Raw genomic sequence first — 461,373 nt, 5'->3', positions numbered from 1 at the left:
GCGTGCGGCGACCCTGGCCCAGGCGCCGAGTCCCGCCACCAGGGCCACGACCGCCGTGGTGAGGGTCCCGCCCGCCCCGAGCAGGGCGCACAGGGCCCAGGCCGCGCCGGTCGCGGCGAGGTGGACGAGCAGGTGCGCCGCGCCGACGCGGCGGAAGTGGGCGGAGAATCGCAGCCGGACCCCGGTGGCGCGGCTGCGGGTGCGCATGAGGAGCAGGGCGATGCCCCAGACGACGGCGGCGCCCGCCCACACCCGGCCCGGGTGGTCCGCGCCGGTGAGCCGGACGCCGACCACGACGACGGCCGCCGCCACCGCCAGAGCGGCCAGCGGGCCGTACCACCACGGGTACGCAACCCGTCCGGGCCCCTTCCTGGCCGTCTCGACGGACGCCAGCGCCCGGATCGCGGCCTGGGCCGACATCCCCTGGTCCTGCGGGGCGGACTCCGTGACGCTCTCGTTCCTCGGCATGGGTGGTGCACCTTCCGGGCAAGGGGAAGCCTGTCCTTGCCATCATGGCATGCACTTTCCCATGAGGAAGTAGTTGCCTGGCGGAACGAATACCAGGAGCGCCGGGCCGGGCCGTTCCGGACGGCTCAGTCGGGAGGCAGCGACAGGCCCCTGGACACGCGGATGGCAGACGAGAGCAGCCCCTTGCGGACCCGGCTGGTGCGGTACATCCGGTCCGACCGGAAGGAGATCCCGAGGGAGCCGATCTGCTCGCCCCGGTACACGGGCACCGCGATGCAGGTCGTCCCGCGCGCGTACTCCTCGCGGTCCATGACGAGCGGCGCCGCCGGTGCGGCGTCCAGCTCCTGGATGAGCTCTTCCCGGTGCGTGATGGTCCGGGGCGTGAGGCCGGTCAGGGAGTGGCGCGAGAGATAGTCGGCGCGGGCCTCCTCGTCCAGCTCCCGCAGCACGCTCTTGCCGAGGGCCGTGGCGTGCCCGGCGTCCTCGAAGCCCACCCAGAGGTCCACCCGGGGGGCCCGCGCGCTGTCGACGATCTCCAGGACCCGGATCTCCCCGTCCTCGTACAGCGTCAGATAGACGGCCGACGCGAGGTCGTTCCGCAGGGCGGTCATGAGGGGGCGGACCCGGGCCAGCAGCTCGCGGCCGTGCTGGGCGCCCGGCGGGGACTCCCGCTCGGCGAGCACATACGTGCCGTCGCCCAGCTCCGTCAGGTACCCGTCCTGGACCAGCATGGGCAGCAGCTCGTTCACCGTGACCGGGGGAAGTCCGGCCTCGCGGGCGAGCTGCTGCGCGGTGGCCTGGCCGCCGTGCGATCCGGCGGCCTCCAGCAGGCGGAGCGCGCGACGGACAGCCGCGACGGGCTCGGGGCCGGCGTGGTCAGCCATGCCCACAAGCATCGCCCGGAGACCAGGGAGCGGCAATATGTCCGGTCCGCAGGCGGCCGGGGCGTGCCGTCGAACCGGCGTCGTTGCCCGAAGCGGCAGACGCCGGCTCGACGGCACTCCCCAAGGGCTGTCCCGCAATTCCTGGCGGGACAGCCCTCAGGCGGCGACGACCTCCGTGTTCTGGCAGGCGGTGAGCAGCCAGCGGCCGTCGTCCTGCCGGGAGACCACATAGAGCGGTGCCCCTTCCGCCTCCGTCTCCGGGGCCCGGTAGCGCTGGCGGACCTTGACCGCCGCGACGTCCGGGCGGATGAAGAAGACATGGACCGCCTCGTAGGTGACCTCACCGTCCCAGTTCGAGGCGGGCAGCACCGCCCGGGTGAACTCCGCGATCGCATCGAGTCCGATGAGCACCTTGCCGTGCCCCGTGGTCCAGATCGCGTCGGGGTGGAACAGGCCGATGAACTCCTCCGGGTCCTTGTTCCGCTGGGCGTGCTCGACGGTGGCGACGAGCTGGTTGATCGCTTCGATGTCTGCGGCGTGCGCCGCAGGCTGCGTAGTCATGGACGCCATCCTTCGACCTCAAGTCGGGTTGAGGTCAAGCGCCGATCGTTGCCCGTCTCAGCCGGTGACGATTCCGGCGACGAGGTTGATGGTGGTGGCCAGGATGCTGGCGCCGAACACATAGGACAGCAGGCAGTGCCGCAGGACGATCGCGCGGAACGCCGAGTCGGAGACGTTGGTGTCGGAGACCTGGTAGGTCATGCCGAGGTTGTAACTGAAGTAGAGGAAGTCGATGTACCTGGGCCGGGCGGCGGAATTGAAGTCGATGCCGCCCTCCGGGTCCCGGTAGTAGAGGTACGCGTAGCGGGTGGCGTACATCAGATGGAGCGCCGCCCAGGCCATGAAGACCCCGCAGAGCGCCGTGGCTGCCGCCGCGTGGCCCAGGTCCGAGCGGCCGAGCACGAGCAGCAGCACGATGCCCACCAGCCCGCACAGGGCCGATCCGACGACGGCCAGCTCCTCGGTGACCGGACGGAACTCGTCACGCCGGGCGTGGTGGTGCGTACGGGCGGCGTCCATGGGCCACAGGGCGAGCCACCCGGCCACGACGAAGGCGGTCTCCACCATGGCGATGCCGGCCAGGAGGCCCAGCGCGGTGGTGGTCAGCGCGCCGACGACCACGCCGGTCACCGCCCCGACGGCCACTGAGGCGGCGAGCCGGGTGACGGCGGAGAACGGCAGCAGGCGCTTCATGCAGGGAAGTACAACGCGATTCCGGGGCCGCCGCCACGGCACGGAACGGGCGCGGCAGCGGCTTCGGAAGCCCGGTGGCGGGCCCCTCACGACGGACATAGCCTGCCAGGGAGCATCGTTTTCCCGCCATGCCCGAAGGGCCGAGGGGTTGAGAAACGTGACTGCCGACGGTGACGGTGACAAGGACCGCAGGGAGCACCCCGAGTCCCGGGTGGGACCCGTCCCGCAGGGCGCTCCGGAGTTCCGCCCCTACCACCATCCCGCGGCGGGCTGGGGTGCGGCCAAGAGCGTGAGCGGCTTCCTGGTGCGCGAGCGCGAGCTGGTGGACGGTCCCCGGGCGATCATGCGGATGAACCACGAGAACACCGGGTTCGACTGCCCCGGGTGCGCGTGGCCCGACGACACCAAGGGGCTGCGCCTGGACATCTGCGAGAACGGCATCAAGCACGTCACCTGGGAGATGACCCGCAAGCGGGTCGGGCGGGAGTTCTTCGCCGCCCACTCGGTGACCGAGCTGGCCGGGTGGAGCGACTACGACCTGGAGAACCAGGGCCGGCTCACCGAACCGATGGTGTACGACGCCGAGTCCGACCACTACGTGCCGATCAGCTGGAAGGACGCGTTCGAGCTGGTCGGGCGGACGCTGCGGGAGCTGGACGACCCGAACCGGGCGTCGTTCTACACCTCCGGGCGGCTCGGCAACGAGGCCACCTTCCTGTACCAGCTGATGGCCCGTGAGCTGGGCACGAACAACCTGCCGGACTGTTCCAACATGTGTCACGAGGCGAGCGGCCGGGCCCTCCAGGCGTCCCTGGGCACCGGCAAGGGGACCGTCGACCTCAAGGACTGGGAGTCCGCCGACGCGCTGTTCATCCTGGGGGTCAACGCCGCCTCCAACGCACCCCGGATGCTCACCGCCCTCGCCGAGGCGCACGACCGGGGCGCCCGCATCGTGCATGTCAATCCGCTGGTCGAGGCCGCCGCGACCCGCACGATCGTGCCGCACGACTTCGTGGACATGGCCCTGTTCAAGACGACGAGGACCAGCTCCCTGAACCTCCAGGTGCGCATCGGCGGCGACATGGCCCTCCTGCGCGGCATGGCCAAGGCCGTCCTGGAACAGTCGGTCTCCGACCCCAAGGCCCTGGACCGGGAGTTCATCGACCGCCACACCGCCGGCTTCGAGGAGTACCGCGCGGTGTGCGAGGCCACGGAGTGGGAGGAGATCGAGCGCCAGTCCGGTCTGAGCCGCGCCGACATCCTGGAGGCGGCGCGGGTCTACTGCGAGGCGGACCGCTCGATCGTCAGCTGGTGCCTGGGGCTGACCCAGCACGAACACGGCGTCGACACCGTGCGCGAGATCGTCAATCTGCTGCTGCTCCGCGGCAATCTGGGGCGGGAGGGGGCGGGCCCCTCCCCCGTGCGCGGCCACAGCAACGTCCAGGGCAACCGCACCTGCGGTATCGACCACCGCCCCGGCGACGCGTTCCTGGACCGGCTCGCGGACGCCTGCGGCATCGAGCCGCCCCGGGAGCACGGCAAGGACACCGTCAGCACCATCCGGGCGATGCTCGCGGGCGAGGTGAAGGTGTTCGTCGCGATGGGCGGCAACTTCGCGCTCGCGGCGCCCGACACCCCGCTCACCTTCGAGGCGCTGCGCGCCTGCGACCTGACCGTCCAGGTGAGCACCAAGCTGAACCGCAGCCATGTCGTCCACGGCCGGCGCGCCCTCATCCTCCCGTGCCTGGGCCGGACCGAGAAGGACCATCAGCGCAAGGGAATCCAGAGCACATCGGTCGAGGACTCGATGAGCATGGTCCACCTCTCGATCGGGATGAAGCGCCCCGCCTCGCCGCACCTGCTGTCGGAGCCCGCGATCGTCGCCGGCATGGCGCAGGCCGCGCTCCCCGACAGCGAGACGCCCTGGCACTGGTACATCGAGGACTACGACCGCATCCGGGACACCATGGCCCGGGCGCTCGACGGCTTCGAGGACTTCAACCGCCGGGTGCGCCTGCCGCTCGGTTTCCGTATCAAGCAGCCCGCCCGCGAGCTGGTCTTCCTCACGCCGTCGGGGCGCGCCGAGTTCTCCGCCGCCGCCCTGCCCGATGTCGTGCCCGCCGCCGGCACGCTGGCGCTCGGCACCATGCGCTCCCACGACCAGTGGAACACCACCATCTACTCCGACAACGACCGCTACCGGGGCATCAAGAACCTGCGCACGCTCGTCTTCATGAACCGGGCCGACATGCGCGAACGCGGCATCGCCGACCTCGGCCCCGTCGACATCACGAGCACCGCGAGGGACGGCAGCCTGCGGTCCCTGGCGGGCTATCTCGCGATCCCCTACGACATCCCCCGGGGCTGCGCGGCCGGCTACATGCCCGAGATGAACGTGCTGTGCGCGCTCGACGACTACAGCACCCAGAGCGACCAGCCCATCATGAAGCACGTCAAGGTGACCATCGAGCCGGCCGCCTGAGCGAGCCCGGTCACCGCCACCTGGCGAGCCGGCCGAGGAGCAGATGGGCGCGCTGCTCCGCCGCCGCGAGTTCGGTGGGATCGATCTCGGCGGACCAGATTTCGCCCGCCGCCGCGTCGTCCGCCTCGCGCAACTCCACGACGGCTGCCGCGAGATGGGCCTGGAGCACCGGGAACGACGCCTCCGCGCCGGCGCCCATCGCGTACGCGGCGCCGTCGGATGCCTGGGTGCAGGCCGCCAGCGCCCGCTGGACGCGCACGGCGGCGTGGTCGTGGACGACCACGAGCGCGCAGCCCAGCGCGATGACGACACCGACCACGCTGCCCAGCGCCCGGTCCTGGACGAGGGTCCCGGCGGGCGAGGGAGCGGCCAGGTCGGTCAGCAGCAGGGCCAGCGGGGTGAGGAAGACGACGCCGAAGCCGTAGTTGCGGGCCACGACGTACTCCAGCAGGAATTCCAGCAGCACGATGACGAGGACGAGCACGACGGGCCCGGGGCCTGTGGCCAGGACGCCGAGGGCGAGCAGCAGTCCGGCGACGGTGCCCAGCGTGCGCTGGACGGCCCGCTGCGCCGCCGTGCGGACGTTGACGGAGTGCAGCACCGCCGCCGCGCTGATCGCCGCCCAGTAGCCGTGTCCGAGGCCCAGCGCGAGCGCCGCCCCGCCCGCGAGACCGGTGCCGAGGGTCATCCGCAGGGCGGGGACGAGCAGCACCGCCGTCCGGCCGTGGCCGCCGGGGCGGGCTCCCGTCGTCAGCTCCGTGGCGCGCAGCCCGGCGGCGTGTCCGGTGGCGGGCACCTCCCGGACCGGGCCGGCCCCGCCGGCGGGCATCAGCGCCGCCAGCCCCGGCAGCGGCTGCGGGTCGCGCCGGCGGCCTGCGAGTACACGGGCCTGCCGGCGCAGGAGGGGTACGAGGTCCGGCGCGCCGTCCGCGCTGTCGTTCAGCAGCGCCCAGGAGAGGTCGGTGAGGCGGATGAGGCTGTCCCCCCGGACGGTCCGCCCGGCAGCGTCCGGGGGCATCGCGCCAAGAGTCCGGTAGGCCTGGAGCACGGCGGCGGTCGCCCGGTGCCGGTGGCCGCGGGCGTCACCCGCGCCGGCCTCCCGCAGGTCCGCGACCGTCCGCAGCGCCGCCGCCGCGGCGAGGCGCTGCGGACGGTCCGGGTGCACGAGGCGGCCCGACACGGCCAGGACCCAGGCGACGGCGGCGCCCGACGCGGCCAGCGCGGTCCGGGGGAGGATGTCGCCCGCCCCCGGCGAGCCGTTGGCGGCCACGGCGAAGGAGAACAGCAGCAGGACCGCGCCGAGCCCGCTCAGACGGGCCGCGTCGCAGGCGAACTTGGCGGCGCCCGCCACCGCGGCCATGGCCGCGACCACCACGGCGGCGCCCGCTCCTCCGCTCCGGGGGTCCGCCCATGCGGCGAGGGCCGAACCGCCCGCCACACACGCGGTCATGGTCACCGCGACCAGCGCGAGGACACGGGCGCGCCGGGCGTAGGGCAGGTTGCGGCCGAATGTGGTGGTGAAGGAGCCCAGCATGGCGTAGACGGCCAGGTCGGCGTGGCCGGCCAGGGCCATCGGCAGCGCCGGCAGGGCCATGGCGAGGGCGGCGCGCAGGGCGAAGGACAGGGCACCGTCCACGCTCTGCAGGGCGAGTGCGCCGCGCGGGGAGAGCGCGCGGCGGACCCGGGCCGTCCCGCGCCGCCGGCCGCTCCTGCTCAGCGCGGCGGGCAGCGCGTGCAAACGGGGCATATCCGGTGTATATCACTGGCTTCGCCCGATGGGCGGGGCATGGATGTCTCCGCCACCGCGGATCGCACCGGGCGGGTCCCGGAGCCGGAAACGGAAGGTGTTCGGGACGTGACGCAGGCCATCTTTTGCGCTCGCGATCTCTGGGAAAGTCTCCGGTACGGTGTCGAACACTTCGGGCCCGAGGGCCTCGGAGGACTTCACCACCGCCGGGCGGCCACCGGATGCGCGGGTACGCGTCCCGTGCCGCACACCGCCCGTTCCGGGGCCACACGCTCGTGACACGACTGGGGAGTTTGATGTTCGAGAAGGTATTGGTCGCCAACCGCGGGGAGATCGCGATCCGCGCGTTCCGCGCGGCGTTCGAGCTCGGCATCTCCACCGTGGCCGTGTATCCGCACGAGGACCGCAACTCCCTGCACCGGGCGAAGGCCGACGAGGCCTACCGGATCGGGGAGCCGGGGCACCCCGTCAGGGCGTACCTCTCGGTGGACGAGGTGATCAAGGCCGCGCGCAAGGCGGGCGCCGACGCCGTCTATCCGGGCTACGGCTTCCTGTCGGAGAACCCGGATCTGGCAGCCGCGTGCTCCGAGGCGGGCATCACGTTCGTCGGACCCCCGTCGCAGGTGCTGAATCTGACGGGCAACAAGTCCCGGGCGGTCGCCGCCGCGCGGGAGGCCGGGGTACCGGTCCTGAAGTCGTCCGAGCCGTCGGAGGACGTGGACACGCTCGTCGCGGCCTCCGAGGACATCGGCTTCCCGGTCTTCGTCAAGGCCGTCGCCGGTGGCGGCGGGCGCGGGATGCGCCGGGTCGCGGAGGCGGCCGAGCTGCGCGAGGCGATCGACGCGGCGATGCGCGAGGCCCGCTCCGCGTTCGGCGACGCGACGGTCTTCCTGGAGCAGGCGGTGATCAACCCCCGCCACATCGAGGTGCAGATCCTCGCCGACGCCGAGGGCAACGTGGTGCACCTGTACGAGCGGGACTGCTCGCTCCAGCGCCGGCACCAGAAGGTCGTGGAGATCGCGCCCGCCCCGAACCTGGACCCGGAGCTGCGGGCGCGGATCTGCGCGGACGCCGTCGCCTTCGCCCGGCACATCGGCTATGTGAACGCGGGCACCGTCGAATTCCTCGTCGACGAGCGCGGCAACCACGTCTTCATCGAGATGAACCCGCGCATCCAGGTCGAGCACACCGTGACCGAGCAGGTCACCGGTCGCGACCTGGTCATCGCGCAGCTGCGCATCGCCGCGGGCATGACCCTGCCCCAACTGCACCTGTCCCAGGACGACATCACGCTCAACGGCACGGCGATGCAGTGCCGCATCACCACGGAGGACCCGGCCAACGGCTTCCGTCCGGACACCGGCACCATCTCCGCCTACCGCTCCCCCGGCGGCCCCGGCGTCCGGCTGGACGGCGGCACGGTCCACACGGGCGCCGAGGTGTCCGCCCACTTCGACTCGATGCTGGTCAAACTCACCTGCCACGGCCATGACTTCGCCAACGCGGCGCGGCGGGCGCGCCGGGCCATCGCCGAGTTCCGTATCCGGGGGGTGGCCACCAATCTGCCCTTCCTCGGGGCGGTGCTGGACCACCCGGACTTCCGGGCGGGACGCATCACGACCAGCTTCATCGACGAGCACCCCGAGCTGATCCTCGCCCGCCCGTCGGCCGACCGCGGCAGCCGGATGCTGGGCTATCTGGCCGAGACCACCGTCAACCGGCCCTACGGCCCGCGCCCCGCGGTCATCGACCCCGCAGAGAAGCTGCCCGCCCTGCCGCCCGGGACGCCGCCGGCCGGTTCGCGCCAGCGGCTGGCCGAGCTCGGCCCGGAGCGCTTCGCCGCCGAGCTGCGCGCGCAGTCCGCCGTGGCCGTCACCGACACCACGTTCCGCGACGCCCATCAGTCGCTGCTCGCCACCCGGGTCAGGACCCGGGACCTGCTGGCCGTCGCGCCGCATGTCGCCCGGACCGTCCCCGAGCTGCTGAGCATCGAGTGCTGGGGCGGCGCCACCTACGACGTGGCGCTGCGCTTCCTGGCCGAGGACCCGTGGGAGCGGCTGGTCAAGCTCCGCGAGGCCGTGCCCAACATCTGTACGCAGATGCTGCTGCGCGGCCGCAACACGGTGGGCTACACGCCCTACCCGACCGAGGTGACCGAGGCGTTCGTCAGCGAGGCCGCCTCCGCCGGGATGGACATCTTCCGGATCTTCGACGCCCTCAACGACGTGTCCCAGATGCGTCCGGCGATCGACGCGGTGCGGGCCACCGGGACCTCGGTCGCGGAGGTGGCGCTCTGCTACACCGCCGACCTCTCCGACCCCGGCGAGACGCTGTACACGCTGGACTACTACCTGCGGCTCGCCGAGCAGATCGTGGAGGCGGGCGCCCATGTGCTCGCCATCAAGGACATGGCCGGGCTGCTGCGTCCGCCTGCCGCACGCACCCTGGTGACGGCGCTGCGCGAGCGGTTCGACCTGCCGGTGCATCTGCACACCCACGACACGGCGGGCGGGCAGCTGGGCACGCTGATCGCCGCCATCGACGCGGGGGTGGACGCGGTGGACGCGGCCGTCGCCTCGATGGCCGGCACCACCAGCCAGCCCCCGCTGTCGGCGCTGGTCGCCGCGACCGACCACACCGAGCGCGCGACGGGCCTCTCGCTCCAGGCGGTCGGCGACCTGGAGCCGTACTGGGAGGCGACCCGCAAGGTCTACGCCCCCTTCGAGTCCGGGCTCGCCTCGCCCACCGGCCGGATCTACCACCACGAGATCCCCGGCGGGCAGTTGTCCAACCTGCGCCAGCAGGCCATCGCCCTCGGGCTCGGCGACCGCTTCGAGCTCATCGAGGACTGCTATGCCGCGGCCGACCGCATGCTCGGCCGGCTGGTGAAGGTGACCCCGTCGTCGAAGGTGGTCGGTGACCTGGCGCTGCATCTGGTGGGCGCGGGCGTGGAGGCGGCCGACTTCGAGGCCGACCCGGGGAAGTTCGACGTACCGGACTCGGTGATCGGCTTCCTCCGCGGCGAGCTGGGCGACCCGCCCGGCGGCTGGCCGGAGCCGTTCCGCACCCGGGCGCTGAAGGGCCGTCCGGAGAAGGCGCAGGCGCCGCAGCTGTCGGACGAGGACCGGGAAGGCCTGGAGAAGTCGCCTCGCGCCACGCTCAACCGGCTGCTCTTCCCCGGCCCGACCAAGGAGTTCGAGGCGCACCGCGAGGCGTACGGCGACACCTCCGTGCTGCCGACTCCGGACTTCCTGTACGGGCTGGAGACGGAGACCGAGCACACCGTCACGCTCGATCCCGGGGTCACCCTGCTGATCGAGCTGGAGGCCATCTCCGAGGCGGACGAGCGCGGCTTCCGCAGCGTACTGGCCACGCTCAACGGGCAGTTGCGGCCGGTGTCGGTCCGGGACCGGTCGGTCGCCACCGAGGTCAAGGCCGCCGAGAAGGCGGACCGCGCCGACGAGGGCCATGTGGCGGCCCCGTTCGCCGGGGTGGTCACGCTCCAGGTGGCGGAGGGCGACTCGGTGTCGGCCGGGCAGACGGTGGCCACGATCGAGGCGATGAAGATGGAGGCCTCGATCACCGCCCAGTCCGCAGGGGTGGTGCGGCGGCTCGCGATCGGCCGTGTCCAGCAGGTCGAGGCGGGCGATCTGCTCATCGAGATCGGCTGAGATCCCGCCCGCCCGGACCCTGCGATGCAGGCACCGGCCTCATTTCACTTAGGTTAGGCTAAGCTAAATGGAAGAGGATCTGAGACCGGTCGTCATCAAGTTCGGCGGCAACGCCATGGTGGACGCGAGTCTGCAACAGGCGTTCGCCCAGGACGTCGTGGAGTTGTGGCGAGCTGGTCTGCGCCCGGTCGTCGTGCACGGGGGCGGCCCGCAGATCAGCGCGATGCTCGACCGCCTGGGCCTGGAGAGCCGCTTCGAGGCGGGTCTGCGGGTGACCACGGCGGAGACCATGGAGGTCGTCCGCATGGTGCTTTCCGGCCGGGTCCAGCGCGAACTGGTGGGCCACATCAACACCCACGGGCCGTACGCCGTGGGCATGACCGGCGAGGACGCGCACACCATGACGGCCGTGCGGCGGCCGGCCTGGGTGGACGGCGTGGCGGTGGACATCGGCCAGGTCGGGGACATCACCGAGGTCAACCCGGCCATGGTCCGCAGCCTTCTGACGCAGGGTCATATACCGGTGGTCTCGCCCGTGGCCCGGGGGACGGACGGGCAGGTCTACAACGTCAACGCCGATCTCGCCGCCTCGGCCCTGGCCGTGGCCCTCGGCGCGGAGCGGCTGGTGATGCTCACCGACGTGGAGGGGCTGTACGCGGACTGGCCGCGCAGCACCGAGGTGATCCGGCATCTCACGGCGGACGCGCTGGACGGACTGCTGCCCTCACTGGCCAGCGGCATGCTGCCCAAGATGGAGGGCTGCCTGCGCGCAGTGCGGGGCGGAGTGGGCCGGGCCGACGTCCTCGACGGCCGGGTGCCGCACGCGGTGCTGCGGGGCGTCCTCGGCGAGAACGGCGCCGGCACCACCGTGGTTCCCGAACCCTGCCAGGACCGCGCGACAAGCGCCGTCTGAGCGCGAACGAGGGGGGCCGGATGTGACACGCATCCGGCCCCCCTCGCGTCAGCTCACAGGGTGCGCGCGAGGATCCGCGCGTTGCGCCGGGGATCCAGGGAATCGGCCCAGGGGCGCGGGGCCCGGCGTACGCCCGCCGGCGCGAAGCCGTACCGCAGGAAGAGCCTGCCGCTGCCCGTGGTAGCGGTGAACAGCGCGCCGAGCGACTGGGCGCGCGCCATGGCCAGCGCCGCGCGCAGCAGCGCCGCCCCCACACCGCGCCCCTGCCGGTGCCCGGCCACACAGAAGTTGTACAGGACCCCCGCGGGGCCGTGGCCGGTCACAGGGTCGGGCGAATAGACCCGAAGGCCCACACAGCCCTCCAGCCCGCCGCCGGGCGCGACCGCCACCAGGAACTCTGCGGCCTGCGCCGCGTACAGGGTGTCCGGCCGCTCCCGCAGTGCCCCCGAGCGCACGAAGGGCCGGGACAGCTCGGCCAGCGCGGCGGCGTCCGGGACGCGGGCGGTGCGGACGCGGGGCGACGGCGGACGGGACGCCGGCGGGCGGGACGGGTACGGCAGCGGGGCAGGGCGCGGCGTGGCCGTGGTCAAGACTTTCCTTCCTCGGTTCCACGAGACAGAATCGCTCCGGCGGGTCACTCCCGCCGGAGCGCGGCGGAAACCGAGGTCAGGCGTCCATGGACGCCGCGAGCGACCGGGGGCGCAGATCGGTCCAGTTGGCTTCGACGTAGGCGAGGCACGCTTCCCGCGTGTTCTCCTCGAAGGCGATCGTCCACCCTCCGGGCACCTCGGCGAACGACGGCCACAGGGAGTGCTGGCCCTCGTCGTTCACCAGGACCAGGAAACGGCCTTCGGGGTCGTCGAACGGGTTGGTGCTCATGCGGGCAGTGCCTCCTCGGGCCAACGGGCCGGTGCCGGCCTCGTCGAGAGTGTGCGTCAGATCATCAGGATCAAGCTTAGGTTAGGCTCGCCTAATCAGATACGAGCTTAGCCTCTCCCTTTCCCTCTGCACAAGGAGACCCCTCATGCCCCCGGTGATCGAACGGACCCGGTCATGACCGGCCTCGCCACCGGCCGCACGGCCGCTGCCGAGAGCCCCTTCGCCGGGTTCGGACTGCCCGGCGGTCCCGGCACCGACGCGTTCTGGGCGGCGGCCCGGACCCCCGTGTCGCGCCCCGACGGGAACGGCGGCTGGGTGACGCTGTTCCTCTGGCGCGGCTCCCCCGCCGACATAGCCTTCGAGAGCTGGTCGCAGCAGGTGCCGCTGCGCCGGTGGGACGACACGGACTGCTGGTACGCCGAGGTCCCGATGCCCGCGCGGCTGCGGGTGACCTACCAGATCATCGCGGACGACGGGGCGCACGCCGACCCGTTCAACCCGTCCGGCGCCGGCGGCGACCGCTCGATCGCCGCAACGCCGGACGCCCCGGAACAGCCCTACTGGCCCGTCGTCGGCGCGGACGACGTGCTGCCCGTGCCCGCCACCAGGCTCCGCTGGGCGTCCGCACGGCTCGGCGGGCGCCGCACCGTGCGCGTCCACCCGGTGGGCGGCGGCGGCCCGGTGGTCCTGCTGCTCGACGGGGACGACTGGCTGTATCTGCACCCGGCCGCGGCCGCGTTCGACGCGGCCTTCGCCGACGGCGCGATGCCGCCCGCCACGCTCGTCTTCCTGCCGGCCAAGGACCGGGCGGGCGAGTTCACCTGCCGGCCCGAGCTGTGGGAGGCGGTCAGGGACGAACTCCTGCCGCTGGTCGCGCAGTCCGGTGTCCCCGCCGGCCTTGACCGGCTCGTGGTGGCCGGGCAGAGCCTCGGCGGGCTGAGCGCGGTGTACGCGGCCCTGGAGTTCCCGGACCTGGTCTCGCGCGTCGCCTGCCAGTCGGGCTCGTTCTGGTGGACGCCCGACTGCGCGAGCCGCACGGACCTGCTGGCGGGCCCTCTCGGCGGGGCGATCGCGGACCGGCTGCGGGAGCGCCCCGACCTCTCCGGGCTGCGCATCGCGTTCGATGCGGGCGAGCACGAGACCCGGATGCTGCCCCACTGCGCGCCCGTCGAGGCCCTGACCGAACAGGCGGGCGCCACCGTCCGGGTGTCCCGGTCCGCCTCGGACCACGACCGCGCGGGCTGGCGGCACGCCCTCCTGCGCGACGTCGCCTGGGCGCTGGCCTAGGGCGACGCCTCACCTGGCCACCGCGAGGCAGTACGCCTCGTCGGTGGCCAGGAGGTTGCGGTGGGTGTCCTCCGCCGTGATGACGCCGTCGTCCAGGACGAGGACCCGGTCGGCGGCGTCCAGCACCGCCGGGCTGCTGGTGATCACGACGGTGGTACGGCCCCGGCGCAGCTTCGCGATGTTGCGCGCGATGAGCTGTTCGGTCACCGCGTCGACGGCCGTCGTCGGGTTGTGGAGCACCAGGACGTCGGTGTCGGCGGCGAGCGCGCGGGCCAGCGAGAGCCGCTGGCGCTGGCCGCCGGAGAGGTTCGCGCCCCGGTCGCGGACGGTGTAGTCGAGCCCCTCGCGGTGGAGGGCGACGACATCGGTCAGCATGGACGCCTCGACGGCCTCGGGCACCGTACGGCTGGTGCCCGACGGGTCGATGTTCGTCCGCAGGGTGCCGGCGAAGATCTCCCCGTCGTACGGGTTCACCAGCATGTGCGCGCGGACCGCCTCGGCCGACAGGTCCGCGATCTCCTGCCCGCTGACCCGCACCACTCCCTCGTACGCCTGCGGCGGGACGTTCACCGCGAGGATCGAGGCGAAGTCGGCGGCGGCACGCGGCTGGTAGGCGGCGATCGCCACGAACTCCCCGGCGGCCACCTCGAACTTCAGCCGGCGCAGCGCCCCGTACCGTACACAGTCGATCTCCAGCGATCCGCCCTCGGCCGGGCTCTCCTGTCCCGGGGTCGTCACCGGCGGCGCGGACAGGACCAGCGCCATCCGCTCGGCCGACGCGCGCGCCATCATCACGTACTTGGGCATCTCCGAGAACATCTTGAGCGGTTCCATGATGAACTGCGCGAGGCCCACGGCCATGACGAGTTCCCCGATGGTGATCCGGCCGGCGAAGGCCAGATAGCCGGCTGTCAGGGTGACGGCGGCGGCGAGGACCGCGTTGAGGGCCAGTGCGGTGCCCGCGTACACCCCGTTCACCCGGGCGACGGTGATCGACTGCTGCTTCGCCTCGGCGCTGACCGCGCGGTAGGAGCGGAACGCGGCGTGATTGCCGCCGAAGCCGTGCAGCGGGCGCAGACCGGTGATCAGGTCGGCGACCTTGGCGCCCGCCCGTGCCACCCGGGCCTGCTGCTCCTGGGTGCCGGCTCCGATACGGCGGGACATGACGCTGAGCACCGACAGGATCGCGACGGTGCCCACGATCACCAGCAGCCCGAGCCGGAGATCGGCCAGACCGAGCGCGACGGCGGCGACCAGGACCGCGACCAGCGAGCTGAACAGCAGCGGCACCACCTCGATGATGTCGGCGGTCTGGTCGGCGTCCTCGGTGGCGATGGTCAGCACCTCGCCGGACTTCAGGTCCACGTCCCGGGCCACCGGCTGCAGGCCGCAGGCCGCGACCTGCACCCGCCAGCGGTGTGCCTCGGTCGTGTTGGCCTTCTGCAGGATCCGCATCCCGAACCGCCACGACAGCGAGACGGTCGTGATGATCACGGCCAGCGCGCCGATCGACAGCCCGAGCGAACCGGGGCTCCGGTGCTGCAGGGTGTGCTCGACGATCAGGCCGAGCGCGATCGGGAAGGCCGTCTCACCGGCCTGGTACAGGCCCATGAGGACGGTGCCCCAGGCCATGGCGCCGACGTTGCGCCGCAGCGCGGTGCGCAGGATGTCGGCGCCCTGGCGGGGCCGCGGGGTGTCAGGAGTGTTCATCGAGGTGGCCGGCAATCGCTTCGGGGGTTCGCAGGGTGAGCAGGTCTCGGATGGTGATCACAGGACCGTACTCCCGTCGGAGCAGCCCTATCAGCCGCACCGCCAGCATGGAGTGCCCGCCGAGGGACACGAAGTCACTGACCGCGCTCACCTCGTCGTCGTCCAGGTCCAGTGCCTCGGCGAAGAACTCGCACACCGTGATCTCGGTCCCGGTCTCGGGCGCGCGCTCCCCCGCCCCGGTCAGCACGCCCAGCGGCTTGGGCTCGGGCAGCGCCTTGGTGTCGGCCTTGCCGTTGACCGTCAGCGGGATGCTGTCGACCTCGGCGTAGTGCGTCGGGCGCAGGAAGTCCGGCAGTCCGGCGCCCACTTCGGCGGCGACGGCGGCCAGGTCGGCGCCGTCGAGCACCAGGTAGGCGGCCAGCCGGTACGCCCCGTCGACCTGCGGGTCCTTCTGGGCGACCGCGGCGGCGAACCGCACCGCCGGGTGCGCGGCGAACGCGGCCTCGACCTCCCCGGGTTCGACCCGGTGGCCGCGGATCTTGACCTGCTGGTCGGTGCGGCCCAGGTAGGACAGATTGCCGTCGGGCCGCCGGACCACCAGGTCCCCGGTGCGGTACATGCGCTCGCCGGGCGCGCCGAACGGGCAGGCGACGAACCGGTGCGACGTCTGGGCGGGCTGTCCGAGGTAGCCGCGGGCGATGCCGATGCCCGACACGTACAGCTCGCCGGGGACGCCGTCCGGCAGCGGGCGCAGCCACGGGTCCAGGACGTACACCTCGGTGTTGTCGATGGCCACACCGACCACCGGGTCCTGGCATTCGAAGGTGCCGACGCCGAGGGTGTTGATGGTGTACTCGGTGGGGCCGTAGAGGTTGTAGCCGACCGTCCCCTCCGTCTCGGCGAGCCGCTGCCACAGGCCCGGGGTGACGGCCTCGCCGCCCAGCAGCACCAGCGCGGGGCGCCGCTCCGGGTTGTCGAGCAGCCCCTCGGCCACCAGTTGCTGGGCGTAGGTCGGGGTCACGTTGATGACGTCGATGCCGTGCGCGAGGCAGTACTCGACCAGCCGGGGCGCGTCGCGGCGCAGTTCCTCGTCGCAGATGTGCACCTCGTGGCCGTCGGCGAGCCACAGCAGCTCCTCCCACGACATGTCGAAGGCGAACGACACGGTGTGCGCGATCCGGAAGGTGCGGTGCCCGTGCTCCGCGAGGACCGGTTCGAAGATCCGGCGCTGGTGGTTGACCAGCATGTTGGTGAGCCCGGCGTACTCGGTCACCACGCCCTTGGGCTGCCCGGTCGAACCGGAGGTGTAGATCGTGTACGCGGGGTGCCGCAGCCGGTCCGGGTCCCCGGGCGCGAACGTGAGGTACGGCTCCGCCTCGGGCAGCGGGCGGTCCAGCTCGATGAGCGCGCCGGTCAGCCGGGGCGCGACGGCGCTCACGGTGAGGATCACCTCGGGCCGGGCGTCCGCGACGATCGCCGCGATCCGCTCGTCCGGGTGGTCCAGCTCCAGCGGCACATAGGCGGCGCCGACCCGCAGTACGGCGAACAGCGCCACGATCGAGTCGAGGGAGCGCGGGACGGCGAGCCCCACGGCCTTCTCCGGTCCGATACCGCGTGCGGCGAGCACCCCGGCCACCGCGCGGCTGCGGTCGCGCAGTTCGCCGAAGGTCAGTCTCGAGCCATCGGCGACGAGGGCGGTGCGTCCGGGGTCGCGGTCCGCCGCCCGGTCGAAGCGGTCGACGACGGTGTCGGTGCCGACGTCCGTGCGCCCGGCGGGTTCGGGGGCCGGTGCGAGGCCCGGCAGGGCGCCCAGCGGCCCGGTCGACCGGGCCAGGTCCTCCAGGACCCGCAGATAGCCGTCGAGGAGGCGGCGGGCGCCCTCGGTGTCGTCGTCGCGGTGCTCCAGCTTGACGGTGAGCCGTTCGCCGGGCGTGACGACCCAGGTGAACGGGTAGTGCGTGGAGTCGTCGGCCTTGACGGACGTGATGCCGTGCCGGGCGTTCATCTCGGCGAAGGCGTCCAGGTCCAGGAAGTTCTGGAGCACGAAGAGGTTGTCGAACAGGGTGTCGTGCCCGCTGGCGCGCTGGATCTCGCCGAGCCCCAGGTGCTCGTGCTCCATGGCCTCGACCCGGGCCGCCTGCACGGCCGACAGGTACTCCCGGACCGTGTCACCGGGCCGGGCCCGGGTCCACAGGGGCACGGTGTTGAGCAGCACGCCGACGATGCCGGCAAGTCCCTCGCCCTCGCGTCCGGAGACGGTCACTCCGAACACGGCGTCGCCGCGGCCCGTGTGGGCGCCGAGCAGCAGGCCGAACGCTCCGGTCAGTACGGAGTTCAGCGTGACCCCGTGCACCCGGGCGGCTTCCCGCAGCAGGTCGGACTGTTCGGCGGTCAGGGTGTGCACCAGCGCGTGCGGCAGTGCGTCGGTCTGCGCCGGCCGGGGTCCGGCGAGCAGGGTCGGGCCGCTGAGGCCGGTCAGGTGCTCCGCCCAGAAGCGTTCCGATACGGCGGGGTCCTTGGCGGCGAGCGTGCGGGCGTAGTCCTCGAACCCCGGTGTCAGCGGCGTCGCGTCCAGCGCCTCGCCCGCGAGGAGCGCCCGGTAGGCGTCGAACAGGTCGCGCAGCAGGATCTCGCGGGACCAGCCGTCCCACAGCAGCAGGTGGTAGCTGAGCAGCAGGCCGTCGCGGCCGTCGGGCAGCCGCACCACGGTCAGCCGGATCAGCGGCGGCTCGCCCGGGTCGAAGCCGGTGTCGCGGTCCCTGGCGCGCAGTGCGTCGGCCTCCGCCTCCGTCTCCAGGTGGACCGTGCGGACGCCGACCCGGGTGCCCGCCTTCAGGACCTGGACCGGGTTGCCGTCGTCGTCGGTGGTGAAGCCGGCGCCCACGACGGGGTGCCGGGCGATGACGTACGCCATGGCGTCGGCCAGCGCGTCGGTGTCCAGGCGCCGGTCGAAGGTGAAGTAGCTCTGCGCGACGTAGTGTCCGGCGGTGCCGGCCAGCTGGGCCTGGAAGTACAGGCCGCGCTGGAGCGGGGTGACCGGTGCGGTGCGTTCGGCGGTGGCGGCGGCGTCCGCGAGATGTTCCAGCGCGGTGCGCCAGTGCGCGGTGACGGCGTCGGGGATGCCGTCGGCGAGGGTGAAGGCGGCGTGCAGACTGCCGGTGGAGGCGTCGGTCCAGGCGTTGACCTCGACGGCGTACGGGCTGTTCCCCTCGCCGCCGGTGATCTGCGGGACGTCGGACTCGCCGCCCCGGCCGAGGTAGTTGAACAGGACCTGCGGGCGGGCGGTCAGCAGCGGGGCCGTCTGCGGGTTGAGGTACCTGAGCCGGCCGTAGGCCACGTGCCCGGACTCGTCCGGCTGGCGCTCGGCGACCTCCCGGGCGGCCTCGACGGGGTCGGTGTGCGCGGTGAGCCGTACGGGCGCGATGGAGGTGAACCAGCCGACCGTACGGGTGTAGTCGTGGTGGTCGGCCGCGGGGACCCGGCCGTGCCGCTCCAGGTCGATCGCGAGGTCGGTGGGCGTGGGCTGGACGCGGGTCAGCGCGGTGCGCAGGGCGCCGCACAGCAGCTCGGTGAGGCCGGTGCCGAGCGCGGCGGGCGCCGTACGCGTCAGCCGGTCGCTCACCTCGGGGGCGAGGACGACGGTGGTCTCGCGCAGTTCCCCGGTCTCGGGCAGCAGCGGGGGCGCGTCGAGCGTGGTGACCCAGTCGCCGAGGCTCCCGGTCTCGTGGGACGCCCGGGCGGTGAGGGCTTCGGCGTACTCCGCGTAGGAGGTGGTGGCCGGCGCCAGGGGTTCGCCGCGCAGGGCGGTGGCCAGGTCGTCGAGGACGATCAGCCAGGAGACGGCGTCGACCGCGAGGTGGTGCGCGGTGACCACGAGGGTGCGGGCGGCGGGCAGCCAGCTGAACGCGACGACGTCACCGGACTCGGGGTCCAGGCGACCGGCGGCCTCGTCCGCGGCGGCTGCGGCGTCCGGCGCCTGCGACTGCTCGACGGCGAACTCGCGGAACGGCTCGGTGCGCAGGGTCCACACGCCGTGGGCGGTGTCCAGCCGGAGCCGCAGGGCCGGGTGCGCGGCCACGACGGCGTTCGCGGCGCGCCCGATGTCGGCGAGCGTGCTGTCCTCGGCCGTGAGCAGGGTCCTGGCCTGGGCGAACCGGGCGAGCGAGCCGCCCAGTTCGCGCCGGCGCAGGATGATCGGCGTCGGTGCCAGCGGTCCGTCCTCGTGGCGCTCCCGCCGGGGTCCGGCGGCCGCCGGTGTGCGTGAGCCCAGCTGTCCGGCCAGCGCGCGCGGGGTCTTGTACAGGAACACGTCCCGGGGCGCGATGGCCAGACCGAGCGCCCTGGCCCGGTTGATCACGGTGATCGCGACGATGCTGTCGCCGCCGGCCATGAAGAAGTCGGTGTCCTCGTCCACGTCGGCGCCCGGCAGCACGCCGGCGAAGATCGCGGTCAGCTCGGCGAGCGCGGAGCCGTCCGCCGCCACCGGGGCGTCGTCCTGTCGTGCGGCGGCGTGCGAAGCCAGCGCCTTGCGGTCCAGCTTGCCGTTGACGGTGAGCGGCAGCGCGTCGACCGTCAGCACCTGGCCTGGCACCATGTGCACGGGCAGCTTCGCGGCGAGCAGGACGGCCAGGTCGCCGGGGACCCGGCCCACGACGTGCGCGATCAGATGGTCGCCGCTGTCCGCCGGGGTGACGGCCACGTCGACCACCCCGTCGAGCTCGCGCACCGCGGACTCGACCTCGCCGAGCTCGATGCGGAAGCCCTTGAGCTGCACCTGGTCGTCGGCGCGGCCGGCGAACTCCAGCTCCCCGTCGAGCGTGCGGCGGGCCAGATCGCCCGTGTGGTACATGCGGGAGCCGTCGTCGGTGAAGGGGTTGGCCACGAACCGGCCGGCGGTGAGCCCCGGCCGTCCGAGGTAGCCGAGCGACACCTGGTCGCCCGCGACATAGATGGCGCCCACCCGGCCCGGCGGCACCGGACGGAGCCGGTCGTCGAGCAGATAGGTGGTCAGGCCGGGGATCGGGCCGCCGATCGGGCTGACGTCGGCGCCGAAGTCCTCGTCGGTGAGCACCCGGTGGGTGACATGGACGGTGGTCTCGGTGATGCCGTACATGTTGACCAGCTCGGGCGAGGCGGTGCCGTACCGCTCCACCCAGCCGCGCAGCCGTACGGGATCCAGCGCCTCGCCGCCGAAGATGATCCGGCGCAGCGCGGTGGCCGGCGCACCGGCGTGCCGGTCGGCCTCGATGAACTGGTAGAACGCCGACGGAGTCTGGTTGAGCACGGTCACCCCGCGCTCGCGCACCAGCCGGTGGAAGTCCACCGGGGAGCGGGTCAGCCCGTAGTCGGGCACCAGCAGCTCACCGCCGTGCGCCAGCGCGCCCCACAGCTCCCAGACGGCGAAGTCGAAGGAGTACGAGTGGAACTGGACCCAGACGTCGTCGGGGCCGAACTCCATGTCGGAGCGGGTGTTGGCGAGGAGCGCCGCCACGGCGGAGTGCGGGACGACGACGCCCTTGGGACGGCCGGTCGACCCCGAGGTGTAGATGACGTAGGCGGGGTCCTGGGGTCCGGGTCCCGACGGGGCCGTCTGCGGCTGTTCCGTCGGCGCCGGCTCCTCGCCGAGCACGAGCACCCGGGCGGGCACGCCCGCCCGGTCCAGGAGCGCGGTGAAGCGGTCCCGCTGCTCACGGCTGACCAGGACGGCCTGCGGGGCGGCGTCGGCGAGGATGTACTCCAGCCGTTCGTCGGGGTAGGCCAGGTCCAGCGGTACGTAGGCGCCGCCCGCTGTGACGATGGCGATGAGGGCGGTGACCTGCTCGGTGGAGCGCGGGACGGCGACGGCGACACGGCGGCCCGGCGCGACTCCGGCCGTCCGCAGGGTCGCGGCCAGCTCGTCCTTCGCCGCGGCCAGTTCGCCGTAGGTCAGGGACGCGGTGGTGCCGTCCAGAGCGCACTGGGTGACGGCCGCGGCGGCCGGGTCGCGCCGGGCGGCGGCGTCGAACAGGGCGCCCAGGGTCGTCGGGGCGAGCGCGGCGCTCCGGCCGGTGTCCTCGGCCACCAGCTCGTCGACCGGGGTGTCCGGGCGGGTGAGCAGGCCGGTGAGGGCGCGGGTGAAGGTGTCCAGGATCTGCCGGGCGCTCGCCTCGCGGAGCAGTTCGCCGTCGTAGATCAGGTTGAAGCGCGGGCTGTCGTCGGGGGCGCGTTCCACGACCAGGGTCAGCGGGTAGTGCGGGGCGCCCTCGTTGACGATGCCGGTGATGACCAGCTCGTCGTCGGGCCCGCGCAGACCGGCCACATCGGTCGCCACGTCGAACACCACCAGGGTGTCGAACCGGGCGTCGGCGCCGGCCAGGCGGCCGATCCGCGCCAGCGATACGTGCTGGTGGGCCAGGACCGCGCTCTGGTGCTCCCGCACCGAGGTGAGCAGGCCGTCCGCCGTGGTGGCGGCGTCCCAACGGGCGCGTACCGGAATGGTGTTGATGAAGAGGCCGACCATGTCGCCGATGCCGGGAACATCGGCGTCGCGGCCGGAGACGGTGGAGCCGAACACGACGTCCCTGCCGTGCAGGAGGCCGCCGAGCGTCAGGGCCCAGGCGCTGTGCACGGCCACGCTCAGCGGTACGCCGGCGGCGCGGGCGGCGGCGTCGATGTCGTCCCCGGGCTCCGCGGCGGTGTCGGCGAACCGGTCGGACGGGGTGTGTCCCTCGGCCACCAGCGAAGGTCCGGGCAGCCCGGCGAGCTGCTCGCCCCAGACCCGGTCGCTCTCCTCGTCGTCGCGTCCGGCGAGCAGGCGTACGTAGTCGGGGAAGCCGCCGGCGCGGTACGCGGTGCCGGGGCGGTGGTACTCGGCCAGGAGCGCGCGGAGCATCGGGGGGACGGACCAGCCGTCGGCGATGATGTGGTGCACGGTCTGCACCAGCACGGTGCGGCCGGGGCCGCCGCGGACGAGGGTGTACCGCATGAGCGGTCCCTCGGCCAGGTCGAATCCGGCGCGCCGGTCCCGCTCTGCGAGGTCGCGGAGCGCGTCGTCGGTGATCCCGGGGCGGTCCAGCGTGGTGAACGGGGCCTCGGCGCCGCTCTCCAGCACGGAGACGACCCGGCCGTCGGCGAGGGCCACGAACCGCGCGGCCAGGTTGGGGTACAGGGTGAGCAGCCGGGTGGCCGCCGCCCGGAGCCGGTCCGCGTCCACCTCGCCTTCCAGGGTGAGGAGTTGCTGCTCGACGTAGCTGCCGGCGGAGTCGTCGTCGAAGACCGAGTGGAAGTACAGGCCCTCCTGGAGCGGGGTCAGCGGCAGGATGTCGCGCAGGCCGGGGCCGTCCAGCGCGTCGACGTCGGCCTGGGTGAGCGGGACGGGGGCGAAGTCGCTGGGCGAGTGGCCGCCCCCGTCGAGCGCGGCCAGGGCGGTCAGGGCTTCGCGGAAGTAGCCGACGAGGGTGGTGATGTCGGCGTCGGTGAACATCCCCTCGGGCCAGGACAGGGTGGTGACCAGTTCGTAGGCGCCGTTCTCGGCGGGTTCGGCGATGGCGTTGAACTCCAGGGCGCGGGGCAGCCGCATCCTCGGGTCGCGCTTCTCGCCCAGCTGTCCGGTGGCTCCGGCGAGCTGCCAGTCGCCGCCCGCGCCCGCGTCGAACCGGCCCAGGTAGTTGAACAGCACCTGCGGGGCGGGCGTGAGCGGTCCGGCGCCGGCCAGGTGGCGCAGCGCGCCGTAGGACAGACCGTTGCGCGGGACCCGGGCAAGGTCCTCCTTCACGGCCTTGAGCGCGGCGGCCAGGTAGCCGGGGTCCATGGGGTCGGCCGCCGGGCCGGGGTCCACGGTCACCGGGAACAGGGTGGTGAACCAGCCCACGGTCCGCGAGAGATCCGGCTCGAATCCGGCGGTGTCCGCGACGAACTGGCCCTCGCGGCCGTGGCCCTCGAGTTCGATGTGCGCGAACGTCTGGTCCTGCCCGAGGTCGCGCCGCCGGCGGGCGAGCGTGACGGCGAGCGCGGTGAGCAGCACGTCGTTGACGCCGGCGTGGAACCTCGCGGGGATCTCGCCGAGCAGGGCGGAGGTGACAGCGGGACCGACGGTGAAGGTCCGCTCCCGTTCCCGGGCGACGGTGTCCTCGTCGGTCAGCGGCCGCCGGCCCACCGGTGCGTCCGGCCCGGGCAGGGCGCGCCCGTAGTGGGCCCGGTCGGTGTCGAAGGGGGTGCGGGCGAGCAGTTCGGTCCAGCGGCGGAACGAGGTGCCCACCGGGGGCAGTTCGACCGGTGTGCCGGAGGCGGCCTGCCGCCATGCCGTGGCCAGGTCGTCCATCAGGACGCGCCAGGACACCCCGTCGACGACCACGTGGTGGGCGACCAGGACCAGCTGGCGTGCTTCGCGGCGCCAGACGGCGCGCAGCATCACGCCGTGGTCCGGGTCGAGCCCGTCGGTGGCGAGGGCGACGCAGTCGTCGAGCGGTGCCCCGCTCTCCTGCCACCGGGCGACGGCGCCGTCCGCCTCGGGGATGTGGAAGCCCCAGCGCTCGCCGCGTACCAGCCGGGCGCGCAGCATGTCGTGCCGGCGGACGACGGCGGTCAGGATCTCGTCGAGGGCGGCGGCGGTGAGGTCCGCCGGGGTGTTCAGGACGACCGACTGCACGAAGCCGTCGACGGCGTCCGTGGTCTCGCCGAGCCACTGGACGATGGGCGATCCCACGACGGAGCCGGTGGCCACGTCGTCGTCCCGCACTGCGGAGACGTCCTCGCGGCTCGCCACCGCGGCCAGCTCGCCGACGACGCTGTGGGTGAAGATCTGCCGGGCCGTGACATGGAGACCGGCCTCGCGCAACGCGCTGAGCAGGGAGATCGCCAGGATGCTGTCTCCGCCGAGGCGGAAGAAGTCCTGGTCGGTGCCGACCGCGTCGAGCTTCAGCACCGCCGCGACGGCCGCGCACACCGCGCGCTCGTTCTCGGTGGTGGGCGCGGTGACGGGCCCGGTCGTGATCACGGGCTCCGGCAGGGCGTTCCGGTCGATCTTGCCGTTGGCGGTGAGCGGGAACGCGGGCAACACGACGGTGTGGGTGGGCACCATGTACTCGACCATGTGCGCGACGGCCCACGCCCGGACGTCCTGTGCCGTCAGCTCCTCGCTGCCTGCGGCGGGGATCACGTACGCCACCAGATAGGTGCCGCCCACCGAGTTCTTCCGGGCGACGACACAGGTGTGGCGTACGCGGGGGTGCTCGGCGAGTCCGGCCTCGACGTCCTCGATCTCCAGGCGCATGCCGCGGATCTTGATCTGGTTGTCGGCCCGGCCGAGGAAGTCCAGCGATCCGTCCGGGGCGAACCGGGCGAGGTCGCCGGTGCGGTAGAGCCGTGAGCCGTCCTGGGCGAAGGGGTTGGCCACGAACCGGGACGCGGTCAGTCCGGGCGCGTTGACATAGCCCCGGCCCAGCAGGAGGCCGCCCGCGTACAGTTCGCCGCCGACCCCGACCGGGACCGGGCGCAGCTCGTCGTCCAGGACGTAGAGCTGGGTGTTGGGGTTGGCCTTGCCGATGGAGGTGGACAGGCGCTCGGCCTCGCCCCGGTAGATGACGTGCGAGACGCCGATCGTCGTCTCGGCGGGGCCGTAGCCGTGGTACATGGGGATGTCGAGGCGGGTACGGAAGCGTTCGTACAGCTCGGGTGTCAGCACCTCGCCGCCGCACCACACGTGCCGCAGGCTGTCCAGGCGTCCGGAGTCGCCGGATATCTCCAGCAGGACGTCCAGCATGGAGGAGACGAGGTAGGTGAAGGTGACGCGGTGTTCGGCGATCACGCTCAGCAGATGGTGCGGGTCGCGCTCGCCGCCGGGCCGCAGGACGACCAGCCTGGCTCCGGTGACCAGCGGCAGGAAGATCTCGTTGATGGAGATGTCGAAGGAGAGCGGCGCCTTGAACAGGGAGGCGTCGTCGTGGCCGAAGCCGAGGATCTCGTGGGCCTGCCACAACAGGCGTTCGCTGATGGCCTCGTGACGGATCATCGCGCCCTTGGGCCGCCCGGTCGATCCGGAGGTGAAGATCACATAGGCGAGTGCGGCTCCGGGGACGGTGATCGCGGGTGCCTCGGTGGGGCGGTCGGCGAAGGCCCAGGCGTCGAGGTCGACGGCCACGGCCTCGGGCTCGCCCGGGTCGTGCGCGCCCGAGCCGTTGAGCTGGAGGACGATACGGGCGTCCTCCACGACGACCGAGCGGCGGGCTGCGGGCCACTGCGGGTCGAGCGGGACGAAGGCGCAGCCCGCCTGGAGCACACCGAGCAGCCCGATGACCATCTCGGCGGAGCGGCCGAGCGAGATCCCGACGACCTGTTCCGCGGTGAGTCCGCGTTCGGTCAGGTGATGGGCCAGCTGGCCGGAGAGCTCGCCCGCCTGACGGTAGGTCAGGGTCCGGTGCTCGTCCACTACGGCGACGGCGTCCGGGCGGGTGCGGACCTGCTCGCGGAACATCTCCACGACGGTGGGCCGGACCCGGTCCGCCCCGGTGTCGTTCCAGCGGGCCAGGGCCTCGATCCGGGCGGCGACCGTGGACGGCGCGATGGTGCCCAGCGGCCGGTCGGGGAAGTCGGCGAGGTCGTCCAGGGCGAGCTGGGCGTCGGCCGGCTCCACGCCCTCGGGGAGGGTGATGCTCAGGCCGTCCGCGCCGACCTCCCAGCCGGTGGGCCCGGCACCGCCGTTGTCGGCCCAGGCGAGCACATCGGCGAAGAGGGTGGCGGGGGTCAGGTCGATGCCCTCCGGACTCAGGCCGGTCGCCCAGTAGGAGAGCCCGATGGCACAGGCCTCGGTGATGGTCCGGTCGTCGCGGTCACCGGTCCGGCGGCGCAGACCGGCCAGGCTCTGAGGTGAAAGCCGCACGAGGCGAGCGCTCGGTTCCATCATCGAAGACTCCGCTTCCCTTCCAAGGTGTTCAGCCGAGCCTAACCTAACTAAGGTTGGCCTAACTACCTTCCCGCCAGGCCCGCCACAGTCGTGCGTACCGGCCGCCCTGAGCGACCAACTCCTGGTGGGTGCCCTGTTCCACCACCCGTCCCGCGTCCAGCACGGCGATCCGGTCCGCCGCCATCGCCTGGGTCAGCCGGTGCGCCACGAACAGCGTGGTGCGGCCCGCGCATGCGGCCAGCACGGCGCGCTCCAGTTCGGCCGCGCCCTCGCTGCCCGCCTCCGCGGTGGACTCGTCGAGCACCACCACGGGCGAGCGGGCCAGCACCAGCCGGGCCAGGGCGATCTGGGCCACCTTGGTGACGTCCAGCCGCTCACCGCCCTCACCGACGGTGGTGTGCAGTCCGCCGGGCAGCGCCTCGACCCAGCCGCCGGCCCCCACCGTGCGCAGGGCGTCCAGCAGTTCGGCGTCCGTCGCCTCGGGAGCGGCCAGCCTCAGGTCGTCGGAGAGCGGACCGGAGAACACATGGGTCTCCTGTGTGAGGATGCTCACCAGCGCCCGCGCGCCCGCCTCGTCCAGATCCGCGAGGTCGGTCGGCCCGATGCGCACCGAGCCCTCCTGCGGGGTGCCGATGCCGGCGATCAGCGCGGCCAGCGTCGACTTGCCGGCGCCCGTCGCCCCCACCAGCGCGAGCGAGCCGCCGGCCGGGATCGTCAGACTCACGTCGCACAGCACCGGGTCCTCGGTGTCGGGATAACGAAACGTCAGCCCCTCCACCCGTACCGGGTACGGCACGTCCGCCGCCGGTGTCACGCCGGCGTCGCCCACCAGCCGCTCCTCGGCGTCCTCCCCCAGCACCCCGACCAGACGGGTCAGGCTCGCGCCCGACTTCTGCGCCTCGTCGAAGGTGAACATGATCGCCCCGAGCGGGGTGAACAGCCGGTGGAACATCAGCGGGGCGGCCGACACCTCGCCGAGGGTGGCCGCGTCGCCCTCCAGCAGGGCGTACCCCACCAGCAGGATCAGGACCAGGCCGATGAACTCGGCCCGGTTCTCCCGGCCGACGAACCGGCCGAAGAACCGGAACACCTCGATGCCGAGATCGCGCACCCGCCACGACTCGTCGGTGACCTTCTCGCGGAACGCGCCCTCCAGGCGGTACGCCCGGACCGTGTCGATTCCGTTCAGGCCGCTGATCAACGCCTGGGCGCGGTCGGCCTGGGCCGTCCGCTGCTTGCGGTAGAGCGGGGCGGAGCGGGGCAGATACCAGCGCAGCGCCAGCGCGTACGCCGGCAGCGCGCCGGCGCCCGCGAGCCCGAGCCGCCAGTCCAGTCCGAACATGCCGACGGTGGCGATGGCGACGAGTACCCCCGCCGAGAACACGGTGGGGATCGCGCTCCGGATGCCCCGGGACAGCACGGCGACGTCGTCGCCCACCCGGGAGAGCACATCGCCCCGGCCGACCTGCTCTATCCGCGCGCTCGGCAGGCCCAGCACCGCGCGGACGGCGCCCTCCCGCAGCGTGGCCAGCAGGTCGGCGCCGAGCCGTCCGATCAGATATGTCGATGCCGCGGTGGCCGCCGCGCCGAGCAGCGCGGCGGCCACCATCAGCGCCCCGACCCTGACCAGCACCGCGCGTGACTCACCGTCCACGACCCCGTCGACCACCTGGCCCAGCAGCAGCACCGGGAGGACCTGGAGCGCCGCCCCGGCCACCGTGGTGAACAGCGTCGCGGCCGACAGCCACGGCACTTCGCGGCAGTGCGCCGCGAGCCACCGGGTGGCCTCACCCCCCGTCGCCGTGCGCAGGGTCGCCGGGGGCGGGGGGGCGGGGGTCGTGGTGGTGCTCACACGTGGGCCAGTTCGGGTCGGGGGCGGGACGGCGCGGACATCACTGACCGGCCGCCTTGACGAGCTCGTCGATCGCGTACGGCATGGACAGCAGCGTGCCCTGGGAGATGGCGGCGCCGACCGCCGGGCCCTCGCCGTCGAGGAGGTACGAGACGCGTCCCTCCTTGACCGCCTTGAGGTTGCTGAAGAGCTTGGACTTCTTCAGGGCCTCCTGGTCGGCCTTGTCGTTGATGACGAAGATGCGGTCGACGTCGACGAGGTCCATGCGCTCGGGCGACAGCTTGGTGTAGAACTTGCCGCCGGCGATCTTGTCGATCTCGGTGGCGCCCTTGTAGCCGATGCCGGTCAGCAGGCGTCCGCGCACATCGGTGGTGGTGAAGGGCGCGACGGAGTTGTCGTACCAGGAGAGCGCCACGGCGGTCTGCTTGGCGAACTCGGGGTGTGCCTTCGCGGCGGTGTCCAGCTGCGACTGGATGCCGGCCACCATCTCCTTGCCCTCCTTCTCCTTGCCGAGGGCCTTGGCGATGTGCAGCGCGTTGTCCTGCCAGGGCGCGCTGAAGGGCTCCTTCTCGGCCTTGGTGCGGCCGACCGTCGGGGCGATCTTCGACAGCTTGTCGTAGGCGGCCTGGTCGATCTCCGAGTAGACGGCGATGATCAGGTCCGGCCGGAGGCCCGCGATCTTCTCGTAGTTGGGGCCGGAGTCACCGTTCTTCATGATGACCTCGGGGCGGGAGTCGCCCCACTTGTCCTTCACCCAGGGCCACTGGGTGTTGACGTCGGGGGTCTTGCCCTCGGGGTTCGGGTACTGGTCGACCATGCCCACCGGCTTGATGCCGAACGCCAGGATGGTCTGGTCGTCCGTGTATCCGACGGAGACGACCCGCTGGGGGGCCTTGGTGATCTTCGTGGACCCGAACGCGTGCTCCACGGTGACCGGGAACGCGCCCTTGGCGGCGGCCGGAGCCTTGTCGCTCGGCTTGTCCTCCGCGTCGGAGCCGCATCCCGCGAGAAGGCCGACGCCGAGGGTCGCCGCGGTCAGTACCGCGGCCAACCGCCGCCAAGTCTTCCTGGGCGACGTTCTGTCGAGGAGCATCCGAATCCCTTGCTTTCGCGCTGTCACTGAGGCCCCTTCACAAGGGCAGCCAAACCTTATCCCGGTGAAGTGAGGACAGCCTAGCCTTACTGGGGTAATTCCGTGATCCGGACCCTAGTTGACCTGTGCGTGCGTCCGTCCGATGGGCACGATGAGGGGCCGGTCGCCCACCGGGTCGTCGATCACCTTGGCCCGCAGCCCGAACGCCTCGTCCAGCAGCTCCGCGGTGATCACGTCACGGGGGTGCCCCTGCGCCAGGATCGACCCCTCGCGCATCACCACGAGGTTGTCGCTGTAGCGCGTGGCGAGGTTGAGGTCGTGCAGCACCATCACCACGGTGCACCCCGACTCGTGGAGGTCGTCCACGAGGTCGAGCACGTCGATCGCGTGCGCCAGGTCCAGATAGGTGGTGGGCTCGTCCAGCAGCAGCAGATCGGTGCCCTGAGCCAGGGTCATCGATATCCAGACCCGCTGGCGCTGTCCGCCGGAGAGCGAGTCCACGGGCCGGTCGGCCAGGTCGGCCACCCCGGTCATGGCCAGCGCCCGTTCCACGACGGCGGCGTCGTCCGACGACCACTGCCGCAGCCAGCTCTGGTGCGGATGGCGCCCTCTGGCGACCAGGTCCGACACCGTCAGCCCCTCCGGCGCCACGGGCGCCTGCGGCAGCAGACCGAGCTTCTTCGCCACGTCCCTGGTCCGGAGCCCGGCGATGTCCTCGCCGTCCAGCACGACCGCGCCGCCGGCCGGTTTCAGCAGCCGGGTCAGGGTGCGCAGCAGCGTCGACTTCCCGCAGCCGTTGGGGCCGATGATCGTGGTGACGACCCCGGAGGGGATCTCGACGTCGAGGCCCTTGATGACGGTCCGGCCGCCGTAGCCGACGGTGATGTCCCTGGCCGCCAGCCGTGGGACGTCGTCGCCCACCGCCTCGGTCCTGGTGATGGTGCGTTGCGCGGCCACAGGCCCCCCTCTGCTCGGGTTGTCCAACTCGTCTGTCATCGGCTGAGGTTCGCCCGGACCAGCAGATATACCAGGAAGGGCCCGCCGATCGCGGCGGTGACCACCCCGACCGGCAGGCCGATCGGCAGCGCCGTACGGGCGAGCAGATCGGATCCGGTCAGCAGCAGCGCGCCCACCAGGCCGGAGGCCACCATCGGCGGCGTCGGGCAGCGCGCCAGGCGCATGGCCACCTGCGGTGCCACCAGGGCGACGAACGGCACCGGCCCGGCCGCGCTCACCGCCGCCGCGGCCAGCAGGACCGCGCACAGCAGCAGGACGGCCCGCACCCGGGTGTACCGGACGCCGAGACCGGCGGCCACCTCGTCGCCGAGGTGCATCGGCTTGAACTGGAAGGCCACGCAGCTCACCACGGCCAGAAGCACGACCGTGCACCAGAGCGCCACCCGGACGTCGTCCCACGACCGGTTGTCCAGGGAGCCGACCAGCCATGCCTGGGCCCGGGCCACGTCCTTGATGTCCGCCGTGACCAGCAGCCAGGTCGTCAGCGCCTCCATCAGCGCGCTGACCGAGATCCCGATGAGGATGAGCCGGAAGCCGTCGATCCCGCGCCGCCAGGCCAGGAAGTACACGAGCAGTCCCGTGCCGAGACCGCCCAGGAGCGCCGCCGCCGAGAGGCCCACGGAGTGGGCGATCGCCGCGGCCGTCCCGCCGGAGACCGTCACCAGGAACACCGCGACCGCGCTGGCCCCTCCGGTGATCCCCAGGATGTCGGGGCTGGCCAGCGGGTTGCGCGCGACGGACTGGGTGATCGCGCCGGACACTCCCAGCGCGACGCCCACGACGACCCCGGCCAGGGCGCGCGGCATCCGCAGGTCCATGATGACGAACTCGTCGACCTGCTCGCCCCGGCCGAGGATCGTGGCGATCACCCGGGACAGCCCGATGGGGAAGTCGCCGACCCCGATGGACACGCAGAACACCAGGAAGGCCGCCGCCGCCAGCAGCAGCGTGACCAGGACGGGCCAGGGCCGCCAGACGAACGAGACCTGGCCGAGGCGGACGCCCGGCGCCACCGATGGCTTCATTTCCGTCCCGTTCATGCGCTCCTGAACTTTCCTCGCCAGACCAGCACCGCGAAGAACGGGGCGCCGAGCAGGGCGACGACGACACCCGCGTCCAGTTCGCCCGGCCGCACCACCAGGCGTCCGACGATGTCACAGACCAGCAGGACGACGGCCCCGAGCAGACCCGCGTACGGCACCAGCCAGCGGTAGTCGGGGCCGGTCAGATAGCGGGCCACATGGGCCACCATGAGTCCGAGGAAGGCGATGGGGCCGCAGGCCGCCGTCGCCGCGCCGGCCAGCAGGGTGATGGCGACGATGCCGACCGTACGGCACAGCGCGATGTTCACACCGAGCCCGCGCGCCACGTCGTCACCGAGGTTGAGCAGGTTGAGGGAGGGCAGCATGACCAGGGCAAGCACCAGCCCGACCCCGATGAAGGCGGTCACGGGCCAGATGACGTCGAAGCCGACCCCGGCCACCGAACCCGCGTTCCAGAACCTCAGCGCGTTCAGCGACTTCACGTCGGACAGCGCGACAGCGGTGGTCATCGCCGCGAGGAAGACCGTGACGCCCTGCCCGGCGAGAGCGAGCGTCAGCGGATTGCCGGCACCCCGGCCGATGCTCGCGAGGCCGAACACGACGACACCGGCGACCGCCGCGCCCAGAAAGGCGAACCAGACGTACTGGAACGGATGGGTGAGGCCGAACACGGCGATCACCGACACCACGGCGAACGAGGCGCCGGTGTTGACTCCCAGCAGGCCCGTGTCCGCGATCGGGTTGCGCGTGTAGCCCTGGATCAGCGCCCCGCCCACCCCCAGGGCGAGGCCGGCCACGATCCCGAGCACCGTGCGGGGCACGCGCACGGTCTGCACGATGAGCCGGATCTCGGAGAGCCGCTGGTCGGACTCCGGGCCGCCGAACAGCCCGTGCCACACCTCGGCGGGGCTCAGCGAGCGCGCCCCGACGGCCAGCGACAGGCCCCCCACGACCAGGACGATCACCCCGAGCGCGCCCAAACCCATGACCCGTCGGTGACGGGCCCCTGTTATGCCCCTGGGCAGGGGCCGCTCCACTGCAGTCGTGCTCATGTCGACGTACGTTATCCCTCTGATCCACTGGGGCGGGACGGCGGCCGGACACCACACCCACGAGGAGGTGTGCCCGCGCCCTCGCCTCCCGCCCCTCTCCCGCGGCCGGCCTAGCGGGCGTTGCTGCCGGTCTCGTCTGCGACCGGGCGGGCCGCGTCGGGCGCGGACTTCACACTCCGGTCCAGCAGCGAGTCGAGGATCTCGCCGACCCGGATCGCCGTGTTGGACAGCAGGGCCGAGGTGATGCCGTGGGTGTGCTCCGTACCGCCCTGGAGGTAGATGCCGCAGTTGAGCCCGGCGTCGGTGGCGATGCGGTAGTCGCGCTCGACACGGACCCGGCCCTCCTCGTCGCGCAGGCAGTGCTCGCCGACCTCGCCCAGGAGGCCGAGGGGGTCGGCGGGGCTGTAGCCGGTGGCGAACACCACGACATCGGCGTCCAGGAGGGTCTCCTCGCCCGTGACGAGGGAGGTCACGGTGGCGCTGGCCTTCTCCGCCGTCTCCTTGACCGCGGTGAGGCGGGAGACGTTGAGGAAGCGCAGCCGCTCGGTGCCGAGCACCTTCTCCTGGTACATCTGCCGGTACAGGTCGTCGATCAAGTCGATGTCGACCACCGAGTAGTTGGTGTTCCCGTGGTAGTCCATGAGCCGGCGCTTGACGCTCTCGGGCGCGGCGTAGAACTCGTCGACCGCGTCCGGGTCGAAGATCTTGTTGGCGAAGCTGCTGTCGTCGGCGGGGCTGTAGCCGTAGCGGGAGAAGACGGCGCATATCTCCGCTTCGGGGAAGCGGCGGTGCAGATAGGCGACGTTCTCGGCGGCGCTCTGGCCGGCGCCCACGACGACGAAGCGGGAGGGCGAGGTGCCGTCCAGCTCCCCTACGCGGGCGAGCAGTTCGGAGTTGTGCCAGACGCGGTCACCGCGTTCGACGCCTTCGGGTACGAGGGGGCGCAGCCCGGTGCCGATGACGAGGTTGCGGGCGCGGTGGACGGTGAGCCCCTCCCCCGAGCGGACCGTCACGTCCAGGAACTCCACGGCGCCGTCCCGGACGACCTGGGTGACGCCGACGACCTCGTGGTCGTAGGAGACCAGGTCGTCGACCTGGGCCGCGGCCCACTCGAAGTAGTCGTGGAATTCGACCCGGAGGGGGAAGAGGTTCTTGTGGTTGATGAAGTCGATCAGCCGCCCCTTGCTCTTCAGATAGCAGAGGAAGCTGAACTCACTGGACGGATTCCGGAGCGTCACCAGGTCCTTGAGAAAGGACACCTGCATGGTGGCGTCGTCGATGAGCATCCCGCGGTGCCAGCCGAAGCGCGGCTGCTGCTCGAAGAATTGAGCGCTCACCGCCTCCTGCGCACCGTGGCGCGCATTGTGCTCGCTGATCGCGATGGCCATGGCCACATTGGACGGCCCGAAGCCGATACCAATGAGGTCGTGGACCGGTGGTGCGTCGCCAGGACGAACCTGTGACATGTCACTCCCATCGTGCGGGGAAGCCGCCTGTCAGGCGTGGGGGAAAAGAGCGGTAGGCGGGCACACCGATGGAGCGACCCGCAGTAATTTAGGTAAGCCTAAGCTAATCCTACAACCATGTCGACGGGACAGAACGGACACCCCCGGCATTGATGTAGTCAACTGGGGCGCGGCGCACACGCGTTGCAAACTAAGGCAAGCCTTGCTTTACTTACCGTCGATCATTTTATTCCCCACGCTGAGGAGGAACCCCATGCGGGTCGTCATGTTCGGTTACCAGACCTGGGGGCACCGCACCCTGCAAGCCCTCCTGGACTCCGAACACGACGTGGTCCTGGTCGTGACGCACCCCAAGAGCGAGCACGCGTACGAGAAGATCTGGAGCGACTCCGTTGCCGACCTCGCCGAGGAGCACGGCGTGCCGGTGCTGATCCGGAACCGTCCGGACGACGACGAGCTGTTCGAGCGCCTCAAGGAAGCCGACCCGGACATCATCGTCGCCAACAACTGGCGGACCTGGATCCCGCCGCGGATCTTCCGCCTCCCGCGCCGCGGCACGCTGAACGTCCACGACTCGCTGCTCCCGAAGTACGCGGGCTTCTCCCCGCTGATCTGGGCCCTGATCAACGGCGAGTCCGAAGTGGGCGTCACCGCGCACATGATGAACGACGAGCTGGACGCCGGCGACATCGTCCGCCAGGAAGCGGTCGCGGTCGGGCCGAAGGACACCGCCACCGACCTCTTCCACAAGACCGTGGACCTGATAGGCCCGGTCACCACGGGCGCGCTGGACCTCATCGCCACCGGGCAGACGGAGTTCACCAAGCAGGACCGCTCGCAGGCGAGCTTCTTCCACAAGCGGTCCACCGAGGACATCCGCATGGACTGGAACTGGCCGGCCGACGCCCTGGAGCGTCTGGTCCGCGCCCAGTCGGAGCCGTACCCCAGCGCGTTCACCTACCACCGGGGCAAGCGGCTCGAAATCCTCTCCGCCGTGGTCTCCGAGGGTCTGTACGGCGGGACGCCCGGCCGCATCTTCTACCGCGAGGGCGAGGGCGTGGCGATCGTCGCCGGGGCCGACGCCCGGACCGGCCGCAACCACGGGCTCGCCATCACCCGGGTGCGCACCGAGGACGGCCGGGAGCTTCCCGCGACGGAGTACTTCACCACCATGGGCGGATATCTGACCAGCCGCCCCTGATCCGCGGGCGCCTCCCGCCGCGGTCCGGTCGTCCCCGGCCCCCGCCCCTCCACCGAGCGGGTGGGGGCCGCTCGGGCGAGACTGCTCGGACAGGGACGAGCGGACGACGGCGGAGAGGGAACGCGATGACGGAGCCGACGGCCGGCGACGAGCTGCTGGCCGGCTTCCTGGCCGATCCGGCCAATGCCGCCCTCGACCTGTCCACCGCCGTGGAGCGCTGCACCAAGGCGCTCGGGCTGCGGCAGTCCGTGGTCTATCTGGCCGATCTCCAGCAGCGCCTGCTGGTGCCGCTGACGGACCGGGCTCCGGAGCTCGACATCGACGGGTCGCTCGCCGGGTGGTCCTACCGCACCCAGGCGCTGCGGGTGGAGGAGGGCGGGGCCTGGGGTCTGACGGCGTGGCTTCCGCTGGTGGACGGGGCCGAACGGCTGGGCGTGGTGGCGGTGGCCGCGCCGTCGCTGGACCCGGTGCTGCTGGCCCGCGGCCGTGCCCTCGCCTCCCTGCTGGCGATGATGATCACGTCGAAGCGGGCCTACAAGGACTCGTTCATCCGGCGGACGCGTACAGAGCCGATGCGGTTGCCTGCCGAGTTGCTGCAGGCGTTCCTGCCGCCCCGGACCGTCGGCACACCGCATGTCGTCTCGACTGCGGTGCTGGAGCCGGCGTACGAGATCGGCGGGGACGGGTTCGACCACGCCCTGACCGGCACGACCCTGCATGCCTCGATCCTCGATGCGATGGGGCACGACCTGGCCTCCGGCCTCACCACCTCGGTGACGCTGGCCGCCTGCCGCAACGCCCGCCGCACGGGGGCGGACCTGCCGGAGCTCGTCGAGAGCGTCGACGCGGCCCTCTCGCGCTGGCTCCCCGAGCAGTTCTGCACCGGCATCCTGTCCCAGCTGGACCTGGCCGGCGGTGTGCTGCGCTGGATCAACTGCGGCCACCCCGCGCCTCTGCTCATCCGGGACCGGGTGCTGGTCCCTCACGCGATGGAGAGGGAGGCGGACCCGCCGATGGGCTACCTCTCCACCTTCGCGGCCGGTCCCCGCCAGGTCCACGAGATCGCCCTGGAGCCCGGGGACCGGGTGCTGATGTACACGGACGGCGCGACCGAGTCCCGGATGCGCAACGGCACGGAGTTCGGCCTCGAACGGTTCGTCGACTACGTGGTACGGGCCGCGGCGGCGGGCGAACTCGCGCCGGAGACCCTGCGCCGGCTCATCCATTCGCTCCTGGAGTCGGAGAGCACCGGCCTCCGGGACGACGCGACGATCCTGATGCTCGAATGGAAACGGCCTCAGGCCTGAGAGCCCGCGCCTCCGCCGCCCCCGCGCACCGCGCGGTGGCTGACGGCCATCGCGACGAGGCCGGCCACCAGCAGCACGCTGCCGGCCAGGGTGCCCCACTGGCGGGTGCCGACGTCGTCGAGCACCAGCAGGAACACCAGCTGCCGGCACAGGGCACAGGCGACGGTCAGCTGGGCCCAGCCGTACGGGCGCGGACGGTGCACCGGCCGCCGGTTGGTGGGCAGGACCCAGCCCCGGGCCAAGGCCGCCGCCCCCGAGTCGGCGAGGAGCAGGGCCGGCAGGACGACAGGTATCGCGACGCAGAGCTTCACGGTTCTTCTCCTGGCGCCGGGCCCCCGCCGGACATCCGCGTGATCATGGGACCTCACGCGCCGTGCGTCCATGTGCGCGCGGCCGGACCGCCGGTGACCGGGGTGCGGTACGGGGCCGTGTTCCCCGTACCGCGAGCCCGTGCGGCCCTGTCCCGGCGCCGGCCGGGTGACAGGGGGCGCGGCAGCCGCCGAATGCCGCCGCATGTCCGTCCCGGGCGGCCAGACTGCCCGGGCCCCCGTCGTCACGGATTCCGGAGTCCCGTCATATGTCCGAGCCGTCCACCGCACCGGACGCAGCACCCGCCTTCCTGGCGGTGTGCGCGCACACCCATCTCTTCCCGGGAGCACGCTGCCGGCTGCTGGGGCTCACCGATCCCGGTGCCTTCGCGGCGGGCCCGCGCCCGGTCGACCTGGCGCTCCGTTTCCTGGACGACGTGGTCGTCGAGGCCGAGTTGCGCACCGGGGAGCCGACGGGCCCGGTGCTCGCCGTCCCGGCCCACACCACGGGTGCCGGCACCTCCCTCGGAGCCCGCGACTGGCTGGTGCGGGAGTTCGTCCGGGCGGGGGACGACGTCGAGCTGACGATCGGCGGCCGCCTCCCGGACTGATCCCTGCGGCCCCTAGGCGGGCCCGCAGGGACGTACCGGCAGCGCGGCGAGCCGGCGGTGCAAGTAGCCGCCGGTCCAGGTCAGTTCGTCCAGTGGCACCGCCGGTTCCAGTCGGTGCCAGCGTACGAGGACGCCGGTCAGGGCCACCGTGAGCTCCAGCCGGGCCAGGGCCGATCCCGGGCAGTAGTGCGGGCCCAGACCGAAGGTCAGATGGCGGCTCGCGGTGCTCCGGTCCGGATCCAGCGTGCCGGGGTCGGCGTGGCAGCGCGGGTCGTGGTTGGCCGCCGCCACGGACAGCAGGACACCGCTGCCCGCCGGAATGACCGTGTCGCCGAACCGGACGTCCTCCAGGGCCACCCGCTTGGTGCTGAAGGGGCCCGGGGTGTCCCAGCGCAGCAGTTCGTCGACCGCGCGCGGGATCCGGGCCGGCTCCTCGCGCAGCGTGTTCTGGACGTCCCGGTGGCCCAGCAGCGCCACCACGCTCATGCCGATGGCCTGCACAGTGCTGTCGAAGCCGGCCAGCAGCAGCATCGCGAGGAGCGAGGCCACTTCGTCCTCGGTGGCCCCGCCCTGTTCCTGCCAGGCCACCAGGACGCGGGAGACGACGTCGTCTCCCGGGACGGCCGCGCGCCGGGCCATCGTGTCGCGGACGAAGGCGTCGATGCGGTCGACGCTCCCCTCGATGTCGGCGGCGGTGCGGCCCGTCTTGTCCGCCAGACACGCCACCGGCTCGTACAGCGCGGCCCGCTCCCCCTCCGGTACGTCGAAGACCTCGCACAGGGACCGGAAGGCGAAGGGGCGGGCGAAGGCGTCCATCAGCTCGACGGGCCCCGCGCCGCGCGCCGCATCGGCCGCGTCCAGGAGTTCGGCTGCGGCGCGCTCGATGCGCTCGCGATGGGCGGCCATCCGGGCCGGGGTCAGCGCCGGTGTCGCCAGGCGGCGGATCCGCGTGTGCTCGGGCGCGTCGTAGTTGACCAGCGACACCTCCAGCGCGCGGCGGCGGACGGTGGGGTCGGGGACACGGCCGCCGCTGAGTGAGAGGCGGGGGTCCAGGAAGCCGGCCCGTACGTCCTCGGCCCGGGTGACGAGCCAGGCCGGGCGTCCGGCGGGCGTCCTGACCCGGGCCACCGGGCAGGTCTCCCGGATTCCGGCCAGCGTCTCGGCCGGGCGGGCCAGGAAGTCCGCCCCGAGCGGCTCCGGCAGCCGCTGCCGCGCCACAGGTGCGGGTGCGCCGGCCGGGACGGCGGGTTCGGTGTCCATACGGGGGCGTCCTCTCGCGGTCGCGGAGCGTACGGCGGCCACCGTAGGAACGGCGGGTTGACCGCGGGTTCGCGCCCGGTGCGATTCCGGTATGGCTCTGCCGGGGCGCCGCCGGGCGGCCGGGGCGCCGACCAGGGAGGTTCACCGCCGGCCAACCGGTGGCGAACCGGTGCCGAACCCCGTGCTCCTAGCTTCCTGGCGGTCGGCGCGGTGCCGCCGCCCGTCATCCCGATCGCCCGTCGTATGGAGGATCACCATGGCCGAGAACACCGAGCCCACCGAGACCCCCGCAGAGGACGCCCCCGAGGTCGTCGCGCACTCCGCGTCCAACGTCGCCTGGTGCGGTGTGCACCAGGAGTCGGTCGACGAGCCCGAGGTGATCGCGCACTCCGCGTCCAACGTCGCCTGGTGCGGTGTGCACCAGGAGTCGGTCGACGAGCCCGAGGTCATCGCGCACTCCGAGGAGGGCGAGGACACCCCGTGGTGCGGCGTCCACCAGGAGCACAGCCTCTGATCCGGTCCACCGGCCGGACCTCCTCGGCCGCGGAGGCGCGACGCCGCCGCGGCCGGGGGCCCACCGGCCACCCCTCTCCAGCCACGCCCCGACCCGGAGGTTGCCGTGCCCGGTACGCAGTCCGTCACCGTCCCCACCGCCGGGGCCCGTCTGATCCGCGCCGACAGGGGGTGGTGGTTCCTGGGCGCCGGCGGATACGCCCTGATGCGGCCCGGCCAGGTGGAGCCCGACGGCACCCTGCGCCCCTCGGCCGAACGCTATCTCCGCGAGGCGGGGCTGTACGACGTACGGCCCTACACCTCGTACTCGCTCACCGTGCTGACCAGCACGGACTGCAACCTCGGCTGCGGCTACTGCTTCCAGAACACCGCGCAGGACCCCAAGGGCGGCAGCAGGCCGCCCCGGATCAGCCACGCCCGGCTGACACCCGAAGGCGTCACCGAGGTACTGGACTTCACCCGGACGCGCATGGATGCGGCCGGACTCGACCGGCTGTCGCTGCTGCTGTTCGGCGGCGAGCCGCTGCTCAACCCGCGCGGCTGCCGCGACCTGCTCACCCGGGCGCGGGAACTGGGCCCGCTCACCGCGTCGATGACGTCCAACGGCACGCTGCTCACGCCACTGATCGCCAAGGAGCTCAACGCGGCGGGCCTCGGCTCCGTCCAGGTGACCTTCGACGGCGACCGGGCCGACCACGACGCCATCCGGGTCAAGCGGTCCGGGGGCGGCACCTTCGACGTCATCGTCTCCAACATCGCGCGGGCCATCGAACGGACCTCCCTGCGCTGGATGCTGCGGGTCAACGTCTCGCATCTGAACCGGAACGGCGTGGACGAACTCGTCGAGCGCCTCGGCTCGCGCCTGGACCCGGCCCGCTGCGGCATCCACTTCGCCCGGGTCGGAGACGTCGGCGTCGGCTACGCGAACAACCTGCTGCACGAGGACGGCCTCGTCGGGGACTTCGTCCGCTGGCACGCCCGCGCGCTGGAACTCGGCTTCACGGTGACCCGTCCGCGCGCCCATGTCCCCTGCCAGGCCTGCTCCTTCGCGGACGGCCGCTACGGCGCCGTCATCAACGCCGACGGGGTGCTGGCCAGTTGCTGGGAGACGGCGGGCAAGCCCGGCATGGAGGTCGGCACCGTCACCGACGGCTATCTGAGCGCCGAGCAGACCGAGGGCCGCTGGGTCAGCTGCCACGACCACTACCAGTACGACGAGGAGGCGGCCGTACGCGCCGTCTTCCAGGACCGGGTCGACGCCGGTGTGCTGGACTGCCTGGACGCGGTCGGACGGCTGGGATGAAGAGCGCCGGCATTCTGCGCACCAACCCCGACTTCCGCCGCTACTGGCTCAGTTCGACGCTGTCCACCCTCGGTTCGCAGCTGTCGCTGCTGGCCTTCCCCCTGCTCGTGCTGTCCATCGGTGGCAGCGCCGCACAGGCGGGTACGGTCGCGACCTGCTCGCTGGTGACGCGGACGGTGCTGCGCCTGCCGGCCGGCCATCTCGCCGACCGGCTCGACCGGCGCATGATCATGGTCGGCACCGATCTGGTGCGGCTCGTGGCCCTGGCCAGCATTCCGCTGGCCTCGGGCCTCGGGGACCTGGGCCAGGCGCATCTGCTCGCGGTGGCCGTGGTCGAGGGCGCGGCCACCGCGCTCTTCGCTCCGGCGGCCACCATCGCCGTGCGCGACGTGGTGCCGGAGAAGGACCTCACCGACGCGCTGAGCCGCAGCCAGACCGCCATGGCGTCGAGTTCGCTGATCGGCCCGTTCCTCGGCGGCTGGCTGTTCACCCTGGACCCGATCCTGCCGTTCGCGGTCGACGCCGCCACGTACGGGGTGTCGGCCGTGCTGGTGCTGCGGATGGGCATCCGGCAGCCCCAGGGCGTCGCGGCCTCCGAACGCGACAACCGGCTGACGGCCGGGCTGCGGTGGCTCACCCACCAGCGGGCGCTGCTGGCGGCGCTGCTCTTCGCCGCGGGCATCAACATCGTCTCGGCGGCGGCGCAGACGACCATGGTCGTCTCGCTGCGCCAGAGCGGCGCCGGCGGCACGGCGATCGGGGCGGTGATGGCGTGCGCGGGTGTCGGGGGGCTGCTGGGCGCGGCCGCTGCGCCCTGGCTGATCAAGAGGATCACCGCCGGCCGGCTGTTCCTGCTGATCGGCGGCGTCTGGGCCCTCGGCCTCGCCGTCTTCTCCCGGACCACGCACCCCTGGATCCTCGGCCCGGTGCTCGTCGTGGTCGTCTTCTTCAGCCCGCCTGCGGGCATCGTCGTCGGCCGCGCGGTCCTGGTGCTCGCGCCCCGCGACCTGCTGGGCCGGGTGAGCACGGCGACCGGGCTGATGATGGCCGGTCTCGCCTCGGTCGGACCGGTCCTGGCCGGCTCGTTCGTGGACTCCATGGGCGGCAGCCGCACCTGGCTGGTCCTGGCCGGCACGGCGGCGGTGGTCACGCTGGTGTCGTCGGTGCCCCTGTTGCGGGAGACCAGCCTCGACGCCACCGCCGACGACGCAAAGGGCGGCGGCGACGGCCCGGAGGACCCCGCACCCGGCGACGCGGTCGCACCCTCCGGCCGGACGCCCGACGAGGCCGGGGCCGTGGGGCTGGTCCCGGCACCCCCCGTGCCGCGCCCCGGCACCGGCGGCAACTGACCCCGCCCTTCCCCGTGTCCGACAACGGGTCCGACACCGGGTCCGACGTGACCGTTCTCCCTGGAGCGCCGCGATGACCGTGTCCCCGCCCCGCGACGCCCGGCCGACGCCGGCCCGGCCCGGCTACCCGGCCGCGCCCCGCAGCGGCCCGGTGGAGGTGATCCACGGGCAGCCGGTGGCGGACCCCTACCGGTGGCTGGAGGATCCGGCGGATCCCGCCACCGCCGCGTGGGGCGCCGCACAGGATCTGCTCTACGCCGAGGAGGAGGCGCGCTGGCCGGACCGTGAGGCGCTGTACGGGCGGATGGCGGCGCTGCTCGCCGGGGGCGGCGCCCGGCCGCCGGTGCCGCGCGGCGGGCGGGAGTTCCATCTGCTCAGGCGGCCGGGGCACGAACTCGCGGTGCTCGCCGTCCGGGAGGACGGCCGGACCCGGGTGCTCCTCGACCCGCTGGCGGCCGACCCGTCGGGCACCACGGTGCTGGACGCCTGGGAGCCGTCCTGGGAGGGCGGCCTGGTCGCCGTGCAGCTGTCCTCGGGCGGTACGGAGCACTCGGTGCTGCGCGTGCTCGACACGGCGACGGGCGAGGTGGTGGACGGGCCCGTGGACCGGGTCCGCCGCTCCCCCGTGGCGTGGCTGCCGGGCGGCCGGGCCTTCTACTACGTGCGGCGGCTGCCGCCGGAGGAGACTCCCGGCGGGGCGGGCCGGCACCGGCGGGTGTATCTGCACGAGGTCGGCACCCCGGCCGGGCGGGACGCGGAGATCTTCGGCGCCGGACGGCCGGAGACCCAGTACTACACCGTGGCCACCTCCCCCGACGGCCGGCTCCTGGTCGTCGGCGCCAGCGAGGGGACCGCACCCCGCACCGATCTGTGGACCGCCGATCTGACGGCGAGCGCCCCGGACCGGCCCGCTCTGCGCCCCTTGCAGCACGGCACCGACGCCCACACCGTCGTCCGCCCCCGCCCGGGCGGCGGACCGCTGCTGCTCCGTACGACCGCCGGCGCCCCGCGCGGCCGGATCGCCGCGGCCCCGCCCGGCGCCACCGGCCCCGCACACTGGCGCACCCTGGTCGACGAGCGGCCCGGCACCGTGCTCCAGGACTTCGCGGTGCTGGACGGCCCGGCGCTGGAGCGGCCGCTGCTCGCGGTCGTACGCACCCGGCACGCGGTCGGCGAGCTGACCCTGCACGACGCCGGGACCGGCGCCCCGGCGGTCACCGTCCCCCTGCCGGGACAAGGCACCGTGACCGGACTGACAGCCCGTCAAGAGCCGGGACACGAGCTGTGGTTCGCGTACACCGACCACATCACACCCACCGTCGTCCTGCACTACGACGCGGTCAGCGGGCAACTGCGCCCCTGGCCGGGCGGGCCGCCGCCCGCAGCGCCCGTCGAGGGCGTGCGCGTCACCCAGGAGGCCGTGCGCTCCCGCGACGGCACCGAGGTGCGGATGTTCGTGATGTCCCCCGAGGGCCGCCCCGACCGGCCACGCCCCGCCGTCCTCACCGGCTACGGCGGCTTCGGCGCCTCGATGACCCCCGGATTCACCCCGCAGGCCCTGCCCTGGGTGCGCGCGGGCGGGGTCTACGCGGTGGCCTGTGTGCGCGGCGGCGGCGAGGAGGGCGAGGAGTGGCACCGGGCCGGGCGCCGCGAGCACAAGCACCACACCTTCGAGGACTTCGACGCCGCCGCCGACCATCTGCTGGGGGCCGGCTGGGCGGCGCCCGGACGGCTCGGTGTCCTCGGCAGCTCCAACGGCGGTCTGCTGGCCGCCACCGCGCTGACCCGCCGCCCGGAGACCTATGCGGCCGTCGTGTGCGCGGCGCCCCTGCTCGACATGGTGCGGTACGAGCTGTCGGGGATGGGGGCGAGCTGGCGCGACGAGTACGGCAGCGCGGCGGACCCCGCCGAGTTCGCCCGGCTGCTCGCGTACTCCCCGTACCACCGGGTGCGCGAGGGCGCCCGCTACCCGGCCGTGCTGCTGGCCGTCTTCGACGGCGACACCCGCGTGGACCCCGGGCACGCCCGCAAGATGTGCGCCGCGCTCCAGTGGGCGGGCACGGGGGCCGGGCCGGTCGTGCTGCGCACCGAGCGCGGCGTCGGCCACGGCACGCGCGGGGCCTCGCGCAGCGCCCGGCTGTACGGGGACGTGATGGCCTTCTTCGCCCACCACCTGGGCCTCGACCTGACGGGGAGCGTCCCGCGATGAACGTCCTTCTGTGCCCGCTCGGCGACCCCGGCTATCTCTACCCGGCCCTCGCGGTCGGCCGGGAGCTGCGCCGCCGGGGCCACACGGTGCGGGTCCTCGCCGGGCCGGGGGCCGCGTCCGCCGTGGCCGCCGCCGGACTGGAGGCGGCGCCCGTGCACGACGACACGGCGCTGTCGGTGAGCCATTGGACGGTGCGGGGCGCCGAGCAGTACACGACGGTGGCGGGTGCGGTCCGACGGCTGCGGCCCGATGTCCTGGTCACCTCCGTGCTCTGCCACGGGGCGCTGGTGGCCGCCGAGGCCGCCGGACTTCCGGTGGTGGTGCTCGGGCTGGCGGCCCATCTGTGGCCGTACCGGGGGACGGCGCCGGCGGACAGCTGCGGCCGGGAGTGGCGGCTGACGGAGACCCTCAAGCACTACCGGGCGGTCCGGGAGGCGGCCGGTCTCGCCCCGCGCCGCGACCGGTTCGAGGACACCCCGCTGCTCGGCACCGCCTTTCTGCTGCGCGGCCACCCCGTGATGGAGGTGCCGGGGGCCGAACTGCCCCCGGCCGTGCGGCATGTCGGCCCCTGCTGGTGGGAGCCGGAGCCGTCGGCGGCCGAACCGCTGCCGGGCTCCGGGCCATTGGCTTACGTGCATCTCGGCCGTACCTTCGGCGGCACCAGCCTCTGGCCGCGCCTGAACGCCGCCTTCACCTCGGGCACGCACCGGGCCGTCGTGGAACTGGGCCGCTCGGGCGCCCCCGAGGCCGCTCCGGGCGCCGATCTCACCGTGGGACGCCGCCCCTGGATGGGGCCGCTCGTGGCACGGTCCGCGCTCGTCCTGACCAATGCGACGTCCGCCCCCGTGCTCGCCGCGCTCCTGTACGGCAAACCGCTGCTCGTGGCCCCCAACGGCTCGGAGCAGCAGGTCCTGGCCGCCGCCTGTCTGCGCGCCGGGGTCGCCCGGACGTTCCCGGAACGCGGCGCGCCCGCAGGCGAGTTGCGCGCGGCGGTCGACGACACCGCCCGTGATCCCGGGGTCCGGGCGCGGGCGCAGGAGGTCGGCGGTCTGCTCGCCGACGGCAAGAGCGAGACGCGCGCCGCCGACCTGGTGGAGTCGGCGGCGCGCTGACGCCGTGCCCTGCGGGTCTCACCCCTGGGGCGGCATCCCGTCGAGGAGTACGTCCCGCAGCGCGGTCACCAGTTCCAGGCTCCGGGCGCGGAGCGCCGCCGGGGCCTCCTCCTGACGGCGGTCGATGACGACGGCGAGCGCGGCTGCGGCCTGCCGGGCGAAGAGGGCGAGCAGGTCGAGCTCGGAGAGGCTGGACCGGGACTGCTGGGCGGGGTCGAGCACTTCGAGCACCCCGAGCACCCGGTCGTGGTGGGCCAGCGGCGCCGCCATCAGCGCGTCCGGCACATAGCCGGTCGACTTGGCGACATCGCGGGCGAACATGCCCTGTTCGCGCAGGTCGTCGGCGACCATCGGCTCGCCCGAGACGAGCACCCAGCCCGCCAGTCCCCGGCCGGCCGGGAACCGGGAGCCGACGAGGGATTCCTCGCCCTCCCCGGCCACCGCCTGGAAGACCAGCTCGTCGGCGTCCTGGTCGTGCAGCAGGACGGAGCTGGCCGCCGCGCCGAAGATGGCCCGCGCGGTCTCGACGACGGACTGCAGCAGATCGCGCTCGGCGCTGCCGGGCCGTGTCGCGGGGCCCGCGCCGGTGGCGGGGACGAGGCCGTGGGACTGGCTCATGATTCACCTCGGGTTCCTGGTTCGCCGATACGTACGTTCGCGGCGGAGAGGTAGAGCGCGTGCTTGATCTGGAACGGCGTCAGCTTCGGCCTGCTGCCGAGCAGCCGGGCGCACATCCCGCTGATGAAGGGGGTGGCGAAGCTGTTCCCGGTGGTCCGGATGGTCTTGCCGCCCGTCCAGGCCACCTGCACGTTCTGGCCGGGCGCGAAGAACTCCACGGGCGGTGCGGGGTTGTAGAGGAAGAGGCCGGAGTCGTCCTCGCGGTGGGTGCCGACCGAGATGACGGACGAGAACCGCCACGGGAAGCTCTCCACCGGGGTGTTGTGCGCCGACGCCACCAGCGTGGTGCCGGTGAAGAACGCCTGGTCGGCCAGGGAGCGCAGCGTTTCGAGGAACTGGGGGCGGGTGGTGGAAAGGCTGAGGTTGACCACGTCGAAGCCCTGGTCGACGGCCCAGCGCAGCCCGGTCAGCAGCGCGTCGCCGCTGCCGGTGAAGCCCTCCCCCAGCACTCGCACGCTGTACAGGGCGCAGTCCGGCGCCACGCGCCGGACGATCCCGGCGCAGGCCGTGCCGTGCCCGCAGGCGTCGCCTGCGCCGTCGGGCAGTGGACCGCTGTCGACGACGTGCAGGCTCCCGTCGGGTGCCGGGGCCACCTCGTAGGAGCCCTGGACCGCGCCGACCGAGGGGTGCCCGCACTCCACCCCGGTGTCCACCACGCAGACCCGCACCCCCGCGCCGTCCGACCACGCCGAGGGATCGGCGGGCAGGTCGGGCACGGTGTCGGCGAGCATCGTGAGGTCGTCGGGGGTACGGTCGCGCAGGCTCCAGGTGAGCCCTCCTGCCGTCCCGGTGGTCATACGCTCCTGCCTTCCCGCCCGGCCGGGGGGTCCGTGTTCCGGGCCCCGGCCGCGCTGTCGTCGGCGAACGCGGCCGCGCGGTCCGCGCCGAGCCGGTGTCCCTTGGCGGCGAAGTGCCGCTGCGCCGTGCGCGCCTCCCGTGCCGCGTCGCCGGGCCGGCCGAGCGTGCGCAGCGTGTGTGCGAGGTCGAGCGCGGCGGTGGCGCGCACGACCGGGGAGTCGGTGCCCTCGGCGGCCTCGGTGGCCCGGCCGGCGCAGGCGCGCGCGGCGGCCGGGTCTCCGGCGAGCGCGAGGGCCCGGGCCCGCAGCCCGTCCGCGTCGGCGGACTCCGCCGGGGGCAGGCCGGCTTCCTGGGGGTCGGGCAGGGCCAGCGCCTCGGCGGGCTCACCCCGGTCCAGCAGGATCCGGGCCCGCTCGCGGGCGATGCCGGGCAGCGCTCCCGCGGCGCCGAGTCCGCGCCCGGCGCGGGCGGCCTCGGCGAGGAGGTCGAGCCTGCGCCCGGGTGTTCCGGTCAGGGCCTCGACCTCGGCGGCGAACAGCGGGACGAACAGGGCGCTCTCCGCGTATCCGAGGCCGCCGGCGAGCCGCGCCGCCTCGGCCAGCCGCTCGTGCGCCTCGTCGGTGCGGCCCTGGAGGGCGAGGAGTACGGCCAGCGGGCAGGCGAGGGTGGCCCGGACGGTCGGCCGGCCGGCGCCGTGGGCCGCGAGCAGTTCCTCGCAGCGGGCGACGGCCTGTGCGACCGGGGCCGGGCCCCGCCACAGGGAGATGCCGAGCGCGCCGAGCGCCAGGGCCCGTTCGGGTTCGGCGTCGGCCAGGCCCGCGTGGTCCAGGGCCCGGCCGAGGAGGGCTTCGGCCTCGGCGTGCCGGCCGCGCCGCTGGCGGTCCTGGGCGATGCGGACGCAGGCGCGGGCGATGCCCTGGTCGTCGCCGGCCGCCGTGAACAGGCCGAGGGCGCTCTCGGCCACCTCGGCCGCGGAGCCGTGCCGGGGGTCGAGGGCGGTCAGCGCGAGCCGGGCATGGGCGGCGCCCAGCCGGTCTCCGGCCCGTTCCGCCGTGTCGAGGGCGCCCGCCAGCAGTTCCCGGCCGCGTGCCGGTTCGCCGCGCGCGACCTTCGTCTCGCCCAGGCGCCGGGCGGCCTCGGCGGCGGCCGGCTCGCCGGGGGCGGCGAGGTCGAGGCCCTGGGTGAGGAGGTCGTCGGCCCAGGGCAGGTCGGAGCGGGCCAGGGCGGCGGTGCCGGCCCGGGTGAGCAGCCCGGCGGCGCGGGCGCGCAGCGCGTCGGTGCCGTCGTCGCGCAGGCCGAGTTCGGTCAGCAGCCGGTGGGCGCGGGCCAGATGGGTGCCGACGGCCGCGTCCCCCGCGTCGTGCCGGACGAGGACCCGGGCGGCGTCCTCGTGGCGCCGGGCGCGCACCTTCTTGGCCATGCCCCGGTAGGCGGTCTCCTGGACGAGGGCGCTGCCGAACCGGAGCACGGAGCTGGTGGCCAGGGTGCGGCCCCCGGCCTCGATGAGCCGGCGCCGTACGAGACCGCGCAGCAGCCCGGCGGCGGACTCCGGCGGCCCGGCGTCCTCGGCGCCGGCCAGTTCGGTGAGGTCGGCGCGGCCGAACTCGCGTCCCAGGACGGCGGCCAGCTGGAGCAGGGTCCGCTCCTCGGGAGGAAGCGCGTCGATACGGGCGCCGAGCAGGGCGTGCACGGTGAGCGGCAGGTCGTCGCACTCGGCCGCCATGGCGGTCAGGTGTTCCAGGTACAGCGGATTGCCCTCGGCCCGGTCGAGGGCGCCTTCCAGGACGCCCTGCCGGTGGGCGGCCACCTCGACCAGTTCGGCGGCGAGCGCGGCGGCCTCCTCCCGGGTGAGCGGGGTGAGCATGAGCGAGGCGGAGCGCATCCGGCCGCTGCCCCAGCCGGGGTGGGTCTCCAGCAGTTCGGGCCGGGCGGCGCACACCAGGGCGACCGGGGCGCGGTCGAGCTCGTCGAGGAGGCGGCCCGTGAGGTCGAGCAGCGGGGCGGACGCCCAGTGGCAGTCGTCCAGGACGAGCACCACGGGCCGTTCCCGGGAGAGCCCGTCCAGCAGGCAGGCCAGCGCCATGAGGGTGTCGTCCTCCGAGGGGCTGGGGGTGCCGTCCGCGAGCAGCCCGCCGCGCAGCAGGCGCAGCGCCTGCCGGGCCTCCGTCCGCTCCTGGCCGGGCAGCCCGGCGAGCCCGGCCTCCTCCCCGACGGCGGCGACCACCTGGCGTACCGCCTCGGCCAGCGGGGCGAGGGTGCCGGTCTCGCCGTAGGGGCGGCAGCGGCCCTCGCCGTACGCGGGGCAGTCGCGCAGCCATTCGCGCAGCAGGCGGGTCTTGCCGAGGCCCGCCTCGCCGTAGACGGTCACCAGGTGCGAGCGGGGGTCGGCCTCCAGCTTGCGCAGCAGCAGGCGGAGTTCGGCGAGTTCCTGTGCGCGGCCGATGAAGGGGGTGTCGAAGCGGCGGACCCGTTCCGGGTCGTCCTCGTGCAGGGCGAGCAGGCGGTGGGCGGGGACGGGGGCGCCGACCCCCTTGAGGGAGAGCGCGCCGGCCGGTTCGGTGACCGCCGAGGGCCCGGCGGCGCGCAGGGTGGCGGGGCCGATCAGGATCTCGCCGGTACCGGCGTGCTGTTCGAGCCGGGCGGCGATGTTCACCACCTCGCCGGAGACCAGGGCCTGCCCGGCGGCGGGGTCGGCGCTCACCACGACCTCACCGGTGTTCACGCCGATGCGGACGGCGAGGCGCACGCCGTGCTCGCGCTCCAGCTCGGCGTTGAGTCCGTCCAGACCGGTGACCATGCCTCGGGCGGCGGCCAGGGCGCGGTGGGCGTCGTCCTCGTGACGTGCGGGGACGCCGAAGACCGCCATCACGGCGTCGCCGATGAACTTCTCCACCGTGCCGCCGTGTTCCTCGATCCGGGCGCGCATCAGCGCGAAGTACCGGAGGGTGACGGTGCGCAGGGTCTCCGGGTCGAGCCGTCCGGACAGGGCGGTGGATCCGACCAGGTCGCAGAAGACGAGGGTCACCACCCGGCGCTCCTCGGCCGCCGCACCACCGGCCGCGGGCACACAGGGGGTGCCGCACCGGGGGCAGAAGGCGGCGCCGTCCGGGGGCGGTTCGGGGCACTTGGGGCACGTGGTGCGCGCGGTCCCGGTCATCAGAACAGCGCTCCGCCGGCGATCTCGCTGTGGGCCTGCACCTCCGGCTCGGCCGCGTCAAGGCGCTCCTTGAGCCCCAGCAGCAGGGTCAGTTCCTCCGCGCTGAGGTCCTGGAGCACTTCCCGCTGCTCGGGCGAGAGGCTGTGCAGCGGGAATCCGGCGTCCTCCAGCGCGCGGAGGCGGTCGCGGTCGTGCGCGTGCTCATTCATGGGCGCTCTCCGATGGGTGGGGTGCCGTGGCGATGCGGTCGAACAGCTCGGCGAGGGCGGCGACCGTGTGCAGCGCGCTGACCGCGACCAGCGAGCGCTGCGCGGGGTCCAGCGGCAGGCGGTCGATCAGCCGGTCCAGATCGGCGCTGTGCCCGTCGTCGAGGTCCGCGTGGAGGCGTACGGTCTCGAACGCGGCGTGCGGGAGGCCGGTCTCCCGGGCCAGCCGGGCGGCCAGGCCCGGGGCCGGCGCGTTGCCCTCCAGTACGGCGATGTAGCCGAGCAGGGCCACCGGGTGGCTGTGCTCGATCCAGTAGTACTGGGCCCCCACCAGGGCGGCGATGTGGGCCGGCGGGGTGGGGGCGGTCAGTGCGCCCGGGGTGGTCCCGGCCGCCGCCGCGTCGGTCAGCAGCCAGTCGTCGTGGCCGCGTTCCTCCTCGGCGTGGGCGCGCAGGTAGCGGGCGAGGGGCGGTGCCACGGGGTCGTGCGGGAGCGCCTCGCAGCGGGCGGCGGCCCGTTCCATCAGCGGGACGGAGGCACGGATCACCTGGTGCATGGCGCGCAGGTAGTGCCGGTAGCGGCCGGGGAGCCCGGCGTCGGCGTGCCACATGCGGGCGGCGGCGGTCCGCAGGACGGGCTGGACGAGGGAGAGTTGGGCGCGCAGGCCCGCCAGGGCCGTGGGGCTCATGGGGACGTCTCCTCGTCGCCGGGGCCGCCGAGCAGGACGAGCGGCGCGTAGGGGCCGCTGCCGTAGCGCCGCAGCAGCGCGGCGGCGCCCGCGTCGCGCTGGAGGCGGGCACCGAGGGTGTCCATCGCACCGGCGGCCGGGCGGGACCCGGCGCGTTCGGCGGCGTCCAGCTCGGCGGGCCGCCGGGCCAGGCTGCGGCAGTCGGCGCAGGACCCGGCGCCGGCGGTACGGATGGTGCGCAGCACGGGTGAGTCCTGGCAGCGGCGCCGGATGGCCTGCCAGTCGTCCACGGCGATGTGTCCCAGGCGCAGATGGTCCGGTACGGGGCGGGCGTCGACCACGCGCTGGTTGCAGCAGGCCGTGACCGTGCCGTCGAAGGCGACCACCGGCCAGGCCGCCATCGCGCAGGGGGCCGGACGCTGCCCGGTGCCTTCGGGCGGGACCTGGCGGGCGGTGGCCCAGCTCGCCGCGCGCCCCGCCGGCCGGACGTGGTTGACGAGGACGGCGGCGCGGTCGCGGAACTCGGCGCGTATCGACGCGGTGATGTCGGTGAGATACGGATCGTCGGCCGACCGGCCCACCGCGTGGAAACTCACCTCGATTCCGCTTTCCATGATGCGGTGCACGGCCCGGAAAGCGGCCGCGCGCGGTACTTCGCGTTCATGGAATACGTCGATGCTCGCGGAGAAGTGGTCGATGTGCCGAAGGGCGCGCATGATGCGGGCGGGTACTTTCCCGTCGGTCGCGAAGAACATGCCGCTGAGTACCGACGTCCGGGTGCCGGCCGATGCCGCGAGCCCGGCGAGGCCGTCGACGAGCGCGGGCCGCAGCAGCGGTTCGCCGCCCGTGAGCATGAGGACCTCCGGACGGTCGCCCGGGGTGAAGCCGCCGACGAAGCGGCGCAGGGCGTCGGCCGGGGTGTCCTCGCCCCGGGGGCCCGAGGACGTGGAGCAGTGGGCGCAGCTCAGCGGGCAGCGCCTGGTGAGGGTCGCGAGCAGCCCTGCGGCCGGTACGGGACGCAGCTCGATGATCTCCGCCAGTCGCATCGCGTCACCTCCGTCGGTCACCGGGACATGCGGTGCCAGGGTGTGCGGCGCCGGTTCGGTGGCGGTTGGTGTCCGGTTCGGCGGCGGTACGCGCTGCGGGGCCGCCCGGCCGTCCGAGCGGCCGAACATGGCCGTTCGCTTAGTCCGCATATGAGGCTTTGTGCCGTGTCTATCCCGGCGGGTGCGTTGCTGCATGCACCTTGAGCCACGCTCGAGCCCATGGCACCGCCCCCGGCTTGTGCGCATGCTGTGAAGAACGGAATGAATTCCTTCGAATTCCCGGCCGCTTCACCGCTCTTCCCGGCTCCTCGCGGATTCGCTCACCCCCCGACCCGCTCCCCGGAGGCTTTCGTGCACGGAATTGCTCTCTTCTCCCCGAACTCCGACGACACCGGCTGGGGAAGGGGCTGAGGGAAATGACCGACACTTTCACGGAAAGCCGCAGGGAGACTGTTCCCGGGATTCCGCGCGAGAGCACCGGCACCACCGCCCTTCTCCGTCTGGACCTTCTCGGCCCGTTGCGCGCCTCCCGCAACGGCCTGCCCCTGCCGCTCGGCCCGCTGAAGCAGCGCCTCGTCCTGGCCGTCCTGCTCACCCGGCCGAACACACCGGTCTCCATGGAGGAACTCACCGACGCCGTCTGGCCGGACGACCCGCCCCGCACGGCCCGCAAGAACCTCCAGGTGTACGTCTCGACGCTGCGCCGGGTGCTCGACCCCGACGATCTCGGCCGGCTGAGCCACGGCCCCGGCGGCTACGTCCTGCACCTCGGCGCCGACGAGTGCGACAGCCTGCGGTTCGAGGAACTCGCCCGGCGCGGCGACGCGGAGGTCCGCGCGGGCGCCCCGAGCCGCGCCGCGCGGCTCTACCGCCAGGCGCTGGACCTGTGGCGGCACGACCCCTTCAGCGATCTCGCGGCCCGGGCCGATGTGCTGCGGGCCGCCGTCGAGCGGCAGCACACCCGCCGGCTCGCCGTGTACGAGGCTTGGGCGGAGGCCCAGTTGGAGGCCGGTGAGCCGGCGCCGGTCGCCGACACCGTGGACGAGATGGTGAGCCGCCACCCGCTGCGGGAGCGGCTGCGCGCGGCCCAGCTGACCGCGCTGCACCGGGTCGGGCGCAGGACCGAGGCGCTGGCGGCGTACGACGACTGCCGCCAGCAGCTCTCCCGGGAACTGGGACTGGAGCCGGGCGGGGCGCTGCAGAGCGCCTACCGCGCCCTGCTGGAGGACGTGGCCCCGCTCCGGCCGCGCGGCGGACCCGCCGGGCCCCGGCTGCTGCCGCCCGACCTCGCCGACTTCACCGGACGGACCCCCGAGCTGGAGGCGGTCGCCGCACAGCTGAGCTGCGAGGGCGGGCCCCCGGTGCTGCTCACCGGTCCGGCCGGGGTCGGCAAGACGGCCCTCGCCGTGCATGTCGCGCACCGCCTGGCCGCACGCTATCCGGACGGGGTGGTCGCCACCCGGCTGTGCGCCGAGGACGGTTCCACCCGGCCGTGGGCCTCGGTCCTCGCGGAGCTGGCGCGCTCGCTGGGGTGCGCCGAGCGGCTGCCCGCCGACCGCGAGGAGGCCGCCACCGTCTGGCGCTCCTGGCTGTCCGGGCGCCGGATCCTGCTGGTCCTCGACGACGCGCCCGACGCCGCCGCGCTCGGCCCGCTGCTGCCGCCGTCGGGCCCCACCGCCGCCCTGGTCACCTCCCGCAGCCGGCTGCCATGTCTGGAGTCCGCCTACCGCACCGAACTCCCGCCGCTGTCCGCCGAGGAGGCGCTCGACCTGCTCGGCGGGATCGTCGGCCGGACCAGGCTGGCCGCCGAGTACGCCGCCGCCGTACGCATCGTCGCCGCGACCGGGCTCCTGCCGTTCGCCCTGCGGGCGGCCGGGAACCGGCTGGCCGTGCTGCGCCACATGCCGCTCGGGCAGTACGCGGACCGCCTGGAGCACCCTTCGGAGGCGCTGGACGAGCTCGCGTCCGGCGGCTTCGGGGTCCGCGCCCGTCTCGCCGGCGCGTGGGCCCGGCTGCCCGTCCCCGCCCGCGCCACCCTCCGTGCGCTGGCCGCGCTGCCGGACCCGGCGTTCTCCCTGCGCACGGCCGCCCGCGCCCTGAACCTCGACGGCCGGAACGCGCAGCGGGCGCTGGAGGGCCTGATCGACGTCGGCGTCCTGGCGCCGCCGTCCTGCCCCGAGGTGACCGCGCACTCGGCGGCGGGCGCGGAGACCGTCCACTACGAACTGCCTTGGCTGACACTGCTGTTCGCCCGGGAGCAGGCGGCCGCGCCGGGCGGGCCGAGGCGGGCCCCGTCCGACGCGGCGCCGGGGCCGCCCGCCGCCGGGCACCCTGCGCGGTGAGGCGGTCAGGCCCCGCCCGGGGCCGCCGCGGCCGGGCCGGAGGACTGGACCCGGGCCAGATAGCCGGCCTGGAAGCGGCTGGCCGCCCCCAGCTGCTCCATGATCTCGGCGATGTGCTTGCGGCAGGTGCGCAGCGACATCCCCAGCCGCCGGGCCACCATCTCGTCCTTCATGCCCTCCGCCAGCAGCCTCACGATGGCCTGCTTCACCTCGTCGCGCGCCGAACTCTCCGTCCAGGCCGGGTGGTAGGGCTCGGCCAGCGACCACGCGTGGTCGAAGGTCGCGCACAGGTAGGTCACCGTGGACGGGTCGTGGATGACGATGGCCGCGTCCAGGTCGTCCTGGTGCGGGATGAACACCGTCTCCCCGTCGAACGCGACCATGCGGCCGAACAGTTCGCTCAGCGTCCTGATCTCGGCGCCCTCGTCGGTCATCCGCCGCGCGTACTCCTGGGTGGGCAGGTGGTAGCGGGCCGTGTGCTGGTAGAGGGTGCGCATCCGCACGCCCCGGCGCAGCATGTCCCGGTCCCGTACGAACGCCTGCTCCAGGAGCGTCGGGGAGCGGCCGCCGCCGGGGTGACAGGTGCGGACCTCCTGACGGCACCGCATGGTCGCCTCGGTGATCATGCCGACGACGGTCTTCAGGTCCGTGACCTCCGTCAGGGGAGCCCGCCCCTGACGCCGGCGCCGCCCCTCCGCGTAGAACGGCGTCAGCAGGGCCAGTTCGCCCCGGAGCTGGTCGATCTCGGCGAGCTGCCGGCGCAGCCCCGCCTCCTTCGGCGCGACCAGCGCGGCGATGGCCGCGTCCGGCGCCACCGGTACCAGCCGGTCGGGGTCCTCGGGCAGATGCCTCAGCAGCAGCAGACCGGTCAGTGTCGCCACCGCCGAGGCCACGCAGCTCTCGGACAGCCCCAGTGTCGCGCCCAGTGTCTTGACGTCGCACGATCCCTGGTCGCTCACCCACCGGAACACCCGGACGGCCTCCTCGGACAACTGTGTCCCGGACACCGTCCCGCCGGCCGCCCTGCGCAGACCCGGTAACTGGCCGCCCTCACCCATGCCGCCCACCCAACCCCCTCGTCAGTCAGATGACTCAGCCCCCGCCCGTACTGATGTCTATTGTTCAGATGCGCGGTAGATATTCACCAGACCCCCTGGAAGGAATCACCGTGGAACGGACCAAAGGGGCACTCACCCTCCTCCTCCAACTCGTCGCCCTCCTGCTCGGCAGCCGGGTCCGCCCCCGGCCGCGCCCCGCCGGCGGCGAGGGCCGCACGGCACGTGAGGTCCTCAACCAGCCGCCACGACCGGTACGCGGCGACGACGACACCCCGACCGTGCCCACACCCCATTGGTGACCGGCCCTCCATGGTGGGTGCCCGCACTCCGGTGAACGGATCTGTGGTGTCCCGCAACATACGCCGCCGACCCGCCTCTTCCTACGGTGCGGCACCACAGAACCGTCCCCGCCCACCGCCCGGAAGTGGTACCCATCGCCACCCCACCCCCTCGCATCTCCGGCGCATCGTCGCCGCGAGCCTCATCGGCACGACCATCGAGTGGTACGACTTCTTCCTCTACGGATCGGCCGCCGCGCTGGTCTTCAACAAGCTGTTCTTCCCGGAGTCCGATCCGCTCGTCGGCACTCTGCTGTCCTTCCTCACCTACGCCGTGGGGTTCGCCGCCCGCCCGATCGGCGCCCTGGTCTTCGGGCACTACGGCGACCGGCTCGGCCGCAAGAAGCTGCTGGTGCTCAGCCTGCTGATGATGGGCGGGGCCACCTTCGCGATCGGGCTGCTGCCGACGCACGCCACGGTCGGGGCCGCCGCTCCGGTGCTGCTCACCGTGCTCCGGCTGGTGCAGGGCTTCGCTCTCGGCGGTGAGTGGGGCGGGGCCGTCCTGCTGGTGTCCGAGCACGGGGACGCGAAGCGCCGGGGGTTCTGGGCCTCGTGGCCGCAGACCGGTGCGCCGGCCGGGCAGCTGCTCGCCACCGGGGTGCTCTCCGCGCTCACCGCGCTGATGTCGGACTCGGCCTTCGAGTCCTGGGGCTGGCGCGTACCGTTCCTGCTCTCCGGCGTGCTGGTGGTCGTCGGCCTGTGGATTCGTCTCTCTGTCGATGAATCACCCTTGTTCAAGGCCGCGCTGAAGCAGTCGCAGGAGCGCAGGGCCGCCTCCGGGGCGACGGAGAAACTGCCGGTCGTGGCCGTGCTGCGGCACCACTGGCGCGATGTGCTGATCGCCATGGGCGCCCGGATGGCGGAGAACATCAGCTACTACGTCATCACGGCGTTCATCCTGGTCTACGCGACGACGGCGGCCGGTCTGAGCAAGCAGACGGCGCTCAACGCGGTCCTCGTCGCGTCGGCGTTCCACTTCGCCGTGATCCCACTGTGGGGCGCGCTCTCCGACCGGGTCGGGCGCAGGCCCGTCTATCTGGTGGGCGCGGTCGGGGTGGGGCTGTGGATGTTCCCGTTCTTCGCGCTGATCGACAGCCGGAGCTTCGGGAGCCTGCTGCTCGCCGTCACGGTCGGGCTGTTCTTCCACGGGGCGATGTACGCGCCGCAGGCGGCGTTCTTCTCGGAGCTGTTCGCGACCCGGATGCGGTACTCGGGCGCGTCGATCGGCGCGCAGTTCTCCTCGGTCGCGGCGGGCGCCCCCGCGCCGCTCATCGCCACCGCGCTGCTCGCGGACTACGACAGCTCGACGCCCATCGCGCTGTACGTGATCGCCGCCGCGCTCCTCACGGTGCTGGCCGTCGTGTGCGCGAAGGAGACCCGCCACCGGGACCTCGCGGACGTCGAACCGGAGAGCCCGTCGGGTGCGGTCCGGGAGGCGTCCGCAGAGCGGTCCGCGGACACCGCCCGCAGCGTCTGATGCCCGTAGTCCGGGGCCGGGCGGGCCGCAGTCGGCCCGCCCGGCCCCGCGCGTTCACTGCGGGACGGTCGACTCGAACCAGGTGGGTCCGTCCGTCAGCGCCTGCTTGATCCGGAAGAGCGCGAACTCGGCCAGCTGCGGCAGTGCGTCGACGTGGAACCAGCCCACCTCCAGCGACTCGTCGTCGTTGACCCGGGCGGTGCCGCCGGTGGCCCGGCAGCGGAAGGTGACGTCGAGGAACTGGCAGCGGTCGCCGTTCTCGTACTGGACGGGCGGCAGCGCCTGGGTGAGCACGACCCGCTCCGCCACGCAGTGCACGGCCGTCTCCTCGTACACCTCGCGCTCCGCCGTCGTCGCGGGCTGCTCCCCCGGCTCGCAGATGCCTCCGATCACCGACCACTCGCCGGTGTCGGCACGCCGTCCGAGCAGCACTCTGCCCTCGTCGTCGAAGACGACGGCGGTGACGCCGGGCAGCAGGAGCAACTGGTGACCCGCGGTGGCGCGGATCTCGCGGATGAAGTCAGGAATGGCCATGCCCCGACCCTACGTCCCGTGCCGGCCGGCTCAGCGGTCGCGGCGTGCGCGTGCCGCGCGTGCCGCCACCCAGCCGAGACCGATGACCGCGAGCAGCGCCAGCAGGCCCTCGGGCAGCGGCCCCATCCGGGTCGCCGGGGTCAGCGAGGAGCGCAGCGGCACCTCGTCGACCAGGGCGTCCGGCGTGAACATCTTCGTCTTCTGGACGATCGTGCCGTCCGGGCGGATGACCGCACTGACCCCGCTGGTGACCGGGACGACCACGGACCGGCTGTGCTCGACCGCGCGCACCCTGGACATGGCGAGCTGCTGGTAGGTCATCTCGCTGCGGCCGAAGGTGGCGTTGTTGCTGGGGACGGCGATCATCTGGGCGCCGTGCTCGACCGTGTCGCGCACGGCGTCGTCGAACGCCGCCTCGTAACAGGTGACGAACCCGACGCTGGTGCCCGCCAGGCCGAAGACGCCCACCTTCCTGCCCGGTCCGAAGTCCCGCTGCACCCGGTCCACGTCCGAGCTGAAGACGCGGACGAAGGAGCGCATCGGCATGTACTCGCCGAAGGGCTGGATGTGGCGCTTGTCGTACGTGTTCACCGGGCCCTTGTCCGGGTCCCACTGGATCAGGGTGTTGCGCAGCTTGCCGGTGTCGGGCTCGACGACCGCGCCGATCACGGTCGGCACCCCGATGGCCTTCACCGCGTCGTCGATGACGATCCGCGCGTCGGCGTTGCGGTAGGGGTCGAGGTCGGAGGAGTTCTCCGGCCACAGGACGAAGTCCGGCTGGGGGACCTTGCCCGCCTTCACGTCCCGGGCGAGCTGCTCCGTGCGGTTGGCGTGGTTGTCCAGGACCGCGCGGCGCTGCGAGTTGAAGTCGAGGCCGAGCCTCGGCACGTTGCCCTGGATCGCGGCGACGGTCGCGGTGCCGTCCTCGGCGGAGTCGTCCACCAGCGGCAGCGCCGCGAAGGCCGCGGCCACCGGCACCAGGACGGTCGCGGCGACCGCCGCGACGGCGCCGCGCGGCAGTTCGCCCGTGGCCCGGTGGACACGGAAGCGGCGCACCGCCTCGAACAGCCCGAAGCCGCACAGGACCACGGCGAAGGAGAGCAGCGGGGTGCCGCCCAGCGCCGCGAGCGGCAGGAACACGCTGTCCGCCTGGCCGAAGGCGATCTTGCCCCAGGGGAAGCCGCCGAACGGCACCCGGGCCCGGACCGCCTCGTCCAGGGTCCAGACGGCGGCCGCCCACAGCGGCCAGCAGGCGAGCCGGCTCACGGCGGAGATGCCGATGCAGCCCACCGCGACGAACAGGGCCTCGGCGGCGGCCAGGGCCAGCCACGGCACCGGGCCGACCTCCTCGCCGGTCCAGTGCAGCAGCGGCAGCATGAAGCCGAGTCCGGCCAGCAGCCCGAGCCCGAACGCGGCCCGGAGCCTGCGCTCGAACAGCACCCAGCCGAGCAGCGCGAAACCGGGCAGAACCAGCCACCACAGCGGCCGGGGCGGGAAGCTCGCGTACAGCATCGCTCCGGAGAGCACGGCTGCGGCGGGGCGGGCGAGGCGGGGCAGCAGGCGGCCCTCCCGGGGAGCGGGGGCGGGCTGTCGCGGGTCGCCGACCTGGGCGATGGTGGTGCTCACCCGGCGGAGTCTACGGTGGCGGGCTGTGTGCCGGGGAGTGGCGTCCTGGTGACGGAATCCCGGCCGCCGGATCGTTTCTCCGCATCTTCTGCACATATGCCCCCCGAGGCCGTTAACCTGTGCGCCAGTCCCCCGCCGACCGGCCGGATCCGGCCGTCGCGGACGGGACGGTCACAGGCCGGGGGACGGACGTGATGACTGCAGCAGAGCGGGGGGCCGAGGGCGGCAACGCGTCCGACGCCGCCGGAGCGCTGATCCTCGCCGCCTGCGCGGTGTGGACGCTGATCAGCGCGGCGGGCCGGGAGACCCGGCCCGAAGGGGTGCTGCTCGCGCTGCTCGCCGTGGCGGCGGGTTTCGCCTGCGGGCGCATCTGCGGAACGCTGCTGCCGGTGGCCACCGCGACGGCCGCCTCCCTGGCCGCCCTGGGCGCGGCCCTCGTCTGGCGCCATGGCATGCCCGGGGCGACGGCCACGGTGGACATCGCCCCCGGGCACACCGGGGCGGCCGCCGCGCTGCTGGTCCTCGCGGCCGGTGCGGCCTGCTGCGCGGCGGCGGCCGCCCGGACCGAGTGGCTGAGGTTCGCCCTGCGGCTGCTGGCGCTCGGCACGGCCTGCGCCTCGCTCCGGCTCGGTTCGGTGGCGGGTTTCGCGGCGGCGCTCGGAGTGCTGCTGTGTTCGCTGGCGGCGGCCAGGACGCACCGCAGGCTGCTCGGTCTCACCGGGCTCGCCCTGGCCACCGCCCTGATGGTCGGGATCTCCTGGGCCGTGGCCGAGGACGTGCTGCCCGACGGGCTCACGGTCTCACTGGAGGGCCAGCTCACCGGGAACCGGGTGGAGCTCTGGAAGGACGCGGCGCGGCTGGCCGGTCAGCATCCGGCCCTCGGCATCGGCCCCGACCGCTTCGCCGAGCTGAGCCCCACCGCGCAGCAGACCCTCGGCTCGGACGGAAAGCCGCACTCGGCGCCGCTCCAGCAGGCCGCCGAGCAGGGAGTGGTCGGGGTGCTGCTGCTGGGCGCCGCGTTCGGGTGGCTGCTGTACGTCCTGTGGCGCTCGCCGCGCACCACGTCGGTGGCGCTGACGGCGGGGGCGGCGCTCACGGCCCTGGCGGCGCTGGCGGTGGTCGGCAACGTGCTCAGCTTCACGCCGGTGACGGCGGGGGCGGGGCTGCTGGCCGGTCTCGCCTCGGCGAAGCGGCCGATCGGGACGGGCGGGCCCGGGCCCCGGGCGCCCGGGGGGCCCACGGTGGCGGAGTGAGCCGTCAGGCTCCGGCCGCCGCGCCGGTGGCCGGCAGGTGCAGCCGGTCGCGGATGAAGCGGACGCCCGCCTCGGCGTCGTCCACCGTGATCGTGAACGTCCTGCCGTCGCCGAGCCTCAGCACCAGGCCCTCGCCCCGGCGCACCACCACGGCCGTGCCCTGTTCGGGACGCCAGCGGTAGCCCCAGCCGCCCCATTGGCGCGGGGTGACCCGGGGCGCGAACTCCGCGCCCACCACATGGGTCAGCAGGATGCGGCGCCGGGGCAGCCCCATGTGGCCGCAGCGCACCTCCAGGGCGTCCCCGTCCACGCGGACGGCCACGTTGACGAAGGCGAGGGTGCCGAACAGCATGAGCAGCCCTGCGGCCACGCAGCCGATCACCGACATCAGCAGCGGGGCGATGCCGGAGGACCAGGTGGAGCTGACGGCGAGCTGGATGCCCAGTGCCAGACAGGCCGCGCCGGCGGCCGCGAGCACCCACTGGGTCCGGTTGGTGGCCCGGCCCGTCCAGACGGCGGTGTGGGTCTCGGCACCGGTGCGCGGGGGTTTTCCGGGGTCGTCCCTCATGCCAAGCAGCGTACTGAACAATCCGCGCCAGGGGACGGGTCCGGTGCCTCCGGCCGGGTCACCGGAGGGTCAGCGCACGGACCCGACCGCGGCGAGCCCGCGCCCTTCCGGGTAGGCCAGGGCGACGTCCGGCAGCTCGGAGGGCCGGCCGCCGAGGAGGACCGCGAGAGAGGCGGAGGGTTCGGCCGACGGGGCGGGTTCGGCGCCGATCCGGCGCAGCGCCTGGGCGGCCACCGCCCCGGCGGAGCCGTACAGCGCGACGGAGGGCCTGCCGGGCCGGCGCACGGCGTCGCGGATGCGCTCCGCGACCAGTTCGTAGTGGGTGCAGCCCAGGACGACGGCCTCCACGTCGGGCGGGGTGAGCGCGGCGGCGGCGGCGAGCGCCTTCTCGATGCCGACCTCGTCCGCGTACTGCACGGCGTCGGCGAGGCCCGGGCAGGGCACCTCGGTGACGGCCGCGTCCCCGGCGAAGTCACGGATGAGCCCGCGCTGGTACGGGCTGCCGGTGGTGAGGGGGGTGGCCCAGATGGCGACGGCGCCGCCCTCGGCGGCCGCAGGCTTGATCGCGGGGACCGTGCCGATGACCGGCAGGTCCGGTTCGAGCTCGGCCCGCAGCGCGGTCAGGGCGCGTACGGAGGCGGTGTTGCAGGCGACGATCAGGGCGTCCGGCCGGTGGGCGGCGGCGGCGCGGGCCACCGCGAGCGCGCGGGCCGTCACGTCCTCGGGCGTGCGGGGCCCCCAGGGCATGCTGTCGGGGTCCGAGGAGAGCACCAGATCGGCGTCCGGCCGCAGCCGGCGTACTGCGGCGGCGGCGGCGAGCAGGCCGATTCCGGAGTCCATGAGCGCGATCTTCACCCGGTCACCATAGTCGACCGCCCTTGCGGTCCCGGCTCAGTGGTGCAGACTTCGGCCAATGAGCGCCGTTGCCTGGATCGCCGTGGGTTCGCTTGTCGCGTGGGTGTGGCTGCTGCTGGGACAGGGCTTCTTCTGGCGGACCGACCAGCGGCTGCCGAGCCGCGCGGCCCCGGCGACGTGGCCGTCGGTCGCCGTCGTCGTGCCCGCGCGCGACGAGGCCGGCATGCTTCCGGTGAGCCTGCCGTCCCTGCTGGCGCAGGACTATCCGGGAACCGCCGAGATCTTCCTGGTCGACGACTGCAGCAAGGACGGCACCGGGGACATCGCCCGTGCGCTGTCCGTACGGTACGGCGGGCTGCCGGTGACGGTGGTCTCGCCCGGGGAGCCCGAGCCCGGCTGGACGGGCAAGCTCTGGGCCGTACGGCACGGGATCGCGCTGGCCCGGGCCCGGGATCCCCAGTATCTGCTGCTGACGGACGCCGACATCGCGCACGAGCCGGACAGCCTGCGGGAGCTGGTGGCCGCGGCCGAGTCGGGCGGGTTCGTCCTGGTGTCGCAGATGGCGCGGCTGCGGGTGGCGAGCGTCTGGGAGCGGCTGGTCGTGCCCGCCTTCGTCTACTTCTTCGCGCAGCTCTACCCGTTCCGGTGGATCAACCGGTCGGGGGGCCGGACGGCGGCCGCGGCGGGCGGCTGTGTGCTGCTGCGGACCGAGGCGGCCCTGCGGGCGGGGGTGCCGGACTCGATCAGGCAGGCGGTGATCGACGACGTGTCGCTGGCCCGGGCCGTGCGGCGCAGCGGCGGCCGGATCTGGCTGGGGCTGGCGGAGCGGGTGGACAGCGTCCGGCCCTATCCGCACCTGGGCGACCTGTGGCGGATGGTCTCGCGGAGCGCGTACGCCCAGCTGCGGCACAATCCGCTGGTGCTGCTCGGCACGGTGCTGGGGCTCGCGCTGGTCTATCTGGCGCCGCCCGTGACCCTGGTCGCCGGGCTGCTGGGCGGTGACGCCGCGGCGGCGTGGGCCGGGGGCGCGGCCTGGGCGGTGATGGCGGGGACGTACATGCCGATGCTGGGCTACTACCGGCAGTCGCTGTGGCTCGCCCCGCTGCTGCCGTTCACCGCGCTGCTGTATCTCCTCATGACGGTGGACTCCGCCGTGCAGCACTACCGGGGCGCGGTGCGGCCTGGAAGGGGCGTACGTACGCCCGTCCCGAGGCCGCACCGGATCAGTGACGCCCGCTCGGTGACGTCCGCAAGGGCTACTTGCGGCCGGGCGTCCAGTTCATGCCCCAGCCGTAGGCCTGGTCGATGGTGCGCTGCGGGCTCACGCCGCGCTGCGGCACGAGGTACCGGGCCTCGCGCTGCACGGTGAGATCGCTCCCGGTGTTGGTGATGAGGGCGAGTGCGCAGACCGTGGACGGGACGGTGCACTCGTCCAGTGAGAAGTCGATCGCCGCGCCGTGCTGGGGCTGGAGGGTCACGGTCGCGTGCAGATCGGCGAAGCTCCGGGCGCCCTCGTAGATGGTGACGAAGATCAGGACGCGGCGGATCCTGGCCTTCTGGTCGAGGTTGATCGTCAGGTTCTCGCCGGAGGCGATGGCGCCGGTGCGGTCGTCGCCGTCGAGGTGGATGTAGGGCGGCTGCTGGAGGGACCCGAAGGCGTTGCCGAGGGCCTGCACGACGCCCTTGCGGCCGTCGGTCAGCTCATAGAGGGCGCAGAGGTCGAGGTCGAGGTCCGCGTGCTGGGCGACGGCCCGGCCGAGCTTGCTGCCCCAGCCCTTGAACTGCTTGCGCGTCTCCCAGTTGAGATTGACGCGCATGGCGCCCGATGTGCCGCCCTGCTTGGCGAGCGAGACGGACGGCGCCTCCTTCGTGAGCGTCACCTTGGTGAGCCGCACGGGCTGGGCCGCGGGCGGCGCCGGAGGTGCCGGCGGCGGAGGCGGGGGCGGGGCCATCGGCGCGGCGAGCGTCGGCTGCTGGTGGTACTGCGGGGGCGGCGGCGCGGCGACCCGGGCGGCCGGCTGGGGCTGAGGCGGGGCAGGAGGCTGCGGCGCCCGCTGGGGCTGCTGCGGTTCGTCGACGGAGATGCCGAAGTCCGTGGCGAGCCCTTCGAGGCCGGTGCCGTAGCCCTGGCCGACCGCCCGGAACTTCCAGGCGCCCTGGCGCCGGTAGAGCTCGCCGAGGATGAAGGCGGTCTCGACGGTGGCGTCGGCGCTGTCGAAGCGGGCCACCTCCGCTCCGTTCGCCGCGTCGACGATCCGTACGTACAGCCCGCTCACCCTGCCGAAGCTGCCGCCGTCGGCGGAGGCGGCCAGCACCACGCGGTCGATGGCCGGCTCCACCCGTGCCAGATCGACGCTCAGTGTGTCGGTCGCCGCGCCCCCGGCGTTCCGCTTGCCCTCGTGGCGCACCGCGCCCGAGGCGTGGGCGGGCTGGTTGTAGAAGACGAAGTCGGCGTCGCTGCGCACCTTGCCCGTGGCGAGGAGAAGGAGTGCCGAGGCATCCACGTCCGGTGTCCCCGGAGCGGTGTGCCACCCCATTTCGACGCGCACGGCCTGAGCCGCCACTGGAACATTGGTTCCCTTTAGCATGGTCATGCTCGCCCCCATCGCGAGTCCGGCTGCCGAGTCTGTCCGGATCAACCTAATGCCCGTGCCGCCCCGGTCCCCACATCGGTACCGATCCCGCGTGGACGGCGGCGGGCCCAGGGGCGGATCGCCTCGTAGGCGGCGGCCGTGCGCAGGACCGTCGCGTCGGCGAGGTGGCGCCCGATCAGCTGGAGCCCGACGGGGAGGCCGTCCGGTGTGCGGCCGGCCGGGACGCTGACGGCGGGCGCTCCGGTGAGGGACGCCGGGTAGTTGAAGCCGATCCACGCGGTGTCGTCGACGCGGCGTCCGCCGATGCGGTCGGGCCCCTGGATGCCGACGGGGAACGGGGGCACGGCGGAGGTGGGCGTCAGGAGCACGTCGTAACGGGACATCAGCGCGGCCATGCGGTTGGTCAGGGCCTTGCGCGCGATGTTGGCGTCGGTCAGCTCCCGCGCCGTCCACTCCCGTGTCATCCAGGCCACCAGATGCGGGGACATGGACGGGCCGTGCGTGCCGATGAGGCGGCGCATGCCCGTCAGGTCCGTCTCGGCGGTGATCAGCGCCTGGAAGGCCTCCGCCGGGTCGCTCCAGCCCGGATCGGCCTCCTCGACCGTGCAGCCCAGGTCGCGGAAGACGGAGACGGCCCCGTCGACGACCGCGCGCACCGCCGGGTCGACCGGCAGGTACCCGAGGTCGGGGCTGTAGGCGATACGCAGTCCGGCGCAGCCCTCCAGGGCGCCGAGCCGGGCCGCCGCATTCCAGTCGACGTCCTGGCAGGGGATGGAGTGCCGGTCGCGCGGGTCGGGGCCGGCGAGCACGGACAGCATGAGGGCGGTGTCGGCGACCGTCCGGGTCAGCACGCCGAGATGTTCGAGGCTCTCCCAGCCCGAGACGCCCGGGTACCGCTCGTCCCGGCAGCCGGGCCAGACCGGGACCCGGCCCATCGACGGTTTGAAGCCCACCAGTTCGCAGAACGCGGCGGGCACGCGCAGGGAGCAGCCGCCGTCGCTGCCGAGCGCCACCGGGCCGAGTCCCGCCGCGACGGCGGCGGCCGATCCGGCGCTCGAACCGCCGGGGGTCAGCGCGGTGTTCCAGGGATTGCGGCTGGGTGGGAACAGGGGGTTGTGGCCGGCCGCGCTGTAACCGAACTCCGTGGTGTTGGTCTTGCCCAGCACGACGGCTCCGGCGCCCCGGCTCCTTTCGACGACGATGTCGTCCTCGTCGGGTACGTGGTCGCGGTACGCGGGCGACCCGGAGGTGGTCAGCAGGCCGGCGGTGGCGATCAGGTCCTTCACCCCGAGCGGCACACCGGCCAGCGGCCCCGGGGTTCCGCCACGGGCCAGAGCGTCCGCCAGCGCGAGCGCCCGGGCGCGGGCCTGTTCGGGCGCGGGTGTGCAGAAGGCGCCGATCAGCGGGTTGACCGTGTCGAGGCGGTCCAGCACCGCGTCCACGATCTCGACCGGGCTCAGCCGGCGGTCGGCCACGGCGGTGACGATGTCGGTGGCCGGCAGGAAGCAGAGCTCTTCGCGTTCTTCGGGGGTCACGGGGGCCCTTCGCAGTCGGAGGTCACAGAGGGAGGCCGGCTGTCCGGCTCAGACGGGGAGCGGGTCGGGCTCGGCGGAGTCGGACTCGGCTCCGGAGCGGGCGGACACCGGGGATGTGCGTGCCGCGGCGTCCGGCGAACGGCCTGTCCACCAGAGGTGGCCGCCGTGGACGAGGGCGGCGACCGCGAAGCCCAGCGCGGCGTCCACGGATCCGGGGTGCGTGTGGTGCAGCGCCCACGCCGCCGCCGATCCGGCCGCCCAGGCGACGAGGGCGGGCAGGACGTATCCGGAGCTGCCGGAACCGGACGGCCCCTCGGTACCGGCCGCCCCCGCCGCGCGCCGCCGGAACCGGTCGGCCGCCTGCTGGACGATCAGCACGGCGCCGATGGGCGGAACCAGGATGCCGAGGAGCTGGAGCCAGCTCACGATGGAACTCCACACGCCGGTCAGGGCGATGACGGATCCGAGGACTCCGAGGCCGAGGACCAGGGGCCGCATGCGCAGCGGTGTCGTACCGGACCATCCGAGCGCCGCGTTGTAGAGGCAGTGCGCGGCGACGAAGCCCAGGTTGGTGAGGGTGAACAGGACGGCGAGTGCGGTGATCCAGGCGCCGTGCCCGGTCAGCAGGCCGAGGTAGGTGCCGCCGTCGGTCGCCGGGTTCGCGGCACCCCCGGTGGCGACGACGGCGCCGCCCACCAGGTAGGCGACGGTGTTGCTGAGGGGGAAGGCGCTGAAGGTGGCGAGGACTGCGGACCGGCCGTCGCGGCTCCAGCGTGTGAAGTCCGCGGTCATGGTGCCGGAGTCGACGAATCCGGCGATGACGATGCCGACGGCGGACCAGAAGGTGATGCCCTGGTGGTGTCCCTCGAAGTCGAGCGCACGGGAGAGGCCGGCGCCGTCCTGCGCCGCGTACCAGAAGGCGAGGGCCGCGGTGACGAGGAAGAGCGGGACGCCGAGCAGCCCGACGGCGGACAGGGCGCGGATGCCGGCCGCGGTCAGTCCGATGTATACAGCGGCTCCGAGGAGGGCTCCCCACAGCGGGGTCCAGCCGAGCACCTGGTGCAGGGCCGTGCCGGTGAGGCCGATCTGGTAGGAGAACCAGCCGATGACGACGGTGGCGAGGAAGCCGGAGACGACGGCGCGACCGCGCGGACCGAAGACGGCGGCGGACTGCTGGGCGAAGCTGCGGCCGGTCCGCCCGGCGTGGTGGCTCAGCGCGCCCACGTAGCAGAAGAGCAGGAGGTTCCCGGTGAGGATGGCCCAGAAGCCCTGCTCCAGGCCGAGGTTGTAGACGATCAGGCCGCCGAAGACGGCGTTGCCCAGGCACATGGGGAAGCCCGCCCACACTCCGGCCACGGAGAGCAGGCTCTTCCTCGCGTGGGCCGGGACGGCGGTGTGCTCGTACTCCTCACCGGCAACGCCGGGGCGGTCGGCGCCGGTTGTGCGTGCTGCGGCCATGGGTCTTCCCTTCGGTGGTACGCGGGTGGTGGGTGCGGGACGGGGCGTCAGGGCGCAGGGGGGGCGCCGGGAGACGTGGGCGGCGACGATCCGCCAGCCCTCGGGCAGCCGCAGCCAGGTCTGGGTCTGCCGGCCGACACCGGGCTCGCCGTCCCGGACGAACAGCGTGGTGGTGACGGCGGTGTCGCTGCCGAAGGTGGTCACCTCGGTCCTGATCCGGGTGCGCCGCAGTCCGGTCGTGGGCCGTCGGCGGCGGAACGCGGCGATCTCGGCCGCACCGAAGAGCTCTTCCCCCGCGCCGATGCGGACCGTGTCCGGGGCGTCCCGGAAGAACCCGTCCAGGGCGGGGATGTCGTTGCCGGTGAGCGCCGCCTCGTAGGCGTCGGCAAGAGCGCGGACCTCGGCGACGGTCCCGGGCAGATTGACCCGGCCCGCCGTGGCGGTGGCGTCGGCTTGGTGCTGCCGCACGGTCATCGGGCCTCCGCGGCGGCGGGCGGGAATTCGACGGAGGGGGCGGCTGAGCGGGGCAGGGTCAGCCGGTGCGCCAGACAGGCGTAGACGGGACCGAGCGCGTTCATGGCGACGACGCTCAGCCAGGCCGCCCAGACGTTGCCCGGTGCGTAGCCGAAGCCGCCGAAGTAGGTGGCGAAGTACGAGGCGAATCCGAGGAACATGCCCGGGACGAGCGAGGTGGGGCGGAGGCGGCCGGTGTACATCAGGGCGGTGTTGAGGACCAGGATGACCGCGCCGAGCAGGGCGTTCTGGGCCCATCGCGCGTCGTCGACGTGCGGGGCGAGGTGCTGGTCGCAGACGACGATGGCCAGGGCGAAGGCGGAGCCCACCGGCATCGCCCGCCACAGCCGGGTGGCGTTGGCCAGGCTCGGCCCGCCCATCAGATGCAGCCCGGCCCAGGATATGAAGATCGCCCACGGCGGCAGGTTCAGCGCGGTCCCGCCGACGAAGGCGGTGGTCGCGGCGAGGACGGACGCGGTGAGTTCGTGCGGAATGCGCTCACGCATGGCGTGCTCCTGACATAAGGCAGGGGAAGGGGGTCGGTGGTCCCGTGGCGGAACCCCGGGGAGGGGGAGGCGTCCCGGGTCAGGCCGCCCGGATGTCCATGGCGACATCGGCGGCGGGGACGTCGAGGACGTCGGTGGTGCGGACGGAACGCGCCACGACCCGGCCGCGCTTGACGACCCAGCGGCGCTCGGGCCGGTCGATCAGCACGTCCGCGTGGCGCCGGGTGCCGAGCACCACCAGGTCGGCGCGGGCCCCGGGGTGGATGCCGTAGCCCTCGTGGACGCCGGTGACCCGGGCGGCCTCGGTCGTGGCCATGCGCAGGATCCGGGCGGTGTCGGCCGGACCGCCCATGTGGCAGGTCTGGGCGAGCAGATGGCCGATGTCGAGCATGTCGGCGTTGCCGAAGGGGGTGAAGGCGTTGCGGACGTTGTTGGAGGAGTAGGAGGTGACCACACCCCCGTCGATCAGCTCGCGCACCGGGGTCACCCCCCGCCGCACGGCCCGGGTGTCGCCGCGCCCTCCGAGGTACAGGTCGGTGGCGGGCAGCGCGACGACCGCGACTCCGGCCTCCGCGAGGAGTGCGACGACTTCGGCCCGCTCGGCGGGCGGCCGTCCGGCCAGCGAGGTGACATGGCCGAGGGTCACCCGGCCACCGAGACCGTGCTGCCGGGTCGCCTCGGCGAGGGCTCCGGCGAGGGCGAAGCGGCCGTCGGTGGTGTCGTCGGCGAAGTCGGCGTGCAGATCGGCCGGCACCCCGAACTCGACGGCCAGGCCGAGCACCGTGTCGATGTGGCGGCGGCAGGCGTCGACGTCGGCCTCGTTGTACGTGCAGCCGCCCACGACATCCGCGCCGCGCAGCAGGGCCTCCCTCAGCAGGGCGTACGTACCCGGTGCCCGTTCGATGCCCTCCTGCGGGAAGGCGACGACCTGGAGGTCCACCAGATGGCGCTGGCTCTCGCGGAGTTCGAGCATGACGTCGAGCCCGGTGAGGCCGGCGACCGGGTCGACGTCCGGATGGGCGCGGATGAGCGTGGTGCCGTTGCCCACGGCCCACCGGAGCACCCGGAGGGCGCGGGCCCGCACGGAGGCGTGGGTGAAGTCGCGCTTGAGCGCCGCCGTGACCGCGATGGCCTCGGCCAGGGTCTCCGCCGGCCGGGGGCTGAGCCCGCTCAACAGGGCCTTGTCCAGGTGCAGATGGGGCTCGATGAAGCCGGGGACGACGACCAGTCCCTCGCAGTCGATGGTCTCGCGGGCGGGCGCCCCCGGTGGTACGTCGCCCACTGCGGCGATCGTTCCGCCGCTGACGGCGATGTCCGCCGGCGCATCGTCTTCCGTGATCAGCGCGCGGCGCAGTACGAGGTCGTACACAGCGATCCCCTTCTGGCGTTCCGGGTCGGGAGCGACGTACGAAGACGTCCAGAAGGTGTATACAGAGGCCGCGTTACGGTATACCGCTGGCCGCGTGACGCTCTTGTTACCGGGATCTCGCAGCGGCAGCGCGCCGCGTCGCGGGGCTCGGTCTCCGGGAGATGCGGCGGGTCCTGGCCCCGCCCTCGGCGATCAGCGCTTCCCCCGGAGCCGGTAGGCGGCCTGGGCCCGCATGATGTGGTCGGCGACCCGGTCGCGGGCCGCCTCCGGGTCGCGGTCCCGCAACGCGCGGACGATGTTCTCGTGCTCCGCCCACGAGTCCGGTGCCCGGCGCGGGAGTTCGACTGAATACACCCAGGAGATCTTGTACCCGAGCTGCGCCACCAGCGCCGCCAGCGTCGGGCTGCCGGACGCCTCGGCCAGGACCCGGTGGAAGCGTGTGTTGAGGTCCGCGAGCCCGGCCGACGCGCCGGCGTCCAGGATCTCCCGGGCCTCGGCCACCAGGAGTTCGAGCGTGGCCAGGTGCACCGCGGTCCGGCGGGTCGCGGCCCGCTCCGCGCCGAACGGCTCGATGAGCAGGCGGATGCCCAGCAGGTCCTCGGCCTCCTTGTCGCTCAGCTCGGCCACGAACGTGCCTCCGTAGGGGCGCGAGTGCACGAACCCCTCGGCCTCAAGCGTGCGCAGGGCCTCGCGGACGGGGATGCGCGAGACCCGGTATCGGGCCGCAAGCCGCTCCTCGGTGAGCCGGTCCCCGGGGGTGAACACGCGGGTGACCACGTCGTTCCTGATGGCGTCGCACACCGCCTGTCCCGTGTCCCGTCTCCGCACCGCGCCGACTTCGGCCATGGCTCCGCCCTCCGGGATGTGCCGGGCCCCATGGGTTAACCGGCGTGTAACGGTTGTATGCAAAGGTCAGCGCCATGAGCGTACTTCAGCCGCACCACGGCCCGATCGACAGCTCGGTCTACCTTGCCGCGGACCACGCGACGACGGCCTGGGGGCTGCTCCCCAACGCCTCGGCCCGTCCCGTCCTCACCGTCGGCTCCGGCACCACCGTGTGCCTCGACACGACGAGCCACGAGGGCATCCTGCCGGACCAGGGGCGCGACCCGGTGAAGTTCTTCGCGGAGGACGGGATCCCGGAGCGGGACGTGCTGCGCGACGCGATTGAACTGGCCTCGTCCGACGTGCTGTTCGACCCCGCCGCGCAGGGGCCCCACGTCGTCACCGGGCCGGTCGCCGTCCGGGGAGCCCTCCCGGGCGACGTGCTGGAGGTCGAGGTCGTACGCCTGCGGCGCAGGACGGCGTACGGCGTGATCAGCAACCGGCACGGGCGCGGCGCCCTGCCCGGGGAGTACCCGGTTCCGGCGCCGGGCCACCCGGACGGTCTGCCCGTCCCGCCGGTGTCGCTGGTCGCCCACGTCGATGACGACGGCCGCGGCCGTCTTCCCGTCGGCGACGGACGGCACATCGGATTCCCGCTCGCTCCCTTCCTCGGCATCATGGGCGTCGCACCCGCCACGCAGGCGCCGGTGCACTCGGTACCGCCGGGGGCGCACGGCGGCAACCTCGACATCCGGCTCCTGGGCGAGGGCGCGCGCCTCTTCCTCCCGGTGCAGGTCGCGGAGGCCATGTTCTACGCGGGCGATCCGCACTTCGCGCAGGGGGACGGCGAGGTCGCCCTGACCGCTTTCGAGGCTCCGCTCCGGGCCACCCTGCGGCTGACCCTGCACTCCGACGCCCGGGCCCGGCGGCTGGCGGCGGGGCTCGCGGGACCGTACGCGGAGACGGCCGGGCACTATCTCGTCACCGGCCTCGACGAGGACCTGGACGAGGCCGTACGGAAGGCCACCCGGGCGGCACTGACCTATCTGGCCGAGCGCTGCGGGCTGCCCGGTGCGGTGGCGCTGGCCTATCTGAGCGCGGCGGTCGATCTGCGCATATCCCAGGTGGTGGACCGCGTGAAGGGCGTCCATGTGTGCCTGCCGAAGGCCGATCTCGGTCCGCTGCTGACCGATGCGCCCGTGACGGCCGAGGGACCGCTGCGATGACCGCCGCCCCCGCCGCGTCCACGGCCGGCCCGCTGCCCGTCATCGGCCCGTTCGTGCCCTGGCTGCCGTCCCCGGTGCTGCCGGAACCGGCCGCGGCCGAGGGACTGGCCGGGGCCCGGGTCGCCGTGAAGGACGTGATCGACCTCGCCGGCGCCCCCACCGGCAACGGCCATCCCCTGCTGCTCGCCGAGGCCGGATCTGCCGCGCGCCACGCCTCGTGCGTGACCCGCCTGCTGGACGCGGGCGGCGTGATCGCGGGCAAGGCCCACACCGACGAACTCGCCTACAGCCTGGGCGGCACCAACGCCCACTACGGCGCGCCCGCCAACCCGGCGGCCCCGGGCCGGCTGACGGGTGGCTCCTCCAGCGGGACGGCGGCCGCGGTCGCCGGGCGGCTCGCCGACATCGGACTGGGCACGGACACCGCCGGCTCCATCCGGGTGCCCGCCTCATACTGCGGCCTGTACGGGCTGCGCCCCACGCATGCGCGCGCCGACCGGACCGGCATCAGCCCGCTCGCCCCCTCGTTCGACACCCCGGGCCTGCTCACCCGCACACTGCCCCTGCTGCGCGACGCCGCGGCGGCTCTGCTGGCGGGCACCGAGCCCGACGACCGGGCACCCCGCCGGCTGCTCGCTCCGGCCGATCTGTGGTCCCTCGCGGCTCCGGACGTCCGCGCGGCACTGTCACCGGCGCTCGGCCGGCTCGCTGACGGGCTCGGCCTGGAGCCGGACCGGGCCGCCCTGTTCGACGACCGGGCGCCGTTCCCGCACGCCGTGGCCAGGGACGCCTTCACCACCGTCCAGGCCGCCGAGGTGTGGCGTGCCCATGGGCCGTGGATCGTGCGCGCCCGCCCGGCGTTCGGCCCGAACGTCACCGCGCGGCTGCGCACGGCCCGCACCGTGGGGCGTGAGCGCGAGCAGGCCGCGCGGGCCCGTGCGACGGCCGTCGCGCACTGGCTGGGCGCGCGTCTGGACGGCGCCGTGCTGGCGATCCCCGCGACGCCGACGCCCGCCCCGGCGTACGGCCGGGCGGGCGCCGGGGTGCGCGAGGCGCTGCTCGGCCTGACCTGTCCGGCGGGACTGGGCGGGCTGCCGGCCCTCACCGTGCCCGGCCCCCGTGCGGGCGGCCTGCCGGTGGGGCTGTGCCTGCTGGCCGCGCCGGGCGGGGACGAACGGCTGCTGGCGGCGGCCGTCTTCGCGGAGGCCGTGTCGTAGGGGTGCACCAAGGGCGGGTTTCGGCCGATTGGCCCCTGGTTCGGCACGGTCGGGCGGCCGGGGTGCGAACCTCCCGCGCGGCCGGCCCGTTCCCGCCGCACCCGCCATGACGCGAGGCGTCCGGGTGTCGCCGATCCAGCGCATCGCGCTGCCGTCCTCCGTACGCGGCCCAGGGCACCTGCCCTGGGCCGACGCGTGTGCGGCGGGCCCTTCGGCACCAGTAATTTGGTCCAGACCATTGACCCGCCGCGCGGTCCCTCTCTAGCATCTGCGGCACCACGACACCCCATCAGGGCTGCTGTCCCCCGCCTTCACGCTCACGTTTCGCACGCCGTACACGTACATGGTTTTCAGCCAGTTCGGGCCGGTGTTCCCCGGCCCGGCCCCCAGGAGCGTCATGCCCACAGCCGATCAGCAGCCCCCCGCCCCACCGGCCGGAGAGACCGGATCACCGGCGGGGCCTCACGCCGGGGCCGCGCTCTCCGTCGGACAGGAACGCCTCTGGTTCCTGGACCAGTTCGAGCCGGGCGACGCGGCCTACAACATCCCGCTGGTGCTCCGTTTCACGGGACCGCTGTCGGCCCGGTCCCTGGGGGCCGCTCTGGACGCGGTGACCGGCCGGCACGAGGCCCTGCGCAGCCGGTTCCCCGCCGTCGACGGGCGTCCGTACGTCGTCGTCGGGCCGCCCTCCCCCGTACCGCTGGACATCCGTGACCTGCGGGACCGTACCGACGCCGATGTCGCGTCGGTCGTCAGTGAGTTCACCAACCGGCCCTTCGATCTCGCCGAAGGGCCCCTGCTCCGCGCCGCGCTGCTGCGCACCGGGGAGAGCGCGCACACGCTCTGCCTCGTGCTGCACCACATCGTCGCCGACGGCTGGTCGCTCGGCCTCCTGCGCTCCGAGCTCGCCGCGCACTACTCCGCCCATCGTGCGGGTGCCACGGCGGAGTTGGCCGAGCCGCCGTCCTATCTTGCGCACGCGGTCGCGGAACGCGCCTGGCTGGACGGCCCCGAAGCCGCCGCCGCGCTCGACCACTGGCGCCAACTGCTGCACGGCGCACCCCCGTTGGCGCTCCCCCTCGAACACCCGCGCCCGGAGATCCCCAGCAACGCCGGCGCCTACCACACCGAGGTGCTGCACGGTCTGGGTGCCGCGGTGGAGTCCTTCGCCCGGTCGCGGCGCCTCACCCCGTTCATGGTGATCGCCGCCGCCTATCAGGCCCTGCTCCACCGCTGCACGGGCCAGGACGACTTCTGCGTGGGCGTCCCCACGGCCGCGCGGACCACGGTCGACAGCGAGCGGACGGTGGGCTACTTCTCGTCCACCCTGGTGCTGCGCGCGGACTTCTCCGGAGCGCCGTCGTTCGACGCCGTGCTGCGGCGGATCCGCGGTGACTGGCTCCGCGCCCTGACGCACGGCCGCGTCCCGTTCGAACGCCTCACCGATGAGGTGGGGCAGGACCGCGACACCGGCCGTACGCCCGTCTTCCAGACCCTCCTGACCGTGCACACGCAGAGCGGCGGCGCGCTCGGCGAGCACCCCTTCGCGGATCTGGTCTGCGCCGAGGGGGACGGCGGGCACACCGCCGCCAAGTTCGAACTGTCCCTGGACGTCCGCCCGGACGGCGACGATCTGCACGCCGTCTTCGGCTACCGCACCGATCTGCTGGACGCGACGCAGGCCGCCCGGACCGCCGCACGCTTCGCGGTCCTCCTGCGGGCCGCCCTGGACGCGCCCGGCACCCCTGTGCACCTGCTGCCGCTGCTCGGCGAGACCGAGCGGGCGGCGCAGCGGGACGAGGCCGCGGGACCCGCGCTCGCGCCGCACCCCCCGACGGTCCTCGCCGCGATCGACCGGGCCGCGCTCGCCCCGGACGCGACGGCGGTCGTCGGACCCGGCGAACGCCTCACACGAGGTGAGCTCGCCGGCGCCTCCCGCGCCCTGGCCGCCCGGCTCCTGGCCCACGGCGTGCGCCGGGGCGACCTCGTCGCACTCTGTCTGCCCCGGGGGCCCGAGCCGGTCGTGGCCATGCTCGCCGCCTGGCGCGTCGGCGCCGGATACCTCCCCCTGGACCCCGAATACCCCTCCGCACGGCTCGACTTCATGCTCCGCGACAGCGGGGCCGCGCTCCTGCTGACCCCTGACGGCAAGCCCGTGGACGGCCTCACCGTCGAACTCCCCGTGCTCTCCGCCGCCCCCGAGCCCGGCTCCGGCGACCCGGCCGGGCCCCTCCCCGGACCCGGCACCGAGGCGGGCCCGGACGATCCCGCGTACGTCATCTACACCTCGGGCTCCACCGGCACCCCCAAGGGCGTGCTCGTCCCGCACCGCGCGCTCGCGGCACGGGTCGCCTGGATGCGCGAGGGCTACGGCCTCGGACCGGCGGACCGGGTCCTGCACAGCGCCTCGCTCTCCTTCGACACCAGCGCCGAGGAGATCTTCCCGGCCCTGGCGTCGGGTGCGGTCCTCGTCACCGCCCGGCCCGGGGCCACCCTCCCCGACCAGCTGGCGGAGCCGTACGCGGCCGGTGTCACCGTGCTGGACCTGCCGACTCCCTACTGGCACCACCTCGTCGCGGACCTGGACGAGACCCCGTGGCCGGACTCGCTGCGCCTGCTGGTCCTGGGCGCCGACCAGGCGCGCGCCGAGGCGGTCGCCCGCTGGCGGGCCCGCTTCGGCGACACCGTGCGGCTGGTGAACTCCTACGGCCCGACGGAGACCACCATCATCGCCACCACGGCGGAGCTCGGCGCGGCCGACGCCCTGCGCAGGCCGCCCATCGGCCGCCCGATCGGCGCGACGACGGTTGCCGTGCTGGATCGCCACGGCACTCCCGTACCGCCCGGCACGCCCGGGGAGCTGGTGATCGGCGGGGCCGGTGTCGGCGACGGGTATCTGGGCCGCCCCGGCGCCACCGCCCGTGCGTTCGTGCCCGACCCGGACGGTCCGCCCGGGGCCCGCCGCTACCGCACCGGCGACCGGGTGCGCCGGCGCGCCGACGGCCGGCTGGAGTTCCTGGGCAGGCTGGACGACCAGGTGAAGGTGCGCGGATTCCGGGTCGAGCCCGCCGAGGTGGAAGCCGCGCTCGGTGCCCTGCCGGGCGTGGCCGAGGCTGTGGTGTCCGCCCGCGAGGACCGGCTGATCGCCCATGTCGTACCGGCGCCGGCGCCGGCGGCGCCCGCGCCGGATCCGGCACGGCTGCGCACGGAGCTGGCCGGCATGCTGCCGCCGCACCTCGTCCCCGGTACCTGGGTCGTGCTCGATCAGCTGCCGCTCACCCCGAATGGCAAGGTGGACCGGGCGGCCCTGCCCGACCCGGGGGCCGGCTCCTCGGTCCGTGCCGCGTATGTGCCGCCCCGGACGGAGGCGGAGGAACTCGTCGCGGACATCTGGGGACAGGTGCTCGGCACCGGGCCCGTCGGCGCGGACGACGACTTCTTCGACCTGGGCGGCCACTCGCTCCTCGCCACCCGGGTCGTCGCCCGGATCCGTGCCGCGATCGACCTCGCCGTCCCCCTGCGCACCCTGTTCACCCACCGCACCGTCGCGGCCTTCGCCGAGGCCGTGGAGGCCGCCCTGACCGCCGAGATCGACGCCCTGTCGGACACGGCGGCCGAGGAACTCCTGGCCGCGCAGGACGCACTGGAAGGAAGCCGGCCCGCCTCATGAGCGCCGACACCGCCCACCCGGCGGACCCCGCGGCGGCCCCCGTCCCGGCCGCCGAGAAAGACCTCCCGGCCGCGAGGAAGGACCTCTCCGCCGCCAAGAAGGAACTGCTGCGCCGCCGGCTGGCGTCGCGCGCCCCCGCCCGTACCACCATCCCCCGCCGGGACCCCGGCGTGCCCGTCCCGCTGTCGTTCGCGCAGGAACGGCTCTGGTTCATGGAGCAGTTCGCGCCCGGCACCGCCGCGTACAACATCCCGGTGGTCCGGCGGCTGCGCGGCCCGCTGGACACCGGAGCCCTGCGCGCGGCGCTGGACGCGAGCGTGGCCCGGCACGAGACGCTGCGCTCGCGGTACCCGGCCACCGACGACGGGCGACCGGTGCTGGCCGTCGACCCGCCCGGACCGGCCGGTCTCACCCTTGCCGAGGCCGGCTCCCCCGCCGAGGCCGAACGCCTCGTCGACGAGGTGTCGGCGGTGCCCTTCGACCTGGAGCACGGACCGCTGCTGCGGGCGCTCCTGATCCGGCTCGCCGACGACGACCACGTCCTGCTCCTGGTGGTCCACCACAGCGTCAGTGACGGCTGGTCGAGCGAGGTCCTGCTCGGCGAGGTGCTGCGCGGCTACGCCGCACGCGTCGCGGGAAAGCCGGACCCGCTGCCCGAACTGGCCGTGCAGTACGGGGACTTCGCCCTGTGGCAGCGCGAGCAGCTGAGCGGTGAACGGCTCGCCGCCGAGGTCGCCCACTGGTCGCGTGAACTCGCCGGGACCGAGCCGCTGGAGCTGGCCTTCTCCCGTCCCCGGCCGCCCCGCCAGACCTTCGAGGGCGCCGGGCACGCGTTCTCCGTCGACCGGGACCTCCTCGACCGGCTCACCGCGCTCGGCCGCCGGCACGACGCGACCGTCCACATGGTCCTGCTGGCCGCCTTCCAGATCCTGCTGTCCCGCTACAGCGGCCAGCGCGACTTCGCCGTGGGCTCCCCGGTCGCCGGCCGGCCCGAGCCGGAACTCGAGCCGCTGGTCGGCATGTTCGTCAACGTCATCCCGTTGCCGGCCCGGCTGGAGGGCGATCCCTCCTTCGCGGAACTGGTCCGCCGCACCCGCGAGACCTGCCTCGACGCCTACGCCCACCAGGAGCTGCCGTTCGCGCAGCTGGTCAGCGAGCTGAAGGTGGCCCGCGACGTGGCGCGGCCGCCCGTCTTCCAGGCGGTGCTGGCCGTACAGAACTACGCCACCGAGCGCGACGCCGCATCGGACGGGCCGCTGACCGCCGAACCTTTCGGGGTGCGGGCCAGCGGCACCCGCTTCGATCTCGAACTCTTCCTCCAGGAGTGGCCCGACGGGCTGCACGGCTCCTTCAACTTCAACACCGACCTCTTCGACGCGTCCGACATCGCGCGCCTCGCCGACCACCTCGGCAGGCTGCTCCACGCCGTGACGGACGCCCCCGGGACCCCGCTGTCCGGGCTCGCCGGACGCACCCCGCAGGAGCACGACTTCGAGACGCGGCGGTTCAACGACACCGCGCGGGACCGTGCGCCCACCACCCTCACCGCCCTGGTCGCCGAGCAGATCGCCCGTACGCCGGACGCGGTCGCGGTCGCCGTCGAGGGCCGGGCGGCCCTCACGTACCGGCAGCTCGACGCGCAGGCGGACCGGATCGCCGCGCGGCTGGCCGCCGAGGGGGTCGGTCCCGGCAGCCTCGTGGCCATCTGCTCCGAGCGCTCGCCCGAACTCGTCGCCGGTCTGCTCGGCATTCTGCGCACCGGTGCGGGGTACGCCCCGCTGGAGCCCGGCTACCCCGCCGAACGCCTCGCCTTCCTCCTCGCCGACAGCGACGCGCCCGTCCTGCTCACCCAGCGCGGACTGCCCACCCCGCACGGCTGCACCGCGCAGATCATGCTGCTGGACGACCCCGTGGAGCCGCCCCGCTCGCGCCGCCGGCCGGCGGGCCCCTCGCCCGACGACACCGCGTACCTCATCTACACCTCGGGCTCCACCGGACGGCCCAAGGGCGTGCCCAACACCCACCGGGCGATCGCCAACCGCATCCAGTGGATGCAGGACACCTACCGGCTGGGGGCGGACGACGCCGTTCTGCAGAAGACTCCCGTCGGCTTCGACGTGTCGGTCTGGGAGTTCTTCTGGCCCCTGGCCAGCGGTGCGCGCATCGTCCTCGCCAAGCCGGGCGGCCAGAAGGACAGCGGCTATCTGCGCGACCTCATCGCCGGTGCCGGCGTCACCGTCGCCCACTTCGTCCCGGCCATGCTGACGGTCTTCCTCGCCGAGGAGGGCATCGAACGCTGCACGGCGCTGCGCCGCGTGATCAGCAGCGGAGAGGCCCTGCCGCCCGACGCGGCTCGCGAGCTGACCACCCGGCTGCCGCACTGCTCCCTCGCCAATCTGTACGGGCCCACCGAGGCCGCGGTCGACGTCTCCTCCTGGGAGTGCACCGGGCCCCTGGAGACCGTGCCGATCGGGCTGCCGATCGACAACACGCGGCTGTACGTGCTGGATTCCGCCCTGCGGCCGGTACCGCCCGGCGCCCCCGGCGAACTCCACATCGGCGGAACCGCCGTCGCCCTCGGCTACCACCGGCGGCCGGGTCTGACCGCGTCCCGCTTCGTGCCCGACCCGTACGGCCCGCCCGGCTCCCGCCTCTACCGCACCGGGGACCTGGCCCGCCGCCGGCCGGACGGCACCCTTCAGCACCTCGGCCGTGTCGACCAGCAGATCAAGCTGCGCGGGCTGCGGATCGAGCCCGGCGAGACCGAGGCCGCGCTGCGCGCCCAGCCCGGGGTCGCCGATGCCGCCGTCGTCCTGCGCGAGGACCGGCCGGGCGACAAGCGCCTCGTCGGGTACGTCGTCGCCGCCGGCTCCGACGAGCCCGAGCCGGCCCGGCTCCGTACCGCGCTGAAGAAGCTGCTGCCCGACCACCAGGTCCCTGCCGTCGTAGCCGTCGTCCCCGCCCTGCCGCTCACCCCCAACGGGAAGCTCGACCGCCGCGCCCTGCCGGCTCCCCAGCTGCGCCGGGCGTCCGGAGCCACCCGGCCCGCCACCCCGGCCGAGCGGCTGCTCGCGGAGATCTGGGGCGAGGTGCTCGGCCTGACGGAGGTCGGCACGGACGAGGACTTCTTCGACCTCGGCGGCCACTCGCTGCTCGCCACCCAGGTCGTCGCCAGGGCCCGCAACCGGCTGGCCGAGGCGGGCGCCCGGCCCGTCAGCGTCATGGATCTCTTCACCCACCGCACGGTCCGGGACCTGGCCGCCGTCGCCGCGCGGGACGAGCAGGACGACTCCCCGAGGCCGCTGCTGCACCGGCTCACCCCGCCCGTGTCCGCCGCCCGCCGGACCCGTACGTTCGTCTGCGTCCCGTACGGCGGCGGCAGCCCCGTCGTGTACCAGCCCGTCGCCGACGCCCTGCCCGCCGACGTCGAGCTGTGGGCCGTCGCCGTGCCGGGCCACGACGTGGGTGTCACCGAGGCGTCCGTGCCGTTCGACGAACTCGCCGAGCGCATCGCGGCCGAGGTCCGGGAGCGCACGGAGGGGCCCGTGGTCGTCTACGGCCACTGCGCGGTCGGCACGGCGCTGGCGATCGCCGTCTCCCGGCTGCTGGAGGCGACCGGGCATCCGCTGGAGGCGGTCTACGCCGGCGCGCAGTTCCCGTTCGCCCGGCCGCGCAGCCGGGTGCTCAACGCGCTCAGCCGGGTCGCCTCCCTCGAACCCCTCCTCGGGGACCGGGTCTACGCGAACTGGCTCATCGGGCTCGGTGTGAACACCTCCGACCTCGACAAGGAGCAGGCCGCGTTCATCATCGGCAACATGCGCCGGGACACCCAGGCCGCCGAGGACTACTTCACCCGCGCCATGGCCGACGTCGCCGCCGGTGCCCCCCGTCTGCGCGCGCCGCTCGTCTGTCTGATCGGGGACCAGGACCCGGCCGCCGACTTCTACCAGGAGCGCTACCGCGAGTGGCTTCTGCTGGCCGAGCGCTCCGCCGTGGCCGTGCTCGACCAGGGCGGTCACTTCTTCCTCAAGTACCGGGCCGCCGAGGTCGCCGAAGCGGTCACCACGGTGCACCTCGCCGTCCGCGACGGGCGGACCGGCGAACTGCCCGCCCGCGATCCGCTGCATCCGTGGTGGTTCCACGGGGACACCGGTCCCGTCGCGGCCGTCGAGGAAGGAGGGGAGGACCCCGCCGGTGCGGGGACGCCCTCCGGGGGCACAGAGGCCGATACCGGGCCCGAGCCCAGCATGCGCCGGTTCCTGCTGGTCGCGGGCGGTCAGCTCGTCTCCATCACCGGTTCCGCGCTGACCGAGTTCGCCCTGCCCCTCTGGATCCTCCTGAACACCGGCTCGCTCACCCGGTACGCGCTCTACGCGGTGGTCGCCATGGTCCCCGGCATCCTCGTCGGCCCCCTCGCGGGAGCCCTCGTCGACCGGATGGACCGGCGTACGGTACTGCTTGCCGGCGACATCACCGCCTGTACCACGCAGGCCGGACTCCTCGCCCTGCTCCTCACCGGGAACCTGCACTCCTGGGAGGTGTACGTCCTGCTCGGCGTGCTCTCCCTCGCCCTGACGTTCCAACGGCTCGCCTACGCCTCCGCGGTCCCGCAGCTGGTGCCCAAGCAGTACCTCGGGCACGCCAACGGAATCGTGCAACTCGCCTTCGGAACGGCCCAGTTCGTCGTCCCGCTGGTGGCCGTGGCGCTGATGGCGGCGATCGGCCTCGACGGCATCCTCGTCATCGACGTGGTCAGCTACGTGCTGGCCATCGGCGTCCTGCTCGCGGTGAAGTTCCCCCGGACCCTGCCGTGGACGCGGCGCGAGTCCCTGGTCTCCGAGATCCGGCACGGCTTCGCGCACTCGTGGCGCAACCGGGGGTTCCGGGCCATGCTCCTGTGGTTCGCCGGCCTCAACATCTTCCTTTCGCCCCTCTTCCTGCTCATCACTCCGCTGGTCCTCGCCTTCGACGACCTCCAGGGCGCGGCGCGGGTCGCCGTCGCGGGCGGGGCCGGCGCGATCCTGGGCGGGATCGCCATGGGCTTCTGGGGCGGCCCGCGCCGGCACCGGCTGCGGGGCATGCTCGGCATCGCGGCTCTGCTGGCCCTGGCCGGGGCCGTGACCGGGCTGCACGCCAGTCTCTGGGTGATCGCCGCCGGGGCGTTCGGCATGTCCTTCGCGCTCTCCCTGGTCAACGGCGTCTACTCCACCATCGTCCAGGTGAAGGTGCCCCAGCGCTTCCACGGCCGCGTCTTCGCCCTGAACACCCTGGTCGCCTGGTCGACCCTGCCGCTGGGCCACGGGGTCATCGCCCCGCTGGGCTCCTCGCTGCTGGGACCGATGATGGAGCCAGGCGGGGCGCTCGCCCCGGTCTTCGGTCCCCTGATCGGCACCGGCCCCGGGCGCGGCATCGCCCTGATGTACGTGCTGTTCGGCTGCGCCATGCTCGGTCTGGTCGCGCTCGGTCTGCGTCTGCCGGTGCTGGCCCGCTTCGACCGGGACGTCCCCGAGGCGGAGCCGGACGACCTGGTCGGACTGCGCGAGCGGGCCCGCATGGCCGCCGCCCGCCGGACGAAGGCGAGCCGGACATGACCCACGCGGCCGCCACCCTGCCCGCCCTGCTCGCCCACCGCGCCGCCTCGGACGGCGGGCGCACCGCCCTCGTCACCGGCGGCGAGCGGCTCGACTTCGCTTCCTGGCAGGCCCGTTCGGGTGCGTACGCCTCAGCGCTGCGCGCCGCCGGAGTCCGGCCCGGGGACCGCGTCGTGCTGCATCACGGCACGAGCCGGTGGACGGATTTCGCCGTGGCGTTCCTCGCGGTGCTGCGGGCCGGCGGGGTGGCGGTCCCGCTGTCCGACCGGTCCGCGCCCGCCGCGACGGCGTACGCCCTCACCGACGCGGGGGCGCGCTTCCTGCTGCACAGCGGCGGGGACCTGCCGGCCGGGCTCCCGGACAGGACAGCCGTGCTGACCGAGGCGGACGCCGAGGGCCACCCCGCCCGGCCGGACCTGCCCGACCCCGCGCCCGGTGATCTCGCCCAGATCCTCTACACCTCCGGCACCACCGGAACCCCCAAGGCGGTCGGCGCCCGCCACGCCAATCTGGCGTACGGCTGCACGCTGGACGAGCGCCGCCGGCCGCTGCGCCACTCCGCCGCCTTCCTGCACGCCTTCCCGGTCGGCACGAACGCCGGGCAGACGATGCTGGTCAACGCGCTGAACGCGTACGCCACCTGTGTCACCGCCCCGCAGTTCACCCCGGCCCGGTTCCTGCGTCTGCTGTCGGAGCACGGCATCGGAAGCGTCTTCCTCGTCCCCGCCATGGCGATCGAGCTGCTGGCGTCCCCGGCCCTCGCCGATCCCAGGTTCTCGGATGCGCGCGACGCCGTACGGCTGGTCGGCTCCACGGCGGCCGCCCTGCCCCAGCCGGTCGCGCTCGGGCTCGGCCGGGCCTTCCCGAAGGCCCAGATCGTCAACTACTACACCTCCACCGAGGCGGCGCCCGCGCAGATCACCCTGCTGTTCGATCCGGCCCGCCCGGCCTCTCCCGGGCGGCCCGCCTCGCTCGCCGGTCTGCGGGTGACCACTCCCGAGGGGACCCCGGTCCCGGCGGGCGGGGCGGGTGAGCTGTGGCTGCGGTCGGCCGCGGCTCCGCGGGCGTACCTGGGCGAGGCCGACAGCGAGGTCTTCCAGGGCGGCTGGGTGCGCATGGGCGATCTCGGCCGTGTCGACGAGGAGGGCTTCCTGCATCTGCTCGACCGGGAGCGCGACGTCGTCAAGTCCGGGGCCCACAAGGTCTCCACGCTCCAGGTCGAGAACGCCCTGCACGCGCATCCGCAGGTGCGGGACGCGGCTGCGGTCGGCGTCCCGCACCCCGTGCTGGGGAGCGTCGTGGCGGCCGTGGTGGTGTCCGAACCCGGTCTGACCGCCGCCGCCCTGCGCGGCTTCCTGCTCGATCACCTCGCCGTCCACGAGCTGCCCGCCACCGTGCTGTTCCGCGACGCACTCCCCCGTAACGAGGCCGGCAAGGTCCTCAAGCGCGAACTGCGCCCGCTCCTCGCCCCAGACCACCCCGAGGCCACCCTGTGAATGCGCCCCTCAGTCCTGTCCTCAGCCCCGCCCAGCACGGCATCTGGCTCACCGAGCGCACGCTGGACACCGCTGCCGCCTATCACCTGACCGTGCGCGTGGACCTGGACGGGCCCCTCGACGCCGATGCCATGGTGCGGGCCTGTTCCGCCGTCGCCGCCCATCACCCCGTCCTCAGCACGGTGTTCGCCCCCGACGGCACCCCCGGGCCCGGAACCGGGCCCTCGCGTCCACAGGTCATCGAGTGCACCGGTGCCGAACTCGACGCGCTCCTCGCCCGGGAGAGGTCCCTTCCCTTCGACCTCGTCCACGGGCCGCCGCACCGCTTCGTCCTCTTCCGGCTGTCCCCCGTACGGCACGTCCTGGTCCTGACCGCCCATCACCTCGTCTTCGACGGCGAGTCCAAGGACCGGCTGGTCGGCGACCTGGCCACCGCCTACCGGGGCGGCCCCCTCACTCCCGTCCCCCCGCAGCCGGCCGTCGAGCCGGCGCCCGGGGTCCTCGCGGACGCGGAGGCGTACTGGGCGGGCCGCTGGCGGGAGCCGGCCACGCCCGCCCTGCCGGGGCTCGTCCCCTCCCCCGCCGCCGGTACGACTCCGGGGCCGGGCGCCGAGATCCCGTTCGGCCTCGGACCGGGGCGGAGCGCGCTCCTGGACACGACGGCGCGCCGGCTCGGGCTCACCCGCTTCGAACTCCTCACCGCGTCCTGGCACGCGCTGCTCGCCCGCTACGGCGACCCCGCCCCGGTCACGGCTGTCGAGCTGTCGGTGCGCCCGCGCGACACGGCGGTCGGCGTGGGGCCGGCCGTCAACGAGCTGCCGCTCTTCAGCACGGCCGACCCCGCCGCGCCGTTCGCCGTCTGGTCCCAGTCCGTCCGGGCCGAGCTGCGGGCCCTGTACCGCCACCGGGCCGTCCCGCTCGGCCGCTGTGTGCGCGGCCTGACCCCGCGCACCGCCCTCACCCCGCTCTCGCTGAGCTACCGGCGCCGTCCGGCGGCCGGGCCGGTGCCCGGCTTCGGTGCCGGCGTGCGCGCCGAGGTCCACTGGATCGGCTTCTGCGGCACCGCGCGCAATCTGCTCCACCTCCAGCTCGTCGACGCCGGAACCGGGATCGGGGTGAGCCTGCAGTACCGGGCCGACGCCCTGACCGCCGAGTCGGCGCGGCGCATCGCCGGACACTGGACGACCCTGCTCGACGCTGTCCTGGCCGACCCCGGCACCCCGGTCGGCGACCTGCCCGTACTGACGCCCGAGGAGCGGTCGGACCAGCTCGCCGCGCCGGCCCCCCGGCCGGAACTCCCCCGCAGGACCGTGCCCGAGCTGTTCGCCCGGGCGGTGGCGGACCGCCCCGACGCGGTCGCCGTCGTCTGCGGCGACGAGGCCCTGACGTACCGCGAACTCTCCGCTCTCGTCGCGCACGCGGCCGCCGCGCTGCGCCGGCGCGGCGCGGGTCCCGGCGCCCTCGTCGGCATCGGGCTGCCGCGCGGGCGGGACCAACTGGTCGCGGTGCTCGCCTCCCTGGCCTGCGGCGCCGCCTATCTGCCGCTCGATCCCGGCTACCCGGCCGAGCGGCTGGCCTTCATCCGGTCCGACTCCCGGCTCGCGCTGCGGATCACCACGCGGGCGGACGGCCCCGGCGATCTCGTACCGGCCGATCTCGCGCCCGACGGCACGGACACCCCGGCACCGCCCCCGGGCCCGTCGCCCGACCATCCCGCCTACGTCCTCTACACCTCCGGGTCGACCGGGCGTCCCAAGGGGGTGGAGGTGCCCCACTCCGCGCTCGCGAACGTCCTGGGGGCGCTGCGCGACCATCTGGACTCCCGCCCGGAGGACCGCTGGCTCGGGCTCACCTCGCTGTCCTTCGACATCTCGGCGGTCGAACTGCTCCTGCCCCTGATCAGCGGAGGGCGCGTCGTCCTCGTACCGGAGGGCGGCCATCGCGACGGCCCCGCGCTCCTCGGCCTCATCCACGGCGAGGGGATCACACACGTCCAGGCCACGCCCAGCGGATGGCGGCTGCTCCTGGACGCGGGCCTCAGCGGCGCGGCGGCGGGGCTCACCGCGCTCACGGGCGGCGAGGCGCTGCCCCCGTCCCTGGCCGGGGAGCTGACCGCCGCGAGCAAGCGGCTGGTGAACGTCTACGGACCGACCGAGACGACCATCTGGTCCTCCCTGGCGGAACCCGCCGTGACCGACGACGGGGAGGTCCTGATCGGCGAACCGCTCGCCAACACCCGGGCCTACGTCCTGGACGAGCGGCTGCGCCCCGTCCCGTACGGGCTGCCGGGCGAGCTCTTCCTCGGCGGCGCGGGCCTGGCGCACGGCTACCGGCACCGCCCCGGCCTGACGGCGACGCGTTTCGTCCCCGACCCGTACGGTCCGCCGGGAGCGCGCCTGTACCGCACGGGCGACCTCGTCCGGCGCCGGGCGGGCGGCGGTCTCGTCTACGTCGGCCGCTCCGACACCCAGGTCAAGCTGCGCGGCCACCGGATCGAGCTGGGGGAGATCGAGACTCGGCTGGCCTCGCACCCCTCGGTGGCCCAGGCGGCGGCCGCGGTGCACGGTGCGGACGGCGACCGGCGGCTCTGCGCGTACGTCGTTCCCGCCGGGCCGGCGCCCACCGCACAGGAGCTGCACGCCCATCTGTCCGCCACGCTCCCCGCCGCCGCCGTTCCCGGCACGTACACCGTGCTGGACGCGTTTCCGCTGACCCCCAACGGCAAACTGGACCGGGCCGCACTCCCCGAGCCGGTCCCGGACCGCAGGCCGGCGCCCGCCGAGGACGGGGAACCGGGGCTCGACCCCACCGCCGAGGCGGTGCTCGCCATCTGGCGCGAGGTCCTGGAGCTGGACGACCTCGGGCCCGACGAGGACCTCTTCGACCTCGGCGGCCATTCACTGACCATCACCGCCATCGCCGCCCGTATCCACCGGGGCCTCGGTGTGGACGTCCCTCTCGACGTCTTCTTCGACGCCCCGACCGTGCACGGCGTCTCCGCCGCCGTCACCGCCCTGCGCAAGGAGTAACCCCCATGAGCGATCAGACCCGCTATCTCGTGGCCGTCAACGACGAGGAGCAGCACGCCCTCTGGCCGGAGGGCACACCGCTGCCCGCAGGCTGGCGGGCCGAGGGCTTCAGCGGCACCGAGGAGGAGTGCGTGGCGCACGTGGACCGGGTGTGGCCGGACATCCGGCCGCTCGGTCTGCGTCGCCGGCTGGCCGCCGAGGCGGCGGCGCAGGCCGGCGGTGCCCGGTGAGCGCGCACGCCCCGACCCGCGAGCACCTGGCCCTGCTCGTCGAGCGGGCCACGGACGGCGGGATCCGCGCCGCCGAGATCGTGGACTCCGACGAATCCCTCGCCGCGCTCGGCGTCAGCTCCCTCTCCCTGCTGCGGCTGGCCGACGGCCTGGAGTCGGAGTACGGCGTCCTGATCGACCTCGGCGACCGGGCGCTGTACGCCGAGGGACTGGCCGGACTCACCGCACGGGTGCGGCGGCTGGCCGAGGAGGGCGCCCCGTGACGGCGGCGGCGGTCCGCGCCCAGGCCGGCGCGACGGCGGACGTCCCGTTCGCGGGCGGCCGGACCGGCGACGCCCCGCTCACCTGGGGCCAGCGCGCGATCTGGCACGCCATCGGGCGCACCGTGCCCAACGACCACTACTTCAACATCGGCCGCGTCCTGCCCCTCGCCGACCGGGGCGCGCCGGTCGGCCTGCCCCGGCTGACGGGTGCACTCGCCGCGCTGATGCTCCGCCACGAGGCTTTGCGTACGCGGATCGTGACCGAGGACGCGGGAGGGACCCGCCAACGCCTGTACGCGGAGGGGCTGGTGGGGGTCCGCGTCCGCGACGTGTCCGACCCGGCCGGAGCGGGGGACGCCGCCGAGGAGCTGCTGTCGTCCCTCACGGCCGGCCGTTTCGACTACGCGGGCGAGTGGCCCGTACGGTTCGGCGCCGTCCGCCACGAAGGGCGCATCACGCATGTGGTGCTGGCGCTGTGCCATCTGGCCACCGACGGGCACGGCGCCGAGGTCCTCGTCCGCGATCTGCGGCTGCTGGCCCGGCGCGGTTCGGCGGGTCCCGCGTGCGCCGAGACGCCGCTCGACCTCGCCCGGCACCAGGCCTCCCCGGCCGGCCGGCGCTCCGGCCGGGCCGCGCTCGCCCACTGGGAGAACGGGCTGCGGGCGGCGCCGCCGACCATGTTCCCGACGCCGGTCGCCGATCCGCGCACCCCGCGCTTCTGGACGGGCCGGCTGGTCTCCGCCGCGCTCCCCCGGGCCGTCGAGGCGGTGGCGGCCGCGCACCGGGTCAGCGGATCGACGGTGCTGCTCACGGCTTCGGCCGCGCTGGTCGCCGCCGGTCAGGGGCACTCCGTCGCGGCGGTCATGCCGATCGCGGGCAACCGCGCGGCACAGGGCCACCGCACCCTGGTCACCACGCTGTCCCAGGACGCGCTGTTCGTCCTGCGCATGGACGATGTGCCGGGCCCGGAAGCCGACTTCACCGACCTGCTGGCGGGGGCCTGGCCCGCCGCGCTCGCCGGGTACCGTGCCGCCGCCTACGATCCCGCCGACTGGGACGCCCTGCTGGAGCGGGCGGCCGTCGAGCGGGGCGTCGAGGTGCATCCGTACTGCTGCTTCAACGACATGCGGCTGGTGGAACGGCCCACCGGCCCGCGCCCGGCGCCGGGGCCGGACGAACTCGCCGCGCTCCGCCGCCGCAGCGTGCTCGACTTCCCCGCGACGCAGGAGCGTGTCGCCTGCCGGTACTGCCTGCATGTGAGCGGGGACGACAGTGCCCTGACCGTCACGCTCACCGCCGACACCGCGTTTCTGCCGCCGGCCGCCATCCATGCCCACCTTCGCGCCATCGAGGAGGTCGTCGTGTCCTCGTCGGCCGGAACCCCGCCCCCGCTGGCGGCGCTGCCCGGACTCCTCGTGACGGAAGGCGCCGGCCGATGAGCGCGGGCGGCGCCGTCCCCCGGCCGGTGGCCCGTGCGGAGACGACCTCGTGTGTCCAGGGCGGCCGCATGCGGTTCGGCGTGACCGCCGGCGACGGCGGCCCGCTGACCGGCCAGGTGGTCGTCACCGATGCCGTCAGCGGGCGCGCGATGACCCGCGCACTTCTCCACGGGACCGGCTGGACCCTCGATGTCCCGCCCCACTGGCCGAGTTCTCTGTACGTGGCCCGCTTCCACGACGCCCGTCCCGAGACGCCTGAGCCGGAGCGGGACCCGGAGCACGAGGTGTGGTTCGTGGTCCGCGCGGCACGGCCCGCGGCCACCTCCGCCGTGCTCGTCTCCGTCCCGTTCGCCACCTGGCGCGCCTATCACCGCGCGGGTCAGCCGGGCCGCAGCATCTACTACGCGGAGGAGCCGGGCCGCGCCGCGCGGGTGTCGTTCACCGATCCCGGGGGCGGGCCGCCGCCGGAGCGCTGGGAGGAGCCGCTGCTGCGGTGGCTCCCGGAGGCCGGCTATCCGGTCGAGTTCTGCTCAGGCCTCGATCTGGACGAGGGGCACGAACTCCTGTCCTCCTACCGTCTGCTGGTGGTCAACGGGCACGACGAGTACTGGTCGGCCGGGATGCGCGACAGTGTCGAGACCTTCGTCCGCAAGGGCGGCAACCTGGCCGTGTTCGCGGGCAACACCTCCTGGTGGCAGATGCGCCTGGAGGACGGGGGCCGCACGATGGTCTGCCACCGCGACGCCTCCGCCGACCCCGTCACCGCCGTGGATCCGCGCCGCACCACCGTCGAGTGGTCCAGCTCGCCCGTCGACCGCCCCGAGAACACCATGACCGGGGTCAGCTTCCGCAACGGCGCCGGCGCGTGGGGCGAAGGCATGGGTGTGATCGGCCGCGAGTCCTACACGGTCCGCTTCGCCGCTCACTGGGTCTTCGAGGGCACCGGACTGTCCGACGGGGACACGTTCGCCCGGGGCGCCCTCGGCTACGAGACCGACGCCGCCGAACTCGACTGGTCGGCCGGGGTGCCCCGGGCCACGGGCCGCGACGGCACCCCGCGCTCCTTCGCCGTCCTCGCCACCGCCGACCTGCGGCACTGGCGTACGTACGGGCAGGGCGGCTGGGCGACCATGGGCGTCTTCCGGCTGGGCGCCGGCACCGTCTTCAACGCGGCGACCATCAACTGGGGGCGGGCGCTGCACGATCCGGTCGTGGACCGCGTCACCCGCAACGTCCTCGACCGTCTCGGCGGTACGTCCCCCCGGCCCGCCTGGCACACCATCGGCCCGGCGCCGGGGCTGCGGGCGCTCGCCGCCTGCGAGGGACTGCTCTTCGCCGTGGCCGAGGACGGCAGGACCCTGCTCCACCGCGAGCCGTCCGACCAGAACATGCCGTGGGCCGTCTGCCCGCCCGGGCCGGGACCGGCACCCGGGATCCGCTGTCTGGCCGCACCCCGCGAGGCGTGCCACCCCACACCGCTGGCCCTGCTCGCGGTCTCCGCCGACGACCGGCTGCTGACCCGCGCGCCGGTGCCGGGCCCCTCGCCCTGGATCCCGGCGGGAACGGTCCCCGAGGGGACGTCCGCGCTGGCGATGTGCGACAACACGCTGTTCGCGGTGACCCCGCACGACGACACCCTGCACCACCGCCCGGCGCTGCACCCCGACGCCCCGTGGACCGTCCTGGGCCCGGCGGGCAAGGCGGCGGCCCTGACCGTGCTCAACGCCCGTCTGTACGCGGTGGGCCCGGACGGGCTGCTCACGCGTCCGCCGGTCGTCTCCGACGCGCCCTTCACCCCGGGCAGCCCCTTCCCTGCGGCCAGGGCGCTCGCCTCGTACGCGGGCCGGCTGCTCGCGGCGACCTCCGACGACCTTCTCGTCAGCCACCCGCCGGTGTGAGCGGATCCGGGCCGGATCCGCGGTGAGCGCACCCCCTCGGCGATACCGTGAATGATACTGTCGTTTCATTCTCAGTATCACAGCGAGGGGGAGCCATGCCCGCCGATCGCGTACTTCCCAGCCATGAGGCAGTCCAACTGCTCGGCGCCGTCCGCGCGTTCGCCCAGGAGTCGCTCGCACCCCGGGCCGCAGCCGCCGAGGCGGGCGCCTCCTTCCCCCGCGACGCCTTCCGGGCGCTGGGGGACCTGGGCATGCTGGGCCTCCCCTACCCCGAGGAGCACGGGGGCGGCGGCCGGCCCTACGAGGTGTATCTGCAGGCCCTGGAGGAGGTGGCGACCGCCTGGGCCTCCGTGGGCGTCGGGGTGTCGGTCCACGTCATGGCCTGCTTCCCGCTCGCCCGCTTCGGTACGCAGGAGCAGCGGCGCCGGTGGCTGCCCCGGATGCTCGGCGGCCGTACGCTCGGCGCCTACTGCCTGTCCGAGCCCGAGGCGGGCTCCGACCCGGCGGCGATGCGTACGCGGGCCGTCCTGGACGGCGACCACTACGTCATCAACGGTCTGAAGGCATGGACCACGCACGGCGGCCACGCGGACTTCTACACGGTGATGGCCCGTACCTCCGACCACCGCTCGCACGGGATCTCCTGCTTCCTGGTGCCCGCCGACACCCCCGGCCTCACCGCCGACCCGCCCGAGCGGAAGATGGGGCTGACCGGGTCGGCCACGACGAGCATGCGCTTCGAGGACGTGCGCATTCCCGTGGCGCGGCGGATCGGCGAGGAGGGGCAGGGGCTGAAGATCGCGCTCGCCGCCCTCGACAACGGCCGGATGGGCATCGCGGCGGTCGCCGTCGGGCTCGCGCAGGCCGCGCTGGACGCGGCGGTCGGCCACGCCTGCCGGCGCGAGGTGTACGGCGCCCCCCTCATCGAGCAGCAGGGCCCCGCCTTCGCCCTGGCGGACATGGCGGCCGCCGTGACGTCCGCCCGTACGGCCACCCTGGCCGCCGCCCGGCTGAAGGACCAGGGCCTGCCCTTCGGCCGGGACGCGTCCATCGCCAAGATGCTCGCCACGGACAACGCCATGCGGGTGACCGGGGACGCCGTGGAACTCATGGGCGACGAGGGGTACTCGGCCGGCGGCCCGGCCGAGCGCTACATGCGCGAGGCCAAGGTCATGCAGATCTTCGAGGGCACCAACCAGATCCAGCGCCTGGTGATCAGCCGCGCGCTGCGCTCCGCCGGCGCCGGCGTAATGAGCACACCGTCCGCCGTAACCACCGGAGGCGCGGAGCACTGACACAGGCCCCCGGTGAGCAGGGGACCGCCTCCCCCGGCGTCAGGGTGCGACGGCGTGCACGATGAGCGAGGCCAGCTCGCCGTACGCCTCGGAATCGCTCAGGCCCGTGCGGTGGCCGACCTCGCCCTGCTGGATCGCCTGCATGGTGGCGGCGGCCGCCTCGCCGACGAACGCGGCGTGCACCGGCCGGAAGGCCCCCGCGTCGACCCCTTCCGTGATCAGCTCACGGATGCGGTCGGCGGCGCGCCGGGTGTTGGCCTCGTACACCTCGCGGGTCACGTCGAGGCCGGCCATGTCGTCGAGGAACCGGCGCGACAGCGGCCGCAACTGCTCGGCGACCGCGGTGAGGTAGACGACCACCCGCTGGGCCGGCGCGGCGGTGTCCGCCACCTGCTTCTCGACCGCGGACGTCGCGTTCCGGAAGTAGTGCTTGACCGCCTCGCGCACCAGCCCCTGCTTGCTGCGGGCGAGCTGATACAGCGTCGTCTTCGAGCAGTGCAGGCGTTCCGCGAGGTCGTCGAGGGTGAACGCGGCAAACCCCTCCGCGATCACCAGCGCCACCAGTCGCTCCAGGAGGTCGGTCTGGCGTGCGGTGCGGCGGGTGGCTGGCATGGCCACAGGATATCGGCCGCCCGTGCGACCCGGTCGTGGGCCACCGGCGCGGCGACCAGCGCGGAGGCCCCCGTCACCGACGGCGGCCTTGTCAATGTTTTAGCAGGTCAGACGGTCAGAACTGGCGTAAATCGGATGACCCCAAGATTGGGGCTCCCCAATCAGCACATCGTGGGCTTAACTTAGGTGCCATGACCTCCCCCCGCTCCACCTACGGCGGCGGCTACTACGCCGCGCCGTCGTTCCCCGACACTCCGATCTACGACTCCCTGGTCGCGGAGCGGGGCACGCCTCAGATCGCACCGATCCGAGTGCCCGCCGCCTACGACACCGGCAACAGCTATCTGCCGGCTCTCCCCGCGGCCCTGCCGGCTCTTCCCGCGGCGCCCTCCCAGCCACAGCAGTCGTACGGCTATCCGCAGCCGTCGCAGCAGAGCTACGCGCCGATGCGGCCGGCGCATCTGCAGGCGGCGCCGGCGCCGTACATCCCGCAGCAGCCGTCGGCGAGCCGCGGCGGGTACCAGTCGCCCCCGCCGTACCAGCAGCAGCAACCGCAGCGGCCCGCGCCGAGCACGGGGTACGAGTCGATGCGTCCCGCGGCGGCCCGTCCCGTCCCCGCGCAGTCCCCGTACGAGGACCCCTACAACCGCCCGTACCAGGGCCGGGGGTACTAGGCCCGTCCGGAGGGGCCCCAGGGTTCCTTCCGGAGGAGGTCTCGGGGGGCCGGGCGGCGGCCCGCAGCTGAACGCCGGGTCGACGCCACGGGAGCGGCCGTCGCCCAGCGCCGCCTGCTGCGCATGTCGCCGGCCCGTGCCGGACCGCTGCCGGACGGCGGCATCGTCCTGTCCGCGCCGGGGAGCGCGGCGCCGACCGTGGAGGTCCCACAACCGCGGGAAACGGTCGGCATGATGCCGTACGGCACACGGGTCGAGCCGGTGGAGGCGGCGGGGAGCGCGTACTCGGCCGAAAGTGCCCGCAGGGCCGGGAACTCACGAGGACCGGCGGTGCGTTGGCCGGGCAAGGGGGTGCAGGACTGTGCGAGCACTGACGGGAGTATGGCGCTGGCGGCACAATCCGCTGCGCCGCGCCACGGACCGGCGCGAGGCGTGGGTGGCTCTGGTCGCGTTCCTTCTGCTGGTGCTGGCGGCGCCGGCGCTCGGCTGGTTCTGCGGAGCGCGCACGGATGCCGCGCTCCAGCGGTCGGTGCGCGCCCAGCAGTCGGGCCGCCATCTCACCACCGCCGTCGTGGTGCGCCGGGTCGCCTCCCAGCACTTCGCGGCCGACCCCGAGGCCACCACGGACCGCATGGCGCAGACCGCGGTGGTGGCCCGCTGGCACACCCCGGACGGTACGGCGCGCAGCGCGGTGGTGACGACCTCCGCGCGCAACACCGCCCCCGGCTCCCGGCTCCGGATATGGACGGACCGCAAGGGCGCCCCCGCCGTGCGCCCCATGGACGGGCCGACGGCGCACACGCACGCCGCGCTGGCGGGCTTCGGCGCGGCGATGCTGGCCGCCCTCCTGGTCGAGGGCGTGCGGCGCCTGATCGTATGGCGCATGGTGCAGCGGCGGTACGAGCGGCTCGACCGCGCCTGGGCCAAGGCCGGTCCGGACTGGGGCAGGACGGGCACCGGCAGCTAGGTCTTTCGTCCGGACATACCCCGGGACCTGCGGATCGGGTCAACTCCGGTCCTCCGCGCGCGCTACGGTGGACCGGCCCGCCCGTCGTTCCGGCAGGCGGACCCCGGCTGGTCGCTGCCGCGAGGCCGGTGACCCGGGCATCACACACGCACGAGACGGGGGCACGACAGCGCCATGGCACAGGGCACGGTCCAGGTGACGCACACCGGCACATCGCGGTGGCGGCGCCGCACTGGCGAATACGCCTCCCTCACCGCGGCGCTGGAAGCGGCGGCGGACGGTGATGTGCTCACGGTCGCCCCGGGCACCTACCGGGAGAACCTGGTCATCGACCGCGCGGTGACGCTGCGCGGGCCGGAGGGCTCGCTCGGTTCCGTACGGATCGCGCCGGCCGACGGGGTGCCGCTGACGCTGCGCGCCTCCGCCGTCGTCCAGGATCTGCATGTGGAGGGCCAGGACTCGGCTGCCCCCGCCCTGCTGATCGAGGAGGGCGCGCCCGAGCTCGCGGACCTGCGGATCGTGACCCGCTCGGCCGCCGGGATGGAGGTGCGCGGTGCGGCCCGGCCCACCGTGCGCCGCTGCACCGTCGACAATCCGGCCGGCGTCGGCATCGCCGTACTCGACGGCGCGGGCGGGGTGTTCGAGGAGTGCGAGATCGTCTCCGCGGGCCAGTCGGGCGTCTCGGTGCGCGACGGCGGCCACCCCCGGCTGGAGCGCTGCCGCGTCCACCACGCCTCGGGCGCGGGCCTCTCGGTCACGGGCGAGGGCAGCGGTCTGGAGGCCGTGGGCTGCGAGGTCTACGAGATCAAGGGCAGTGGCATACAGGTGTCCGCCCGCGCCTCCGCACATCTCACCGACTGCACGGTGCACCGGACCTCGGCGGACGGGGTCACCCTCGACACCGACGCGGTGCTCACGCTGGCCGACTGCGACATCCACGACATCCCCGAGAACGCGGTGGATCTGCGTTCGCGTTCGGTGCTGACCCTGACCCGCTCGACGGTGCGCAGGTTCGGCCGCAACGGGCTGTCCGTCTGGGACCCGGGCACCCGGGTCGACGCCAACCAGTGCGAGATCCACGACAGCACGGGCGACTATCCGGCGGTCTGGGTGAGCGACGGGGCGACGGTGATACTGGACTCCTGCAGGGTCCACGACGTGCCGGACGCCCTGTTCGTCCTCGACCGGGGGTCCCGCGCGGACGTCGTGGACAGCGATCTGTCCCAGATCCGCAACACGGCGGTGTCGGTCAGCGACGGGGCGACCGCGCAGCTCGACGACTGCCGGATCCGCGAGGCGTCCACCGGTGCCTGGTTCCGCGACCACGGCAGCGGCGGCACGCTGAACAACTGCACCGTCGACGCGGCCCAGACGGGTGTGATCGTCACCAAGGGCGCCGACCCGAGGATCGAGCGCTGCACGGTGACCTCGCCCGCCGAGGCCGGTTTCTATGTGTCGGCCGAGGGCCGCGGCACCTTCGACAGCTGCCGGGTCACGGGCAGTGAGGGCTACGGCTTCCATGTGATGGAGGGCTGCCGTACGACTCTGACCCGGTGCCGCACCGAGCGCTGCGCGCGGGGCGGCTACGAGTTCCCGGAGGGCGGCGGACCCGCCGACGGCACGGGCAACGGGCCGGTCGTGGAGGACTGCAGCAGCGACGAGAGCGGGCTGCGCACCGCCACTCCCCCGGCGCCGAGCGTCCTGACGGCGACCCAGTCGGCCCCCGGGCTGCTCGGTGCGGTCCCCGCGCCGCGTGCCGTGGAACCGGCGGTGCCCGAGGCCCCGGCCGAGCCGGCGCGCACATCGGCGGCGGTCCTCGGTGAACTGGACGCGCTGGTCGGTCTCGACAGCGTCAAGCGCGAGGTGCGCGCCCTCACGGACATGATCGAGGTGGGGCGCCGGCGCCAGCTGGCCGGGCTCAAGGCGGCGTCGGTCCGGCGCCATCTCGTCTTCACCGGCTCCCCGGGCACGGGCAAGACCACGGTGGCCCGGCTCTACGGCGAGATCCTGGCCTCGCTCGGGGTGCTGGAGCGGGGCCATCTGGTGGAGGTGTCCCGGGTCGACCTGGTCGGTGAGCACATCGGCTCGACGGCGATCCGCACCCAGGAGGCCTTCGACCGGGCGCGCGGCGGGGTGCTGTTCGTCGACGAGGCGTACGCCCTGTCCCCCGAGGACTCCGGCCGGGACTTCGGCCGGGAGGCCATCGACACGCTCGTGAAGCTGATGGAGGACCACCGGGACGCGGTGGTCGTCATCGTCGCCGGGTACACGCAGGAGATGGAGCGGTTCCTGACCGTCAACCCCGGTGTGGCGTCACGGTTCTCGCGGACCATCACCTTCAGCGACTACGAGCCGGACGAGCTGCTGAGGATCGTCGAGCAGCAGAGCGAGGAGCAGGAGTACAGCCTCGCCTCCGGCACCGGCGAGGCCCTGCTGAAGTACTTCGCGGAGCTGCCGAAGGGCCCCGCGTTCGGCAACGGCCGCACCGCCCGCCAGACCTTCGAGTCGATGGTCGAGCGGCATGCGGGCCGGGTCGCCCAGCTCGCCGAGACGAGCACGGACGACCTCACCCTGCTGTATCCGGAGGACCTTCCGGAACTCCCTTGAGCGGTGCGCGCGAGGCGTCGGCCTGGTGCGGCAGGACGGGGGCCAGGCGCTCCAGGAGCGCGGCCCGTTCCCGGGCGAAGACCGGGTCGGCCTGGTAGTCGGAGTGGCCGAGCACCGGCTCGGGGAGCGGGTGCTCGGGGGTGCGGCCGTAGACCAGGGGGTCCTTGAGCGGGCCCCGGTCCACCTCGGGCCCGGACTCCTCGCCGAGCCTGATCTCGCCGCCGATGGGGTCGGTGGCCCGCCACAGATTGCGCCAGCAGTGCACGGAGCGGTGCAGCCCGTGGAGCTGGGCGGGCCCGAAGTAGGCGGGGAACCACCGGCCGTAGAGGCGTTCGATGGGTGATCCGTAGGTGAGCAGGGCGACCCGGGCACGGGTCCCGGCGGGCAGCTGCCAGACCGCGGACGCGGCCAGCACGCTGCCCTGGGAGTGTCCGGAGATGACGAGCCGGCCACGGGTGCGGGCGGTCCAGCCGGACATGCGCGAGGCCAGGTCGGGTACCGCGCGCTCGGCGTAGCAGGGCGGGGCGAAGGGGTGGGCGGCGCGCGGCCAGAACGTACCGACGTCCCAGAGGATGCCGATGGTGCGCCGGGCCGAGGCGTCACGGTAGGCGCGGCGTCCGCACGTGACGAATATCAGGAAGCCGAAGCCGATCATCCAGGAGCCGGTCGACTGCGCGGCCTCGGCGGCCGATTCCAGGAAGGGTCCGCTGCCGTCCATCGCGAGTCCGGGGACCTGTCCGGTCGCCCAGGCGCCGCCCACGGCGGCTGCGCCCAGCAGCAGGGTGGCGCCGGAGACCAGGCCGAGCATGCCGGGGGCGGAGTCGGTGAGCGCCGCCGTGGCCCGGATCATGGCGATCCGCTTGGTCCGGGAGGGGTCGGGCCGCGTCTCGCCGTACTCCGCGTCGATGACGGGCTCCAGCCGGCGGGCGGCCAGATACGTCCGTACGCCGAGCACGGTGCCCGGCACCAGGAGCAGCACCAGGAGCACGGGGATGACGGACGCCTGCCAGCTGAGCAGCACCGGGGGTCCCTCTATGACGACGCTGCGGCCCATACCGGGGCTGCCGGGCCCGTCGAGCCAGTCGGCGACCCGCTGCGCCACCCCGCCGCTCATGACGCCGCCGAGCGCGCAGGCCAGCATGGCGACGGCCGGTCCGCCGAGTCCGCGCATCACGGTGCGCGGCTCCGGAGCGCGCCGGTACAGATGCAGGGCGACGGAGGCGAGCAGCACGATCAGCGCGCCCTGGGAGAGGGTGATGACGCGGAAGGTGACATCACCGGGGAGTGTCCCGGCGGAGACCCAGCCGGGGCGGGACCAGGCGGCGTGGACGGCGGCCAGGACGAGCAGCGCGAGCGAGGTGACGGGCAGATAGCTGATGACGGCGCGGTCGAGCCGGTTGTCGAGCCGGCGTTCGCTGCGGCCCCGGCGGCAGATGACCCAGAGCACGACGAGCAGGCCGAGGACGAGCGCGCCCTCGATCAGCCGGCCGAGCAGTTCGGGCACGGGTCCCGCCGTCGCCCGGTCGTGGCGGGCGGCGGCGCCGGTGACGGCGGCGGTGACGGTCAGGAATCCGGCGGCGGTGTGGGCGGCGCGCAGCCGGGCGACGAGGCGGCGTCCGTACCAGAATCCGGCCCGTCCGAGCGCGGGCCGGATGCGCGCGTCGGGCGGGGTGCCGTCGGGGCCGGGCTCGGTCAGGGGGCGCTGTGACTCGTAGGCGCTCCAGGTCCGGTTGGACAGATACCAGAGCAGTCCGACCAGTGCGGTGGGCACCAGGGCGGCGAGGGCGAGCCGGCGGCCCGGCTGGGACCACCAGCCGCCCTGGGCGGCGGACAGGAAGCCCAGCCAGGACCGGCGGTCGGAGCAGGCGCGCACGCCGGCGCACTGCCAGGCGGTGAGGTCCAGGGCGACCTCGCAGGCCGCGGCGGTCAGCAGGACGGTGAGGCTGAGCGCGATCAGCCGGACGAGCACCCCGTACAGCCGGATCGCGCGGGGGCGCCGGCGGGCCGCCGGGCGCATCCAGTGGGCGAGGTTGATCACCATGAACGGGAGGAGCAGGAGCCACAGCGCGCGGGAGCCGTTGCCCGAGGTGAGGTTGGACCAGCAGTACGCCTCGGCGATGGGCTTGTCCCGGTACCGCTCGGGGTGGGCCTCGGCGTCGACGTCCTCGGCGCGCCGGTAGACGGCCGCGGTGGCGTCTCCGGTCACCCGGACCGTGCGCGGGTCGACGAGCACCTCCTGCGGGGTGGCTCCGCCCACGCCGTGGACCAGCAGTTCCAGCGCGGGCCCGGTATTCTGCGGGGTCTCGGTGGCAGGTGGCACAGGGGTCTCGCTCTCGGAGGGGGAAGGCGACTGATGCCCGGTCACCAGAATCGTGGACGGGCGCCGGTCTCCGCATCGCTCTCACCGAATCTCCCCCGTGCGACGGTCCGCGACACCGCGTGGCAGGATGAGGCCGTTCGGAGACACTTCTGCACGGCCAGAGGGAAGGACGGGGCCCGGCGTTGAGCGAGAATCAGAATCTGCTCGCGGAGCAGCGGCGTGCGCTGATCCTGGACGAGGTGCGCAGGCGCGGCGGGGTCCGGGTCAACGAGCTCACCCGCCGGCTGAACGTGTCGGACATGACCGTGCGCCGGGACCTGGACGCGCTGGCCCGCCAGGGTGTCATCGAGAAGGTGCACGGCGGCGCGGTGCCGGTGGTCGAGGCGAGCACGCACGAGCCCGGTTTCGAGGCCAAGTCGACGCTGGAGCTCACCGCCAAGGAGGACATCGCCCGGGCGGCGGCCGCGATGGCGGTGCCCGGCAGCGCGATCGCCCTGTCCGGGGGCACCACGACCTATGCGCTGGCCCAGCATCTGCTGGACGTTCCGGATCTGACCGTGGTGACCAACTCGGTGCGGGTCGCCGATGTGTTCCACGCCGCGCAGCGGCCCGGTACGCCGGGCGCCCGGCCCGGGGCCGCGACCGTGGTGCTCACCGGCGGGGTGCGGACCCCGTCCGACTCGCTGGTCGGCCCGGTCGCCGACCAGGCGATCGCCACGCTCCACTTCGATGTGCTCTTCCTCGGTGTGCACGGGATCTCCGTTGAGGCGGGGCTGTCCACGCCGAACCTCGCCGAGGCGGAGACCAACCGCCGCTTCGTGCAGTCCGCGCGCCTGGTGGTGGTCGTCGCCGACCACACCAAGTGGGGCACGGTGGGGCTGAGTTCGTTCGCCACGCTGGACCGGGTGAGTACGTTCGTCACGGACGCGGGGCTGTCCGACGGGGCCCGCGAGGAGATCGAGGAGCATCTGCCCGGTCTGCTGGTCGCGGGCCGCGACGGGGCCGGCGAGCCCGCGCAGGGCTGAGGCCGCCGATTCCGCTCCGCTCGCGGCAGCGCCGTCACGCCCTAGGATCGTGGTGTGGCCGTCTTCCGGATCGAGCGCTTCACCCCTCTGCCCGCAGCCGAGTCCTGGCGCCGGGTGACGGACTGGGAGCGGCACGCCGCGCATGTGCCGCTGACGACGATCACGGTGCCGACCGGGCTGCCGACACGGACCGGGACGGTGTTCGTGGCGCGTACCGGGATGGGTCCGGTGGCGTTCGACGACCCGATGGAGGTCGTCCGGTGGTCGCCGCCGTCGGGCAGCCGGGCCGGGATGTGCCGGCTGGAGAAGCGCGGCCGGGTGGTGCTCGGCCGGGCGTCGATCGATGTGTACCCCAACCGTGCGGGCTCCCATGTGGTGTGGGTGGAGGAGCTGGGGGTGCGGTTCCTGCCGCGCTGGGCGGACCCGCTGATCGCCGCCGCCGGGCGGCGCGTCTTCGGCCGGGTGCTGGACTCCATGCTCGACCGGCCGGCCCAGCCGTACGCCTGAGGGCGTGGTGCGCCCGGGGGGACGACATCTGACGGAGTGACAGCTATGGTGTGCGCGGCCCCGTTTGCCGCCGACCGCACGGGAGGTGCGATCCATGGCACGCCGACTCCGCTCCGTGGGCCTCGACTTCGTCGGGACCGCTCCCCTGCGGCTGGTGTTCGCCGCCGAGGTGTCCGCTCCTCCGGACGCCGTGTACCGGGCGCTGGCCGATGACGTCGAGGGCTGGCCCGGCTGGTTCACCGGGGTGACGGCCGCCGTGCCGGCCGACGGGGGCGCCGGCCGGGCGGTGCGGCTGCGGGGCGGGGTCGTGTTCCGCGAGACGGTCGTCGCCGCGGAGCCGGCCGAGCGGTACGCCTACCGGATCGACAGTTCGAACGCCCCCGGTCTGCGGGCCCTGGTGGAGGAGTGGCGGCTGACCCCGGCCGGCACCGGGACGCGGGTGCGCTGGACCTTCGCCGCCGATGGAACGCCGGTGTTCCGGTTCGCCCTGCGGCGGGGGCGCGCGGTGGTGGGCCGCTCGTTCCGCGACGCGATGCGCAGCCTCGACCGGCGGCTCACCGCCGCTCCCGCCTGACCCCGGCCACCGCTCAGACCGGGCCGGGCTGCTGGCCGGGCCAGTTGCCGGTGGCCAGGAAGTCCTCGATGGTCCGGGCGTACGGGGCGATGTCGAGGCCCTGCGCGGCCAGCCAGGCGTCGGAGTAGTACTTGTCGAGATAGCGGTCGCCCGGGTCGCAGAACAGGGTGACGACGCTGCCCGTGCGGCCCTGGCCCAGCATCTCGGCGACCAGCTTGAAGGCGCTCCACAGCCCGGTGCCGGTGGAGCCGCCCGCCTTGCGCCCGATGGACCGCTCCAGGGCGCGTACGGCGGCGACGCTGGCCGCGTCCGGGACCTTCATCATCCGGTCGATGGCACCCGGGACGAAGCTCGGCTCCATGCGCGGTCTGCCGATGCCCTCGATGCGCGAGCCGCAGTCGCTGGTGGCCAGGGGGTCGTGGTGCGTCCAGCCGTCGAAGAAGCAGGAGTTCTCCGGGTCGGGCACGCAGATCCGGGTGTCGTGCTGCATGTAGTGCACATAGCGCGCGATGGTCGCCGAGGTGCCGCCGGTGCCCGCGGTGGCGACGATCCAGGTGGGCTCGGGGTACCTTTCGAGCCTCAGCTGCTGGTAGATCGACTCGGCGATGTTGTTGTTGCCCCGCCAGTCGGTGGCCCGCTCGGCGTAGGTGAACTGGTCCATGTAGTGCCCGCCGGACTCCGCGGCGAGCGTGGCGGACTCCTCGTACAGCCGGCGCGAGTCGTCGACGAAGTGGCAGCGCCCGCCGTGGAATTCGATGAGACGGCACTTCTCGGGGCTGGTGGTGCGGGGCATCACCGCGATGAACGGCACCCCGATCAGCTTGGCGAAGTACGCCTCCGAGACGGCGGTCGATCCGCTCGACGCCTCGATCACGGGCTTGCCGGGACGGATCCAGCCGTTGCAGAGCCCGTACAGGAAGAGCGAGCGCGCCAGCCGGTGTTTGAGGCTGCCCGTGGGGTGGGTGGACTCGTCCTTGAGGTAGAGGTCGATGCCCCAGCTCTCGGGCAGCGGGAAGCGCAGCAGATGGGTGTCGGCCGAGCGGTTGGCGTCGGCCTGGACCTTGCGGACGGCCTCCTTGAGCCAGGCCCGGTATTCCAGGTCGGTGCGGTCGATGTCGACGGTCGCGACGGGTTCGCCGCCGGGCCTGTGCTCACTCGTGTCCATCTGCGTGCTTCTCCTCGTGCGACCGGTCTCGACGGCCCCCACGATATGCCCCCTACCTGCACAAACATTGACTTTGATCCTCCATAGCCCTGCCTTGGTGTTGCGGGCCCGGCGCCGCCGGGGCGGGGTGGCACGAATGCGCCGCCGCGTCCCGTTCCCGCCTCTGGTGCGTACGGCCACGGATGGGCACACTTCCTCTCAGAGGCGTGACGAAGGGGGCGAAGGGGCCATGTCCGAAACGGAGTTCAGCGAGACGGGCGTACGGATCGACCGGTGGGCGCGCTCGCTCACCCGGGCCGGGCAGGTGACGGTCAAGGACGGCCGGCTGGCCCTGCTGACCAGCTACGGCACGGAGATCGACAGCGCCCCGGTGGGGACGGTGAGCGCGGGCAGACCGTGGTTCGCGGGGGCGGACGCGACGGTGGCGCGGGTCAACGGGACGCGGTACCGGCTCACGATGCGGCGGCTCGACGGCAAGCCCGACGACGCCGCGCCCGCGCGGCGGTTCCTGGAGGCGCTGCGCAGCGCGGGCGGGCGGGGCGGCTGACACGGCGGGGGCGGGGGACACCGCGAGTTGCGGAGCCGTGGGCCCTGAGCGACATTGGAGTCACGTCACTCATGGTGTACCGGCGGTGACACTGTGATCCAGGCCGCCGGCCCGGAATCAGCAGAACGCATGTGCTGGATCCGTTCCTTCGTCTTCTTCCGGACCTATTTCGGGGAGTCGCAGCCGTGATCAGCGAGCCAAGCAGGCACTGCACGGTGGAGCTCCAGGCCCTGCCGTCGCGGATCGGTCAGGTCCGCAGAATCATCTCGGCGCAGTTGCGCTACTGGCATCTCGATCCTCTGATCGACCAGGCAGCGCTCGGCGTCACCGAACTCCTGACCAACGTCCACCGGCATGCACAGCCGGACAAATCATGCACCGTCGAGATCGAGTTGCTCCTCGAACGGCTGACGGTGTCCGTCCATGACCACGACCCACGGCTGCCGACCGTGCGCGAGGCCGACGACTCCAGCACCTCGGGGCGCGGGCTCGCATTGATCGCCGCGGTCAGTGAGAGCTGGGGCGTCCGTCCCCGGGGCGGTGCGGGCAAGGTCGTCTGGTTCACCCTTCCCACGCACTCCCCGTACGCCGCGCGGCCCCCGCATGTGCTGTACGGCGCGACGACCGACGGGCCGTTCGACCTGAGCGGTGTCATGGCGCCGGAGGGCGCGCCGCCTTCGACGGCCCGGTCGGCGGCGGTGGGCTGAGGCGGCGGGAGCGGGACGCCCGGACGGGCGTCCCGCTCCTGTCCGTCCGGCCTAGTCGGCGGCGATGGCGAGGAGCACGTCCAGCCGGGCCGCCCGGCGGGCGGGACGCAGGCCGGCGAGCGCGCCCGCGGCGATGCCGACGAGGGCGACCACCAGGAGCCGCAGCGGTGGGAGGGCGAAGGCGAACGCCGTGTCGCCCGTGCCTTCGGACGCCTTGACCAGGACCCAGCCGAGGAAGCCGCCCAGCAGCAGGCCCCCGGCCGTGCCGAACGCGGCGACCAGCACGGACTCCCAGCGGACCATGGCCCGCAGCTGCTTCCTGGTCTGTCCGACGGACCGCAGCAGGCCCAGTTCCCTGGTGCGCTCGTGGAGGGCCAGGGTGAGGGTGTTCGCGATGCCGAGGAGGGCGATCAGCACCGCGAGCGCGAGCAGGGCGTAGACCAGGGTGAGCATCATGTCGATGCCGCCGGCCGAGGACTGCGCGTACTCGCTCCGGGTCTGGACGTCCGGGTTCCCGTACGCGGCGGCGGTCTTCTCGACCGCGGCACGGCCGTCGGCAGCCGGGACCCCGTCCTCGAAGGAGACGGCGACGAGCGAGTCGGAGTCCTGCCCTCGGTGGGGCGCCCAGGCCTGACGGGTGATGACGTAGTCCCCGGCCGGCTCCGCCTGCCCGTACACGGCCCGCACGGTGAAGGTCCGCTCCTGGCCGTCGGCGAAGGTGAGGCGCGTGGTGGAGCCGGTGCGCAGACCCCTCCGGTCCGCCTCGTGGCCGGAGACGGCGATCCCGTCCGGGCCGAGGTCCGCCATCGAGCCGTCGGTCCGGCCGAGGTCGAGGACCCTGGCCAGGGCGGCCGGGTCGGTGACCGTGAGGGCGCGTCCGGAGCCGTCGACCTCCGCGACGCCCTTGCCGAGGCCGACGGCCGTGTCCACCTCGGGGAGCCGGGCGACGGCCGGGGCGAGCCGGGGGCTGAGGCCGCTGCCGCCCGCGCCGAAGGAGGGGGCGCTGATGGCGAGGTCACCGGCGAAGGACCGGTCGACGGTCTGGTTCATGGTGGCCTTCAGCGAGGCCCCGAACACCGTGAACAGCGAGACCACCGCGACCCCGGTCATCAGGGCGGTCGCCGTCGACGCGGTCCGCTTGGGGCTGCGCAGCGCGTTGCGCCGGGCGAGGTGCCCGGTGGCGCCGCGCAGCCGGCCGAGCGGCGCGCCGAGGACGCGTACGGCGTACGAGGAGGCGGCCGGGCCGAGCACGACGAAGGCGACGAGCGTCAGGACGGCGCCGGCGCCCGACAGCCAGACGGAGGGGAGGGCGAGCGCACCGGTGAGGGTGACCGCGACAGCGGCGAGGAGCAGCACGAGCCCGGTGTACGCCCGGGTCCGGGAGGCGGCCGAGTCGTCGACCGCGCTCTCGCGCAGGGCGGCCAGGGGTGTGGTGCGTCCGGCGTGGACGGCGGGGACGAGGGCGGAGCCGGCGCAGACGAGCACACCGACCGCGAGCGGCAGCAGCAGGGACACCCCGCTGATGACGAGCGGGCCCTCGGGGAACGGGAAGCCGATGGCCGGGAAGAGCGCCTGGAGCCCGGCGGCGATGGCGATGCCCCCGGCCAGACCGGCCGCGGAGGCGAGCACGCCGACGACGCCCGCCTCGGTCAGGGTCGAGCCGAGGATCTGCCGGCGGGAGGCGCCGAGTGCGCGCAGCAGGGCGTTCTCGCGGGTGCGCTGGGCGACGACGACGGCGAAGGTGTTGTGGATGGAGAAGGTCGCGACCAGCAGCACGATGCCGGAGAACACCAGCAGGAGCGTGGTGAACAGGCTGAGGAAGGCGCCGGAGATCATGTCCTGGTTCTCGGCGGCCGACGCCTGCCCGGTGATGGCCTCGGTGTCCGGGGGCAGCACGGGCCGCAGGGCGTCCACGAGTTCCCGCTGACCGGTGCCTGGTCCGGCCCGCACCTGGATGCTGGACGCCCGGCCGGGCGCGGCGGTGAGGTGCCTCTCGGCGTCGGCGAGGGTCATGCCGGTGTAGGTCACCTGCGCCATGCCGTCCTCGCCGCCGAAGGTGGCCAGGCCGACGACGGTGACGCGGACCGGGTCCGGGGTGCGCAGGACGGTGGTGTCGCCGATCCCGAGTCCGCCCTTGACGGCGGTGCCCCGGTTGACGACGACCTCGCCGGGCGCGGCGGGGGCGCGGCCCTCGGCGAGCCGGTACGGGTTGAGCTGCGGGTCGTCGATCCAGTTCCCGGCGAGGGTGGGCGGCCCCTGGCCGCCGATCGGCTTGCCGTCGGCGCCGATCAGCTGGCCGGCGCCCTGGACGACGGGGGCGGCCGCGGCGACCTGGGGCAGTGCGCGGATGCGTGCGGCGAGTGCGGTGCTCACGGGCTGCCGGGTGCCCTGGGACTCGCCGGAGACGGTGACGACGTTGGTGCTGCGGACGACCGCGTCGGTGCCGCTCGCCGCGTTGCCGAACATCGTGTCGAAGCTCGCGCGCAGGGTGTCCCCCATGACGAGAGTGCCGGTGAGGAAGGCGACGCCCAGCAGGACGGCGGTCAGGGTGCCGGCGAACCGGCGCCGGTGGGTCCGGAGCGAGGAGAGGCTGAGGCGCACGGTGGCGCGGGTGCCGGTCATGGCGTGCCCTGGGTGTTCGGTGCGGGGTCGAAGGCCTTGAGGCGGTCGAGTACGCGTTCGGCGGTGGGGCCCGGCATCCGGTCGACGAGCCGGCCGTCGGCGAGGAAGACGACCTCGTCCGCGTGGGCGGCGGCCACGGGGTCGTGGGTGACCATGACGACCGTGCGGCCGGTCCGGCGGACGGTGCCGCCGAGCAGCCGGAGCACTTCCTGTCCGGAGCGCGAGTCGAGGTTGCCGGTGGGTTCGTCGGCGAAGACGACGTCGGGGGCGCCGGCGAAGGCGCGGGCGACAGCGACGCGCTGCTGCTGGCCGCCGGAGAGTTCACTCGGACGGTGGTGCAGTCGGTCGCGCAGCCCGACGGTGTCGATCAGCTCGTCGAGCCGTGCCGGATCGGGCCGCTCCCCCGCCAGGTCCATGGGGAGCGTGATGTTCTCGGCGACGGTGAGCGTCGGCAGCAGGTTGAAGGCCTGGAAGACGAACCCGACGCGCCGTCTGCGCAGCAGGGTGAGCCGACGGTCGTCGAGGGCGCCGAGTTCGGTGTCTCCGATGAACGCGGAGCCGGAGGTGAGGGTGTCGAGTCCGGCGGCGCAGTGCATCAGGGTGGACTTGCCGGAGCCCGAGGGCCCCATGATCGCGGTGAAACGGCCGGCCGGAAAGCCGACGCTCACCCCGTCCAGGGCCCTCACTTCGGTGCCGCCGGTGCCGTAGGTCTTCACGGCGTCGACGACCCGGGCGGCGGTCGTGGTGCCGGTGGCGGGAACGGTGGTGGTCATGCGGCACCGTCCTTGCCCCGGATGCCGAACTGCTCGTCCAGCACGGAGAGCCGGCGCCAGTACTCGTCCTCGTCGATCTCGCCGGCGGCGAAGCGCCGCCCGAGCAGGGCGATCGGTGAGGGCTCGGCAGGGCCGCCCTGGACGGGCCTGCCCTGCCAGGGGCCGCGCCGGCCGCGCCAGAGGGTGCGGCGCAGGACCGTGACGACGGTGACGATCACGGCCGCCCAGACGAGCGGGAAGAGGAGGACCCACGGTCCGGGTCCGCCGTCGAAGGCCAGGGTGTTCATCTCGGTCAGCTCCTCGGTCGGTGCGGTGCACGTCCTTCGTGTCGCTTCCGAGCCTGTCCCCGGGGAGGGGTCCGCGTCGTCGTACGGGCAGCGGCCGTCCGCGTACCCCCTCGGGAGTAGACGGCGGCCCGGCGGCTGCTCCCGGCCTCCGCTTGCTGGCTGTACCTACTAGTATGTACAGTACGGGCATGAGCACTCCGGACCGTCTGATCGAAGCCACTCGGGAGCTCCTGTGGGAGCGCGGGTATGTGGGTACGAGCCCCAAGGCCATCCAGCAGCACGCGGGCGCGGGCCAGGGCAGCATGTACCACCACTTCTCCGGCAAGCCGGATCTGGCGCTCGCGGCCATCCGGCGCACGGCCGAGGAGATGCGGGAGATGACGGGCCGGCTGTTCGACGCCCCCGGCTCCGCCTACGAGCGCATCGCGGGCTACCTCCTGCGTGAGCGCGATGTGCTGCGGGGCTGCCCGGTGGGCCGGCTGACGATGGACCCGGAGGTCATCGAGAGCGAGGAGCTGCGGGCGCCGGTCGACGAGACGATCGCCTGGCTACGGGGACGGCTGGCCGCGATCGTCCAGGAGGGCCTGGACCGGGGCGAGTTCACGCCGGGCCTGGTGCCCGGTGACATCGCGGCGACGATCGTCGCGACCGTGCAGGGCGGCTATGTGCTCGCCCGCGCCTCGCGCACGACGGACGCCTTCGACGCGGGCGTGCGCGGACTGCTCGCGCTGCTCGCCCCCCGTACCGCAACCGCCTGATCCGCCACCGAACCTCCCGAGGAGCACCCGTACATGCGCATCACCAGGAACCGCCCCGACACCCAGCGGGGTCCGGCCGCGCAGTTCAACGGCCAGGTCTGGCTGGACGAGGTGGCCGCGCCCGAATCGCCGTCCCGGATACGGGCGTTCAGCGTGCACTTCGCCCCCGGCGGGCACACCGCCTGGCACACCCACCCGCACGGTCAGGTGCTCCATGTCACCGAGGGCGAGGGCCTGGTGCAGCGCAGGGGCGGGCCGGTCGAGACGATCCGGGCGGGCGACACCGTGTGGATCGAGCCGGACGAGTGGCACTGGCACGGCGCCTCGCCGCGCGCCTTCATGACCCATCTCGCCCTCGTCGAGGCGGCGGAGGACGGCAGCACCATCCACTGGCACACCGACGCCGCCGTCTCCGACTACCCGGCGGCCTGAGGAGATCACCATGCACGCCATGCAGTACGCGATCACCCTGCCCGCCGACTACGACATGGGCATCATCCGCGAACGGGTGGCGACGAAGGGCCACCTCATGGACGACTTCCCCGGCCTCGGCATCAAGGCGTACCTGATGCGGGAGCAGGGGGAGGACTCCCCGGTCAACGAGTACGCGCCCTTCTATCTGTGGGCCGACCCCGAGGGCATGACCTCCTTCCTCCTGGGAGCCGGATTCCAGGGCGTGGTACGGGACTTCGGCCGCCCGGAGGTGCGGCACTGGACGGGCCTCGCGTACGCCGAAGGGCCCGCGTCGGGCGCACTCCCCCGCGCCGCGACCCGGCGTGTCGCGGCCGTCCCCGACACGGTGGCACCCGCCGACGCCGCCGGGGCCGCACTGGAGGAGAGCCGCCGGCTCGCGAAGGCGCCGGGGGCGGTCGCCACGGCGCTGGCGCTCGACCCGCGCCACTGGGAGCTGGTCCACTTCACCCTCTGGGAGCAACAGCCCGCGCCCGAGGAGCCCGGCGACCGCTACCAGGTGCTCCACCTCAGCCGGCCGGGCCGCGAACGCCTCGAGGCGGTGCCCCGGTGGTAGCCGCGGTCCGCACCGTCCTCGGCGACATCCCGCCGGCGGACCTCGGGGTGTGCGACGCGCACGACCACCTCTTCCTGCGCACCCCCGCGCTGCCGGGCCAGGAACTGGCCGATCCCGCCTCGGCGGCCGAACGGCTGCGCGCCTTCCGCGCGTCGGGCGGCCGGTCCGTGATCCAGTGGACGCCGTACGGGATGGGGCGCGAGGTGGAGGCGCTGGTGGAGCTGTCCCGTGCGACGGGCGCCCATGTGGTGGCGGCGACCGGGCTGCACCAGGCGGTCCACTACCCGGCCGCGCTGCTGGACCGGATCCGCGACGGCCTCGCCGACCTCTTCGTCACGGAACTGACGCGCGGCATCGGCTCCACCACCGTGCAGGCGGGCCTGATCAAGGTCGCGGGCGCCTTCCACACCGTCGACGCGCACGCCCGGCTCACCATGACGGCGGCGGCCGGTGCCCATCACCGGACGGGCGCGCCGATCGCCGTCCATCTGGAGCTGGGCACGGCCGCGCTCGACGTACTCGACCTGCTGTGCGGCGAGTTGGGAGTCCCGCCGCGTCATGTGATCCTCGGTCACCTGGGCAGGTCACCGGACGGTGCCGTCCAGCGGGAGGCCGCGCGGGCGGGGGCCTTCCTCGCGTTCGACGGCCCCTCGCGCGCCCACCACGCGACGGACTGGCGGCTGCCCGATGAGCTGGCGGCCCTGGCCGAGGCGGGTTTCGCCGGGCAGTTGCTGCTGGGCGGCGACACCACCGTGCCGGAGACACCGGGCATGCCGCACCTGCTGCGCCGGCTGCACCCCCGGCTGGAGGAGACGCTCGGCGCGGACACCGTGTCGGCCCTGCTGACGGCCAACCCGGCACGGGCCTTCGCCTTCGGGGCCCCGGCGGGGACGGCCGGGGACACCGCCTAGGCGAGCGCGCCCAGGGGGTCGTCCAGCACCGGCTGCCAGGCCAGCTCCGCCGCCCCGACCAGGCTGTTGTGGTCGAGGGTGCAGGGCAGGATCGGGACGCTTCCGCTGCGGCCCCACAGGCTGCGGTCGGCGACCACGGCCCGCAGCCGTTCGGGGTCGGCGTCGAGCAGGGCGCGGTGCAGCCCGCCGAGGATGATCCGGTCCGGGTTGAGGATGTTGACCAGGCCGGCGAGGCCGAGGCCCAGCCGGTCGATCAGCTCCTCGGCGGCGCGGCGCACCGCCGCGTCGTCGTACTCGTTGCGCAGCAGGTCGCCGGACTGCTTGAGCAGCGACTCCTCGGGGCCGGGGGTGCGCCCGGCGGCGACGAGGAAGGCGAGCGGGTCGGTCTCGACGTCCAGACAGCCCCGGCCGCCGCAGTGGCAGGGGCGGCCCTCGGGGTTGACCGTGAGATGGCCGACCTCCAGGGCGAGCCCGGAACTCCCGGTGTGCAGGCGGCCGTCCAGGACGAGGGCGCCGCCGACGCCCCGGTGTCCGGTGGCCACGCACAGCAGGTGCTGGGCCCCCCGTCCGGCGCCGTGGCGGTGCTCGGCGAGCGCGGCGAGGTTGACGTCGTTCCCGGTGAACGCCGGTCCGGTGATGCCCGCTTCCCGGACGCAGGTGGCGAAGATCTCGCGGACCTGGGCGCCGGCGGGCCAGGCGATGTGCAGCGGGTTGAGCGCGGTGCCCTCCGGCTCGGCGACCGCGGAGGGCACCGCGAGGCCGGCCCCCACGCACCGCAGTCCGCTGTCCCGCAGCAGCCGTGCGCAGTCGTCGACGACCTCGCCGATGACCTGCGCGGGGTCCGCCGTGATGGTGACGCAGCCGGGGGCCGTCGCGACGAGCCGGCCGCCGAGTCCGACCAGCGCGGCCCGGAAGCCGTCCGCGTGGACCTGGGCGGCGACCGCAACCGGGCCGGACTCGCGCACGGCCAGCCGGTGGGAGGGGCGGCCCTGCGAGCCGGCGGCCGAACCGGGGCTGGAGTCGACCTGGATCAGGCCGAGTGCCTCCAGCTCCGCGGCGACCGCACCCGCCGTGGCGCGGGTGACTCCCAGCTCGGAGGTGAGGACGGCGCGCGTGGGCGCGCGTCCGGTGTGGACGAGCTCCAGCGCGGGTCCGAGCGCGCTGCGGCCCCTCTCCAGCTTCGTCCGGGTGGTGGTCGCCTTGCCGTTCATGGGGGCGAGTCTCCCATGATCCGGAGGTGACTTTGACGCCGTGGTGGCCGACTCCGCCCGTGCGCCGCCCGGCGGACGGAACGGTGGGCGGAGCGGTGGGCGGCTGTCTTGCGCCGGTTGTCGGCGGACCCCTATGCTGAGTTTGTGCCGCAACTAAACAAACTGCGGACGGCACTGCCGGGGGGACCGGGCGGCACCACCGCCCCGCCTTCGTCGGCCCGTCTCCGTACCGCGCTGACCGTGTTCTTCGCCCTCGACGGGTTCCTCTTCGCCGGCTGGGTGGTCCGCATCCCGGCCATCAAGCACCAGACCGGCGCCTCGGCCGCCACCCTCGGCCTCGCACTCCTCGGCGTATCCGCCGGTGCCGTGATCACGATGATGCTCACCGGCCGGCTCTGCCACCGCTTCGGCAGCCACCCGGTGACCGTGGTCTGCGGCGTTCTGCTCCCCCTCAGCATCGCGCTGCCCGCACAGACCCACTCGGCCCTCTCGCTCGGCCTGGTCCTGCTGGTGTTCGGCGCCGCGTACGGCGGGATGAACGTGGCGATGAACAGCGCGGCCGTCGATCTGGTCGCCACCCTCCGGCGGCCGGTGATGCCCAGCTTCCACGCCGCGTTCAGCCTCGGCGGGATGATCGGCGCCGGTCTCGGCGGGCTCGTCGCGGGCGGCCTCTCGCCCGCCGCACATCTCCTGTGCCTGACCGGAATCGGTCTGCTCGTCACCGCCTTCACGGGGCCGGTCCTGCTGCGGTATCCCTCACGCAGGCCCGTCCCGGCGACGGCCGACGGCACGGCGCGCCCCCGGCGGCTCGACGGCCGGGCCCGCCGGGTGGTGATCCTCTTCGGCGTGATCGCGCTCTGCACGGCGTACGGCGAAGGCGCCCTGGCCGACTGGGGCGCCCTGCACCTGGAGCAGGATCTGCACGCGCGCCCGGGGATCGCGGCCGCGGGCTACTCCCTGTTCGCCCTCGCCATGACGGCGGGCCGTCTCAGCGGCACCGCCCTGCTCGAACGGCTCGGCCAGACCCGCACCCTGGTCGTGGGCGGCATCGCCGCCGCGGCGGGGATGCTGCTGGGCTCGCTCGCCCCGACCACCTGGCTCGCGCTCCTCGGCTTCGCCGTCACCGGGCTCGGCCTCGCCAACATCTTCCCGGTCGCGGTCGGCCGGGCCGGCGAGCTGGCCGGTCCCGGCGGAGTGGCCGCGGCCTCGACCCTCGGCTACGGCGGGATGCTGCTCGGGCCGCCCGCGATCGGCTTCCTGGCCGACTGGTTCTCGCTGCCCGTGGCGCTGACCACGGTGGCCCTGCTCGCCACGGCGGCCGCCGCCCTCGGCTACGGCGCGCGCAACGCGCACTCATGAGCAGTGAGTAGGCGTACTCAGGCAGGAACGATTCCCCGGACGCACGATGGAGACTCAGCCATTGACGGGGAGCACGCCATGAACAGGCCGGTCATGAACCACCAGCACCTTCGCACACTCGTACGCCTCACGTTCGGCAACGCCGCATCGCTGATCTACCTGGGCGTCGTGGCGGCGACGGCCGTGTTCGTCACCGTGGACACGCTGTTCGTCGCCCACGAGGACGCGTCCTTCGCGGGGGTGTGGCTCTTCTTCCTCGCGGCGCCCACCGTGTTCCTCTTCTTCGTCGGCGGCTCACTGTGGGGTGCGGAGTCGGGCGGTCCCGCCTGGTTCTTCTATCTGGCCCTCGTGGTGTCGGTGCTGCTGCAGTCGCTCGCGCTGGGCTGGTTCGTACGGCTGGTGCGCGGCACCACCGGACGCGGCCGCACGGCCCGTCCCCAGGGCGCCTGATCCCCTGGCACAATCCCTGCCATGAAGATCACGGAGCACATAGGGACCCTGGCCGCCGAGGGCCGGTTGCTGGCGGACGCGGCCGAGGAGGCCGGCACGGGGGCGCCGGTGCCCACCTGCCCCGGGTGGCAGGTGCGCGACCTGCTCAGGCACACCGCGATGGTGCACACCTGGGCCGCCGCCTTCGTGACCGAGGGACACACCTCGTACGTCCCCGACGCCGGGGAGCCCGATCTGGACGGGCCGGAGCTGCTGGCCCGCTTCCGCGACGGGCACCGGCATCTGGTCGAGGCGCTGGAGAACGCCCCGCAGGACCTGGACTGCTGGGCCTTCTTCCCCGCACCGTCCCCGCTGGCCTTCTGGGCACGCCGCCAGGCCCACGAGACGACGGTCCACCGGGTGGACGCGCAGTCCGCGCGGGGCGGCGCCCCCTCCCCCGTGGCGCCCGCGCACGCGCTGGACGGCATCGACGAACTGCTGCGCTGCTTCCACGCCCGCCCGAAGAGCCGGGTACGCACCGAGGTGCCGCGCTCCCTGCGCGTCCGCGCGACGGACACCGGCACGGTGTGGACCGTACGGCTCTCCCCCGAACCTCCCGCCGCCGTGCGCGAGGAGGCCCCGGCCGTGGAGCAGCCCGCCGACTGCGAGCTGAGCGCCCCGGCCGAAACGCTCTACCTGTCCCTGTGGAACCGGCTGCCGCTCACGTCCCTGACGGTGACGGGCGACCCGGACCTGGCCCGGCTGTGGCGCGAGAACTCGGCGGTCACCTGGTCCTGAGGGCGCGGCCCGCACGGGGTGGGGCGGGGTTGTCCGCCGGCCGCCGCGCCTGTGACACTGCGGGCATGGGACAGCGGAGCCAGGCGGATCGCGACGCCATGACCGTCGAGATCGGCTTCGCCGTGCTGACCGGCGGCCTGCTGGCCGGATGCGCCTTCCTGGCGGTCTGCGCTCCCGCTTTCCTGCTGTCGTCGCACGGGGCGGGCCGGGGCCTGATGGTCTTCGCAGGGGCTGTGGCGGCGGTGGTGTTCATGGGGCGCGTCATCGATGTGCTGGGGCGGTTCGGGCGCCGGGACTCAGGGCGTGAGATCGGCCGGGGCGCGCCCCCGGTGCCGGGTCAGCCCAGCCAGCCCGGGCGGACGAGTCCCGACTCATAGGCCAGGACGACCAGTTGGGCCCGGTCGCGGGCGCCGAGTTTCACCATGGTGCGGCTGACATGGGTCTTGGCGGTGAGCGGGCTGACGACGAGGCGGCGGGCGATCTCCTCGTTGGAGAGGCCGATGCCGACCAGGGCCATCACCTCCCGCTCCCGTTCGGTCAGTTCGCTCAGCCCGGACGCGGCGGCCGGCTCCTTGGAGCGGGCCGCGAACTCGGCGATGAGGCGGCGCGTGACCCCCGGGGAGAGCAGGGCGTCTCCCGCCACCACCGCCCGGACGGCCCGCAGCAGTTCTTCCGGCTCGGTGTCCTTGACCAGGAAGCCGGAGGCGCCGGAGCGGATCGCCTCGAAGACGTACTCGTCGAGTTCGAAGGTGGTGAGCATGACCACCTTCACGTCGTGGAGCGCGGGGTCCCCGGTGATGGCGCGGGTCGCGGCGAGTCCGTCGAGGCGCGGCATCCGGATGTCCATCAGGACGGCGTCCGGCCGCAGTTCGCGCACCAGACGGACGGCCTCCTCCCCGTCGGCCGCCTCGCCCGCCACCCCGATGTCCGGCTGGGCGTCCAGCAGGGCCCTGAATCCCGCCCTGACCAGCAGCTGGTCATCGGCGAGCAGTACGCGGATCACGGTGTCTCCTCACGGTGCGCGGCGCCGCCGGAACCGCCGGCCGGCAGCGGTAGCTCGGCGCGTACCCGGAAGCCGCCGTCGGGCCGGGGCCCCGCCTCGATCGTGCCACCGAGGGCGGCGGCCCGCTCCCGCATTCCGGCGAGCCCGTTGCCGCTGCCCCCGGCGTCCGTACCGGTGGCGGGTCCCGCGTCGTCGATACGGAGGCGGAGGCGGCCGGGCCCGTAACCGATCCGGACCTCGGCGGTCCGCGAACCGGAGTGCCGCACCACGTTGGTCAGCGCCTCCTGCACGATGCGGAACGCGGCCAGGTCCGCGCCGGGCGGCACCGCCGGGCGCACCCCGTCGGTCTCGACGGTGACGGTCAGTCCGGTGCTCGCGGCCTGCTGGACCAGTTCGGGCAGCCGGTCGAGGCCGGGGGCCGGGGCCCTGGGGGCGTCTCCGGGCGTCCGGAGGCTGTCCAGGACCTGCCGCACCTCGCCGAGCGCCTCCTTGCTGGCCGCCTTGATGGTGGTGAGGGCGGTGCGGGCCTGCTCGGGGTCGGTGTCGAGCAGCGCGAGCCCGACGCCCGCCTGGACGTTGATGACGGAGATGCTGTGCGCCAGGACGTCGTGGAGTTCGCGCGCCATGCGCAGCCGTTCCTCGTCGGCCCTGCGCTTCTCGGCGGCCTCCCGCTCGGCCCGCCGGTCGGCCCACTGCTCACGGCGTACGCGGACGAACTCCGCGGCCGCCACGATGGCCACCACCCAGGCGGCGACACCCGCCTCCTGTCCCCAGGGCGGAGCCGTGTCGCCGTCCGGGGGCAGCCAGCGGTAGAGCCAGTGCGCGACCAGCAAATGACCGACCCACACCATGGCGACCGCCGACCACGCAGCCCGCCGGTGCCCGGCGACCACGGCGCTGAAGCAGCCCACGGCCACGGCCAGGAACACCGGACCGTACGGGTATCCGGCGCCGAGATAGACCGTCGCCGCGGCCGAGGCCCCGAAGACGGCCAGGACGGGGTGGCGATGACGGAAGAGCAGTACGGCCACGGCGGCCAGCAGGAGCAGCCGGGCGAACAGGTCGAGCGGGGCCTTGTCGTCGAGCTGGCCCCGGGCCGCGATGTTCGAGCCGACCATCACGAAGACGCCGAGCAGGACCGTCGACCGCCAGGGCAGCCGGCCGGCTGACCGCCCCTGCGCACCGGTCAGCCAGCGCGGCGGCTCGCCGTGCCGTCCCCACGGACCGCGCGGGCCGCGGGGCCCGGCTCCGGGCCCGCCCGCCGCAGCCCCTCTCCCGGAGGGGCCGCCGCCTGTCTGTGAGTGCCGCTCGTCCATGCCGGCCACGCTAGACGGCCCCGGCACGCGCGGGCGTCCGCCGGGCGTGGTGATCACCCGTACTCCCTGGGGAGTACGGCGAACGGGGCGGGCGGGGCGGCTGCCTGCGGAATACGGGCTACCGCCGGTTGCCGAGCAGGCCGACCGTGCGGGCCAGCTCCGTGACGGCGTGCCGGAAGAACACCTCGCGGGCCTCCACCACGCGGTTGAACTGGCCGAAGATCTCGAACGACAGCAGCCCGAACAGCTGCGACCACGCCGCGACCAGCGGCGCCGCCACCGCGGGCGGCAGACCGGGGGCCAGGTCGGCGGCGAGCCGTTCGGCCTCCGGCCGCAGCTCGTCGGCGAGCGGCGGCAGGGCGAGGCCCTCCTCGCGGTGGGCGTCCTCGACGATGGCGATGAGGACGAGGCCGACGCGTGAGGCGGGGGCCACGGTGGCCTGCGGCGCGGTGTAGCCGGGCACGGGCGAACCGTAGATCAGCGCGTACTCGTGCGGGTGCGCCAGCGCCCAGTCGCGTACGGCGCACGCGACGGCGACCCACCGGGACAGCGGAGTGGCGTGCCCGCCGACGGGCACGGAGCCGTCGGCGGCGGCCGTGCGGTGGGCCCGCTCGGCGGCTTCGCCCACGGCGTCGTAGGCGTCGACGATCAAGGCCGTGAGCAGTTCGTCGCGGCTGGCGAAGTAGCGGTAGAGCGCGGAGGAGACCATGCCCAGTTCGCGGGCGACGGCGCGCAGCGAGAGCTTCGCCGCGCCCTCGGCGGCGAGCTGTCTGCGCGCCTCGTCCTTGATGGCGGCGGTGACCTCGATACGGGCCCGTTCCCTGGCTCCTCGGACAGCGCTCATGCCGGTCATTCTGCCACGCGATCAGAGCAGTGCCCAATAACGAGAGCACTGCTCTTGCTTTCGAGCGTCTTTCCCGTGCACACTGATCTCAAGCGAGAGCACTGCTCTCCGAAACGTCGCTCGTTCACACCGTGGGGGTCACCATGTCGCAGACATCGCAGCCGTACTACCTCCGGGGCAGCCGGTTCACCGTCCGGATGAACGGAGTCATCGGCTGGCTCGCCCGGCACGGCGTCAGCCTGGTGGGCACCCAGGAACTGTCGGTGCGCGGCCGCAAGAGCGGTCAGATGCAGCGCATCCCGGTGAACCTCCACACCCACGAGGGCGCGTACCACCTGGTCTCGGCGCGGGGCCACTCGCAGTGGGTGCGCAACATGCGGGCCGCCGGCGGCGGCGAGCTGCGGGTGGGCCGCAGGACCCGCGCCTTCGGCGCCGTGGAACTCGCGGACGACGCGCACAAGGCACGCGTGATCCGCACCTACCTGGAGCGGTGGGGCTGGGAGGTCAACCAGTACTTCCAGGGCATCACGGCGAAGTCCGCGGACACCGAGATCCTGGCGGCCTGCCCCGACCACCCGGTGTTCCGGATCACCGTCGGGGACTGAGCGCCGAGGTCCGGGCTCCGGCGCCCGGACCTCGGCAGGGCCCCGTCCCTAGCGGTCCATCGCCGACAGGGCGCGCTGCGCCAGCGGGTGGGAGCGGACCAGCTCGGCCAGCGAGGTCGTTCCCCGGGTGATGCCCGCGAACGCGTTCCACGCCGGGCGGAAGCCGGTCAGCACCGCGTGCAGCAGCCCCGGGCGCCGCTCGAAGAGCTTCAGCATGCGCCGCCCGACGCTCATCTCGACGCCCAGCCCCGCCTTGATGGCGAAGGTGTAGTTCAGCGCCTGGCGGCGGGCGTCCACCGCGTCGTGCGCCTCAGCGACACGCACGGCCCACTCACCGGCGAGCCGGCCCGAACGCAGGGCGAACGAGATGCCCTCGCGCGTCCACGGCTCCAGCAGACCGGCCGCGTCCCCGCACACCAGGACCCGGCCGCGCGAGAGCGGCGAGTCCTCGCTGCGGCAGCGCGTCAGATGCCCGGAGGAGATCTTCGGCTCGAAGCCGGCCAGCCCGAGCCGTGCGATGAAGTCCTCGAGATACCGCTTGGTGCCGCCGCCGTCGCCCCGCGCCGAGATCACGCCTACCGTCAGCGTGTCGCCCTTGGGGAACACCCAGCCGTAACTGCCGGGCATCGGCCCCCAGTCGATCAGCACCCGGCCGGCCCAGTCCTCCGCGACCGTCTCCGGCACGGGGATCTCCGCCTCCAGGCCGAGGTCCACCTGGTCGAGCTTCACCCCGACATGGGCTCCTATGCGCCCCGCACTGCCGTCCGCGCCCACGACCGCGCGGGCCAGGACCGTCTCGCCCCCGGACAGCACCAGCGCGACGGTGCGCCGGTCGGGCACCGCGGCGCCGTGCTGCTCCACCCGGGAGACCGTCGCTCCGGTACGGAGTTCGGCCCCGGCCTTCTGCGCCTCCTCGACCAGCCCCGCGTCGAACTCCGGGCGGTTGATGAGCCCGAAGAGCATCCGGCGCGAACGGCGCGTGCGCGCCAGCCTGCCGTTCAGCGAGAAGGTGACCGCGTGGATCCGGTCCCGCAGGGGCAGTTCGAATCCGGGCGGCAGCGCGTCGCGCGAATACCCGATGATGCCGCCGCCGCACGTTTTGTAACGGGGCAGTTCCGCCTTCTCCAGGAGCAGCACCCGACGGCCGGCTACCGCCGCCGCGTATGCCGCGGAGGCGCCCGCCGGTCCGGCGCCGACTACGACGACGTCCCACACGGACGACTCTTCGTGCTCATGTCCGGCGTCTGCGTTCTCGCTGCTCACGATGTGCTTCTGCTCCCGATCCGACCAGTGGCCCAAGCTGCTCACGGCATCCTACGGCGCGCTGCGGCCGGCCCCCGCTGTGGGAGGATCGGCCGAGTCCCCGTCGTACACGCGATGCCGCACTCCAGGCGTGCATGTACCCGGATACGTACACATAACGTCGCACCTACCAGGAGCGTGCCCATGACCGCCCGTCCGATATCCGAGACCGTCGCCTCGCTGATGCCCCGCGCCAAGGCGGAGCTGGCCGAGCTGGTGGCCTTCCAGTCGGTGGCGGATCCCGCGGTGTATCCGAGGAGCGAGTGCGAGGCGGCCGCCGCGTGGGTCGCCGACGCCCTGCGCACCGAGGGGTTCCAGGACGTCGCGCTGCTCGACACCCCGGACGGCACGCAGTCCGTCTACGGCTTCCTGCCCGGTCCGGCCGGTGCTCCCACCGTGCTGCTCTACGCGCACTACGACGTGCAGCCGCCGCTCGACGAGTCCGCGTGGCTCTCTCCGCCGTTCGAGCTGACGGAGCGTGACGGGCGCTGGTTCGGCCGGGGCTCGGCCGACTGCAAGGGCGGCTTCGTCATGCATCTGCTCGCACTGCGCGCCCTCAAGGCGAACGGCGGGGTGCCGGTGTCGGTGAAGGTGATCGTGGAGGGCTCGGAGGAGCAGGGCACGGGCGGGCTTGAGCAGTACGCGCAGGCGCATCCCGAGCTGCTCGCCGCCGACACCGTCGTGATCGGCGACACCGGGAACTTCCGGGTGGGGCTGCCGACCGTCACCTCGACGCTGCGGGGGATGACGATGCTGCGGGTACAGCTCGACACCCTCGAAGGGAACCTGCACTCCGGGCAGTTCGGCGGGGCCGCGCCGGACGCGCTCGCCGCGATGATCCAGCTCCTCGCCTCGCTGCGGGCCGAGGACGGGACGACGACGGTCGACGGCCTCACGGCGGACGCCCGGTGGGACGGCCTGCAGTACCCGGAGGAGGAGTTCCGCACCGACGCCAAGGTCCTCGACGGGGTCGGGCTGATCGGCACGGGCACGGTCGCCGACCGGATCTGGGCACGGCCGGCCGTGACGGTGATCGGGATCGACTGCCCGCCGGTGGTCGGCGCGACGCCCTCCGTCCAGGCCAGTGCGCGGGCCCAGATCAGCCTGCGGGTGCCGCCGGGCGGGAACGCCGACGAGGCGACGAAGCTGCTGACCGCGCATCTGCTGGCACACACCCCGTGGGGCGCGCGGGTCTCCGTCGAGCAGGTGGGCCAGGGGCAGCCGTTCCGCGCCGACATCACGAGCCCGGCGTACACGGCGATGGCCGACGCGATGCGGGTCGCCTACCCCGGCCAGGAGATGCAGTCCTCCGGCATGGGCGGCTCGATCCCGCTGTGCAACGCGCTCTCCGAGCTGTACCCGGAGGCGGAGATCCTGCTGATCGGACTGAGCGAGCCCGAGGCGCAGATCCACGCGGTGAACGAGAGCGTGTCGCCCGAGGAGCTGGAGCGGCTCTCCGTCACCGAGGCGCTGTTCCTGCGGAACTACGCCGCGTCGAAGGCTGTCTGAGCCGGACCGCCCGGCGTCCGCTACGCGCTGGGCGAAGCTCGCCGAGAGCGTAGATCCATGCGGTGAACGGCCGCTTCTGCGTACGGTCACCGCATGGATCTCGTCGAAGTGCTGCCCCAGTTGCACATGTTCCGCTTCGCGATCGGTCAGGCCTATCTCTGGCGCGACGGGGAGGAACTGACCCTGATCGACGCGGGTGACATCCACGCCGCTGCCGCCGTCGAGGACGCGGTGCGCGGCCTCGGCCACGACCCCGGCCGGATCGCCCGGATCGTGATCACCCACGGCCATCGCGACCACTACGGCGCCGCCCAGGAGCTCGCCGACCGCCACGGCGCGCGGATCCTGGCGCACCGGCTCGACGCACCGGTGATCCGGGGCGAGGAGGAGATCGGCGAACCGGTCCTGCTCGACTGGGAGCGCCCGCTGTACGCGCACGGGCTGACCGTGCCGGTGGCCCCGCCGACCCGGGTCGACACCGAGCTGTCCGACGGGATGGTGCTGCCCTTCGGCGGCGGGGCGCGGGTCGTCCACTCCCCCGGCCACACCCCGGGGTCCATCGGAATCCATCTGCCGGACCACGGGGTGCTGTTCACCGGGGACTGCGTCGCTTCGGTGGAACAGGTGATGCTGGGCGTCTTCAACATCGACCGCGCGCAGGCCGTGGCCTCGTTCCGCCGGCTGGCCGCGCTGGAGGCGGCCACGGTCTGCTTCGGGCACGGCGATCCGCTCACCGCCGACGCCGCGTCCGTCATGCGGGCCTCAGCCGACCGGGACTCCGGCCTCCAGATTGAGCACGGCTGACCGCTCACGGGCGCGCAGGGCCCAGCGGAGCCGTTCGTACCGGGTGGGCGGCAGCAGGGTGGCCGCCTCCTGTTCGGTGACGAACCGCCAGCCGCGCAGTTCGGATCCGGGCAGCAGCAGCCGTGCGGCGTCCGCGCCGGGCAGCAGCCCGCCGTCGAAGAGCAGCCGCAGTCCGCCGTATCCGGGCGGTTCGGGCGCCTCCCAGTCGATGACGAGGAGGCGGGGCACCTGGGGCAGATGGATCCCTATCTCCTCGGCCACCTCCCTGATCCCTGCCTGCGCGGGGGCCTCGCCCGCCTCCACCACTCCGCCGGGGAACTCCCAGCCGGGCTTGTAGGTGGGGTCGACGAGCAGGACCCGGTCGTGTTCGTCGAAGAGCAGCACCCCCGCAGCGACGGTCTCCGCCGTGGGGTCGGGGGTCTGGACGATCTCGCAGGCCGGGGCCGCGCCGCTGCGCACGGCCTCGGCGATGGCCTCGGCGGTCTCGCGGGGTGTGAGCGCGCTGTTGTCGACGGTGTGGGCGTCCCCGGTGATCCAGTCGAGCGCCGAGCGGTAGGGCTCGATGTGCTCGTGGGCCCGCCGTCCGGGCTCCTCGGGGCGCTCCGGGTCGGCGGGGAATTCCGCGCGGCCGGCGATCCGTTGACGCAGGATCGTTTCCTCTGGTGAGAGCAGCACATGGCACACCGGAATGCGCCTGGAGGCGAGCCCTCCGAATATCTCGTCGCGGTACTCCTGTCGCAGCAGCGTCATCGGCACCACCAGGACCCCACCGACCTCGGCGAGCAGGGCCGCCGAGGTGTCGACCACCAGACGCCGCCAGATCGGCAGGTCCTGGAAGTCGGTCACCTCGGCGAGCTTCTTCTGGGGCAGCAGACTCCGCAGCCCCACACCGGTCAGTTCCGGGTCGTAGAAGGTGCTGTTCGGGATCAGATCGATCAGTTCACGCGCGGCGCTGGTCTTGCCCGCGCCGAACGCACCGTTGATCCAGACGATCACGGTTCCCCCTCTTCCGTAGCCCCCTGTGGCTTGCCCGCAACACCCTGCCGCGAAAACACGACTGAGGCGATGCCGTTGCACGAACACGGCCGCGAAGCGACCGGGGCGGCCGGAAGGCGTCCTGGGGCGGCGGCCGTAACGGCGGCGGCCGGGCCTCGTTGGAGCGGACGGCAGGAATGAACGACAGGGGGTGGACCATGCGTCGCACCGTGCTTGAGCAGTTCCCCGCAGGCGGTCCGCGGGGCAGTTGGCCCGCGGAGGAGTTCGCGGCGGCCCGCCGCGGCGAGGGCCTCGCGGCGGAGGTCGTGATGGACCTGGAACAGGACGCCTTCCTGGTGGTCGTCCCGCAGCAGTCCACGGACCGGGGGCGCTGACGCCGGGGAGCGGCACGGGGCGTCCCGCCTAGGGCGTGTCCCCGCGCCAGTCCCACTTGTAGGGCTCGTCGGCGCGCGGACCGTACTCCGCGCGGCCGCCCGCCCCGTAGGCGCCGATCTCGGTGATCAGCGCGGAGCCGTCCTTGAGGGCGACCTCCGTCCAGCCGGTCACGTCCAGCAACAGGCCGTCGAGGGGGCCGCCCACCAGCTCCCGGTACTCGCGCCCCGGGCGGGGTCCGGGGTCGGGGTCGTCGTGATCGGCGCCGTACACCCGCCGCCGCATGATCTCGTCCATGCACGCAGGATCGCACCCGCCACTGACATTCCCCTCGCGGCGCGGGCCCGAGTCCCGATTCCGGGCAGCCGGCTCCGACCGCCGCCCCCGTGACCGGCTCTTCGCCGATACATCCGATGTCCGTTCGCACGGCCGGGCAGATCCGATCCGCCGTACGACCGAACACAACCGAACGCGTTCTTGGATCTCACCGCCCAACCAGAGCGGCCGTCAAGGGTTTTGACGAGATATCGAGCAGCAGCTACCGCACCCCTTCCAACACACTTCAACACGCTCTAACGTAATCGCTCACATTGGCATGTGCATGGTGCCACCCGATCCGGAACGAGCCAGGAGGAACTCGGCGATGCGTCATCTCTCCAGCCATCCCATCTCCACGAGCCGCCGCAGAGTCATCGGAGTGCTGGCCGCAGGCCTTCTCTGTACGGCGGGAGTCGCCGTTCCCGCCGCCGCGCAGTCCCCCGTACCGCCGCCGGCAGCCGGAGCACAGGCCGCAAACGGACTCGCCCTCACTCCCCCGATGGGGTTCAACAACTGGAACTCCACCCACTGCCGAGCCGATTTCAACGAATCGATGGTCAAGGGCATCGCCGACATCTTCGTCGAGAAGGGGCTCAAGGACGCGGGCTACGAGTACGTCAACCTGGACGACTGCTGGGCGAAGCCGGAGCGCGATGCCGACGGCAAACTGCAGCCCGACCCGGTGCGCTTCCCCGACGGCATCAAGGCCGTCGCGGACTATGTGCACGCGAAGGGCCTGAAGCTCGGTATCTACACCAGCGCGGGGACCAGGACCTGCGACAGCGTGGGACTTCCCGGCGCGCTCGGCCATGAGTTCAGCGACGCTCAGCAGTTCGCCGACTGGGGCGTCGACTATCTCAAGTACGACAACTGCAACAACCAGGGCGTGGACGCGAAGGAGCGCTACACGACGATGCGGGACGCGCTGGCCGCCACCGGCCGGCCCATCGTCTACAGCATCTGCGAATGGGGCGAGAACAAACCCTGGGAGTGGGCCGCCGGACTGGGCAACCTCTGGCGCACGACGGGCGACATCAACGACAGCTGGGGCAGCATGCTGTCGATCATGAAGCAGAATCTGCCGCTCGCCCCGGCCGCGGGTCCCGGCCACTGGAACGACCCCGACATGCTGGAGGTCGGGAACGGCGGGATGACGGACACCGAGTACCGCACCCACTTCTCCATGTGGTCGGTAATGGCCGCCCCTCTGCTCATCGGCGCCGACCTGCGCAGGGCGACGCCCGAGACGTTCGACATCCTCTCCAACGAGGAGGTCATCGCCGTCGACCAGGACCCACTGGGCAAGCAGGGTGTCGTGCTGTCCTCCGACGGCGGCCGCTGGGTCGTCGCCAAGGAGATGGGCGACGGCAGCCGGGCGGTGGCACTGTTCAACGAGACGGGCGAGGCGCAGCGGATCTCCACGACGGCCGGGGCGGCGGGACTGCCGAAGGCCTCCGCGTACACCGTGCGTGACCTGTGGGAGCACATCACCCGCAACACGGCGGGCGGTCTCTCGGCGACCGTCCCGGCCCACGGGACCGTGCTGCTGCGGGTCGCCGCCGACAGCGACGCGACGACCCATCCGCCGGCCGTGGAACTGGCCGTGGCCGGGAGCCCGTTGGTGGAGGCGGGGCGGACCGCGCCGCTGACGACCTCGGTCACTGATCTGGGGCGTACCTCCGCGGTGCGGGTCTCGGCCGCCCTCACCGGCCCGTCCGGCTGGCGGGTGAAGGCCGGTTCCGCGACCACCGCGACGGTCCTGCCCACCGGGCGGGCGCTCACCACACGCTGGCAGGTGACCCCGCCGGCCGGCACGGCCGCGGGGACGTACGACCTGACCCTCACGGCCCAGTACCGCTCCCCGGCCGGGGAGCGGGTGCGGTCCTCCGTCCTGTTCCGGGCCCATGTGGTGGTGGCCCCGCCGGCGGGCGGCGGCCAGCTGAGCGATCTGCCGCAGCTCAGCGCGTCCAACGGCTACGGACCCGTCGAGAAGGACACCAGCAACGGCGAGAGCGCGGCGGGCGACGGCAAGCCCCTCACGATCGGCGGCCAGGTGTACGCGAAGGGGCTGGGCGTGCACGCGGACAGCACCGTCGAGTACTACGCGGGCGGGGCCTGCTCCACCGTGACGGCACAGGTGGGAGTGGACGACGAGAAGGGCGACAAGGGGAGCGTGGCCTTCGAGATCTGGGCCGACGGCACGAAGGCCGCGTCCACCGGGGTCCTGACCAACGCGATGGCCGCGCAGCCCCTCTCGGCGGATGTGAGCGGTGCGCGGGTCGTCCGTCTGGTGGTCACCGACGGCGGTGACGGCGTCGACTCCGACCACGCGGACTGGGCGGACCTGCGCATCACCTGCTGAACCCGCGCCGGCCGGCCCCTGCCGGTCGTCCGGCCGGCCGACACCGTACGCGCCGCACGGCCCGGTTCCGGGGCCGTGCGGCCCGAGCGGTGTACGGGTAGGGCATGACTCTTTCCGTGGAACAGCTCAGCGATCCCGTCGTGCGCGCCTTCGTGGGCGCACTGAACGCCAACGACCGGGAGGCCTTCTTCGGCCTCCTCACACCGGACGCCACCATGTCCGACGACGGCTCGGCCCGCGATCTGCGGGAGTGGACCGACAAGGAGATCTTCTCCTCGAACGGGCACATGGACATCGAGACCGAGACCGACGGCGGGCGCGCGCTCGTCGCCACCTACAGCAACGACACCTGGGGAGCGATGCGGACCGCCTGGCGGTTCACCGTGGAGGACGGGAAGATCTCCCACTTCGAGACCGGTCAGGCGCCCGAGGCGTAGGACAGGCCCGATCAGGGCGCTAGACGGGAACGACCCCGCCCGCGCGCGTGGCGAAGGCGGCCGCCGCCGCGCCCACCAGTCCGGCGTCGTTACCCATGACCGCCGGCACCACCGTCAGCTGCTGGACGAACGACAGCGTGGCGTACCGGCGCAGGGCGGTGCGCAGGGGCGCGAACAGGATGTCGCCCGCCCCGGCCACACCTCCGCCGATCACCGCGATGTCGATCTCGACCAGGGTGGCGGTGGCGGCGATCCCCGCGGCCAGTGCCTGCGCGGCGCGCTCGAAGGAGGCGACGGCGACCGGGTCACCGGCCCGTGCGGCCGCCGCCACCGCCACCGCGGACGTGTCGCCGTCCCGGCCGGGACGCCAGCCGCCCTCCAGGGCGCGGCGCGCGATGTTGGGGCCGCTGGCGATGCGCTCGACGCAGCCCCGGGCACCGCAGGGGCACGGGTCGCCGTCGAGGTCCACGCTGATGTGCCCGATGTGGCCCGCGTTGCCGCTCGGCCCGGGGTGCAGCGCGCCGCCCAGGACGAGCCCGCCGCCGACGCCGGTCGACACGACCATGCACAGCGCGTTGTCGTGGCCTCGGGCCGCGCCCAGCCAGTGCTCCGCCGCCGTGATCGCGACCCCGTCGCCGACCAGCTCGACCGGCAGCCCGCCGGTCGCCGCTGCGACCCGCTCCACCAGCGGGAAGCCCCGCCAGCCGGGCACGTTGACGGGACTGACCGTCCCCGTGGCGGCGTCCACCGGGCCGGCGCTGCCGATGCCGACGGCCGAGGCCTGGCCCCAGCGCGGCGACGCGGTCAGTTCGGCCAGCACGTCGCCCACCGCTGCCATGACCTTCTCGCCGCTCTCGCGGGCCGGTGTCGGGCGCTGCGCGCGCACGACGAGGCGGCCGTCACCGTCCACCAACGCGCCGGCGATCTTGGTGCCGCCGATGTCCAGCGCGGCGACGAGGTCGGTATGCATCGGTGAGGGCTCCGGGTGGTGAGGGGGTGGGACCTGCGGCTTCAGTGAATAGTCTGCATAGTCTCTATTCAGCTGACAACGTTGTCCAGGGCCTATGCTCGACGCCACAGCCTCCGGCCCCCTTCCGCGGTACCCTCCGCGACCCCGCCGGACCGCCCGCACCCGACGACAGGACAGCGCACCGTGGCCGAGACCACCCGTCATCCCGAGCCCCGTTACGGCAACCGGCCGACCATGAAGGATGTGGCCGCCCGGGCCGGAGTGGGCCTCAAGACGGTCTCGCGCGTGGTCAACAGCGAGCCGGGCGTCACGCCCGACACCGAGCGCCGGGTCCAGGAGGCCATCGACGCGCTGGGCTTCCGCCGCAACGACAGCGCGCGGGTGCTCCGCAAGGGCCGTACGGCCTCCATCGGCCTGGTGCTGGAGGATCTCGCCGACCCGTTCTACGGGCCGCTGAGCCGCGCCGTGGAGGAGGTGGCCCGTGCGCACGGCGCGCTGCTCATCAACGGCTCCAGCGCCGAGGACCCGGACCGTGAGCAGGAGCTCGTCCTCGCGCTGTGCGCCCGGCGGGTCGACGGGCTGATCGTGATCCCCGCCGGGGACGACCACCGCTATCTGGAGCCGGAGATCAAGGCGGGCATAGCGACGGTCTTCGTGGACCGCCCGGCGGGACGCATCGACGCCGACATGGTGCTCTCGGACAGCTTCGGCGGCGCCCGGGAGGGCGTCGCCCATCTGATCGCCCACGGCCACCGCCGGATCGGTTTCATCGGGGACCAGCCGCGCATCCACACCGCCACCGAGCGGCTGCGCGGCTATCACACCGCGATGACCGACGCGGGGATAACCGTCGAGGACTCCTGGGTCTCCCTCGGCTCCACGGAGCCCGAGCGGGTCCGCCGCGCCGCCGAGACCATGCTCTCGGGACCGGAACCCGTCACGGCGCTCTTCTCCGGCAACAACCGGGTGACCGTGACCGTGGTGCGCGCCCTGGCGGACCGGGAGCGGCCGGTCGCCCTGGTCGGCTTCGACGACATCGAACTCGCGGACCTGCTCGGGATCACCGTCATCTCCCAGGACGCCGCCGCCGTCGGACGTACCGCCGCCGAGCACCTCTTCCGGCGCCTGGACGGGGCCGACCACCCCACGGCCCGGGTGAAGCTCCCGACGCGGCTGATCGCCCGGGGTTCGGGCGAACTGCGCCCGTCCTGACGTCACTTGGGTACTGTGACCCGCCATGCGACACCGCCATGGGGTCGCTTCCCGGGGAAAGGTTCAGAAGTCAGGTGAACGAACGCACGCTTGAGGCTCTCGTCCTCGACGCAGCGCCGCGCGAGCAGCCGCTGATCTATCCGGGGGCCTGGCCCGCGGAGTCGGGTCTGCTGCACGGGGACACGTATCTGAGGCTGTGTCCCGAGGCGGACCAGGGGCTGGACCGGTGGCCGGTCGAGAGCGCGGACGCGGGCCGGCGGATGCCGCTCGACCAGGTGCTCGCGGACGCCGGTGAGCCGCTGACCGCCGACCGGGTGCCCGTGCTCTCGGTCGGCTCGAACGCCTGCCCGGGGCAGCTCCGGTACAAGATGACCGGGCTGGGCGTCTCCTCGACCATCCCGATGACCGAGGTGCGCGCCACGGGCGTCGAGGTCGGGGTCTCCGCCCATGTCAGCCCGCTCGGCTACGTCTCGGCGTCCCCGTTCCACGCGCCGGGCCGCACGCGCCGGCTGTTCGTCACCTGGCTGGACGCGGTGCAGTTGGAGATCATCGACCACAGCGAGGGCGTCTTCACCCCCGACGGCGCGTACGACCGGGTGTTCCTGCCGGCCGACCGCTTCCCCATGGAGATGCCCTCCGGCGAACTGCTGAACGGCGTCCACGCGTACGTGCACCGGCTCGGCGTCCTCCGGGACGGAACGGGCGCCCCCCGGCTCCATCCCGGCGAACGGCGGCTGCTCACCGACCTGCTCGCGGAGTCGCGGCGGCTGCGCGAGTGGTTCGGCGACACGCCGGAGGAGTTCAGCGCGCGGGCCCGGGGCGACGAGGCGCTCTGCGAGAAGGGCACCCGGCTGCTCAAGGACGAGGGCCTCGCGATGTGGTCCGGGCTGGAGAGCCTGGTCACCGGGCCGCCGACGAGCCTGTCCGGCGAGGGCGTCCCCGCCTGAACCGTCCCGCCCCTCCGCCGCCGCCCGTGCGCGAGACGCACGGGCGGCGGCGGAGGGGTACGGGCTACGGCGCCGTGACCGTCAGGGTGCCGCGCCGGGGCGATGCGAAGGCGTCGAGGTCCGCGCGGGTCAGCCCGGTCAGCCGGGCCACCTCGGCGGTGTCCAGCGCGCCGCAGTCGATGCCGCGCAGCAGGTAGCCGCTGAGCGCCTTGGCGGTGGCGGGTTCGTCCATCACGTCGCCGCCCGCCTTCGCCACGTAGGCGGCGAGCCGGGCCGCCGCCTGCTCCAGTCCCTCGCGGTAGAACGTGTAGACGGCCGCGTAGCGGGTCGGCAGATGACCCGGGTGCATGTCCCAGCCCTGGTAGTAGGCGCGGGCCAGGGCGCGCCGTGTGAGGCCGTAGTGCAGCCGCCAGGCGTCGTGGACCTGCGGGGTGGGGCCGACGGGCAGGACGTTGGTCGAGCCGTCGGAGACGCGGACGCCGGTGCCCGCGGCGGCCACCTGCATCACGGCCTTGGCGTGGTCGGCCGCCGGGTGGTCGCTCGCCTGGTACGCGGCGCTGACGCCGACGCAGGCGCTGTAGTCGAAGGTGCCGTAGTGCAGACCGGTCGCCCGGCCCCGCGCCGCGTCGATCATCCGGGCCACGGCGGCGGTGCCGTCCGCGGCGAGGATGGACTGGCTGGTCTCGATCTGGATCTCGAAGCCGAGCCGGCCGGAGCGCAGGCCGTGCGCGCTCTCGAACGCCTCCAGAAGCTGGACGAAGGCGGTGACCTGTTCGGGGTACGTCACCTTGGGCAGGGTGAGGACGAGCCCATCGGGCAGGCCGCCCGCCTCCATGAGGCCCGTGAGGAAGACGTCCGTGGTGCGGATGCCCCGGTCCCGGACGGCGGCTTCCATGCACTTCATCCGGATGCCCATGTACGGGGCGGCCGTGCCGTTCGCGTATGCCTCGGAGACCAGCCGGGCGGCGCGGGCGGCGGCCTCGTCCTCCTCGGCGTCGGAGCGGGGGCCGTAGCCGTCCTCGAAGTCGATGCGCAGGTCCTCGACCGGCTCGCGCTCCAGCTTGGCGCGGACCCGGTCGTGGACGGGCCCGGCGAGCTCCTCCGGGATGCCGAGCACCGAGGCGAGGGAGGCCGCGTCGGGGGCGTGCTCGTCGAGCGCCTTCAGCGCCTCGTCGCCCCAGGCGCGGATGGTGCCTGCGGTGAAGACGTCGCCCGGTACGTAGACCGTGTGGACGGGCTGGCGGGTGCCGGGGTCGCCCGGGTAGCGGCGGGCGAGTTCGGCGTCCACCGCCGTGAGGGAGGCGCTGATCCCGTCGCTGACCGCTCCGGCGAGGCTCGTCGCCACCTTCTCCTGCTGGCCCATCTCCGCGTCCTCCACACTCTCGCCGTTTCCGCTTCCCGGAATCAACAATCCGTATAGTGAAGTTATAAGGCTGTCGTATCTGCGTCAATGGTGATCGGAAACGGCGCGGGGCCGCGCGGTGGGTGTCACCGTGCGGCCCCGGGCCTGGTCGTATGCGCTGCGCGAGGGGTCAGCCCTTGCGGGTGGTGATCTCGTCGGTGAGCTGGGGGACGACGTCGAAGAGGTCGCCGACGACGCCGTAGTCGACGAGGTCGAAGATCGGGGCCTCGGCGTCCTTGTTGATCGCGACGATCGTCTTCGAGGTCTGCATGCCCGCCCGGTGCTGGATCGCGCCGGAGATACCCGAGGCGATGTACAGCTGCGGCGAGACCGACTTACCCGTCTGCCCGACCTGGTTGGTGTGCGGGTACCAGCCCGCGTCGACCGCCGCACGCGAGGCACCCACCGCCGCACCCAGCGAGTCCGCGAGCGCCTCGATGACGGCGAAGTTCTCCGCACCGTTGACCCCCCGCCCACCGGAGACCACGATCGCGGCCTCGGTCAGCTCCGGACGCCCCGTCGACTCACGCGGGGTACGCGAGACGACCTTCGTACCGGTGGCCTGCGCCGAGAACGCCACCACCAGCGCCTCGACCGCACCGGCGGCCGGAGCCGCCTCGACCGGCGCCGAGTTCGGCTTCACCGTGATCACCGGAACACCCCTGGAAACACGGGACCTGGTGGTGTACGAGGCGGCGAACACGGCCTGCGTGGCCACCGGACCCTCATCACCCGCCTCCAGGTCCACGGCATCAGTGATGATCCCCGAACCGGTCCGCACCGCGAGACGCGCCGCGACCTCCTTGGCCTCCGCCGAAGAAGGCAACAGCACCGCCACCGGCGACACCGCCTCGTACGCGGCCTGCAGCGCGTCCACCTTCGGCACGACGAGATACTCCGCGAACTCCGGAATCCTCCGCGGTCAGCACCCTGACCGCACCATGCTCCCCGAGCACGGCCGCGGTGTCCGCGGCACCACCGCCCACAGCGACCGCGACGGGCTCACCGATACGACGCGCCAGCGTCAGCAGCTCCAGCGTGGGCTTGCGGACGGCACCGTCCACGTGATCGACATAGACGAGAACTTCAGCCATGGGACTTCCATCTCCTGCGTGTACGAAGTAAGCGGGGGGGCGGGAAAAGAAACGGGCAGCGCGGAACTCAGATGAACTTCTGACCGGCCAGGAACTCGGCCAGAGCCTTCCCGCCCTCACCCTCGTCCTTCACGATCGTGCCCGCCGTGCGCGCCGGACGCGCCGCCGCGGACTCGACAGCGGTCCACGCACCGCCCAGACCGACCTCCTCCGCCCCGATCCCCAGATCATCCAGATCCAGCGACCGCACCGGCTTCTTCTTCGCCGCCATGATCCCCTTGAACGACGGATACCGGGCCTCACCCGACTGGTCGGTCACCGACACCACCGCCGGCAACGACGCCTCCAACCGCTCCGACGCACTGTCACCATCCCGGCGCCCCCGCACCACACCGCCCTCCACCGACACCTCGGACAGCAGCGTCACCTGCGGCACCCCCAGCCGCTCCGCGAGCAGCGCCGGAACCACACCCATCGCCCCGTCCGTCGACGCCATCCCCGAGATCACCAGGTCATAACCCGTCTCCTCGACCGCCTTCGCCAGCACCAACGACGTCCCGATCACATCCGTACCATGCAGATCGTCGTCCTCGACGTGAACCGCCTTGTCCGCACCCATCGACAACGCCTTGCGCAACGCGTCCCTGGCATCCTCCGGACCCACCGTCAACACAGTGACCTCCGCATCATCCGCCGCGTCCGCGATCCGCAACGCCTGCTCGACCGCATACTCATCCAGCTCCGACAACAGACCGTCGACATCCTCACGATCCAACGTCAGGTCATCGGCGAAATGCCGGTCACCGGTCGCGTCGGGCACGTACTTCACACAGACAACGATCCTCAAGCTCACGCCGGCTCTCCTACTGCATCGTCATTTCCGGGCTGCCTTGTTGCACGCAGCATAGGCGCCTGATGGGGCGATTTCCGGTCGGGGCGACCGACGCTCCGACCGTAATATTACTCGCCAGTACACCCAGTGCGTACCCAATGGGCAAGCGCTCCGCACTGTGATCTGCCCAACGCGCCGCACCCGGGAACCACCGGCGCGTTCTCAGTCTTGCAGAGCCGTGAACCTGCCCTGGTGATAGACGAGCGGACGGCCTCCGCCGACCGGGTCGCCCACCACGGCCTGCGCGATCACGATGCGGTGGTCCCCCGCCGGAATCCGCGCCACGACGCGGCAGACCAGCCAGGCCAGCACCCCGTCGAGCACCGGGACGCCTTCCGGCCCGCTGCGCCAAAAGGTAGAGGGACCGAACCGGTCGGCGCCGCTGCGGGCGAAGGTGGCGGCCAGTTCCCGCTGGTGCTCGCCGAGTATGTGGACGCCTATGTGCTCCGCCTCGGCGACGACCGGCCAGCTGGAGGAGGAGGTGCCCACTCCGAAGGAGATGAGCGGCGGCTCGGCGGCCACGGAGTTGAGCGAGGTGGCCGTGAAGCCGACCGGCCGGTCACCGGCGGCGGTGATCACGGCGACTCCGGCGGCGTGCTGCCGGAAGACGGAGCGGAGGAGGTCGGGAGAGGCCGTACGGGCGTTGCCGAGCTCGGGTGATGCCGTCATGGAGAGGTCCTTCTGCGCGTCGGGAGTACGGGGCCGTGGGTGCTCAGGCATCCGGACAGCGCGCACTCGCGTTGCGGGCGAGGTCGACGTGGACCCGGCCGTAGAGAAGGAGTTCTGGCGGCATAGCGTCAGACTGACGATGCGTGGCCCGTGCAGTCAAGGGCGTCCCACAAGGTGGGAGGAGCATCACGGTCCGTCACATCGCCCGGCCGAGTGCGGCGACGACATCGACGGTGCGTGGCTGGCCGGCGGCCCGCCGCACGATCCGTCCGAGGGCGTCGAGCACCAGGACCGTCGGGGTCCGGCTGATGTCCAGGGCCCGCACCAGAGTGAGATGCGCCTCGGCGTCGATCTCCACATGGGCGACTCCTTCGACCATGCCCGCCACCTCGGCAAGGGTGCGCCGGGTGGCCCGGCAGGGCTGGCAGAAGGCGCTGGAGAACTGCACGAGCGTGGCCCGCTCCCCCAATTCCGCGCCGAGTTGGGCCGCGTCCAGCCTCTTCACGTGCGCCTGCCCGTCCACCTTCGGCCTCCTGTCAGAGCTCTACGCAAAGGGTCAGCACCGGCGGGCGCGCGGACATTCCCGGTCGTTCCACGTGACGAGAATCTCGCGCCCCGCGCCCGCCGAGACTGGCCAGCGCGTCGCGCATGGGGCACGATCGGCCCAATGCCGAAAACCTACGGCTGCGTAACTTCCGCCGGGAGAACCCTCCCCAGGCGCTGAAGAAGGGTCTTCTCCAGATGGCAGAACTCGTCTATCGGCCGGTCATCGGCGCCGCACGCACGTTTTTCAAGGCGCTCGACCTGAAGATCGACACTCAGGGTTCGGAGCACATCCCGAAGACCGGTGGCGCCGTTCTGGTCAGCAACCACATCAGCTACCTCGACTTCATCTTCACCGGGCTCGCGGCGCTGCCGCAGAAGCGGCTGGTCCGCTTCATGGCGAAGGAATCGGTCTTCCGGCACAAGGTCTCCGGGCCCCTGATGCGCGGGATGAAGCACATCCCCGTCGACCGCAAGCAGGGCGAGGACGCGTATGCGCACGCCCTGGAATCGCTGCGCTCCGGGGAGATCGTCGGTGTGTTCCCCGAGGCGACGATCTCCGAGTCCTTCACGCTGAAGAGCTTCAAGTCGGGTGCGGCGCGTCTCGCCCAGGAGGCCGGGGTGCCGCTGATCCCGATGGCGCTGTGGGGCACCCAGCGGCTGTGGACCAAGGGCCGGCCGCGCAACTTCAAGCGCAGCCACATCCCCGTGACGATCCGCGTCGGCGAGCCGGTGGACGCCCCCACCGATCAGTACGCGGGTGCGATCACCCGGCGGCTGCGGGAGCGGGTCCAGGAGCTGCTGGAGGCCGCGCAGCGCGCCTATCCGGTGCGCCCGAAGGACGCCAGTGACACGTGGTGGGTGCCCTCCCACCTCGGGGGTACGGCTCCGACTCCCGCAGAGGTGCGCGAGCGGGGCTGAGGCCGCGGCGGGGCGCTGAAACGTCACTCCGGGGCGCGGACCGTGGTCCGCGCCCCGGAGTGACGTCGTTTACGGCGCCAGGAATTCCCGCGCTAGGAGGCCGCCATCTCCTCCTTGAGGGCGAGGAGGAAGGCGTCGACGTCGTCCTCGGTGGTGTCGAAGGCGCACATCCAGCGCACATCGCCGGCCTGCTCGTCCCAGAAGTAGAAGCGGAAGCGCTTCTGCAGCCGCTCGGTGACCGCGTTCGGCAGCCGCGCGAAGACGGCGTTGGCCTGGACCGGGTAGAGGATCTCCACCCCGTCGATCCCCCGCACGCCCTCGGCGAGCCGCTGGGCCATCGCGTTGGCGTGCCGGGCGTTGCGCAGCCACAGGTCACCGGCGAGGAGCGCCTCCAGCTGCACGGAGACGAAGCGCATCTTGGAGGCGAGCTGCATGGACAGCTTGCGCAGATGCTTCATGGCCCGGACGGCGTCCGGGTTCAGGACCACGACGGCCTCGCCGAAGATGGCCCCGTTCTTCGTGCCGCCGAAGGAGAGCACGTCGACGCCGACGGTGTTGGTGAACGTACGCATCGGCACGTCCAGGGAGGCCGCCGCGTTGGCGATGCGGGCGCCGTCGAGGTGGACGGTCATGCCGTGCCCGTGGGCGTGCTCGCAGATGGCGCGGATCTCGTCCGGTGTGTAGACCGTGCCGAGCTCGGTGTTCTGGGTGATCGAGACGACCTGCGGCATGGCTCGGTGCTCGTCGTCCCAGCCGTACGCCTGCCGGTCGATGAGCTCCGGCGTGAGCTTGCCGTCCTCGGTGGGCACGGTCAGCAGCTTCAGGCCGCCGACGCGCTCGGGGGCGCCGCCCTCGTCGACGTTGATGTGGGCGGACTCCGCGCAGATGACGGCGCCCCAGCGGTCGGTCATCGCCTGGAGCGAGACCACGTTGGCCCCGGTTCCGTTGAAGACCGGGAAGGCCTCGGCGGTGGGTCCGAAATGGCTGTGCATCACGCGCTGGAGATGCCCGGTGTACTCGTCCTCGCCGTAGGCGATCTGGTGACCGCCGTTGGCGAGGGCGAGGGCGGCGAGGATCTCCGGATGGGTCCCCGCGTAGTTGTCACTGGCGAATCCGCGTACCTGCGGGTCGTGGTGGCGACGCGCGTCGGTCCTTACGGTTGCGGGGTCAGCCACAGGCGCTTTCCGTTCACTTCCGGGGCGGGCCTGTCCCAGACGCCGGCGATGGCATCGGCCAGCTCCCCGACGTCGGTGAAGCCCGCGAACTTCGCATTGGGGCGCTCGGCGCGCATCGCGTCGTGCACCAGTGCCTTGACGACCAGGATCGCAGCCGCGCTGCGCGGGCCCTCCTCGCCCCCCGCCTTGCGGAAGGCGTCCGCCAGGGCCAGGGTCCATGCCTCGGCCGCGGCCTTCGACGCGGCGTAGGCGGCGTTGCCCGCGGTGGGCTTGCTGGCGCCGGCCGCGCTGATCAGCAGATAGCGGCCGCGGTCGCTGCGCTGCAGGCCTTCCTGGAAGGCGAGCGAGGTGCTCTGGACCGTACGGATCAGCAGCTTCTCCAGCAGCGTCCAGTCGGCGAGGTCGGTCTCGGCGAAGCTGGAGCTGCCGCGCCAGCCGCCCACGAGGTGGACGAGACCGTCGATCCGGCCGAACTCCTTCTCCGTCTTGTCCGCCCACTCACGGGCGGCGTCGAGGTCGAGGAGGTCCACGGTGTCGCCGGTGACGGTGGCCCCGCCGTGGGCGTAGCGGGCCGCGTCCACGGCCTCCGCGAGCCGGGTGGCGTTCGCGTCGGACGCGACGACGGTCGCGCCCGCCTCGGCGAGCCGGAGCAGGGCCGCCCGGCCGGCCGGGCCGGCCGCTCCGGCGACGGCGACCACGGCTCCTTCGAGCGCACCGCTCCCGCTGCCCGTACCGGTTCCGTTCATGGCCACCGCCTCCTCACGACGTGCGCTCACGCGGCCACCTGCCCGGCGTCCGCGGCCGTGATCCCCTTGGTCGAGGCGATCACGTTCTTCAGCTTCTTGGAGAGCGCCTCATAGAACATGCTCAGGGGAAACTCGTCCGGAAGCACGTCGTCGACGAGTTTGCGGGGCGGCTGGGAGAGGTCCAGGGCGTCCGGGCCCTTGGCCCAGCGGGAGCCGGGGTGCGGGGAGAGGTAGGTGGCGACGAGGTCGTACGCGGCGAACCAGTGGACCAGCTTGGGGCGGTCGATGCCGTCCCGGTAGAGCTTCTCGATCTCCGCGCAGAGTTGGTTGGTGACCTGGGGTGCCCGCTCCCAGTCGATCTTGAGGGTGTTGTCCGTCCAGCGCACGACGTCGTGCTTGTGGAGGTACGCGAAGAGCAGCTGGCCGCCGAGTCCGTCGTAGTTGCGGACGCGCTCGCCGGTGACCGGGAAGCGGAACATCCGGTCGAAGAGCACCGCGTACTGCACGTCGCGGCCGTGGGCGTTGCCCTCGGCCTCCAGCTTCACGGCCTCCTTGAAGGCGGTGAGGTCGCAGCGCAGCTCTTCCAGGCCGTACATCCAGAACGGCTGGCGCTGCTTGATCATGAAGGGGTCGAACGGCAGGTCACCGTGGCTGTGGGTGCGGTCGTGGACCATGTCCCAGAGCACGAAGGCCTGCTCGCAGCGCTGCTGGTCGGAGACCATCTCGCGGATGTCGTCGGGCAGCTCGACGCCCAGCAGCTCGACGGACGCCTCGGTGACACGGCGGAAGCGGGCGGCCTCGCGGTCGCAGAAGATGCCGCCCCAGCTGAAGCGCTCGGGGGCTTCGCGCACGGCGATGGTCTCCGGGAAGAGCACCGCGGAGTTGGTGTCGTACCCGGAGGTGAAGTCCTCGAAGGTGATGCCGCAGAACAGCGGGTTGTCGTAGCGGGTCGCCTCCAGGTCGGCGAGCCACTCGGGCCAGACCATCCGCAGGACGACCGCTTCGAGGTTGCGGTCGGGGTTGCCGTTCTGGGTGTACATCGCGAAGACGACCAGGTGCTGGAGGCCGTCGGCGCGGTCCTTGGCCGGCTGGAAGGCCAGCAGCGAGTCCAGGAAGTCGGGGATGCCGAAGCCGTCGGCCGCCCAGCGGCGCAGGTCGGTCACCAGGGCGCGGTGGTATGCGGCATCGTGCGGGAGCAGCGGGGAGAGCTGCTCGACCGCCGCGGTCACCCGCTCCAGAGCCGCCTCGGCGGCCGCCGGGGTGGGCGCGCCCTCGGCCTCGAAGTCGATGGAACCGTCCTTCGACTGCCAGGGACGGATCTCCTCCACGGCATCCTTGAGCGCGGGCCAGGCCGGGTGCTCGATCACCCGCGCTGCGGCAGCTATGCCGCCGGTTGCGGCTTCGTGCACAAGAATTTCCGTCATAACACTTCCTCCACGGGAGAACCTCGCGTCAAGCAACCGTATCCGTGTGCGGTTCTTCGAGACAAGTGCGGACCTGGAAATTATCCTGCCGCACCCCTATGGTCGCCGCGATTTTTCCTGCCGTACGGCACCGGGGCGGCCAGTTTCATGAACGGACGGCGTCTTCGGGACACACCCTCGCCCGGCGCCGCGCATCGCCCCCGGAGAACGGCCCGGGGACACTAGGCTGCCGAACCGCGACCCCCTAGCGGTCATACCGCGGGACCGCGTGGGTACGAGCAGCACGCGGGCAGACACCGTCGACGGAAGCGAGCTTGCCTTGTCTTTTCTCACCATCGGCCATCGCGGGGTGATGGGTGTCGAGCCGGAGAACACCCTTCGCTCCTTCGTCCACGCCGAGCAGGCCGGGATGGACCTCATCGAGCTGGATCTTCATCTGAGCAAGGACGGCGCCCTGGCCGTCATGCACGACGCCGAGGTGGACCGTACGACCGACGGCAAGGGCGCCATCGCGGACAAGACCCTCGCCGAGCTGCGCGAGCTCGACGCCGGCCAGGGCGAGCGGGTGCCGGTCTTCGAGGAGGTACTCGACGCCGTGCGGTCCCCGTTGCAGGCGGAGATCAAGGATGTGGCGGCCGCCCGCACCCTGGCCGTGGTGATGCGGGAGCGCGACCTCGTGGACCGGGTCGAGGTGATCTCGTTCCACGACGAGGCGATCGCGGAGATCGCGCAGCTCGTCCCGGGCGTGCGGACGGCGCTCGTGGCCAGCCGGTGGGGCGGGGACCTGGTGGACAGGGCGAAGGCGGTGGGCGCGACCCGGCTGGTGCTGAACGTCCGGCGCATCACCCTGGAGCTGGTCGAGCGGGCTCACGCCGAGGGGCTGACGGTGGTCGGCTGGGTGGTGAACACCCAGGACCATCTGCGGCTGGCCCGCGGGCTCGGGCTCGACGGCGCGACGACCGACTTCCCCGAGATCCGCCGCGCGGGCCGCTTCACCGCCTAGGGCCTGTCTTGAAGACAGGCCCTGGGAACCGCCGGGACCGTTCAGTCCTGCGGCAGTTCCTTGATCAGCAGCTCGAAGGCGAGATCGTCGCGCTGCGGGATGCCGAAGCGCTCGTCGCCGTACGGGAAGGGAGTCATCCGGCCCGTACGGCGGTAGCCCCGGCGCTCGTACCAGGCGATCAGCTCGTCCCGGACCGAGATCACGGTCATGTGCATCTCCCGCACGCCCCAGCCCTCCCGGACCGTGCGCTCGGCCTCGGCGATGACGACCTTGCCGAGGCCCGCGCCCTGGAGCGAGGGGCGGACGGCGAACATCCCGAAGTAGGCGGCCTCGCCCCGGTGTTCGAGCTGGCAGCAAGCGACGGCCTCGCCGTCGCGCTCCACCACGAGCAGCCGGCTGCCGGGGCTCTCCACCACCTCGCGCACCCCCTGCGGGTCGGTGCGCTGCCCCTGGAGGATGTCCGCCTCGGTGGTCCATCCGGCGCGGCTGCTGTCGCCTCGGTACGCGGACTCGATGAGTTCCACGAGGGCCGGTACGTCCGCTTCGGTCGCGTCGCGGAAGGTCAGCTGTCCCGGGTTCCGAGGCGGGGCGGTGTCCATGGCGGGGCTTCTCCGATTCTCTGCTGGGGCCGTGCCGCAGCAGCGTACGCGCGGGGCACGATGCCCGTTCCGGGCGAGCCCCCGCGAAAACACCCCCTGCGCGCGCTCCCCCCGCACCTCAGTGCGCCGCGTACGAGCCGTCGGGCCCGGGCATCGACTAGGCGAGGGCGATGCCGTTTCGCCGGGGGGAGGTCTGCTGTGCACGGACCGGCGGTGTCCGGATGGCTGCTGATGGCGTTGTGCGCGGTGACGGGGGCGTACTGCCTGCTGCGGACCCGCACGGAGAGCGGGGAGGAGCGCAGAGCCGCGCGCGCGGAGGCGCTGATGGGCTTCGGCATGGCCGCGATGGCGGTTCCGGCTGCGGCCGTCGCCCCGCCCGCGTGGGCGTGGGCGGTGTACGCGGTGCTGTTCGGCGGCGCGGCCCTGCGCGCCCTGTGGTTCTCCCGGCGTACGTCCTCCCGTGGCAGCGGTCATCATCTGCACCATCTCGTCGGCTCCTCGGCGATGGTCTACATGGCCGTCGTGATGGCGCGGTCCGGTGGTGCCGGACACGGTGGCCACGCAGCCCACGCCATGGCCGCCGCGGGCGGCATACCCCTGCTGACCGGGCTGCTGCTCGTCTACTACGCCGTCTATGTGCTGCGCGCGGGTGCGCGGATCGTGCCGGTGGCCGCCGCGGCGGGTGGTTCCGGGACCCTGCCGGGCGGACCCCCGGCCCTCGGGTGGGCCACCCGGCCGGAGCTGGCGCTGGCCTGCCGGCTGACCATGGGGATAGCGATGTTCGCGATGCTGCTCACTCTGTGAGACGGCGTGTGGGACAGGGGCCTCGGACGCCGTGTCGTACGTCACTTGCCGAGCGCAGCCATACCCGTGCGTGCCGCGCCCCTCATAGGCTGACGCCATGTTGGTCTCCCTCGTGCTGCTGCTGCTCGGTGCACTGGCCGCCGTCGTGACCCCGCGTCTGATGGCGCGGGCCGAATGGCCGGAGCGCGAGCCCGTGGTGGCGCTGTGGGTCTGGCAGTGCGTGGTGGCCGGGGTACTGCTCTCGTTCGGGCTGTCCATGACGTTCAGCGCGGCGGCCGCCTGGCAGGCGGTGCGCGGCCATGTCTTCGCGCCCGCGCCGCACGCCGTGGTCGAGGCCTACGCACTCGCCGCCTACGGACCGTGGTCGGCCGTCATGGCCGTCCTGCTGGCCCTCGGCGGGGTGTGGACGGCCGCGATGCTGACCCGGGAGATCCACCGGGCACAGCTGCGGCGCAGGAGGCGGCGGGCCGAACTGCTGGTGCGTTCCCCGCTGATGCCGGGCGAGGAGCCGGGCAGCGGGCGGCTGGTGGTGCTGGAGGGCGAGCGCCCCGACGCCTGGTGGCTGCCCGGTGCGGCGCCCCAGCTCGTCATCACGACCGCGGCGCTCGGCCGGCTGAAGGGCCGTCAGCTCGACGCGGTGCTCGCCCACGAGCAGGGCCACGCGAAGGCGCGCCACGACTGGCTGCTCAACTGCTCGGGCGCGCTGGCCTCCGGCTTCCCGCAGGTGCCGGTGTTCGCGGCGTTCCGGGGAGAGATGCACCGTCTCGTCGAGCTGGCCGCCGACGACATGGCGTCGCGGCGCTTCGGCCGGCTGACGACCGCCCTCGCCCTGGTCGAACTCAACGAGGACCGGGGGGTGTTCGGCCCCCGCCCGGCTCCGGACGCACAGGTGCCGCTGCGGGTGAACCGGCTGCTGGCGCCGGCCGGGCGGCTCACGGCGGGCCGCCGGCTGCGGCTGACCGCCGCGGCCGCACTGGTGCCGGTGGTCCCGCTGCTGGTGGCGTTCGTCCCGGGGCTCAGCGCCCTGAGCTAGCCGACGGCTTCCGGGGCGGTGCGGGGCGGTCCGGTGGGTCATACGACGGGCCGGTCCGGCGTGCTGGGACGGCCCGAGGCGCCCTTTCTCGGCGAGGATCCCTCCATGCACTCCTCGCCCCGCTCCCTCGCCGGCCGCACCCATGCGCCCCCGTCCGCGCCCGCCCTGTGGACGGGCGCCGTCTGCACGGTGCTCGCGTCGGCGCTGACCGTGCTGGTCGCGGCCCGTTGGCAGCCGCTGATGGACCTGGACCGCACCGTCGCCGAGGCGCTGCACCGGCGGGCGGTGACGGAGCCGGGCCTCGTCCATGTCAACCGGGTGCTGACGGACTGGGTGTGGGACCCCTGGACGATGCGCGCCCTGACCGCCGTCGCGGTGGTGGCCCTGTGGTGGCGCGGCGCCCGGCCGCTCGCCCTGTGGGTGGCGGCGGCGAGCCTGCTCTCCGCTCTGCTGCAACAGGGCCTGAAGGCCGCCGTCGGCCGGGAGCGCCCCCGCTGGCCCGACCCGGTGGACTCCGCCCACTACGCGGCGTACCCCTCCGGGCACGCGATGTCGGCGACGGTGGGCTGCGGGCTGCTGCTGTGGCTGCTGTACCGGTCCGGTGCGGGGCGCCCGCTCCGGTGGGCGGCCGCGTCCGCCGCCGCGGTCTCGGTGCTCGGGGTCGGTCTCACCCGGCTCTACCTGGGCGTGCACTGGCCGTCCGACGTGCTGGGCGGGTGGCTGCTGGGGGCGGCCGCGGTCGCCTTCACCGCGGCCGGGTTCGACCGGTACGGACCCCGGGAGCGCCCGGCCCGGGGCACCTGAACACGCATCCTTGCCCCTCCGTCCGGGGGCGGCGAGGATCGGGCCCATGACGATCAAGGGTGTCCTCTTCGACTTCTCCGGGACCTTGTTCCGGATCGAGTCCGTCCGCTCCTGGCTGGGCGCGACCCTCGCGGAGCAGGGGGTGAGCATGGACGAGGCCGGCTTCGAGCGGTGCGTACGGGAGCTGGAGGAGGCCGGCGCGCTGCCGGGCGGACCCTCCCCTCAGCGGCTGCCGGACGGGCTCGCCGCGGGCTGGGCCTCCCGCGACGAGAGCGCGGAGCTGCACCGGGCGGTGTACACCGGTCTGGCCCGGCAGGTCGCGCTGCCGGATCCGGGGCTGTACGAGGCACTGTACGAGCGGCACATGGCTCCGGAGGCCTGGCGCCCGTACCCGGACGCGGCGGAGGTACTGGCCTCGCTGCGTGCCGCCGGGATCCGCGTGGGGATCGTCAGCAACATCGGCTGGGACCTGCGGCCCGTCTTCCGGGCCCACGGCCTGGACGCGTACGTCGACGCGTATGTGCTCTCCTTCGAGCACGGCGTGCAGAAGCCGGACGCACAGCTCTTCCACACGGCCTGCACACTTCTGGGACAGGATCCGGCTGATGTGGTGATGGTCGGCGACGACCGGCACGCGGACGGCGGCGCGGCAGCACTGGGCTGTGAGGTGCGATTCGTGCAGCATGCGCCCGTGGACGAGCGCCCCGGCGCGCTGCGCGAGCTCGGACTGACCGCCGAGGTTGCCTGAGGAACATGTGAGAGATGTCCCTGACGCGCAATGGGTCGGATTGTCACATCGGGGCCTTAGCCTGGTACGTATGTCCCCGACTCCGACTTCGACTCCGTGCCCGTCCGGTTCCGCACGTCCCGCCGCAGTGGTGAATGAAGACATTCGCGACCTGTGGCAGCGTTCGGGCGGCTGCCTGTCCCCGGAGGACGAAGAGGAGTACCAGCGGCTCCTGGTCGAGTGGGCGGCCGCCACCGGCCCCAACGCCAGGTCCGCCGCCTGACCCCGTCGGGCGCCCCGGGGCCGGCCTGCCGATCTGCTTCCGGGCCGGGTTTCCGGTTCACTGTGCGACCGTCGCCCGTACGTCGCACCCTGGAGCCATGACTTCTCCCCCGATCGTGATCTTCCGGCCGTCCCCCTCCGGCGGGCGGCGCGTCACCGTGCAGCGCGACGGACGGGTCCAGATACTCGGCCTCGCGCACTCCGATCACGATGTGATCGTGTTCCTGGAGGGTGCGGGGCTCGACGACCCCGAACGGATCCTGGACGACCCCGCGTGGGTCGAGTGGCGGGGCGGCCGGGCCCACCGCTACGAGGCCGCCTGAGACGCCGGAAAGGGCCGCACCGGTACCGCCGGGTGGACAACCCCCGGCGGTACCGGTGCGGCGGGGCGGCTCAGCGCGCGAAGTAGTCGGGCTGCGTCTGGACGTTGAGCTCGTCCGTCCGCACCCGCTTCGCCGGGTCGGTGCGCCGGTCGTCGATCTTCAGGACGTCGAAGCCCTTGGCGATGTCGTTGGAGTAGATGTAGCCGTTGTAGTAGTACGCGGACCACGGGCCGGCCGTGGTGACCTCGTCGAGGGTGACGGGGCCGCGCTCGAAGAAGCCGATCTCCTTGGGCTTCGAGGAGTCGGTGAAGTCCCACACCGAGACCCCGCCCTGGTACCAGGCCTGGACCATCAGGTCACGGCCCTTGACCGGGATGATCGAGCCGTTGTGGGCGACGCACACCTCCGTGTCCGCCTGCGGGCGGTCGATCTTGAAGTAGCTGCGGAAGACCAGCTTGCGGTGGTCGCCCCGGCCGACGATGTCGTAGATGCCGTCGGCGCCGCGCTTCGGCCCGATCTCCTCGTTGCAGGTGGCCGCGCCGCCGCCGCCGAGTTCATCGGTGAACACGACCTTGTCGGCCCGCTGGTTGAACGTCGCCGAGTGCCAGAACGCGAAGTTCACGTTGTCCTGCACCCGGTCGATGATCTTCGGGTTCTCCGGGTCCTTGATGGAGAACAGCAGACCGTCGCCCATGCAGGCGCCGGCCGCGAGGTCCTTGGACGGCAGCACGGTGATGTCGTGGCAGCCGGTGGTCTGCGAGACGCCCGGGTTGGTCGGCCCGCCCGGGTTCCCGCCGTCCGGGAAGAGCACCGGGAAGTTCACGACGCGGGCCTTCTCCGGCGCCTTGCGCGGCACCTTGATGACGGATATCCCGTCGTGCGGCGGCTGGCAGTCGGGGAAGGTCGCGCTCGGCGAGTACGAGGAGACGTACACGTACACGTTCTTGCGGTCCGGGACCAGGGTGTGGGTGTGGGACCCGCACGCGGTCTCGACGGCGGCGACATACCTCGGGTTGCGCTTGTCGCTGATGTCGAAGACCTTCATGCCCTCCCAGGAGGACTTCTCCGTGGCGGGCTGGGTGGTGCTCGTGCACGAGTCGTCGCTGCGCGAGGAGTCCGTCGACAGGAACAGCAGGTTCCCGGAGACCGAGATGTCGTTCTGCGATCCGGGACACAGCACCTGGGCGACCGTACGCGGCGACCTGGGGTTGCTGATGTCGAAGATCCGGAAGCCGTCGTAGTTGCCTGCGAAGGCGTACTTCCCCTGGAAGGCCAGGTCCGTGTTGAGGCCCTGGAGCGCGTCCTTGGGGACGTTGGCGAGGTGAGTGATGTTGCGGCTGTGGACGATCTCGTCCACGCCGGGCACCTCACCGCTCTTGATCGCGGCGGTCGCCTGCGCCTGCTGTCGCGCGGAGACGGCGGTTCTGCCCGTCGGCGCGTCACCGGGGTCGGGGGTCGCGGCTGCGGGCCCGGCCGTCAGCAGAGTGGCGAAGAGCCCGGCGGCGGCTGCCGCCACGCCCAGACGTCTGCGCCGCACCGGGGTGGTGTGCAACGAGGTCACTGCGTCCTCCATGGATCCGTTGGTGGGGTTCACGGACCCCGGCAGTATCGTCCTTGCCATGCGCATCTCAACAGATGGCAACAGAGACGTAATGAAAGTTTTTGATCACAGCTGTGTGTTGACGTGCTAGGACAGAGCGCAACCACCCATATATCCACGGAGGTCGCCTTGTTGATGCGTCGTCAGGTCCTGCGGATCCGCCGTTCCCTCCTCGTCGCTGCCCTGACCGCCGGCGTGCTCGCGTCGGCCGGCTGCGACGCGGACGGCGGTGGCGGCTCCAAGGACCGGGCCGGCGAGGGGGGTTCGGTCGTGGCCCCCGGGAGGCCCGGGGAGCCCGCGCGGACGCTCTCGGCATCGCAGGCCGCCGAGGAGGCGGGCGTCGACACCCCCAACTCGGCGGACGTGCGGTACGTGCAGATGATGATCCGGCACCACGCCCAGGCCCTGGAACTGACGAAGCTCGTGCCCTCCCGGGCCGCTTCGTCCCCGGTGAAGCGGCTCGCCGAACGCATCACGGCCGCCCAGCAGCCGGAGATCGGCACGATGAAGGGCTGGCTCAGCCGCCACGGCCGCACGGAGGGGTCCGGCGGGCACGACGACCACGCGGGGATGCCCGGCATGGCCACGGACGAGCAGCTGAAGCAGCTGCGGGCCGCGAAGGGCGCCGCCTTCGACAAGCTGTTCCTGAAGCTGATGATCACCCACCACCAGGGGGCGGTCACCATGGCGACCGAGGTGCTCTCGGAGGGGAACAACGTGCAGGTCGAGGAGATGGCCGGCGACGTCGTCGCCCAGCAGACCACCGAGATCGGCCGGATGCGCGCACTGTCGTCCTGAGGCCGCCCGCCACCCCGGAAGCACCGCGTAGCCCCGGAAGCACGCTCCGCACACCTCCCCCGCCCGGGCGGACGGTGCCATGCTGGAGTCACCCTCCGGGAAAGAGGTGTGCCGTGCTCCGTGTCGCAGTGGTCGGCTCCGGCCCCAGCGGGGTCTACACCGCCCAGGCCCTCGTGACGCAGACCCTGGTCCCCGATGTGCGGGTGCACGTCCTGGACCGGCTGCCCTGCCCGTACGGCCTGGTGCGGTACGGCGTCGCCCCCGACCACGAGAAGATCAAGTCGCTCCAGCAGAGCCTGCGGGCCGTGCTGGAGCACGAGCGGGTCACCTTCGTGGGCAACGTCCCGGTCGGCGGGGACGGGGTGCCGCCCGGACGCCTCGGCGCGCTCTACCACGCGGTGGTCTACTGCGTCGGGGCCGCCGCCGACCGCCCGCTGGGCATCCCCGGCGAGGAGCTGCCCGGCAGCCACTCGGCGACCGAGTTCGTCTCCTGGTACAGCGCCCATCCCGACGCCGAGGCCGGCCGCTTCGCCCTGCGGGCCCGCTCGGCCGTGGTGATCGGCGTCGGCAACGTGGCGGTCGACGTGGCGCGGATCCTGGCGCGCGGCGCCGAGGAGCTGCGCCCGACGGACGTGCCCCAGCCCGCCCTCGGGGTGCTGGCCGGCAGCCGGGTGCGCGAGGTGCACATGGCGGGGCGGCGGGGGCCCTCGCAGGCCAGGTTCACCACCAAGGAGCTGCGGGAGCTGGGCGGCCTGCCCGGCGCCCGGATCGTGGTCGACCCCGCGGAACTCGCCCTGGACCCGGCGTACGCCGGATCGCCGCCGGACGGCCCGGCCCTGCCCGCCGTGGTGCGGCGCAACCTCGATGTCCTGCGCACCTGGGCCGCGTGTCCGCCCGGCCCGGACATCGACCGGGCCCGCACCGTCGCGCTGCGGTTCTTCCTGCGCCCGGTCGAGCTGCTGGAGCGCCGGGGGCGGGTGGCCGGTGTGCGGTTCGCCCGGACGGTCCCCGACGGACGCGGAGGGGTACGGGACACGGGTGCGTACGAGGACATCGGCGCCGAGCTCGTCCTGCGGGCGGTCGGCTACCGCGGGATGCCGCTGCCCGGTCTGCCGTTCGACGCGGTGCGCGCGACGGTGCCCCATCTTGCAGGCCGGGTGCTGCGGGACGGGGTGCCGTCGCCCGGGGAGTACGTCGCCGGGTGGATCAAGCGGGGTCCGACCGGGGTCATCGGCTCGAACCGGTCGTGCGCCAAGGAGACGGTCGCCTCGCTGATCGAGGACGCCCCGCTGCTCGCCGGGCGCCCGGCCGCCGCCGACCCGCTCGGCGTCCTGCGGTCCTGGGGGCTGCGTCCGGTGGAGTGGGACGGCTGGCTGTCGATCGAGCGGGCGGAGCGGACGCTCGGGCGGTCGCTCGGCCGGGGACCGGTGAAGATCCCGGACTGGCCGGGGCTGCTGGGCGCGGCGCGCGGTGACACGCCGGCCCCGTAGCGCGGGGGTTCAGCTCGCGTCGAGGCGGTCCGCCTGCCGGTTCGCCGCTTCGAGCACGGTCTCCAGCAGCCCGGGGAACAGCGCCTCCAGGTCCTCGCGCCGCAGGCCGTTCATCTTGGCGGTGCCCCGGTAGATCTGCTGGACGATGCCGCTCTCGCGGAGCACCCGGAAGTGGTGCGTGGTGGTCGACTTCGTCACCGGCAGCTCGAACCGGGAGCAGGTGAGTTCGGCCTCGGCCGCCGCCAGTTCACGGACGATGTACAGCCGCACCGGGTCGGAGAGCGCGTGCAGCACGGACTCGATCCTGATCTCGTCCCGTGCGGGGTGGGCGAGCGAGCGGCTGCCGACGGCGGGTTCCGTGGCGCTGGCAGGGGTCACGGTGGCTCCATCTCGTCGCTGCGTCCGGGGCTCCCATAATACGAGACCCTTCGTAGTTCGACGATGTCCGCAAGAAGCACCGTGCCACCCCGGGAGCGCGTACAGGACGGAAACTGTCCCATTGCCGTCCTAGCGTGGTGTCGTCGCCGGGCACGCGCCCGGTCACCCCAGGAGGCTGAGTCGGATGGCGGACATCCCGGAGCAGACGCGGACCTTCGAGCACGGCGAGGCGCTCGAGGCCTGGCTGGAGGAGCATCACGCGGACAGCCCCGGTCTGTGGCTGAAGCTCGCCAAGCGGAAGTCGGGCGTGCCGTCGGTGACGGCGGCCGAGGTCGTCGACATCGTGCTGTGCTTCGGCTGGATCGACGGGCAGCGCAGGTCCTGCGACGGGGTGTACTACCTCCAGCGGATCACACCGCGCCGGCGGCGGAGCCTGTGGTCACAGGTCAACGTGGACAAGGTGGCGGCGCTCGCCGAGGCCGGGCGGATGCGTGCGGCGGGCCTCGCGGAGGTCGAGGCGGCCCGCGCGGACGGGCGGTGGGACGCCGCGTACCCCTCGCAGAGCAGGGCCACCGTCCCCGCCGACCTCGCCGCCGCTCTGGAGGCGGACGAGGCGGCCCGGGGCTTCTACGAGGGGCTCGGGAAGTCGGACCGGTATCAGGTGATCCTGCGTCTGGTGACCGCGCCGACCCCCGAGGTCAGGGCGGCGCGCCTCGGCCGGGCCGTCACCGCGATGGCGGCCGGGCGCAAGGTGGCGTGACGCCGCGTCAGCCGCTCAGCAGATCCGGGTCCTTGGCGAGCGAGGCGAGCCGCCGGGCCGGGTCCGCGATCAGCCGGCGCGTCGTCAGGTCGAGGATGCCCGCCACGCCCGTGACCTCGGCCGCCAGGGTGCCGTCCTCCTTGAGGATCTGCTGGGCGACCGTGAAGGTCTTGCCCTCGCCGTAGTCGAACCGGCAGGTCACGCGCACCCGGTCGCCGCCGCGCAATTCGCTGCGGAACTTGACCGTGACCTCCAGTGCGACCGGGCCCACCCCGTCGGCCAGCAGTCTGTCCTGGGGCAGTCCGGCGGCGCGCAGCAGCTCCCACCGCGCGTGCTCGGCGTACTGGAGGTAGACGGCCTGGTTCAGGTGGCCCTGGGTGTCGAGTTCGTAACCCCGTACGGTCACGTCCACAGAGAAGGTCATGGACCGCGCAACGCTCCGGGGTCTTCCGGCATTCCCGCGCCCGGGGCGCGGGGTCGACGCCTCAGACGGCCTTGGGGACGAGGTGGGGGAAGCGCAGCTCGGTACGGCTGCGGAAGACCTCGTCCGGGCGCAGGACCGTGCCGGGGTGGTCCGGGCGGTTGGGTGAGTCGGGCAGGTGCTGGGTCTCCAGGCAGACGGCGCTGTGCCGCTCGTGACGGCCGCCGTCGGGCGTGGCCAGGGCGCCGTCCAGCTGGTTGGCCGTGTAGACCTGGATGCCGGGTTCGGTGGTCCATACCTCCAGGACCCGTTCGGCGTCGGGGGCGGTGAGCCGGGCGGCCCGGCGCAGACCCGACGACGCCTCGGGTGCCCGCAGGACCCAGCAGTGGTCGAAGCCGCCCGCGCGGCGCAGCTGTTCGTGCGGCAGGGCGATGCGGTCGCCGAGGGTCTGCGGCCGTACGAGATCGAACGGGGTGTCGCGCACCGGCGCCGCCGGGCTCTCGGGGATGCCGTCCTCGTCCACGGGCAGATAGGTGTCCGCGTCGACCTGGAGGGTGTGGCCGAGTATGTCGCCCCGGGCGGCCAGGTCGAAGTAGGCGTGGTTGGTGAGGTTGACGACGGTGGGGCGGTCCGTGGTCGCCGTGTAGTCGAGGGCGAGGGTGCCCGCCCGGTCGAGGGCGTAGGTCACGGTGACGTCGAGCGCGCCGGGGAAGCCCATGTCGCCGTCGGGGCTGTGCAGCGTGAGCCGCAGAGTGGCGGCCTCGTCGGTGGCGTCGCCCTCGGCCTGCCAGACCCGGGTGTGGAAGCCGTCCGGGCCTCCGTGCAGGGCGTGGCCCCGGTCGGTCGCGGGGACCTGGTGCTCCGTGCCGTCGAGGGTGAACCGGCCGTGTGCGATGCGGTTGGCGTAGCGGCCGATCAGGGCGCCGAAGAACGGGTTCTTGCCGGTGTAGTCGTCGAGGGCGGGCAACGAGCGGACGACCGAGGCCGGGGTTGCGGAGGTGTCCGGCACGGTGAGCCGGTGCAGGATGCCGCCGTAGGTGAGGATCTCGGCGCTGACTCCGGTGCCGGAGTCGAGCGTCCAGACGTCGACGTCCGCGGACCCATGGGTGCCGAACGGTTTGCGGTTCACGGTGGGGCGAGGCATCAGAGATCCTTGGGACGATCGGGCGGCCGGGCGGCCCGGGTACGGGCAGGCCGTGGACATGTGCGCCCGGCTCCCCGGGTGTGGCGGGGAGCCGGGCGGGAGGGCCTAGGGGCCGGCCTGTCCGGCGGGCGGCCGGGGGACGGTGGATTCGCGGACGACGAGCCGGTAACCGGGCCTCGGCCGCCGGGGTTCGGTCACCGCGTCGCCGGAGAGGCGCTCGACGAGGCTGTCGACGGCGAGCCGGGCGATGGCCTCCTTGTCGGGTGCCACGGTGGTGAGGGTGGTGGCGCCGTACAGGCTCTCCTCGATGTTGTCGAAGCCGACGACGGCGACGTCCTCGGGGATGCGCAGTCCGCGGGCGAAGAGCGTGCGCATGGCTCCGACGGCGATGAGGTCGTTGTACGCGAACACCGCGTCGGGCCGCACGCCCCGGTCCAGGAGCGCGGCCATGGCGGAGGCCCCGTCCTCGCGCCCGTAGCCGTCGGTGACCACGACGAGCGACTCGTCGGGCTCGATGCCGGCGGCGGCCAGCTCCTCCCGCCAGCCGCGCAGCCGCAGATGGGCCGGCTGGCGCTCGCGGCCGGTGCGCGAGCCGAGGAAGGCGATGCGGCGGTGGCCGTGGTCGATGAGGTGGCGTACGGCCTCGCGGGAGGCCGCCACGTTGTCGATGGCGATGTGGTCGTACGGGGCCTCGTACTCGCGCTCGCCGAGCAGGACCAGGGGCGCGGTCTCGGTGCGCGCCATCAGGTCCTCGGTCTCCAGGTGGATCGGGCTGAGGATGAGCCCGTCGATCACATGGGACCGGAATCCCTGGCTGACCAGGAGTTCCTTCTCCCGCAGGCCGCCGGTGTGGTCGACCAGCACGGTGTAGTCGTGCCGGGCGGCGGCGTCGACGACCGCGCCGGCCAGTTCGGCGAAGTACGGGTTGCCGAACTCGGGGACGGCGAGGGCGATGATGCCGGTGCGGCCCTTGCGCAGATGGCGTGCGGTGAGGTTCGGCCGGTAGCCGAGCTCGTCGATGGCCTGCTGCACCTTGGCGCGCATCTTCGGTGTGACGTGCTGATAGTTGTTCACCACGTTCGACACGGTCTTGATGGACACGCCCGCCCGTTGTGCAACGTCCTTGAGGCTGACGCCCACGGCACTCCCTGAATCGACTTGTCGCGCGGTGAGGCGCGGTGGCCCGGCTCTGCCCGGTTCGGCTCGACCTGTGCCGGGGCCGCGGCCCCGGCACCGGCTCAGGTGGTTCTGCGGCTGCGCGCCAGGTAGCGCTGGGCCACGACGACAACGATAAGGAACCCGCCGCTGACCACCGACTGGTACGAGGAGTTCAGCGAGCCGATCTGGTTGATCAGGTTCTGGATGACGGCGAGCAGCAGGACGCCCCAGAGCGTGCCGCTGATCGATCCGGCGCCGCCGATGAGCAGGGTGCCGCCGATGACGACGGCGGAGATCGCGTCGAGCTCCATGCCCACGCCGACGATGGTGACGCCGGAGGAGAGCCTCGCCGCGTTGAGCGCGCCCGCCAGGCCCGCCAGCAGTCCGCTGAGGGTGTAGACGAGCATCTTGGTACGGGCGACGGGCAGGCCCATCAGCGTGGCGGCGTCGCTGCTGCCGCCGACGGCGAAGAGCGTCTGCCCGAACGAGGTGCGCTGGAGGAGCAGGCCGCCAATGCCGAAGAGCACGAGGGCGATCAGGATCGGGTAGCCGAAGCCCCAGACACTGCCCTGTCCCAGCTCCGCGAAGGCGGAGTCCTTGGGGACCAGGTAGGTGGTGGCGCCCTCGTCGGTGAAGGCGAGGAGCATGCCGCGCGCCCCGAGCAGGGTGGCGAGGGTGACGATGAAGGGGGCCATGCCGGCGCGGGCGACGAGGAAGCCGTTGAGCAGACCGATCGCACCGCACACCAGCAGCGGGACGAACAGGGCTGCCAGGAAGCCCCATTGGGAGGCCCAGGCGGCGAGTACCCCGCCGAGCGCGAAGACCGATCCCACGGACAGATCGATGCCGCCGGTGATGATGACCATGGTCATCCCGAGCGCCACCACGGCCAGGAACGAGGCCTGGACGGTCACGCCCCGGGCGTTGTCCAGCGTGGCGAACGTCGGGTAGATGAAGGACGCGACGATCACGACCGTGAGCAGGACGGCGAGCACGCCCTGCCGCTGGACGAGTTCGGCGATGCGCCGGCCGGTCGCGGAGGGCGCGCCGGTCTCGGGGCGGGGCGCGCCGCCGCCGGCCGCTGCCGGGGACTTGCGCGGTGCGGGGGCCTGGGCCGCGGGGGCGGGTGAGGTTTCGTTCATCGGGACCGACGCTCCCGGGCGACGTAGACGGCGGCGATGATGATGGCCGCCTGGGCGATCTGTGCGGTGGAGTCGGGCAGGTCGTGCTTGACGAGGGTGGCGCGCAGCAGCTGCATCAGCAGGGCGCCCGCGACCGTGCCAAGGACCCGGATGGATCCGCCGTTGAGCGGGGTGCCGCCGACGACGACCGCCGTGATGGCGGAGAGTTCCATCAGGGTGCCGAGCGAGGAAGGGTCGCTGGCGGTGAGCCGGGCCGTGGCGAGGATGCCCGCGAGGGCGGCCAGCACGCCGCAGAGCACGTACACGCCGATCAGGACGCGCCGTACGGGCAGTCCGGCCAGGGCGGCCGCGGACCGGTTGCCGCCGATGGCGACGATCTGCCGGCCGAAGGTGGTGCGGGTGACGAGGAAGGCGACGGCGACGGCGAGGACCGCGGCGATGAGCACGACGAGCGGGATGCCGAGGAACGAGCCGGTGCCCAGGGACAGCAGGTCGGGGTTGACGATCTGCTTGAGCTGGCCGTCCGCCATCACCAGGGCCAGGCCCCGGCCGCCGACGAACAGCGCGAGGGTGGCGACGATCGGCTGGAGCCCGACGAGGGAGACGAGGGTGCCGTTGACCGCGCCGACGAGGGCGCCGGCCAGCAGCGCCATGACGAGGGCCGGCACCAGCCCGTAGCCGAGGTAGAGCGGCAGCAGCGCGGCGGCCAGGGCCATGGTCGAGCCGACGGAGAGGTCGACGCCCTCGGTGCCGATGACCAGGGCCATGCCCAGGGCGACGATGACGATGGGGGCGACCTGGACGAGCTGGGTGCGGAGGTTGTCCGCGGTCATGAAGTGCTCGGTGAACAGGGCGTTGAAGAGGAGGACGACCGCGACGGCGAGGTAGACGCCGTACTCCTGGTACCAGGCGGGGTCGCGCAGCCGGGCCAGCGGCCGGGCTGCGGGGGCGGGAACTGCGGCCTGGGTCATCGGGGGTCCTCCTTGGCGGCCGGCGCCTTCCCTGCGGGTGCCGGTGAGTGGTCGGCGAGTACTTCGAGCAGATGGCTCTCGGCCACCTCGTCGCCGGCCAGTTCGCCCGCGACCGCGCCGCCGCGCAGGACGACGATGCGGTCGGCGCCCTCGATGAGTTCCTCGATGTCGGAGGAGATGAGCAGGACGGCGAGGCCCTCGCGGGCGAGGTCGTCGATGAGGCTCTGGACCTCGGCCTTGGCGCCGACGTCGATGCCGCGGGTGGGCTCGTCGAGCAGCAGGACCTTGGGCTCCAGGCATAGCCAGCGGGCGAGCAGGACCTTCTGCTGGTTGCCGCCGGAGAGTTCGCCGACCTTCTGCTCGGGGCTCGCGGCCTTGATCCTCAGCCGCTTCATGAAGATCTCCACGATGCGGTCCTGCTTGGCACGGGAGACGATTCCGGCGCGGGAGAGGCGGGGCATCGCGGCCAGCACGATGTTCTCGCGGACCGAGAGGCCGGGGACGATGCCCTCGGCCTTGCGGTCCTCGGGCAGCAGGCTGATGCCGGCGCGGATGGCGCCGGCGGAGGTGAGGCGGCGCAGGGTGCGTCCGCCGACGCTCAGTTCGCCGGAGTCCAGGCTCAGCGCGCCGGCCAGGGCCTTGGCGGTCTCGCTGCGGCCGGAGCCGAGGAGGCCACCGAGGCCGAGCACCTCGCCCGCGTACAGCTCCAGGGAGATGTCGTGGAGCTGGTGGTTGCGGGAGAGGCCGGTCGCGGTGAGGACGGGGGTACGGGAGGCGTCGTGGCCCTCGGAGTCGAAGTTGGTGAGTCCGGAGCGCCGGACCTCGGCCATGTCCCGGCCGAGCATCATCGAGACGAGCTGCATGCGGTCGAGGTCGGCGAGGTCGCCGGTGTGGATGTGGCGGCCGTCGCGGAGCACGGTGACCCGGTCGCAGATCCGGTAGAGCTCTTCCATGCGGTGGCTGACGTAGAGCACGGCGATGCCGCGGGCGCGCAGGTCCTCGATGACCCGGAAGAGGGTCTCGACCTCGCGCGGCTCCAGCGAGGAGGTGGGCTCGTCCATGATAACGACCTGGGCGTTGACCGAGACGGCGCGGGCCAGGGCGACCATCTGCTGGGTGCCGATGCCCAGGGTGTGCAGCGGCCGCCTGGGGTCGACGCGGACGCCGAAGCCGTCGAGCAGTTCGGTGGTCTCGCGGTTCATACGGGCGAAGTCGATCAGGCCGAAACGGTTCTTCGGCTCACGTCCGAGGAAGATGTTGCGCGCCACGCTCATCAGCGGGACGAGATTCACCTCCTGGTAGATCGTGGAGATGCCGGCGTGCTGGGCCTCGAACGGCCGGGCGAAGGCGACCTGTTCTCCGGCCAGCCGCAGTTCGCCCTCGTCGGGCTGGTAGACACCGGTGAGCACCTTGATCAGGGTGGACTTCCCGGCCCCGTTCTCCCCGACCAGTGCGTGGGTCTCCCCGGCGCGCAGGGAGAAGGAGACTCCGTCGAGAGCGACGACGCCAGGGAATCGCTTGCTCACCGAGCGGGCTTCCAGGACGGCCGGGGCGGGGGCGTCCTTCGTGCCTGCGGCCTCCTTCACGAGGGCGCCGGGCGCGGTCGCCTCCTTCGTGCCGGCGGCCGGCTCCGGCGGCTGCGGTACTGCTTCGGGTGGTGCCATGGCTGGTCTTGGCCTTCCGCTCTTCCAAGGGTGTGGGCCCGGCCGGCCGCCGTGACGGGTGGGAGCGTCACGGCGGCGGTGCGCCGCTGGGGACACGGCCGTGGACCGGACGGGCCGCGTACGGATCGGTACGCGGCCCGTTCCGGACCGGCGGGTTCCCCTGCGGGTGCTACGGGCAGGTGGTGCCGGGGTCGGTCAGAACGCGCCGCCGAGCGAGGCCTTGGCGTTGGACTCGTCGTAGGCGCGGTCGGTGATGATCACGTTCTCCGGGATCTCCTCGCCGCCGTAGAACTTCTGGGCGGTCGCGAAGGCCAGCGGGCCGAAGCGCGGGTTCGACTCGATGACGCCGTTGTACTCGCCGTTGACCAGGGCCTGGACGGCGTTGCGGGTGCCGTCGACGGAGACGATCTTGACGTCCTTGCCGGGCTTCTTGCCGGCGGCCTTGAGCGCGGTGACGGCGCCGAGGCCCATCTCGTCGTTCTCCGCGTAGACGGCGGTGATGTCGGGCTTGGACTGGATGAGCTGCTCCATGACCTGCTGGCCCTTGTCACGGGCGAACTCGCCGGTCTGCTGGGCGACGATCTTCAGGTCGGGGGCCTTGGCCTTGAGCTGGTCGACGAAGCCCTTGGTGCGGTCGGTGGTGACGTTGTTGCCCGAGGCGCCGAGGAGGATGGCGACCTTGCCCTTGCCGCCGGTCACCTTGATCATCGCGTCGGCGGCGCGCTTGCCCTGCTCGACGAAGTCGGAGCCGAGGAAGGCCACGTAGTCCTTGCACGCGGTGGAGTTGACCTTGCGGTCGATGGTCAGGACCGGCACCTTCTTGGCGGCGGCGGCCTTCAGCGCCGGCTCCAGGCCGTCGGAGTTCAGCGGGGCGACGATGAGGAACTGGGCGCCCTGCGACAGCATGTCCTGGATGTCGCTGATCTGCTTGGACAGCTGCGACTGCGCGTTGGTGGTGAGCAGCTTCTTGACGCCGACCTTCTTGGCCTCGTCCTTGATGGACTGGGTCTCGGCGATACGGAACGGGTTGGCCTCCTTCTCCGACTGGGAGAAGCCGACCACGGCGTCCTTCAGGTCCAGCTTGGGCGCTCCGTAGGTCTGCAGCGAGCAGCCGGAACCGGAGGACGACTCGGGGGACTTGGCCGCCTGGGCACCCTGGCTGCTGTCGGCGCTCGCGCTGTCCGAGGTCTCCGACTTGGAGCAGCCGGTGGCGGCCAGCGTGGCGGTGGCGGCGAGGAGACAGGCCACGGCGAGGGTACGGGATCGGCGCTGGATCATCATGCGCGGGAGCTCCTTGGCGGGATGACGGCACGCCGAGGGGCGTGCGGTCGGTCATGGCTGGACGATGCATCGGCCGCTCGGCGGCTGATGTCACTGCATTCCTCACGACCCCGCTAGCTGGACAAACTGCGGTCGTGAGAGCCTGCGCGGCCTCTCGGCGGCTCGGTTTACAACGTTATATAGGCGGCGCGGCACAGGCGGCAAGAGCGTTGTCGATGCGTTTCCAAAATGTGTCGGAGCCGCGCGGCACGAACGGGCGCCCCCGGCCCACGGGTTACTGCCGTAACCCTGGACAGCCGACCGGCGGCGTGCTGTCATACCGCCGGAACCCAATTTTCCAACGTTGCAAGAGCGTTGCCCCGCCCGTCTTCCCGGTCGTGACGGCGCTCTTCGTCATGCGCGCGTCCGGCCCGGACCGGACGCACCGTCGCACCACGTCAGTGTCATGTGCCTTCCCCGAGCCGCCGGAGTCCCCGCACGGCCGGCAGAGCAGGAGCCCCCCTCCATGCCCCTGAACCGCAGACAACTCATGACCTCGGCCCTGGCCACCGTCGCCGCGACGACAGCCGCAGGCCGCTGGTCGGCCACCGCGACCGCCGCCGGGAACCGGGCGGAGCCGGCCCACGGCGGCCACTACTCCCCCAACGCCGACCCCCTGCACCCCACCGCGTTCCTCAAGCTCCCGCCCGGCCGGGTCACCGCGCGCGGCTGGCTCGCCGGACAGCTGAAGCTCCAGCTGGACGGCCTGTGCGGGCGCTACGAGGAGTTCTCGCACTTCCTGGACTTCGGCGCGACCGGCTGGGTCCGCCCCGAGCTCGGCGGCTGGGAGGAGGTCCCGTACTGGCTGCGCGGCTACACCGACCTCGCGATCGTCACGGGCGACGCCACGGCCCTCGCGGCGGTGCGGCGCTGGTTCGACGCGATCCTCGCCACCCAGCAGTCCGACGGGTTCTTCGGCCCCAGGGCGCTGCGCACCTCGCTCAACGGAGGCCCGGACTTCTGGCCGTTCCTGCCGCTGGTGCAGGCCCTGCGCTCCTGGCAGGAGTACTCCGGCGACACCCGGGTCATCCCCTTCCTCAGCAGGTTCTTCCGCTACATGAACGCCCAGGGGCCCGGCGCGTTCAACACCAGCTGGATCGCCCTGCGCTGGGGCGACGGCCTGGACAGCGTCTTCTGGCTCTTCAACCGCACCGGGGACACCTTCCTCCTGGACCTCGCCGACAAGATCCACGCCAACGGTGCCGACTGGGGCGACAACCTGGTCAACCCGCACAACGTGAACATCGCGCAGGGCTTCCGCGAGCCCGCCCAGTACGCCCTGCGCAGCGGTTCGGCCCAGGACACCCGCAATACGTACGGGACGTACGGCAAGGCCATGGACCAGTACGGCCAGTTCCCCGGCGGCGGCTTCGCCGGGGACGAGAACGCGCGCCCCGGGCACGGCGACCCCCGGCAGGGCTTCGAGACCTGCGGCATCGTCGAGTTCATGGCCAGCCACCAGCTGCTCACCCGGATCACGGGCGACCCGCTGTGGGCCGACCGCTGCGAGGAGCTGGCGTTCAACTCGCTGCCGGCCTCGCTCGACCCGTCGGGCAAGGCCGTCCACTACATCACCAGCGCCAACAGCGTGGACCTGGACAACGTCCCCAAGCAGGACCGGCAGTTCCAGAACGGCTTCGCCATGCAGGCGTTCCTGCCCGGCGTCGACCAGTACCGCTGCTGCCCGCACAACTACGGCACGGGCTGGCCGTACTTCACCGAGGAGCTGTGGCTCGCCACCCCGGACGGCGGTCTCGCGGCCGCGATGTACGCCGCCTGCGAGGTGACGGCCAAGGTCGCCGACGGCACCGAGGTCACCTTCACCGAGGAGACCGGCTACCCCTTCACGGACACGGTCACGCTGACCCTGCGGGCGCCGAAGCCCCTGCGCTTCCCGCTCGTCCTGCGCGTGCCCGCCTGGTGCGACGCGCCCGAGATCGAGGTGAACGGACAACGGGCCGAGGCCCCCGCCGGACCGGCCTTCACCCGGGTCGAGCGCACCTGGGCCGACGGCGACCGGGTGACCCTGCGCTTCCCGCAGCGGACCACCGTGCGCACCTGGGAGCACAACCACGGCGCCGTCAGCGTGGACCGGGGGCCGCTGACGTACTCGCTGAGGATCGGTGAGGCGTACGAGCGGATCGGCGGCACCGACCGGTTCCCGGAGTACGCGGTGCACGCCACCGGTCCGTGGAACTACGGGCTCGTCCTGGACCAGAACGAGCCCGCCGCCTCCCTGCGCGCCCACACGGTCCGCCGTGTCAAGGACGACAACCCGTTCACGCTGGACGGCACCCCGCTGACCATGACCGCGAGGGCGCGCCGCATTCCTGAGTGGACGGCGGACGAGGAACACGTCGTCACCCCGCTCCAGGACGGCCCGGCCCGCAGCGCCGAGCCGGTCCAGGAGGTCACGCTCGTCCCGATGGGCGCGGCGCGGCTGCGCATCACCGCGTTCCCCGCGGCCGGCCCGGACGGGCGGCCCTGGTTCTCCCAGCGCTGGTACCGCGTCCGCAACCGCCACTCGGGCAAGGTGCTCGGCGTCGACAGCATGTCCACGGCCAACAGCGCCCATGTCGTCCAGTTCGGCGACACGGGCACCGACGACCACGACTGGCGGCTCGTGCCCGAGGGCGACGGCTGGTACCGCATCCGCAACCGCCACTCCGGCAAGGTCCTCGGCGTCGACACCATGTCCACCGAGAACAGCGCCCACGTCGTCCAGTTCGACGACAACGGCACCGACGACCACCTCTGGCAGCTCGTGCCCGACGGCGACGGCTGGTACCGCATCCGCAACCGCCACTCCGGCAAGGTCCTCGGCGTCGACACCATGTCCACCGAAGACAGCGCCCACGTCGTCCAGTTCGACGACAACGGCACCGACGACCACCTCTGGCAACTCGTCTGACCCCCGGCTGTTCCACACCCGCTCCCCGTAACACGACGAAGGAGACACATCGATGAGCCGCTTACGTGTACCCGGCCGCAGACCGTGGTGGAGACGCGCGATCGCCGGCACGGGACTGCTGGCGCTGGTGTCCACCGCGCTGGTGGGGCTCGGCTCGACGCCGGCCGGTGCCGCGTCCTGGTCGCCCAAGCCCTCTCCCATGACCACGCCCTGGACCGGTCAGGTCCCGGTCGACAAGCCGCTGCCGGAGTATCCGCGCCCGCAGCTGACCCGCCCCGACTGGGCCAATCTCAACGGCATCTGGGACTTCGCGGTGACCGGCCGGGACGCCGGGCAGCCCGCGTCCTTCCCCGACCAGATCCGGGTCCCCTTCGTCGCGGAGTCCGCGCTCTCGGGCATCCAGCGCAGGATCACCGAGAACGACAAGCTCTGGTACAAGCGCACCTTCACCGTGCCGAGCGACTGGAACGGCCGCCGGGTCGAGCTCAACTTCGGCGCGTCCGACTGGCAGACCACGGTCTGGGTCAACGGCACCCAGGTCGGCGCGCACAAGGGCGGCTACGACTCGTTCGCCTACGACATCACCCCGCAGCTCAACGGCGGGACGAACACGGTCGTGGTCTCCGTCTACGACCCGACGCAGACCGGCGGGCAGGCCGTCGGCAAGCAGCGCATCAATGACGTGCAGCCGCACAACGGCGGCGGGATCTTCTACACCGCCGCCTCCGGCATCTGGCAGACGGTCTGGCTGGAGCCGGTCGCGGCCGCCCACATCACCCGGCTGGACATGACGCCGAACCTGGGCGACAGCACCCTGCGCGTGAAGGTGCAGACCGCCGGGGCGGCCGGGCGCACGGCCCGGGTCACCGTCTCCAGCGGCGGCAGCGTGGTCGGCACGGCCACCGGGACCGCCGGCTCCGAGATCTCCGTGCCGGTGCCGAACGCGCATCTGTGGACCCCGGAGGACCCGTTCCTGTACGACGTGAAGGCGGAGCTGCTCGACGGCTCGGCGGTCACCGACTCGGCGGGCAGCTACGCGGGCATGCGGTCGATCGCCGTGGCGAAGGTCGACGGAGTGCTGCGCCCGGTGCTCAACGGAAAGTTCGTGTTCCAGACCGGCACCCTGGACCAGGGCTACTGGCCGGACGGCATCTACACCGCGCCGACCGACGCCGCCCTGAAGTCGGACCTCCAGGCCCACAAGGACCTCGGGTTCAACATGGTCCGCAAGCACATCAAGGTCGAACCGCAGCGCTGGTTCTACTGGGCGGACAAGCTGGGCCTGCTGGTCTGGCAGGACATGCCGGCCATGGACACGGGCAAGAGCCCCGACTCCGCGGCCCGCACCCAGTGGGAGTCCGAGTTCCACGCGATCATCGACCAGCACCGCAGCTCGCCCTCGCTGGTGATGTGGGTGGACCAGAACGAAGGCTGGGGCCAGTACGACCAGGCCAGGATCGCCAACGAGGTGAAGGCGTACGACCCGTCCCGCCTGGTGAACAACATGAGCGGGGTCAACTGCTGCGGGTCGGTGGACGGCGGCAACGGGGACGTGGTCGACAACCACATCTACGTCGGCCCCGGCAACACCGCCCCGACGGCGACCCGGGCGGCCGTCCTCGGCGAGTTCGGCGGCCTCGGCTACAAGGTCCCGGGCCACGAGTGGTTCCCCGGCGGTGGCTTCAGCTACGAGGACCAGGCGAGCGTCGCCGCGCTGAACAACCGGTTCGTCGGTCTGCTCGACAGCATCCGGGTCGGCCAGCTGCCCGCGGGCCTCTCCGCCTCCGTCTACACGGAGATCACCGATGTGGAGAACGAGGCCAACGGGCTGCTCACCTACGACCGTCAGGTCGTCAAGGTGGACACCGCACGGGTGAAGGCCGCCAACCAGGCCCTCATCAACGCATCCCGCAACCCCGCCCCGCCGGTGACCCTGCCCACCGGGCAGTACAAGTCCCTGCGGGTCACCACACCGGGGCACACCACCAAGTATCTGCGCCATCAGGACGCGCTGGCCTTCACCGCCGTCGTCGACGGCGGGAGCAGCGCGCTGCTGAAGAACGACGCCACCTGGAAGATCGTCACCGGGCTCGCCAACAGCAACTGCTACTCGCTGGAGTCCCGCAACTATCCCGGCGAGTACCTGCGGCACCAGAACTTCCGGGTCCGGCGGGACGCCAACGACGGCTCGGCGCTGTTCAAGGCCGACGCCACCTGGTGCGCGGTCGGCGGGACGGGCGGGGTGCGGCTGTCCAGCGCCAATCTGCCGGGCAGCTATCTGCGCCACATCGACTCGGAGGTGTGGCTGGCCACCCCGGGCGGCGGCCACGCCTGGGACAACCCTGCCACGTTCACCGAGGACACCACTTGGGCGGTGGAGGCGCCCTGGGCGCCGTGAGCTGAACCCTCTCTCCTCCGCTTCACCGCCGGGGCCGACGGCCCGGATGCGACGCACCCCGCGTCATGTCCGGGCCGTCGGCCCTTTCCCCGCTCCCCTGTCAGGGGCGAGGTAGGTGTGCAGCAGCGCCGTCCGGCCGTCGGCGGTGGTCCAGTCGCCGGAGCGGCTGCCCGTGCGGCGCCAGCCGGCGCGCTCGTACAGCGCGACGGCGGCCGCACCGCCGTCCTCCACCTCCAGCACGAGCCGCCGGCCGTCGGACGCGGCAGCGTCCGCCACCACGTCGAGCAGGGCCTGCGCGACCCCGCGCCGCCGCGCCGAAGCCCGCGCGAACAGACGTGACACGGAGGCGAGTTCATCCGGCGGCAGTCCGGCTCCGGCCGCCAGGACGTCATCGGTGCGGGTCAGCGCCACATGCCCGAGAACGTCCGGGCCCGCCACCGCCACCCAGGCGGCGAGCAGCCCGTCCGGGGTGAGCCAGCCCGCGGGATCGGCCGGCCAGCGGGCCGGATAGCGGTCCTCCTCGTACACCGTGAACAGTGCGTCGAGGCACGCCTTCATGTCGGCGTCGCGGCGGCGACGGATCTGCGTCTGTCCCATTCCATGATCCTCACACACCGGCGCATGCCGCTGCCCGCCGTCGCGGCGTGCGACGGCGGGCTGCGGCTCGCTGGTCGGCCGGGAGCGGGGGGCTACCCCTGTCCGGCCCGGTGCAGGGCGCTCACCTCGTCGGCGGTCAGCGCCTTGTCGTACACGGCGACCTGGTCCACGGAACCGTTCCAGAAGTCACCCTTCTGGCCCGCGTACTGGGCGCGTCCGACGGAGAGCGGTCCGGTGCTGACATCGGCGGGTCCGGCCGCGGCGGTGGCCGCGAGCGTGCCGTCCACGTACAGCTTCACCTCGTCGCCGTCCCGCACCCCGACCAGGTGGTACCAGGTGCCGGTCTTCGGTGTGATCTCCAGCCGGGCGCGGTGGCCGCCCGGGGTACTGAAGGCGAACGCGCCCTGGCCGTACTGGAGATAGAACGGGTTCTCCGTGCGACGGCCGTCCTGGCTGACGACGGTGGCGTAGTTGCCGGGCAGTGCGTCGAGCCGGGCCCAGGCGGACACCGTGTAGTTCTTGGTGGTGTCGACCGCCGGGGCGGTGGTCTCGGCGTACTGGCCCTCGCCGTTGAACTTCAGCGCCGAGCCGTGGACGCCGGGGGTCCAGGTCGTGCCGGCGGAGAGGGTGAGCGGCAAGTGGTTGGGGCCCTGGTCGTTCGCCTTGGTGCCCTTGCCCTCGTCGAGGTTCCAGGCGGCGCCGCCCTTCACCTCGTCGCGGTGGCCGGCGGCCGCGCCGGCCGCGATGACCTGCTGGTTGATCTGGCGGACCTTCTTGGGGTCGACCTTGATCTCGCGGCGGTCGTAGGTGTAGAGACCGTTGAGCTCGTTCTCCAGGTCGCTGACCTGGGTGTAGACGGAGCCGGAGAGTTCGGCGCCGGCCGCGGCGAGGTAGTACGTGCGGGTGTTGTCGACGTACTTGGCGGTGAGGGCTGCCTTGTCGGCGACCCCGCTGTAGATCGCGGCGGGCGCGCCCGGCCACATGTGGCCGGCGGTACGGAGCGTGAAGCCGCCGTGCTCGCCGTCCATGGCCGCCCGGTCGTCCGGGAACGGGGCGTCGTTGTTGACGTAGTCGTGGTGGTCGATGATGTCGCCCTTGCCCGAGTCACCCTTCGACGAGCAGCAGTTGACACCGCTGTGCGCGTTGACGACGCGGGAGGGGTCGGCCGCCTTGACGGACTCGGCGATCCGGCCGGTCTCGGCGCGGTCCCACTCGCCCCAGCCCTCGTTGAAGACGATCCAGCCGCCGATCGCGGGCGAGTTGTGGAGCTGCTCCATCATCTCCTTGCCCTGCGAGAGGAAGGCCTGCTGCCCCTTCTGGCCGGTGATGTCGGCGGAGACGAAGTCCTGCCAGACCAGCAGGCCCAGCTTGTCCGCGTGGTAGTACCAGCGGGCCGACTCCACCTTGATGTGCTTGCGCACGGCGTTGAAGCCGAGGTCCTTCTGTGCCTTCAGGTCGAAGGTCAGCGCGGCGTCGCTCGGCTGGGTGTACAGGCCGTCGGGCCAGAAGCCCTGGTCGAGCATGGCGAGGGAGAAGAACGGCTTCCCGTTGAGCACCAGCTTCTGGTAGCCGCCGACCTTCTGGATGCCGAGCGAGCGCATACCGAAGTAGCTGTCGACGGTGTCCTTGGAGCGGCCGTCGGTGAGGGTGACCTCGAGGTCGTACAGATAGGGGTCGTCCGGGGACCACAGGTGCTGCTTGGCGACGGGCAGGCTCAGCGGGCGGTTGGCCGCGCCGGTGACCGTGCCGACGACCTTGCCCTTCCTGTCCCGGGCGACGGCCTTGACCTTCGCGCCCGCCGAGGCGTCGGCGGAGTTGACCGTCAGCGCGAGGCGGCCCTTGTCGATGTCGGGGGTGGTCGTCAGGCTGTCCACCGAGGCGGGCGCGACCGGCTCCATCCACACCGTCTGCCAGATGCCGGAGGACGGGGTGTAGACGATGCCGCCGGGGTTGCGGGACTGCTTGCCCTTCGGCTGGTCGTCACCGGTGGTGTCGGTGACCGCGACGACGATCTCCTGCGGGCCGCTGCCCTTGACCGCGTCGGTGATGTCCGCGCTGAAGGAGGTGTAGCCGCCGGTGTGCTCGGCGACCTGCTTGCCGTTGACCCAGACGCGGGCCTGGTAGTCGACGGCGCCGAAGTTGAGCTTCAGGCGGTTGCCGTCCTTGCTCGTGCCGTGCTTGTCCTTGCCGCTCTTGACCGCCCAGTTCTTCGGGACGGTGACGAGCTTGCGGTAGAACATGTGGTCTTCGTGGCGTTCGAGACCGGAGAGCTGCGACTCGACGGGGAACGGCACGGTGATGCGCTCACCGAGCTTCTTGCCGAAGACGGGCTGCTCGCCCGCCTTGGCCCCGGCGAACTCCCAGGGCCCGTTGAGGTTCTGCCACGCGTCGCGGACCTGCTGCGGCCGGGGGTACTCGGGCAGCGGGTGGTTGCGGTCGAGCTTGTCGCCCCAGGTGGTGGTCAGCCGGTGCGTGGACAGGTTCTTCGCCGTGCGGCTGATCTGGGGGACGGCCTTGCCGCCCACCGTGAGCCCGGCCTTGCCGTCGTACGTGACCCGGACCTGCTGGCCCTTCTGGACGGGGGCGGTCAGGGTGACGAGCAGGGCCTTGGCGTTGCCCGGCACCCGGGCGACGGACTTCACCGGGATCGGGGAGGTGTCCGCCTCGATCGTGAGGTGGTCCTTCAGCGCGGAGTAGTCGCCGGCCTTGTCGTCGAACGCCAGCTGGAGGCGCTGTCCGTCGCCCGGGACGGTCAGCCCGACCGGGTAGACCTCGAAGTCGGCCGGCGGGGTGAACGCGGACTCGGGGACGATCTGCTTGGCGAGCTTCGCGCTGGACCAGCGCAGGAACATGTTGGCGCCGCCGGTGTCCTGGAACATCTCCAGCCTGAACTCGTGCGTCTCGCCGGCCTTCAGCGCGATCGGCGCGCTGGTCTGCTCGTTGTCCCAGTCCGGCTCCCAGTGGTCGATGACCACCTTGCCGTCGATGAAGAGGCGGAAGCCGTTGTCGCCGCTGGCCGCGAAGGTGTAGTCACCGTCCTCGGGGGCCGTGATGCCGCCGGTCCAGCGGGCGGTGGTGTTCTCCGTCTGTCCGGTGGTGGACTCGAACGTGCCGGTGAGACCGGGGAAGTTGATCTGCGGGTCGAGGGCGACCCCGCCGAGCTTGTCGAAGTCCCGCGCGCCGGGCGAGGACATGCTGAAGTACTCGCCCTTCAGCCCATGGACCTCGGTGGCCGGGTCACCGGCCTTGAACGTGGTCGCGGAGGCGGCGCCGGCGGCTGCGGCGGGGGTGGCTGCGGCGGCCGGGACCAGGGTGGCCCCGACGGGGATCAGCAGCGCGGCGGCACAGACCGCCGTTCTGAACAGAGCGCGGGGGCGGGGCATTTGTCGTCTCAAGGCGTCGTCCTGTCGAGAGAGCTGAAGTGCCTCGAACCTGTGAGGCACAGCACACAATCGAACATTGAGCCACAGCATCAAACGTAAAACAACAGTCGTGCACAGAGATTTTTCAACGATAGAAAACACGGGGGAAGGAACGGCGGGGAGCCGGCGGCGAACCCCGCTCCGGTGCGCCGCGCTCAGGACGCGGCGCACCGGAGCGGAATCGTCCGTCCGTCAGCGCGGCAGCCCCGAAGGGGCGGTCGCCCAGCTGGTGTTGGGCGTCCCCGACAGCCGGAACGTCAGCTTCCCGCCCCGGGCGAGCAGACCGGCGTCCGTCCACGACCGGTCATGGACGCGTCCGTTGAGCGTCACCGCGTCGATGTACGGGCGGCCGGCGCCGGCGGCGGGTGCGCTGACGGTGATGTCCCTGCCGTGCGGCCGGCCGATCACCGCCTTCGGGAACAGCGGGGCCCCGAGCAGCAGCGCGCCGCTGCCCGGCGACTGCGGATAGAGCCCCAGCGCGGAGAAGACGTACCACGCGGACATGGTCCCCAGGTCGTCGTTGCCGGGCAGACCGCGCGGACCGGTGCCGTAGACCGTGTCCAGGATCTCGCGGACGGTGGCCTGGGTCTTCCACGGCTGACCGAGCGCGTTGTAGAGCCAGGGGGCGTGGATCCCGGGCTCGTTGGTCGGGTCGTAGCGCAGGGCGTCGCCGCCCTTCACCGACCAGGAGCCGTCCGCCTTGTGGAAGAAGCCGTCCAGGCGCCGCGCCGCGACGTCCCGGCCGCCCATCGCCTCCGCGAGCCCCTGGACGTCCTGCGGCACCATCCAGGTGTAGGTGGCGCTGGTGCCCTGGGCGAAGCCGAGGTCGCTGCCGGGGCTGAACGGGGTGACCCAGGAGCCGTCGAGATCGCGCGCCTGGATGTAGCCGTTCGTGCCGGCCCCGTCCGTGGCACCGGCGTTGTACACGTTGCGCCACCAGCCGCCGCGCTCCTCGAACGCCTTGGCCTCCGCGTCCCGGCCGAGCAGTGCGGCCCAGCGCCCGAGCGCGGCGTCGGCGACCGCGTCCTCCAGCGTCTCGGCGGCGCCGCCCCAGCAGTGGCAGACGTCCTGGGCCGCGTAGTGCGAGTCCAGGTACTGGGCCAGGTTGGGCCGCTGGCCGGTGCACTGACCCGGGCAGCCGGCGTCCGAGAGCCCGTCGTCCACGGGGACGGTCGCCTGGCGCGCCAGCGACTCGTACGCGCCCTCGTAGTCGAAGTTCCGCACGCCCATCGCGTAGAACGTGGCGAGGGTGGCGGCGGTGGGGTCGCCGGTCATGACATGGGTGGCCCCGTTGATGTGCACCCAGCGGTCCCACACCCCGCCGTTCTGCCGGGCGAAGTTGTACAGCGACTGGGCGAAGTCCCCGGCGATCTGCGGTTTCAGCAGGGCGAGCAGCTGGATCTGGGCCCGGTACTGGTCCCAGCCGGAGAAGTTGCTGTACTGCGCCCCCTGCCCGCGCTCGATCCGGTGCGGCTTGCCGTCCATGCCCGGGTAGCGCCCGTCGGTGTCGCTGATGATGTTGGGCTGCATCAGCGAGTGGTACAGGGCGGTGTAGAAGGTGGTGCGCTGGGCCTCGGTGCCGCCGCCCGTGCGTACGGAGTCCAGCTCCCGGTCCCAGGTGCGGCTCGCGGCGGCCGCGACGTCGGCCACCTCGGCGTGCGGGGCGATCTCGGAGCGCAGGTTGGCCTCGGCGCCCGCCTGGCTGACGTAGGAGATGCCGATCCGCATGTGGACATCGGTATCGGTTGCGGTGTCGAAGCCGACCCAGCCGCCCGATCCCCGTCCGGCCCGGTCCGCTCCGGTGGCATAGCCCTCGCCGCCGCTGCCGGAGGTCGAGCCCGGGGCGAGCGTGCCGTCCTTCCAGGTGCCGGTGGTGGAGAAGGCGCGGTCGAAGGAGGCGGTGAAGTAGAGCCGGTAGTAGCTCTTGCGGTTGTTGGTGCCGCCGTTGGCCCGTCGTCCGCAGAACGCGCCGGTGAGCACCGATCCGGTCACCTTGCGGTGGCCGGGGTCGATCTCGACCTGGGCGTCCTCGCTGCCGTTGAGCGAGTTCGAGACCCGGAAGAGCAGGTTGGCGGGCTTGCCGGCCGGGAAGGCGAAGTCGGCCACGCCCGCGCGACGGCTGACCGCGAGGTCGGCGGTGGCGCCGGAGTCGAGGCCGACGGTGTAGCGGCCGGGCACCGCGCGCTCGTCGTCGTGCGAGAAGTTCGCGGCGTAGACGGCGTCCTTGGTATCGGCGGACGGCGAGGAGGTGACCTCGCCGACGAACGGCATGATGGGGATGTCGCCCGCCGCACCGGGGTTGCACCCGGCGCCGTTGACATGGGTGAGGCTGAGCCCGCGCAGCCGGGTCGCGCCGTACTCGTAGCCGTTCGCGGCTCCGGTGCTGGTCTGGTCGCCGGTGGTGCTCGTCGGCGACCAGGCGATCATGCCGTACGGGAGGGTGGCGCCGGGAAAGGTGTTGCCGCCGTTCGCGCTGCCGATGAGCGGGTCGACGTAGGCGGTGGGCCGTACGGCGGGGGCCGCGGCACCGGCCGCCGGGGGCAGGACTGCGGCGCCGAGCGCGCCGATGACGAGCACGGCGGCCGTGCGCGCGGCGAGGCGCCGGGCCGCGGGCCATGGTCTGGTGGGCATGGAGCGATACCTCCGGGAGACCTTGCAGGGGGACCCACAGGGATTCTGACAACGTTGTCAGCGGCCGGGATCCGGCCGGTCGCAACGGTGATCGATGCCCGGCCGAGCGTAGGTCCCCGCGGCGCGGGAGGGAATGCCTGGGCCGTCATCCCCGGTGAATGCGCGATGAACGGATGCGGCGATCCGGACGGTCCGTACGCAACCGCCCTCCCCGCACGCCTCGGTGGGAGGGGGCGGGGAGGGCGGCTCAGGCGGCTGCGGTCAGATCGCGTAGCCGTACTGCTCGGGGGCGCGGACCGTGCCGCTCAGTTCGCGGGCCGCGTACTGCGCCCACGAGGGGCTGCGCAGCAGTTCGCGGCCGAGGAGCACGGCGTCGGCGCGGCCCTCGGTGAGGATCTTCTCGGCCTGCTGCGGGTCGGTGATCAGGCCGACGGCAGCGACCGGGAGCGAGGTCTCCCGCTTCACACGCTCGGCGAACGGGACCTGGTAGCCGGGGCCGGGCGCGATGCGGGCGCGGGGGGCGTTCCCGCCGGTGGAGACGTCCAGCAGGTCGACGCCGTGGGCCTGGAGTTCGGCGGCGAGCCGGACGGTCTCGTCGGCGGTCCAGCCCTCGCGCTCGTCCTCGGGGTTCTCGGTGAGCCAGTCCGTGGCGGAGATGCGGAAGAGGACGGGCAGGTCCTCGGGCCACACCTCCCGTACGGCGTCGACGACTTCGAGGGCGAAGCGGACGCGGTTCTCGTAGCTGCCGCCGTACGCGTCGGTGCGGTGGTTGCTGTACGGCGAGAGGAACTGGCCGATGAGGTAGCCGTGCGCGCCGTGCACCTCCGCGACCTGGAAGCCCGCCTCGACGGCGCGGCGCGCGGCCTCGCGGAAGGCGTCGACGACCCCCCGGATCCCGTCGGTGGTCAGCTCGTGCGGGACGGGGTAGCCGGTGTCGAAGGGCAGCGGGCTCGGCGCGACGGGCGTCCAGCCGTGCGCGTCCGGGCCGACGGGTCCGCCGCCCGTCCAGGGCGCGGCGGTCGAGGCCTTGCGGCCGGCGTGCGCCAGCTGGATGCCTGCGACCGAGCCCTGCGCCTTGATGAAGTCGGTGATCCGGCGGAAGGCCGCGGTCTGGGTGTCGTTCCAGATGCCCAGGTCGGCGGGGCTGATCCGTCCTTCGGGGCTGACGGCCGTCGCCTCGGTGAGGATCAGGCCGGTGCCGCCGGCGGCGCGGGCCGCGAGGTGGGCGAAGTGCCAGTCGGTGGGCACACCCGTACCCGGCCCCGTCGGCTCGGCGCTGTACTGGCACATCGGGGCCATCCACACCCGGTTGGGCACGACAAGCGACCTGAGGGTGAAGGGCTCGAAGAGGGCACTCACGACGGACTCCGTTTCGCCGGGTACGGAAAGGATCGCTAGTACGATACATCCCGTACTACGAAGCCCGTCAAATTACGACGTCTCTCGTACAACCGGCGAGGGCGGAGTCCGGCCCGCCGGCTCTCAGGTCAGCGGGTACGACGTGCGCCCGGAGGCCTCGTCGATCTCGTCGTGTGCCTTGGTCAGCAGCTTCATCGCCAGTTCGTTGAGCGCGCGGGCCCCCGCGATCTCCTCGCCCACCCGGGGCTGTTCGGAATCGGAGGGATGGCGGCTCGCATAGCCGTGGGCGCGTACCTCGCTCCCGTCGGACAGCCGCACCAGGGCCGCCGCGCGGGTGCGGTGCGTGTCTTCCTCGAATTCGAGCTCGATGTGCCATCCGACGGCCGTGTGCGTCATGGGGCTCACCTCCGGAGTCTCCTCTCCAGGGTGCGCCCCGTCCGGTGGCCGCGCGCGACGGGACGGGCGCGGCGGACGGGCGGACGCGCGGGGCCGGGGCTCAGCCGCGCCGGCGCAGGGTGATGCGGGCGTCCGCGTCGTACAGCTGGTTCCAGGTGCGTCCGGCGCCGGACCTCCAGGTGACATGGGCGGTGTCGCCCTCGGCCCGCACGGCGTCCACCGTCATGGGGCGGTCGCCGTCGCGCACGTCGCCCCGGCGCAGTTCGTCCGCCCTGACCGTGACGGGGTCCGCCGACCCCGCGCTCTCGGCCTCGTCCGCCGCGAGGCCGAGAGCGGCGGCCAGCTCCCGGGCCCGGGCCGGGGAGCAGACGAACGAGAGCTCGTTTGACGGTGTCCTGAGCCTGATCCCGACCTCCGCACCGACGGGCGCGGCGTCCAGAGTCCCGGCGGAGCCGCCGGTGTCCTCGTTCTCGTTCGTCATCGCTCTGTGCTCCCCTGCTGTCCCCGGCCCCCGCTCAGCGCAGCCGGAGGCTCTCCGGCGGGCCCAGATAGCTGGGCTTGAGGCCGCCGGTGTCGACCACCAGGTTCTGCAGCACCACCGTCGGGTCGACCATCCAGAATTTCAGCACATGCACGCCGGCGGTGCGGATGCGGTGCACCGTACTGGTGACGTTGACGTTGTCGGAGGTGTTGCGGGCCCACTGGGCGTTCATGGTCCCGTCGTCCGCCCCGGTCACGGCGGTGACGTTCACCCTCTGCGGCGCGGCGTCGTCGAAGGAGACGGCGTACGTCAGCCCGTCGGTCGGCAGCGGGTTGTTGCGGGGCGAGAGGTACGCGTGGACGGTGACCGGACCGGTGGTGAACAGGCTCACCCGGTACTCCAGTCGCGGACCGGAGCCGCCCGGGCTCCGGCGGGGCGCGGTGACCGGGAACGGCTCCATTCCGGCGCCGGTGCGTCCGATGTCCGGGATGCGCTGCCAGCTGATCCCGTGGCTCCCGACGGCGCGGCTGTAGTGGTCGGCCTCGATGGAGACGTATCCGTTCGCCTCGACGAAGCCGTCCAGGTGCGCGCGGGAGAGCGCCGGGCGCTCGACGACGGCCGTGACGACCACCGTCGCGCCGTCCGGCCCGGTGACCGTGACCGGCACCTCGGTGACGCCCCGGGGCGCCCGGTCCCAGTCGACGCGCAGGGTGATCCGGTCCTGCCGGGCGACCCGGCCGCGGACCCGGTCGGCGGTCAGCCAGGAGACGCCGGTCCGCACCCGGTAGTCGAACGGGGCGCGGCCCCGGTTGAACACCTCGATGTACTGGGCGGGCCGGCTCTGGTAGGGGCTGAAGACCGGCAGCACGGCCGGACCGCGCTCGTGCGGCCACCAGGCGGCCGAGCCGTCCACGGCCACGCCCATCTCCGCGCGGGCGGGCAGCTCGATGCGCCTGACCTCGGGGAAGAGCACGTCCTTGAGCGCGACGTTGTCGATCTCGGGCTGCTGCCAGGGCGCGTTGGGGCCGTAGCGCTCCACATCTCCGTAGTCGATGTGCGGCTGGGTCTGGAAGCCCCGCCACTTCCCGCCAGCGACGGTGTGGAAGCGGTCGGCCAGGGCCAGATCCTCGGCGAGCCCCGCCTCTGCGGCGGCGGCCAGGTCGTTGGTGCCGGCCCGGCCCTGTGCGGCGTAGTGCAGGTTGGTGAACTCCGCCTCGCGCAGCGCGTAGAGATTGGCGGTGGCCAGCACCTCGTAGCCGACCAGTTCGTACCAGGCGTCCTGGGCGGAGGCAGGCAGCCTGCGGCCGACGCTCTCGGCCTCGGCTCCGAGCCGGCGCCACTCCTCGGTGACCCGCTCCAGCTCGCGGTAGTCGACGAGACTGAACGGGCCGGCCTGGTCGTCGTGGACGACGGCCGAGCTGTCCGTGGCGGGGTCCTTGGCCGGGTCGAGGGTGATCCTCCGGTTGAGGAGTTCGGGCTTGCGCCGTGACTGGAGCCGGGCGTAGGTGCGCAGGATGTCCGCGACGGCGGTGGCCTGCTGCTCGCCGAAGTTCTGCCGTGCGTACCGCTCCTCCCACTCCGGCAGCCGGTCCAGGGGCCAGCGCTCCGGGTCCCAGGCGTACTCCAGGAAGAACTGGGTGGGCAGTTCGTTGCCCTTGAGGTCACCCGCGTTGGTGACCCACAGTCCGTGGTTGCCGTAGGCGACGCACTGGTGGAGCTGGTCCCACATGTTGGGCAGCGAGGTGGTGTCCACCCACTTGTAGTTGCGGCCGACCCCGACGTAGTCGAAGTGGTAATAGAGGCCGTAGCCGCCCTCGCGGGCGTCGTTCTTCAGGTCGGGCAGCTTGCGGATGTTGGCCCAGTTGTCGTCGGTGAGGACGACCGTGATGTCGTCGGGCACGCGCAGTCCCCGGTCCCAGTAGTGCTGGACCTCCTCGTAGAGCGTCCAGACCTGCGGAATCGTGGTGATGTCCCTGCCGGTGACCTCGGCCAGGATCTGCCGCTGGGTGGCGATGATCTCGGTCATCAGCTCGATGCCGTCGCCGTCGGGGAGGCCGACGTCGCCGTTGCCGCGCATCCCGAGGGTGACGACGCCCTCGAAGTCCTCGTCCTTCATCCGCCGGATGCCGTCGGCCCAGTAGGCCTTGATGGCCTCGGCGTTGCGGCGGAAGGACCACTCACCGGTGCCGCCGTAGGGGTCGTGGCCGGGGGTGGTGACGGTGCCGGCCTCGTCGCGCACGGCGGCGACCGCGTGCCGGTTCCACTCCTCGATGCCGCGCATCATGGGGGCCTCGTGGGAGGTGCCCATGACGATGCCGTACGCCTTGGCGGTGGCGTGGTTGAGCGGATCGTCCTCGGCGAAGGCGCGGCCCCAGACGGCCGGCCACAGGTAGTTGGCCTTGAGGCGGAGCATGACCTCGAAGACCCTGGCGTAGAAGTCCGCGTTGAAGCCGCCCTCGTAGCCGGGGGCCTTGCCGGGGCCGAAGTGGGCGGGCGCCCAGGTGCCGAGCGCGGGGTTCTCGTCGTTGATGAAGAAGCCCCGGTACTTCACGGCGGGGGTGCCCTGGGTGTGCCGGCCGGGCAGGACGTGGATCTCGTCCCGGTGCACGGGGACGACGTCGTCCCACCAGTACCAGGGCGAGACGCCGATCCCCCGCGAGACGTCGTACGTGCCGAAGACGGTGCCGCGCTGGTCGCTGCCGGCGATCACGAACGCGCGGTCCACACCCGGCAGCGGCCGGTCCACGACGGTCTGGAGGCTGGTCTCCCACTTGCCCCGGATCGAGGAGACGTCGAGCTTCCCGTCGGCGATCAACCGGTCGATCAGCGGGCTGCGGCCCACGGTGCCGATGAGCGTGATCTCGCGCCCCCCGGGCACCGCCCCGTGGGAGAGGGCGGGGCGGACGCCGGTGACGCGTTCGATGTCGTCGCGGAGGTCGCCCGCCACCCGCACGACGCCCGCCCAGTCACGGTCGCTGACCACGACCGGGGCCGCACGCCCGTTCCTGACCAGCGGGAAGGTGCCCGGTCCCGCCGTGAACGAGATGTACGAGCCGGGGTCCGCGGGCCGGGCCGAAGGGCCGTGGCCGGTCGCGGCCGCCTCGCCCGACATCCCGAGAAGGGAGCCGAGGGGCGTCGCGGTGAGGGCGGTGAGCCCCAGACCGAGGCCGAGGACCGCCCTGCGGCCGGCGTACCGCGGAACGCCGTGGCCCATATCGCTCTTCTCTGTGTCCGTGTCCGGGAGGCGGTCGCTCATCGGGCGGCCAGCTTCAGGTCGTCCAGGAGCGCCCGGTAGGCGGGCTTGGGCCGGTCGTTCTCGTCGAAGAGGTTGCCGCGCCCTCGCCCTCGAAGGTGGACGGCACCCAGGAGTACGTGTCGGAGAAGCCCCACACCGTGAAGTCGGTGCAGCGCCGGGTGAGCAGGCAGCCGCGCAGCAGCACGTCGTACCCCTCGGCCTGGGCCTCCTGCCCGGTGCTGTCGGACGGCATCGGGATCCGGACGTCCGCCTCGGTGATCGCGGTCTCCAGGCCCAGGTCGTCGAACCGCTTCATGTTCGCGGCGATGTCGTGCGGGGCGTTGTACTGGACGGCGAGGTGGCCCTGGATGCCGACGCCGTCGATGGGTACGTGCTGCTCGCGCAGCCGTGTGACCAGCTCCAGCAGGGCAGTGCTCTTGGCGTTGACGCCCTCGATGTTGTAGTCGTTGATGAACAGCTTGGCCTTGGGGTCGGCCTCGTGGGCCCAGCGGAAGGCGTCCGCGATGTAGCCGGGGCCGAGCTTCCGCAGCCAGATGCTGTCGCGCAGGGTGCCGTCGTCGTCGAACGCCTCGTTGACGACGTCCCACTGCCAGATCCGGCCCTTGAAGTGGCGGGCCTCGTCGGTGATGTGCTTGCGCAGGACGGCGCGCAGTTCGTCGGCTCCGAGGTCGGCGGTGGTGAGCCAGCCGGGCAATTGGTTGTGCCAGAGCAGGGTGTGGCCGCGGACCAACTGTCCGTTGGCGCGGGCGAAGTCGACCAGCTTGTCGGCCTCGGACCAGTCGTACCGGCCCCGCTGCCCCTCGACGGCGTCCCACTTCATGACGTTCTCGGGGGTGACGGAGGTGAATTCGGACGCCGCCCTGGCCCGGTAGGACGCGTCCTCGGCGAGCGCGGAGGTGTCGACCGCCGTGCCGATCCGCAGGCCGGCCCGCTTGCCCAGCGCGCCGAGGGTGGTCGCCGAGGTGTCCTGGTGCGGCCTGCCGCGGCCGGAGTTGGCGACGGCGTTGACGGTGCAGGGGACGAGCAGGGCCGCGACGGCGGCGCCGGTCAGAACGGCCTTCGTTGGCTTGCGCATGACATACAACCCCTTCGATGGACGTACGCGCCTGCCGTCAGGCCGGTGGCGTGCGTACGGTGCGGGTGTTTCGAAAGTTTCGCGACCCTCTCCGCACCGCCGGCGCACGGGCGGCGGCGGTACGGAACCTGGCGGCGGCGGTGCGGGCGGCGCCGCCCCCGCCCGGTGGCCTCGGGAGGGTCAGCCGCCGACCGGGGCGGCCGCCGTGACGTGCTCGATGGAGGCGTCGCAGACCAGCCGGCGGCGGTGGTCGAGCGTGCGCTCCGGGCCGGTCAGCCTCAGCCGCACGGTGTGCCGGATGTCCTCGGCACCGCTGGACGCGGCGAGGCGCAGCTCCAGCGCACCGGGTTCGACGACGCGCCGGCCCTCGATGCCGGTGAAGGACACCAGATCGGCGTGGAACCGGAAGCGCACCCGCGCCTCCTGCCCGGCCTCCAGCGCAACCCTCGCGTAGCCGATGAGCCGGCTGTCGGGGCGGGTGATCTGGGCGACCGGGTCGTGCACATAGAGCTGAACGACCTCCGCGCCCGCCCGGTCACCGGTGTTGCGGACCGTCAGCTCGATGTCGGCGGAGCCGTCCGTGGGGATCTCCTCGGGCACCGGCGCCCCCGCCTCCCAGGCGAAGGAGGTGTACGAGAGACCGTGACCGAAGGGGTAGAGCGGCGTCGGGTCCAGGTTGGTGACCCCGTTGGCGAGTCCCAGCGGCGGCTGGAGGTACGTCCACGGCTGGCCGCCGGGGTGCCGCGAGACGCCGACCGGCAGGCGGCCGGAGGGGTTGACCCGGCCGGAGAGCACCCCGGCGAGGGCCGGGCCGCCCTCCTCGCCGGGGAAGAACGCCTGCACCACGGCGGCCGTGCGGTCCGCCCAGCGGCCCAGCGCGTACGGGCGGCCCGACAGCAGCACCAGGACCACCGGGGTCCCGCTCTCCAGCAGCGCGTCGAGCAGTTCGCCCTGGACGCCGGGGAGCGAGAGGTCGTCGGCGTCGCAGCCCTCGCCCGAGGTGCCGCGCCCGAAGAGTCCGGCCCGGTCGCCGAGCACGGCGACGCACACGTCCGCGTCCCGGGCGAGGCCGGCGGCGGCGGCGATCTGAGAGGTGTCCGTGCCGTCCACCTCGCAGCCGGGCACGCTGTCGAGGGCGGCGCCGGGGAACTCGGCGCGCAGCGAGTCGAGCAGGGTCGGGATGTCGATGCCCGTGGCGGTCTCGGGGTGCAGGACCCCGACATGGCTGGGGAAGGAGTAGCAGCCGAGCATGGCGAGCGCGTCGTCGGCGCGGGGTCCGACCACGGCGATGCGTCCCGTACCGCTCAGCGGCAGGGTGTCACCGGGGTTGGCCAGCAGCACCACGGCCTGCTCGGCCAGCCGCCGGGCGAGTGCCCGGTTCCGGGGCGGGTCGAGGTCGATGGTGTCGCGCACCTGCTCGGGGCCGCCGCCTCGCAGGAGTGCGGGCAGCGGGTTCCAGTCGGGGTCGAGCAGCCCGAGTTCGCACTTCTGGAGCAGGACGCGGTGCAGCGCCCGGTCGACCAGTTCCTCGGGCACGGTGCCGTGGCGGACGGCGGCGACGAGTTCCTCGCCGTAGCTGCGGACGGTGGGCAGTTCGACGTCCACCCCGGCCCGCAGGGCCAGGCGGGCGGCGTCGGCGCGGTCCTCGGCGATCTTGTGCAGCGTCTCCAGGAAACCGATCGCGAAGTAGTCGGCGACGACCGTGCCCTCGAATCCCCAGGTGTCGCGGAGCAGTCCGGTCAGCAGGGACGGGTCGGCCGCCGACGGCACCCCGTCGATCTCCGTGTAGGAGTGCATGACCGAGCGGGCGCCGCCCTCGGTCAGCGCCATCTCGAAGGGCGGCAGAACGACGTCGGCCAGTTCCCTGGCCCCGGCCCGGACGGGCGAGAGGTTGCGGGCGCCGGCGGAGGCGGCGTATCCGGCGAAGTGCTTGAGGGTGGCGACGATGCCGGCGGACTCCAGTCCGCGCACATAGGCGGTGCCGATGGTGGCGACGAGGTAGGGGTCCTCTCCGATGGTCTCCTCGACGCGGCCCCAGCGCAGGTCGCGGACCACGTCCAGGACGGGGGCCAGCCCCTGGTGGATGCCGACGGACCGCATGTCGCTGCCGATCCGGTGGGCCATCTCGGTGACCAGGTCCGGATTCCAGGCCGCGCCCCAGGACAGCGGGACCGGGTAGGCGGTCGCGCCCCAGGCGGTGAATCCGGCGAGGCACTCCTCGTGGGCGAGTGCCGGGATGCCGAAGCGTCCGGCTCCGGCGATCGCCCGCTGGGCCCGGGCCAGCGAGACCGCGCCCACGGCGGGGTCCACCGGCGCGGTGCCGAAGGGCCGGGTGAGCTGGCCGAGGCCGAGCGGGATCAGCGCGTCCCAGTCGATGGGGTCGACCATGTCGTTCTGGTGCGGGGCGACCCCGTCCCCGTCGGCGTCGGCGCCCACCCAGATTCCGTACAGCTGGGCGGTCTTCTCCTCAAGGGTCATCCGGGAGACGAGGTCGGCCACCCGCTCCCGCGGGGGCAGCGCGGGATCCTGCCAGGGGCCTTCGACGGCGGTGGCCGCTTCGGTGCTGCGGGCATGCGGGACAGGGGGGTTTGCCATGGCGGCGGGGATTCCTCTCAAGAGTGCGGTGGTACGGGGCGGCGTGGTGGGGCTACTTGCCGCCCACCCCCATCAGTCCGTTGACCAGTGCCTTCCGGGCCACGAGGTACACGGCGAAGATCGGCACGACGGAGAGCACGATCGCGGCCAGCACGGCGGGGATGTTCACCCCGAACTGGGACATGAAGTTGAAGAGGCCGAGGGTCAGCACCCGGTTCTCCTCCGACTGGGTCAGGATCAGCGGGAACAGGAAGCCGTTCCACGCCTGGAGGGCCGTGTAGATGGCCACCGTGCTGATGCCGGCCTTGGACATCGGGACCGCCAGCTGCCACAGCATCCGCAGCGGGGTCGCGCCGTCGAGCGCCATCGCCTCGTACATCTCCTCGGAGACGTCGCGCATGGTGCCGCTGAGGATCAGCACCGCCACCGGCATCGCGAACGCGGCGGTGGGCAGGATGATCGCCGGCAGGCTGTCGTAGAGGCCCATCTTGCTGATGAGCAGGTACAGCGGCACGATCACGGCCTGCGCGGGGATGGCCACTCCGAGCAGGAAGGTGCGGAAGGCCAGCGAGGAGAGCCTGCTGCGGGTGCGTACCGCGACATAGGCGACGGGCACCGCGAGCAGCAGCACGATGGCGACGGTGGCCGCGGCGACGATCGCGGTGTTGGCGAGCATCGAGGAGAAGCCGCTGTCCAGCACGGTGCGGTAGTTGTCGAGCGTCGGGTGGGCCGGCACGGCCAGCGGATCGCCGTTGAGCGCCTCGTCCTGGTGCATGAGCGAGGAGGAGACCAGGGTGTAGAGCGGGACGGTCACGAGGAGCAGCCAGACCAGCGAGCCCAGGCCGGCCAGGGGGTTGCCCCACTTCCTGCGGCGCCGCAGGGCGGCCGGCAGGCCGCGGGTCACGGGCTGCGCGGGGCGCGTGGCGGGGCGGGTGTCGAGAGACATCGCGTCACATACCTTCCCGGGTGGACCGCATGTTCCCGAAGCCGCTGAAGCGGACCAGGATCAGGGACAGGGCGGTGGCCACGACGACCAGGGCCGTCGCGATCGCCGCGGCGTAGCCGAGGTCGTAGGTCTGGAAACCGGTCCGGTACATCAGGTAGGGCAGCACGGTGGTGTCCGTGCCCGGACCGCCCTTGGTCATGATCAGCACGGTGTCGAAGTACGTCAGCGAGCCGACGATCATCAGGACCGACGAGGTCGTGACGGTGTTGCGCAGCTGCGGCAGCGTGATGTGGAAGAACTGGCGGAGCATGCCGGCCCCGTCGATCTCCGCGGCCTGGTACAGGACCTGCGGGATCTGCCGGGTGCCGCCCTGGTAGATCAGGGTGTGGAAGGGCATGAACTGCCAGCCGCCGACGAAGGCCACGGTGAGCAGGGCGCCGGTGGACGAGCCCATGATGTTCGGGTCGATGCCGAACCAGGGCCCGATCTCCTTGATCACACCGAAGTTCGGGTCGAGCAGGGCGTGGAAGAGCATCGCGATGGCCGTGGTGGAGAGCAGCAGCGGGATGAAGAAGACCGCCGAGAGCACGGCGCGGCTGCGCTGTCTGCCGGCCGCCCAGACACCGAGCAGCAGGGCCACGGGGGTCTGGAAGGCCCAGCTGACCGCGGTGAGGAGCAGGCTCAGCCAGGCGGCCTGACGGAACTCCGGGTCCTTGAACAGCCTGGTCCAGTTGTCCGTGCCGACGGGGGCCGGGGAGTTGAGCCCGTCCCAGTGGCAGAAGGAGAGGTAGACGGCGATCCCCAGCGGGACGATCGCGAAGACGGCGAAGAAGAGGATGCCGGGCAGGGCCCAGACGACCGGGGGGCGGCCGACGCTGCCGGCGGCCGCCTTCCTTCCTCCACGCACCTTTTTGTACGAAGAGACGTGGGACATTGTTACTTGACGGCCTTCATCGCGGCGACGAACTGCTCGGGCGACGACTTGCCGGCGAACAGCTTGCTGATCTCGGTGAGCAGCGGGGTGGCGTACTGGGACTCCAGCGCCTGGTCCCAGGAGAGGGTGAAGCTCGGGGCCTTCTGGACCATGTCGTACTGGTCGGCGGCGAACTTCGGGTTGGGCGATCCGCTCAGCATGGCCGCCGCGTTGGACGTGGTCGGGACGTCGCCGTTGTCGACCAATGCCTGGGCGTAGGACTTGGAGGCCATGGTCTTCAGGAAGGCGATGGCCTCGTCCTTGTGCTTGGTGCGGGCGTTGACCGACCAGTAGTTGGTCGGGTTGCCCACCACGTCCGCCGGGTCGCCGACGCCGCCGGCGACGGTCGGGAAGCTGGTCCAGCCGAGGTCCTTCCTGGCGAAGTCCGGTGCCTTGCCGAGCTGGGTGGAGTACTCCCACGAGCCCATCAGGTGCATGGCCGCCTTGCCCTTGCTGAGCAGGGTGGGGGCGCCGCCGTTGCCGTAGTCGACGGAGTTGAAGTTCTTGCCGAAGGCGCCTTCGTCGACGAGCTGCTTGACGGTCCGGGCCGTCTTGAGCACGGCCGGGTCGCCCCAGCCGGAGGTGTCGCCGTTCTGGATCTTCCGGAAGACGTCGGGGCCGCCGATCCGGTCGAGGAGGTACTCCAGCCACATCAGCTCGGGCCACTTGTCGGAGCCGCCGAGGGCGAACGGGGTGATGCCCTTGCCCTTGAAGGTGGTGATGGCCTTCTGGAGGTCCTCCCACGTCCTGGGGGGCTCGATCCTGTTCTCGGCGAAGAGGGTCTTGTTGTAGAAGAGCATCACGGGCTGCATGCCGCGCATCGGGACGCCGTAGATCTTCCCGTCGAGGCTGCCGGCCTCGACGACGGAGGGGAGGAAGCCCTCCTTGAGCGTGGTGTCGCTCTTGACGGTCGAGGTGAGGTCGACCAGCTGGTCCGCGTCGACGTACGGCTTGATGGAGCCGCCGCCCCAGTTGAAGAAGATGTCGGGGGCGCTCGGGGAACCCATGGCGCTGCGGAGCTTGTTGACGTAGTCGGTGCCGGGGACGGAGACGAGCTTGACCTTCACGTCCGAGGTCTTGTTGAACTCCTTGACCGCGGCCTGCTGGACCTTCACGGCGTCGTCGCCGTAGACGTACGCGGTGAGGGTCGCGCCGCCGTCACTGCCGCCGTCGCCGCCGCAGCCCGCGAGCAGACCGGCCATGACCATGGCGGCACCGGCCGCGGTCCATCTCGCCGTACGTGAACCATGAGAGAAAATTCCCGACCGCATGACCGCACCTCTGTCGAATGTTTCGGTGTTACTTGCGAATGTTGCCGGAACCGTACGGTCGTGTTTCGGACCAGTCAAGAGGTCCGGAGCGAGGAATTTTCCCCGGGACCCGCCCCGCCCCGTCGCCGCCGGGCGGTTACGATTCCCTGTATGAGCCCCGCAAACGTCCAGTCACATCAGGAGAAGGCGCCGGCCGGCGAATCGTCGGACGGCACCGCCACCCTGGCGGAAATCGCCCGAGCGGCCGGAGTCTCCGCTCCGACAGTTTCGAAAGTGCTGAACGGGCGTGCCGATGTCGCCCCCGGCACGCGCACCAAGGTGGAGGAGCTGCTGCTGCTGCACGGCTACCGCCGCAGACGCGGCTCCACGACCCAGTCGCAACTGATCGACCTGGTCTTCCACGAGCTGGACAGCGCCTGGGCCATGGAGGTCGTGCGCGGGGTGGAGAACGTGGCGCGCGAGGAGGGCCTGAGCCTGGTGCTCTCGGAGAGCGCGGGGCGCCTCACCCCCGGGCAGACCTGGGTGGACGGGGTGCTGGCCCGCCGGCCGGTCGGCGTGATCCTGGTGCTGTCCGACCTCACCGCGGCCCAGCGCGCGCAGCTGACGAGCCGCAGCATTCCGTACGCGGTGGTGGACCCGGCCGGCGATCCGGGCGACGACGTCCCGTCGGTCGGCACGACGAACTGGCAGGGCGGGCTCGCCGCGACCCGCCATCTCACCGGACTCGGCCACCGCAGGATCGGGGTCATCAGCGGCCCCTCGCGCATGATGTGCAGCCGGGCCCGGGTGGACGGCTACCGCGCGGCCCTGGAGACCGCGGGTCTGCCGATCGATCCCGACCTGGTCCGCGAGGGCGAGTTCCAGCACGAGGCCGGGTACACCGCGGGCCTGGAGCTGCTGCGCCTGGCGGACCGCCCGACCGCCGTCTTCGCCGGGAACGACCTCCAGGCGCTCGGTGTGTACGAGGCCGCGCGTGAGCTGGGCCTGCGCATCCCCGAGGACCTCAGCGTCGTCGGCTTCGACGACCTGCCGCTCACCCGCTGGATCGGCCCGCCGCTGACCACGGTGCGCCAGCCGCTCATAGAGATGGCCGAGACGGCGGCCCGCCTGGTGCTGGACCTCGGCCGGGGCCGGCAGCCCGCGACCACGCGGGTCGACCTGGCGACCAACCTGGTGGTGCGCAGCAGCACGGCGGCGCCGGGGCACTGACGAAGCGCGCGGTTCCCCCGGCGGTCCTGCGCGCCTGTGTCAGTGGCCGGGTGCAGACTGACCCGTACCGGCACAACGGCGTTTCGGGAGGTCCTGCCATGACCGAGGTTCTGCTCACCGTCGGCACCCGCAAGGGGCTCTTCATCGGCCGCGGACGCGGTGGCACCTGGGAGTTCGACGGTCCGCACTTCAACGCGCAGGCGATCTACTCGGTCGCCATCGACACCCGGGGGAAGGCACCCCGTCTGCTGGTCGGCGGCGACAGCGCGCACTGGGGCCCCTCCGTCTTCCACTCCGACGACCTGGGCGCGAGCTGGGTGGAGCCGAAGCGGCCGGCCGTGCGCTTCCCCGAGTTCACCGGCACCTCCCTGGAGCGGGTCTGGCAGCTGCATCCGGCGGGCCCCGAGGCGCCCGACGTGGTCTATGCGGGGACCGAGCCGGCCGCCCTGTTCCGCTCCCGGGACCGGGGCGAGTCGTTCGAGCTGGTCCGCCCCCTCTGGGAGCATCCGACGCGCTCCAGATGGGTGCCGGGCGGCGGGGGCGAGGGGCTGCACACGGTCCTGACGGACGAGCGGGACCCCCGGGCCGTGACGGTCGCGGTGTCCACCGCCGGGGTCTTCCGCACGGCGGACGGCGGCGAGACCTGGGCCCCGGCCAACAAGGGGGTGTCGGCGGTCTTCCTGCCCGACCCGGACCCGGAGTTCGGGCAGTGCGTGCACAAGGTCAGCCGGGACGCGGTCGATCCCGACCGCCTCTACCTGCAGAACCACTGGGGTGTCTTCCGCAGCGACGACGCCGGGGACCACTGGACGGACATCGGCGCCGGGCTGCCCTCCGACTTCGGCTTCGCCGTGGCCGCGCACCCGCACCGCGCGGACACGGCGTACATCTTCCCGATCAACGCGGACGCGGACCGGGTCCCCGCCGGACACCGCTGCCGGGTCTACCGGACGACCGACGCGGGCGAGCACTGGGAACCCCTGTCGGCGGGGCTGCCCGAGGACGCGCACTACGGCACGGTGCTGCGCGACGCGCTCTGCACGGACGACGCCGATCCGGCCGGGGTCTACTTCGGCAACCGCAACGGCGAGCTGTACGCGAGCGCGGACGACGGGGACAGCTGGCGGCAGCTCGCCTCGCATCTTCCGGACGTCCTGTGCGTACGGGCGGCGGCCGTCGGCCCGTGACGAGGGGGGGCCGCTTCGCTCCCGCCCCGGGCTCAGGGCAGCTGCCAGTCCACCGGCTGTGCGCCGAGACCGGCCAGGAGCTCATTGGTGCGGCTGAAGGGCCGCGAACCGAAGAAGCCCCGGTCGGCGGACATCGGCGAGGGGTGGGCGGACTCGATGGCCGGCAGATCGCCGAGCAGCGGGCGCAGGTTGCGCGCGTCCCGTCCCCACAGCACCGACACCATCGGCTTGCCCCGGGCGACCAGGGCGCGGATGGCCTGTTCGGTGACCTCTTCCCAGCCCTTGCCGCGATGGGCACCGGGCTTGCGGGGCGCGGTGGTCAGGGCCCTGTTCAGCAGCAGCACGCCCTGACGCGTCCACGGGGTGAGATCGCCGTTCGACGGACGCGGCAGCCCCAGGTCCGTGTGCATCTCGCGGTAGATGTTCTCCAGGCTGCCCGGCAGCCTGCGGACGTCGGGAGCGACCGCGAAGCTCAGTCCGATCGCCATCCCCGGTGTGGGGTAGGGGTCCTGACCGACGATCAGGACGCGTACCTCGTCGAAGGGCTGCTGGAACGCGCGCAGGACGTTCGCCCCGGACGGGAGGTAGGTGCGGCCCGCCGCGACCTCCGCCCGCAGGAAATCACCCATCGCGGCGATACGTCCGGCCACGGGTGCCAGGGCGTCGGCCCAGCCGGGCTCGACAACTTCGTTCAACGGTCGTGCTGTCACAAGGGATCACCCTACCGGCGCAACGCCGGGGCTCGGGATAGGGTGCTGCCGTCCTTCCCCATCCGCATCTCTCGTCGCTTTCCGGAGGCCGGTCCATGACGTCACACGGGCACGAGCCCGGGGAGTACGTCCTCGGAGTGGACTCGGGCGGCTCCGGACTGCGGGTCGCCCTGGGCACCGTGGGCGCGGACGCCCCGCTGGACACCGAGGTGTGCGCCGAACCGGTGCGGACCGGGCCGCGCGGCATCGACGCCGCCCATCTCCTGGAACAACTGCTGCCCGCCGCCCGGAGCCTGCTCGCCCGCCACTCCGCCGGCGGCCGGGTCGCCACGGCAGCGGTCGGCGCGGCGGGCATGGCCACGCTGGGCGAGCAGCTGCGCGCCGAACTGCCGGCGGCCCTGGCCGACGCGCTGGGCGTGCGCCGGCTGGCGCTCGCGGCCGACGCGGTCACCGCGTACGCCGGAGCGGTCGGTCAGCGCCCCGGCGCGGTGGTGGCGGCCGGCACCGGACTGATCGCGCTGGGCACGGACCTGACGCGATGGCGGCGGGCCGACGGCTGGGGGCATCTGCTGGGCGACAGCGGGGGCGGCGCCTGGATCGGGCGGGCCGGACTGGACGCGGCGATGCGGGCCCACGACGGACGGCGCGGCGGTTCGGCCGCGTTGCTGGCCCGGCTGGAGGCGGTGCTCTGCCCGGCGGCCGAACTGCCAGGGCTGCTCTACCCGCGCGCCGACCGGCCCGCCCTGCTGGCCTCGTTCGCCCCCGAGGTCGCCGCGTGCGCGGCGGACGACCCCGTCGCCGAGGGCATCCTGCGGGACGCCGCCGGACACATCGCCGAGGCGGCCGCCGCCGTCTGCCCCGAGGCGGGAGCGGGCGACGAACCGTACGAAGTGGCCTTGACCGGCGGCCTGTTCCGGATGGGCGACCCGCTGCTCGTACCGCTGCGCGAGGAACTGGCGCGGCAGCTGCCGCAGGCACGCGCGGTCCCCGGTTCGGGTGATCCCCTGATCGGTTCGCTGCGCATCGCGCAGGCACTGGCGACGGACGGTCTGCGCCTGCCGCATCACCCGACACTGCTCCACGTTCCGGCACAAGCGCCGCTGTCCGCACCGGAACAGGGGCGTGACCAGGGGCGACAGAGCAGGGCAGTCGACCGGTAAGCCACTGATCGGATAAATACGGACAGACAACGCTCGACCGGGCCCTCCCCGCGCAGCGGGGTACCCAAAACCAGTAGCATGCGGCGCCATGAGCACCCCCACTGGGCCCGCTTCCGGCCTGCCTGTACGAATGCCGCGACCTCGCCAGTCCGGACGGCACCGCCGCCCGGAGCCCGTGGTCGCACCTGAGGGCGCTGCCGCGCTCGTTCTCGCCGTTCCCGGTACCCCCTCTTCGGCCAGCCGCAGTCTGGCCGAAGAGGTGATCAGCATTGCCCGCTCCGAGCTGCCCGGTCTGAACGCCCTGATCGGTTACCTCGACGGTGACGATGCCGAGTACCCCACTTTGACTTCGGTGGTCGCCCATGCCGCCGCCGAGCGCACCGCGCGCTACGAGCAGGCGCTGGCCGTGGGCCGTGAGGTCGCCGAGCCCGAGGGCCCGGCCGCCGTCGTGGTGCCGCTGCTCGCGGGGCCGGACAGCACCCTGGTCCAGCGGATACGCCAGTCGATCACCGACAGCCAGGCCCCGGCCGAGCTGACCGATGTGCTCGGCCCGCACCCGCTGCTGGCCGAGGCGCTGCACGTGCGCCTCTCCGAGGCCGGTCTCGCCCGCGCCGACCGCGCCCGGCTGTTCACGGTGGCGACGGCCGCCGACGGGATCGTGCTGGCCACGGTGGGCGGCGAGGAGGCCGTGCAGGCCGCCGGGATCACCGGCATGCTGCTGGCCGCGCGGCTCGCGGTGCCGGTGATGGCCGCCGCGCTCGACGTCGAGGGCTCGGTCGCGGCGATCGCCGAGCAGCTCAAGGGCTCGGGCTCGCTCCAGCTGGCCGTGGCGCCGTACCTGGTGGGTCCCGAGCTGGCCGACGGCCTGCTGGACGCCGCGGCGAAGGAGGCCGGCTGCGCGAGCGCCGAGCCGCTGGGCGCGTACCCGGCGATCGGCAAGCTGGTGCTGTCGATGTACACCACGGCGCTCGGGATCGCTCCCCCGGTGGCGCAGGGCGCGCAGGCCCACTGACCCCTTTTGCTCGCGGGAGGCCCCGGTGCCGGACTCGGTCCGGCACCGGGGCCTCCCGCACAGGCGCTCAGGCGAAGATCACGCAGGAGGCCGCCGGGGCCTCCACGGAGCCGCCCCGGGTCGGGATGCCCGTCTGCGGGTCCACGGTGAACCAGGTGACGTCGCCGCTGCGCTCGTTGGCCGCGTACAGCCGGCGCCCGGTGGGGTCGAGCGCGAGGTCGCGCGGCCAGTGCCCGCCGCAGCTCACGGTCGTGACCAGGGAGGCCTTCTCGCCCGTCGCGTCGAGTGTCAGCACGGAGATGCTGTCGTGGCCCCGGTTGGCCGCCCAGAGGAACCGGCCGTCGTGCGCGACGACGATCTCGGACGGATAGCTGGCCGGGGCCGTGTCCGCGGTCGCCTCGGCGGGCAGCACGGGCGTCTCCCCGAGCGGCTCCAGGGCCCCGGCGGCGGCGTCCCAGCGGCACACGGTGACCGTGGACTCCAGCTCGTTCATCACATAGGCGTGGCCGCCCGAGGGGTGGAACGCGAGGTGGCGCGGGCCCGTGCCGGGCCGCAGCGCCGTCTCCTGGTGCAGACGCAGCGCCCCGGTGGCGGGGTCCAGCGCGTAGATCCACACCGAGTCGGTGCCGAGGTCCACGCCGAGCACCCAGTTCCCGGAGGGGTCGGGGAGCGCCTCGTGGGCGTGCGGGCCCTCCTGCCGGTCCGTGACCGGGCCACTGCCCTCGTGCACGAACACGCCGGCCGCCGGGGCGAGTGAGCCGTCCTCGGCGATGGGCAGGACGGTGACGCTGCCGGAGCCGTAGTTGGCGGTGACCACATGCCCTGCGGCAAGGGCGAGGTGGGTGGGGCCGTTGCCGTCGACGGGCCGGATCTCGCCGAGGAGGCCCGGGACGTCGCCGGTGATGTCGAGGGCCGCGGCCGCTCCCGGTTCGGTCTCGCTGACCGCGTAGAGGACGCCGCCGCCGGGGCCCCTGCCCCGGCCGAGTGCCAGGTAGGAGGGGTCGGGTACGGCGTCCGTCGCGCCGAGCACGGTGAGCGCCCCGGTCTCCGGGTCCACGGCGGCGGCGGTGACACCCAGCCCGCCCGCCGAGGTGAACGACCCGATGAATGCCCGTCCCGCACCGCTGCTGCTGTCCACCGCACTGCTCCTCTCCGCCGACTGATCCCGACGGCGAGGGCCGTCATGATCTTTCGCGGCGACCGTAGCAGTGTCCGGTGCGGACCGGACCTGTGGCGTGGGTCAGGCCGTGACGAGCGGTGCGCCCGGCGGGCTGTGCAGGGGTGCGGCCAGTTCGGTGAGCGCCCGCTCCAAGCTGTGCAGGTGGACGAGGGCGGGTTCGGTCACGGCGTGGTGGGCGGGGAGCTCGGCGGCGACGGCGGTACGGGCCGGCCGCTCGGGGGCGGTCAGCGCCTCGACGGCGCTTTCGACGCGCCAGCAGGCGGCGGCGAGCCGGGCGTCGTGGGAGGCCTCCGGGTCGGCCGCGACGGAGGCCAGTCCGCGCACTTCCCGGGCGCAGACGTCGAGCAGGGCGATCACATGGCCCGCCCGGGCCCGCCGAGCGCGCAGCGGGCTCAGCGGGTGCACCAGCGGGGCCAGCGAGAGCCGGACACGGCCGAGGAGCGCCTCCAGCTCGGCGATCCTCGGCGCCGGGTCGGCGGTGGCCGAGCCGGAGAGCCGCGCGGCGGCCTCCTCGGTGCACGCGTGCACACAGCGCAGGGCGCGCTGGATCCAGGCATCGGTCGTGGCGTGCGTGGTCACGGGCAGCACGACCAGTACGGCGAGCATCGCGCCGAGCGCGCCGACGGCCGTCTCGGCGAGGCGCAGGGCCAGCAGGGCGGGGTCGAGCACGCCGAGGGAGCCGTAGAGCGCCCCGGCCATCACGGTCACGGAGAGCATCATCCAGGTGTAGGAGACCGCCGCCGTGTAGAAGATCCCGAAGACCCCGGCGGCCACCAGCAGCGCGGTGGGCACCGGCGCCCCGTGCAGGGGGACGACGACGGCCAGGCCGACCGGGATGCCGATGAGGGTGCCCAGCACCCGGCGGAAGCTGCGCACCAGCGTCTCGCCGCGCGAGGCGGTGTTCACGAACACCCACCAGGTGGCCCCGACGGCCCAGTACCAGCGCTGGTCGGACAGGAGCTGTCCGGCCATCAGCGCGACGGCTCCCCCGGCGGTGGCCTGGATCGCCTGGCGGGTGGTGACCCTGGCCAGGCCCGTGCCGCTGACCGGGGCGGGCACGGCGGGGGCGGCAAGCCGGCGTTCGTAGCACCAGAGCCCGAAGCGGACGGCCGAGGAGGAGAGCAGTGAGAGGGCGACCGCGCAGTAGAGCTCGGGCAGCTGCCCCGGCAGCGTGTGGAGGAACTGCGTGGTGAAGAAGGCCATGAACGCGAAGACGCCGAGGGAGTGGCCCCGGGGGCCCCAGCGCCGGGCGTAGACGCCGATGCCCATGACCGCGAGGAAGGCCGCGTCGCGCGCGACCGGCTGATCGTGGAGCAGTGCGGCGAGCGCGAGGACGGGGAAGCCCGCGACGGGGAGCAGGGCGGTGGTGACCGCCTGTCCGCGCACGGTGGGGTCGGTCACGGTGAACAGGGCGAGCAGTGCGGCCAGGCCCCCGGTGATGGCCGCGACGAGCGAGTGGCCGGCGAGTCCGCAGACGGTCACCGCGAGTCCGATGCCGAGCACGGCACGGGTGGCGGCACGCAGCCGCAGCCTTCCCGGGTCCCGGGCCACGAACGCTCTCCTCAGCACTGCCGCTCCCCCGATCGGGTCCGCCGGTTTTGTGTTCCGCGTTCCGGCATGAAAAAGGCGCCGCGGGGTTCCGCAGCGCCATCGACAGCTCTATGAGAGCACCTGAAGGCCCGATGGCTCAAATTGACCTCGGAATGCTGTGCCATTGGCCCATACGGAGACATCCTCGAGGTACCACCGGACGGCCAACGGACCACCCGGTGCACTCCGTGCGCCCGCACGTGCCGGAGTCCCGACGATCGCCGTCGTTGGTCTAGACATGTCAAATTGACAGCACTACGCTCACCCTTGGTCTAGACCGCAGCACTCTCCGGACATCACCCCACATCTCCAGGAGCGACGTATGCGCAGAAAGATCACCTCCTTACTGGCCGGGCTCGGGCTGGCCGGTGCGGCCTTGTTCGCCACCTCCGGCAGCGCCCAGAGCCACGGGTACACCGACTCCCCCGTCAGCCGTCAGCAGCTCTGCGGCCTGGGCACCGTGAAGCACTGCGGGCAGATCCAGTGGGAGCCGCCGAGCGTCGAGGGTCCCAAGGGCTTCCCCACCCGAGGTCCGGCCGACGGCCACATCTGCTCGGGCGGCATCGGCCGCTTCTCCGAGCTGGACGACCCGCGCGGCGGCGCCTGGCCCGCCACCCAGGTCACCGCCGGACAGAACTACACGTTCAACTGGCGGATCGAGGCCCGGCACGCCACGACCGACTTCCGTTACTACATCACCAAGGACGGCTACGACCCGACACGGCCGCTCACCCGGGCCGACCTGGAACCGCAGCCCTTCCTCACTGTGCCGTTCGGCGGCCGGCTGCCGGGTTCGACCGTCAGCCACTCGGGCGTGCTGCCGCAGAAGTCCGGCAAGCACCTGATCCTGGGCGTCTGGACGATCTCCGACACCGGCAACGCCTTCTACGCCTGCTCCGACGTGCAGTTCTGACGTCCCGCCGCCGCCTCGCGCCGCCCCCGCCCGGGGCGGCGGCCCGGACGCGGGCCGTTGGTACAGTCGCCGGCCCGACCGACGTACCGAAAGAGGCCGGCGAAGCATGGCGGTGGACGCGCTCGACACCCGGATCCTGCGGCTGCTCATCGAACAGCCGCAGACCAGCGTGCGGGAGTACGCACGCATCCTGTCCATCGCCCGGGGCACCCTCCAGGCCCGGCTCGACCGGCTGGAGCGGGACGGGGTGATCACGGGCACCGGCCCGTTCCTCTCCCCCGCCGCCCTCGGCCACCCGGTGCTCGCCTTCGTACACCTCGAGGTCACCCAGGGGCATCTCGACGACGTGGGCGAGGCGCTCGCCGCCGTGCCCGAGATCGTCGAGGCGTTCTCGACCACGGGCGGCGGCGATCTGCTGACCCGGGTGGTGGCGCGGGACAACGGGCATCTGGAGGACGTGATCCAGCGGCTGATCCAGCTGCCGGGCGTGGTCAGGACCCGCACCGAGGTGGCGCTGCGCGAGCGGGTGCCGCACCGGCTGCTGCCACTGGTCGAATCGGTCGGACGGGCGGCGGCGGGAGGCCGCTGACCGGCCCCGCCACCGGCAGGTGGCGGCCCGTCAACGCCCCTGCCGCCATGAGTCGGTGGCCGACGGTCGTCGGGAGCCCGTGCGCCGGATATCCTGATCTTGCCGCGTGCCCCCACCCCGCCCTCGTCCCCGATGAGGCCGCCGCCGCGGCTGTCGAAGCGGTCCTCGGCCCGAGCTATTCGAGATAGGTGTGCACAGGTGCTGGTAGCTGGTCGGTACCGACTGATATCCGCCATCGGCCGTGGCGGGATGGGTGAGGTCTGGCGGGCCACGGACGAGGTTCTCGGCCGCGCCGTCGCCGTGAAGCTGCTGCTGGGAGAGCATGCCGACGAGTCGGCCACCGCCCGGTTCCGGCTGGAGGCGCAGACCGCCGCCCGGCTGAGCCACCCCCATCTGGTGGCCGTGTTCGACTTCGGGTCCTGGGAGGACCGGCTCTTCCTCGTGATGGAGCTGGTCGAGGGCCGCAGCCTGGCCGATCTCCTCCTCGCGCAGGAGCGGCTGGGTCCGGAGCAGGTCGCCCGGATCGCCGGCCAGGCCGCCGCCGGACTGGCAGCGGCTCATCGGCAGGGCATCGTCCACCGGGACATCAAGCCCGGAAACCTGATGCTGGACGCCGAAGGGTCCGTGAAGATCGGCGACTTCGGCATCGCCCAGTTCGTGGACGACCCCTCCGCCGCGCTCACCACCACGGGCCACATCGTCGGCACGAGCCTCTACCTCGCACCGGAGCGGGCCCTGGGCCGCACGGCCGGCGCGGCGTCGGACATGTACTCCCTCGGCTGCGTGATCTACCAACTACTGCTCGGCCAGCCGCCGTTCCGCTCGGACACCGCCACCGCCACGCTTTACCAGCACGTGGACACCCCGCCGACCCCGCTGCGGCAGCGGGGCGTCGACGTGTCCGCCGCCTTCGACTCGTATCTGCTGGGCCTGCTGGCGAAACAGCCCGAGGAGCGGCCCACCGCCCAGCAGGTGGCCGACTGGTTCCACGGCGAGGCCTGGCGGGGCCAGGCCGAGCCCCTGCCGCTGCACCGGCCCGCTCCCGCACCGGCGGTCCCCGCCTCGCGCGCCACACACGCCGCGCCGGCCGCGCCCGGTCCCAGGGCCGGAGCGGAGCCGAACACCCCGACGACCTACCGGCTGCCCCAGGCGGCCGGCCACGGCCGCCGCGCGGCGGCCCGGCCGAAGAACGCCCGGCGCCGGCGCAGCACCCGCGAGGCGATCAGACGCAGACCGAGAGTGGCCAGCGCCATCGCGGGCACGATCGCCTTCCTCGCCGCCGTCTACCTGGGGATGAGCCTGTTCTCCCCGGACTCCAGCTCGGCCACCACTCCGGACGGCCCCACCGCGACCAGCGGACCGCAGTCCCCCTAGGGCGTGTCGTCGAACTGGCGTCTGCCGGGCGACGACACCAGTTCGACGACACGCCCTAGACGCCGATCACCAGCGGTCGTGGACCGAGGCCCGGATCCTGCGGTCGTAGAGGTCCCGCACCGCGTCGAGCGTGCTCTGCGGCAGCGGGTCGAGCCCGGCGGCGGCCGCGTTGGCGCGGGCCTGTTCCACGGAGCGCGCGCCGGGGATGACGCTGGTGACGCCCGGCTGCTGGATGATCCAGCGCAGCGCGGTCTGCGCCGGCGTCGCCCCCTCGGGAGCGAGCGCGGCGAACTCGGCCGCGGCGGACACTCCGGTCCCGTAGTCGATCCCGGAGAAGGTCTCGCCCTGGTCGAACGCCTCGCCGTGCCGGTTGTACGTACGGTGGTCCTCGGGCCCGAAGACGGTGTCCGCGGTGTACTTCCCGGACAGCAGCCCCGAGGCGAGCGGCACCCGCGCGACGATGCCGACCCCGGCGGCCCGCGCGGCCGGCAGCACCTCGTCCAGCGGCTTGAGCCGGAACGGGTTGAGGATGATCTGCACACTCGCGACACCCGGCCGGGCGATGGCCGTCAGCGCCTCGGCGCAGGTCTCCACACTCACCGCGTAGGCGGCGATCCGCTTCTCGGCGACCAGGGTGTCCAGCGCGTCGTACACCGCGTCCGACGCGTAGACGGCGGTGGGCGGGCAGTGCAGCTGTACGAGGTCGAGGGTGTCGACGCCGAGATTGGCGCGGGAACGGTCGTTCCAGGCACGGAAGTTGTCCAGGACGTAGTGCTCCGGCAGCTGCTCGACGCGCCGCCCCATCTTCGTCGCGACGAAGACCCCGGCGTCGGGGCGCTCCTTCAGATAACGCCCGATGAGCTGCTCGCTGCGGCCGTCGCCGTACACATCGGCCGTGTCGAAGAAGGTGACCCCCGACTCCACGGCCGCGTCGAGCACCCCGAGCGCATCCGCCTCACGGACCTCGCCCCAGTCCCCGCCGAGTTGCCAAGTGCCCTGCCCGATGACCGATACGTCCCGCCCGGTCCTGCCCAGTTCGCGCTGCTCCATGAGGGGAATGGTACGTGGGGGCGGTGCCGGTCGGCCGGGTCCGCCCCGCTCGGGGCATCGCGGACCCGGCCGTCCGCTCAGCCCGCGTCCGGCCCCAGGTCCGTCAGGCGGCGGAGCTCGTCGTCGGTGAGGTGCAGGGTGCCCGCCGCCACGTTGGCCTCCAGGTGGGCGGGGTCGCCGGTGCCCGGGATGGCCAGGACGTGCGGGCCCTGTTGCAGGGTCCAGGCCAGCCGGACCTGGGCGGGGGACGCGTCGTGGGCGCGGGCCACGTCGAGGACCGCCCCGTGCTCCGTGGTGGCACGGGCCCCGGCCTCTCGGGCGGGGCCGGCTATCGCGTAGAACGGGACGAAGGCGATGCCCAGTTCACCGCAGGTGCGCAGGATCTCTTCGGAGCTGTGGCTGATCGAGCCTATGCCGTACCGGTTCTGCACACAGACGACGGGCGCGATGGCCAGGGCCTCGTCGAGCTGGTCGGGCCGGGCGTTGGAGAGGCCGAGGTGGCGGATCAGGCCCTCCTCGCGCAGTTCGGCCAGTGCGCCGAAGTGGTCGCTGATAGGGGCGGGTCCGTTCATCCGCAGGTTCACCACGTCGAGGTGGTCGCGGCCGAGCTGGCGGATGTTCTCCTGGACCTGGCCGCGCAGTTGGCCGGGGCGGGACCAGGGCAGCCAGTCGCCGGAGGGTCCGCGGCCGGGACCGACCTTGGTGGTGAGGACGAGGTCGTCGGCGTAGGGGGCCAGGGCGCTGTTGATCAGCTCGTTGGCCGAGCGCAGCGGGGAGAAGTAGAACGCGGCGGTGTCGATGTGGTTGACGCCGAGTTCGACGGCGCGGCGCAGCACCGTAAGGGCGCGGTCGCGGTCGTGCGGGGTGCGTGCGTCGCTGAAGGCCGGGCCGTTCTGCGTGAGCCGCATGGCGCCGAAGCCGATCCGGTTGACGGTCAGATCGCCGAGCCGCCAGGTGCCGGCGGCCGCCGCGTCGGGGGTGGATGAGGTCATGGCCGAGGCCTTCCTGAGCGGGGACGGCTGGTTCGCGGCCCGGTGAGAGGGCGCCAGATGGGCTTGTGCGATTGGTTCTTGAGTGATATGCTCGTCCTGACAGATCCGTGCGTTGATCTTCTTTTGGTGAGAGTGCAGGGTAACCTCCGCCGCGCCGCCTGTCCATCCCCGCTCCCCCGCACCGCCTTCGCCGGTCATGGTTCAGCCATGCCGCCACGAGGCGGCCTGCCGCGCGCGGCCGACCGGGCGACTTGACCAGACTTGCCAACTCCCCCTCAGCCAGCCGTAGTTCGTTGACGAGGTCATGACGGCGTGTGAGTGTTCGGTCGCCCGATCACGGACACCACCCGGACGGACGGCCGTTGCCTGCGCACGGGTGGGTGCGTCTCCCCACGCAGTTGCCCGTGACCGAGGTCCCCACACAACGAGGAGCCTCGATGAAACGCAGACCGATGACGGCCGGGACAACCCTGGCCGTCCTCGCCGGAATGCTGGTCGCCACGAGCGGCCGGTCCGCCTCCGCGGAACCGACCCCGCCGGCCCCGGCGCCGACCGCGCTCACCGCCGCCGTCTCGGCCGCCGACCGGGCCGCGTCCAGCGGTCTCGACGGCCTGGCCAAGGGGCCCGAGGAGCGGTACGAGCGACAGGCCGTGACCCCGTGGGTCAACGGGCTCTACTCCGTCGCGTACGAACGCACCTACCGCGGCCTGCCGGTCGTCGGCGGGGACGCCGTCGTGGTGGCCGACTCCAAGGGACGCGTACGGGCCTCCCAGTCGGCCGTCTCCCGGCGCATCAACGTGCCCACCACCGCGACCGTCTCGGCGAAGGCGGCCGAGGCCACCTCCCGCACGCGGCTCCGGTCCGTGGAGCGGGTCGACAGCCACCGGCTTGTCGTCCGGGCCACCGGCAAGCGGTCCCGGCTCGCGTGGGAGACCGTGCTCACGGGCCGCACCGCGAAGGCCCCCAGCCGGCTGCACGTCTTCGTCGACGCGGGCACGGGCGCGGTGCTCGACAGCTACGACGACGTCAAGGCCGGCACCGGCAGCAGCCAGTGGAACGGGCCCTCCCCGCTGTCCATCAACACGACTTCCTCGGGCGGCAGTTACTCGCTGCGCGACCCGGACAGGCCCGGGCTCAGCTGCGCGGACTACAGCACCGGGAGCGTCTTCACCAAGTCCAGCGACTCCTGGGGCACCGGCAGCGCCTCCAGCAAGGAGACCGGCTGCGTCGACGTGATGTGGGCGGCCCAGCACGAGTGGGACATGCTGCGCGACTGGCTGGGCCGCAACGGACACGACGGCAACGGCCGCAGCTGGCCCGTCAAGGTCGGCCTCAACGACGTCAACGCCTACTGGAACGGCTCCTCCATCTCCATCGGCCACAACCAGGCCAATCAGTGGATCGGGGCCATGGACGTCGTGGGCCACGAGTTCGGCCACGGCATCGACCAGTACACCCCCGGCGGCGCCAACAACGAGTCCGGTCTCGGCGAGGCCACCGGCGACATCATGGGGGCGCTCACCGAGGCGTACACCAATGAGCCTGCCCCGTACGACGACCCGGACTACACCGTCGGCGAGAAGATCAACCTCGTGGGCAACGGACCGATCCGGATCATGTACAACCCGGGGCAGATCGGCGACCCCAACTGCTACAGCTCCTCCATACCGAGCACCGAGGAGCACGCGGCGGCCGGTCCGCTCAACCACTGGTTCTATCTGCTGGCCGAGGGCTCGAACCCCGGCGGCGGCAAGCCGTCCAGCCCCACCTGCAACAGTTCCACGGTCACCGGCGTGGGCATCCAGAGCGCCGGCAAGGTCTTCTACGGTGGGATGCTGCTCAAGACCAGCGGCATGACCTACAAGCGCTACCGCACGGCCACCCTCACCTCGGCCAAGAACCTCGACGCCACCTGTGTGCTCTTCAACCGCACAAAGGCCGCCTGGGACGCGATCAGCGTCCCGGCCCAGACGGGTGACCCGACCTGCTCGCCGAGCGGAAACAACGACTTCTCGCTCTCCCTGGACCCGGCCTCCGGCTCGGTGAAGGCCGGCAACTCGGTCACCGCGACCGTGCGCACGACCGTCTCCTCCGGCAGCGCGCAGACGGTGAACCTGTCCGCGAGCGGCCTGCCGAGCGGCGTGAGCGTCTCCTTCAGCCCGGCCTCCGTGCAGTCCGGCGCCACCTCGGCGATGAGCGTGTCGACGACGTCGGCCGCGGCGGCCGGGACCTACACCTTCACCGTGAAGGGCGCGGGCACCCAGGAGCACACCGCCCAGTACACCCTGACCGTCACGGACGGCGGCACCCCCGGCGGCACCGCGCCGGACATCAGCGTCGCCAACGTGCAGGCGCATCTCACGCAGCTCAACACCATCGCCTCGCAGAACGGCGGCAACCGGCGGGCCGGCAGCGGCGGCTACACCGCCTCGCTCGCCTATGTGAAGGGCAAGCTCCAGGCGGCCGGCTACACCGTCAGCGAGCAGACCTGCACCAGTTGCAGCTACCCCGGCAACAACCTGATCGCGGACTGGCCGGGCGGACCGGCCGACCGCACCGTGATGTTCGGAGCCCATCTGGACAGCGTCTCCGCCGGTCCCGGGATCAACGACAACGGCTCCGGCTCGGCGACCCTGCTGGAGAACGCCCTCGCCCTGGCCCAGCAGAACCCGGCGATGACCAAGCACGTCCGCTTCGCCTGGTGGAACGGCGAGGAGCAGGGGCTGCAGGGCTCCAAGTACTACGTCGGGCAGCTCACCTCGGCCCAGCGCAGCGCCATCACCGCGTACTACAACTTCGACATGGTCGCCTCGGTCAACGGCGGCTACTTCATCAACAACCTCAACTCCGCCGCCTCGGCCCCGATGAAGGAGTACTGGGCCTCGCTCGGCCTCGCGCCGGAGGAGAACGTCGAGGGCCAGGGGCGCTCCGACGACTACTCCTTCCAGCAGGGCGGCATCGCCACCTCCGGCTACGCCACCGGCGCCAGTGACACCAAGACCTCGGCGCAGGCCGCCAAGTGGGGCGGCACGGCGGGCCGTTCGTACGACCCCTGCTACCACCAGTCGTGCGACACGACGGCCAACATCAACGCCACCGCGCTCGACCGCAGTGCCGACGGGGTCGCCTACACGCTGTGGAAGACCGCGGTCGGCACCACCGCGCCCGCCGACGACTTCTCCGTCTCGGTGAACCCGGTCTCCGGCAGCGTCCAGCCGGGCGCGTCCGTCACCGCGACCGTGTCCACGGCCACCACCGGCGGTTCCGCGCAGAGCGTGCGGCTGACGGCCTCCGGCGCCCCGAGCGGTGTCACCGTCTCCTTCGCACCCTCCACCGTGCAGTCGGGGGCCTCCTCCACCATGACCGTGTCCGCCGGGGCGCAGACCGCCGCGGGTACGTACACGCTCACGGTGACCGGGACCGGCACCGCCACCCATGCCACCACCTACTCGCTGGTCGTCGGGGGCGGCGGCAGCTGCCGGCCGAGCCAGGTCGTCGCCAACGGCGGCTTCGAGAACGGCACGGCGCCCTGGACCCAGAGCGCCGGGGTCATCAACAACCGGACCTCCGAGAAGCCCGCGCACAGCGGCGCCTACCAGGCCTGGTTCGGCGGCTGGGGCAGCACTCACACCGACACCGCCACGCAGTCGCTGACCGTCCCGGCCGGCTGCTCGACGTACCGGCTGGCGTTCTATCTGCGCACCGACACCGCCGAGTCGCCCGGCTCGACCGCGTACGACACCTTCACGGTCAAGCTCGGGACCCGGACGCTGGCCACGTACTCGAATCTCGACGCGACCAACGGCTATGTCGAGCAGTCCTTCGACGTCGGCTCCGCCGCGGGTCAGACGGTGACGCTGGGCTTCACCAGTAAGGAGGACGCCTACCTGCAGACCAGCTTCGTCGTGGACGACGTGACCCTGAACGCGAGCTGACCGGCCGGACGGGGGATGCGGGGGCGGGGCGTGATCCACACGCCCCGCCCCCGGCGTGTCAGCGGATCACCGCCGCCAGGGCGCGGACGAAGTCCTCGGTCTCCGGCCCGCCGCCGGTCAGGCGGACCAGCCTGCCGTGCAGCCCGCGCAGTTCCTGGCCGAGCAGCGTCGCCGGGCCGACCTCGGCCGATGCCAGCACCGGCCCGGCCGCGGCCCGTGCCGCCGAGGGATCACCGGCGCAGGCGTGGGCGTCTGCCATCCGCACCAGGAACAGCATCCGCGCCGAGTGCATCCCTGGCGGCAGCAGAGCGAGCGCGGTGCCGGCCGCGTCCACGGCGCGGAGCGCGAACCGCCGCTCCCCCGTCGCTGCCGCCAGGTCCCGCAGGGCGCCGGCCGCGCCGGACTCCACCCGCAGGCGCACCGAGGCGACGGAGAGCCAGGGCGCCTCCGTCTCGTCGCGTTCGTCGGCCCGGTCCATCTGCGAGCGGGCGCGGTCAATATGACGCAGGGTCAGGGCTGCGTCGCCACGGACCGCGTGGCCGCGCGCCTGGTACAGATCGCTCATGGCGCCCGCCCAGGGCCGCCCCTCGGCCGCCTGCCGGATGGCGCCCCCGTAGGCGAGCGCCGAGGAGCCGTCACCCTCCAGCCGGGCGAGGGTGCTCATGTCGCCGAGCGCCGCGACCTGGGTCCCGACCCGTCCCGCCATGGCCGCCCAGAGCAGGGACCGGTCGAGCCAGGCCATCGCGGTCCCGTTGCGGCCCCACAGCAGCCGCAGGCAGCCGGCCGACTGCGCGTACTCGGCGGCCAGCGGGGCGAGTTGATGCTGATACGGCGCGGCGGGGAGCGCCATCCAGCGAAGCATGGCGTGCAGGGTGCGCTCGACGACGGCGGTCGCTCCCGGCCAGGCGCACTCCTCGTCGGCGCGCAGACAGACCGCGAGCAGGGCGGTCAGGGCGTGCACCGTCTCGTTGTCCAGGGCCGGGCGGGACGCGTCGTCCGGGCCGCGCGCGCAGAAGGCCGCATGCAGGGCGATGACATCGGTGAGTGCGGGCACCGCGCAGCCGTCCCCGCCGTGCACCGGGCAGATGAGCCCGTACGCGGGCAGCCGCGCGGGCAGCACGCTCCCCGGCGGCAGCGTCGCCGGGAGGTCACCACCCAGTGGTTCGCCGGGCAGCGGGCCCGGGCGGACGGTGGAGCCCGCCTGCGCGCCCCCCGCCCGCTCTGCCGCCTCGGCCGCCTCGCAGGCGGCCAGCAGGTCCCCGTCGGCCGTCAGCAGGTCGTCGAGCCGGCGGGCCAACGGGAGCGAAGCCCTCCGGCTGCCGTGTTCGAGTTTGCTGATGGCAGTGTGGTCGTAGCCGACCCGGGCGCCCACCTGGGCCTGGGTGAGCCCGGCCCGCCTGCGCCAGTGACGCAGCCGGGCGCCGAACGCACGCCATGCCTCCGCCGCCCCGGCGTCCACCGGCACGGGGCCCCTCACCTCGGTCACCCGGAACCCCGTCGCCCCTGGTCAAGGGCGCTGCGCGTGTCACGCTCACGGCTCATGCCCGGAGAATAGCGAGCGCCCGCGCCCGCTGTCCCCCGGGTGGCCGCAAGATGTCCGATAACAGGCGCGGCCGTTTCCGGTACGTGATTCCACGAGCCCTTCACACCTGCGGCGGGCATCGGCCCGGTTGCGGTGGCAACGACATGTTCCGCCGCACTCACTCCCCGTACGCACCGCATCAGCACCTGAATCGACGGCCCGTCAGATTCCTTGCGCCGAAGCCCTCAAGGCGGAATCAATGCGGGCAAGCGTGCGGTATCCGTCGTCAACTGTTGTTCTCAACGACACCCGAACAAGCGGGTGTTGCACACCTATTGACGCGTCGGATCCAAGAGAGAAGTATCCCCATCGGCCGGAGAGAGCGCTCTCCGGCTTCGTGTCGTGCACCCGTACCGCGACTCAGGAGAAAACCCCCATGTACGCACCCTCTGTGCTCCACAGACCCGCCCCCTCGACCGGGAGAAGACGCACCGGCGTGCTGGCCGCCGTCGCCGGTCTCGTCCTCTCGCTCCTGGCCTTCGTCCCCCAGGCCCCCGCGAGCGCCGCTCCCTCGCTGCTCTCCCAGGGCAAGACCGTGACCGCGTCCAGCCAGGAGGGCGCCGGCACCCCGGCCGGCGCCGCCGTGGACGGCGACAACGGCACCCGCTGGTCGAGCGCGTTCTCCGACCCCCAGTGGATCAAGGTCGACCTCGGCACCTCCGCCTCGGTCAGCCAGATCGCGCTGAAGTGGGAGGCCGCCTACGCCACGGGCTACCGGATCGAGTTCTCCACGGACAACAACTCCTGGACCACCGCCTACTCGACCACCACGGGCCCCGGCGGCAATGAGACGCTGAACGTCTCCGGCACCGCCCGCTACGTCCGGCTGACCGGCACCGCGCGGGCCACCGGATACGGCTACTCGCTCTGGGAGTTCCAGGTCTTCGGCACCACCGGCACCGACCCGGGCGGCCCGCAGCTGCCGGGCGGCGGCGACCTCGGCCCCAACGTGCTGGTCTTCGACCCCTCGACGCCCAACATCCAGGGCAAGGTCGACGAGATCTTCCACCAGCAGGAGTCGGCGCAGTTCGGCACCGGCCGCTACGCGCTGATGTTCAAGCCGGGCACGTACAACAACATCAACGCCCAGATCGGTTTCTACACATCCATCGCCGGGCTCGGACTCAAGCCCGACGACACGACCTTCAACGGTGATGTGACCGTCGACGCCGGCTGGTTCAACGGGAACGCCACGCAGAACTTCTGGCGCTCGGCGGAGAACCTGGCGCTCAACCCGGTGAGCGGCACCGACCGCTGGGCCGTCTCGCAGGCCGCCCCGTTCCGCCGGATGCACGTCAAGGGCGGGCTCAACCTCGCCCCCGACGGCTACGGCTGGGCCAGCGGCGGGTACATCGCCGACAGCAAGATCGACGGCCAGGTCGGGCCGTACTCGCAGCAGCAGTGGTACACCCGCGACAGCTCCATCGGCAGCTGGGGCAACGGCGTCTGGAACATGACGTTCTCCGGCGTCGAGGGCGCACCCGCCCAGAGCTTCCCCGAGCCGCCCTACACCACGCTCAACAACACCCCGGTCTCCCGGGAGAAGCCGTTCCTCTACCTGGACGGCAACGACTACAAGGTCTTCGTCCCCGCCAAGCGCACCAACGCACGCGGTGTCTCCTGGAACGGCACCCCGCAGGGCGAGTCCATCCCGCTGAGCCAGTTCTACGTGGTCAAGCCCGGCGCCACCGCCGCCACCATCAACCAGGCCGTCCAGCAGGGCCTGCACCTGCTGTTCACGCCCGGCATCTACCACGTGAACCAGACCATCAACATCGACCGCGCCAACACGGTCGTCCTCGGCCTGGGGCTCGCGACGATCATCCCGGACAACGGGGTCACCGCCCTCAAGGTCGGTGACGTCGACGGGGTGAAGCTCGCCGGTCTGCTCGTCGACGCCGGTCCGCAGAACTCCCCCGTCCTGGTCCAGATCGGCCCCGACAACGCCTCGGCCGGCCACGCGGCCAACCCGACCACCGTCCAGGACGTGTTCGTCCGGGTCGGCGGCGCCGGGGCCGGCAAGGCCACCACCGGCATGGTGATCAACAGCAACGACACCATCATCGACCACACCTGGCTGTGGCGCGCGGACCACGGCGAGGGGATCGGCTGGGAGACCAACCGGTCCGACTACGGCCTCCAGGTCAACGGCGACAACGTGCTGGCGACCGGGCTGTTCGTCGAACACTTCAACAAGTACGACGTCCGCTGGTCCGGGGAGAACGGCAAGACGATCTTCTTCCAGAACGAGAAGGCGTACGACGCGCCCAACCAGGCCGCCGTCCAGAACGGCGACATCAAGGGGTTCGCGGCCTACAAGGTCGACGACTCCGTCACCACCCACGAGGGCTGGGGGCTGGGCAGCTACTGCTACTTCAACGTCGACCCGACGATCCGTCAGGACCACGGCTTCGAGGCACCGGTGAAGCCCGGCGTGAAGTTCCACGACCTGCTCGTCGTCTCCCTCGGCGGCCAGGGCCAGTACGAACACGTCATCAACAACACCGGATCGCCCACCTCGGGGACGTCCACCGTCCCGTCGAACGTGGTGTCCTTCCCGTGACACCGTGACATCCGCATGAGCTGACAGGACGGCGCGGGGCCCGGCGACCGCCGGGCCCCGCGTCGTCGTGCCGGCTACCCGGGCGGCGGTTTGCCGAGCGACTGCTCGGACCAGATCACCTTGCCGCGGTCGGTGTAGCGGGTGCCCCAGCGCTCCGCGAACTGGGCGACGAGGAACAGGCCCCGGCCTCCCTCGTCCGTGGTGGCGGCGTAGCGCAGATGCGGCGAGGTGCTGCTGCAGTCCGACACCTCGCAGATCAGCGCGCGGTCGTACAGCAGGCGGACCCTGATCGGCTCGGAGCCGTAGCGGATCGCGTTGGTGACGAGCTCGCTCAGGATCAGTTCGGTGACGAAACCCTCCTCGTCCAGGCCGCGGTCGGCCAGCCAGCGGATGGCCTGCTTGCGGACCCCGGCGACGGCCGAGGCGTCGGGCGGCACCTCCCATTCGACGCGGCGGGCCGGGTCCAGGGTCCGGGTGCGGGCGACCAGCAGGGCGACGTCGTCGCCCGGGCGGGTGGGCAGCATGGTCTCCAGCACGTCGTCGCAGGTCTCCTCCGGGGTGCGGTCGCGGCCGGACAGCGAGCGGCACAGGAGCTCCAGACCGTCGTCGATGTCCCGGTCGCGGCGCTCCACCAGACCGTCCGTGTACAGCACCAGACGGCTGCCCTCGGGCACCTCCAGCTCGATCGCCTCGAAGGGCATGCCGCCGATCCCGAGGGGCAGCCCGGCGGGGATGTCGGGGAACTCCACGGTGCTGTCGGGCAGGACGAGCGCGGGTCCGGGGTGGCCCGCCCGGGCCATGGTGCAGCGTCCCGTGACGGCGTCGTAGATCGCGTACAGACAGGTGGCCCCGGTGATCCCGCCGCTGCCGTCGTCGCCCTCGTCCTGGTCCATCCGGACGACGAGTTCGTCGAGGTGGCCGAGGAGTTCGTCGGGCGGCAGGTCCAGCGTGGAGAAGTTGTGCACCGTGGTGCGCAGCCGGCCCATGGTGGCCGCGGCGTGCAGTCCGTGGCCGACCACGTCGCCGACGACGAGCGCGACCCGTGCGCCGGAGAGCGGGATGACGTCGAACCAGTCGCCGCCCACCCCGGCCTGGGCCGGCAGATAGCGATAGGCCACGTCCAGGGCGTTCTGGTCGGGCAGGCCGCGCGGGAGCAGGCTGCGCTGGAGGGTGACGGCCATCTCGTGCTCGCGGGTGTAGCGCCGGGCGTTGTCGACGCTGACCGCCGCGCGGGCGACGAGTTCCTCGGCGAAGGACAGGTCGTCTGGGTCGAAGGCCGCCTCGTTGCGGCCGCGCCAGAAGTTGGCCGCGCCGAAGATGACGCCGCGCGCGTGCAGGGGGACGGAGAGCAGCGAGTGGTAGCCGTGCTCCAGGATCCGTGCGGACTGCACGGGGTCGGGCCCGCGCCATTCGGTGGATGCCGTCAGATCGGGCACCATCCAGGTGTGGCCGGTGCTGCTGCCGAGGTCGTCGGGGCTGGTGGGGACGAAGCCGATGACCCGGCCGAGGGGGTGGAACGGGTGGTCCGGGCCGCCGCCGCGGACAGCGGTGCGGCGCAGGTTCATGACGTCGCCGGAGGGGGTCTCCGGTTCCTCCCCGCGCAGGACGGAGTCGGCGAGGTCGACCGTCACGCAGTCGGCGAAGCCCGGCACCGCGACCTCCGCGAGTTCCTGGGCCGTCGTGGTGACGTCGAGGGTGGTGCCGATCCGGGTGCCGGCCCGGTAGAGCAGCGTCAGCCGCTCGCGTACGGTCTCCGCCCGTCCGGTGACGGCCCGCAGCTCCGTGGTGTCGCGCAGGGTCGCGACGATGCCGGGCGGGCCGCCGCGCTCCTGGGTGGGGCGGAGATTGACGGCCAGCAGCCGGTTGCCCGCGGGCCGCACCTCGTCCGTGGCGACCTCTCCCGAGGCCAGCAGCGCCGCCGTGCGGGGCGCCAGGCCCAGCTCCGTCACCGGGCGGCCCTCGGCGTCCGGGGGCAGTTCCAGGAGCCGGCGGGCCTCGTCGTTGGCCAGCAGCAGCCGGTGGTCGGCGCCGATGATGAGGACGCCCTCGCGCACGGAGTGCAGCACCGCGTCGTGGTGTTCGTACATCCGGGTCATCTCGGCCGGGCCGAGGCCGCGTGTCTGGCGGGCCAGCCGTCGGCTCACCAGGGCCGCGCCGCCCGTGGAGAGGGCGAGGGCCACCACGGCCGCGCCGAGGGCGAAGGGAAGGCTGGGATAGGCCAGCCTGTTGACCGCCTCGACCTTGATGCCGACGGACACGAGGCCGGCGACCGTGCCGTCGGGCCGGCGGACGGGCACCACCGAGTTGACGGCGAGCCCCCGGCTGGCGTTCACGGTCCGGGTGATGGACTCGCCGTCGATGATCTCCTTGTACGGGCCGAGGACGTGCTTGCCGATCAGCGCGATGTCGGGATGGGTGTAGCGGATGCCATTGGTCCCTGCGACGACGACATACTCCACGCCGGTGCTCTGCCGGATCTCCTCGGCGCGCGGCTGGAGCAGGAGCGTGGGGTCCTTGCTGTCCAGGGCCGCCGCGATGCCGGGGGCGTGGGCGAAGGTCTCCGCGACGCTCAGGGATCTCGACCGGGCCGCGCTCATGCTGTCGCGCCGGCCCTGGACCACCAGGGCGGCGACGGCCGCCGTGATGAGCAGGGCCACGATGCCCAGCATGAGGAAGAAGACCTGGCCGGCCACGGTACGGGTGCTGAAGAAGGCCCGCAGTCTGCGGACCGGTTCCGAGCGCGTCGCACGCGAGCCGGGGGGCGCAGGCTCGTCACCGCCCGGGCGTCCGCCATCGTGTCGATGCGGCCGCCGGGCGGAGCGGTGAACCCACGCCCGGAATCGACCAGTACCACCCACATATTCAGGTTTAACATGAATTCGCGAGGCCCGATCGGTGTGACGGCGCGGAGCGGGCGGGCGCGGCGGCCGTCTGCGGTTCGATCGGGTGACACCCGCCGTGCGGAGGCGCGCCCGCCGACGGCCGGCGGCGCCCGCACCGCATGATCCCAAAATGGTGCCTGTATTCCTGTCCAAGGCCGTCGGGCTGCTGCTCGGCCGGGAGAGCCGTTCCCTCCATCTGAAGGCCGTCGGGTGGGCGACGGTGCTGCTCGGCCTGACCGTGTTCCTGGGCTCGTGGGCGGTGCTCGTCGCCGAGCGGAACGCCCCGCACGCCACCATCACCTCCTATCCCCGGGCGCTGTGGTGGTCGGCGGAGACCGCGACGACCGTGGGCTACGGCGACTTCTTCCCGGTGACCCTGTGGGGGCGGATCGTCGCCGTGTTCTCGATGTGCGTGGGCATCACGACGTACGGGATGGTCACCGCGGCCCTGGCCACCTGGTTCGTGGGCCACGAGCAGAAGCGCCGTCACCGGCTCGCCGCCGGGGCGGAACACGCCGCGCGCGAGGTGCGGCAGGAGACCGCGCAGCTCCATGAGCGCTTCGACCGCCTGGAGGCGCTGCTGACCGACTCGGGCCGCAGGCCGCCCGGGTAGGGCCGCCGCGCGCTGATCGCCGCGCCGACGTGTGAACGGCGTGCCGCAGGGCATAGAACCGGTGACCGACAGGAGGTGGTGGCAATGGGCCGCATCAGGGTCATCAGGCGTCCTCAGCTTCCGTCCCGGCCGCCGCCGCTCGATCTGCGCACGCCGTCCGGGCGTCCCCTGCCCTACTGACCGCGTCCGCGACCCGCCCTCGCCCCTTCCCGGGGCCGATGGGCGGGTCCTGTGTGTTCTCCCGGTCCTGAGCGGCCGTGCATCCCCGTGCGCGTCCCTTTCCGTGAGCCTGTTGATCACCCTGCCGCGCGGCCGGGCGAACCGGCAGGATGTCGGTGTACAGGCCCGCCTTCCCGGCGGCGCCGGCCGCTCCAGGAAGGAATCCCCATGCGGGAGACGCGTGCAGAGCAGTCACCGTCGGACGAGGAGGCCGCCGGCGGCGCGGCCGAGGAGGCCGAGGTGATCGTGGTCGGGGCGGGGCCCGCCGGTTCGTCCGCCGCCTTCCATCTCGCCCGGGCCGGGGTCGACGTGCTGCTGCTGGAGAAGTCCGTCTTCCCGCGCGAGAAGGTGTGCGGGGACGGCCTCACCCCGGGCGCGGTGCACCAGCTGATCCGGATGGGCGTGGACATCAAGGCCCCGGGCTGGGTGCGCTCGCGCGGAATGCGCTGGGTGGCGGGTGAGCGGCAGGTGCAGATCGACTGGCCCTCGCTCGGCGGCTACCCGGATTTCGGTCTGACCCGCAGCCGGCACGACTTCGACGACATCCTGGCCCGGCACGCCGTCGCCGCCGGGGCCCGGCTGCGCACGGGCGTGAAGGTGACGGACCCGGTGACCGACCGGGCGGGGCGGATCACCGGGGTGCGGGCGGTGGCCGGTGGGGAGGAGCCGGTGGTGCACCGGGCGCCGGTCGTGATCGCCGCCGACGGGGCCTCGGCCCGGATCGCGCTCGCGATGGGGCTGCAGCGGGACACCAGGCGGCAGATCGCGACGGCGGCCCGCCGCTACTACCGCAGCCCCGAGAGGTCCCAGGAGGAGTTCCTCGAACTCTGGGCCGACCTCCGCTTCCCCCGCAGCGACCGCTATCTGCCGGGGTACGGCTGGATCTTCCCGATGGGCGACGGGCGCGTCAACGTGGGGCTCGGCGCGGTCCCGCACCGCCGCCACGGCAACGCGGATCTGCGCGCCACGCTGGACCGGTGGCTGGCCCGGACGCCCGAGGAGTGGGGGCTGCGGGAGGAGAACGCCGAGGGGCCCGTCCGCAGCGCCGCACTGCCGCTGGGCTTCAACCGCCATCCGCTGTACACCTGCGGCCTGCTGCTGGTCGGCGACTCGGGCGGCATGATCTCCCCGTGGAACGGGGAGGGCATCGGCCAGGCGCTGGAGGCCGGTGAGGTCGCCGCCGAGTCGGCCGCGCTGGGCCTCGCGCTGCCGGCGGGTCCGAGGCGCGAGCGGGCCCTGCACCACTACCCGGTGGAGATGAACCGCCGCTGGGGCCGCTACTACCGGCTCGGCAACACGGCGGCCGATCTCGTCTTCAGCCGGTCGGGCTTCCAGCCGGTGCTCAACCGCTATGTGATGGGCTCGCCTTTCCTGCTCAACACGCTGGCCCGGCTGCTGACCAACCTCACGGACAAGCCGTCCCGCGATGTGATCGACCATCTCCTGAACACGGCGGTACGTCTGGTGCCGGCGCCCAACGCCCGGCGCCGCTGAGCGCGTTGGACCGGGACCGCATGGATCCGGACACTCAGCTCCCGTACGGATCCGCGCCCCGGGCCCCGAGCAGTTGCCGTCCCCACATCATCTCGGCCTCGCTGAGCGGGACTTCGGGGCACAGCCGTTCGGGGTGGCCGGGGGGCGGCCCGTCGGCGGGAGCGTCGTCCGGTGCGGCGACGGGCGGGATGTAGACCCAGATCTGACCGAAGGCGACCAGTGCGTATGCGAAGGACCGCAGATACCGGGCGAGGAGGATGCGCATGTCCCCAGCCTGCCCACCGGCTCCAAAGCCGTACCAAAGTCGGCCGCTGCCAACACATTTCGGCCAATCGGCATACGTACGCAGTTTCCCCGATGCGCGGACAGGGGCGCTGCCTCGAAAGTGACTGGAGCCGGGAAAACGAAAGTACGTTCCCCCTACCGCCCGAGGTCATGATGCGCTACGAACTGCTCGGTCCCCTCCGCGTCTCGCACGACGGACGCGGCTACTCCCTGAGCGCCCCCAAGATGGAGATGACGTTGGCCACCCTGCTCGTCGGGGCCGGACGGGTCACCACGAAGGAACAGATCATTGAGGAGCTGTGGGGGTCGGGGCCGCCCCGGCGCGCGTCGGCCGCCGTCCATGTCTACCTCTCCCAGCTGCGGAAGTTCCTCGCCGCCGCAGGGGACGACAGCGGCCGCGCCGTCATCACCAAGCCGTCCGGGTACCTGATGCGGCTGGACGGCGCCGGCTACGACGTCGAGGACTTCCGCGCGGCCATGCACGAGGGCCGCTTCCTCCAGCAGTCCGGCCGGTACGAGGCCGCGCTCGACGCCTTCGGCCGGGCGCTGTCCCTCGTGCGCGGGCCGGTCCTCGACGGCACACCCGAAGGACCGGTGCTGACGCGCTTCGCCACCTGGGTGGAGGAGGAGCGGCTCGCCTGCCTGGAGCTGTCCGTCGAGGCCAGTACGGCGCTCGGCCGGCACCGCGAGGTGATCAGCCTGCTCAACACCCTCACCGCCGAGTACCCGTTGCGCGAGTCCTTCTACCGGCAGCTGATGCTGGTGCTGTACCGCTCGGAGCGGCAGGCGGAGGCGCTGCAGGTCTACCGCTCGGCGCAGCGCGTCCTCAGATCCGAACTGGGCCTGGAGCCCTGCCGTTCGCTGCGCCGGCTGCACCAGGCGATCCTCACATCGGACCGCCTCCTCGATCTTCCCGTGGCGAGCTGACGGTGGCCACGGAGCGCCAGGACACCTGGCTGCGCCAGTACCACGAGACGGATGCCGCCCCGGAGCTCATCTGCTTTCCGCACGCGGGCGGTTCCGCCGGCTACTGGCACCCGCTGTCCGCCGTCGCCCGCCCCGCGCTGAAGGTGCGCGCCGTCCAGTACCCGGGCCGGCAGGACCGCTACCGCGAGCCGCCCGTCCGTGATCTGCACCGGCTCGCCGACCTGATCGCCGAGGCGCTGGCCGGCGGTCCGCCGCCGGCCGGGCCCCGGATCCTCCTCGGCCACAGCATGGGGGCCTCGCTCGCCCATGAGGTCGCGCTGCGGCTGGAGCGGGAAGCGGGCCGGGGACCGGCGGCGCTGCTCGTGTCCGGCCGCCGGGCGCCGTCGCGCCTGGTGGCCGGCGCGGAGCGGCTCGACACCGACGCGGCGCTGCTGGCCCGGGTCCGCTCGCTGGGCGGCACCGTGCCCGCCGTACTGGACGACCCCGAACTGCTCGAACTGATCCTGCCGGCGCTGCGCGGCGACTACGCGGCCCTTGCCGCCTATGTGCCGGCCCCCGGCGCGTCCCTGGCCTGCCCGGTCGTCGCGCTGACCGGGGACAGCGACCCGGAGGCGCCGGTCGAGGACGTACGGGCGTGGCACGGGCACACCACCGGCCCCTTCGAACTGCGGGTCTTCCCCGGGCGGCACTTCTTCCTGGGCGACCAACTGCCGGCCGTGGTGGACCTCGCCACCGCGCTGTCGGCCGCCGCCCCGGCCGGCCGGTGGTGAGGCCGTCATGAGCGGCTCCGGAAGCCTGCTGGCCATCAGCGATCTGCATGTGGCGTTCGACGACAACCGGGCGGTGCTGGAGGGGCTGCGCCCGGACCACCCGGACGACTGGCTGCTGGTGGCCGGTGACGTGGGCGAGGTCGCCGGGGACGTCGGCCGGGCGCTGGAACTGCTCAGCCGGCGCTTCGCCCGGGTGGTGTGGGTGCCCGGCAACCACGAGCTGTGGACCCACCGGCAGGATCCGCTGACCCTGCGGGGCCGTGACCGGTACGAGCATCTGGTGCGGATCTGCCGGGACCTGGGCGTCCTGACGCCGGAGGACCCGTATCCCGTGTGGCAGAGCCCGACGGGCCCGGTCACCGTCGCGCCGCTGTTCGTCCTGTACGACTACACCTTCCGCCCGGCCGGGACCACGACCCGCGACGAGGCGCTGGCACGGGCCCGGGAGAGCGGGATCGTGGGCACCGACGAGGCGCTGCTGCACCCCGATCCGTACCCCTCGATCGACGCCTGGTGCCGGGCCAGGCTGGCCCTGACGGAACGCCGGCTCTCGGCCCTCGCGCCCGGCACCGAGACGGTCCTGGTCAACCACTTCCCCCTGGTGCGCGAGCCCACCCGGATCCTGCGCCACCCGGAGTTCGCGCTGTGGTGCGGCACCGAGGGCACCGCCGACTGGCACACCCGGTTCCGGGCCCGGGCGGTGGTGTACGGGCATCTGCACATCCCGCGCACCACCTTCCACGACGGGGTCCGCTTCGAGGAGGTGTCGGTGGGCTACCCCCGCGAGTGGCGCCGACGCGGCAACGGGCCGGGCGGTCTTCGGACCGTGCTGCCCGGCCCCGAGGTCCCGCGGTGATCGGCGCACTGCTGCCGCCGGGTGCGGTGGGAGCGCAGGTGTACGGCGATCCGCCGGAGGCCCGGCTGCTTCCGGCGGAGGAGGCGGCCGTGGCCCGGGCGGTGGCGTCGCGCCGCGCGGAGTTCACGGCCGTACGGCACTGTGCGCGCACGGCCCTGCGCGAACTGGGCGTCGCTTACGAGCCGTTGGTCCCGGGGCACCGGGGCGCGCCGCGCTGGCCGGACGGGGTGGTGGGCAGCATGACGCACTGTGCCGGCTTCCGGGCGGCGGCGGTGGCCCGGACAGGGGTGCTGGCGTCCCTCGGCATCGACGCGGAACCCGACCGCCCGCTGCGGCCCGGCATGCTCGCGTCGCTCGCCCTTCCCGGGGAGCGCGCCCGGGTGGCGGAGCTGGCCGCGCACCGGCCGGGGGTGGCCTGGGACCGGCTGCTGTTCAGCGCCAAGGAGGCGGTGTACAAGGCCTGGTTCCCGCTGACCGGACGGCTGCTCGACTTCCCGGAGGCGGAGATCCGGATCGACGCCGGGGGTTCGTTCCGGGCGGTGCTCCTGGTGCCCGGCCCCGTGGTCGGGGGCCGGGCGGTCACGGTCTTCCACGGCCGGTGGGCGGCCGCCGACGGGCTGCTGGCCACCGCGATCGGTGTCCCTCAGCCGGCGAGGGCCATCAGCCGGACGAGTGCAGCGCGCGAGTTCACACCCAACTTGCTGTAGATGTGGGTCAGATGGACATCCACGGTGCGCGGGCTGACCCGCAGCCGGCCGGCGATGTCCTTCGTCTTGAGCCCTTCCCCCGCGAGTTCGGCGACCTCACGCTCCCGCAGGGTCAGCTCGCCGAGCCCGCTGTCCTCCCGGCGGTCCGTCAGCCGTACCGCCGACCTGGCCAGTTCGCGGGCCCGCGCGCCGGCGGGGCTGGCGTCGCCGAACAGCCGCTGCGCCTCCTCGTAGCACCCGACGGCCTCTCCCGTCAGCTCCCGGCCCATCAGCGCGTGGCCCCGGGCCAGCAGGGCGTGTCCGCTCTGCTCGACCAGTCCGACGGCGGCCGCCGCCTCGGTCGCCCGCTCGGCCCAGGCGTCCAGGGTGTCCGCGTCGGCCTCCGTCTGCACGGCCGCCGCCGCGAGGAGTTCGTAGTTCCGGGCGGCGAACACGGCCACGGGTTCGGAGACCCGCCAGGCCTCCCGCTCGGGAAGCAGCAGGGCCAGCGCGGTGCCCGCCTCGCCCGAGGCGAGCGCGGCCTCGGCCAGGAGCAGGGCGTTGAGCGGTGTCCGGGGTTCCGGGGTGCCCCGGCCGGACGGCGAGGGCGCGGGACGCGGGGAGGTCCGGCCCAGCTGCGCCCAGGCGGCTGCGGTGATCGCCTCCGACAGGGCGACATGGTCGCCTCGCCCCATGGCACGGGCGGCGGCACTGCCCTCCTGGACGGCGCCCAGGGCGTCCGCGAGCCGGCCGCTCTGGTAGTGGACATAGCCGAGCGTGTCGAGCAGCGGCGGCAGGAAGTGGATGTCGCCCCGGGCGCGTACGGCGGTCAGCGCCCGCTCCGCGTGGCCGTACGCCGGTCCGTACCAGCCCATCAGCGCCTCGGCCCAGCTCAGGACGAGCAGATGGCCGGCCTCCTCGTCCCCGGCAGGACGGCCCGCGTCCAGCTCGTCCAGGGCGTGACCGGCCGCGTCGAGCGACATCTCGGCCGCGCACATGTCGCCGTCCAGCACGGCGCACAGTCCGGCGAGGCCGAGGGCGCCGCCCAGGGTGACCGGATCGGCGCCCTCCGTGCGGTGCACGAGGACCTCGACGTCGGTACGGGCCGGGACCTGGCCCGACAGCACCTTGCCCAGCTGCTGGTGGACCCGGAGCAGCAGTCCGGCGCCGGGCGACGCGGCCTGCGCGGCGGGGAGTTCGGCCGCCAGCAGGGCCTGCGCCCCCTCGTCGTGGCCGATCGCGGCGAGCACGGCGGAGAGGAAGGCGACGGTGCGGGCGCGGACGTCGGGCGTCCGGCCGTCGGGGCCCGCGAGGATGTCCGCCCGGAGCGCCATGATCCGCTCCGCGTCGCCCACGGCGGCCAGGGCCCGTACCACCTGCTTCCACAGCTCGGTGCCGGCGGGCCCGGCGCTCCGGCCGTCGCCGGTTCTGCGCCACAGACGAAGTGCGGAGGTCAGCCAGTGGGCGGCCTCCGCCGGTCTGCCCGCCTGCACGCAGCTGCGTGCCGCGGCGGCCAGGACCTCGCCGTCGGCCGGGCTGACGCCCGATCCGGCGCGCTCGATGTGCGGGGCGATGTCGAGGGCGGGGAAGCCCAGCCGGGCGAAGCGGTCCCGGGCCCGGCGGTGCGCCCCGGAGCGCCAGCAGGAGTCGGCGTCGGCGTACAGGCAGCCTCGGAGCAGCGGGTGTCGGAAGGCGAGGACTCCGGGCTGTGACGTCGAGCGGACCAGGTCGCGGTGGCGCAGTTCGGAGAGCGCCCGGCAGGCCTCGTCCCGGGTGGTCTCGGCCACCTCGGCGACGGCGTCGATGTCGAAGACGCTGCCGAGCACCGCCGCCGCGTGCACGACGGTACGGGGCAGCCAGCCGAGCAGGGCGGTCTCCGCGAGCAGCCGGGCGCCGAGCGAGCTGGAGGTCCAGAGGTCGAGGGCGTCCCCGGTCGGGGAGCCGGCCTCGGCGAGGGCGGTGAGATAGAGGGGGTTTCCGCCGCTGTGCGCGTGCAGGCGCGGCAGTTCCGGGGCGTCGGCGCACAGGCCGAGGATCTCGGCGCAGCGGTGCGGCGGCAGCGGCCCGAGACCGAGCGTCTCGACGGCGCCGAGTTCGCCGCCCTGCTGGAGGACCGCGCGCAGCGCCACGGGGGCCTGCCGGGGCCGGTGGGCGACGACGACCACGAGCCCCCGGTCGACGGGCCAGCGGATCAGGGTTTCCAGCAGGCGGGCCGAGCCGGGGTCGGCCCAGTGGAAGTCGTCGAGGACGAGCAGGGTGCCGTCGGCGGGCGCGGCGGGCCCGGCGGCGAGCAGGCGGCGTACCCCGGCGAAGAACGGGGAGCGCCAGACGGACTGTTCGGCGCCGGGCGGGACCTCGGTGAGCGCCTCGACGAGCGCCGCTGTCGCCGCCGCGCCCGCTCCGGCCTGCGCAGCCCCGCTCTGCCAGATGGTGAGCGCCTGCACGAGGGGGTGGAAGGGGACCTGTGCCTCGGCCTCGGAGCAGCGGCCGTGCAGGACGGCGAGTCCGAGCGCGCGTGCCTCCTGGGCGAGTGCGGTGAGCAGTCTGGTCTTGCCGGTTCCCGGGTCGCCCGTCAGTTCCACGATCGCCGGACGCCCCTCGCGGGCCGCCCGGACGAGCTCCGTCAGCCGCCTCAACTCGGCGGCGCGGACGGTCACTCCGGTGTTCGGCCCGGTGATGGTGGTGATGCCCATGTCGCAGGTCCCCTTCCCCCGGTCTGAAATCCCGCGCTCTCGACGCTGAGAGACACCCAACAGCTGTGGCCCTCGCCAGAGTAGGCGCGGGTGACGGGATGAATCGTTCTGTAACAGAACTTTCATGGACCGGTCCGGGAGCGGGCGGCCGGGCGGCCTTAGGAGTGCTTTAGACGGCCCCGGCAGCCTGACGACCGTCCGAACTCCCCCGATCCGCAGTCCAGTCGGTCCAGCTGAGGAGCCGCCCGTGCCCACGCCCCGGGATCCGTCCGCCCATCGCGCCGTGCGGCGCCTGCCCCTCGGCGACCTGGGCGAGGTGCTGGTCGATCTGCACGAGGGCGAGCTGATCGTACGTCAGCTGGATCTGGTCGTCGCCGGTACCGGCCGTCATCTGCGGCTGGTCCGCGAGTACCGCAGCCATGCCCAGGACGGGCGGGGGTTCGGCCCTGGCTGGTCGTACCGGGCCGGTCCCGGCTTCGCCCCGGACACCGAGGGCGAACCGGTGACGTTCACCGACGGCCGGGGCCGGGTGGTGACCCTGCACCGCGACGCGGACGGGCTGGTGTCCAAGATCGTCGATCCGCTGGGGGCCGAGGCGGCGTCGTTCGCCTACGACCGTGCGGGGCGCCTGGAGCGGCACACGGGGGCTGACGGCGCCACGACCGCCTTCCTGTGGGACGCCGACGGGCGGCTGGTCGGTCTCACCGATCCGCTCGGCGAGACCGTGAACGTCGCCTACGACGGGATGTTCGCCGTCTCCGAGCTCTCCTGGACCGGGCCGGGCGGCCGCGTCCGTACGGCCTTCGACTACGGCCCCGACCGCACGCTGGTCACCGGGCCGACCGGCCTGCGGACCGGCTACGTCTTCGACGCGCGGGGCCGGTGGACGGCGGTCGAGGAGCCGTCGGGCGGGGTCCTCGGCGTCACCCGGGACACGGACGGGCGGCCGGTCTCGGTCACCGACGCGACGGGCGCCACCCTCACCCGTACCTACGACGCACAGGGGCGCCCCACCTCCCTGCGGCTGCCGACCGGCGCCCGCTCCCAGGTCTCGTACAGCGCGCTGGACGACGGGGGTACGCGCACCTCGCTGCGGGATCCGCTGGGCAACGAACTCCTGCTGGACCACGACGCTTCGGGCCGGCTGGTCCGCAGCAGCACCCCGGGCCGGGACGGGGACATCGACAGGCGCGGCTACGACCCGGTGCACGGCGGGCTCGCCGAGATCGTCGACGGCAACGGCGCGGTGACCCGGTTCGGCTACGACGAGGGCGGTGACCTGACCTCCGTCACCCCGCCCGCCCCGCTCGGCCGCACGGTCTTCGGCTACGACGGTCTGTCCCGGGTCACCTCGGTGACCAGCGGGGCGGGCGACCGCGTCGGCTACCGTTACGATCCGGCCGGCCGGCTGACCGAGGTCACGGACGAGAGCGCGGGCGCCACCCTGCTGGTGCTCGGCCGGGACGCCCTGGGCCGGGTGGTCCGCAAGTCCGGGCCCGGCTGGTCCTACACCTTCGACTGGGTCAGGACGGCAGGCGGAGACCGGCTCGCCGTCTCCGAGCGGACCGACGAACCGGAGTCCGCGCCGGAGCGGATCACCTCGGAGTACGACGCCGAGGGGGCGCTGACCTCGTTCACCACCCCCGGCGGCACCACCCGCTACACCCTGGACGGCGCCGGCCGCACCGAGACCGTCACCACGCCGGCCGGCCGCACGGCCCGGTTCGTCCGCGACGCGGCGGGGCGTCCGGTGCGGATCGAACTGGGCGCGGCCGTCCAGGAGATCCGCTACGACGCCTCGGGCCGCCGGACCGCCCTGACCGTGCGCGGGCCGGGCGGCGAGAGTCTGCTGTCGGCGGAGTACGGCTACAGCTCGGGCGGCGGCGCCGACAGCGACGTGCTGCGGTCCGCCGTGCTGGACGGCGCGTTCACCGGCTTCGCCTACGACGGGCTCAAGCGCCTCGTGCGCGCCGGTGACACCGGGTTCGCCTACGACGGCGCGCACCATCTGCGCCGGCTGGGGACGACGGAGTTCACCCTCAACGACGCCGGCCAGGTGGTGCGGTTCGGCGAGACCGCGTTCGCGTACGACGGGGCGGGCAACTTCACCGAGGAGACCGACCCGACCGGCTCGTTCCGCTACAGCGCCACCAACCAGACCCTGACCGGTGTGTTCGGCGGGGTCCAGGTGGTGGACGTGCGCTACGACGGGCTGGGCCAGGAGACTCCGCGCCGCATCACCGAGACCACCGTGGACGGGCGCACCGTCGTCCATGTGCTCACCCACTCGCCGCTGGGCATCGTGCGCGCGACGGACGACGGGGTGCCGGCCGACTTCGTGCGCACCCACGACGGCACCCTGCTCGCCGTCCTCACGGACACCGGCCGCCACTACTGGGCGGTGACCGACCAGCAGGGCTCGGTCCTCGCGCTGGTCGACGAGGAGGGCGCCGTCGCCGCCCGCTACCGATACACGGCGCACGGCGCGGTCACGGCGTCGGGGGACGCGGCGGCGGTGAACCCGTTCCGCTACCGGGGCGCGTACCAGCTGCTGCGCAGCGCGCACCTCCTGGACCACCACCTCTACAACGGGTTCTGGGGGCGCTTCACCCAGCCCGACCCCACCGGCGCGCAGTACGCGCCCTACACCTTCTCCGACAACGACCCGGTGAACAGCGGGACCTGGACCCGGCACGGCTTCTGGTCCGTGCTCGCCCGCCCGCACGTACCCGCCCCGGAGGTGTTCCTCCCCTCGCCCGGTGCGCCGGACGAGGCGGCCGCCGCCGCGGCCGAGGTGCTCACCGGCCCGGGGGCGCTGCTCGCCGCCCCACCCCTGATCGCCTGGGCGCCACCGTCCCGGGAAGTCCGTCCCCTTCATCGAGAGGAACCGTCAGATGGCTGACCAGATCGTGTTGCGCGTCCCCCGGGAAGTCGTGGTCAAGGTGGTCGACGACGTCGAGGTCGCCGACCCCAGCACCGGCCAGACCGGCACGTTCGACGACGAACTGTACGACGAGGACGGGAAGCTGATCGGCACCTCGCACGGCTCGTTCCGCATCGAGTACATCCGGCCGGGCGACGGCGGACTGCTCACGTACTACACCGAGGACATCACCCTCGACGACGGCACCATCCACGCCGAGGGGTGGGCGGACTTCAACGACGTGCGCACCAGCGAGTGGGTGCACTACCCCGCGACCGGGACGAGCGGCCGTTACGAAGGGCTGCGCGGCTTCCGCACCTGGCGCATGACCGGGGTCCGGGCCTCCGCCGAGGCTCGGATCCTGCTGTCCGACTGAGCCCTGTTCGAACAAGCGAGGAAGGGCCCTCATGACGGGTCGGGACGTGTACATACGGTCGGCGGCCTCCGCGCTTCCCGGCCCGCCACTGGACAACGCCACGCTGGCGGAGCGGTTCGGCATGGACGCGCTGTGGCAGCAGTGGGTGGATGTCTTCATCGGCACCGCGTCGCGCCACCTGGCGCTGGATCTGGACTCCGGGAAGCTCACCGCCTCCCTGGCGGATCTGGCGGAGGAGGCGGGCCGCGCGGCGCTGGACCGGGCCGGTCTGGTCCCGGGTGACGTGGACGCCGTGGTGCTGGGCACCGCGACACCGGACCGGCTGATGCCGGCGACGGTCAACATCGTCGCCGACCGGCTGGGCATCGACGGCGTACGGAGCTTCCAGCTCCAGTCGGGGTGTTCCGGCGCGGTCCAGGCGCTGGACGTCGCCCAGCAGCTGCTGGGCAGCGGCAGCGCCCGGACGGTGCTGGTGCTCGGCGGTGACGTGATCGCCCGGTTCTACGACCTGGACACCGATCTGCGCACCACGGCCCCCGCCGAGCTGGTCAACTACGTCCTGTTCGGGGACGCGGCGGGCGCCGCCGTCCTGTCCACCGAGCCGGGTCCCGGCGCCGCGTCCGTACGGGCGCTGTTCACCCGGCTGGTGGGGCTCGGCCGGGAGCCGGGCGCGGTCCTGGAGTGGTTCGGTCCCGCCGACCGGGACAGCGACCGGCCCGCCGCGACCGAGGACTACAAGGCCATCGAGAAGCATGTGCCGGTCATGGCCGGCGAGGTGCTGGACGAACTGCTGGAGGGCCTGGGCTGGGCCCGGGAGGACGTGGATCTGCTGCTGCCCCCGCAGCTGTCCGGCCGGATGACCCGGCTGATCACCGAGGGGCTGGGCCTGCCGGACGCCGAGGCCGTCTCCTGCGTCGACGACGCGGGCAACTGCGGCAACGCCATCGTCTTCCTCCAGCTGGAACGGGCCCTGGACCGGCTGGCCGGCGGCCGGCGGGCGGTGGGCATCTCCATCGAGTCCAGCAAATGGCTCAAGGCGGGCTTCGCACTGGAAGGGAACTGACACCGTGACCGAGACCACCGCGGACCTGCGGGAGATCACGGCCGAGGACTACCCCGCCGTACGGGGCCTGGTGGCCGGCCTGGAGGGGGACGCTCTCCTCCGGGCGGGCCGGGTCCTGGCCCGGCTGGACCCCGGGAAGGTCCTCGCCGCGCACCCCGGCACCCCGGCTCCGCTGATCGCGGTGACCGGGCACGGCACCCTGTCCGCCCTGGTGCCCGCACTCACCGGTGAGCTGGCCCGGCACGGGCTGCTGGCGCGGGTGCGGCTCTCCGACTTCGACAGCTGGGTCTTCGACCTCGCGGACCCGGGCAGCGCGCTTTACGCCGCCGCCCCCTCGTTGGTTCTCTGTGTCCTCGACCCGGAGCTGGTCGCCGACGAACTGCCGCTGCCCTGGCGGGTGGAGGACGTGGAGCGGGTCCTCGCGGAGAAGACGGCACTGGTCGAGCGGGCCGCCGAGGTCTTCGCCGCGACCGCCCCGGGCGCCACGCTCGTCCTCAACACGCTGCCGCTGCCGCGCTCGCTGACCGCTCAGCTCGTCGACCTCGGCTCCCGGGCCCGGCTCGGCGTCCTGTGGCGCGAGGCCAACGCCCGCCTGCTCCGGCTGGTGGAGACCCGGCCCGAGGTGGTGACCGTCGATCTCGATCCGCTGCTCGCGGAGGGGGTCGCCGCCCGGGACGCGCGGCAGAGCGTGTACGCCAAGGCGCATCTGTCCGACGCGCTGCTGGCCGGCTACGCCCGCGAGGTGGGCCATCTGGCGCGCCAGTCGGCGGGCGGTGCGAAGAAGGTGCTCGCCCTGGACCTGGACGACACGGTGTGGGGCGGGGTGCTCGGGGAGGCCGGGCCCGAGGGCATCGAGGTGGCGGGGAGCTATCGCGGCGAGGCGTTCCGGCGGTTCCAGGCAGTGGCGAAGCAGCTGGGCTCCCAGGGGGTGCTGCTGGCCGCCGTCAGCAAGAACGACCAGGAGCCGGTCCTCAAGACGCTTCGCGAGCACCCGGAACTGACCCTGCGCGAGGACGACTTCGTGCAGGTGCGGGCCAACTGGCGGCCGAAGCACGAGAATCTCGCCGAGCTGGCCGCCGGCCTCAATCTCGGCACGGACAGCTTCGTCTTCGTCGACGACAGCTCCTTCGAGTGCGGTCTCGTCCGCCGGGAGCTGCCCGGTGTCGCGGTGCTCCAGGTGGACCGGGAGCCCGCCCACCATGCGGAACGGCTGCTGCGGGACGGGTGGTTCGACGTACGGGCCCTCACCTCGGAGGACCGGGCGCGCCCCGCCCGCTATCGCGAGGAGCGGGCGCGGCAGGACTTCCTGCACACGTTCGAGTCGCTCGACGGCTATCTGCGGGAGCTGGACATCTCCGTGACGCTCGCGCCCGTGGACGCGGCCAGGATCGACCGGATCTCCCAGCTGACCCTGCGCACCAATCAGTTCAACCTCACCACGCGGCGGCTGCGGCCCGCCGAGGTGCGGGCACTGCACGAGGACCCGGCGGCGCATGTGCTCGCGATCGAGTCCGCCGACCGGTTCGGGGACAACGGCCTGGTCGGCGCGGTGCTGCTGCGGCGCGACGCCCAGGTGGTGCACATCGAGAACTTCCTGCTGAGCTGCCGGGTCTTCTCGCGCGGCATCGAGCAGGCCGTGCTCGGGGCGGTGCTGGAGCACGCCTTCGACGCCGGTGCCGCCGAGGTGCGGGCGGCGTACGTGCGTACCGCCCGCAACGGCAAGGTGGCGGACTTCTATCCCCGGGCCGGGTTCGGGACGGTCCGCGAGGACGCGGCGTCCGCCGACTTCCGGCTCGCCTCCCGGCCGGCCGCCGCAGCCGTCGATCACATCCGTCTGACCGCGCGTTTCGAAGGGACCTCCCGTGAAGACCGTCGATGACTTCGTCACGCTGCTGCGGGACGAACTCGCCCTGCCCGTGACCGCCGAGGACCTCGGGCGCGGGCTGGACACCGTGGAGTCGTGGGACTCGGTGCATCTGCTGGCGCTGTGCACGGTCTTGGAGCGGGAGACCGGGCGTTCGCTGCCGCTGGCCGATGTGCTGGAGGCGGCCAGTCTGCAGGACGTGTATCTGCTGGCGGTGGCGCCTTGAGCACCCCCGAGGCGGGTGAGCCGCTCCCCCGGCAGCGCCGGCACACGCTGTTCTTCCTGGAGGTGATCCGGGACTTCTCGCCCGTCTTCCTCGACACCGAGGTGGACATGAGCGCGGTGCGCGCGCACCGCGCGGCGGCGCTGGAGAGCGAGGGCGTGCGCTACTCGACCACCACCTATGTGCTGCGGGCCGCGGGCCGGGTGCTGGCCAAGCACCCGGACGCCAACGCGGCGGTGCGCGGCGGGCCCCGGCGTCCGAGGATCGCGCACTATCCGTTCGTCAACGGCAAGGTCGCCCTGGACCGCACGCTGGACGGACGCCGGGTGGTCCTCGGCACGATCGTGCCCGATGTCCACGAGGCGGAACTGCCCGCCATCCAGGAGCATCTGGCACGCGTGCGGGACGGCGACCCGGAGAAGCTGCCCGACTTCGAAGGGGTACGGAAACTGCACCGGGCCTCCTGGGCGGAGGGCCGGAAGATCTTCCGCGGCGCGGCGGACTCGCTCGCCCTGCGGCCCCATCTCAACGGCACCTTCGCGGTCACCTCGCTGGGCCACCGCGCGGTCGACTCCTTCCACTCCGTGGGCGGCACCACGACCACGTTCGGGGTCGGCCGGGTGCTGGACCGGCCGGTCGTGCGGGAGGGCCGGATCGTGGTGGCGCCGGTGCTGCGGCTGAGTCTCGCCTTCGACCACCGGGTCATCGACGGGGCCGAGGCGGCGGACGTACTGACCGAGGTCAAGGAGGCGCTGGAGAGCGTATGAACGACATCGCGGAACTGAAGAACTTCGTCGTCGCCCACACCCGTTCGCAGGGGCTGCCGCCCGAGCACTACGACCCGCTGCTGGCCCGGATCGAGGACGACGAGAACGGCACGCCGGGGTCCTGGGTGCACGAGTGGAGCGCCGAGGGGGCCCGGCTGGAGGCCGAGGGCAGGCCGCTGGACGCCTGTGTGCACTACAACATGGCCAGGTTCCCGTTCGTGGACGGCTCGGCGCGGCAGGAGGCGCTGGAGCGGTGCACCGCGTCGTTCGACACCTGGCGGTCGGACTTCCCGGCCGTGGAGCGGCTGGACATCGACCTCGCGGGCGGCCGGATCCGCTGCTGGACGGCGGGGCTCGACGCGTCGGACCCCAAGCCGCTGCTGGTGATGACCGGGGGCATCGTCTCCGTCAAGGAGCAGTGGGCGCCGGTGCTGCTCCAGCTGGGGGCGCTGGGCTTCGCCGGTGTGGTCACCGAGATGCCGGGCGTGGGCGAGAACTCCCTGCTGTACGGGGCCGACAGCTGGCAGATGTTCTCCGCCGTGCTCGACGCGGTCGGCGACCGGGCCGACACCTCCCGTACGTACGCCCTGGCGCTCAGCTTCAGCGGGCATCTGGCGCTGCGGGCGGCGCTGCACGATACGCGGATCAGCGGGGTCGTCGGCGCGGGGGCGCCGCTGCACGACTTCTTCACCGACACGGAGTGGCAGCGCACGGTCCCCCGGGTCACCACGGACACGCTGGCCCATCTCACCCGGTCGAAGCCGGACGAGGTCTACGGGCTGATCCGGGACTGGGCGCTGTCGCCCGAGGAGCTGGCGGCGCTGCGGATTCCGGTGGCGCATGTGACGAGCCTGCGGGACGAGATCATTCCGCCGGGCGATGCCCGGCTGCTGCGGGAGCGGGTGCGCGGGGTACGGCTGCTGGCCCACGACGATGTGCACGGCTCTCCGCTGCACTTCGCGCAGACCCGGCTGTGGACACTGCTGTCGGTGCTGCGGATGCGCGGTGGGTACGGCGCCCAACGGGCCGCGCTGACCAGGGAGTTCGCGCGGCTGCGGTACGGCGGGGGGAAGCGGGGATGACGACCGGGACGAGAGGCGTCGACGGGGGTACCCGATGTCTGCGCAATGTGCTCGGACGGTTCGCGACGGGTGTGGTGGCCGTCGCCTCGGAGGATCCCCTGACCGGGATCAGGTCGGGGCTCGCGGCGAACTCCTTCTGCTCGGTGTCCCTGGATCCGCCGCTGGTCTCCTTCTGCGTCGCGTACACCAGCACCAGCTGGCCGCGCATCCGGGCCGGCGGGCTGCTGGGCATCAGCATTCTGGGGGTCGGACAGCGGGAGGCCGCGTCCCGGCTGGCGGTGACCGGCGGCGACAAGTTCCACGGCATGCCCTGGGGCTCGTCGCCGGACGGGGCGCCGGTCCTGGAGGGTGCGCTGGCCTGGCTTGAGTGCTCGGTCGAGGCCGAGCACCCGGCGGGCGACCATGCGATCGTGGTGGCCCGGGTGCACCGGCTCGACGCGGTGGAGGACAGCGATCCGCTGCTGTTCTTCCGGGGCTCCTACGGCCGGCTCAGCCGCTGACCTCGCCGGCTCCGGCGGCCGGGTCCGTACCGAAGGCGCGCAGGAAGGTGTCGACCCCGGCGGTGACGACCTTCGCGACATCCGCCGGGTCGAGGGGGCGGGTGCCCAGCGCGCTCATCCCCGGCAGCTCCTCGTAGACCAGCGCGATGAACTGGTTGGCCGCCCTGACCGGGTCCTCGACCCGCAGGTGTCCGGCGTTGGCCAGCCGGGCGAGCCGGCCCGCGAGCGCCTCGGTGAACTGGTTGGGCCCGCTGGCCCGCACCGCGTCGAAGAGGTCCGGGAAGCGCACGGCCTCCGCGTACAGCAGGCGGCGCACGGACTCGGACTGCTCGTCGCAGTAGCAGTCGACGAGCTTGGTGGCGAGGTCCTCCAGCCCCGGGCGCAGCTGGTCGGGGTCGGTCGGGAAGGCGGTGAGGACGTCGAGGGTCTTGGCGTTGGAGCGGGCCGCGGTCTCCGTCATCACATGCCGGAACAGCTTCTCCTTCGACCCCAGGTGGTTGTAGATCGTCGGCTTGGACACCCCGGCCTCGGCGGCGATCACGTCCAGGCTCGCCTGGGCGTATCCCACCTGCGCGAAGACCCGCAGGGCGGCCTCCACGATCGCCCGCCGCTTGTCCAGCCGCCCTCGGTCCACCGGGCCCTGGGCCGTCTGTTCGTTCTCGCCAACGCTCATGCGGCCATGCTACCGTGCCAGCCACAGAATTTAACTACCCAGTAAAATTTTCTGGGTAGAGTGGTTAAAAGGAGTTGCCGTGTCTGAAACAAAGGCGGCGGGGAGCGGGCCTGCCCGGCTCGATGCCGCTCTGCTCACGCTCGTCGGCGTCATGGTGCTCGGCGGGATGATGTCCTACCTGGACGCGACGATCGTCAACGTCGGGATCAGCACGCTGGGCGGCGAGTTCCACGCGACGCTGGCCACCATCGAGTGGGTGACCACCGGCTATCTGCTCGCGGTCGCCCTGGCGATTCCGCTGGCCGGCTGGGCCGTGGTCCGGTTCGGCGCCAAGCGCATGTGGCTGCTGGGCCTCTCGGTCTTCCTGATCGGCTCGACGCTCTGCGCCTTCGCCTGGAACGCGGAGAGCCTGATCGCCTTCCGCATCGTCCAGGGCTTCGGCGGCGGCATGGTCGACCCGATCATGATGACCGTCGTCGCGGGCGCCGCCGGGCCCGCCCGGATCGGCCGGGTCATGGGCCTGGTCTCCGTCCCGATCACGCTCGGCCCGGTGGTCGGCCCCATCATCGGCGGACTGCTGCTGGACAACTTCTCCTGGGAGTGGATGTTCCTGGTCAACATCCCCTTCGCGCTCGCCGCGATCGTGCTGGCGATCCGGGTGCTGCCGGCCGACCCGCCGCCCAGCGGTGACCCCGTGCCGTTCGACGCCCTGGGCGTCGCGCTGCTCTCCCCCGGCTTCGCCGCGCTCGTCTACGCCCTGTCGCAGGCCGGCGGCGACGGCTTCGGCAGCACCAAGGTGATCATCGGGCTCGCGGTCGGTGTCGCCCTGTTCGTCGCGTACGCCGTGCACGCGCTGCGCACCACCGTCACCCCGCTGCTCGATCTGCGGCTGTTCAGCAGCAAGGGCTTCAGCGCGAGCGTGACCACGATGTTCCTGCTCGGCGGCGGTCTGTTCTCGCTGCTCTTCCTGCTGCCGCTGTACTACCAGCAGGTGCACGGCCACAGCGTCCTGGAGTCGGGGCTGCTGCTCGCCCCGCTGGGGCTCGGCACCCTGATCGGCATGCCGATCGCGGGCAACCTCGCGGACAAGGTCGGCGCCCGCCGGCTGGTGCCCACCGGCGCCCTGCTCATCGGGCTCGGCGCGCTGGTCTTCACCGGCTCGGACTCCGGCACCTCGCAGGTCGCGCTGACCGCCGCCCAGTTCGCCGCCGGCTTCGGCATGGGCCTGGTGGGCGCGCCCACCATGGGCTCGGTCTACAAGACGGTCCCGGGCGAGGCGGTCGCCGGTGCCACCGGTGCGGTCTTCATCCTCAACCAGATCGGCGCCTCGCTGGGTATCGCGGTGGTGGCGCTGATCCTCCAGGGCGGCGGCTCCCACGCGACGCCCACCGCCGACTCCTTCGGCAACGCCTTCTGGTGGCCGGTCGCCGCGGCCGTCGTGGTCTTCGCGGCCGGTCTGCTGCTGCCGGGGAAGCCCAAGCAGGAACCGGCCGCGGCCGAGACCCCGGCCGAGGAGCCTGCCGAGACACCGGCCGGGTCCGAGCCGGTCACCGACCACGCCTGAGCCGTCCGTCCCGGCCCGGGACGTCCGGTGCTCCTCCCGTACACGCATGTCCGTCCAGCACGCGCCGCCGGACCCCCGTCCGGCGGCGCGCTCCTCCCGGAGGTCTCCATGAGCCGACCCCTCGGCATCCCCCTGTCCGTGCTCGACGTGGTGCCCGTCTTCGAGGGCGGCTCCGCGACCCAGGCCCTGCGCGACACCGTCGCCCTGGCCCCCCGCGTCGAGGAACTCGGCTATCTGCGCTACTGGGTGGCCGAGCACCACAGCACCCCCAGCCTCGCCACCTCGGCGCCCGCCATCCTCGCCGGACGCCTGGCCGCTGCCACGACCACCCTGCGCGTCGGCTCCGGCGGTGTCCTGCTGCCCAACCACGCACCCCTGGTGGTCGCCGAGCAGTTCGGCACCCTGGAGGCACTGCACCCCGGCCGCGTCGACCTGGGGCTCGGCCGCGCCCCCGGCACCGACCCGCACACCGCCCGCGCCCTGCGCCGGGCGCCCGAGCGGGGCGGGGACGATTTCTTCCACCAGGTCACGGAGCTGAGCGGCTACTTCGCGCCCGGCGACCCCACCTCCCCGATCACCGCCGTGCCCGCCGCCGACGGCAGGCCGGATCTGTGGCTGCTCGGCTCCAGCCCGGCCAGCGCCGAACTCGCCGGATCGCTGGGCCTGCCGTACGCCTTCGCCCACCAGATCAACCCGCATGCCACGGCCTACGCCCTGGACCGCTACCGCGAGGCCTTCCGGCCCTCGCCCTATCTGGACCGGCCGCGCACCCTGATCTCCGCGCTGACCACCGTCGCCGACACGGACCGGGCCGCCCGCGAGGTCGCCGCGCCCTATCTGCTCGGCAAGATAAAGATGCGTACGGTACGGCGCTTCGACGCGTTCCCGTCCGCGCGGACGGCGGCCGGCCACGCGTACTCCGAGGCCGAGCTGCAGTTCCTGGAGGAACTGGCGGAGCGCCAGCTGATCGGCGCCGCGGACACCGTGCGCGACAAGCTGGCCGAGCTGGTGGAGCGCACCGGTGCCGACGAGCTGATGGCTCTGACCGTCGTCCCGGACCAGGCGGAGCGGCTGCGCTCGTTCGAGCTGCTGGCCGAGGCGGCGCGGGAGGTGTCCCCCGGCTCCCCCGAGGGCGTTTCAGCCCGGCTTTAGACGTACTCGCGACAGTACGTCCGGCCCCCCTCACCTCGTTTCCCTGTCCCGGAGTCACCATATGCACCCGCGCCGTACCCCTCGAAGAGCCGCTCTGCTGTCCGTCCTGCTGCTCGCCGCCGTCACCGCCTGCAGCTCCGACGGCGGCTCCGCGCCCGCCGCGCAGGCGAAGCCCCGGTCCGGCGGCAGCCTCACCTACGCGGCGCAGCAGGAGCCGGACTGCTGGGACCCGCACACCAGCGCGCAGGACGTGACCGCGTTCGTCCAGCGGCCCGTCTTCGACTCGCTCGTCTACCAGACCCCGGACGGTGAGCTGGAGCCGTGGCTGGCGAAGTCGTGGAAGACCTCTCAGGGGGGCCGGACGTACACCTTCGATCTGCGTGAGGACGTCACCTTCCACGACGGGAAGCACCTGGACGCGGCGGCGGTGAAGGCCAACTTCGACCACATCACGGCGAAGGCGACCCAGTCGCAGTACGCGGCCGGGCTGCTCGGTCCCTACTCCGGGACCACCGTGAAGGGGAAGTACCGGGTCGAGGTCCGCTTCAGCCGGCCGTACGCGCCCTTCCTCCAGGCCGCGAGCACCACCTACCTGGGGATAGCCTCGCCCGCCTCGCTCAAGGCGGGCGCCGACAAGCTCTGCGCCGGCACGGACTCCGTCGGCTCCGGCCCCTTCAAGGCGGGCGCCTACACCCGGGGCCAGAAGCGCGGCTACACGAAGAACGCCGCCTACGCGTGGGCGCCGAAGGGCGCGGGCCACAGCGGTCCCGCCCGGCTGGACTCCTTCACCGTCCGCTTCATCACCGAGGACGCCACCCGGGTGGGCGCGCTGACCTCCGGTCAGGTCGACGGGGCGGCGGCGATCCCGGCCAACCAGATCGCGGCCGTACGCAGGAACACGCGGCTGGACGTCGTCGGCAAGGACGTCCCCGGCGCGGTCGACACGTTCTACCTCAACACCAGGAGCCCGCTGTTCTCGGACGCCCGGGTGCGCAAGGCGTTCCAGCGGTCCATCGATCTGGACGCCCTGGTGAAGTCGGTGTTCCAGGGCACCGGCACCCGGGCCTGGTCCACCCTGTCGCCCGCCACCCCGCACAGCTACGACTCCGGTCTCGAGAAGAGCTGGCCCTACGACCGGGCGCTCGCCGGCCGGCTGCTGGACCAGGCGGGCTGGACGGGCCGCGACTCCGAGGGCTACCGGACGAAGAACGGCAAGCGGCTCACGGTGGTCGCCCCGGTCTACGGCACGGCCTCGGTGTTCTCGCAGGCCGTGCAGGGTGACCTGAAGAAGGCCGGGATCTACCTGAACCTCGCCGCGTCCACCGACGCCACCGCGGTCTCCGCCCAGCTGGACGAGGGCCGCTACGACGTGGTCGAGACGTCCTGGGCGCGCGGTGACGGCGACATCCTCAGCAGCTTCTTCCTGTCCACCGAGTCCTCCGAGGGCGGCGGCCACAACTTCGCGAAGGTCGCCGACCCGCAGGTCGACACCTGGCTGAAGAAGGCCCAGGGCACCACGGACCCGGACCAGCGCGCCGAGTACTACGCGCAGGTGCAGAAGTGGACGCTCGACCGGGCAGCGGTGGTCCCCGCCTACGTCCAGAAGGCGTCGGTCGGTGTGAACAAGAAGGTGCACGGGCTGCGGCTCTCCCTGTCGGCGTGGCCCGAGTTCTACGGCGCCTGGGTCGAGGCCGGCTGATGACGGTCCCGCACATACCCGCCGCGATCCGGGCCGTCACGGCCCGGATCGGGGCGGCCGTCCTCGTTGTCTGGGGGGCCGCCACCTGCGCCTTCCTGGCGCTGCAGCTCATCCCGGGCGACCCCGTCAGCGCGATCGTCGGGTCGAACGCGCTGGTCGGCGCGGAGCAGCGCGAGGAGATCCGCCACCACTACGGTCTCGACCGGCCGCTCCTCGTCCAGTACGGCTCGTATCTGAGGCATCTGGTCTCGGGCGAGCTGGGCGATTCCTACCAGTTGCAGCAGTCGGTCTCCTCGCTGCTCGCGGACCAGATCGGACCGACCGCCCAACTCGCCCTGTGGTCCTCGCTGGTGGCGGTGGTGCTGGCCGCCACCGTGACCGTGCTGACCTCGGGGCGCTCCCGGTGGCCGCGCCGGCTGTCGACGGCGGTGGAGCTGATCGTGGTGTCCACACCGTCGTTCTGGCTCGGCATCATGCTGCTGACGGTGTTCTCCTTCCGCCTGGGATGGCTGCCGGTCTCCGACAGCGGCGACGCCCGCTCGCTGGTCCTTCCGGTGATCACGCTGGCGCTGCCGATCGCGGCGGTGCTCACGCAGGTGATGCGGGAGGGCCTGCTCGGCGCGCTGGAACAGCCGTTCACCCTCACCGCGCGGTCGCGGGGGCTCGCGGAGCACACCGTGCGCTCCCGCCACGCGCTGCGCCACGCCGCGCTGCCGGCGCTCACTCTCACCGGCTGGTTCACCGGAACCCTGCTCGGCGGGGCCGTGGTGGTGGAGAACGTGTTCGCGCGCTCGGGCATCGGGCGGATCACCCTGCAAGCGGTGAGCGACCGCGACCTTCCGGTGGTGCAGGGCGTGGTGGCGCTGTCGGCCGTGGTGTTCGTGCTGGTGGGCGCGTTGGTGGAAGTGCTGTACGCGGTCGTGGATCCCCGGCTGCGCAAGGGAACGGGGGTGGCGGCCGCATGAGCGTGGAACAGGCCGTACGGGCCGGGGCACCGGTCGCGGCGGTCGGAAGGGTGCGCAGGGGCCGGGTGCGGCCGGGGGTGCTCGCCGCCGCCGTGCTGCTGGGGCTGATCCTGCTCGCCGCGCTGGCGCCCGCGCTGCTGGCCGGCGGCAGCCCGACCGACACCGATCCGGTGCACGCGCTCCAGCCGCCGGGCGGTGCCCACTGGTTCGGCACGGACCAGCTGGGCCGTGACGTCTTCACCCGAGTGGTGCACGGCACCCGCTACTCGCTGGCCATCGGGGCCGCGGCGACGGGCGCCGGGGTCGGGCTCGCGGTGGTGTGGGGGCTGGCCGCCGCGCTGTCCGGCAGGTTCGGCGACGCGGTGCTGATGCGCGCCGCCGACGCGCTGCTGGCGCTGCCGGGGCTGCTGCTCGCCCTGATGGTGGTCCTGATCGCGGGCAAGGGGGTGCTGGGCACCACGATCGCCGTAGCGGTGGGGACCGCGCCCGGGTTCGCCCGGGTGGTGCGGGCCCAGGCGCTCGTCGTCAGGCGGTCCGGCTATGTGGAGTCCGCGGTGGCGCTCGGCGTGCCGCGTCCGCTGATCGTCCTGCGCCATGTGCTGCCCAACACGCTGGGCCCGCTCCTGGTGCTGGCGACCGTCACGCTCGGGGCGTCCATCTCCACGGGGGCGGCGCTGAGTTATCTGGGGCTAGGCGCCCAGCCGCCGACCCCCGAGTGGGGCGCGATGCTCACGGAGGGGCAGGGATTTCTCGACCAGGCCTGGTGGATCGCGCTCTTCCCGGGCCTGTTGCTGGTCGGCACGGTTCTCGCGGTCACCGTCGTGGGCCGCCACGCACAGGCACGAGCCGAAGGACGGGCCGCCTCATGACCACCACTTCGTCCCCGGGCACCACGGAGGCACCGGCCGGTGAGCCGCCCGTCCGGGAGCCTTCCCCGCTGCTCGACGTGGCCGGGCTGAACGTACGGTTCGGCACCGGCCCCGGCCAGGTGCACGCCGTGCGCGACGCGTCGTTCACCCTCGCCGGCGGGCGGTGCCTGGCCGTCGTCGGCGAGTCGGGCTCGGGCAAGAGCGCGCTGGCCCGCAGTCTGCTGGGGCTCGCCGGGCCGACCGCCGAGGTGGCGGCGGACCGGCTGCGCATCACGGGCCGGGAGGCACGCGAGTTCGGCCCCCGGCAGTGGCGTGCGGTACGGGGCCGGCGCGTCGGTCTGGTGGCGCAGGACGCGCTCGTCGCCCTGGACCCGTTGCGGCCCGTCGGCAAGGAGATCGCGGAGCCGCTGCTGACGCACGGGATCGTTCCGCGCCAGGAGGCCGGGGCACGCGTCCTCGCTCTGCTGGAGCGGGTCGGGGTGCCCGAACCCGCCGAACGGGCGCGGGCCCATGTCCACCAGCTGTCGGGCGGGCTGCGGCAGCGCGCCCTGATCGCCTCGGCGATCGCGGCCGAGCCGGGTGTCCTGATCGCGGACGAGCCGACCACCGCGCTCGACGCCTCGGTGCAGTCCCGCATCCTGGCGCTCCTCGGTGAACTGAAGCGGGGCGGCACCGGGCTCCTCCTGATCAGCCACGACCTGGCCGTCGTCGAGGCGCTGGCCGACGAGGTCGCCGTGATGAAGGACGGCCGGATCGTGGAGTCGGGCCCGGTCACCCGGGTACTGGAGTCGCCCGAACACCCTTACACCAAAGCACTGTTGGCGGCGATCCCGGGCAGCAGGCCCCGGGCGGGCCGGTCGGCGGTGGAGGCGACGGGCGCCGAGCCGCTGCTTGAGGTGTCCCGCGCCACCAAGGTGTTCAAGGGGACGCGCGGCAGCCGGCGGACCGCCGTCGACGACGTGTCCTTCGAGCTGCGGCCGGGCGAGACGCTGGGCCTGGTCGGGGAGTCGGGTTCCGGAAAGTCCACGCTGGCCCGCATGGTCCTCGGGCTGGTGGCCCCGGACAGCGGGGCGGTACGGCTGGCGGGGACGCCGTGGAGCGGTCTGCGCGAGCGGGACCGCAGGCAGTCGCGGCACACCCTGCAACTGGTGCCGCAGGACCCGCTCAGCGCCTTCGACCCGCGCTGGAGCGTGGCCCGGATCGTGGGCGAGGCCCTGGCCACGACAGGCGTCGCGCGTGCGGAGCGCCGGGCCCGCACCGTACGGCTGCTGGAGCAGGTCGGGCTTTCCGCCCAGCATCTGGAGCGGCGGCCGTTGGCGCTGTCCGGCGGGCAGCGCCAGCGGGTCGCCATCGCGCGCGCCCTGGCCCCTTCGCCCCGGCTGCTGGTGTGCGACGAGCCGGTCTCCGCGCTCGATGTGTCCGTCCAGGCGCAAGTACTGGACCTGCTGCGGCAGTTGCAGGAGGACCTGGGCCTGGCGACGCTCTTCATCTCGCACGACCTCGCGGTCGTCCGGGAGATCTGCGCCCGGGTGCTGGTGATGAAGGACGGCCGGATCGTGGAGTCCGGACCGGTGGAGGAGGTGTTCGCGAAGCCTGCGCATCCGTACACCCGCGCCCTGCTGGAGGCGGTGCCACGGCGTGCGCGTACCGCACAAGAGCGGCTTTAGAACCGGCCAACACGCGACTGCGAGCCTCGACGGGCCAGTTTCGGACAAGTCGGAGGTCATCAGCCATGCCAGGCTCCCCAGCACCGTCCACCGCGTCACCGTCCGCCCCGGACCGGCCGCAGGCCGCCAGACTGCCGTCCCTCACCGGGATGCGGTTCCTGGCGGCCCTGCTGGTCTTCGCCTTCCACACCACCTTCCAGACCCGGTTCTTCGGGGGCTCGGTGGGCGACACGCTGGGCGACACCTTCGCCAACGCCGGTTTCTACGGGGTGACGTTCTTCTTCGTCCTCAGCGGCTTCGTCCTGACGTGGTCGGCGCGGCCCGCCGAGGGGGCGCCCCGCGTCTGGCGGCGCCGGCTGGTGAAGATCTTCCCCAACCACCTGGTCACCTTCGTGGCCGCCGCCGTTCTGATGGTGGCCGCGTCCGAGGTGTTCACCACCAAGGGTGTGCTGGCCAACCTCTTCCTCGTGCAGGCGTGGATACCCGAGATCCAGGTGCCGAACACGATGAACGCCGTCAGCTGGTCGCTGTCGTGCGAGCTGTTCTTCTATCTCGCCTTCCCGTTCCTGCTGCCCGTCCTGGAGCGGCTGACGGCACGTCGGCTGTGGACGGTCGCCGGGGTCCTCGCCGCGCTCACCGTCCTGGTGCCGGCGGTCAGCAGCTGGACGGTGGCCGGCACCCCGCTGCCCTTCATCGCCGACGGCTCGCTGTCCTTCGAGCAGATCTGGTCCGTGTACTTCTTCCCGCCGGTGCGGGCCATCGAGTTCGTGCTCGGCATGATCGCCGCCCGGCTGGTGCTGACCGGCGCGCTCCCGCGCATCGGGCTGCTGCCGGCCGCCGCGATCGCCGTCGGCGGGTACGTCCTGAATTCGTCGGTGCCGTATCTGTACGGGGTCGCGGGCACCGGCGCCCTGTGGCTCGCCCCGCTGGTCGTGGCCGCCGCGCAGGCCGACGTCCGGCAGACCGCCTCGCCGTTCCGGGGGCGGGTGCTGGTACGGCTCGGCGAGCTCTCCTTCGCGTTCTACATGGTGCACGGACTGGTGGTGACGTACGGCCACAAGTGGCTCGTCGCCGGCAAGGACCTGTCCGGCGCCGCGGCGGCCGCCCTGCTGCTCGCCGCCCTGCTGGCCGCGCTGGCGCTGGCCCACGCCCTGTACACCTGGGTCGAGGCCCCGGCCGTACGGCGGTTCAGTGCTCCGCGCACCAACCATCCGGCAGCGCCCGCGGCCGCTCCCCCGGCCGCACCGGCGCCCGCCGTCGTCCCGCTCACTGTCCTGGAGGCCGGGGAATGACCGAGACCAGCATCGCCGCACCGACCGACGGGCAGGAGCTGCCCGCGTATCCGCAGGCGCGCGGCTGCCCCTTCCAGCCGCCCGCCGGCTACGACGCCTATCGCGAGCAGGGGCCGGTGTCCCTGGTCGAGCTGTACAACGGACGCCGGGTCTGGGCGGTGAGCGGGCACGCGGAGGCGCGTCAGGTCCTGCTCGACGCGGCCACGTACTCGTCCGACCGGGTCCACCCGCACTATCCGGCCACCGCGCCGCGCTTCGAGTCGGCGCGCAAGGTCCGCAACTTCATCGGCATGGACCCGCCGGAGCACACCGTGCAGAGGCGCATGCTGCTCACCAACTTCACCGTCCGCAAGGTGCAGGCGCTGCGGCCCGGCATCCAGCGGCTGGTCGACGAACTGATCGACGCGATCGAGGCCAAGGGCCCGGTCGCCGACCTGGTTCCGGACTTCGCGCTGCCGGTGCCGTCGGTCGTCATCTGCGAACTCCTCGGTGTGCCGTACGCCGACCACGGGTTCTTCGAGCAGCAGTCGCGCCGGGTGGTCACCGGGACGACGACTCTGGAGGACAGTGCCGACGCGTTCGCGCAGCTCGCCTCGTATCTCGACGGGCTGATCCGGCGCAAGGAGGAGGAGCCGGGCGACGGGCTGCTCGACACGCTGATCGCCGAGCAGCTGTCCACCGGCGCGCTCACCCGCCGCGATCTGGTCGACATCGCCCTGCTGCTCCTGGTGGCGGGGCACGAGACCACGGCGAGCGCCATCGCGCTCGGTGTCCTCACCCTGCTGGAGAACCCGGAGCAGCTGGCGGCCCTGCGCGCCGACGAGTCGCTGCTGCCGGGCGCGGTGGAGGAGCTGCTGCGGTACATGGCCATCGCGGACGGCGTCGCCCGGTTCGCGACGGTCGACACGGAGCTGGGCGGGCATCGGGTCAGGGCCGGTGACGGGGTGATCGTCGTCATCTCGTCGGCCAACCGGGACGACGAGGCGTTCCCCACCGCCGACTCCTTCGACGTCGGGCGCGGCGCACGCCACCACATCTCCTTCGGACACGGCGTCCATCAGTGCATCGGCCAGAACCTGGCCCGGGCCGAGATGGAGATCGCGCTGTCCACACTCTTCCGCCGGCTGCCGGGGCTGCGCCTCGCCGAACCCTCCGGGCAGCTGCCGGTCAAGGAACCGGGCGGTGTCCAGGGCATCTGGCGCCTGCCCGTCACATGGTGATCAGAAGGGAACCGGAAGCCATGCACATCAAGGCCGATACACAGCGGTGTCTGGGCGCGGGTCAGTGCGTCCTGTCCGCCCCCGACCGCTTCGACCAGTCGGACGAGGGCACGGTCCTCGTCCTGGAGGACCGGGTGGACGGCGCGGACGAGGAGGCGAGGCTGCGGGACACCGTGGCGCTCTGCCCCTCGCAGGCCATCGCTCTGGAGGCCTGAGCATGCCGGTGACGGGACGGCTGGCCGACGCGGTCGCGGACCATCGGGCGGGTCCGCGGCCGCTGCGTGAACTCCCGGCCCTGCCGGGGGTCGAGGTGGCGGAGCACTGGATTCCGGGGCCGCCCGGATCCCCGGAGGTCCGGGTGCGGGTCTACCGCCCCGCCGGGGCCGGGTCGGCGCTGCCCGCAGTGCTGTGGATCCACGGCGGGGGCTTCGTCCTCGGCAATGTGGACTCGGTCCACCACTCGGCGGGCCAGGCGGCGTCGTTCGCCTCGGCGGTGGTCGTGGCGGTGGCCTACCGGCTGGCGCCGGAGGACCCGTTTCCCGCCGGGCTCGACGACTGCTGGGCCGCCCTGGAGTGGAGTGCGGGGAACGCGAAGGAGATCGGGGCGGACCCGGCGCGGCTCGCCGTGGCCGGGGCCAGTTCCGGCGGCTGTCTCGCCGCCGGCCTGACCCTGCTCGCGCGCGACCGGGGCGGACCCGGGCTGGTCTTCCAGCACCTGAGCACACCGGTGCTGGACGACCGGCTGGAGACGGGCTCGATGACCGCGTTCCTGGACACGCCCGTCTGGAACCGCCGGCTGGCGCGGGAGAGCTGGGAGCTCTACCTCGGCACGGGCGGGGGCGGGACTCCCGTGCACGCGTCCCCGGCCCGCGCCGAGGACCTGGGCGGGCTGCCCCCGGCGTACATCTCGACCGCGGGTCTCGATCCGCTGCGCGACGAGGGGCTGCTGTACGGGCTCCGCCTGGCGCAGGCCGGTGTGCCGGTGGAGCTGCACAACTTCCCGGGGGCGTACCACGCGTTCGGCGGGTCGGCGGGCGCACCGGACCCGGACGAGCAGCATCGCATCGCGCTGGAGCACCTGACGGCGTTGCGGCGCGGGCTGCACCCGGCCGGTGAGCGGCCCGACGGCGCCGGTGCGATTTAGAACGCGCAAAGGCCGCCGTTAGCGCGGCTGGGGAGGGTGGGTCTCGCCGGGTCGTTCTCGACGAGGGAGTACGTCACAGATCATGCGTAGCGCCCACTCCGCACCTATCGCCGTCATCGGTCTCGCCTGCCGCCTCCCCGGGGCGCCCGATCCCGCCGCCTTCTGGCAGTTGCTCAGCCGCGGGGAGGACGCCGTCGGGGAGGCGCCCGCGGGCCGCCGGTCCGCCGGCGCCCCCGCCCGGGGCGCCTTCCTCGACGAGGTGGACCGGTTCGACGCCGGATTCTTCGGTATCCCGCCCCGCGAGGCGGCGGCGATGGACCCCCAGCAGCGACTGCTCCTGGAGCTGGGCTGGGAGGCACTGGAGGAGGCCGGGATCGTCCCCGGGGTGCTCGCCGGCAGCCGTACGGCCGTCTTCGCCAGCGCCATCTGGGACGACTACGCGGCGCTCCACCACCGCAGGGGCGGGACGGACGCGGACCGCTACTCCGTGACGGGACTGCACCGGGGCATCCTCGCCAACCGGCTCTCGTACGTGCTCGGCCTCACCGGTCCGAGCCTGACCGTGGACGCGGCCCAGTCCTCGTCGCTGGTCGCGGTGCATCTCGCCTGCGAGAGCCTGCGCAGCGGTGAGTCCGATCTCGCGGTGGTCGGCGGTGCGAATCTGATCCTCTCCCCCGGCAGCAGCGCGGACAGCGCGAAGTTCGGGGCCCTGTCGCCGGACGGCCGCTGCTTCACCTTCGACGCACGGGCCAATGGCTATGTACGCGGCGAGGGCGGCGTCGCCGTCGTGCTCAAGCCGCTGGACCGGGCGCGGGCGGACGGCGACCGGGTGCACTGCGTGATCCTGGGCAGCGCGGTCAACAACGACGGCGCGTCGGACGGGCTCACGGTCCCGGACCGGGGGGCGCAGGAAGCGGTGCTGCGCGAGGCGTACGCCCGCGCGGGTGTCACGGCCGATGAGGTCCAGTACGTCGAGCTGCACGGCACGGGCACACCCGTGGGCGACCCGGTGGAGGCCGCCGCGCTCGGCGCCGCGCTCGGTACGGGCCGGCCGGCCGGTGCCCCGCTCCAGGTGGGCTCGGCGAAGACGAACGTCGGGCATCTGGAGGGGGCGGCCGGTCTGGTGGGGCTGCTGAAGACCGCGCTCTCCGTGTCCCGGCGGCGGATCCCGGCCAGCCTCAACTTCGACGTGCCCAACCCGGCGATCCCGCTGGCGGACCTGGGCCTGCGGGTCCGGACCGAGGAGGGTCCCTGGCCGAGCGAGGAGCTGCCGCTGATCGCGGGGGTCAGCTCGTTCGGCATGGGCGGGACCAACTGCCATGTGGTGGTGGCGGATGCGGTGGGCCGGTTCGCGGGGGCGGACGCCGTGGACGGGGACGACGGCTCCGGGGCCTCCGGGGAGGCCGTGCGCGCCCCGTCCGTCGGGGCACCGCGCCCCGTCCCCTGGCTGCTCAGCGCCCGTGACGGCCGTGCCCTGCGCGGACAGGCCGCCCGGCTCCGCGACCACCTGACGACCGCCGCACCCGCCCCCTCCCTCCTCGACACCGCCTGCTCCCTCGCCACCACCCGCACGCTCTTCGACGAGCGCGCCGTCGTGGTGGCCGCCGACCGGGACGCCCTGCTGCGCGCGGTCGAGGCCCTGGCCGAGGGCCGGGACGACCCCGCTCTCGTACGCGGGCGGGCGGCCTCACCCGCCCCTCTCACCGCGTTCCTCTTCACCGGCCAGGGCAGCCAGCGTGCCGGAACGGGGCGCGAACTGTACGCCGCGTACGCGGAGTTCGCCGAGGCGTTCGACGACGTCTGCGCGGCCTTCGCCCCGCACCTGGACCGCCCGCTCAAGGACATCGTCCTCGCCGCGGAGGGTTCGCCGGAGGCCGCGCTGCTCGACGAGACGCGCTACACCCAGCCCGCGCTCTTCGCCGTCGAGACGGCGCTCTTCCGGCTGGTGGAGCACCTGGGCCTGCGGCCGGACCGGCTGGCCGGGCATTCGATCGGCGAGCTGACGGCAGCCCATGTGTCGGGGGTGCTCTCGCTCGACGACGCGGCGCGCCTGGTGGCCGCCAGGGGCCGGCTGATGCAGGAGCTTCCGGCGGGCGGTGCGATGGCCGCCGTCGAGGCGACCGAGCAGGAGGTGGTCCCGCACCTCACGGACCGGGTCTCCGTCGCCGCCGTCAACGGTCCGCGCGCGGTGGTCGTCTCGGGCGACGAGCCCGATGTCCTCAGGATCAAGGAGGCCTTCGCCTCCCAGGGCCGCCGCACGCGAAAGTTGACGGTCAGTCATGCGTTCCACTCACCGCTGATGGACCCGGTCCTCGACGTGTTCCGGCAGATCGCCGGGGAGCTGGAGTTCCGTGCGCCGAGGATCCCGGTCGTCTCGAACGTCACGGGTGACTTCGCGACCGCCGAGGAACTCGCCTCACCCGACTACTGGACCCGGCACATCCGTGAAGCCGTCCGCTTCCACGACGGGCTGCGCACGCTGCGGGACGACGGCGTGGGTGTCTTCGTCGAGCTGGGCCCGGACGCCGTCCTCACCGCCCTGGCCCGCGAAACGCTCACCGACGGTGCGTCAGCGCTGCTGTCGGTCCTGCGGCGCGGGCGCCCCGAGCCGGACACCCTGACGGCCGCGCTGGCGCAGGCCCAGGTGCGCGGCGCCCGGGTGGACTGGGCGGGCGCGCTGGCGGGATGGGGCGGCAGGACCGTGCCGCTGCCGACGTACGCCTTCCAGCGGGACCGCCACTGGCTGGACGGCCCGGTCACGGCGCCCGAGGTGCCGGTGGCCGGGCCCGCACCGGCGGAGGCCCCCGAGAGGAACACCGGGGAGAGCGCCGATGCGGCCCCGGAGGCAGAGCTGCTGGATGTGGTCCGGACGCAGGTCGCCCTCGTGCTGGGCCATGTGACGGGCGACGCGATCGATCCGGGCCACGCGTTCAAGGACCTCGGCTTCGACTCGCTGGCCGGGGTGGAGCTGCGCGACCGGCTCCAGACCGCGACCGGGCTCTCGCTGCCCTCGGCCCTGGTCTACAACCACCCGACGCCGGAGGCCGTCGTCCGGCTGCTGCGCGAACGGCTCGGCGGGTCCTCGGCGAGGACCACGGCCGGCCGGTCCATCGCCCTTACGGGTACGGCGTCCCAGGCGGACGAGCCGATCGCCATCGTGGGCATGGCGTGCCGCTACCCGGGCGGGGTGACCTCGCCCGAGGACCTGTGGAATCTGGTCGCCGGGGGCACGGATGCCATCGGCCCGTTCCCCACGGACCGGGGCTGGGACCTGGCCGCGCTGTACGACCCGGACCCGGACCGGCCCGGCACCTCCTATGTACGGGAGGGCGGATTCCTTTACGGGGCGGGCGAGTTCGACGCCGCGCTCTTCGGGATCAGTCCGCGCGAGGCGGCGGCGATGGACCCGCAGCAGAGGCTGCTGCTCACCACGGCGTGGGAGGCATTCGAGCGGGCGGGGATCGCACCCGACAGTCTGCGCGGCAGCGCGTCCGGGGTGTTCATCGGCGCCACCGCCCAGGACTACGGGCCCCGCCTGCACGAACCGGCGGAAGGCCTCGACGGCTACCTGCTCACCGGCAGCACGGCGAGTGTCGCCTCGGGGCGTGTCGCGTACACCTTCGGTCTCGAGGGGCCGGCGGTGACCGTGGACACGGCGTGCTCCTCGTCCCTGGTGGCCCTGCACCTGGCCGCCCAGGCGCTGCGGCAGGGCGAATGCGAGCTCGCGCTCGCCGGCGGCGTGACCGTGATGCCGACACCAGGGATGTTCCTGGAGTTCAGCCGGCAGCGCGGCCTCGCGACGGACGCACGCTGCAAGGCCTTCGCGGCGGGCGCCGACGGCACCGCGTGGTCGGAGGGCGTGGGACTGCTGCTCGTGGAGCGGCTGTCGGACGCCCGCCGCAACGGCCACCAGGTGCTCGCGGTCGTGCGCGGCTCCGCCGTCAACCAGGACGGGGCGAGCAACGGCCTCACCGCACCCAACGGCCCCTCGCAGGAGCGGGTCATCCGCCAGGCGCTGGCCCATGCCGGCCTCGCCACCTCCGACGTGGACGCCATGGAGGCGCACGGGACGGGCACCCGCCTCGGTGACCCGATCGAGGCCGATGCGCTGCTGGCCACGTACGGGCAGGACCGTCCGGCCGAACAGCCTCTGCTGCTGGGCTCGTTGAAGTCGAACATCGGGCATGCCCAGGCGGCGGCCGGGGTGGGCGGCATCATCAAGATGGTCGAGGCGATGCGCCACGGCGTGCTGCCCCGCACCCTGCATGTGGACGCGCCGTCCCCGCATGTGGACTGGGAGGCGGGTGCGGTGCGCCTGCTGACCGAGGACGCGCCGTGGCCGGACCACGACCGGCCGCGCCGGGCAGCCGTGTCGTCGTTCGGGATCAGCGGCACCAACGCCCACGTCATCCTGGAGCAGGCACCGACGGCCGGCGACTCGGTCCCGGCCGCGCCCGTGTCCGACGGCACCGAACCGGTGTTGTGGCCGCTCTCCGCTCAGAATGCCGGCTCACTGCGCGAGCAAGCCGTGCGGCTGCGTGCGTACGTCAACGAGCACCCGGAGACCGAACCCGAACGGATCGCTTCGGCGCTGTACCGAGGCCGTGCAGGTCTTGAGCATCGTGGGGTGGTGCTGGCGGGTGACCGGGACCAGGCACTCGACGCCCTGACCGCACTCGCCACCGACCAGGAACACCCCGCACTCGTACGCGGCACCGCCTCACCCACACCACGCATCGCCTACCTCTTCACCGGCCAAGGCAGCCAACGCCCCCGGATGGGCCACACCCTCTACGGGACCCACCCCGCGTTCGCCACCGCACTCGACGACGTATGCGACGCACTCGACCCACACCTCGAACGACCCCTGCGCGACATCATGTTCGCCGCCCCAGACACCCCCCAAGCAGCCCTCCTCAACGAAACCCGCTACACACAACCCGCCCTCTTCGCCCTCGAAACAGCCCTCCACCACCTACTCGCACACCACGGCATCACCCCCCACTACCTGACCGGCCACTCCATCGGAGAACTCACCGCCGCCCACCTCGCCGGAATCCTCACCCTCGAAGACGCGGCCCTCCTCATCACCACCCGCGCCCACCTCATGCAATCCGCACCAACCGGCGGAGCCATGACCGCCATCGAAGCAACCGAACAACAAATACAGCCCTACCTCAACGACCACATCGCCCTCGCCGCCGTCAACAGCCCCACCTCCCTCGTCATCTCAGGCGACACCGACGCCATCCACCACACCACCCACACCCTCAAACAACACGGCCACCGCACCCACCCCCTCACCGTCAGCCACGCCTTCCACTCCCACCACATGGACCCCATCCTCGACCAATTCCTGCAAACCGCCCAAACAATCACCTACCACCAACCCCACACCCCCCTCATCACCCACGGCGACCCCACCACCCCCCAACACTGGACCAACCAAATACGCAACACCGTCCACCACCACAACAACATCACCACCCTCACCACCAAAAACATCACCACCTACCTCGAACTCGGACCCGACGCCACCCTCACCACCCACACACCCCACACCACCCCCCTCCTCCGCAAAAACCACAACGAAAACCACACCTACCAAACCGCCCTCGCCACCACCCACACCCACGGCACCCCCACCAACCCACCCACCACCACCCACCCCCACACCAACCTCCCCACCTACCCCTTCCAACCCACCCACTACTGGCGGGTGCCGAGTCGTGCCACGGCCGGTCCGGAATCCCTCGGGCTCTCGGCCACGGATCACCCCTTCCTGGGCGCGTCGGGCGAGCTGGCGGAACAGGGCGGGTCGGTGTTCACCGGTCAGCTGTCGCAGGACGCCCACCCCTGGCTCGCGGACCACGAGATCCTCGGCCACGCCCTTCTGCCCGGTACGGCCTTCGTGGATCTCGCGCTCGCCGTCGGCGAATCCGTGGACGCGCCACGGGTGGCCGAACTGACGCTGGAAGCGCCCCTGTTGCTCCCCGTGACCGGTTCCCTGCTCCTCCAGCTGGCCGTCGGACCGGCCGACGCGGAGGGCGACCGTTCCCTCAGCATCCACACGCGCCCGGACCCGGCGAGCAACTGGACCCGGCACGCCACGGGCACCCTGACTCCGGCGAAGGCCGCCGGGCCGGTCGCGGAGGGCGGTGCCTGGCCCCCGCGCGGCGCCGAACCCCTCGATGTCGAAGCGCTGTACGCGCGGCTCGACCGACTCGGCTACGCCTACGGGCCTGCCTTCCGCGCCGTCCGGGCCGCGTGGAGCGACGGCGACGACCTCGTCGCCGAACTGACGCTCCCGGACGAGCTGCAGGACCGGGCGGCGGAGTTCCCGGTCCACCCGGCGCTGCTCGACGCGGCCCTGCATCCGCTGGTCGGACGGGAGGCGCAGGACGGTGCCGGCCTGCCCGTGCCCTTCGCCTGGTCGGGCATCGAGCTCTTCGCCACCGGCGCCACCACCGTGCGCGCCCGCTGGTCGTCGGGACGGCTCACGGTCACCGACCCGGCCGGCCACGCCGTCCTGTCGGCCGACTCGCTCACTCTGCTGCCCGTCGAGGCGTCGGCGCTCTCCGCCGCATCCGGTGGCTCCGCGCCCACGCCCCATCGCATCGACTGGGTACCCGTCGCCCACGACACCCCGGCCCGGGCACAGGCCGTTCACGTCACCGCGCTCGGGGATCTCTCGCCCGACGCGGCCGTGCCCGATGTCGTCGCCGTCTCCGTTCCGGCGGGACGCGGCGCGGCCTCGCACACCCTGGAGCTGGTACGGGAGTGGCTGGGCCAGGACCGCTTCGCCGATGCGCGGCTGCTGTTCCTCACGCGTGGTGCGATGGCGGCAGCGGCAGGCGACTCCGTCTCCGATCCATGGTCGGCCGCCGCTTGGGGGCTGGTCCGGTCGGCGCAGTCGGAGCACCCCGGCCGGTTCGCCCTGGTGGACGTCGACGGGGACGCACCGGATCTCGCGACGCTCTCGGCGGCATCGCTCGATGAGCCTCAACTTGCCCTTCGTTCCTCCGTCTTGCTCGCACCCCGGGTCGCCCGGGGGCGTACCCCCGAGTCCGCTTCCGGAAGCCGTGACTACGGCCACCGCACGGTCCTGATCACTGGCGGCACCGGTGGGCTCGGCCGGCTCGTGGCCCGGCATCTCGTGGCCCAGCACGGAGCCCGGCAGCTGCTGCTCCTGAGCCGCAGCGGTGAACACGCCCAAGGTGCGGACGCGTTGGCCGCCGAGCTCGCAGAGTCCGGGGCCGAGGTGCGGTTCGTGGCGGGGGACGTCTCCTCGCGCGAGGACCTGGCCGGGGCCCTCGCCTCGCTCCCTTCCGCGCACCCGCTCGGGGCCGTCTTCCATCTGGCCGGCGTCCTGGACGACGTGACGATCGGGAGTCTCACTCCGGACCGGCTGGACGCCGTGCTCCGTACGAAGGCCGACGCGGCGGCGCAGCTCCATGAGCTGACGGCCGATGCCGAGCTGGACGACTTCGTGCTGTTCTCGTCGATCGTCGGGGTCACCGGCAACGCCGGACAGGCCAACTACGCCGCCGCCAACGCCTACTTGGACGCCCTCGCCCACCACCGCCACGCCCTCGGCCTGCCCGCCACCTCACTCGCCTGGGGCCTCTGGGACCAGCCCGACGGGATGAGCGGCGGCCTCGGGGCCACCGAGCTGGCCCGCTGGCAGAGGTCGGGGCTCGCCCCGCTCTCCGTCGCCGACGGCCTGGCGCTGCTGGATGCGGCCCTCGCCGGCGAGGACCCGGCACCGGTCCTCGTACGGACCGAGGCGAACGCTCTGCGGACGAGGGCGGAGCAGGGCGCTCTGCCCTCCGTGCTGCGCGGCCTGGTCCGCACACCGCGTCCCCGCGCCTCGGCCGCACCGGCCGATGCCGCCGGAGCCGGCTCGTGGGCGACCCGCACCGCCGGACTGCCGGTAGAGGAACGGCACCGTACGGTCGCGGAGTTGGTACGGACGACCGTGGCCACCGTGCTCGGCCACACCACACCGGAGACGCTGGACGACTCCCGCGCCTTCCGGGACCTGGGCTTCGACTCCCTCGCCGGCGTCGATCTGCGCAACCGGCTCGCCACGGCCACCGGGCTGAGGATCTCCACCACGGCCGTCTTCGACCACCCCACCCCCCGCTCGCTGGCCGTGCACGTGCTGACCCTGCTGCCGGGGGCCACGACTCCGTCCGCCGGTGCGGCCGTCACCGGGACGCGGGTCACCGATCAGGACGACCCGATCGTGATCGTGGGCATGGCGTGCCGCTACCCGGGCGGCGTGGCGTCGCCCGACGATCTGTGGGACCTCGTCGCGTCCGCGCAGGACGCCATCGGGGGCTTCCCCACCGACCGGGGCTGGGACCTGGCGAAGCTCTACGACCCGGACCCGGAACACCTCGGTACGTCGTACGCCCGCGAGGGCGGGTTCCTGTACGGGGCAGGGGAGTTCGATGCCGAGTTCTTCGGGATCAGCCCGCGTGAAGCCCTCGCCGCCGATCCGCAGCAGCGGCTGCTGCTGGAGACGGCCTGGGAGACGTTCGAGCGCGCCGGGATCGACCCCGGCTCCGTGCGCGGCAGCCGGACGGGGGTCTTCGCCGGGGTCATGTACAACGACTACGGGTCGAGGTTCCTCAAGGCTCCGCAGGATCTGGAGGGCTACCTCCTCACGGGCAACACATCGAGCGTGATCTCCGGCCGCGTCGCGTACACCTTCGGTCTCGAGGGCCCGGCGGTGACCGTGGACACGGCGTGCTCCTCGTCCCTGGTGGCCCTGCACCTGGCCGCCCAGGCGCTGCGGCAGGGCGAATGCGAGCTCGCGCTCGCCGGCGGCGTGACCGTGATGGCCCGTCCCGACACGTTCGTCGAGTTCAGCCGGCAGCGCGGGCTCTCCCCCGACGGCCGGTGCAAGTCCTTCTCCGCCTCGGCCGACGGCACGGGCTGGTCGGAGGGCGTGGGGCTACTGCTCGTGGAGCGGCTGTCGGACGCCCGCCGCAACGGCCACCAGGTGCTCGCGGTCGTGCGCGGCTCCGCCGTCAACCAGGACGGGGCGAGCAACGGCCTCACCGCACCCAACGGCCCCTCGCAGGAGCGGGTCATCCGCCAGGCGCTGGCCGGGGCGGGCCTGCGGGCCTCCGAGGTCGACGCGGTCGAGGCGCACGGGACGGGTACCCGCCTCGGTGACCCGATCGAGGCCCAGGCCCTCCTTGCCACCTACGGGCAGGAGCGGCAGAACGACGAGCCGCTGCACCTCGGCTCACTGAAGTCGAACATCGGGCATGCCCAGGCGGCGGCCGGGGTGGGCGGCATCATCAAGATGGTCGAGGCGATGCGCCACGGCGTGCTGCCTCGCACCCTGCACGTGGACGCGCCGTCCCCGCACATCGACTGGGAGGCGGGCGCGGTCAGGCTCCTGACGCAGGAGACGTCCTGGCCGGACCATGACCGGCCGCGCCGGGCAGCCGTGTCGTCCTTCGGGATCAGCGGCACCAACGCCCACGTCATCCTGGAGCAGGCACCCGAGCCCGCCCGGCAGGACACGGACAGCGCCGAGTCCGACGACGACAGCACACCCGTGCTCTGGCCTCTGTCCGCGCACAGCCCGGCCGCCCTGCGCACCCAGGCCGCACGGCTCGCCACCTTCGTACGGGAACGGCCGGACTCGGCCGCGGCGATCAGCCGCACGCTGACGACCGGACGGGCCGCGCTGGAACACCGTGGGGTGGTGCTGGCGGGTGACCGGGACCAGGCACTCGACGCCCTGACCGCACTCGCCACCGACCAGGAACACCCCGCACTCGTACGCGGCACCGCCTCACCCACACCACGCATCGCCTACCTCTTCACCGGCCAAGGCAGCCAACGCCCCCGGATGGGCCACACCCTCTACGGGACCCACCCCGCGTTCGCCACCGCACTCGACGACGTATGCGACGCACTCGACCCACACCTCGAACGACCCCTGCGCGACATCATGTTCGCCGCCCCAGACACCCCCCAAGCAGCCCTCCTCAACGAAACCCGCTACACACAACCCGCCCTCTTCGCCCTCGAAACAGCCCTCCACCACCTACTCGCACACCACGGCATCACCCCCCACTACCTGACCGGCCACTCCATCGGAGAACTCACCGCCGCCCACCTCGCCGGAATCCTCACCCTCGAAGACGCGGCCCTCCTCATCACCACCCGCGCCCACCTCATGCAATCCGCACCAACCGGCGGAGCCATGACCGCCATCGAAGCAACCGAACAACAAATACAGCCCTACCTCAACGACCACATCGCCCTCGCCGCCGTCAACAGCCCCACCTCCCTCGTCATCTCAGGCGACACCGACGCCATCCACCACACCACCCACACCCTCAAACAACACGGCCACCGCACCCACCCCCTCACCGTCAGCCACGCCTTCCACTCCCACCACATGGACCCCATCCTCGACCAATTCCACGAGACAGCCCGCACCCTCACCTACCACCAACCCCACACCCCCCTCATCACCCACGGCGACCCCACCACCCCCCAACACTGGACCAACCAAATACGCAACACCGTCCACCACCACAACAACATCACCACCCTCACCACCAAAAACATCACCACCTACCTCGAACTCGGACCCGACGCCACCCTCACCACCCACACACCCCACACCACCCCCCTACTCCGCAAAAACCACAACGAAAACCACACCTACCAAACCGCCCTCGCCACCACCCACACCCACGGCACCCCCACCAACCCACCCACCACCACCCACCCCCACACCAACCTCCCCACCTACCCCTTCCAACCCACCCACTACTGGTTGGACGCGACAGGGGCCGACGGGGCCGACGTGCTGCTGGCTCCCGCCGTCGAGCTCGCCGAGGACGACGGTCTGCTCTTCACGGGCGAGGTGGGTACCGCGCTGCTTCCCTGGCTCGCCGACCACGCGATGGGCGGCGTGCCGCTCGTGCCGGCGGCGCTCCTCGTCGAACTGGCGCTGCGCGCGGGCGAGAAGGCGGACGTCCCGGTCGTGGACGAGCTGACCCTCGAGGCTCCGCTCGCCCTGCCGGCCGACGGCTCGGCGGTGTCGCTTCAGCTCGCGGTCGGCGCTCCTGATGCCACGGACCGGCGGCCGTTCAGTGTGCACGCCCGGTCCGCCGAGGGTTCGCCCTGGGTGCGGCATGCCTCCGGCCGGCTGGCACCGCTGGACGACGAGACGCCCGCACCGGAGCCCGTGTGGCCACCGGCCGACGCGGTCCGCACGGATGTGGCCGAGGTCTACGAACGCCTGGAGCGGCTGGGCTACGGGTACGGGCCTGCCTTCCGCAATCTGCGGGCCGCCTGGACGGTCGGGGACACCTTCTTCGCCGAGGCCGCGCTGCCGGAGGAACTGCGGGAATCCGCAGAGAAGTTCGGCCTTCACCCCGCGCTGCTCGACGCCGCGCTGCACCTGCTGCCGCTGCGCGGCGGCGGTGCGGAGCTGAAGCTGCCCTTCTCCTGGTCCGGGGTCCGTCTGCACGCCACCGGGGCCGACTCGGTGCGCATCCGGCTGGAGCCGGCGGGCGGGGACGCGATGTCCGTGTCGCTGACCGACGCGGCCGGGGACCCGGTCGCCTCCGTGGACGCGGTCCATCTGCTGCCCGCCCCTGCCGTGACCGCTGCCCCGCAGGCAGCCGCAGGCAGCGATGCGCTGTACGAGGTCGGCTGGGCGGCGCCTGTGGCGCGCACCGGCGGGGCCGGTGCGGCCCTGCCCGATGCCGAGATCGTACGGATCGACTCCGGGCTCACCGTCACCGAGGCGGCTCATCGCGCCCTGGCCCTCGTCCAGGAGTGGCTGGCGGCCGAGCGGCCCGCCGGGGCCAGGCTCGCCGTCGTGACCTCGGGTGCCGTCGCGGCTGTTCCGGGCGAGGCCGTCACCGGCCCGGCGTCCGCCGCGGTGTGGGGTCTGCTCCGTACCGCGCAGTCCGAGCACCCGGGCAGCTTCGTCCTGGTCGACACGGACGACAGCGCGGCGAGCACACGCGCGCTGGCCGACGCGCTGGCCGGCGACGAGCCGCAACTCGCCCTGCGCGACGGGCTGGTGCTGGTCCCCCGGCTGACCCGCATCGCACTGCCGGGCCCGGAGACGGCGCCCCTGTCCGATGCGATCGCCGGCCAGGACGGCACGGGCACAGTACTGCTGACCGGTGCCACGGGGGCGCTGGGTGCCACCGTCGCGGAGCGGCTCATCACCCGTCACGGCGTACGGCATCTGCTGCTCGCCGGGCGACGCGGACCGGCGGCTCCCGGGGCGGCGGAACTCCTCGCGCACCTCACCGGGCTGGGTGCCGAAGTGACCCTGGTCGCCTGCGACACCGCCGACCGCGACGCCGTCACCCGACTGCTCACCGGCATCCCCGCCGCGCACCCGTTGCGGGGGATCGTGCACGCCGCCGGGGTGCTCGACGACGGTGTGCTGGAGGACCTCACCCCGGACCGTCTCGACACCGTCCTGCGGCCCAAGGCGGACGCGGCCCTGCTGCTCCACGAACTCACCGGCGAACTCGGCCTGGAACCGGCGGCCTTCGTCCTCTTCTCCTCGGTCACCGGGGTCACGGGCACCGCCGGACAGGCCAACTACGCCGCCGCCAACGCCTACTTGGACGCACTCGCCCACCACCGCCACGCCCTCGGCCTGCCCGCCACCTCACTCGCCTGGGGCCTCTGGGACCAGCCCGACGGGATGGGGTCGCGGCTGGGCGCCTCCGATCTCGCGCGGCTCGCCCGGTCCGGGATCGCCCCGCTCCCCGAGGAGAGCGCCCTGCGGCTCTTCGACGAAGCGCTCGGCTCCCCGCGTCCGGCGCTCGTCGCCTCCCGCTTCGCCACCGCCACCCTGGGCGAGGGAGGTGTGCCGGTGCCCGCGCCGCTGCGCTCCCTGGTGTCGAGGCGCCCGCGTCGGGCGGCCACCTCCGCATCCGTACAGGGCGGCTCGACGTTCGCCGAGCAGCTGGCCGGTCTCCCCGCCGACGCCGTGGAACGGAGGCTGCTGGAGCTGGTGCGCGCCACGACGGCCACCGTGCTGGGCCATGCGGACGCGGAGGCTGTGCCCGACGGGCGCGCCTTCACCGATCTGGGCTTCGACTCGCTGGCCGCCGTCGACCTGCGCAACCGGCTCGGGACAGCCACCGGTCTGCGCCTGCCCACCACGCTGGTCTTCGACCACCCGACCCCACAGGCGCTCGCCGCCCTGCTGCGTACCGAACTCGTCGGTGCCGGGGCGGAGGCGGACCGGGACGACGCCCCCGCGGCCGCCCCGACGGGCGACACCGTGGACGATCCGATCGCGATCGTGTCCATGGCCTGCCGCTTCCCCGGCGGGGTGACCACGCCCGAGGAGCTGTGGCGCCTCGTCAGTGACGAGACCGACGCGGTCTCCGGCTTTCCCACCGACCGGGGCTGGGACCTGGAAGGCCTCTACGACCCGGACGCGTCCCGCCCCGGCACCTCGTACGCACGAGAGGGCGGGTTCCTGCACTCGGCCGCCGACTTCGACCCGGAGTTCTTCGGGATGAGCCCGCGCGAGGCCCTCACCACGGACCCGCAGCAGCGGCTGCTGCTGGAGACGACCTGGGAGGCGTTCGAGCGGGCCGGGATCGACCCGGCCGGGCTGCGCGGCTCCCGTACCGGGGTGTTCGCCGGGGTGATGTACAACGACTACGGGGCCCGGCTGCACCAGGCTCCGAACGCCCCCGGCGAGGTCGAGGGGTACCTGGTCAGCGGGAGCGCGGGCAGTGTGGCCTCCGGCCGGGTCTCGTACACCTTCGGGCTCGAAGGTCCGGCGGTCACGGTGGACACGGCGTGCTCCTCGTCCCTGGTGGCCCTGCATCTCGCCGCCCAGGCGCTGCGGCAGGGCGAATGCGATCTGGCGCTTGCCGGCGGGGTGACCGTGATGGCCGGCCCCGCGACCTTCGTGGAGTTCAGCCGGCAGCGGGGGCTCTCCGCCGACGGACGGTGCAAGCCGTTCGCGGAGGCCGCCGACGGCACGGGCTGGGGCGAGGGTGTCGGGCTGCTGCTCGTCGAGCGGCTGTCGGACGCGCGGCGCCTCGGCCATGAGGTGCTGGCCCTGCTCCGGGGCTCCGCCGTCAACCAGGACGGGGCGAGCAACGGCCTCACCGCACCCAACGGCCCCTCCCAGCAGCGGGTGATCCGCCAGGCCCTGGACCGGGCGGGTCTCACCGCCCGGGACGTGGACGCCGTGGAGGCGCACGGGACCGGGACCCGGCTCGGGGACCCGATCGAGGCTCAGGCCCTGCTCGCCGTCTACGGGCAGGACCGGCCGGAGGGACGGCCGCTGCTGCTGGGCTCGGTGAAGTCCAACATCGGGCATACGCAGGCCGCGGCGGGCGTCGCGGGTGTGATCAAGACCGTGCTCTCCATGCGGCACGGCACGTTGCCCAGGAGCCTGCACATCGACCGGCCGACCCCGCATGTCGACTGGTCGGAGGGCGGCGTCGAACTGCTCACCGAGACCACTCCCTGGCCGGAACACGGCCGGCCCCGGCGGGCGGCCGTGTCGTCCTTCGGGATCAGCGGGACCAACGCCCACGTCATCCTGGAGGCACCGCAGGAGACCCCGGCAGCCCCGGAGATCCGGAGCACTGGTGCCGACGGCCCGCTCGTCCCGTGGCTGGTGTCCGGGCACACGCCCGGTGCGCTGCGGGCCCGGGCGGCGCAGCTGGCCGAGGTCCTGGAACGGGAGCCGGGGCTGCGCCCTGCCGATGTGTCGGCGGCCCTGGCGGCCGGTCCGGGCGCCTTCGGGCACCGCGTCTCCTTCGTCGCGGCCGACCGGGACGAGGCACTGCGCGCGCTGGCCTCGGTGGCGGCGGGCGAGACCCGGGAGAGCGTGGCGCCCGAGCGGGTCCGGACCGCGTTCCTCTTCACCGGTCAGGGCAGCCAGCGTGCGGGGGCGGGCCGGGAACTGTACGCGGAGTACGGCGTGTTCGCGACCGCCTTCGACGCGGCCTGCGCGGCGCTCGATCCGCTCGTCGGGCGCTCGCTGCGCGAGATCGCGTTCGCCGACGAGGGCACGCCGGAAGCGGCTCTGCTCAACGAGACCCAGTACACCCAGCCCGCCCTGTTCGCCCTGGAGACGGCACTGTTCCGGCTGGTGGAGCACTTCGGGGTGCGTCCCGACGCGCTGCTCGGGCACTCCATCGGGTCGGTGGCCGCCGCGCACGCGGCCGGCGTGCTGTCGCTGGGCGACGCGGCGACGCTGGTCGCGGCCCGGGGGCGGCTGATGCAGGGGCTGCCGGCCGGGGGCGCCATGCTGGCGGTGGCGCTCGACGAGGACGCCGTGACGGGCCTGCTGGCCGGGCTCGACGACCGCGTGGGCATCGCCGCGCTCAACGGGCCCCGGGCCACCGTGGTCTCGGGCGAGGCCGGTGCGGTGGACGAGTTCGCCGCGCGGGCGGCGCAGGCGGGCGCCCGGACACGCCGGCTCACCGTGAGCCACGCCTTCCACTCGCCGTTGATGGAGCCGGTGCTCGCGGAGTTCCGGGAGGTGGTGTCGGGGCTGGAGTTCCGGGCGCCGGACCTCACGGTGATCTCCGATCTCACCGGACGGGCCGTCGATCCCGACGACTTCGCCTCCGCCGGGTACTGGGTACGCCACGCCCGCGAGGCCGTCCGCTTCGCCGACGGGGTCCGCACCCTGAAGGACCTGGGCATCGGGACGTTCCTGGAGCTCGGCCCGGACGCGGTGCTCGCGACGACGGCCGCCGACTCGCACCCCGATGCGGTGCTGCTCCCGCTGCTGCGCCGCGACCGCTCCGCACTCCGCTCGCTGCCCGAGGCCCTCGGCGCGCTGCACGCCGCCGGTGGCACGGTCGGCCGGGAGGTCTACGGGGCACGGGAGGGCCGCGGCCGGGTCGAGCTGCCCACGTACCCCTTCCAGCGCGAGCGGTACTGGCTCGACCGCCCGGCCGCGCCCGCCGGGGCCGCCCGGGTGGAGCAGGCGGGGCTCGGGGCGACGGACCATCCGCTGCTCGGGGCCGCCGTGGAACTCGCGGGCGGCACGGGCACGGTCCACACCGGGCTGCTCTCCCTGGACAGCCATCCGTGGCTGTCCGACCACGCGGTGCTCGGCACCGTCGTCCTGCCGGGAGCAGCCCTGCTCGAACTCGCCCTGTACGCGGGCCGGCAGGCGGGGGCCGGCGCGGTCGACGAGCTGACCCTCAGCGACCCGCTGCTGATCCCGGACACGGGGGCCGTGCAGGTGCAGGTGAGTGTGGGAGCCGCCGGGGCGGACGGCCGCAGGACGGTGACGGTCCATTCCCGGCCGGGCGCCGGGCAGTACGGCGGGGCGGACGGCGAGCCGTGGACCGTGCACGCCTCGGGGGTGCTCGCGCCGGACACCGCCGTGCAGCCCGCGCCGCTGACGGGGGCCTGGCCGCCGGCCGGGGCGGAGCCCGTCGGGATCGGGGGCGCCTATGCCGAGCTGGCCGCGCTGGGTTACGCCTACGGCCCCGCATTCCAGGGGCTGCGGGCCGCCTGGCGCGATCCCGAGGACGGGACCTGGTTCGCCGAGGCCGCCCTGGCCGGGGGCGACGACGGTCACCTCCTGTCGCCGTCGCTCCTCGACTCGGCCCTGCACCCGCTCGCCCTCGCGGGCCCCGGCCCGTCCGGCGGGCTGCCGGTCCCGTTCTCCTGGAACGGGGTGCGGGTGCGCCCCACGCGCACCGGGTCGGTGCGGGTGCGGCTGTCCCCGGCCGGGCCCGACACCACGGAGCTGCTGCTGACCGACGAGTGGGGGGCTCCGGTGCTCTCCGTCGCCTCCCTCGTGGTGCGGGAGGCCGATCCGTCGCGGTTCGCACGGGCCCGCCGGGACACGGACGGGCTGTACCGGGTGGAGTGGACGACGCTGTCCGCCCCCGGCCCGCGCACGGGCGCGGTCGGTCTCGACGAGGCGCTGAGGATCGCGGCCGCGGAGGGCGAGTTCCTTGGCGACGCCCTGCTGGACGACGAGGAGCGTGCGCTGCCCGGCCTCGCGCAGGTGCTGCGCGACTGGCTGGCGGACGCCCGGTTCGAACGGGCCCGGCTGGTCGTCACCACGACCGGGGCGCTGGCCGTCCGCGAGGGCGAGCCGGTGCCGGGGCTCGACCGGTCGGGGTGGTGGGGGCTGGTGCGTACGGCACAGACCGAGCATCCCGGGCGGTTCGTCCTGGTCGACACCGACGGGACGGACGCCTCCGCCCGCGTACGGGACGCGGCGCTCGGCACCGGGGAACCCCAACTGGCCCTCCGGGAGGGCGAGGTGCTGGTGCCGGGTCTGACCGCCGTGCCGGCCGCCGCCGAGGGCCGTACGGTCCTGGCGGACGCGGGACGCGGCACGGTGCTGCTGACCGGTGCCACGGGGGCGCTCGGCCGGCTGGTCGCGGAACGGCTGATCACCCATCACGGGGTGCGGCGGCTCCGGCTGACCGGCCGGCGCGGTCCGAACGCCCCGGGGGCCCGGGAGCTCGTCGACGGCCTTACCGCTCTCGGTGCCGACGTCACGCTCACCGCCTGCGACCTCGCGGACCGGGCCGCGCTCACGGAACTGCTCGACTCCGTCCCCGACGAGCATCCGCTGACCGCCGTCGTCCATGCGGCGGGGGTCACGGCGGACGCGACGCTGGCGGCACTCACCGATGACGCCTTCGCGACGGTCCTCCGGCCGAAGGCCGATGCCGCCCTGCTGCTGCACGAGCTGACCCGGGAGCGGGGCATCGAGCTGGACGCCTTCGTGCTGTTCTCCTCGGTCGCGGGCGTCATCGGCAACGCGGGCCAGGCCAACTACGCGGCCGCGAACACCTACGTGGACGCGCTGGCCCAGCACCGCCGCGCGCTCGGACTCCCCGCGCTCTCCCTCGCCTGGGGGCTGTGGGAGCAGCCCGGCGGCATGGGCGGGGCCCTGGGAGGCGCAGATCTGGCCAGGATCGCGCGGACCGGCATCGCTCCCCTGACGGCCGACGAGGGGTTGGCGCTGTTCGACTCGGCGCTGGCCTCGGGGCTCGCCACCGCCGTGCCCGCCCGGCTGGACACCTCGGCGCTCCGGCGGCTCGGTGACCCGGACCGCGTACCGCCGCTGCTGCGCTCCCTGGTCGGCCTGCCGGCCCGGCGGCCCTCGGCGGCCACCGGGGCGGGCGGCGGGCCCGCCGTCGATACGGACGGCGATGCCCCGTGGGTGCGCAAGCTGGCCGAGGCGGCCGAGGCGGAGCGGCCGCGCATCGTGCTGGATCTGGTGCGGGCGGTGGTGGCCGAGATCCTCGGGCATCCGCCGAACCGGCCCGTGCCCGCCGACCGGGGTCTGCTCGACCTCGGCTTCGACTCGCTGACCGCTGTCGAACTGCGCAACCGCCTCGGTGCCGAGACAGGGCTGAGGCTGCCCACCACCCTGCTCTTCGACCGGCCGACCGCGACCTCGCTCGCCGGCCATCTGCACGGGGAGCTGACCGACCGGCTGCCGGGCGGGGCCGCATCGGCGCTGGCCCGTATCGACGAGCTGGAGGCCGCCTTCGACGGGTCCGCGCTGGGCGTGGAGGCCCGCGAGCGGATCACCGCCCGGCTGGCCTCCCTGCAGGCCAGGCTCGCGGCGGCCGGAGACACCCCTTCGGGGACCACGGACACCGACACCATCACTGCCACCCCTCAGCTGGACCAGGCATCCGACGACGAGCTGTTCCGGCTCATCGACGGACAGCTCGGCTCCGAATGATCCGTACGACGAGGAGAGTTGACGTCGCATGACGAACGAGGCCAGGCTCCGCGACTACCTCAAGCGCGTGACCAATGACCTGCTCCAGACCCGGCAGCGACTGACCGAGGTCGAGGCGGAGCGGCACGAACCGATCGCGATCGTCGGCATGTCGTGCCGCTATCCGGGCGGGGTGCGCTCCCCCGAGGAGCTGTGGGAGGTCGTCGCTTCGGGCACCGACGCGATCTCCCCGTTCCCGGAGAACCGGGGGTGGGACACCGCCGGGCTCTACGACCCCGACCCGGAGCGGACCGGCCGGAGCTATGCGCGGGAGGGCGGCTTCCTGCACGAGGCGGACCGCTTCGACCCGGCGTTCTTCGGGATCAGCCCGCGCGAGGCGACGGCCATCGACCCGCAGCAGCGGCTGCTGCTGGAGAGCGCCTGGGAGGCGTTCGAGCGGGCCGGCATCGACCCGGACACGCTGCGCGGCTCCCGTACCGGGGTGTTCGCCGGGGTGATGTACGGGGACTACGGCGGCCGGATCCGCCGGGCACCGGACGGCCTGGAGGGGTACATCGGCACGGGCAGCGCCGGATCCGTGGCGTCCGGCCGCCTCTCGTACACCTTCGGGCTCGAAGGTCCCGCGGTGACCGTGGACACGGCGTGCTCGTCGTCGCTCGTGGCCCTGCATCTCGCCGTGCAGTCGCTGCGCCGGGGCGAGTGCGATCTCGCGCTGGCGGGCGGGGCGACGATCATCGCGACGCCCGGCCTGTTCGTCGAGTTCAGCCGGCAGCGCGGGCTGTCCCCGGACGGGCGGTGCAAGGCGTTCGCCGCGTCGGCCGACGGCACCGGCTGGGGCGAGGGGGTGGGGCTGCTCCTGGTGGAGCGGCTGTCGGACGCCCGCCGCAACGGCCACCGGGTGCTCGCGGTCGTCCGGGGATCCGCCGTCAACCAGGACGGTACGAGCGGGCAGCTGTCCGCTCCCAACGGGCCGTCCCAGCAGCGGGTGATCCGGCAGGCGCTCGACGATGCCGGGCTCACGACGGCGGACGTCGACGCGGTGGAGGCGCACGGGACGGGGACGAAGCTCGGCGACCCGATCGAGGCGCAGGCGCTGCTTGCCACGTACGGGCAGGACCGTCCGGCCGAACAGCCGCTGTGGCTGGGGTCGTTGAAGTCGAACATCGGTCACACCCAGGCGGCTGCCGGGGTCGGCGGGATCATCAAGATGGTGCAGGCCATGCGCCACGGGCTGCTGCCGAAGACCCTGCACGTGGACGAGCCCTCACCGCACGTGGACTGGGACGCCGGGGCCGTACGCCTGCTCACCGAGGACGCCGCCTGGCCCGAGCACGACCGGCCGCGCCGGTCCGCCGTCTCGTCGTTCGGGATCAGCGGGACCAATGCACACGTCATTCTGGAGGCGCCCACGACGGAGGCCGACGACGGCGAGGCCGAGACGCCGGCCAAGTCCTCCGGCGCGGTGCCGTGGCTGCTGTCCGCGCACGACGCCGAGGCGCTGAAGGAGCAGGCGGGGCAGCTGCATTCGTACGCGGAGGAGCGCCCCGGACTGGACCTGTCCTCGGTCGGCGGGGTGCTGGCCAGGGGCCGGGCCGCGCTCGGTCATCGGGCGGTCGTCGTCGCCGGGAGCCACGAGGAGCTGGTGCCGGCGCTCGACTCGCTGGCCCGGGGTGTGCCGTCGGGCGATGTGGTGGAGGGGGTGGCCGCCGATCACGGGAAGACCGTGTTCGTGTTTCCGGGTCAGGGTTCGCAGTGGGAGGGCATGGCCCGCGAACTCCTCGCCACCTCACCCGTCTTCACCGAACACCTCACCGCCGCAGCCCAAGCCCTCCAACCCCACACCGGCTGGAACCTCCTCGACGTCCTCCAAGACAAACCCGACACACCCCCCACCGACCGCGTCGACGTCATCCAACCCGCACTCTTCGCCGTCATGACCTCCCTCGCCAAACTCTGGCAACACCACGGCATCCACCCCGACGCCGTCATCGGACACTCCCAAGGCGAAATAGCCGCCGCCCACATCGCAGGCGCCCTCACCCTCAACGACGCAGCACAAATCACCGCCCTCCGCTCCCACACCCTCCTCCAACTCGCCGGCACCGGCGCCATGGCCTCACTCCCCCTCACCCACCAACAAACCACCACCCTCCTCACCCCCCACCCCGACCTCCACATCGCCGCCCACAACGGACCCACCACCACCGTCATCGCAGGCAACCCCCACACCCTCAACACCCTCGTCACCACCCTCAACGAACAAGGAATCCGAGCCCGCACCATCCCCGTCGACTACGCCTCCCACACCCCCCACGTCCAACCCCTCCAAAACACCCTCCACACCCTCCTCCACAACATCACCCCCCAACCCACCACCACCGCCTTCTACTCCACACTCCACGCCCGGCCCATCGACACCACCGAACTCGACGGCGACTACTGGTACGACAACCTCAGCAACCCCGTCCAGCTCCACCCCACCGTCGAAAAGCTCCTGGACGACGGCCACTCCGTCTTCATCGAGGTCAGCCCCCACCCCGTCCTGACCACCGCACTCCAGGACACCGCAGACACCACCGACACCAACGCCCTCATCACCGGCACCCTCCGCCGCAACGAAGGCACCCTCCACCGCTTCCACCTCTCCCTCGCCCACCTCCACACCCACGGCATCCCCGTCGACTGGACCCCCACGCTTCCGGAGACCGGGGGCGACGCCCCGTACGATCTGCCGACCTACCCCTTCCAGCACCGGAGCTACTGGCTGGAGGACGCGGCGACCGACGGGGATCCGGAGAGCCTCGGGCTGCACACGACGCAGCACCCGCTGCTGACGGCCGCGACGACACTCGCCCAGGGCGACGCCCTGCTGCTCACGGGCCGGATCTCACTGCGCACCCACCCCTGGCTCGCCGACCACGCGATCGACGGCACGGCGGTCCTGCCGGCTGCGGCCGCGCTCGAACTGGCGTTGGAGGCGGGCAGGTTGCTGGGCGATCTGCCGGTGGCCGAGCTGGCGCTCGACGCTCCGGTCGTCTTCCCGGCCACCGGTGGTGTGGATGTGCAGGTGACGGCCGGGCCGCCGCGCGGCGACGGCCGCCGCGATCTGACGCTGCACACCCGCGCGTACGACGAGGCGGACGACGGCAGCGCACTGCACCGCACCTGGACCAGCCATGTCACGGGTCTGCTCGACACCCCCGAACCCGCCGCCGGATCCGCCGCACCCGAGCCGCTGACCGCCTGGCCGCCCGCCGGGGCGACCGCCGTCGACGTCGCCGAGGTCCATGAGCGGCTGGCAGCACAGGGGTACGAACTCGGCGAAGCCCTCCGGGGGCTCACACGGCTGTGGCGCCGGGGCGACGAGCTGTACGCCGAGGTGTCCGCGCCGGAAGGGGTCGCAGCCGACGCCGGACGGTACGGGCTGCACCCGGCGCTGCTCACGGCGGCCCTGCACCAGGCCCTCTCCCAGGGCGACGAGCTGCTCGAACCCGCCGTCTGGCGGGGCGTGACCCTGTACGCGGTCGGCGCCGGCGGTCTGCGGGTGCGCGTCTCCCGGCGCGGCGACGGGTTCGCCGTGCTGCTCGCAGATCCGGCCGGTGCTCCGGTCGCCTCGGTCGACTCGGTCGCCCTGCGGCCGCTGGCCGCCGGGGTCCTGGACCGGGCGGACCGGGTCCGCCACGACTGGCTGCTCGCCACCGACTGGACGCCGGTGCCCGCACCGGGCGACGGCACGCCGCTTCCGTACCCGAGCTGGACCTCGTCCGCCGAGCCCGAGGCCGAGCTGCGGGAGGCCTTCGGAGACGCCGTCCACGTCCCGTACGCACCGGCGCAGGACGAGGACGCGGCCCCCGGTCTCGTCCTGCTGCACGCGTCGTCCGCGAGCGAGCTGCTGCCCGCGCTCCGGACCTGGCTCTCCGGCGAGGCGGACAGCGACACCCAGCTGGTGGTCGTCACCCACCACGCCGTCACCACGGGCCCCGACGATGTGCAGGATCTGGTCCCCTCGCCCGTGTGGGGCCTGGTGCGGGCGGCCCAGTCGGAGAACCCGGGGCGGATCGCTCTCGTCGATCTCGACGCCGAGCCCGCCTCGCTGAGCGCACTCCCGGCGGCACTCACCAGCGGTGAACCGCAACTCGCCCTGCGCAACGGCGACATCAGGGTGCCGAGGCTCATCGCATCGGTACCGCAGGACGCCGGCGAGCTGCCCGCCCTGCCCGAGGAGTCGACGGTCGTCGTCTCCGGTGCCGGCGACCTGGCCGCCGCCGCGGCCGTCCACGCCGTCACCGCCCTGGGCGCCCGGCACCTGCTTCTGCTGTCCCCGGACGCGGGTCTGGCGGACCGGCTGGCCGGCCTGGGGGCGGAGGTCGTGGTGGCGGACTCCGACGCGTCCGACCGCGACGGCCTGGCCGGGGCGCTGGCCGCGCTGCCGTCCGCGCATCCGGTCGGCGCCGTCCTCCACGCGCCGCCCGCCCCCGACCGTACGGTCCTGCTCTCCACCGCGCCCGAGGAGTTCGGGGCGTGGCTGCGGACCGCCGGTGCGGCGGCCTGGAACCTCCATGAGCTCACCCTCGGTCTCGACCTGGGCGCGTTCGTGCTGCTCGCCCCCGACGCGTCGTCCGCGCTCGGCGGCACCGGTCGCGCGGGCGCCGCCGCCCTCGGCACCTACCTCGACGCCCTCGCCCAGCACCGGGTGTCGCTGGGGCTGCCGGGCGTCTCGCTCTCCTGGGGTCCCCGGGACTCCGTGCCGGACTCCGCCTTCCACGGGCTGGTCCGCTTCCAGGACGACCAGGTCGCCGCCGGCCTGGACCTCGCGCTGCGCTCGACGGGCCGGCCCGCGCTGCTCGCCGCCCGTCTCGACCGGGCGGCCCTGGGCGCACAGGCCGGGGCGGGGCTGCTGCCCCCGGTGCTGCGCGCCCTGATCCGTACCGTGCGCACCGCCGCCGGGGCGGACGCCGCCGCTGCGGGCACGCTCGTCACGGCCCTGGTGGGCCTGTCCGGAACTGAACAGCTGCGTCTGCTGGGCGAGTTGGTGGGTGAGCAGGTGGCGGGGGTGCTGCGGCACTCCGCCGGGGACACGCTCGACGCGTCCCGCGCGTTCAAGGACCTCGGCTTCGACTCCCTGACCGCCGTGGAGCTGCGCAACCGGCTCAACACGGCGACCGGCCTGCGGCTGCCCGCCACGCTCGTCTTCGACCACCCCTCGCCGGTGGCTCTCGCCGCCCATCTGCGGGACCAGCTGCTGGGTGACGGCACGGGCATCGACACCGCGGTGTCCGCCGGACGCACCCCGGTGCAGGACGGTGAACCCATCGCGATCGTGTCGATGGCCTGCCGCTACCCCGGCGGGGTGCGCACACCGGAGGACCTGTGGCAGGTGGTGGCGTCGGAGAGCGATGTCATCTCCCCGTTCCCGGCCAACCGGGGCTGGGATCTGGACAGCCTCTTCGACCCCGATCCGGCGCACGCGGGGACGTCGTACGCGCGGGAGGGCGGGTTCCTGCACGACGCGGACCAGTTCGACCCGGCGTTCTTCGGGATCAGCCCGCGTGAGGCAACGAGCATGGACCCGCAGCAGCGGTTGCTGCTGGAGAGCGCCTGGGAGGCGTTCGAGCGCGCGGGGATCGACCCGACGTCGTTGCACGGCACGCGGACCGGGGTGTTCGCGGGGGTCGTGTACACCGACTACGGGGCGAGGGTGAAGCTCCCCGCCGACATGGAGGGCTACCTCGGCATCGGCAGCGCGGGCAGCATCGCCTCGGGGCGGATCGCCTACACCCTCGGGCTCGAAGGTCCCGCGGTGACCGTGGACACGGCGTGCTCGTCGTCGCTCGTGGCCCTGCATCTCGCCGTGCAGTCGCTGCGCCGGGGCGAGTGCGATCTCGCGCTGGCCGGCGGGGCGACCGTGCTCGCCAACCCCGACATCTTCATCGGGTTCAGCAGGCAGCGCGGGCTGGCCCCGGACTCCCGGTGCAAGGTCTTCGCGGCCGGTGCGGACGGTACGGCCTTCGGCGAGGGCGTCGGGCTGCTCCTGGTGGAGCGGCTGTCCGACGCCCGCCGCAACGGCCACGAGGTGCTCGCCGTCGTCCGGGGCACGGCCACCAACCAGGACGGGGCCAGCAACGGCCTCACCGCTCCCAACGGGCCCTCGCAGCAGCGGGTGATCCGGCAGGCCCTCGCGGACGCCGGGCTCACGACGTCCGACGTGGACGCGATGGAGGCACACGGCACGGGCACGACCCTGGGCGACCCGATCGAGGCACAGGCCCTCATCGCCACGTACGGGCAGGACCGTCCGGCCGAACAGCCGCTGTGGCTGGGTTCGTTGAAGTCGAACATCGGTCACACCCAGGCGGCTGCCGGGGTCGGCGGGATCATCAAGATGGTGCAGGCCATGCGCCACGGGCTGCTGCCGAAGACCCTGCACGTGGACGAGCCGTCACCGCACGTGGACTGGGACGCCGGCGAAGTACGCCTGCTCACCGAGGCCAGGGAGTGGCTCCCGAACGGCCGTCCGCGCCGGGCCGGTGTCTCCGGATTCGGCATGAGCGGCACCAACGCTCACGTCGTCCTGGAGGAGGCGCCGGACGACGCCCCGGCGAACGAGCCGGTGGAGACCGGTGCGGCGCCGCTGCCCTGGCTGCTGTACGGCCACAACGCCGAGGCGCTGGCCACGAACGCCGGGCAGTTGCGCCGACACCTTCAGGAGCACCCGGAGGCGGACACGGGCCCGCTCGTGAAGGCGCTGGCGACGGGCCGGGCCGGGCTCGCCCATCGCGCGGTCGTCGTGGCACAGGACCGGGAGCACCTGCTGGAGAACCTCGCGGGGCTGGAGCGGGGCACGACCGGTGCGGACGCGGTACGGGGCACGGTCACCGAGACCGGCAGGACGGTCTTCGTGTTTCCGGGTCAGGGTTCGCAGTGGGAGGGCATGGCCCGCGAACTCCTCGCCACCTCACCCGTCTTCACCGAACACCTCACCGCCGCAGCCCAAGCCCTCCAACCCCACACCGGCTGGAACCTCCTCGACGTCCTCCAAGACAAACCCGACACACCCCCCACCGACCGCGTCGACGTCATCCAACCCGCACTCTTCGCCGTCATGACCTCCCTCGCCAAACTCTGGCAACACCACGGCATCCACCCCGACGCCGTCATCGGACACTCCCAAGGCGAAATAGCCGCCGCCCACATCGCAGGCGCCCTCACCCTCAACGACGCAGCACAAATCACCGCCCTCCGCTCCCACACCCTCCTCCAACTCGCCGGCACCGGCGCCATGGCCTCACTCCCCCTCACCCACCAACAAACCACCACCCTCCTCACCCCCCACCCCGACCTCCACATCGCCGCCCACAACGGCCCCACCACCACCGTCATCGCAGGCAACCCCCACACCCTCAACACCCTCGTCACCACCCTCAACGAACAAGGAATCCGAGCCCGCACCATCCCCGTCGACTACGCCTCCCACACCCCCCACGTCCAACCCCTCCAAAACACCCTCCACACCCTCCTCCACAACATCACCCCCCAACCCACCACCACCGCCTTCTACTCCACACTCACCAACTCCTTCATCGACACGACGGAGCTGGACGGCGACTACTGGTACCGCAACCTCAGCAACCCCGTCCTCTTCGAACCCGCCGTCCGCGCCCTCCTCGAAGCCGAACACTCCGTCTTCATCGAGGTCAGCCCCCACCCCGTCCTGACCACCGCACTCCAGGACACCGCAGACACCACCGACACCAACGCCCTCATCACCGGCACCCTCCGCCGCAACGAAGGCACCCTCCACCGCTTCCACCTCTCCCTCGCCCACCTCCACACCCACGGCATCCCCGTCGACTGGACGCCCACGCTGCCCACCACGGCGGGCCGGGCCACCGAACTGCCGACCTATCCGTTCCAGCGGCGGCGCTACTGGCTGGAGGGGCCCGCCGCCCACAGCGACGCGGGCAGTCTCGGGGTGGACTCCGCCGACCATCCGTTCCTGGCCGCCTCGACCACGCTCGCCCAGGGCGACACGCTGCTGCTCACGGGCCGGATCTCGCTGCGCACCCACCCCTGGCTCGCCGACCACGCCGTGAGCGGCACTCCGCTCCTCCCGGCCACCGCCCAGCTGGAGCTGGCGCTCCAGGCGGGCCGGCATGTCGGTGCGGGCGCGGTGGACGAACTGACCCTGGAGGCACCGCTGTTCGTGCCGGAGCGCGGAGGCGTGCGGATCCAGGTCACGGTCGAGGCGCCGGACAAGGAGGGACGGCGGCAGCTGGCCGTGCACGCGCGGCCGGATGTACCGGCGGACGATGTGCTGGGCGACGCGCCGGGCTGGACCAGGCACGCCACCGGCGTCCTCGCCTCTGCCGACACCGCTTCCCCCGCATCCGGGGAGGCCGACGGCCAGGACTGGCCGCCGGCCGGTGCCACCGCGCTCGACACCGACGGGCTGTACGCGGAACTCGCGGCGCTGGGATACGAGTACGGCCCCGCCTTCCGGAATCTGACCGCGGCCTGGCGATCGGGCGACACCGTGTACGGCGAGGTGTCGCTCGCCCCCGAACTCCACGCGGAGGCGGCCCGGTTCGTGCTGCATCCGGCGCTCCTGGACTCGGCCCTGCACACCCTGGGGCTGGGTGACTTCCTCGGCGAGGGCATCCGGCTGCCGTTCTCCTGGTCGGGGGCGGCGCTGCGCGCCACGGGCGCCACGGCCCTGCGGGTGACGGTCTCCCCCGGTGACGGGGGCCGGGACACGGTCCGGGTCTCGGTCGCCGACCCCACGGGCGCGCCCGTGGTGAGCGTGGAGACGCTCACCCTGCGACCTGTCGCCCCCGGGCAGCTGCCCGCCGCGCCGGGGTCCTCCGCCGGCGACTCGCTCTACGCCCTGGAGTGGACGGAGCTCGCGGAGCCCTCCCCGGAGGCCACGGCCACGTTCGACGTGCTGGACGCCACCGACCCGTTCGAGGGTGCGGCGCCGGTCGCGGCCGGTGCCGCCGTGGAGTCGCTGCTCGACAGGCTGCGGGACCATGTGGCCGACGAGGACGGGGCGGAGACCCGTCTCGTCGTGCTGACCCGCCGGGCCGTGGCGGCACGGGCCGGTGACCCGGTCGATCTGGCCGCCGCCCCGCTGTGGGGGCTGGTACGGTCGGCCGCCACCGAGAATCCCGGCCGCATCACCCTGGTGGACTCCGACGGGGAGCAGGCGTCCCAGGAGGTCCTGGCCGCCGCTGTCGCCACCGATGAGCCGCAGTTCGCGCTGCGTGGCGGGCAGATCCTGGTGCCCAGGCTGCGCAGGACGGAGTCCGGACCGGTCTCCGTCGTACCACCGGAGGGCGTGGCCGGCTGGCGGCTGGAGACACCCGGCGGATCGCCCGACGATCTGCGGGCCGCCGTCCACCCCGCCGCGGAGGCTCCGCTGTCCGAGGGCCAGGTACGGATCGAGGTGCGGGCCGCCGGGCTCAACTTCCGCGATGTGCTGACCGCACTCGGGATGGTGCCGGTCGGCGCCCCGCTCGGGACCGAGGCTGCGGGGACGGTCATCGAGACCGGGCCCGGGGTCGACGACCTCGATGTCGGCGACCGGGTGTTCGGCCTGGTGCCGGGCGCGGTGGGGCCGCTGGCCGTCGCCGACCGGCGGCTGATCGCCCGTATGCCGCAGGGCTGGTCGTACGCGGAAGCGGCGGGCGTGCCCGCCGTGTTCACCACCGCCTACTACGGGCTGGTCGAGCTGGCCGGACTGCGTGCCGGCGAGCGGGTGCTGATCCACTCCGGTGCCGGTGGTGTCGGGATGGCGGCGCTCCAGGTGGCCCGCCACATCGGGGCCGAGGTGTTCGCCACGGCGAGCCCGGCGAAGTGGGGCGCGCTGCGGGCGCTCGGGCTCGACGCGGACCACATCGCGTCCTCCCGTACGACCGGGTTCGAGCAGCAGGTGCGTGACGTGACCGGCCGTGCGGGCACCGCGTCCGCGCCGGGGGTCGACGTCGTCCTGAACTCGCTGACCGGGGAGTTCATCGACGCCTCGCTGCGGCTGCTGCCGCCCGGCGGACGGTTCGTCGAGATGGGCATCGCGGATCTGCGGGACCCGGAGGAGGTCGCGGCGGTGCGGCCCGGCGTCGCGTACCGGCCGTTCGAGCTGCTGGACATGGAGCCCGACCGCGTCGGTGACGTCCTTGCGCGGGTCCTCGCCCTGTTCGAGGAGGGCGCGCTGTCCCCGCTCCCGGTCACCACCTGGGACGTGAGCCGCGCGCCCGAGGCGTTCCGGCACTTCGGGCAGGCGCGTCAGGTGGGCAAGGTGGTGCTGACGCTGGCGCCGCGCACCGCACCGGAGGGGACGGTCCTGATCACCGGCGGCACCGGCACCCTGGGGTCCGCCCTGGCCCGGCATCTGGTGACCGGGCACGGCGTGCGCCATCTGCTGCTGACCGGCCGCCGGGGCCCGGACGCCCCGGGGGCTCAGGAGCTGCGGGCGGAACTGACGGAGCTGGGTGCCACGGTACGGATCGCGGCCTGCGACACGGCCGACCGGGAGGCGCTCGCCGCGTTGCTGGCCTCCGTGCCGTCCGCGCATCCGCTGACCGGGGTGGTGCACGCGGCCGGGGTGCTGGACGACGGGGTGCTCACCTCACTGACCCCGGAGAAGGTCCGTGCGGTGCTGCGGCCCAAGGCGGACGCGGCATGGAATCTGCACGAGCTGACCCGGGATCTGGACCTGTCCCTGTTCGTGCTCTTCTCCTCCGCCTCGGGGCTCCTCGGGGGCGCGGGGCAGGGCAACTACGCGGCGGCCAACGTGTTCCTGGACGCGCTGGCCGCGCACCGGCGGGCCCACGGGCTGCCGGCGGTGTCCCTGGCGTGGGGCATGTGGGAGGCGGCCAGCGGTATGACCGGGCATCTGGCCGGGGCCGACCGGGCGAGGATCGCCCGGGGCGGGCTCGTTGCGATGGCGGTGCCCGAGGGCATGGCGCTGTTCGACGCCGCCCTGGCCGACGGCCGGCCGCTGCTCGTACCGGCGCCCCTCGACGGCGCGGGGCTGCGGGCGCTCGCGGAGGCGGGTCCCGGGACCGGCGGGGTGCCCGCCGTGCTGCGGTCGCTGGTCCGGGCGCCCGCCGTGCGCCGGGCGGCGAGCGGGGTGCGCGCGCCCGCCCCGTCGGTGACGGACCGGCTCGCCTCCCTGCGCGGCCCCGAGCGTACACAGGCACTGCTCACGCTGGTACGCGAGCAGGTGGCGGCCGTGCTCGGGCATCTGACGGCCGACGACATCACCGCCGACCGGGCGTTCAAGGAGATCGGCTTCGACTCGCTCACGGCGGTCGAGCTGCGCAACCGGATCTCGGCGGCCACCGGACTGCGACTGCCCACCACCACGGTGTTCGACTTCCCCACGCCCACCGCGCTCGCGGAGCGGCTGTCCGTGCTCCTGGCACCGGACGAGCGGACGGACGCCGCCGAGCTGGAACGGCTGCTGGCGGCCGTCACGGTGGACAGCGACGGATTCCACGCGCTCAGGGAGCGGCTGCGGGCGGCGCTGTGGCAGTGGGACGAGCAGGCGGCGGATCCGGCCGAAGGGGCGGCACCGACAGCGGACGACGATCTGGACACAGCGACGGACGAGGAACTGTTCCGCGCGCTCGACGAGGAACTGGGGGCGTCGTGACAGGCCATTTCAGCGTACGAGAGGGCGATGGCGATGAGTAACGAGGACAAGCTCCGCGACTACCTGAAACGGACCACGGCCGACCTCCGGCAGGCCCGGCGCAGGATCAAGGAGCTGGAGGACAAGGAGCACGAGCCGATCGCGATCGTGGCGATGGGCTGCCGGTTCCCGGGCGGCGCCGATTCGCCGGAGGCCCTGTGGCGGCTGGTGGCCGAGGAGACGGACGCGGTGTCCGACTTCCCCGAGGACCGGGGCTGGGACACGGAGCGGCTCTACGACCCCGATCCGGACCGCGCCGGGACCACGTACACCCGCGAGGGCGGGTTCCTGGAGGGCGCGGGAGCCTTCGACGCGCCGTTCTTCGGCATGGGTCCGAGGGAGGCCGTCGCGACCGATCCCCAGCACCGGCAGCTCCTGGAAGTGGCGTGGGAGACCCTGGAGCGTGCCGGGATCGCCCCGGGGTCCCTGCGCGGCAGCCGTACGGGTGTGTTCGCCGGGGTGGTGTCGCAGGCGTACGTGCCGCCGCCGGAGCGGGTGCCCGAGGGGTTCGAGGGACATCTGATGACGGGGAACGCGACGAGTGTCGCGTCCGGCCGGATCGCCTACCACCTCGGTCTGGAGGGCCCGGCGGTCACGCTCGACACCGCGTGCTCGTCCTCGCTCGTGGCGATGCACCTGGCGGCGCAGTCGCTGCGGCGCGGCGAGAGCGATCTGGCGCTGGCGGGCGGGGTCACCGTGATGGCCACCCCGCTGCTCCTGGTCGAGTTCAGCCGGCAGCGCGGGCTGGCCCCCGACGCCCGCTGCAAGGCCTTCGACGCGGCGGCCGACGGCACGGGGTTCTCCGAGGGCGTCGGTCTGGTGCTGCTGGAGCGGCTGTCCGACGCGCGCCGCAACGGCCGCCGGGTCCTCGCCGTGCTGCGCGGTTCGGCGGTCAACCAGGACGGGGCGAGCAACGGCCTCACCGCGCCCAACGGCCCGACGCAGGTCCGGGTCATCCAGCAGGCGCTGGCCTCCGCCCGGCTCGCCCCGCAGCAGGTGGACGCGGTCGAGGCGCACGGTACGGGGACCCGGCTCGGCGACCCGATCGAGGCGCAGGCCCTGCTGGCGGCCTACGGTCAGGGGCGCCCGGAGGGTGAGCCGCTGCTGCTGGGGTCGCTCAAGTCGAACATCGGCCACACCCAGGCGGCGGCCGGGGTGGCCGGGGTCATCAAGATGGTGGAGGCGATGCGCCACGGGGTGCTGCCGCGCACCCTGCATGTGACGGAGCCGACGCCGCACGTGGACTGGGCGTCCGGCTCCGTGGAACTGCTCACCGAGGCGGTCGCGTGGCCCGACCGGGGGCGTCCGCGCCGCGCCGGGGTGTCGTCCTTCGGGATCAGCGGCACCAACGCGCACGTCATTCTGGAACAGGCCGACGCCATGGACGGGCCGGGGGACGAGGACTCAGCGGCGGCGGACGGCGGCCCGGCGGACGGGCCCGGTCCTCTGCCGGAGCCCCCGGCCCCCTGGCCGCTGTCGGCCCGTACGGAGTCGGCGCTGCGGGCCCAGGCCGGCCGGCTGCACGGCCATCTGGCCGCCGCGCCCGGGCTGCGGGCGCACGACGTGGGCCGGACGCTGGCCCTCGGGCGTACGGCGTTCCGTCACCGTGCGGTGGTCCTGCCGGGCGACCGTGACGAGCAGTTGGCGGCGCTGGCCGCGCTGGCGTCGGGCGGCAGGCCGGCCCGGGCGGTGTACGGCAGCGCTGCGGCGCCGCCGCCGACCGCGTACCTCTTCACCGGGCAGGGCAGCCAGCGGCCGCGTATGGGCGCCGAGCTGTACGAGCTGCGGCCGGTCTTCGCCAAGGCGCTCGACGAGGTGTGCGAGGCGTTCGAGCCGGTGCTGGCGCATCCGCTGAAGAGTCTGCTGTTCGCCGCCGAGGGCAGTCCGGAGGCGGCGCTGCTGGAGCGTACCGAGTACGCCCAGCCGGCGCTGTTCGCCATCGAGACCGCGCTGTTCCGGCTGCTGGAGCAGTCGCTTCCGGCGCCGGGCCAGGTGGCCGGGCACTCGATCGGCGGGCTCGCCGCCGTGCACGCGGCGGGGGCGCTGTCGCTGGAGGACGCCTGCACCCTGGTCGCCGCGCGGGGCAGGCTGATGCAGGCCATGCCCGGCGGCGGTGCGATGGTGGCGTGCGAGGCATCGGAGGAGGAGGTGCTCGACGTACTCGCCGGATACGCGGGCCGGGTGGAGGTGGCCGCGGTCAACGGTCCGCTGTCGACGGTCGTCTCGGGTGACGCGGACGCGGTGGCGGAGGTCGCCGACGGGTTCCGGGAGCGGGGCCGCCGGACGCACCGCCTCAGGGTGAGCCATGCCTTCCACTCCCACCACATGGACGGGGCGCTGGACGAGCTGCGCGCGGTGGTGGCGCGGCTGCGCTTCTCCGAGCCGCTGATTCCCGTCGTCTCCGACCTGACCGGGCGGCTCACCGGCCTCGACGAGCTGCGGCAACCGGACTACTGGGCGAGGCAGTTGCGGTCCCCGGTGCGGTTCGGTGACGCGGTGGTCACCCTGGCCGGGGGCGGGGCGACCGCGTTCGTCGAGGTGGGTCCCGACGCGGTGCTCACCCCGCTGGTGGCGGCCTCGCTGCCCGGGTCCGCGCCGCTGGTCGTGCCCGCGCAGGTGCGCGACCGCCGGGGCGAGGAGACGTTCGCGGTGGCGCTCTCGGCGCTGCACGCGGCGGGCGCCGAGGTGCGCTGGGAGAGCTGGTACGCGGAACAGGCGGCGCCCCCGGCCGAGTTGCCGGTCTATCCGTTCGAGCACACCCACCACTGGTGGCCGGCGCCGGCGGGCGAGGTACGGCGGGAACGCCCGGCGCCGGAGCCGGAGGCGACGCCGTCCCCGGAGGCTCCGGCCGGCGAGGGCTCGCTGCTGGATCTCGTACGGCTCCACGCGGCGCATGTGCTGGGGCACGATTCGCCGGAGTCGATCGCGGCCGAGGACAACTTCCTGGACATCGGCTTCTCGTCGTTCACCGCGCTGGAGGTCCGCAACCGGCTCTGCGAGGCGACCGGGCTGCTGCTGCCGCCCGTGCTGCTGTTCGACCACCCGACGCCGTCGGCCGTCGCCGGCTTCATCCGGGACGAGCTGGCCGCCGCATAGGGAGCGCGACAGACGAGAGCCGGGGCCCTTCGGAAGGGCCCCGGCTCTCGTCGTCGTACAGCGGAGGTCACCAGGTGACCGGCAGCCTGAACACCCCCTGGACGGAGCCGCCCGGCTTGATGCCCAGGGCGTCGAGGGGTTCGGTCAGCCGCAACGTCGGGATGCGGGTGGCGAGTTCGTGGAGGGCGATCTCCAGTTCGGCGCGTGCGAGGTTCTGGCCGATGCACTGGTGGACGCCGTAGCCGAAGGCGAGGTGGTGGCGGGTGCCGCGCCGGACGTCGAGGGTGTCGGGGTCGGTGAAGATCTGCGGCGAGCGGTTGGCCGCGGCGTTCGGCAGGTAGACACCGTCGCCCTCCTTGACGACGACTCCGCCGATCTCGATGTCGGCGGCCGCCACCCGCTGGAGCTCGTCGGCGACCGAGAGGAAGCGCAGCAGTTCCTCGACCGCCCCGGAAGCGACGTCCGGGTCGTTGCGCAACTCGGTGAGCTGGTCGGGGTGTTCGAGCAGGGTGAGCACACTCAGACCGATCATGTTCGCGGTCGTCTCGTGCCCGGCGACCAGCAGGAACATCGCGATGGAGGCCAGCTCGAGGCGCTCCAGCTGCCCGGTGGCCAGCCGCTCGACGATCAGTTCGTCGAGCAGCCCCTCCCCCGGCTTCGCCTCCTTGGCCGCGATGAGTTCGCCGAAGTAGCCGACCAGGGCCGCGCTGGCGTCGGACGCCTCCTGCGCGGTGCTGGTCGCCTGCACCATCCGGCTCGTCTGCTGCTCGAAGAAGTCGTGGTCGGAGTAGGGGACGCCGAGCAGTTCGCAGATGACGGTGGAGGGCACCGGCAGCGCGAACTCGGGCACGAGGTCGGCTGTGGTCCTCCCGTCGGCGAGCAGGGCGTCGATCTTCTCGCCGACGATGCGCCGGATGGCGGGCCGCAGCGAGTTGACGCGCTTGACCGTGAAGCTGGGGATCAGCATGCGGCGCTGGATGTCGTGCTCCGGCGGGTCCATCCCCACCAGCGCGGTGAGCTTGGCGGCCGCCATGCGCGGGACGAGCACCGGAAAGTCGGGGCGGGTCCGGTCGGAGGAGAGCCGGGGGTCGACGAGCAGCCGGCGGGTCTCCTCGTAGCCGGTGACGACCCAGGCCACCCGGCCGTCGTACAGCCGCACGCGCGCGAGCGGCCCTTCCTTGCGCAGCTCCTGGTACCCGGCCGGCGGGTGGTAGGGGCAGCCGCGCGTCATCGGGAATTCCGGCAGCCCTACGGTCTCGGTCGTCACGGTGTCGATGCTCATGCGGCCCCCAGGCACTCGGTTCACAGCCGGCTCTCCGGTGTGAACCGGCATTGTCGGGAGGGCGCATTAAGGAGTTCTAAAGCCGCCTGCCGGGCGGGCTTGTCAGCGTGCGGCGCCGTCGTCGTCCCGGCCTGCCCAGCGGGCGGCGAGCAGCAGCGCGATGTCGTCGGGCCGGTCCGGTGCCTGCCGGGCCCGCCGGATCACCTGGTCCGCCGTCTCGGTCAGGGAGGCCGCGCCGAGCCCGGTGATCGTACGGCGCAGCCGCTCGACACCGTCGTCGATGTCCTGGCCCGCCTGCTCGACCATGCCGTCGGTGTACAGGACGAGCAGCGCGCCCGGGTCCAGATGGAGTTCGGTGACGGGGTAGGACGCGTCGGGGTCGATGCCGAGGACTACGCCGCCGGGCAGGTCCATGACCTCGGCGGTGCCGTCGGGGCGGCGCAGCACGGGCTGCGGGTGCCCGGCCCGCACGGCGTACGTCTGTCCGGTGGCCGGGTCCATGACGATGTAGCAGCAGCTGGCGAACTGGCCGGAGTCGAGGTCGATGAGCAGCCGGTTGGTGCCGCTCATCACCTCCTGCGGGTCGTGCCCGCTGAGGGCGAAGGCGCGTACGGCGCTGCGGAGTTGTCCCATGGTCGCGGCGGCGGCGACGCCGTGGCCCTGGACGTCGCCGATGACGAGGGCGAGTCTGCGGCCGGTCTCGATCACGTCGTACCAGTCGCCGCCGACGTCCATGCCCTGGGTGCCGGCGAGGTAGCGGCCCTCGGTGTCGATGCCGTTCACGACGGGCAGCCGGTGCGGCAGCAGGGCGTCCTGGAGTCCTCGGGCGAGGGCGGCCTCGTTGTCGTAGCGCTGGGCGCGTTGCAGGGCCTGGGCGATGAGGCCGGCCAGTGCGGTGAGGACCGTGCGTTCCTCGGGGCTGAAGCCGCGCGGCTGGTCGAAGCCGAGGATGCAGGAGCCGACGAGCCGGCCGGAGGCGATCAGGGGCAGGAAGGCGCGGGCGCCGACATCGGCGTCCATGGGGATGCCGGGGTAGGCGGCGGCCAGGCGCTGCATCGACTCGAAGAAGATGGGGCGCCCGGTGGTCAGCGTCTCGACGCCGGGGATGCGGGCGTCGAGGCCGACGGCGTCGAACCGGTCGAGGAAGCCCTTGGGGAAGCCGGTCTCCCACTCCAGGTAGAGGTGGCCCTCCTTGAGCAGGTAGATCGCCAGCTGGCGCCCGCCGAAGGCGGGCAGCAGTTCCTCGGTGACCACGGCGGAGACCTGCCGGGCGGTGACGGCCTCGGTGAGCGCGATGGCCAGCGCGACCGGCCGGTAGAGGGCGGCGGACCGGTCGGCCGGGGAGCCGAGACCGAGGCCCGGGGAGACGACGGAGTCGGGTGTGTAGGCCGGCTCCTCGGTGGGGGTGAGGACGGCGGTGAGGCCGTCGTGGCCGGGGTAGAGGGAGACGGAGAGCCAGGGCGGCGGGTTGCGGCGGGCGGTGAAGTGGACCGGGGCGTCGGAGATCATCGCGGCCCGGTAGTGGTCCTCGTAGGCGGGGTTCGCGAACCAGGGGACGGCCTCCCACAGGACGCGCCCGACCAGTTCGGAGCGGACGCGGCCGAGGATCTCCTCGGCCAGGCGGTTGATGTAGGTGATCCGGCCGAAGCGGTCGAGCGAGAAGATGCCGCGCGGCAGCCGGTCGGCCGCCTCGGCGACGACCGGGCCGATGCCCAGGTCGACCAGGAAGCCGGTCAGATGGCCGCCCCGCCCGCCGCCGCCGCGGCGGCCGGAGACCTCCAGCAGATGGGAGCGCCCGTCCGGGCCCCGCAGCCGCATTCTCCGTACGACCGGTCCGTCCGCTCCGGCCGCCTGGCGCGCGAGGGCCCACAGGCCGTACACGTCCTCCGGTGCGAGCCGCGCGGCCAGCGCCTCGATGGTGCCCGGGAAGCGCCCGGGGCCGGTGCCGAGGATCGCGCACAGCTCGTCGTCCGCGCCGACGGCGCCCGTTTCCAGGTTCCAGTCGAAGCGGCCGATCCGGACGGGCGGGGCGCTGGCGGCCGGGAGCTGGACGGGGAGCGGTTCCCCGTCCCACACGGGCTCCCCGCCGGCCGCCGCCAGGGCGGAGAGCGCGGAGCCGAGCCGGTCGGCGACGCCGTGCAGTCTGCGGCGGTCGAGGGCCCGCACCTGCTCGCCGGGGGCGGCCGCGCGCATGACGACCAGTACCCCGACGGATTCGCCGTCGCTGACGACCGGCATGTACAGGGACCCGAAGGGAAAGGGCAGGCCGGCCATCAGCTGCGGGAAGCGGCGCATGGCCTCCTCGGTGTCGGCGAGGTAGACGGGCTGTCCGGAGCGGAAGGCCTCGGCCACCGGGAAGGGCCGGTTCACATGCATCCGCCACCAGGGGCGGAAGAGCAGGCCGGGCAGCCCCGCCAGCACGGCGAGCCGCAGCAGGCCTGGGGTGTGCGAGCGCAGGTAGACCCCGCCGGCCTGTCCGCCGGTGGACTCGATGGCGCTCACGACGGCCTGTGCGAGCACCAGCGAGAGTTCGTCCGGCGCCCGGCCGTCGTTCGCTCTGCCGGTCGGGGTGCCGCTCTCGCCGAGCGACGTATGCCGGGCCGCGCCGTACCAGGTCACACAGCCAGCATGCTCCCCGGCCGCCGGTGCGCGCATGTCAGGAAGCCTCCCAGGACCGAAATGCACTCTTCCTGCATGTATGCAACTCTGAAGGCGGCCCGTCGTCCGCCAACAGGAGGAGCGATCATGGGCAAGAAGCAGAGCCGGCAGAACCGCGGCTCCCGCGCCGGCGGTCATGAACGCACGTCGGCCGCGGAGTCCAAGGAGCAGACCGCGACGACGCCCGCGCCCGACGCGGCGAAGGCGATCACCGAGCAGGTCTCCCACAAGCGCGAGCGGAAGTTCGGCCACAACTGATCTTCCGTACCCCGCCGTCACCGCATTACACCGGAGCGGCGGACGCCATCACCGATGGCGTCCGCCGCTCCTTCGTCCGTGGCGTGACTGGTCCTGTGCCGGACAGGTCCTAGCGTTCGCCGGCGGGCGGCTTGTGGTCGCCGCCGAGTTGGTCATTGAGCTTCTGCTGGGCGGAATCGACCTGTCCGCTGTACTTGTTGCCGGTCTTCTTGTCGACGAAGTCGCCACCCTTCTCGACTCCCTGGCGGGCCTGGTCGGGGTGCCCCTTGATCAGACCCTTGATCTTGTCGAGCATGCTCATGACTGTCCTCCTCATGGAACGCTGACCCTCCCAGCATCCACGCGATGTCCCGGTGCCGCACCCCGGGACGGTGAGCACGCGAGGGCCTCCGCCACCGGAAATTACCCGCAGGTATGTAGTGACTTCTCTACCGGGCGACAGTAGAACTCGTTCCCATTCGACCGAGAGTGAGGAACGTCATATGACCGATTCGACCTTACCCGACAAGGGCTCCGGCGGGGTGTCACGTCGCCGGTTCATCGCTAGAACAGGTTTCATCATGGGGGCGGCGGCGCTCTCCGGGCACGCCACCGCAGCCCAGGCGCGCACCACCGGTGCGGCCGCCGTGATCGGCAACGGCGACCACGTCCCGGTCCTGGTGATCGGCACCGGCTACGGCGGCTCCGTCGCCGCCCTGCGGCTGGCCCGGGCCGGCATCCACGTCCACATGGTCGAGATGGGGATGTCCTGGGACACCCCGGGGTCCGACGGCAAGATCTTCGCCAACACGACCAAGCCCGACGGCCGCTCGTACTGGCTGCGCACCAAGACCAAGCAGCCCCTCAGCAACTTCCTCGGCTTCCCCATCGACAAGTCGATCCCCCGGTACACCGGCATCCTGGACGCCGAGGAGTTCAGCGGCATCACGGTGTACCAGGGACGCGGCGTCGGCGGCGGCTCACTGGTGAACGGCGGCATGGCCGTCACACCCAAGCGGGAGAACTTCGGCGCGGTCCTCCCGACCGTCGGCGCCGACGAGATGTACGCGACCTACTACCCGCGCGCCAACGCCGGACTCGGGGTCGCCACCGTCGACCCGGCATGGTTCGACACCGTGGACTGCTACCAGTACGCGCGCGTCGGCCGCAAGCACGCCCAGCGCTCCGGCTTCCCCTTCGTCTTCGTGCCCGACGTGTACGACTGGGACTACATGAAGCAGGAGGCGGCCGGGACCGTACCGAAGTCGGCTCTGGACGGTGAGATCCTCTACGGCAACAACTACGGCAAGAAGTCGCTGCAGAAGACGTATCTCGCCCAGGCGGCCGCCACCGGCAAGGTCACCGTCTCCCCGCTGCACCAGGTGACGTCGGTGTCCCCCGCGCAGGGCGGCGGATACACGGTCCTCATCGAGGAGCTGCGCACCGACGGCGGCGTGGCGGCCACCAAGACGGTCAGGGCCGACCGGGTGTTCTTCGCCGCGGGCAGCGTCGGCACCAGCAAGCTGCTGACCCGGCTGAAGGCCACCGGCGCCCTGCCCGGCCTCAACGACGAGATCGGCAAGGGCTGGGGCGACAACGGCAACGTCATGTGCGGGCGGGCCAACCACCTCTGGGACCCCACCGGTTCGGTCCAGTCGAGCATCCCCTGCGGCGGCATCGACAACTGGGCGGCGGGGGGCGCCTTCGCCGAGGTCGCCCCGCTGCCCACCGGCATCGAGACCTTCGCCTCGTTCTATCTGTCCATCACCAAGAACCCCCACCGCGCCCAGTTCTCCTGGAACGCCGCGACGGGCAAGGTCGAGCTGAACTGGCAGACGGCCTGGAAGCAGCCCTCCATCGACATGGCGAAGACGATCTTCGACAAGATCAACGCCAAGGAGGGGACGATCTACCGGACGGACCTGTTCGGGGTCTACAAGATCTGGGGCGACCACCTCACCTACCACCCGCTCGGCGGCGCGGTCCTCGACAAGGCCACCGACAACTACGGGCGCCTGCACGGCCATCCGGGTCTGTATGTCATCGACGGCTCGCTGATCCCGGGCAACACCAGCGTCAACCCGTTCGTCACCATCACGGCACTCGCCGAACGCAACATCGAGAAGATCATCGCCACCGACCTGTGACAGCGGGTACGGGGAGGCGATGCGTCCAGTAGGAGGCGGAGGGCGGGCCTCCTACTGGATACGCGCCGCCGGACACGCGCCGCCGGACACGCGCCGCGACCGGGCTGTCCGCCGGCAGCCCGTTCACTGGCCCGGCAGCACACACACCGCGTCGAGACCGAGCACATGGTTGAGCCGGCCGAACGCCAGCCAGGAACCGATGCTCATGCTCAGCTCGACGATCTCCCGCTGGCTGTAGTGCGCCGTCATCCGCTCCCAGAACGCGTCGTCCAGTCCGTGGTGGTCCAGGGCGTAGCGCTCCGCGTACTCGGCGGCCAGCCGGGTGCGGTCGTCGAAGACCCCGGTCGTACGCCAGTCGCTCACCGCGTCGGCGAACTCCTCCTCGACCTTCTGCCCGTCGCGTTCGGTGCGCCAGTCCAGGCAGAACAGGCACCCGTTGATCTGCGCGATCCGCAGCCGGGCCGCCTCGAACTCGCGCAGCCCGAGCGTGGTGTGCTGGTAGACCGACAGCGAGAAGTTGGCCGCGGCCATGCCGATCCCGGGGACCATGTCGCCCCACACGTATCCGATCGGCTCCTGGCCCTCGGGGATGTCGATGATCATGGCTGTTTCCTTCCGAGTCGGCCGGCCGCGGGACGCAGGGGTACGTCGAGCGCGTCGTAGAGTCCGGGTTCCGCGTCCACCAGCCAGTCGATGGCGTTCACCAGCCGGCCGACCGCGGTGGCGTTGCCGCCCGCCGAGCGGTTCTCGTCCTCGTCACTGGCCTCGACGGTGACCTCGATGCGCGGCCGGCCCTCGATGATCACCCGGTGGGCCCCGGCCCCGTCGGGCGGTGAGGGCCAGTCCGGGGCGCAGGAGGCGTGGATCCGGGTGATGTGCTCGATGACGATGCGCGGCTCGCCCCCGACGATGCCCTGGACCTCGAACCGCACCGCCCCCTGGGTGCCGGCCTCGAACTCCCCCATCGTCCGGGTGCTCACCGTCGTCTCCAGCGCTCGGCGCGCCATGGTCTCGCGGATGTCGTCGAGCTCGACGCCCAGGGCCCGGGCCATCAGGCGTATCTGGCCGCCCCACACCATGGTCGGGACGGTGGCGGCGAGCATCAGGGGCTCGTAGTCCATGGGGTGGCCCATGCCGATCAGATGGCGGACCGAGTCGGGCTGGTCGTAGGTGGAGTAGTCGAAGATCTCCTGGCAGCGGACGGCGTCGACCGTGCTGCCGAGGCCGCTGATCAGGAGGGGCAGGACGTCGTTGCCCCAGCCGGGGTCGACGCCGGAGACGAAGAGGGAGCCGCCGCCCTCGGCGACGGCCGCGAGCACCGGGTCGCGCAGCTCGGGCGGGGCGCCCCGCTGGTCGTACAGGGCGTACAGGGCGGGGGTGACGACGACGGCGCCCGCCGCGACCGCCCGGGTGATGTCGGCCAGCGCCTCGTCGGGGCGGATGTCGCCGGAGGCGGCGTACACCACGGCACGGGGGGCGGCGGCCAGCACCGCGTCGATGCCGTCGGTCGCGGCGACACCCACGTCGCGCCCCAGGAGCCCGAGTTCACCGGCATCGCGGCCCACCTTGGCGGGGTCGTGGACGAGTACGTGTGCGAGTTGCAGGGCCGGATGCGCCTCGACGGCGCGGATGGCCGCGCGGCCGACATTGCCGGTTCCCCAGACCACCGTGGAAATCATGCGGCGGAGGGTAGCGCGCGGGATGAAAGGTTCATAGTGGCATCGCGCACCCGTTTCCGGAGGGCGGGGCGGGGCTCCGTGCCCCGCCCTCCGGCCGGTCCCGCTACTCGTCGATCGCGGCTCCGAGCCGGGCGCCCGCCCTCGGTGCGCCGAGCGATCCGCCGTCGAAGGTCCACGAGCCGGAGGCCGTCACGCCGCCGGCCGCGGCGGGGAGCACCCAGACGACACCGTTGAGCGTGTCCTCACCGGGAGCGGCGGCCAGCAGGCCGAAACGCCCGTCGCGGTCGGGGTCGGTCAGCCTGACCTGGCCGCCCCAGTTGTCGCCCCGCTCGGGGACGCCCGGTACGTCTGCGGAGTCCTGGTCCCACGAGGCGGCGCCGGCGGCGGTCAGCCCGCCGGCCGCGCCGCGCAGCACCCAGACGGCTCCCGCGTCCAGGACCGCGCCGACGTCCTCGCCGGGGGCTCCGACGGCCACGTCAGCGAAGCCGTCGCCGTCGGTGTCCGCCACGGACAGGTCGGTGCCCCAGCCGTCGCCGCGCTCGGATGTGCCGGGGATGCCCGGCGAGTCCTGCGTCCACCAGACCGGCGGAGTACCCGGGCCGTCGGCGCCGACGACGGGGCCGTCGCCCTCGCTGCCGTAGTAGACGCCGATCACCCCGCCGTCCCCCGCCCCGCCGCCGTTGTCGTCGGGGCGGCTCGGGTCCGCCGTAACGAGGTCGTCGAAGCCGTCGTTGTTGATGTCCCCCGAGGCGACGGACGGGCCGCCCCGCAGCGAGCGCTCGAAGCGGAGCCCCTGCACCTGGCCGGAGAAGTAGGCGGACCAGCCCTTGCCGGAGTCGGTGCCCGTGGTCGTTCCGGAGACGACGAGGTCGGCGAGGCCGTTGCCGTCGTAGTCGCCCGTGGTCAGCGCCTTGGGCGCGATCTCGTGGCCGGGGTCGGCCGGGATGTCCTCGCGTGCGGTGGGCGCCAGGGGTGCGGTGCCCTTCTTCAGCAGGGCCGCGTCGTACTGGAACAGCGTGAGATCGGAGCGGTCGGTCACGGCCAGCTGGTCGCCCGGGATGTCGGGGCTGAAGTGGGCCGCCGCGAGGGCGGTGCCGAACCGGTCGGACGCGGTGGGCTCGCCGGCCTGCAGCCAGTCGCTGTCCGCCCCCGAGAGCCCCTGCGGGGAGCCCCACAGCACGACGGCCCCACCGGCGTCGGCCAGGGGTTCGACGTCCTCGCCGGGTACGCCCACGATCGCGTCGTCGTAGCCGTCCCCGTCCAGGTCGCCGGTGGCCAGGGCGGCGCCGAAGGCGTCGCCCGCCTCGGCCGCGCCGCGCACCCCGGCCGAGTTCTGGCTGAAGACGGCGGACCGGGTGGTCCCGATGCCGGTGGAGGCGCCGTACTGCACGGTCACGTAGCCCGCGCCCTTCTTGCCGTCGACGGTCCCGCCGGGCGCGCCGATGAGCACGTCCTCGTGGCCGTCGCCGTTGAAATCGGTGTTGCGGTCGCTCGACCGCGTTCCGCCGGGTGTGCCGGCGTGAGCGGCGGGCGCGGTGATCGCGGCCCCCGCCAGCAGGAGAAAGGAGGCCGCGACGACAGCGGCCGGACGAGAGGTACGCACGAACGGCTCCTCGGTTCAAGGACGACCGGGCGGAGTCCGGGGGAAGCCGGGAAGGGCCCGTTACCTCCCTGGCCCCCTGTTCGACCGCCTCTGGGGCACAAGGGTTGTACGGCATGCGAAAAGGGGTGGAAGGGAGCGGTTTCGCTCCCTTCCACCCCTGCTCACCGTTCCGCCCCGAGCGCGGAACCGCTGAGACCGGCGGGCGCCTGGATCAGTAGGCGCCGAACACGTTGTCGATCGAGCCGTACGTGGCGGCGGCGTAGTTGCACGCGGCCGTGATGTTGGCGACCGGGTCCAGGATGTCCATGGACGTACCGGGCACGTGGTAGGCGTCGAACGTGGGCTGGATGACCTGGAGGAGACCCTTCGAGGGGGTGCCCGCGGCGGCGTTCGAGTCCCAGTTGTTGACGACCTGGGGGTTGCCCGAGGACTCGCGGATGATGTTGCGGTAGATGCCGTCGTAGCTGCCGGGGATGCCGTGCTCGGCCATGACCGCCAGCGACTCCTTGATCCAGCCGTCGAGGTCGTTCGTGTACGACGTCGCGGTCTGCGCCGGCGTGGTGGCGGCGGTCTCCTCGGCGACAGGGGTGGCCGTGGTGCGCTCGGAACGGTCGGCGCGGGGGGCGCTCTCGGTCCGGTCGGCCGACTGCGCGGAGGCGCCGGAGTTGTTCTCGGCCTTGGACGGGGCCTTCGGCGCGGACTTCGGAGCGGCGGCGGTGGACTTGGCGCCGATGGTCAGCTTCAGGCCCGGGTGAATGAGGTCGGGATTGCCGCCGACGACGTTCCGGTTGTCCTTGTAGAGCCGCTCCCAGCCGCCGGTGAGGGAATGCCCCTTGGCGATCTTGTAAAGCGAATCGCCGGAGACCACGGAATAGGTGGTGGGCGTCGCCTTCCGTACGGCAATTTCCTTGCCGGCCACGGAAGTCGGGGCCGCGGCCTTTTCGGCGACGACGGACTGCGCCGGGGCGGCGGAAGCCGATCCGGCGGCGATCATGGGGAGTGCGAGAACGACTCCGCCCGTGCTCACGGCAATGAAACCGCGGGTCAGGGGCGTGGACTTGGCACGGCGGTGCTTACCCTTGATGGGCATGGCGCTTTTCCTCTCCGCCGCCTGCGAGGTGAGCTGTCGGGTTCGGACTGGAGATGTCCGGCCGCACATGGCGACTTCACCCCTAGCCGCTCCGGATACCGGACCGGCGGCAAACCTGGGTCCCCCGCTCCTGCCGTACGTGAGTGGTCGGGTTACCGGACGGCGGCAGGATTCGGCGTTCCATCCGGATTGACGGCGACCGTAAGCGAGAAACGTCGGCCGAAACAAGCCCGGAATTCGTGATCACAATTGATTGCAAGATCGAATAAAGGGAAATTCACGTGACCGACCGCACAGGGCGAAGTCAACTTTCTTGGCACGACAGGGAACCGAAGCCCTCGGCGTCGCGTCTTCACGGGGAAACGTGACGCTGGCCACTGCGCCCGAAAGGGGCGATTTGGCGGCCCTTAGCAGCTTTTGGCATGGAAATAAGGGGCCGGGGAGAGCAATAGCCCCTTAATGCCGATAATTACCCAATACGGACAATCCGCCACTTCGTGCGGCGCGACTCGCGGGTCCGGGCCCCGTTCCGCCCCACCCGGCCGCATCGCCGTCATATGGTTAGCCTAACCTAAGTAGCCCGAGCCGATCATGGCGCTTCCGGGCGCTCCCCTGCCCTGAATCGGCGTCAGTCGCCCCGGCTCCCCACGGCATTGAAAGGCTCTCCCATGGCACTGCCCGCCATCGCCCCCTATCCCCTTCCCGGCGCGGACGAACTCCCCGCGAACCGGGTCGCGTGGACCGTCGATCCGGCGCGTGCCGTCCTGCTCGTCCACGACCTCCAGAATCACTTCCTCGGGGCCTTCGCCGCCGGCGAGCAGCCGCTGACCGGGATGCTCGACAACACCGCCCGCCTCGTCGGGGAGTGCCGGCGCACCGGCATCCCGGTGATCTACTCGGCCCAGCGCGGCGGCCAGACGGCCGAGGAGCGCGGCCTCCAGCTCGACTTCTGGGGTCCCGGCGCGGCGGACGACCCCGAGGCGCTGGCCATGCCGGAGTCCGTGGCACCCGCCGCCGGTGACACGGTGCTCACCAAGTGGAAGTACAGCGCCTTCGTCCGTACCGAACTGGAGTCACTGGTACGGGAGTCGGGCCGGGACCAGCTGGTGATCACCGGCGTGTACGCGCACATCGGGGTGCTCATGAGCGCCGCCGACGCGTGGATGCGGGACATTCAGGCGTTCGTCGTGGCCGACGCCGTCGCCGACTTCTCACGCGAGGACCACGACATGGCGCTGCGCTGGGCCGCCGGCCGCTGCGCGGTCGTAACCACCACCGACACCGTCCTCGCGGAGATCTGAGTCCCATGGCCCGCACGCCGGAGCAGATCCGCGACGATGCCGGGGCCCGGCCGCCGCTGCGGGAGGTCTCATGACCGTCCTGCTCACCGGGGACACCGGCACCACGCCGGACGGGCCGCCCGAGCCGTCCGGGCCGCGCAGGACGGACACCGTGCTGCCGTTGACGGCGGCGCAGGCGGGCGCGTGGCATGCGCGGCACGCCGGTCCGCGCGGCCCCGCTCAGCACCTCGCGGAGTGCCTGGAGATCTCCGGACCGCTGGATCCGGCGGTCTTCGCGGCCGCGCTGCGCCGGGTGACGGCCGAGACCGACGCGCTGCGCGTGCGGATCGAGGACTCCCCCGAGGGCCCCGTCCAGCGCATCGCCCCCTCGGCCGACCCGGCGCTCACCGTGCACGACCTGCGGGGCGCGCCCGACGCGGACCTGCGGGCGGAGACGTGGATGCGGGCCGACCTGGACGCGCCGTGCGATCCGGCGGCGGGTCCGCTGTTCCGGCACGCGCTGTTCCGGGTCGGGGAGGAGCGCTGGCTCTGGTACCTGCGCGTCCACCACCTGGCCATGGACGCCTACGGCTGCTGCCTCCTCGTGCGGCGCACGGCCGAGGTCCACACGGCGTTCGCCCGGGGCGGCGACCCCGGCCGGCGCCCCTTCGGCACCCTGACCGAGCTCGTCGCGCAGGACGCCGGATACCGGGCTTCGGGCGCCTTCGACGCGGACCGCGCCCACTGGTCGGCGGCCTTCGCCGACCGGCCGGAGGCTCCGGGGCTCGCAGGCCGGGCCGCGCCGCCCTCGGGTACGTTCCTGCGGCGCACCACACATCTGGGCCCCCGGACCACCGCACGGGTGCGGGATCTCGCCACCCTGCTCCGTGCCACCTGGCCGGAGGTGACGATCGCCGCCCAGGCCCTGTACCTGTCGCGGGCCGCGGACCGCCCGGAGGTGGTGATCGGGCTGCCGATGCCGGGCCGGGTGGGGCCGGCCGCCCTTCGGGTGCCGGGCATGGTGACGAACGTACTGCCGCTGCGGCTGACCGTCGCGCCGGGCACGACCTTCCCCGGGCTGGTGCGGCAGGTGGTCCTCGGCGTCCGCAGGACCCGCAGCCACCAGCGCTACCGCTGCGAGGACATCCACCGCGACCTGCGGCTGTCCGGGGCGGCCCGGGGTCTCGCCGGGCCGCGCGTCCACGCCCTGCCGTTCGACTACGCCGTGGACTTCGCCGGAGCGCCGGCCCGGGCCCGCAATCTGTCGGCGGGGCCGGTCGACGATCTGACCGTCACCGTCCACGACCGCGCCGACGGCCTCGGGCTGCGCGTCGACCACGACGGCCATCCGGCGCTGTACGACGAGGCCGCGCTCGCCGCCCACCAGGAACGCTTCGTGCACCTGCTGGAGCGGCTCACCGGGGGCGGCCCGCACACCCGGCCGCTCGCCTGACGGACGCCGGGACCGTCACGGCCGCAGCCGCCCGGCCGCCTCCGGTACGGCCCTGCACCCGGGACGAGGTGCACCGGCTGCCGGCCGGACCGGCCGACGGGCCCGCCCTGCTGCCCGGCTGCGGGGAACGTCCGGAACGGGTCCGCCTACCCGGCCGCGCGGACGCGGTCGTAGAGCTCGCGCAGCCACGGCCGGCGGACGGCGGGCAACCGCGCCGGCGTGTGGAGGAACAGGTGCAGGTCGGGCCGGAGCGCTCCCCACGGATGCGGTGGCAAGGGATCGTCCCGCAGAACCCCCCGGGGCAGTCCGCCCGTCGCGGGAACGGGCAACCGCTCACGGGGGAAGGCCAGATGCAGCCACACCCCGGCGGCGATCGGCACGACGTCGGCGGTCTCCGGCGGCTGCCGCACCTCCCCGGTACGCGGATGCCTGGGCACCAGCGCGATGTCGGGGACGCGAGCGGGCGCGGGCAGCCCGGGGCCGCGCAGGCCGAGCACCCTCCGCCCCGGCCCCTGGGGGAGCAGCGCGTCGGCCGCACGGCCCAGGGGCGCAGCGACGAGATCCTCCGCGACCTCCACCCGGGCGCCCTCCGAGGCCGCCACCAGGTGGGCCAGTGCCGCACCGGCCTCCGCCTCCCACAGCGGACTCCACCGGCCCGCGTCCTCGATCGGCGGCGTCGCCGCCCGCTCACGGACCAGCGTCTCCCAGTCGTCCGCCGCGAACTCCGGTCCGGGGACGGCGAGAACGCGCACCGCCTGCGGCTCGAACCACACCGTCTGCCAGTACGAGCAGTCGTCGATCCGCGTCGCCACCTCCCGACCGCAGTGCGCGCGGGCCAGGTTGGGACCGTCCCTGCCGTCCAGGCCCATGCAGTACCCGGCGCACCGCCCGGGGATCAGAACCGTGCCCCGGGTGTCCCCCGGCGCGACGACGACCGCTCCGGGAGGCCCGAAGGAGAGCCCGTGCAGCGGTGCGAACACGCCCCGGGCTTCCGCGTCTTCCGCCGCGATCACGTCCCAGCGCCGCCAGGGCAGCCCCGAAGGTTCCGGGTCGACGGCGTACGTCCCCGATTCCATGAGCGGCGGCATCATCGCGTGACCGTACGCATGGCGGGCGTGCAGCGGCAGCCCCACCTCCGACACCGGTGCGGTGAGCGCGGAACCGCACCGCTCGCACACGAACACAGCCAAGCGGCCTCCCCCACCGTCCGGACACACGGATTGTTCCGGTCCGGCTCCCGGCGGGCCAACTGCTTTTCGTGGGAGGCCGCCAGACCTGCCGCGCGTGTGTCAGTCCCCGCCCTCGCGCCTGAGCCGCGCCGAGAGATGGTGCTGCAGCCGCTCACCGACCGCCGCGAGGTCGTGGACGAAGTCGAGCGTGCCGTCGTCCGTCACCGTGTAGCGGCGCCGGCTGGCCTCGACCTTCTTGGCGGTGGGGGTGAGGGCGATCTGATGGGTGGTTAGATCGACCGCGTTCTCGCCCGCCTCGCCGACCAGGATCTCGGCGATGCCGGTCGGCTGGGTGATCAGCGCCTCCACCCGCCCCTCCGGCTGCATCCGCCACCAGCCGCTCTCCCGCGCCGCCGGCCTCAGCGGGGCGCCGTCCGCGTCGAGCAGCCAGGCACGCGCCTCGTAGTGCAGGAAGGGGCGTCCGTCGTGGCTGAAGGTGACCTCCTGCGCATAGGCGAAATCCTCGGCGAGCGTCGGGTATCCGCCGCTCCCCCGGCCGGTCCAGGTGCCGAGGAGGCCGGTCAGCGGGGCGAGCAGCGCGTGCGGCGCCGGTGCCTCGTCCGCGCGCAGGGCGTCGGGGTACGGGTGCTTCCGGACGGACTCGGGCATGGTGGGGGTGCTCCTGGGTCGAGGGCGGTGCCACCTCGCACCCTAGGGCCTGTCCCGCCGCATCGGCGGCAGGCCGGTCACGGCTTCCCGCCGGACACGGAAAATCCCCGGTCCGCAATTGCGGACCGGGGATTTTCGCAGGTATATTGAGTGTTTCTGTGTGCCCACAGAAAAGGCCCCTCAATGGGGGCCACTAAGAAACACCTTATCCGTCAGGGAGCAATGTTGTCAACTCGGGAAAGCGCCGAATTGCAGAAGGAGCAGGAATTCATCGACCGGCTCTACGACCGGGTCGACGTGCTGCGCGGAGTGGCCGCCCAGCGGGTCGAGGACGCCCTGACGCCGGTCGGGACCGGGCTGCAGGCGCGCCTGGAGCGCGATGTGCTGGTGTCCGAGCGCTCGGGTCTGCTGGCCGCCCTGAACGCGGTCGACGGATCGCTGTGTTTCGGGCGCATCGATCTCTCCGACGGCGCCGCGCACCACATCGGCCGGATCGGAATCCGTGCGGACGACACCGCCCGCACACCTCTGCTGATCGACTGGCGCGCCCCGGTCGCCCGCCCCTTCTACCTCGCCACCGGCCACACCCCCATGGGCCTGCGCCGACGCCGCCACATCACCACCGAGGGGCGCACCGTCACCGAGCTCCACGACGAGATCCTCGACGTCGGCGACCGGGAGCGCACCGGCTTCGAGGACCCGAGCGGCGACACCGTGCTCCTGGCCGCCGTGAACTCCGCCCGTACCGGACGCATGGGCGACATCGTGCGGACCATCCAGGCGGAGCAGGACCGCATCATCCGCGCCCCGCACCGCGGCGTCCTCGTCGTCGAGGGCGGCCCCGGCACCGGAAAGACGGCGGTGGCCCTGCACCGTGCGGCCTTCCTGCTGTACGAGCACCGCGAGCTGCTGGCCAAGCGCGCCGTCCTGATCGTGGGTCCCAACCCCGCCTTCCTCAGCTACATCGGCGAGGTGCTGCCCGCGCTCGGGGAGACCGGGGTCCTGCTCGCCACCCAGGCCGAGCTCTTCCCCGGGGTCCACGCCCGGGGCACCGACACCCCCCGCGCGGCGGCGGTGAAGGGCGCGGAGCCGATGGCCGAGGCGCTGGCCCTCGCCGTGCGCGACCGGCAGCAGCTGCCCGAGCCCGGGGCGCCCATGGTCCTGCGGCACGACGACGGCGACCTCGTCCTGGACTGGGAGATCGCCTACGAGGCCCGGCAGGCCGCCCGCGACACCCGGCTCCCCCACAACCTCGCCCGGCCGCACTTCGCCTTCCGTGTCATCGACGCGCTCACCGAGCAGCTCACCGAGCGCATCGGCGCCGACCCGTACGGCGGCCCCAACTTCCTCGGCCCCGACGACATCGCCCAGCTCGGCAAGGCCGTCGCCCTCAGCAAGGAGGTGCACGCCGCCATCGACGAGCTGTGGCCGCCGCTCACCCCGGAGGGCTTCCTCGCCGACTACCTGGCCGAGCCCGTCTACGTACCCGACGCGGACGCCGAGGCCATCCGGCGCGCGCCCGGCGAGGGGACATGGACCCCGGCCGACGTACCGCTGCTCGACGAGGCGGCGGAGCTGCTGGGCGACGACGACAGCGCCGCGCGGGCGGCCGCAGAGGCCGAGCGCCAGGAGCGGATCGCGTACGCGCAGGGCGTCCTCGAACTCTCGCGGGGCTCCGAGTCGTACGAGTTCGAGGACGAGGAGTCCGAGGTCCTGGCCGCCCACGACATCATCGACGCCGAGCGGATGGCGGAGCGGCAGGAGGAGGCCGATCACCGCAGCGCGGCCGAGCGCGCCGCCGCCGACCGGACCTGGGCGTTCGGGCACATCGTCGTGGACGAGGCGCAGGAGCTGTCGCCGATGGCGTGGCGGCTGCTGATGCGCCGCTCGCCGACCCGTTCGCTGACGCTGGTCGGGGACCCCGCGCAGACCTCCGAGGAGGCCGGTGTCGGCTCGTGGAAGGAGATCCTGGAGCCGTACGTGGGCGACCGCTTCGAGCATGTCCGGCTGGACGTCAACTACCGTACGCCCGCCGAGGTCATGGAGCTGGCGGCCCGGGTGCTGCGCGCGGACGACCCGTCGTTCGAGCCGCCCGGTTCGGTGCGCTCCACCGGCGAGACGCCGTGGATCCGGGACGCCGGGGAGGATCTGGCCGGTGCGGTGGCCCGGGCGGTCGCGGAGCTGACGCCCGAGGAGGGACGCCTCGCGGTGATCGCGCCGCGGACGCTCCACGAGGAGATCGCCGCTCCGCTCGCCGGGGTCAGCGCCGGTGACGAGCCCGATCTGACCCGCACGGTGGTCCTGCTCGACCCCCGGCAGGCCAAGGGCCTGGAGTTCGACCATGTGCTGGTGGTGGAGCCGGCCGGGTTCGGGACCAGCGATCTGTACGTGGCGCTGACCCGTGCCACGCAGCGGCTGGGGATCATCCACCGGGAGGCGCTTCCCGCCTCGCTGCGCTGACGGAAGGCGGCCCCCGCAACGGGGGCCACGCGCCGGGCTGTTGTGTGCGGACAGCCCGGCCGGACGGATGGATTCCGGGAATCCTTGACACCCCGGATCGGCAGGAGGAGCATCCTCACGTCGTTGACAACGTTGTCGGATCGACGCCGTTCCGCAGCGGTCACGGCGTCGGCTCCGCCGCGTTGACCGTCCGTCACCAAGGAAGGGCAGGAACGGTGCCACAGACGCACAACCGTCGCACGCACACCGGGATCCGGGCCGTCAGCTCCGTCACGGCCGCCGCCCTGGCCGTGCTGGGCCTGGCGGCCGCGACCGCCCCCGCATCCGCGGCCGGCCGCCCCGACACCGTCAGGAACCCGGTGTCGTACGTCGATCCGCTCATCGGCACGTCGAATGCCGGGAACACCTACCCCGGCGCCGTGCAGCCGTTCGGGATGCTGGCCTGGAGTCCGCAGAACTCGAAGGGCAGACAGGTCTCGACGCCCGCCCCGGGCGGTTACCAGTACGACGCGAAGAAGATCCGCGGCTTCAGTCTCACGCACCTCAACGGCGTCGGATGCTCCGGTGCGAACGGCGACATCCCGATCATGCCGTACGTGGGAGACGTCGACTCCTCCCCCAGCACGGACACCGCCGACGCGAAGTACGCGAGCGATTTCTCGCACGACGACGAGACCGCCTCGCCCGGCTACTACCAGGTCGGTCTGGCCAGTGGCGCGTCGGCGGCGCTCACCACCACCGCCCGGACCGGGTCCGGGCGGTTCGGCTTCCCGGCGGACAAGCCGGCCAGCCTGCTCTTCCGCACCTCGAACTCGGAGACCGGCAGCACCGGCGCGACGGTGCGGATCGACAAGGCGGCCCGGACCGTGACCGGTTCGGTGACCGCGGGCAACTTCTGCGGCCCGCAGAGCGCGAACAACCGCAAGGACCTCTACACGCTGTACTTCACCGCCCACTTCGACAAGGCATTCGCGAAGGTCGGCACCTGGAAGGACGACGCGGTCACCCCCGGGTCCACCTCGGCCTCCGGCGGTACGGGGTACAGCTCGTCCGGCAACGCCGTGGAGGGCAAGGGCTCCGGCGGGTACGTCACCTTCGCCGACGGCACCACCGAGGCCCGCGCCCGGGTCGCCGTCTCGTATGTCAGCCCGCAGAACGCCGAGGCCAACCTCCGTGCGGAGAACGGGCCCGGCACGAGCTTCGACTCCGTCAGGCGGCAGGCCGCCGCGAACTGGAACAAGGCGCTGAAGTCGGTCGAGATCGGCGGCGGCACCGACGCACAGCGCACCACCTTCTACACCGCGCTCTACCACTCGATGCTGGAACCCACCCTGACCAGCGACGTGGACGGCCGCTACCTCGGCGGTGACCGCAAGCCGCACCGGCTCGCCCACGGCCAGAAGGCGCAGTACGGCACCTTCTCCGGGTGGGACCAGTACCGCGCCCAGGTGCAGCTGATGACGCTGCTCAACCCCCGGGCGGGCAGCGACTACGCGCAGTCCCTCTTCAACTACGCCGGCCAGCGTGGCGGCGAGTGGGACCGGTGGCTGCTGGAGAACGGCAAGACGAGCGTGATGTCGGGCGACCCGTCGGACGCGGCGCTCGCCGGGATCTACGCCTTCGGCGGCCATGACTTCGATGTCAGGGGCGCGCTGAAGTCGCTGGTCACGGCGGCGACCGTACCGACGGCGAACGACTCCGACAGCGCGGGCTGCAACGTCGAGTGCGTGGGCCAGCGGCCCGCGCTCGACAAGTACCTGGAGCTCGGCTACGTACCGGCGGACAACTGCCACTGCTGGGGCGGCGCCGCCGAGACGCTGGAGGACGCGGTGGCCGACTACGGCCTGTCGGAGCTCTCGCGGCAGCTGGGCAGGACCGCCGACGCGAAGAAGTTCCTGGACCGCTCGGGCAACTGGACGCATGTGTTCGACGCCAACGCCACCGCCGAGGGCGGGTACATACGCGACCGGAAGGCCGACGGCAGCTGGGCAGGCACCTTCACGCCGGGCACCGGCAGCGGGTTCGTCGAGGGTTCCAGCGCCCGGTACACGTGGATGGTGTACTCGGACGTGGCGGGCCTGGCGGGCGCGATGGGCGGCAACGACCGCGCCATGGAGCGGCTCGACGCGTTCTTCCGTACTCCGGACGGGGCGTTCGACTTCTCGGCGAAGGACGACACGCGCTACGACCCGACCAATGAGCCGGACATCAACGCCCCTTATCTGTACGACTACCTGGGGGCTCCGTACAAGACGCAGGAGACGGTCCGCGCGGAGCTGGACCAGCTGTGGACGGACACCCCGGGCGGTATTCCGGGCAACGACGACGCGGGCACGATGTCGTCCTGGTACGTCTTCTCGGCGCTGGGCATGTACCCGCAGAACCCGAGCCGCGCCGATCTGACGCTCACCGCACCGCTGTTCCCGCACACGGTGGTGCACACCGGGCACGGCAGGACGATCACGGTCGACGCACCGGCCGCCTCGGCGGACCACACGTACATCCACGGTCTGAAGGTCAACGGCCGTACGTCCACAAAGCCGTGGGTCCCCGCCTCGCTGGTCGCCCGGGGCGGCACGCTGGACTTCACCCTCGGCACGCAGGCCGACACCTCCTGGGGCAGCGCACCGGCCGACGCCCCGCCGTCCTTCCCCGGCGGCGGGCTGAAGTACTTCACGGGCGCCTCGCCGGACCAGCTGAAGGTCGAGCCGGGCACCGGCGGCACGGAGACGGTCGTCAAGGTGCAGAGCCTGGAGACGAAGGCCACCACCGTGCACTGGACGGCGAAGCCGCCGGCCGGGGTCACCGTCACTCCGTCGGAGGGCGACTTCACGGTCCCGGCGCGCGGTGCGGCGAGCGCGAAGCTCACCGTGTCGGCCGCCGAGGACACCGCCGAGGGGCACTACACGGTCCCGGTGACGCTCACGTCGTCGACGGGCGCCGAGCTGCCGAAGACCTCGGCGGCGGTGACGGTCGCCGAGAGGAACAGCCTGCTGTGGAACCGCAACAGCACCGGCATCTCGGCCGACGACGACAATCCGCAGGCCAACTTCGACGGCGAGGGCTGGAGCTACTCGGCCAAGGCGCTGGCCGCGGCGGGCGCGAAGCCGGGCGGCACGGTCTCGTCCGGCGGATTCGACTTCGGCTGGCCCGAGGCGGCGCCGGGCGACCCCGACAACATTGAGGTGGCGGGCGGCACCGCGCAGGTGCTGAACGTCCCGTCGGAGCAGGGTGACACGAAGCTCGGCCTGCTGGGCAGCGCCGCCGAGGGCTCGGCGAGCGGCAAGGTGACGCTGACGTACACCGACGGCACGACGCAGGAGGCCGAGGTCGGCTTCAGCGACTGGACGCTGGGCGGCGGCACGGAGCAGCCGTCGTTCGGCAACACGGTCGCGGTCCACACCGCGTACCGCGACGTCCAGGGCGGCGGTACGGATCCGGTGGGCACCGAGGTCTTCGCCACGGCGCCGATCGCGCTCCGGGCCGGCAAGCGGCTGGCGAGCGTGACGCTGCCGTCCACCACCGAGGGCGGGATCATCCACGTCTTCGCGGTGGCCACCGCCTGACGCTCCGCCCCGGACAGTACGGGCCGGCCCAAGTGGGCCGGCCCGTACGTCATGCTCAGACCAGGTCGAACCGGTCCAGGTTCATGACCTTGTCCCACGCGGCGACGAAGTCGTTCACGAACTTCTCCTTCGCGTCGTCGCTCGCGTAGACCTCCGCGAGCGCGCGCAGCTCGGAGTTGGAGCCGAAGACGAGGTCGGCCCGGGTGCCAGTCCAGCGGACCTTGCCCTCGGCGTCACGGCCCTCGAAGGTGCTCGCGTCGTCGGCCGTCGACTTCCACGTCGTGCCCAGGTCGAGCAGGTTGACGAAGAAGTCGTTGGTCAGCTGCCCGGGGGTGTCGGTGAGGACACCGAGCGAGGACTGCTGGTAGTTGGCGCCCAGGACGCGCAGACCGCCGACGAGGACCGTCAGCTCGGGCGCGCTCAGGTTCAGCAGGTTCGCGCGGTCGAGCAGCAGGTACTCGGCGGGCAGCCGGTTGCCCTTGCCGAGGTAGTTGCGGAATCCGTCGGCCTTGGGCTCCAGCTCGACGAAGGACTCCACGTCGGTCTGCTCCTGCGACGCGTCGACGCGGCCCGGGGTGAAGGGGACCTCGACGGCGTGTCCGGCGTCCTTGGCCGCCTTCTCGACGCCCGCCGCGCCGGCGAGCACGATCAGGTCCGCCAGGGAGACCTGCTTGCCGCCCTGCTGCTCGGCGTTGAAGGACTCCTGGATGCCCTGGAGGGTGCGGAGCACGCCCGCCAGGCGGTCGGGCTCGTTGACCTCCCAGCCGCTCTGCGGTTCGAGGCGGATGCGCGCGCCGTTGGCGCCGCCGCGCTTGTCGCTGCCCCGGAAGGAGGAGGCCGACGCCCACGCGGTGGACACCAGCTCGGACACCGAAAGCTCCGTGGCGAGGATCTTCGCCTTGAGCGCGGCGATGTCCCCGGCGTCCACGGTCTCGTACGTCTGCGCGGGCAGCGGGTCCTGCCAGATCAGGGTCTCGGCGGGGACTTCGGGGCCCAGGTAGCGGACGACCGGGCCCATGTCGCGGTGGGTCAGCTTGAACCACGCGCGGGCGAAGGCGTCGGCGAACTGGTCGGGGTTCTCGTGGAAGCGCCGCGAGATCTGCTCGTAGGCCGGGTCGAAGCGCAGCGAGAGGTCGGTCGTCAGCATCGTCGGCGCGTGCGTCTTCGACGCGTCGAACGCGTCGGGGACCGTGCCCTCGCCGCCGCCGTCCTTCGGCCGCCACTGGTGGGCGCCGGCGGGGCTCTTGAAGAGCTCCCACTCGTAGCCGAACAGGATGTTGAAGAAGCTGTTGTCCCAGGCCGTCGGGGTGTCCGTCCAGATGCCCTCGAGCCCGCTGGTGATGGCGTCGGCGCCCTTGCCGGTGCCGTACGTGCTCTGCCAGCCGAGGCCCTGCTGTTCGAGGGGGGCGGCCTCGGGGTCGGGGCCCACGTTCTCCGAGGGGCCGGCGCCGTGGGTCTTGCCGAAGGTGTGGCCGCCGGCGATGAGGGCGACGGTCTCCTCGTCGTTCATCGCCATGCGGCGGAACGTCTCACGGATGTCGCGGGCGGCGGCGATCGGGTCCGGGGTGCCGTTGGGGCCCTCGGGGTTGACGTAGATGAGGCCCATCTGCACCGCGCCGAGGGGGTTCTCCAGCTCCCGGTCGCCGGTGTAGCGCTCGTCGGCGAGCCAGGTGGTCTCGGGGCCCCAGTAGACGTCCTCGTCGGGCTCCCACACGTCGGCGCGGCCGCCGCCGAAGCCGAAGGTCTTCAGACCCATGGTCTCCAGGGCGACGTTTCCGGTGAGGATGATGAGGTCGGCCCAGGAGAGGTTCTTGCCGTACTTCTTCTTGACCGGCCACAGCAGCCGGCGGGCCTTGTCGAGGCTCGCGTTGTCCGGCCAGCTGTTGAGCGGGGCGAAGCGCTGCTGCCCGGCACCGGCGCCGCCGCGGCCGTCGCTGACGCGGTAGGTGCCGGCGCTGTGCCAGGCCATCCGGATCATGAAGGGGCCGTAGTTGCCGAAGTCGGCGGGCCACCAGTCCTGCGAGTCCGTCAGCACCTCGGCGATGTCCCGCTTGACCGCGGGCAGGTCGAGGGAGTTGAACGCCTCGGCGTAGTCGAAGTCCTCACCGAGCGGGTTGGCCACCGCGGGGTTCTTGGCGAGGATCTTCAGGTTCAGCCGCTCCGGCCACCACTGGCGGTTTCCGCCGCCCTGGGTCGGGTGCGGCGCGCGACCGTGCGCGACCGGGCAGCCACCGGCCTCCTCCGGCTCGGGGTCGGTGACGATCGCGTCGTGGTTCTCAGTCATGGAATTCCTTCCGGACGGGGCGGATCACGGTGCTCAGGAAATGCGGGTGGTGGAGCGGCCGGGGGCGCGGGCACCGGGGCGGGCCGGATCGCCGGGCGAAGATCTCCCACCCGCCTCGAGGGACGGCGGAACGCGGACGGCGCCGGGGCAGCCCGCACCGGCCCGCTCGCCGGTCCGGCCGTGTGCGAGCGGCACACCGGGTACCGGAGGGACGGCACCGCCTGCTGAAGTCACGCACTCTTCCCTGCTGTTGCCCTGGCCCTTGGCTGTCGGCCGGAACCGATCCTACGATGGACATAGTCCAAGTCAATACGACACACACACCCGGGCGCATCATTCGCCGGACGACAACGCACAGTTAGGCTGGTGGCCATGAGTGACCTGCTGCAACGGCTTCGCGGGCGCGGCTGGCGCATGACGGCACAGCGCCGGGTGGTCGCCGAGGTGCTCGCCGGTGAGCATGTGCACTTCACGGCGGACGAGGTGCTGATGCACGCGACCGCCCGGCTGCCGGAGATCTCGCGCGCCACGGTGTACAACACCCTCGGCGAGCTGGTCGCGCTCGGCGAGGTGATCGAGGTCGCCACGGACGGCCGCGCCAAGCGCTACGACCCGAACGCGCACCACCCCCACCAGCACCTGGTGTGCTCGGGCTGCGGCGTGATCCGCGACGTCCACCCCGTCGTCGACCCCCTGGCCGGCCTGCCGGACTCCGAGCGGTTCGGCTTCACGGTCTCCGAGGTCGAGGTCACGTACCGGGGGCTGTGCCCGGAGTGCGGCGGCGGCTGAGGCCGGGGTCCCGTCAGCCGGCGTTCTCGTCCACGGCGTACGTCTGCGTCCCCACGCCCACATTGGCCTTCGCCCGGCTGTAGGCACGCATGCCGGGCACCTCCGCCTTGGCGTTCTGCTCGTCACGGCGCGCGGTCAGCGCCGCGAGCGCCTCGGGAAGCGCCCAGTCCGGCAGATCGATCTCCCGGTGCTGCCGGGCGGCCGTCTGGATCTCCAGGTAGGCGTTGGCGGAGGCGGCCGCCTGTCCGGCCCGCTGGGGCGCGTTGACCGTGGTGAGGACCGCGCCGAGCCCTGCGGAGAGCAGGGCCAGGATGCCCGCGGCCGTGCCGCCGGCGGACTCCACCAGTGCCGTGGTCCCGGCGACGGCGGCCAGCAGGGTCGTAGGAATGCCGAGGGCCCAGTGCAGGGCCCGCCAGCGCTTGGCCTGTTCGAACTGGGTCTGGGCGCTGTAGGTGGCGCTTTCCTCCAGTCGCCGGAACTCGGCGTGGAGCGCCCGTCGGCGGGCCTCCGTTCCCGGGCTCGGCGGACCTGCTGGTGAAGCTGCGGTATCCACCCGTCCAAGGTAGCCGCCCGGCCTGCGCGGACGGGCCCGAACGGTCGAGTCTAGGAAGGCAGTTGGGCGTCGTAGGCGGCCAGCGCGGCATGCGCGGGATGGTGCGCGGGGAGGCCGTCGATCAGATCGTGCCAGCGGGACGGGCCGATGTGCTCGTTCGCGTGCAGGGACGCAAGGAGTTCCCGGTGGGGCACGCGGTCGAGGAAGCGCAGCGCGACCGGTGGGGCATCCAGTCCGACGTCGAACTGCCCTTCGGGGGCGGGCGCCGCGAGGAAGCCGTGCAGTACGTCGCCGGCGCTGTCGAGCAGCATCCAGTACCGCACCGGCGCGTCGTCCGCCGCCCTGCCCCCGACCGGGCTGACCAGGACGGGGTGGCAGAGGGGGCCGTCGTCCACCGCAGGACGCACGGGTGCGGGCGCCGTGGTGGAGATCTCCAGCTCCACGACCACCGCCCCGCCCGGGGTCACCACCACATCCGCGGACACCGGCCCCTGTTTCAGCACGGCGCCGGTCTCCTCACCCGCTCCGGAGGAGGCCCGCAGGACGAAGTCCGAGTCGAGCCGTGTGGTCAGGGTGAGGTTCAGAAGCGCCGGCCCGGGGCCGGTGAGCCGGTCGGCCGCCAGGCGGGCGCTGTGGTGGAGCACCGGATCGGCGCCGAGCCGGCCGGCCACCCCGGACAGGGCGGACCGGGTGGCGGCGGGCAGCCGGGCCGGGTCCACCGCCAGCAGCCCCGTCAGCAGGGCGGCCGCCTCCCGCGAGAACCACGGCCCGGCCCGCCCGTCGCGCAGTCCCCTGCGCAGGACGGACAGCGGACCCGCAAGCGAGAGCGCGGCGGGGGTGAACCAGTGCCGCAGCTCCTCGTCGGCGGACGTCCCCTGGGTGCCGCTCACGGACTCCGGGGCGGCACCCCCCGGCGTCAGCAGTACGGCAGTCGCACGGGCGACGGCCTCCACCCGCTCCCAGGGCAGGCAGTGGAACAAGGGAGCCGGAGCCCGGGTCTCGCGGCCCATCCGGTGGAGGAGGAAGTACCGCAGCTCAAGACTTTCGAGCCGCAGCCGCTCCACCGTCGCGGCATCGGCGGGGAGATCGGACCACCGCCGCTCCACCTCGGCGACCAGCTCCGCTCCTTGCTCCGAGGCGGCGATCGGGCGGCCGAAGTCGTCCAGTTCCACCACGAGCGAGCCGTCGGGCGCGCGCAGTGCGAGCACCCGTCCGGAGATCCCGTCGCGGTCGGCGATCACGCTCGTGCGCGCCCACGCGGCGGTACGGAAGCGGACCATGTCCCTGGCGTCGGACCGCTCGTCACCGTCGTTGATGACGCCCAGGGCCGGGCGCGCGCCCGGGTCCAGTGACGCGATCCAGCCGCTCAGCGGGCGGTGCACCGCCACGGTCTCCTCCAGCCGGGCCATGTCAGTCACGCTCCGGTCCGGCCAGCCGGCCGACCAGCGCGGCAGCCGGCCGGCCGTACTCCCGTACCACCGCCGACAGCGCCGGGGTGAGGCCGCCGGGAGGCAGGCAGGCGGCGGCGAGTTCGCGCAGGCGCCGCCACACGGCGTCGCCGCGGTCGTCCAGCCGGGCCACCAGATCCTCGGGCAGGGCGGTGGCCCAGCCCCGCAGCGCCGTGTCGTCCAGAGCGGCCACGCGCCCCGGACCGTCTCCGTCCGGGTCCCAGCGCAGCCGGAACTTCAGGGACCGCGGCAGCACGGCCGCGCAGGTCTCGGGGTCGTCCGGGAGCCCCGCCGGGACGAGACGGCGGCTGCCGCCGTCGTGGGCGAGGTCGTCCAGAGCCCGCCCCAACGGGTCCAGCACGAGGTGGTGGACCGGGTCGTAGAGCAGCGTGTTGACGGTGAGGTCCCGCTGCAGGCCGTCCCGGCGCAGGTCCGTCCCGGTGGCCGGCCAGGGCACGCCGCCCACACCCAGCCCCCGGTAGTCCAGCACCAGGCCCTCGCGCTGCGGCGGCAGGATCGAGCAGACCAGGCTGTCCGGGCTGAAGCGGCGCGGGTGCTCGTCGCTGGGGCCGTCGTCGCCCAGCACCTGGTCCGTCACGTCGAAGAAGCCGCCGGCCGGAGCCGTGCCCGTGGTGTCCAGATCCCCCACTTCGTCCGGACGGGCACCGGCCACCAGGTCCCTGGGTGCGCCGCCCGCCAGCCAGAAGCCGTGTCCGTCGCCGGTGAGCCGGTCGATCAGCGGGGCGAGGTAGCGGGGTGCGTCCGGCCCGTACACGAGTTCACCGAAGGCGCCTGCCAGCCCGGGGGCGACCTCGTCGGCGGGATGCACCCGGTCGGCCGCCAGCTGACGGCGGGGATGCGGGCCGACGCGCTCCACGCCGGGGTGCCGGGACACGCCCACGACACTGGGGCGCGACGGCGATCCGGGGTACTCGTCTCCCCCGCACTCCTCGTCCTTCGACTCGTCGCCCTCGAACAGGAGCAGATCGTCCGCCGGGGTGGGCAGCCCGCGCGCCGCGCACGTGAAGCCGAGGACGGTTCTGCCGTCCAGTACGTCCCCGGTCATGAGCGGACCGTCCGGGGCCCGCAGCCCAGCGTCCTGGGCCACCTCGTCGCGGCCGGTCATCCCGCCGCCAGTCCGGTCCAACGGGCCTCTCCGTTCTTCTCGACGGCCACGGTCAACGGCACGATCCCGGCCGTCGAGGGGAGATACGTCCACCCGCCGAACTCCGCGTCGCTCTCGTGCTTCAGGCCGAGGACGGCCACGTCCCGCAACTGCTGCGGGGTGCAGGTGGCCTCCTTGCCCGGTTCGTCCGCGCAGAAGGAGAGACCGGGATAGAGCACCGCGTCCGCCCCGTTGCGGCCCGGGTGCGCCCGGATCGCCCTGAGGATGTCCGAGGGTCCCTTCGCGCGGCGGATCCAGTCCCGCACCCCGGGCCGGCAGCCGTCGCAGAGCCGTACGAGCTCCTCGGTGTCACCGGCGGCTGCGGCCTTCTCGATCCGGCGGGCCAGCCGCAGGACCGAGTCCGGCAGCGCTTTGCCGTGGTCGGTCGTGGTGACCACGGCCGCGCCGGGCGGCTGTCGCACGGCGGCCGGAGGCTTCGCCGCCGCGCTCTCCGCCGGGGTGAACAGGAAGGTGGAGACGCCGTCCGCCAGCTTGTGCCGCCGCCCCTCCGAGACGAGGGTGAGCGTGCCGGTGGGCACCCGGGTGGCGTCGTCCCCGGCGTCGTCGCGCAATTGGGCCGTGCGCCCGTCGGCGCCGAGGCCCACACCGAGCAGACCGGTGCCGAGATAGGTCCACTTCCCGTCCCTGACGTAGTAGGAGACCGGCCGGCCCGGATAGGGGGCGTTGCAGCTGCGGAGGCCGGAGAAGGTGACGGTCATCCCTGTGCCCGCCCAGGCGGCGTACGTGATCGCACGCTGGTCGTCGATCAGCGCCTGCCGGAACGCGGTGTCGGCGGGCAGCAGGCGGGCGGGCCGGCCGGTGCCGCCGGAGTGGCTGTGCAGGGTGGAGGTCGTCCAGCAGGCGCCGCCGCTGTCCGAGTCGGACCAGGCCACGGCCTTGCCGTCGGGTGCCCGCCAGGCCTCCGTGAGAGTGGACGGAGACTTCGCCGGCAGCAGCGGGCGGAGCCGCCCGCGCCGGTCGACCGCGTCGATGGTGCCCTGTCCCCGGAAGACGCCGGGGCCCTCGGGGAGCGGAGTGAACACGATGACGTCGTCGGTGCCGCCGGTGACGAGGAGGGCGTAGGGCCCCTTGCTCCGGACCAGCGGAATGCGCTGCGGATCGCCCGTCGCGGCGAAGGTCAGCAGCGCGCTGCCGTCGCTCGCGAGGCTGACGGCATCCGTGCCGAGGAAGCCGATCCCTCGGCAGGGGCAGGCATGGGAGACCTCTTTCCCGGTGGTGACATCGAGGATGTGGAGCCGCCCCGTGGTGTCGTCCTCCACCGAGTCCGTCCAGGCCAGGCGCCGGCCGTCGGGCGACCAGGCGAGCCGCTCCGGCGCCCGCGTTCCCGTACGGACGGCCTGCCAGGTGCGGCCGGCGGCCTCGGCCAGCATCACCGCCCGCCGCTCCGGCCCGATGTAGGCGAGGACGGGCCGCTCATGGCCCCCGGAGGGGGAAGCGGCGTCCTTGCCCGGCCCGGAGGCCGGCCCTGCGGAGTCCGTCGAGCACGCGGTGGCCGCCAGGGACAGCAGCAGAAGGCCGGCCAGGGAACGCAGAAGGGGGGTGAGGGATGAACGCGGCATGGTTCGGTCACTTCTCCTCGGCGCACAGGTCGACGTACGGTTGGCGGTTGCCGATGTGCTCGGCCCACTCCTGCGGGGTGAGTCCTTCTCCGCCGGTCCACCGGCAGATGCTCTTGCGCCAGTCGATGCCGCCCACCGGCCACACGTTCAGCGGGCCGGCGGCGTTGTCGGTACGGAACGACCGGGTGACCGCCGCGAGCATCCGGTCGTCGGGCGACCAGTACAGATGGATGATCTCCCCGTCCCCGGTCCGGGGCAGGGCGGGCATGGACTGAAGACCGGTGGCGGTGTCGTGCACGAGGACCTGGTCGGCGAACCCGGTGGCGACACGGCTGCCGTCCGGGGAGAGCGCGACCGCCGTCGCCGTGGTGGTCCCCCCGGGCAGCCGCAGCGTGCTGCCGGTCCTGCGCAGAGCGGTGTCCAGGTAGCGCACGGTGTTGCCCCGGACGAGCAGGGCGAGACGTGAACCGTCGCGGCTCCACGCGATGCGGTACGTGTTCGGGACGGCCACCGTCCGGACGGGGCGGTCCCTCGGGTGGCGCAGGTCGATCTCGGCGAGCCGGGCACCGGCCTCCCCGGGCTGTTCCAGGGCGACGGCGGTGGTCCCGTGCACTTCCATCCCCATGCCCGCCGTGAGGGGTACTGTCGCCTGTTCCTTCCAGGTCCGGGTGGACCACACGGTCACCGGGCCGGTGACGTGCCGTGCGATCAGAAGGTCCGCTTCCGGCACGAACCGCACCGAGGTGACGATCCGTTCGGCCGGTGGCCGGGAGCTCTCGTCGACCCCCGACGGCCTGAGGTCACGCAGCAGGGTGCCGTCCCTGCGCCACACCCTGACCGTGCCGCTTCCCTCGTACTGCCCGGCGGCTGCGACGTACCGGGGGCCCATCGCCACGTCGTTGACGTAGATCTCGCGGGACCGGTAGTCCGTGACGTGCTGCCACCCCGCGGAAGTGCCGCTGCCGCCCGGGGTCTCCTGCCGGGTCGTGTACAGCCCTGCGGAGGCGCCGCCCGAGAAGTCGGTGAGCAGCAGTTCCCCGTCCGGGCCGAACGACCCCGCGCTGGAGGCCGGTGCGGTGGGGCTGCCGAGCGGGCCGGGGTTGGCGTCGAGGACGTTGACCCGCCCGCCGCGGCCCGCCGCGACGACGGTGAACTCGGCACCGGCGGCGACGGCCAGGGACGGTCCGCCCCGGGGCCGTTCGAGGCCCCGGCTGCCGGCGGCGTCGCCGCCGGTTCCGAGCGGCACGAGGACGGTGCCGCTCTCCGAGGCGATCACCACGCTTCCGCTGTGCTCCACCATGTCCTCCGGCGCGGTCGCGAGCCCGCCGACGGGAAAGCTGAGCTGCCGGTGCCGTACCCGGTCCCAGGCCTGTACGCCGCCGGGGGTGGCCAGCACCACGAGTTCGTCGTTCGCCCCGATCCGGGAGGCCGTCCCCTGGACGTCGTTCTCGTCGATCTCCACGGCCGCCTTGTGACGGTCCAGGCCGACCGAGAGCACCGTGTTGTTCGTCAGCAGCAGGAGGATCTGCTCCTCCGCGGGTTCACGGTCGGGGCGGTGCGACGTGCCGAGGGCGACGTCGGCGTCCACCACGACACGGCGGCCGCCCGGCACGCCCAGATCCCCCATGGTGTCCAGGCGCCGGCAGTCGGTCTGGGTGCGCGTGGTGGTGTCGTACTGCGCCATCGTTCCGTCGTCCCGCACCTCGACCAGACGGACGCCCCGGTCGGTGAAGGCGTTCGCCACGGGCCGGCTGTCCGCACGGGCACAGGTCGGCACCGGGAGCCGGCCCCTGAGCACGGGGACTCGGTCCAGCGCCTCGTACAGCAGGACCGAGGTGCTGTCCCGGGCTGCGAGCAGCCCGCTGACGTCGTTGAGCACGAGCCCGCCGACCGGCCCGGAGACCTTCCCGAGCGCCTTGCCGGTGTGCAGGTCCCAGGACTTGATGTACGGATCGTCGCCGGTGGTGTACACCCTGCCGCGCTTGTCGTCCACGGCGACGCTGTCGACCTGTGCGGGACTCGCCCGCCACGAGAGCCGGACACCCGTGTTCGCCTCCAGCACGTCCCGCATCGCCTGCACGGCCCTGGGAGTGCCCGGCCGGACGTAGTTCCCGGCGAGACCGAGCAGTCCGGCCAGCCGGGGATCGGTCTGGCGGAGGGTCAGGGCCTCGGCGGAGAGGTCGGCCGCCAGTGCGTTGCGGGCCTCCTCCTTGCTCTCCTTCGACAGGGAGTAGGCCAGGACTGCGGCGATCCCCGCTGCCACAGTGGCGAGGACGACGAGGCTCCCGGTCCAGCGCAGCAGGCCCGGGCCGTCGACAACGCGGGCTCTGCGGGCGGCCTCATCGGCCGTGGAGGCGAAGATGAGCCGGGCGGACTCGTCGCCCTGCCACACCTCCAGCGCCTGCTTCCGGTCGGCCGCCGGGAGGATCACATTGCGCCCGTTGTCCGCCGCTCCCAGTTTGGTGACGTAGCCACCGACGGAGACGAGCCCGCCGGACGACGTCCCGTCGAGCGCTCCGACCAGTGCGGTACGGGGGTTGAGCCGGCGCACCGTTGGCAGCCGGGCCCAGCGCCCCGACCGCCGGCCCGCCTCCCCGATCAGAACGGCGAAGGCACAGCCCAGCGAGCGGTCGGCCACCATGCCCACGACCCCGTCGGGGCCGGTGAGCGACCACAGCACCGTCCCCCTGACACGGCCGCCGGCCACGGTCCAGGCGTCGCGCAGGGATTCCGCGAACCCCGTGTCGCCCCGGAACCCGGACATGGTCCTCGGGTCGGGAACCAGGGCCGGTGGCCCCCCGGGCAGGACGGAGACCCTGAGGGTCGCCCGCACCCCCTTCGTACCGCCGCTGCCGTCGTCGAACAGGACACTCGCCCCGGCCACGGTCCGGATGTCGGGCAGGGCGTCGTCCAGCGACAGCAGCCACAGCAGCGCGGGCAGGGCGAGATCGCTTTCGCCGGGAGGGAGTTCGGCCAGAAGGCGCCGTATGCGGGCCGCGTGTCCGGTGGTCGCGCCGTCGAGCAGGGCGGTGAACTCCGTGCCCTCGGCCGCTGCCGTGCCGGAGGGGTGGGCGGGGTGGGCCTGGCAGTGCCGGAGCCACAGGAGCCCGGTGCGCAACTGCCGCGCGGCGCTCTCGGCGTCGTCCACCAGGGCGAGCGCCATGGCGGCGGAGGCCCGCAGCGCCTGGGCCGCCGCCGGCTCGTCCCGCGGATAGGGGTCCACCCCCTCCAGGGCACGGACGGTCGTGGCCGCGGCCGCCCTGGGTGCCAGCAGTTCGTGCACCTGCGTCCGCTGGTCACGAAGGGTCCGCAGCACCCCGACGTCCTCGGCGGCCACGCGGGCCCGGACAAACCGGAGGGCCGGCTGGGCGGGAGCGAGAAGCTCGCGCCGGGCGGCCTTCCGCCCGGCCATCGAGAGCCTCCCGTGGAGTAACGCGCCCGCATCGAACGCCGCCGACGACTCGTCCGTCATCAATGTCCCCCCGCCCTCGGGAGGCGGCGCTCGATCGAGCCGCCGGTCCCGTCGGCACATGATGGCAGTCGGAGCCACGGATTGTCGGAAAGTCTCCGATATCCGGATGAGGGACGACTCGGCGGACAGGAGACCCGGCCGGACGGGGCGGCCCGGGTTCTCAGGGCGCGATGGGCAGACGCCGCTTGTGGTCGGTGAGGCGGTAGCGGCCGGTGATCTTGTCGTGGGTCCGCTCGTCCACCGGCTTGCCCTCGAGGAAGTCGTCGATGTCGTCGTAGGTGACCCCGAGCGCGTCCTCGTCCGCCTTGCCCGGGTCGAGGGTCTCCAGGTCGGCGGTCGGGGCCTTCCAGATCAGCTCGGCCGGTGCGCCCAGCATCTCCGCGACGGCGCGCACCCGGCGCTTGGTCAGGCCGGTCAGCGGGACCAGGTCGGCGGCGCCGTCGCCGAACTTGGTGAAGAAGCCGGAGACGGCCTCGGCCGCGTGGTCGGTGCCGACGACCAGGCCGTCGTGCGCACCGGCCACCGCGTACTGGGCGATCATGCGCTGGCGGGCCTTGATGTTGCCGTGGACGAAGTCCTGGTGGTGGGCGTCGCGGAAGCCCACACCGGCGGCCAGCGCCGCGTCGAGCGCGGCGTCGCTCGCGGGCTTGATGTCCACGGTCAGCACCTGGTCGGCCCGGATGAAGGAGAGCGCGAGCTGGGCGTCGTGCTCGTCGGCCTGGACCCCGTACGGCAGCCGCATCGCGTAGAACCGCGCGTCGTGCCCGGCGTCCCTGGCGCGCTCGACGGCCAGCTGGCACAGCCGGCCCGCGGTGGTGGAGTCGACGCCTCCGCTGATGCCGAGCACCAGGGAGCGCAGCCCGGTCGAGGCCAGCCGCTCGGCGAGGAAGGCCACCCGGCGCTCGATCTCCCGCTCGGCCTCGAAGGTCTCGGCCACCTCGAGTTCCCGGGCGATCTCCTGCTGCAGGGCGATGGACGCCGGCTCGCTCACTTCTGCTCCTTGTTCCCGTCAACGATGTGCTGTCGAGCCACCCTAACTTCAGGGGCGGTCGCGGACGCCGGTGACCTGGGCGTCGACGGTGCGCCCGGGCCCGCAGCGCCCTCGGTCCGGCTGCCGTCACGGCCGGCCCGCGTTTCCGCGGATATCCGTAAGGCACCGGACAATCAGCGGATTATCCACCGCATCACCGGCATTCCGATCGGCCTGCTGATCCGTTTTGCGGTCGCTGCCTCGAATTGCGGCAATCGCTCGGCGCAGCGGTCGCACTGGCTTGTTCTTCACCCTTGCCGGAGCCATTCCCACCGGGTGGGACCGGCCGCCGAATACCCTCCGAAGTACCGGGCTAAAGTGAATCCCTTGCCGGGCGGGGACTGCCGCCGGAACGACCGAAGTCGCGGGGAACGATCTCACGTGCCGGGGAAGTGAGGGTTTTCGTTGGGGGGAACGAGAAGGCGGCCCGTCGTTGTCGTGCTCACCGCCTTGGAGGTCGAATACGAGGCGGTGCGCCGTCACATGGTGGATGTCGACGAGGTCGAGCTGCCGCAGGGCACCCGCCTCGACGTCGGCCGGATACGCGGCCTCAACTGGGAGGTGGCGCTGGCCGAGACGGGCCCCACCAACACCCGCGCGGCTCTCGTCGCACAGCCCGCCCTCCAGTACTTCGACGCCGAGGCGATGCTCTTCGTCGGCGTCGCCGGTGCGCTCAAGGACGATGTCCGCCTCGGTGACGTCGTCGTCGCCAGAAAGGTCTACGGCTATCACGGCGGCCGCGAGAGCGAGGACGGCTTCGCCGCGCGGCCCGACGTCTGGGAGCCGGGCCACGACATGGACCAGCTGGTGCGCTCCGCCCGCCGCAACGAGCCCTGGGCCTTCCTTCCCTCGGACGACCGCCCCGCCCCGCTTCCCCGGGTTCATTTCGAGCCGATTGCCTCGGGCGATGTGCTTCTCGGCTTCCGGGACTCCGAGACGGCCCGCCGCATTCGCCGGCATTACAACGACGCCGCGGCCATCGACATGGAGAGCCACGGTGTCACCCACGCGGCCGGGATGGACCGCACCGTGCGGGCCCTCTCCATTCGCGGGATCAGCGACCGCGCCGATCCGGACAAGGGCGAGCGCGACGCCGAGGGCTCCCAGGAGACCGCGGCGCGCCACGCCGCCGCCTTCGCGCTGCGGGTGCTGCGCGACCTGCGCCCCGCCGGCCGGCCGCCGCGACAGCGGCCCCCGGAGCCGGCCGTCGTCCTGGCGCCCGCCCCTGACCGCTTTCCGGACAGTGCCTGGGAGAGCCGGCCCGTCGTCCGGGTCGACGCACATGAATACCTGCTGTACGAGGGCCCCGGAGACCTGCTGCGGGAGTCACGGGACGGCGACGTGCTACGACGCCAGGCGGTGGCACGTGTGGTGTCCGACGGGAACGCGCGGGACACCTACGCCTGGCTGCGCCAGGTCGAGTGGACCCATCCGCTGACCGGCCCGGGCCGCTTCCATCCCCTCGCCGGGCTGGAGCAGGAGGCCCGGCTGTGCCGGCGGCTCGGCGGCCCCGACGTCGTCCAGCTCACCCGCTCCGGGAACACCGCAACCCTCGCCCTCGCCTGGCCCGGCGACCCCCGGTCCGGCCACCCCGAGACCCTGCACGCGCTGCTGCCCGAATCGCCCGTGCCGGCGGACCCGCTGCGCCTGTGGTCGATCGTGAAGGGGCTCGCCGAGGTGGCCAAGGCGCTGGAGCGGCTGAGCGGCGCGGGGTCGTCGCACCGGGCGCTGCGGCCGACCGCGGTGGTCGTGCACCGGCCGCACATGACGCTGCGCGACCTCGGCCTCGCCACGGTGCCGCCGCGCCCGGGCGAGAACCCGGGGCCTTATCAGGCGCCCGAGCAGAGATACGGTTCCGGCTTCCGTCCCGGGCCCGCCACCGATGTCTACCAGCTGGGGGCGCTGCTGCACCGCGCGCTGACCGGCCGCGTGCCGGAGCCCGGGATGCCGCCCTATCGCGGCTCGGGCTCCGCACCGGACGGCCTCGTCCACGCGGTCGCCGGCGCCCTGCGCGAGGACCCGGGGGCGCGCCCGGGGGCCGGTGCGCTCGGCGCCGCCCTGCTCGCCGCCGCACGTGAACTGGCGTCCGTCCCGCCGCCGCCCCAGCGCTGAGGAGCGTCGCCGATGTCCGTCACCACCGTCACCCTGCGCGCTCCCCTGGTGCTCGTCCCGGGGATCGGCCTCGACGACCGGCTCCGCGCGAGAGCCGCGTCCAGCGCGGGCCTGCCGTCCGACCTCTCGCGGATCGTCCACGACCTGAACCAGCTCGAAGACGGCGCCGCCGTGAGCATCAGCCCGGCAACCGGCAAGTACCGGGCGTCGCTGCTGGTGCACACGCGCACCTACCGACTGCGTCTGGAGGCCACGAAGCGAGGTACGGGCTACCTCGTCAAGCACATCGATCCGCTGCGCCTGGCCGACCACGCGCGGCTCGCCGGAGCATGCCTCCTGGTACGCCCGCCCGCCTGGCGCATGGTGTTCGAACTGCGGGCCGTGCCCGACGGCTCGGACGCCCAGTGGCAGGTCCTCGACCAGGCCTGGCAGGATCTCGGCCGGGTGCGAGCGGAGCAGCAGGGAACCCCCGCCGTCAGCGAGGCCCAGTCGGAGTTCCTCGACTCGGTGGACCGGCTGATCGACGCGACCGAGGAGATCACCACCCGGGACGACCGCCAGGCCGCGCCGTTTCCGTACCAGCGCCTCACCACCACCGGTGGCAAGCGCGGCAGCACTCCGCGGTCCGTCTACGAATTCCGGCTCGTCGGAACGGAGTCTCCGCCGGCCGGAGCCTTCGTCCGCATCCAGGGCGACACCGAGACGCGCGGGAAGGTGAGCAGGGCGGTGGAGAATACCGTCACCGTCCGGTTCGAGCAGCCCGTTTCCTGGGACCGGCTGCCGGCGCGCGGCGCTCTGGAATTGATCCCCAGCAGCGTCATCTTCAACAAGCAGCGACAGGCCGTGGCGGCTCTGCGCAAACGGGAGGCCAGGAATCCGGGTCTCCTCGCGGCTGTGGTCGAGCACCACGTACGCGCGATCCCCGCGACGACCGCGCAGCCGCACGAGGACCTCGATCCCGAGCAGCTGGAAGCCTTCCGCAAAGCGTTGACCACCGAGGATCTTCTTGTGGTGCTCGGTCCGCCCGGCACGGGAAAGACCCGGACCATCACGGAGATCGCCCATACCGCCGCGACGACGGCCGGGGCCGACAGCGGCCGGGTGCTGGTCACCTCCCACACCAACCGCGCCGTGGACAACGTTCTGGCCCGTCTGCCACGGGATCTCGTCGTCATCCGGGTCGGGGACGAGAGCAAGGTGCACGTCGACGTCAAGCCGTTGCTCCTGGAGGAGCAGGCGGACGGTCTCTCCCAGGAGATCCGCCACGCCATGACCCAGCGCACGCGCGCCTACGAAGAGGCGGCGGCCGTGGAACCGTGGGCGGACGAACTCGCCGCGCGCATGAGGCAGGTCGACGGACAGCTGGAGAACGCGGAGGCCGCGGCCCTGCGGCTGCGGGAGGCGAGCGACGCGGCAGCCGCTCCGGCCCGGGCGCGGCTGGCGATGCTCCAGGACCGGCAGCGGGAGGCGGACGCGGCCCTGCAGTCGCTGTTCGAGCGTGCCGCGTTCCTCCAGGAGAAGGCGCGGCACGCGGGGCAGCGCTCCCATGCCTTCCTCATCGGTCGGCTGTACCGCTCCCGTGCCCGCCGCCGGGAGGCGGAGTTCGCCACGGCACACGCGGAGATCCAGCACCTCCGGGCGCTGGGTCCCGAGCTGCGCCGGCAGGCCGAGGCCGCCGGCGCCGAGGCGGACCACGCGATCCGCGACGACGCCGCGGTCCGGGCGGCCCGGACCGCGCTCCGGACGGCCGAACACCTCGTCGGCCAGGGTTTGCAGTACGCCTACGACGCCGCCGACACCGCCGTCCACGCACTCCGCTCCGTCGTGCCGGGTGAACCCGAGCCCCCTCGCCTGCCCCATGCGGCCGATGCGGCAGCCGCGTTGCACGCCCTGCACAGGCGGCTGCGGGACTGGCTGCCGCTCCTCGCGCAACGCGGGGAGCTGGCCCGGCAGTGGCAAGCCGCCGTCGGCCAAGAGCCGGGCCAGCTGGTGCCCGAACTGGTCCGCTACGCCCAGGTGGTCGGCGCCACCTGCATCGGTGCCGCGTCCCGCCCCGAACTGTCGGGAGTCGACTTCGACCTGGGCATCGTCGACGAGGCGGGACAGATCGGCGTCGCGGACACACTGGTGCCCCTGACCCGGGTCCGCCGCGGGGTCCTGGTCGGTGACGACCGGCAACTGCCGCCCTTCCGGGACTCCGAGGTGGACGAGTGGGCCAAGGAGAACGGTGACCCCGAAGTGGTCCGGCTGCTGGCGCAGAGCGCCCTGGAACGCCTGCGGGGCGGGCTGCCCGCCTCACACATCGTGCAGCTGACCCGCCAGCGCCGGATGCCCGCGGAGATCGCCGACTTCATCTCGGCCTCCTTCTACCGGGGCGAGCTGCTCACCGAGAAGGACCACCGGCACACCGGTCCCCTGTTCGCGAGTCCGATGGCCTTCGTCGACACCGGCGGGCTGCCCGACCGGGTACGCCGCGAGTCGGGTGGCCGCCGCACCGAGGGCCGCGGCCACCGGGGCCCCTTCAACCCCTGCGAGGCACGCCTTCTGGCCAGGCTCGCCGCGTTCTACCACCACCGGGGCTCCGAGTGGGTGGTGATCGTCCCGTACCTCGCCCAGCGTCTGGAGGTCATCCGCCATCTGACCCCGCTGATCGGTGACTCCCAGCTCGCGGACGCCTCGGTCGGCAGCGTCGACTCCTACCAGGGCGGTGAGCGCGACATCGTCCTGTACGGGTTCACCCGCAGCAACGCCGAGGGCCGCATCGGCTTCCTCAAGGAGCTGCGCCGCGCCAACGTCGCCTTCACCCGCGCCAAGAGCCAACTGGTCATGGTGGGCGACCTGGGCACCCTGATGCGCGCCGACGACCCCGGCTTCCGCACGCTCATGGGCGAACTGCACCGGCATCTGCTCGACCGCGGTGACCTGCGGGACCACAAGGACGTCATGGCCGCCCTCGACGAAGCCCTCCCGGACATGGGCAGAGCCGCCCGCGGGTCCTCCTCGGAAGGGGGCCGACCGTGACGACGGCTCCACGGCTGATGAACTTCCCCGAGGAACGCGTCCTGGAGGACGCCGCCTTCGGCCAGGGCCTCGTGCCCACCCGGCTCTACTCCCTGCTGCTGCCGGTCTGGGAGGTGGAGATCCGCGCCGACATCACCGAGGGCGAGCCCTTCTTCCTGATCGACCGCTTCCTGGAGCGCGGGCTGCGCCACGGCGCCCTGCACACCGTGGACGAACTCGCCACGTTCTTCGCCCTGGACCGCGCGCTGGTCGCGCAGGCGGTGCGCTTCCTGACCAGGATCGGCCATCTGCGGGAGGAGGCCGGGGGACGGCTCTCCCTGACACGTCTGGGGAAGCGCTCCGTGGACGACGACGTCCGCTACGTGGTGAGCCGCCAGGACCGCCGGAAGCTGTACTTCGAGGCCCTCGGGTGCACCCCGCTGACCCGGTCCCACTACGACGACGATGTCGTGACGCTTCTGTCCGGAGACGAACTGGCCCGGGTGCAACTAAGCGACCACTACCCGCGCTTCACCCCGATCCACGTGACGTCCGGCTTCGACCGCTCGGCCCTGAAGCGCCTCAAGGAGCGCAAGGACCGGGCCCGGTTCAACCTTCCCGCGGCCCTGGACTCCCTGGAGTGCGTGAGCGAGACCCTCGTCTTCCTCCCGGTGTACCTGGTGCGCGGCCGGGAGGGGCTGCTGGTCTACGGTCAGGCCTCGGCGGGGACCGCACCCGACCCGGAGCTCAGTGCGCTCTGCGGCGGTGACCGGAGGCTGACCCACACCCTGGACACCGAGGAGCGGGACGACCGGGGGGACGAGCGCCTTCTGCGGTCCGCCCGGAAATGGCTCGACGAGCAGGGCCTGCACGCGGTCGCCCCCGAACAGGACGACGACGGCACCTGGTCGGTCTCGCTGCCTCCCACCGCCTTCGGCGAGGACGGGATCCCGGTGTCCCGTATCGGCGGCTACCGCATGGCCGGCACCTGCTTCTTCCGTGTGTGGTGCGCGGAAGAGACACCACGTAAGCTCGCTCTCCTCGACCGCCTGGACCGGCGCATGGGTTCACGCCGACAGGTCACCCGGGTGGAGGCGGAGGAACTCATCGCTCGTCTGGCGCGTCAACTGCGCCTGAACGTGACCGGGTTGTCCCAGATCCGAGGCGGCGCGCAGAAGAGGGGCCTCAGCGGCCTGGAAGCCCAACTGGCCCGACTGGAGAATGAACCGAAGTGATCGACACCGGCCAACTCCTGCTTGCCGAATACGAGCAGATCAAGCAGGAGCAGCGAGCCCGTATCGGCTTCCGCGACAACCTCCTGTACGCCACGCTCGCCGTCATGGCAGCCGTGATCGGATCGACACTGGCCCGGGGAGGCCACGTGGAGATGCTCCTGCTCCTCCCCCCGCTGTCCGTGGTCCTGGGCTGGACCTACCTGGTCAACGACGAGAAGATCTCCGCCATCGGCCGGTACATACGCGACGAACTGTGCCCGCGGCTCAAGGAACTGACGTCGGAACAGGGGGACGTCTTCGGCTGGGAGTCCGCGCACCGCCGCGACGCACACCGCCGCTCGCGCAAGCGTTTCCAGCTCGCCGTCGACCTGCTGACGTTCTGCGCGGCGCCGCTCGCGGCACTGGCCGTCTACTGGATCCTCGGCCCGGCGCAGTGGCCCCTGGTCGTGATCTCGCTGATCGAGGCGACCGTGGTCATCGGTCTGGTGGTCCAAGTCGTGCGCTACGCCGAGTTCGGGGCCTGAGCGAGCACGGTCCGCGCCGGTGAAAACGGTTGCCGGTGCGGCTGCCGCGTGGGTAGCGTCGCCCTCCATGACCCCCACCCTCCACACCGGGCGACTGCTTCTGGAGCCGTACGTCCCCGAGGACGAAGAGGACTTCGTCGCCCTGTTCCAGGACCCCCGGGTGTCGCGGTGGATGGGTGACGGCCCCGACTCCGAAGCGGCGGACCGCGCCCTGTTCGGGCGGATCTTCACGAAGGTCTACGCCCGGGATCTCTTCGATGTCTGGGCTGTACGCCGCGACGGACTCCTGGTCGGGCACGCCGAGATCAAGCCGACCGACGCCGTCCGGGGCCACGAGATCATCTACGCCCTGGCGCCCGCCGCCTGGGGCGCCGGTCTGGGGACCGAGCTGGCCGGGGCGCTCGTCGGCCACGGCTTCGGCACGCTCGGACTGGACAGGGTGTACGCCACCGTTGCCGCGCCGAACGAGGCCTCGCTGAAGGTCCTGGGCAGAATCGGCTTCACGCATCTGCGGGACATCGAGGAGGAGGACGGCAGCACCACCCGGGTGCTGGCCTGCGGTCCGACCGCGACCGGTGTGGCTGCGCTCGCCCGTCAGGGGCGGGGCCGGTGATCAAAGGCTCCGGGGCAGCAGGCACAGTCCCGTCAGCGGCACCCCCAGTGCGGCGATCTCACGGGGTTCCTGTCCGGCCGCCGGGCCCTCGGGCAGCGGCACGGCCCTGATGCGGCCGCCGAGGTCGGCGACGTAGGCGATGCCTTCCCGGGGATCGACCGCGAGGCCGATCGCCTCGGCGAATCCGTCCGCGAGGATCTCGGGGGCCCGGCCCGTCGCGCCGGGCTCCGGAAGCGGCGCGCGGTTGAGGGTGTTGCCGTTGGGCGGCGCTCCCCGGTCCGTCCAGTACAGCCGGTCGCCGTCGAGGTGGAGGTCGATCGGTTCGGGCAGGCCGTCCCAGAGCACTTCGATGTCGGTACGGTGCTCGGCGCTCTCGCCGGGCGGCAGGTCCAGGCCCGCGCGCAGGATGCGGCCCCTGCCGCCCTTGGCCGGGCCCTTCTGCGTCCAGTACAGGTGGCCTCGGGCGGTGTCGACGGCCACGCCGACGCATTCGGCCATGATGCCGCCTTCGGCGGGGTTCACCACGAGATCGGTGAGGCCGCTGCCGTCCACCCGGACCCGGCCGACCCGGTGCCCCTCGCGGTCGCCCCAGTAGAGCGTGCCGGCGCCGTCGCTGGTCAGCTGTTTGCCGGTCGTGACCGCGCCGGAGGGGACCACCTCGCGCGGCGGGCCGCCGCCCAGGTCCACGGCGTGGACGCCGCCGTTGCGGCGGGAGAAGTCCTGGCCGGCCTCGCCGGGTGTGCCGGGGTCGGTCAGCGGGGCACCCATGGTGGTCCAGTAGGCGACGCCGGAGTCCACGACGATGCCGTCCGGGGCGGCGCCCGCGTCGTCCACGAGGGGGCGCACCCGGCCGTCCGGGATGCCGACCTTCAGCACCCTGCCGGGTGCCACCTGCAGTGCCAGTAGTCCGTGCGGCACGGTTGCCGTCCTTGTCCTCGACGAGTCTTGTTCCCGGTGGCCGGCGGGCCCGTTCACGCCCGTCCGCCGTCCCCGGAGGCCGGCCCCGTCCACCCCAGCGGCTCCAGGACGGCGCGGGTGCGGCCGTCACGCAGGGCGGCGAGACGCTCGTAGGCCGGCTCGCCCGTGCCGTACGCCTGCTCGACGGCGTCGAGCACCTCGCCCATCCGGGCCCGGTCCGGCGTACCGGTCTCGAAGTCCAGCTGGGAGCCGACGTGTTCCGTCAGGTGGCGCATCCCGCCGGGGCCGCCGCCGAGGACGCCGCTCTCGAACGGGCCGACGGTGGCCCAGCGCAGGCCGAGCGAGGCCCGGACCAGGTCGTCGAGGTCCTCGACGTCGATCACGCCCTGCTGGATGAGGTACGCGGCCTGGTCGTTGAAGACCTTCTGGAGCCGGTTGCCGACGAATCCGGGGATCTCCTTCTTCAGCCGGACCGGCAGCTTGCCGAGCTCTCGGTAGACCTCCACCGCCCGGTCGGCTGTACGCCCGGACGTCTTCGGCCCCGGCACCACCTCGACGAGCGGCATCAGCTCCGGCGGGTTGAAGGGGTGGCCGATCACGATCCGGTCCGCCGCGGGATTGCCCCGGGCGATCAGCGACGGCACCAGGGACGACGAGGAGGAGGCCAGTACCACGCCGTCGGCCGTGTGCGCCGCCAGCGTGGCGAACATCTGCTCCTTGACCTCGATGCGTTCCGGGCCGGCCTCCTGGACGAAGTCCGTGCCGGTGGCGGCCTCGGCGAGGTCGGGAAGGGCCGTCACCGGCAGGTCCGCCAGCTCGCGCGCCACCAGGTCCCGGAGGTCGGGCCGCGGGTCGCTGACGCGGACCTCCCAGCCGGCCGCGCCGAACAGGCGCGCCCAGGAGACACCGATGACGCCGGCTCCGACGATCGTCACGACTGCCACGAAGATCACCTCATTGGAAGAAGAGGGAAACGGCTCGGGGCACACGGCGGCGGCCTGTTTCCAGGGAACGGGCCGGGGAAAGCGGCGGCAAATCGGCCGGCCGGTCGTCGTACGAGGGGCAGCCGCGCCGCCTGCTCCGGCGGGTTCGGTCGAGTTCCAGTGGACACCCGGGCCGTCGAGTCTGTCCAATATATGATCACCTAGTGATCAATAGGGTGGACGATATCAACCTGTCGCGGCGCCTGCTGGAACAGTTCCTGGCGGTGGCGCGGGAGAAGCACTTCGGCCGTGCCGCCGAGCGGCTCGGCATGAGTCAGCCGCCGCTCAGCCAGTCGGTCCAGCGGCTGGAGCGGGTGGTGGGCGTGCGTCTGCTGGACCGGGGCCCGGGTGGCGTACGGCTGACCGCGGCCGGCGAGGTGTTCGCCGCCGACGCGCGGCGGCTGCTCGATCTGCAGACCGCGGCGGTCGAGCGGGCCCGGCGGGTCGCGAGCGGCGTGGAGGGGGACGTACGGGTCGGCTATGTGAGCCTGCTGAGCCACCTCTATCTGCCCACGCTGCTGCGGACGGCGGCCGAGCACCTGCCCGGCCTCCGCGTGCACCTGCACCACGGCTCCTCGCAGGAAGTGGCCGAGCAGGTCCGCACGGGGGCGCTCGACCTCGGGTTCCTGCGGGACCCCGCGCGTCTCTCCGGCGATCTCACCGGCACGGTGATCGCCACCGAGCGGATCGGCGCCGCGGTGCCGGACGGCCACCGGCTGGCCGGCCCCGACGGCATCGCCCTCGCGGAGCTGCGGGACGAGGACTTCGTCCTGCCCGACCCCGCCGCACTGCCCGTCCTCGCCGAGCAGCTGCGACTCGCCTGCCGCCGGGCGGGGTTCACGCCGCGCGGCGTGGCGGTCGCGGACGATCTCAGCGGACTCTTCAGCTATGTGGCGGCGGGTCTGTGCGTCAGCCTGCTCCCGGAGGGCCTGCGGCACCTGGCCGTGCCGGGCGTGGGCTTCGTACCGCTCCAGGGGCCGGCCGGCGATCTGGACACCCGGGTGTACGCCGTCCACCGCCCCGATGCCGACCCGGCCGTGGTCCGCCTGCTGGACCTGATCGCCGCCCTGCCGCCGGGGGCCACGCAGGGCGCTTGACGAGGCCGCTAGTCGACGAGCGCACCCGAGCTGCGCACGAAGAGAGGTTTCTGCAGGGTGCCCGGACGCGGGTCCGACACCGGGCGGGCCGAGGTCCAGATGGCCTCCACGCCCAGCGGCCGGTAGCCGTCCTCCTGAGTCCACCTCGACGAGGCGGAACGTTCCTGCGTGGGGGCGGGCAGCAGGGGTGCCGGCAGCGCCTTGCGTTCGATGCTTCCCAGGCGCCGCTCGAAGTCGGCCTGCAGCCGGTCCAGGGTGTCCAAGAAGTCCTCGAGCGGAGTGCTTCCCTCGTACATCTGCTCCTCGTTTTCTGCATCGTTCCCCGCACCGCGCGCAGGATCGGGCACACGGCGACGATCGGACGCACGGTGATCGGCGGTGGCGCCTGCCCTCGCGGACACAGCCATCGAAAGTCGTCAAATTCGGAACGAAATGTTCTTTTCGTTGCCGCACTCCGCACAACGATCCCCCTGCCCAGGGGGAATGCGGCATTCGGGTGACTCGCGCAGAACGTGAAGCCCGGACAAGCGGCCGCAGACGTTCACACGGGGCACGGCTCCCTCGTCGACACCGACGCCCTCACCGCCGAGGCGCTGTCGGGACGTCTCCACGCCGTGCTCGACGTCACCGAACCCGAGGTGCTGCCGCCGGCCTCCCCGCTGTACGCGCTGCCGAACGTGCTGCTGACCCCGCACATCGCCGGCTCACTCGGCGGCGAGCTCCTGCGCATCACCCGCAGCGCCGTGGACGAGGTCGAACGCTACTGTGCGGGACGGGAGTTCGCGTACCCGGTGACCCGAGCCGCCCTCGCCACCTCTGCCTGAGAGACCCGGAGAACCAGCATGTCCCGGACCGCCCCGCTGTCGGACGTCCTCGTCTTCACCCGCACCACGGCCTACCGCCACAACTCGATCCCCGCCGGACGGGCGGCCCTGCGCGAGCTGGGCGAGGAGCACGGCTTCGCCGTGGAGACCTCCGAGGACCCCTCGGTCTTCACCGATGCCTCCCTGGCGCGGCGCGGCGCGGTGGTCTTCCTGTCCACCAGCGGTGAGGTGCTCACCCCGGACGGACAGCGGGCGCTGCGGCAGTGGATCCTGGCCGACGGCGGTTTCATGGGCATCCACTCCGCCGCGTGCACCGAGTACGACTGGCCGTTCTACGGGGAGTTGCTCGGCGCCCGCTTCGCCGGCCATCCGGAGTTCCAGCCCGGCACCGTGCTGGTGGAGGACCGGGGTCATCCGGCGACGCGCCATCTGCCGCCCCGGTGGGACTGGCACGACGAGTGGTACGACTTCCGGAGCAACCCCCGGCGCCCCGGTGTGCGGGTCCTCGCCACCGTCGACGAGTCCGGGTACGAGGGAGGCGGCATGGGCACCGATCATCCGCTGGTGTGGTGCAAGGAGTCCGGCGCCGGCCGCTCGTTCTACACCTCCCTGGGCCACGCGGACGGGGCCTACCGCGACCCGGCCTTCCGCGGCCACCTCCTGGGCGGCCTGCGCTGGGCGGCGGGGTGGTCGCGGGACGACGACTGACCGGCCTCCGCGAAGACGCCCCGTACCCGGCGGTGCCGGACATCCCCGCGTCGGACACGCGCACCATGTCACGCGCTCCGGCGTCGAGCGGCTTCTTCGGCAGCGGCCGACGGCCCACCTCGGGGCATGCCCGGGCAGCCGCAAACCCTGTGTCGCTGGGGTACTTCATGGCGCTATCGAATGATGACAGCGCGATGATCTACGAACAGGCCTCCGGAGAACCGCAGTTGACGCCAGCCCACTCGTGCAGGTCGCCGGAGAAACCCCCGCCCGCAGCCTTGACCGCCACCCCGTAACAGGCATGTCATGGCTCATGACATGTTCGAGAATGTTGCTTCACGGTCTCTTCTGAGGCTCTTCCTCACCGACGGACACCCGTCCCCCCGCCCCCGTGACCCACTCACGTCGCATCCCCATCACACGGCCTTCCCCGCGCCCGCGTGGCGGAAGGCCGTCAGCTCAAAGGAGCCTCCATGTTCACTGCATCCCGCAGGCACATCGCCGCCGCCACCGGACTTCTCCTCGCCCTCGGCCTGAGCACGGCCTGCTCCTCGGGCAAGGAGGACTCGGGCGAGGACACGGTCGGCAAGGTGGACGGCAAGATCTCCCTCACCTACCTGCAGAAGCAGGGCGACCAGGAGTACTTCGTGGGCGAGGCGGCCGGCGCCAAGGCGAAGGCCAAGGAGCTCGGCATCGGCCTCAAGGTGGTCAACCTCGGCAACGACGCCAACAAGACGGTCAGCGAGGTGCAGTCCGCGGTCGCCCAGAAGTCCAAGGGCGTCATCATCGTCGTCCCGGACCCGGCCGTCGGACCGCAGGTCGTCCAGACCGCGAAGGACGGCAAGGTCGCTCTGCTGACGTCCGACGACCAGATCTGCACCACCGGCCCGGACCCCGCCGCCTGCGGGAAGGACGACCTGGTGCCCCGCATCGGCTTCAGCGGCGCCCAGATGGGCGGGGAGGTCGGCAAGCGCGCCGCCGAGGAGTACGAGAAAGCGGGCTGGAAGGCCGCCGACACCCGCGTCATATCGGCCTGGAAGCAGGACGTCACGGTGTGCGGGGACCGGGTGGACGCCGCCAGGAAGGCCTTCGACTCCGCGGTCCCGGGCGTGAAGACCATCAATGTGCCCACCGACAACACCCCGACCGGCGCCCAGGACAAGATCGCCGCGACCATCACCGCGAACTCCAAGGTCAAGAACTGGGTCGTCTGGGGCTGCAACGACGAGAACACCATGGGCGGGGTCACCGCGCTGCAGAACGCCGGCATCGGCCCCGACCACGTCATCGGCGTCGGCCTGGGTGCCTACCTCGCCTGCAAGGAATGGCAGTCCGACAAGAAGAGCGGCATGAAGGCCGCCCTCTTCATCAACGGCAAGGACGTCGGCGCGCTGGCCGTCCAGACCATGTACGACAAGCTCAAGAACGGCAAGGACTTCCCCCAGGAGGCCTTCGCCCCCACCAGCATGGTCGACCGCTCCAACTGGAAGAAGTCCGGCCTCACCTGCAGCTGACCCGCCCCGCCCGACCAGACCGCGCGCCACACCTTCGAGGTGAAACCGACACATGACCAGAGCGCCCCACTCCACCGCCGGGCCGGAACCCGCCGGCGGACAGCCCGACGCCGTTCCTCGTAACGAGTCCATCGGCATAACAGACGTCACCAAACGGTTCGGTACGGTGCAGGCGCTCAGCGGCGTCACGCTCGATTTCCCGCGCGGTCAGGTCACCGCGCTGATGGGCGAGAACGGTGCGGGCAAGTCGACTCTGCTCAAGATCCTCACCGGGGACCACCAGCCGACGGAGGGGCACGTCGTCCTCGGCGGGGAGAGCGTCACCCTCGACTCCCCCGCCCGGGCACGTGCGGCGGGGATCCGGATCATCCCCCAGGAACCGGAGATCATCCCGCACATCTCCGTCGCCGAGAACGTCTACGCGGGTGCGCTGCCGCGCAAGCGCGGCAGGCGTTTCGACCGGGCCGAGCTGCGCCGGCGCATCCGGGCCGACCTGACCCGGCTCGGCTTCGACGGCGTGCTCGACCCCGACCTCCTCGGCTCCCGGCTCACCCCGGCCCAGCGGCAGCTGGTCGAGATCATGCGCGCCCTGACCGGGAGCACGCCGCCGCGCCTGCTCGCCTTCGACGAACCCACCTCCTCGCTGTCCGAGCACGAGGTGGACGCCCTGTTCGCCCTCATCCGGCGGCTGCGGGAGCAGGGCATCGCGATCGTCTACGTCTCGCACCGCATGCAGGAGATCTTCCAGCTCGCCGACCGCATCGCCGTGCTGCGCGACGGCAGCCTGGTCGGCGTGCAGCAGGCGGACACGACGAACGAGGGGGAACTGGTACGCCTCATGGTGGGCCGGGACCTGTCCGCCATGTTCGTACGGCAGCGCGTGGCCACGGACCGGCTCGTCCTCGACGTCAGGAACCTCACCACCGACGACGTGCACGACATCTCGCTCCAGGTGCATGCCGGCGAGGTCGTCGGACTGGCCGGCCTCATCGGGGCGGGCCGTTCCGAACTGGCCCTGGCCCTGGCCGGGGACCAGCCGGTCCACAGCGGCGGCGCCACGCTCGACGGCGTCCCGCTGCCGAGCGGGCGCCCCGGCGCGGTGATCCGGGCCGGGCTGGGCCTCGCACCGGAGGAGCGCAAGGCGCAGGCCCTCTTCCTCCAGCAGTCCGTCCGGGCCAACATCTCGCTGGTGGTGCTCGACCGGCTGCGGCGCTCCCGCTTCGTACGCCGGGGGGCCGAGCGCGATCTCGCCCAGCACTACACGGACCGGCTCAGGGTGCGCACCCCCTCGGTCAACCACGAGGTGCGCAAGCTGTCCGGCGGCAACCAGCAGAAGGTCGTCCTCGCCCGGTGGCTGGCGCGCAAGCCGAAGGTCCTGATCCTGGACGAGCCGACCCGCGGGATCGACGTCGGGGCCAAGGCCGAGATCTACCAGATCATCGCCGACCTGGCGGCGGAAGGCGTCGCGCTGCTGGTCATCTCCTCCGAACTCACCGAACTCCTCGGCCTCGCGGACCGGGTCGTCGTCATGCAACAGGGCCGCATCACCGGCGAGCTCAGCCACGACGAGGCCACCGAGGAGTCCATCCTCGCCCTCGCGATGGCCGACGACATCATCAGCGCAAGCACCCCCGGAGCCTCCTCATGACCCTCACCAGCCCTCCGTCCCCAGCAGTCAAGGGACCGTCGGACGGTTCCACGCTCTCCCGGCCGAAGCTGCTCGCCCACGTCAGCGGGCAAAACATCAGTCTCGTCGGCGCGCTCGTTCTCGTGCTCGTCCTGTTCGGGGTGCTCAACGACAACTACTTCAGCCTGTCCAACATGCAGGTGATCGCCGAGGCGGCCACCATCACGGGACTGCTCGCCATCGTGCAGACCGTCGTGATCATCTGCGGCGGCCTCGACATCTCCGTGGGCTCGCAGGCCGGTGTGGCGTCCGTCGTCAGCGCGATGGTCTTCACCAGCACCGGAACCAACGCCTTCCTCGGCATGGCGGCCGCCGTGGGCGTCGGCCTCGCCATCGGCGCGCTCAACGGCCTGATCATCGTCTACGGCCGGGTCAATCCCACGATCGCCACCCTGGCCGGCCTCGCCGCCTACAAGGGCCTCGCCCAGTTGCTCTCGGACGGCCGGGCCCAGGGCTACGTCCTCAACGACGACGTCTTCGTCTTCCTCGGCCGCGGGAAGATCGCCGGACTTCCCGTCATGGTCTGGATTCTCATCGTCGTCGCCGTGACCGTCCATGTCCTGCTCCGCTACACCGACATCGGGCGCAACATCTACGCCATCGGCGGCAACGACACCGCCGCCCGCCTCGCCGGCATCAACATCAACAAGTACCTGATCTTCGTCTACGCCCTGATCGGGATCGTCGCCGCGATCGCGGGCATCCTGCTCACCGCCCGTACCGGCTCGGGCCAGCCCACCTCGGGGAGCGAGGGCCTGGAGCTCAAGGCCATCACCGCAGCCGCGCTCGGCGGCGCCGCGCTCAAGGGGGGCAAGGGCGGCATCGGCGGCACGCTCCTCGCCGTCGCCCTTCTCGGGGCCCTCGAGAACGGCCTCACCGTCCAGGGCATCAACTCCTTCTGGCAGAACGTCGCCCAGGGCGCGCTGCTCGTCGTGGCGGTCGTCATCCAGCAGCGCCGCAGCGGGGAAAGGGCCGTCGGCCTGCCGCACTGACCGGGTCTCCGCGCCGACGCGGTGGAGCGGGTCCACTCGCCTGAGGCACATCATCCCTCCGCATTGGCCTTGGTGGGCTCCCCTCTCTGTTTGATCAAGGTGGTGCGGGCTGCTGGTGGGTAAGGATGAGGGTATGACGACCTAGTTTCGCACCTACTGCAAGGACGAAGATCTGTGGCTGTGCTTCGAGGCCGATGCCGTACTGGATGGCTGGCAGGTCCAGCCGCAGGCAGCCGAGATCTCCGCGGAGGAGTTCGAGCTCTTGTGGGTCGAGGCCAGGCGCATTCTTGGTTCTTCAGACTGATCTGGCGGGCTGAGGTTCGTAGGGGGCGCCGTCGCGGAGCATCGTGCAGAGCACATCGGTCCGCCGTCTGGCGAGGCAGAGCAGGGTCCGGGTGTGGTGCTTGCCCTGGCTGATCTTCTTGTCGCGCAGGCCGGCGACTCAGGGTCGCCCAGGGCCGCAAACGCGGAGAGGCAGAAGGCTTGTTTGAGCCGCTTTCCCCTCGCAGGGGGCTGTTCGCCTCGGATCGATCGGCCCGAGTCGCGGGTCGCAGGGGCGATCCTGCGCAGGCGGCGAGGTGGCCGGCATGAACGTCAGTACCTCCGAAAGGGGTGGCCCTCCAGCAGTCCGTCGATCCGCCCGGCGAGCAACTTGCGCTGGTCAAGCACGGCGGTCGGCGACCCGGCCAGTTCGGGACAGTCAGAGTGGCTGCCTCGGTGCCCGGAACGGTGAGGGTCTGCTCGTCCCGGGCGGCCAGGACATCCTCAACCAACCGCTCGGCCTTCCGCGGCGTCTTCGGCCGTAACAACGTGACGCGGCGGCGTCGGTCAGCCCTGCCGCTCTGGGACGGAGAGCCGAACCGCCCCGGCAGGGCCGGGGCGGCCGGGTGTTGCGGCCGGTCTCCGGCACCCGCTCCAGCGAGGGATGGATCTGGGCCGGCAGGCCGTGCAACCGGTCCGCGACCCGGGTGGTCTCACCGGCCAGGTCGTCGTCGAAGCCAGCGATCATCTCCAGCTCGGCGATCGTCTCTTGCTCGCCGTCGATCGCCCGCAGCATGTGGGGCATCGCGCGGGCCACGCCCGCAGTGACGAACGTGTCCCGCGCATCCGTCTCGGCCTCACCGGGCTAGAGGTCGGACATGCGGCGCATCGTCAGCCCGAGCAGGTAGGAGACGTGGCAGCCCGTGTCTCTCGCAACCACCAGCGGCAGGGCCACGATCCAGATTGGCTGGTCAACTCCGGGCCGAGCACGGTGCCGTGCTCGGCCCGGAGTTTCGCGAAGAGCTCGCGGAGTTTGGGGTCGGTATTGGGCAGGCGCTTGTCCAAGGCCTTCTTTCCGGCCGGAACTACGGAGGTGGCGTGGTGCTCGCCCTTGCCGACGTCCAGGCCGAGGAAGACATCCATGTCGCCGGTGTTGATCGCGTGCAGGCCCCTCCGGTCACACATTTCGTCCGGCCTTGCCTCGGCATCGAGCTGCCGCATCCACGTTACGGAGAGCTCTTCCGGCTCGGGTGAAGCCGGTCCTCAAGCCCCTCATCAGCGGTCGGCCGATGCCTCCGGGCCCGAAGGCCGGAGGCCCCATTGCGGAGCCGTGAAGTCGGCAACGGGGGAACTGCGCGGCTCGTCGACAGCGCGGCCCGGCTCTCTTCGCCGCCCCCTCCGCCCTGGACCGGATACGGCCATTGCTGGCCGAGCGCCCCCTGCCGGTAACGGTGCTCGTCGAGGACGGCGGCGGGGACGAGCGCGAACTGCGGGTCTCCGGGCCCGGTGAGCTCCCGGTCGCCTGCCTGGTCCCGGCGGACGCCGCTGTGCTCGACCGGAGGGGGAATTTCGAGGCGAAGTACGCGTGCGCCACTGCGTCGCCACGCCGCCGCACACGAGCCCCGCCCCCTCAGTCCGCCGTCGGCTTCCAGCGCTCGGCCTCGCGCGCCGCCGCGCGTGCGCCCAGGAATCCGACGGTCAGGGAGACAGCGGCACATGCGGCGATGCCGGCTGCCAGGACGGCCCAGGAAACGGAGCCCTCCTTCACCAGGGCGATGAAGAAGACCGAGTGCCAGGCGGTGACCGCCCCTGTGACGACGGTCGCGATGAGCAGGGGCACCGTGAGATGCCATGCGGCCACGGACCGGAACACACGGCGCCGGCCGGTCAGGACCGACAGCGGGGCGAGGGCGTGGCGGATCCGGCCGAATTCGGCCGCCGCGCTCACCGCACCGGCCATGAGAATGAAGAGGATGCCGGTGATGCCGAACAACCGGATCCAGTTCGGTATGCGGGAACGCGAGGAGCCCGTCCAGTCTCCGTCCAACGCCTCCACCCGGACCGGAGGGTTGGGAAGGGCGAAGGCGGCCTGCTTCACCTCGGCCAGCTGTCCGGGGGCGGACGTCACGACGAGGAGCGACTGTGTGCCGTCCGCCTTCACGCCGACCCGGGAGGCAGGGACGAAGCGGAAGTCGCCGTACCAGCGGGGCATTTCCCGCACCTGAGCGTTTCCGCCCGTCGGTGTCGTCTCCCCGCCGTGGCACCGCACGCGCAGGACGCTCAGATCGCGGCAGGTCCCGCCGACCGTGACCCACGGCTCCTTCGGCGGTCCCGGGTCGTGGAACGTACGGCTCAGGAGAACCGCCCCCGTCGGCAGGGACGACCGGAAGCGGCCGGTCTGGGCTGCGGTCATGCCGCTGGGGTTCACCTCGATCACGGTGTCCTTGATCCGCTGATGCGTGGCGACGGCCGCTCGCGAGTGCGTTCCCAGTCTGCTGGACCACACCTGCATCTGGGCGACGATGCCGATGCCGATGACCATCGCCAGGGCCAGGCGGACGACGACGCCGGGGTGGGCGTGCGTCCATCGTCCGCCGATCAGACGGCCCGGATGCCCCTTCCGCTTCCCGTTGCCGGCCAGCCAGGAGCCCAGACGGCGGGTGAGGAGGGCCACGACGGAGGAGAGGAAGGCCCACATGACGACGGTTCCGGAGGTGAAGACGATCAGCTGCGCCTTGCGGGGCACGTACTGGCTCGTCAGGACCAGCGCGACCCCGACTCCGCAGAGGGCCGGGCGCCATGCGGGAACGCGGGATGCGAAGGACGTCGGGCGGGTGGACCTACCGTCCCGGTGAACGCGGTGCGTACCCACCACGACGGCAAGCACGACGAACAGGGACACTCCGGTCGCGGCGGCGGCCATGGGCCAGCCGCCCCGCACATCGCGGTGATCGAGGATGTATCCGGTGGGCGCGAGACGTACGTCGTGCACGGACGCGACGGCGTACGGGACCAGCGCGATGAGCGTTCCCAGGGCTGCGGGGATCGCCGCTTCCCCGGTGTTGACGATCAGTCGGTGCCGCCAGGTGCCGCCCAGCGCGTGCAGGAGGCCGCCGCGTCGGTCACGGGTCCGGGAGCCGACCCGTGCGGCGACGACGGCCAGGGCGAGAGCGGGCAGCCCGGTCAGGGCCCACAGCGCGAGGAGAGGAGACGACACCGCAGGCTGGTCGACCATCTCGCCCGTCGCCCCGCCGTTCATCCCGAAGGCGCCGACGGACATCCACCTGCGATCGCTCCTGGGCGCCTCATCCGATACCCGGACGTAGGCGATCCGTTCGGAGGGAGTGACCAGGCCCTCCGTCGTGATGGTCCCGGCGAACCGCCCGTAGCGCGTGAGGATCCCCTCCCCCGCCCCTGTGCGGACGAGTTCGGGGGACAGCAGTGCCTCACCCGGCTCCGGCCACCGGCTCACTCCGGCAGGGACCGGGGCATCGGCGGTGAGCGGCCGGACGAAGACGAGGGAGACGGGTCTGCCTCCGATGGAGTCCCCTCCCTCCCGGTACAGCAGGGCGGCGTCCTTGCCGGAGGCGATCACCGGCCCCCGGGCCTCCGCCCTGGTCTCCCGGCCGTCGAAGGTCGCGACCGCGGCCACCGTCGCCAGAACAACGAAGGAGAAGGCGGCCGCGGCGCCGAACAGGCCCCACCACCGAAGGCGGTCACCCGGCGTGGAGCGCCCCGCCGCCAGACCGATCCTGAGCAGGGTAGTCGCGGTGGGGATGCGGTTCCCCCTCACAGGGCTCCCGCCTCCGCGAGAATCCCGCCGCGCAGTTCGTGGCTCCGGTCGGCACGGCCGGCCACCGAGAGGTCGTGAGTGACGACCAGCAGTGCGCAGCCCCGGTCGCGGGCCGCCGTGAACAAGTGCGCGGCGACCGACTCCTTGGCGTCCGGGTCGAGGGCGCCGGTGGGCTCGTCGGCGAGCAGGACGGCCGGTTCGGTGATCAGAGCGCGGGCGACGGCGGTCCGCTGGCGCTCACCGCCGGACAGCATGCCGGTGGGCGTGGAGCCGGTGGGGACCCCTAGCTCACCGAGGAGTTCCTCCGCCCTCCGGTACGCGTCCCGATGCCGCCCCCCGTCGAGCAGGACCGGCAGAGCGACGTTCTCCACCGGGCTGAGCTCGGGAAGGAGTTCGCCGAACTGGAACACCATGCTGAGCGTCTCCCGCCGCGCCTGGGCGAGCCGTGCGGAGCCGAGTCCGGTGATGTCCCTGCCCGCCGCGGTGATGGTGCCCGACTGGGGTTTGATCAGACCGAGAATGCACATGAGCAGCGTCGACTTGCCCGACCCGCTCGGGCCGGTCACGGCGACCGACTCGCCCCGGGGCACGGACAGCCCCACTCCGTCGAGGAGGGCCCGGCCTCCGACCTGGTAGCGGAGATCGCTGACGCGGAGTCCGGACGGGTCCTTCTCGTACACAGAACGTGCCTCTTGCTCTAGGGAGTGGAAAATCCGCACGGGCCTTCGGTCGCCCCGGCGAAGGTGGCCCACCGTCGCGAAGGCGTCCCCTGCCGCCACCGATTAATGGCACAACCGATCAAGCGTTAACAAGAGTTGGCCGGAAAGCTACCGCCCTACCGAGCAACAACAATGCACTGTTGCATCATGTGCAACTCTCCTGCGTGCGCGGCAGGCGATGCCGCTCGGGCGGCACGTCGGGACAGCGCCGAGCGATGTCCGTCCGACGGCGATCGGCCAGAATTCGCCCTCGGAATACGGGAATCCGTCCCGGCCCACGGAGCGAGGGCGGCCACTGCCGCCCCGCCTATTCGCCGACCTGCCCGTCGATCGCTTCGCGGAGCAGGTCGGCGTGTCCGTTGTGGCGGGCGTACTCCTCGATCATGTGGGTGAGGATGTAGCGGAGCGAGAAGGTCTCGCCCCCGCAGTCCACCGTGTCGTCGAGGGACTCGACGGCGGCCGCGGCGGCGCGGGAGCCCTCGCATGCCTCGTGCCAGAGCGTGAACGCCTCGTCCGCGTCCGCCCCGTCCACCTGGAATTCGCCGTTGACCACGGGCCAGAGGGCTTGGCACTCCTCGCCGCTCAGCACCAGCCGGAACCAGCTCCGCTCGACCTCCGCCGCATGCCGGACAAGGCCCAGGAGGGTCAGGGCCGAGGTCGGGACCGCCTTGCGCCTCAGTTGCTCGGCGGTCAGTCCCCGGCACTTCATGGCGAGGGTCGCGCGCTGGTATTCGAGGAACGCGGTCAGCGACGCACGGTCGCCGGCCGTCCTGGACGGATGGACACGTCGGTCATCACTCATCGGGTGATGATGACAAGGCGCCCGGCGGCCGTCGCCGCCGGGGTCGTCAGCGCGGCTTCGGGGGCTTTCGGCCGTCGAACGCGAAGAGCGTGTTCTTGGCCGCGGCCACGACCACCGCACGCCCCGCCACGGTCACACGGGGGCTCGCGCCCTCCTCGCCCGTGAAGCCGTCGACCTGGGGGTCCGTGGTCCACAGGAGTTTCCCGTCGCGCGGGGACAGCGCGACGACCCGGCCCGTGGACGAGCTGAACATCACCGCGCCGAGGCCCTGCGCGGGGCCGGACGCGCCCTCCACGGCCGTCTGCCGGGACCACTTCTCCCGGCCGGTCACGGGGTCGAGTGCCGTGACGAGACCGGTCCGTCCGCTCACGTAGACGGTGCCGCCGGCCATGCCCGGCGTCCCGTCGTACGTCTTGTCCAGCAGGGAGTACGAGACCTTGCGGGAGGACACGTCGACCCGCGCCACCCCGTCGTAGCCCGTGCCGGCCGGGCCCTCCAGGTGCTCCAGAAGAAGGACGAGCCGGCCTCCGGCGACACCCATCGGCACGGCGGGCCCGTTGACCGCGACGGGTCTGCCCAGTGCTCCCGAGGCGCGGTCGACCGGATACAGGGTGGGGTGGCGCACCGCCAGGTCCTCCACCTCCGCGTCCGTCGCGCACATCGCGAGGAGCCGCGCGCCCGCCGCGACGGGAGCGCACTGTCTGCCCGCCGGGAACGGTGTCCTCCAGGTGATCTCGCCGCTGTGCGCGTCCCGGGCCTCGAAGCGGGAGTCGGAGGCGTCGACCGACACCACGGTGGAGTCTGCCACCAGCGCGTCCCGGGTCCGGCCGGTGACGGCCGTCGACCGGGCGCCGGACGGGGCGGACCACAGCTCGCGGCCGTCGTCCGCGTCCAGCGCCACGATCTCGTCCGGAGGGTTCCCCGGGGCGTCCTCTGCGGCGAAGCGGTAGCCGATCACCGTGTCGTCGGTGGCGCCCACCAGGTGCATGCCCTGGACCGGGACGCCGGGACTGTCCGCGGTCCACATCCGCGAGCCGTCCAGGACCTTGATGCGGGTCGCGACCACACCGCCGCCCCCGCAGAACACCGAGTCTCCGTGCGCGACGCACCGCAGTTCGTCGGGGATGTCCTCGCGCCCGCCCGGCACGGACTTGCGCCACGGTGCGAAGCCGGCCGGAAGCGCGGCGGCCGGGGCGGCGGGGCTGCTGCCCTTGTCGCCGTCGCCGCTCCCCCCGTTGCCGTCCGGCCTCAGCACGGCGACACCTCCGCCGATCGCCACCACGGCGACCGCGGCCGCGAGCACGGGGCGCCATCGGTGACGCAGCCGGCGACCGATCGAGGCACCGGTGCCCGTACCCGTATCGGGACCGTCCGGGGCGGTGGCCGGGGTGGCCCGTGTCGCGAGGTGGGGCTGGGTGATCATGTCGCGGGTGCGGCCCGCGCCGGCCCCGCCCGTGACGGTCCCGCCGAGGTCGGCCGGCAGGTCCCGCAGCAGCACGAGCAGTTCGTCCGCCGAGGGACGCCCCCCGGGCTCCTTGTCCAGGCACGGCTCGACGACCGCGCGCAGCGCCACCGGCACGGCATCCAGCGACGGTTCCTCGTGCACCACCTGGTAGGCGGTGAGGTACGGGCTGTCCGCGTCGAAGGGCCCGTGGCCCGTCGCCGCGTACACCAGCAGCGTGCCCAGCGAGAAGACGTCGGACCGGGGCCCCACACCGCGCGGCGCCTGCAACTGCTCCGGCGACATGAAGGGCGGCGTCCCGATGACCCGCCCCGTCATCGTCAGCGTCTGCTGGTCCGCGGCGCGCGAGATGCCGAAATCGATGACGCGCGGCCCCTCCGGCGAGAGCACGACGTTCGAGGGCTTCAGATCACGGTGGACCACCCCCACCCGGTGGATGTCGCGCAGCGCCTCGGCCAGTCCGATGGCGAGTCTGCGCAGCTCGGCGCCGTCCAGCGGGCCCTGCGCGGTGATGTGCTGGGCGAGCGTCTGCCCCTCGATATAGGTCGTCGCCATCCACGGCTGATCGGCCTCGGGCGCCGCGTCGACCACGGCGGCGGTGAACGCACCGCTCACCCGCCGCGCCGCCGCCACCTCCTGCCGGAACCGGATGCGGAACTCGTCGTCCGCCGCGAACTGCTGGTGGATGAGCTTGATCGCGACGGGCCGGCCGGAACTCGTACGGGCCAGGAAGACCGTGCCCATGCCACCCGAGCCGAGCCGCGCCTCCAGCGGATAACCGCCGATCTCGGCTGGATCGCCCACGCGCAGCGACACTCTCCCCGACCTCCCGTCCCCCGTGCGCCTCTGCTGCCACGGGCCCGCGTACCTGTCCTGCACACAAACTAGCCGCAGGGCAGTGCGGCAGGGCAGAGCGGGTGACGCACAGGCCGGCCGCAGGCTCCTCGAAGACGGGCCGCGCCTACCCGGCGGGGCGCCCCTGATCTGGGGTTATGCGGGTCAGGTGGCTCTCGCTCGGCGACCACGACCGGCCGGGCGGAGCGGCAGGCGGGGCCGGACAGGGCGGTCCGGGTCGTGGCCGGTCTCCCGGACCGATGGGGCATGGTCGGCATCTCGGGTGCCTCGACAGCGGACGCGGTGTCCGCTGTCGAGGAGCTCGCGTCCCGGCTCCGTGCGGCGGGGCCAGTACGCGACAGCCCGGCGTGAGGCGGCCTGCGTCAGAGCCCGGAAGACCCTTCCCCGGCCGGCGAGGCGGCCGGCAGTTCCTTGGGGCGCCGCTGGACTCCGGGCGCGAACCGCGGGCCGTGGGCCTCCATCACCTCGATCACGCCGTCCGGGGCGTGGGCGACGGTGCCCAGGCCCGCCCCGAGCGCGGAGACCGCCAAGTGGTGACGGCTGTTCACCAGGATCCGTCCGGCGTCCGTCACCTGCCGCAGCCGGCTTCCCTCTTCGACGGCGATGTCGTGGAAGCCTGTTCCGGTGCCGTCGCCGCCGTGCCCGGAGACCCCTCTCTGGGCCGGGAGGTCCTGCCACAGGGTCCCGTCCTTGGCCGCGTTGAGCAGCTGGGCGCCCCGGCAGATGCCGAGGACGGGCTTGTGGCCCTCCTCCGCCCAGCGCAGCAGCGTCAGTTCCATGGCGTCCGGCTCCGATGCCCAGCGGAATCGCGCGGGCGGCTTCCACCGCACGGAAATATCCGATGCTCTGCATCCAGCGGCCGGTTTCCTCCGGTCTGCGCCAGGGCCTCGGGGATATTCCAATCATCGGTTCTCTCATGGCGAGGAAGCCGGCACGACATCCGATGAGAAATGCAGGGGGAAATAGGGGCGACCTACCCCATAGTGACCCTCGAAGGAGTGGACGGAAGCGGAAATTCCATTCCCATCGAGAACATGCGCACCTCGCTTTCGAAACATTCGAATGCCGTCCGCGCGAGGCCTGCCAGGGAACTCTCGAACGAATAAAGAAGAATCGCCGCTGACAGACATCCAGGGAATCTCTACCAGGACACGCAGCCCGCACCTTTCCGGCATTCCGCCCATCTCCTGGAGATCGCCGCGCAGTTTCCGCCACGAACACGAGCGGTTCGCGCGGGCGGACTTCGCGCTCTTCGACCGCCGGCGGCACACCTGGGCGGTGCACTGCGAGGACGTGGCGGAGCACCGGACTGTTCGAGCGGCACGAGGAGGTCATGCGGGACTCCGGTGCCATCGCGCTCGACGGCACCGGCTCCCCGGCGGACGTGCAGCCGAGGCCCTGGCGGTGCCCGCGTCCCGGGCCTCGGGCTCAGACAGGCCCCAGCAGCTCCCGCACGGTGCGCCGCAGGGCGGTCCCGCCCTCGAAGAGCACGGCGGTCAGTCCCAGCTCTCGGGCGGCCCGCACATTGGCCTCCCGGTCGTCGACGAAGAAGGCCTCCTCAGCGGTGGCATCGAGGAGGCGCAGGGCTCCCGCGAAGGCTTCGGGGGCGGGTTTGGTCGCCCCGAGCGCGCAGGAGAAGGCGAGGGCGTCGAAGCGCTCGTCCACCTCCGCCAGCTGCTCGGGAAGGCCCGAGAGCAGCAGCGCGTCGTTGTCCGTGAACAGGGCCGTGGGGTGCGAGCGGAGAAGATCGGCGGCGGCGAGGACGTCGGGGTCGGGCTCGAAGGCGCCGCACCAGATGCGGCGCAGTTCGGCGGAGGTGCCGGAGAAGCCGAGACGCAGCCTGATCTCCCCCTCCACCTCTTCGGCATTTCCGGCTCCGCCGTCCCAGGAGGAGATCAGACCTGAGGAGTAGAGCTCCGCGTCGACACGTTCCGCCGGAAGGCCGCACGCCTCGCCGAGAATTTTCAGCCGGTGCTCGCGGTGAAAGCGGCAGACGACGCCGCCGAGATCGAAAAGGAAAACCCGTGGCTTCATGTGCGGCACACTAGCAAATACCGGAGCGGCACACTCTTTTCGGAATAAATACCCATCGGATATCGCGCCATGCCGGAAGAAAGAAGCCGCCCGGCCGGAGGCCCGTAACCACTGCGCGCTCCATCGCACCGGCCCCCTTCGGAACCCATGTGCTCTTTACCCCCTGTCAGCCTGGTTGTCAGGGCCAGTTGCGAAGGCTCCCGGCCCTGATGCCACCGCCGGGAGCGTGCTGATGATGAATGTGTCCGGTCGGCCTCGCGGGTTCGGGCCACCGGCCGGCGAGCGCCGTCCTTCGATGTCCGCGCTCCGCCCCTGTCCCGGGTCAGGCCGCCGGCCAAGCGGTCTCCCGTGCGACGCGTACTGTCACGGAAAGGGTCCAAGCCCGTGGGCAACGAGGTCGAAGCAGGTACCGGGGTCATCGCACGAATCAAGCAGATGACCGACGACTCAGGGATCAGCGAGAACGCGTTGTACCAGATGCTTCGCAAGGAGCCGCTCCCCAAGGAAGTCCTCAAGGAGGTCTTCCAGCAGTACTACTGCATCCGGACGTTCCCGCAGATCCTGGTCGGGCCGGCCGCCCGCGTGGACGACGAGTTCATCCGGCTGAAGAGCGCCCGCACCGTTGTCTCGGAGCTGGGTGACGGCCACGGGGAGGCCATCCACCGCTTCGGCAACCGGAAGGCTCTGCGGGACGACACGGCGGCGAACCAGTCCCTGTCCCAGGAGCAGCACGCCCAACTGCCGGGCGCCCGGCACCGGCTGTTCGAGACTCACCCCGTCACGGGCGCCCCCGGCCTCTTCGCGCCCTCGGGGAGCGCCATGTCCGTCGTCGGGCTCTCCGACGCCCAGTCGCATCTGGCGCTCGACGCGCTGGAGGAGTTCGTCCTGAAGGAGCTGCCCGCCTACACCCACCGGTATCAGCCCGGTGACCTGGTGATCTGGGACAACATGAGCACGCTGCACCGAGGGACCGGGGTCAGCGCGACCCGGGACTTCGAAACCAGCCGCCTCCTGCACCGGATCAACGTCCAGTACGCCGGGGCCCGGGCAGGAGCCCCCGAGCGATCCCGGTCCGCCGCCGGGCGACGGCGGGCGTGAGGGGTGCGGTGTCAGTCGGCTGACGTAGTCTTCCGGCCACCGCACACCGACTGTGAGGATCAAGAGAAGTGACCGGCCTGTCTCCCTTCCCGCTGCCCTTTCAGACTGCCCGTTCCATAGCGTTCGCGACACCCCGGACGCTGCGTGAGCTGGAGATGACGCGGTGCAGCTCACACATCCGGTCGAAGCCGGGGTGGTTCGACAAGATGAACGACGCCGGCATCGTCGCCAGGTGGACACGGGAGGCGGTTGCCCAGGGGCTCACCGAAGCGCAGGTTCACTACGTTCTCGCCGAGCTCGCGCACTACGCGGCGCTGCGGGACGCGCGAACCGGCGTCGAGGTGTCCGCGGTCGACGGTGTGTGGCAGTCGGACATCTTGATCGACGACGAGCTCAGGTCCCGGCTGTGCGACGCGGTGCGGGTGCTGGAAGAGGTCCCCGAGACTGAGAAGGACTGGCATCCCGGGTCCGACGGCCAGGTACTGGATCTGGTGCACCCCTCACTGTTCTGTCTGGTGAGGGAGGCGAGCGGCGGCCCCGAGCGGGCCTGGCAGAACCCCACGGACCGCTACTGGGCGTACGAGTTCTCGGAGAAGTTCCAGTGGCTGCCCACGGACGTCGACATCAGCGCCGACGGCGAGGCCGTCTTCCGTTCGTACGTCAACAACGTCCACCCGGAAACCCATCACGAACTGGCCTCCGTCCTGCCGGACTTGTTCGCCCGCATGCGCCCGCTGCTGGAGAACGTCCTCACCGATCTCCGGCATCCCCGGCCGCTGCGGATCAAGGCCGACCCCTACGGCTGGTACGACTCGGAACCGGAGTATCCGAACAAGTCCTCCTACAGCTCCGACGAGGCCTTCAAGGAAGCCCGCCAGGCGTGGGAGGTGGCGCACGACGCCTGGTGGGAGGACCGCCGCCCGGTCGTCCCGGACGCACCGGCCTTCACCCCGCCCGAGCTGCCCGGCGCATCCGCGCGGGTCGGCCTGTGCGGCCGCCGCCTCCAGGTCATCGTCAAGCTCGCCACGATCCACCTCACCCCGGACAAGCCCGAGTACGCGGGCGGTTCCTGGCATGTCGAGGGGATGCTGAACGAGCGGATCGTCTCGACCGGCATCTACTACTGGGACAACGAGAACATCACCGAGAGCCGGCTGAGCTTCCGCGCGGCCCTCGACGACCCGCACTACGAACAGAACGACGACAACGGTGTGCGCGAGGTCTACGGTCTGGAGGACGAGGACGCGCTGAACCAGCTGCTGGGGTCGGCGTCCACCCCGGCCGGCCGCTGCCTGGCCTTCCCGAACATCCTGCAACACCGCGTCGGACCGTTCCGCCTCGCGGACCCCGGCCGTCCGGGACATCGGAAGATCCTCGCGTTCTTCCTGGTCGACCCGTCGGAAGAGATCGTCTCGACATCCGATGTGCCGCCGCAGCAGCCGTGGGCCGACACCTCGACCATGACGCTCGAACAGGCCAGGGACTATCGCGAACAGCTCATGCGGGAGCGCAAGTTCTTCATCGACGAGCACAACGAGCAGCTGTACGAGCGAGAGTTCTCCCTCTGCGAGCACTGACACCTCGGGACCGCGTAGCCGGCCGTCGCGTGTCACACTTCCGCGCCCGCACCGCTCCTATCCGGCAGTACGCCCCCGCCACCCGGGCGGGGGCGGGTTCCGTCCGGAAGGATCACCCATGCACCGCGCTTTCGCCGCCACCCTCGCCGCACTCGCCTGTACCGCGGCCGTGGCCACGCTCGGCACCGCACAGCCCGCCTCGGCCAGCGGTGTGTCGTACATGCTCAAGAACGTCGCCACCGGCAAGTGCATGAAGGGGAACAGCAGCCGCGCCGCGTACCCCGACGACAACCGGGCCTACGACGTCACGATGGTCACCTGCAACCGCAACGACGTGAACCAGTGGTGGGGCTACATCAGCGGCGGCACCATCGTCATGACCGCCTCGACGCACGACACCGGCATCTGCCTGAGCGTCCAGAAGACGCCTTCGGGCGACTTCGCCCGGGGTGTCTACACCGCGCGGTGCGCGAACAAGCCGTACGGGCAGAAGTTCAACACCGGCGTGACCTCCAACTACCCGATCGGCTCCGCCAGTCCCGCCTGCTACGTAGGCCACTACGCGGGCGGCGACAGCTGGCCCGCCTGCTACGGCAACCACGGCAGCAACACCCGGTGGAACTGGGTCTCCTGAGCCCCGGCCCGCCCCGCATCCCTCAACGCAGTGTGCGGGCGCGACAGCCACCGGCCAAGCCGAGCAGCACCGGGTGGCTGGGGCTGGTCAGGCTCCACAGGTCGACGAATCCACCGGAACCGGCGTCGCCGTTGTGGATGGTGTGACCACCGACGGCGAGCACCCGGCCGTTCGGGCTGAAGCGGCCATCGACCTCGGTTGTGCGGGGCGTGCGATTCACCCGGAGCGCCTGCTCCCGGACGTTTCCCCCGTCCCGCCGATCGGGGCATCGACCGAATTGCTGGCGCTTTTCCGACCGGGATTTCACTCACGCCCCGGAAGAAGCCGCAATCCAAAGGGGTGCGTCCGACCGCGCCGCGGCGGTGGCCCGGCCCGCGCTCGTGACCGAAGGAGGCAGGGCGCGGCACTTTCGATCGGTGCTGTCGGCGGGTGGGGGAACGTGGAAGCGGGCGCCTATCCGATGAGGCCGTGCAGGACCGGGACGCTCCCGCCGGCGCCGGAGACGCCCGCGATGGCGGCCGCCGCGACCGGGACGCCGGCGAGGACGGACAGGCAGCCGATGACCAGGCCGATGACGACAGCGGCCAGGAGTACGACGGCGGCGTGCAGGGACAGGAAGGTGTCGGGTGGAGTGGTCATGCCTCGACCCTGGCCCCGTTCACCGCTGTGACGCTCAGGGATCGAACGGTTCCGGTGAACGCCGATCACTCGTGGAGTGCGCCCGTACACAACGGCTGTTCGGCCAAACGGCCACGTCCCCGTGCACGTGGCCCCGTCATGTTCCGTCAAGTTCGGTGCTGTTCGGTCGGACAGGCCCCTACGCTGCAGATGATGTGGCGCAGCACGAGGGGGCGGAGCCTGTGGCGGAACACGTCGACGCGGACGACCGGGCGAGCGTGTATCAGGAGGCGTTGGAGAACCAGGCTCTCCACCTGTCCCGACTGAGGGTGGAGCGGGGCAATCCGTCGCTGCGTGCCATCGAGGCCCGGGCGCGGAAGCTGTTCGCCCAGGAGCACGCCGCGCTGCCGATCGCCACTCAGAGCGCCGCGTTCGGCGGGAAGTACGTGAGCGTGGACAGGGTCATGCTGCTCGTCCGCACGCTGCTGTCCTGGGACGAGTACGGGCAGGAGTGCTCGCCGCCCGACCGCAGATCACCTGCTCTGGAGCCTTGGCGGGCGAGGTGGGTCGCCGTGGCCTCGGCACGGCCGACCCGACGCCGGTCAGGTGCCATGCGGCGGGAACCGATGAGCGAGCCGCAGCGGACCTCTCGTACGGCGGCCCCCTCGTCCCCTTTCGCTCTTGCCTACGCTCCTGTGGCGCACTCGGGTCCGGTGGTGTCGGTGGCGTTCTCCCCGGACGGGCTGCTGATCGCCACAGGGAGCGCGGACAACACCGTACGGCTGTGGGAGGCCGCGTCCGGAGCTCCGGTCGGTGACGCTCTCGCCGGCCACACCGAGGGGGTCGCGTGCGTGGCGTTCTCACCCGACGGAAGGCTGCTGGCGACCGCGAGCGCCGACCACACGGTGCGCCTGTGGGACACCGCGTCCGGGGCCACCGCCGGTGAACCGCTCACCGGTCACAGCGACGAGGTCTGGTCGGTGGCCTTCTCCCCCGACGGCGGCCTGCTCGCCACCGCCGGCGCGGACGAGACCGTGCGGTTCTGGGACGCGACCACGCGCACCCCACTCGGCGGTCCGCTCACCGGCCACGGTGATCCCGTCTGGTCGACGGCGTTCTCCCCCGACGGCAACCTGCTCGCCACAGCGAGCCGCGACAAGACCGTGCGCCTGTGGGACCCCGTCACGGGCGCGCTCGTCGGAAGACCTCTCATCGGCCATACCGACGACGTCGAGTCGGTGGCGTTCTCACCCGCCGGGCAACTCCTGGCCACGGCCGGCTCCGACGGGACCGTACGGGTGTGGAGTCCGATCACCGGCACCGAAGCCCTTGCCCCACTCGCCGGCCATACCGGCCCGGTCTTCTCCGTGGCGTTCTCCCCCGACGGACAATTACTCGCCAGCTCCAGTCGGGACCGGACCGTACGGCTGTGGGACCCCGCAACCGGGGCGCCGGTCGGCGAACCTCTCACCGGCCACACCGACCAGGTCTGGTCGGTGGCCTTCTCCCCCGACGGCAGCATGCTCGCCACTGCGAGCCACGACAGCACCGTGCGCGTCCACCGGCGCGGTGAGCCGAGCGCTCCGGAACCCGTCGCCGTGTCCACCGCGGCGCTGCGGGCGGTCGAGCACGCTGTCGCAACCGGATATCCCGTCCCGCTGCCCGCCGTTCACGGCAGGCACGAGGGTCCGGTCCACTCGGTGGCGTTCTCCGCCGACAGCCGTCTGCTCGCCACCGCCGGCCACGACGGAACCGTCCGCCTGTGGAACCCCATCACCCGTCTCCCCGTCGGCACGCCCCTCTCCGGCCACGCCGACAGGATCCACGCGGTGGCGTTCTCCCCGGACGGCCGCCTCGTCGCCACGGCCAGTGACGACGAGTCCGTCCGCCTGTGGGACGTCGACACCCGCCTCCAGATCGGCGATCGGCTCACCGCTTTTGACGGGGACCACGGGTCCTGTCTGTCCGTGGCGTTCTCGCCCGACGGTCGTCTCCTCGCCACCGGCAGCCACGACCCCCAGCTCTGGGCCACCGCGACCGGCGCCGCCCTCGGTGGCCCCCTCACCGGCCACACCGACAGCGTCGCAGGCGTGGCGTTCTCCCCCGACGGACGTCTCCTCGCCACCGGCAGCCACGACGGAACGGTCCGACTGTGGGACCCTGCCGGGCGCCTCCCGGTCGGTTCCCCCATGAGCGGCCGCACGGACAGCGCGGGCGTGACATCCCTGGCGTTCTCTCCCGAGGGGCATCTCCTCGCGACCGGCGATCAGGACGGAACCGTCCGGCTGTGGGAAACCATGACCGGCACCCCGGTCCGTGAGCCCCTCACCGGCCACACCGGTCCAATCGCCTCGGTCGCGTTCTCTCCCGACGGACGTCTGCTCGCCACCGCCGGCCACGACGGAACCGTCCGCCTGTGGAACGCGCTGACCCGACGCCCTGTCGGAGAACATCTGGACGTCCGCGACGGCCGGATTCATTCCGTCGCGTTCTCCCCCGACGGCCACTTCCTCGCATCGGGCGGAAGCGACGGGAACATACGGCTGTGGGCAGGACGCTTTCGACAGCCGTCGCCTCAAGGCCCTGGCTCACCGCCACCGTCGGCCGAGAGGCATGTCAACTCAAGGGTGCAGATACGCGACGACGCACGGTAGCCGGGCGGGGCCGTGCTCGCGGACGAAAATGGGCCAGGCCCAGCGCTACGCGTGTGAAGCAATGGGCCGGTACACCGGGGCCCGCCACGCGCTCACCCGCGCCACGGATCAGGTTCCAGCCCTCGGGTCGACGGCGTCAACGGCGTCGACGGTCATGAGCGTGGCGCCGGCCGCCCGCGAGATCCGCTGATCGCCCCTGCCGCTGGGGGAGCACTTGAGCACGGTCGCACCAGTGGACGGACGCCCCCCACCCGCAAGGCCATGGCTTCGCCGGGTGCGTCGGCCCCGTCCTTGAGACAATGCCGAGAGGAGGGGCCGAGAGCCGACGCACGCGAGGGACCGCACATGTCCGAAACTCCGACCGCCTCGGATGCCCCGATCCGCGTCTTCCTGCTCGACGATCACGAAGTGGTGCGGCGGGGGCTGCGGGACCTTCTGGGCGCCGAGCCCGGTATCGAGGTGGTGGGCGAGGCGGCCACGGCCGCGCAGGCGCTGGCCCGGGGGCCCGCGCTCAAGCCCGATGTGGCCGTGCTGGACGTCCGGCTGCCCGACGGCGACGGCATCACGGTGTGCCGGGAACTGCGCTCGCGGATGCCGGACCTGGCGTGCCTGATGCTGACGTCCTTCGACGACGAGGACGCCCTGCTCGATGCGGTCATGGCGGGGGCGGCCGGATACGTACTCAAGCAGATCAACGGCTCCGACCTGGTGTCCGCCGTGCGCACGGTGGCGCGGGGCCAGTCGATGCTGGACCCCGCGACGACGGCCCGGCTGATGCGTTCCGTACGCGGTCCCGGGGCGGACGCCCACCCGGAGGACGAGCGGCTTGCCGTGCTGTCCGAACGGGAGCACGCCGTTCTCGACCTGATCGGGGAGGGCCTCACCAACCGGCAGATCGCCAAGCGGCTGTATCTGTCGGAGAAGACGGTCAAGAACCACATCTCGCGGCTGCTCGGGAAGCTCGGCGTGGAACGCCGCGTCCAGGCGGCCGTCATCGCGGCGGAGGCGCGGGAGCACCCGCATCACGACACCTGAGGGGGCGGCTCCGCCCGGGCCCCGTTCGGTGAGGGGCGTTCAGTCGTCGCCGGGGGCCAGCGGCACCCGCCACTCCAGCACGGTGCCGCCGCGCACGTCCCGCCGCGCACCGACGGACAGGGTGCCGCCCAGCCCTCGGGCACGCTCCGCCAGATTCCGCAGACCGCCGCGGTGGTGGTTCCCCTCCGGCGGCAGCCCGACGCCGTCGTCGGTCACCGTCACCACCAGCTCCCCGCCGTCGGCGACCACCGCCGCCTCCGCCCGCCGCGCCCGGGCGTGGCGGGCCACGTTGCTCGGCGCCTCCCCGATGACCGCGACCACCTGATCGGCCACCCGATCGGGCACGTCCGTGTCGATCAGCCCCTCCATCCGCAGGCCGGGCGTGAACCCCAGGGCGGGCGTGACGGCCTCCACGGCCCGCAGGGCCCGGGATCTGAGCTTCGGGGCGCCGGCCTTCGTCGTGTGCTCCCGGAGACCGAAGATGGTGGTACGGATGATCTTGATGGTGGCATCGAGGTCCTCGATGGCGCGGTTGAGCCGCTCCACGGCCTCGGGGTGCTCGACGAACGGGCGCGTGCTCTGCAGAGTCATCCCCGTGGCGAAGAGCCGCTGGATCGCGAGGTCGTGCAGATCGCGCGCGATCCGGTCGCGGTCCTCCAGAAGGCTCATCTGCTCGGCGTCCCGCCGGCGGTCCGCCAGTTCGAGGGCCAGTGCGGCCTGGCCGGCGAAGCCCGGCAGCGCGGCGGTCTCCGCGCCCGGGAACACCGGCCGGTCCCTGTTCCGGGCCAGGGCCAGGACCCCGCTCAGTCTCTCCTTGGTTCCCACGGGAATCGCCACCGCGGGTCCGAAGCCCTCCCACCGCTCCGGCCGCGCCCCGATCCGCGCGTCGGACCCGATGTCCGTCACGGTGATGAGCCCGTTCTCCGCGAGTGCGGCGGCGGCCAATGTCCCCCGGCCGCTCGGCAGCACGATGCCCCGGTGCTCATCGGCCTTCTCCCCCAGCGCGAGCGAGCCGGTCAGCTCCCCGTCCGGGCCGACGAGGTAGAAGGCCCCGAGATCGGCTCCGGCGATGTCCATGGCCCGGCTCAGCATTCCTTCGAGCACCTCGGACTCGGCGGAGCCGGAGAGCAGCGCACTCGTGAATTCGGAGCTGGCCGCCAGCCAACGCTGTCTGCGCCGGCCCTCCTCGTAGAGCCGGGCGTTCTCGATGGCGATGCCGGCCGCCACGGCCAGCGTGGCGACCAGTGCCTCGTCCTCGTCGTCGAAGTCCCGCGCTCCGCGCTTCTCGGTCAGGTAGAGATTCCCGAAGACCTCGTCGCGGACCCGGATGGGCACGCCGAGAAAGGAGTGCATGGGCGGGTGGTGGGGCGGGAAGCCGTACGAGGCGGGGTGCTCCGAGAGCTCCTTCAGCCGCAGCGGTGCCGGGTGGCGGATCAGCTCGCCGAGGATTCCGTGACCGGAGGGAAGGCTGCCGATCCGGGTGCGTACCTCGTCGCTGATGCCGACGGGAAGGAACTCGGCGAGCTTCTCGTCGTTCCCGATCACCCCCAGGGCCCCGTACTCCGCGTCTACCAGGGTGACGGCGGCCTCCACGATCCCGCGCAGTGCCTGCGCCAGGTCGAGTTCCCGGCCCACGGACATGACGGCTTCGAGCAGTCCGTTCAGCCGGTCCCGCGTCCCCCGGGCCTCGTCGATCCGGCTCTGCAGCTCTTCGAGGAGTTCATCGAGGCGCAGGCGCGGAAGTGCGGCCGTTCCGTCCCCCGACGCCCGCGCGCCGCCGTCCTCGCTGTCCCCGCCCATGGTCACCTCCGACGCACTGAGGCGGGGCAGGCCCATCCACGCCTGCTTCCAACGTAAGCCCGCCCCACGACCCGCTCCTGTCGAGCCGTGCGCCTGTTACGCCATGTGCCGGAAGTGCCCCGTACGGGCGCGGCGGCGCGCTCCTCACCGCATGGGGACCGTGATGACGGGGCAGTGCGCGCGGTGCAGCAGGCCGTGGACGACGGAGCCGAGGCGCATCCCGCTGTAACCGCCCTGCCCCCTGCGTCCCACCACCACGGCCAGTGCGTGTTCCGCCGCATCGGCGAGGACCTCGACGGGCGGTCCGGCCACCACCTCGTGTCGCAGCGGGACGTCGGGGTACTTCCCCGCCCAGCCGGCGACCGTCTCCGACAGGAGCCGGCGCTCGTCGTCGAGGTCCGGGTCCCTCCTGCGCCACGAGAACACCGGCGGCTGCCACACCGCGACCACACGCAGGGCGCAGCCGCGCAGGTCGGCCTCCTCGAAGGCCAGGGCCAGGGCGCCCTGCGCGGCCTCGCTCCCGTCGACCCCCACGACCAGGTACGACGGCTGCTGCGTGCTGTGCTCCGCGTCGGCGACGACGACCACCGGGCAGGACGCCTGAGCGGTGACGGGCACCGCCAACGACCCGGCGGACAGGAACTCCTCCGCACGGCTCAGATGCCGTGAGCCGAGCACCAGCATGCGCGCCCTCCTCGACAGGTGTGCCAGCGTCGGCCCCGGGCGCCCGCCGAGGAGCAGCGTCGTGGCGGCCACGTCGGGCCACCGGGCGTGCGCCCAGGCGACCGCCGCCGCCAGGACTTCCGCACCGGCCCGCTCCGATGCCATGTGGCGGGGTGCGTCGTCCACGTGCTGGGCGTCGTGCTGCGGCGGTACGACCAGGACGAGACGCAGGCCGAGACCGCGGCGGTGTGCCTCGTCCGTGGCCCAGGCAAGTGGCAGGTGCCAGTCCTTGACCGGGTCGATGCCGACGACGACGTCCTGGTCATCCATGGTGCTGCTCATGGTGTTCCCCTGTACGTCCGAAGGGCGGAGGGCTTGTTCCCAGCGTGTCACCGCACTGTGCGCCGGACGGGGGCCGCCCGGGGGTCGAGGGGGGACCGAACGGCCCCTCCTGTGCCCGGCCCCGCCGTCGCAGGCTGGTGGTGGGAGCGGCCCGGGACGACATGCCCGCCCGAGCCGTACCACGGCCAACACGCACGTGGAGAAGGACTGACGATGTCGACGACCGAGCAAGACACCGCGCTGGTCACAGCGCTGGTGGCGGACGCCGTGGCGGCGCCGTCCATGCACAACTCCCAGCCCTGGAAGTTCGTCCTGGCCGCCGGCTCGCAGGTGCTGGCCGTGTACGGCGACCCGGCCCGTACGCTGCCGGTCGGTGACCCCGACAACCGGGGTCTGCACCTGGGCTGCGGCGCGGCACTGTTCAACCTGCGGGTCGCGGCGGCGCATCACGGCTGGAGCGCCGTACCGGACCTGCTGCCCGATCCGCGGGACTCCTGGCACCTGGCCGATGTCCCGCTCCGGGAGCACGACTCCCAGGACAGTGAGCTCGCGGTGCTCCACCCGGCCGTGCGGCAGCGGCACACCAGCCGCTTCCCGTTCTCGGACGAGCGGATCCCGCCGGCGATACTCGACGGCCTCTGCGCGGCGGCCCTGCTGGAGGGCTGCCGGCTCACGGTGCCGGGGGCCTGGCACACGGACGCCGTCATGGAACTCGTCCACGACGCCGAGCTCTTCGAGACGGCCGACGAGGCGATGCGCGAGGAGATCGCGGCCTGGACGCGCAGGGGCCGTACGGGGCAGGGGCCGGACTCCGACGGCATCCCCGGCTACGCCCTCGGCCCCCGGCAGTCCGGCGTGAGCGCCCCCACGCGGGACTTCGACACCCCGCGCAGCATGCCGGACCGCCCGGCGGCCGCCTTCGAGGAGCGGCCGCAGATCGCGCTGGTCGGCACCGGCGGAGACACCCCGGCGGACTGGCTGCGCGCGGGGCAGGCGATGGAGCGCGTGCTGTTGCAGGCCACCCTGGACGGGCTCTCGGCCTCGCTGATGTCTCAGCCTCTCGAATGGCCCGAACTCCGGTCGTTCGCCCGCGACCCCGCCTCGTCCACCGGCTTCGTGCACATGCTGCTCAGGCTCGGCTACGGCCCCCGGGGCTCGGCCACCCCGCGCAGGCCGGTCGACGAGGTCCTGACGATCAGGTGACCACGCACGGCGCCCCCTGTCCGCCTGTCCCCCTGTCCGCCTGTCCGCCTGTCCGCCTGTCCGCCTGTCCGCCTGTCCGCGCGGAACGTACGGATCGAACTCACCGCGCCGGGCACAGGCTAACGTCGCGCCGGGCACAGGCTGACGTCGTCCTCACCACCGACGTGACGCCCGTGACGTCACCGCGTAGTCCGCGCGTAGTCCGGGGGAATGATCTCGACGGGGCACTGCCCGTGGTGCAGCAGCGCGTGGCTGACGCGCCCCAGCGACGGCCCGGCCCGGAACATCCGGTGCCTGCTGCCCATGATCAGCAGGTCCGCGCCGGCGGTGGCGCGGACGAGGACGCCGGGGACGCTGGTGCCCGTCTCGACGTGGTGGGTGACGGTGAGTCCCGGGCAGCGGTCCCGGACGTGCTCGGCCATCGCGGCCACCTCGTGCACCCGCTGTTCGGCGATCGAGCCGACGTTGTCGAGCATGGTGGTGACACTGCCGACATGGGCGAGCACGTTGCACACGCTCAGCAGGTGCAACGACGCCTTGCGGAGCTGTGCCTCGGCGGCCGCGACCGCCAGCCAGTCCAGGTCGGAGGCACCGCGGACGGCCGCCGTGATCACACCCGTCCCGGCCCGTTCGGCCTCTCCGCGCACGATGACCACCGGCACCTTGGTCCGCGCCGCCACCCCCAGCCCGACGGACCCGAGCAGCAGCGCACCGAAGCCGCCCAGGCCCCGGCTGCCCACCACGACGGTGCCCCGGCGGCCGGCCGCCGCGTACAACCCGGCGACCGGCTCCTGCCGGCTGAGTTCCTTCGTCACGGTCAGCCCGGGAAAGCGCTCCGTCACGGCGTCGGCCGTGCCGGTCAGCAGGTCGCGCGCCGTCTCCCGCAGTGCCTGGAGGGTGTCCCCGGACGACAGGATGGCGCGGCGGTCGGTGTCCGCGGCGTGCACGATGTGAAGCGCCCGCCCACGGCGGTCGGCCTCGGCGGCCGCCCACAGCGCGGCGGCGCGGGCCTGCGGGGACGCGTCGACGCCGACGACCACGGCACCCAGTTCCGGAGGGCCGGAAGAATCGCTGGTCATGGCTCCTCCTCGGGAGTCGCCCACGGGCCGGAAGCGGCCCGAAGCCTGCCCGTCCACGGTCGCACCGGACGGCGCTCCACGAGGAGGGGCCCTTCGGTCCCGATCGAGACCTGTCGGCCCTCCCGGGACCGCAGCCGCCCGGACGAGGCTGGACCCGGGCTCCCCTCGGAACCTCTGACGACAAGGAGGCCCGGTCATGACACGGGCCCTGCGTCCGCACGGTCAAGGCCGGGGGGAGAGAACTCGCTCGTCTCGACCGGTCCCGCTCGTCCCGGCCGTTCCCGCTCGTCCCGGCCGGTGGGGAAGACTGAGCCCATGACAGACATCGTGTTCACGCGCCGGAGCGGCTGGATCCCGAACGTGATCCGCGAGGACGGTGAGCTGAAGCTGATGCTCGGCGCCGGGGCCGACGCCAACCATGAACCCCGCACGTTCACGTTCCCGATCACGGAGGCCCATCTTGCGGTGATCCGGGAGGATCTGCCCCGGCACCTGCTGCTGTGGAGCGCGGTCCTTCCGCTCTGCGACGCCGCCGGAACCCGGGGCCGGCTCGACGAGAACGCCGCCGTCGCGCTCCTGGACCCCATCCTTCTCTCCGCACCGGCGGACGTCGACGCGCTCTTCCGACGCATCCGGTGGGACAGGGGCCAGCTCATCGCCCACGGAGCCGACATCGGCCTGCTCGACCGAGGTCAGGTCTGCGCGGCGATGCGCGGGGCGACAGAGACGTCCGACGGGCAACGAGCGCAGAAGTACCACGCGGACCGCCGTCGCGCCGAGCGCGGAACAGTCCTCGGTCCACTCGACGCCGCGATCCTGAGGTACACGGGCCAGTATCTGCACGGTTCGACGGTGCCGAAGCGGCTGCCCGATGCCGTCGACCCCGCGCTGCTGCCCGAGGTCTTGCGTGTGATCGCCACCGCGGAGCAGGCGTGCGCCGGGATACGGATCGGGCGCGATCCGCGACGGGGAAAGCGCGCCACGGACAAGCGCGACTGGGACCGGATGGAGGCGACGGTCGACGCGGCCCTGCGCCGCGCGCACCCTGAGCTCGTCGATGACGCGGTGCGTACGGTGAGCTTCCTGATGTGCTCGGAGGCCGCGCACCGCTCCAGGAACGCGCCCGTGGACGACGGCCAGGAGGAGGCCGCCGGCGAGGGTGCGCGTAAGAGGACCCTGGCGTTCACCGACGACAAGGGCGCCGAGGCCAAGTGGCTCCCGGACAGCCCCCGCACCGCCGCCGCGGAGTTCTGGGAGTTCGTCGGCGACCGGTCCGCCCCGGACAACGAAGTCTTCACCATCGAGGACGAGGATCTGGGCGAAGGGATCCAGCTCCACTTCTACGCGGACTCCGTCGCCCGGATCACGACGGTGCGCGAGGGTGAAGGCGGGTCGGATCCGGAGTACCGGGTCGAGTACAGCCTGGTCGACGGGATCAGCGGCTACCGGGATCTGGTGGGCACCTTCGTCCGGGGCGGCTGCGCCGCGCTCGGACGGTACGGGCCCTGGATGTCGGACACCGCCGAGTTCGAGCGCGCACGCCGACGGCGCGACGGCAAGTAGTCGGGCCGAGCAGATCAGGCCGGGCCGCGTCCCGGCGGGCCGCCGACCACTGTGAGCAGGTCCACGACGAAGATCAGCGTCGAGCCGGGCGGGATCAACGAAGAGGGTGACTGCCTGCCGTAGCCGAGACGCGGAGGAACGATGATCTCGCGCCGGCCGCCGGCCTTCATTCCCCTGATCCCGGTCCAGGCCCTTGACGGCCTTGCCACCGCCCACGGCGAACTTGAACGGCCGGTCCTGCTCCCAGGAGGAGTCGAACTCCCTCCCGGACGCGAACGTGACCCCCGCATAGTGAACCTGGACCACCCTGCCCGGCTGCGCCTCGGGTCCGTCCCCCACCACGAGGTCACGGATCGTCAGCTCGGTGGGCGGATCACCCTCCGGGACCTCGATCCCGGGCTTCGCCGGTTCACTCATCACAGTCTCCTTCGTCGACCAGCAGGAATCCCCTAGCCGAGGAAGCTCAACCGCACCTGCCGATCCGCATTGTCCACGTTCGTGTCCACCAAACTCCGTTAAGACAACCTCAGGCTATCGGGTCGCCAACGTGTCTCCGGCCAGGGGCCTTGACCCCGAATTCTGGACACGGGTTATGCGGCTTGTGCCAGCGTAGTTGGTGTGTGGCGGAGGGCGTTTTCGAAGGTGATCGGTGGTCGTTGTCCGAGGCGGGAGTGTCGGCGTCGGGTGTTGTAGCGGTGGAGCCATCGGAAGGCGTCGAGTCGGGCCTCGCGCTCGGTCGGCCAGCTCTTTCGTCCTTGCAGGGTCTCGCGTTTGAAGGTCGCGTTGAAGGACTCGGCGAGTGCGTTGTCCGCGCTGGACCCGACCGCGCTCATACTTCGCCGCACCCCTGCTGACCTGCAGGCTTCGGCGAAACTCCTGCTCGTGTACTGGGCTCCGTGGTCGGTGTGCATGATCGATCCGGCAAGGCTGCCGCGGGTGCGGATCGCCGCGGCCAGGGCGTCGGTGACGAGATCCGCGCGCATGTGGTCGGCGATCGCCCAGCCGACGAGACGGCGCGATGCGAGGTCGATGACGGTCGCCAGGTAGCAGAACTTCCCGCCGGCGACGGGCAGGTAGGTGATGTCACCGACGTACTTCGTGTTCGGCTTGTCCGCGGTGAAGTCGCGGCCGATCAGGTCCGGGGCCTTGGCCGCGGCCGGGTCAGAGACGGTGGTGCGGTGCCGGCGCCGCAACCGGATCCCTTGATCCCGGACGCCCGCATGATCCTGGCGACGCGCTTGTGGTTGACCGCGACACCGTTCTCCTCGCGGAGCTCGGCGGTGATCCTCGGGGCTCCGTAGGTGCCGTCCGATTCCTGGTGCACCGCCCGTATCCGGGCTGCCAGGCGGGCGTCGGCCACCTGCCGGGCGGCCCGGTCAGCGGCTGTCCGTTGCCAGTAGTAGAAGCTCGAGCGGCTGACGCCGAGGATCCTGCAGAGCCGCTTCACGCCGTGACGGCGCTGGAGGTCGGCGACACACTGGAAGCGGTTCACCAGCGCGTCTCCCCGGCGAAATACTTCGCCGCCTTCCGCAGGATCTCCCGTTCCTCCTCCAGCTCGCGGACCTTCTTTCGCAAGGCGGCGTTCTCCGCCTCCAGCGGTACCGGCGGCTGGGCCGGTTCTTGCGTCCGTCGTCCTCGGGGACGGCTCACCCCGGCTGCCCTCACCCAGTTCCGCAGGGTCTCCGGGTTGATCCCCAGATCGGCCGCGACCGACCTGATCGTCGCTTCCGGCCGCGACTCGTACAGCGCGACCGCGTCCGCCTTGAACTCCGGCGGGTAGTTCTTCATGACCACGAGATGTCCGTTCTCAGATCCTCAGGATCCAGTGTCTCGTGTGTCCAGGATCAGGGGTCAAGGCCCGTCCTCAAGCGCGCGAGTGGGCCAGCTCTTCTCTTGCCACGCTGCAGGGTCCGCGGACATCCCCATGTTTTGAAGGGCCTGCTGGGCTTGCTCCAGTAGGCCTTCCGTCACCGCAAGCTCCACATCACCGTGTTCGGCCAGGGCCTGGGCGAGTGGCGTTGCGGGCTCCGATCCGAGGGCTGTGTTAGCTGCATCTATGTCCCTGATGCGTCCTGAGACCTCTTCGGGTTCTGGCAAGGTGCCTGGATCGGGGCAGTACTGAATGTGAGCATCGAGGATCTCTGGGCCGTGCTGGGTCACCAGCAGCCATAGCCGCTGAGCCTCGTCAGTATCCAATGGTGGCAGTTGCCCTGGTTGTGCGGGCAGCGGCGGCAGCCACTGGTAGTCAGCATTGCCCCGTTCGGCCGTCTGCACAATCTCGTCGAGGCGGCCGCGGTATCCCGGTGCGATCTCGGGGTGCTCATACCACTCCACTTCCCGTACCGCTCTCAGACTTTCTCGCAGCTTGGCCTGTTCAGCCAAAAGTTGGCGCCGCTGAGCCTGCTGGGTCTCGATGTGCTGCTGAAGCCGCTCAGTGTTCGTGGTCGCGCTCAGGTGGGCCAGCGCTCCGAGCGACTGGCGCAGATCGGAGCTGCCGCCCTGCCACTGATCGCGCTGGAGCACGCACATGCTGCGCAGTTTGGGCGGTAGTTGATCGATCAGTACCTTGAGAGCTTGTCCCTTTTCGCTGGTGACCAAGACTCTCTTGCCATCCGCGAGAAGCGCCGCGATGAGATTGCTGATCGTGTGGGTCTTTCCGGTGCCTGGCGGGCCTTGGACCACCACGCTGGTGTCGTGCTGCAGTCTGTCCAGCACGTCCAGCTGGGCCGCGTTGGTGAGCATGGGGAATAGCGGTTCCGGGCCCAGTGCCGGAGGGACAGGACCCTTACTACTCCCCCAGGCGGTGCGTTGCTCGGGTTCGAGGTCGTACAGCAGCTGCGCCAGCCCCAAAGGCGCCTGCGCTCCGGGACGCTTCAAGACTCGCGCGATACTTTCGAAGAAACCGAGTACCGAGCGCTGGCCATGTTCGCGCAGGATGATCGCCGGCGCATGGTGTAGTGACCGTGCCTGGGGGTCGGCGGTGAGGTCAGGGTGCCCGCTGCCGGAGTCGAACGGAAGTGTTCGCTCGACACCGAAGGCACGCTGGGCCCATGAGCGCACGGCCTCAGACGCCCGGTCTGACAAGGGGTGGAAGGCGGCTTCCTCCACCTCAGAACGTACGACCCCCAGTAGTTCCGAGGTGTAGCCATCGGACTCGCTGAGAAACTCGGTATCCTCCAGGCGACCTGACTGACCCGGCACCAGAGACACCGTGACGTTGACTGAATTCGGATCAACCGTAAGGGTGACAGGGACCGTCACAATGTGCCTGCGTACCCGAGCCGAAGCTCGCTCGGCTCCTACTTGCAGGAGGCCTATGGCCAGGACGGTTTCGAAGGAGTCACCGTCCTGTTGGATCTTCTTGGCAATCCGATACAGCTGCTGGTGCAGACGGCGGTGCGACGCAGCCGCTAGTGCAGCGCGTCGCAGGTCCTTTGCCGGTTGAGTGCGCGGGGTCTGGCTACACGTGGTAGTCGGCAAGGTGGACGAGGGCGGCGGCGTCGAAGGCTGCCGTCGGGCTGCCGGTGCGCAAGACCGCGTCGGTGTAGGCGGCGGTGGCACTCAAGTACATAGCGAAGCCCCAGGCGTTGTCGTCACCGAGGTATTCGATGCGGCACAGCGGGATGCGCACGTCCTCGCCCTCTTTCTCGACGATCGCCGTGAGGTAGCCGAACGAACCACGCCACCGGGTGTCAACCTCGGCCAAGGCGGGCCAGCTTCGCAGCTGGAAGGCGTGGTGGTCGACGGTGTCGTCGACCTCTTCCTTGAGGCGTTTAGGCGGAACCGGCATGGCGATCACCCAAGCTCCGGCTGGTGCTCACGTCACGTTGCCGCGCAGCAGCGCCGTCGCCGCGCGCGTGGCGCGGGTGGCGACGTCCTCGGGGGAGAGACGGGAGAGCGTCAGGAAGTTCTCCGTGTCCAGGGTGACGTAGCCGTGGGCTAGGACGAAGAGCTGTTCGAGTAGGAGCAGTGCTTGGGAAGGGTCGGCGTGGCCCGCCTGCCGGGCGAGGTCGAGCAGCAGCGCCATCAGGCCCCGGCCAGCCCGGGCCACGTCGGCGTCGCGCAGCGGCCTCAGCTCCCGGGCGAAGATCACGTCGAGACCGGCGCCGCGGTCGGACACGTGGCGCACGTATGCCCCCGCGGTGGCCGCGAGCCGGTCGATCGGGTCGGGGCCAGCCGCCTGCGCGGCGGCCTCGATGGACCGGGTCAGCTCGTCGGCGGCCTGTGCCGCGACGACGGCGAGTAGCGCGTCACGGTGGGGAAAGTGACGATACGGGGCGGCCGTGCTCACTCCGAGCCTGCGGGCGAGTTCGGCGACGGAGAAGCCGGCCATCCCCGTCTCGGAGAGCAGCACGAAGCTCTCAGCGATCAGTGCCGAGCGGAGCTGCCCCCGGGCAGGGCGCTGACTCCCCGCTCCACTTGCTGCGTCAGTCACTCGACCCACTTCCTTGACCATAAGTAAGAGACCACTTACTTTATAAGTGATAGCCCTCTTACTTCTAGCATTGGAGGCCGAGCATGACAGGGATCGACGGCAAGGTGGTGGCCATTACGGGCGCGGGCAGCGGGATCGGCGAGGCGAGCGCGCTGCTCCTCGCGTCGCGCGGCGCGAAGCTCGTCCTCGGAGCGCGTCGGAGCGACCGGCTGGAAGCGCTCGTCGCCCGCATCGAGGCCGATGGCGGCACGGCCGTCTGGAAGACGACGGACGTGCGTCGCCGAGGAGACCTCGCGGACCTGGTGGCGTACGCCTGCGGGCACTATGGCGCGCTGGATGTCCTCGTCAGCAACGCCGGGATCGGTCCCATCTCGCCGTTCGACGAGCTGCGCGTCGAGGACTGGGACCAGATGATCGACGTCAACTTCCGCGGCGTGCTGCACGGGATCGCGGCAGCGCTCCCCGTGTTCCGCAAGCAGGGCAGGGGGCAGTTCGTCAACGTCGTCTCGACCGCCGGGCTGCGCATCGTGCCGAACCAGGCTGTCTACGCGGCGACGAAGAACGCGGTCCGCACCGTCTCCGAGGGACTGCGCCAGGAGGCCGGGCCCGACCTGCGGGTCACCATGGTCTCGCCCGGCTACGTCGGGACGGAATTCGCCGACTCGATCACCAGCCCCACCGTCAAGTCGCAGATCCAGGCGGTCGACTTCTCCCTCTCCCCCGACGACATCGCCCGCGCTGTCGCCTTCGCGATCGAGCAGCCGTCGAACGTCGACGTCGGCGACATCGTCGTCCGCCCCACGGCACAGAGCTGACGCCTCACGGGCTCTGCGGGCGAACTCGTCGATGCCCAGGTGTGTTTCCTCTGGAGGGACGGGCCTGACCGGGGATGTCACGGCTTCGCCCACCTGTCCGGCATGGAGCAAAGCGTCAGAAGGCTGTCCGCTATTGATGATCACCCAGCTTCCGGTTGGTGCTCACTCCAAAGGAAACGCACCCCTTCGTGGCCCATCCACCCGCACCGCCGTTGCCGCTTTCCCGCAAGCAGGACCGCAAGGTGCGCAGGCTCGTGGCCGCTGCCGGGGCCGGGCAGGCAGTGGCGCGGCGCGCACGGATCGTACTGCTGGCCGCCGCGGGCCGGCCCACCACCGCCATCGCCGCCGAGCTCGGATGCAGTGTGCCTACCGTGCGCACCTGGCGCGAACGCTTCCGCCGCCGTGGAGTGGCGGGCCTGTTCGACCGACCGCGCAGCGGGCGCCCCGAACAGCATGGTCCCAGCGCGCGCCTGGCCGTGGTGGCCACCGCTACCAGCGTGCCGCCCGAGGGAGCCACGCTATGGACCCGCGCCACCATCGCCGCCCACCTGGCCGAACGCGGCCTGGTGCTCTCGCCCTCCACGGTCGGCCGGGTCCTAGCCGAGGCGAAGGTGCGCCCGCACAGGGTCCGCGGCTGGCTCAACCGGGCCGACGACGATGCGTTCTGGGCCCAGGCCGGCGCGGTGTGCCACCTCTACCTGGACATCCCACCCGGCACGCTGCTGGTCAGCGTGGATGAGAAGACCGGCATCCAGGCCAAATCCCGCCGCTACCCCACCCGGCGCACCCGCCCCGGACAGGCCGAGCGGCGCGAGTTCGAGTACCGCCGGCACGGCACCGTCTCCATTGTCGCCGCCATGGACGTGGCCACCGGCCAGGTCCTGGCCGAGCGCATCGAGCGCAACGACTCGGCCACCTTCATCGCCTTCCTGCGGCGATTGCACCGGCTGACCGACCCGGCCCTGCGCCTCCACCTGATCATGGACAACGGCTCCTCGCATACCTCCCGGGCCACCCGCGCCTGGCTCGCAGCCCACCCGCGAATCACCGTCACCCACACGCCCAAACACGCCAGTTGGTTGAACATGGTCGAGCAGTGGTTCGGCATCCTGACCCGCCGCCTACTCCGCCGCGGCGACTTCACCTCCCGCAAGGACCTCGAAGCCCAGATCACCGCCTTCACGATCCGACACAACCGCACCGCCCGCCCCTACCAGTGGCGCTACGACGCCGACGCCGACCACGCCCGCTACCTCCAGACCGCCCCAGCGGAGTACACCAAGGCCGCATGATCCTCACCCACCGTCACCAGGCGACCACCAGCAACCGGCAAAGGACCTGCGACGCGCTGCACTAGCTCTTCCCGCGCCCATCGCTTCCATCGGCCGACCCAGCCCTCGTAAACCTTACGCACATCTGAGCTGCCGACATCCAATGCCTTCGGATCATCGGCCTCGTCAGTGAAGGGGTCTGTCCGTTCACTGAACATTGCCGTGTCGTCGAGCAGCTCGGGAGGCTCTGCGGCAGCGGTCGCTGCGGCCTCGACTGATACGCGTCCCTGCAAAACTGCTGGCAGCCGGGGCGCGTCCAGGGGTGGACGGTGCTTCACGACCATGATGCGGGAGTCGGCGTCCTTTACGGGCCGGACGAGTCCCTCTGGAACATCTGCAAGCCACACCGTTTCGGGGTACTTGCTGCAGTTCCTGACAGGCCGGTAAGCACCTCGCACCAGCTCCTGCAGGCAGTCGACCAACACGCGCGTGTCACGGACAGCCTTGGGATCGCTGCCGTCGCGTACTGCCGGGCGTACCATCACATCCCCCAAACGCCCGCCACCGTGGCAAGCCTTCCAGGGTCCATGAGCGGTACGAGTTAGGCAACGTGGCAGACCTCAGCTACGGCGTCTTTCAGACAGGCATCGGATCATTGCCCGCCCCGATCGGCCACCCCTGAGGTAGCAGGCGGGCAGCTACTTCAGGAGCACCGCCGAGCACGAACGCGAGAAGACTCACCCCGGCCCCCAAGGTCATCTCTTCTCCGGCTCCGGGCCCGTACCCGCATCCGTCCGCAGCTTCAGCACTGGCAAGTTCGCCCACTTCGCCCGCATCGCCATTCCTGTGTCATACGTGACCAACTGCGCTGACCCGGCCGCGATCGTGTGCACGGCGAGGTAACCGTCCAGTGAGGACGTGCCGAAGGCATCGCCGTCACCGGGCCACGAAGCCCGGCGACGGCAACTGGCTCGGGTGGGGTACTCAGGTCGAGCAGCAGCCGCAGGAACCCGCTGGGGACGAGGTGCTGGCGCGGTCAGGTTCGCCGTGCGGTGCCCTCGGTACGAGGCGGCCCTGCTGGGCGGGGGCCTTGTCCGTCGAAGACCCGGCTATGACCAACGGCAGCAGGTGGGCGGGCGTTGTGGGTTCGGCGTGCCCAGTCCCCCGCTCGGACCGTTGCGTAATGAGCAAGTCGTTCCGGCTGTCGGCCGATACCGGCGCGGGAGCCGCTGTGCCGCAGCATCCATCTGCGCATCCGCTGGGCGCCGTCGGCTGCGGCAGGACGGTCGCGGGGCGGTCCGGAGCTGTAGCGCGGACGGGTTGGTGGTGGGGCAGGCCGGTCTTGCGTCCGGCGCGGATGCCGTTGGCGATGACGAGGACTTCGGCGAGTTCGTGGGTGGCGACCACGGCGGCGAGGCCGAGGACGCCGATGCCGGCGAGGGGGACGAGGGTGAGGAGGATGACCCCGGAGAGGATGAGGTTCTGGGTGAAGACGGCGCGGGCGGCGCGGGTGTGGGCGATGGCGTCGGGCAGGCGGCGCAGGTCTTCGCCCATGAGGGCGATGTCGGCGGCTTCGACGGCGACATCGCTGCCCATGGCGCCCATGGCGATACCGGCGTGGGCGGTGGCGAGGGCGGGGGCGTCGTTGATGCCGTCGCCGACCATAGCGACTGGTCCGCGTGCGGAGAGTTCGGTGACGATGCGGGCCTTGTCCTCGGGGAGGAGTTCGGCGCGTACGTCGGTGATGCCCGCGCGCGCGGCGATGGCGTGGGCGGTCCGGGTGTTGTCGCCGGTGAGCATGACGACCTGGATGCCCTGCTGCTTCAGGCGGGCGACGGCTTCGGCGGCCTCGGGGCGGATCTCGTCGCGTACGGCGACCGCGCCGAGGACGGTGCCGTCGTGTTCGACGAGGACGACGGTGGCCCCGTCGCCCTGGAGACGGGCGACCTCGTCCGCGAGGGTGCCGGGGTAGATGAATCCGGGCTTGCCCAGGCGGGCGGGGGTTCCCTCGACGGTGCCGGTCAGGCCGTTGCCGGGGACGGCCTCGACATCCTGGGCTGACGGGTGGGCGAGGGTGTCGGCGGCGGTGAGGATCGCTGCCGCGAGGGGGTGTTCGCTGCGTGCTTCGAGCGCGGCTGCGATGCCGAGGACCTGGTCGCGGCCGGCGCCTGGGGCGGTGACGACATCGATGACGGCGGGACGATTACGGGTGAGGGTGCCGGTCTTGTCGATGGCGACGACGCGTACGGCGCCGAGTGCCTCGACGGCGGCGCCGCCCTTGATGAGGACGCCGGCCTTGGAGGCCGCGCCGACGGCGGCGACCACGGCGATGGGGACGGACAGGGCGAAGGCGCACGGTGCGGCGGCGACCAGGACGACCAGGGCGCGCTCGATCCAGATGCCGGGGTCGCCGAAGAGGCTGCCCAGGGTAGCGATCAGGGCGGCGAGGATGAGGACGCCGGGGACCAAGGGGCGGGCGAAGCGGGCGGCGAGGCGCTGGCTGTTGCCTTTGCGTTCCTGGGCGTCCTGGACGATGTGGACCAGGCGCGCCAGGGAGTTGTCCTCGGCGGTCGCGGTGACGGCCACTTCCAGGACGCCCGCGCCGTTGATGGTTCCGGCGAAGACGTCGCTGCCGGGGCCGACCTCGCTGGGGACGGACTCTCCGGTCACCACGGAGGTGTCCAGGGCGCTGCGTCCGGTGCGGATGGTGCCGTCGGTGGGGATCTTCTCGCCGGGCCGCACGATCAGGATGTCGCCGACGACGAGGTCGGCGGGTTCCACCTGTTGCTCGGTGGTGCCGCGCAGGACCGTGGCGTTGGGCGGGACGAGGTCCAGCAGGGCGCGCAGCCCGTGCCGGGTGCGGGCCAGCGCGTAGCCTTCGAGGCCCTCGGCGACGGAGAACAGGAACGCCAGGGTCGCGGCCTCGCCGTACTCGCCGAGTGCGACGGCTCCGCCTGCGGCGATGGTCATCAGCAGTCCGACGCCGAGCCGGCCGCGCAGAAGGGCCCGCAGGGCGCCGGGGACGAAGGTGGCCGCGCCGACGGCGAGCGCGGCGAGCATCAGGGGCGTCGAGAAGGTGTCGGGGACCAGAAGCGACAGGCCCAGAAGCACACCGGATGCGGTGGCGGCCTGCAGTTCGCGGACCTGCCAGACGCGGGAGGGCGGCTCGGGGACGGCCGCGCCCGGGGAAGCGGCCGTGGAGGCGGTGCCGGTGCCGCGGCATTCCTCAGCCATGGCGGGCCTCCACGCCGTCTATGTGCCCGGGCGCGGTGCCGTCGGCGCAGCAGGCACCGTCCGGATCACATGCCTGGTCGGGCCCGCCCTGATGGTCGACGAGCAGGACGAGGGCGGCCAGCTCGGCGAGGGCATGGGCCAGCTTGGGGTCGGCCAGTTCGTAGCGCACCCGCCGCCCGTCGGGGACGGGCTTGACCAGCCCACAGCCGCGCAGGCAGGACAGATGGTTCGAGACGTTTCCGCGGGTCAGACCCAGGCGTTCGGCGAGGTCCGAGGGGTAGGCGGGGGCTTCGAGCAAGGCCAGCAGCAGCCTGCGCCGTGACTCGTCCGCCAGCGCCGTGCCCACCCGGGCCAGCGCGCCGGCGTCCACAGCCACGGCCAGGCTCCTGTCGTGTCGCATCTCCACAGAAGCGACGTTACAGCCGAAGCTGAATTAAGCATAGGCTGAATCTTGTGGACGTCACGCTTGGATGCGCGTGTTTTTCAGCCGATCGCGTGGGCCGCCCGGGGGGCGAGTCGTCCGCTGCGGGCCAGCGCGGTGACCGACACCGCGCACGCGAAGCCCGTCGCGACCAGCGCCCCCCACGTCAGCCAGGCCATCCGGTGGCTCTGCGCGAAGTCCCACAGGGCCCCGGTCGCCAGATTGCCCAGGGTGATGCCCAGGCCGGAGACGGTGTTGTACAGCCCGTAGTGGGTGGCGACCAGCCGGTTGCCGCACAGGGCGACCACGGTGTCCATCTCGAACGGGTAGACGATCGCGCCGCCGACGGCGAGGAGCACCACCGCGCTCACAAGCGCGATCAGGACCAGAGAGGGAAGGTCGCGTGGAGTGAGCGCGAGCGGGACGAAGGCCAGGCCCATGCAGGACAGTCCGACGGCAAGGGCCTGGTGCGGGCTCCAGCGGCTCTTCGCCCAGGACGTCAGGTGCAGTTGTCCGGCGACCGCTACGGCGGCGGAAATGACGAACAGACCGCTGGTGGCCTTGGTGGCGTTCGCCCCCAGGGAGTCCGCCGCCGCCAAGGGGAGGGCGAGGTAGACCTGGAAGGTCAGCACGTAGGAGCCGATCATGGCTCCGGAGAACAGCAGGAACGGGCGGTTCGCCAGCACCGATCGCCATTGCCCGAAGACACTCCCGGCCGGTTCGGGGGCGCCGTCCGTGCTCGCGCCCCGCCGGTCGGGCAGAGCGCGCCACTGCAGCACGGTGAGTACGGCGAAGATGGCGGCGGCGACCGTGCACACGGCTTGGAAGTCGGCGGCGAGCAGGGCAAGGCCCACCAGAGGGCCCAGGAACATGCCGGCCTGGTAGTAGACGTTGAAGGTGGCGAAGGCGTCGACCCTGCGGTCCCCTGCTTCGACGGCCAGGTAGGCGCGTACGGCCGGATTGAACAGCGCGCCGGCGAAGCCGGTGGCCGCGGATGCGGCGATCAGTGCGGGCAGGTTGTCGACCCAGCCGAGCAGTCCGAACCCGGCGGTGCGCAGCAGGCAGCCGGCCATGATGGGCGCCTTGTAGCCGAACCGGTCGGCGATGGTCCCGCCGATGAGGAACATGCCCTGCTGGGAGAAGTTGCGCACGCCCAGGACCAGTCCGACGGCCCAGGCGGCCAGCCCGAGCGGCCCGGCGAGATGGGCGGCCAGGTAGGGCATGAGCATGTAGAAGGCGAGATTGATGGCGAACTGGTTGGCCATCAGCAGCCTGGTGGGGGCGGAGAAGGAGCGGGTCTGCTCCCACACGGCCTTCATCGGGCGGCCTCGGCGAGCAGCCGCGCGTCAAGCGCGAGGGGGTCGGTGATGTGGGTGCACCGGGTCCAGCGCGAGACGACACGGTCCTCGGGCCGGTCGATCTCGTCGGGGGCATCGGCGGGCAGGTGATCCAGGAGGCCGTGCTCGCGGCAGTAGGTGTCGTCGAAGACGGTGTCGATGTAGCGCTGCGGGCCGTCGGGGAACACGGTCAGGATCCGGTTCTCGGGCGGCAGGGTCCGGGCCAGCCAGCGGGAGGCGAGAGCGACGGCGCCGACGCTCCAGCCGCCGGTGGCGTAATGGTCGCGGGCCAGCCGCCGCGCCGCCCATACCGCTTCGGGGGCGGCTACCCAGTGGACCTCGTCGAACAAGTCGTAGTCGACGTTGCGCGGGTAGATGCTGCTGCCCAGACCGCGCATCAGCCGCGTGGACGCGGGCTGACCGAAGATCGTCGATCCGGTGGTATCCACGCCCACCACCCGCAACCGCGGGAAGTAGCCGCGCAGCACGGAGGCGATTCCGGCGGAGTGACCACCGGTGCCGACGGAGACGACCAGGGTGTCGATCCGGCCGAGCTGGGCGACGAGTTCGTGGGCGAGGGGGGCGTAGGCGGCGACGTTGTCGGGGTTGTTGTACTGGTCGGGGCACCAGGCGTCGGGCTGCGCGGCGAGGAGTTCTTCGACGCGTCGGCGGCGGGCCTCCTGCCAGCCGCCGACCGGGTGCGGTGTTTCGACGAGCTCCACTTCGGCGCCGAAGGTGGTGAGCATCCCCGTCATGAACGGCTCCATCCCGGGGTCCGTGACGACGGTGACCGGGTGGCCGTACGCGACTCCGGCGAGGGCCAGCCCCAGACCGAGGGTGCCGGAGGTGGACTCGACGATCCTCGCTCCGGGCAGCAACTGCCCGCGCTGCCGGGCGGCCAGCACCATGTGCAGGGCGGTGCGGTCCTTGATGCCACCGGGGTTGTGGCCCTCCAGTTTGGCCCAGAAGCCGCGGCCGGGCGCGGTGAAGGGGTCCCCGATCCACAGGACGGGGGTGTCGCCAACCAGTCCGGCCGGCGTGTGCGTCGGGCGTTTGGTGTCGGCGAGGAGCCCGGCCGGTGCGGGAGGTGAGGTGCGGGTGCTCTGGTTCATGGCGTGCTTCTCCTGCGGCCGACGCCGGTTGGCGGCAGGCCGCTGTGCAGGTGTGCGGAACGGGTTACCGTGGCGCCGCAGCAGGCAACAGCCCTCGCTGCAACGACTCACGGACCGATCACATCCGCCATACACCCAGACAGGCACGCTTCTGCAGCGCGGGCAGATCCGCAGCACAGGTAGGTAGCGGTGGCCGATGCCACCCGCAGTCGACACCGCTGCCCGACGGCACGCCGGGCAGCTCGTCGCACACGGCCGCGTCGGCCTGCTGCACGGCGCGCTGCACCTGCACGCCCGGCTCGTCCCCGCCCACACACTCCCGGCCCTCGCCCTCACCGGGCTGCGGTACCTGCCCGGCGGGATACGTCAGCGGTGGCGGAGGCTCGTCACACGAAGGAACGGAGAGTGCGGCGATGCTGTCGGCCCGCTCCCCGCCGGTGAGAACGGGACCGTGCGCGCAGGCCAGCACGTGGACCAGGATGGCGAGCAGCACAGCGAGGACCGCCTCGGGCCACATGCCCAGGCGGCCGGCGCGGCGTCCAGCCCCCATCCTCATAGGCACAGAATGTAGTCGACCAAGCACATAAAGTGTGCGTATGGAGGCGGGTTGCACGCCTGCCGATCCAGCCACCGGACACACCCAAGGGCCCTCTGGGCGGCGCTGGGTGGCGTGAAATCCCCCCGCCCTGCATTCCTCAGATCGAGTGAACCAGGGCGGGGAGTGCCTCCTTCGTAGTGCATTCCGACGCTGATCATCGTGATGGCCCTGTGGAAGTGTCTCCCGGCCCGAGCACAGCTGCTGCCCGGTCCGCTGGCCGCCGTGGCCGCCGCGACGCTCATCACCATGGCGTCGGGCCCGCCCGTCGGCCGAGTCGAGGTCGGCGGGCTGCTCCAGCCGTGCAACCCCTGCAACTCACTGATGTCGGGCAGCTGGCCTCCGTCGGCTTCGTGAGCTCGCCTACGTAGAACAGGGCCCTGGGGGGGCGGCCCTCGGTAGCGCCCCCACAGGGCTGTCCGTTCACTCTGTCCGGGTCCCCGGCCGGAGCCGGATTCAGCTCTGCGGGGTCCCCGACCGGCGCTTCAGCGCCCACCTCACGCCACCTGCCGCTGCCAGCAGAGCGATGACGATTCCGGCGATGAGTAGCCCCGTACTCCCCCCGCTCTCTTCGTCCTTGTCGGCGGCCTCGGGCGCGGGAGCGGCCGGTGACTCGGAAGTGGTGGCCGGATCGGGTGCGGGAGTATCGCTGGCGCTCGGACTGGGAGCGAGGGGGCTCGCTCCGGGGGCCGCCGCTTCCAACTCCAGCATCGGTGCGGGCTGTTGCGGCCTGTCGTCTCCCTTGGGGATTTCGATCCACCGGGAGATCTTGCCGTCGCTGTACGTCTCGATCGTCTTGAAGGCCAGTTCTTCGGCGTCGGGAAGTTGGCGCACCTTCACGGTGAAGACAGCGTTCGTACCGACGGCGACCGCCGGTCCGCCGACGGTGAAGTCGTCGGAGCCGGCCTTCAGCTTCCACCCCTTGGGCTGCCCTTGCAGGGTGACGCCGGCGGGATCGATGCCGTCGGGAAGGACGACGCGCATCTCGGTGATGCCCGCGCTGTCCGACTCGGCCTCGGCCTCGAAGGTGAGGCTCACGTTCTGGGCGAGCGCCTGCGGGGTTTCGGACTTGACCTCCACGTGCGCGAGAGCGGGCGCCGCCGAGACGAACAGGACTGTCAGCGCGAGAGCACCCGTGGCACTGATCCGGCGAGCGGCGCAGGAGGACGGGAACATGTTGGGCTCCTCGGTGAGAGAGAAGTGGGAAGAAAGGTGACGCGGTGATGGTGATCGGTGCGATGGAGATACCTGGACGGGCTCGGAGTTCCCCTCCGGGATCCGGCCGTCGCGGGACAGCGTTGCCGCTCGGGCAGGTAGGCGCTGTGGGCCCGCACCTGCTTCGGCCTCCGGTACGTCTGTCACTCCTCGTCTCCCGGCGCCTCGGTCCGGGTGGCCCTCCGGATTGCCGCGGCGAGCTGCTCGGGGGAGCGGGTGGAGATGTAGAGGTAGGGAGTGGGGTCGTCCGGGTCCAGGACATCGACGCGGACGGCGCCGCTGATGTAGCTGCGCATGACGAGGAAGGCCCGGGTGTCGGCCTTGTAGGTGCGCCAGGCTCGGGCCTCCTCCCCCACCAGGGCCTCGGGTTCGCCCAGGGCGTTCAGTGGGAGGCGGGCATCGCCCACGACGAGGAGCGTCGGGGTGACCCGGATACGCATCGATCCCTGGGACGAGGCGAAGCTCGTGGCCAGGCCGCCGCCGGCTGCGAAGGCGATGAGGGCGGCGGTCAGTCCGTACGGGAAGAAGACCAGGGCCATGGCCAGGCCGAAGGCGAAGACGATGACCCACCAGGCGCGGGGGACAGCGAGACGTTCGTCGTAAGCGAATGGGTTGTTGTCCGCAGCCACGGGGGTCACCTTGTCGTATACGGCGGGAGTACGGGGGGCGTTCACAGCGGCAGGAACGTGCTGGCACGCGGGTCGTAGCGGGCGGTGGTGCCCGCGTCGATGTCGTAGAACCAGGCGTGCATACGCAGGGTCCGGTCGCTCAGCCGGGCTTGGACACACGGGTACGCGCTGAGGGCGTCGAACTGCATGAGGGTGTGCCAGTGTCCTGCGGCCAGGTGGAAGGGTGCTGCTTCGGAGTCGGGGTGAAGAGCGTCGATGACCCCGCAGCGGGAGTGGCCGCACACGATGATGTCGGTGACGCACAGGACGTCGACCGCGTGCTCGATGGTCTGGGCCTCGCTGGTCGGCTCGTGTTCCGTGTAGGGGGAGATTCTCCCGCCGTAGGTGCGCAGTTCGTACAGGTCGCCGGGGCGGCTGCCGGTGATCAGGGCGGGCACCACGTGGGCGTCGGAGCAGGCGATGAACATGGCCTGTGGTGTGGCGCCGGTGGTGTGCGGGCCGAGGTTCACGCCGTGTGCGGCGGCGCGGGCGGGGAAGGTACGGGCTTCGTCTATCAGGGGTTGCATGCCGGCCTCCGGGTCAGTCTGCGAGACGGTCGTCGATGAGCTTCTTGAACGCGTCGTACGAGGCCGGGTTCTGGATCTTGGTGCCGTCGACGACGAAGGTCGGGGTGCCCTGCACACCGAGACCCAGGCCGTCGCGCTGGTCGACCTTGACGCGCTCGGCGGTGGCCGGGTCGGCGAGGTCCGTGTCGAACTTCTTCATGTCGAGGCCGAGTTCCCTCGCGTAGCCGCGGAAGACGCTCTCCTTGCTCTCCTGCGACTCACCCCATTCCTTCTGAGTGGTGAAGAGCTTGCTGTACATCTCCTCGAACTTGCCCTGCTGGGCTGCGGCTTCGGCAGTACGGGCGGCGAGTTCGCCATTGCGGTGGCCGGGCATGGGGAAGTACCGGGCGACGAAGGTGACCCGGTCGCCGTACTCCTCGCGGAGCTTCTCGACGGCCGGGTAGTACGCGCCGCAGGCTTCGCACTCGAAGTCCAGGAACTCGACGAGGGTCAGCTCGCTGCGTTCGGGCCAGCTGAGGCGGTGGCTGGTGTCCCGTACGGGCAGGGCCTGCGCGGCGGGCTGGATGTTCGCCGCGCTGTCGGAGGGGGTGTCGGGGCGCAGCAGGAGGTAGGAGCCGAGGGCCGCCGCGAAACAGGCGACCAGGACGGCGGCGATGATCAGGTGCTTGGTGATCTTCTTCATGATGGCCTCTTGAGGGTTTCGCGGGGAACGGGGCGCCGGTCGCGGGCGTGGAGGCCGGCGAGGTAGGCGTTGTAGGCGGCCAGGGGGTCACCGGCGTCACCGCGGTCGATCTGCCGGTCGATGCGCCGGGCCTCTCGCCGGTCGGAGCGGACCCACTGGATCGCCAGGATGATCGTGGTGATCAGGACGGGGATGTCTCCGGTGGCCCAGGCGATGGCTCCGGCGTCGTACTGGTCCTCCAGCGCGTCGGTGACCCAGGGGCGGTCGAGCCGGGACCACCAGCCGGCGCCGATGAGGGTCGTGGAGCTCATCAGGGAGATGCTGAACCAGGAGTGGAACGGCATGGTCAGGATGAGGGTGAACAGGCGGCCCAGGTGCGGTGGGCGGCGCGGTCCGGGATCGATGCCGATGATCACCCAGAAGAACAGCAGCCCCACCACGAGGAAGTGCACCAGCATGACCATGTGGCCGAGGTGGGTGCTCATCAGCGTCTCGAACAGTGAGGTGTAGTAGACGGCGAAGGCGCTGCCGATGAACAGCACGCTCGCCACCACCGGGTGGGAGATGACGCGTACGTAGCGGCTGTGGAGCAGGGCGATCAGCATCTCGCGCGGCCCGGCTGCAGAGCCCTTGGGCGCGGCGGGCAGCGCGCGGAGCGCGAGGGTGGCGGGAGCGCCCAGCACGAGCAGGATCGGCACGCTCATCGCGAGGATCATGTGCTGGCCCATATGGACGCTGAACAGCACCTTCCCGTACACCGCCAGGCCGCTCATCGTCGCGAGCACGGTCACCGCCAGGCCCATGAACCACGCGATGGTCCGCCCGACCGGCCAGCGGTCCCCCCGCGCGTGCAGCTTGCGGACACCCGCCACGTACAGCAGTGCGGCGGTCGCCGTACCGAAGGCGAACAGCGGGTCGAAGTGCCACTGGGTGAACAGCGGCGTCCAGGGGAAGTCGCCCAGCGCCGGAGGCATGGCGAAGCCCAGCAGTTCCTCCGCCGGGGAGAGCGCCGCGTCCTGCACCCCGGGAGCGGGGGTGCGGGACAGTCCGACCGCGAGCCCCATCGCCGCTGCCATGATCAGCAGTTCACCGGCGGCGAGGCGGACGAAGCCCCGCCGGCTCCCTGCTTCCAGCGACACCGTGGTGTGTTTGCGGTGCCACCATCCGGCGACTCCCAGGAGCAGGAGGGCCATGGTCTTGGTCAGGAGGAGCAGCCCGTACCGGCTGGTGAACACCTCGCCGGGCGAGGGCAGCCGTACGGCGGCGTTGACCAGGCCGCTGGCCCCGACCGCGAGGAGGGACCATCCGGCCAGCGGGCTGAACCGCCGCACCGCGTCCTTCGTCTGTTCCTCTCGCCGGAAGGCGGCCACCAGGACGAAGAGCAGGCCGCCGACCCAGACGGCGACGCCGACCAGATGCAGGGCCAGGCTGATCACGGCGGCATCGTGATTGCTCGCGGCCGAGGAGTGGCCGGTGAACGCGGGCGGAAGCAGTCCCGCGACCGCGAGCAGGAGAGCGGCACGGGCCCAGCGGGCGGTGCCGAGCCCCAGGCACACCGTGGCGACCGTTCCGGCGGCCGCTGCGGACAGTGCGAAGGAGCGGCCCTGCGGGTCGGTAATGACGTAGTCCGCCACGACGTCAGGGACGAGAACCGTTCCCAGCGGCTGCGCGAAGAGATCGGAGAGGGTGAAGACCAAGGTGGCCGCGGACGCCATCGTCCACACCGCGGCCGCAACTGCAGCCCAGTTCAAGAACCGCAGCTGGTCCTCCCCCAGTCGCCGGCCGCCCGGCAGCAGGACCACCACCATGATCAGGGCGCCGATGGTGGCCACCGCGGCGACGTCCGCGAGCGTGCGCACCACCGGCAACCCCCAGGTGGTCACCGCCCCCGGGCCCTCGATCCCCGGCACGGACGACTCGGTTCCGCCGCCCGCCCACACGGCGGCCACCGCGGCGATCACCGCACCTGCCGCGGCGACGGCCAGGAGGAGTGGCAGCCGGGAGAAGATCCTCGGCCCGGTCACCGCGCCGTCAGTCGTCACGGCTGACCCGCTTGCGCCGGAGCACGATGTAGCTGGCCGCTCCGGCCGCCAGCAGCACTCCGGCTGCGGTGACAGCAGCGGTGCTCAGGCCCGGCGAGCCGCCGCTGTCCGAGGCCGCCGGGGCGCCCGCGGCCGGAGTCGGCGGCGTCGACGGGAGGGTCGGCGTTTCGGACGTCGACGCCGTCGGGCTCGGGGACACCTTCTGCGTCTGAACAGTGAAGGTGTAGGAGCCGGAGACGGGGTGGCCGTCGGCGGACACGACCCGGTAGCCGACGCTGTACTCCCCTGCGGGTGCCTGCGGGTCGAGAGCGATCATGACGCGCTTGCCGTCGACCCGAGGCGTGCCCCGGCCGACGGACTGCTTGTCCGGGCCGGTGACAGCGACCTTGGCGTACTTCTGATCCATCGGGTCGCTGAAGGTCAGTGTCACGCTCTCCGGCACTCCGGCGAGCGACGCTTTGGCCACGGGGGTGCTGCTGTCGAGATCCGTGTGTGCCGCAGCCACGGGAGCGCCCACGGCGAGGATGCCGAGGGCGGCGGGTACGACGAGGGCGCGTGCCGCAGAGCGGGCACGCCCATAGGTGTGGTGCATGGGTGGAGGGGACTTCCTGTGCAGCCTGCGGCCTCAGCCGCAGGGATACGCGCGGACCGGCGCACGCCGGTCGTCCCCTGCACCGGTATGTCTGTCAGGACAAGGCAGGATGGCCGACCGGCATCAGCCGGGAACGGACGAGGAGACCACCTGCACGCGGAGGTGCCCGGCCGGAGCGCAGTCGTACAAGGACGGCTGGCTTCAGCAGCGTCTCGGTCGTCCGGAGCTCGTCCTGCGGGCCGTTGCCGCGCACGACGAGGAGAGGCCAGACGAACGACAGCAGGCGCAGCACCACGTCCAGCAGCGGCTTGCTCCGCCACAGCATCTGCTCGGTCACGCCCAGCACCCGGGCGGCCACCATCATGGTGATCACATGGCCGGAGATCAGGGAACCCGCAGGCAGTTGCAGTGTTGCGCCGTGCTCCACCCACGACGGGAGGATCGAGGCGGTGTCCGCTCCGGCTGCTGTCCGGCACATCCCGGGCAACGCGTACGTCGCGTGGTGGGCGACCTGCGCCGCGACCAGCACCCCGAGCAGTTGCCCGTCGGTGAGCCTGCGCCGGGTCAGGAACACTGCCCCCGGCACGGCTACGAGCCCCGCCATGGCCACGACGACCCACTGCGGGGTGTGCCCCAAGGTCAGTACATGTCCGGCCATCGGCAGCAGGACGCACAGCACCGCAAGAACCGCAGCACGCGCACCACGCAGCACACCGGAGGCCGGCGAGGCGGTACGAGGCAACATCAGCGGTCGCATGAGCGGATTTCCGAACGTCACGAAGCGGGGAGACAGCTCTGGCGAGGAGAAGGCTACCCGGAGCGGAGCGCCTGCCCCCCTATCGGGTGTTCTCGTGTCCGTCCCGCGCGCGGTGTCCGCCACCCGGTACGTGGAGGACGGCGGATCTCCGGTTCGGCGTACACCGCCCCGGCTCCGGGCCCCCGCCCGCCAAGTCCCTCGACGGGCAACACGAGACCCCGCTCCATCGCGGCGGCAGCCCTGGCCCGCGCACGGTCGACAGCACAGAACATCCGGCTGGAGCTGGTGGGGTGAGCCGATGCGCCACCGGCCCGCAAGACGCCCGACGCGAGGACCCACGTACCAGCACGCAGCGTCTGCACGCGCTCACGGCGCCTGAACCCATGGGCCCTCCTTCCCCGGGTCCCCGAGACGGGAACGAAACAAAACATGCAGGTCAGAGGCTTGTTATCGGATATGACAACGGACACCGATGCAGGCTTTGCAGGCCCGGCCATACCCGTGTTCTCCTGCGGTCAACAGCACCGGCATCTAGGGGGACGGTCATGGGTCACAACCACAACCACGGAGCGGGATCGCACGCGGGAGGCCGGCACCGGTGGCGGCTCGCCGTGTCGTTCGCTCTCGTCGGCTCGTACTTCTTCGTCGAACTGGCCTACGGGCTGATCTCCGGGTCCCTGGCCTTGCTCTCCGACGCCGGCCACATGGCCGCCGATGTCGTGGCGCTGGGCGCGGCCCTGGTGGCCACCCGGATCGCCACCCGCCCGGACACCACAGGTCGCCGCACCTACGGCTCCTACCGAGCAGAAGTCTTCGCCTCTCTGTTGTCGGTGCTGCTGATGATGGGCGTCGCGGTCTACGTCGTCTTCGAGGCGGTACGCCGGATCGGGGCAACGGCCGAGGTGTCCTCCGGGCCGATGCTCGTGGTCGGGGCCATCGGCCTGGCCGTCAACGTGGTGGCTCTGCTCCTGCTCCGCGCCGGCGCCTCGGAGAGCCTGAACGTCAAGGGCGCCTACCTCGAAGTGGTCGCCGACACCGCCGGCTCTGTCGGTGTGATCGCGGCGGGATGGCTGGTGGCCGCGACCGGGCAGGCGGTCTGGGACACCGTGATCGCACTCGCCATCGGGCTGTTCGTCGCCGTCCGCGCGGTCGCTCTGGGCCGGGAGGTCTTCGCGGTCCTCGGCCAGCACGCTCCGTCGGGAATGGACCCGGTCGCCGTGTCCGGGGAGCTGGCGGACCTCGACGGCGTGGACCAGGTGCACGACCTGCACCTGTGGACGCTGACGTCGGGCATGAACGTCGCCACCGCCCACCTGGTCACCGCCGACCGGGCTGACGGCCACAGCGTCCCGGACGAAGCACGCGACCTGCTCCGCGACCGGTACGGCGTCGCCCACGCGACCCTGCAAGTGGAACCGGCCAGTCACACGGGCTGCGACCGCGTCGGCTGGTAGCACCTCGCCGGTCCTGCTCCCGTCAGGCCACGTCCGCCCCGGGGAGCCCCGGGGCGGACTGGACGTCACCGGACCCCTGCCGCGCCGCGCTGGGCGAGCATGGTGGCCATCAGTCCCATCTCCGCCTGCTGGCCGTCGACCATGCTCTGGGCCAGGCGTTTGACGCCCTGGTCCTTCGCCGCCTTCTCGGCTGCGCTCGCGATGTCGACACCAGCCTTGTGGTGGGCCGACATCAGCTTCGGGCCTTGTTCAGCTGGTCGATCTGGGGGTCGGTGGCCATCCCGGGCATCAGGGAGCCGTCCTTGGCCCGGTACTGCGAACCGTGCCCCATCCAGGCCATGGGATCCTGACTGGAGCTCTTCTCCAGCCCCCACATCTCCAGCCAGCCCAGCATCATCCCTAGCTGGGCGGCCTGGGTGTTGATGATGTCGTAGGCGAGAGTGCGCACCTCCTTGTCCGTCGTGCTGTCGCGGACGACGAGGGACATCTCCACAGCCTGCTCATGGTGCACGACCATGCCCCGGGAGAACCCCGCCTCCACGGACATACCGCCCGGGGCCGCGACGCCGCCGACCGGTTCGTCGTCCTGCCCCTCCCAGAACGCGAACACAGCACCCGCAGCAAGGACAACACTCAAGAGAGGCCCGCCAGGATGCGGTGCAACCGGGTGGCCCTCATGCCGCTTTGCCTCCGCTGCATGTGGCGCCCGGCTCGGGCGTCTGCTTCCCCTGCACGTACTTGTCCAAGAACCGCTGGAGTCGCGGGTCGGAGCCGGAGTTCACGTTCAGTTGCTTGCCCCACGCCGACACACTGATGGGCGAGGACTGCTTGGCGTAGGGGCTCATCAGCGTGTAAGGGGTTTTCTTCACCTTCTCGTTCAGGGCACTGACGTCCTTGCTCGTGGCCTTGTCGTTGTACGTGACCCACACGGCTCCGTGTTCCAGCGAGTGCACGGCGCTGGTCTCGCCGATTTCCTTCTCAGAGGGCGGTTCGTGAGCTGATGTCCATTCCCGGCAGAGGTTGGGACAGGCGGCTGTCGCTGCACACCGGCAACGGCGACTCCAGCGCTTCCAGGCCGACAGCGTGATCAACTTGGTGCTACGTGATGAGATTGCCTTGTCGGTGGGGCTGCATAGGGTGCCCCCGAGGATTAATGGCTATAGGTGAGAGGCGAAGGCATGCGCGACGGGATCCGGTGGCTTGTCGATCTGGAGCACTGGATGTCCAGCGTGGTGTTCGCACGTGGGATATCCGCGCAGGAACTGGCGGTGCGCATGGGAGGTGACCGGGACGGCGCTACCGAGCCGATGACCGACGCCGAAGCGTGGGATCTCGGCCAGTGGTACCGACCTGGCGAGGAAGGCGATGGTGTCGTACGGGTCGGAGAGCATGAAGGCTGGTCCTTCGCTCTGGAGTACGGGGACTCGACCGGCGGGGACCGTCTAGCAGAGATCTCCCGGGAAGGGGTCGAAGCCCTCCACTACGTGCCGATGCAAGAGCACCCGCCGGCCACAGTCTTCTACGCTCGGAACGGCGTGAAGCTGTGTGGCTTTGGGCTGGGTGAGGAAGTGTGGCGCTGGGGTCGGGAGCCTGACCTGCTGCTTCCCGAGCTCGTTAGCGGGTACGTGCTGCAGCCCGACGGGAAAACGCTCATCGCCCCCGAAAGCGAGCACTACACGGATACCTACCGGCGCACCCTCGGCGTCGTCGAGCAGCGGTTCGGCCTCTCGCTCTCCCCGGCCTACCTGAAGGAAGCCCGCCTGCCGGCATATGCAGTTCGCGGCACCCCAGACATGCGTATCTGAGCGATCGCGGCGGTCACCAACCCATGTGTTCACTCGTCAGCTGAAGCGCTCAGTCACAACTGCTGGTCGCGGTGCTCAGTGGGCTGCTGCTTCCTGGTGAAGCTGCCGACATCGACTTCGGTGAGGACACCGAGCTTGACCAGGCGTTTCAGCTTGGCGCGGGTGCCCTCGATGTTCTTCGGCAGCAATTCGTGGTCGAGGACTCCGCAGACGTCACGAGCCCGCAGCGGGCCGGTGGCCTCGTTGAAGACACCGAGGATGCGGGGGTAGTCCGGGTGCTCGGGCAGGTCCGGCGGAACGGTCGGGAGCCGATCGGCGAGGACGGTGACGGTCTTCCGCGTGATCGCGAGGTGTTCGAGGTGAGTCTCCGCCTCCCGCAGCCGGCTGTGCAGCTCTTCGATCTGGGTGCCGAGGTCGTCGGCCAGGGCCCGGGCGGCGTCTTCTTGGAGGCCGAGCGCGTCGAGGAGGGGCTCGATGTTCACGCTGCCACCGCCAGCGGACCGCGCCAGGTGGAGGTGTTCGCGCCGGTGAGCCGTCGGGCCATGACCTGGGTCATCGCCCAGTAGACGCGGGAGGCAGACGAGGCCGGGCGGTGCTCGTAGTCGCGCACTAGGCGTCGGTGCAGTATGAGGATTCCGTAGGTCTGCTCGACCCTCCATCGCTTCGGCTGTGGAACGAACCCCGTCTCCTGCGGGTTGCGTTCGACGATCTCCACATCGATGCCGAGCGCGGTGCCGTGGGCGACCACGGCTGTCTTGAAGCCCTGGTCAACGAGGGCTTTACGGACGATGCCGCCGGTGTGCTCGGCGGCCTGGTCCAGCAGGGCAATGCCGGCTGCGTTGTCGTGGGTGTCCGCGGCCAGGACGATGACGGCGATGACCAGGCCCAGCACATCCACGGCCAGTCCCCGTTTGCGTCCCGGCACCTTCTTCGCCGCGTCCCGGCCGGTCGTGGTGGCGGGGACCCCGGCGGCCGCGTGGACACTCTGGGTGTCCAGGACCACCAGGGTCGGGTCCTCTAGCCGACGGGCTTGTTCACGAACCTGGCAGCGCAGGAGTTCGTGGATGACCTGGTCGGTGCCGTCGTCCCGCCAGGCGGCGAAGTAGTAGTACGTCGCGCTCTTGGGCGGCAGGTCGTGCGGGAGGTAGGCCCACTGGCAGCCGGTCCGGCCCTGGTAAAGGATGGCGTTGATGATCTCCCGCATCGAGTAGGCGCCCTGGTGGCCGCTGACCGAGCGGTGCCGGTCCTTCCATGCGGCGATCACCGGCTCGATCAACGACCACTGCTCGTCCGATAAGTCGCTCGGATACGGCTTGCGTTCACTCATATCACCACACCAGCAGACGGGCGGCTGAGGGTCGGCGATATTGCCCCGCACCCACACCATCAGGCGACGGCAGAGCCGTCCATAACCTCACGAACCGCCCTCTGATAGGGGCCCTCCGCCTTCCAGACCGAGCATCACAGACCAGGGCCGCGCGCCGCCTCGGCCCCGTCGAGGTGGATCGCCGACCGGCCGGTCAGGCCCCGCCGAGGTCTCCACCTCCGTGCCGCATTAGGTCCGCATCGCAGGGGCGGCGACCAGACCGCTGGGAACTGGGCAGCCCCCGTGATGTGAGCTCGGTTCGAATCGGGCGCCCCAATGCCAGGCGCCAGGTCCAGGGGCGGCGCCAGCTACGGCACTGTCTCCCACCAGGCCGAGGGAAGCATGGCATGGCGTACATCCAAGTCAAAGGAGGATCTGACGAAGAGCTGAAAGGCTCTCTACCCAGAGTGATCAAGCCCTGCGAAACTGGCGCGATGAGACGTGTGCACCTGGAAGCAGCAGAGGACCATGTCGAGCGCCTCGCGAGGGAACATGACCCAGTAGGGGCCGTTAAGGAGCTCATCTGGAACGCGCTGGACGCGGACGCCACCAGAATCACGGTGACCATCGAGCGGTCGGTCACTGGTGCGGTGGACAAGGTCATGATCGCGGACGACGGGGAGGGCATCACTCCTGAGGGGTGCACGACCGCTTTCGAGAAGATCGGCGGTTCGTGGAAGAAGCACAGACATACCACGATCGGCGGCCGCCCCTTGCACGGCCGTGCAGGCCAAGGCCGTCTGCGCGCGTTCGCTCTCGGCGCCTTCATCAGGTGGACCACCACCGCCGAAGGAATTGACGGCCTGCAGAAGACAACGGTGACAGCGCACAACGCCTCGCGCAATGACTTCCAGATCGGCGACTCCACGCCCACGGAGGGACCGACGGGAACGCTGGTCGAGGCTTGGGGCCGACAGTCGGTGGTTCTGGACCGCCTCACCGCCGATCGTGCACGGAGTCTGCTGACGACGGAGTTCGCTCCGTACCTGGCCAGGTATCCCAAGGTCGAGATCGTCTTCGACGGGAAGAAGATCGATCCCACCGCGGTCATCCAGAAGCAGTCCGAGGAACGCGTCGAATTCGAGCACGACGGCGCTATGGAGACCGCTGTTGTGCGGATCATCGAATGGGACATGCGGGTGGACCGCGAGCTTCACCTGTGCGATGCCCTCGGCGTCCCCGTCGACATCACGGAGACGAGGATCCAGGCACCCGGCTTTGATTTCACCACCTACGTCCTCTGGGGCCGGATGACGGAACACCGGGGTGACTTCCTGCTGGGCGAAGCGTCCGACAGTCCAGTGGCATCGCTTCTGACTACCACACGTGAACACCTGAGGTCGTACTTCCGGAAGCGGGCCGTGGAGCGCCGCAAGGAGGTGGTCGACCAATGGAAGGACGCTGGCCTCTACCCGTATGACGCCGAGCCGACGAGCGAGGCCGAGAAAGTCGAACGGGAGACGTTCGACATCGTGGCGTCCACCATTCACCGCCATATGCCTCGGCCGGCGAAGCATCAGAAGGCCACGCTCGCCCTGCTACGCGAATCGGTCAAGCACCAGCCGAGCAACGTGAACCGGATCCTCGACGAGGTCTTCCGCCTCACGAGTGACGACAAGTCAGAGCTCGATCGCCTGCTGAATCGTACGAGTCTTTCGAGCATCATCAGGGCGTCCACGAGCGTTGCGGACAGGTTGGATTTCCTCGCGGCCCTCTCGCACATGGTCTTCGATCCGGAGGTCAAGAAGCTCGTCAAGGAGAGGTCGCAGCTCCACAAGATCCTTGAGAACGAGACGTGGGTGTTCGGCGAGCACTACCAGTTACTCGTGAGCGATCGCTCCCTCGACCAGGTGCTCGATCGCCACCTCGGCCTTCTCGGGCGGGACAACCGGAGCCCTCAGCCCGTATACCGGGAAGACGGATCGGTGGGGATCGTCGATCTCATGCTGTCGAGGTCCAGGCGCGAGCACGACCGGCAGCAGCATCTGGTCGTGGAGTTGAAGGCACCCAAGGTCAGGGTAGGCGACAAGGAGCTCCAGCAGATTAAGAGCTATGCGCTCGCCGTGGTCGAGGACGCCCAGTTCGCGGACGTCAGGGCCGAGTGGGACTTCTGGCTCGTCACTTCAGAGATGAACAAGGTCCTGCGCGCGGAGGCCAGGCAGGCAGGCAGGCCCCGGGGGTGCATCTGGGATCTGAAGGAGAACGAATACACTGTCCGTGTCTGGGTCAAGACATGGTCGGAGCTGATCGACGAGAGCAAGGGCCGCCTGCAGTACTTCAAGGAGCATTTCGACCATGACCCGTCGGTCGAGCAGGCAATCGACTACTTGCGTCACTCCCATCTCCCGTACCTTCCCGACGCTCTGATTCCAACTCCACGCGAAGGGCAGACAGACGATACCGGAGCCGACGCCTTGAGCTCGACGGACGCAGCAGCGGATCTGGTGTGAAAGTAGGCGTGTCGCAGAGACCCTGGTCACGGACCTGAGACTCTATCGCCGCCCCGCTAAACCGGGCGGTCCGGCCCCGCACGTACTGCGGCCGTATCTCGGGGGCCTGCCGGAGCCGGCGATCCACTGCATCGTCAGCTCCGGTCCCTGTCCCAGGGGACGCGTCATCGGAGAGTCCCGACTGCTCGATCAGTGCTCCGATCGAAGCCGCTGAGGAGCTGCCTCAAGCTGCTGGCGATAGTCGGACGCGAACAGCCCAGTAAGGGCCTTGTCGAGCGTTCCTACTACGACGAAGCGCAGCACAACGGGGACACGGCTCATTCCCTCTTCGATCTCCCAATCCTCGCTGGACAGGACCCGGGCCGAGCAGCGCGCCGATTCAGCACAGCGGTGAACGGACACACGGACGCCTACGGCCGAGCTCGTGCAATCTCGCGGACGAAGCTGGCCTCCCTGCTCATGGCCAAGGGTGACCCTCGCCAGGCGGCAGCGCTCGGGCACGCCGCCTCAACGAGGTAGGCCGACTCATCTCCCGGCGCGCTGCCGACGATCTGCGGCAGCTCGGCCGCTTCGCCTCGAAGCATCGGACTGTCCGAGAGGCTTCAGCGCTGCGAGATCGGATCCCCGCTACGGTTTCCGCATGACTCCTTCGGCATCCGAACCTGCACGTCACGTCCCGAAGCAGGCTTGTTCGGCGGTCGGATTGGACTTCGACGGAGCCGAGCCTCTCCGCCTGGCCGAGAACCAGATATGGCGACTACCTCGTCAGCGGGTGATCGTACGGATCGCCCGGGAGGGAGAGAGCGCTGCGGCGGCCCGCGAGGTGCGCGTCGCACGTTGGCTCACCCGGGAGAACGTGCCGGCCGTTCGCCTGGTCGACGTGGAGCAGCCGGTAGAGGTGGACGGCAGGCCCGTGACCTTCTGGGCGGAACTGCCGCCGCAGCAGCACGGCTCGGTCGAGGATATCGCTGAACTCCTCGCGAGGCTCCACTCCCTGACCACGCCAGCGATCGAGCTGGGGTATCTCGATCCCTTCGTCAGGGTCGGCGAACGGCTGCACGCGGCCACCACGATCCGCGACGACGACAAGCAGTGGCTGAACGCCCTTCACAGCGACCTCCTAGCGGCCTGGGCGGAGCGGCCGGCCGGTCTCCCCGATCGGGCCGTGCACGGTGACGCCTGGCCCGGCAACATCGTCCGCACGGCCGGTGGGGTCCTGATGATGGACCTGGAGCGCTTTTCCGTCGGGCCCCCGGAGTGGGATCTCGTGTCCACCGCCGTGCGCGCGAAGACCACGGGCGCCGTCAGCGCACGCGAATACGAACGCTTCTGTGCGGTGTACGGGTACGACGTGACGGCGTGGGAGGGCTACCCCGTCCTTGCGCACGCCCGTGAGCTGCGCATGGTGACGTACGCGGCGCAGCACGCAGCCGACAACGCGGAGTGGAGGAGCCAGGCGCAGTACCGGATCGACTGTCTCCGCGGTCGATCCGGCCCGCGACCGTGGTCGTGGAAGGGAATCCTTTGAAGTCAGACTGTCCGCTGTCTCATCTGGTCGGACGATTGTCACGCTTGGAGCAGAGGAGGCTCTACGCCCTTCCCTCAAGTCTGCGAGGCTCGCGCTATGCGGCCAAGTCGAATAGCGCTGCGGTGTCTCCCCAAAAGAGGCGTTGCCCTACTGGTTGAGCAAGAGCCACCTCAACGCCTGACCGCGTGCGGACGTCCGCTCGACGAAGCTGAACCTGTGCCTCCACCACCCCATCCCGCCAAGCACCGCTACGAACAAGATCTCGAAGCCAAAGACTCAGCGCCCAGGATGTCGACCGCATGAAAACAGGTCCGATCTCCGGCACGGCCTGAAGGCTGAACAGGAATGCCGCCTGCGGAGCCTCTCCTCGACTGATCCGCATGATCGACTCACGGCATATACCGCCAAAGTGGCAGCCGCAGACGCATCCGTACCGCTCGCTCGATCCAGCGACTCCGCCACCTCGACAAGGACACGGCTCTCCCACTCCCTCCTCGATTCCCGCTCGGCCGATAAGCACGGCGGCTGCGTCTGTGATTCGCACCATTACCTCGTCGACCAAGAGAGTCCGTCCCAACTCGCCCGATTCGACAGCACCGAGACATCGTTCCGTCGGCAATGCCTCGGCGATCGCTCGGTCAATCTGCCGATCGCAGGACTTGATCAACCACTGCACACCGGAGGTGGCTTTCTCGACCTGCAGTTCTGCCACTGCCTTGTCACGCATCCACCGCTCCCCCGTTTGAGTCACATCACTCACCTCGTCGCTGTACATCACGCCCAGAGAATCCCGGAGAAGGTCGGCTTGCACCGGCCGACATCAGCCTGTATGGATGCATGCCACTGATCGACCCCCGACAGCCCGACGGTGACGCCCCGGGGACAGCGCGCTCAGCGCCACCCAGGGGCGCCTTCCCTAAATCAGGGCCATCGGGTCCTGTTCGGGGCCGTGTTGGAAACCGGGCACCCAGCGGACGGGAGCACTGGCCGGGAAGAGCGTCACCCGTACGCCGAAATCGATCAGGATTTCCTTTCGCGCCTGTACATCCGCAGCACGGAACCAACGGTCGGCGACCGTCTCGCCGGTCGGCCGCCGGACCATGCCAGGCGCCCGCCGTGGCTCAGCCTCCAGAGCGGCCAGCTCCCGCCCCAGCGCGGCATACCGGTCCCGGAACCACGCGGCGTCGTCCGGGGCGTCGTACAGCCCGGCTTCACGGTCGGCTCGCAGCCGTTCACGGCTGGCTCGGGTCTCCGCCACGCGTTCCGCGATGCCATTGCCCGGGTCGTACACCGTCTCGTAGATCATGCCGTCACCCAGCTCCCGGAGGAACCACTCCTCGACGTAGGCGTCAAGAAGATGAGCATTGATGAGCGGTGCGGGTCGGCAGTGCTGCGCCTGAAGCCAGCCCTTGTTCCGCGCCGTACACGTGTAGCGCGGTGGGGCGTCTTTCGACGTCTGGGTATAGAGACGCGTATGGCACTGCCCGCACAGGGCGACCGTGGTCAACAGGTATTCGCGGTTGGATCGGCGGGTCCAGGGAGCCTTTCGGGACAGGATGGCGCTCCTGAGCGCCTCGTGTGTGGCCCGGTCCCACAGCCCCTCGCAGAGCCGTACAGGGTGACCGTCCCCCCTGCCGAGGACGGGCTTGTTGCGGTGCATCAGGTACCCGAGGGTGGCCTCTGACAGAAGGATGTTCTTCAGGCTCTGGGGAGACCACGGTCGGCCCCCTGCCGGCTTGCCGTACATCACGGCCAGGTGATCGGCAGGTGAGAGTTCCCCGGCACGATTGAGACGTGCGGCCTCGCTACTGCAGGTGACGTTGTCAGGATCGGCCAGGATGCGGCGGGCGACGTTCCGCAGTACTTCCGAGGCATGCGGATGCAGTTCGACCTGGTCGATCTTCCCTCCCATCACCTTCCGGACGTACTGGAAGCCGTACGACGGCTTGCCTTTCGGGCGGCCGGCTGCGCGGGTCTTGACGGTGGCGTCACGGTTCCTGCGCTGGATCGCGCGCAGTTCCATCTGCGCGCCCCAGGCTTCCATGGTGAAACGGTTCTCGTCGGCGGGGTCGTCGAGGTTCCAGGCACCGTCGTGTCCATACGTGACGAGCATCTTCTTCTCGTCCCGCATCTTGTAGCCGGTGTTCAGGCAGTCGACGACGTTGCGGCCGAGCCGGTCCACCGCTGCCGCGACCAGGCCGTCGTACGGTCCCCTCTCGTCACGGAGCCACGGGCCCAGACTGGGACGGGTCACGGGATCCGTGGCGCCGGAGACCTCCCAGTCGTCCGCCCAGCCGATGATGTGGGCCCCGACGGAGGCGGCGGCAGTGAGCACGTTCTCTCGCTGGCGCTCAGGTGAAGACGTCGCCAGCTTCACGCGCGACAGTCGCCGCACTCCGAGCAGGCACTTGCCGCATCCGTCGTAGGGTCGTTCGATCGTGTTGAGGTCCGTACCGCGCATTTCTTCTCTCCGTTCGAGCGCGCATCGTACGGAGAATCGGCGGCCACGCCCCCGCTGAACGATCTTGGTCAGCCGAGGAAGCTCAGACGAACCTGACGGTTGTCTTTAGAAACGTTCGTGTCCACCAGGCACACCGACTGCCACATCCCCAGCTCCAGCCGCCCCGCGATCACCGGCAGGGTCGCGTGCGGGGGGACGAAGGCCGGGACCACATGGTCGCGGCCGTGACCCGGGGTGCCGTGGCGGTGTTGCCAGCGGTCGTCCGCGGGGAGCAGGGCGTGCAGGGCCGACAGGAGGTCGGCGTCGCTGCCCGCACCCGTCTCCAGGACCGCGATGCCGGCCGTCGCGTGCGGGACGAAGATGTTGAGCAGGCCGTCGCGGCCGGCGGCCGCGCGGGTGAGGAACTGCTCGCAGTCCGACGTGAGGTCGGTGACCGTCTCCGTCGTGCCCGTGGTGATGTGAAGGACGCTGGTGGTGAAAGCGGATGACATGCCTCCATCTTCCCGCTCACGGGCCGGGATCGCGCGTCCACGTGCCGAGACACCGTTGACCGCTTCCGGGCGGGATCGCTACGTTCATCGCCATGTTCCGTTCAGCTCTGCTCACTTCGCGCGGTCACATCGACCTGCTGCGGGTGGCCTCCGCCGCGTGTTGTCGCGGCTGCTGACGTTCCCTCGACGCACCTCCCGTCAGTGAGACCGGACGCGCTGTCCGCCCGTTCCTGACGTCGTAAGCGTTCCGTCGCACCCCTCCCGTCGCGTTCCGCCCCGTCCGACCGCTGCCCCGATGTGCCGCAGCGGCGACTCGGTCGCGCGTCCCGCGGCGTGGCATGACCTCCCCTGCCTTCCCCCCGCCCGGGCACCGCCCGTGCACAGCTCGTGGAGCCGCCATGACCATCGACCATGCCCTCGCACCACCCGATATATCCCGGAAATCCGCTTCGGGCGCGAAAGGGGACCCTGCGGAGAAACCCGAGGACGGTTCCGCCGCACGGCCGGCCCTCGTGCTGGAGCCCGTCACCCCGGAGCGGGCGCGCGGCGCGCGGCTGCGGAGCGTGCCCCGGTGGCTGCGGCGCACCGTCGGGCCGCTGCTGCTCCTGGTGCTGTGGCAGGTGCTCAGCGCCACCGGCGTACTCCATCCGGATGTGCTGGCCTCCCCCGGCACCATCGCCCGCGCCGGGTCCGACCTCGTCGCCGACGGGACGCTGCCCTCCGCGATGGCCATCTCGCTCCAGCGGGTCGCCGCCGGGCTGCTGCTCGGGGGTGTCGTGGGCACTGCCCTCGCCCTGCTGTCCGGTCTCTCCCGGCTCGGCGAGGACCTGATCGACGCGAGCGTGCAGATGCTGCGCACCGTGCCCTGGGTCGGGCTGATCCCCCTCTTCATCATCTGGCTGGGGATCGGCGAGGCGCCGAAGGTGGCGCTCATCGCGCTCGGGGTCGCCTTCCATCTCTACCTGAACGTGTACGCGGGCATTCGCGGCGTCGACCCCCAACTCATCGAAGCGGGCGAGTCGCTGGGGCTCGGGCGGTGGGGTCTGGTGCGTCATGTCGTCCTGCCGGGGGCGCTGCCCGGCGCCATGACGGGGCTGCGCTACTCACTGGCGACCGCCTGGCTGGCGCTGGTGTTCGGCGAGTCCGTCAACGCCGACGCCGGGATCGGCTTCCTGATGAACCAGGCCCGGGAGTTCTTCCGTACCGACGTGATCGTCGTCTGCCTGGTCGTCTACGCCTTCCTCGGGCTCACCGCCGATGTCATCGTCCGCATTCTCGAAAGGCTGCTGCTGCAATGGCGACCGACGTTCACGGGCCAGTGACCGCCCCCTCCCCCGCCCCGGCCGAGGCGGCGCAGGATGCCGTACGTGTCGAGGGGCTGACCCGGTCCTTCGACGGCCGGCCGGTGATCGACGGGCTCGATCTCACCCTGCGCGCAGGGGAGTTCACCGCGCTGCTCGGGCGCAGCGGCTGCGGGAAGTCGACGCTGCTGCGGGTGCTGGCCGGTCTCGACCGGGACATCCGGGGGACGGTGCTGGTGCCCAGGCGGCGCGCGGTCGCCTTCCAGGCGCCGCGGCTGATGCCCTGGAAGCGGGTCTGGCGCAATGTGCTGCTCGGGCTGCCCGGGAAGCCCGAACGCGCCGTGGCGGAGCAGGCGTTGGCCGAGGTGGGGCTCGCCGAGCGGTCCGGGGCCTGGCCCCGGACGCTCTCCGGCGGTGAGGCGCAGCGCGCCTCGCTGGCCCGGGCGCTGGTGCGGGAGCCCGATCTGCTGCTGCTCGACGAGCCGTTCGGCGCACTCGACGCGCTGACCAGGATCAAGGCCCAGCAGCTGGTCGCCGAGCTGTGGCAGCGGCGCGGCTGCGCGGTGCTGCTCGTCACGCACGACGTGGACGAGGCGCTGCTGCTCGCCGACCGTGCGCTGGTGATGCGGGACGGCGCCATCGCGTACGAGACACCCGTCGCGCTCGACCGGCCGCGCGGGCCGGGGACCCCCGAGTTCGCCGCGCTGCGCTCGCGGCTGCTCGCCGAACTCGGTGTGGACGCCGTACCGGAAGGCGGGAGCGAGCCCGCGAAGTCCCTCTGAGCTCTTGCCGAGTTCCGACCCGCACACACTGAAGACCGAAACGAGATGCCATGAACCGCCGTACCCTGCCCGCCCTTCTGCTGCCGCTCGCCCTTCTGCTCACCGCCTGCGGCGGTGCCTCCTCCGCCTCCACCTCGGGCAGTGTGGACGGGAAGGGCAGTGTCACGCTCGACATCGGTGACCAGAAGGGGGGTTACGAGGCCATCCTGCGGGCCTCCGGAGAGCTCGACGATCTCGACTACCGCATCAAATGGTCCACGTTCACCTCCGGCCCACCCCTGCTGGAGGCCGTCAACGCCGGTGCCGTGGACATCGGCGGAGTCGGCAACACCCCGCCGGTCTTCGCGGCGGGCGCCGGCTCCAAGATCGTGGTGGTGGGCGCCACGCACGGTTCGTCGGCCGGTGAGGCCATCGTCGTACCCAAGGACTCGCCCCTGCGCAGCCCCGCCCGGCTCAAGGGCAGGTCGATCGCCGTCGCCCAGGGCAGCTCGGCCCACTTCCAGCTGATCAGCGCGCTGAAGAAGGCGGGGCTCGGGGTCTCGGACGTGAAGCTGAAGTACCTCCAGCCGGCGGACGCGCTGGCCGCGTTCAGCCGGGGCAAGGTCGATGCGTGGGCGATCTGGGACCCGTACACCTCGCAGGTGCTGCGTGGCGGCAAGGCGCGGGTGCTGACCACGGGTGAGGGGACCGTCAACGGCCTGGGGTTCCAGGTCGCCTCGCCCGCCGCGCTCAAGGACTCCGCGAAGGCCAAGGCCATCGGGGATCTGCTGGTCCGGCTGAACCGGGCGCAGAACTGGGTGTTCAAGCACCCGGAGGCCTGGGCGAAGGTCTGGGCGAAGGAGACCGGGCTGCCCTACGAGGTGGCGCTCGACGCGGTCAGGCTGACGTACGGCACCCGGGTCCCGGTCGCCATCGACGCCGCCGCGATCGCCTCCGAGCAGGAGATCGCCGACACCTTCGCCGATCTGAAGCTCATTCCGCGCCGCTTCACCTTCAAGGACTACGTCGACACCCGTTTCAACCGCGATCTGCCCGCGTCCTCGGCAACCCCCCGCTCGTACGGAAAGGCCTCCTCATGAACGTCCATCTGCACTGGTTCCTGCCCACCGGCGGCGACGGGCGCACGCTCGTCGACCGGCACGCGTACACCGACGGCGGGATCAAGCGCGACCGGATCACGCCGGTCAGCGGGGTGCGCGCCCCCGACATCGAGTATCTGGCGCAGATCGCGAAGGCCGCCGAGCAGCTGGGATTCGAGGCCGTGCTGACGCCGACCGGGACCTGGTGCGAGGACGCCTGGCTGACGACGGTGGCGCTGGCCCAGCACACCGAGCGGCTGAAGTTCCTGGTGGCCTTCCGGCCCGGGGTGATCTCGCCGGTGCTGGCCGCGCAGATGGCCGCGACCTATCAGCGGATCACCCGGGGGCGGCTGCTGCTCAACGTGGTGACGGGCGGCGACTCGACCGAGCAGCGGCGCTTCGGTGACCACCTCGACCACGACCGGCGCTACGCCAGGACGGCGGAGTTCCTGTCGGTCGTGCGGGGGGCCTGGAGCGGGCAGCCGTACGACTTCGACGGTGAGCACTACCAGGTGGAGGGCGGGCTGACGGCGCTGCCGCCGGACCCGCTGCCGGAGATCTTCTTCGGCGGGTCGTCGGCCGCCGCCGGGCCGGTCGCGGCCGCGCACGCCGATGTCTATCTGACCTGGGGCGAGCCGCCGGCTGATGTGAAGAAGAAGATCGACTGGATCAAGGGGCTGGCCGAGGAGCAGGGCCGTACGGTCCGGTTCGGCATCCGGCTGCACACTATCTCGCGCGACTCGTCCAAGGAGGCGTGGGCAACGGCCGACCGGCTGCTCGGCGATCTCGACGCCGACACGATCGCCGCAGCCCAGCAGGCGCTGGGGCGGAGCGAGTCGGTGGGCCAGCAGCGGATGCTGGCACTGCACGGCGGTTCGCGCGACAAGCTGGAGATCGCGCCGAACCTGTGGGCGGGCGTGGGTCTGGTCCGGGGCGGCGCGGGAACGGCGCTGGTCGGCAGCCACGCGGAGGTCGCGGACCGGATCGAGGAGTACCACGCGCTGGGGGTGGAGCACTTCGTCCTGTCGGGTTACCCGCATCTGGAGGAGGCGTACTGGTTCGGCGAGGGCGTCACGCCCGAGCTGGCGTCCCGCGGTCTGCTCTCGACCGTGCCGGCCTCCCCGCTGCTGGGGGTGCCGGCGGCGAACGGCCGTCCGGCGTCCGCGCCGGGCGGGGCTCCCCTGCTGGTCGCCGGCGGGCGCTGAGCCCTTCGGCGGGACCGGGAAGATCCACGCACCCCGCGTAGTTGGTAGAAGCGTGAACAACATCGGGGTGCAGTCAGTGGATGTCGTGGTGATCGGCGCCGGGCAGGCGGGTCTGTCCGGCGCCTATCACCTGCGCCGCAGCGGTCTGGAGCCGGACCGCGACTTCGTGGTGCTCGATCATGCCCCTCGGCCCGGCGGTGCCTGGCAGTTCCGCTGGCCCTCGCTGACGTACGGCAAGGTGCACGGCATGCACGCCCTGCCCGGCATGGAGCTGACCGGCGCCGACGGCACCCGGCCCTCCTCCGAGGTGATCGGCGCCTACTTCGATACGTACGAACGCACCTTCGGCCTGCGTGTCCACCGGCCGGTCGAGGTGAGCGCCGTGCGCGAGGGCGAGGGAGGGCGGCTGCTCGTGGAGACGTCCGAGGGGACGTACGCGACGCGCGCGCTGATCAATGCCACCGGGACCTGGGACCGGCCGTTCTGGCCGCGCTATCCGGGCCAGGAGACCTTCCGGGGGCGGCAGCTGCACACCGCGAACTATCCGGGGCCCGCCGAGTTCGCCGGGCTGCGCGTGGTCGTGGTCGGCGGCGGGGCCTCCGGCACCCAGCATCTGATGGAGATCGCCGAGGTGGCCGCCGACACCCACTGGGTGACCCGCAGGCCGCCCGTCTTCCGCGAGGGCCCCTTCGGCGAGGACCAGGGGCGGGCCGCCGTCGCCCTGGTGGAGGAGCGGGTGCGCCGCGGGCTGCCCCCGCAGAGCGTGGTCAGCGTGACCGGACTGCCGGTGACCGACGCCGTCCGGCGCGCCCGTGAGTCCGGGGTGCTCGACCGGCTGCCCATGTTCGACCGGATCACGCCGACGGGCGTGGCCTGGGACGACGGCCGCGGCGTCGAGGCCGATGTCATCCTCTGGGCGACCGGCTTCCGGCCAGCCGTCGACCATCTCGCGCCGCTGCGGCTCCGCGAGCGCGGGGGCGGCATCAAGGTCGAGGGCACGCGGGCGGTACGCGACGAGCGCGTCCATCTCGTCGGCTACGGGCCGTCCGCCAGCACGATCGGCGCCAACCGCGCCGGCCGGGCCGCCGTCCGGGCGATCGGAAAGCTGCTGGAGCGGGACCCGGCGCGGGAGGCCGCGGCGCCCGTGTCCGTCTGAGACGGCTCAGGGGAACCGGGACGACCCGGGGGAACTCAGCCGCTGCCCGCTTCCCGGCGGTTGCGGTTGAATTCGGCCACGTTGCGCTGCTGCTCCGCGTAGTCGTCGGTGAAGCGGGTGTCCCCCGGCGCGACCGTCACGAAGTACAGCCAGGGGCCGGGAGTGGGACTGATCGCCGCCACCATCGCCTGCTCACCCGGGTTGCCGATGGGCGTGGGCGGCAGGCCCTTGCGCTCATAGCTGTTGTAGGGGCTGTCGATCTTCGTGTCGCCCTCGGTGGTGTCCAGGGTGCTGCGGTTCATCGCGTAGTTGAGGGTCGAGTCCATCTGGAGCGGCATTCCGCGCTCCAGCCGGTTGTGGACGACCCGGGCCACCTTGCCCATGTCGGACTCCGTGTCCGCCTCGGCCTGGACGATGCTCGCGACGGTCACGGTCTGGTAGACGGTGACCCTGTTGCGCTGCGCCCCGGCCGTGATGTGGTCCGCTCCGAAGCGTTTGACCGCCGTGTCGACCATGTAGCGCAGCAGGCTCTTCGGGGTCGTGGCCGAGGTGACGGGGTACGTCGCCGGGAAGAGGTAGCCCTCGGGGTTGCCCTTCGCCTCGGACGGCAGCGGCAGGTCCGCCGCGGCGACGGCCTTCTCCGTGGTGCCGGCGGGCTCGCCGAGAGCCTTGTCGGCGGCCGCGTACACCTGGGAGGCGCGCCATCCCTCGGGGATCACCAGGGTGCGCGCCTGCTCGGTCTTCGACTCCCTCGTCAGCAGGGGGACGAGCACGGCCGCGGCCGCCACGAGCACGAGGAACGCCGTGACGAGCAGGACCAGGCGGCCCCGTCGGGTCGGGCGGAGCCTGCGGCGGGAGCGGGTTCCTGGGGACTCGTTCACCATGCGGGCACGCTATCCCGCGCCGGTCCCGCAGCCCGGCACCCCGTCCCCGACGGCATGCCCGCCGCGTCAGCCCCGGGGGCCCGGTCCGGCGAAGGGCGGCAGCGCGGCGAACTCCGGGGCCACCGTGACCGCCTGGGCCAGGGTGTCGAGCGTGCGGCGCACCCGGGTGAGCGGGTGGTCGGGGAACTCCGCGTCCCAGCGCGCGTGGTCGCCGTCGTGGAAGGGCAGCCCGCCCTGCACGTCCGGGGCGTAGGGGTGGGGCCGGAAGTAGTCCTGGGGGCCGACCTCGGCCATCACGACGGCCTCCCGCATCCCGGTCATGCCCCGCTCAACCGCCTGGACCTTCACGACCGTGCTGCATCCGGCGCGCGGCACGGTGTAGCTGCCGATGAACGCCTGGCCGCTCGGCCGGTCCGGCAGCGGCAGTTTGAGTATCTGGCGCAGGGCCGGCAGCTCACCGAGCTTCTTCACGGAAGCCTCGATCAGTCCGCCGCCGGCCCGGGCGGTGTGGTGGGTGAGCGCGTGGCGCAGGGCCGGGCCGTCGTCGAGCCCTGCGGGCAGGTCGGGCTCCAGGGCGAAGAAGTGCAGCGATACCACGGTGTCCTGGTCGTCGGCCCATGCGCCGTCGGCAACGGGCCGGTATCCGGGGAGTTCGACCCCGAGGAGAGCTCTCATGGGCGGGGATCATGCCCCACCGCCGGCGCATCCGGCACTCCGGGGTACCCCGTGCCGGACCCTGACGGGAGGTCAGCCCGCCACAGGGGCGAGCTGGGTGTCCCGGCGGACCAGGGCCGCGTAGCGCCCGTCCTGCTGGAGCAGTTCCTCGTGGCTGCCGCGCTCGGCGGTTCGTCCGCCGTCGAGGACGACGATCTGGTCGGCGTCGCGCACGGTGGAGAGCCGGTGGGCGATGGTGATCGTGGTGCGTCCGGCGGACAGGGCGTCGATCGCTTCCTGCACGGCGAATTCGGTACGGGTGTCCAGGGCGCTCGTCGCCTCGTCGAGGATCAGCACCGGCGGGTCGCGCAGAATCGTCCGGGCGATGGCCAGACGCTGCTTCTCGCCTCCGGAGAAGCGGTAGCCCCGCTCGCCGACGAGGGTGTCGTAGCCGTCGGGCAGGGAGGAGATGTGGTCGTGGATCTGGGCCGCGCGGGCCGCCGCCTCGATCTCCTCGTCCGTCGCCTCCGGCTTGGCGAAGCGGAGGTTCTCCGCGACCGAGGCATGGAAGAGATAGGTCTCCTGGGAGACCACGCCGACCGCACGGGCCAGGGTGTCGAAGTCCAGCTCGCGCACATCGACCCCGTCGAGGGTGACCCGGCCGCCGGTGACGTCGTACAGCCGGGGGACCAGATAGCTGAGGGTGGACTTGCCGGAGCCCGTGGGGCCGACGACGGCCAGGCTGGTGCCGGCGGGCACGGTCACATCGACGCCGCTGAGGGTCGGGCCGCTCTTCTCGTCGTAGCTGAAGTCCACGTTCTCGAAGCGGACCTCGCCGCGGATCCTGTCCAGCCGGACGGGGTTCGCCGGCTCGGTGATGTCCACCGTGAGGTCGAGGTATTCGAAGATGCGCTGGAAGAGGGCGAGGGACGTCTGCATCTGCACCCCGGTGGAGAGCAGGCTCACGGCGGGCCGGAACAGGCCCTGCTGGAGCGAGACGAACGCGACGAGCGTACCGATCGAGACATCGGGGCCGCCGGACTGCAGGGCGATGCCCGCGGCCCAGTAGATGACGGCGGGCATGGCGGCCATGACGATGCCGATCGTCGACATCCGCCAGCGGCCGGCCATGCTGGAGCGCACCTCCAGGTCGACCAGTCGCTCGGACTCCTCGGTGAAGCCCTTGGTGAGCGAGTCCGAACGGCCCATGGTGCGGCCGAGCAGGATGCCGCTGACGGAGAGCGACTCGGTGACCGTGGCGGCCATGGCGGCCATCTGCTTCTGGCGCTGGGTGGTGATCTTCTTGCGCTCGCGGCCGACGCGGCGGCTGATCCAGACGAAGACCGGCAGCAGGAGCAGCGAGACGACGGTGAGCCGCCAGTCGAGTGCCAGCATGGCGACGACGGTGGCGATGACCGCGGTCAGGTTGGAGACCAGCGAGGTCGCCGTCGAGGTGACGGTGGCCTGCATGCCCCCGATGTCATTGGCGATCCGGGACTGGACCTCGCCCGTGCGGGTGCGGGTGAAGAAGGCCAGCGGCATCCGCTGGAGCTGGGTGTAGACGGCGGTGCGCAGGTCGTGCATGACCCGCTGGCCGACGGTGGTGGAGATGAGGGTCTGGAGCACGCCGAAGACGCTGTTCATCACCGCGGTGAGGATCATGCCGAGGGCGAGCAGCGAGAGGAGTCCGGTCCGCCCCTGCGGGATGGCGGTGTCCAGGATCTCGCGCAGCAGGAACGGGGAGGCGACCGACACCAGCGACGAGGCGCCGACGAGCAGTCCGACCACCGCGAGGCGGCCGCGGTACGGGCGGAAGAGGCGGAGGATGCGGCGCAGCTCGGCGGGCGGCTGGGCGGCGTCCTTGGGCGGGGGTGTCCACGTGGGTTCGTCGGGTTTCATGGGCTCCTTCGTCGGACGTGCGACTACGGGGGACGGGCGGCTGCGGGCGCCCGAAGCGGCGTACGCGTCCGCGGTCTGCGGCCGTCCGGGCGGGGGAATCGCCGCCCATGACAGCCGAACCGGATGAGAGCATAGCTCATTGTTACCTATACTCACAATGCACAAGGTCCTGATATTGTTCCTCCATGGATTCCCCCGACCCCGACGGCGTGCTCGCCGAACAGCTGCTGCGGCTGACACGCAGGCTTCAGCGCATTCAGAGCCGTCAGCTGGAGCCGATCGGTATCACCCCCGCCCAGTTCCGCCTGCTGCGCACCGTCGCGCACTACGAGGGACCGCCCCGGATGGCGGATCTCGCCCAGCGCCTCGACGTCGTCCCCCGGGCCGTGACCACGCTGGTGGACGGCCTGGAGGCCGGCGGCCGGGTCCGCCGCGTCCCCGATCCGGACAGCCGCCGGGTGGTCCGGATCGAGATCACGGACGAGGGCATCGCCACACTGCGGTCACTGCGCGACGCGCGCCGGGCGGCGGCAGAGGAGATCCTGGCTCCATTGACCGCCGACCAGCGCGAGGTGCTCGGCGGGCTGCTGACCGCTCTGGTGGACGGGATGCCGGAGCGCCGCCGCTGCTGACCGGGCGCGGGGCACCGCCCCGAGCCGCCGAGGGGACCTGACATGCCGCTGCTGGAACCGGACCCGGAAGCCCTGAGCCCCCGCACGCCGCGGGCGCCCTCCCACGACCGGGTCGCCGACGACCGGGGACCGGGCACCCCGGAGCCGCTGCGCGGCGAGCTGACGGCCCTGCTGGGCGAGCGGAAGGTGCTCTGGAAGATCTCCGACCTGGTGCGCTACGCCTCCGACGCCAGTCCGTACCGCTTCGTCCCCCAGGTGGTCGTCGTCCCCGAGGACATCGACGACGTCTCCGCGATCCTGTCCTACGCCCACGGCAAGGGCCGCCACGTCGTCTTCCGTGCGGCCGGCACCAGCCTGAACGGCCAGGCGCAGGGCGAGGACATCCTCGTCGACGTCCGGCACCACTGGGCGGGCATCGAAGTGCTCGACGAGGGGGCGCGGGCCCGGATCCGCCCGGGGACGACAGTCGTACGGGCCAACGCCGCCCTCGCCCGGTACGGCCGCCTGCTGGGCCCCGACCCGGCCAGTGCGATCGCCTGCACCATCGGCGGGGTCGTCGCGAACAACGCCTCCGGGATGACCGCAGGCACCCGGCGCAATTCGTACCGGACCGTCTCCTCGCTCACCTTCGTGCTGCCCAGCGGCACCGTGGTGGACACGGGCGACCCGGCGGCGGACGAGGATCTGGCGCACGCCGAGCCGGGGCTCTGCGCGGGGCTGCTGGCCCTCAAGGCGGAGATCGAGGCCGATGCCGCCCTCACCGCCCGGATCCGCGCCAAGTACGAGATCAAGAACACCAACGGCTACCGCCTCGACGCCTTCCTGGACGGCTCGACGCCCGTGGAGATCCTGCGCGGGCTGATGGTCGGGTCCGAGGGGACCTTCGGGTTCATCTCCGAGGTCGTCTTCGACACGCTCCCGCTGGACCGCCGGATCTCCACCGCCCTGCTCTTCTTCCCCTCGCTGACGGCGGCGGCCGCCGCCGTCCCGCTGTTCAACGACGCGGGCGCCATCGCCGTGGAGCTGATGGACGGCAACACCCTGCGCGCCTCCGTCAGCGTCCAGGGCGTGCCCGCCGACTGGGCCGGGCTGCCGAGGCAGACCGCGGCCCTGCTGGTGGAGTTCCGTGCCCCGGACGAGGCGGGCCAGGAGACGTACGAGCGGGCGGCGGCCGAGGTGGTGCGGCAGCTGGAGCTGGTACGGCCCGTGACCTCCGTGACCAATGAGTTCACCCGGGACGCCCGGACCATCTCGGGCTACTGGAAGGCCCGCAAGGCCTTCGTCACCGCGGTCGGCGGCTCCCGGCCCTCGGGGACGACGCTGATCACCGAGGACTTCGCGGTCCCGCCCTCCCGGCTGGCCGACGCCTGCGAGGCGCTGCTGGAGCTCCAGGCGGAGCACGGCTTCGACGCCGCCGTCGCGGGCCACGCCGCCCACGGCAACCTCCACTTCCTGCTGGCCTTCGACGCGGCGCTGCCGGCCGACGTCGACCGGTACGCCGCCTTCATGGCCGACTTCTGCCGGCTGACCGTGGAGCGGTTCGACGGATCGCTCAAGGCCGAGCACGCCACGGGGCGCAACATCGCCCCCTTCCTGGAGCTCGAATGGGGCCCGCGCGCCACGGAACTGATGTGGCGTACGAAGCAGCTCATCGACCCCGACGGGGTGCTGGCGCCGAGGATCGTCCTGGACCGCGACCCCAGGGCCCATCTGCGCGGGCTGAAGACCATCCCCCGCGTCGAGGCGGTCGCCGACCCCTGCATCGAGTGCGGTTTCTGCGAACCGACCTGCCCCAGCCACGACCTGACCACCTCCCCGCGCCAACGCATCGTGCTGCGACGGGAGATGATGCGGCAGCCCGACGGCTCGCCGGTGGAGACGGGGTTGCTGGACGCCTACGGCTACGACGCCGTGGACACCTGCGCCGGTGACTCCACCTGCAAGCTCGCCTGCCCCGTGGGGATCGACACGGGCGCGATGATGAAGGACTTCCGCCATCAGCGGCACTCCCCGCGCGAGGAGCGGATCGCGGCGCTCACCGCGAAGAGGTTCCGCGCCGTGGAGGCGGCGGCGCGGCTCGCGGTCGCCGCTGCGGCGAGGATCGACGACCGCCTGCTGCAAGGCGTCACCGGCCTCGCCCGCAGGGCCGTACGCCCCGATCTGGTGCCCGAGTGGCTGCCCGAGGTCCCCGGTGCGGCCTCCCGCAGGGCCCCGCGCACCTCCCGGGCGGGTGCGAGCGCGGTCTACTACCCGGCCTGTGTGAACCGCATCTTCGGCAGCCCGGACGGCTATCGGGGACCGTCGCTGCAACAGGCGGTGGTCGCCGTGTCCGCCCGGGCCGGAAAGCCCGTCTGGATCCCGGACGACGTCGCGGGGACCTGCTGCGCGACGATCTGGCACTCCAAGGGCTACGCCGCCGGGAACGCCGTGATGGCCAACCGCATCGTGGAGGCCGCCTGGGGCTGGACGGCCGGCGGAAAACTCCCGCTCGTGGTCGACGCCTCCTCGTGCACGCTGGGCATCGCCCATGAAGTGGTGCCGTATCTGACCGAGGACAACCGGGAGTTGCACCGCGAGCTGACCGTGGTCGACTCCCTGGTCTGGGCGGCGGACGAGCTCCTGCCGGAGCTGACGGTGCTGCGCCGGACCGGTTCGGCGGTGCTCCACCCGACCTGCTCCATGGAACATCTGGACGACGTGGATCGGCTGCGCGCCGTCGCGGAGGCCTGCGCGGACGAGGTCGTCCTGCCGGACGACGCGGCGTGCTGCGGCTTCGCGGGCGACCGGGGCCTGCTGCACAAGGAGCTGACGGCGTCGGCCACCGCGAAGGAGGCCGCCGAGGTCAACGCCCGGGAGTACGACGCCCATCTCTCGGCCAACCGGATGTGCGAGATCGGCATGGACCGCGCGACGGGCCGTACGTACTACTCCGCGTTGATGGAGCTGGAGCGGGCGACCCGCCCGGGGCCCTGACCACGGCGGCCGGGCGGGGCGGCCCCGTCAGGCCTTGAGGCTCGCGCGGTCGCCCATCACCACGACCGGGTGCTGCTCGGGGTCCAGGGTGCGCAGCAGCTTCTCCATGGCCGCCTTCGGCAGGCTCACACAGGCCGAGGTGCCGCTGCCGTGGTCCATGTGCAGCCAGATGCTGCCGCCCTTGGACTGTCCCTGCGGGCGCGTCGGGTCATTGGGCGGGGTGCCCTTGACACGGTTGTAGTCGATGGCGATGACGTAGTCGAAGTCGTGCCAGTGGGACTTGGCCCAGTAGTGCGGGGCCTGCATGGACGCCGACTGGGTGTACGGGAGCTGCGCACCGGGGTCGGGCAGCACGCCGCCCGCGTCGCTGAGGGTGAAGACGCCGACGGGGCTGCGCTTGTCGTCCTCGTGGTGGTCGGCGGCCCAGCCCTTCTTGCCGTTGTGCGCCTTCCAGCCGGCGGCCTTGTCCCAGGTGGAGCCGGACTTGGTGTACAGCACGACGGTGGAGTCGGCGGAGTTCTTGCCGTCGCCGTAGACAGCCACGACCTGGCGGGATCCTGCGGGGATCCGCGACTGGAGCCGGTCGCCCACGTCCGGGATGCGCTTCAGGCCGGTGGTCTGTTCCACCGCCTTGTCCTTGTGGGCGCCGGCCGACCGCGCGTCGCCCTTCCGCGCGTCCTGTCCGTCGCCGCAGGACGTCAGGGTCGTGAGCAGGACACCACAGGCGGCCGCCGAGACCACCACTCGTACCGCACCGGCTATATGCATCCCCCCATGCTCGCACCCGGTGGCGCCCCGGTCCGACCACCCGCGCGGCGCCCGCCGAATGCGTGCCGAATCTTTACTCCTCACCGGCTCGCGACCGGCCGGGCCCGCGCCCCCTGGACGACCCGTAAAAGGGTTTGCCGCACCCTCGGCAATACGCGAGGCTTGCGCGGTTTGGTTCCCCCGGCGCTCCCCCGCACAGGGGCGCCGCATCCTCGCCTGCCTGGAGACCCTCGCGGGTCTCAGTACCTTCCGATCCTTGGGACGTCATGCACATTCGCGATCTTCCGTACTCGGATCCCGGCGATCCCGACGTCCGGTCGGGCCCTCGCTTCCTGCTCTGGCTCGGCCGCAACCAGATCCGCGGACAGCTCAAGTCCATGTCCTGGGGTCTTCTGCACCAGTGCGCCATCGCGGGGCTGCCGCTCGGCGTCGGCTTCGCCGTCCAGGCGGTCGTCGACCGGGCCGGCGGCCGGCTCCTGCTGGCCGGCGGTCTGATCGCGGCGCTCGGCACCCTGATCGCGCTGGGCGACACCATGCTGCACCGGGCCGCCGTCACCAACTGGATCACCGCCGCCGCGCGGGTCCAGCAGCTGCTGGCCCGCAAGACCGCCGAACTCGGCTCGGCACTGACCCGCCGGGTCGCCGCGGGCGAGGTCGTCGCGGTCTCCACGGGCGACGTGGAGAAGATCGGCTGGTTCGTCGAGGCGCTCTCCCGTTTCGCCGCCGCCGCGGCCGCGCTGGTCCTCATCTGCGTCGGGCTGATCCTGTACCTGCCCTCCCTGGGCATCCTGGTGGCGCTCGCCATGCCGGTGCTCGCCCTGGGCGTCCTGCCGCTCCTGCCCGCCGCCACCCGCCGCGCCGACCTCCAGCGCGAGAAGGGCGGCAAGGCGACCGAGCTGGCCTCGGACACCGTGGCCGGGCTGCGCGTGCTGCGCGGCATCGGCGGCGAGGAACTGTTCCTGGACCGCTACCGCCGCGCCTCGCAGGAGGTCCGCAAGGCGGCGGTGCGCAGCGCCCGGATGTGGTCGCTGATCTCGGCGATCCAGGTGCTGCTGCCGGGCATCCTGCTGATCTCGCTCGTCGTGCACGGCGCCTCGCTGGCCCGGGACGGGAAGATCGAGGTCGGCCAGCTGGTGACGGTGTACAGCGCCGCGACCCTGATGCTGTTCCCCCTGCGCCACTTCGAGGAGATCGCGATGGCGTACTCCTTCTCCCGCCCCTCCGCCCAGCGCGCGGTCCGGGTGCTGTCGCTGAGCCGGGTCGCCCGTCCCTCGACGGCCGAGGCGCCCGAGGGCGGCGACCTGTACGACCCGGTCACCGGTCTGATGGCGCCCGAGGGGCTGTTCACCGCGGTGGTCTGCGGCGATCCCGACGAGGCCGGACGGCTCGCGGACCGGCTCGGCGGCCACGCCCAGCCCGGCGCGGCGCGGAACGAGGAGGGCGGCGAGACCCCGGAGGAGGGCGGGACCCCTGCGGATCTGCCGTCCGTCCTGCTGGGCGGCGTCCCCCTGGACGAGCTGGAACTGGACGCGGCGCGGACCTCGGTCCTGGTCCAGGACAAGGACCCGGTCCTGCTCTCGGGCACGCTGCGCGAACTGCTGGACGTGCCGTCGTCCGGCCGCGTGGCCGCCGTGGACGCGCTCGCGGCGGCCCAGTGCGACGACATCCTCGCCGCACTGGCCCAGGCGTCCGTCCACCCGGACGGCGACCCGATGGACACCCGGATCACCGAACGCGGCCGGTCGCTCTCCGGCGGCCAGCGCCAGCGGCTCGCCCTGGCCCGGTCGCTGGTGACCGACCCGGAGGCGCTGGTCCTGGACGAGCCGACGTCCGCCGTCGACTCGCACACCGAGGCGCGGGTGGCAGCGGGCATCAAGGAGCTGCGCGCGGGCCGTACGACTGTCGCGTTCGCCTCCTCGCCGCTGCTGCTCGACCTCGCCGACCGGGTGGCGCTGGTCCACGACGGCACGGTGGTGGCCGTCGGCACGCACCGCGAACTGCTGCGCAGCGAACCGCGCTACCGGGCGGTCGTCACCCGCGAGACCGACGACGAGACCGCGGCCGCCGAGGCGGCGGGCCGGGACGAAGACATCAGCACGATCGAGGAAATCGAGGAGAGGGCATGATCGGCGTCGCACCACCGGCCTACGACCCCGCCGCCCCGGAGTCGGCCACGACCCTGCCGGTCGGGACCCCCACGACCGTACGGGCCTACACGCGGGAGCTGATCCGGCGCCACCGGGTGCCCTTCACGGTGGTCACCCTGCTCAACACGGTCGCGGTGATCTCCTCCATCGTCGGCCCGTATCTGCTGGGCGGACTGGTCGAGGACCTGTCCGACGGCGTCAGGGACCTCCATCTGGAGCGCACCGCGGGGGTGTTCGCGCTCGCGCTGGTCCTGCAGACGGTCACCACCCGGATGATGCGGCTGCGCAGCGCGATGCTCGGTGAGGAGATGCTCGCCGATCTGCGCGAGGACTTCCTCGTGCGGTCGGTACGGCTGCCCCCGGGTGTGCTGGAGCGGGCCGGGACGGGCGATCTGCTGTCCCGGATCACCACGGACATCGACCGGCTGGCCAACGCGATGCGCGAGGCGGTGCCGCAGCTGGCCATCGGTGTGGTGTGGGCGGGGCTGCTGGTCGCCGCGCTGGCCGTCACCGCACCCCCGCTGGCACTCTCGGTGCTCGTCGCGCTGCCGGTGCTGATCATCGGCTGCCGCTGGTACTTCCGCCGGGCGCCGTCGGCGTACCGCTCGGAGGCCGCCGGTTACGCGGCGGTCGCGGGGATGCTCGCGGAGACGGTGGACGCCGGGCGGACCATAGAGGCGCACCGGCTGGGCGCGCGCCGGGTGGCGCTGTCGGACCGGCGGGTCAAGGAGTGGACGGCCTGGGAGCGGTACACGCTGTTCCTGCGGTCCGTGCTGTTCCCGGTCATCAATGCCACGTACGTGACGATCCTCGGCGCGGTCCTGCTGCTCGGCGGCTGGTTCGTCATCGAGGGCTGGCTCACCGTGGGCCAGCTGACGACCGGTGCGCTGCTGGCGCAGATGATGGTCGATCCGATCGGTCTGATCCTGCGGTGGTACGACGAGTTGCAGGTCGCCCAGGTGTCGCTGGCGCGGCTGGTGGGCGTCCGCGACATCGAGCCGGACGCGGGGGACGCCTCGGTGTCCCCGGACGGCCGGGACGTGCGCGCCGACGCGGTGCACTTCGGCTACCGGGCCGGTGTCGATGTCCTGCACCAGGTGTCGCTGGATGTCGCCCCGGGTACGCGGCTGGCGCTCGTCGGCCCGTCCGGTGCGGGCAAGTCGACGCTGGGCCGGCTGCTGGCGGGGATCTACGCCCCGCGCGCAGGCGAGATCACGCTCGGGGGCGCGGAGCTGTCGCGGATGACGACGGAGCGGGTGCGTACGCATGTGGCGCTGGTGAACCAGGAGCACCATGTGTTCGTCGGCTCGCTGCGGGACAACCTGCTGCTGGCCCGTACCGACGCACAGGACGCGGAGCTGTGGGCATCGCTCGCCGCGGTCGACGCGGAGGTCTGGGCGCGGGCGCTGGAGGAGGGGCTGGACTCCGAGGTGGGCTCGGGCGGTCTGGTCATCACCCCGGCGCAGGCCCAGCAGATCGCGCTGGCCCGGCTGGTCCTGGCCGATCCGCACACGCTGGTGCTGGACGAGGCGACGTCGCTGCTCGACCCGCGCGCGGCCCGTCATCTGGAGCGTTCGCTGGCCCGGGTGCTGGACGGCCGTACGGTCGTGGCGATCGCCCACCGGCTGCACACGGCGCACGACGCGGATGTGATCGCCGTCGTGGAGCAGGGCCGGATCAGTGAGCTGGGCAGCCATGACGAGCTGGTGGCGGCGGACGGCGCCTACGCGGCGCTGTGGCGCTCCTGGCACGGCTGACGGTTCCGCCCGGCAGGGACCGGCCTTCCGGTCCGGCCCCTGCCGGGCGGTCAGATGACGTTCATCGCGGCTGCCGCGCCCACTCCCCCGAGCACCATGAACGCGGGCATCAGCACCTTCAGCTCCACCCAGCTGCCGGCCCGGAAGCGCATGGCCTTGGGCGGGCCGACGGGGTACCAGCGCTTGCGCCCCACCGGGATCGGCCACAGGATCGGGCAGCCGGAGACGGTCAGCGCGTCGCCGATGTCGTGGACGAGGGCGCCGAGCACGATCGGCAGACCGAGCCAGAGGTACTCCTGGCCGGGGTCGGTGAACAGCCAGTCCGAGCCGTTGCCCGGCTTGTCGAGGATGCCCGCGAGGATCCAGGCGCTGGTGGCGCCGAGCAGCCACACCAGGACGTCGCTGGAGACCCGGGCGGCCCGCCAGAGCAGTCCCTCGACGGCGAGCACCAGGTGGACGAAGAGGATGCCGAGCACGGCCCACCGGCCGCCGGTGATCGCCGCGGCGGAGGCGCCCGCGCCGATCAGGACCGCCCACAGCCAGGTGTGCGTCAGGGTCCGGTGGCCGCCGTTGCGGGTGGAGTCGCCCCGCATGCGGGTGGCCTTGTAGACGGCGTGCGAGAGCTTGTCGACGATCTCGCAGAGGCCGCGGGAGATCGGGCCGAAGGCGCGCGAGATGGTCGCCGACTTGTGGTCGAGGTCCGGGGCGAGCGCCGCACCGGCGGTGATCAGCGCCCCGACGACCAGGACGGGCCACGGCATGGCATGGCCCGCGGCTGCCGCGGCCGCACCCACCCCCAGCCAGGCAGCTGCCCCTGACAGAGAGTGTGCCGGTCCCATCATCGCTGTTCCGCCCCCATTGGCCTGTGCGCGAGTTCCGGCCATCGTCGTTGTCGGACGGCCGAGTTGAGAGGGCAGCGTATCGTCCATGATCTTCGTACCGTCGTCCGGTTCCCTCATCGGGGTGGAAGACAGGCAAGATGGGGGGCGTGACCCTTATCGATCAGCTGCCCCCGACCGACGACCCCGACGCCCTTTTCGAGGCTTTCTCGTCCTGGACCGAGACGCAGGGGATCACCCTCTACCCCGCTCAGGAGGAGGCGCTGATCGAGGTGGTCTCCGGGGCCAACGTGATCCTTTCCACCCCGACCGGTTCCGGAAAGAGCCTGGTCGCGGCGGGTGCGCACTTCACCGCCCTGGCCCAGGACAAGGTCACCTTCTACACCGCCCCGATCAAGGCCCTGGTCTCGGAGAAGTTCTTCGACCTGTGCAAGCTCTTCGGCACGGAGAACGTCGGCATGCTCACCGGGGACGCCTCGGTCAACGCCGACGCCCCGGTGATCTGCTGTACGGCCGAGGTGCTGGCCTCCATCGCGCTGCGTGACGGGAAGTACGCGGACATCGGCCAGGTCGTGATGGACGAGTTCCACTTCTACGCGGAGCAGGACCGGGGCTGGGCCTGGCAGATCCCGATCCTGGAGCTCCCGCAGGCCCAGTTCGTCCTGATGTCGGCCACGCTCGGTGACGTCAGGATGTTCGAGGAGGACCTGACCCGGCGCACGGGCCGCCCCACCTCCGTGGTGCGCTCGGCGACGCGTCCGGTGCCGCTCAGTTACGAGTACCGGCTGACGCCGATCACCGAGACGCTCACCGAGCTGCTGGACACCCGGCAGTCGCCGGTCTACATCGTGCACTTCACCCAGGCCGCGGCCGTCGAGCGGGCGCAGTCGCTGATGAGCATCAACATGTGCACCAAGGAGGAGAAGGAGAAGATCGCCGATCTCATCGGCAACTTCCGCTTCACCACCAAGTTCGGCCAGAACCTCTCGCGTTATGTGCGGCACGGCATCGGTGTGCACCACGCCGGCATGCTCCCGAAGTACCGCCGTCTCGTGGAGAAGCTCGCGCAGGCGGGGCTGCTGAAGGTGATCTGCGGTACGGACACGCTCGGCGTCGGCGTCAACGTCCCGATCCGTACGGTGCTCTTCACCGCGCTCACCAAGTACGACGGCACCCGGGTGCGCACGCTGCGGGCGCGCGAGTTCCACCAGATCGCGGGCCGGGCCGGGCGCGCGGGCTTCGACACGGCGGGCTTCGTCGTCGCGCAGGCCCCCGAGCACGTCATCGAGAACGAGAAGGCGGTCAAGAAGGCCGGCGACGACCCGAAGAAGAAGCGCAAGGTCGTCCGCAAGAAGGCCCCCGAGGGCTTCGTGGCCTGGTCGGAGACCACCTTCGACAAGCTGATCCAGTCCGATCCGGAGCCGCTGACCTCCCGCTTCCGGGTCACGCACACGATGCTGCTGTCGGTGATCGCGCGTCCGGGCAACGCCTTCGAGGCGATGCGGCATCTGCTGGAGGACAACCACGAGCCGCGCCGGGCGCAGCTGCGCCACATCCGCCGGGCCATCGCGATCTACCGTTCGCTGCTGGACGGCGGGGTGGTGGAGCAGCTGGACAAGCCGGACGCGGAGGGCCGCATCGTGCGGCTCACCGTCGATCTCCAGCAGGACTTCGCGCTGAACCAGCCGCTGTCCACGTTCGCGCTCGCCGCGTTCGAGCTGCTGGACCCCGACTCCCCTTCGTACGCGCTGGACATGGTCTCGGTGGTGGAGTCGACGCTCGACGATCCGCGCCAGATCCTGGCCGCGCAGCAGAACAAGGCGCGCGGTGAGGCGGTCGGGCAGATGAAGGCCGACGGCATCGAGTACGAGGAGCGGATGGAGCTCCTCCAGGACGTCACGTACCCGAAGCCGCTGAGCGAGCTGCTGTGGCACGCGTACGACGTCTACCGCCGCAGCCACCCGTGGGTGGGCGACCACCCGGTGTCGCCGAAGTCGGTGATCCGCGACATGTACGAGCGGGCCATGACGTTCACCGAGTTCACCTCGAACTACGAGCTGGCGCGCACCGAGGGCATCGTGCTGCGCTATCTGGCGAGCGCGTACAAGGCGCTGGAGCACACCATCCCGGACGACATCAAGTCCGAGGACCTGGAGGACCTCATCGCCTGGCTCGGGGAGATGGTCCGTCAGGTGGACTCCAGCCTGCTCGACGAGTGGGAGCAGCTCGCCAATCCGGAGGTGGAGACGGCCGAGCAGGCGCAGGAGCGGGCCGACGAGGTCAAGCCGGTCACGGCCAACGCCCGCGCCTTCCGGGTGCTCGTGCGCAACGCGATGTTCCGCCGGGTCGAGCTGGCCGCGCTGGACCGGGTCCGCGACCTCGGCGAGCTGGACAAGGACGCGGGCTGGGACGAGGACGCGTGGGGCGAGGCGATGGACGCGTACTGGGACGAGTACGAGGAGCTGGGCACCGGTCCGGACGCCCGCGGGCCGAAGCTGCTGAAGATCGACGAGGACGCCGGGCACGGCCTGTGGCGGGTCCGCCAGACGTTCGCCGACCCGAACGGCGACCATGACTGGGGCATCAGCGCCGAGGTCGATCTGGCCGCGTCCGACGAGGAGGGCCGGGCGGTCGTCCGGGTCACCTCCGTGGGCCAGTTGTGAGAGTGGAGAAGAACGGTATGACGAACCCCGCCGAGCGTCTGGTCGACCTGCTCGACCTGGAGCGGATCGAGGTCAACATCTTCCGGGGCCGCAGCCCCGACGAGTCGCTGCAGCGGGTCTTCGGCGGTCAGGTGGCGGGTCAGGCGCTGGTGGCGGCGGGCCGCACCACGGACGGGGACCGGCCCGTGCACTCGCTGCACGCCTACTTCCTGCGGCCGGGCCGTCCCGGGGTGCCGATCGTGTACGACGTGGAGCGCGTCCGGGACGGCAGGTCGTTCACGACCCGCCGGGTGACGGCCGTGCAGCAGGGCCGGACGATCTTCAACCTGACGGCGTCGTTCCACCGGCCGGAGGAGGCGGGCTTCGAGCACCAGTTGCCGCCGGCCCGGGTGGTGCCGGATCCCGAGGAGCTGCCGACGGTCGCCGAGGAGGTGCGTGAGCATCTGGGCGCGCTGCCCGAGGCCCTGGAGCGGATGGCGCGGCGTCAGCCGTTCGACATCCGGTACGTGGACCGGCTGCGCTGGACGCGGAAGGAGATCGAGGACGCGGACCCGCGCAGCGCGGTGTGGATGCGCGCGGTCGGCCCGCTGGGCGACGATCCGCTCGTGCACACCTGCGCGCTGACGTACGCCAGTGACATGACGCTGCTGGACGCGGTCCGCATTCCGGTGGAGCCGCTCTGGGGGCCGCGCGGCTTCGACATGGCGTCGCTGGACCACGCGATGTGGTTCCACCGGCCGTTCCGGGCGGACGAGTGGTTCCTGTACGACCAGGAGTCGCCGGTGGCGACGGGCGGACGGGGTCTGGCACGCGGCCGGATCTACGACCGGGCGGGCAATCTGCTGGTGTCCGTGGTGCAGGAGGGGCTGTTCCGCCGGCTGGACGGCGCGTCCTCGTAGCGGTTCAGGTACCGGGCAGCACGTCCTGCTCGACCTCGTGGCGGCGGGTGCGGATGTCGGGCGGCGACGGGTGCAGCTTGGCGTCGCAGGAGGGGCCGAGACCGGTGCGGCGGGAGGCCGTGCCGGTCAGCGGGCGCCCGCAGAGCCGGCAGCGCACCAGGCGGCGCCCGGTCCCGTCGGTGCCGGGCAGCGGCTCGGTCCCGGGGACGGTTTCTGAGGGGTCCACTTCTGAGGGGTCCACCCGGTGATCCTCTCAAACGGCGGCACTAGTCTTCGACTTCCCGACGCACACAACGGAGGAGTTCGCACGTGGCCGGCGCCCTGAAAGTGATGCCCGTTCCCACGGACAGGAAGAGCGGGAAGGGCAGAAAGGGCGCGAAGGGCGGCGCGGAGGCCGTGCCCGGCGCGCCCGCGCCCTTCACCCACACCGTCACCGCCGAGGAGTGGCCCGAAGGGGAGTCCCGCGTGGTCGCCCATCTGGAACGCGAGCTGCCGCCGGGCGGGATACCCGCGTATCTGGAGGCCCGCAAGACGGGCGCGCGTTCCTTCGTGCTGTGGGCGGACCCGGAGCGCCGCTCCCGGCTGGCCACACTCGTCACCGTCTCGGCGGGCGACGGGGTGTCGGCGTATCAGGTGCACGGCGGGCAGGGCGAGATCATCGGCACGGTCCTGCGCGAGAAGGCTCTGTCCGGGACGGGGATGCGCACCCGCTGGACGGTCGCCCAGACCGGCGCCCCCGAGGCCGTCGGGTCCAAGGGCCGGATCTTCTGGTGGTACCTGTGGTGGCTGCTGTTCCCCCTGTGGGTGGCCATCGCCGCAGGGAGTCTGGTGAGCGGCGGCGGCGATGTGCCGCGCGGACCGCGGCGCGTCATCTGGCGGGCGGGCGGCGAAGTCCCGCTGGAGTACAGGTCCGACGACGAGGTCGTGGTGCACGCCCCCTGGGTCGACCAGCGGCTCGCGGCCGCGCTGGCGGCGCTGGTCCGCTCGTTCGACAGCTGGCTGGGCACGCCCTGGGACGACAAGCGCCAGTGACCCCGGCCCCCGTGCCCCGTTAGCCCATCGGGCGGACAGCGGGGCGCCGGAGGGCCCGCCCGGCGCGAGCCCTGGCGCTCCCGGCGTCCGGCGGCACGGAAGGTGGTCGCGCGCGGTGCGCCGCGGGTCGCGACCGCGCCTCCCGGTGCCCGCGGCGAGGAGGCGGGAAGATGACGGACGATCAGGTCTTCGTGGGACTCGGACTGATCGTGGTGCTCGCGGTGGGGTCGCAGCTGCTGGCGAGCCGGCTGCGCGTGCCGGCGCTGCTGGTCCTGCTGCCCGTCGGTTTCACGGCCGGGGCGCTCACCGACGACGTCCACCCCCAGCGGCTGCTGGGCGACGCCTTCTCCCCGCTGGTGTCGCTGGCGGTGGCCGTGATCCTGTACGACGCCGGGCTCGGCCTGGACCTGCGGCGGCTGACGGGCCACAGCCGGCGCGTCGTGACCCGGCTGCTCTGGCTGGGGACCCTGCTGACGCTGGTGTCCGCCGCTCTGTTCGCCGTGCCGGTCCTGGAGATGTCGCTGCCTGCGGCGGTGATGCTCGCGGCGATCCTGGTCGTGTCCGGTCCGACCGTCGTCGGGCCGCTCCTCGACTTCGTCAGGCCCACGGAACGGCTGCGGCGCGTCCTGGTCTGGGAGGGCTCCCTGATCGACCCGGTCGGCGGGATCCTGGGGGCGCTCGTCTTCCACGGGGTCCTCGCGGACACCCGGCCGGGGACCGGCAGCGCGCTGGGCGCGTTCTGTGCCAGTGCGGCGGTGGGGCTGGCCGGCGGCGCGGCCGGTGCAGGGGCCCTGTGGCTGCTGCTGCGGCTGCTGCGGCCCGGCGAGGTCCTGGCCACCTCGCTGCAGCTCGCCGCCGTGATCGGGGTCGCGGCCGGCTGCGACGCGCTGCGCGACGACACGGGGCTGATCTCCGCCGTCGTGATGGGCATGGCCCTGGCCCATCTGCCGGGCCTGGACGTCCCCGCGCGGCGCCCCTTCTTCGACACCCTGGTCTCTCTGATCATCGGCCTGCTGTTCGTCTCCATCTCGGCCACCGTCACGCCCGCGTCCCTGCGGCATGTGGTGCTGCCGTCCCTCGCCCTCGTCGCCCTGCTGGTGCTGGTAACCCGGCCGCTCGTCGCACACCTCGCGACGGCCCGGACCGATGTGCCGCGCGGCGAGCGGTGGTTCATCGGCTGGATGGCCCCGCGCGGCATCGTCGCGGCGGCCACGGCCTCCACGTTCTCGGCGACGCTGGTCGAGCACGGCGTCGTCGGCGCCGGGCGCATCCTGCCGGCGACCTTCGTGGTGATCGTCGCCACGGTCACGCTGTACGGCCTGACGGCGTTCCCGGTGGCCCGCCGCCTCGGCGTGCTGCGCCCGGCCCGGTCCAGGCCCCTGCTGGTCGGCGGCGCGCCCTGGGTGGTGGACCTGGCGTGCGCCCTGCGTGCGGCGGGGCTGGACGTCCTGATGTGGGCGGGCGCCGACCGCGAGCGGGACCGGATCGAGGCGGCGGGGCTGCAGCTGGCCCCCGGCGAACTCCTCGCCTCGGCCACCGGCACGGGCGCGGAACTGGAGGGGATCACCGGCGTGCTGCTGCTCACCGGGGAGGACGACTTCAACGCGCTCGCCTCGCTCACGCTGCGGGAGAGCGTGGAGGGTTCGGTGCACCGGCTCGCCCCGCCCTCCACGAGCCACGGGGTGGTCGCTCCCTACACCGGGGGCGAGGCGCTCTTCGGCGGCGGGCTCAGCGGCCCGGAGCTGGCCCGGCGGTACGCGGCCGGGGCGCGCGTGGTGGCCCGGGAGTCCGGCGGTCCGGTCCCGGACGGCCATCGGCTGCTCTTCGTGGTGCGGCCGGACGGCCTGCTGCTGCCGGCGACGGATGCGCGGACCCCGTCTCCGGACCCCGGTGACACGGTCGTACTGCTGACCCCACCCACCGACACCCCTGTCTCAGTTCAGAGATATGGTCTCGGACATGAGAGACGCGGACGCGGATGAGACGGACACGGAGAGGCCCGCAGCCGGCTCCGTCGACGCGCGGCTGGCGGCCCGGCTGGCGGAGCTGCGCACGGGGCGCGGCTGGTCGCTGGACGAGCTGGCCCGGCGCAGCGGGGTGAGCCGCTCGACGCTCTCCCGGCTGGAGCGCGGCGAGCTGAGCCCGACCGCCGCCCTGCTCGGAAGGCTGTGCGCCGTCCACGGACGGACCATGTCCCGGCTGCTGCTGGAGGTGGAGCAGGAGCCGGCCCTGCTGGTGCGCGCGGAGCGGCAGACGGTGTGGCGGGACGAGGCGTCCGGTTTCGTCCGCAGGTCCGTCTCGCCGCCGCACGCCGGTCTGCGCGGGGAGATCGTCGAGGGGATCCTCGGCGCCGGGGCCGATGTCGCCTACGACGGGCCGCCGGTCCCGGGCCTGGAGCAGCATGTCTGGGTCCTGGAGGGGGCGGTCGAGATCACCGTCGAGGGCGCCGTGCACACGGTCCGCCGGGGTGACTGCCTGCGGTTCCGGCTGTACGGCCCTTCGCGTTTCCACTGCCCGGGCCCGGACAGGGTCCGTTATGCGCTCATGATCGTCGCACCGTGAAAGGACCTGCAGCATGACCGAGATCGTCCCGGTGTCCGGACCCGAACTGGTCACGTACGCCGATGAACTGGCCGCCCTGCTGGTGGAGACCGTGGACGGCGGATCCTCCGTGGGCTTCCTCGCGCCCCTGGACCGGGACGCCGCCGCCTGCTGGTGGCGGGAGCGGGCCGCGTCCGTGGACGCCGGGCACCTGAGGATCTGGATCGCCCGGGACGGCGAGCGGATCGCGGGGACCATCGGCCTGGCCCGGGCCCCGCTGCCGAACGCCCGGCACCGCGCGGAGGTCGCCAAGCTGATGGTCCGTCCGTCGGCGCGCGGCAGGGGGCTCGGCACGTCGCTGCTGGCGGCGGTCGAGCGTGCGGCGGCCGAGGACGGCATCACGCTGCTGATCCTGGACACCGAGAGCGGCAGCCCGGCGGAGCGGCTGTACCGCGCGGCCGGCTGGACGGAGTGCGGGTCCGTGCCGGACTACGCGGGCGACCCGGCCGGGGTGCTGAAGCCGACGACCTTTTACTACAAGGCGGTCGGCCTCGAGGCGGGAACACCGCGCGCGTAAGAATGGCTGTGGAAGACACCGACGAGGAGACATCCATGACGCTGTACGACATCCCGCTCGAGACCCTCACGGGCGAGGCGACCACGCTGGGCGACTACCGCGGCCGCGCGGTGCTGCTGGTGAACGTCGCCTCCAAGTGCGGTCTGACCCCGCAGTACGCCGGTCTGGAGCGGCTCCAGAAGGAGTACGGGGACCGGGGCCTGACGGTGCTCGGCGTGCCGTGCAACCAGTTCGGCGGCCAGGAGCCGGGCAGTTCGGAGGAGATCCAGACGTTCTGCTCGACGACGTACGGGGTGAGCTTCCCGCTGCTGGCGAAGACCGACGTCAACGGCGCCGGCCGGCACCCGCTCTACGCGGAGCTGACCCGGCTCGCGGACGCGGAGGGCGAGGCCGGGGACGTCCAGTGGAACTTCGAGAAGTTCCTGATCTCGCCCGCGGGCGAGCCGGTTGCCCGGATCCGGCCCCGCACGGAGCCGGAGGCCCCCGAGGTCATCGCGGCCATCGAGGCGCAGCTCCCCGCCTGAGCCCGGCGCACGCCCCGCGCGGCGGGTCCGGTTCGCCGGCCCGCCGTGCGGGAGGGCCCGCCGTCAGGCGTGGCTCAGCAGCAAGGAGCCCTTGGGATAGGTGACGCCGCCGTTCACGTTGGTCACCTGGATGCTCACCGGGGTGTCCTCCTTGATGTTCCCGCTCTTCCACGGGCTGCAGTAGGGCGAGTTGTGGCCCCGGGTACTGACGGTGCGGTCCCAGGTGCCGTCCCGGCCGATGTCCAGCTTCACCTCGATGCCCCACCCGTCCGCGTCGGTGTCACAGGCGCGGATCGAGTCCCCCGGGATGCTGCCGTAGGGGTCGGCATTCCACTCGCCGTACCCCCCGAAGACCGCGTCGATCGTCTTCGGCGCGGCGGCCGCCGTCCCCTGCGCGGCGACGACGAGCCCGAAGGCCATGGCGGCAGCCCCCGCGATCCGTGCCGCACTCGACTTCATCATGCGCCTGCCCCGTTCATCACCCGGTCACGATCTCCACGGGGAATCTACAGGTACATGGCAGGTCCACACCATCGTGACCGGGCCGTGGAAACGGCCCCCGCCCCCTGACGGTGTGCCAGGGAACGGGGCCGGTTTAGGGGGCCGGGCCGCGGTGTCAGCGGATGGGCATCCCGGACAGCGTCCGCGCGATCACCAGGCGCTGGATCTCGCTCGTGCCCTCGAAGATCGTGTAGATCGCGGCGTCCCGGTGCATGCGCTCCACCGGGTACTCGCGGGTGAAGCCGTTGCCGCCCAGGATCTGGACGGCCTGCGCGGTGACCTTCTTGGCGGTCTCGCTCGCGTACAGCTTGGACATGGAGCCCTCGGCGGACTCGAAGGGCTTGCCGGCGGTCGCCATCCAGGAGGCGCGCCAGACCAGCAGCCGGGCCGCGTCGATCTGGGTGCGCATGTCGGCGAGCTGGAAGGCGATGCCCTGGTTGTCGATGATCGGGCGGCCGAACTGGGTGCGGGTCTTCGCGTAGTCCAGCGCCACCTCGTACGCGGCACGGGCGGTGCCGACCGCCATCGCGCCGACGGCCGGGCGGGAGGCCTCGAAGGTGGCCATCGCGGCGTTCTTCACCCGCTCGCCACCACCGGAGGCGGCGCGCTCACGGGCCCGGGCGAGGCGCTGGTCGAGCTTCTCCTTGCCGCCGAGCAGGCAGTGGCCGGGTATGCGCACGTCCTCCAGGACGACCTCGGCGGTGTGCGAGGCGCGGATGCCGTGCTTCTTGAACTTCTGGCCCTGGGAGAGGCCGGGGGTGTTCGGCGGCACGATGAAGGAGGCGTGCCCCTTGGAGCCCAGTTCGGCGTCGACGACGGCGACCACGACGTGGACGTTGGCGATGCCGCCGTTGGTCGCCCAGGTCTTGGTGCCGTTGAGCACCCACTCGTCCTTGGCCTGGTCGTACACCGCGCGGGTCCGCATGGAGGCGACGTCGGATCCCGCGTCGGGCTCGGAGGAGCAGAAGGCGGCGACCTTCACGTCGTCGGCGTCGCCGTACATCTGCGGGATCCAGGTGCCGATCTGCTCCTCGGTGCCGTTGGCGAGGACGCCAACGGCCGCCAGGCCCGTACCGACGATCGACAGGGCGATGCCGGCGTCGCCCCAGAACAGCTCCTCCATCGCCATCGGGATGCCGAGGCCCGTGGGGTCGAAGAACTGCTGGGCGTAGAAGTCGAGGGAGTAGATGCCGACCTTGGCCGCCTCCTGGATGACGGGCCAGGGCGTTTCCTCACGCTCGTCCCACTCCGAAGCCGCCGGGCGGATCACATCCGCGGCGAAGCCGTGAAGCCAGTCACGGACCTGCTTCTGGTCGTCGTTGAGCTCGAGCGTGAACTCGGCCATGTTCCCCTCCAGGTACTGCCGTCGAAGCCCATTCGTTACTTGCGGTAACCGCAGTCTGTTACCGACAAGTAGCCTCTGTCAACCGAGCGGACGCCGATCCGCGGGCCCCGGAGCAGGGTGTTACGTTGCGCAGGCAGGACGGACATGCACGGTCAGGGGTGGGAGAGACGACATGGAGACCACACGACAGGCCGAGCGACAGCGGACCGCGGCCGAGCGCCGCCGCCGCGAGCTGCTCGAGGCCGCCGACCGCGTGGTGCTCAGGGACGGCCCGGGTGCCTCGATGAACGCCATCGCGGCGGAGGCCGGCATCACCAAGCCCATCCTCTACCGGCACTTCGGCGACAAGGGCGGCCTGTACCGCGCCCTCGCCAAGCGGCACACCGACGCCCTGCTCAGCGCCCTGCGCGCCGCGCTCGACGCCCCCGCCGACCGGCGCGCCCGGGTCGAGGCGACCCTCGACACCTACCTCGCCGCGATCGAGGCCCGCCCGCAGGTCTACCGCTTCCTGATGCATCCCTCCGACGACGCCGACACCGCGCCCTCCCCCGAGCAGGGCTTCGACGTGGGCCGGCACTCCGCCCCGCTGCTGCGCCGCCTCGGCGAGGAGCTCGCCATGGTCATCGCCGAGCGGGTGGACCTCGGCCCGGACAGCCAGGAGATGGCCCGGATCTGGGGCCACGGGATCGTCGGCATGATGCACGCGGCCGGTGACTGGTGGCTGGGCGAGCGGCCCTGCTCCCGCGAACAGCTGGTCCGCAGCCTGGCCGATCTGCTCTGGGGCCGGCTGGCCGCGGCGGGCGACCTGGCCGGGGGCCCCGGGTTCTGACCACCCGGGCGGCGCCGGGTCAGCCGGTGCGCCCCCAGGGTGCCCGGCGGGCCGCCCGCAGCACCCGCGCCCGGCGCAGCCCGCTCAGCCGGTCGGGGTAGACCCGGCCGTCGAGGTGGTCGCACTCGTGCTGGAGGCAGCGCGCGAAGAAACCGGTCCCGCTGATCCGCACCGGCTCCCCCGCCACCGTCACGCCCTCGACGACGGCGTGGTCGAAGCGCGGTGTGCCGGCTTCGAGCCCCGGCAGCGAGAGACAGCCCTCGGGTCCGCGCACGGTGAGACCGTCCGCCTCGACCAGGGTGGGGTTGACCACATGCCCGAGATGGCGGACGTCCTCGTCGTCCGGGCAGTCGTAGACGAACACCCTTGACGGCACACCGATCTGGTTGGCGGCGAGCCCGACACCCTCGGCCGCGTACATCGTGGCGAACAGGTCCTCCACCAGCCGGCCGAGCGCGGGACCGAAGTCCGTGACCGGTTCGCAGGCGCCGTGCAGCACCGGGTCGCCGAGCAGACTCATGGTGCGGACGAGGCCGGAACTGCCGGGGATCGGGCGGTTTCGCATGGCCGCCATCGTACGTTCACACGGGAACTCCACGGCCCGGGCGGTGCCGCCGTGCCTCCGCCGCGCCGGACATCGATAGGCTGGGCGCGGACCGATGCAAGGAGGATCTAGGACGATGGCAGGCAACACGGAGCCGTTGTCGCCGCGGGCCAAGCTGGCCGTGACGGCGGGCAAGGCCGCTGCGGCGGTGTCGCGGGCGGCCGGGCGGGGCAGCGGATCGGTGATCGGCGGCCGGGTGGCGCTCAAGCTCGACCCCGACCTGCTCGGGCGGCTGGCGCAGCACCTGGACGTGATCCTCGTGTCGGCGACGAACGGCAAGACGACCACCACGCGGCTGATCGCCGAGGCACTGCGGGCCGCCGGTCCGGTCGTGTCGAACGCGCTGGGCGCCAACATGCCGGCGGGCATCACCTCGGCGCTGGCCGGCGGCTCGGACGCGCAGTACGGCGTGATCGAGGTCGACGAGAAGTACCTCGCGGGGGTCGCCCGGGACACCACACCCAAGGTGATCGCCCTGCTCAACCTCTCGCGCGACCAGCTTGACCGGGCCGCCGAGACCCGGATGCTGGCCGAGAAGTGGCGTGAGGGCCTGTCCGGCTCGAAGGCCGTGATCGTCGCCAACGCCGACGACCCGCTGATCGTCTGGGCGGCCTCCTCCTCCCCCAACGTGGTGTGGGTCGCGGCCGGCCAGGCGTGGAAGGACGACGCCTGGTCCTGCCCGTCCTGCGGCGGTGTGATGCAGCGCCCCGGCGACGACTGGTTCTGCGGCGAGTGCGGCTTCCGCCGTCCGGCGCCCAGCTGGGTCCTGCACGGTGACTACGTGCTCGACCCGCACGGTTCGGCGTGGCCGATCCACCTCCAGCTGCCCGGCCGCGCCAACAAGGCCAACGCGACCAGCTCGGCCGCCGTGGCCGCCGTGTTCGGCGTGCCGCCGCAGGTCGCCCTGGAGCGGATGTACCAGGTGCAGGCCGTCGCCGGCCGCTACGACGTGGTGACCTTCCTCGGCCGTGAGCTGCGGCTCCTGCTGGCGAAGAACCCGGCGGGCTGGCTGGAGACCTTCTCCCTGATCGACCCGCCGCCCACCCCGGTGATCCTCTCCGTCAACGCGCGCGGCGCGGACGGCACGGACACCTCCTGGCTGTGGGACGTGGACTACACCCAGCTCGCGGGCCACCCGATCTTCGTGCTCGGCGACCGCAAGCTGGACCTCGCGGTCCGCCTCGAAGTGGCCGGACTCGACTTCCGGGTCTGCGAGAACCTCGACGAGGCCGTGCAGCAGGCACCGCCCGGCCGCATCGAGGTCATCGCCAACTACACCGCCTTCCAGGATCTGCGCCGTCGTGTCGGCAACTGACCCCGGCCCCGGCCCCCTCCGGAGAGGACGAAGCATGAGCAACAACAGCCTGCGGCTGGTGTGGGTCTACCCGGACCTGCTGAGCACCTACGGCGACCAGGGCAACGCCCTCGTGGTGGAGCGCCGGGCACGACAGCGCGGTCTGGACGTGGCGCGCGTCGACGTGCGCAGCGACCAGCCCGTGCCCACGTCCGGCGACATCTATCTGATCGGCGGCGGTGAGGACCGGCCGCAGCGGCTCGCCGCGGAACGCCTGCGCCGCGACGGCGGTCTGAGCCGGGCCGCGTCCAACGGCGCGATCATCTTCTCGGTCTGCGCCGGCTACCAGATCCTCGGCCACGAGTTCATCAACGACCTCGGCGAGCGCGAGCAGGGTCTCGGCCTCCTCGACGTGATCTCCACCCGCGGCGAGGGCGCGCGGTGCGTCGGCGACGTCCTCGCGGACATCGACCCGAACCTCGGGCTGCCGCCGCTCACCGGGTTCGAGAACCACCAGGGCGTCACCCATCTCGGACAGACGGCCCGCCCGTTCGCCCGGGTCCGGTTCGGCCGGGGCAACGGCACGGGCGACGGCACCGAAGGCGCGTACAACGACACCGTGTTCGGCACGTACATGCACGGGCCCGTGATGGCGCGGAACCCGATGATCGCGGACCTGCTGCTGAAGCTGGCCCTCGATGTGAACGCCCTGCCGCCGACGGACGACCGCTGGTACGAGGCGCTGCGCGCGGAGCGCATCGCTGCGGCCACACAGCCCGTCTGACCAGGCATTTCACCCATGGTCCGATGAGGGGGAAGCAGCTCAGTTGAGCGGCGTCCAGCAGGCGGACGCCCGGTTCGGTCCCGCCACCCTGCGCCGGTAGGGTGGCGGGGATCCAACCGGACGACGTGGTCCGGTCGTCGGCCCACGTTGCAAAGGTTTCCCGGGCAATGCGAATTGGTGTGCTCACCTCCGGCGGCGACTGCCCCGGCCTCAATGCCGTCATCCGTTCCGTCGTCCACCGCGCTGTGGTCGACCACGGCGACGAGGTCATCGGCTTCCACGACGGGTGGCGGGGCCTCCTCGAGTGCGACTACCGCAAGCTCGACCTCGACGCGGTCGGTGGCATCCTCGCCCGCGGCGGCACCATTCTCGGCTCCTCCCGGGTCCAGCCCGCGCATCTGCGCGGCGGCGTCGAGACGGCCCGGGGCCACGTCAACGACCTCGGCCTGGACGCGATCATCCCGATCGGCGGCGAGGGCACCCTCAAGGCGGCGAACCTGCTGTCCGAGGCGGGCCTCCCGATCGTCGGCGTACCGAAGACGATCGACAACGACATCGCCTCCACGGATGTGACCTTCGGTTTCGACACCGCCGTGGGTGTGGCCACCGAGGCGCTCGACCGGCTGAAGACCACCGCCGAGTCGCACCAGCGCGTCATGATCGTCGAGGTCATGGGCCGTCACACCGGCTGGATCGCCCTGCACTCGGGCATGGCGGCCGGCGCGCACGCCATCGTCGTCCCGGAGCGCCCCTTCGACATCGACGAGCTGACGGAGCTGGTGGGCCGCCGCTTCTCGGCCGGCAAGAAGTTCGCGATCGTCGTGGTCGCCGAGGGTGCCAAGCCGCGCGAGGGCTCCATGGAGTTCGAGTCGGGCGTCAAGGACATCTACGGGCACGAGCGCTTCGCGGGCGTGGCCACCCAGCTCTCCATCGAGCTGGAGCAGCGCCTGGGCAAGGAGGCCCGTCCGGTGATCCTCGGCCATGTGCAGCGCGGCGGCACGCCGACCGCGTACGACCGCGTCCTCGCGACCCGCTTCGGCTGGCACGCGGTGGAGGCGGCGCACCGAGGTGAGTTCGGCATGATGACCGCGCTGCGCGGCACCGACATCACGATGGTGCCCCTGGCGGGCGCCGTGGAGACCCTGAAGACGGTCCCGGCCGCGCGGTACTCCGAGGCCGAGTGCGTGCTCTGAGCGACACCAGGAGCTGATCCCGCCCCCGGCCGCAACGGCGTCCGGGGGCGGTTCTACTCTGGTCGGGACAACCGGCACGAAACGGGGACGTCCCGGCGCCCCCTTCAGGAGTGAACAGATGGATCACAGCGGGCACGGCATGAACATGGATCTGCCGCCGTTCACGCTGGGACGCGGACTCCAGTTCTCCGCGGACCCGTTCTTCCTGACCGGCTGCGTCCTGGCCGTGGTGCTCTACGGGTACGCGGTGCTGCGGCTGCGCAGACGTGGGGACGCGTGGCCCGTGGGCCGGACGGTGCTCTTCACCGTCGGGGTGCTGACCATCGCGCTGGTGATGTGCACCCGGCTCAACGACTACGGCATGGTCATGTTCAGCGTGCACATGGTGCAGCACATGGTGATCAGCATGCTGTCGCCGATCCTGCTCCTGCTGGGCGCGCCCGTGACGCTCGCACTGCGTGCGCTTCCGGTCGCGCGGCGTGGCACTAAGGGGCCGCGCGAGCTGCTTCTGATGCTGCTGCACAGCCGGTACATGAAGGTCGTCACGCATCCCGCCTTCACCATTCCGCTCTTCATCGCCAGCCTGTACGCCCTGTACTTCACCCCGCTCTTCGACTACCTGATGGGCTCGACGACCGGGCATCTCGCGATGATGGTGCACTTCCTGGCGGTCGGCCTGTTCTTCTTCTGGCCGATCATGGGGATCGACCCGGGACCGCACCGGCCGGGCTATGTGATGCGGATGCTGGAGCTGTTCGCCGGGATGCCGTTCCACGCCTTCTTCGGGATCGCGCTCATGATGGCGTCGCAGCCCATGGTGGAGGTCTACAAGAACCCCCCGGCCTCCCTGGGCATCGACGCCCTGTCCGACCAGAACGCGGCGGGCGGCATCGCCTGGGCGTTCAGCGAGATCCCGTCGGTGCTGGTCCTGGTGGCCCTGGTCTTCCAGTGGTACCGCTCGGAACAGCGCACGGCGAAGCGCTCGGACCGCGCGGCGGACCGCGACGGCGACCAGGAGCTGCAGGCGTACAACGCCTATCTCGCCTCATTGCAGGCGCGCGGGCAGTAGCGGTGGACACGCCTTCCGGGTGACGATGGCCTCTACGGCCGCGCGGCCGATGAGGAGGCGCGCATGTCCGGATCGACGAAGACCATGGGTGTGCTCACCGTGGGCGCCCTGGTGGCGGTCACCGCCTACACGGTGGCCCTCGGGAGCAACGGCTGGCTCTGGTTCGGCTGGGTGGTGCTGGGGTTGATCACCATAGGGATGGTCGCCACCCGCGAGACCTGAGCCGGAAGGCCGGTGCGCCTCCCGCTCCGGGCGGGTGCGGAGGCGCCTTTTCCCGTGCCCGGACGCCGTCCCCGGCATACACCTTCGCGTACGTGCACACGGGCCGCCCGAGGCCGCCCGGTCCACGTCCGCCCCTTCCTCAGCGCCCGTTCCGGCCGTCACCCTGTGTCGGAATTCCGGGCCGTGCGGAGGTGCCGAAGGTCCGGGGCGACGGCGCGCGGCCCGTCCCTCTGCCCTGCCTCTTCGACTCGTTCGACAGGGCCCCCGGGTTGCGCGTGGTGTGTACACCGAGTCCGCCGCGCGTCACCGAGCGCAGTCGGCCGAGGCCTTCTCCGGGCGACCCGCCGAGGGGCCGGCGCAGGGCCGTTCCCGCGCGACTGCGAACACCCCGCGAACTCCTCAACAGGGCTGTGCGGGGCGCCCGTTCGAGGTGTGGCGGAGTTAACGCGGTCTTAAGGCAGTTGTGATTTAACTCTTGACAGGTGCCTGTCGCCACGCCACTTTGGGAGCGCTCCCACAACCAAGACTTGCACGCTCCACTCCCCCTCCCTTCTCCCCCGACACCGGGTGGCGGCAAGGGCGTTACGGGCCGCAGCCGCGCTCCCCGTGACGCTCCGCACTGCCCGGCAGAGGAAGGCGTTTGTCATGAACTTGGTGAAGCTCTGTAGACAGAGCCGTGCCCCGGGCCTTCCGGCTCTCCTGGCCGGGGCCCTCGCTCTCGCCACCACTCTGGCGGGCGGGCCGGCCGCGGCGGCCCCGCAGGACACCCTGCACGAGCTCGCGGCTGCCCAGGGCCGTTACTTCGGCTCCGCCACGGACAACCCCGAACTGTCCGACGCCGCCTACACGGCGAGGCTCGGATCCGAATTCGGGCAGCTCACCCCCGGCAACTCCATGAAGTGGGACACCACCGAGCCGGCCCGGGGCCGGTTCGACTTCGCCAAGGGCGATGTGATCACCGACTTCGCCCGGCAGCACGGCCAGACCGTGCGCGGCCACACCCTGGTCTGGCACAGCCAGCTCCCCGGCTGGGTGGGCTCGCTGCCGCCGGCCCAGGTGGAGACGGCCATGACCGACCACATCACCGCCGAGGCCACCCACTACCGGGGCGCGGTCACCGCCTGGGACGTGGTGAACGAGCCGTTCAACGAGGACGGCACCTTCCGCACGAGCCCCTTCTACACCGCCCTGGGCAGCGACTACATCGCCTCCGCCCTGCGGGCCGCGCACGCCGCCGACCCGGACGCCAGGCTGTATCTCAACGACTACAACATCGAGGGTCTCGGCGCGAAGAGCGACGCGATGTACGCCCTCGTGCGCGACCTGCTCGACGAGGGTGTACCGCTCGACGGGGTCGGGATGCAGGCGCATCTCGCCGTCCAGTACGGCTTCCCGTACGAGATGCGGGCGAACATGCAGCGCTTCGCCGACCTCGGGCTCGACGTGGCCGTCACCGAACTCGACGTCCGCATGCAGCTGCCCGCCGACGCCGCCAAGCTCGCCACCCAGTCCTCGTACTACCGGCAGGTCACCGAAGCCTGCCTGGCGGTCGAGCGCTGCGTCGGCATCACGGTCTGGGACTACACCGACAAGTACTCCTGGGTGCCGAGCACCTTCCCGGGCGAGGGCGCGGCCAATCTGTACGACGACGGCCTGCTGCCGAAGCCGGCCTACACCGCCGTGCGCACCGCGCTCGGCGACGAGGACGACGGCGGCGAGAACGGCGGGGACCCCGGCGCGCTCAAGGTGCGGTACCGCAGCGGCGACTCCTCGCCCGGCGACAACCAGATCAAGCCGGGCCTCCAACTCGTGAACACCGGGACCACGCCGGTCAGCCTCCCGGACGTGACGGTCCGCTACTGGTTCACCGGCGACAACGGGGCTTCCACATACGGCACTTGGTGCGACTGGTCACCGCTGGGCTGCGCCACGGTCACCCACCGGGTCGCCGCACTGGGCTCCCCGGCAGCCGGCGCCGACCACTACCTCGAAGTGGGCTTCGGCAGCGGCAGCCTGGCGCCGGGTGCCTCCACCGGAGAGATCCAGCTGCGGCTGAGCAAGACGGACTGGTCGGACTTCGACGAGTCGGACGACTACAGCCACACCACGGGCACCTCGTACGCGGACGCGCCGAAGATCGGCGTCTACGTCGGCGGCGAACCGGTCTGGGGCATCGAGCCCTGACCCCTGCTCCACCGCTCCGCCGATCCCGCCGCACCCCTCCCCACCCCGTCCCCGCCTCCTCCCTCCCCCGACGACACCCGCCAATGGAGGATTTGTGTCTCTTTCTCGTAGAACGTTCAGCAGTGCCCTGGGCGGCAGCATGCTCGCCCTGGGGCTTGCGCAGGGCACCGCCGTCGCCGAGCCGGCCGCGCCGACGGCCGGTGACGGCTCCCGGACCGCTGCGGCCGACGACCCTTACACCGCTGCCTTCCTCACCCAGTACGGCAAGATCAAGGCGGCGGCCAACGGCTACTTCAGCCCGGACGGCCTGCCCTACCACTCGGTCGAGACCCTGATGGTCGAGGCACCCGACCACGGCCACCAGACCACATCGGAGGCCGTCAGCTTCTGGATGTGGCTGGAGGCGGCCTACGGGAGGGTGACCGGGGACTGGGCTCCCTTCAACGCGGCCTGGACCGTGGCGGAGAAGACCATCATCCCGCAGCACGCCGACCAGCCGACCAGTGACGCCTACAACCCCTCGTCCCCCGCGACCTACGCCCCCGAGCACCCGCTGCCCAGCGGATACCCGTCCGCCCTGGACGGCTCGGTCGCGGTCGGCACGGACCCGCTGGCCACCGAACTCGCCGCGTCCTACGGGACGATGGACATCTACGGCATGCACTGGCTGATGGACCTGGACAACACCTACGGCTACGGCAACAAGCCGGGCACCGGCGGTGAGTCGGGGCCCGGCGCCGGGGCCTCCTTCATCAACACCTACCAGCGCGGTGCGCAGGAGTCGGTCTGGGAGACCGTTCCGCAGCCGACCACCGACCTCTTCGCGTACGGCGGCCCCAACGGCTACCTCGATCTGTTCGTCGGCGACGCGAGCTACGCCAAGCAGTGGAAGTACACCAACGCGCCGGACGCCGACGCCCGCGCGGTGCAGGCCGCCTACTGGGCGTACCGCTGGGCCTCCGAGCAGGGCAAGGAGAGCCAGGTCGCGGCCTCGGTGGCGAAGGCCGCCAAGATGGGTGACTACCTGCGCTACGCCATGTTCGACAAGTACTTCAAGCGGGTCGGCGACTGCACCGACCCGTCCTCCTGCCCGGCCGCCTCGGGCCGGGACTCCCAGCACTACCTGCTGTCGTGGTACTACGCCTGGGGCGGTGCGGCGGCCGGCAGCGGTGGCGGCTGGGCGTGGCGCATCGGGGACGGGGCCTCGCACCAGGGCTACCAGAACCCGCTCTCGGCCTGGGCCCTGTCCAACGTACCGGCGCTCACACCCAAGTCGGCGACGGCCAGGTCCGACTGGTCCAGGAGCCTGACCCGGCAACTGGAGTTCCTGACCTGGCTGCAGTCCAGCGAGGGCGCCTTCGCCGGCGGCTGCACCAACAGCTGGGAGGGCAGTTACAGCAAGCCGCCCGCCGGGACGCCGACGTTCTACGGGATGGCCTACGACTGGCAGCCGGTGTACCACGACCCGGCGAGCAACAACTGGTTCGGCTTCCAGGCGTGGGGCATGGAGCGCGTCGCCGCGTACTACTACGTCACCGGCAACGCGACGGCCGAGGCGGTGCTCGCCAAGTGGGTGGCCTGGGCGTCCGGCGAGACGACGGTGGGCGCCGACGGCACCTTCCGCTTCCCCTCCACACTCAACTGGACCGGGCAGCCCGACACCTGGGACCCGGCGTCCCCCGGGTCCAACGCCGGTCTGCACGTCTCGGTGGTGGACTACGCCAACGACGTCGGTGTGGGCGCCGCGTACGTCAAGACGCTCACCTACTACGCGGCGAAGTCGGGTGACGAGGACGCGGCGGCGCTGGCCAAGGCGCTGCTGGACGCGATGGCGCTCAACACCACGGACAAGGGCATCTCGGTGCCGGAGACCCGCAAGGACTACAACCGGTTCGACGACGAGGTGTACATCCCGTCCGGCTGGTCGGGCACCATGCCCAACGGGGACCCGGTCGAGCCGGGTTCGACGTTCATCGGCATCCGCAGCTGGTACCGGGACGACCCGGACTGGCCCAGGGTGCAGGCCTACCTCGACGGCGGGGACGCCCCCGTCTTCACCTACCACCGCTTCTGGGCGCAGGCGGCGCTCGCGCTGGCCTTCGCGATCTACGCGGAGCTGCTGGTGGAGGGCGGCGGCGAGCCGGGCGGCGACACCGAGGCGCCGACCGTGCCGGGCGGTCTCACCGTGACCGGGACGACCGCCGACAGTGTGTCGCTCTCCTGGTCGGCCGCCACCGACAACGTCGCGGTGACCGGGTACGACGTGTACCGCAACGGGGTGCTGGCGGGCAACGCGGCCACCCGGACGTTCACCGACACGGGGCTCTCCGCGGCCACCGAGTACCGCTACGCGGTCGCGGCCAGGGACGCCGGCGGCAACACCTCCGCGCTGTCGGCGGCGGTCACCGCCACCACGAGGACCGGCGGCGGCACGGGCACCGGCGCGGTGAAGGTGCAGTACAAGAACACCGACTCCTCCACCACCGACAACCAGATCCGGCTTGGTCTGCAGGTGCTGAACACGGGGAGCGCGCCGGTCGACCTGTCGACGGTGAAGGTGCGGTACTGGTTCACCGCCGACGGCGGGCCGAGCACCTTCGGTACGTACTGCGACTACGCGGCGCTCGGTTCGTCCACCATCACCCACGCGGTGGCCGCCGTGCCGAGCCCGAAGGCGGGCGCCGACCGCTGTCTGGAGGTCGGGTTCGCCGGGGGTGCGGGCACGCTGGCCGCCGGGGCGTCGACGGGTGAGATCCAGCTGCGGATCAACAAGAGCGACTGGTCGAACTTCGACGAGAGCGACGACTACAGCCGCGCCGCCAACACCGCGTACGCCGATGCCTCCAAGATCGGCGCCTATGTGGCCGGCGCCCTCGCCTGGGGGGTCGAGCCGTGACCGGCCTGCGCCTCTCGGACCCGGCCGGGAACGCGGACGCCTCGAAGGCCGGGGTGCGCCTCGAGGGCACCGCCCCCTGACCGTCCCCTCCCACCCCACGCACCCCCGGTGGCGGGTCGACCACTCACCCCGCTGAGCCCGCCACCGGGCACCACCCCCATGAACCCGTCTGCGGGGAGTTTCCGCAGGCGTACGAGAGGAGCACGGAGCCGCAATGAGCAGCAGAGGCACCATCATGCACGGGCTACGCCGAAGGCTGGCCGCAGTCTCCGCCCTGGCCATGGGCGCGGCCCTGGCGGTGGCCATCCCGACCACCGCGTCGGCGGCGGCCCGGGTCGACAACCCCTATGTGGGCGCCACGGCCTACGTGAACCCCGACTGGTCCGCCAAGGCGGCGGCCGAACCGGGCGGCAGCGCCATCGCCGACGAGCCCGGATTCGTCTGGATGGACCGCATCGCGGCCATCGGGGGGACACCCGGCGCGATGAGCCTGCGCGAGCACCTGGACACCGCGCTGGACCAGGGCGCGAACCTGTTCCAGGTCGTCATCTACGACCTGCCGGGCCGCGACTGTGCCGCGCTGGCGTCCAACGGTGAGCTCGGTCCCACCGAACTCGACCGCTACAAGGACGAGTACATCGACCCGATCTCCGAGATCCTCGCCGATCCGGCCTACGCGAACCTGCGCATCGTCACCATCATCGAGCCGGACTCGCTGCCCAACCTGGTCACCAACGCGGGCGGTTCGGCGGGGTCCACCGAGGCCTGCGCGACGATGAAGGCGAACGGCAACTACGAGAAGGGCGTCGGCTACGCCCTGCACACCCTCGGCGCCATTCCCAACGTGTACAACTACGTGGACGCGGCCCACCACGGCTGGCTGGGCTGGGACACCAACTTCACCCCGGCGGCCCAGGAGTTCAAGAAGGCCGCGACGTCCGAGGGCGCCACGGTCGCCGATGTCACGGGCTTCATCGTGAACACGGCCAACTACTCGGCCCTCAAGGAACCGAACGTCAAGATCACGGACTCGGTGAACGGCACCACGGTCCGTCAGTCCAAGTGGATCGACTGGAACTACTACGTCGACGAGCTGTCGTTCGCCCAGGCGCTGCGCACCGAGCTGGTGAGCCAGGGCTTCGCCTCGGACATCGGCATGCTGATCGACACCGCCCGCAACGGCTGGGGCGGCAGCGACCGGCCCGCCGGTCCGGGGCCGACGACCGGCGTGGACGCCTTTGTCGACGGCGGCCGGGTCGACCGGCGCATCCACGCGGGCAACTGGTGCAACCAGGCGGGCGCCGGCATCGGCGAGCGTCCCACCACCGCCCCCGAGCCCGGGATCGACGCCTACGTGTGGGCCAAGCCCCCGGGGGAGTCGGACGGCAACAGCGCCCCCGTCGACAACGACGAGGGCAAGGGCTTCGACCGGATGTGCGACCCCACGTACACCGGTAACGGACGCAACGGCAACAACCTGACGGGCGCCCTGCCGAACTCCCCGCTCGCGGGCCACTGGTTCTCCGCGCAGTTCCAGGAGCTGGTGCGCAACGCCTATCCGCCGCTCGACGGCACCCCCGGCGGCAGTGACGACACCCAGGCGCCGACCGCGCCGACCGGCGTGACCGCGACGGCGAAGACCGGCACCAGCGTCTCGCTTTCCTGGACGGCGTCGACCGACGACACCGGCGTGACCGGCTACAACGTGTACCGCGACGGGGTCCAGGTGGGCTCCTCGACCACGACCTCGTACACGGACACGGGTCTGTCGGCCTCGACCGCCTACAGCTACACGGTCAAGGCGAAGGACGCGGCCGGCAATGTGTCCGCGGCCTCCTCCGCACTCTCCGCGACCACCTCCGCAGGCGGCGGCACCGGCACCGGTGCGGTGAAGGTGCAGTACAAGAACACCGACTCCTCCGCCACCGACAACCAGATCCGGATGGGCCTCCAGCTGGTCAACACCGGCAGTACCGCGGTGGACCTGTCCACGGTGAAGGTGCGCTACTGGTTCACCCCCGAGTCGGGTGCGTCCACGTTCGGCACCGCCTGCGACTACGCGGTCGTCGGCTGCGGAACGCTGACGCACAGTGTGAAGACGGCCGGTTCGGCGGCCGGTGCCAGCCACTACCTGGAGGTCGGCTTCGGCAGCGGCACCCTGGCGGCCGGCGCCTCCACCGGTGAGATCCAGCTCCGGCTGAACAAGAGCGACTGGTCCAACTTCGACGAGTCGGACGACTACAGCCGCTCGGCCACCACGAGCTACGCCGACGCGCCGAAGATCGGTGTGTACGTCACCGGCGCGCTCGCCTGGGGCACCGCTCCCTGATCACTCGTTCCCGAGCGCCCGTCACCCCGTGCGGACCCGCCCCCTGCCGGACAGACCGGCAGGGGGCGGTGTCATGCGCAGGGGTATCGGCCGTCTGTGCGGGAAACTGACAGGTGTCATGGCCGGACCAGGCCGAGCGCCACCCTCGTGGCGGCGGTCCGGCAGACCGGGAAGAGGTGCCGTGTTCTATTACCTGCTCAAGTACGTGGTCCTGGGACCGCTGCTGCGGTTGTTCTTCCGTCCCGTCATCGAGGGGGCGGACCACATTCCGCAGGAGGGGGCGGCGATCGTCGCCGGCAACCATCTGTCGTTCTCCGACCACTTCCTGATGCCCGCGATCATCAAGCGGCGCATCACCTTCCTCGCCAAGGCGGAGTACTTCACGGGCCCGGGGGTGAAGGGGCGGCTGACCGCCGCGTTCTTCCGCAGCGCCGGGCAGATCCCGGTGGACCGGTCGGGCAAGGACGCGGGGCAGGCGGCGATCCGTGAGGGGCTCGGGGTGCTGGACCGTGGCGAGCTGCTGGGCATCTACCCGGAGGGGACCCGCTCGCACGACGGCCGCCTCTACAAGGGCAAGGTCGGCGTCGCGGTCATGGCCATCCGGGCGCAGGTGCCGGTGGTGCCGTGCGCCATGGTCGGCACCTTCGAGATCCAGCCGCCCGGCAAGGTCGTGCCGCGCATCAAGCAGGTGACCATCCGCTTCGGCGAACCGCTGGACTTCTCCCGCTATGCCGGGCTGGAGAACGAGAAGGCGGCGATCCGGGCGGTGACCGACGAGATCATGTACGCGATCCTCGGTCTCTCCGGTCAGGAGTACGTCGACGAGTACGCGGCCAAGGTGAAGGCGGCCGGACAGGAGCGGGCGGGCGGCCGGTGAGCTGCCGGCCGCCCGCCCGTCATCCGCGGGCTACGGCTTCGGTGTGGCGTGCGGGGCGCACGTCACATCGCGCCGGTCGGTCCGCCCGGTGAGCAGGTAGCTGTCCACCCGGTCGTTGACGCAGGGGTTGACCAGACCGGTGACGCCGTGCGACCCGGCGCCCGCCTCGGTGATGAGGCGCGAGCCCCTGAACCGCTTGTGCAGCTCGACGGCGCCCTCGTACGGGGTGGCGGCGTCGCGTGTGGACTGCACGATCAGCACCGGGGGCAGGCCCCTGCCCGTCCGGACGTCCAGCGGGGTCCGCTGCTTGGCCGGCCAGGTCGCACAGGGCAGGTTCATCCAGGCGTTGGCCCAGGTCATGAACGGGTTGTCCCGGTGCAGCCGGGTGTTGTCCCGGTCCCAGGTCCGCCAGTCCCCGGGCCACTTGGCGTCGGTGCACTCGACGGCGGTGTACACCGCGTTGCCGTTCTCCGAGGCGGCGTTGCCCGCGGTGTCGCTCAGGTCGGGCGCGGCGGCGTCGACGAGCGCCTGGGTGTCACCGGCGCGGTAGTCGCTCCAGGTGTGGGCGATGGGTGCCCAGGCGGAGTCGTAGTACGGCGCGCTCTGGAAGAAGCCGATGAGCTCGGCGGGGCCGACGAGGCCGCCGATCGGGTGCTTCTTGGCAGCCGCGCGCAGCTTCAGCCACTCCTGCTCGACCTTCTGCGGGGTGTCCCCGATGTGGAAGGCGGCGTCGTTGGCGGCGACCCAGGCCTTCCAGTCGTCCCAGCGCTTCTGGAAGGCGATGTCCTGGTTGAGGTTGGCCCGGTACCAGATGTTGTCCTGGGCCGGGTTGACGACGCTGTCGACGACCATGCGGCGGACATGGGTGGGGAAGAGCGTGCCGTAGACCGCGCCCAGGTAGGTGCCGTAGGAGACGCCGAGGTAGTTGAGCTTCTTCTCCCCCAGCGCGGCCCGGATGACGTCCAGGTCGCGGGCGGTGTTCGGCGTGGTCATGTGCGGCAGCATGTCCCCGCTGCGCTCCGCGCAGCCGTCCGCGTACTCGGCGGCGAGCTTGCGCTGGGCGCGCTTGTCGGCCTCGGAGCCGGGCACCGGGTCGGCCTTGGGCGCCTTGACGAACTCCTGCGGGTCGATGCAGGAGATGGGTGCCGAGTGGCCGACGCCCCGGGGGTCGAAGCCGACGAAGTCGTAGGCCTTCGCCGTGTTCACCCACAGCGGGCTCTTGGTGGCGATGCGCTTGGGGAACGCCATGCCGGAGGCGCCGGGGCCGCCCGGGTTGTAGATGAGCGCGCCCTGGTGCTCGCTCGCGGTTCCGGTGCTCACGTGCCGGTCGACGGCGAGCCGGATCTGCTTGCCGCGGGGCTTGGCGTAGTCGAGCGGGACGGTGACCCAGCCGCACTGGATCGGCTTGGCGATGGCCCAGTCGGCCGGACAGTCCGTCCAGTCGATGCCGGTCCTGGCCGCGCGGGCCGCGGCCAGCTGGACGCCGCGGGCCTCGGAGCCGCCGCGGTGGTGGCCGTCGGCCGTGGCGGCCGGTGCGGATATCGCGCCCGCCATGAGCGTGCCCGCGATCAGAGCGCCGGCCGAGCCGAGCGCTGCTGTGCGTCTCAAGTGGAACCTCCCCCATAGTGAAGCGCCTTCGGGTGCGGCGCGTTTCGGTAGGAACGTCCCGCGGATCCTGTCGTCTGTGGGGTACCTGACAACAGGGCACACCCGTACTTCTTTACCGAATCGATAACCGGATGCGGTGGTCCGCTCAGCGGTGTTCAGCCGCTTGCCGCGTCCCCCAGTTCGTCCCTCGCCCGGTCCAGCACCGCGCGCAGCTCCCGCGCGTCGGCCGCCACGGCCGTCACCAGGACGGCGGGTCCGACGAGTGCGGTGAGTGCCGCGGTCGGCCCCAGCAACCGGCTCTCCGGGCACTTGTCCTCGAAGGCCGGGTCCACGACGAGCAGTTGACCGACGGCGCGGCAGCCGCCGAGGACGGCCGGGCCGTCCCAGCCGCCGGGTGCCCCGGGGCCGTACGCCATCTGCTGATCGAGAAGGGGGCGACCGGCGCGGCGGACGGTGAGCCGGCTGCTCAGTGTGCCGGTGGTCTCGCCGTGGCGCCCGAGGATCTGCTCCTCGCGCAGCACCAGCCGTGCGGTGGGGGCGAGTTCGGCGGTGGTCCGCATGACCAGATCGCTGCCGTGTGCCGAGATCAGCTGCTCCGGCAGCCAGTTGAGTCCGGCGCCCTCGCCCGCCTCCAGCAGGACGTCGTAGTGCGCGGGCCCCGCGCAGGTGCCGGGACCCGGCAGGGCGACGGTGGCGGCGGCCGCGTCGACGGTGAGACGGGTGCCCTCCCCCGCCCGCACCCGCAGGGCGAGCCGGTCCCCGCCGAGCGGCGCGCTCATCGCGCCGACGACGGTGACCCGGGCGGCCCCGGGGGCGTGCGTCCGCGTCCGGCGCAGGGCGAGGGGCCCGTCGCTCTCCAGGACGGGGAGCGTGGTCGTGCCCGCGCTGTCACGTACGGCGGCGATACGGGCGGTGGCGCGGACGCTCACGCGGTCCAGGAGGCGAGCTGCCCCCGTACCCAGTCGGCGACGGGTCCGACGCCCTCGCCGGAGGTGAGCGAGGTCAGGGCGACGGGCCGCTCCCCGCGCTGCTGTGCGGCGTCGCGGGCCATCCGGTCCAGGTCGGAGCCCACGTAGGGGGCGAGGTCGGTCTTGTTGATGACGAGCAGGTCGGACGTGGTGACCCCGGGTCCGCCCTTGCGCGGGATGTCGTCGCCGCCCGCCACGTCGATGATGAAGATCTGGGCGTCGACGAGCCCCTTGGAGAAGGTGGCCGTGAGGTTGTCGCCCCCGGACTCGACGAGGATCAGGTCGAGCGGCCCTACGGTGTCCTCCAGTTCCTCGACGGCTTCGAGGTTGGCGGAGATGTCGTCGCGGATGGCGGTGTGCGGGCAGGCCCCGGTCTCGACGGCCTGGATCCGTTCGGGCGGCAGCACGGCGTTGCGCAGCAGGAACTCCGCGTCCTCGCGGGTGTAGATGTCGTTGGTGACGACCGCGAGCGAGAGCTGGTCGCGCAGGGTGCGGCAGAGGGCTGCGACGGTGGCGGTCTTCCCGGAGCCGACGGGACCGCCGAGCCCGATGCGCAGGGCCCGCCGGGTGCCGTCGGGGCGCGCGGCGTCGGCGCCGACGGCGGCCGGGCCCGAGTGGGAGTGGTCGAGGTGCATGGTGGGTGCTCCTGTACTGGTGCGGGGTGCGCCGGGGCCGGGGGCCGGCTAGGAGGCGAACAGCCGGACCGGGCGGGCGGCGTGGGCCTCGGCGCCGATGTCGAGCAAGGGGGCCGAGAACGCCGGCAGATCCTCGATGCCGCCGCGTGCGGCGGCGGCCGCCTGCTCGGCGACCCGGTCGAGGTCGGGGGCGAGCCGGGCGAGGACGGCGGTGGCCTCGAACGGGTTGAGGGAGAGCAGCCGGACCACCGCGGTGGCCGGTCCGCCCACCGATTCGTACGCGGCGCAGTACGCGGCGTCCTCGGGTCCGAGCCCGGCGGCCCGCGCGGTCAGGCCGAGCACGACGGGCTGGTGGGCGCCGCGCGGCCGGGCCCGCGCGAGCGCTTCGAGTTCCTCGCCCGGCCAGGTGGCGCGGGCGGCCCGCATCAGCTGCCGGCCGAGCTTGCGGGCGACGGCCCGCAGCGCGGGTGAGGGGGTACGGGCGTCGGCGGCGTCGTCCAGGGCCAGCGGGTCGTGCCCGTGGGCGGCCGCGGCGGCGAGCGCCGCCGCGGTGAGCCCGGCGGTGTGGAGACGGCCCCGGCAGAAGTCGGCGAGGTCGTCCGCGGTGCGGATGCGGCCCGCCTCGACGGCCGGTTCGGCGCCTCCGGAGTGGGCGTGGCCCCCGGCGGGGAACCGGCCGTCGGCGAGGACGAGCAGGGCTGCGCGGCTCATCGGCTGCCCCGTACCGGACACGGGACCGTCCATCGAGTCAACGAGGTCATAGGGGTCGATGCCGTCATCAGAACAGGAAGTAGCGCTGGGCCATGGGGAGTTCGGCTGCGGGTGCCGGTTCGACCGGGTCACCGTCGATCGTCACGGCGAAGCTGTCGGGGTCCACCTGGACCCGTGGCAGCGCGTCGTTCTCCCGCATGTCGGCCTTGGTGACACCCCGGGTGCTGGTGATGGGCACGAACCCCTTGCCCAGGCCCAGCCGCTCGGGGAGCCCGTCCTCGACCGCCGCCCGGGAGACGAAGTTGAACGAGTTCGCGGCCGGGGCGCGGCCGACCGCTCCGAACATCGGCCGGGGCAGGACGGGCTGGGGGGTGGGGATGGAGGCGTTGGCGTCGCCCATCTGCGCGTACGCGATCTGGCCGCCCTTGATGACGGTCTGCGGCTTGACCCCGAAGAACGCCGGGTCCCACAGCACGAGGTCGGCGAGTTTGCCGCTCTCGACCGAGCCGATCTCCTGGTCGAGGCCCTGCGCCACCGCCGGGTTGATGGTGTATTTGGCGACATAGCGACGGACCCGGTGGTTGTCGGCGCGCCCGTCGCCGGGCAGTGCGCCGCGCCGCTTCTTCATCACGTGCGCGGTCTGCCAGGTGCGCAGGACGACCTCTCCGATGCGGCCCATCGCCTGGGAGTCGGACGAGATGATCGAGATGGCGCCGAGGTCGTGGAGGATGTCCTCGGCCGCGATGGTCGAGGGCCGGATGCGCGATTCGGCGAACGCGAGGTCCTCCGGCACGGCCGGGTTCAGGTGGTGGCAGACCATCAGCATGTCGAGGTGTTCCTCGATAGTGTTGACGGTGTGCGGCCGGGTCGGGTTGGTGGAGCTGGGCAGGACGTACGGCTCCGAGACGACGCTGATGATGTCGGGCGCGTGCCCGCCGCCGGCGCCCTCGGTGTGGTACGCGTGGATGGAGCGGCCGGCGATGGCGGCGAGGGTGTCGGCGACGAACCCGGCCTCGTTGAGCGTGTCGGTGTGGATGGCGAGCTGGGCGCCCGTCTCCTCGCAGACCCCCAGGCAGGCGTCGATGACGGCGGGCGTGGCCCCCCAGTCCTCGTGGATCTTGAACCCCAGTGCGCCCGCCCGCAGTTGGGAGTGCATGGCGTCCCGGGACATCGTGTTGCCCTTGCCGAGCAGACCGATGTTCACGGGGTACGCGTCCAGCGCCGCGAACATCCTGGCGAGGTGCCAGGGGCCGGGGGTGATGGTGGTGGCCTTGGTCCCCTCGGCCGGTCCGGTGCCGCCGCCGACGAGGGTGGTGATGCCGCTGGAGAGCGCCTGGTCGACGAGGGTCGGCGAGATGAAGTGCACATGGGCGTCGATGGCGCCCGCGGTGAGGAACTTCCCGTTCCCCGCGATGATCTCGGTCTCGGGGCCGATGACCAGGTCCGGGTGGACGCCGTCCATGGTGTCCGGGTTCCCGGCCTTCCCGATGCCGGTGATCCGGCCGTCGCGGATGCCGACGTCCGCCTTGACGACGCCCCAGTGGTCGATGACGACGGCACCCGTGATGACCGTGTCGGGGGCGCCTTCGGCACGGGTGGTCCGGGACTGCCCCATGGACTCCCGGATTACCTTGCCGCCGCCGAACACCGCCTCGTCACCGGCGAGTCCGGGACCGCCGCAGCGGTCCTCCTCGATCTCGACGAGCAGCGCGGTGTCCGCGAGGCGGATGCGGTCGCCGGTGGTGGGGCCGAACAGGTCGGCGTACACGGCGCGGTGGAGCTCAGCCATCGAGGGGGCCTCCGGTCTCGCCGCGCAGACCCGGGACGACGCGCCGTCCGGCCAGCGGGACGAGTTCGATGTCGACGGGTACGCCGGGCTCGAAGCGCACGGCGGTGCCCGCGGCGATGTTCAGCCGCAGTCCGCGGGCGGCGGCCCGGTCGAACGAGAGGCCGGGGTTGGCCTCGGCGAAGTGGTAGTGCGAACCGACCTGGACCGGCCGGTCGGCGGCGTTGAGGACGGTGAGGCGGGTGACGGGCCGGCCGGCGTTGAGCGGCACGGGCCCGTCCGCGTAGAGGATCTCTCCCGGGATCATCGCGGTGCCCCCGTCAGACGATCGGGTCGTGGACGGTGACGAGCTTGGTGCCGTCCGGGAAGGTCGCCTCGACCTGCACGTCGTGGATCATCTCGGCTATGCCGTCCATGACGTCGTCGCGGGTGAGCACCTTGCGTCCGGACGCCATCAGTTCGGCGACCGTGCGGCCGTCACGTGCCCCCTCCAGCAGATGCGAGGTGATGAGGGCGACCGCTTCGGGGTGGTTGAGCCGCAGTCCGCGCGCACGGCGCTTCTGCGCCACGTCCGCGGCTACATGGACGAGCAGTCGTTCCTGCTCGTGCGGGGTCAGTTGCACGGGTCCACCTCACAGTCGTCCGCCCAGTACCTGCCCTGAGCGCAGCGAGACACTAGCCGCCTTCAACAGATCGTTGAATGACGAACCGGCACCCCACGGCGAGGTATTGCACGTTAGAGCCGAAGTTTTTCCGGCGCGTTAACTGACGCTTGGCAGATCCATGGACATCAGCCCGCGCAGACCGTCCTCCAGCACCTCGGGCCCGGCGTCACCGAAGATGGCGATCTGGACGATGTATCCCTGGGCGATGGCGATCAGGGTGCGGGCGACATGGTCGTCCGGCACATCGGCGCGCAGCACACCGTTCGCGCGGTAGACCCCGACCAGCTCGCCCCAGGCGGCGCGGAGGCCCGCGTAGGCCTCGGCGAGCGTGGCCGCCAGCCGTTCGCTGCGCAGGGTCTCGGCCCACACCTGCATGATCAGCCCGGCGTAGGCCCGGCGGTCCAGCCCCCGCCCCCCGTCCGCCCCGGCACCGAACAGGGTGCGCACGACCCGCCCGATCAGGACATCGGGGGTGGGTGCGGGGCTGACGCGGGCGGCCCGCTCGAACGCCTCACGGACACCGCCGACCGCCTCCCCCGCGATGGCGGCGATCAGGTCCTCCTTGCCGGTGAAGTAGCGGTAGACGGCGCCCGCCGACAGACCGACCTCCTTCAGCACGTCCTGCATGGACGTGCCGTGGAAGCCGTCACGGGCGAAGCAGCGCGCGGCGCCGTCGAGGATCTGCCGGCGGCGGGCGTCGAGGTGCTCCTGGGATACACGGGCCATGGAGCCAATCTAAAACGAACATTCATTCTTGACAACAACCGACCCCCACGGGACAGTGTCGACACGTAGAACGAACAATCATTCTTTTTGAATCGAGGCCTGCGCATGTCCGCCACCCCGAATCGCCGCCTGGTGGGGGTCGTCCTGCTGGTGCCCCTGGTGGTGACCCTGGCCCTGTGGGCCTTCGCCTGGCCCGCCGCCCGCAGCGCCCCGCGCGATCTGCCGGTCGGGATCACCGGCGCAGCCCCGGCCGCGGACCGGCTCCAGGAGCAGCTGGAAAAGCGCGACGGCGCGTTCGAGATCCACCGCTACGGCTCCGAGTCCGCCGCCCGGTCGGCGATCGAGGACCGGGCCGTATACGGCGCGGTGGTCCTGACCCCGAAGGGTCCCGAGCTGCTGACCGCGTCCGCCGCCGGCCCCGCGGTCGCCCAGCTGCTGCACGACGTGGTGACCGCCGGGGCGCCCGAGGGCACCGCCGTTCCCGTCACGGACGTGGTGGCGGCGCCCGCCGCCGATCCGCGCGGCAGTGTGCTGGGCGCGAGCATCCTGCCGCTCGCCATCGCGGGGGTGGCCGCCGGTTCGGCCGTGACCCTGCTGAGGCTGCGCGGCGCGCGGGCGGCCGTGGCGCTGCTCGGCGTGGCCGCCTTGGTGGGGGTCATCGCCACCGCGCTCACCGACAGCTGGCTGGGCGTCCTCACCGGCGACTGGTGGGGGGAGGCCGGAGCCCTCGGGCTGACCGTGCTCGCCATCGGCGCGACGGTGGCGGGGCTCGCCGCACTGGCCGGGCCTCCCGGCATCGGCATCGGCGCCCTGCTGATGGTGCTGGTGGGCAATCCGTTCTCGGGCGTCACCAGCGCCCCCGAGCTGCTGCCCCGGCCGATCGGAATGATCGGCAGGCTGCTGCCGCCGGGCGCGGGCGGTTCACTGCTGCGGTCGGTCGCGTTCTTCGACGGAAGGGCGGTGGGCGGCCCGGTCCTCGTCCTCACCGCCTGGGCCGTGCTCGGGCTGGCCGCCGTGCTCATCGGCGGCCGCCGCAGGCCCCCGGCCCGGACGCCCGCCGGGACCACCACGGAGCGGCAGCCGGCACCGGCCGTCTGACCTGCCCGCACGGGCCGAATCCGGGGCGCCGCGCCCCGAAGCCGTACCGCAGCAGCCGTGGGCCCCTGCCGTCGCCGACAGGGGCCCACGGCGTTTCACCGGCCGGTCAGTTCCCCGGCCCCTGCTGTCCCCGGTGCTCCGCCGCGATCCCGAAGCGGCGGCGTTCGCCCGCAGCGGATGCGGCGGAGCCGATCGAGGAGACCGAGCTGATCACCTGCTCCCGCTCCGCCGCCTCCTCGGATTCGAGTCGTTCCAGGTCAGCGGCCGACACCAGGGCGACGAGCGGCTTGCCGTGCCGCGTCACGACCACTCTTTCGCCGCCGTAGACGACTCGGTTGATCAGTTCGGCGAGCTCAGCCCGGGCTTGCGTCACCGGAATCTCGTAGGCCATGCTCCCCATCATAACCGTCTGTACGTCCTGTACATTTTTTACAGACAGGCACGTGGGTGCCCCGGCCCCGCGCGCCCGGAGGAGAGGTTCTCGCCATGCTTCGTCCCGCCGCCCGTCACGTACTGCCGGAATTCACCGAGCGCACCGCTCAGGGGACCCGCACGCTCGACCCGTACTCCAAGCTCCTCGGCGAGCGGATCGTCTTCCTCGGCACGCCCGTCGACGACACCGCGGCCAACGATCTGATCGCGCAGTTCATGTACCTGGAGCACGACGCGCCCGACCGGCCCGTCTCGCTGTACATCAACTCGCCGGGCGGCTCGTTCGGCGCCATGACCGCCGTCTACGACACGATGTCCTTCCTCTCCTGCGAGGTGGAGACCTTCTGTCTCGGCCAGGCCGGCGGCGACGCGGCCGTGCTGCTCGCGGCGGGCGCCCCCGGGCGGCGGCACGCCCTGCCCGGGGCCCGGGTGGTGGTACAGCAGCCCGAACTGCGGGAGCCCGTCCAGGGACAGCCGTCCGATCTGGAGATCGAGGCGCGGGAGCTGGCCCGGATGCGCGAGACGCTGACCGGCATCCTCGCCCGGCACACGGGACGCTCCGCCGGACAGGTCACCGCGGACACCGAACGCGACCTCGTCCTGGACGCCGAAGGCGCCCTCGCATACGGGCTGGTCGACCACATCGTGCGCGACCGCGTCCCCTCGCCACCGCCGGCCGGGCGGTGAACCCGGCATGCAGCCGCCGGAGTTCACACCGCTGCCCGCCCTGACCCGGGCCGAGGCCGAGTTCATCGACCGCTATCTGCAAGTCGTCGACCAGCTCGGCAGGATCAATCCGGCGCGCGGCGACGACACCTACGGCGCCCTGCGCGCCGCCCAGGCCCTGGCCTCGCACGCGGTCGCACTGCGGGACGCGCTCGCCCTGATGCACCGGCGGGGCGAATCACGCATCCACACCGCGACGTTGACCCGGGCCCTGCGCGCACTGGACGGCGAGCGGCGGGCGGCGCGGATCACCGTGCCGCCCGACCCACCGAGTTGATCGACTTCCGCGTACCGACACGCCCGGCGCGGGTATCGATTTTTCTCGCTCGTTCGGCGTAGGCATTCCCTCGCGCGAGGGACAACTCAACTTGCGCTTCCGGAATGAACGATGGGCGAAATCTCCCGTTACGTCGCTGGTACGGCCCGGGGCGGTGCGCGCCGCCAGTTCCCCGAAAGGACACCTGTCCACCCGAACAGGTCAGTCGTGACGAGCCTCACATATGGTCGTTTCACCTCGGAAATCCGGCACTCGGTGAGTCAAGATCCCTGGGACGACAAGCCCCCGCCACCGCGGCGGGGCGGTCCGGGCGGACGCCGAGTCCTGCCGCCGTCCGGATGCCTGGTCGACAGGAGTGGATCGGCAGGAGTGGAGGACCCGAGCACTACGGGCCGACCGTGACCGCGGTCGACCCTCGGGGTGAAGCCGCTGCAGCGGCCGGGCAACTTCGCCAGCCCGAACCCGACAGGTCATCCTTCACAGGCGGCTGACGAAGGGTTGCGCATGTCTGCGCAGGTTCATGTCCCGTCTCTGCTCGCCCGGGCCACCACGGCCTCGGTCATGACTCTCGCCGCCGTCGGCGGCACGTTGTTCGTCCCCGGTGCGGTCACCGACGCCCAGGCGGCCACCCATTCGATGAAGGCCCTCAACATCGCCGCGTCGAAGAAGGGTGCGCCCTACCGGTGGGGTGCCACCGGCCCCAGCCGCTTCGACTGTTCGGGCCTCACGCTCTACTCGTTCAAGAAGGCGGGCAAGACGCTCCCGCGCACGGCCCAGCAGCAGTACAACAAGACCCGCCACATCTCCGCCTCCAAGCGGCAGCGCGGCGACCTGGTCTTCTTCCACTCGGGCAGGAGCGTCTACCACGTGGGGATCTACGCCGGCAGCGGGAAGATCTGGCACTCGCCGAAGACCGGCGCCGTGGTCCGCCTGGAGAAGATCTGGACGAAGAGCGTCTACTACGGCCGGGTGTCCTGACGCCCCGCGTCAGTGCACCAGGGGGCCGGTCACCAGCACCAGTCCCAGCGCGGTGAGTGCCGCGCCGCTGCCGCCCTCGATCGCCCGGGCAGTCCGCGGCCGGCGCAGCCACCGGCCCAGGCGGTCCACCAGGAGCGCCACGGCCGGGAACCAGATGAGCGCCAGCACCACGACGATCGCGGCCAGCAGCAGCGTCCTGGGCAGCGGGGCGGCCCCTGCCGGGACGAACTGCGGAAGGAGGCTGAGGAAGAGCACGGGCGCCTTGGGGTTCAGCGCGTTGGTGAGGAAGCCCTGCCGCAGCGCGCGCCGGGTTCCCGGCGCGGCCTGCCCGCCGTCCCCGGCCTCCTCGGCCGGTGCCCGTCCGGAGCGGCGCCGGGCCGCGAGGAGGGCACTGATGCCCAGGTAGAGCACGTACGCCCCGCCCAGGAGCTGGACGGTGCGGAAGAGGACCGGTACGGCCACGAGTACGGCGGCCAGCCCGGCGACGGCGAGTGCGGTGTGCACGAGCAGGCCGCCGGCGACACCGAGGGCGGCGGCCACCCCCGCCGCGCGCGAGGCGAGGGCGTTGCGTACGACGACGGTGAAGTCCGCGCCCGGGAGCGCGACCATGGCGGCGGCGACCCCGACGAAGGCGGTCAGTTGTGCGTCCATGGCTCCACCCTGGACCAGCGGAGCCTTTAGCATGTACTTCCGATCTCCTGGGTCTGCCCAAAGGAATGCTTAATGTACGACCCGACACGGCTCGCCGCGCTGGTGGCGGTGGCCGAGGCCGGTTCCATCACCCGGGCCGCCGCCCGGCTCGGCTACACCGCCCCCGCGCTCTCCCAGCAGCTCGCCAAGCTGGAGCGGGAGGCGGGTGCGGCGCTGCTGGTGCGGCATCACCGGGGGGCCCGGCTGACGGCGGCCGGCGAGCTGCTGGCGGGCCGCGCCCGGCGGGTCCTGGACGAGATGGACCAGGCCCGGCACGAGCTGGCGCGGCTCGCCGGGCTCTCCGGCGGGCGGCTGCGGGTCGGCACCTTCACCACCGCCGGCATCCATCTGCTGCCCCCGGTCCTCAGCGCCTTCCGCCGGGCGCACCCGGATGTGGAGCTGGTGGTCACCGACTACGAGCCGCCGGACGGGGTGACGGCGGTCGCGGCCGGCGAGATCGACCTCGCCCTGACGCACGCCTACGAGCCGGCGGCCCCGACGCCCCTGCCCTCCGGGGTCCACGCCGAACCGCTGCTGGTCGAGGAACTGGTGCTGGTCACGGCCGTCGGGCAGGTCCTGGCCGACGGCAGCGGCAGGCTGCCGGTGACGGAACTCGCGGGCAGGCCGCTCATCAGCAGCGCGCCCACGCATCCGCCGCGCCGCGGGGTGGAGAGCGCGCTGGCCGAGGCAGGGGCGCTGCCGGCGGTGGTCTGCGAGTCGCGCCGGGCTATGCGCTGGTGTGCGCGCTGGTCAGCGCGGGGATCGGGATGGCGGTGGTGCCGGAGATGGTCGCCGCGATGTCGCCTGCGCCGCTGTCCGTGCGCCGGCTGGAACCGGGGACGTTCCGCCGGACGATCTCGGTGGTGCATCGCGGTGAAGGGACGAGTGCGGCGGCGGCGACCCTGCGCTCGCTGCTGCGCAGTGGGTTCGGACGGGCGGCCGCGACGCCGTGACCGGGGCGGGCGACCGGCCCGCTCAGTGCTGGACGGGGGTGCGCCACGGCAGGGCGATCCAGACGGTCTTACCGCCGTCGGCCGTGGGGGTGACGGTCAGCCGGCCGCCGTACTCCTTGGCCAGCGAGCGGATGATCACCATGCCCCGGCCGTTGTCCTGCTGGACCGCGGCGGGCAGCCGCTGGGGCCGGCGGGGGTGACTGTCCGTCACCCCGAGACGGAACAGCTCCTCGCGCTCCAGCCGGAGGTCCACGGTGAAGGTGGGTGACTGGCCGAAGGTGTGCTGGACGGCGTTGGTCGCGAGTTCCGAGAGGATGAGCCGGATGGTGTCCGCCTCCTCCGTACCGTCGGGGAGTCCCCAGTCGGCCAGGACCCCGGCCACGTACCTGCGGGCCGCTGAGACCGAGACCGGCTCGCTCGGCAGAGTGACGCTTGCTTCTTGATGGTCTGCCATGGCGAGCCGTCCCTTTCCCACCCGGTACCGACCCAGCGAGCGGTCCGGGTTGCGCTTCGCGCCAGATTGCCACTGATGCTGCCCTCTGTGACGACGATCCGCCAAGATATGCATATATCTGTCGCTCAAAGCGGTGAACTCTGCCCCGGATGCCCCGCACCGGCGCCACACTGTCCCCTCGTGAGGGAGCGGGAGGGAGCCGTCTCATGCACCATGGCCCTGCGGTGCGACGCCGCAAGCTCGGGGAGGAACTGCGGAGTCTGCGCCATGCGTCGGGACTCACCAGCCGGGACGCCGCACGGCTGCTGGGCTGGCACCAGTCGAAGGTGAGCCGGATCGAGACCGGCGTCAGCGGAGTCCGGCCGCAGGACGTGACCCGGCTGCTGGACGCGTACGGTCTGGACGATCCGAAACTGCGGGAGGTCCTGGCCGCGCTCGCCGGTTCGGCGGGCGGCGGCGGGGCCGGCTGGTGGCACGCCTACCGGGGCCTCATCCCTCCCCAGTACCGCGACTTCATCAGCCTGGAGTCGCAGGCCCGCACCGCCCGCACGCTGGAGACCTCGGTGGTGCCGGGTCTGCTGCAGACGGCCGAATACGCCCGCGCGGTGACCCGGGCGTCCCTGGACGGGCTGCCGGCCGGACAGCTGGACTCACTCGTGGAGGTACGGCTCGCCCGGCAGGGTGTGCTGCGGAGCGATCCGCCGCTGCGGCTGAGCGCGGTGCTGGACGAGGCGGTCCTGCGAAGGGAGGTGGGCGGCCGCCGGGTGATGCGGGAGCAGCTGCGCCATCTCGCACGCGTCGCACAGCTCCCGCACGTACAGCTGCAGTTGCTGCCGTTCTCGGTCGGCGGCTATGTCAGCCTCACCAGCCCTTTCGTAATCTTCTCATTTCCGACCGCTTCTGATCTTGACGTGGTCGTTCTTGACCATTTGACGAGTAGCCTCTACCTGGAGCGGAAAGAAGACCTCGAGGCGTACAGCTCGGCCTTCCGCACCTTGCAGACCCACGCGCTGTCGCCGGAGCACTCGTTGGAACTGATCGCCGCACTCGACCGCGGCGGTCGGTGACCCCGGACTGCCCGAGGGGGGCGTCATGTCGGATTGCCTCGCACAGCACGCGTTACGGTGGCGGCGCAGCAGCCGCAGCACGGGAATGAACAACTGTGTGGAGACCGCGGTGTTCGGCGGCCGTCAGCTGGCCGTGCGCGACTCGAAGGACGTGTCCAGGCCACCGCTCCGGTTCTCCGCCGCGGCCTGGACGTCCTTCGTCTCCGGTCTGAACGGCGGTTCCGTCCACTGACGGCCCCGGCGGGCCGGACCGGTCAGGAGGCCGGTGCGGTCCGCCGTACGATCCCCACCGCGCGCGCGATCTGCTCGTCCGTCAGGTCGGCGCGGGCGGTGAGCCGCAGCCGGGAGATGCCGTCCGGGACCGACGGCGGGCGGAAGCACCCGACCGCCATCCCGGCCGTACGGCAGTCCGCCGCCCAGCCGACCGCCGCGTCGGCCGAGGGCGCGCGCACCGAGACCACGGCCGCGTCGGGCCGGACGGCGGTGAGACCGGCGTCGGTCAGCCCCTCGTACAGCGCGGTGGCGACGGTACGGGCCCGGGCCGCGCGCGCGGGCTCGCGGCGCAGCAGCCGCAGCGCGCCCAGCGCCGCGCCGACGGCGGCCGGCGCCAGTCCGGTGTCGAAGATGAACGTGCGCGCGGCGTTGACCAGGTGGTCGATGACCCGGGCCGGGCCGAGGACCGCCCCGCCCTGGCTGCCCAGGGACTTGGAGAGGGTGAGCGTGGCGACGACGCCATCGGTGCCCGCGAGTCCGGCGGCCGCGAGCGCGCCGCGTCCGCCCTCCCCGAGCACCCCGAGTCCGTGCGCGTCGTCGACGAGGAGTGCGGCGTTCTCCGTACGGCAGACCTCCGCCAGGACGGCGAGCGGCGCGGCGTCGCCGTCCACCGAGAAGACCGAGTCGGTGACGGCCAGCGCCCTGCCCCGGTGGACCCGGAGGGTCTTGCGCACCGACTCGGGGTCGGCGTGCGGGACGACCGCGGTCTCGGCGCGGGAGAGCCGGCAGCCGTCGACGATGGAGGCGTGGTTGCCGGCGTCCGAGACGATCAGGGAGCCCCGGCCGGTGAGCGCGGTGAGGGCCGCGAGATTGGCGGCGTAGCCCGAGGAGAACACGAGGGCCGCCTCGAATCCGCAGAACTCCGCGAGTTCGTCTTCGAGCTCGGCATGAAGGGCGGTGGAACCGGTCACGAGACGGGATCCAGTCGCTCCCCCGCCCCAGCGGCGCGCGGCGCGGGCGGCGCTCCCGGTCACGTCCGGGTGGCGGGTCAGGCCGAGGTAGTCGTTGCTCGCGAGGTCCAGCAGCTCCGACTCGGCCTCCCGGGGCCGCAACCTGCGAAGGAGCCCGGCGTCGGCGCGGCGGCGCGCCTCGTCGTCGATCCAGTCGAACGGGGTGAAGGACATGGCCGGTCCCTTTTGTAGGCAGCTCACAGACCCTAACCGGGGTCGCAACCAGGCATGGTGTGGCAATGCACACACCCTCTGCGAGCTCTGTTGTCCGGTTCCTCCTTGGCTCGGGGCGGTGCCGTGCGTCAGGATCATCGCCATGGACCTCCTGAACACGCTGGTGGACAAGGGGCTGCGGCGTGAGCTGCCGACCCGTGAAGAAGCGCTCGCCGTACTGGCGACCCCGGACGACGAACTGCTCGACGTGGTGGCCGCGGCCGGAAAGGTGCGCCGTCAGTGGTTCGGGCGGCGGGTGAAGCTGAACTATCTGGTCAATCTGAAGTCCGGGCTCTGCCCCGAGGACTGCTCGTACTGTTCGCAGCGGCTCGGCTCCAAGGCCGAGATCCTCAAGTACACCTGGCTGAAGCCGGACGAGGCGTCGAAGGCCGCCGCCGCGGGCGTGGCCGGGGGCGCCAAGCGCGTCTGTCTGGTGGCCAGCGGCCGCGGCCCGACCGACCGGGACGTCGACCGGGTGTCGCAGACCATCGAGGCCATCAAGGAGCAGAACGAGGGTGTCGAGGTGTGCGCCTGCCTCGGTCTGCTCTCCGACGGGCAGGCCGACCGGCTGCGGTCGGCGGGCGCCGACGCGTACAACCACAACCTCAACACGTCCGAGGGGACGTACGGGGACATCACGACCACCCACACCTACGCGGACCGGGTGGAGACGGTGCACCAGGCGCAGGCGGCGGGGCTCTCCGCGTGCTCCGGGCTGATCGCCGGGATGGGCGAGAGCGACGCCGACCTGGTCGATGTGGTCTTCGCGCTGCGCGAGCTCGACCCGGACTCGGTTCCGGTCAACTTCCTCATCCCGTTCGAGGGGACCCCGCTCGCCAAGGAGTGGAACCTGACGCCGCAGCGCTGCCTGCGGATCCTGGCGATGGTGCGGTTCGTCTGCCCGGACGTGGAGGTTCGGCTCGCGGGCGGGCGCGAGGTGCATCTGCGCTCGATGCAGCCGCTGGCCCTTCACCTGGTCAACTCGATCTTCCTGGGCGACTATCTGACCAGTGAGGGCCAGGCGGGCCAGGCGGACCTGGACATGATCGCGGACGCCGGGTTCGAGGTCGAGGGCGCCGGGACGACGACGCTCCCCCGCCACCGTGCCGAGGCGGGCGGCGGCTGCGGTTCCCACTCCGGCGGCTGCGAGCCCTGCGGCGACGGCCCCGCGGCCGAGGCGGCGCCCGCCGCCGCGCAGGACGCCGAGGTGCCGGGGGCCCGCACGGATCTGGTGGCGGTCCGCCGCCGCGGCGCGGGGACGGATCTCGCACCCAATGCCTGAGCCGCGCTCCCCCGCCGGGCTCCGGGCCCTGGACCGGGCGCACGTCTGGCATCCGTACGGCCCCATGCCGGGCCGGCAGGAGCCGCTGGTCGTGGCGTCCGCGTCCGGGGTCCGGCTCAGGCTCGCCGAACCCGCCCACGGGCAGAGCGAGTTGGTCGACGGCATGTCGTCGTGGTGGTCGGCCGTGCACGGCTACAACCACCCGGTGCTGAACGAGGCGGCCCGCGACCAGCTGGACCGGATGAGCCATGTGATGTTCGGCGGGCTCACCCATGAGCCCGCCGTGCGGCTGGCGGCCCGGCTGGTCGAGATCACTCCGGAGCCGTTGCAGCACGTCTTCCTCGCCGACTCGGGCTCCGTGTCGGTCGAGGTCGCCGTGAAGATGTGCCTGCAGTACTGGCGCTCGGCGGGCCGCCCGGCCAAGCAGCGGCTGCTGACCTGGCGCGGCGGGTACCACGGGGACACCTGGCAGCCGATGTCGGTGTGCGACCCCGAGGGCGGCATGCACGAGCTGTGGTCGGGTGCGCTGCCCCGGCAGGTCTTCGCCGACGAGCCGCCGGCAGGTTTCGACGCGGAGCCCGATCCGGCGTACGCGGCGCATCTGCGCGAGCTGATCGCGCACCACGCCGACGAACTGGCGGCCGTGATCGTGGAGCCGGTGGTACAGGGCGCCGGCGGGATGCGGTTCCACTCCCCCGCGTATCTGCGGGTGCTGCGCGAGGCGTGCGACGCGTCCGGTGTGCTGCTGGTGTTCGACGAGATCGCGACGGGCTTCGGACGTACGGGACAGCTCTTCGCGGCCGGGCACGCCGGGGTCTCGCCGGATGTGATGTGCGTGGGCAAGGCGCTGACCGGCGGCTATCTGACGATGGCGGCGACCCTGTGCACGAGCGAGGTGGCCGACGGGATCTCGCGCGGCGAGGTCCCGGTGCTCGCCCACGGTCCGACGTTCATGGGCAATCCGCTCGCCTCCGCCGTGGCCTGCGCCTCCATCGACCTGCTGCTCGGGCAGGACTGGGAGCAGGAGGTCAAGCGGATCGGTGCCGGTCTGCGCGAGGGGCTGGCGGCGGCGGAGGGTCTGCCGGGCGTCCGGGACGTCCGGGTGCTGGGCGCCATCGGAGTCGTGCAGCTCGATCACGACGTGGACATGGAGGCGGCGACCCGGGCGGCGGTGCGCGAGGGCGTGTGGCTGCGGCCGTTCCGCGACCTCGTCTACACGATGCCGCCGTATGTGACGGGTGACGACGATGTGGCGCGGATCTGCCGTGCCGTGTGCGCGGCGGCTCGGGAGGGCTGAGATGGGCGTTCTGGTGGTGACCGGCACCGGCACGGAGATCGGCAAGACGATCGTGACGGCGGCCGTGGCGGCGGCCTCTGCGGGCCGCCGGGTGGCGGTGCTCAAACCGGCCCAGACGGGTCTGGAGCCGGGTGAGCCGGGAGACGCAGCCGAGGTGGCGCGGCTGGCGGGCGGCCATGTGACGGCCGTCGAACTGGCCCGCTTCCCGGAGCCGTTGGCGCCCGCGACGGCAGCCCGCCGGGCCGGGATGACGCCCGTGCGTCCGTACGAGATCGCCGAGGCGGCCGGGAAGCTGGCGGCGGAACACGATCTGGTGCTCGTCGAGGGCGCCGGCGGGCTGCTCGTACGGTTCGACGACGAGGGGGCGACGCTGGCGGACGCCGCACGGCTGCTGGCGGCGCCGGTCCTGGTGGTCGCCCCCGCAGGGCTGGGCACGCTCAACTCCACGGCACTGACTGCGGAGGCCCTGCGCGCCCGGGGGCTCGACTGCCTCGGAGTGGTGATCGGCAGCATGCCCGCCGACCCCGGTCTTGCGGCACGCTGCAATGTGACGGATCTGCCGGTGGCCGCAGGTGCGCCGCTGCTGGGCGCGGTCCCGGAGGGCGCGGGAGCGCTCGCTCCGGCTGACTTCCGTGCCCGGGCGGGGAGTTGGCTGGCCGAGTCGCTGGGCGGGCACCGGCCGCTGGGGTGAGGCGCCCGGCGGTGCCCGTGGGATGCCCGCCGCCACCCGGCTGAGCGGCCCGGAACGGGGCAGAATCAAAGGAGCCGAACCTTTCCGGCCGCGGGCCGCGCGGGGCGTACGCCGCCGCGGGCGCGGGCCGGTCCCTCGAGGAGGTCCGCCATGCGGCTGCGGAGCACGAAGATCCCCCAGGACGCGGTGCACCATCCCGTCTTCGCCCGCTGCTACGCCCGGATGAGCGTGGCCGCCGAGTCCGCCGCCGGAATGGCGGCGGTCCGGGCGGAGCTGCTGTCCGGCCTCTCGGGGCGGGTCATCGAGATCGGCGCCGGCAACGGGCTGAACTTCGCCCACTACCCGCCCGCCGTCTCCGAGGTGGTGGCGATCGAACCGGAACGCACGCTGCGGCAGTTGGCCGTGCGCTCAGCGCTGCGGGCCGGCATTCCGGTGGACGTGGTGCCGGGTACGGCGGAGGCGCTGCCGGTGAAGAGCGAGGCGTTCGACGGGGCCGTGGCGTCGCTGGTGCTGTGCACGGTACGGGACGTGGAGCGGTCTCTCACGGAGATCCGGCGGGTCCTGCGGCCTGGCGGTGAGCTGCGCTTCTTCGAGCATGTGCGGGCCGACGGACGGGCCATGGCGGCCACCCAGCGCGCGCTGGACCGGACCTTCTGGCCCTGGGTCGCCGGTGGCTGCCACACCTCGCGCGACGCGCTCGCCGCCATCGATGCGGCCGGTTTCGAGCTGAGGTCGTACCGGAGGGTCAGGATGCCGGAGCGCGGCGTCCGGCTCCCCACGTCGTCGTGCGTGCTGGGGGGTGGCGCGACGGTCCGTGGTGGTGGACCGGGGACGTCAGGGGCTCGGCTGAGCGAGTGTGCGGTCTGCGCGTGGGCGGCCTTGAGGACGGGCGGTCTGCGGGCGCCCTCGTCCGTCGGTCACAGGCTCCACTGGCGCAGCTCGTCCGCGATGGCGCGGACGTCCGCCTTGCCCTCCTTGACCAGCAGCGCCAGATCACGCACCTGCTCGGGCGAGGTGATGACCTTCAGGCCCGACGCGACGAGATACCCGTACGCGACGGCCGAGGCGAACATGGCGTTGGAGCGCTCCAGCGCCGGCACATGCAGCAGCAGCTGGAGCAGCGAGGCCGCCCGGGAGTGCGGGTCGCTGTAGACGGGGCTGCCGAAGATCTCCGCCTCATGGCGGGCGACCGCGGCGACCAGCGCTCCCCAGTCGGTCACCTGCGGGTCACCGGGTGTCTTGTGCTCGGCGACCATGAGCAGCCAGGAAAGCTGGATCCGGAGGTTCAACGGGTGCCTTTGCGCTCCGGGCCGAACTCCTCGGCGAACACCGATTCGTACTGCTTCATGAAGTCGGCGGCGGCCTCGACGAAGGTGTGGCCCACCTCGCCCGCGTCCTGTTTGACGAGCTCCTCTATGTAGCGGTTCACGCTCATCCCCCTCTGGAGCGCGCGCTGCCGCGCGGCCTCGGCGGTGGCCTCGTCCACTCTCACGTTCAGCTGAGTCTTGGGCACACTTCCAAGCTAGCGCGCGATTGCTAGCACCGGCAAGGGGAACGGGCCTCCGCCGGAGCGGTGGGGCCCGCAATCCGTGCCCGTCGTCGGCGCCCGCGCAGGCGTCCGCAGGGCCCGCGCGCGGAGCTCTTCCCACCCCGGCCACCTGCCCGTCCCGCCACTCGGCGGGGGCGGGCGCGGGCGCCCGCACGGCCCTACCGTCGAAGCATGGACGACCTATCTCGCACCCGACCGCCCCCTCGCCCGAACAAGTGGTCATAATTCCTGGTCAGACAGCCGAAGTCACCGTAGCCGGCCACGTCCTGGCGTCGAACACCTGCCAACCGACCAGTTCTCGCAGCGACTCATGGAGTGACATTGAGTACGACGTTCCGTTCCCGCCTCACCGCCCGGCTCGGGCGAAGCTACCTGGCGAGGATCCAGAAGCACGGGCTCGGCTCCTCCACGATCAAGCTGCTGCCCGAGGAACTGCTGAGGCCGTTGCGGAGGGACGGCCTGGATCCGGTGCTCCGGCCCGCCGGGGGCGGGGCGGTCGCGCCGGTGTCCAAGGTGGAGCTGCCGTTCGGCATGGACGCCTGGGTGGTCACGGGCTACGAGGCGTCGAAGGCGGTGCTCGGCTCCGCCGACGGCTTCAGCACCGACTTCGCCCATCTGGCGGGCAATGCGGGGATAGCCGCCGAACACAGCCCGGGCGGACTGGGTTTCAGCGATCCGCCGGTCCATACGCGGCTGCGCCGCATCCTCACCCCGGAATTCACCATGCGCCGCCTGCGGCGTCTGACGCCCAGGATCGACGCCATCGTCGAGGAACGCCTCGACGCGATGGCCGCCGCTCCGGGGCCGGTCGACCTGGTGCACGAATTCGCGCTGCCCGTCCCCTCCCTCACGATCTGCGAACTGCTCGGGGTGCCGTACGAGGACCGCAAGGACTTCCAGCAACTGGCCATGGACCGCTTCGACCTGTTCGGCGGGGCGACCGCGCCGTTCGGGGTCATGTCCGAGTCGCTGGAGTACTTCCGGGAGGTCGTCAGGGCGCAGCGGAAGAAGCCGGGTGACGGGCTGCTCGGCATGATCGTGCGGGAGCACGGGGACACCGTCGACGACGAGGAACTCGCCGGTCTCGCCGACGGTGTGCTCACCGGCGGATTCGAGACGACGGCCAGCACGATCGCGCTCGGCTCCCTCGTGCTGCTGCGCAACGAGGACGTCCTGACCCGGCTGCGCACGGACGACAGTGTGACGGCGCCCTTTGTCGAGGAGGTGCTGCGCTATCTGTCCGCCGTACAGATCGCCTTCCCCCGGTTCGCGCGCCGCGACATAGAGGTGGCCGGGGTGGTCATCCCGCGTGGCGACATGGTGCTCTGCTCGCTGAGCGGCGCCAACCGGGACCCCCTGTACGTCACGGACGACGGACACTTCGACGTGGACCGCACCACGCCTGCGGGACACCTCGCCTTCGGCCACGGCATCCACCGCTGCATCGGCGCCGAACTGGCCCGGATGGAACTGCGCGCCGCCTACCCGGCCCTCGCCAGGCGGTTCCCCGGGATGCGGCTCGCCGTGCGCCCGCAGGACCTCTCCTTCCGCAAGCTGTCGATCGTCTACGGCGTCGAGTCGCTCCCGGTCCATCTGCGCTGACCCGGTACTCACGCGGGAGCGGCGGGCTCCCGCAGGGGCCGCATGCCCGAACGGTGAAATGGTTCGCGGGAGGGAGCCGCCCTCTGTTTGGCTCGTCCCATGAGTGATCTCCGCATCCGTTGTGCCGCCCTCCCCGACATAGACCCCGTGCTGCGCTTCTGGCGCACGGCGGCGGAAGGAACGAGCATCAGCGACGACCACGACGGGGTGGCCCGGCTTCTGACGCGCGACCCGGAGGCCCTGCTGATCGCGGAGCGCGATAACACGCTGGTCGGGACCGTCATCGCCGGGTTCGACGGATGGCGCTGCTCCGCCTACCGGCTGGCCGTGCACCCGGACCACCGCCGGCAGGGCATCGCCACGGCTCTTCTGGAGGCGGCGGAGCAGCGCTTCGCCGCGCTGGGCGGCCGACGGGTCGACGCCATGGTCCTGGAGGAGAACGAGCGCGCGCACCACGCGTGGGGCGCGGCCGGCTACCACCGAGAGCAGCACTGGCGCCGCTGGGTGAAGCCGCTCTAACCGGCCGCCGCGCTCACCCGGGAAACGCACGCGGTCACCGCGGCGCTTTGCCGATCCTTTACCATGGGTGCTTCCCCTTGCCGAACCTGACGAAAGGTGTGAGCGTCCGCCCATGGGCGAGCCTCCCAGTAGCCGATATCGCCGACATCGCGCGATCCATCTGTCCCTGCCCGATCATGGGACGGAGGTGAACCGATGACCGAAGTGCTCCTGCTGCTCGTGGCGGTACTGCTCTCCCTTGCCTGCGGCGCCTTCGTCGCGGCGGAGTTCTCCCTGACCACGGTCGAGCGCGGCCAGCTCGAACAGGCCGTAGAAGACGGTGAGCGCGGCGCCACGAGCGCCTTGAAGGCCGTACGCAGCCTCACCTTCCAGCTCTCCGGCGCCCAGCTGGGCATCACCGTCACCAACCTGGTGGTCGGCATGCTGTCCGAGCCGTCCATCGCCAAGCTGATCCGCGGCCCGGTGGAGGCCGTGGGCCTGTCGTCCGGCGTCGCGTCGTCCGTCGCGCTCGTCATCGGCACAGCCCTGTCCACCGTGTTCCTGATGGTGGTCGGCGAGCTCGTCCCGAAGAACTGGGCGATCTCCTCGCCGCTCGCCGTGGCCAAGACCGTCGCCACCCCGCAGCGGGCCTTCACCGCCGTCTTCCGGCCCTTCATCAGCCACCTCAACAACACGGCCAACCGGATCGTGCGCCGCTTCGGCCTCGAACCCGCCGAGGAGCTGGCCTCGGCTCGCAGCCCGCAGGAGCTGGTGGCGCTGGCCCGGCACTCGGCCAAGGCGGGCGCGCTGGAGGCGGACACCGCCGAGCTCTTCGTCCGCACCCTGAACCTGGCGGAGCTGACCGCGGAGAACGTGATGACCCCCCGGGTGCAGGTCACCGCCCTGGAGGTCCGGGCGACCGCGGAGGACGTCGCCAACGCCACCCGGGCCACCGGCCTCTCCCGGTTCCCCGTGTACCGGGGCAGCCTCGACACCGTCGTGGGCGTCGCCCACATCAAGGACGTCCTGGCGATCCCCGCCGAGCAGCGTCCCCGCAAGCGGGTCTCCGAGATGCTGCGCGAACCGCTGCTCGTCCCGGAGACCCTGACCGTGGACCGCTTGCTCGACCGGCTGTCCGGCAAGCTCGCCATGGCGGTCGTCATCGACGAGTACGGCGGCACGGCGGGCGTCGTGACGCTGGAGGACATCGTCGAGGAGGTCGTCGGAGAGGTACGGGACGAGCACGACCCGCACGAGACACCGGACCTCGCACCGGCCGGTGAGGACGCCGACGGGCGCACCCTGTGGTCGGCCGACGGCGCGGCCCGCACCGACCAGCTGGAGACTATCGGGCTGAGGGTGCCGGACGGACCGTACGAGACCCTCGCCGGGCTGATCGCCACGGAGGTGGGCCGCATTCCCGCCGTGGGCGACTCGATCGAGCTGGCCGGCTGGCGGCTGGACGTCGTCGACGCCTCCGGGCGCCGCGCCGCGCGAGCGCTGCTGCACGCGCCGCTGCCCGGTTCCCACCAGCCGTCGGAGGACGAACGATGACCGCCGTACAGCTCTTCATCGGTCTGCTGACCCTGGTGGTGAACGCGTTCTTCGTCGGAGCGGAGTTCGCCCTCATCTCCGTACGGCGCAGCCAGATCGAGCCGCAGGCGGAGGACGGGAACCGGCGGGCGCGCAGCGTCATCTGGGGGCTCGAACACGTCTCGGCCCTGCTCGCGGCGGCGCAGCTCGGCATCACGCTGTGCACCCTGGTCCTGGGTATCGTCGCCGAACCCGCGATCGCGCATCTGCTGGAGCCCGTCTTCGACGTCGTGGGCGTGCCGCACGGCCTGGTGCATCCGATCTCCTTCGTGATCGCGCTGTCGGTGGCCACGTACCTGCACATGCTGCTGGGCGAGATGGTGCCGAAGAACATCGCGCTGGCCGAGCCCGTACGGACCGCGCTGCTGCTCGGCCCGCCGCTGGTGACGCTGGCCCGGGCCCTGCGCCCGGTGATCTTCGCTATCAACGCCTTCGCCAACGGGCTGCTGAAGCTGTTGCGGGTCGAGACGAAGGACGAGGTGTCGGCCACCTTCTCGGACGACGAACTGGCCCGTCTGGTGAAGGACGCCGGCGACGCGGGCCTGGTCGACGACCGTGCCGCCGAACGGCTCCACCATGCCCTGGAGCTGGGCCGGAGGCCGGTGCGCGATGTGGTGCTTCCGGTGGACCGGGTGATGTACACCCGGGTCGGGACGACGCCGGAGGAGCTGGAGCGGCTCTCGTCCGAGACCGGGTTCTCGCGTTTCCCGGTGATGGACAGCGAGCGGCGGATCCTGGGCTACCTCCATGTGAAGGACGCCCTGGACGTCACACCCCGTGACATGCCGTTCCCGGTGACCGCGATGCGGCCGATCGCCCGGGTGCGGGCCGCCACCCCGCTCGACGACGTCCTGACCGCGCTGCGGCGCAGCCGTACACACCTGGCGGCGGTGCTCGACGAGGACGACCGGCTGGCCGGCATGGTGACCATGGAGGACGTGCTCCGGGAGCTGGTGGGGCGCCCGCAGTCCCGCTGATCCGGTGGGGTCCGGCCCCGGCGGGGCCGGACCCCACCGCGATACCATCGCATCGCCATGGAAATGAATGCCACATACACCAGCTTTGTCGCGGTCGGCGACTCGTTCACCGAGGGCATGTCGGACCTGCTGCCGGACGGTTCGTACCGGGGCTGGGCCGATGTACTCGCCACCCGGCTCGCGGGCCGCACCCCGGGATTCCGGTACGCCAACCTCGCCGTGCGCGGGAAGCTGATCGGTCAGATCGTGGACGAGCAGGTGGACGTCGCGGCGGCCATGCAGGCGGACGTGGTGACGCTGGTCGGCGGCCTCAACGACACCCTGCGCCCCAAGTGCGACATGGGCATGGTGCGCGGGCGGCTGGAAGAGGCCGTGGAGCGCCTCGCCCCGTCGTGCAAGAAGCTGGTGCTGATGCGCAGCCCCGGGCGCAACGGTCCGGTGATGGAACGGTTCCGGCCGCGGATGGAGGAGCTGTTCTCCCTGGTCGACGATCTGGCCGACCGGCACGGCGCGCAGGTCGTCGACCTCTACGGCGCACCCGTGCTGGGAGACCAGCGGATGTGGGACGTCGACCGGCTGCATCTGACGGCCGACGGGCATCGCAGGGTGGCCGAGGCGGTCTGGCAGGCGTTGGGGCTGCCCCCGGAGGACGACTGGCAGGCGTTGCTGCCGGCCGCCATTCCGCCGCGCTGGGCCACCAGGCGCGTCGACGACCTGCGCTTCGCGCGCCGGCACCTGTTCCCCTGGATCGGACGGCGTCTGACCGGCCGCTCCTCGGGTGACGGCAGGTCGGGAGCGCATTTCAGCGCCGAGCTGGGCCGGGCCTTCTGGGTCACCCCCGACGAGACCGCTCTGTCGGCCCCGGTGGCCGAGTGGCGCCGGCTGGACACGGCCGAGTAGGCGGCAAGCCTCCCCCGCCCTGCGTGTGCCCCGTGTGTCCCGGCTCTCGTAGCAACCCACAAACCGGACCGCGGCGCTGAGCTGCACAAACCGCCAGTAGAATCTGCACACGTGACTGCTGTGTCTGCGAAGCCTCGCATCCCCAATGTCCTGGCCGGCCGCTACGCCTCCACGGAGCTGGCCGTCCTCTGGTCCCCCGAGCAGAAGGTGAAGCTGGAACGTCAGCTGTGGCTGGCGGTGCTGCGCGCCCAGAAGGACCTCGGGATCGAGGTGCCCGACGCCGCCCTCGCCGATTACGAGCGTGTCCTCGACCAGGTCGACCTGGCCTCGATCGCCGAGCGCGAGAAGGTCACCCGGCACGACGTCAAGGCCCGGATCGAGGAGTTCAACGCTCTCGCCGGCCATGAGCAGGTCCACAAGGGCATGACCTCCCGGGACCTCACCGAGAATGTCGAGCAGCTCCAGATCCGGCTCTCCCTGGAACTGATGCGTGACCGCACCGTGGCCGTCCTGGCCCGCCTCGGCAGGCTCGCCGGCGAGTACCGCGAGCTGGTCATCGCCGGGCGGTCCCACAACGTCGCCGCGCAGGCCACGACGCTCGGCAAGCGCTTCGCGACGGCGGCCGACGAGCTGCTGGTCGCCTACGGACGGCTCGAGGACCTGCTCGGCCGCTACCCTCTGCGCGGCATCAAGGGCCCCGTCGGCACGGCTCAGGACATGCTCGACCTGCTGGGCGGCGACGCCGGGAAGCTCGCCGAGCTGGAGCAGCGCATCGCCGGGCACCTGGGCTTCGCGCAGGCCTTCACCTCGGTCGGTCAGGTCTACCCCCGTTCGCTCGACTACGACGTGGTGACCGCGCTGGTGCAGCTGGCCGCCGCGCCTTCCTCGGTCGCGAAGACCATCCGGCTGATGGCCGGCCACGAGCTGGTGACCGAGGGCTTCAAGCCGGGCCAGGTCGGCTCGTCCGCGATGCCGCACAAGATGAACACCCGCTCCTGCGAGCGCGTCAACGGCCTCATGGTGATCCTGCGCGGCTACGCCTCGATGACCGGCGAGCTGGCGGGCGACCAGTGGAACGAGGGCGACGTGTCCTGCTCCGTGGTACGCCGCGTGGCTCTGCCGGACGCGTTCTTCGCGTTCGACGGGCTGGTGGAGACCTTCCTGACGGTGCTCGACGAGTTCGGCGCCTTCCCCGCCGTCGTCGCCCGCGAGCTGGACCGCTACCTCCCCTTCCTCGCCACGACCAAGGTGCTGATGGGCGCGGTGCGTGCCGGCGTCGGCCGCGAGGTCGCCCACGAGGCCATCAAGGAGAACGCCGTCGCCTCCGCTCTCGCCATGCGCGAGCAGGGCACGGAGCGCAATGAACTGCTGGACAAGCTCGCAGCAGACGAGCGCATCCCGCTGAACCGGGCCCAGCTGGACGAACTCATGGCCGACAAGCTCTCCTTCACGGGCGCGGCGGGCGACCAGGTCACCGCACTCGTCTCCCGGATCGAGGAGATCACCAAGCAGCACCCGGAAGCCGCCGGGTACACGCCGGGCTCCATCCTCTGACGGCCCCGGCCCACTCCTGATGACACCCGAAGAGCTCCGGGCCGCCCGTGACCGCATTGTTCCCGATGTGGTCACGGGCGGTCTGCGCGTGCTGTTCTGCGGAATCAATCCAAGCCTGACGACAGGTGCCACGGGACATCACTTCGCCTTTCCCGGCAATCGCTTCTGGCCGGTTCTCCATCTGTCGGGTTTCACTCCGCGGCAGTTGCGGCCCTCCGAACAGGCCGAACTGCTCCAGTACGGACTGGGCATCACCAATGTGGTGGCCAGGGCCACCGCCCGGGCCGACGAACTGTCCGCCGAGGAGTTCCGGGCGGGCGGGCGGATCCTCACCGCCAAGGTCGAGCGGCTTCAGCCGCGGTGGCTGGCCGTCGTCGGCATCACCGCCTACCGCACGGCCTTCGGCGAGCGGAAGGCCCGCATAGGCCCCCAGGAACGCACGATCGGCGGTGCCCGCGTCTGGGCGCTCCCCAACCCCAGCGGTCTCAACGCCCACTGGACCGCTCAGACCATGGCCGAGGAGTACGCACGCCTCCGCGCAGCCGTGGACATGGGCTCCGGCGCGGGTGCGGGTTCGAACGCCGGCACCGCAGTCGCCCCCGGTGGTGCGGACGACGCTTCCCCCGGCTCAACCGGATCCACCGCCTCGGACCAGGTCTGACAACTGGCACTTACGTCAGGCGGTCTGCCCCCGCCGGCTGACGCAACGACGCCACCGCCGTACTGGCCAAGTTGGGCGCGCGGGACCGGACCCAGGCGGTGATCGCCGCCTGCGCGTCGGGATTCGTCGCTCCGAGCTGATTCCGTGCTTTCCCGGGCGGCATCGGTGCCCACGGTCGCCCTGCCCCTGAGCAGCGAGTACGATCCGCCTGACATGCGCACGAGCTGGGAGGACACACCGTGGGCCGGCTGACCGGTGGGGACCCGTCGCTGTTGCGTCGGATCAATTCCGCGGTGGTGCTGCACGCCCTCAGGGGTGCGGAATCGCCGACCCTCACGGACCTGACCCGGATCACCGGTCTGTCCCGTCCGACGGTCGAGGGTGTGGTCGAGGGGCTCTTCGAGGCAGGGCTGGTCGTCGAGTCGGCGCCCGACGAGGGTGAGGCGCGGCGGCAGGGCCGTCCGGCCCGCCGTTTCCGGTTCCGTGCCGAGGCCGGGCATCTGCTGGGCATCGAGATCGGCCCGCACCGGGTCTCGGCCCTGCTGTCGGGACTGGACGGCCGGATCATCGGTGCCGGGTCCCGTGAGGTGTCGGAGACCGCCTGCGCCGACGACCGCCTCGACCGGGTGCGGACCGTCGTCGCCGATGTCCTTCGCCGGACCGGAGTGGCCCGCAGCAGTCTGCGGGCGGTCGGGGTGGGCAGCCCGGGCATCGTGGAGGCCGACGGCACCGTCCGGCTGGGCACCGCGCTGCCGGACTGGACGGGGCTGGCCCTGGGAGAGCGGCTGCGGCGTTCCTTCCGCTGCCCGGTCCTCGTGGAGAACGACGCGAACGCGGCTGCCGTCGCCGAGCACTGGAAGGGTGCGGCCACGGAGTCCGACGACATCGTGTTCGTGCTGGCGGGGCTGAGTCCGGGAGCGGGCTCCCTGATCGGTGGGCGGCTGCACCGCGGCTTCGGCGGGGCGGCCGGGGAGATCGGTGCGCTGCATCTGCTCGGCCGTGATGTGACGCCGGAGCGGCTGCTGTCGACGACGGACACGCCGCTGGACCCGCTGGACGAGCATGCGGTGGCGGCGGTGTTCGCGAAGGCGCGGCACGGGGACGAGCAGGCGCAGGCGGCCGTCGAGCGGTTCATCCAGCGCCTGGTGCACGATGTGGCGGCGCTGGTCCTGGCGCTCGATCCCGAGCTGGTGGTGATCGGGGGCTGGGCCGCCGGGCTGGACGGGGTGCTGGAGCCCCTGCGCGGCGAGCTGGCCCGTTACTGCCTCCGGCCGCCGCGGGTCACGCTGTCGCTGCTCGGTGAGGCCGCCGTGGCCACCGGTGCGCTGCGGCTGGCGCTCGATCACGTCGAGGAGCAACTCTTCGCCGTGGAGGGAACGGTGACGGCCCGCCGCTGAGTGCGACGGGCCGTGCGGTACGCGCCCCGCGAACGGGGTTCGCATGGCCCGCAAGCCATGCGCCGGGTCCCCCACCGGCCGGGGAGTCCGGCCGGTGGTGCCGGTCAGGAGGCCTGACGCTCCTGGTCGTGCTCGCTGATCTCGAGCTCGCCCGAGTCGCCGAAGGTGAGCCGGCACGTGTCCGCCCGGTAGGTGGCGACGGAGACCGCGGCTGTTCCGCCTGCGGCGAGGTAGCGCGTGGTGACGACGAGGACGGGGGCGCCGGGGAGCCGGTCGAGCTCCTTGGCGTCGTCCGCCCGCGCCGAGCCCAGCTCAACCGAGCGGTCCTGGCCGTCGAGGCCGAGCCGGTGCAGTTCGCGCACGACGCTGCGGGCGCGGGTGGGACCGGACGGGGTGTCTATCGCGGTCAGATCCGGGACCGAGGCCGACGGCACGTACAGCAGTTCCGCCGCGACGGCCTGCCCGTGGGTGAGGCGGATGCGGCGCACGATGTGAACGGGCTCGTCGCTCGCCACGTCGAGCATGCCCGCGACCGCCGCGGGTGCGGCAGCGGTCCGGCAGTCCACCGACTGCCAGGCCTCGCCCGCACCGCCGCCGTTCCAGTCGTGCTGGGCGGTGGAGACGGCGACGCCCACGCGCGGCGGGGCGACCGTGGTCCCCACACCCCGGCGGCGCTGCAGTCTGCCTTCGAGTTCGAGCTGCTCCAGGGCCTGCCGGAGCGTGGCCCGGGCGACGCCGAACCGGGCGGCGAGCTCGCGCTCGTTGGGAAGGATCTCCCCCACCGCAAAGTCCGAGTCGAGTGCCTCACTGAGCACGGTCTTGAGGTGCCAGTACTTCGGCTCCTGTACCGATTCCAGCTGCGTGGTCCCCACCCTGTCCTCCGCAATCGCCCAGCGGCTTTTCCGCGACGTTATTTATTAAAGGTTCCTGTCTTAACGTTGAGACCATAGGACGGCACACCCCCTTGGTCAAGACCAATCCTCGGGCCGTGACGCTGTGAATAGGGGGTTTGCCGCAGAGCGTTCACAGGACGTTCGTGGACCGGCGGTCCGCGCGCAGCACAAAGCCCCACGTCCGGGCGGGTCCGTGGGGCTCCGGCCGTCGGCCGCGTACCGGCTACGCGTCAGCCAGGGTGATGAGCTTGTCGGGATTGCGAACGATGTACACGCATTGGATGACTCCGTCGCGGATGTCCAGCTGGAAGACGGAGTCGGGCTTCCCGCCCGAGAGGATCAGCACTGCGGGGCCGCCGTTGAGTTCCAGATGGCGGACCTCCATGTCCGACAGCTGGTCGTGGGCGACGGCATGGAGGAAGCGGCCGACCTTGTCGGCGCTCTCCAGGATCCGCAGGGGCGCCTTGGACTTCCCGCCGCTGTCCCCGACGAGCCGTACATCGGGCGCGAGCAGTACGAGCAGGTCCTCGATGTCCCCGCCCGCAGCCGCGGCGAGGAAGCGCTCGGTGAGATCGCGGCGCTGGACGGGATCGACGTCGTAGCGCGGCTTGCGCTCCTCCACATGCCGGCGGGCCCGGCCCGCGAGCTGGCGCACGGCGGCCTCCGACCTGTCGAGCGTCGCGGCGATCTCACCGTACGGAAACCCGAAGGCCTCGCGCAGGACGAAGACGGCGCGCTCCAGCGGAGACAGAGATTCGAGGACGACCAGTACGGCGACGGAGACGGAGTCGGCGAGTACCGCCCGCTCGGCGGTGTCGGCGACGGTGGGCCCGAAGTCCGTGACCAGGGGCTCCGGGAGCCACGGCCCCACATAGGCCTCGCGCCGCGTCCGCAGCTGACGCAGCCGGTCGACGGCGAGCCGGGTGACGATCCTGACCAGGAAGGCGCGCGGTTCGCGCACGTCCTCCCGCGTACCGGCCGACCAGCGGAGCCAGGCCTCCTGGACCACGTCCTCGGCGTCGGCGATCCGCCCGAGCATGCGATAGGCGACCCCTGTGAGGAAGGGCCGGTGCTCTTCGAAGACGTCGGTCTCGGTGTCGGTCGTCACCGTTCCATCCCAGCCGACCCTTCGCGCCGTGTCCAGTTCGAATCGCCCGGCCCCCTTGAACTGGAAGCTACCTGCGGGTAATTGTTGTTGACGCAATGTCTAAGTCGCTTGCAGGCGCGGAATCTCCGTGTCGGAACACCCGGGAGAACCGTCATGGCCACCACGGTCGCGTTCGGCGTCGAGTCACCCCAAGGGCCGCGGACCGTGTCCGTGGCGTACGAACGGACCGGTTCCGGTGAGCCGTTGCTGCTGCTCCACGGCATCGGCCACCACCGTCAGGCCTGGGACCCGGTGGTGCGGATCCTGGCCGTGGAGCGGGATGTGATCGCCGTGGACCTGCCCGGTTTCGGTGCTTCTCCCGCGCTGCCCGATGGTGTTCCGTACGACCTCGCGACCGTGGCACCGCTGCTCGGCGCCTTCTGCGAGTCGATCGGGGTGGACCGGCCGCATGTGGCGGGGAATTCCCTCGGCGGGCTGCTGGCACTGGAAATGGGACGCGAGAAGCTGGCGCGTTCGGTGACCGCGCTCTCGCCCGCCGGCTTCTGGAGCGAGCGCGAGCGGATCTACGCCTTCGGGACGCTGCGCGCGATGCGGCTGGCCGCGGAGTCGATGCCGCTGCCCCTCATCGAGAAGCTGTCGCGCACCGCCGCCGGCCGCACGGTCCTCACCAGCACCATCTATGCCCGGCCCGCCCGCCGCACCCCGCAGGAAGCGGTCTCCGAGACCCTCGCCCTGCGTGAGGCGACCGGCTTCCACCAGACACTGGCCGTGGGACGTGACGTCCGGTTCACCGACGACGTCCCGGGCCTACCGGTGACCATCGCCTGGGGCGGCCGCGACCGGCTGCTCCTGCGACGCCAGGGCATCCGCGCCAAGCACACCCTCCCCGGAGCGCGGCTGGTCCGGCTGCCCGGCTGCGGGCATGTCCCGATGAACGACGATCCGGCTCTCGTCTCCCGGGTGATCCTCGACACCAGCCGCTGAGCCGACGGCCCGTTCCCGGCCTCGGCTGCGCACCACCCCCGATCCCACCGCCACACCGACGCCGACCAGGCAACTGCCCGCCGCCTGGGCGAGACCGTACGAACCGGTGCCCACGAGCGGGGCGGTGAGTGCCGCGGCGACGGGGATGAGTCCGGAGAAGAGTGTGGCGCGTTCGGCGCCGATGCGCTGCATGCCCATGTACCAGCAGACGAACCCGACGACGGTGACCACGGCGGCCTGCCAGATCAGCGCCGCCGCCTCACCGGTGGTCGGTACGCGCAGGAAGCCGCCACCGTCGAGCAGCAGGCCGAGCGCGGTCGACTCTGCGGCGGCGATCGCGCAGACCGTGGCGGACAGCAGCTTGGGGCCGAGCGGACGCAGCACCGGCACGGCGAGGACGGCGAAGCCCACCTCGCCCGCCAGCGCGCCCACGGAGCACAGGATGCCCGTCGTGTCGGTACGGCCCCAGCCCTGGACCGTGAAGGCGCCCGCCGCGACCAACGCGGCGGCGCAGAGCACGGCACGGGTCGGCCTGCGCCCGTCCAGCCACGGCACGAGCACAGCGACGAGAATGGGCGCGCAGCCGACGAACACGCCCGGAACGGCGGGTTCCGCGGACCGTTCGGCAGCGAGGACCGCGAAGTTGAAGCCGACCATGCCGACGGCCGCCAGCAGCGCGAGCCGCGCCCACTGCCGGGTGGAGAGCGTGCGCAGGGTGGCTCCGGGCCCGGGCTCCCCGGCCCGGCGGAGCAGCGGCAGAAGCAGCACGGCCGCAGTGGCGTAGCGAAGGGCCTGGCCCCCCGCGTACGGGTAGTCGCCGAGGACGCTGTTGGCGGTGAAGGAGGCACCCACGAGGATGCAGGCGAAGGCGGCGAGAAAGGCTCCGCGCAGAGAGGTCACGTTCATGGAGGCGACGCTAGGCAGCGCGGCGGCCCGGTTTAAGGTCCACATTCATGACGTCTTCGGGGACCAATTCGACCGATCCGGCTGATCCGAGCAGTCCGGCCGATCCGCGCGATCCGGCCGGTCCGCGAGGTGGCGGTGACGGTGGCCGTACGGCCCTGGAGTCGGTCTCCGCGGCCTGGGAGTTGCTGCTCCCGGCGGCAGCGGCCCCGGTGCGCGGCCGGGGCCGCGCCCTGCAGTCGGCGCTGCGCGAGGCGGTCCGCTCGGGCCGTCTGGTGCCGGGCACCCGGCTGCCGTCCAGCCGCGAACTGGCCGCCGACCTCGGTGTGTCCCGGGGCCTGGTGACCGAGGCCTATGAGCAGCTGACCGCCGAGAGCTATCTGCGCAGCGGGCGTGGCGCGGGGACCTGGGTGAGCGGGTCGGCGCGCGCGGCGGCGGGCAATGCCCGCGATCTCGCGCCGCGCGCCCGCGACACCGTGGTCGACTTCCGGCCCGGCACACCGGATCTCTCGCTCTTTCCCCGCAGCGCCTGGGCCGCCGCTCACCGTTCGGTGCTCGGACGGCTGCCGCACAGCGCGCTCGGCTACCCCGACCCCCGGGGCCTTCCGGAACTGCGGACGGCCCTCGCCGCCCTGCTGACCAGGCGTCGCGGGGTGGTCGCCGCCCCGGAGCGCCTGCTGGTCGTCTCCGGGGTGGCTCAGGCGACGACGCTGCTCGGATTCGTGCTGCACGGCCGTGGGACGCGCACGGTCGGCGTCGAGGATCCCGGTAGTCCCGAGCACGCCGCGCTCTTCGCTTCGGCGGGGCTCGGCACGGCCCGGCTGCCGCTCGACGACGAGGGGCTGGCCGTCGCACCGCTGGTGCGCTCGGGCGTCCGCGCCCTCGTGACGACGCCGGCCCACCAGTTCCCCACCGGAATCGCGTACTCCGCAGCCCGGCGCAGCCGCCTTCTGGACTGGGCCCGGCAGACGGACGGGGTGATCATGGAGGACGACTACGACGGCGACTTCCGCTACGACCGTGCTCCCGTCGGCGCGCTCCAGGGTCTCGACCCGGAACACGTCGCGTACACCGGCTCGGTGAGCAAGTCCCTGGCCCCGGGGCTGCGACTGGGCTGGCTGATCGCGCCTGCGTCGATGACGGACGAACTCGTCGCCCGGAAGCGGACGATGGACCTCGGCAACCCGGCCGTCGACCAGGCGGTGCTCGCCGAATTCATCACGGGCGGCGGCTACGACCGCCAACTGCGGCGCTGCCAGCGCGCCTACCGCGAACGCCGCGACGTGCTGGCCTCGGCCCTGTCCGAGCACTTCCCCGGCACCGAGGTGAGCGGCATCGCGGCGGGCCTGCACATCATCGCGCGACTGCCCGCGCGGTACGGGCCCGAGGCCGCGTTCACCGCCCGCGCGGCCGCGTCCGGGATCGCACTGCGCCTGCTCAGCGACTGCGGAACCGCCCGCCCGCGCGACCGTTGCGTCCGCCTCGTACTCGGCTACGCGCACCTCGCGCCGGCGGAGATCGTCCGAGGAGTGCGCCGACTGGCCGAGGCGGGGCGGGGCAGCGCCTGAGCGGGGCCGACGGCGTCGATGCCCTCGCCGCGCAACAAATTCGCTTGACCGGCGCCTCGTTGCCATGGCACTTTGTGTGCACACCAGGACCCGGTCCTGGGCGCCACCACGGGCGCGGACCCACGTGGATGTGTCGAAGCAACACCGACACAAGCTTGCTGGTCGCACGACTGCAACGGAGCATGCCCTCTTTTCGGGGCCTCCGTCGTGACGGTGAAGGGTCCGCCTCGATGTCTCGTTTCGCTGAAATCCTCGCTCTGTCCCCGGCTGCCTTCGCGTGGGTGCTGGCTGCCATGGTGTTTGTCGTCGTCGCCGTATGCGCGACGTTCATCTGGGCGCTCCACATCACCCTCGACGGTGTCGAGGGCTCCGACAGGGCCGCCGTGATTGCCGAAGTCGGTCAGGCCCTCAAGGCGTTCGTGTTCTGGAGCCGCAAGTGACCTGCCCGGCTCCTGGGGCCCACCGCTCGGCAGGACCGATTGTCAGTGGTGGGTTCTACGGTTTTATTCATGACCCGAACCGTGCAGGCCTTGGCCTACTCACGTCCGTCCGCCCTGGAATCGTCGCAGGCCGGGCAGTTGCTCGGCCTTGAGACCGCGGGGGGCCTCACCCCTCGCGGGGCCGAGCCTCATCCCCGGTTCTTCGAGGGGTTTCTCGCCGCTCCGCACGTCGCCGCACGCGGGCTGCTCTGTGTGGCCGACGTGGCGGCGGCGCGCTATTACCAGCGGACGCTGCTGTCGTCGCTGGACCCGGTGGTGACGGGCAACGGCGACCGCCTGCGGTTCGAGTCGTTCTCCGGGTGCTGCGGGGTGTACGCACGGCTCGATGTGCTCGGCGAAGGGCTGGAGGGTGCCGAGACGGGTCATGGCACCACCAATGTCGATGTGAACAATCCGCTCAGGGAGGCCCTTTCGCGGATAGCGGGCAGTGATCCGCTGCATCTGCGAGTGGGGCCGAAGGAGATGGCCGTCACGACGCTGGACGGGCCCGTCGTGGAGAAGAAGGTGCCGCTGCCGGACCGGTGGCTGCGGGGGTTCGCCGAGGCGCAGGTGGCCTCCGCCTCCTTCGATCTGCGGGCCGAACTGCCGGCGGCGGAGGCGGTACGGTTCCTGCGCTCCCTGCCCCGCGCGTCGGGCCAGGCCTCGCGCGGCGCCCGGTGGGTGGTACCGGCCGGCAAGACGCTGCGTCCCACGACGCGGCCGGTGTCCGGTGCCGTCTGTCTTCCGGGACCGGAGCGGCTCGCCACGTTGCAGCGGGTCCTCCGGTACGCGACGGCGCTGCGGGTGTACGGGCCCCCGGCCGACGGTGTGGCGACGGCGAGCGCCTGGGAGGTGGTGCTCCCCGGAATGCGGCTCACCCTGACCCTGTCCCCCGATGCGTCGCGCGGATTCTCCGGTGAGGGCGGGGTGCTGGAGGCGCTGGCCACGGACGACGCCTCGGCGGATGCGGAGCTGATCTCCGTACTCCTGGCCTGGGAACCCCGGATCGAACCCGCCCGTCTGGCGGAGCAGTCGGGCCTGCCGGTGGAGCGGGTGCGGGCGGCGCTCACCCGCCTGGGAACGGCGGGCCGGGTCGGGTACGACCTCGCGGACGCTGCGTACTTCCACCGTGAACTGCCGTACGACGCGGACCGGGCCGAGCGGCACAACCCCCGGCTGGTGGCCGCGCGCAAGCTGGCCCAGGAAGGGGCGGTGGCCCTCGACGGCGACCTGGCGGCGGTGAACTCGGGCGATCACCGCTACCAGGTGCGGGAGCAGGCAGGGGCGCTGAGCTGTACGTGCCAGTGGTGGGCCGACTACCGGGGCAAGCGCGGCCCGTGCAAGCACGCGCTGGCCGTCCGGATGGTCCGCCGGGGCGCGGTGCTCGCCGGAGGTGTGCGATGAAGACCCTGCTCGCCGCAGTGCACGAGGGCCGTCTCGACGATGTCCCGGCCCTGCTCGCCCGGCTGGACCGGTCCGAACAACGGCTGGCCCTCAACGAGTTGAAGGCCCTGCGCAAGGAGTCGCGTGCCTGGGAGTGGGGGGAGCGCACCCGAGTCCGCAAGGCTGTGCTGGTGGCCGGCGCGGGCTGTCACACCGGGGCCGCGGGCTGCGCGACCTGGATCGGTGCCAGGGAAATGCGTGACTGGGTCCACTCGCCGTACCCCTGGGTGCTTGAGGTGCTCGCCGACCGCGATCCGGCCTGGCTGGCCGACCTCGCCCGGCGGCTGGCCGCCCGCGCGGTCGAGTCGGAGACCGAGTACCGGTTCGTGTCGGAGCTGGCGCGCCGGGCGGACTGCCCGCTGCCCGTCTCGGACGGCATGGTGCGGGCCTGGACGGACCGCGTCAACAGCACGCGGTGGCAGTCGAGGCCGCAGCGACCGCTCATCGACGTCCTGCGGGCGGAGCCGGACCTCGACGTGCTGGTGCCCCACCTGCTGGAGATGCAGGAGCTGCCTCCGGCCGTGACCTGGGTCGACCCCCGGACCCCGGACGACTACTGGCCGGCCGCGATGGCCACCCTCGCGACAGAGCGCCTGCTTGACCGGGACACGTTGCTCGACCGCTGTGTCACCCGGCTGCTGCGGGGCGGGAAGGCCTCCGAGCTGCGGTTCTGCCTGCTGCTGCTCCGCACGTTCGAACCGACCGCCCAGGAGGAGGCCGAGCGGGTGGCCGACTGGGCCGCCATGGCGGCGGACGGCCCGTCGACGGTGGCCGCGCACGCTCAGGAGGTGCTGACCCGGCTCGACGAGCGGGGTGAGCTCGCGGTGGGCCGGCTGGCCGAGGTCTCCGGCGCGGTCCTGTTCCGCCCCGAGAAGAAGGTGGTGCGCGCCCAACTGGTGCTGCTGGGAAAGGTGCTGCGCCGGGAGGCGTCGGCCGCCGACGAGCTGCTGCCCGTGGTCGCGGAGGCCTTCGGTCATCCGGACACCGACATCCAGGAGCGGGCGCTGAAGCTCGTCGCCCGCCGCCTTCCCGCCGCCTCACCGGCGATCCGAGAGGAAGTCGCCGCTTCGGCCTGTCAGTTGGGCCCTGTGCACCGGGCGGCGGCTCTGGCCGTCTTCGGCGAGCTGCTGGACGAGGATACGGCCGACGCCCCCTACGAGGAGGTCCTGCCACCCGCTCCGGAGCCCCGCCGTCTCGGCCCGTCGCCGGCCGCCACCGCCGAGGTCGTCGAGGGAGTCGTGGCACTGCTGCGTACCGGGTCGTGGGACGTCCCGGCCTTCGAGCAGGCCCTGGACGGGCTGGTCCGGTGTGCCCACACCGGGCGGACCGGGCTGACCGAGGCCATGGAGCCTGCGGTGGCCGGCCAGTGGTGGGCCGGAGACATTCCCCTCGAAGAGGTCGACCGGCGGTTCTCCCGCAACTTCAACGGCCTGCACATCGTCGTGGCATCGCTCCTCGGGCGGGTCTCGATGCGGACCATCCACGACGGGCGTGCCCGGTGGACGGGGACGGGCACCTGCTGCCACGCGGCGCTCGACGGCGTGGTGTACGCACGGCTGTGGGAGGCGGCAGCCGAGATACGGACCGGCGCACTGCCCTTCCTGCTGGCCACGCCCACCTGGCACACCGGCGCCCTCGACCCGCTGGAGCTCGTCGAGCGGCTGCGCGGCTATCAGAGGCTGGGGGTCACCCCGAGGCCGGTCGACTTCGCCCAGGCGCTGCTGCGGGTCCGGCGCACCGGCGGGGAGGAGGCCGCGGCCCGGGCCGCCCTGCTGGGTACCGCGGAGGGCGACCGGCTGGCCGCCTGGATCCGGGCGGACGAACCGGTGGCGCCCGTGCTCCGCGCCCATGTGGAGACCGAGGTGCCCGTCGCGCAGGGCTGGTGGCAGCGGTCGATGACCGTGGCACGGCGCGTCCTGCTGACCACGAAGGAGCGGCTGGTCGTCCAGCAGGAGTTCCCGCGCGCCTTTCACTGGCTCGGACGCCCCTACTCCCCCGGTCGGCATCGCTGCTACCACTGGGACGACCGGTCCCCGCAGTGGATCGCCGTCCTGCCGGAGGACGGCGAGACGCTGGCGGCCTGGCTGCTGCCCTCCCTCACGACGTGCGTCGAGGAGCAGCGCGGAGGGGCGTGGTGCCTGCCCGCTCTGGCCGAGACCGGCGGGGAGGCAGCCGTGGGCGTCCATCTCGCGCTGGGGTACGGGCTGGGAGCCCGCTATCCGGAGGACCGGCTGGCCGCTGTCGACGCCCTGCTGGTCCTCGCTGCCCAAGGTCGGCTGGACGCGGAGCTGCTCGGCGGAGAGTTGGCCGTCCTCATCGAGAAGGAGCTGGTCAAGCCGGGGCGGCTGGCGGACTCGGCCCGCACCGCGGCGGCCACGGGTGCGTACCGGACCGTGCTGTCGGTGCTCGCGCCGGTGCTGCCCGCCCTGCTGGCGCGCGAGCAGGCCCCTCGCGGTCTCAGCGACCTGCTCGCGGTGGCCGCGGAGTGCGCGGAGCGCTGCGGTCCGCCGGAGACCGGACGGATAGCCGGCGTCGCCGAGACGGCCGCGCGCGGCGGGACGACCCAGTTGGTCCGACAGGCGGCACGGCTGGAGGCTGCCTGCGGCCGGCCTGCCGACTGACGGACAGGGGCCGGAACGAGGAGGCTGGGACGACGGGGCCGCGACGGGCCGGGGGCGCCCGGGTGACGGCCCGGCCGCCCCCCGTAGGGCCCGCCGCGAACAGGGCCTCCGGGAAGACGCCTCCGCGCACGCCCTCCCCCGAATCCGCCCGCCTTCAGAACACACCGTTCGTGCCCGCGACTCCTGCAAAATGCCTTGACAACTGGCCAAAAACAGACGATAGACACCTAGATCCACACTTAACCCATCGGTCACAAAGCGTTCGTGATCAGGCAACACCGCTCGGTCACAGTGGATGTCATGACTGATGTGACATCCGCGAAGAGTGCCCGCCGTCCCCACCACTGGCGGCGGGACCTGATCGAACTTGCCGCCCTGTTCACCGCAGTCGCGGTCGCCGACGCGATCGCCAACCTGATCGGGCACCAGCCGGACGGACCGTATCTGCTCATGGCCTCGGCCCTGGCCCTGGCCGCGACCGCCGGGTTCCACACCTGGTGGGCACGGCGCCACAGCCACGCACCGCCGCCGGATACCGGCACCGATACCGAGGGCGTGTCCGGGCCGGGCGTCCTTGACAGCGGCTCCGTCAGCCCGGCCGACGAGGCCGGTGAGACGGTGCTGTGGCGGATGCGCACCACGGTCCGGGACGCCCCCGGCAGCCTGGCCGCGCTCTGCACCGTGCTGGCGGGGTACCGGATCGACATCCTCACCCTCCAGACGCACCCGCTGGCGGAGGGCACGGTCGACGAGTTCCTGCTGCGTGCTCCCACCGCGCTGCCGGCCCAGCAGCTGACCCGGGCGATCTCCGCCGCCGGGGGCAGCTCCACCTGGATCGAGCGTGCCGACGCCCACGATCTGGTGGACGCTCCGACCCGGGTGCTCGGCCTCGCCACCCGTACCGCCCTGGACGCGGCCGAACTGCCTCTCGCTCTGCGCCAGTTGCTCGGCCGGTGCACCATCCACTCGCTGCCGGCCGTGTCCATCACCGGGCGCGCCACCGGTGAGACCGCACCCGTCGAGGGGGTGCTCGAAGAAACGGTGATGCGCCTGCGTGATCCGTCGGGCGGTGTGATCACCGTGGAGCGGCCCTATCTCCCCTTCACCCCGACCGAGTTCGCCAGGGCGCGGGCCCTGGTGGAGCTGGATGCCCGGCTCGGCCCCCGTGTCCCGCGCAGCGAGCACGTCCTGACCCTGCCCGAGGGCAATGAGATCACCGTACGCCGGGCGGACCGCGACGACCTCGAAGCCGCCCGCGCCATGCACGACCGCTGCTCGGAGCAGACCCTGCGGCTGCGCTACCACGGTCCGGTCCGCGACGCCGACCGCTACCTCGACCACCTGCTCAGCCCGCGCTTCGGGCGCACCCTGGCCGTGCAGACGGCATCCGGGCGGCTCGTCGCGCTCGGCCATCTGCTCTGGGACGGCGACGAGACCGAGGTCGCTCTCCTCGTCGAGGACGACTGGCAGCGACGCGGCATCGGCTCCGAGCTGCTGGCCCGCCTCGTGGCGCTCGCCGTCGAGGCCGGCTGCGAGAGCGTCTACGCCGTCACCCAGGCGTCCAACACCGGCATGGTCGCCGCCATGCGCGCGCTCTCGCTGCCGCTCGACTACCAGATCGAGGAAGGCACGCTCGTGATCACCGCCCGGCTGGACGCGACTCCGGTACGGTCGCTGCCCCCGTACGAGCAGGCGGAGCACTGACTTCCCCGCGCACGGGTTCGCGGCGCGCGGCCGCCTCGCGGCGTACCGGTTCCTCGCTGCTCAGTGCCTGACACAGGTCGGCCCAGAGGTCCTCGACGTCCTCCAGCCCGACCGACATCCGCAGCAGCCGGTCGCCGACGCCGGACGCCTGCCGGTCTCCCTCATCCACAATGCGGTGGCTGATGGAGGCGGGGTGCTGGATCAGGGTGTCGACGCTGCCGAGGCTGACGGCCGGGGTGATCAGCCGCACGGCGGCGATCACCCGGTGCGGGTCGCCGTAGACCTCGAACGAGACCATCGCGCCGCCCACTTCGGGGTAGTGGACCCGGGCGATCCGCGGGTCGGCGGCGAGCCGGCGGGAGAGTTCCGCGGCGCTCGCGGAGGCGGCCCGGACGCGTACGGGAAGTGTGGCCAGACCGCGCAGGAGCAGATAGCCGGCCATGGGGTGCAGGACGCCGCCGGTGGCGAACCGCACCTGGCGCAGCCGGGCGGCGAACTCCTCGTCGCAGGCGACGACCCCGCCCATCACATCGCCGTGGCCGCCCAGGTACTTCGTCGCGCTGTGCAGGACGATCCGCGCCCCGTGCTCGACGGGGCGCTGGAGGACCGGGGTGGCGAAGGTGTTGTCGACGAGCAGCGGCACGGAGCCGCAGGAGTGGGCGACCGCCCTGATGTCGACCTCGGCGAGCGTGGGGTTGGCCGGTGTCTCGACGATCACCAGGCCCGTGTCGGGGCGGATCGCATCGGCGATGCCCGCCGGGTCCGTCCAGGTCACCTCGGTGCCGAGCAGCCCGGCGCCGAGCAGATGGTCGCTGCAGCCGTAGAGCGGGCGCACCGCCACCACATGGCGCAGCCCCATGCTCGCACGCACCAGCAGGACAGCGGTCAGGGCCGCCATGCCGCTGGCGAACGCGACGGCGCTCGCGGTCCCTTCGAGCCGGGCGAGGGCCGTCTCGAAGCGGGCGGTGGTCGGGTTGTCCAGGCGGGCGTAGATGGGCGGCCCGTCCGGCCGGGCGCCGGTGGTGGCGAACGCGTCGATCCGCTCCGCCTCTCCCCGGGAGTCGTACGAGGGGTAGGTGGTGGACAGGTCGATCGGCGGGGCGTGGAGGCCGAGAGCAGCGAGGTCGTCGCGTCCGGCGTGCACGGCTTCGGTGGCCAGCGCCCTGGAGGGGGTGGTGGAGGGCGCCATCGAGGATTCGGTGTCCATGGTTCCACTCTGAACAGCGACCGGGATGATCGGCGAAAACCCCGTGCTACGTTCGGCGGATGACCGATTCCGTCGCTCTCGACACGGTGGATCTGCACATTCTGCGGCTGTTGCAGAACGACGCCCGGACCACGTACCGCGAACTCGCGGCCGAGGTCGGGGTCGCCCCGTCGACATGTCTGGACCGGGTGACCCGGCTGCGCCGCACAGGCGTCATTCTCGGCCATCAGCTGCGGCTGGACCCGGCCAGGCTGGGCCGCGGTCTGGAGGCCCTGCTGTCGGTGCAGGTGCGGCCGCACCGCAGGGAGCTCATCGGCCCGTTCGTCGAGCGGATCAGGTCGCTGCCTGAGTCCCGCGCGCTCTTCCATCTGACCGGCCCCGACGACTATCTGGTGCATGTGGCCGTGGCCGACACGGCCGACCTGCAGCGGCTGGTCCTCGACGAGTTCACCTCGCGCCGGGAGGTGGCCCGGGTGGAGACACGGCTGATCTTCCAGCAGTGGGAGTGCGGCCCGCTGCTGCCGCCGGCGGGCCGAACCGCCGACACCGGTCAGGCGCAGGGCCGGGGCCAGGGGCGGAGTCAGGCCCATGGTGCCGTTTGATGGTGACGCGGAGGCCCTCCCCGTACGAGGATGTTCCCATGTCAGACTCTCCCAGCAGCGCGCTGCCCCGCCAGGTCGCCGACACCTACGTCGACGCACTCATCGATCTCGACCCGATCTCCGGCACCTATCTGGGTGTCGAGGCAAGCTCGCGCCGCCTTCCCGACTTCTCCCCCGCAGGCCAGGAGGCGCTGGCCGCCCTCGCCCGGGACACCCTCGCGCGGCTCGACCGCGCGGAGCGGCTGCCCGGTGCGGCCGATGACGCCGAGCGCCGTTGCGGGCGTCTCCTGCGCGAACGGCTGACGGCCGAACTCGCCGTCCACGAAGCCGACGAGGCGCTGCGCGCCGTCTCCAATCTGCACTCCCCGGCGCACTCGATCCGTGAGGTGTTCACGGTGACGCCGACCGAGACGGACGAGGACTGGGCGGCCGTCGTCGAGCGGCTCCGGGCGGTTCCGGCGGCGCTGGCCGGCTACCGCGAGTCCCTCGCGCTCGGTCTGGAGCGGAAGCTGTACGGCGGTCCGCGTGCCACGGCCACCTTCATCGGCCAGCTCGACGAGTGGGTCGGCGACGGCACGTCGGGATTCTTCCGGGACTTCGCCGCCGCCGGACCGGACTCCCTGCGCGCCGACCTGGACGACGCCGCCGCACAGGCCACCCGCTCGCTGGACGATCTGCGGCAGTGGATGCGCGAGGTGTACGCCCCCGCGATCGAGGGCGAGCCGGACACGGTGGGCCGTGAGCGCTACGCGCGCTGGTCGCGGTACTTCAACGGCACCGATCTGGACCTCGACGAGGCGTACGCGTACGGCTGGTCCGAGTACCACCGGCTGCTCGGCGAGATGAAGGCCGAGGCCGAGAAGGTGCTGCCGGGTGCCGGTCCCTGGGAGGCACTGGCCCATCTCGACGAGCACGGCACCCACATCGAGGGCGTCGACGAGGTCCAGGCGTGGCTTCAGGGCCTGATGGACGAGGCGATCGAGTCGCTCGACGGCACGCACTTCGAACTCGCCGAGCGGGTCCGCCGGGTGGAGTCCCGCATCGCCCCGCCGGGCGGCGCGGCGGCTCCGTACTACACGGGCCCCTCCGAGGACTTCTCGCGTCCCGGCCGCACCTGGCTGCCGACCATGGGCGAGACGCGTTTCCCGGTGTACGACCTGGTCTCCACCTGGTACCACGAGGGCGTTCCCGGCCATCACCTCCAGCTCGCCCAGTGGGCGCACGTCGCCGAGAGCCTGTCGCGCTACCAGGCGTCGATCGGCATCGTCAGCGCCAACGCCGAGGGCTGGGCGCTGTACGCGGAACGGCTGATGGACGAGCTGGGCTTCCTGCCCGACGCGGAGCGCCGGCTCGGTTATCTGGACGCGCAGATGATGCGCGCCTGCCGGGTGATCGTGGACATCGGCATGCACGCGGAGCTGGAGATCCCGGCGGACTCCCCCTTCCACCCGGGTGAGCGCTGGACGCCGGAGCTGGCCCAGGAGTTCTTCGGGAAGCACAGCGGGCGGCCCGCCGACTTCGTGGAGAGCGAGCTGACCCGCTATCTCTCGATGCCGGGGCAGGCCATCGGGTACAAGCTGGGCGAGCGCGCCTGGCTGCTCGGCCGGGAGAACGCCCGGGCGGCGCACGGCGACGCCTTCGATCTCAAGGCCTGGCACATGGCGGCCCTGTCGCAGGGTCCGCTGGGCCTGGACGACCTGGTCGACGAGCTGTCCAAGCTCTGAGCCAAGAAGCGGCAGCGGCCTGCCCGGACCGAGGTCCGGGCAGGCCGGTGCCGGCACCTCAGTGCCTCAGCAACCGCAGTCGTCCGCGTCGGCCGGTGCGGTGAGCGGATCGGCGGCGCGCCGTTCCTCCCCCTGCCAGGTCTCGAACGCGAAGCCCTCACGGGCCCAGTACTCGAATCCGCCGAGCATCTCCTTGACCCGGTAGCCGAGTTCGGCGAGCGCGAGCGCGGCCCGGGCGGCGCCGTTGCAGCCGGGCCCCCAGCAGTAGGTCACGACCGGCACGGCGGGGTCGAGCAACTCCCGCGCCTGTTCGGCGATGAGCGCCGTCGGCAGGTGCACCGCGCCGGGGATGTGCCCCTGGTCCCAGGATGCGGTGGAGCGGGAGTCGAGGAGGACGAAGCCGGGATCACCGTCGGCCGCGAGTGCGGCGGCGACGTCGGAGACATCGGCATGGAAGGCCAGTGAGGCGCCGAAGTGGGCGGCCGCCTCGGCAGGGGCGGCCGGCGGTACGCGGAGCACCGGATTGGTCGCGGTGGCGGGGACCGGGGCGGCGGCGGCAGGGGTGATGAGCTGCGAAGTCATGGTCAGAAATCTATGAGCGGCAGCCGAACGCCGGAAGGAGCGATCCCCGGCACACCGCTTGATCCGCCGGGGATTTCCCTGTTTCCTCTCCGCATGACCGACTATTCCCCGGACGCCACGGACTGGCGCATTCTCGATGTCCTCCAGCGGGACGGACGCGCGACGTTCGCCGAGCTCGCCCGCGAGGTGGCGATGTCGTCGAGCGCCGTGACGGAGCGGGTGCGCAGGCTGGAGGAGGCCGGCGTCATCAGCGGGTACGCGGCGGTGGTCGATCCGGAGCGGATCGGGCTGCCGATCCTGGCCTTCGTACGGCTGCGGTATCCGAACGGCAACTACAAGCCGTTCCACGACCTGCTGGAGGCGACGCCGGAGATCGTGGAGGCGCATCACGTCACCGGCGACGACTGCTTCGTCCTGAAGGTGACCGCCCGCTCGATGAGCCATCTGGAGGCCGTGTCCGGGAAGATCGGCGCCCTCGGTTCCGTCACCACGAGCGTCGTCTACTCCTCGCCCCTGCCGAGGCGTGCCGTCAGTCGCTGAATCCGTCCGCCGCCCGGAGCCGCACCGCCGATCCGTGCCGCTCCTTCACCACCTCCAGCTGGGCGGGGATGCGGCGGCGCAGATCGGCGACATGGCTGACGATGCCGACGCTGCGGTCCCGCTCGCGCAGCGAGTCGAGCACGTCGAGCACCTCGTCGAGGGTCTGGTCGTCGAGGCTGCCGAACCCCTCGTCGATGAAGAGGGTGTCCAGCCGTACGCCGCCGGCCTCGTCGGTGACCACATCGGCCAGGCCCAGCGCCAGGGCGAGCGAGGCGAAGAACGTCTCGCCGCCGGAGAGCGTGGCCGTGTCGCGCTCGCGGCCCGTCCAGGCGTCGATGACGTGCAGTCCGAGCCCGGCCCTGCGCCCGCCGGCCCGGGCGTCGGAGTGGACGAGCTGGTAGCGGCCGGACGACATGCGCCGGAGCCGGGCGGTGGCGGCCGCGGCGACCTGTTCGAGCCGGGCCGCCAGGACGTACGACTCCAGCCGCATCTTGCGTTCGTTGTCCGTCGAGGTGCCCGCGGTGAGCCCCGCGAGCCGGGCGACCCGCTCGTACTCCTCGCGTACGGGCCCCAGGGCGCGCACCTCATCGGCCGCGCGGCGGGACAGCCGGGAGAGTTCGGTGCAGCGCTCGCGGGCCGCCGCGAGGGCGGCCGAGGCCTCCCGCATCGCCCGCTCGGCGACGTCGTACACCCGCTGGGCCTCCTCGGGCGCGGCCGGGTCGCGGTCGGCGGCGGCGCGGGCGGCGGTGTCGGCGAGGCGGTCGGCGACGGCGGCGGCCTCGGCCTGCCAGGCGTCGATCCGGTGCTGGAGCGCACGCTGCCCGGCGTCGTCGAGCAATGTGTCCGCCGCGGCCCGGGGCGTGTCGAAGCCGGCCCGGAACGCGGCGTCCGCGAGCCGGTCGTCCGCCTCCTTCAGCCGGGCCGCCGCGCTCTCCTCCTCACGCA

The 461,373-nt window shown here is 72.4% G+C and carries 346 protein-coding genes, 15 pseudogenes and 2 riboswitches (2 of these 363 only partly in view); of the genes and pseudogenes, 190 read left to right on the top strand and 171 right to left on the bottom strand.

All coding sequences use genetic code 11. The annotated features are described in order from the left end of the window. The 4 genes from RLT58_RS32795 to RLT58_RS32780 all read right to left on the bottom strand — a co-directional run. Positions 1 to 468: the 5' portion of a hypothetical protein gene (locus RLT58_RS32795; RefSeq protein ID WP_311313981.1), read on the bottom strand. 39 nt of this gene lie to the left of the window's left edge; only the first 468 of its 507 coding nucleotides appear in the window; its start codon is at positions 466 to 468; its stop codon lies beyond the left edge, outside the window. Positions 469 to 593: 125 nt separating this feature from the next. Continuing rightward, entirely contained in the window at positions 594 to 1,352 is a 759-nt protein-coding gene (locus tag RLT58_RS32790) for an IclR family transcriptional regulator (RefSeq protein WP_311313980.1), read from the bottom strand. Between the two features lie 156 nt (positions 1,353 to 1,508). Further along, positions 1,509 to 1,913: an SgcJ/EcaC family oxidoreductase gene (locus tag RLT58_RS32785; protein WP_311313979.1), complete on the bottom strand. Its 405-nt coding sequence runs from the start codon at positions 1,911 to 1,913 to the stop codon at positions 1,509 to 1,511. A gap of 57 nt (positions 1,914 to 1,970) precedes the next feature. Then, positions 1,971 to 2,606 (bottom strand): DUF1345 domain-containing protein, encoded by a 636-nt coding sequence (locus tag RLT58_RS32780; protein WP_311313978.1) that lies wholly within the window; start codon positions 2,604 to 2,606, stop codon positions 1,971 to 1,973. Between the two features lie 157 nt (positions 2,607 to 2,763). Between RLT58_RS32780 and RLT58_RS32775 the strand changes: the two genes are divergently transcribed. After that, positions 2,764 to 5,088 carry an FdhF/YdeP family oxidoreductase gene (locus tag RLT58_RS32775; protein ID WP_311313977.1) on the top strand — a complete coding sequence of 775 codons (2,325 nt, stop codon included), beginning with the start codon at positions 2,764 to 2,766 and terminating at the stop codon, positions 5,086 to 5,088. Between the two features lie 10 nt (positions 5,089 to 5,098). Here the strand turns inward: RLT58_RS32775 and RLT58_RS32770 are convergent, their stop codons facing one another. Beyond that, positions 5,099 to 6,835: an FUSC family protein gene (locus tag RLT58_RS32770; protein WP_311313976.1), complete on the bottom strand. Its 1,737-nt coding sequence runs from the start codon at positions 6,833 to 6,835 to the stop codon at positions 5,099 to 5,101. Between the two features lie 296 nt (positions 6,836 to 7,131). Here RLT58_RS32770 and RLT58_RS32765 point away from each other — a divergent pair, with 296 nt between their 5' ends. Both RLT58_RS32765 and argB read left to right on the top strand, forming a co-directional pair. Further along, the gene (locus RLT58_RS32765; RefSeq protein WP_311313975.1) at positions 7,132 to 10,506 is read left to right on the top strand and encodes a pyruvate carboxylase; all 3,375 of its coding nucleotides are present in this window, start codon (positions 7,132 to 7,134) and stop codon (positions 10,504 to 10,506) included. 67 nt (positions 10,507 to 10,573) lie between these two features. After that, positions 10,574 to 11,419, top strand: a complete 846-nt coding sequence (gene argB, locus RLT58_RS32760) for an acetylglutamate kinase (protein ID WP_311313974.1) — start codon at positions 10,574 to 10,576, stop codon at positions 11,417 to 11,419. A 53-nt stretch (positions 11,420 to 11,472) separates the two neighbouring features. On the opposite strand, the gene RLT58_RS32755 is transcribed toward argB, so the two are convergent. Further along, complete coding sequence (locus tag RLT58_RS32755; RefSeq protein WP_311313973.1) at positions 11,473 to 12,009, bottom strand: GNAT family N-acetyltransferase; 537 nt, start codon at positions 12,007 to 12,009, stop codon at positions 11,473 to 11,475. A 76-nt stretch (positions 12,010 to 12,085) separates the two neighbouring features. Further along, positions 12,086 to 12,298 (bottom strand): MbtH family protein, encoded by a 213-nt coding sequence (locus RLT58_RS32750; protein ID WP_136202381.1) that lies wholly within the window; start codon positions 12,296 to 12,298, stop codon positions 12,086 to 12,088. Between the two features lie 174 nt (positions 12,299 to 12,472). Here RLT58_RS32750 and RLT58_RS32745 point away from each other — a divergent pair, with 174 nt between their 5' ends. Further along, positions 12,473 to 13,585 (top strand): alpha/beta hydrolase-fold protein, encoded by a 1,113-nt coding sequence (locus RLT58_RS32745; protein WP_311313972.1) that lies wholly within the window; start codon positions 12,473 to 12,475, stop codon positions 13,583 to 13,585. A gap of 9 nt (positions 13,586 to 13,594) precedes the next feature. On the opposite strand, the gene RLT58_RS32740 is transcribed toward RLT58_RS32745, so the two are convergent. The 8 genes from RLT58_RS32740 to RLT58_RS32705 form a co-directional block, all read right to left on the bottom strand. Further along, positions 13,595 to 15,295 (bottom strand): ABC transporter ATP-binding protein, encoded by a 1,701-nt coding sequence (locus RLT58_RS32740; RefSeq protein WP_311313971.1) that lies wholly within the window; start codon positions 15,293 to 15,295, stop codon positions 13,595 to 13,597. Beyond that, positions 15,282 to 26,174: a non-ribosomal peptide synthetase gene (locus RLT58_RS32735; RefSeq protein ID WP_311313970.1), complete on the bottom strand. Its 10,893-nt coding sequence runs from the start codon at positions 26,172 to 26,174 to the stop codon at positions 15,282 to 15,284. Before RLT58_RS32735 ends, RLT58_RS32740 begins: the two co-directional genes overlap by 14 nt. A gap of 58 nt (positions 26,175 to 26,232) precedes the next feature. Next, positions 26,233 to 28,026: an ABC transporter ATP-binding protein gene (locus RLT58_RS32730; RefSeq protein ID WP_311313969.1), complete on the bottom strand. Its 1,794-nt coding sequence runs from the start codon at positions 28,024 to 28,026 to the stop codon at positions 26,233 to 26,235. 40 nt (positions 28,027 to 28,066) lie between these two features. Further along, positions 28,067 to 29,119 (bottom strand): iron-siderophore ABC transporter substrate-binding protein, encoded by a 1,053-nt coding sequence (locus RLT58_RS32725; protein ID WP_311313968.1) that lies wholly within the window; start codon positions 29,117 to 29,119, stop codon positions 28,067 to 28,069. A gap of 114 nt (positions 29,120 to 29,233) precedes the next feature. Then, positions 29,234 to 30,076 (bottom strand): ABC transporter ATP-binding protein, encoded by an 843-nt coding sequence (locus tag RLT58_RS32720; RefSeq protein WP_311313967.1) that lies wholly within the window; start codon positions 30,074 to 30,076, stop codon positions 29,234 to 29,236. A gap of 35 nt (positions 30,077 to 30,111) precedes the next feature. Next, complete coding sequence (locus RLT58_RS32715) at positions 30,112 to 31,176, bottom strand: FecCD family ABC transporter permease (RefSeq protein ID WP_311313966.1); 1,065 nt, start codon at positions 31,174 to 31,176, stop codon at positions 30,112 to 30,114. Beyond that, positions 31,173 to 32,231 carry a FecCD family ABC transporter permease gene (locus RLT58_RS32710; RefSeq protein WP_311313965.1) on the bottom strand — a complete coding sequence of 353 codons (1,059 nt, stop codon included), beginning with the start codon at positions 32,229 to 32,231 and terminating at the stop codon, positions 31,173 to 31,175. Before RLT58_RS32710 ends, RLT58_RS32715 begins: the two co-directional genes overlap by 4 nt. A 110-nt stretch (positions 32,232 to 32,341) precedes the next feature. Then, a complete protein-coding gene (locus tag RLT58_RS32705; RefSeq protein ID WP_311313964.1) occupies positions 32,342 to 33,697 on the bottom strand; it encodes a lysine N(6)-hydroxylase/L-ornithine N(5)-oxygenase family protein in 1,356 nt (451 codons plus the stop codon). A gap of 253 nt (positions 33,698 to 33,950) precedes the next feature. Between RLT58_RS32705 and RLT58_RS32700 the strand changes: the two genes are divergently transcribed. Then, entirely contained in the window at positions 33,951 to 34,898 is a 948-nt protein-coding gene (locus RLT58_RS32700) for a methionyl-tRNA formyltransferase (protein ID WP_311313963.1), read from the top strand. A gap of 125 nt (positions 34,899 to 35,023) precedes the next feature. After that, on the top strand, positions 35,024 to 36,205 hold the full coding sequence (locus RLT58_RS32695) for a PP2C family protein-serine/threonine phosphatase (protein ID WP_311313962.1): 1,182 nt from the start codon (positions 35,024 to 35,026) through the stop codon (positions 36,203 to 36,205). Here RLT58_RS32695 and RLT58_RS32690 read toward each other — a convergent pair. After that, the gene (locus RLT58_RS32690) at positions 36,196 to 36,516 is read right to left on the bottom strand and encodes a hypothetical protein (protein WP_311313961.1); all 321 of its coding nucleotides are present in this window, start codon (positions 36,514 to 36,516) and stop codon (positions 36,196 to 36,198) included. The genes RLT58_RS32695 and RLT58_RS32690 overlap by 10 nt on opposite strands. A 266-nt stretch (positions 36,517 to 36,782) precedes the next feature. Between RLT58_RS32690 and RLT58_RS32685 the strand changes: the two genes are divergently transcribed. Beyond that, positions 36,783 to 37,124: a hypothetical protein gene (locus RLT58_RS32685; RefSeq protein ID WP_311313960.1), complete on the top strand. Its 342-nt coding sequence runs from the start codon at positions 36,783 to 36,785 to the stop codon at positions 37,122 to 37,124. 12 nt (positions 37,125 to 37,136) lie between these two features. Here RLT58_RS32685 and RLT58_RS32680 read toward each other — a convergent pair whose 3' ends face one another. Then, on the bottom strand, positions 37,137 to 38,384 hold the full coding sequence (locus tag RLT58_RS32680) for a cytochrome P450 (protein ID WP_311313959.1): 1,248 nt from the start codon (positions 38,382 to 38,384) through the stop codon (positions 37,137 to 37,139). Between the two features lie 256 nt (positions 38,385 to 38,640). Here RLT58_RS32680 and RLT58_RS32675 point away from each other — a divergent pair, with 256 nt between their 5' ends. The 5 genes from RLT58_RS32675 to RLT58_RS32655 all read left to right on the top strand — a co-directional run bounded on the left by RLT58_RS32675 (position 38,641) and on the right by RLT58_RS32655 (position 44,870). Further along, positions 38,641 to 38,898, top strand: coding sequence for a hypothetical protein (locus tag RLT58_RS32675; RefSeq protein WP_311313958.1), 258 nt, complete (start codon positions 38,641 to 38,643; stop codon positions 38,896 to 38,898). Between the two features lie 105 nt (positions 38,899 to 39,003). Beyond that, positions 39,004 to 40,200, top strand: a complete 1,197-nt coding sequence (locus RLT58_RS32670) for a radical SAM protein (RefSeq protein WP_311313957.1) — start codon at positions 39,004 to 39,006, stop codon at positions 40,198 to 40,200. Further along, the gene (locus tag RLT58_RS32665; RefSeq protein WP_311313956.1) at positions 40,197 to 41,549 is read left to right on the top strand and encodes an MFS transporter; all 1,353 of its coding nucleotides are present in this window, start codon (positions 40,197 to 40,199) and stop codon (positions 41,547 to 41,549) included. The genes RLT58_RS32670 and RLT58_RS32665 overlap by 4 nt, the downstream gene beginning before the upstream one ends. Before the next feature lie 73 nt (positions 41,550 to 41,622). After that, positions 41,623 to 43,758, top strand: coding sequence for a prolyl oligopeptidase family serine peptidase (locus tag RLT58_RS32660; protein ID WP_311313955.1), 2,136 nt, complete (start codon positions 41,623 to 41,625; stop codon positions 43,756 to 43,758). Continuing rightward, on the top strand, positions 43,755 to 44,870 hold the full coding sequence (locus RLT58_RS32655) for a glycosyltransferase (protein WP_311313954.1): 1,116 nt from the start codon (positions 43,755 to 43,757) through the stop codon (positions 44,868 to 44,870). Before RLT58_RS32660 ends, RLT58_RS32655 begins: the two co-directional genes overlap by 4 nt. Positions 44,871 to 44,888: 18 nt before the next feature. Here the strand turns inward: RLT58_RS32655 and RLT58_RS32650 are convergent, their stop codons facing one another. From RLT58_RS32650 to RLT58_RS32625, 6 genes are read right to left on the bottom strand one after another with little or no spacing between them, the layout of a single operon-like run. Further along, on the bottom strand, positions 44,889 to 45,488 hold the full coding sequence (locus RLT58_RS32650) for a GAF domain-containing protein (RefSeq protein WP_311313953.1): 600 nt from the start codon (positions 45,486 to 45,488) through the stop codon (positions 44,889 to 44,891). Next, complete coding sequence (locus tag RLT58_RS32645) at positions 45,485 to 46,345, bottom strand: S8 family peptidase (protein WP_311313952.1); 861 nt, start codon at positions 46,343 to 46,345, stop codon at positions 45,485 to 45,487. The genes RLT58_RS32650 and RLT58_RS32645 overlap by 4 nt, the downstream gene beginning before the upstream one ends. Beyond that, positions 46,342 to 49,503 carry an AAA family ATPase gene (locus RLT58_RS32640; RefSeq protein ID WP_311313951.1) on the bottom strand — a complete coding sequence of 1,054 codons (3,162 nt, stop codon included), beginning with the start codon at positions 49,501 to 49,503 and terminating at the stop codon, positions 46,342 to 46,344. The genes RLT58_RS32645 and RLT58_RS32640 overlap by 4 nt, the downstream gene beginning before the upstream one ends. Next, positions 49,503 to 49,712: an aroma-sacti cluster domain-containing protein gene (locus tag RLT58_RS32635; protein WP_311313950.1), complete on the bottom strand. Its 210-nt coding sequence runs from the start codon at positions 49,710 to 49,712 to the stop codon at positions 49,503 to 49,505. The genes RLT58_RS32640 and RLT58_RS32635 overlap by 1 nt, the downstream gene beginning before the upstream one ends. Further along, a complete protein-coding gene (locus RLT58_RS32630; protein ID WP_311313949.1) occupies positions 49,705 to 50,397 on the bottom strand; it encodes an iron-containing redox enzyme family protein in 693 nt (230 codons plus the stop codon). Before RLT58_RS32630 ends, RLT58_RS32635 begins: the two co-directional genes overlap by 8 nt. Beyond that, a complete protein-coding gene (locus RLT58_RS32625) occupies positions 50,394 to 51,443 on the bottom strand; it encodes a radical SAM protein (protein ID WP_399131987.1) in 1,050 nt (349 codons plus the stop codon). The genes RLT58_RS32630 and RLT58_RS32625 overlap by 4 nt, the downstream gene beginning before the upstream one ends. 416 nt (positions 51,444 to 51,859) lie before the next feature. Between RLT58_RS32625 and RLT58_RS32620 the strand changes: the two genes are divergently transcribed. Further along, positions 51,860 to 53,785, top strand: a complete 1,926-nt coding sequence (locus RLT58_RS32620; RefSeq protein WP_311313947.1) for an AfsR/SARP family transcriptional regulator — start codon at positions 51,860 to 51,862, stop codon at positions 53,783 to 53,785. A 5-nt stretch (positions 53,786 to 53,790) separates the two neighbouring features. Here the strand turns inward: RLT58_RS32620 and RLT58_RS32615 are convergent, their stop codons facing one another. Beyond that, positions 53,791 to 54,843, bottom strand: coding sequence for a helix-turn-helix transcriptional regulator (locus tag RLT58_RS32615; RefSeq protein ID WP_311314724.1), 1,053 nt, complete (start codon positions 54,841 to 54,843; stop codon positions 53,791 to 53,793). A 110-nt stretch (positions 54,844 to 54,953) separates the two neighbouring features. Here RLT58_RS32615 and RLT58_RS32610 point away from each other — a divergent pair, with 110 nt between their 5' ends. Both RLT58_RS32610 and RLT58_RS32605 read left to right on the top strand, forming a co-directional pair. Beyond that, positions 54,954 to 55,142 (top strand): hypothetical protein, encoded by a 189-nt coding sequence (locus RLT58_RS32610; protein ID WP_311313946.1) that lies wholly within the window; start codon positions 54,954 to 54,956, stop codon positions 55,140 to 55,142. Between the two features lie 166 nt (positions 55,143 to 55,308). After that, the gene (locus RLT58_RS32605; RefSeq protein WP_311314723.1) at positions 55,309 to 56,658 is read left to right on the top strand and encodes an MFS transporter; all 1,350 of its coding nucleotides are present in this window, start codon (positions 55,309 to 55,311) and stop codon (positions 56,656 to 56,658) included. Between the two features lie 54 nt (positions 56,659 to 56,712). On the opposite strand, the gene RLT58_RS32600 is transcribed toward RLT58_RS32605, so the two are convergent. Together RLT58_RS32600 and lnt are read right to left on the bottom strand one after the other, a co-directional pair. Then, positions 56,713 to 57,192 (bottom strand): NUDIX hydrolase, encoded by a 480-nt coding sequence (locus RLT58_RS32600; RefSeq protein ID WP_311313945.1) that lies wholly within the window; start codon positions 57,190 to 57,192, stop codon positions 56,713 to 56,715. Positions 57,193 to 57,222: 30 nt separating this feature from the next. After that, on the bottom strand, positions 57,223 to 58,818 hold the full coding sequence (lnt, locus tag RLT58_RS32595; RefSeq protein WP_311313944.1) for an apolipoprotein N-acyltransferase: 1,596 nt from the start codon (positions 58,816 to 58,818) through the stop codon (positions 57,223 to 57,225). A 194-nt stretch (positions 58,819 to 59,012) separates the two neighbouring features. Between lnt and RLT58_RS32590 the strand changes: the two genes are divergently transcribed. Continuing rightward, positions 59,013 to 60,071 carry an O-antigen ligase family protein gene (locus tag RLT58_RS32590; RefSeq protein WP_311313943.1) on the top strand — a complete coding sequence of 353 codons (1,059 nt, stop codon included), beginning with the start codon at positions 59,013 to 59,015 and terminating at the stop codon, positions 60,069 to 60,071. A 4-nt stretch (positions 60,072 to 60,075) separates the two neighbouring features. Here the strand turns inward: RLT58_RS32590 and RLT58_RS32585 are convergent, their stop codons facing one another. Both RLT58_RS32585 and RLT58_RS32580 read right to left on the bottom strand, forming a co-directional pair. Beyond that, entirely contained in the window at positions 60,076 to 60,639 is a 564-nt protein-coding gene (locus RLT58_RS32585) for a hypothetical protein (protein ID WP_311313942.1), read from the bottom strand. Positions 60,640 to 60,708: 69 nt separating this feature from the next. Next, complete coding sequence (locus RLT58_RS32580; RefSeq protein WP_311313941.1) at positions 60,709 to 61,494, bottom strand: glutamate racemase; 786 nt, start codon at positions 61,492 to 61,494, stop codon at positions 60,709 to 60,711. Between the two features lie 58 nt (positions 61,495 to 61,552). Here RLT58_RS32580 and RLT58_RS32575 point away from each other — a divergent pair. Further along, positions 61,553 to 62,724 (top strand): annotated as a pseudogene (locus tag RLT58_RS32575) (glycosyltransferase). Between the two features lie 26 nt (positions 62,725 to 62,750). On the opposite strand, the gene RLT58_RS32570 reads toward RLT58_RS32575, so the two are convergent. The 6 genes from RLT58_RS32570 to RLT58_RS32545 form a co-directional block, all read right to left on the bottom strand. Then, positions 62,751 to 64,100: a TerD family protein gene (locus tag RLT58_RS32570; protein ID WP_311313940.1), complete on the bottom strand. Its 1,350-nt coding sequence runs from the start codon at positions 64,098 to 64,100 to the stop codon at positions 62,751 to 62,753. 29 nt (positions 64,101 to 64,129) lie between these two features. Then, on the bottom strand, positions 64,130 to 65,623 hold the full coding sequence (locus tag RLT58_RS32565; protein ID WP_311313939.1) for an amidase: 1,494 nt from the start codon (positions 65,621 to 65,623) through the stop codon (positions 64,130 to 64,132). Between the two features lie 48 nt (positions 65,624 to 65,671). Continuing rightward, positions 65,672 to 67,555: an oxalurate catabolism protein HpxZ gene (hpxZ, locus tag RLT58_RS32560; RefSeq protein ID WP_311313938.1), complete on the bottom strand. Its 1,884-nt coding sequence runs from the start codon at positions 67,553 to 67,555 to the stop codon at positions 65,672 to 65,674. Further along, positions 67,552 to 68,100: a DUF1097 domain-containing protein gene (locus tag RLT58_RS32555; RefSeq protein ID WP_311313937.1), complete on the bottom strand. Its 549-nt coding sequence runs from the start codon at positions 68,098 to 68,100 to the stop codon at positions 67,552 to 67,554. Before RLT58_RS32555 ends, hpxZ begins: the two co-directional genes overlap by 4 nt. Before the next feature lie 79 nt (positions 68,101 to 68,179). After that, positions 68,180 to 69,469 carry an amidohydrolase family protein gene (locus RLT58_RS32550; protein WP_311313936.1) on the bottom strand — a complete coding sequence of 430 codons (1,290 nt, stop codon included), beginning with the start codon at positions 69,467 to 69,469 and terminating at the stop codon, positions 68,180 to 68,182. A gap of 192 nt (positions 69,470 to 69,661) precedes the next feature. Further along, positions 69,662 to 70,315, bottom strand: a complete 654-nt coding sequence (locus tag RLT58_RS32545) for a GntR family transcriptional regulator (protein WP_311313935.1) — start codon at positions 70,313 to 70,315, stop codon at positions 69,662 to 69,664. Positions 70,316 to 70,389: 74 nt separating this feature from the next. Here RLT58_RS32545 and RLT58_RS32540 point away from each other — a divergent pair, with 74 nt between their 5' ends. The 11 genes from RLT58_RS32540 (at position 70,390) to RLT58_RS32490 (ending at position 91,648) form a co-directional block, all read left to right on the top strand. Next, positions 70,390 to 71,520: an acetamidase/formamidase family protein gene (locus RLT58_RS32540; RefSeq protein WP_311313934.1), complete on the top strand. Its 1,131-nt coding sequence runs from the start codon at positions 70,390 to 70,392 to the stop codon at positions 71,518 to 71,520. After that, entirely contained in the window at positions 71,517 to 72,737 is a 1,221-nt protein-coding gene (locus RLT58_RS32535) for an amidase family protein (protein ID WP_311313933.1), read from the top strand. The genes RLT58_RS32540 and RLT58_RS32535 overlap by 4 nt, the downstream gene beginning before the upstream one ends. A 397-nt stretch (positions 72,738 to 73,134) precedes the next feature. Continuing rightward, positions 73,135 to 76,407 (top strand): non-ribosomal peptide synthetase, encoded by a 3,273-nt coding sequence (locus RLT58_RS32530; protein ID WP_311313932.1) that lies wholly within the window; start codon positions 73,135 to 73,137, stop codon positions 76,405 to 76,407. Beyond that, a complete protein-coding gene (locus RLT58_RS32525; RefSeq protein ID WP_311313931.1) occupies positions 76,404 to 81,998 on the top strand; it encodes a non-ribosomal peptide synthetase/MFS transporter in 5,595 nt (1,864 codons plus the stop codon). The genes RLT58_RS32530 and RLT58_RS32525 overlap by 4 nt, the downstream gene beginning before the upstream one ends. Continuing rightward, on the top strand, positions 81,995 to 83,494 hold the full coding sequence (locus tag RLT58_RS32520) for a class I adenylate-forming enzyme family protein (RefSeq protein WP_311313930.1): 1,500 nt from the start codon (positions 81,995 to 81,997) through the stop codon (positions 83,492 to 83,494). The genes RLT58_RS32525 and RLT58_RS32520 overlap by 4 nt, the downstream gene beginning before the upstream one ends. After that, a complete protein-coding gene (locus RLT58_RS32515) occupies positions 83,491 to 86,523 on the top strand; it encodes a non-ribosomal peptide synthetase (RefSeq protein ID WP_311313929.1) in 3,033 nt (1,010 codons plus the stop codon). The genes RLT58_RS32520 and RLT58_RS32515 overlap by 4 nt, the downstream gene beginning before the upstream one ends. Before the next feature lie 5 nt (positions 86,524 to 86,528). Next, entirely contained in the window at positions 86,529 to 86,753 is a 225-nt protein-coding gene (locus RLT58_RS32510) for an MbtH family protein (protein ID WP_311313928.1), read from the top strand. Next, a complete protein-coding gene (locus tag RLT58_RS32505) occupies positions 86,750 to 87,016 on the top strand; it encodes an acyl carrier protein (RefSeq protein WP_311313927.1) in 267 nt (88 codons plus the stop codon). Before RLT58_RS32510 ends, RLT58_RS32505 begins: the two co-directional genes overlap by 4 nt. Next, positions 87,013 to 88,455 carry a condensation domain-containing protein gene (locus tag RLT58_RS32500; RefSeq protein ID WP_311313926.1) on the top strand — a complete coding sequence of 481 codons (1,443 nt, stop codon included), beginning with the start codon at positions 87,013 to 87,015 and terminating at the stop codon, positions 88,453 to 88,455. Before RLT58_RS32505 ends, RLT58_RS32500 begins: the two co-directional genes overlap by 4 nt. A 68-nt stretch (positions 88,456 to 88,523) precedes the next feature. After that, entirely contained in the window at positions 88,524 to 90,353 is a 1,830-nt protein-coding gene (locus tag RLT58_RS32495) for a N,N-dimethylformamidase beta subunit family domain-containing protein (RefSeq protein WP_311314722.1), read from the top strand. 95 nt (positions 90,354 to 90,448) lie between these two features. Continuing rightward, the gene (locus RLT58_RS32490; RefSeq protein WP_311313925.1) at positions 90,449 to 91,648 is read left to right on the top strand and encodes an acyl-CoA dehydrogenase family protein; all 1,200 of its coding nucleotides are present in this window, start codon (positions 90,449 to 90,451) and stop codon (positions 91,646 to 91,648) included. Between the two features lie 39 nt (positions 91,649 to 91,687). On the opposite strand, the gene RLT58_RS32485 is transcribed toward RLT58_RS32490, so the two are convergent. Beyond that, the gene (locus tag RLT58_RS32485; RefSeq protein WP_311313924.1) at positions 91,688 to 92,260 is read right to left on the bottom strand and encodes a TetR/AcrR family transcriptional regulator; all 573 of its coding nucleotides are present in this window, start codon (positions 92,258 to 92,260) and stop codon (positions 91,688 to 91,690) included. A gap of 191 nt (positions 92,261 to 92,451) precedes the next feature. Between RLT58_RS32485 and RLT58_RS32480 the strand changes: the two genes are divergently transcribed. The 3 genes from RLT58_RS32480 to RLT58_RS32470 all read left to right on the top strand — a co-directional run bounded on the left by RLT58_RS32480 (position 92,452) and on the right by RLT58_RS32470 (position 96,508). Next, a complete protein-coding gene (locus RLT58_RS32480) occupies positions 92,452 to 92,934 on the top strand; it encodes a DUF6643 family protein (RefSeq protein WP_311313923.1) in 483 nt (160 codons plus the stop codon). A 370-nt stretch (positions 92,935 to 93,304) separates the two neighbouring features. Then, on the top strand, positions 93,305 to 93,901 hold the full coding sequence (locus RLT58_RS32475; protein WP_311314721.1) for an Rv1733c family protein: 597 nt from the start codon (positions 93,305 to 93,307) through the stop codon (positions 93,899 to 93,901). Between the two features lie 174 nt (positions 93,902 to 94,075). Then, complete coding sequence (locus RLT58_RS32470; protein WP_311313922.1) at positions 94,076 to 96,508, top strand: right-handed parallel beta-helix repeat-containing protein; 2,433 nt, start codon at positions 94,076 to 94,078, stop codon at positions 96,506 to 96,508. Here the strand turns inward: RLT58_RS32470 and RLT58_RS32465 are convergent. Continuing rightward, a pseudogene (locus RLT58_RS32465) lies at positions 96,481 to 98,828 on the bottom strand (hypothetical protein); the annotation flags it as partial. The gene RLT58_RS32470 and the pseudogene RLT58_RS32465 overlap by 28 nt on opposite strands. Positions 98,829 to 99,010: 182 nt before the next feature. Here RLT58_RS32465 and RLT58_RS32460 point away from each other — a divergent pair. From RLT58_RS32460 to RLT58_RS32450, 3 genes are all read left to right on the top strand, one after another. After that, positions 99,011 to 99,853: a DeoR/GlpR family DNA-binding transcription regulator gene (locus tag RLT58_RS32460; RefSeq protein WP_311313921.1), complete on the top strand. Its 843-nt coding sequence runs from the start codon at positions 99,011 to 99,013 to the stop codon at positions 99,851 to 99,853. Positions 99,854 to 99,907: 54 nt separating this feature from the next. Next, positions 99,908 to 100,360 (top strand): SRPBCC family protein, encoded by a 453-nt coding sequence (locus RLT58_RS32455; RefSeq protein ID WP_311313920.1) that lies wholly within the window; start codon positions 99,908 to 99,910, stop codon positions 100,358 to 100,360. 94 nt (positions 100,361 to 100,454) lie between these two features. Further along, the gene (locus tag RLT58_RS32450; protein WP_311313919.1) at positions 100,455 to 100,934 is read left to right on the top strand and encodes an SRPBCC family protein; all 480 of its coding nucleotides are present in this window, start codon (positions 100,455 to 100,457) and stop codon (positions 100,932 to 100,934) included. A 13-nt stretch (positions 100,935 to 100,947) separates the two neighbouring features. Here RLT58_RS32450 and RLT58_RS32445 read toward each other — a convergent pair whose 3' ends face one another. Then, entirely contained in the window at positions 100,948 to 102,099 is a 1,152-nt protein-coding gene (locus RLT58_RS32445; protein WP_311313918.1) for an L-cysteine desulfhydrase Cds1, read from the bottom strand. A 229-nt stretch (positions 102,100 to 102,328) separates the two neighbouring features. On the opposite strand from RLT58_RS32445, the gene RLT58_RS32440 reads away from it, so the two are divergent. Beyond that, positions 102,329 to 102,646 carry a hypothetical protein gene (locus RLT58_RS32440; RefSeq protein ID WP_311313917.1) on the top strand — a complete coding sequence of 106 codons (318 nt, stop codon included), beginning with the start codon at positions 102,329 to 102,331 and terminating at the stop codon, positions 102,644 to 102,646. A gap of 185 nt (positions 102,647 to 102,831) precedes the next feature. Beyond that, positions 102,832 to 103,353, top strand: coding sequence for an ATP-binding protein (locus RLT58_RS32435; RefSeq protein WP_311313916.1), 522 nt, complete (start codon positions 102,832 to 102,834; stop codon positions 103,351 to 103,353). Between the two features lie 51 nt (positions 103,354 to 103,404). On the opposite strand, the gene RLT58_RS32430 is transcribed toward RLT58_RS32435, so the two are convergent. Genes RLT58_RS32430 through RLT58_RS32420 form a run of 3 tightly spaced genes read right to left on the bottom strand, consistent with a single transcriptional unit; the run spans position 103,405 to position 107,035 of the window. Then, positions 103,405 to 105,975, bottom strand: coding sequence for an ABC transporter permease (locus RLT58_RS32430; protein ID WP_311313915.1), 2,571 nt, complete (start codon positions 105,973 to 105,975; stop codon positions 103,405 to 103,407). After that, entirely contained in the window at positions 105,972 to 106,748 is a 777-nt protein-coding gene (locus RLT58_RS32425) for an ABC transporter ATP-binding protein (RefSeq protein ID WP_311313914.1), read from the bottom strand. Before RLT58_RS32425 ends, RLT58_RS32430 begins: the two co-directional genes overlap by 4 nt. After that, positions 106,745 to 107,035, bottom strand: coding sequence for an SHOCT domain-containing protein (locus RLT58_RS32420; RefSeq protein WP_311313913.1), 291 nt, complete (start codon positions 107,033 to 107,035; stop codon positions 106,745 to 106,747). Before RLT58_RS32420 ends, RLT58_RS32425 begins: the two co-directional genes overlap by 4 nt. A gap of 188 nt (positions 107,036 to 107,223) precedes the next feature. Here RLT58_RS32420 and RLT58_RS32415 point away from each other — a divergent pair, with 188 nt between their 5' ends. Genes RLT58_RS32415 through RLT58_RS32400 form a run of 4 tightly spaced genes read left to right on the top strand, consistent with a single transcriptional unit; the run spans position 107,224 to position 109,731 of the window. Continuing rightward, positions 107,224 to 107,793 carry a TetR/AcrR family transcriptional regulator gene (locus RLT58_RS32415; protein ID WP_311313912.1) on the top strand — a complete coding sequence of 190 codons (570 nt, stop codon included), beginning with the start codon at positions 107,224 to 107,226 and terminating at the stop codon, positions 107,791 to 107,793. Between the two features lie 33 nt (positions 107,794 to 107,826). Then, positions 107,827 to 108,225, top strand: coding sequence for a (R)-mandelonitrile lyase (locus RLT58_RS32410; RefSeq protein WP_311313911.1), 399 nt, complete (start codon positions 107,827 to 107,829; stop codon positions 108,223 to 108,225). 10 nt (positions 108,226 to 108,235) lie between these two features. Next, complete coding sequence (locus RLT58_RS32405) at positions 108,236 to 108,820, top strand: DUF4865 family protein (RefSeq protein WP_311313910.1); 585 nt, start codon at positions 108,236 to 108,238, stop codon at positions 108,818 to 108,820. After that, entirely contained in the window at positions 108,814 to 109,731 is a 918-nt protein-coding gene (locus RLT58_RS32400) for a phosphotriesterase family protein (RefSeq protein WP_311313909.1), read from the top strand. The genes RLT58_RS32405 and RLT58_RS32400 overlap by 7 nt, the downstream gene beginning before the upstream one ends. On the opposite strand, the gene RLT58_RS32395 is transcribed toward RLT58_RS32400, so the two are convergent. Continuing rightward, positions 109,728 to 110,942 (bottom strand): ROK family protein, encoded by a 1,215-nt coding sequence (locus RLT58_RS32395; protein ID WP_311313908.1) that lies wholly within the window; start codon positions 110,940 to 110,942, stop codon positions 109,728 to 109,730. The genes RLT58_RS32400 and RLT58_RS32395 overlap by 4 nt on opposite strands. 240 nt (positions 110,943 to 111,182) lie before the next feature. Here RLT58_RS32395 and RLT58_RS32390 point away from each other — a divergent pair, with 240 nt between their 5' ends. From RLT58_RS32390 to RLT58_RS32375, 4 genes are all read left to right on the top strand, one after another. Then, the gene (locus tag RLT58_RS32390; protein WP_311314720.1) at positions 111,183 to 112,301 is read left to right on the top strand and encodes an MFS transporter; all 1,119 of its coding nucleotides are present in this window, start codon (positions 111,183 to 111,185) and stop codon (positions 112,299 to 112,301) included. Between the two features lie 78 nt (positions 112,302 to 112,379). Then, positions 112,380 to 112,751, top strand: a complete 372-nt coding sequence (locus RLT58_RS32385; protein WP_311313907.1) for an SCO4225 family membrane protein — start codon at positions 112,380 to 112,382, stop codon at positions 112,749 to 112,751. 21 nt (positions 112,752 to 112,772) lie between these two features. Then, entirely contained in the window at positions 112,773 to 113,528 is a 756-nt protein-coding gene (locus RLT58_RS32380) for a maleylpyruvate isomerase family mycothiol-dependent enzyme (protein ID WP_311313906.1), read from the top strand. A gap of 65 nt (positions 113,529 to 113,593) precedes the next feature. Continuing rightward, positions 113,594 to 113,905 (top strand): DUF6332 family protein, encoded by a 312-nt coding sequence (locus RLT58_RS32375; protein ID WP_311313905.1) that lies wholly within the window; start codon positions 113,594 to 113,596, stop codon positions 113,903 to 113,905. On the opposite strand, the gene RLT58_RS32370 is transcribed toward RLT58_RS32375, so the two are convergent. The 3 genes from RLT58_RS32370 to RLT58_RS32360 form a co-directional block, all read right to left on the bottom strand. Next, positions 113,866 to 114,531 carry a response regulator gene (locus RLT58_RS32370; RefSeq protein WP_311313904.1) on the bottom strand — a complete coding sequence of 222 codons (666 nt, stop codon included), beginning with the start codon at positions 114,529 to 114,531 and terminating at the stop codon, positions 113,866 to 113,868. The two genes, RLT58_RS32375 and RLT58_RS32370, sit on opposite strands and share 40 nt — an antisense overlap. Further along, positions 114,528 to 115,856 (bottom strand): sensor histidine kinase, encoded by a 1,329-nt coding sequence (locus RLT58_RS32365; protein WP_399131983.1) that lies wholly within the window; start codon positions 115,854 to 115,856, stop codon positions 114,528 to 114,530. The genes RLT58_RS32370 and RLT58_RS32365 overlap by 4 nt, the downstream gene beginning before the upstream one ends. A 109-nt stretch (positions 115,857 to 115,965) precedes the next feature. Beyond that, positions 115,966 to 116,691, bottom strand: coding sequence for a TetR/AcrR family transcriptional regulator (locus RLT58_RS32360; protein WP_311313902.1), 726 nt, complete (start codon positions 116,689 to 116,691; stop codon positions 115,966 to 115,968). A gap of 143 nt (positions 116,692 to 116,834) precedes the next feature. On the opposite strand from RLT58_RS32360, the gene RLT58_RS32355 reads away from it, so the two are divergent. Next, on the top strand, positions 116,835 to 117,296 hold the full coding sequence (locus tag RLT58_RS32355) for a nitroreductase family deazaflavin-dependent oxidoreductase (protein WP_311313901.1): 462 nt from the start codon (positions 116,835 to 116,837) through the stop codon (positions 117,294 to 117,296). A gap of 48 nt (positions 117,297 to 117,344) precedes the next feature. On the opposite strand, the gene RLT58_RS32350 is transcribed toward RLT58_RS32355, so the two are convergent. Beyond that, complete coding sequence (locus RLT58_RS32350) at positions 117,345 to 118,559, bottom strand: geranylgeranyl reductase family protein (RefSeq protein WP_311313900.1); 1,215 nt, start codon at positions 118,557 to 118,559, stop codon at positions 117,345 to 117,347. Between the two features lie 183 nt (positions 118,560 to 118,742). On the opposite strand from RLT58_RS32350, the gene RLT58_RS32345 reads away from it, so the two are divergent. Continuing rightward, complete coding sequence (locus RLT58_RS32345; protein ID WP_311313899.1) at positions 118,743 to 120,107, top strand: dipeptidase; 1,365 nt, start codon at positions 118,743 to 118,745, stop codon at positions 120,105 to 120,107. A 93-nt stretch (positions 120,108 to 120,200) separates the two neighbouring features. Further along, entirely contained in the window at positions 120,201 to 120,911 is a 711-nt protein-coding gene (locus RLT58_RS32340; protein ID WP_311313898.1) for an MBL fold metallo-hydrolase, read from the top strand. Here RLT58_RS32340 and RLT58_RS32335 read toward each other — a convergent pair. Further along, a complete protein-coding gene (locus tag RLT58_RS32335; RefSeq protein WP_311313897.1) occupies positions 120,870 to 121,907 on the bottom strand; it encodes an NUDIX hydrolase in 1,038 nt (345 codons plus the stop codon). The two genes, RLT58_RS32340 and RLT58_RS32335, sit on opposite strands and share 42 nt — an antisense overlap. 197 nt (positions 121,908 to 122,104) lie before the next feature. Here RLT58_RS32335 and RLT58_RS32330 point away from each other — a divergent pair, with 197 nt between their 5' ends. Further along, positions 122,105 to 122,281: a DUF8839 family protein gene (locus tag RLT58_RS32330; protein WP_311313896.1), complete on the top strand. Its 177-nt coding sequence runs from the start codon at positions 122,105 to 122,107 to the stop codon at positions 122,279 to 122,281. 28 nt (positions 122,282 to 122,309) lie between these two features. Here the strand turns inward: RLT58_RS32330 and RLT58_RS32325 are convergent, their stop codons facing one another. After that, a complete protein-coding gene (locus RLT58_RS32325; protein WP_311313895.1) occupies positions 122,310 to 122,576 on the bottom strand; it encodes a hypothetical protein in 267 nt (88 codons plus the stop codon). 346 nt (positions 122,577 to 122,922) lie between these two features. Between RLT58_RS32325 and RLT58_RS32320 the strand changes: the two genes are divergently transcribed. Together RLT58_RS32320 and RLT58_RS32315 are read left to right on the top strand one after the other, a co-directional pair. Then, entirely contained in the window at positions 122,923 to 124,959 is a 2,037-nt protein-coding gene (locus RLT58_RS32320; RefSeq protein ID WP_311313894.1) for an NPCBM/NEW2 domain-containing protein, read from the top strand. Between the two features lie 104 nt (positions 124,960 to 125,063). After that, the gene (locus RLT58_RS32315; RefSeq protein WP_311313893.1) at positions 125,064 to 125,396 is read left to right on the top strand and encodes a nuclear transport factor 2 family protein; all 333 of its coding nucleotides are present in this window, start codon (positions 125,064 to 125,066) and stop codon (positions 125,394 to 125,396) included. Positions 125,397 to 125,415: 19 nt separating this feature from the next. On the opposite strand, the gene RLT58_RS32310 is transcribed toward RLT58_RS32315, so the two are convergent. Then, on the bottom strand, positions 125,416 to 126,366 hold the full coding sequence (locus tag RLT58_RS32310) for an ROK family protein (protein ID WP_311313892.1): 951 nt from the start codon (positions 126,364 to 126,366) through the stop codon (positions 125,416 to 125,418). A gap of 183 nt (positions 126,367 to 126,549) precedes the next feature. On the opposite strand from RLT58_RS32310, the gene RLT58_RS32305 reads away from it, so the two are divergent. Together RLT58_RS32305 and RLT58_RS32300 are read left to right on the top strand one after the other, a co-directional pair. Further along, a complete protein-coding gene (locus tag RLT58_RS32305) occupies positions 126,550 to 127,578 on the top strand; it encodes a LacI family DNA-binding transcriptional regulator (RefSeq protein ID WP_311313891.1) in 1,029 nt (342 codons plus the stop codon). A gap of 38 nt (positions 127,579 to 127,616) precedes the next feature. Next, positions 127,617 to 128,525, top strand: a complete 909-nt coding sequence (locus RLT58_RS32300) for a hypothetical protein (protein WP_399131704.1) — start codon at positions 127,617 to 127,619, stop codon at positions 128,523 to 128,525. Positions 128,526 to 128,589: 64 nt separating this feature from the next. Here the strand turns inward: RLT58_RS32300 and RLT58_RS32295 are convergent, their stop codons facing one another. Together RLT58_RS32295 and RLT58_RS32290 are read right to left on the bottom strand one after the other, a co-directional pair. Next, positions 128,590 to 129,888: a DUF6986 family protein gene (locus RLT58_RS32295; protein WP_311313889.1), complete on the bottom strand. Its 1,299-nt coding sequence runs from the start codon at positions 129,886 to 129,888 to the stop codon at positions 128,590 to 128,592. A gap of 169 nt (positions 129,889 to 130,057) precedes the next feature. Continuing rightward, positions 130,058 to 130,955: pseudogene (locus RLT58_RS32290) on the bottom strand (electron transfer flavoprotein subunit alpha/FixB family protein). Here RLT58_RS32290 and RLT58_RS32285 point away from each other — a divergent pair. Then, positions 130,869 to 131,096 carry a hypothetical protein gene (locus RLT58_RS32285; RefSeq protein ID WP_311314757.1) on the top strand — a complete coding sequence of 76 codons (228 nt, stop codon included), beginning with the start codon at positions 130,869 to 130,871 and terminating at the stop codon, positions 131,094 to 131,096. The pseudogene RLT58_RS32290 and the gene RLT58_RS32285 overlap by 87 nt on opposite strands. Here the strand turns inward: RLT58_RS32285 and RLT58_RS32280 are convergent. The 3 genes from RLT58_RS32280 to RLT58_RS32270 all read right to left on the bottom strand — a co-directional run bounded on the left by RLT58_RS32280 (position 131,089) and on the right by RLT58_RS32270 (position 133,105). Then, complete coding sequence (locus RLT58_RS32280) at positions 131,089 to 131,874, bottom strand: electron transfer flavoprotein subunit beta/FixA family protein (protein WP_311309764.1); 786 nt, start codon at positions 131,872 to 131,874, stop codon at positions 131,089 to 131,091. The two genes, RLT58_RS32285 and RLT58_RS32280, sit on opposite strands and share 8 nt — an antisense overlap. Positions 131,875 to 132,075: 201 nt before the next feature. Next, the gene (locus RLT58_RS32275; protein WP_311313888.1) at positions 132,076 to 132,582 is read right to left on the bottom strand and encodes a flavin reductase family protein; all 507 of its coding nucleotides are present in this window, start codon (positions 132,580 to 132,582) and stop codon (positions 132,076 to 132,078) included. 196 nt (positions 132,583 to 132,778) lie between these two features. Then, the gene (locus RLT58_RS32270; RefSeq protein ID WP_311313887.1) at positions 132,779 to 133,105 is read right to left on the bottom strand and encodes a TlpA family protein disulfide reductase; all 327 of its coding nucleotides are present in this window, start codon (positions 133,103 to 133,105) and stop codon (positions 132,779 to 132,781) included. Positions 133,106 to 133,323: 218 nt separating this feature from the next. Between RLT58_RS32270 and RLT58_RS32265 the strand changes: the two genes are divergently transcribed. Next, the gene (locus tag RLT58_RS32265; RefSeq protein WP_311313886.1) at positions 133,324 to 134,046 is read left to right on the top strand and encodes a lysophospholipid acyltransferase family protein; all 723 of its coding nucleotides are present in this window, start codon (positions 133,324 to 133,326) and stop codon (positions 134,044 to 134,046) included. 92 nt (positions 134,047 to 134,138) lie between these two features. Here the strand turns inward: RLT58_RS32265 and RLT58_RS32260 are convergent, their stop codons facing one another. The 3 genes from RLT58_RS32260 to RLT58_RS32250 are packed head-to-tail and all read right to left on the bottom strand — an operon-like array spanning position 134,139 to position 137,391. Then, positions 134,139 to 135,221: a threonine aldolase family protein gene (locus RLT58_RS32260; protein ID WP_311313885.1), complete on the bottom strand. Its 1,083-nt coding sequence runs from the start codon at positions 135,219 to 135,221 to the stop codon at positions 134,139 to 134,141. Further along, positions 135,200 to 135,967, bottom strand: a complete 768-nt coding sequence (locus RLT58_RS32255) for an SDR family NAD(P)-dependent oxidoreductase (protein ID WP_311314719.1) — start codon at positions 135,965 to 135,967, stop codon at positions 135,200 to 135,202. Before RLT58_RS32255 ends, RLT58_RS32260 begins: the two co-directional genes overlap by 22 nt. Before the next feature lie 26 nt (positions 135,968 to 135,993). Further along, positions 135,994 to 137,391 carry a DUF6421 family protein gene (locus RLT58_RS32250; protein ID WP_311313884.1) on the bottom strand — a complete coding sequence of 466 codons (1,398 nt, stop codon included), beginning with the start codon at positions 137,389 to 137,391 and terminating at the stop codon, positions 135,994 to 135,996. Positions 137,392 to 137,710: 319 nt separating this feature from the next. Between RLT58_RS32250 and RLT58_RS32245 the strand changes: the two genes are divergently transcribed. Next, positions 137,711 to 138,394 carry a glycerophosphodiester phosphodiesterase gene (locus tag RLT58_RS32245; protein ID WP_311313883.1) on the top strand — a complete coding sequence of 228 codons (684 nt, stop codon included), beginning with the start codon at positions 137,711 to 137,713 and terminating at the stop codon, positions 138,392 to 138,394. A gap of 41 nt (positions 138,395 to 138,435) precedes the next feature. Here the strand turns inward: RLT58_RS32245 and RLT58_RS32240 are convergent, their stop codons facing one another. Then, the gene (locus tag RLT58_RS32240) at positions 138,436 to 138,993 is read right to left on the bottom strand and encodes a GNAT family N-acetyltransferase (RefSeq protein ID WP_311313882.1); all 558 of its coding nucleotides are present in this window, start codon (positions 138,991 to 138,993) and stop codon (positions 138,436 to 138,438) included. Positions 138,994 to 139,191: 198 nt separating this feature from the next. On the opposite strand from RLT58_RS32240, the gene RLT58_RS32235 reads away from it, so the two are divergent. The 6 genes from RLT58_RS32235 (at position 139,192) to RLT58_RS32210 (ending at position 142,966) form a co-directional block, all read left to right on the top strand. Next, positions 139,192 to 139,797: a DUF5134 domain-containing protein gene (locus tag RLT58_RS32235; RefSeq protein WP_311313881.1), complete on the top strand. Its 606-nt coding sequence runs from the start codon at positions 139,192 to 139,194 to the stop codon at positions 139,795 to 139,797. A 97-nt stretch (positions 139,798 to 139,894) separates the two neighbouring features. Beyond that, positions 139,895 to 140,830, top strand: a complete 936-nt coding sequence (locus RLT58_RS32230; RefSeq protein WP_311313880.1) for a M56 family metallopeptidase — start codon at positions 139,895 to 139,897, stop codon at positions 140,828 to 140,830. A 105-nt stretch (positions 140,831 to 140,935) separates the two neighbouring features. Beyond that, on the top strand, positions 140,936 to 141,634 hold the full coding sequence (locus RLT58_RS32225) for a phosphatase PAP2 family protein (RefSeq protein WP_311313879.1): 699 nt from the start codon (positions 140,936 to 140,938) through the stop codon (positions 141,632 to 141,634). A gap of 46 nt (positions 141,635 to 141,680) precedes the next feature. Further along, on the top strand, positions 141,681 to 142,382 hold the full coding sequence (locus RLT58_RS32220; protein WP_311313878.1) for an HAD family hydrolase: 702 nt from the start codon (positions 141,681 to 141,683) through the stop codon (positions 142,380 to 142,382). 70 nt (positions 142,383 to 142,452) lie between these two features. After that, on the top strand, positions 142,453 to 142,644 hold the full coding sequence (locus tag RLT58_RS32215; protein ID WP_311313877.1) for a hypothetical protein: 192 nt from the start codon (positions 142,453 to 142,455) through the stop codon (positions 142,642 to 142,644). A 97-nt stretch (positions 142,645 to 142,741) separates the two neighbouring features. Further along, positions 142,742 to 142,966, top strand: coding sequence for a hypothetical protein (locus RLT58_RS32210; RefSeq protein WP_311313876.1), 225 nt, complete (start codon positions 142,742 to 142,744; stop codon positions 142,964 to 142,966). 70 nt (positions 142,967 to 143,036) lie between these two features. Here the strand turns inward: RLT58_RS32210 and RLT58_RS32205 are convergent, their stop codons facing one another. Further along, positions 143,037 to 144,527, bottom strand: coding sequence for an LVIVD repeat-containing protein (locus RLT58_RS32205; RefSeq protein WP_311314718.1), 1,491 nt, complete (start codon positions 144,525 to 144,527; stop codon positions 143,037 to 143,039). Positions 144,528 to 144,701: 174 nt separating this feature from the next. On the opposite strand from RLT58_RS32205, the gene RLT58_RS32200 reads away from it, so the two are divergent. Further along, positions 144,702 to 145,364 carry a DUF305 domain-containing protein gene (locus RLT58_RS32200; RefSeq protein ID WP_311313875.1) on the top strand — a complete coding sequence of 221 codons (663 nt, stop codon included), beginning with the start codon at positions 144,702 to 144,704 and terminating at the stop codon, positions 145,362 to 145,364. A 113-nt stretch (positions 145,365 to 145,477) separates the two neighbouring features. Further along, positions 145,478 to 146,854, top strand: a complete 1,377-nt coding sequence (locus tag RLT58_RS32195; RefSeq protein WP_311313874.1) for an FAD-dependent oxidoreductase — start codon at positions 145,478 to 145,480, stop codon at positions 146,852 to 146,854. Between the two features lie 9 nt (positions 146,855 to 146,863). On the opposite strand, the gene RLT58_RS32190 is transcribed toward RLT58_RS32195, so the two are convergent. Then, positions 146,864 to 147,232, bottom strand: a complete 369-nt coding sequence (locus RLT58_RS32190) for an ArsR/SmtB family transcription factor (RefSeq protein ID WP_311313873.1) — start codon at positions 147,230 to 147,232, stop codon at positions 146,864 to 146,866. 184 nt (positions 147,233 to 147,416) lie between these two features. On the opposite strand from RLT58_RS32190, the gene RLT58_RS32185 reads away from it, so the two are divergent. Beyond that, a complete protein-coding gene (locus tag RLT58_RS32185) occupies positions 147,417 to 147,992 on the top strand; it encodes a YdeI/OmpD-associated family protein (protein ID WP_311313872.1) in 576 nt (191 codons plus the stop codon). 7 nt (positions 147,993 to 147,999) lie between these two features. Here RLT58_RS32185 and RLT58_RS32180 read toward each other — a convergent pair whose 3' ends face one another. The 7 genes from RLT58_RS32180 to RLT58_RS32150 all read right to left on the bottom strand — a co-directional run bounded on the left by RLT58_RS32180 (position 148,000) and on the right by RLT58_RS32150 (position 155,773). Further along, entirely contained in the window at positions 148,000 to 148,416 is a 417-nt protein-coding gene (locus RLT58_RS32180; protein ID WP_311313871.1) for an acyl-CoA thioesterase, read from the bottom strand. Positions 148,417 to 148,477: 61 nt separating this feature from the next. Then, positions 148,478 to 149,557, bottom strand: coding sequence for an aldose epimerase family protein (locus RLT58_RS32175; RefSeq protein ID WP_311313870.1), 1,080 nt, complete (start codon positions 149,555 to 149,557; stop codon positions 148,478 to 148,480). A 105-nt stretch (positions 149,558 to 149,662) separates the two neighbouring features. Further along, positions 149,663 to 150,697 carry a LacI family DNA-binding transcriptional regulator gene (locus tag RLT58_RS32170; RefSeq protein WP_311313869.1) on the bottom strand — a complete coding sequence of 345 codons (1,035 nt, stop codon included), beginning with the start codon at positions 150,695 to 150,697 and terminating at the stop codon, positions 149,663 to 149,665. A 98-nt stretch (positions 150,698 to 150,795) separates the two neighbouring features. Then, positions 150,796 to 151,857, bottom strand: a complete 1,062-nt coding sequence (locus RLT58_RS32165) for an ABC transporter permease (RefSeq protein WP_311313868.1) — start codon at positions 151,855 to 151,857, stop codon at positions 150,796 to 150,798. Next, positions 151,854 to 152,828, bottom strand: coding sequence for an ABC transporter permease (locus tag RLT58_RS32160; RefSeq protein ID WP_311313867.1), 975 nt, complete (start codon positions 152,826 to 152,828; stop codon positions 151,854 to 151,856). Before RLT58_RS32160 ends, RLT58_RS32165 begins: the two co-directional genes overlap by 4 nt. Beyond that, entirely contained in the window at positions 152,825 to 154,492 is a 1,668-nt protein-coding gene (locus RLT58_RS32155) for a sugar ABC transporter ATP-binding protein (protein ID WP_311313866.1), read from the bottom strand. The genes RLT58_RS32160 and RLT58_RS32155 overlap by 4 nt, the downstream gene beginning before the upstream one ends. Positions 154,493 to 154,687: 195 nt before the next feature. Further along, positions 154,688 to 155,773, bottom strand: a complete 1,086-nt coding sequence (locus RLT58_RS32150) for an ABC transporter substrate-binding protein (RefSeq protein WP_311313865.1) — start codon at positions 155,771 to 155,773, stop codon at positions 154,688 to 154,690. A gap of 505 nt (positions 155,774 to 156,278) precedes the next feature. Here RLT58_RS32150 and RLT58_RS32145 point away from each other — a divergent pair. Continuing rightward, positions 156,279 to 158,723 (top strand): RICIN domain-containing protein, encoded by a 2,445-nt coding sequence (locus RLT58_RS32145; protein WP_311313864.1) that lies wholly within the window; start codon positions 156,279 to 156,281, stop codon positions 158,721 to 158,723. 127 nt (positions 158,724 to 158,850) lie between these two features. Then, positions 158,851 to 161,121: an AbfB domain-containing protein gene (locus RLT58_RS32140; protein ID WP_311314717.1), complete on the top strand. Its 2,271-nt coding sequence runs from the start codon at positions 158,851 to 158,853 to the stop codon at positions 161,119 to 161,121. A 63-nt stretch (positions 161,122 to 161,184) separates the two neighbouring features. On the opposite strand, the gene RLT58_RS32135 is transcribed toward RLT58_RS32140, so the two are convergent. From RLT58_RS32135 to RLT58_RS32080, 12 genes are all read right to left on the bottom strand, one after another. Next, positions 161,185 to 161,718, bottom strand: a complete 534-nt coding sequence (locus RLT58_RS32135) for a GNAT family N-acetyltransferase (protein WP_311313863.1) — start codon at positions 161,716 to 161,718, stop codon at positions 161,185 to 161,187. Between the two features lie 92 nt (positions 161,719 to 161,810). Continuing rightward, positions 161,811 to 165,101 (bottom strand): LamG-like jellyroll fold domain-containing protein, encoded by a 3,291-nt coding sequence (locus RLT58_RS32130; protein WP_311313862.1) that lies wholly within the window; start codon positions 165,099 to 165,101, stop codon positions 161,811 to 161,813. A gap of 231 nt (positions 165,102 to 165,332) precedes the next feature. Further along, complete coding sequence (locus RLT58_RS32125; protein ID WP_311313861.1) at positions 165,333 to 167,771, bottom strand: GH92 family glycosyl hydrolase; 2,439 nt, start codon at positions 167,769 to 167,771, stop codon at positions 165,333 to 165,335. Between the two features lie 261 nt (positions 167,772 to 168,032). Beyond that, a complete protein-coding gene (locus RLT58_RS32120; protein ID WP_311313860.1) occupies positions 168,033 to 169,130 on the bottom strand; it encodes an NADH:flavin oxidoreductase/NADH oxidase in 1,098 nt (365 codons plus the stop codon). A gap of 123 nt (positions 169,131 to 169,253) precedes the next feature. After that, positions 169,254 to 169,526 carry a DUF1876 domain-containing protein gene (locus RLT58_RS32115; RefSeq protein ID WP_136326073.1) on the bottom strand — a complete coding sequence of 91 codons (273 nt, stop codon included), beginning with the start codon at positions 169,524 to 169,526 and terminating at the stop codon, positions 169,254 to 169,256. A 100-nt stretch (positions 169,527 to 169,626) separates the two neighbouring features. Continuing rightward, positions 169,627 to 170,007, bottom strand: coding sequence for a hypothetical protein (locus RLT58_RS32110; protein ID WP_311313859.1), 381 nt, complete (start codon positions 170,005 to 170,007; stop codon positions 169,627 to 169,629). Between the two features lie 34 nt (positions 170,008 to 170,041). Continuing rightward, positions 170,042 to 173,221 carry a glycosyl hydrolase 115 family protein gene (locus tag RLT58_RS32105; protein WP_311313858.1) on the bottom strand — a complete coding sequence of 1,060 codons (3,180 nt, stop codon included), beginning with the start codon at positions 173,219 to 173,221 and terminating at the stop codon, positions 170,042 to 170,044. A 55-nt stretch (positions 173,222 to 173,276) separates the two neighbouring features. After that, entirely contained in the window at positions 173,277 to 174,338 is a 1,062-nt protein-coding gene (locus RLT58_RS32100) for an endo-1,4-beta-xylanase (RefSeq protein ID WP_311313857.1), read from the bottom strand. Between the two features lie 180 nt (positions 174,339 to 174,518). Further along, the gene (locus tag RLT58_RS32095) at positions 174,519 to 176,933 is read right to left on the bottom strand and encodes a beta-xylosidase/alpha-l-arabinosidase (protein WP_311313856.1); all 2,415 of its coding nucleotides are present in this window, start codon (positions 176,931 to 176,933) and stop codon (positions 174,519 to 174,521) included. Positions 176,934 to 176,985: 52 nt separating this feature from the next. Beyond that, complete coding sequence (locus tag RLT58_RS32090) at positions 176,986 to 177,879, bottom strand: carbohydrate ABC transporter permease (RefSeq protein WP_311313855.1); 894 nt, start codon at positions 177,877 to 177,879, stop codon at positions 176,986 to 176,988. Positions 177,880 to 177,883: 4 nt separating this feature from the next. After that, entirely contained in the window at positions 177,884 to 178,813 is a 930-nt protein-coding gene (locus RLT58_RS32085; RefSeq protein ID WP_311313854.1) for a carbohydrate ABC transporter permease, read from the bottom strand. Positions 178,814 to 178,815: 2 nt separating this feature from the next. Next, on the bottom strand, positions 178,816 to 180,060 hold the full coding sequence (locus RLT58_RS32080; RefSeq protein ID WP_311313853.1) for an extracellular solute-binding protein: 1,245 nt from the start codon (positions 180,058 to 180,060) through the stop codon (positions 178,816 to 178,818). Between the two features lie 213 nt (positions 180,061 to 180,273). Here RLT58_RS32080 and RLT58_RS32075 point away from each other — a divergent pair, with 213 nt between their 5' ends. Both RLT58_RS32075 and RLT58_RS32070 read left to right on the top strand, forming a co-directional pair. Beyond that, the gene (locus tag RLT58_RS32075; RefSeq protein WP_311313852.1) at positions 180,274 to 181,332 is read left to right on the top strand and encodes a LacI family DNA-binding transcriptional regulator; all 1,059 of its coding nucleotides are present in this window, start codon (positions 180,274 to 180,276) and stop codon (positions 181,330 to 181,332) included. Between the two features lie 98 nt (positions 181,333 to 181,430). Further along, complete coding sequence (locus tag RLT58_RS32070; RefSeq protein WP_311313851.1) at positions 181,431 to 182,519, top strand: WD40/YVTN/BNR-like repeat-containing protein; 1,089 nt, start codon at positions 181,431 to 181,433, stop codon at positions 182,517 to 182,519. 32 nt (positions 182,520 to 182,551) lie between these two features. On the opposite strand, the gene RLT58_RS32065 is transcribed toward RLT58_RS32070, so the two are convergent. Beyond that, positions 182,552 to 183,229, bottom strand: coding sequence for a uracil-DNA glycosylase (locus tag RLT58_RS32065; protein ID WP_311313850.1), 678 nt, complete (start codon positions 183,227 to 183,229; stop codon positions 182,552 to 182,554). A 95-nt stretch (positions 183,230 to 183,324) separates the two neighbouring features. Between RLT58_RS32065 and RLT58_RS32060 the strand changes: the two genes are divergently transcribed. Together RLT58_RS32060 and RLT58_RS32055 are read left to right on the top strand one after the other, a co-directional pair. Beyond that, positions 183,325 to 184,389 carry an N-acetylglucosamine kinase gene (locus RLT58_RS32060; RefSeq protein ID WP_311313849.1) on the top strand — a complete coding sequence of 355 codons (1,065 nt, stop codon included), beginning with the start codon at positions 183,325 to 183,327 and terminating at the stop codon, positions 184,387 to 184,389. An 88-nt stretch (positions 184,390 to 184,477) separates the two neighbouring features. Further along, positions 184,478 to 185,401 carry a sirohydrochlorin chelatase gene (locus tag RLT58_RS32055; protein WP_311313848.1) on the top strand — a complete coding sequence of 308 codons (924 nt, stop codon included), beginning with the start codon at positions 184,478 to 184,480 and terminating at the stop codon, positions 185,399 to 185,401. A 67-nt stretch (positions 185,402 to 185,468) separates the two neighbouring features. Here RLT58_RS32055 and RLT58_RS32050 read toward each other — a convergent pair whose 3' ends face one another. Together RLT58_RS32050 and RLT58_RS32045 are read right to left on the bottom strand one after the other, a co-directional pair. After that, positions 185,469 to 186,539, bottom strand: a complete 1,071-nt coding sequence (locus RLT58_RS32050; RefSeq protein ID WP_311313847.1) for a lactonase family protein — start codon at positions 186,537 to 186,539, stop codon at positions 185,469 to 185,471. Between the two features lie 102 nt (positions 186,540 to 186,641). After that, complete coding sequence (locus RLT58_RS32045) at positions 186,642 to 188,150, bottom strand: FUSC family protein (protein ID WP_311313846.1); 1,509 nt, start codon at positions 188,148 to 188,150, stop codon at positions 186,642 to 186,644. A 343-nt stretch (positions 188,151 to 188,493) separates the two neighbouring features. Here RLT58_RS32045 and RLT58_RS32040 point away from each other — a divergent pair, with 343 nt between their 5' ends. The 3 genes from RLT58_RS32040 to RLT58_RS32030 all read left to right on the top strand — a co-directional run bounded on the left by RLT58_RS32040 (position 188,494) and on the right by RLT58_RS32030 (position 191,047). Then, positions 188,494 to 189,084 carry a lytic polysaccharide monooxygenase auxiliary activity family 9 protein gene (locus RLT58_RS32040; protein WP_311313845.1) on the top strand — a complete coding sequence of 197 codons (591 nt, stop codon included), beginning with the start codon at positions 188,494 to 188,496 and terminating at the stop codon, positions 189,082 to 189,084. Between the two features lie 106 nt (positions 189,085 to 189,190). Continuing rightward, positions 189,191 to 189,673 carry an Lrp/AsnC family transcriptional regulator gene (locus RLT58_RS32035; protein WP_311313844.1) on the top strand — a complete coding sequence of 161 codons (483 nt, stop codon included), beginning with the start codon at positions 189,191 to 189,193 and terminating at the stop codon, positions 189,671 to 189,673. Positions 189,674 to 189,922: 249 nt separating this feature from the next. Continuing rightward, on the top strand, positions 189,923 to 191,047 hold the full coding sequence (locus RLT58_RS32030; RefSeq protein WP_399131703.1) for a serine/threonine-protein kinase: 1,125 nt from the start codon (positions 189,923 to 189,925) through the stop codon (positions 191,045 to 191,047). A gap of 66 nt (positions 191,048 to 191,113) precedes the next feature. Here the strand turns inward: RLT58_RS32030 and RLT58_RS32025 are convergent, their stop codons facing one another. Together RLT58_RS32025 and RLT58_RS32020 are read right to left on the bottom strand one after the other, a co-directional pair. Next, complete coding sequence (locus RLT58_RS32025) at positions 191,114 to 192,097, bottom strand: aldo/keto reductase (RefSeq protein ID WP_311313842.1); 984 nt, start codon at positions 192,095 to 192,097, stop codon at positions 191,114 to 191,116. 77 nt (positions 192,098 to 192,174) lie between these two features. Beyond that, positions 192,175 to 193,089, bottom strand: coding sequence for an aldo/keto reductase (locus RLT58_RS32020; protein WP_311313841.1), 915 nt, complete (start codon positions 193,087 to 193,089; stop codon positions 192,175 to 192,177). 452 nt (positions 193,090 to 193,541) lie between these two features. Here RLT58_RS32020 and RLT58_RS32015 point away from each other — a divergent pair, with 452 nt between their 5' ends. Next, complete coding sequence (locus RLT58_RS32015) at positions 193,542 to 197,024, top strand: M28 family peptidase (protein ID WP_311314716.1); 3,483 nt, start codon at positions 193,542 to 193,544, stop codon at positions 197,022 to 197,024. Positions 197,025 to 197,082: 58 nt separating this feature from the next. Here the strand turns inward: RLT58_RS32015 and RLT58_RS32010 are convergent, their stop codons facing one another. After that, positions 197,083 to 198,510, bottom strand: coding sequence for a helix-turn-helix domain-containing protein (locus RLT58_RS32010; protein ID WP_311313840.1), 1,428 nt, complete (start codon positions 198,508 to 198,510; stop codon positions 197,083 to 197,085). Between the two features lie 472 nt (positions 198,511 to 198,982). Here RLT58_RS32010 and RLT58_RS32005 point away from each other — a divergent pair, with 472 nt between their 5' ends. Next, the gene (locus RLT58_RS32005; protein ID WP_311313839.1) at positions 198,983 to 201,169 is read left to right on the top strand and encodes a pectate lyase-like domain-containing protein; all 2,187 of its coding nucleotides are present in this window, start codon (positions 198,983 to 198,985) and stop codon (positions 201,167 to 201,169) included. A 74-nt stretch (positions 201,170 to 201,243) separates the two neighbouring features. Here RLT58_RS32005 and RLT58_RS32000 read toward each other — a convergent pair whose 3' ends face one another. Further along, the gene (locus RLT58_RS32000; RefSeq protein ID WP_399131980.1) at positions 201,244 to 203,838 is read right to left on the bottom strand and encodes a SpoIIE family protein phosphatase; all 2,595 of its coding nucleotides are present in this window, start codon (positions 203,836 to 203,838) and stop codon (positions 201,244 to 201,246) included. A 343-nt stretch (positions 203,839 to 204,181) separates the two neighbouring features. Between RLT58_RS32000 and RLT58_RS31995 the strand changes: the two genes are divergently transcribed. Both RLT58_RS31995 and RLT58_RS31990 read left to right on the top strand, forming a co-directional pair. After that, positions 204,182 to 204,664 carry a potassium channel family protein gene (locus tag RLT58_RS31995; protein WP_311313837.1) on the top strand — a complete coding sequence of 161 codons (483 nt, stop codon included), beginning with the start codon at positions 204,182 to 204,184 and terminating at the stop codon, positions 204,662 to 204,664. A 387-nt stretch (positions 204,665 to 205,051) separates the two neighbouring features. After that, positions 205,052 to 206,377, top strand: coding sequence for a geranylgeranyl reductase family protein (locus tag RLT58_RS31990; protein WP_311313836.1), 1,326 nt, complete (start codon positions 205,052 to 205,054; stop codon positions 206,375 to 206,377). Positions 206,378 to 206,411: 34 nt separating this feature from the next. Here RLT58_RS31990 and RLT58_RS31985 read toward each other — a convergent pair whose 3' ends face one another. After that, a complete protein-coding gene (locus tag RLT58_RS31985; RefSeq protein ID WP_311313835.1) occupies positions 206,412 to 206,642 on the bottom strand; it encodes a DUF6059 family protein in 231 nt (76 codons plus the stop codon). 170 nt (positions 206,643 to 206,812) lie between these two features. Between RLT58_RS31985 and RLT58_RS31980 the strand changes: the two genes are divergently transcribed. The 4 genes from RLT58_RS31980 to RLT58_RS31965 are packed head-to-tail and all read left to right on the top strand — an operon-like array spanning position 206,813 to position 209,922. Continuing rightward, a complete protein-coding gene (locus tag RLT58_RS31980; RefSeq protein ID WP_311313834.1) occupies positions 206,813 to 207,589 on the top strand; it encodes an AfsR/SARP family transcriptional regulator in 777 nt (258 codons plus the stop codon). A gap of 2 nt (positions 207,590 to 207,591) precedes the next feature. After that, positions 207,592 to 208,359, top strand: a complete 768-nt coding sequence (locus tag RLT58_RS31975) for a thioesterase II family protein (RefSeq protein ID WP_311313833.1) — start codon at positions 207,592 to 207,594, stop codon at positions 208,357 to 208,359. Between the two features lie 7 nt (positions 208,360 to 208,366). Continuing rightward, positions 208,367 to 209,215 carry a metallophosphoesterase family protein gene (locus RLT58_RS31970; protein WP_311313832.1) on the top strand — a complete coding sequence of 283 codons (849 nt, stop codon included), beginning with the start codon at positions 208,367 to 208,369 and terminating at the stop codon, positions 209,213 to 209,215. Continuing rightward, positions 209,212 to 209,922, top strand: coding sequence for a 4'-phosphopantetheinyl transferase family protein (locus RLT58_RS31965; RefSeq protein ID WP_311313831.1), 711 nt, complete (start codon positions 209,212 to 209,214; stop codon positions 209,920 to 209,922). Before RLT58_RS31970 ends, RLT58_RS31965 begins: the two co-directional genes overlap by 4 nt. Here RLT58_RS31965 and RLT58_RS31960 read toward each other — a convergent pair. Further along, entirely contained in the window at positions 209,859 to 212,594 is a 2,736-nt protein-coding gene (locus RLT58_RS31960) for a helix-turn-helix transcriptional regulator (RefSeq protein WP_311313830.1), read from the bottom strand. The genes RLT58_RS31965 and RLT58_RS31960 overlap by 64 nt on opposite strands. 247 nt (positions 212,595 to 212,841) lie before the next feature. On the opposite strand from RLT58_RS31960, the gene RLT58_RS31955 reads away from it, so the two are divergent. Genes RLT58_RS31955 through RLT58_RS31920 form a run of 8 tightly spaced genes read left to right on the top strand, consistent with a single transcriptional unit; the run spans position 212,842 to position 221,392 of the window. Next, complete coding sequence (locus tag RLT58_RS31955; protein ID WP_311313829.1) at positions 212,842 to 215,496, top strand: DUF6531 domain-containing protein; 2,655 nt, start codon at positions 212,842 to 212,844, stop codon at positions 215,494 to 215,496. After that, complete coding sequence (locus RLT58_RS31950) at positions 215,489 to 215,893, top strand: allene oxide cyclase barrel-like domain-containing protein (RefSeq protein ID WP_311313828.1); 405 nt, start codon at positions 215,489 to 215,491, stop codon at positions 215,891 to 215,893. The genes RLT58_RS31955 and RLT58_RS31950 overlap by 8 nt, the downstream gene beginning before the upstream one ends. A 31-nt stretch (positions 215,894 to 215,924) precedes the next feature. Next, positions 215,925 to 216,956: a 3-oxoacyl-ACP synthase III family protein gene (locus tag RLT58_RS31945; protein WP_311313827.1), complete on the top strand. Its 1,032-nt coding sequence runs from the start codon at positions 215,925 to 215,927 to the stop codon at positions 216,954 to 216,956. Positions 216,957 to 216,960: 4 nt separating this feature from the next. After that, positions 216,961 to 218,835 carry an HAD-IIIC family phosphatase gene (locus tag RLT58_RS31940; protein ID WP_311313826.1) on the top strand — a complete coding sequence of 625 codons (1,875 nt, stop codon included), beginning with the start codon at positions 216,961 to 216,963 and terminating at the stop codon, positions 218,833 to 218,835. Further along, positions 218,819 to 219,046: an acyl carrier protein gene (locus tag RLT58_RS31935; RefSeq protein WP_311313825.1), complete on the top strand. Its 228-nt coding sequence runs from the start codon at positions 218,819 to 218,821 to the stop codon at positions 219,044 to 219,046. Before RLT58_RS31940 ends, RLT58_RS31935 begins: the two co-directional genes overlap by 17 nt. Continuing rightward, positions 219,043 to 219,810, top strand: a complete 768-nt coding sequence (locus tag RLT58_RS31930; protein ID WP_311313824.1) for a 2-oxo acid dehydrogenase subunit E2 — start codon at positions 219,043 to 219,045, stop codon at positions 219,808 to 219,810. Before RLT58_RS31935 ends, RLT58_RS31930 begins: the two co-directional genes overlap by 4 nt. Further along, positions 219,807 to 220,892, top strand: coding sequence for an alpha/beta fold hydrolase (locus RLT58_RS31925; RefSeq protein WP_311313823.1), 1,086 nt, complete (start codon positions 219,807 to 219,809; stop codon positions 220,890 to 220,892). The genes RLT58_RS31930 and RLT58_RS31925 overlap by 4 nt, the downstream gene beginning before the upstream one ends. Then, positions 220,889 to 221,392, top strand: coding sequence for a flavin reductase family protein (locus RLT58_RS31920; protein ID WP_311313822.1), 504 nt, complete (start codon positions 220,889 to 220,891; stop codon positions 221,390 to 221,392). The genes RLT58_RS31925 and RLT58_RS31920 overlap by 4 nt, the downstream gene beginning before the upstream one ends. Here the strand turns inward: RLT58_RS31920 and RLT58_RS31915 are convergent. Further along, complete coding sequence (locus RLT58_RS31915; protein WP_311313821.1) at positions 221,382 to 222,065, bottom strand: TetR/AcrR family transcriptional regulator; 684 nt, start codon at positions 222,063 to 222,065, stop codon at positions 221,382 to 221,384. The two genes, RLT58_RS31920 and RLT58_RS31915, sit on opposite strands and share 11 nt — an antisense overlap. 79 nt (positions 222,066 to 222,144) lie before the next feature. On the opposite strand from RLT58_RS31915, the gene RLT58_RS31910 reads away from it, so the two are divergent. The 13 genes from RLT58_RS31910 to RLT58_RS31850 all read left to right on the top strand — a co-directional run bounded on the left by RLT58_RS31910 (position 222,145) and on the right by RLT58_RS31850 (position 267,149). Then, positions 222,145 to 223,629, top strand: a complete 1,485-nt coding sequence (locus RLT58_RS31910) for a DHA2 family efflux MFS transporter permease subunit (protein WP_311313820.1) — start codon at positions 222,145 to 222,147, stop codon at positions 223,627 to 223,629. A 108-nt stretch (positions 223,630 to 223,737) separates the two neighbouring features. After that, positions 223,738 to 224,781 carry an LLM class flavin-dependent oxidoreductase gene (locus RLT58_RS31905; protein ID WP_311313819.1) on the top strand — a complete coding sequence of 348 codons (1,044 nt, stop codon included), beginning with the start codon at positions 223,738 to 223,740 and terminating at the stop codon, positions 224,779 to 224,781. 61 nt (positions 224,782 to 224,842) lie between these two features. After that, positions 224,843 to 226,480 carry an ABC transporter substrate-binding protein gene (locus tag RLT58_RS31900; protein WP_311313818.1) on the top strand — a complete coding sequence of 546 codons (1,638 nt, stop codon included), beginning with the start codon at positions 224,843 to 224,845 and terminating at the stop codon, positions 226,478 to 226,480. Next, positions 226,480 to 227,445 (top strand): ABC transporter permease, encoded by a 966-nt coding sequence (locus RLT58_RS31895; RefSeq protein WP_311313817.1) that lies wholly within the window; start codon positions 226,480 to 226,482, stop codon positions 227,443 to 227,445. Before RLT58_RS31900 ends, RLT58_RS31895 begins: the two co-directional genes overlap by 1 nt. After that, positions 227,442 to 228,314: an ABC transporter permease gene (locus RLT58_RS31890; protein WP_311313816.1), complete on the top strand. Its 873-nt coding sequence runs from the start codon at positions 227,442 to 227,444 to the stop codon at positions 228,312 to 228,314. Before RLT58_RS31895 ends, RLT58_RS31890 begins: the two co-directional genes overlap by 4 nt. Further along, positions 228,311 to 229,981, top strand: coding sequence for a dipeptide ABC transporter ATP-binding protein (locus RLT58_RS31885; RefSeq protein WP_311313815.1), 1,671 nt, complete (start codon positions 228,311 to 228,313; stop codon positions 229,979 to 229,981). Before RLT58_RS31890 ends, RLT58_RS31885 begins: the two co-directional genes overlap by 4 nt. 65 nt (positions 229,982 to 230,046) lie before the next feature. Further along, positions 230,047 to 231,273 (top strand): acyltransferase family protein, encoded by a 1,227-nt coding sequence (locus tag RLT58_RS31880; RefSeq protein ID WP_311313814.1) that lies wholly within the window; start codon positions 230,047 to 230,049, stop codon positions 231,271 to 231,273. Then, positions 231,270 to 232,493, top strand: coding sequence for a cytochrome P450 (locus RLT58_RS31875; RefSeq protein ID WP_311313813.1), 1,224 nt, complete (start codon positions 231,270 to 231,272; stop codon positions 232,491 to 232,493). Before RLT58_RS31880 ends, RLT58_RS31875 begins: the two co-directional genes overlap by 4 nt. A gap of 20 nt (positions 232,494 to 232,513) precedes the next feature. After that, positions 232,514 to 232,708, top strand: a complete 195-nt coding sequence (locus tag RLT58_RS31870; RefSeq protein ID WP_311313812.1) for a ferredoxin — start codon at positions 232,514 to 232,516, stop codon at positions 232,706 to 232,708. A 2-nt stretch (positions 232,709 to 232,710) separates the two neighbouring features. Then, the gene (locus RLT58_RS31865; RefSeq protein WP_311313811.1) at positions 232,711 to 233,637 is read left to right on the top strand and encodes an alpha/beta hydrolase; all 927 of its coding nucleotides are present in this window, start codon (positions 232,711 to 232,713) and stop codon (positions 233,635 to 233,637) included. Between the two features lie 82 nt (positions 233,638 to 233,719). Continuing rightward, a complete protein-coding gene (locus RLT58_RS31860; protein ID WP_311313810.1) occupies positions 233,720 to 252,364 on the top strand; it encodes an SDR family NAD(P)-dependent oxidoreductase in 18,645 nt (6,214 codons plus the stop codon). 28 nt (positions 252,365 to 252,392) lie between these two features. After that, positions 252,393 to 264,014, top strand: coding sequence for an SDR family NAD(P)-dependent oxidoreductase (locus tag RLT58_RS31855; protein WP_311313809.1), 11,622 nt, complete (start codon positions 252,393 to 252,395; stop codon positions 264,012 to 264,014). A 33-nt stretch (positions 264,015 to 264,047) separates the two neighbouring features. Continuing rightward, on the top strand, positions 264,048 to 267,149 hold the full coding sequence (locus tag RLT58_RS31850) for a type I polyketide synthase (protein ID WP_311313808.1): 3,102 nt from the start codon (positions 264,048 to 264,050) through the stop codon (positions 267,147 to 267,149). A gap of 67 nt (positions 267,150 to 267,216) precedes the next feature. Here RLT58_RS31850 and RLT58_RS31845 read toward each other — a convergent pair whose 3' ends face one another. Continuing rightward, positions 267,217 to 268,431, bottom strand: coding sequence for a cytochrome P450 (locus tag RLT58_RS31845; RefSeq protein WP_311313807.1), 1,215 nt, complete (start codon positions 268,429 to 268,431; stop codon positions 267,217 to 267,219). A gap of 102 nt (positions 268,432 to 268,533) precedes the next feature. Then, complete coding sequence (locus RLT58_RS31840; RefSeq protein WP_311313806.1) at positions 268,534 to 271,086, bottom strand: SpoIIE family protein phosphatase; 2,553 nt, start codon at positions 271,084 to 271,086, stop codon at positions 268,534 to 268,536. 90 nt (positions 271,087 to 271,176) lie between these two features. Between RLT58_RS31840 and RLT58_RS31835 the strand changes: the two genes are divergently transcribed. Further along, complete coding sequence (locus tag RLT58_RS31835) at positions 271,177 to 271,347, top strand: hypothetical protein (RefSeq protein ID WP_311313805.1); 171 nt, start codon at positions 271,177 to 271,179, stop codon at positions 271,345 to 271,347. Between the two features lie 109 nt (positions 271,348 to 271,456). Here the strand turns inward: RLT58_RS31835 and RLT58_RS31830 are convergent, their stop codons facing one another. Further along, positions 271,457 to 271,648 carry an antitoxin gene (locus tag RLT58_RS31830; protein ID WP_311313804.1) on the bottom strand — a complete coding sequence of 64 codons (192 nt, stop codon included), beginning with the start codon at positions 271,646 to 271,648 and terminating at the stop codon, positions 271,457 to 271,459. A 181-nt stretch (positions 271,649 to 271,829) separates the two neighbouring features. Here RLT58_RS31830 and RLT58_RS31825 point away from each other — a divergent pair, with 181 nt between their 5' ends. Further along, positions 271,830 to 273,473, top strand: a complete 1,644-nt coding sequence (locus tag RLT58_RS31825; protein ID WP_311313803.1) for a GMC oxidoreductase — start codon at positions 271,830 to 271,832, stop codon at positions 273,471 to 273,473. 123 nt (positions 273,474 to 273,596) lie between these two features. On the opposite strand, the gene RLT58_RS31820 is transcribed toward RLT58_RS31825, so the two are convergent. From RLT58_RS31820 to RLT58_RS31805, 4 genes are all read right to left on the bottom strand, one after another. Further along, the gene (locus RLT58_RS31820) at positions 273,597 to 274,076 is read right to left on the bottom strand and encodes a carboxymuconolactone decarboxylase family protein (RefSeq protein ID WP_311313802.1); all 480 of its coding nucleotides are present in this window, start codon (positions 274,074 to 274,076) and stop codon (positions 273,597 to 273,599) included. Next, positions 274,073 to 275,152: an NAD(P)H-dependent amine dehydrogenase family protein gene (locus RLT58_RS31815; RefSeq protein WP_311313801.1), complete on the bottom strand. Its 1,080-nt coding sequence runs from the start codon at positions 275,150 to 275,152 to the stop codon at positions 274,073 to 274,075. Before RLT58_RS31815 ends, RLT58_RS31820 begins: the two co-directional genes overlap by 4 nt. Before the next feature lie 103 nt (positions 275,153 to 275,255). Then, positions 275,256 to 276,755 carry an FG-GAP repeat protein gene (locus RLT58_RS31810; RefSeq protein ID WP_311313800.1) on the bottom strand — a complete coding sequence of 500 codons (1,500 nt, stop codon included), beginning with the start codon at positions 276,753 to 276,755 and terminating at the stop codon, positions 275,256 to 275,258. Positions 276,756 to 276,966: 211 nt separating this feature from the next. Further along, complete coding sequence (locus RLT58_RS31805; RefSeq protein WP_311313799.1) at positions 276,967 to 277,845, bottom strand: LysM peptidoglycan-binding domain-containing protein; 879 nt, start codon at positions 277,843 to 277,845, stop codon at positions 276,967 to 276,969. Positions 277,846 to 277,850: 5 nt separating this feature from the next. Then, positions 277,851 to 278,033, bottom strand: a riboswitch (cyclic di-AMP (ydaO/yuaA leader). Between the two features lie 480 nt (positions 278,034 to 278,513). Here RLT58_RS31805 and RLT58_RS31800 point away from each other — a divergent pair. Beyond that, positions 278,514 to 279,146: an isochorismatase family protein gene (locus RLT58_RS31800; RefSeq protein ID WP_311313798.1), complete on the top strand. Its 633-nt coding sequence runs from the start codon at positions 278,514 to 278,516 to the stop codon at positions 279,144 to 279,146. A 70-nt stretch (positions 279,147 to 279,216) separates the two neighbouring features. Continuing rightward, positions 279,217 to 280,563 (top strand): annotated as a pseudogene (locus RLT58_RS31795) (condensation domain-containing protein); the annotation flags it as partial. Positions 280,564 to 280,724: 161 nt separating this feature from the next. On the opposite strand, the gene RLT58_RS31790 reads toward RLT58_RS31795, so the two are convergent. After that, on the bottom strand, positions 280,725 to 281,762 hold the full coding sequence (locus RLT58_RS31790; RefSeq protein WP_311314715.1) for a hypothetical protein: 1,038 nt from the start codon (positions 281,760 to 281,762) through the stop codon (positions 280,725 to 280,727). A gap of 105 nt (positions 281,763 to 281,867) precedes the next feature. Next, positions 281,868 to 282,416 carry a heme-binding beta-barrel domain-containing protein gene (locus tag RLT58_RS31785; protein ID WP_311313797.1) on the bottom strand — a complete coding sequence of 183 codons (549 nt, stop codon included), beginning with the start codon at positions 282,414 to 282,416 and terminating at the stop codon, positions 281,868 to 281,870. Positions 282,417 to 282,665: 249 nt separating this feature from the next. Here RLT58_RS31785 and RLT58_RS31780 point away from each other — a divergent pair, with 249 nt between their 5' ends. Further along, positions 282,666 to 284,876: a HelD family protein gene (locus tag RLT58_RS31780; protein ID WP_311313796.1), complete on the top strand. Its 2,211-nt coding sequence runs from the start codon at positions 282,666 to 282,668 to the stop codon at positions 284,874 to 284,876. Positions 284,877 to 285,091: 215 nt separating this feature from the next. Further along, positions 285,092 to 288,442 carry a GH92 family glycosyl hydrolase gene (locus RLT58_RS31775; RefSeq protein WP_311313795.1) on the top strand — a complete coding sequence of 1,117 codons (3,351 nt, stop codon included), beginning with the start codon at positions 285,092 to 285,094 and terminating at the stop codon, positions 288,440 to 288,442. 55 nt (positions 288,443 to 288,497) lie between these two features. Here the strand turns inward: RLT58_RS31775 and katG are convergent, their stop codons facing one another. Next, positions 288,498 to 290,726 (bottom strand): catalase/peroxidase HPI, encoded by a 2,229-nt coding sequence (katG, locus tag RLT58_RS31770; RefSeq protein ID WP_311313794.1) that lies wholly within the window; start codon positions 290,724 to 290,726, stop codon positions 288,498 to 288,500. A 372-nt stretch (positions 290,727 to 291,098) separates the two neighbouring features. Here katG and RLT58_RS31765 point away from each other — a divergent pair, with 372 nt between their 5' ends. Continuing rightward, entirely contained in the window at positions 291,099 to 291,515 is a 417-nt protein-coding gene (locus RLT58_RS31765; RefSeq protein ID WP_311313793.1) for a Fur family transcriptional regulator, read from the top strand. A 13-nt stretch (positions 291,516 to 291,528) separates the two neighbouring features. On the opposite strand, the gene RLT58_RS31760 is transcribed toward RLT58_RS31765, so the two are convergent. The 6 genes from RLT58_RS31760 to nadE all read right to left on the bottom strand — a co-directional run bounded on the left by RLT58_RS31760 (position 291,529) and on the right by nadE (position 300,724). Further along, positions 291,529 to 292,068, bottom strand: a complete 540-nt coding sequence (locus RLT58_RS31760) for an SLATT domain-containing protein (protein ID WP_311313792.1) — start codon at positions 292,066 to 292,068, stop codon at positions 291,529 to 291,531. 50 nt (positions 292,069 to 292,118) lie between these two features. Beyond that, positions 292,119 to 293,486: a hypothetical protein gene (locus RLT58_RS31755; RefSeq protein WP_311313791.1), complete on the bottom strand. Its 1,368-nt coding sequence runs from the start codon at positions 293,484 to 293,486 to the stop codon at positions 292,119 to 292,121. Further along, positions 293,479 to 294,582: a hypothetical protein gene (locus tag RLT58_RS31750; RefSeq protein WP_311313790.1), complete on the bottom strand. Its 1,104-nt coding sequence runs from the start codon at positions 294,580 to 294,582 to the stop codon at positions 293,479 to 293,481. Before RLT58_RS31750 ends, RLT58_RS31755 begins: the two co-directional genes overlap by 8 nt. 56 nt (positions 294,583 to 294,638) lie before the next feature. Then, positions 294,639 to 296,261, bottom strand: a complete 1,623-nt coding sequence (locus tag RLT58_RS31745; protein ID WP_311313789.1) for a hypothetical protein — start codon at positions 296,259 to 296,261, stop codon at positions 294,639 to 294,641. 7 nt (positions 296,262 to 296,268) lie between these two features. After that, positions 296,269 to 299,673 (bottom strand): WD40 repeat domain-containing protein, encoded by a 3,405-nt coding sequence (locus tag RLT58_RS31740; protein WP_311313788.1) that lies wholly within the window; start codon positions 299,671 to 299,673, stop codon positions 296,269 to 296,271. Between the two features lie 220 nt (positions 299,674 to 299,893). Beyond that, positions 299,894 to 300,724, bottom strand: coding sequence for an NAD(+) synthase (gene nadE, locus RLT58_RS31735; protein ID WP_311313787.1), 831 nt, complete (start codon positions 300,722 to 300,724; stop codon positions 299,894 to 299,896). Between the two features lie 477 nt (positions 300,725 to 301,201). Between nadE and RLT58_RS31730 the strand changes: the two genes are divergently transcribed. From RLT58_RS31730 to RLT58_RS31710, 5 genes are all read left to right on the top strand, one after another. Then, entirely contained in the window at positions 301,202 to 302,875 is a 1,674-nt protein-coding gene (locus RLT58_RS31730) for a phosphorylase family protein (protein WP_311313786.1), read from the top strand. A 12-nt stretch (positions 302,876 to 302,887) separates the two neighbouring features. Next, positions 302,888 to 305,896, top strand: coding sequence for an AAA domain-containing protein (locus tag RLT58_RS31725; RefSeq protein ID WP_311313785.1), 3,009 nt, complete (start codon positions 302,888 to 302,890; stop codon positions 305,894 to 305,896). Beyond that, entirely contained in the window at positions 305,893 to 307,110 is a 1,218-nt protein-coding gene (locus tag RLT58_RS31720; RefSeq protein WP_311313784.1) for a hypothetical protein, read from the top strand. Before RLT58_RS31725 ends, RLT58_RS31720 begins: the two co-directional genes overlap by 4 nt. Then, complete coding sequence (locus RLT58_RS31715; RefSeq protein WP_311313783.1) at positions 307,107 to 307,634, top strand: hypothetical protein; 528 nt, start codon at positions 307,107 to 307,109, stop codon at positions 307,632 to 307,634. The genes RLT58_RS31720 and RLT58_RS31715 overlap by 4 nt, the downstream gene beginning before the upstream one ends. Before the next feature lie 67 nt (positions 307,635 to 307,701). Then, on the top strand, positions 307,702 to 308,247 hold the full coding sequence (locus tag RLT58_RS31710) for a GNAT family N-acetyltransferase (RefSeq protein ID WP_311313782.1): 546 nt from the start codon (positions 307,702 to 307,704) through the stop codon (positions 308,245 to 308,247). Here RLT58_RS31710 and RLT58_RS31705 read toward each other — a convergent pair whose 3' ends face one another. Both RLT58_RS31705 and RLT58_RS31700 read right to left on the bottom strand, forming a co-directional pair. Further along, the gene (locus RLT58_RS31705; protein WP_311313781.1) at positions 308,248 to 309,165 is read right to left on the bottom strand and encodes an SMP-30/gluconolactonase/LRE family protein; all 918 of its coding nucleotides are present in this window, start codon (positions 309,163 to 309,165) and stop codon (positions 308,248 to 308,250) included. A 53-nt stretch (positions 309,166 to 309,218) separates the two neighbouring features. After that, positions 309,219 to 310,109 carry a 3-hydroxyacyl-CoA dehydrogenase NAD-binding domain-containing protein gene (locus RLT58_RS31700; RefSeq protein WP_311313780.1) on the bottom strand — a complete coding sequence of 297 codons (891 nt, stop codon included), beginning with the start codon at positions 310,107 to 310,109 and terminating at the stop codon, positions 309,219 to 309,221. A 215-nt stretch (positions 310,110 to 310,324) separates the two neighbouring features. Between RLT58_RS31700 and RLT58_RS31695 the strand changes: the two genes are divergently transcribed. After that, positions 310,325 to 311,245, top strand: coding sequence for a LysR family transcriptional regulator (locus tag RLT58_RS31695; protein WP_311313779.1), 921 nt, complete (start codon positions 310,325 to 310,327; stop codon positions 311,243 to 311,245). 8 nt (positions 311,246 to 311,253) lie between these two features. On the opposite strand, the gene RLT58_RS31690 is transcribed toward RLT58_RS31695, so the two are convergent. Then, on the bottom strand, positions 311,254 to 311,541 hold the full coding sequence (locus RLT58_RS31690; RefSeq protein WP_311313778.1) for a hypothetical protein: 288 nt from the start codon (positions 311,539 to 311,541) through the stop codon (positions 311,254 to 311,256). Positions 311,542 to 311,784: 243 nt separating this feature from the next. Between RLT58_RS31690 and RLT58_RS31685 the strand changes: the two are divergent. From RLT58_RS31685 to RLT58_RS31665, 5 genes and pseudogenes are all read left to right on the top strand, one after another. Then, positions 311,785 to 312,069, top strand: a pseudogene (locus RLT58_RS31685) (NAD(P)-dependent oxidoreductase); the annotation flags it as partial. Positions 312,070 to 312,087: 18 nt separating this feature from the next. Beyond that, entirely contained in the window at positions 312,088 to 312,777 is a 690-nt protein-coding gene (locus tag RLT58_RS31680; RefSeq protein WP_311313777.1) for a ThuA domain-containing protein, read from the top strand. Between the two features lie 473 nt (positions 312,778 to 313,250). Further along, positions 313,251 to 314,291: a substrate-binding domain-containing protein gene (locus RLT58_RS31675; RefSeq protein ID WP_311313776.1), complete on the top strand. Its 1,041-nt coding sequence runs from the start codon at positions 313,251 to 313,253 to the stop codon at positions 314,289 to 314,291. Positions 314,292 to 314,343: 52 nt separating this feature from the next. Continuing rightward, positions 314,344 to 315,939 (top strand): sugar ABC transporter ATP-binding protein, encoded by a 1,596-nt coding sequence (locus RLT58_RS31670; RefSeq protein ID WP_311313775.1) that lies wholly within the window; start codon positions 314,344 to 314,346, stop codon positions 315,937 to 315,939. Next, a complete protein-coding gene (locus RLT58_RS31665) occupies positions 315,936 to 316,970 on the top strand; it encodes an ABC transporter permease (protein ID WP_311313774.1) in 1,035 nt (344 codons plus the stop codon). The genes RLT58_RS31670 and RLT58_RS31665 overlap by 4 nt, the downstream gene beginning before the upstream one ends. A 295-nt stretch (positions 316,971 to 317,265) precedes the next feature. Here RLT58_RS31665 and RLT58_RS36170 read toward each other — a convergent pair. The 7 genes and pseudogenes from RLT58_RS36170 to RLT58_RS31620 all read right to left on the bottom strand — a co-directional run bounded on the left by RLT58_RS36170 (position 317,266) and on the right by RLT58_RS31620 (position 326,896). Continuing rightward, a pseudogene (locus RLT58_RS36170) lies at positions 317,266 to 318,416 on the bottom strand (IS110 family transposase). A gap of 445 nt (positions 318,417 to 318,861) precedes the next feature. Beyond that, positions 318,862 to 321,024, bottom strand: a complete 2,163-nt coding sequence (locus RLT58_RS31645) for a permease (RefSeq protein ID WP_311313771.1) — start codon at positions 321,022 to 321,024, stop codon at positions 318,862 to 318,864. After that, a complete protein-coding gene (locus RLT58_RS31640) occupies positions 321,021 to 321,704 on the bottom strand; it encodes an ABC transporter ATP-binding protein (protein WP_311313770.1) in 684 nt (227 codons plus the stop codon). Before RLT58_RS31640 ends, RLT58_RS31645 begins: the two co-directional genes overlap by 4 nt. 346 nt (positions 321,705 to 322,050) lie before the next feature. Next, positions 322,051 to 322,545: a DinB family protein gene (locus tag RLT58_RS31635; protein ID WP_311313769.1), complete on the bottom strand. Its 495-nt coding sequence runs from the start codon at positions 322,543 to 322,545 to the stop codon at positions 322,051 to 322,053. A 46-nt stretch (positions 322,546 to 322,591) separates the two neighbouring features. Then, complete coding sequence (locus RLT58_RS31630; protein ID WP_311313768.1) at positions 322,592 to 324,823, bottom strand: serine/threonine-protein kinase; 2,232 nt, start codon at positions 324,821 to 324,823, stop codon at positions 322,592 to 322,594. A 401-nt stretch (positions 324,824 to 325,224) separates the two neighbouring features. Next, complete coding sequence (locus tag RLT58_RS31625) at positions 325,225 to 325,641, bottom strand: gamma-glutamyl-gamma-aminobutyrate hydrolase family protein (RefSeq protein WP_311313767.1); 417 nt, start codon at positions 325,639 to 325,641, stop codon at positions 325,225 to 325,227. Between the two features lie 649 nt (positions 325,642 to 326,290). Further along, a complete protein-coding gene (locus RLT58_RS31620) occupies positions 326,291 to 326,896 on the bottom strand; it encodes an HAD family hydrolase (RefSeq protein WP_311313766.1) in 606 nt (201 codons plus the stop codon). Between the two features lie 435 nt (positions 326,897 to 327,331). Here RLT58_RS31620 and RLT58_RS31615 point away from each other — a divergent pair, with 435 nt between their 5' ends. The 3 genes from RLT58_RS31615 to RLT58_RS31605 all read left to right on the top strand — a co-directional run bounded on the left by RLT58_RS31615 (position 327,332) and on the right by RLT58_RS31605 (position 330,205). Beyond that, positions 327,332 to 327,994 carry a TauD/TfdA family dioxygenase gene (locus RLT58_RS31615; protein ID WP_311313765.1) on the top strand — a complete coding sequence of 221 codons (663 nt, stop codon included), beginning with the start codon at positions 327,332 to 327,334 and terminating at the stop codon, positions 327,992 to 327,994. 68 nt (positions 327,995 to 328,062) lie between these two features. After that, positions 328,063 to 329,571: a DUF4246 domain-containing protein gene (locus RLT58_RS31610; protein ID WP_311313764.1), complete on the top strand. Its 1,509-nt coding sequence runs from the start codon at positions 328,063 to 328,065 to the stop codon at positions 329,569 to 329,571. Between the two features lie 118 nt (positions 329,572 to 329,689). After that, complete coding sequence (locus tag RLT58_RS31605; RefSeq protein ID WP_311313763.1) at positions 329,690 to 330,205, top strand: ricin-type beta-trefoil lectin domain protein; 516 nt, start codon at positions 329,690 to 329,692, stop codon at positions 330,203 to 330,205. 22 nt (positions 330,206 to 330,227) lie between these two features. Here the strand turns inward: RLT58_RS31605 and RLT58_RS31600 are convergent, their stop codons facing one another. Both RLT58_RS31600 and RLT58_RS31595 read right to left on the bottom strand, forming a co-directional pair. Then, the gene (locus RLT58_RS31600) at positions 330,228 to 330,425 is read right to left on the bottom strand and encodes a hypothetical protein (protein ID WP_311313762.1); all 198 of its coding nucleotides are present in this window, start codon (positions 330,423 to 330,425) and stop codon (positions 330,228 to 330,230) included. 233 nt (positions 330,426 to 330,658) lie between these two features. Continuing rightward, positions 330,659 to 330,844: a hypothetical protein gene (locus RLT58_RS31595; RefSeq protein WP_311313761.1), complete on the bottom strand. Its 186-nt coding sequence runs from the start codon at positions 330,842 to 330,844 to the stop codon at positions 330,659 to 330,661. 194 nt (positions 330,845 to 331,038) lie between these two features. Here RLT58_RS31595 and RLT58_RS31590 point away from each other — a divergent pair, with 194 nt between their 5' ends. Together RLT58_RS31590 and RLT58_RS31585 are read left to right on the top strand one after the other, a co-directional pair. Continuing rightward, positions 331,039 to 333,477, top strand: a complete 2,439-nt coding sequence (locus RLT58_RS31590; protein WP_311313760.1) for a WD40 repeat domain-containing protein — start codon at positions 331,039 to 331,041, stop codon at positions 333,475 to 333,477. Positions 333,478 to 333,822: 345 nt separating this feature from the next. Next, entirely contained in the window at positions 333,823 to 334,512 is a 690-nt protein-coding gene (locus RLT58_RS31585; RefSeq protein ID WP_311313759.1) for a response regulator, read from the top strand. Between the two features lie 39 nt (positions 334,513 to 334,551). On the opposite strand, the gene RLT58_RS31580 is transcribed toward RLT58_RS31585, so the two are convergent. Together RLT58_RS31580 and RLT58_RS31575 are read right to left on the bottom strand one after the other, a co-directional pair. Beyond that, positions 334,552 to 336,312, bottom strand: coding sequence for a sensor histidine kinase (locus RLT58_RS31580; RefSeq protein ID WP_311314714.1), 1,761 nt, complete (start codon positions 336,310 to 336,312; stop codon positions 334,552 to 334,554). Between the two features lie 144 nt (positions 336,313 to 336,456). Further along, positions 336,457 to 337,317, bottom strand: a complete 861-nt coding sequence (locus RLT58_RS31575) for a universal stress protein (RefSeq protein WP_311313758.1) — start codon at positions 337,315 to 337,317, stop codon at positions 336,457 to 336,459. Between the two features lie 213 nt (positions 337,318 to 337,530). Here RLT58_RS31575 and RLT58_RS31570 point away from each other — a divergent pair, with 213 nt between their 5' ends. Further along, positions 337,531 to 338,520, top strand: coding sequence for an Acg family FMN-binding oxidoreductase (locus RLT58_RS31570; RefSeq protein WP_311313757.1), 990 nt, complete (start codon positions 337,531 to 337,533; stop codon positions 338,518 to 338,520). 179 nt (positions 338,521 to 338,699) lie between these two features. Here RLT58_RS31570 and RLT58_RS31565 read toward each other — a convergent pair whose 3' ends face one another. After that, positions 338,700 to 339,599 carry a universal stress protein gene (locus RLT58_RS31565; protein WP_311313756.1) on the bottom strand — a complete coding sequence of 300 codons (900 nt, stop codon included), beginning with the start codon at positions 339,597 to 339,599 and terminating at the stop codon, positions 338,700 to 338,702. 315 nt (positions 339,600 to 339,914) lie between these two features. Between RLT58_RS31565 and RLT58_RS31560 the strand changes: the two genes are divergently transcribed. Then, positions 339,915 to 341,162: a DUF6357 family protein gene (locus RLT58_RS31560; RefSeq protein ID WP_311313755.1), complete on the top strand. Its 1,248-nt coding sequence runs from the start codon at positions 339,915 to 339,917 to the stop codon at positions 341,160 to 341,162. A gap of 14 nt (positions 341,163 to 341,176) precedes the next feature. Here the strand turns inward: RLT58_RS31560 and RLT58_RS31555 are convergent. The 5 genes and pseudogenes from RLT58_RS31555 to RLT58_RS31535 form a co-directional block, all read right to left on the bottom strand. Then, a pseudogene (locus tag RLT58_RS31555) lies at positions 341,177 to 341,579 on the bottom strand (FKBP-type peptidyl-prolyl cis-trans isomerase). Between the two features lie 173 nt (positions 341,580 to 341,752). Then, a pseudogene (locus RLT58_RS31550) lies at positions 341,753 to 342,956 on the bottom strand (IS3 family transposase). A 57-nt stretch (positions 342,957 to 343,013) separates the two neighbouring features. Next, the gene (locus tag RLT58_RS31545; protein ID WP_311313754.1) at positions 343,014 to 344,423 is read right to left on the bottom strand and encodes an AAA domain-containing protein; all 1,410 of its coding nucleotides are present in this window, start codon (positions 344,421 to 344,423) and stop codon (positions 343,014 to 343,016) included. A 199-nt stretch (positions 344,424 to 344,622) separates the two neighbouring features. After that, positions 344,623 to 344,952 (bottom strand): hypothetical protein, encoded by a 330-nt coding sequence (locus RLT58_RS31540; protein WP_311313753.1) that lies wholly within the window; start codon positions 344,950 to 344,952, stop codon positions 344,623 to 344,625. Between the two features lie 27 nt (positions 344,953 to 344,979). After that, positions 344,980 to 345,597, bottom strand: coding sequence for a TetR/AcrR family transcriptional regulator (locus tag RLT58_RS31535; RefSeq protein WP_311313752.1), 618 nt, complete (start codon positions 345,595 to 345,597; stop codon positions 344,980 to 344,982). An 83-nt stretch (positions 345,598 to 345,680) separates the two neighbouring features. Here RLT58_RS31535 and RLT58_RS31530 point away from each other — a divergent pair, with 83 nt between their 5' ends. Both RLT58_RS31530 and RLT58_RS31525 read left to right on the top strand, forming a co-directional pair. Further along, complete coding sequence (locus RLT58_RS31530) at positions 345,681 to 346,412, top strand: SDR family oxidoreductase (protein WP_008747326.1); 732 nt, start codon at positions 345,681 to 345,683, stop codon at positions 346,410 to 346,412. Positions 346,413 to 346,600: 188 nt separating this feature from the next. Further along, positions 346,601 to 347,704: an IS630 family transposase gene (locus tag RLT58_RS31525; protein ID WP_311313751.1), complete on the top strand. Its 1,104-nt coding sequence runs from the start codon at positions 346,601 to 346,603 to the stop codon at positions 347,702 to 347,704. A 963-nt stretch (positions 347,705 to 348,667) separates the two neighbouring features. On the opposite strand, the gene RLT58_RS31520 is transcribed toward RLT58_RS31525, so the two are convergent. From RLT58_RS31520 to RLT58_RS31500, 5 genes are all read right to left on the bottom strand, one after another. Next, positions 348,668 to 350,917, bottom strand: coding sequence for a heavy metal translocating P-type ATPase (locus RLT58_RS31520; protein WP_311313750.1), 2,250 nt, complete (start codon positions 350,915 to 350,917; stop codon positions 348,668 to 348,670). Further along, positions 350,910 to 351,317, bottom strand: coding sequence for an ArsR/SmtB family transcription factor (locus tag RLT58_RS31515; RefSeq protein ID WP_311314713.1), 408 nt, complete (start codon positions 351,315 to 351,317; stop codon positions 350,910 to 350,912). Before RLT58_RS31515 ends, RLT58_RS31520 begins: the two co-directional genes overlap by 8 nt. Positions 351,318 to 351,400: 83 nt before the next feature. Continuing rightward, positions 351,401 to 352,657, bottom strand: coding sequence for an MFS transporter (locus RLT58_RS31510; protein WP_311313749.1), 1,257 nt, complete (start codon positions 352,655 to 352,657; stop codon positions 351,401 to 351,403). Continuing rightward, positions 352,654 to 353,787 (bottom strand): PLP-dependent cysteine synthase family protein, encoded by a 1,134-nt coding sequence (locus tag RLT58_RS31505; protein ID WP_311313748.1) that lies wholly within the window; start codon positions 353,785 to 353,787, stop codon positions 352,654 to 352,656. Before RLT58_RS31505 ends, RLT58_RS31510 begins: the two co-directional genes overlap by 4 nt. Before the next feature lie 118 nt (positions 353,788 to 353,905). Then, entirely contained in the window at positions 353,906 to 354,343 is a 438-nt protein-coding gene (locus tag RLT58_RS31500) for a hypothetical protein (RefSeq protein ID WP_311313747.1), read from the bottom strand. Positions 354,344 to 354,547: 204 nt separating this feature from the next. On the opposite strand from RLT58_RS31500, the gene RLT58_RS31495 reads away from it, so the two are divergent. Next, entirely contained in the window at positions 354,548 to 354,739 is a 192-nt protein-coding gene (locus RLT58_RS31495; protein ID WP_311313746.1) for a hypothetical protein, read from the top strand. A gap of 99 nt (positions 354,740 to 354,838) precedes the next feature. Here the strand turns inward: RLT58_RS31495 and RLT58_RS31490 are convergent, their stop codons facing one another. From RLT58_RS31490 to RLT58_RS31460, 7 genes are all read right to left on the bottom strand, one after another. Next, on the bottom strand, positions 354,839 to 355,558 hold the full coding sequence (locus RLT58_RS31490) for a DUF1775 domain-containing protein (RefSeq protein ID WP_311313745.1): 720 nt from the start codon (positions 355,556 to 355,558) through the stop codon (positions 354,839 to 354,841). Between the two features lie 182 nt (positions 355,559 to 355,740). Next, a complete protein-coding gene (locus RLT58_RS31485) occupies positions 355,741 to 356,226 on the bottom strand; it encodes a DUF3093 domain-containing protein (RefSeq protein ID WP_311313744.1) in 486 nt (161 codons plus the stop codon). A gap of 41 nt (positions 356,227 to 356,267) precedes the next feature. After that, positions 356,268 to 356,792, bottom strand: coding sequence for a carbonic anhydrase (locus RLT58_RS31480; RefSeq protein ID WP_311313743.1), 525 nt, complete (start codon positions 356,790 to 356,792; stop codon positions 356,268 to 356,270). 13 nt (positions 356,793 to 356,805) lie between these two features. Further along, positions 356,806 to 357,474, bottom strand: a complete 669-nt coding sequence (locus RLT58_RS31475) for a DsbA family protein (protein ID WP_311313742.1) — start codon at positions 357,472 to 357,474, stop codon at positions 356,806 to 356,808. Beyond that, on the bottom strand, positions 357,471 to 359,516 hold the full coding sequence (locus tag RLT58_RS31470) for a bifunctional copper resistance protein CopD/cytochrome c oxidase assembly protein (protein ID WP_311313741.1): 2,046 nt from the start codon (positions 359,514 to 359,516) through the stop codon (positions 357,471 to 357,473). The genes RLT58_RS31475 and RLT58_RS31470 overlap by 4 nt, the downstream gene beginning before the upstream one ends. After that, a complete protein-coding gene (locus tag RLT58_RS31465; RefSeq protein WP_311313740.1) occupies positions 359,506 to 360,108 on the bottom strand; it encodes a copper resistance CopC family protein in 603 nt (200 codons plus the stop codon). Before RLT58_RS31465 ends, RLT58_RS31470 begins: the two co-directional genes overlap by 11 nt. A 94-nt stretch (positions 360,109 to 360,202) precedes the next feature. After that, positions 360,203 to 360,853, bottom strand: coding sequence for a hypothetical protein (locus tag RLT58_RS31460; protein WP_311313739.1), 651 nt, complete (start codon positions 360,851 to 360,853; stop codon positions 360,203 to 360,205). 557 nt (positions 360,854 to 361,410) lie between these two features. On the opposite strand from RLT58_RS31460, the gene RLT58_RS31455 reads away from it, so the two are divergent. Further along, on the top strand, positions 361,411 to 362,319 hold the full coding sequence (locus RLT58_RS31455; protein WP_311313738.1) for a cation diffusion facilitator family transporter: 909 nt from the start codon (positions 361,411 to 361,413) through the stop codon (positions 362,317 to 362,319). A 65-nt stretch (positions 362,320 to 362,384) separates the two neighbouring features. Here RLT58_RS31455 and RLT58_RS31450 read toward each other — a convergent pair. Together RLT58_RS31450 and RLT58_RS31445 are read right to left on the bottom strand one after the other, a co-directional pair. Beyond that, a pseudogene (locus RLT58_RS31450) lies at positions 362,385 to 362,929 on the bottom strand (DUF305 domain-containing protein). Positions 362,930 to 362,993: 64 nt separating this feature from the next. Then, positions 362,994 to 363,326 (bottom strand): annotated as a pseudogene (locus RLT58_RS31445) (DUF3105 domain-containing protein); the annotation flags it as partial. Positions 363,327 to 363,497: 171 nt separating this feature from the next. Here RLT58_RS31445 and RLT58_RS31440 point away from each other — a divergent pair. Beyond that, on the top strand, positions 363,498 to 364,124 hold the full coding sequence (locus tag RLT58_RS31440) for a DUF6461 domain-containing protein (protein ID WP_311313737.1): 627 nt from the start codon (positions 363,498 to 363,500) through the stop codon (positions 364,122 to 364,124). A gap of 53 nt (positions 364,125 to 364,177) precedes the next feature. Here RLT58_RS31440 and RLT58_RS31435 read toward each other — a convergent pair whose 3' ends face one another. Both RLT58_RS31435 and RLT58_RS31430 read right to left on the bottom strand, forming a co-directional pair. Further along, positions 364,178 to 364,606 carry a hypothetical protein gene (locus tag RLT58_RS31435; RefSeq protein WP_311313736.1) on the bottom strand — a complete coding sequence of 143 codons (429 nt, stop codon included), beginning with the start codon at positions 364,604 to 364,606 and terminating at the stop codon, positions 364,178 to 364,180. Further along, a complete protein-coding gene (locus tag RLT58_RS31430; RefSeq protein WP_311313735.1) occupies positions 364,603 to 365,451 on the bottom strand; it encodes an IS5 family transposase in 849 nt (282 codons plus the stop codon). Before RLT58_RS31430 ends, RLT58_RS31435 begins: the two co-directional genes overlap by 4 nt. 386 nt (positions 365,452 to 365,837) lie before the next feature. Here RLT58_RS31430 and RLT58_RS31425 point away from each other — a divergent pair, with 386 nt between their 5' ends. Together RLT58_RS31425 and RLT58_RS31420 are read left to right on the top strand one after the other, a co-directional pair. Beyond that, the gene (locus tag RLT58_RS31425; protein ID WP_311313734.1) at positions 365,838 to 367,940 is read left to right on the top strand and encodes an ATP-binding protein; all 2,103 of its coding nucleotides are present in this window, start codon (positions 365,838 to 365,840) and stop codon (positions 367,938 to 367,940) included. Positions 367,941 to 368,580: 640 nt separating this feature from the next. Then, a complete protein-coding gene (locus RLT58_RS31420; RefSeq protein ID WP_311313733.1) occupies positions 368,581 to 369,468 on the top strand; it encodes a phosphotransferase family protein in 888 nt (295 codons plus the stop codon). A 916-nt stretch (positions 369,469 to 370,384) separates the two neighbouring features. Here the strand turns inward: RLT58_RS31420 and RLT58_RS31415 are convergent. Then, a complete protein-coding gene (locus tag RLT58_RS31415; RefSeq protein ID WP_311313732.1) occupies positions 370,385 to 371,929 on the bottom strand; it encodes a recombinase family protein in 1,545 nt (514 codons plus the stop codon). 68 nt (positions 371,930 to 371,997) lie between these two features. Continuing rightward, positions 371,998 to 372,420 carry a YjbQ family protein gene (locus RLT58_RS31410; protein ID WP_311313731.1) on the bottom strand — a complete coding sequence of 141 codons (423 nt, stop codon included), beginning with the start codon at positions 372,418 to 372,420 and terminating at the stop codon, positions 371,998 to 372,000. 92 nt (positions 372,421 to 372,512) lie between these two features. Here RLT58_RS31410 and RLT58_RS36165 point away from each other — a divergent pair, with 92 nt between their 5' ends. From RLT58_RS36165 to RLT58_RS31385, 6 genes are all read left to right on the top strand, one after another. Then, positions 372,513 to 372,596, top strand: coding sequence for a putative leader peptide (locus tag RLT58_RS36165; protein ID WP_311307964.1), 84 nt, complete (start codon positions 372,513 to 372,515; stop codon positions 372,594 to 372,596). 222 nt (positions 372,597 to 372,818) lie between these two features. Further along, entirely contained in the window at positions 372,819 to 373,742 is a 924-nt protein-coding gene (locus RLT58_RS31405) for an ABC transporter permease (RefSeq protein ID WP_311313730.1), read from the top strand. Beyond that, positions 373,715 to 374,503, top strand: coding sequence for an ABC transporter ATP-binding protein (locus RLT58_RS31400; RefSeq protein WP_311313729.1), 789 nt, complete (start codon positions 373,715 to 373,717; stop codon positions 374,501 to 374,503). Before RLT58_RS31405 ends, RLT58_RS31400 begins: the two co-directional genes overlap by 28 nt. A gap of 50 nt (positions 374,504 to 374,553) precedes the next feature. Next, a complete protein-coding gene (locus RLT58_RS31395; RefSeq protein ID WP_311313728.1) occupies positions 374,554 to 375,582 on the top strand; it encodes an ABC transporter substrate-binding protein in 1,029 nt (342 codons plus the stop codon). Continuing rightward, entirely contained in the window at positions 375,579 to 376,787 is a 1,209-nt protein-coding gene (locus RLT58_RS31390; protein ID WP_311313727.1) for an LLM class flavin-dependent oxidoreductase, read from the top strand. The genes RLT58_RS31395 and RLT58_RS31390 overlap by 4 nt, the downstream gene beginning before the upstream one ends. Positions 376,788 to 376,854: 67 nt before the next feature. After that, on the top strand, positions 376,855 to 377,943 hold the full coding sequence (locus tag RLT58_RS31385; RefSeq protein ID WP_311313726.1) for an NAD(P)-binding domain-containing protein: 1,089 nt from the start codon (positions 376,855 to 376,857) through the stop codon (positions 377,941 to 377,943). Positions 377,944 to 377,978: 35 nt separating this feature from the next. On the opposite strand, the gene mltG is transcribed toward RLT58_RS31385, so the two are convergent. The 3 genes from mltG to RLT58_RS31370 form a co-directional block, all read right to left on the bottom strand. Beyond that, positions 377,979 to 378,827, bottom strand: coding sequence for an endolytic transglycosylase MltG (gene mltG, locus RLT58_RS31380; protein WP_311313725.1), 849 nt, complete (start codon positions 378,825 to 378,827; stop codon positions 377,979 to 377,981). A gap of 66 nt (positions 378,828 to 378,893) precedes the next feature. After that, positions 378,894 to 379,502, bottom strand: a complete 609-nt coding sequence (locus tag RLT58_RS31375; RefSeq protein WP_311313724.1) for a hypothetical protein — start codon at positions 379,500 to 379,502, stop codon at positions 378,894 to 378,896. A gap of 72 nt (positions 379,503 to 379,574) precedes the next feature. Beyond that, entirely contained in the window at positions 379,575 to 381,380 is a 1,806-nt protein-coding gene (locus tag RLT58_RS31370) for an ABC transporter ATP-binding protein (protein ID WP_311313723.1), read from the bottom strand. A 185-nt stretch (positions 381,381 to 381,565) separates the two neighbouring features. Here RLT58_RS31370 and RLT58_RS31365 point away from each other — a divergent pair, with 185 nt between their 5' ends. Next, complete coding sequence (locus RLT58_RS31365) at positions 381,566 to 382,012, top strand: MarR family winged helix-turn-helix transcriptional regulator (protein ID WP_311313722.1); 447 nt, start codon at positions 381,566 to 381,568, stop codon at positions 382,010 to 382,012. A 42-nt stretch (positions 382,013 to 382,054) separates the two neighbouring features. Further along, positions 382,055 to 384,985 (top strand): FAD-binding and (Fe-S)-binding domain-containing protein, encoded by a 2,931-nt coding sequence (locus tag RLT58_RS31360; RefSeq protein WP_311313721.1) that lies wholly within the window; start codon positions 382,055 to 382,057, stop codon positions 384,983 to 384,985. A 27-nt stretch (positions 384,986 to 385,012) separates the two neighbouring features. Here the strand turns inward: RLT58_RS31360 and RLT58_RS31355 are convergent, their stop codons facing one another. Then, positions 385,013 to 385,753 (bottom strand): L,D-transpeptidase family protein, encoded by a 741-nt coding sequence (locus RLT58_RS31355; protein ID WP_399131702.1) that lies wholly within the window; start codon positions 385,751 to 385,753, stop codon positions 385,013 to 385,015. Between the two features lie 266 nt (positions 385,754 to 386,019). Here RLT58_RS31355 and RLT58_RS31350 point away from each other — a divergent pair, with 266 nt between their 5' ends. After that, complete coding sequence (locus RLT58_RS31350) at positions 386,020 to 387,879, top strand: ABC transporter transmembrane domain-containing protein (RefSeq protein ID WP_311313720.1); 1,860 nt, start codon at positions 386,020 to 386,022, stop codon at positions 387,877 to 387,879. Further along, positions 387,876 to 389,657, top strand: a complete 1,782-nt coding sequence (locus tag RLT58_RS31345; protein WP_311313719.1) for an ABC transporter ATP-binding protein — start codon at positions 387,876 to 387,878, stop codon at positions 389,655 to 389,657. The genes RLT58_RS31350 and RLT58_RS31345 overlap by 4 nt, the downstream gene beginning before the upstream one ends. A 50-nt stretch (positions 389,658 to 389,707) precedes the next feature. Here the strand turns inward: RLT58_RS31345 and RLT58_RS31340 are convergent, their stop codons facing one another. Beyond that, positions 389,708 to 390,499 carry a metal-dependent hydrolase gene (locus RLT58_RS31340; RefSeq protein WP_311313718.1) on the bottom strand — a complete coding sequence of 264 codons (792 nt, stop codon included), beginning with the start codon at positions 390,497 to 390,499 and terminating at the stop codon, positions 389,708 to 389,710. A 146-nt stretch (positions 390,500 to 390,645) separates the two neighbouring features. Between RLT58_RS31340 and RLT58_RS31335 the strand changes: the two genes are divergently transcribed. Further along, a complete protein-coding gene (locus tag RLT58_RS31335) occupies positions 390,646 to 393,159 on the top strand; it encodes a DEAD/DEAH box helicase (protein ID WP_311313717.1) in 2,514 nt (837 codons plus the stop codon). Between the two features lie 17 nt (positions 393,160 to 393,176). Next, positions 393,177 to 394,058 (top strand): acyl-CoA thioesterase, encoded by an 882-nt coding sequence (locus RLT58_RS31330; RefSeq protein WP_311313716.1) that lies wholly within the window; start codon positions 393,177 to 393,179, stop codon positions 394,056 to 394,058. A 4-nt stretch (positions 394,059 to 394,062) separates the two neighbouring features. Here RLT58_RS31330 and RLT58_RS31325 read toward each other — a convergent pair whose 3' ends face one another. Beyond that, positions 394,063 to 394,284 (bottom strand): DUF6011 domain-containing protein, encoded by a 222-nt coding sequence (locus tag RLT58_RS31325; RefSeq protein ID WP_311313715.1) that lies wholly within the window; start codon positions 394,282 to 394,284, stop codon positions 394,063 to 394,065. Between the two features lie 83 nt (positions 394,285 to 394,367). Here RLT58_RS31325 and RLT58_RS31320 point away from each other — a divergent pair, with 83 nt between their 5' ends. The 5 genes from RLT58_RS31320 to RLT58_RS31300 all read left to right on the top strand — a co-directional run bounded on the left by RLT58_RS31320 (position 394,368) and on the right by RLT58_RS31300 (position 398,732). Further along, positions 394,368 to 395,090 (top strand): hypothetical protein, encoded by a 723-nt coding sequence (locus tag RLT58_RS31320; protein WP_311313714.1) that lies wholly within the window; start codon positions 394,368 to 394,370, stop codon positions 395,088 to 395,090. A 170-nt stretch (positions 395,091 to 395,260) separates the two neighbouring features. Then, positions 395,261 to 397,072 carry a cation:proton antiporter gene (locus RLT58_RS31315; protein WP_311313713.1) on the top strand — a complete coding sequence of 604 codons (1,812 nt, stop codon included), beginning with the start codon at positions 395,261 to 395,263 and terminating at the stop codon, positions 397,070 to 397,072. After that, positions 397,050 to 397,652 carry a helix-turn-helix domain-containing protein gene (locus RLT58_RS31310; protein ID WP_311313712.1) on the top strand — a complete coding sequence of 201 codons (603 nt, stop codon included), beginning with the start codon at positions 397,050 to 397,052 and terminating at the stop codon, positions 397,650 to 397,652. The genes RLT58_RS31315 and RLT58_RS31310 overlap by 23 nt, the downstream gene beginning before the upstream one ends. 13 nt (positions 397,653 to 397,665) lie before the next feature. After that, positions 397,666 to 398,208, top strand: a complete 543-nt coding sequence (locus RLT58_RS31305) for a GNAT family N-acetyltransferase (protein WP_311313711.1) — start codon at positions 397,666 to 397,668, stop codon at positions 398,206 to 398,208. Positions 398,209 to 398,243: 35 nt separating this feature from the next. Next, a complete protein-coding gene (locus RLT58_RS31300; RefSeq protein WP_311313710.1) occupies positions 398,244 to 398,732 on the top strand; it encodes a glutathione peroxidase in 489 nt (162 codons plus the stop codon). A gap of 63 nt (positions 398,733 to 398,795) precedes the next feature. Here the strand turns inward: RLT58_RS31300 and RLT58_RS31295 are convergent, their stop codons facing one another. Both RLT58_RS31295 and RLT58_RS31290 read right to left on the bottom strand, forming a co-directional pair. Continuing rightward, on the bottom strand, positions 398,796 to 399,194 hold the full coding sequence (locus RLT58_RS31295; RefSeq protein WP_311313709.1) for a hypothetical protein: 399 nt from the start codon (positions 399,192 to 399,194) through the stop codon (positions 398,796 to 398,798). Positions 399,195 to 399,348: 154 nt separating this feature from the next. Beyond that, a complete protein-coding gene (locus RLT58_RS31290; protein WP_311313708.1) occupies positions 399,349 to 400,578 on the bottom strand; it encodes an acyl-CoA dehydrogenase family protein in 1,230 nt (409 codons plus the stop codon). Between the two features lie 172 nt (positions 400,579 to 400,750). On the opposite strand from RLT58_RS31290, the gene RLT58_RS31285 reads away from it, so the two are divergent. After that, complete coding sequence (locus tag RLT58_RS31285; protein WP_311313707.1) at positions 400,751 to 401,407, top strand: TetR/AcrR family transcriptional regulator; 657 nt, start codon at positions 400,751 to 400,753, stop codon at positions 401,405 to 401,407. 19 nt (positions 401,408 to 401,426) lie between these two features. Here RLT58_RS31285 and def read toward each other — a convergent pair whose 3' ends face one another. Then, the gene (gene def / locus RLT58_RS31280) at positions 401,427 to 401,972 is read right to left on the bottom strand and encodes a peptide deformylase (RefSeq protein WP_311313706.1); all 546 of its coding nucleotides are present in this window, start codon (positions 401,970 to 401,972) and stop codon (positions 401,427 to 401,429) included. Positions 401,973 to 402,087: 115 nt separating this feature from the next. Here def and RLT58_RS31275 point away from each other — a divergent pair, with 115 nt between their 5' ends. From RLT58_RS31275 to RLT58_RS31235, 9 genes are all read left to right on the top strand, one after another. Then, a complete protein-coding gene (locus RLT58_RS31275; protein WP_311313705.1) occupies positions 402,088 to 403,326 on the top strand; it encodes a Mur ligase family protein in 1,239 nt (412 codons plus the stop codon). Positions 403,327 to 403,360: 34 nt separating this feature from the next. Then, positions 403,361 to 404,089, top strand: coding sequence for a type 1 glutamine amidotransferase (locus RLT58_RS31270; protein WP_311313704.1), 729 nt, complete (start codon positions 403,361 to 403,363; stop codon positions 404,087 to 404,089). 167 nt (positions 404,090 to 404,256) lie between these two features. Next, positions 404,257 to 405,282, top strand: a complete 1,026-nt coding sequence (locus RLT58_RS31265) for a 6-phosphofructokinase (RefSeq protein WP_311313703.1) — start codon at positions 404,257 to 404,259, stop codon at positions 405,280 to 405,282. A 118-nt stretch (positions 405,283 to 405,400) separates the two neighbouring features. Continuing rightward, on the top strand, positions 405,401 to 406,351 hold the full coding sequence (locus tag RLT58_RS31260) for a cytochrome c oxidase assembly protein (protein WP_311313702.1): 951 nt from the start codon (positions 405,401 to 405,403) through the stop codon (positions 406,349 to 406,351). 63 nt (positions 406,352 to 406,414) lie between these two features. After that, positions 406,415 to 406,573 (top strand): hypothetical protein, encoded by a 159-nt coding sequence (locus RLT58_RS31255; RefSeq protein ID WP_266776007.1) that lies wholly within the window; start codon positions 406,415 to 406,417, stop codon positions 406,571 to 406,573. Positions 406,574 to 407,218: 645 nt separating this feature from the next. Continuing rightward, positions 407,219 to 408,757 (top strand): glycoside hydrolase family 10 protein, encoded by a 1,539-nt coding sequence (locus tag RLT58_RS31250; protein ID WP_311313701.1) that lies wholly within the window; start codon positions 407,219 to 407,221, stop codon positions 408,755 to 408,757. Positions 408,758 to 408,896: 139 nt separating this feature from the next. After that, on the top strand, positions 408,897 to 411,653 hold the full coding sequence (locus tag RLT58_RS31245; RefSeq protein ID WP_311314711.1) for a glycoside hydrolase family 48 protein: 2,757 nt from the start codon (positions 408,897 to 408,899) through the stop codon (positions 411,651 to 411,653). Between the two features lie 214 nt (positions 411,654 to 411,867). Then, the gene (locus RLT58_RS31240) at positions 411,868 to 413,982 is read left to right on the top strand and encodes a glycoside hydrolase family 6 protein (protein WP_311313700.1); all 2,115 of its coding nucleotides are present in this window, start codon (positions 411,868 to 411,870) and stop codon (positions 413,980 to 413,982) included. 181 nt (positions 413,983 to 414,163) lie between these two features. Next, positions 414,164 to 414,859, top strand: coding sequence for a lysophospholipid acyltransferase family protein (locus RLT58_RS31235; protein WP_311313699.1), 696 nt, complete (start codon positions 414,164 to 414,166; stop codon positions 414,857 to 414,859). A gap of 30 nt (positions 414,860 to 414,889) precedes the next feature. Here the strand turns inward: RLT58_RS31235 and RLT58_RS31230 are convergent, their stop codons facing one another. The 8 genes from RLT58_RS31230 to RLT58_RS31195 form a co-directional block, all read right to left on the bottom strand. Beyond that, the gene (locus tag RLT58_RS31230) at positions 414,890 to 416,413 is read right to left on the bottom strand and encodes an alpha/beta hydrolase (RefSeq protein ID WP_311314710.1); all 1,524 of its coding nucleotides are present in this window, start codon (positions 416,411 to 416,413) and stop codon (positions 414,890 to 414,892) included. A gap of 209 nt (positions 416,414 to 416,622) precedes the next feature. Continuing rightward, the gene (locus tag RLT58_RS31225) at positions 416,623 to 417,396 is read right to left on the bottom strand and encodes an urease accessory protein UreD (protein ID WP_311313698.1); all 774 of its coding nucleotides are present in this window, start codon (positions 417,394 to 417,396) and stop codon (positions 416,623 to 416,625) included. Beyond that, positions 417,393 to 418,070: an urease accessory protein UreG gene (gene ureG / locus RLT58_RS31220; RefSeq protein WP_311313697.1), complete on the bottom strand. Its 678-nt coding sequence runs from the start codon at positions 418,068 to 418,070 to the stop codon at positions 417,393 to 417,395. The genes RLT58_RS31225 and ureG overlap by 4 nt, the downstream gene beginning before the upstream one ends. A 48-nt stretch (positions 418,071 to 418,118) precedes the next feature. Next, positions 418,119 to 418,781, bottom strand: a complete 663-nt coding sequence (locus RLT58_RS31215) for an urease accessory protein UreF (protein WP_311313696.1) — start codon at positions 418,779 to 418,781, stop codon at positions 418,119 to 418,121. 67 nt (positions 418,782 to 418,848) lie between these two features. After that, the gene (locus RLT58_RS31210; protein WP_311313695.1) at positions 418,849 to 420,570 is read right to left on the bottom strand and encodes an urease subunit alpha; all 1,722 of its coding nucleotides are present in this window, start codon (positions 420,568 to 420,570) and stop codon (positions 418,849 to 418,851) included. Then, positions 420,563 to 420,874: an urease subunit beta gene (locus RLT58_RS31205; RefSeq protein ID WP_311313694.1), complete on the bottom strand. Its 312-nt coding sequence runs from the start codon at positions 420,872 to 420,874 to the stop codon at positions 420,563 to 420,565. Before RLT58_RS31205 ends, RLT58_RS31210 begins: the two co-directional genes overlap by 8 nt. A 13-nt stretch (positions 420,875 to 420,887) precedes the next feature. Then, complete coding sequence (locus RLT58_RS31200; protein ID WP_311313693.1) at positions 420,888 to 421,190, bottom strand: urease subunit gamma; 303 nt, start codon at positions 421,188 to 421,190, stop codon at positions 420,888 to 420,890. Positions 421,191 to 421,328: 138 nt separating this feature from the next. Beyond that, on the bottom strand, positions 421,329 to 421,958 hold the full coding sequence (locus tag RLT58_RS31195; RefSeq protein WP_311313692.1) for a TetR/AcrR family transcriptional regulator: 630 nt from the start codon (positions 421,956 to 421,958) through the stop codon (positions 421,329 to 421,331). A gap of 105 nt (positions 421,959 to 422,063) precedes the next feature. On the opposite strand from RLT58_RS31195, the gene RLT58_RS31190 reads away from it, so the two are divergent. Beyond that, positions 422,064 to 423,056 carry an ABC transporter permease gene (locus RLT58_RS31190; RefSeq protein ID WP_311313691.1) on the top strand — a complete coding sequence of 331 codons (993 nt, stop codon included), beginning with the start codon at positions 422,064 to 422,066 and terminating at the stop codon, positions 423,054 to 423,056. 106 nt (positions 423,057 to 423,162) lie between these two features. Here RLT58_RS31190 and RLT58_RS31185 read toward each other — a convergent pair whose 3' ends face one another. Further along, positions 423,163 to 423,447 carry a type II toxin-antitoxin system Phd/YefM family antitoxin gene (locus RLT58_RS31185; RefSeq protein WP_311313690.1) on the bottom strand — a complete coding sequence of 95 codons (285 nt, stop codon included), beginning with the start codon at positions 423,445 to 423,447 and terminating at the stop codon, positions 423,163 to 423,165. 95 nt (positions 423,448 to 423,542) lie between these two features. Here RLT58_RS31185 and RLT58_RS31180 point away from each other — a divergent pair, with 95 nt between their 5' ends. The 3 genes from RLT58_RS31180 (at position 423,543) to RLT58_RS31170 (ending at position 425,469) form a co-directional block, all read left to right on the top strand. Continuing rightward, positions 423,543 to 424,175 (top strand): ATP-dependent Clp protease proteolytic subunit, encoded by a 633-nt coding sequence (locus tag RLT58_RS31180; protein WP_311313689.1) that lies wholly within the window; start codon positions 423,543 to 423,545, stop codon positions 424,173 to 424,175. A gap of 7 nt (positions 424,176 to 424,182) precedes the next feature. Next, positions 424,183 to 424,491, top strand: a complete 309-nt coding sequence (locus tag RLT58_RS31175; protein ID WP_311313688.1) for a hypothetical protein — start codon at positions 424,183 to 424,185, stop codon at positions 424,489 to 424,491. 305 nt (positions 424,492 to 424,796) lie between these two features. Next, positions 424,797 to 424,992: riboswitch (cyclic di-AMP (ydaO/yuaA leader) on the top strand. Between the two features lie 3 nt (positions 424,993 to 424,995). Further along, a complete protein-coding gene (locus RLT58_RS31170; RefSeq protein WP_311313687.1) occupies positions 424,996 to 425,469 on the top strand; it encodes a C40 family peptidase in 474 nt (157 codons plus the stop codon). Between the two features lie 9 nt (positions 425,470 to 425,478). On the opposite strand, the gene RLT58_RS31165 is transcribed toward RLT58_RS31170, so the two are convergent. Next, positions 425,479 to 426,120: a LysE family translocator gene (locus RLT58_RS31165; protein WP_311313686.1), complete on the bottom strand. Its 642-nt coding sequence runs from the start codon at positions 426,118 to 426,120 to the stop codon at positions 425,479 to 425,481. Positions 426,121 to 426,192: 72 nt separating this feature from the next. Between RLT58_RS31165 and RLT58_RS31160 the strand changes: the two are divergent. Further along, positions 426,193 to 427,112, top strand: a pseudogene (locus RLT58_RS31160) (LysR family transcriptional regulator). A 22-nt stretch (positions 427,113 to 427,134) separates the two neighbouring features. Here RLT58_RS31160 and RLT58_RS31155 read toward each other — a convergent pair. Beyond that, the gene (locus tag RLT58_RS31155; protein ID WP_311313685.1) at positions 427,135 to 427,566 is read right to left on the bottom strand and encodes an ATP-binding protein; all 432 of its coding nucleotides are present in this window, start codon (positions 427,564 to 427,566) and stop codon (positions 427,135 to 427,137) included. A 206-nt stretch (positions 427,567 to 427,772) separates the two neighbouring features. On the opposite strand from RLT58_RS31155, the gene RLT58_RS31150 reads away from it, so the two are divergent. Beyond that, a complete protein-coding gene (locus RLT58_RS31150) occupies positions 427,773 to 428,633 on the top strand; it encodes a helix-turn-helix domain-containing protein (RefSeq protein ID WP_311313684.1) in 861 nt (286 codons plus the stop codon). Positions 428,634 to 428,658: 25 nt separating this feature from the next. Beyond that, on the top strand, positions 428,659 to 428,865 hold the full coding sequence (locus tag RLT58_RS31145; RefSeq protein WP_311313683.1) for a DUF397 domain-containing protein: 207 nt from the start codon (positions 428,659 to 428,661) through the stop codon (positions 428,863 to 428,865). Positions 428,866 to 428,887: 22 nt separating this feature from the next. On the opposite strand, the gene RLT58_RS31140 is transcribed toward RLT58_RS31145, so the two are convergent. Beyond that, positions 428,888 to 430,030 carry an 8-amino-7-oxononanoate synthase gene (locus tag RLT58_RS31140; RefSeq protein WP_311313682.1) on the bottom strand — a complete coding sequence of 381 codons (1,143 nt, stop codon included), beginning with the start codon at positions 430,028 to 430,030 and terminating at the stop codon, positions 428,888 to 428,890. Positions 430,031 to 430,172: 142 nt separating this feature from the next. Here RLT58_RS31140 and bioB point away from each other — a divergent pair, with 142 nt between their 5' ends. The 4 genes and pseudogenes from bioB to RLT58_RS31120 form a co-directional block, all read left to right on the top strand. Further along, complete coding sequence (gene bioB / locus RLT58_RS31135; protein ID WP_311313681.1) at positions 430,173 to 431,351, top strand: biotin synthase BioB; 1,179 nt, start codon at positions 430,173 to 430,175, stop codon at positions 431,349 to 431,351. Continuing rightward, positions 431,344 to 432,648 (top strand): adenosylmethionine--8-amino-7-oxononanoate transaminase, encoded by a 1,305-nt coding sequence (locus tag RLT58_RS31130; protein WP_311313680.1) that lies wholly within the window; start codon positions 431,344 to 431,346, stop codon positions 432,646 to 432,648. Before bioB ends, RLT58_RS31130 begins: the two co-directional genes overlap by 8 nt. A gap of 1 nt (position 432,649) precedes the next feature. Then, complete coding sequence (gene bioD / locus RLT58_RS31125) at positions 432,650 to 433,339, top strand: dethiobiotin synthase (RefSeq protein ID WP_311313679.1); 690 nt, start codon at positions 432,650 to 432,652, stop codon at positions 433,337 to 433,339. Between the two features lie 150 nt (positions 433,340 to 433,489). After that, a pseudogene (locus RLT58_RS31120) lies at positions 433,490 to 434,137 on the top strand (class I SAM-dependent methyltransferase); the annotation flags it as partial. A gap of 119 nt (positions 434,138 to 434,256) precedes the next feature. On the opposite strand, the gene RLT58_RS31115 reads toward RLT58_RS31120, so the two are convergent. Next, on the bottom strand, positions 434,257 to 434,628 hold the full coding sequence (locus RLT58_RS31115) for a fic family toxin-antitoxin system, toxin component (protein WP_311313678.1): 372 nt from the start codon (positions 434,626 to 434,628) through the stop codon (positions 434,257 to 434,259). Further along, a complete protein-coding gene (locus RLT58_RS31110; protein ID WP_030921856.1) occupies positions 434,625 to 434,852 on the bottom strand; it encodes a hypothetical protein in 228 nt (75 codons plus the stop codon). Before RLT58_RS31110 ends, RLT58_RS31115 begins: the two co-directional genes overlap by 4 nt. Positions 434,853 to 435,203: 351 nt before the next feature. On the opposite strand from RLT58_RS31110, the gene RLT58_RS31105 reads away from it, so the two are divergent. From RLT58_RS31105 to RLT58_RS31065, 9 genes and pseudogenes are all read left to right on the top strand, one after another. Beyond that, positions 435,204 to 436,490 carry a cytochrome P450 gene (locus RLT58_RS31105; protein ID WP_311313677.1) on the top strand — a complete coding sequence of 429 codons (1,287 nt, stop codon included), beginning with the start codon at positions 435,204 to 435,206 and terminating at the stop codon, positions 436,488 to 436,490. Between the two features lie 99 nt (positions 436,491 to 436,589). Next, positions 436,590 to 437,009, top strand: a complete 420-nt coding sequence (locus tag RLT58_RS31100) for a GNAT family N-acetyltransferase (protein WP_311313676.1) — start codon at positions 436,590 to 436,592, stop codon at positions 437,007 to 437,009. Between the two features lie 195 nt (positions 437,010 to 437,204). Beyond that, positions 437,205 to 438,542, top strand: a complete 1,338-nt coding sequence (locus RLT58_RS31095) for a hemolysin family protein (RefSeq protein ID WP_311313675.1) — start codon at positions 437,205 to 437,207, stop codon at positions 438,540 to 438,542. Continuing rightward, positions 438,539 to 439,558: a hemolysin family protein gene (locus RLT58_RS31090; RefSeq protein WP_311313674.1), complete on the top strand. Its 1,020-nt coding sequence runs from the start codon at positions 438,539 to 438,541 to the stop codon at positions 439,556 to 439,558. The genes RLT58_RS31095 and RLT58_RS31090 overlap by 4 nt, the downstream gene beginning before the upstream one ends. 57 nt (positions 439,559 to 439,615) lie before the next feature. Next, on the top strand, positions 439,616 to 440,458 hold the full coding sequence (locus RLT58_RS31085) for an SGNH/GDSL hydrolase family protein (RefSeq protein WP_311313673.1): 843 nt from the start codon (positions 439,616 to 439,618) through the stop codon (positions 440,456 to 440,458). Positions 440,459 to 440,569: 111 nt separating this feature from the next. Beyond that, positions 440,570 to 442,012 carry an adenylosuccinate lyase gene (gene purB / locus RLT58_RS31080; RefSeq protein ID WP_311313672.1) on the top strand — a complete coding sequence of 481 codons (1,443 nt, stop codon included), beginning with the start codon at positions 440,570 to 440,572 and terminating at the stop codon, positions 442,010 to 442,012. A gap of 19 nt (positions 442,013 to 442,031) precedes the next feature. Further along, positions 442,032 to 442,562: pseudogene (gene mug / locus RLT58_RS31075) on the top strand (G/U mismatch-specific DNA glycosylase); the annotation flags it as partial. Between the two features lie 164 nt (positions 442,563 to 442,726). Further along, positions 442,727 to 442,813: pseudogene (locus tag RLT58_RS31070) on the top strand (DNA-binding response regulator); the annotation flags it as partial. Positions 442,814 to 442,912: 99 nt separating this feature from the next. Further along, positions 442,913 to 444,070: an ROK family transcriptional regulator gene (locus RLT58_RS31065; protein ID WP_311313671.1), complete on the top strand. Its 1,158-nt coding sequence runs from the start codon at positions 442,913 to 442,915 to the stop codon at positions 444,068 to 444,070. A 104-nt stretch (positions 444,071 to 444,174) separates the two neighbouring features. Here the strand turns inward: RLT58_RS31065 and RLT58_RS31060 are convergent, their stop codons facing one another. Next, positions 444,175 to 444,942 (bottom strand): GntR family transcriptional regulator, encoded by a 768-nt coding sequence (locus tag RLT58_RS31060; RefSeq protein ID WP_311313670.1) that lies wholly within the window; start codon positions 444,940 to 444,942, stop codon positions 444,175 to 444,177. Between the two features lie 244 nt (positions 444,943 to 445,186). Further along, on the bottom strand, positions 445,187 to 446,071 hold the full coding sequence (locus RLT58_RS31055) for an RNA polymerase sigma-70 factor (protein ID WP_311313669.1): 885 nt from the start codon (positions 446,069 to 446,071) through the stop codon (positions 445,187 to 445,189). Between the two features lie 153 nt (positions 446,072 to 446,224). Here RLT58_RS31055 and RLT58_RS31050 point away from each other — a divergent pair, with 153 nt between their 5' ends. Next, a complete protein-coding gene (locus RLT58_RS31050) occupies positions 446,225 to 447,055 on the top strand; it encodes an alpha/beta fold hydrolase (protein ID WP_311313668.1) in 831 nt (276 codons plus the stop codon). Positions 447,056 to 447,112: 57 nt separating this feature from the next. On the opposite strand, the pseudogene RLT58_RS31045 reads toward RLT58_RS31050, so the two are convergent. Further along, positions 447,113 to 447,961: pseudogene (locus tag RLT58_RS31045) on the bottom strand (DMT family transporter); the annotation flags it as partial. Between the two features lie 47 nt (positions 447,962 to 448,008). On the opposite strand from RLT58_RS31045, the gene RLT58_RS31040 reads away from it, so the two are divergent. From RLT58_RS31040 to RLT58_RS31020, 5 genes are all read left to right on the top strand, one after another. Then, positions 448,009 to 449,526: a MocR-like pyridoxine biosynthesis transcription factor PdxR gene (locus RLT58_RS31040; RefSeq protein ID WP_311313667.1), complete on the top strand. Its 1,518-nt coding sequence runs from the start codon at positions 448,009 to 448,011 to the stop codon at positions 449,524 to 449,526. Positions 449,527 to 449,756: 230 nt separating this feature from the next. Continuing rightward, complete coding sequence (locus RLT58_RS31035) at positions 449,757 to 449,966, top strand: hypothetical protein (RefSeq protein ID WP_311313666.1); 210 nt, start codon at positions 449,757 to 449,759, stop codon at positions 449,964 to 449,966. A 69-nt stretch (positions 449,967 to 450,035) separates the two neighbouring features. Continuing rightward, positions 450,036 to 451,409, top strand: coding sequence for an SWIM zinc finger family protein (locus tag RLT58_RS31030; protein WP_311313665.1), 1,374 nt, complete (start codon positions 450,036 to 450,038; stop codon positions 451,407 to 451,409). Then, positions 451,406 to 454,069 (top strand): DUF7824 domain-containing protein, encoded by a 2,664-nt coding sequence (locus RLT58_RS31025; RefSeq protein WP_311313664.1) that lies wholly within the window; start codon positions 451,406 to 451,408, stop codon positions 454,067 to 454,069. The genes RLT58_RS31030 and RLT58_RS31025 overlap by 4 nt, the downstream gene beginning before the upstream one ends. Positions 454,070 to 454,369: 300 nt before the next feature. Then, positions 454,370 to 455,773, top strand: coding sequence for a GNAT family N-acetyltransferase (locus RLT58_RS31020; RefSeq protein ID WP_311313663.1), 1,404 nt, complete (start codon positions 454,370 to 454,372; stop codon positions 455,771 to 455,773). On the opposite strand, the gene RLT58_RS31015 is transcribed toward RLT58_RS31020, so the two are convergent. After that, entirely contained in the window at positions 455,709 to 456,980 is a 1,272-nt protein-coding gene (locus RLT58_RS31015) for a trans-sulfuration enzyme family protein (RefSeq protein WP_311313662.1), read from the bottom strand. The two genes, RLT58_RS31020 and RLT58_RS31015, sit on opposite strands and share 65 nt — an antisense overlap. Before the next feature lie 59 nt (positions 456,981 to 457,039). On the opposite strand from RLT58_RS31015, the gene RLT58_RS31010 reads away from it, so the two are divergent. Next, positions 457,040 to 457,582: an Lrp/AsnC family transcriptional regulator gene (locus tag RLT58_RS31010; protein WP_311313661.1), complete on the top strand. Its 543-nt coding sequence runs from the start codon at positions 457,040 to 457,042 to the stop codon at positions 457,580 to 457,582. A 38-nt stretch (positions 457,583 to 457,620) separates the two neighbouring features. Next, a complete protein-coding gene (locus RLT58_RS31005; protein WP_311313660.1) occupies positions 457,621 to 459,306 on the top strand; it encodes a DUF885 domain-containing protein in 1,686 nt (561 codons plus the stop codon). A gap of 66 nt (positions 459,307 to 459,372) precedes the next feature. On the opposite strand, the gene RLT58_RS31000 is transcribed toward RLT58_RS31005, so the two are convergent. Next, the gene (locus RLT58_RS31000; protein ID WP_311313659.1) at positions 459,373 to 459,888 is read right to left on the bottom strand and encodes a rhodanese-like domain-containing protein; all 516 of its coding nucleotides are present in this window, start codon (positions 459,886 to 459,888) and stop codon (positions 459,373 to 459,375) included. Between the two features lie 93 nt (positions 459,889 to 459,981). Between RLT58_RS31000 and RLT58_RS30995 the strand changes: the two genes are divergently transcribed. Continuing rightward, the gene (locus tag RLT58_RS30995) at positions 459,982 to 460,428 is read left to right on the top strand and encodes an Lrp/AsnC family transcriptional regulator (protein WP_311313658.1); all 447 of its coding nucleotides are present in this window, start codon (positions 459,982 to 459,984) and stop codon (positions 460,426 to 460,428) included. Here RLT58_RS30995 and RLT58_RS30990 read toward each other — a convergent pair. Continuing rightward, a protein-coding gene (locus RLT58_RS30990; RefSeq protein WP_311313657.1) for an AAA family ATPase crosses the window boundary here: on the bottom strand, positions 460,418 to 461,373 show its 3' end. The gene runs 2,095 nt beyond the window's last position; the window shows 956 of its 3,051 coding nt (coding positions 2,096-3,051); its start codon lies beyond the right edge, outside the window — the gene reads right to left on this strand; the stop codon is at positions 460,418 to 460,420. The two genes, RLT58_RS30995 and RLT58_RS30990, sit on opposite strands and share 11 nt — an antisense overlap.

It is taken from the genome of Streptomyces sp. ITFR-16, assembly GCF_031844705.1.
GTDB lineage: Bacteria > Actinomycetota > Actinomycetes > Streptomycetales > Streptomycetaceae > Streptomyces.
Note: the sequence above shows the minus strand (reverse complement) of the source record. Positions and strands in the feature narration are given on the sequence as shown.

Bases quoted from the DNA above. Each gene is read 5' to 3' on its own strand.
- RLT58_RS31205 (WP_311313694.1), bottom strand. From the start codon at position 420,874: ATGATCCCGGGAGAGATCCTCTACGCGGACGGGCCCGTGCCGCTCAAC.
- RLT58_RS31395 (WP_311313728.1), top strand. From the start codon at position 374,554: ATGAACCGCCGTACCCTGCCCGCCCTTCTGCTGCCGCTCGCCCTTCTG.
- RLT58_RS32020 (WP_311313841.1), bottom strand. From the start codon at position 193,089: ATGACCTCATCCACCCCCGACGCGGCGGCCGCCGGCACCTGGCGGCTC.
- RLT58_RS32440 (WP_311313917.1), top strand. From the start codon at position 102,329: ATGTCCGAAACGGAGTTCAGCGAGACGGGCGTACGGATCGACCGGTGG.
- RLT58_RS32450 (WP_311313919.1), top strand. From the start codon at position 100,455: ATGGCACGCCGACTCCGCTCCGTGGGCCTCGACTTCGTCGGGACCGCT.
- RLT58_RS31150 (WP_311313684.1), top strand. From the start codon at position 427,773: ATGCACCATGGCCCTGCGGTGCGACGCCGCAAGCTCGGGGAGGAACTG.
- RLT58_RS31165 (WP_311313686.1), bottom strand. From the start codon at position 426,120: ATGGACGCACAACTGACCGCCTTCGTCGGGGTCGCCGCCGCCATGGTC.
- RLT58_RS32225 (WP_311313879.1), top strand. From the start codon at position 140,936: ATGCACTCCTCGCCCCGCTCCCTCGCCGGCCGCACCCATGCGCCCCCG.
- RLT58_RS32315 (WP_311313893.1), top strand. From the start codon at position 125,064: ATGACTCTTTCCGTGGAACAGCTCAGCGATCCCGTCGTGCGCGCCTTC.
- RLT58_RS32005 (WP_311313839.1), top strand. From the start codon at position 198,983: ATGTACGCACCCTCTGTGCTCCACAGACCCGCCCCCTCGACCGGGAGA.
- RLT58_RS31710 (WP_311313782.1), top strand. From the start codon at position 307,702: ATGACCCCCACCCTCCACACCGGGCGACTGCTTCTGGAGCCGTACGTC.
- RLT58_RS32650 (WP_311313953.1), bottom strand. From the start codon at position 45,488: ATGAGCCAGTCCCACGGCCTCGTCCCCGCCACCGGCGCGGGCCCCGCG.
- RLT58_RS31635 (WP_311313769.1), bottom strand. From the start codon at position 322,545: ATGAGTGATGACCGACGTGTCCATCCGTCCAGGACGGCCGGCGACCGT.
- RLT58_RS32125 (WP_311313861.1), bottom strand. From the start codon at position 167,771: ATGCCCACCAGACCATGGCCCGCGGCCCGGCGCCTCGCCGCGCGCACG.
- RLT58_RS32745 (WP_311313972.1), top strand. From the start codon at position 12,473: ATGACCGGCCTCGCCACCGGCCGCACGGCCGCTGCCGAGAGCCCCTTC.
- RLT58_RS31830 (WP_311313804.1), bottom strand. From the start codon at position 271,648: ATGAGCATGCTCGACAAGATCAAGGGTCTGATCAAGGGGCACCCCGAC.
- RLT58_RS31095 (WP_311313675.1), top strand. From the start codon at position 437,205: ATGACCGAAGTGCTCCTGCTGCTCGTGGCGGTACTGCTCTCCCTTGCC.
- RLT58_RS32490 (WP_311313925.1), top strand. From the start codon at position 90,449: ATGCCCGCCGATCGCGTACTTCCCAGCCATGAGGCAGTCCAACTGCTC.
- RLT58_RS32145 (WP_311313864.1), top strand. From the start codon at position 156,279: ATGCCCCTGAACCGCAGACAACTCATGACCTCGGCCCTGGCCACCGTC.
- RLT58_RS31020 (WP_311313663.1), top strand. From the start codon at position 454,370: ATGACTGATGTGACATCCGCGAAGAGTGCCCGCCGTCCCCACCACTGG.
- RLT58_RS31995 (WP_311313837.1), top strand. From the start codon at position 204,182: ATGGTGCCTGTATTCCTGTCCAAGGCCGTCGGGCTGCTGCTCGGCCGG.
- RLT58_RS31140 (WP_311313682.1), bottom strand. From the start codon at position 430,030: ATGTCCTTCACCCCGTTCGACTGGATCGACGACGAGGCGCGCCGCCGC.
- RLT58_RS36165 (WP_311307964.1), top strand. From the start codon at position 372,513: ATGTTCCGTTCAGCTCTGCTCACTTCGCGCGGTCACATCGACCTGCTG.
- RLT58_RS32620 (WP_311313947.1), top strand. From the start codon at position 51,860: ATGACCGACACTTTCACGGAAAGCCGCAGGGAGACTGTTCCCGGGATT.
- RLT58_RS31310 (WP_311313712.1), top strand. From the start codon at position 397,050: ATGAGAGACGCGGACGCGGATGAGACGGACACGGAGAGGCCCGCAGCC.
- RLT58_RS31725 (WP_311313785.1), top strand. From the start codon at position 302,888: ATGTCCGTCACCACCGTCACCCTGCGCGCTCCCCTGGTGCTCGTCCCG.
- RLT58_RS32105 (WP_311313858.1), bottom strand. From the start codon at position 173,221: ATGGGCCACGGCGTTCCGCGGTACGCCGGCCGCAGGGCGGTCCTCGGC.
- RLT58_RS31560 (WP_311313755.1), top strand. From the start codon at position 339,915: ATGACAGACATCGTGTTCACGCGCCGGAGCGGCTGGATCCCGAACGTG.
- RLT58_RS31905 (WP_311313819.1), top strand. From the start codon at position 223,738: ATGAGCCGACCCCTCGGCATCCCCCTGTCCGTGCTCGACGTGGTGCCC.
- RLT58_RS31390 (WP_311313727.1), top strand. From the start codon at position 375,579: ATGAACGTCCATCTGCACTGGTTCCTGCCCACCGGCGGCGACGGGCGC.
- RLT58_RS32375 (WP_311313905.1), top strand. From the start codon at position 113,594: ATGGGACAGCGGAGCCAGGCGGATCGCGACGCCATGACCGTCGAGATC.
- RLT58_RS32420 (WP_311313913.1), bottom strand. From the start codon at position 107,035: ATGAACACCCTGGCCTTCGACGGCGGACCCGGACCGTGGGTCCTCCTC.
- RLT58_RS32535 (WP_311313933.1), top strand. From the start codon at position 71,517: ATGACCGCCGCCCCCGCCGCGTCCACGGCCGGCCCGCTGCCCGTCATC.
- RLT58_RS32100 (WP_311313857.1), bottom strand. From the start codon at position 174,338: ATGCGCAAGCCAACGAAGGCCGTTCTGACCGGCGCCGCCGTCGCGGCC.
- RLT58_RS32640 (WP_311313951.1), bottom strand. From the start codon at position 49,503: ATGACCGGGACCGCGCGCACCACGTGCCCCAAGTGCCCCGAACCGCCC.
- RLT58_RS32495 (WP_311314722.1), top strand. From the start codon at position 88,524: ATGCGGTTCGGCGTGACCGCCGGCGACGGCGGCCCGCTGACCGGCCAG.
- RLT58_RS31915 (WP_311313821.1), bottom strand. From the start codon at position 222,065: ATGAGCGTTGGCGAGAACGAACAGACGGCCCAGGGCCCGGTGGACCGA.
- RLT58_RS32625 (WP_399131987.1), bottom strand. From the start codon at position 51,443: ATGCGACTGGCGGAGATCATCGAGCTGCGTCCCGTACCGGCCGCAGGG.
- RLT58_RS31085 (WP_311313673.1), top strand. From the start codon at position 439,616: ATGGAAATGAATGCCACATACACCAGCTTTGTCGCGGTCGGCGACTCG.
- RLT58_RS31475 (WP_311313742.1), bottom strand. From the start codon at position 357,474: ATGAAGAAGATCACCAAGCACCTGATCATCGCCGCCGTCCTGGTCGCC.
- RLT58_RS31285 (WP_311313707.1), top strand. From the start codon at position 400,751: ATGGAGACCACACGACAGGCCGAGCGACAGCGGACCGCGGCCGAGCGC.
- RLT58_RS31000 (WP_311313659.1), bottom strand. From the start codon at position 459,888: ATGACTTCGCAGCTCATCACCCCTGCCGCCGCCGCCCCGGTCCCCGCC.
- RLT58_RS32255 (WP_311314719.1), bottom strand. From the start codon at position 135,967: ATGAACGGAACCGGTACGGGCAGCGGGAGCGGTGCGCTCGAAGGAGCC.
- RLT58_RS31195 (WP_311313692.1), bottom strand. From the start codon at position 421,958: ATGGCCCGTGTATCCCAGGAGCACCTCGACGCCCGCCGCCGGCAGATC.
- RLT58_RS31035 (WP_311313666.1), top strand. From the start codon at position 449,757: ATGTCTCGTTTCGCTGAAATCCTCGCTCTGTCCCCGGCTGCCTTCGCG.
- argB (WP_311313974.1), top strand. From the start codon at position 10,574: ATGGAAGAGGATCTGAGACCGGTCGTCATCAAGTTCGGCGGCAACGCC.
- RLT58_RS32250 (WP_311313884.1), bottom strand. From the start codon at position 137,391: ATGACGGAAATTCTTGTGCACGAAGCCGCAACCGGCGGCATAGCTGCC.
- RLT58_RS31925 (WP_311313823.1), top strand. From the start codon at position 219,807: ATGAACGACATCGCGGAACTGAAGAACTTCGTCGTCGCCCACACCCGT.
- RLT58_RS32210 (WP_311313876.1), top strand. From the start codon at position 142,742: ATGACTTCTCCCCCGATCGTGATCTTCCGGCCGTCCCCCTCCGGCGGG.
- RLT58_RS32480 (WP_311313923.1), top strand. From the start codon at position 92,452: ATGACCTCCCCCCGCTCCACCTACGGCGGCGGCTACTACGCCGCGCCG.
- RLT58_RS32660 (WP_311313955.1), top strand. From the start codon at position 41,623: ATGACCGTGTCCCCGCCCCGCGACGCCCGGCCGACGCCGGCCCGGCCC.
- RLT58_RS31765 (WP_311313793.1), top strand. From the start codon at position 291,099: ATGAGTGACCTGCTGCAACGGCTTCGCGGGCGCGGCTGGCGCATGACG.
- RLT58_RS32485 (WP_311313924.1), bottom strand. From the start codon at position 92,260: ATGCCAGCCACCCGCCGCACCGCACGCCAGACCGACCTCCTGGAGCGA.
- RLT58_RS32700 (WP_311313963.1), top strand. From the start codon at position 33,951: ATGCGGGTCGTCATGTTCGGTTACCAGACCTGGGGGCACCGCACCCTG.
- RLT58_RS31255 (WP_266776007.1), top strand. From the start codon at position 406,415: ATGTCCGGATCGACGAAGACCATGGGTGTGCTCACCGTGGGCGCCCTG.
- RLT58_RS31815 (WP_311313801.1), bottom strand. From the start codon at position 275,152: ATGATTTCCACGGTGGTCTGGGGAACCGGCAATGTCGGCCGCGCGGCC.
- RLT58_RS32765 (WP_311313975.1), top strand. From the start codon at position 7,132: ATGTTCGAGAAGGTATTGGTCGCCAACCGCGGGGAGATCGCGATCCGC.
- RLT58_RS32470 (WP_311313922.1), top strand. From the start codon at position 94,076: ATGGCACAGGGCACGGTCCAGGTGACGCACACCGGCACATCGCGGTGG.
- RLT58_RS31885 (WP_311313815.1), top strand. From the start codon at position 228,311: ATGACCACCACTTCGTCCCCGGGCACCACGGAGGCACCGGCCGGTGAG.
- RLT58_RS31530 (WP_008747326.1), top strand. From the start codon at position 345,681: ATGACAGGGATCGACGGCAAGGTGGTGGCCATTACGGGCGCGGGCAGC.
- RLT58_RS31515 (WP_311314713.1), bottom strand. From the start codon at position 351,317: ATGCGACACGACAGGAGCCTGGCCGTGGCTGTGGACGCCGGCGCGCTG.
- RLT58_RS32635 (WP_311313950.1), bottom strand. From the start codon at position 49,712: ATGAATGAGCACGCGCACGACCGCGACCGCCTCCGCGCGCTGGAGGAC.
- RLT58_RS32385 (WP_311313907.1), top strand. From the start codon at position 112,380: ATGAACAGGCCGGTCATGAACCACCAGCACCTTCGCACACTCGTACGC.
- RLT58_RS31490 (WP_311313745.1), bottom strand. From the start codon at position 355,558: ATGTTCCCGTCCTCCTGCGCCGCTCGCCGGATCAGTGCCACGGGTGCT.
- RLT58_RS32110 (WP_311313859.1), bottom strand. From the start codon at position 170,007: ATGACGAACGAGAACGAGGACACCGGCGGCTCCGCCGGGACTCTGGAC.
- RLT58_RS31030 (WP_311313665.1), top strand. From the start codon at position 450,036: ATGACCCGAACCGTGCAGGCCTTGGCCTACTCACGTCCGTCCGCCCTG.
- RLT58_RS32590 (WP_311313943.1), top strand. From the start codon at position 59,013: ATGACTGCAGCAGAGCGGGGGGCCGAGGGCGGCAACGCGTCCGACGCC.
- RLT58_RS31330 (WP_311313716.1), top strand. From the start codon at position 393,177: ATGACGAACCCCGCCGAGCGTCTGGTCGACCTGCTCGACCTGGAGCGG.
- RLT58_RS32645 (WP_311313952.1), bottom strand. From the start codon at position 46,345: ATGACCACCGGGACGGCAGGAGGGCTCACCTGGAGCCTGCGCGACCGT.
- RLT58_RS32725 (WP_311313968.1), bottom strand. From the start codon at position 29,119: ATGCTCCTCGACAGAACGTCGCCCAGGAAGACTTGGCGGCGGTTGGCC.
- RLT58_RS31270 (WP_311313704.1), top strand. From the start codon at position 403,361: ATGAGCAACAACAGCCTGCGGCTGGTGTGGGTCTACCCGGACCTGCTG.
- RLT58_RS32175 (WP_311313870.1), bottom strand. From the start codon at position 149,557: ATGCCTCGCCCCACCGTGAACCGCAAACCGTTCGGCACCCATGGGTCC.
- RLT58_RS31800 (WP_311313798.1), top strand. From the start codon at position 278,514: ATGGCACTGCCCGCCATCGCCCCCTATCCCCTTCCCGGCGCGGACGAA.
- RLT58_RS32345 (WP_311313899.1), top strand. From the start codon at position 118,743: ATGACCGCCCGTCCGATATCCGAGACCGTCGCCTCGCTGATGCCCCGC.
- RLT58_RS31750 (WP_311313790.1), bottom strand. From the start codon at position 294,582: ATGACCGGGGACGTACTGGACGGCAGAACCGTCCTCGGCTTCACGTGC.
- RLT58_RS31460 (WP_311313739.1), bottom strand. From the start codon at position 360,853: ATGTTGCCTCGTACCGCCTCGCCGGCCTCCGGTGTGCTGCGTGGTGCG.
- RLT58_RS31040 (WP_311313667.1), top strand. From the start codon at position 448,009: ATGACGTCTTCGGGGACCAATTCGACCGATCCGGCTGATCCGAGCAGT.
- RLT58_RS32685 (WP_311313960.1), top strand. From the start codon at position 36,783: ATGTCCGAGCCGTCCACCGCACCGGACGCAGCACCCGCCTTCCTGGCG.
- RLT58_RS32150 (WP_311313865.1), bottom strand. From the start codon at position 155,773: ATGATGATCCAGCGCCGATCCCGTACCCTCGCCGTGGCCTGTCTCCTC.
- RLT58_RS32750 (WP_136202381.1), bottom strand. From the start codon at position 12,298: ATGAGCACCAACCCGTTCGACGACCCCGAAGGCCGTTTCCTGGTCCTG.
- RLT58_RS31230 (WP_311314710.1), bottom strand. From the start codon at position 416,413: ATGGCGGGCGCGATATCCGCACCGGCCGCCACGGCCGACGGCCACCAC.
- RLT58_RS31860 (WP_311313810.1), top strand. From the start codon at position 233,720: ATGCGTAGCGCCCACTCCGCACCTATCGCCGTCATCGGTCTCGCCTGC.
- RLT58_RS31480 (WP_311313743.1), bottom strand. From the start codon at position 356,792: ATGCAACCCCTGATAGACGAAGCCCGTACCTTCCCCGCCCGCGCCGCC.
- RLT58_RS32160 (WP_311313867.1), bottom strand. From the start codon at position 152,828: ATGACCCAGGCCGCAGTTCCCGCCCCCGCAGCCCGGCCGCTGGCCCGG.
- RLT58_RS31190 (WP_311313691.1), top strand. From the start codon at position 422,064: ATGTCCGCCACCCCGAATCGCCGCCTGGTGGGGGTCGTCCTGCTGGTG.
- RLT58_RS31520 (WP_311313750.1), bottom strand. From the start codon at position 350,917: ATGGCTGAGGAATGCCGCGGCACCGGCACCGCCTCCACGGCCGCTTCC.
- RLT58_RS31970 (WP_311313832.1), top strand. From the start codon at position 208,367: ATGAGCGGCTCCGGAAGCCTGCTGGCCATCAGCGATCTGCATGTGGCG.
- RLT58_RS31960 (WP_311313830.1), bottom strand. From the start codon at position 212,594: ATGGGCATCACCACCATCACCGGGCCGAACACCGGAGTGACCGTCCGC.
- RLT58_RS31840 (WP_311313806.1), bottom strand. From the start codon at position 271,086: ATGCGCGCACCGGCGGCCGGGGAGCATGCTGGCTGTGTGACCTGGTAC.
- RLT58_RS31595 (WP_311313761.1), bottom strand. From the start codon at position 330,844: ATGACCACTCCACCCGACACCTTCCTGTCCCTGCACGCCGCCGTCGTA.
- RLT58_RS32055 (WP_311313848.1), top strand. From the start codon at position 184,478: ATGAGCACCCCCACTGGGCCCGCTTCCGGCCTGCCTGTACGAATGCCG.
- RLT58_RS31495 (WP_311313746.1), top strand. From the start codon at position 354,548: ATGGCCCTGTGGAAGTGTCTCCCGGCCCGAGCACAGCTGCTGCCCGGT.
- katG (WP_311313794.1), bottom strand. From the start codon at position 290,726: ATGACTGAGAACCACGACGCGATCGTCACCGACCCCGAGCCGGAGGAG.
- RLT58_RS31400 (WP_311313729.1), top strand. From the start codon at position 373,715: ATGGCGACCGACGTTCACGGGCCAGTGACCGCCCCCTCCCCCGCCCCG.
- RLT58_RS31155 (WP_311313685.1), bottom strand. From the start codon at position 427,566: ATGGCAGACCATCAAGAAGCAAGCGTCACTCTGCCGAGCGAGCCGGTC.
- RLT58_RS32715 (WP_311313966.1), bottom strand. From the start codon at position 31,176: ATGAACGGGACGGAAATGAAGCCATCGGTGGCGCCGGGCGTCCGCCTC.
- RLT58_RS31425 (WP_311313734.1), top strand. From the start codon at position 365,838: ATGGCGTACATCCAAGTCAAAGGAGGATCTGACGAAGAGCTGAAAGGC.
- RLT58_RS31090 (WP_311313674.1), top strand. From the start codon at position 438,539: ATGACCGCCGTACAGCTCTTCATCGGTCTGCTGACCCTGGTGGTGAAC.
- RLT58_RS31465 (WP_311313740.1), bottom strand. From the start codon at position 360,108: ATGCACCACACCTATGGGCGTGCCCGCTCTGCGGCACGCGCCCTCGTC.
- RLT58_RS31145 (WP_311313683.1), top strand. From the start codon at position 428,659: ATGTCGGATTGCCTCGCACAGCACGCGTTACGGTGGCGGCGCAGCAGC.
- RLT58_RS31835 (WP_311313805.1), top strand. From the start codon at position 271,177: ATGGGCAAGAAGCAGAGCCGGCAGAACCGCGGCTCCCGCGCCGGCGGT.
- RLT58_RS32275 (WP_311313888.1), bottom strand. From the start codon at position 132,582: ATGACGGCATCACCCGAGCTCGGCAACGCCCGTACGGCCTCTCCCGAC.
- RLT58_RS31985 (WP_311313835.1), bottom strand. From the start codon at position 206,642: ATGCGCATCCTCCTCGCCCGGTATCTGCGGTCCTTCGCATACGCACTG.
- RLT58_RS32135 (WP_311313863.1), bottom strand. From the start codon at position 161,718: ATGGGACAGACGCAGATCCGTCGCCGCCGCGACGCCGACATGAAGGCG.
- RLT58_RS31430 (WP_311313735.1), bottom strand. From the start codon at position 365,451: ATGAGTGAACGCAAGCCGTATCCGAGCGACTTATCGGACGAGCAGTGG.
- RLT58_RS31675 (WP_311313776.1), top strand. From the start codon at position 313,251: ATGTTCACTGCATCCCGCAGGCACATCGCCGCCGCCACCGGACTTCTC.
- RLT58_RS32355 (WP_311313901.1), top strand. From the start codon at position 116,835: ATGTCGCAGACATCGCAGCCGTACTACCTCCGGGGCAGCCGGTTCACC.
- RLT58_RS32600 (WP_311313945.1), bottom strand. From the start codon at position 57,192: ATGGCCATTCCTGACTTCATCCGCGAGATCCGCGCCACCGCGGGTCAC.
- def (WP_311313706.1), bottom strand. From the start codon at position 401,972: ATGCGAAACCGCCCGATCCCCGGCAGTTCCGGCCTCGTCCGCACCATG.
- RLT58_RS31130 (WP_311313680.1), top strand. From the start codon at position 431,344: ATGCCTGAGCCGCGCTCCCCCGCCGGGCTCCGGGCCCTGGACCGGGCG.
- RLT58_RS31290 (WP_311313708.1), bottom strand. From the start codon at position 400,578: ATGGCCGAGTTCACGCTCGAGCTCAACGACGACCAGAAGCAGGTCCGT.
- RLT58_RS32705 (WP_311313964.1), bottom strand. From the start codon at position 33,697: ATGTCACAGGTTCGTCCTGGCGACGCACCACCGGTCCACGACCTCATT.
- RLT58_RS31990 (WP_311313836.1), top strand. From the start codon at position 205,052: ATGCGGGAGACGCGTGCAGAGCAGTCACCGTCGGACGAGGAGGCCGCC.
- RLT58_RS31980 (WP_311313834.1), top strand. From the start codon at position 206,813: ATGATGCGCTACGAACTGCTCGGTCCCCTCCGCGTCTCGCACGACGGA.
- RLT58_RS32740 (WP_311313971.1), bottom strand. From the start codon at position 15,295: ATGAACACTCCTGACACCCCGCGGCCCCGCCAGGGCGCCGACATCCTG.
- RLT58_RS32060 (WP_311313849.1), top strand. From the start codon at position 183,325: ATGACGTCACACGGGCACGAGCCCGGGGAGTACGTCCTCGGAGTGGAC.
- bioB (WP_311313681.1), top strand. From the start codon at position 430,173: ATGGACCTCCTGAACACGCTGGTGGACAAGGGGCTGCGGCGTGAGCTG.
- RLT58_RS32570 (WP_311313940.1), bottom strand. From the start codon at position 64,100: ATGGGGGCGAGCATGACCATGCTAAAGGGAACCAATGTTCCAGTGGCG.
- RLT58_RS31455 (WP_311313738.1), top strand. From the start codon at position 361,411: ATGGGTCACAACCACAACCACGGAGCGGGATCGCACGCGGGAGGCCGG.
- RLT58_RS32630 (WP_311313949.1), bottom strand. From the start codon at position 50,397: ATGAGCCCCACGGCCCTGGCGGGCCTGCGCGCCCAACTCTCCCTCGTC.
- hpxZ (WP_311313938.1), bottom strand. From the start codon at position 67,555: ATGACCGTGCGGCAGCACCAAGCCGACGCCACCGCCACGGCGGGCCGG.
- RLT58_RS31405 (WP_311313730.1), top strand. From the start codon at position 372,819: ATGACCATCGACCATGCCCTCGCACCACCCGATATATCCCGGAAATCC.
- RLT58_RS31880 (WP_311313814.1), top strand. From the start codon at position 230,047: ATGCCAGGCTCCCCAGCACCGTCCACCGCGTCACCGTCCGCCCCGGAC.
- RLT58_RS31260 (WP_311313702.1), top strand. From the start codon at position 405,401: ATGGATCACAGCGGGCACGGCATGAACATGGATCTGCCGCCGTTCACG.
- RLT58_RS31895 (WP_311313817.1), top strand. From the start codon at position 226,480: ATGACGGTCCCGCACATACCCGCCGCGATCCGGGCCGTCACGGCCCGG.
- RLT58_RS31625 (WP_311313767.1), bottom strand. From the start codon at position 325,641: ATGGAACTGACGCTGCTGCGCTGGGCGGAGGAGGGCCACAAGCCCGTC.
- RLT58_RS32215 (WP_311313877.1), top strand. From the start codon at position 142,453: ATGTCCCCGACTCCGACTTCGACTCCGTGCCCGTCCGGTTCCGCACGT.
- ureG (WP_311313697.1), bottom strand. From the start codon at position 418,070: ATGCACCTCGACCACTCCCACTCGGGCCCGGCCGCCGTCGGCGCCGAC.
- RLT58_RS31415 (WP_311313732.1), bottom strand. From the start codon at position 371,929: ATGCGCGGTACGGACCTCAACACGATCGAACGACCCTACGACGGATGC.
- RLT58_RS31945 (WP_311313827.1), top strand. From the start codon at position 215,925: ATGACGGGTCGGGACGTGTACATACGGTCGGCGGCCTCCGCGCTTCCC.
- RLT58_RS31265 (WP_311313703.1), top strand. From the start codon at position 404,257: ATGCGAATTGGTGTGCTCACCTCCGGCGGCGACTGCCCCGGCCTCAAT.
- RLT58_RS32230 (WP_311313880.1), top strand. From the start codon at position 139,895: ATGTTGGTCTCCCTCGTGCTGCTGCTGCTCGGTGCACTGGCCGCCGTC.
- RLT58_RS31615 (WP_311313765.1), top strand. From the start codon at position 327,332: ATGACCGACGACTCAGGGATCAGCGAGAACGCGTTGTACCAGATGCTT.
- RLT58_RS32555 (WP_311313937.1), bottom strand. From the start codon at position 68,100: ATGCGTGAGCGCATTCCGCACGAACTCACCGCGTCCGTCCTCGCCGCG.
- RLT58_RS31345 (WP_311313719.1), top strand. From the start codon at position 387,876: ATGATCGGCGTCGCACCACCGGCCTACGACCCCGCCGCCCCGGAGTCG.
- RLT58_RS31845 (WP_311313807.1), bottom strand. From the start codon at position 268,431: ATGAGCATCGACACCGTGACGACCGAGACCGTAGGGCTGCCGGAATTC.
- RLT58_RS31850 (WP_311313808.1), top strand. From the start codon at position 264,048: ATGAGTAACGAGGACAAGCTCCGCGACTACCTGAAACGGACCACGGCC.
- RLT58_RS31920 (WP_311313822.1), top strand. From the start codon at position 220,889: ATGACGACCGGGACGAGAGGCGTCGACGGGGGTACCCGATGTCTGCGC.
- mltG (WP_311313725.1), bottom strand. From the start codon at position 378,827: ATGGTGAACGAGTCCCCAGGAACCCGCTCCCGCCGCAGGCTCCGCCCG.
- RLT58_RS32540 (WP_311313934.1), top strand. From the start codon at position 70,390: ATGAGCGTACTTCAGCCGCACCACGGCCCGATCGACAGCTCGGTCTAC.
- RLT58_RS31870 (WP_311313812.1), top strand. From the start codon at position 232,514: ATGCACATCAAGGCCGATACACAGCGGTGTCTGGGCGCGGGTCAGTGC.
- RLT58_RS32085 (WP_311313854.1), bottom strand. From the start codon at position 178,813: ATGTCCCACGTCTCTTCGTACAAAAAGGTGCGTGGAGGAAGGAAGGCG.
- RLT58_RS31440 (WP_311313737.1), top strand. From the start codon at position 363,498: ATGCGCGACGGGATCCGGTGGCTTGTCGATCTGGAGCACTGGATGTCC.
- RLT58_RS32220 (WP_311313878.1), top strand. From the start codon at position 141,681: ATGACGATCAAGGGTGTCCTCTTCGACTTCTCCGGGACCTTGTTCCGG.
- RLT58_RS31805 (WP_311313799.1), bottom strand. From the start codon at position 277,845: ATGCCCATCAAGGGTAAGCACCGCCGTGCCAAGTCCACGCCCCTGACC.
- RLT58_RS31570 (WP_311313757.1), top strand. From the start codon at position 337,531: ATGTCGACGACCGAGCAAGACACCGCGCTGGTCACAGCGCTGGTGGCG.
- RLT58_RS31420 (WP_311313733.1), top strand. From the start codon at position 368,581: ATGACTCCTTCGGCATCCGAACCTGCACGTCACGTCCCGAAGCAGGCT.
- RLT58_RS32680 (WP_311313959.1), bottom strand. From the start codon at position 38,384: ATGGACACCGAACCCGCCGTCCCGGCCGGCGCACCCGCACCTGTGGCG.
- RLT58_RS31740 (WP_311313788.1), bottom strand. From the start codon at position 299,673: ATGGCCGGGCGGAAGGCCGCCCGGCGCGAGCTTCTCGCTCCCGCCCAG.
- RLT58_RS31240 (WP_311313700.1), top strand. From the start codon at position 411,868: ATGAGCAGCAGAGGCACCATCATGCACGGGCTACGCCGAAGGCTGGCC.
- RLT58_RS32415 (WP_311313912.1), top strand. From the start codon at position 107,224: ATGAGCACTCCGGACCGTCTGATCGAAGCCACTCGGGAGCTCCTGTGG.
- RLT58_RS32770 (WP_311313976.1), bottom strand. From the start codon at position 6,835: ATGCCCCGTTTGCACGCGCTGCCCGCCGCGCTGAGCAGGAGCGGCCGG.
- RLT58_RS32545 (WP_311313935.1), bottom strand. From the start codon at position 70,315: ATGGCCGAAGTCGGCGCGGTGCGGAGACGGGACACGGGACAGGCGGTG.
- RLT58_RS32430 (WP_311313915.1), bottom strand. From the start codon at position 105,975: ATGACCGGCACCCGCGCCACCGTGCGCCTCAGCCTCTCCTCGCTCCGG.
- RLT58_RS31670 (WP_311313775.1), top strand. From the start codon at position 314,344: ATGACCAGAGCGCCCCACTCCACCGCCGGGCCGGAACCCGCCGGCGGA.
- RLT58_RS31175 (WP_311313688.1), top strand. From the start codon at position 424,183: ATGCAGCCGCCGGAGTTCACACCGCTGCCCGCCCTGACCCGGGCCGAG.
- RLT58_RS31585 (WP_311313759.1), top strand. From the start codon at position 333,823: ATGTCCGAAACTCCGACCGCCTCGGATGCCCCGATCCGCGTCTTCCTG.
- bioD (WP_311313679.1), top strand. From the start codon at position 432,650: ATGGGCGTTCTGGTGGTGACCGGCACCGGCACGGAGATCGGCAAGACG.
- RLT58_RS31680 (WP_311313777.1), top strand. From the start codon at position 312,088: ATGTCCCGGACCGCCCCGCTGTCGGACGTCCTCGTCTTCACCCGCACC.
- RLT58_RS31050 (WP_311313668.1), top strand. From the start codon at position 446,225: ATGGCCACCACGGTCGCGTTCGGCGTCGAGTCACCCCAAGGGCCGCGG.
- RLT58_RS32675 (WP_311313958.1), top strand. From the start codon at position 38,641: ATGGCCGAGAACACCGAGCCCACCGAGACCCCCGCAGAGGACGCCCCC.
- RLT58_RS31505 (WP_311313748.1), bottom strand. From the start codon at position 353,787: ATGAACCAGAGCACCCGCACCTCACCTCCCGCACCGGCCGGGCTCCTC.
- RLT58_RS31185 (WP_311313690.1), bottom strand. From the start codon at position 423,447: ATGGCCTACGAGATTCCGGTGACGCAAGCCCGGGCTGAGCTCGCCGAA.
- RLT58_RS32405 (WP_311313910.1), top strand. From the start codon at position 108,236: ATGCACGCCATGCAGTACGCGATCACCCTGCCCGCCGACTACGACATG.
- RLT58_RS31950 (WP_311313828.1), top strand. From the start codon at position 215,489: ATGGCTGACCAGATCGTGTTGCGCGTCCCCCGGGAAGTCGTGGTCAAG.
- RLT58_RS32095 (WP_311313856.1), bottom strand. From the start codon at position 176,933: ATGGCAAACCCCCCTGTCCCGCATGCCCGCAGCACCGAAGCGGCCACC.
- RLT58_RS32655 (WP_311313954.1), top strand. From the start codon at position 43,755: ATGAACGTCCTTCTGTGCCCGCTCGGCGACCCCGGCTATCTCTACCCG.
- RLT58_RS31690 (WP_311313778.1), bottom strand. From the start codon at position 311,541: ATGTACGAGGGAAGCACTCCGCTCGAGGACTTCTTGGACACCCTGGAC.
- RLT58_RS32185 (WP_311313872.1), top strand. From the start codon at position 147,417: ATGGCGGACATCCCGGAGCAGACGCGGACCTTCGAGCACGGCGAGGCG.
- RLT58_RS32510 (WP_311313928.1), top strand. From the start codon at position 86,529: ATGAGCGATCAGACCCGCTATCTCGTGGCCGTCAACGACGAGGAGCAG.
- RLT58_RS32340 (WP_311313898.1), top strand. From the start codon at position 120,201: ATGGATCTCGTCGAAGTGCTGCCCCAGTTGCACATGTTCCGCTTCGCG.
- RLT58_RS31365 (WP_311313722.1), top strand. From the start codon at position 381,566: ATGGATTCCCCCGACCCCGACGGCGTGCTCGCCGAACAGCTGCTGCGG.
- RLT58_RS32735 (WP_311313970.1), bottom strand. From the start codon at position 26,174: ATGATGGAACCGAGCGCTCGCCTCGTGCGGCTTTCACCTCAGAGCCTG.
- RLT58_RS31360 (WP_311313721.1), top strand. From the start codon at position 382,055: ATGCCGCTGCTGGAACCGGACCCGGAAGCCCTGAGCCCCCGCACGCCG.
- RLT58_RS31245 (WP_311314711.1), top strand. From the start codon at position 408,897: ATGCTCGCCCTGGGGCTTGCGCAGGGCACCGCCGTCGCCGAGCCGGCC.
- RLT58_RS31565 (WP_311313756.1), bottom strand. From the start codon at position 339,599: ATGACCAGCGATTCTTCCGGCCCTCCGGAACTGGGTGCCGTGGTCGTC.
- RLT58_RS31820 (WP_311313802.1), bottom strand. From the start codon at position 274,076: ATGATCATCGACATCCCCGAGGGCCAGGAGCCGATCGGATACGTGTGG.
- RLT58_RS32710 (WP_311313965.1), bottom strand. From the start codon at position 32,231: ATGAGCACGACTGCAGTGGAGCGGCCCCTGCCCAGGGGCATAACAGGG.
- RLT58_RS31500 (WP_311313747.1), bottom strand. From the start codon at position 354,343: ATGAGGATGGGGGCTGGACGCCGCGCCGGCCGCCTGGGCATGTGGCCC.
- RLT58_RS31350 (WP_311313720.1), top strand. From the start codon at position 386,020: ATGCACATTCGCGATCTTCCGTACTCGGATCCCGGCGATCCCGACGTC.
- RLT58_RS32130 (WP_311313862.1), bottom strand. From the start codon at position 165,101: ATGCCCCGCCCCCGCGCTCTGTTCAGAACGGCGGTCTGTGCCGCCGCG.
- RLT58_RS32030 (WP_399131703.1), top strand. From the start codon at position 189,923: ATGGGTGAGGTCTGGCGGGCCACGGACGAGGTTCTCGGCCGCGCCGTC.
- RLT58_RS31215 (WP_311313696.1), bottom strand. From the start codon at position 418,781: ATGAGCCGCGCAGCCCTGCTCGTCCTCGCCGACGGCCGGTTCCCCGCC.
- RLT58_RS32520 (WP_311313930.1), top strand. From the start codon at position 81,995: ATGACCCACGCGGCCGCCACCCTGCCCGCCCTGCTCGCCCACCGCGCC.
- RLT58_RS31865 (WP_311313811.1), top strand. From the start codon at position 232,711: ATGCCGGTGACGGGACGGCTGGCCGACGCGGTCGCGGACCATCGGGCG.
- RLT58_RS32165 (WP_311313868.1), bottom strand. From the start codon at position 151,857: ATGAACGAAACCTCACCCGCCCCCGCGGCCCAGGCCCCCGCACCGCGC.
- RLT58_RS31855 (WP_311313809.1), top strand. From the start codon at position 252,393: ATGACGAACGAGGCCAGGCTCCGCGACTACCTCAAGCGCGTGACCAAT.
- RLT58_RS32025 (WP_311313842.1), bottom strand. From the start codon at position 192,097: ATGGAGCAGCGCGAACTGGGCAGGACCGGGCGGGACGTATCGGTCATC.
- RLT58_RS31875 (WP_311313813.1), top strand. From the start codon at position 231,270: ATGACCGAGACCAGCATCGCCGCACCGACCGACGGGCAGGAGCTGCCC.
- RLT58_RS32265 (WP_311313886.1), top strand. From the start codon at position 133,324: ATGGCAGAACTCGTCTATCGGCCGGTCATCGGCGCCGCACGCACGTTT.
- RLT58_RS31665 (WP_311313774.1), top strand. From the start codon at position 315,936: ATGACCCTCACCAGCCCTCCGTCCCCAGCAGTCAAGGGACCGTCGGAC.
- RLT58_RS31250 (WP_311313701.1), top strand. From the start codon at position 407,219: ATGAACTTGGTGAAGCTCTGTAGACAGAGCCGTGCCCCGGGCCTTCCG.
- RLT58_RS31010 (WP_311313661.1), top strand. From the start codon at position 457,040: ATGACCGATTCCGTCGCTCTCGACACGGTGGATCTGCACATTCTGCGG.
- RLT58_RS32325 (WP_311313895.1), bottom strand. From the start codon at position 122,576: ATGGACGAGATCATGCGGCGGCGGGTGTACGGCGCCGATCACGACGAC.
- RLT58_RS32785 (WP_311313979.1), bottom strand. From the start codon at position 1,913: ATGACTACGCAGCCTGCGGCGCACGCCGCAGACATCGAAGCGATCAAC.
- RLT58_RS31295 (WP_311313709.1), bottom strand. From the start codon at position 399,194: ATGATGAAGTCGAGTGCGGCACGGATCGCGGGGGCTGCCGCCATGGCC.
- RLT58_RS32080 (WP_311313853.1), bottom strand. From the start codon at position 180,060: ATGGTCATGGCCGGTCTGCTCGCGGGCTGCGGCGGCGACGGCGGCAGT.
- RLT58_RS31510 (WP_311313749.1), bottom strand. From the start codon at position 352,657: ATGAAGGCCGTGTGGGAGCAGACCCGCTCCTTCTCCGCCCCCACCAGG.
- RLT58_RS32040 (WP_311313845.1), top strand. From the start codon at position 188,494: ATGCGCAGAAAGATCACCTCCTTACTGGCCGGGCTCGGGCTGGCCGGT.
- RLT58_RS32530 (WP_311313932.1), top strand. From the start codon at position 73,135: ATGCCCACAGCCGATCAGCAGCCCCCCGCCCCACCGGCCGGAGAGACC.
- RLT58_RS32395 (WP_311313908.1), bottom strand. From the start codon at position 110,942: ATGAACGGCAAGGCGACCACCACCCGGACGAAGCTGGAGAGGGGCCGC.
- RLT58_RS31015 (WP_311313662.1), bottom strand. From the start codon at position 456,980: ATGGACACCGAATCCTCGATGGCGCCCTCCACCACCCCCTCCAGGGCG.
- RLT58_RS31825 (WP_311313803.1), top strand. From the start codon at position 271,830: ATGACCGATTCGACCTTACCCGACAAGGGCTCCGGCGGGGTGTCACGT.
- RLT58_RS31900 (WP_311313818.1), top strand. From the start codon at position 224,843: ATGCACCCGCGCCGTACCCCTCGAAGAGCCGCTCTGCTGTCCGTCCTG.
- RLT58_RS31410 (WP_311313731.1), bottom strand. From the start codon at position 372,420: ATGTCATCCGCTTTCACCACCAGCGTCCTTCACATCACCACGGGCACG.
- RLT58_RS31620 (WP_311313766.1), bottom strand. From the start codon at position 326,896: ATGAAGCCACGGGTTTTCCTTTTCGATCTCGGCGGCGTCGTCTGCCGC.
- RLT58_RS32330 (WP_311313896.1), top strand. From the start codon at position 122,105: ATGCGTCGCACCGTGCTTGAGCAGTTCCCCGCAGGCGGTCCGCGGGGC.
- RLT58_RS31605 (WP_311313763.1), top strand. From the start codon at position 329,690: ATGCACCGCGCTTTCGCCGCCACCCTCGCCGCACTCGCCTGTACCGCG.
- RLT58_RS31340 (WP_311313718.1), bottom strand. From the start codon at position 390,499: ATGATGGGACCGGCACACTCTCTGTCAGGGGCAGCTGCCTGGCTGGGG.
- RLT58_RS31210 (WP_311313695.1), bottom strand. From the start codon at position 420,570: ATGGCTGAGCTCCACCGCGCCGTGTACGCCGACCTGTTCGGCCCCACC.
- RLT58_RS32155 (WP_311313866.1), bottom strand. From the start codon at position 154,492: ATGGCACCACCCGAAGCAGTACCGCAGCCGCCGGAGCCGGCCGCCGGC.
- RLT58_RS32780 (WP_311313978.1), bottom strand. From the start codon at position 2,606: ATGAAGCGCCTGCTGCCGTTCTCCGCCGTCACCCGGCTCGCCGCCTCA.
- RLT58_RS31580 (WP_311314714.1), bottom strand. From the start codon at position 336,312: ATGGGCGGGGACAGCGAGGACGGCGGCGCGCGGGCGTCGGGGGACGGA.
- RLT58_RS32425 (WP_311313914.1), bottom strand. From the start codon at position 106,748: ATGACCACCACCGTTCCCGCCACCGGCACCACGACCGCCGCCCGGGTC.
- RLT58_RS32380 (WP_311313906.1), top strand. From the start codon at position 112,773: ATGAAGATCACGGAGCACATAGGGACCCTGGCCGCCGAGGGCCGGTTG.
- RLT58_RS32075 (WP_311313852.1), top strand. From the start codon at position 180,274: ATGAGCCCCGCAAACGTCCAGTCACATCAGGAGAAGGCGCCGGCCGGC.
- RLT58_RS31025 (WP_311313664.1), top strand. From the start codon at position 451,406: ATGAAGACCCTGCTCGCCGCAGTGCACGAGGGCCGTCTCGACGATGTC.
- RLT58_RS32200 (WP_311313875.1), top strand. From the start codon at position 144,702: ATGCGTCGTCAGGTCCTGCGGATCCGCCGTTCCCTCCTCGTCGCTGCC.
- RLT58_RS31100 (WP_311313676.1), top strand. From the start codon at position 436,590: ATGAGTGATCTCCGCATCCGTTGTGCCGCCCTCCCCGACATAGACCCC.
- RLT58_RS32445 (WP_311313918.1), bottom strand. From the start codon at position 102,099: ATGGACACGAGTGAGCACAGGCCCGGCGGCGAACCCGTCGCGACCGTC.
- RLT58_RS32015 (WP_311314716.1), top strand. From the start codon at position 193,542: ATGACGGCCGGGACAACCCTGGCCGTCCTCGCCGGAATGCTGGTCGCC.
- RLT58_RS32070 (WP_311313851.1), top strand. From the start codon at position 181,431: ATGACCGAGGTTCTGCTCACCGTCGGCACCCGCAAGGGGCTCTTCATC.
- RLT58_RS32240 (WP_311313882.1), bottom strand. From the start codon at position 138,993: ATGGACACCGCCCCGCCTCGGAACCCGGGACAGCTGACCTTCCGCGAC.
- RLT58_RS31785 (WP_311313797.1), bottom strand. From the start codon at position 282,416: ATGCCCGAGTCCGTCCGGAAGCACCCGTACCCCGACGCCCTGCGCGCG.
- RLT58_RS32115 (WP_136326073.1), bottom strand. From the start codon at position 169,526: ATGACGCACACGGCCGTCGGATGGCACATCGAGCTCGAATTCGAGGAA.
- RLT58_RS32665 (WP_311313956.1), top strand. From the start codon at position 40,197: ATGAAGAGCGCCGGCATTCTGCGCACCAACCCCGACTTCCGCCGCTAC.
- RLT58_RS31180 (WP_311313689.1), top strand. From the start codon at position 423,543: ATGCTTCGTCCCGCCGCCCGTCACGTACTGCCGGAATTCACCGAGCGC.
- RLT58_RS32790 (WP_311313980.1), bottom strand. From the start codon at position 1,352: ATGGCTGACCACGCCGGCCCCGAGCCCGTCGCGGCTGTCCGTCGCGCG.
- RLT58_RS32585 (WP_311313942.1), bottom strand. From the start codon at position 60,639: ATGAGGGACGACCCCGGAAAACCCCCGCGCACCGGTGCCGAGACCCAC.
- RLT58_RS32180 (WP_311313871.1), bottom strand. From the start codon at position 148,416: ATGACCTTCTCTGTGGACGTGACCGTACGGGGTTACGAACTCGACACC.
- RLT58_RS31575 (WP_311313758.1), bottom strand. From the start codon at position 337,317: ATGAGCAGCACCATGGATGACCAGGACGTCGTCGTCGGCATCGACCCG.
- RLT58_RS32300 (WP_399131704.1), top strand. From the start codon at position 127,617: ATGGGGTCGCTTCCCGGGGAAAGGTTCAGAAGTCAGGTGAACGAACGC.
- RLT58_RS32035 (WP_311313844.1), top strand. From the start codon at position 189,191: ATGGCGGTGGACGCGCTCGACACCCGGATCCTGCGGCTGCTCATCGAA.
- RLT58_RS32090 (WP_311313855.1), bottom strand. From the start codon at position 177,879: ATGTCTCTCGACACCCGCCCCGCCACGCGCCCCGCGCAGCCCGTGACC.
- RLT58_RS31275 (WP_311313705.1), top strand. From the start codon at position 402,088: ATGGCAGGCAACACGGAGCCGTTGTCGCCGCGGGCCAAGCTGGCCGTG.
- RLT58_RS32320 (WP_311313894.1), top strand. From the start codon at position 122,923: ATGCGTCATCTCTCCAGCCATCCCATCTCCACGAGCCGCCGCAGAGTC.
- RLT58_RS31745 (WP_311313789.1), bottom strand. From the start codon at position 296,261: ATGCCGCGTTCATCCCTCACCCCCCTTCTGCGTTCCCTGGCCGGCCTT.
- RLT58_RS32615 (WP_311314724.1), bottom strand. From the start codon at position 54,843: ATGGGTGAGGGCGGCCAGTTACCGGGTCTGCGCAGGGCGGCCGGCGGG.
- RLT58_RS31540 (WP_311313753.1), bottom strand. From the start codon at position 344,952: ATGCCGGTTCCGCCTAAACGCCTCAAGGAAGAGGTCGACGACACCGTC.
- RLT58_RS31355 (WP_399131702.1), bottom strand. From the start codon at position 385,753: ATGCATATAGCCGGTGCGGTACGAGTGGTGGTCTCGGCGGCCGCCTGT.
- RLT58_RS31005 (WP_311313660.1), top strand. From the start codon at position 457,621: ATGTCAGACTCTCCCAGCAGCGCGCTGCCCCGCCAGGTCGCCGACACC.
- RLT58_RS32695 (WP_311313962.1), top strand. From the start codon at position 35,024: ATGACGGAGCCGACGGCCGGCGACGAGCTGCTGGCCGGCTTCCTGGCC.
- RLT58_RS31315 (WP_311313713.1), top strand. From the start codon at position 395,261: ATGACGGACGATCAGGTCTTCGTGGGACTCGGACTGATCGTGGTGCTC.
- RLT58_RS31890 (WP_311313816.1), top strand. From the start codon at position 227,442: ATGAGCGTGGAACAGGCCGTACGGGCCGGGGCACCGGTCGCGGCGGTC.
- RLT58_RS31300 (WP_311313710.1), top strand. From the start codon at position 398,244: ATGACGCTGTACGACATCCCGCTCGAGACCCTCACGGGCGAGGCGACC.
- RLT58_RS31370 (WP_311313723.1), bottom strand. From the start codon at position 381,380: ATGAAACCCGACGAACCCACGTGGACACCCCCGCCCAAGGACGCCGCC.
- RLT58_RS32310 (WP_311313892.1), bottom strand. From the start codon at position 126,366: ATGCATACCGACCTCGTCGCCGCGCTGGACATCGGCGGCACCAAGATC.
- RLT58_RS31375 (WP_311313724.1), bottom strand. From the start codon at position 379,502: ATGAGAGCTCTCCTCGGGGTCGAACTCCCCGGATACCGGCCCGTTGCC.
- RLT58_RS31305 (WP_311313711.1), top strand. From the start codon at position 397,666: ATGACCGAGATCGTCCCGGTGTCCGGACCCGAACTGGTCACGTACGCC.
- RLT58_RS32410 (WP_311313911.1), top strand. From the start codon at position 107,827: ATGCGCATCACCAGGAACCGCCCCGACACCCAGCGGGGTCCGGCCGCG.
- RLT58_RS30995 (WP_311313658.1), top strand. From the start codon at position 459,982: ATGACCGACTATTCCCCGGACGCCACGGACTGGCGCATTCTCGATGTC.
- RLT58_RS32000 (WP_399131980.1), bottom strand. From the start codon at position 203,838: ATGCTGGGCATCGTGGCCCTGCTCATCACGGCGGCCGTCGCCGCCCTG.
- RLT58_RS32360 (WP_311313902.1), bottom strand. From the start codon at position 116,691: ATGAGCGCTGTCCGAGGAGCCAGGGAACGGGCCCGTATCGAGGTCACC.
- RLT58_RS31170 (WP_311313687.1), top strand. From the start codon at position 424,996: ATGTCTGCGCAGGTTCATGTCCCGTCTCTGCTCGCCCGGGCCACCACG.
- RLT58_RS32285 (WP_311314757.1), top strand. From the start codon at position 130,869: ATGCTCCCCGAGCACGGCCGCGGTGTCCGCGGCACCACCGCCCACAGC.
- RLT58_RS32295 (WP_311313889.1), bottom strand. From the start codon at position 129,888: ATGGGCCAGCAGGAGAAGGTGGCGACGAGCCTCGCCGGAGCGGTCAGC.
- RLT58_RS32525 (WP_311313931.1), top strand. From the start codon at position 76,404: ATGAGCGCCGACACCGCCCACCCGGCGGACCCCGCGGCGGCCCCCGTC.